Origin of the sequence: Nonlabens arenilitoris (assembly GCF_002954765.1) — a bacterium.
GTDB classification, from domain to species: Bacteria; Bacteroidota; Bacteroidia; order Flavobacteriales; family Flavobacteriaceae; genus Nonlabens; species Nonlabens arenilitoris.
The window spans coordinates 988,187-1,449,559 of the sequence record NZ_MTPW01000001.1; the positions used below are offsets into that span (position 1 = coordinate 988,187).

The window sequence follows — 461,373 nt, forward strand, 5'->3', positions numbered from 1 at the left end:
TTCTCTATCAAAGTACCACTTCATCCATGGGATACGTAGTTCTTTAATGAGCATTTTTTGAGCATGCTCAGTGATTTCTTGAAGTCGAGCAATCTTCTCATCTAGGTTTTCAATATCAGCAAAATCAAAGAGACTTCTCGCCACTACTTTAAAAGCTAGGTCATTAAAAATAGTGTAGACGTCTGTGACTTCGTTGAGATGTATGCGATCCAGCTCTTCATTAACCACCGCGTCCATAGTTTCCATAAAATTGTTAATGGATTTTTTATAGAACGCTGGTTGAATCAGTTTACGGTTAGCTCTCCATTTCTCACCGTTTTCAGTCAGTAATCCATGTCCTATGTATTTTCCTAAATCCTCGGTTTGTAAAGTAGATTTGTGATAGTTCTTTTGGTTTTTTTGAAGGATGTGCTGCGTGATTTTCTCATCACAAGTAAAGTGAATCATCAGTCCAGGTTTAGGACTTATCTTAAAAGTATTGCCATACTTCTGGAAATTCTCTCTGTGAAACGGTAAAGGATTCTTATAAATCTGTCTAGATTTAGCAAGAAAGGTTAAAGCAGGAACCTGGGCTATTTTTCTCATTACTGATCAAATAAGCCTCCTAATGCGTTTCCTTTGGTTTTACCCAAGTGTTTATAAGCGAGCTCTGTTACTTCACGACCACGTGGTGTTCGCATAATAAAGCCTTGTTGAATAAGAAAAGGTTCATATACTTCTTCAATCGTTTCAGCACTTTCAGACACTGCAGTTGCAATGGTAGTTAACCCTACTGGTCCTCCTTTAAATTTGTCAATAATAGTGATCAAAATCTTATTATCCATCTCATCAAGCCCATTAACATCCACATTTAGGGCTTTTAAGGAGTATTTAGCAATTTTTAAATCTATGTTTCCATCACCTTTAATTTGTGCAAAATCACGAACTCTACGTAGCAATGCATTTGCAATACGAGGCGTTCCTCTACTACGACCAGCTATTTCGATCGCTGCGTCTTCATGAATAGGAACTTTTAAAATCTCTGCACTACGAGTAACGATAGTAGAAAGTAATTCTGTTGAATAGTATTGTAATCTCGATTGAATTCCAAAGCGAGCACGCATAGGAGCTGTAAGTAATCCAGACCTAGTCGTAGCTCCTATTAAGGTAAAAGGCGCAAGATTGATTTGAACGGTTCGAGCATTAGGACCAGTTTCAATCATGATATCTATTTTGTAATCCTCCATAGCACTATATAGATACTCTTCTACAATAGGACTAAGTCGATGAATTTCATCTATGAAAAGTACATCACGCTCATCAAGATTTGTTAACAAGCCTGCAAGATCTCCAGGCTTATCTAGAACTGGACCAGAAGTTACCTTAATACCTACACCTAATTCATTTGCCAGAATATGAGCAAGAGTAGTTTTACCTAATCCTGGCGGTCCATGAAATAAAGCATGATCCAATGCGTCATCACGTTGATTTGCTGCTTCAACAAAAATCTTGAGATTCTCCAGCACCTGATCTTGTCCAGCAAAATCATCAAAACTTAAAGGTCTCAATGCTCTTTCTAAATCATTTTCTTCATTAGAAAAATGATTACCAGTAGGATCTAAATGTTCATTCATTTACCAAAGATAATATTCAAGACGTTCCTATAATCATATAGAGGTGTTTTTATTACGCTTTCGCGAAAGCGTAATAACAAAAGCTTAACGCACTTTAATAGTTACTTAAGTGAAGAGTAAGTGCAACAATTGTATATTGAAATAAAAATTTATGAAACCAAAAGAAATAACACCCAATCTAGAAGTTACTCTTTCAAATCATGAAACATGGTCTCTGAAAGAACAAAAAATAGACACTTACCTAATGATTGTATTTTATAGAGGATATCATTGTCCGGTATGTAAAAAACAATTGGAAACTGTTACCGAAAAATTACCTGATTTTGAAGAGAGAGGAGTTGATGTAATAGCTATAAGCATGGATCACATCAATAGATTAGAAAAAACGACAAAAGAATGGGATGTCGATGGGCTTAAAATAGGATGTCGAATGACAAAAGAGACTGCTAAGGAATGGGATCTTTATCTATCCAAGGCTATAAGCGATAAAGAACCAGAACTATTTTCAGAACCAGCCATATTTTTAATCAAACCTGATGGTTCATTATTCTTTGCATCGATACAATCAATGCCATTTGCTAGACCTAAAATTGAAGATATTTTAAAATCAATAGATTTCGTAGAGAACAAAGATTATCCTGCCCGAGGTGAAGTTTAAAAAATAGTTATATAAAAAAAGCCGCTTTAAAGCGGCTTTTTTTATATAACGAATCTGAATTAGTGATTCATTTCTTCTTCTCCATCTTGTAATGGAATATGTTGTGGCGCATAATCCTGACCAGGTATAACGTACTCTCCATTTTCATTAACCTTTGAATAATCATAAGCCCATCTGTGAACATGAGGAATAGGACCATCCCAGTTACCGTGAATATGCTTATCGCCAGTAGTCCATTCTAGTGTATTAGATTTCCATGGATTAGCAGGTGCTTTCTTACCATAAAATATTGACTTAACAAAATTGTAAACAAATATCAATTGAGCTAGAGCTGTAGCGATTGCAAAGTAAGTTATCAACTGATTTGTATCTGCAAGATCATCAAAGTATGGAAAGTTAGTATTAGTATAATAACGACGTGGCAAACCGGCCATACCGATAAAATGCATTGGGAAAAACACTCCATAAGCGCCAATTGCAGTTAACCAGAAATGTGCATAACCTAAGTTTTTGTTCATCATCTTATTAAACATCTTAGGGAACCAGTGGTACACACCAGCAAACAATCCGTATAAAGCAGATATTCCCATTACTAGGTGGAAGTGTGCTACCACAAAATAGGTATCGTGAACGTTAATATCCAAAGTACTATCTCCTAAAATAATACCAGTTAAACCACCAGTAATAAATGTAGAAACAAGACCTATAGAGAATAACATTGCAGGATTAAGCTGCAAATTACCCTTCCATAATGTAGTAATATAGTTAAACGCTTTTACTGCAGATGGTATAGCAATTAATAGTGTTGTAAAAGTAAATACTGAACCTAAGAAAGGATTCATACCAGATACAAACATGTGGTGACCCCATACAATTGTTGACAAGAACGCTATCGCTAAAATAGACGCCACCATCGCTCTATAACCAAAGATAGGTTTACGTGAATTAGTTGCAATGATTTCAGATGTAATACCTAGCGCTGGTAATAATACGATATAAACTTCTGGGTGACCTAAGAACCAAAAAAGGTGCTCAAATAAAACAGGAGAACCACCTTGATGTGCAAGAACTTCACCTTTAATATAAATATCAGATAAGAAGAAAGATGTTCCAAAACTTCTATCCATGATTAGTAATAATGCTGCTGCAAATAAAACTGGGAAAGAAACAATACCGATAATAGCAGTTACAAAAAACGCCCATATTGTTAACGGTAATCTAGTCATTGACATACCTTTTGTACGCATGTTAATCACTGTTACCACATAGTTTAATGAACCTAATAAAGAAGATGCGATAAAAATAGCCATCGACACCAACCATAAAGTCATCCCCATTCCAGAACCTGGCATTGCCTTAGCAACTGCACTAAGTGGAGGATAAATAGTCCAACCAGCCGCTGCAGGTCCTAACTCTACAAATAATGAACTAATCATTATTGCAGATGATAAGAAAAATAACCAATATGATACCATGTTCAAAAACCCTGAAGCCATATCACGTGCTCCAATTTGCAATGGAATCAAGAAATTAGAAAATGTACCACTCAAACCAGCCGTTAGTACAAAGAATACCATTATGGTACCATGAATAGTAACTAAGGCTAAATAAATATTAGGATCCATAACACCACCTGGTGCCCATTTACCTAATAACGCCTCAAAAATAACATTAGGCTGCTCTGGATTTGCAATTTGCATTCTCATTAAAACAGACATCAAGATACCAATAGCACCCATGATTAGTCCAGTAATAAGATATTGCTTAGCAATCATCTTATGATCAGTTGAGAAAATGTATTTTGTTACAAATGTTTCTTTGTGATGGTGGTGACCATCATCATGTCCATGCTCTGTTGCTGCTGCAATCACTTGTCCCATATATCTTAGTTTTCAGCGTTAGCTAAAGTTGTTTCAAAAGTTGTTTGTGTTTCTAACCATTTGTTGTAATCTTCTTCAGATTCAACTACTATTTTCATTTGCATGTTATAGTGTGATGCACCACAAATTTTGTTACAAAGTAAATAGTATTCAAATTCATAAGGATCTAAGGCTACATCACCTGCTGCCTCTAATTCTTTACTTTTTTGTCGTCTAATTTCATTAATCTTACGAACTTTTTCAGTCATAAATTCTGTAGACTTATAATCTTCAGAAGTTACTGTAGGAGTAAAACTAAATTTAGTAACCATACCAGGCACTACATTCATTTGCGCTCTGAAATGAGGCATATAAGCAGAGTGTAAAACATCCTGACTACGGAAATTAAAGACTACAGGTCTGTTAACTGGTAAATGTAATTCAGTAGCAACCATATCATCTTTACCGTCTGCATCTGTAGGGTCAATACCTAATATATTAGCACCTTCGATGAAACGTACATTAGCATCTCCTAAAGTATTATCAGCTCCACTATATCTAACTTTCCATCCAAATTGGTAAGCATACACTTCAACTACTAGTGGATCTTCATGTTTATCAACATCCATGATGTCATTCCATGAGAATAATCCCCATAAAATGAGACCTGCTAATACTACCACTGGAATAGCAGTCCATATAAATTCTAAACGATCATTATCTGCATAGAATAAAGCTTTTTGACCTTTTCTACCACGATATTTATAACTGAACCAATGTAGTAATGCTTGAGTTAAAAACTGCACTATCATAATTACAACAGTTGTTAATAATAATAGTGAATCATACTCAGAACCATGAGCAGATGCTGCATCTGGTAAGAAATAATCTTGATACCCGATGAAACAAGCAATCATCATTACGTACATAGCAATTACAAAGTAAAGCATGAATTTACCTTGACGATCGTTATCGGCATCGTTTGCAATTTCACCATCAGCACCATTGGCTTCAGGAGATTTTCCTAGCTGTACAATTTTTGAAATTTGCCATAAAGCAATCACAAACAAAGCAGCAATTAATATGATAAGAAATGCAGTCATTTCAGTGTTTTTCTATAATTAATTAATAGTGAAAATGTTTACTTTCTCCAATAAATGGATCTCCTTTTGCAAGTAACGGAGCTTTTGAAATGGTATTGAATATTACAAGTAAGAATATACCAGCAAATAACATAAAGGATCCTATTTCAGGCATACCTATGAACCATGATTCACCAACAGTAGCTGGCATAACCATTACATAAATATCTAAATAGTGACCAAGTAATATAAATATACCTGCAGTTACAACAAACCAATTCACGCGTTTAAAGTCGGAATTCATTAGAATTAATAACGGGAATAAGAAATTAATTGCTACCATACCAAAGAACAAAATATTATAGTCCTCGATTCTAGTAATGAAATATGTTACTTCCTCTGGAATATTAGAATACCAGATTAACATGAATTGAGAAAACCATAGATAAGTCCAAAATATACTGATACCAAACATGAACTTTGCTAGATCGTGAATGTGTGAATCATTGATGAATTCTAAATGCCCTCTAGACTTCAAATAAATAGTTACTAATGCTATTACCGTAATACCACTAACAAACATACTAGCAAATACGTACCAACCGAATAAGGTAGAGAACCAGTGAGGATCAAAACTCATGATCCAATCCCAAGACATGATAGATTCAGTTACTATAAAGAATACTAGAAACATGGCAGAATGCTTAAATCCTTTTTTATACCATACATTTCCTTCTGGCTCTTCATCTTGTTTTAGAGAGAACTTTCGGATATTCCATCTGTATAGGTTCCATCCTACTAAGAACGCACCAGCTCTTATTAACCAGAATGGCACATTTAAAAAACCTGTCTTACCAGCAACTAAAGCATCATAGTTTTCATGACCTACTTCAGCTACACCAGGATTCATCCACGTAAAAATATGATTAGCCCCTAAACCAGTTGCAAGTAACAAAACGAACATTAATACACCGCCGATTAATAAGTAACTACTAATACCTTCCATTACTCTAAATAACCCAGGAGACCATCCAGCCTGAGCTACCTTTTGGATAGCATAAAACGCTGTACAACCTAAGGCTATCATAAAAAAGAAAAAGCATGCAACATATAATGCTGACCAAGGCTTATTTGCTAATTGATGATATAAATGCTCTACATGATCAGATTCATGACTTGAAGCATGATCATCATGATCACTCGATGAATCTACCTGACCATGAGTATCTTGTGACGCCACTTGATGAGTATCTACAGCGGCACCATGATTATCACCATGTGCAGCTTCCTGTGCTAACATTTCTCTTACTGCATCCTCAGAAGCAGGTGCGCTTAAAAACCCACCTATGGTAAGTAAAGCCCCTAATCCAATTAGGACAAATGCGAAAATTTTTAATTTACTTGAAACTTTGTACATATAATAAAATTTCGTGGTCGATTACTCGCCTTCAGTTGATGAATGATTTTCCTCTTGACTATCGTGGTCACCATCATGAGCATTTTCACCGTGCATGTCTACACCATGATCTTCAGCCGCATGACTATCTGTACCAGAGATGTCTTCCTGTGCATTTTGCACAGTAACAAATTCCTTAACATCTTGACCTTTTAATTCTCTAGTTAGCGCATCAACATGATGAGCTATTTGCCATCTCTCTTCAATAGAAGTTTGAGAAGCATAAGAACCCATATAGTTAATTCCCCAATACATAACATGATAAATAGAACCTTGAGATATATCACGATCTGCATAAGAAGGTACACCCAATATTTTTTCAGTTTTAACTAAATGTCCTTGACCGTCACCTTTTGTACCATGACAGATTGCACAATAAATATTGTAAAGTTCCTGACCGGTAGCAAGGTTTTCTTCAGTATAAGGTAAAGGATTGGTTAATTCTGCTTTCGCGGAAGCGTAACCTTCATTAGTATTTGCATACTCATAAGGTAACCAACCTCTATTAACTGTTCCTTCTACAGGAAGTTGAGCTTCAACATTACCTTCAAATATGTCTCCTTCTTGATAGGTTTCATAACCTACCGATTCATACATATTAGGGAAGTATTGTACACTTCTATCTGACTTAGCATCTACTGCATTACTATCTCCACCACATGAAATAATCATCAGTGAAGCAAAGGCGTAAATGAATGTTTGAAAATATCTATTCATTAGTGTGCGTCTTTGTCAATTATTTTTATTTCTACAGCACCAGTGTCATGTAAAAATTTACTCATTTCTTCAATATCTTTTCCAGTAGCATCGATCTCCATCAAGAAGTGATCATCTGTAGTGCGAACATCTGGATTTTCAGCAGACTTAAACGGCCATAATCTACTTCTAAGATAGAAAGTGATAACCATTAAGTGAGCCGCAAAAAATACAGTAAGCTCAAACATGATAGGCACAAATGCTGGCATGTTTTCTAAATAAGAAAAACTAGGCTTTCCTCCAATATTTTGTGGCCAGTCCTGAATCATGATATAATTCATCATTACAGTAGCCACCGTAAGACCAACGAGACCATAAAGGAATGCATTGATAGCTAAACGAGTATCTGCAATACCCATTGCTTTTTCTAGTCCGTGCACAGGAAAAGGAGTAAAAACCTCTTCAATGTGATAATGCTTTTCTCTGACTTGTTTTACTGCACCGAGTAAAACATCATCATCAGTATAAAGAGCGTGTATAGTTTTATCTGACATAATTACTACTTTGAAGGATGAGCAATAGGGTCACCAGATGCGGTGTCCGATTCAACATTAGTTCCTTTTTGTTCTCTTAATTTCTTATACTTACTTCCACTCGATTTTAAGATAGACTTAACCTCTGCCTGAGCAATCACTGGGAATGTTCTTGAATATAAAAGGAACAATACAAAGAAGAAACCAATTGTACCAATGAAAATTCCTATATCGACAAAAGTAGGTGAGAACATTGTCCATGATGATGGAACATAATCTCTGTGAAGAGATGTAACAATAATTACAAAACGTTCAAACCACATCCCTATGTTTACTACTATAGAAATTACAAAAGAGAACATGATACTAGTTCTTAACTTTTTGAACCACATAAATTGTGGAGAGAACACATTACAGGTCATCATTGCCCAATATGCCCATGCATAAGGACCTGTTGCTCTGTTTAAGAATGCATACTGTTCATACTCCACACCAGAGTACCATGCCACAAAAAGTTCAGTGATGTATGCAACACCAACTATAGAACCTGTGATCATAATTACAATATTCATTAATTCGATGTGCTGTATGGTGATATAATTTTCAAGACTTACCACTTTTCTCATCACAATAAGAAGAGTATTTACCATCGCAAAACCAGAAAAAACAGCTCCTGCAACAAAGTATGGCGGAAATATAGTCGTGTGCCAACCTGGTATTACTGACGTAGCAAAGTCAAAAGATACAATAGTATGTACAGAAAGTACAAGCGGAGTAGCGAGTCCTGCAAGGACTAAAGAAACCTCTTCAAAACGCTGCCAGTCTTTGGCTCTACCAGACCAACCGAACGATAGAATACCGTAAATCTTTTTATTAAATGGAGTAATTGCCCTATCTCTTATCATTGCAAAGTCAGGAAGTAATCCTGTCCACCAGAACACTAATGACACTGACAGGTATGTAGATATTGCAAATACATCCCAAAGTAGTGGAGAGTTGAAGTTAACCCATAGTGAGCCAAATTGGTTAGGAATAGGAAGTACCCAATAAGCTAACCATGGACGTCCCATGTGAATAATTGGAAATAAACCTGCCTGGATTACCGAGAAAATCGTCATCGCTTCAGCAGAACGGTTAATTGCCATTCTCCATTTCTGACGGAAAAGCAAAAGTACCGCAGAAATCAGCGTTCCAGCGTGACCAATACCAACCCACCAAACGAAGTTAGTGATGTCCCATGCCCATCCAATTGTCTTGTTAAGACCCCAAACACCTATACCAGTGGAGATCGTATAAATAATGCATCCTATTCCATAAAGAAAAGCTACAAGAGCGATTGTAAATACAATCCACCATTGCTTGTTAGCAGCACCTTCTACTGGTGCAGCAATATCTCTTGTTACGTCTGAGTAAGACTTATCTCCTGTAACTAGAGCTCTTCTTATGGGCGCTTCGTAATGAGCCATAATGTATCGATTAGTTTTCTTTAATTATTATGCGTTTCTAACTTTAACCTGATATATCACATTAGGCTCAGTTCCTACTTCCTCTAATAAGTGATACATACGATCGCTATTCTTAAGTTTAGTGATTTCAGATTCTTTATCGTTAATATCACCAAATTTGATAGCACCTTCAGAACAGGCATTTGAACATGCAGTTGCAAACTCGCCATCCTTAATCATACGACCATCTTTCTTAGCTTCAAGAATTGTCATTTGTGTCATTTGCATACACATAGAACATTTTTCCATTACACCACGAGATCTTACGGTAACGTCTGGATTGATTACCATACGTCCTAAGTCGTTGTTCATGTGGTAGTCAAACTCATCATTTCCGTTATACAAGAACCAGTTAAAACGACGTACTTTATATGGACAGTTGTTTGCACAGTAACGGGTACCAACACAACGGTTATAAGCCATATGGTTTTGACCTTGACGACCGTGTGAAGATGCAGCTACCGGACAAACCGTTTCACATGGAGCATGATTACAGTGTTGACACATTACTGGTTGGAAAGCTACTTGAGGATTGTCTGCTGGATTTTCTAATTCACCAAAACCACCTAAAGAACCATTATCACCGAATAAACCTTCAAAACCATCCTTCTTCTCTTCATCAGCCTCAAAACTATCTGTAGAAGAATAGTATCTATCAATACGCAACCAGTGCATATCACGTGACTTTCTAACCTCTTGCTTACCAACAACCGGCACATTATTCTCTGCATGACAAGCGATAACACAAGCCGCACAACCAGTACAAGCATTAAGATCAATAGACATGTTAAAATGATGACCGGTTGAACGATCAAAACTAGTCCATAAATCCACATCAGGAGATGTAACAGGAGTCTCTATATGATTAAGAGAAACTTCCGGCATAGGATTAAAGTCGTCTTTATTTCCTTTAATATAAGTAGCTAAATCGGTCTCGCGTATAATATCGCGACCCATCATAGTGTTTTGTAATTGAGTACAAGCAAACTCATGTTCTCCACCAGCGTTCTCCACAGTAACAGCCTGTATTAAAGAACCACCTTTAAAAAATGGATAAGCATTAACACCTGTTTGCATTTCTGCTTGTATCGAAGCAGTTTTACCATACCCTAATGCTATACCAATAGTTCCTTGAGCCTGACCTGGCTGAATAAGAGCTGGCAATTTGCGCTCAACACCGTTCATTTTAACTATTACATAGCTACCATTAAGACCACCATTTGCCACATTTTCATTTTCAACACCTAACTTTTCAGCATCTTTTTGAGAGAAAGTAACATAATTATCCCATGTAGTACGAGTAATAGGATCTGGAAGCTCTTGTAACCATGGGTTATTAGCTTGAGAACCATCACCTAAACCAGTTTTAGTATATAAAGTTAACTCAAAACCTGAAGGCTTTTTAGAACTCGCTAATTGACTAAGGGCACTATTATCAGATACAGAAGCTACAAATTCTGATGCATTTGCATCTGCTTGTAGATTTGCATTAGATGTAAAGAAACCATCTTGTAAGGCTTGAGACCAGCTCGCGCCATTACTAGTTGACGTTTCTTTTAAAAAGTCTTTATAAGATTGATCACTACCAGCCCACAAGAGTAGTGTATCCTGTAATTGACGTGTATCAAATATTGGACGGATTGTAGGTTGAGCTAAAGAAACAATTCCTTTTTTTATTTCAGCATCTCCCCAAGACTCTAGGTAATGAGGCGTAGTAGCTACATAATCACATTTCTGTGCTGTAGCATCTTCACGAGAAGCAAACGAAACCTTCAGCGCCACTTTTTCCATAGCTTTCGCGAAAGCGTCACTATCATCATAACTGTATATAGGATCTACACCAGCTATAAATAAAGCACCTACTAAACCTGATTGCATCTCTTTAACTAATTGATCCACTGCTAAACGATTCCCTTGACGAGTCATTATAGGTGCAGATGTATCTACTATAGTGCTATTTAATCTTTCATTAATAGCAAGAACTAATTGCTGTGCCGCTTGATCTGGAAGACCACATAAGACAACCGCCTTACTACCAGCTTTAGAAAGCTTTTGAGCAGTTTGCTCAACTACTTTAGCAACTCTATCACTTAACGATACGTTAGCTGCGCCACCTACTAATTTACTATATAAAGCGGCAAGTATATGCTTTTGCTCTGTAGGCGTAACTGGGTAACGTAAATCTGCATTTGCACCAGAAAGAGTCATATTAGACTCAAACTGTATGTGATGAGACATACTTTTATTAGAAGGAACTCTTGACGCAGAATAACCTTTATCAAAACCACCACCTTGCCAGTTACCGACAAAGTCAGCTCCTATAGAAACTATCGTTTCTGCATCTGTAAAATCATAATCTGCGAGACCACGAACTCCGTACTTAGCCTCAAAAGCATTTAACGCTCCGTCCTCACCTACAGTATCGTAAGTAACGTGACGCACGTTAGAATACTTAGACTTAAGCATGTCTATGATAGCCATTGTCGACGGACTAGCAAAAGTTTGAGTCAAAATAGCAAGAGTCTTACCATTTAACTCATTAAGCTTTTGAGAGACTTCTTTATCCAATGTTTCCCAAGTAGACTCAGCACCATTAACAAGAGGCGTCTTTAATCGATTGTTATCATATAAAGATAAAACAGATGCATGAACACGCGCATTTGCATGACCACGATATTTTGCATCTTTATTACTTTCGATCTTGATAGGACGACCTTCACGTGTTTTAACTAAAATACTTGCAAAATCATAACCATCAGCGATAGTTGTTGCATAGTAATTAGCCATCCCAGGAATAATTTGTTCTGGTTGATTTACGTAAGGTACAGAATAGATTACTGGTCCTTCACATGCAGCTAATGAAGCTGCCGCGGTACTAAACCCAACATACTTTAAGAAATCACGACGTGTAGTTGAAGACTCCTCCATTACCTCGTTATTCCCTAAAAATTCTTCAGTAGGAATAGGTGCAGCAAATTCGTTTTGCTCAAGATTTTTTACAATCTCATTGCTTTCATCGAGTTGCGCTGTACTTTTCCAATATTTCTTAGTAGTAGCCATATATCTCTCTAAAACTATTAATTAATAGTGGCATTTACCACATTCAAGACCACCTAAATCTGCAATAGTAAGCTGTTTACCACCACGTTGCTTAGATAATTCTTCATGAATTTTTTCATAGTACCCATTGTTTGCTAGGTCTACGTTAGTTTCTCTGTGACAGTTAATACACCATCCCATAGTTAATGGTGAGTATTGATACATAACCTCCATCTCCTCTACAGGACCATGACATTGTTGACACGCGATATTACCCGCTGTAACGTGTTGCGCATGGTTAAAATAAGCAAGATCTGGTAAATTATGAATACGCACCCATCTTACTGGTTGTGTCTCGCCGGTAAAGGCTTGCTCATCTGAATCCCATCCAGTTGCTGCATATAGTTTTTGAATCTCTTTATTGTAGTCAATACCATACTCATTAATACCTTCTTGATATGTTGCATCTGCCACCTCACCGATAGACTTGTGACAATTCATACATACATTTAAAGATGGTATTCCAGAGTGTTTAGACTCACGAGCACTAGAGTGACAATACTTACACTCAATCTGACTAGTACCTGCATGTATTCTATGAGAATAATGGATAGGCTGCACAGGCGCGTATCCTTGATCAACACCTACTGACATTAAAGCACCGTAAGCAAAATAAGCACTAGCCAACAACAAGAAGACCGCACTCACTAGAACTAAAAATTGATTCTCAGCAAATGCTTTCCATATAGGACGACGAACCTCTTTTTCTTCTTCAAAATCAGTTTGGATACCGTTAGCATCTGCAAATCGCTTTAACGTACTATTTACTACAAATAGCAAGGCAACTAAAAGCACTAATATTAAAGCTAGTGCTGCAAGCACTATGCTGTTTAATGAATTATCTGCGGTACCGGTCGATTGCTCAGCTCCAGTGGCTCCAGCAACAGCTGCTGTTGGAGCAGGCTTAGGAGTATCTGTATAAGCTAAAATATTATCAATATCTGTATTTGACAATTGCGGGAACGCATTCATCGCAGTTTGATTATACTCATTGTAAATAGCTAATGCTTGTGCATCACCACTAGCAATTAACGCCGCTGAGTTTTTAATCCAACTATACAACCACTCACGGTCATATTTTTGAGATACTTCATGTAACGCTGGCCCAACCGCTTTTTTGTAAAGTTTGTGACAAGACGCACAGTTTGCTTTAAACAAAGCCTCTCCTGCCGCTGCATTTCCAGAACCGGCTGCTTCAACAGGTGCCGCTGGCTCGCCATCATTCGTGGCTGCATCCTGACCGTAAACGCTTAATGTAGAAAACGTTACAAAAACAGATGCAAGTATAAATTGCCAAGCGGAAAAATGTAATTTCCTTTTTATCATGTCTTTTACTGAATATTGCAATAAATTTGGCACAATAATTACGGTATTTTACCGTATCGTAAATGCTGCCGCAAAAATAAGGTATAAAGTCTATAATTTTGCAGCAGTTATTTTGAACAAAATAATTTATATCAATTCTAAATAAACACGCTTTCGCGAAAGCGAAATAACAAAAACCACAGATATGCCTAAGCTCCTGAATTCAAGAATAGTAGTAACCATTGCTTTAATGTTAATAAGCTCTTTGGGTATCGCTCAACAATCTAATCAAGTTGAAGAAACCAAAATAGAAAGTCTTATTTCAAAGAAAATCGTGATGGACAAGGAAGGAAAATTTAAGGATAGATACACGATTCAGTTATTCTATGGAGAAATAGAGGGCGCTAGAAAAGTAGAAGCGCAATATAAAGCTAGCGCTATGAACTGGGAATCTAGTCTTGAGTATGAAGCACCTAATTTTAAATTATGGGTAGGTAGCTACCGAAATAAACTGGACGCTGAAAGAGCGTTAATAGAAATTAAAAAAGACTTTCCCAATGCATTTATACTAAAACCTTAAATTTGAAACTTTATAATTAAAAAAGGCGATTTCTTAAGAAATCGCCTTTTTTTTTATGGATGTTATTGAAATTTTATTTCAATTTTTTCTTCACCTCTACTTCACGGAAACATTCTATAATATCTCCTTCTTGAAGATCATTATAATTTTTGATTTGCATACCGCATTCATATCCTTTTGCCACCTCTTTAACATCGTCTTTAAACCTCTTTAAAGCAGAAAGTTCACCTGTATAAACTACAACACTATCGCGTATCAGTCTCACTCCACTATTGCGATATATCTTACCATCAGTAACCATACAACCAGCGATAGTTCCAACTTTAGATATTTTAAATGTCGCTCTAATTTCTGCATTACCCGTGATCTCTTCTTTAAGTTCTGGAGAAAGCATTCCTTCCATCGCGTCTTTAAGATCATTAATAGCATCATATATGATTGAATACATACGGATATCCACCTCTTCCTGTTCTGCAACAGATCTTGCATTACCTTGAGGACGTACATTAAACCCTATAATAATGGCATCAGAAGCAGAAGCTAGAAGCACATCGCTCTCTGTAATTGCCCCAACCGCTTTATGGATAATATTAACTTGTATTTCTTCAGTAGACAACTTCTGGAAAGAATCTGTTAACGCCTCAACAGAACCATCAACGTCACCTTTAAGGATTAAGTTTAATTCTTTAAAGTCTCCTAATGCGATACGACGTCCTATCTCATCAAGAGAAAGTGTCTTCTGTGTTCTAACAGACTGTTCACGTTGTAATTGAGTACGTTTTGAAGCAATATCTTTTGCTTCTTTCTCATCTTCAAAAACATGGAACTTATCACCTGCTGTAGGCGCACCATCTAAACCTAAAATAGAAACTGGTGTAGATGGACCTGCTACATCAACGTTTTTACCACGTTCATCTTGCATAGCCTTAACCTTACCATGATTACGACCTGCAAGTACATAATCACCTATTCTCAATGTTCCGGCCTGTACTAGTACAGTAGAAACATAACCACGACCTTTATCTAAGAATGCTTCTACAACAGTTCCGACCGCTGGTTTATCTGGATTAGCTTTAAGATCTAGCAATTCTGCTTCTAGCAATACTTTTTCAAGTAATTCTTCCACACCTTGACCTGTTTTAGCTGAGATATCATGAGATTGGATTTTTCCACCCCAATCTTCTACTAAAAGATTCATTTGAGCAAGTGCCTCCTTGATTCGTTCAGGATTAGCTGCTTCTCGATCTACTTTATTTATCGCAAATATAATAGGCACTCCTGCCGCCTGTGCATGACTTATAGCTTCTTTAGTTTGGGGCATCACGTCATCATCTGCTGCGATTACGATAATAGCAAGGTCAGTCACTTGTGCACCACGAGCTCTCATCGCTGTAAAAGCCTCGTGACCTGGTGTATCTAAGAATGCAATCTTCTGACCATTCTTTAACTGTACACCATAAGCTCCAATATGCTGGGTAATTCCACCGCTCTCACCAGCGATAACGTTTTCTTCTCGAATATAATCCAATAAAGATGTTTTACCGTGATCTACGTGACCCATTACTGTAACAATAGGTGCACGAGTAGTTAAATCCTCCTCATTATCTTCAATTTCAGTAATACTTTCTTCAATATCTGCGTTAACAAACTCTACATCATACCCAAACTCTTCTGCTACGATTGAAATCGTTTCTGCATCTAGTCTCTGGTTCATAGTAACCATCATACCTAATGACATACAGGCTCCAATTACTTGGTTTACCGCAACATCCATCATGGTAGATATATCACTAACCGTTACAAACTCAGTAACTTGTAAGATCTTCTCTTCTGAATCAGCTTGCTCTTGAGCTTCAACTTTTTCTCGGTGAGAATCTCTCTTATCACGACGATATCTTGCCGCTTTTGATTTAGAAGATTTCCCTTGAAGCTTTTCAAGAGTTTCCCTTACTTGCTTTTGAATTTCTTCTTCTGTAGGCTCAGCCTTTACTATAGGAGTACGTTTTTGAGCAGGACCGCGTCTGTTTCCACCAGAACGATTACCACCAGGACCAGATGCACCTGGCGACTTGGTAATCCTCTTACGTTTACGCTTATTAGGATCTTCCTTTTTCTTAGGTTTTTTAAACTGCGATAAATCAATCGTTTTTCCTGTAACTTTAAGACCACCTAGTTTTTGATACTCGGTTTTGATTTTTTCAGGCTCTTGATTAACTTCTGGAGCTTTAGCTTCAGCTGGCTTCTTTTCAACAGGTTTAGTCGCTGGAGCTTTTTCAGAAAAGTCCTTCTTTACTTCAGGCTTCTTATCTACTTTGGGCTTATCTAATTTAGACTCAACCTTAGGAGACTTATCGACTTTAGATTTTTGAGAGACATTGTCTTTCTTTTTGAAAGCTGGCTTCTTCTTAGGCTCGAGATCTATCTTACCCTTCACCTTAGTTTCTTGCACCTTAGGTCGGTTAGAAATCACTTTAGGGGAAGAATCCTCATTTTTTTCAGCTGGAGTAGACTCAACTTTCTTCTCGACTGGTTTTTGAGGCTCGGCTTTCTTCTCATCTGGTTTTGCATTTGCACCACCAGATAAGTCAACCTTACCTACCTGTTTAGGACCGTCAAGAGTAGCTTTGGCCTTAATTACTTCTTGCCTTTTTTGCTTCTCTTCCTGCTCTTTCTCACGTTGCTCACGCAACTCTTCCTGCTCTTTGCGACGCTCTTTACCAACTTCCTTAGAAGCTACTTTTTTACTCTTGTCAGTTTGAAACTCATCTGCAAGGGCTTTGTATACATCTGCATCGATTTTTGTAGTAGGTCTAGCTTCTATCTCAATTCCTTGAGCAGCTAGATGTTCTACAGCACGATCCAGAGATATATTAAATTCTCTAAGCACCTTATTGAGTCTCATGTTCTTTACTTCGGCCATAAATGGTTATGGGTTGACTTTTATTTTATCTAATCTTCAAATTCTGATTTAAGGATATTCACAACCGCAATGACTGTTTCTTCCTCTAAATCGGTACGCTTTACTAAATCAGCTACATCCTGTTCTAAAATACTTTTTGCTGTATCTAGCCCAATTTTACTGAATTCTTGAATGATCCAAGGTTCGATTTCGTCGCTAAACTCTGCTAGCTCAACATCTTCCTCAGCACCATCTCTAATGACATCTATTTCATAGCCAGTTAACTTACCAGCTAATCTTATGTTATGACCTCTTCTACCAATCGCTTTTGAAACCTCTTCAGGATTCAATCTTACTTCGGCCTTCTTAGTCTCTTCATTAATTTCCATAGAAATAATTTTAGCAGGACTTAAAGCTCTAGCAATATACAACTGAGTATTTGAAGTATAATTGATTACATCAATATTTTCATTTCCTAATTCTCTGACAATACCGTGTATACGCGACCCTTTAACACCTACACAGGCCCCAACAGGATCAATACGGTCGTCATAACTATCTACAGCAACCTTAGCCTTTTCACCTGGCTCACGAACAACCGCTTTAACAGTAATTAAGCCATCAAAAACCTCTGGGATTTCTTGTTCAAAAAGCTTTTCTAAGAACTTAGGAGAAGTACGAGAAAGTATAATATTAGGCTTATTACCTCTTAATTCCACACTTTCAATTATACCTCTTACATTCTCACCTTTTCTAAAGAAATCAGATCCAATCTGACGATCTTTAGGCATGATAATTTCATTTCCTTCATCATCTAGCAATATAATCGCTCTATGACGTATGTGATGAACTTCTGCACTATACAACTCTCCTTCAAGCTCTTTAAATTGCTTGTAGATATTTGTATTGTCATGCTCATGAATCTTAGCAATAAGATTTTGTCTTAACGCTAGAATTGCCCTTCTACCTAGCTGGATCAACTTCACCTCTTCAGCTACATCTTCACCAACTTCATAATCTGGCTCTATTTTGCGGGCAGCCGTTAATTCGATTTCTGAATTATCGTCTTCTACTTCACCATCAGCGACCACAACACGGTTACGCCAGATCTCTAAATCTCCTTTATCTGGATTAATAATAATATCAAAGTTATCATCATCGCCGTACTTTCTTTTGAGAGCACTTCTAAAAACATCTTCTAAGATCGCCATCAACGTGACGCGATCTATCATTTTATCATCTTTAAACTCAGAAAAAGACTCGATCAATGCGAGATTTTCCATATTCACTTATTAATTAAATGTTATAACCACTTTAGCTTGTTTAATGTCGTCATACTTGATCGACCACTCTTTTTCAACAGTAACCTTTCCTTTACCTACAGGCTTAGGTTCTCTTGCTTTCCATTGAATCACCACACCTTCATCATCTGCAGATACTAGCTCACCAATCTCTTTTCTCTTTTCTCTATCGATTACTTCTAGCTGCCTTCCCACATTCCTTTTAAATTGCCTAGGAAACGTAAGCGGTGCACTAGCACCAGCGCTAGCAACTTCTAGAGAAAAATCTATTTCATCTCTATCTAAATTATGCTCAACAGCACGAGATATAAAAATACAATCAGCAACTGTTACTCCTTCATCCCCATCAATAATAACTTTTATATCATTATCTCCGTCAATTGTCATCTCCATTAGGAACAAATCTGGTCGCTCCTCAAAGGCATCATCTAGTAAATCTTGTACAGTGTCTTTCAGCATATTTTATAAAAAGAGGGGACATCTGTCCCCTCATATTGTTTAAATACTTTGCAAATATACGACTTTTTTAGGCTTTTGCAAGCGATATTTAACACTGTCAGCTTGAAACAGAATTACTTATCTTTATACTTCTAAATCCAACTCTATGAAAAAAATAATCGTACCTACTGATTTTTCAGAACAAGCAGACAATGCATTGCGTGTTGCGGCAGACATAGCTCGTGAAAACAATGGTGAAATCTTCTTGTTACATCAACTCGATCTACCACTGCATCTAGCAAATAATGCCAGCTCAAATTTACCAGAAGCCGTTTTTTTCATGAAGCTAGCTAAGGAAAAATTTGACAATTTATTAAAAGCAGATTATTTAGAAGGCGTCACTATTCATGGAGATGTAGAAACAGGAGCAGCTTTTAGCGGGATTATGGACACCGTAAAACGACATAATGCAGACTTAATAGTCATGGGAAGTCACGGCGCAAGCGGCATGAAAAATATTTTCATAGGATCAAATGCAGAAAAAGTGGTGCGCAACTCAGAAATTCCTGTACTCGTCATTAAGGACCGCAAAAAAAGATTAGATGTCAATGAATTTGTTTTTGCCACAGATTTAGATCCAGAATCAAGCAATGCCCTTAAGGAGGCTGCATCGTTTGCAAAAGGCACTGGATGTAAGCTACACTTACTCTACGTAAACACTCCTTCTAACTTTTTAAATACTCAAAAAGCAGAACAGAAAGTGAAGGAGTACTTAAAAGATATCAATGTAGAACCTGCAGATTATACAATTTATAATGACTTTTCAATAGAAGAAGGTGTTTTTAACTTCACAAAAGACATTAAAGGAGACTTAATAGGAATGGCTACACATGGACGACGTGGAATATCTCATTTCTTTAACGGTAGTGTGAGTGAAGACATTGTCAACCACTCTTCCCTACCTGTTGTGACCTTCAGGATCAAATAATTATTGATTGTATCGCTTTCGCGAAAGCCAAATACAAAAAAGCACCTCAAAATATCGAGGTGCTTTTTCATATCTACAGGTTGTTTGTAAAACAAAAAAAATCCTGACTCAATTAAGAATCAGGATTTACGAGTTGTCCCACAAGGACTCGAACCTTGAATGACGGTACCAAAAACCGGAGTGTTACCATTACACCATGGGACAAATTCGGATGCAAATTTAAAACAAATTAGTTTTTGAGCAAACAGAAATCGATTTTTTTCTCAATTAATATCATTTTTTTCAAATTGAGGCGTTGAATGATTATTTCACATCTGTCTAACTTAATTAAAACTGAGTAAGTTGAGTTACATCATGCAGTTTAGATATATTAATATTATTTTCGCCATAGCTAAAAAACACTATGAAATTGAACTATAATCAACTTAATAAGATAGCAGGCTGGGTCGTGTTTGCGATAGCCTTAATCACCTACTGGCTCACCGTTGAACCTACAGTAAGTTTCTGGGATGCAGGTGAGTATATAGCCACATCATCTGGACTACAAGTAGGACATCCACCAGGAGCACCTCTTTATCAAATGCTAGGTGCGTTTTTCTCTATGTTTGCTTTAGACAAAAGCCAGATTGCTTATATGGTGAATATGATGTCTGTTTTCTCTAGTGCGTTCACAATTTTATTTATGTTTTGGTCCTTAACACTGCTGTTAAAAAGACATATTATAAAAGAGACGAGTAATGATGTAATGATTCTAGGGGCAGCCGCTATAGGTAGTCTTGCTTACACTTTTTCTGACAGCTTCTGGTTTAACGCAGTTGAAGCAGAGGTTTATGCTCCTGCAGCATTATTGATGAGCGCCCTATTTTACATGGGGTTACTATGGGAACGTGATATGTTTTTACCTCGAGGAAACAAATGGCTCGTACTTATATCATTTACTGTAGGCTTATCTTTTGGGGTTCACTTTATGGGAATACTGACTATACCTGCAATTGGTATGTTATGGTATTTTAAGCACTACAAAAAGATAACTCCGTTAAATTTCATTATTGCAAACATCTCTGTGGTGGCTGTACTCTTATTTGTATTTAAATTATTACTACCATATACTTTGTCCATTTTTGGATATATGGAAGTGTTTTTTGTTAATGACATAGGATTACCTTTCAATTCTGGATCTATTATTATGCTAATCTTAGTGATAGCAATGTTTGTTTTCTTGATTCGCTTTTCGCGTAAGCGTAATAAACCATTATTAAATACCATTACACTATGTGTCATGTTTGTACTAATAGGGTTTTCTTCATGGACTATGTTACCTATAAGGGCTAATGCCGGCACTCCTATTAATGAAAACAATCCTAACGATGCTCGTGCGTTACTTGCGTATTATAATCGCGAACAATATCCTGCACCAGCTTTATTTTATGGAGAATCGTTTACTGACATCTATGCTGGATTAGATCCAGAGACACCATATTTAGATGAAAAACCGAAGTACGAAAAAGATTATAAATTAGGGAAATATGTGATTGTAAATAATTATAAAAATTCTTTACAAAACACCCATGATGATCACAAGGGCTTATTCCCTAGAATGACTGATCCATCTAGAGCTACTAATTATATAGATTTTATGGGTGGCCTAAATTATTATGTTAAGCCAGAGTATGCGTCTAGCATGGAGCTGCAAACTGTCCTTGCAGATTATAAGCGTAATTATGAAAATGGTCGTATAGGCGCGCAAGAATATGTTGACTTTCTAGTGGAGTTAAGAGAGGCTGTGGTTATAGAAAAACCAGATGGACTAGATAACGCATCTTACTTTTTAAATTACCAGGTACAGTACATGTATATGAGATATTTTATGTGGAATTTTACTGGGCGACAAAACGATATTCAAGGAGAAGGTGACCCTTTTAATGGTAACTGGATCAGCGGTATTCCTTTTATTGATGAATGGCACCTAGGAACTCAAGATAATCTATCTGATGACATGCTTAATAATAAGGGACGCAATACTTACTTCTTTTTACCGCTTATATTAGGGCTTATAGGTATGATTTTTCATGCTAAAAAAGATTTGAAATCGTTTTATGTGACTCTTGTCCTTTTCTTATTCACAGGACTAGCAATAATCGTATACCTTAATCAAAGTATGTATCAGGTTCGTGAACGTGATTATGCTTATGTGGGCTCATTCTTAGTATTTGCTATGTGGATAGGCATGGGAGTTTATGCGATCTATGAAGGTATTAAAAATACTATAACGGCAAAAACAGCCAAAATTCTTTCTCTATCTATTTGTTTTATAGCAGTACCGCTTCTAATGGCTTTTCAAAACTGGGATGATCATGATCGATCTGGAAAATACTCAGCTTTAACTAGTGCTAAAAAATATCTCGACAGCTGCTTACCTAACGCACTTATTTTTACCATAGGTGATAACGACACTTTCCCTTTATGGTACTTACAAGAAGTAGAAGGTTATCGTACAGATGTACGAGTGGTTTGTACTTCATTGCTTGCTACAGACTGGTATATGGATGACATGAAGAAGAAAGCCTGGGATAGTGATCCAGTGCCTTCAACACTAACACATGATAAATATACTTATGGAACTAGAGATGCTCTATGGTTTGCTGACAAAGAACGTGTATTACAACGTACAGGTGGTAAAAGCTCTTTACCGGACACTCTAGATCTTAAGGACTGGATGGAATGGGTAGCTAGTGATAAAAAAATTACTCAAGAACAAATGCGCAACGATCACTGGGAACATACTTTCCCTACAAAGTTTATACGTATACCAGTGAATAAAGAAGCGGTCCTTAAAAATGGGGTTGTACCTCAACGTGATGCTGATCAAATAGTTGATGAAATCGTAATCGAGATTAACAGTAGTCTGGTATATAAAAACCGAATGTTTATGCTAGATATTATCAATGCAAATAACTGGGAACGCCCTATTTATTTTTCTGGAGGTGCTTTTGGTGATGATGATTATATTTGGATGAAAGACTATCTGCAGCTAGACGGTTGTGCTTTTAGGTTACTACCTATAAAGACAGAACCTGAAAATAGACGTGACCCATTTGACATGGGACGTGTAGATCCTGATCATGGTTATGAAATTCTTAAAAAATGGGACTGGGGAAATAGTGGTGATCCAGATATGTATTATGATGTAGAAACTAGACGTAATAGTGTAGGATATCGTAGTAATGTAACTAGAGTAGCAGAAGCTCTTACCAAAGCTGGCGATTTCAAAAGAGCTGAGGAAATTTTAGATTTAGGAATGGAAAAAATGCCATTAGATTTGTATGGGCATTACTCCATGATTGAGCCCTTTGTTAATGGCTACTATGAGGTAGGAAAAGTAGATAAAGCAAGAGATCTTTTGGACCGAGTAATTTTAAAATATCAAGATGAGATTGATTTCTATAAGGCGCTCAATATTAATGAACGTAGAGCAAACTACTCTGACATCATAGCAGCTGTTGAACGTTATAGAAGTCTTGTAGAGTCTGCCATCTTTTATGAAGATGATTTGATGGTTCAAAAACACAAAGATGTCTTTAACCAATATGTATTAGAATTTACGCAATTCTACAGTCCAGAAGAAACCATAGGAGGTAACAGTAGAGAAGAAATACCTATGGGCGAATTAGATAATATCTTTCAAGAAGCAACTGATAATACGGTTACTGAAGACATTATAGAATCTAACCCACAAGACACACCATAAATGCATTGGTATCCTGATCGAATAAGTGACTGGTTTTCTGGTCTGTTTTCAGGATACCTCTGGCATGGTTCTCGTAATCATAAAGTGGTTTATATCACTTTTGATGATGGACCACACCCTATAGTAACTCCTTTTGTTTTAAAGGAACTAGACCAGTATAACTTTAAGGCAACTTTCTTTTGTATAGGTGATTGTGTGAAACGGCACAATGATATTTTTGATCTTTTATCATTAAAAGGTCATTCAGTAGGCAATCATACCTTTCATCATCTAAATAGCTGGAAGCACCCAACTAATTCTTATCTGGATGATATTGATCTAGCAAGCTCTCTTATTGACTCTAGATTGTTCCGTCCACCATATGGTAGAATCACCTCTACAGTTTCAAAAAACTTGAGAAAGAAAGGATACAAAATAGTATTATGGGATGTGTTATCGGGTGATTTTGACTCTAGGCGCACAGCAGTATCATGTTTAAACAACCTTAAAAGAAACACGAGAAATGGAAGCATTATTGTATTTCACGATAGTGAAAAAGCTTTTGAAAAATTAAAAATAATATTACCGGCCTATTTTGAGTTTTTACATACTCAAGGTTACAAAACCTCTGTGATTACACATACTGCTTCAATATAGTAATTAAAGAATTAGGGTCTAGCACACCACTTTGCCTCCATTTCATTTCGCCATTTCTATAAATTATAAGTGTAGGCAATCCTTTAATACGCAAGGCCTCGCTTAATTCTTGATTCTTATCTACATTTATTTTAATAACCTTTGCGTTATCACCCAATGCGGCCGCAACATCTCTTAAAATTTCATGCATGCCCACAGAATCCTCATTCCATTCTGTAAAGAAGTTGAGTAAAACTGGCACATCGGCACTTATAAGTTCCCCAAATTTTGACATAATCAACTAATTAGCTTATCAAATGTACGTAAAAAGCATTATAGAATCGCTAATGTATTCTTAACAAGCACTCAACGAGTATTAGTTTATCCTATTCTTGGCCTTTTTTAAAGTAATTACTGTAATCTCTGGCCATATTCCAGCTCTTCCAGAATACCCTAAAAAGCCAAAACCACGATTAACATTTATAAAACGACCGAATTCTTTATAAATACCTGCCCATTTTTTATAAACAAACCATGCCGGACTTAATTTTATAAAACCTGGAATCTCTATACCGAACTGCATCCCATGAGTATGTCCACTTAAAGTTAAGTGATAGTTCAAGTCATTATGTTTTACATCATCTTCCCAGTGTGATGGATCATGACTTAAAAGGATTTTAAAATCACTTTTTCTCAAACCTACTGAAGCCTTTTTTAAATCACCATATTTAGGAAAACGCCCATTCCCAATATTTTCAACACCGACGACATTCAGTAAATCATTACCTCGCTTTATTGCAATATTTTCATCTCGCAATAATCGCCAGCCCATCTGCTTTTGTATACTATATAACTTTTCCATGTTTGCTTTCTTTAAAGCAATCACCTCTTCTCTAGTTCCTTCCCAACCATAATAATCACCATAGTCATGATTACCTAATACAGAATATACTCCATCCTTAGCACTCAATTTACCGAAGATACTTTCCCATCCATGCATCTCTGTACTAATATTATTAACTAAGTCACCTGTAAAAAATATAGCATCACTACCTTGCTTATTTACTAGATCGATAGCATACTTAACCTCTTCTTTATCATCAAAACTACCTACATGTATATCACTAATTTGTGTCACCTTATAACCATCAAAGGCGTCTGGTAAATCATCAAAACTTAATTCATACTCTCGCACTTGATAATTATATTTCCCTTTCCACGCCCCATAAAGAATGGCGCCAAATGGTAGTGCCGCAAGACCCAATCCTACCTTTGAGATAAAAGCTCTTCTACTGGGTAAAAAACTTGTATTATCTTGCTTTTGTGTAAGCGCATTATAACCACCTTTAATAACCCTATAAATATCCTCACCCAGCATCACTATCATCATTACAAATTGTGCTGCTAACAAACCTAGAAATATTGTAACTGCAATATCTCTTGCAGTACTTACCTGACCTCGATCTGGATGCCATACAAATTGCATGATTAGATTAATTAATATTAAGATAGTCGCAGCTAGATAAATCCATTTCCACCAGTGACCGCGAGAAAGTGTCCTTATTAACTGAAAAGAATAAACTTGAAAGACAACAAATAAAATTATGGGAATTATAAAACGCATACCGCGAATCTATACCATAATTGTAATTCAAACTGTTGGTAGATTGTTAAACTAATCTGCATATAAAGGCAAACGACTATCTTGCCAGTCACACTAATAGCTTTCTTTTAGAATCAATAACTCGAGAGTTACATGACAAAAAACGATCCCTACGCAGCCTTACGTTTTAAAGAATTTAATATCTTTTTATTAATGCGCTTTTTACTTGTATTTGGTTGGTCCATGCAGTTTATCGTTATTGAGTGGCAGGTCTATTCACTTACTAAAGACCCATGGTCACTAGCCATCATAGGATTAATGGAATTTGTACCAGCATTCTCTATGGCACTATTTGCTGGTCACATTGTAGATCAAAGAGAGAAACGCAATTTACTTGCTCTTTGTATAGGTGCCTTTTCCCTGATAAGTTTAGGGTTGTTTTTATTAACATCTCCAGGTATAGTGTCTGGCTGGTCCACTAATACCATTTTATATTGCATTTATGCATTGGTATTTTTTGGCGGTTTCTTAAGATCATTCTTTGGACCTATTTTGTTTTCACTAATTGCTTTATTAGTACCTAAAAAAGCCTATCCTAATGCTGCTACATGGAGTAGCTCTGCATGGCAAATAGCATCTGTTGTAGGTCTTGCTTTTTCAGGATTTGCGATTAGTTGGTTTAGTGTTCATTGGTCTTTGTGTATTGTATTTAGTCTTGTTTCTTTAGCATTTATAACTGTATTTTTTATTTCTAAAAAGCCTATTCTCAATTCAAAAATTAACGAACCCATTATACAAAGCCTTAAAGAAGGATTGGGATTTGTTTTTAAAACCAAAGCCATTTTAGGAGCACTGACACTAGATATGGTATCTGTACTTTTTGGCGGTGCAGTGATTTTACTACCTATTTTTGCTCAAGACATTTTGTGTGTAGGAAGTGAAGGCTTTGGTATTTTACGGGCTGCACCGTCCATAGGTGCTATACTAACCATGATAGCAACAGCATATTTACCTATAAGTAAAAATGCTGGTATGAAATTGCTCATGGCTATTTTTGGTTTTGGAGTTTGCATCATAGTATTTGGTCTATCAACTTCTTTTTGGGTCTCTGTGGTCGCTCTATTTTTTAGTGGTGTAACAGATGGCGTTTCTATGGTTATACGTCAGACTATTTTACAACTTAAAACTCCAGATCACATGCGTGGCCGTGTAGCCTCAGTAAACTCTATGTTTGTAGGGTCTTCTAATGAATTAGGCGCATTTGAGAGTGGAGTAACAGCAAAATTAATGGGAACGGTTGCCGCAGTAGTCTTTGGCGGCACGATGACTTTAATTACTGTAGTTACGACTGCTGTGGTATCTCCTACATTTAGAAAACTCGACTTAAGGCAAGATTTTGAAAGTAATAGTCAAGATTAAACACCTCTAACTTTAGTCCATTACTTATTAAATGATCTCGTAAGTTTTCTATGAGATAAGATAGTAATTAACAGCAAGAGTTCATATTAATTCCGCTTTCGCGAAAGCGGAATACTCCACTTACATTTCACTATAAAAACGAATCCTAGATTAAAATTCTTGTGTATAAAAAGTCATAATTGACGCTGATATCTCTTATTTTCCTATGTTCATTTTTTATCTTTAGCATCCATAAATTTTTACGATGACTAACGACGGAACGGACGATAAAAGATTATTTCTACTCGATGCTTATGCCCTTATTTTTAGAGGCTATTATGCACTGATAAAAAACCCAAGAATCAATAGTGCTGGTATGGATACTAGTGCAATTATGGGGTTTACAAATAGTTTATTTGACGTCATTAGAAGAGAAAAGCCCGAGTATCTAGCGGTGGCATTTGACAAAGGTGGTAGTCATGAACGCGTGGAATTATATGAAGATTATAAAGCTAATCGCGATGAAACGCCTGAGGCCATAAAAATAGCGGTACCGTATATCATGCGCATTTTAAAGGCGATGCACATTCCTATTGTCGTTGAAGAAGGAATTGAAGCAGACGATTTAATAGGAACCCTAGCAAAACAGGCCGAGAAAGAAGGCTTTACAACCTATATGGTAACACCTGATAAGGATTATGCTCAACTAGTGTCAGACAATATATTTATGTACAAACCTGCACGCATGGGTAATGGTATAGAAATATGGGGTATTCCAGAAGTACAAAAGAAATTTGAGGTAGAGCGACCTGAGCAAGTTATCGATTACCTAGGAATGATGGGTGATGCTAGTGATAACATCCCTGGATTGCCTGGTGTAGGAGATAAAACGGCTAAGAAATTTATAGCAGCATATGGCTCTATGGAAGGCTTGTTTGAAAACATCCACGAGCTTAAAGGTAAAATGAAAGAAAAAGTAGAGGCTAATAAAGAATTAGGACTACTATCAAAACAACTTGCAACCATAAGACTGGATTGCCCAGTTGTTTTTAATGCAAACAATTACACCTTAGACGATCCTAATGTAGAAGCTGTTCATGAGATTTTTGATGAACTAGAATTCCGTCGTGCAAAAGAAACCTTGGCAAAGATTTTTTCTAAAGAAGTAGCGCCTACTAGTTCTTCAAGCAGCAATTCAAATATAAGTTCAAATGCTGCTGCAGGAGCAGGACAATTTTCTTTATTTGACACACCAGGCTCTGGTACAGCAGCAGAATCAGAGTCTACCGGTCGTAAAACACTAGCCACTAGCGATCATTTGTACCAACTTGTACAAGAAGGAATGGGAACAAAGTTGTTTTTACAATCATTGATGCAACAATCAAGCGTTTGTTTTGATACAGAAACGACAGGACTGGACGCACTAACTGCAGAGCTAGTAGGAATTGCATTTTCTTGGGAAAAAGGAAAAGGATTTTACCTACCCATACCTGAAGATCGTGATGCGGCACAATCTATAATGGATCAATTAAAACCATTTTTTGAAAGTAATAACATAGAAAAAGTAGGTCAAAATTTAAAATACGATATCAAAGTATTAGATAAATATGGAGTTGACGTTAAAGGACCTATGTTTGACACTATGCTTGCTCATTACCTGATCAATCCAGACATGCGTCATAACATGGACGTGCTGGCAGAAACATATTTGAATTACACACCACAATCTATAGTGGAGTTAATAGGTAAAAAAGGAAAGAATCAACTTTCTATGCGTGAAGTAGAACTCGAAAAGCAAAAGGAATATGCGGTTGAAGATGCAGATGTTACATTGCAACTTAAAGAGCATTTTACACCAGAACTTGCCAGTGCAGGTACAGATAAATTGTTTAAGGATATTGAAATGCCTTTACTAGATGTGCTAGCCGCAATGGAAATAGAAGGAATTAATTTAGATGAAGAATTTTTAAGTTCATTGTCTGGTGATTTAGAGAAAGATATTGCGCAACTAGAGAAAGATATCTATGAAGTAGCAGGTGAAGAATTTAATATAGGTTCTCCTAAACAATTAGGAATCATTCTTTTTGAAAAGCTAAAATTAGTTGACAAACCTAAAAAGACTAAAACTGGGCAATATTCAACCGCTGAAGATGTATTGAGCTACCTCGCAAAAGATCATGCTATCATTCAAAATGTACTGGATTATAGAGGTCTTAGTAAATTAAAATCTACTTATGTAGACGCATTACCTACTCAGGTAAATGCACTTACACAACGTATTCATACTAACTATATGCAAACGGTTGCTGCTACCGGTCGATTAAGCTCTACAGATCCTAATTTGCAAAACATTCCTATACGCACAGAGCGTGGCCGTCAGGTACGTAAAGCATTTATACCAAGAGATGAAAATTATACCCTTGTAGCTGCCGATTACTCTCAAATTGAACTACGTATTATTGCTGCGTTAAGTGAAGAGGAAAATATGATTGCAGCATTCCAAAGCGGTGAAGATATTCACGCGTCGACCGCTGCAAAAGTTTTTAATGTTGCTCTAGAAGATGTAACCAGAGAACAACGTAGTAATGCCAAAACAGTAAACTTTGGTATTATCTATGGAGTAAGTGCCTTTGGGTTAAGTAATCAAACCGACTTATCTCGTGGCGAAGCTAAAGAGTTAATTGATACCTACTATGAAACTTACCCTAAACTAAAAGCATATATGCAAGATCAAGTAGATTTTGCTCGGGAAAATGGTTATGTAGAAACAGTCCTAGGTAGACGTCGTTATTTAAAAGATATCAATAGTTCTAATGCTGTAGTGCGTGGCGCGGCAGAGCGTAATGCTGTAAATGCACCTATACAAGGTAGCGCTGCAGACATTATCAAAATCGCTATGATCAATATTCATAAAAAGTTTGAAGAACTGAATTGCAAGTCTAAAATGTTGCTTCAAGTCCATGATGAACTTGTTTTTGATATTCATAACGACGAGTTAGAAGACATGAAAAAACTGATACAAGACGAGATGCAAAATGCTTATCAAATGACCGTTCCACTTGATGTGGAAGTTGGAATTGGGCAGAATTGGTTAGAGGCGCATTAATTAATCATTAATGCGAGACCACTAATCGTTCAGTTTGAACCTGATTGCCTGAATGAATTTTTAAAACATACATACCATTGTCATAATTAGAAACGTCTATTATATGGCATTCGCTAGTCTTTTCAATAACTCGCTGTCCCAGCATGGTGTATAGCTCGATACGATCTATGGTGGTCGTGCTCGCAATAGAAATTAACTCACTAGATGGATTAGGATAAACCGTTGCGTTAATAGTATCTGTATCTGTAAGACTTAAGGTGTTTTGATAAACACGCACATAATCTATGACCATACTACTTTGTGAAAAGCTAGGATCTATAGTGCCTGCAATGCCGCCCATCGCAATGTTTAATAACAAATATTGATCTTCATAAAACGGATAGTTGTTTACATCTTTTACTACAGGATTATACGTGTAAAAAGGTACATCATCAATCAAGAAAGTGATTTGCTGTGGCGACCAGTTCATCGAATATACATGAAAATCATTAGCAACATCCGGTAACGTTGTTGACTGAAAATTCATGGTATTTCCAGAACATCCTCCGCAATTAGTATGTAAAGCACTAGATACATGATTAACAGCACCTAATCCATGCTCCATAATATCTATCTCACCGCATAAAGGCCAGTTAGTGGTACCATAAGTACTATCCCAGTAACCGCCATTTTCATTAATATTTTTACCTAAAGTCCATATCGCAGGCCATGTCCCATCGCCAAAGGGTAATTTTGCTCTCACATCTACTCTTCCATATGTGAATGCAAACTTTGAATTAAGTCGAGCACTGGTATATTGTTTGGTCTGTCCTTGATCTGTAAAATTCTCTCGTTTTGCAACGATGTTCAAAAATCCATTTTCTACAAAAGAATTATCAACCCTATTAGTATAATGCTGTTGCTCACCATTAAACCAACTATTGCCATTAGGCAATAAGGTTTGATGAAACCATTTTGTAGCGTCTATGGGATTATTGGTTCCAGCATTATCAAATTCATCAAACCACACTAAATCTGTATACACTACATCTATCGGGTTAGGAGTGACAACAACAGCACCATTATTAATTTGGTCTATGAGATAAGTACCTGGTATATTAGATCCATAGTCTATAAAAATCGTTACCCGACTGTATTGTCCTACAGCAGAGATCACACTACCGGAAGCGCTTTCAATAGCGTTAGAGAAGTCAAAATTAATATCTAGCCAGTTGTTTGCAACACCACTGGACTGACCTAACACCTCTACATCTGGTTGATTTCCATTTTCTAACTTTAATAAGACACTATGGGCATTGGGATCAAACGCATAAAATCTCAAAGTCACATTCTGGTCTACATTCAAATCTACTGCAGTAGAAAGATCTCTAAAAAAGCCCTGATAAGACTGATTACCATCATTGAAAAATTGACCTACATTATTTGAGGACTGTAATGGATCTGTTCTAAAAGAAAAAGAAGAACCAGAAAAACCTGTAAACGGAAATTGATTTCCCTCAAAATCTAAAGGGAACTGTTGTGCTTGTGCAAACTGTAAACCGAATAGTAATGCAATAAGGCAAAAGCGATAAATCAAAATCATGACTTTTTTTTTGCGAAGCTAGTCTTCACAACCTTAAGTATTAGACAATCCACCACAACAAAAACTATACGAGGTGTCTAAACCGCGCAAATATGAGCGCGATTATTATAATAAATTAATTTTATACTTAATTATCTGTATGCTTTAAAAATTACTACGATTTGATTAGTTCTATCACTAGTGGTTGATCCAGCTAGAAAATTATCTACATTTAATGTAAATCCATCATCAGTAAAGTTTACTAATGAAGCAGATATTAATCCACCTTGATCATCAGTACCACCGGTAGGCGATCCATTATCATGAATAGGCTCACCATTATTATTTACAAAATAAGCAGCGATACAATGACTATCTGAAGAATAAGTACCTATGTTGTTAATACTAGAACCATTTGCTCCATTAGAGATTACCTGTTGGTCTATACCTGTACCATAATTTTGTGCATATCCCATAGTTTGACCACCAGCCATTCTGATGTCATTTGAATTATTTGAAGCTGATCTATAACCACCATCATCAAAACCTTGAATTCTATTAACAGCAGTAAATTCTATAGCTCTAGGTTGAAAAGGCAGATCCTCTATAACAATAGTTCCTGTAGCTGTAATTAATAACTTACCAAAATAAACTTGTGGTTGATTGTCACTAACTACTAGATTCCATTTACTATTACTCCAGAAATAAAAGCCAGTTAATGGCACGCCACCAGTACCAGTATTCCATATCATAGTTCCTTCTACTAGACCAGCTCCATTAGGATTAATCACAGGCGAAGCTGTATTTAAATCAGTTAGAGCAATGCGAGGCACTAATAAACCAGAGTCTGTAGAAGATATATCTAAAGCAGCCATCGGTACTTCTGTACCAATTCCAACTTGTGCATGACTACAAACACTCGCCAGCGTCATAATCGTAAGTGTGAAAATAAATTTGAGCATTATTTTAGGTGTTTTCATAATTCAATTCTGTAATAGTACATATCAAACTTCACTAATAAATTGATTACTAGGCAATTTGAAAAATCAGACGTAAAAATAATCGATTAAAAGCAAAATACAACGTTATAGCGTGATTTTAATAAACTATTGGACGACATTTCATCTAACTGAAATATCACATCAGTTAAAATATCGATCATTAGTGTCTGCTATCTATTATTAACAATTTATATACCATATTCCATTAAAGCTTCATAATAAATACAATTAAAATGTAAATAATAAAGTCTTAGAAATGATTTCTAGATAACTCATATAAGCCGTAATTAGTATAGGAGCGGGAATGTTTTTTATAATTCGCTTCCGCGAAAGCGTAATAGAATTATCTCTTTAATGCAAAATATCCTTTTACAAGTGGTTTACCGTCGATTTTAATTGTGAACCAATATGTGCTAGATGGCATAGGAGCATTGATAAAAGTGCCGTCCCAACCGATGCCATCTGGAGCCATTTGATGTAACAACTTCCCATACCTATCGTATATAAAAACGATAGCATTGGGATAATCTGTTAGCCCATCCAGTGTCCAGAAATCATGAAAACCGTCTCCATTAGGTGTGAAAAAACGTTGATAATCTAATACAGCAAACTCTTCAGTAATCGTTCCACATCCATTCTTATCTCTTATTCTTACCGTGTGAAAGCCTTTATATAGACCGTTGAAGAAATTTGAATCTTGAAAAGGACCATTGTCAACTGAAAATTCATAATCGCCAGGTCCAGAAACAATGAATTGAGCGGTATTATCGCCACTTCTGAAGTCTTGAGTGATGATTTCATCTATAGTTGCAACGTCAGATGGTAATGCTGTAATGGTTAAAGAACTCTCACACCCAAAGTTATTAGTCACTGTAACCGTATAATCACCAGGTTGATTGATATTAATACTATTAGTCGTTGCGCCCATTTCACCAGTATTCCATTCATAAAAATCAAATCCGGCAGCGACACTAATGGTGGTAGGCACCACAGCATCTACACACACTATAATGTCGTCCTGACTTTGTAAAACAGGTCTAGGCCTTACCGTAATTTGATAATCTACATCATTAAAACAAGAGGTACTCGTTTCTGTTACTCTCACATATATGCGTTGCGGATTTTGTGTCGTAGTAAAACTATTACTCAATACATTCTGTCCAGCGGTTCTATCTGCTGCACTCTCATAAAATGTCACTTGATGCAATAATGGATCTAATCCATTTAAGATCTCATTATTTTGATCTGTTAAGGCAACATTTAAGAAACCATCAAAGTCGTCGTCACACAGAAATAAATCTACAGGTGTCGCAATTGCAGGTGGATTAGCTACAAATACTGATGTATTCAACACATAATCACACGATATTCCAGTAGGATCGACAACTCTAATAAAGTAAAATTCTTCGGTCGTAGTTGCGGTTACCATAGAGCTTTGAGGATTTAAACCATCTTGCGCATCTATTTGCGTTAGGTGATAAGTCACATTAAAGCTACTAGCATTGGGTAATATAGAATCAATGACCGTATTGTAATCAAATGGTTCTGTAGTATTATCTGAACAAATAATAAATGGATCTATATCTGTATCAATATTGGGATCATCGACTAATATGGTAAAATCTGTAAAATCCGTACAATCAGAATCGTTTCTAATCACTCTTACATATATATCCTGCGGATTTGAAATATTAGTATATGGAAAAGTGATTGCATTGATTCCTATGTTTGCATCGTTTAGTGATTCGTGATAAGTCAATGTGGTATTGGTCTGACCCAATAACACATCAGAGTTTAATGAACTAAAATCAAATTCTCTAAAGCCATCTTGTGCACCAGCATTATCGCAAACTTCCAAATCCATTAGAGGATTTGCTACTGGTGCAGGTGGCAAGTCTGCAGTACCGCCAGTACTGATACTGAAACCACCAGTACCTACTGCAAGTGCAACAATCACATAATATACCTCGCCAGCATTAACGGTAAGTTCTTGTAAAAAACCATTACCATTTGCACCTGGACCTTCGGTAAAATCTGTTTCTATACTGTTTAAACCAGTTTCACCGGTTACACCTGCATCACGCGGATTTGTACTAGAGCAACGTATCGCAGCGCCTAAATTATCACAATCCACTACTGGCCCGAAAACCGCAAAATCATAATCTGCTTGCGCCGTATCTGGTGTTAATGCAAAACTAAAAGTACCCGTAGTTTGTATCTCTACTCTAAACCAAGCTTGATTAGTCTGAAATGAGAAACAAGTAGGCACAGGATTACCAGTTTGCGCAAATTCATTAACTCCTATCCCAGAAGGACTGATACCAAAACTAGTATCACCACATAATAATATAGCGTCTGTACAATCATTAGGGTTTTGAGAATATCCTATAACAGAATAAAAAAAGAGAAATATTATAAATGCGTTTTTCATATACCGAATACGTTTCACTACAAATCTAAGACTTCTAGAAGTCTAGCGAGATCTTTGTCGTCATTAAAATAAGAAAAACTAACTCTTATCCCATTACCTCTTAACGAGGTGACAACCCCATGATCTAAGAGCTTATTATATAAATCATGACTTCCTTTAATATTAAAAATGGTGGAATGTTGTTTTCTCTTTACTACTGCCTCATCTAATAAATCTCGACTTTCAAATTCGGCCTTAGCAATTTCAGACCAGTGTTGCAGTTCGGTTTGTATTTTATCTAGACCTATTTTCAAAGCGACTTCCAGCGCTAGTTTCAAACTACCAAAAGCGATCATATCTTGATGCCCAGGCTCAAATCTGCCTATAAACTCAGGTATTGCATTTATTACATTTTTAGTACTACGATAACCTATCCTATTAGGTTTAATAAACTCTTTAACATGTTCTTTAACACAAATAAACGCATTTCCATCACCTGCATTTAACCACTTATAACAACTTGCTAGGATGATATCTAGTCCGCTTTCGCGAAAGAGGAATCGCTCAGTCCCTACATATTGAGTTAAATCGCCTATAATTATAAGATTTGGGAACTGATTTTTGAGCTGTTTTACAAAATCTAAGTCAATTTTAATTCCAGAAATATATTGCACAACCGAAAAGCAGAAAAAATCAGGTTGATGCAGTTTGCAAGCTTCAAGAATATTAGATTCTAGGTTTTCATTAATACTAGCATAAACACAATTAAAACCGCGAGTCTCCACTGGCCAGTTTACAGATGGGTAATCACCATCTAGTAATAAAAATGTAGACAGCTTATCAATTCCTTCTATCAACGTATTAAATCCTGTAGAGAAATTAGGAATCACTGCTGTGTTTTCTATCGTTGCATCTACAAATTGCGCAATAGCTGTCCTCACTTCATCTATAAAATCGTTTCTATTGTTAGTGTAAAGACTGGCCTGATCTCGCATTTTTTCCATTTCATTAATTCTGTAATCAATCAATTCTTGAGAAATTAAGCCATGGTTTGCCGTATTGAGATAGGTGTATTTTTCAAGAATGGAATACTGAGATCTTATTTTATGCATTTGTAAAGATTGAAAAGAGCTAGAACTGCTTAAATTTGAATATAAAAGTACGTCATATGTTCGGTAGAAAGAAAAAAGAAACGCCTGCGATTGATCCTGTTCAAAAGGAAATGATTGAAAATGCACAGCGTCGCATTAAAGAAAAACGCGGTTTATTTACACATTTTGTTGTTTTTCTAGTTGGTGCAGTAGGTTTGATTATCATCAGTCAGGTATTAATGCAACAAGAGCCCATGCGTATTCTTAATGTAGAATGGTGGATTTGGGTCTTATTTGCGTGGTTGCTTTTTTTAATCTACCATGCCTTTAAGGTGTTTATTACTAACAGACTACTAGGTCCAGGATGGGAAAAACGTCAGTATGAAAGGTTGGTTCAAAAACAAAAAGATCGCATTGCTCAAATAGAAGAAAAAGTAACTAAATCAAATCCTTTACCAGAAACTAAAATTATAAATACACCTGTTTCTAAAAAACGTGTTATTACCATGATAGCTGCTGCTGGAGCAAACAACGAGTTAGGTAAAGACGGCGATCTCGTATGGCACTTACCAGATGATTTTAAACGTTTTAAATCCCTCACAACTGGACATCACATTATAATGGGTCGTAAAACCTTTGAAAGTTTTCCTAAACCGCTTCCTAATCGTACACATATCATACTCACTAGAGATACTAATTATAAAACTGATGGCGGAATCATAGTACATGATTTATCTACAGCACTGGCAGCGGCATCTAGTGATGAAGAACCTTTTATTATAGGTGGTGGAGAGATTTATAAACTAGGACTTGATATAGCTGACCGTATTGAACTTACTAGAGTTCATGGTAGTTTTGATGTCGATACTTATTTTCCAGAGTTTGATGAAAAACAGTGGAAGCTTATACGCACAGAACATCATCCTGTAGATGAAAAACATAAGTTTGCATTTGACTTTGAAACATGGGAGCGCATATAAATTTAAATACTAATCAAAAATAATCAAGACTTAGACTTTGAAGTGAACGGCAATACTGAAATCAAAATACCTAGTAACTACTTTTCATTAAATTTGCCAGTCCAAAAACAACTACAATATGAAAGCATATGTTTTTCCAGGTCAAGGAGCCCAATTCACAGGAATGGGTAAAGACTTATATGATCAATTTCCAGAAGCAAAAGCACTTTTTAATAAAGCCGATGAAATCTTAGGATTTGAGATTTCCAAAATCATGTTTGAAGGAACTGCTGAGGAACTGAAGGAAACCAAAGTAACCCAACCAGCTATCTTTTTACATTCTGTAATTCTTGCAAAAATGATGGGTGACTCTTTCCAACCAGAAATGGTTGCAGGTCATTCACTAGGTGAATTAAGTGCACTTACTGCAGTAGGAACCCTAAGTTTTGAAGATGGATTAAAGATTGTTTCTAAACGTGCTCTTGCAATGCAAGCCGCGTGCGAACATCAATCGAGTACCATGGCAGCAATTTTAGGATTAGACGATGCAGTAGTAGAAGATGTATGTAAAAGCATAGATGGTGTTGTCGTTGCAGCTAACTATAACTGCCCAGGACAACTTGTAATATCTGGTGCTACTAAAGCGGTAGAAGAAGCTTGCGAAGCTTTAAAAGAAAAAGGTGCAAAACGCGCCCTAATGTTACCAGTAGGTGGAGCGTTCCATTCACCATTAATGGAACCGGCACGTGAAGAACTTGCGGCAGCTATAGAAGCTACAGAGTTTGAAGCTCCTTCATGCCCGGTATATCAAAACGTAACTACGCTAGGTACAACAGCAGTAGATGAAATTAAGACAAATCTTATTTATCAACTTACTGGTCCTGTAAAATGGACACAATCTGTTCAAAATATGATTGCCGATGGTGCTACTGAATTTATAGAAGTTGGGCCAGGAAGAGCATTGCAGGGAATGATTAAAAAGATTGATCGTGAGGCAAATGTGAGTGCTGGTGTAGTAGCTTAGTTTTAACCTTTCCCGATAATAAAAATGACCTTAAAAATTAGAACTTTTTAAGGTCATTTTTGTTTTAACACAATCAATACCGCCGCTGATCGAATACCTCTTCAATTAATTCAATAGAATTATTCTCAACTTTATATACATAAACTTTAGGTGAACCAACTACACCGTCATTTCTTTTTCCTGAAGTATATATGGCAAATTTATTAGGCGCTATTTCTAACGGTTTACTATAGATTATTAATTGATAGTTTTCCTGAAAAGCGGCACGTTTAGTTGATTCATAAAAAGCTTTTTGAGCTGTTGATACAGAACTAGAATACAACAATTCAACATTATCTTTTTTGAGAATCACTAATTCAGATTCATTCCATTTTTCTAAACTATCAAAATTTTCTTTTGAACTTAAAGCTTGTTCTAATTCAACTGAGTAATACTTTGATGCAGCATTAATGTCTACTGTACCATCTATGGATTCAGAATAATAACCTTTTAGAATGGTCAATACTTCTGATATCGAAGCCACGTTATCAGAAATATAATATGTGGTAATCTTTTTATCTTGTTTGAAAGATTTTTTAAATCATTTTTAAAATGATATGATATAACATCAGACTTATTCTCTTGATTTAGAGAAGCACAACTAGTGACTAAAGAAAATAAAAGAATTAAAGGTATTAATCTCATCATTAAATTTAGTCAAAAATCCTCTATAAAAACTGTGTTTTTATAGAGGATTTTTTCTTCCGTTTACAACAAAGCCCAATGGTTTTAAGAACCATTGGGCTTTGTCAATTATAATTAAAAGATTTTTACATTTCTAGTGCTTTCTTCACATCGCCATCCATTAATAAATTGATAGGATCTTCTAGTGCTTCTTTAATTGCTACTAAGAAACCTACAGATTCTTTACCATCAATGATTCTGTGGTCATAAGAAACGGCTAGATACATCATAGGTCTTGCAACAATATTTCCATCTACGACTACTGGACGCTCGATAATGTTGTGCATTCCTAGAATCGCACTCTGTGGTGGATTGATAATAGGTGTACTCATCATACTACCGAAGACTCCACCATTTGTAATGGTAAAGGTACCGCCAGTCATTTCGTCTACTGTGATGTCTCCATCACGTGCTCTTAGTGCTAATCTTTTTACCTCAGCTTCTACACCTCTAAAAGATAAGTTCTCTGCATTTCTTATTACCGGTACCATTAATCCTTTAGGACCTGATACAGCAATAGAAATATCTTTATAATCAAAAGAAACCATTTCCTTACCGTCAATCATAGAGTTTACCGCTGGGTATAGTTCTAGTGCTCTAGTAACCGCTTTAGTAAAGAAGGACATAAATCCTAATCCTACACCATGCTTTGCTTTAAAGTCTTCCTTGTATTCTTTTCGTAAGTCAAAGATAGGCTTCATGTCTACCTCATTAAAAGTAGTCAACATCGCTGTGTCGTTCTTAACGCTTACTAGACGTTCTGCAACTTTTCTACGCAACATAGAAAGTTTAGTACGGGATTCACCACGTGATCCAGCTCCTGGCGTTCCCATAGATGGTTTTGCATTTACAGCATCGTCTTTAGTTATACGACCATCGCGACCAGTTCCAGAAACAGACTTTGCATCGACACCTTTTTCATCTAGAATCTTTTTTGCAGCAGGACTTGCCGTACCGCTAGCATAAGTTTCTTTAGCTTGTGCAGGTTGTGGAGCTTTTTCAGAGTTTGCAGACTTATCAGCCGGTGCATCCTTTTTCATTTCTACAGCTACGTCGCTATTGTTTCCTCCTTCATCGCCACCGCCCATACTAGATGGTGCGTTCTCAACTTCTTGAGAGCCACCATTAGGATTTGCAGCCTCGGTATCAATTAGACAGACTACGGCTCCTACAGCAACGGCATCACCTTCTTCGGCCATAAGGGTAATAATACCGCTAGCCTCTGCAGGTAATTCAAGTGTTGCTTTATCGCTATCTACCTCGGCAATTGCTTGGTCTTTTTCAACCCAATCGCCAGTGGCAACTAGCCATTCTGCTATTTCTACTTCTGTAATCGACTCGCCTGGTGAAGGCACTTTCATTTCTAGAGCCATAATCTTATTTGTTGGTATTAAATACGTCTTCTATTATTCTTGCTTGTCTTGCCTTAGATCGTGTTGAACTACCTGAGGCTGGTGCTGCATACATGTTTCTTGAGCACACGCGCCAGTTTCTAGTCTCTGGCATGTGTAACATAAGATGTGCATAAGCACCCATATTTCTAGGTTCTTCTTGTGCCCATACGACATCTTTAGAACCATATTTTTTGATCACTTCTTGTATTTGCTCAATTGGTAAAGGGAACAATTGTTCTAATCTTACCAGAGCAACGTCTGTGCGATTATTTTCTTCTCTATATTCTAGTAAATCATAATAGAACTTACCAGATACGAATACTAGTGTTTCTGCTTTCGCGAAAGCGTCTCCATCAACATCTATTACTTCTTGAAAATGCCCGTTTACTAACTCATCTACTGCACTTACCGCTTTTGGATAACGCAACAAAGACTTAGGTGTAAACACGACTAATGGTTTGCGATAATTCACCAACATCTGACGACGTAGTAAATGGAACATATTTGCTGGCGTTGTACAGTTTGCCATAAACATATTATCCTTAGCACATAACTGTAGGTATCGCTCTATTCTAGCACTTGAGTGCTCAGCTCCTTGACCTTCATAACCGTGTGGTAATAATTTAACCAGACCGTTTTGATTCTTCCATTTATCCTCACCAGCACTGATGTACTGATCCATCATTATTTGTGCTCCATTTGAAAAATCACCAAATTGTGCTTCCCAGATAGTAAGTGTTTGAGGTTGTGCTAGTGCATAGCCATATTCAAACCCTACCACACCATATTCTGAAAGGTGCGAATTATAGATTTCCATCTTCCCTTTTACTCCATCGATGTGGTTGTGAAGGATAAATTCCTTTTCACTATTCTCTGATTTCACTACGGCATGACGGTGCGAGAACGTTCCACGCTCTACATCTTGTCCACTCATACGCACATTATAACCTTCCATCATTAAACTACCATAGGCCAGGTGTTCTCCCATTGCCCAATCTAGTTTATCTGCATCAAACATTTTGCGACGGTCTTGAATCAACTTTTTAATTTTTCTAAAGAAATTTTCATCTTCAGGAAGTTTAGAAATCGTTGCCGTAATTTTTTCTAAGGTTTTGCGGTCTACACCTGTCTCCACCTTTTTCATCATCTCCACCTCAGTGGCTTGTTCAAAACCTTGCCATTCATCTTGCATAAATGGTGTGATGATGGTGTTTTCTTTTTCACGAGAACTGGCAAGTTGTTCTTCAAGTTCGTTTTTATAAGTAGTCTCAAACTTCTCTACAGTGTTCTTATCAATAACACCTTCTTTAAGAAGTCTATCAGCATAAATATCACGCGGATTTTCATGCTTCTTAATCGCTTTATATAATTGAGGCTGTGTGAACATAGGTTCATCACCTTCATTATGTCCGTATTTTCTATATCCTAAAAGGTCTATAAATACATCACGACCAAATTCCATGCGGTAATCTAGAGCAAAGTTCATCGCATGTACGACAGCCTCAGCATCATCTGCATTAACATGAAGTACTGGTGATAAGGTCACTTTTGCGATGTCTGTACAATAGGTTGAAGAACGAGCGTCTAGATAATTAGTTGTAAAACCTACCTGGTTATTAACCACCATATGAATGGTACCAGCAGTTTTATAAGCATCAAGTTGTGCCATTTGCACTACTTCATATACAATACCTTGACCAGCGATTGCCGCATCACCGTGTAATACGATAGGTAATACTTTTGAAAAATCTTCTGGAGAATGCATGTCCTGCTTTGCACGTGTTATTCCTTCTACAACAGCTCCTACAGTCTCAAGGTGAGATGGGTTAGGCACAATATTTATATTGATATCCTTACCACTATCGGTCTTACGTTTACTAGTATAACCTAGGTGATATTTTACATCACCATCAAAAATATCTTGTTCATAATCTTTTCCATCAAATTCAGAAAAGATATCAGTTACGGGCTTACCAAAGATATTAGTTAGCACATTTAATCTACCACGGTGTGCCATTCCTAGCACAAAGTGATTAACACCTTTATTTGCAGCATTTTCCACTAAAGAATCAAGTGCAGGAATTAAAGACTCATTTCCTTCAAGAGAAAAACGTTTCTGACCAACATATTTTGTGTGTAAGAAAGATTCAAATGAAACAGCTTCATTTAATTTCTTAAGAATTTGCAATTTATCATCCTTAGAAAAACTAGGGTGATTATTATTCTTATGTAACCAGTTTTGTATCCACTTTACCTCTGCAGGCTTACGTATATACATATACTCTACACCTATACTCTCGCAGTATACTTGTTTTAAGTGAGCGACAATATTTTTGAGACTAGTTTTACCTAAGCCTACTAACTCACCACTATCAAATTCAATATTCAAATCTGCATCTGACAGACCAAAGTTGACTAAATCGAGTGTAGGCTCATAAGTACGGCGATCTCTTACAGGATTAGTCTTGGTAAATAAATGACCACGACTGCGGTAAGCATCTATTAATTTAACAACCTGAAATTCTTTTTGAACGTGAGCAGGAATCGCAACTGGTGCTGCGGCCTGATCCATCTCAAAATCACCTTCATGGGCACTTTCCATCCCAAAGTCGAAACCTTGAAAGAAAGCTCGCCAAGACGGCTCTACTCTATCTGGATTGATTAAATATTCGTCGTAAAGTTGTGCGAAGTACGCGGTATGTGCGGCGTTCAGAAATGAAAACTTATCCATATATCGAAGGAATTCTCCTTTTTATCAAATGTAAGAGCAAAAATAAAGAAAAGTGCTCGGATGACATCGACTTTTGTATATTTATAACTATTGAATTTGCTAAAAAACAGCATTATGAAAAACACATCTACCCTATCAATTACGATATTCTTAGTTTGCAGCCTATTTTTTTACCAATCTAATGGCCAACAAAATATAGAAGGCTCTAATTTTTGGAATAATGTAAGATTTGGAGGAAACGTAGGTGCCAACTTTGGTAATAATTTTACATCAATTTTAATTGCTCCACAGGCTATTTATCAAGTAAACAATACGGTAGGACTAGGTGTAGGTCTCAATTATAGTTACTCTGAAAGAGATTTAAACAGATTTGATGATTTTAAATCAACGGTGGCTGGTGGTAGCTTGATTGCTATCGCATCTCCTATAGACTATCTACAAGTTAGTGCTGATTTTGAATATCTAAATGTAAATAGAAACTTTGCAGATGCTAGTTTTGATGATAATTACTGGATTCCGGCATTGTTTTTAGGCGCAGGTTATCGACAAGGCAACTTTGTGATAGGTGCTCGATATGATGTCCTATATGATAATGAGCGCAGTATTTATAATAATGGGATTCAACCTTTTGTGAGAGTATTGTTTTAAAGACACGCTTTCGCGAAAGCGTCTAAATTTACTGCCTCAGTCTAAACTGAATCTTAATCCATTCTCGATTGATAAATCCTAGAATGATGCCGTGTTGCAAATGGCGTTCTTGAACATCTGCTAGATAGTAGAGTTGTTGTAACTTAGGATTTGAGTCTTCTATAGCTTCATTAAGTAACGAAGCTAGCTCCATGAGAAACTCTTTAGGATTATTTTCTTCTATGGCCTCAAATCCAGATCGCTCTAAATCCTTATTTACTTGATTTTTATAAATCGTAAACACATGATGTCTAGACTCTAACTTTTCTTGTATTTGTGGTAGTAAATCACTCATTAACTAACACGACTCATTAAATCAAGTGAAAAAGCAGTAAGCTGTTTTTTAGAATCATTACTTATAGCCAGTTGTTCAATAATGTTAAGTGCCTTATTTGTGTATTCTTTAATAGCATCTAGGGTTGCGACAGCACCACCGCTTTCTTCAAAAAATACTTTTACCGTTTCTTTCTTTGTTTCTATTTGCTCTTCATTCATCTTTTGATAATCCATAGCAAACCATTCTTTAAGCTCAGTAGCGCAACCTTCATCTTCAAGACTCTTAAGATACAAATAGGTCTTTTTGTTCTCTCTTATATCACCACCTACTTCCTTACCAAAGGTTTCTGGATCTCCAAACGCGTCTAGATAATCATCCATTAATTGAAAGGAAAGCCCCAAATTAATTCCATAATCATAAATAAGTTGTTGCTCCTTTTGATCGACTCCAGCGATAATCGCTCCCATTTGTAATGCGCAACCTACCAGGACAGAAGTTTTTAATTTAATCATGTTGATGTATTCTGGTATTGTTACATCGTCTCGAGTTTCAAAGTCTACATCATATTGCTGTCCTTCACAGACTTCAAGAGCCGTTTTAGAAAACACTTGATTCAACTCATAAAAAGTTTCAGGATCATAAGAATTAAATAACTGATAAGCCATGATTAGCATTGCGTCACCAGATAAAATACCTGTATTTACATCCCATTTGACATGTACCGTTTCCTTACCACGACGCAAGTCTGCAGCATCCATAATATCATCATGCAATAAAGTAAAGTTGTGAAATACCTCTATCGCAATAGCAGCATCCATAGCTTTTTCTACCGGTGCACCATACATCTGTGAACTCATAAGAGTCAATAGTGGTCGCAGCCGCTTACCACCTAATTGTAATATATAGTGTACTGGATCATATAATGATGCAGGTTCTTTTGCGGTAACTCTAGATGTTAACGCCTCTAGAAAAACAGTTCTTAATTGGGACATTTCATTCATATGGTAAAAGTAATCATACCTAAAGGATCAGAAAAGAATCTTTTACCTACAGGTAATGTTAAACAATTGTAAAACTTTGGAAACTCTAATCGTTTTTAAAGTTTCCGCAGTTTATATTTGCAGCTGCTTAAATTAAAATATGACCGAAATTAAAACTGAGATATTAGAAAAATCTATGGAAATGTTCTTAGACCTAGGGTTTAAGAGTGTGACCATGGACGACATATCTTCAGAAATGGGAATGAGTAAAAAAACGCTTTATAGTTATTTTAAAAATAAAGAAGAGCTTATTACAGAGGTAACTCTTAAAATTTCAGACACGGTATGTGAAGGAATAGATCACATATGCAGCACCTCATCTAATCCCATAGAAGAATTGTACGACATTAAGAAGATGATTCTACAATATATTAAAGGAGATAAAACCTCACCGATACATCAATTACATCGTTATTATCCACGTGTATATCAAAAAGTAAATGCGATACAATTTGAATATATGAAAGAGTGTATTAATAAGAATCTAGAGTTAGGTATGGAACAAGGTTTATATCGTGATAATCTCGATAAAGAATTTGTATCTAGAATCTACCATGTAGGTTTACAAGGAATTAAAGATTTACATCTGTTCCCTAATACTCAATTTCCAGTACAAAAATTACATGATCAATATTTAGAGTATCACCTGCGTGGTATCGTAACTCCAGCAGGACGTAAAATTCTCAACCTAATCACTAACACAAATCACGATTAAATGCCCTTTAAAATTAAAATAGCAATACTGCTTTTTGGTCTCGCTTTCGCGAAAGCGTATAGCCAAGAACCAACTCCATCCAGTTATAGCTTATCATTAGAACAAGCCATAGAACACGGATTAGAAAACAATTATCAATCCATAAATGCAAAACGAGATGTCGCTAAAGCTTTAAAACAAAAGTGGGAAACCACAGCGACGGGTCTACCCCAAATTAACGGTTCTGTAGATTATCAAAATCAATTAAAGCAGCCTGTCACTCCTTTACCTGGAGAACTGGCTGGTGGCGCTCCTGGAACATTTGTTCCTGTCGTTTTTGGACCTAGACAAAATATGAGTTTAACCGCTACATTAACTCAGTTAATTTTTGACGGATCTTATATTGTTGCCTTAGAGGCCTCAAAGACTTTTCTAGACTTTTCAGAAAATGCTAATAATAAGACAAAACTAGAAGTAAGGAAAGGAATCATTAATGCTTACGGTGGTGTCTTACTGACTGAAGAAAACATAGAAATCATTACTAAAAACCGTAATACACTTGAAAAAAATCTAGATGAGACAACAAAAATCTTTGAAAACGGCCTGGCCGAAGAAGAAGATGTTGAACAATTACAAATCACACTATCTCAACTAGATAATCAATTGAATAGTGCCAAAAGACAACGAGAGATAGCACTTGATATGTTGAAACTGGCGCTAGGTATTGAGCTATCTACTCCTGTAACCTTAACAGATGATCTAGAGGCCTTAACGATGCGCAATATAGATCCTTCTGTAACAGAAGAGTCGCTAGAAATGGATAAAACTGTAGACTACCAGATAGCTTATAACTACACACAACAGCGACGTCTAGAGCATAAACTAGAACTAGCAAAAGGACTACCTACTGTGAGCGGTTTTATAAATTATGGTACTCAATCGTTTGACAATGATTTTGCATTCTTTAACAGCGATCAACCATGGTTCCAGCAATCTGTTGCCGGTATTAGTATTAACGTTCCTATATTCAGTTCTTTTGGTAGAAAAGCAGCACAGGACCGTACTAAAATAGCCTGGGATCAAGCCGAGACTGATTTACAACGCACCATGGAAGAAATACGTCTTAACTATGCTACTGCAGTAAATAATTATCAAACAGCCATTGACAATTATACGACGAGTAAAGATAATCTTGCACTAGCAGAGCGTATTGAAAATAAAAATACTATCAAATTTAGAGAAGGAATTGCTACCAGTTTTGATTTAAGACAGGCACAAACTCAATTATACAGTACACAAGCAGAGTATCTAAACAGCATGTATCAAGTTATTACAGAAAAAGCAAATCTGGAAACTATACTTAACCTACCCAATTACACAACCAAAAACTAAATTTCACCACTGAACATTCTTATCATGAAAAAAATATTAATCATACTTACAACAGCACTTATTGTTTCTTGTGGTGGTAAAGCTCCATCCATCGACGAGCTACTAGCGCAAGGTGATGAAAAAGCAATTGCCGCAAAAAAGACTGAATTAAATAATCAAAAAGCGTCCATTGAAGAGACTCTTAAAAAAATACAAGATTATCAAAATGAGCATGGAGACAAGCCTATTAATACACAGGTAAGTACCATGACTATTAAGGACACACTATTTGATCATTTTATAGAACTTCAAGGTAGTGTGGATACTAAACAAAACATTACCATAATGCCAGAAATGTCTGGGCTATTGACACAGGTATATGTAAAAGAAGGACAAAAAGTCGCGGCTGGACAAATTCTTGCAAAAATTGATGACGGCGGATTATCACAGCAAATTCAACAAATGCAAGTTCAAGAACAGCTTGCAAAGACCACTTTTGAACGTCAAAAAAGATTATGGGATCAGAACATAGGATCTGAAATTCAATATTTACAAGCTAAAGCCAACTATGAAGGACAAAGCAAGGCAATAAGCTCTATGCAACGTACGCTATCTAAAACTACCGTTAGAGCTCCATTTGCTGGTACCATAGATGACGTTATTACAGAACAAGGTAATGTGGTTAGTCCAGGAATGACGGCTTTATTTAGATTAGTATCCTTAAAGGATATGTACATTAATGTAGATGTACCAGAAACATACATTACTTCTATCAAAAAAGGAACTGAAGTCACTGTTGAGTTCCCTGTACTTTCAGAAAAAATGGAGAGCAAAATCAGACAGACTAGCAGTTACATCAACCCTGCAAACCGTTCTTTCTCTATTGAAATACCTGTAGATAATAAATCAGGCAACATAAAACCTAACCTTACAGCACGATTAAAAATTAATGATTACACATCAGAAAATGCAATTCTAGTACCATTAAGCGTCATTAGTGAGAATCAAAACGGTGAGCAGTATGTGATGATAGTTAACGAGTCTGAAGATGGCTTACAAGCTGCCAGACGTCAAGTAACAACTGGAAAAGCAAGTGGTGACTTAATTGAAATTACTAAAGGTCTTAAAACAGGTGATCAAGTGATCACTGAAGGTGCACGTACAGTAAGAGAAGGACAATTAATTGATATCAAAAACTCTTAATCATGGCTACCAAAAAGAAAAGTGATAAGGAGTTTAAAATGTCTTCATGGGCCATAGACAATTCTACAGTTGTTTATGTAATGATGGCGATTATCTTCTTCCTAGGATTGAGCGCATATAATAATATGCCTCGAGAAGACTTTCCTGAAATTAAGGAAACTAAAATTTATATCTCGAGTGTATGGCCTGGTAACACCGCTGAAGATGTAGAACGACTTATAACAGATCCACTAGAGGATAAATTAAAAAACATCTCTGGTGTTACAGAGACTGAGTCCACATCACAAGAAGATTATTCTATTATAATCGTTGAGTTTGACGAAGATATTGAAGTAGAAACAGCAAAACAATTAGTAAAAGACGAAGTAGATTCTGAAAGCGCAGGAGAAGACTGGCCTACCTTCAATAATAAACCGGTTACTCCTAATGTTTTTAATCTGACCTTGAGTGAAGAAATGCCTATAATGAACATTAATATTAAAGGTGATTATACGGTCAGAAAATTAAAAACCTATGCAGAATATCTAGAAGATGAAATAGAAGATATTGAGCAAATTAAGCAAGTTGATATCCGTGGCGCACAAGATCTAGAGGTTGAAATAGCAGTAGACATCTATAAAATGACTGCGGCACAAATCAGTTTTGATGACATCTTGAATACGGTACGTGGTGGAAATGCAACTGTTAGTGCTGGTAATTTAAAATCTAGCGGTCAACGTCGCACCATAAGAATTGTAGGAGAGATTAGCGACCCTAAAGAACTGGAAAAATTTGTTATCAAGAATGAGAATGGGCCTATTTACATAAGAGATGTTGCAACGATTACGTTTAAAGAAGAAGATAAAAACACTTTTGCGCGTGAGTATGGTGATCAAGTAGTGATGCTAGATGTAAAAAAACGTTCTGGTAAAAACATGATTGTTGCGGCAGATGCTATTAGAGAAATAGTTAAAGAATCTCAAGAATCTGGTGCTTTACCAGCCGATCTTGATATAACAATAGCAAATGATCTTTCTTCAAAGACATTGAATCAGGTTGATGATTTAGTTAATAATATCATTTTCGGTATTTTACTAGTAGTAGGTGTTTTAATGTTCTTTTTAGGATTTAGAAACGCACTATTTGTAGGGTTTGCGATACCTATGTCCATGTTTATGTCCTTTGCTATTATTAGCTTTTTTGGATATACACTTAATACGATGATACTTTTTGCTATGATTATGGGGTTAGGAATGCTAGTCGACAATGGTATTGTAGTTGTGGAAAACGTTTACCGTTTAATGGATGAAGAAGGTATGTCGCGTATTGAAGCGGCTAAAAAAGGTGTAGGAGAGATCGCAATACCTATTATCATCTCAACTTTAACTACTGTTGCTGCATTTGTACCGCTAGGACTATGGCCTGGTTTAATGGGGCAGTTTATGATCTATTTCCCTATCACATTGTCGATTGTTTTAGGTAGTTCTTTATTTGTTGCCATCTTCTTTAACTCTATGTTGGTATCTAAATTTATGGAGATTGAAGACCGCAACCTAAGTGTAAAACAACTGCTATACCTGACGGCTATTATGGGAACCTTAGGGATATTTATTCTTATAGTCGGTGGACCTGTTAGAGGTTTAGGTAGTGTAATGGTATTAACGGTTATTCTTTTCTGGTTATATAAATACCTAATAAAGCCATTAACGCGTGGTTTTCAAAAGACCTTTCTAGCTTGGCTAGATAAAGTATATGAAAACTTCTTAAGGTTTGCTCTTAGAGGAATTAAACCCTACTTATTCATAGGCGGAATGTTCATAATGTTTGTGGCTGTGTTGATGGCTTTCGGTAGTTCCATTAGTTCTGGCAGGACAAAAATTGAGTTCTTCCCTGATAACAAACCTAATCAGATTATTGTCTATGTAGAGTATCCACAAGGAACAGCAATAGAAAAAACAAATCAGATTACAAAAGAAATTGAATCTCGTGTATTTGAAATCATTAATGCAGAGGAATATATGGAAGGTGATCGTAACTTTTTAGTAGAAAGTGCCGTGTCACAGGTAGGAATGGGAGCTGGTAATCCTCAAACAGATGGTGGTAGTGCTGCAGAGATGCCTCATAAAGGTAAAATTACAGCGAGCATGCGTGAGTACAAATTCCGTAATGGAAAAGACAGTGAGGTACTGCGCAAGAAAGTCCAAGAAGCACTAGCTGGCGTTTATCCTGGTGTATCTATTTCTGTAGAAAAAGATGCTGCTGGACCGCCGCAAGGTTATCCAGTCAACATTGAACTTGAAGGGAATGATTATGGTGAGCTTATAGTGACTGCAGAGCAAATGGTGAAATTCCTTAATTCACGAAATGTAGCTGGTGTCGATCAATTAAAAGTTGATGTTAATAGAAGTAAACCTTCTATGCTAGTTCAAGTTGATCGTGAAAAGGCAGGTGAACTAGGTGTAAGCAATAGTCAGGTAGGTATGCAGCTACGTCGTGCCGTTTTTGGAGAAAAGGCTGGTATATATAAAAAAGACGGAGAAGATTATGATATCAACATCCGTTTTAATGATGAACAGCGTTATGACCGCAGCGCTATTTTTAATCAACGTATTACCTTTAGGGATATGGCGACAGGCCAGATCAAGGAAATACCTGTTAGTGCCATTGCACAGCAAAAAAACACTTCTAGCTTTAGCGCAATAAAACATAAAGATGCAAAACGTGTAGTAACTGTATACTCTGCTTTAAAACCAGGATTTACAGATGCTGGTGCTGTAGTCGCAGACATTCAGAACGAGATGCTGGATTTTGCAACTCCTAAGGATATCAAAATAGATTATACCGGTCAAATTGAGGAACAGAATAAAGAAATGGCCTTTTTAATGAGCGCTTTATTTGGTGGGTTATTTTTAATCTTCCTTATTCTTATTTTTCAGTTTGGTTCTATTTCTAAGCCTACTATCATTATGGTTGCCATTTTCTTAAGTTTTATAGGTGTATTCTTAGGCCTCATAGTTACAGGAGACTCCTTTGTGATATTAATGACTATGATGGGTATTATATCACTAGCAGGTATTGTGGTAAATAATGGTGTAGTACTCATAGACTACATAGACATTCTTAAATTAAGACGTAAAGAACAGTTAGATCTTGAAGATGATGATATTATTGGTAAAGAAGACATGTTTAATGCTATTGTTAAAGGTGGTAAAGCACGTTTAAGACCGGTTATATTAACAGCGATAACTACTGTACTAGGACTTATACCACTAGCGATAGGTTTAAACATCAATTTCTTTACCTTATTTAGCGAGTTTGATCCTAAAATATTTGTCGGTGGAGATAACGTAATTTTCTGGGGACCACTCGCTTGGACAGTTATCTATGGACTGATTTTTGCAACTTTTTTAACCTTAGTAATTGTGCCGGTACTTCTATATATGGTGCACCGTTCAAAGCTTAGATGGAGAAGATTTAGATCTCCTAAAACAGTTGAAATTGAAGAACAAACTGAGGCAGCCTAGTTCATCCCTATAAAACTGGTTGTTGATGTAGCCCTTTCCTTTACTGGAAAGGGCTTTTTTATGACCATTACCTATCCATACTATTGAATTTAAAGAGGTCCCTTTTTTTAAAGACAAATCGCTAATGTCATAATGAGTAGACCATCATCTCCTATTACCTTTCCATTAAACAACTATAGAGTAAGTTGGTATTTACGCTTTCGCGAAAGCGTAACTCTTCTAACCTTTTTAAAAACAAAAACAGGTTTACTAATCAAGTTAACAAGTAAAAAATTGACTGTAAAAAAAATCCTGCCTTAACAAAGACAGGATTTTGGTTTTAAAATTAATACGTTTTAATCTTCAAAACGTTTTGCGTCATACTCTGTATAATAGCGCTCTACAACATTCATAGCTGCATTCATTAGATCGCGAGTCTCTAATAATAAACCAAAGTATAGCGTCGTGTTTTTAGGTGAATTTTCAGTATCCTTTGTACGCTTTACTTGTTTATCAATTTTTTGATCAATTAGTCCTAAAAGCTCTTGTTTCAACGTGATAATCTCGGCCAGTTTACCAAAATCCTTTTTAGTAAATATGGTTTGAGAAACCGCAAACACTTCATGACTTCTCAAGATAATCTCTTTAAGATCCTTAATTTGAGTGAATTTTAAACTCTTATGATTATTATCTATATGGGTCGTGGCAGATTTTGAGATATAATCTAGTGATTGTGATATATCCTGTAAATTACCTAATACCTCTATATAAAATTTTGATGCTCCTAGATGTTGTTCATCTAGGTTACGTATTAGGTAGAAGATGTTATTACGCAAGCCATCAATCTCACTGCTTAACTTATTTGCTTCTTTCTTAGAAGACTTTAAGATACTTAAGTCCTGTGATATCAATCCGTCTAATGTGTTTTTATAAATGCGCTTAGAACGTTTAAATACCGCAGCTACATTCTCAGAACTTTCGTCAATAATTCCTTGTATCGTATTACTTTCTGCTTTTTTAAGCTCTTCAGTTTCCTTCTCTACCTGTTGACTATTCTTATGATTGACAAAACTGCGCACTAATAAAATGATTGCTACTACAACCAGACCTAGTATAGCATAGAACCCACCATAATAAATGATTAACGCAAATACCGCAGCTGCGGTAAAGGCACTAAATGCAGTGAAAAACCATCCACCTATTACATTAAGTACACCTGCAATACGATACACGGCACTTTCTGTTCCCCATGCTCTATCTGCAAGTGACGTTCCCATAGCAACCATAAATGTTACATAAGTAGTTGATAATGGAAGTTTAAATGAAGTTGCAATAGATATTAATATACTAGCAACCATTAAATTCACACTTGCTCTTACATAATCAAAGGCAGGCTTATCTGCGTGTTTAGGCAGTACTGCTGGCTCTGGTAATTTTTCAAATCTAGAAGCGATATAGTTAGTAGTTTTTTCAGGTAGAATATGCTGGATAGCCTCAGCAGCATTTAACGAGTAACGTACTAAGATTCTAGAAAACGCATTAGATTGAAAGCGCTCTGTACCGCTGTCCTGTCTAGCAAGATCGACAGATGTTTTTACTACAGCTTGCGCCTTTGAAGAAAACCATAAGGTAACAACCATTACAACTCCTGCGATAACCAGTAACCATTTATTAGATGGTAATTTCTCACCTAATGCTGCCATACCATAAACCGTGGCGTCTACACCACTACCACTCCAGGCTTCCCATGCTTGATAAGCACCTATAGGCACACCTATGAAATTTACTAGATCATTACCTGCAAACGCCATAGCTAGTCCAAAAGTTCCTAAAATGATAATTAGTTTATATATATCCCATTTCATGATGTATACATAAAAGTAACTGAATAGCATCCAGAAAACTGTAGCCCAACCGACTAGCGTGAATACATCTAGTCCATTTAGAAAACTCGTTAAACCACCTAAATCTGCTCCTTTTAAACCTTTAACGATGATAAAGTAAAACAAACTAGTCATAGACAATCCTCCAAAAAATCCTGCTAGATATGCCGGCCTTTTTGAATAGTTGAAAGTAAGCATCAATCTGGATAAGAATTGAACAATTGCACCTATCGTAAATGCCACCACTACTGATAATAGAATCCCTAATATGATTTCTATAGCTTTATCACTTGCTATGTATTTACCTAGATCAAGAATTGTTTCACCGGTATCACCTTCGCCATAAATTTTAATCAATGACATACAGACAGCGGCACCTAAGAGTTCAAACACAATAGAAACTGTTGTAGAGGTAGGTAATCCCATGGAATTGAAAAAATCCAACAACAATATATCTGTGATCATCACGGCCATAAAAATGATCATCACCTCATCAAAATAAAACTCGCTAGGCACAAAAATCCCTTTACGCGCGACTTCCATCATACCACTAGAGGACAATGCTCCTACTGCGATACCTATACTGGCTATAATCATTATGGTTTTAAAGCTTATCGCTTTAGAACCTATAGCACTGTTTAAAAAGTTTACTGCATCATTACTTACTCCTACGACTAAGTCAGTGATGGCAAGGCCGGCAAGTATAACCAGCATATAAACATAAATATCTCCCATTTGAGGCTAATTTAAGAGTGCAAAAATCATACTTTATTAGTTACTGTACGTTACCTAAGTGTTATAAATTCATCTCACTTGTAAGATTCCGCTTTCGCGAAAGCGTATATCATCAAAACTTAAAGAACATAACCTAGTTTCATAAAAAAAGCCACTCTTATTGAGTGGCTTTTTTCGTTATTTAGTTTGCATTAAAATTTAATACCATAATTTAAGGAAAGTGTAGTTTGCGGACTACGGAATGAGAATGTTCTATTTTCAGTACCGAAAAATTCATATTCACTTTCTCTATCATCACCTAAAATATTGTCTATTTTAAATCCAATGCTGTGTTTGACAGTTTCACCAAAAGTTTTATTTGCGGTAAAATTTAATGAATTAAATGGTAGCGTATAAACGTCTGGAATATCTCCAGAACCTACGATTTCCAATGTTCTTCCTTGAACGTTGAAAAAGGCTCCTATTCTTAAATCGGATTCTGTTTCATAAACTAAACCAGCATTTACTAGATAAGGAGACTGTCCTTGTAATGGTCTAGTATCGTCTAGAGTTTGCCCATCTCTTAATGTATCTCGCCTATTATTTTCTTCATCTTCACTATAATTTTGATTAGAATCAATTATAGATACGTTTAAAGTTGCATTAAAGTTTTTAAGTGCAGGGACAAAACCTAAGTTTTTACGCAATTCTATTTCTGCACCTAGCACTGTTGCGTTTCCTAAGTTAAGGGGCGTGAACTGACCTTCGGCCTCACGTATAAAACTTAATTCTATAGGATCTTTAAAATCTTTATAAAAAGTACTGATTGCATAAAAATCACTTCCTTCACCATATTTCTCTAATCTTACATCAAAATTGTTAATATAAGTTGGCTGTATGTCTCTGTTACCAATAAAGAAGAAGTTAGAAATAGGATCAAAGATTTCAGCCTCTGAAGCCTCTTTAAATGAAGGTCTTGCTGTTGTAATAGAGAAAGAACCTCTTAATTTAAAGTTTGAATCCTCATTTAAATCATAGATTAAGTTTAAACTTGGAAATACATCAGCCTTATCAATAAATTTTTCATTATCAAAAACTTGACCTTGTTGATTTTGACCATTATATGTTAAATCAAATTTTTCAAATCTTACACCTAAAATTGTTTTTAAACGATTTGTAAGTTGAAATTCATCAGATATGTAAGCACTACCAATCGTAATTTGAGAATCAAAGTTATTAGTAATATTAAAATCAGATCTTACCGCCACACCAGAACCAGTATTAGGATCATAAATATTATCAGGAGCTAGAATTTCATTTGGGTCACCATTAAAGTTTGAGCTTTGAAAGTTCTGTAAAATAAACGAGTATTGATCTACCGAAAAATCACGATTTTTATATGTGAAGCCTGCACCAAACTTAAGCTTAGCACTTTCATTAAACAACTGATGTTTTCTAGTAAAATCTATTCTACTTGCTAAGTTCAATTCCTGTAGTTCTCTGTAAAGTCTTGTTGGGTCACCTGCCTCAGATGGCTCAATGGTAGCGGTACTTCCATCAATTCTAAAAGGTGTTGTTCTAAAATCTTTATCATCTACGCGAGATAAAGTTGGAGATATTTTCCATTCAGTATTCCATGATCCGTCTTTATTATTATGCTCTCCTGAAAGTAATACATTAGTTAACGCACGCTCAGTGTAAGTAAGCACATCCTTTTTGATTTGATTAGAACTACGCTCTGCATTTTGTTGTGTAATTAACGCAGCATTTGATTCACCATTTTGAATGTGAAGTACATTAATTCTATATTTTGAAAATTCAGTTTTATATGTAAGTCCCAATAGACCATTAAGAAGTATATTATTTACACCTACGGCACCTTGCTGGCTTCTATCCACAGTTGGTGTCAATACAGAAGTATCTGCATTTTTCCTAAAAATTTGTCCATCAACAAAATTTTCATAAAAATCAGTATCATTTTTATAGGCAAGAGAGGCCGTAAAACCTAAAGAGTTCCCACTATCAAATTTGTACTTATTCCCACCAGAGAAACTAAAACCAAAATTCATAAAACTTTTTTCTCGCATTGCTGCAAGTTCGGGATTAAATCGCTGTGTCAACTCTCTCACTAACGATCCATCCTGCTGTAATAGCGGAATGTTAGTTCCTGCAGCAATAGGTGAATCTCTAGTTCCATCATCAAAACCTAAAAAATCAGTATCACCACCATTATAACTTAAATAATCATCATTAAAGTGCATGTCTGGATTGTATCCTAAACTAAAACTTAAAGAATACTCTTCACTAGAAGGAATGTCTTTAGTTAATATGTCTACTATACCACCTGTAAAATCTGCAGTTAAATCTGCAGTAGAAGATTTTTTTACCTGAAGATTTTCTAAAACACCTGTCGGAAAAATATCTAATTGTAGTGCATTTTTATCAGGATCTAATCCTGGAACTTCCATACCATTAAGCAGAGTTTTTGTATATCGATCCCCAAGACCTCTTACATAGACAAATTTTCCATCTTGAACTGATACTCCTGGAACAGCCTTTACAGCACTTGCCACAGAAGATGAACCAGCTTTTTTTATAGTTTCAGAAGAAAGCCCATCTAGAACTACAGTTGAGTTTTTTTGAACCTCTAGTACTGCCTTTTCAGAGTTTTGTCTTCTGGTCACTGTTATAACAATGTCATCCAGTGCAGCAGCAGATGCATTTAAAGTTACATCAACAATAGTAACCTCTCCAGCTTTAATAACCACATCGGTAATTTCTTTACTTGAATAACCTACAAAGGAATAAACAACAGTGTAAGTTCCTGGCTCCATATTGATAGAATATTTCCCATCAAAATCTGTTGAAGCACCATAATTCGTATTCTTTACGGTAACATTTGCAAATGATAATACATCATCAAAATCACCATCGAGTATTTTACCTGTCAAAGTTCCGGTTTGTCCAAATGATAAGCAACAGCTTAAAATTATAAAAAAACAAAAAACGCTTTTATTAAAATGTAACATTAAAGTGGATTTATTGTTGAATTGCAAAATGCCCATCATTAAATAATGATAGGCATTTTTAAAAATTTATTTATTGATTAGAATCCTAATCCTGCAGTATTATTTGAGTATGTCCAAGAGAATGCACTTAAAGTAGCACCACCTGAAGTACCAGCACTTGCCCATGCAGCAGCATCTGCCGTGAAGGTTGTGATAGTTAATTCATCAATATCATTTGATTCATCAGTATCATCACAGTTTTGTGCACATCCTACTTTTTCAACAAATACGTCGTTTGCAGCAGCAACACCAGCTGGTAAATTAATAGTCCAGTTAGAGAATGATAAATCACCGTTAAGGTAGTTTTGAGAAACAGCATTGTTATCTAATTCTACATCGCTACTCGCTTTAAATCCAGTTGCATAAACGTTGTTAGTAGTCCCTTGAGCATTACTTCTGTAATCAGCGTACTCACCGTTTGGAGTATTTGTGTTTCCAAATATAGTTGCATCATTAATTGTAAAAGAACCTTGTAATGAACCTTCTGGACCATCAATTTCAAACGCATGGTCAGAAATATCTCCTAAAACAACACCTACGTTTGTGATAGTTCCTGAATAAGCTTGATCAATATCAATTGAATCATCTCCTACAGCCCATACAAAAAGATTAGAAGCATTTACAGTACCACCGAAAAATTCGATACCATCATCTACATTTGCTACTACTTCGATATTAGAAATTGTAGTTCCAGTACCTACACCACCTAAAGTTAAACCATTGATTTCATTTCCTTCACCAATATTAGTACCACCGTGACGTATAGAAACATAATTTAATGTTCCACTATTATCCGCAGCGTCAGATCCACCATAAAGCCCGTTTGTATCACTTGCTGGAATACCTTCTATCTGTAGTGCGCTTACATCACCTCTGAAAGAACTTGGCGCATTTCCTAAAACTATTAATCCACCCCATAAACCTCTATCATTTTGACCTAGGTTAGTTCCTGTAGTCTGTCCTAAATCAATATTATCTGCAGTACTTGTAAAAACGATAGGCTGAGTTGCCGTACCATTTGCCTCGATTTTAGCACCTCTTGCTATAATAAGAACAGAAGCGTTTGCACCTTGCCCAGCAAAACCTTTAATAATTGTTCCTGGCTCAATAGTTAAAGTTGTTCCACTTGTAACAGTTGTACGACCGTTCAAGTTCCATATACGATCATTGGTCAAAGTCATATCTGTGGAGATCACACCTGAGATCTCATTCTCCATAGTATCTGGACCACTTGTGATATCATCGTCGCCACCACAACTTGTGATTGCAAGAGCAGCAACGGCTAGAATAGAATAAAAAAACTTTTTCATTTTGCTTGATTTTATAATTTGAGTTTATCAGTGCAAATATTCACTCTTTATACAAAATCGAGGTTAATATAAAATTAACAAAGCTGCTAGTTGTATGAAATTAAGGTTAAGCACCTACTCCTTATGTTAATTAGGTGTTACTTTAAGAAACCTATTATATTGCAGCCTTAAAGCATCATCATGAATTGGGAAAACCTACTATCCTTAAAAAGACACGGCGACACAGCACCTAGACCTAGAAAATTACAAGATGAATTACGACTGGGTTTTGAAGTAGACTATGATCGAGTGATATTCTCACAACATTTCCGTAGTCTACAAGATAAAACACAGGTGATCCCATTAAGCCAGACAGGCTTTGTGCACACGAGATTAACACATAGTCTAGAAGTATCAGTAGTAGGTCGTTCCCTAGGTCGTATGGCCGGACAGCGCATATTAGAAAAGCATCCTTCATTAGTAGAAGCAGGATATAAAATGCAGGATTTTGGTGCCATCGTTGCGGCTGCGTCATTGGCTCACGATATCGGTAATCCACCATTCGGTCATAGTGGAGAGAAAGCCATAGGCAGCTATTTCTCTAGTGGAAAAGGAAAGGTTTTTATGGATTCGCTTTCGCGAAAGCAACAACAGGACCTCATCGATTATGAAGGAAATGCAAATGGATACCGACTACTCAATCTAGATTCTCCAGGAACTCCAGGCGGCCTAAGGTTGTCGTATGCTACTTTAGGAGCATTTACTAAGTATCCTAAAGAATCTTTACCGCTAAAACCGACTAATCACATATCCCAAAAAAAGTTTGGTGTTTTTCAAGCAGATCTAGAACACTTTAAAGATGTCGCTCAAGAGTTAGGAATAAAAAATAATGACGGTAGCATGGAACCATACATGCGCCATCCACTCACCTATCTGGTTGAAGCTGCAGATGATATTTGTTATACCATTATAGACTTTGAAGACGGAATTAATCTGGGCTGGATTGCTGAAGATTTTGCTCTAGAGTACTTGATAAATTTAGTACGCAAGAATATTAAGTCTGAAGTCTACTCACAATTAACTTCTACTGCAGAAAGATTAACCTACTTAAGATCACTTGCTATTAATAACTTGATTACTGATTGTGTAGATGTATTTATGGATAATGAAGAAGCAATCCTAAATGGCACTTACAAACATGCCCTAACTGACAAGTCCCAGTTTAAACCACAAATTGATGATATTCTCGCGATTACTATAGAAAAGGTATATCGTAACGAAGAGGTGATCCAAAAAGAAATCGCTGGTTATAAAATTTTAACTGATATACTGCATGCCGTTATTACAGCAACTGTTAATGATCTAGAAGATAATAAATCGATTTATGATAAGCTTATATTAAATACCTGTACAGGATTGCAAGTAAACACCTCATCGTTATATGAGCGTATTTTAAATGCTTGTGGTTATGTGGCCTCATTAACTGATAGTAGAGCATTACAACTCTTCAGTGTTATCAATGGATCTATTAAATAAAGAGCTTTTTGTATCTTTAGAAATATAATGTTTTATGAAAAAGTTTATTCTCCTATCTGTAATTGCCGTGACTGCTATAATTGCATTTCTATTTGTATTCAACTCTACAAAAGATGAGTTGAGCGACATAGCTATTAAAAGACAACAGCACAAAGAATTTCTTGACAATAGTCCATTTAAAGACACAAGAAACCTTTCTAAAGAGAAACGTAAGAAATTAAGCCTACCACCTAATGCGTATAATGAGAGAGAATGGGAACTAACCATGAATCCTACTTTAGGAATTCCTACTCCTTTTTTAGTAGAATCAACAACGCCGAGTTTATATACAACACTTGGTGCGCCAGGTAATAATACCACACCATGGCAAGAAAGAGGCCCATTAAATACTGGTGGTAGAACACGTGTTGTGTTTTTTGACCCTACTGATGTAGGAGCAAATAATGGTGATGGCGTTGATTATAACCGTGTTTTTGCCGGTGGTGTTGGTGGCGGACTATGGATCAATAATGACATTACCAGCGCTACTTCTTCTTGGACAATTATACCAGGTATTGCTGGTGACTTGAGTGTTAATGCATATGCATTAGACCCAAATGACTCATCCACCTTTTATATAGGTACAGGAGAACAATATGCACAAGGCGCTGCAATAGGTAATGGTGTTTATAAGACTACAGATGGCGGTAATACTTGGTCTCAAGTTAACATACAACCAGCAGGATCAGGTACAGTAAGTGGCGGCGGCTCTTTATTTAAGTCAGGATTATTTACCGTTAATGATATCGCCATAAGAGATGTTAACGGAACTAGCGAAATCTATGTAGGTGTAGGCTCTACTTTTTATGCCGCACCTAATGGCAACATCGCTAATCCTTCAAATATTTTAGGTGCTCAAAACGCTGGATTATATCGCAGTGTAGATGATGGCGCAACATGGACACGTATTGAAAATCCTGCTTTATCATTTAGTTTTTCTGGACTCACTTTTTATGTGTCGCCTAACGATTTTGAAATTGGAGCAGACAATACCTTATTTATGGGATCAATCGCTTCACCAGGTATAGGTCAAGGTGGCGGAAGAATCTATTCTAGTACTGATGGTATTAACTGGACTCTCGATCAATTTATTGCCTCTACAGATCGTGTTGAACTTGCTACCTCTACTACAAACGCTAACCTTATATATGCAGCAGTTGATGCAGCAGCTGGAGCAGATTTGTATATCTCAACAGACAAGTTAACTACAATTAATGCCTTAAATGAACCCAATGATGCAGACAACAGCATCTCTGCAACAGATTTTACTAGAGGTCAAGCATTCTATGACCTTGTGATTGAAGTTGACCCTACAAATGATCAAATCATCTATGCTGGTGGAATCGATTTACACCGATCTGCAAATGGTGGAAATAATTGGAATCAAATTTCAAAATGGTCAGAAAACCCTAACCTTAATGGATTAAATGTTCCTTTTATTCATGCAGATGTACATGCATTAACTTTTAGACCTGGACTTAGTAATGAAGCAATTATAGGGTCAGATGGTGGTGTGTCTTATGCAAGTTCCTTAAGCGGTGCCTTATCATCACCTAATGCAATAGCCAATAGAAACAATGGTTATAACGTTACTCAATTCTATTACGGTGATATAGCAGACACTGACGTTGCAGATGGAGATGACTTTGCCGGCGGCACACAAGATAATGGCTCACAACTAACTAACGATGCACCAGCAAATGGATTGACACCATTTTTTGATCCTATAGGTGGAGATGGTGCATATACTAACATTGATAAAGATGGAAACTATGTAGTCTTATCAGTTACAGGGCAAACGCATCTCTATGCAGATTACCCAATTTCTCCCGGCAGTACAATCAACTCACTTTTTGGAACTGGTAGACTTTACGTCATTTCACAAGGTAGTGGTGGTGACTTTATTAACGTAGCAGAACTAGATGAAAATCTAGATGTGTTTTTTGCAAATGGCGAAACGTTCAATGGCACTAATGGTATTCTCGTTTGTTCTTTAGGACCCAACGCGGCTAATTGTAATACTATTACTAATGGACTAATAAGCACTTCAAGACCTACTGCTATGAAGGTCTCACCATTTACCACTACATCTACAAAACTATTTTTAGGAACGATAGATTCTAGACTAATAATGGTTGATAATGCAAACACGACCTCACCTGTCTGGACAGAAATTACAGGATCACAATTTTTAGGCTCAGTGTCTGACATAGAATTTGGGTCCACTGAACAAGAAATCTTAGTGACCATGCACAATTATGGTGTCGACAGCGTATGGTATAGTACAGATGGTGGTACCACATGGGCCAGTAAAGAAGGTAACCTACCAGATATACCCGTAAAAACCATTCTTAAAAACCCATTACTGGCAGAAGAAGTTATCATAGGAACGGAAGAAGGAATTTATGTAACTGGTGATTTTAACAGTACTATCCCAACATGGACCCAAACTAATAATGGTATGACTAGTGTCAAGGTGGTTGACCTAGATTTAAGAGTTAGTGACAACACTATACTAGCCTCTACACATGGCCGTGGAATGTTTACAGGACAATTCAATACACTAGGATTTGAAGAGTCACAAATCTCTCAAAATAACATAAAACTCTTTCCGACTATAAATAACGGAACGATTAACTTAGTTTCAGGTACGGCGTTAGATAACGCACAGGTAACTATTTACAATTTAAGTGGTCAAGAAGTTTACCGTGAAAAAATGAACCTTTCTAGTGAGCAACAAAGCCTTTCATTAAATCAACCTGCAAGCGGTATTTATATTGTGAATATTAAATCAGGTACTTATCACCAAAGCTTAAAAATGATTATCGAGTAGATAAATCACTGATTAAATTAAATACGGTCTCACTATCAATTCCAGCTATTTTATGCAGGTCTTTTGTGGGACCATGTTGTATGAATGCATCTGGGATTCCTAGTTTATAGATGTTGTTTTTATACGTTTTCGCGGAAGCGTAATCTACTACCATACTGCCTAATCCACCTATAACGGTTCCATCTTCTATGGTGATAATGTGCTCGTGCTGCTCAAAAATATCATCTAACATATCGTGATCAAACGGTTTTAAGAAACGCATATCTACATGAGTGACATCAAGTTCCTCATCACTAATTAAATCATCGATCATTGCTCCTATAGAACCTATAGAAAGAAGAGCAATCTTAGTACCTGAATGAATCACACGAGATTGACCAATTGATAGTTTTTGAAAAGGTTGTTGCCAGTTCAATATACGACCACGACCACGAGGATACCTGATTGCTATAGGTAATTCAAGACCTAGTTGCGCGGTATACATCATATTCCTCAACTCGATGGTGTCCATAGGTGCAGCGATAATTAAATCTGGAATACAATTTAAATAAGCTAGGTCAAAATTCCCATGGTGAGTCGCTCCATCTTGACCTACTAAACCTGCACGATCCAGACAAAAAACAACAGGTAGTTTTTGTAATGCTACATCATGAATAACTTGATCATAGGCACGTTGTAAAAAAGTAGAATAAATGTTACAAAAAGGAACTAATCCTTGTGTAGCCATTCCTGCCGCAAGTGTTACGGCATGCTGCTCTGCGATACCGACATCAAATGCACGATCCGGCATCGCATTCATCATAATCTTCATGGAGCTTCCAGTAGGCATCGCTGGCGTGATTCCTATGATATTCTTATTTTGATGCGCAAGTTCTACAATCGTATGACCAAAGACATCTTGAAATTTAGGTGGTAATAAGCTGGTGTCTGCTGGTGTGATATCACCTGTAATTTTATCAAATTTACCGGGCGCGTGATAGCGTACTTGATCAATCTCTGCCTGTTTGAGTCCTTTACCTTTTGTTGTTCTTACGTGTAAAAGTCTAGGACCTATTAAAGACTTTTGCCTTTCTAGTTCTTCCAGTAATTGAGATAAATCGTGACCATCAATTGGACCTGTATAATCAAAATTTAATGATTCAAATATATTATCACGTCCTGTTTCCTTACCTGATTTGGTTTTAGTAAGGTAATCTTTCAATGCACCTACTGCAGGATCTATTCCGATAGCATTATCGTTGAGAATGACTAATAAATCTGCACCACTTACTCCTGCATGATTGAGAGCTTCAAATGCCATACCGCTGGCAATACTAGCATCACCTACTACAGCAATGTGTTTTCTGTCGATTCCTTTCAACTGGCTAGCCATCGCCATTCCTAGTGCGGCGCTAATTGCGGTTGAACTATGTCCTACTCCAAAAGTGTCATAAACACTTTCATCTCTTTTAGGAAATCCAGAAATGCCGTTCAAATCTCTGTTCGTATGAAAAACATCACGTCTACCGGTTAATATCTTATGCCCATAAGCCTGATGACCTACATCCCAAACCAGTAAATCTTCTGGCGTATCAAACTTATAATGCAAGGCGATGGTAAGTTCTACAACACCTAAACTAGCACCTAAATGCCCTTCTTTAGTAGCAACTACCTCAATAATAAAATCACGCAATTCTTGAGCAACCTGTGGCAATTGATCAACAGTACAGCCTTTTAAATCGGTTGATGAGTTGATTTGAGAAAGTAGTGATTGAGACATGGCTCAAAGGTAAGATGAAATATTAATTTGTTGATTTAATGATTTGGTAATTTGTTGGTGAATAATAATGATAATTAATAGCTGTCTCAACATTAATTACATGTAAATTGATTTTGATTTTGATTTTAGTTTTATTTTTAAATCATGATAGAGCCTTACGACCACGAGTATTTTATGAAAAAAGCGTTACAAGAAGCGCAAACTGCCTTAGATCGTGGTGAAATTCCCGTAGGTGCTGTAATCGTTACTCAAAATCGCATTATTGCCAAAGGTCACAACCTTACAGAAACGTTGACCGACGTTACCGCACATGCAGAGATGCAAGCCATTACCGCTGGAGCAAGTTTTTTAGGAGGTAAATACTTAAAAGATTGCACACTTTACGTCACACTAGAACCTTGCCAGATGTGCGCTGGTGCTCTTTACTGGTCTCAAATATCGAATATAGTGTACGGAGCGAGCGATGAACATAGAGGTTATCTTAAAATGGGAACACAGTTACATCCTAAAACCAAAGTCGTTTCAGGAATTCTAGAAGAAGAATGTAGTGCAATAATAAATGAGTTTTTTGCTAGAAAAAGAAGCTTGAATTAAACCTATTCTTCCTCATCATTTCTCAAAGCATCTGGATTCCAGATGAATGATTTCAATTTCTTGTCTTTATAGCGCACGATTAAAAAACCAGGCATTACTATAAAAAACAAAGTCATCACAGCGGCACCTATCGTCTTTTGTGCTAGCGCATAATCACCGCCATTATACAGATTATAAAAACCTATAATTAAGGTAATGATGACTCCTATTAATAGTATGCTTATAATTTTCATTAAAACTTTTCACTAAAATTGAACTATAAAATGAACTATAAAATGAAATATTGAGCTTGTCAAAAAATCAACCTATTGTCATAAATCACGTCTCCGACAAGCTCAATGTGAGCTATCTCATCTTGATACTTAACGATTATAACGTAACCTTCAAGTTTAACTCTGTTAACTGCTCTTGATCAATTGCACTAGGTGCATCGATCATTACATCGCGACCACTATTGTTTTTAGGAAAAGCGATAAAGTCACGTATCGTTTCTTGTCCACCTAGGATAGAAACTAATCTATCAAATCCAAATGCTAATCCTGCATGTGGTGGCGCACCATATTCAAAGGCGTCCATCAAGAAACCAAACTGGGCTCTTGCCTCATCTGGTGTGAATCCTAAATGGTCAAACATTAATGCCTGTAATTTCTTATCAAATATTCTTACTGATCCACCACCTATCTCATTACCATTCATGACTAGGTCATAAGCATTTGCTCGTACATTACCTGGATCTGTTTCTAACTTATCAATGTCTTCTGGTTTAGGAGAGGTAAATGGATGGTGCATCGCGTGGTAGCGTTCTGTATCTTCATCCCATTCTAATAGCGGGAAATCTACAACCCATAACGGTGCAAAAACTTCTGGATCACGCAATCCTAGACGTTCTGCCATTTCCATTCTCAAAGCACTTAACTGTGTTCTAGTCTTATTTGCTGGACCAGACAATACGCAAATTAAATCACCAGCTTTTGCACCAGTAGCTTTTGCCCAGTTTGCAAGATCTTCTTGATCATAAAATTTATCAACGCTAGACTTATAAGTTCCGTCTTCATTGCAACGTACATAAACCATTCCTAGCGCACCAACTTGTGGACGTCTTACCCAATCAATTAATTTGTCAATTTCTTTTCTCGTGTAGCTGTTAGCACCAGGAACTGCAATTCCCACAACTAATTCTGCCTCGTTAAAGATTTTGAAGTCCTTCGCTTTCGCGAAAGCGTCTAACTCACCAAACTCCATCCCAAAACGGATATCTGGTTTATCATTACCATATTTCTTCATCGCATCTTCATAAGTCATACGAGGGAAATCTGCGATATCGATATTCTTTACTTTTTTCAATAAGTGACGTGTCATGTCCTCAAATATATTCAACACATCTTCTTGCTCTACAAATGACATCTCGCAGTCTATTTGTGTAAACTCTGGTTGACGATCTGCACGCAGGTCTTCATCACGGAAACATTTTACAATCTGGAAATACTTATCCATTCCACCTACCATAAGCAACTGCTTAAAGGTCTGTGGCGACTGTGGTAAGGCATAAAACTGTCCTTCATTCATGCGCGATGGCACCACAAAGTCACGAGCACCTTCTGGCGTGGATTTAATAAGTACTGGCGTTTCTACCTCGATAAAATCTTTACCGGCTAGAAAATTACGTACTTCCATAGCAACCTTAGAACGGAAAATCAAGTTCTCGCGCACTGGATTACGACGTATGTCTAGATAGCGGTACTTCATGCGCAACTCTTCTCCACCGTCCGTATTATCTTCTATGGTAAAAGGTGGCGTTTTAGACTCACTTAAAATATTCAATTCTTTTACTAGAATCTCTACATCACCTGTAGACATTTTAGCATTTTTAGATTCACGTTCAATCACGGTACCTTTAACCTGTATCACAAACTCGCGACCTAGTTTTTGCGCTCTTTCTAACAAAGCTTTATCTGTACGCTCTTCATCAAAGATTAATTGAGTAACACCATAACGGTCTCTTAAATCTACCCAAACCATAAAACCTTTATCACGGCTTTTTTGAACCCAACCGGCCAGTGTTACTTCTTTATTTACATCGCTAGCGCGCAGGCTACCACAATCGTGTGATCTATACATAACTATTCATATAATAAGCTGCAAAAATAAGCCGATTTTAAACATCTAAAGCAGCATTAAAGTAAAGATTATCGTGAATTACTTATCTAATGTATGCACAACAACTCATTTTAACTAAATATAACAACCTAATAAACAGTGTTTTGAACCTCTGGTGTAAACTTAATGTTACGTAAATGTTGCGTATAAGTATTTTTAAAGTTAAATTTGGTTATCTAAAATGACGGAACGATGAAGAAATTTCTTTTTATGTGTGCACTTTTTGTAGGAGTATTTGCAATGGCACAAGAGACAAAACCACAATTTGAAAAGCAAAACGACGGAACTATAAAAGCTACTTACTTTTATTCTAACGGAGCCGTTTCACAAGTAGGAACATTTAATCAAGATAATGAAAGACATGGTGAGTGGATTTCATATAACCTTGAAGGACAAAAAAGCGCTCAAGCCGAATATCAAAATGGTGAAAAAGCTGGAAAATGGTTTTTCTGGAATGATGAAAAACTTACAGAAGTAGATTATAGTAACAATGCTATCGTGTCAGTTAACACATGGGTAAACAAAAACCCAGTGGCTACCAACAGACCATAGAGCAATACACTATCAATCTAGAAAATCCCTCTTGAAACTTTCAAGAGGGATTTTTTTTATGCGCTAACTTTAAGTTTTAACTAAAACTGACGACTAAACCTTAACATAGTTTTGTTTAAACTTATATGATGATAAGTTAAACAATTCATATCTTTACACTAAAGTAATTTATTATGGCAACGGCAAAGAAAACCACAGCAAAAAAGACCGCTACAAAGAAGGAAATCACTCGTCACGATGTGATTACTGCTTACATGGATTATGTTCTTGAGCATGAAAAAACACCTAAGAGCGTTTACAAATTTGCTAAAGACAACAACATCTCAGAAGCAGAATTTTATAACTTCTTCGGTAATTTTGATGGTTTGCGTAAAGATATCTGGAATACTTTCTTCACCATGACTATGGACGTAGCTCATAAAAATGAAGAATATGCACATTTTTCAAATCGTGAAAAAATGCTCACGTTTTTCTATACTTTCTTTGAATTACTCACCTTAAATAGGAGTTATGTGCTTTTTACTCTTAAAGAGAATCAGCACATGATGAATAAGATGGAGCAATTAAAAGGATTGCGCAAGCATGTAAAAGGTTTTGCTAAAGAACTGATACAAGAGCGTAATGAAAACAAAACCAATATTTTACTAGAACGCAGTGAGACTATTTATAGCGAAGGTGCTTGGGTACAAATGTTATTTTTAATAAAATTTTGGATGGATGATGATAGTGCCGGATTTGAAAAGACAGATATGGCGATTGAGAAATCTGTAAACACCATATTTGATGTTTTCGATAATACTCCATTAGATGCTGTTTTAGACTTCGGTAAGTTTTTGTGGAAAGAGCGCATGGCATAATTAAACTTAAATCTAAAATCCAGATTGAAGAAATTAGTTTATGTTTTTTACGCTTTCGCGAAAGCTTTATTGTTACCAACCATTTTACAAATTTAAATCTTGAGATATCTCAAGAGTGTCACACTGAGCTTGTCGAAGTGGATTTCACAAAGTAAATTAATATGAAAACACTAGATAAAATACCTACCAGTAAAATAGGCCGTACCACAGAGCTAGTGAAAACTGGCGCTAAAATCGGTGCTAATTATATCAAGTATTATTCTAAAAAAGCAGTGAATCCATCCATGGATCGTTCATCGCTAGATGAGGATAATGCTACCGATATTTATGATGGGTTGAAAAGCTTAAAAGGTAGTGCGCTTAAAGTAGCGCAAATGCTTTCTATGGATAAGAGTTTGTTGCCTGGTGCTTATGTTGAGAAATTCAGTCTTGCCCAGTTTAGTGTGCCTCCACTAAGTGCACCACTTGTGCGCAAGACTTTCAAGAAATATCAAGGTGCTTTTCCTGAAGAAATATATGATACCTTCTCAAAAGATTCTGTAAATGCAGCAAGCATAGGTCAGGTTCACAAAGCAACTAAGGATGGTAAAGAACTAGCCGTAAAAATTCAATATCCTGGCGTGGCAGAGTCTATAGGTAGTGACCTTGCCATGGTAAAACCTATTGCGATAAAAATGTTTAACCTTAAAGGTGAAGATTCAAAACGTTACTTTGCTGAGGTAGAAGATAAATTAACTGAAGAGACTGATTACGAACTTGAGGTAAAACAAAGTGTAGCAATCACTGAGGCTTGCTCTCATATCCCAAATTTAAAATTCCCCACCTACTATCCAGAGCTTTCCAGCAAGCGTATTATCACAATGGACTGGATGACTGGACAGCATTTAAGTGAGTTTGCAAAAACAGAATTCTCTGCAGATACTGGTAATAAGCTAGGACAAACGCTTTGGGACTTTTATATGTTTCAAATGCACGGTTTAAAAGCTGTTCATGCAGATCCACATCCTGGGAATTTTTTGATTTCTAAAAATGAAGAACTAATCGCGATCGATTTTGGCTGTATTAAAGAAATTGTTGACGAATTCTACCAGCCTTACTTTGAACTGGCTGTTCCAGCTAGTATTAACAATCCAGAGATTTTTAAGGCAAAGTTGTTTGAATTAGAAATTCTGAGAACTGATGATAGTGAGAAAGAAATCACGTATTTCAGTGCCTTATTTCACGAGATGTTGAGTCTGTTTACAAAGCCATTCCAAGAAAAGACCTTTGACTTCTCAGATAGCGCTTTCTGGGATGAGATTTCTTCTCTAAGTGAAAAATATAGTAACGATAAGGAATTACGTAAAATGAACGGTAACCGCGGTAGCAAGCATTTCTTGTACATTAACCGTACGTTCTTCGGACTTTATAATCTCTTACACGATTTAAAAGCAACAGTGAATACTCATGAATACGTGAAGTATCTTGAAGAGAAAGGATTTAAGAATCATAGTGCGTTATAGAATTGCTACAGATAATGATATAAAAGGCTATTCTTCTGGAGAATAGCCTTTTTTAAATATTAAAACTTATCGAATCATTTCTTATAAACCACTCCATCCTTCATAACAAAACTCATCACTTCTAGAGTTGCTACATTTTCTTCAGGGTTTTCTGAGACAGCAATGATGTCTGCATAGAAACCTTGTTGGACTTGACCTATGTTGTTTTCTTCTTTTAATATAATAGCTGGAGTGATGGTAGCACTTTGAATAGCTTCCATGATAGGCATTCCAGCCTCATGCATATAACCAAATTCCTTTGCGTTTTTACCGTGTGCAAAAACTCCTGCGTCAGTCCCAAAAACAATAGGAACACCACGTTTATAAGCACGACCAAATGTGCCTTGAATTTGTGGACCTACAGTTCTGGCTTTAGGGACTACTATAGCTGGATAGAATCCATCTACTTCAGCTTTTTCAGCAACTTCTTTTCCTGCAGTGATAGTAGGAACTAGGTAACAGTCCATTTTCTTCATTAAATCCATGGTTTCTTCGCTCATATACGTTCCGTGCTCAATAGTTTTCACACCACCTAAAACAGCGCGACGCATTCCTTCATCTCCATGAGCATGTGCCGCCACGTGAAAACCATAATCTGCAGCAGTTTCAGTAATCGCTTTTATTTCCTCTACAGTAAATTGTGGATTGCTGCCGTTTTTTGCCACACTTAACACTCCACCAGTAGCAGTGATTTTAATACAGTCTGCTCCATTTTTATAGCGATGTCTTACTGCTTCACGACCTTCGGCCGGTGAGTTTGCGACTCCTTCACGTGGTCCTGGATCGCCCATCAACTTCTGATTGCTACCATTAGTAGGATCTGCGTGTCCACCAGTTGTGGCAATAGATTTTCCAGCAGTAAATATTCTAGGTCCTGGAACCTTACCAGAGTTAATAGCATCTCTTAAAGATATATTGATACCGCTACCTCCTAGATCTCTAACAGTTGTAAATCCAGATAGTAAAGTAATCTCTGCATATTGAACGGAGCTGTAAGCAACATCTGCTGGGTCATCTACATATTTTGCCACATAAGCATGCGGATTATATTCTGTCTCCATGTGCACATGCATGTCTGTAAAACCAGGCATGACCCATTTATCTTTTAGGTCTATATAGGTACCATCTTCTGGGACATCTTTGAATCCCTTTTCAACTTTTAAGACACGATCATTCTTAACCGTAATGGTCATTTGGTCTTGCCAATTCCCTTTTTTAGTATCGAGCAAGTGACCTGCATGGATATAGGTCATACTGTCTTGTGCCATGGAGAACAATACTGCAAAAAATAGAATAAGAGATAGTTTGAATTTCATAACAATTATAATTGGAAGGTGAAGTTATGAAATTGCGATTTTAAAATCACTACAGAATAGTCAATTTTAAATAATGCCATTGTGGCTCCATAGGCTCATCCATTTCAACCTCTTGAATAGTATTATCAATAGGATGTACCATTAAAATAATTTCATTATCTGATATCCAGAAAGAATCATCAAGACTTGAACTCACGATCCATGATTGAAAGTTTATATAAAGGCTTTTAGTTGCTTTTAAATTTGCATCTAGCCAACTGATTCCTATTTGAGCACCATCTTCGTAGTAAACTATCTCGTGGCTTACTCCATATCTATTATTAGGAGAAACTTTAGGAAAAGCTCCATTGATACGTTCACCTGTTAATTGATTAATCCAAGCATATTCTAAACCTTCAAAATCTGCAACAACGAGATATTTGTTCTGTTTTTTAAGTTCGCCTATATATTCCACACAATGCGGATATTCTCCAGTGTGTGCTTTTATCTCCAAAGAATCGCCATTTTTAAGTGGTAAATAATAGCGCTTTAGAAAATTATGTTCGCTTTCATTTTTGTTTATGGGCAACAACTCTGGTTGAAAGCTGTAATCCAAATCAAAATCTGTTTTCTTCTTTTGTTTTATGACTTTATTATAGTCCACCAATTCAAGTTTAATGAAACTTTTCAGCGTATCTGCTGGTTGCGAGATGTACATTTCTTTACTGTTATTACTTGCAGAATGATAGCCAAAATGCTCATCATACCATGGATAGCAATCTATATAAGCAGAATAGTTGTAGGTATCTTTATCTATATGATAAGAAGATTCAAAATAGGTTTGAGATTGTTCTTCTTGAATCGAGAAACGGTTGTATAAATACAATGAGCGTTCAGGGATTTCTTTAAGATGATAGTCTAAATATGCACTAAAAACATAACCTTCGGGATTGCCCTTAAGTTCTTGATAAGGTACACTGCGCCATACTTTCACCCAGTAACCTTCTATTTTCTCTCCATCGTCTATGACATAAACCTTCTTGTCAGTTGAACTAGGCGGTGACCAGTCTAGCTTAGTACCATATGGGAGTTTTTCAATAATATTACCTTGCGGTCCAGCAGCATCGCGCATGTTCAGGCCATTTCTAGCAATGACGTATATACATTCTTTATCGTAGGATGTTAAGGTATACGCTTTCGCGAAAGCGTGTAATAAAAGAACCACTATAAAAAGTAAATAATATTTTGCTCTCATAGTGGTTCTTTAATCAATTATCAGGCCTAAAGTTTACCTATTAACAAACTCTAATACCTTATCTGTTATAAACTTAATTTGCTCATCATCCAGCTCAGTGTGCATAGGCAAAGAGATACATTCCTTGACGAGTTGGTTAGTTACTTTAAAATCATCTTCATTATAGCGCTCATCAGCATATGCTTTTTGCAGGTGTAATGGAATAGGGTAATAGACGCCACATGGGATATCATTTGCTTGTAAATGCTTTACTAATTCGTCCCGGTTTGCATCTTTAATCACTAAAGTGTATTGATGAAAAACGTGACAGTCGCAACTATCACAAACTAATGGTGTGATAATTTTCTCGTTACTCGCAAAGGCTGCTGTGTATTTTCTAGCAGCATCTCTACGGGCATTATTATAAGAGTCTAAATGCGGTAATTTTGCTCTTAAAACAGTTGCCTGCATGGAGTCTAACCTAGAATTTACACCTACCACGTCATGGTGGTAACGCTCATACATACCGTGATTTACAACACCTCTTATGGTATGAGCTAGATCATCATCATTTGTAAAAATCGCACCACCATCACCATAACATCCTAAGTTTTTAGAAGGAAAAAAAGAAGTTGTTCCTACATGTCCTATAGTACCCGTTTTAGACTTAGAACCATCACTATGCATATAATTAGCACCTATACCTTGTGCATTATCTTCTATCACATATAGGCCGTGCTCATTTGCGATAGCCATAATTTCATCCATATTAGCCGCAAGTCCAAATAAGTGTACTGGAACAATGGCTTTAGTTTTAGAAGTAATGGCCTTTTTAATTGCTTCAGTATCGATATTAAAATCAAATGGATTCACATCAACCAGCACTGGAGTTAAATTAAGTAAAGCGATTACTTCTACCGTTGCCGCAAAGGTAAAATCTGTGGTAATAACTTCATCACCAGATTGCAACCCTAATCCCATCATAGCAATCTGTAAAGCATCAGTTCCATTTGCACATGGTATTACATGTTTTACACCTAAATAATCTTCGAGTTCTTTTTGAAAAGAGTGAACCTCAGGTCCATTAATGAAAGCTGTGGATTCTATGACGTTCATCACGCCATTATTAACTTGATCTTTTATTTTTTCGTACTGACCTTTCAGGTCAACCATCTGAATTTTACGCATTTAAGAAAGATATTAGTATCATCACGGCTGTTGTGATGAGTCTTGTAAAAATACGTAATAATCATGGGTCTTCCCAAGCGTAATTTTTATGTTATTTTTGATTAAAACCTATTAGATTGAAATTATTATACGACAGTCTTATCACCGTTACTAATGCTCTATTACCAGTCGCTGGAGTTTTTAACAAAAAACTTCATCAAGGCTGCAAAGGTCGAGCGCGCACCTGGGATATCCTGAATCAAAGTATTAAAAAAACAATTCCTAAAATATGGGTACATGCGGCTAGTCTAGGTGAATATGAGCAAATTGTTCCTGTTTTAGAAAAATTAAATAGAGAAAACTATCAAATAGTCCTAACATTCTTTTCTCCAAGTGGTTATGAAAACAAGAAAAACACACAACTAGCAGATACCGTTTGTTATCTTCCTATGGACACTATTGCAAATGTTTCTAAATTTATGGACATTGTAGCGCCTTCACTTGTGATTATGGTAAAGTATGAATTCTGGCCTAATTACTTAAGAGCACTACACAAACGCGATATAAAAACTGTTTTAGTTAGTGGTGTTTTTAGAGAAAATATGACTTTCAATAAATGGTACGGTAGCTGGATGACAAAGTACCTTAAAGCAATTGATCATTTCTTTTTACAAAACGAGGACTCATTTAAAAAACTATCGCACCTAGGTTTTAACAATGCCAGCGTTAGTGGCGACACTCGTTTTGATCGAGCAAGTCAATTAATTGAGCGTGACAACCGTTTAGACTTTTTAGATCAATTTGTAGATCATAAAAAATGCCTAGTAATAGGTAGTAGCTGGCCAGAAGATATTTTAGTTCTACAAAAATGGTTGAGAGAGAATTATGAATCTGGTGATTGCAAAGTAATTATCGCGCCACACGAGATAGAGCCTATTAAAATTGAAGCGCTCATACAACAATTAGATGACGAACCCATTTTGTGGTCTTCTCTAAAACGTAATCAAAAGACATTGACTCTTAAAAGTGTTGCTCATCTACAGCAAAGTAATATTTTAATCATAGACACCATTGGATTATTAACTAAGGCTTATAGCTATGCCACTATAGCATATGTAGGCGGTGCAATGGGCACTAGCGGCTTGCATAACATACTAGAAGCCGCGACATATGGCGTACCAGTAATTATAGGCAAGAATTATGAGAAGTTTCCTGAGGCAGGAAAGTTAGAAGATTTAGGCGGTTTATTTTCGGTTTCCAGTCCTAACGAATTTATGGAAATTATGGATCAACTACTCACAGACGATTATTTGTGTGATAAAACTGGAATGATTTGTGGACACTGGATCAACAGTAATACAGGTGCTACTCGAGAAGTGCTTAACTATTTAAAACAAATTGATGAAAAACTGGTTATTTCTTAGTATAATAATATGTTCTTTAGTAGCTACTAGTCAAGACATTACCATTAAAGATTCTACTACTAAAAAAGGTGTTCCATTTGCTACCATTAGTTTTGGTAATGGTAAGGGAACATTTGCAGATGATGATGGAGTCTTCAGGTTCACAAGGAAACTCTATAAAGATGTTGATTCGCTTTATATTTCATCTATTGGGTATCAAGACTTAACTATTGCTGCTGATTTGGTGAGTAAAGAAATATTAATTGCACAAGAAGCAGATCAATTAGAAGCCGTGATGCTGAGCGCAAAACTCAACGGTAAGTTCAAAAAGAAGAAACAGAAACCTATAGCGCATGATAATTATTTCAACTGTTGGTTACCAACTGTAGAGTCAGAAATAGCCGTACGCTTTGATAGAATAGATCATCAACCTACACGCATCTCACAACTACAATTTCCTATTGTAAAAGAAGAAAGTCAAGTTAGTAAAAAGGGAAAATTAAGAGCCTTTTCTACTATGATTAGAATCATGTTTTATGATGTAGAAAATGGTCAACCATCATATCGTTCCTTCTATCCTAGTATGACCTATGTCATCACTGAAAAATCAGATGATATTATTGAGATTGATATTGATCATTTAAATATCAATATTCCCCAAGCAGGAATCTTTGCCGCTATCCAGATCTTAGGTTATACTACACCAGATGGTAAATTAATTAAGGCAAAGAAATACAGAGAAATACAAACTGTACGTGGACTACAAAAATTTCAACTACCTATCGACCTTTATTACCATTTACCAATGAATTAGAGGGAAAACAAACATGGGTAAGGCGTATTTTTTACAATAATAAAGAATGGGTTCTATTTGATCTTAATTATAATCCCAATTCCTCATTAGTACGCAGTGGACATGACAATTACGGTATGGGCGCAGAGTTTAAAGTATTTTATAAAGAAGATTAAACCGTAATCGCTTTATTAAGATAGGCTCTAAAGGGTTTCATTTCTTTGTACACCTTGATGCATTTTGCTTTAAAATCGTTTGCTAGGACTTCTTTTTGTGTTAAATCATGTTGAACTGCAAACGTTTTTAAACGCAATAAATCGATATGCTCGTGATCTTGAGAATATCCTTTAGGTGCAGTTTTTAATGAATCTCCATCATTAATGACATAAAACGTTTCTTTAAAGGACTTTTTATTAAGTATCCTTTTATAATCAGCACCATTATAATCTATAGCATCTCTTAACGAGTCTAAAATTTTCTTTTTAGGTTTATAAAATCCACCAGCGATAAAAGACTCTTGAGTTCCTAAATGTATATAGAAATCACCTTGTTTCCCATGTGAAGAAAGATCCATTCCTGCCCCAAGATGATCCTTGTAAACAGGCTTATTGGGGTGAAACATTAAATTATTATTGATACGATTAATTGCTTTACGACCAGGCGTGTCATTATAATCATCATCAATTCTCGCTAGTTCAACATTTAATTCATCTAACCATTGAATATACCAGTCGCGTATCTCGTGATAACGCTTTCTGTTCTCATCCATCCAGTCTTTTGAATTATTTTTCTGTAAGTCCCGCAGGAAGTCATATAGTTTATAAAAGCTCATCAAGGATTTTCAATAAATTATTATGCATTTGTTAGTTCGCTTTCGCGAAAGCGAATTACAAAAACCGCTAAGTATCATTTTATTTTTTGAGTTGTGCGATCTCATCACGCAAACTATCCAAGCCTTGTTTTAAGGAAATCATAGCCTCTTCTCCTTCATGAACATCTAGATCAAAGCTCAACTTTGAATTGACTTCCCAAAGCTCTTTGATTTCAGAAATAGGTTGCTCAATAACAGGATAATCACGATTTAAAGAAATAAGATTTACTAAATCACTAATTTCTGATTTACGTAATTTTTTAACAACTACAGTGTCTGCGGTAACGACAACATGTATGCGGTTATCATTTGCTTGCCTTACACTTTCAACAGATTTACCCATTACCCATTCAGCTGGTTGTAAGACTGGTAACATACTATCACCACGTACTTGAAAAGCTCTAAAGCTACCTTCCTTATATTGAGGTAAAGGAATATTGAAGGCAGGTAAATCTTGATACCAGTCAGTATCTAACACATTACTTGCATATCCAGCACTAGCCTTTATAGGAACCATGATCATGTTTTCACGATCATTAGTATCCAAACTTATAATTTTAGGAGTTGTGCTTGCTGTAGTTTCAAGGTGTTTATTATAACTACTACCATATAACCACAATGGGTTAATATGAAACTGACGCAAAAGTTCTGTCACGATTTTACCGGTTATTTTCTTTTTACCTCTTTCTATATCTGCAGTAGTGCTTCCTGCACCTAGCAGTTCTGCAAACTCTGATTGGGTTTTCCCTAACTCTTCTCTTACTTTTTTAAAGCGTTGTGCTTCTATAGATATCTCTTGTGCCATAGAACAAATATAGCCTTTTTAGGAATATTTCCAATTTTAACATAGGATTATTTCCTATTTATTGGAATTATTCCATACATTTGACCTGTACAACGGAATGATTCTTGGAATATTTCCATAAAACAAACTATTATGTGTGGAAGAGCAACTATAATAACACCGCAAGAGCAATTAGAAAAGCGCTTTAATGCTGTCTTTAAAAAAAATGTTCAGTTATCAGAGAATGTAAACATATCTGCTGGTGAGCAACTTCCTGTAATTACAAGTGATGCGCCTGGCGAGATTCAATTATTTACATATGGTTTTACACCACACTGGGCACATAAGCAAACTTATATGTTAAATGCGCGTAGTGAAGGTAGTCACAATGTAGAAAATGAGATGAACTACAAGGGTACATTAGGTATATTTAATAAGCCCATGTTTAGACACGCAATTAAGTCTCAACGTTGTTTAATATTAGTTGATGCTTTTATTGAAGGACCAAAGCAAGAGAAATTAAATAAACCTTATCTGGTATACCCTAATCGAGATCGCGGTCCATTTGCTATTGCTGGTATACATGATTCGTGGCAGCATCCACTTACTGGTGAAATTTATCATACCGTTGCGATGGTTACAACAACTGCAAATAGATTAATAAGTCGCATAGGTCATCACAGATCTCCTGTAGTTTTAAGTAAAGAAGATGAGCAGCGCTGGATACAGCCTGACTTAAAGACTGCAGAGATTTCAAAACTCATGAGACCTTTTGATTCTAAAGGATTCAACGCTTATCCTATCTCTCAAAAAATTAAAAAACCAGATGCTAATGGTCTTGAATTATTAAAACCTACCGGTGAAAAATTATTTAAAGATTATGATCGCTGCCTATATGAGCGTCTCAAATATGCAGAAGACCACACCTTTACTATTAGAAAAGAGCGTCTAGTTGAAGGAGACCAATTCATACTTTTTTAAAATGTATCAAGAAATGAATATAGAACTCATAAAAACAGAACTAGCTCAAAAAGTTGAACAACTTATAATGTCTAGAAAAACAAGACAGCAGGAAAGTATGACAGTAGTTTATGAAGTAAAAACCTGGTCTGATAAAGTAGCCGAAACAGAAGACCTTATTCACAAGGTATATCATACTTTAAATGAAGTCTTATCACAAAATGGAATTCATTTTAAAAACGAAATTGAAAAAGAAGGTTTTGTGAGCTTTATGGAGCCTACAGTAAATGATCTAGTGATTAAAAACATGGCAGATTAATTAAACTGTAGCACATAAAATAACAAACGTGTTAGTCTATAAACCTCACAAGAAAAATCTTGTGAGGTTTTTTGACCGCTAGTTTTAAAAGAAAAGCGATAAACACCATAACCCATTATATAACTCGCGATAAGAAACACTATAAGTCATGAGCGATAAACAAATCATACATCTAGATCTAGATACGTTCTACGTATCTGTAGAAAGAAAGATGGATGCACGCCTTACTAATCGTCCTATATTAGTAGGTGGCACTAGTGACCGCGGTGTGGTGGCTGCCTGCAGTTATGAAACTAGAGGTTATGGAGTACATAGTGGAATGTCTATGAAACTAGCAAAACAGCTTTGCCCAGAAGCTGTGGTAATAAGAGGAAATGCTGGTATCTATTCAAAACACTCTGATGAAGTTACTGAGATTATCAAACAAGAAACACCTCTTTTTGAGAAATCGAGTATTGATGAATTCTATGCAGACCTGTCTGGAACAGATCGTTTCTATGGCTGTTATAAACTAGCCACAGAGATACGCAAGAAAATCATTAAAGAAACTGGATTACCTATATCATTTGGCTTGTCCGCTAATAAGGTAGTATCAAAAATCGCCACTGGCGAGGCAAAACCTAATAACCAGCTTATGATCTCTCAAGGGACAGAAAAGCTTTTTATAGCACCTCTTTCCATAAAAAAGATACCACAGGTAGGCGATAAAACGTATCAAACACTAAGACATCTAGGCATTAAACGCATTGGTACTATTCAAGAAATGCCTGAAGAAATGATGGTTAATGTACTAGGTAAAAATGGCGGTATAATATGGCGACGTGCACAAGGAATAGATAACAGACCGGTAGTTGCCTTTAATGAACGTAAATCTATAAGCACAGAGCGCACTTTTGACCGTGACACTATAGATATTAAAAAATTAAAATCAATTCTTATTGCCATGACAGAAAATCTAGCTTTTCAATTAAGACGTGGTGATAAGTTAACTGGCTGTATTAATGTTAAGATAAAATACTCTGACTTTAACACCTATACAAAACAAATGCGTATCCCGTATTGTAGCGCAGACCATATTTTAATTCCACACATCTTAGAAATCTTTGAAAAACTTTACAATCGTAGACTTTTGATAAGATTGATAGGGATAAAATTCTCGCACATAGTAAATGGACACTATCAGATTAATCTTTTTGACGATAATGAAACCTCTATGAACTTATATAAGGCATTAGATAAAATAAGGGAAAAATATGGCGATAGAACTGTTATGAGAGCCGCTGGAATGGAGTCAAAAACCATAGGTAGAATGTTAAACCCATTTAATGGATTACCACCTGTAGTCCTAGCACATCGCAAACAGTAAAAAGGCTCAATTTGTATTTAAATAATCACACATATTATTCATTGCGTTACGGGACTTTTAATGAGCAGGACCTCATTGAACTTGCCCTAAAAAATGATGTGCAAACCATTGTTCTTACAGATATTAACAATACCAGTGCCTGTCTTAATTTTATAAGACTATGCGCACAACATCAACTACACGGTGTACTGGGTATAGATTTTAGAAATAAGCACCAGCAACAATATATAGGTATTGCAAGAAATAATGAAGGTTTTCAAGAGCTCAACACTTTTCTATCTAATCATCTAGAAAATAAAATTCCATTCCCTTCACAGGCACCAGCCTTTAATAATGCATACATTATATATCCATTTAATAGAGTAATAGAGATTGGTAAAGTTCGCTTTCGCGAAAGCGAATACATAGGTATCTCTACAGCCACATTACGTAAAATGCCATTTACTAGTTATGTAAACATGCTGGATAAAATGGTTGTAATGCAAACAGTAAGTTTTAGGTCTAAAAAAGATTTTAATGCACACCGACTATTGCGCTGTATAGATCTTAATATTCTTTTGAGTCAACTGCCAGAGTCGCAACAAGGTAATATTGAAGACCAGATGATTCCTGTTTATCAATTAAAAAAAGTTTTTGAAGAATATCCTATAATCCTTCAAAATACGACACAATTATTATCACAATGTCATGTCACTTTCAATTTTGAAAACGCACAACTTAATGCAAATCAACAAGTCTACAGCACTAGTAAAGAAGCAGATTATGTTAAGTTGAGAAAGTTAGCTTATGATGGCATTAAAGATAGGTATCGAAATAAGGAAGATAAAACTGCGGTTATTGAGCGCATAGAGAAAGAAATAGGAATAGTCCATAAAAAAGGTTTTGTCGCATATTTTTTAATTAACTGGCGCATCTGTGAATATGCTCGCAGTAAAGGATTCTTTTATGTAGGTCGTGGTAGTGGCGCAAATAGCATTTTAGCTTATTTACTTAAAATTACAGAGGTTGACCCTATAGAACTAGATCTATACTTTGAACGTTTTATTAATGACTATAGAACAAGTCCACCAGATTTTGATATCGATTTTGCATGGGACGACAGGGAAGATATTACACGCTTTATCTTCAATGAATTTAATAATGTAGCGTTGCTAGCAACTTATAATACTTTTCAATATCGAGCAGTGATAAGAGAATTAGGTAAAGTCTTTGGTTTACCTAGAACAGATATAGATATGCTTACCACTGGTCATTTCCAAATAGAGCAACTGGATCAAATGCATCAATTAGTATTAAAATACAGCCATTTAATAAAAGATATGCCCAATTATACAAGCATACATGCTGGCGGAATTTTAATCACTGAAAAACCTATTCATTACTATAGTGCTACCAGTTTACCACCTAAGGGTTATCGCACCGTACAATTTGACATGCATATTGCAGAAGATGCTGGAATCCACAAATTTGATATTCTAGCACAGCGTGGCCTAGGGAAAATACGAGATACCATAGAGATTATTAAATACAATCAACCCAATGCCTCTATAGCAAACCTACATACAGATGTAAAAATATTTATGCAAGACCCAGAGATTAATAACATGATCTCACAGGCAAAATGTATAGGTTGTTTTTATATTGAGTCGCCAGCAATGAGAATGTTACTAAGTAAACTCGCTACTAATGATTATATAGGATTAGTTGCTGCAAGTTCTGTCATACGACCTGGAGTTGCACAAAGCGGTATGATGCGCGAGTTTATATTACGTACACGATATCCTGAAAAACGTAAAGAAGCGCATCCTATCATGCAAGAAATAATGCCGGAAACCTATGGTATTATGGTATATCAAGAAGATGTTATTAAAGTTGCACACTATTATGCAAAACTAGACCTTGCTGAAGCTGACGTGTTAAGACGTGGGATGAGTGGAAAGTATCGATCGCGTGAGGAGTTTCAAAAAGTAGAACGAAAGTACTTTCAAAATTGTATCGATATAGGACATGATCCTATACAAACAGAAGAGATATGGAACCAGATTAAAAGTTTTGCTGGTTATGCTTTTGCTAAAGGTCACTCAGCATCATATGCGGTAGAAAGCTACCAAAGTCTTTACCTTAAAAAGTACTTCCCATTAGAATACATGGTTGCTACACTTAATAATGGTGGTGGCTTTTACAGACCCGAACTTTATGTGCATGAAGCAAAGAAATGCGGTGCAATTATAGAGCCTCCATGTATTAACCATAGTGATATTGCAAATGTGATAAAGGGAACCAGCATCTATCTGGGCTACAGCTACCTTAAAGAACTAGAGAAAAAAACGATGATACGTATTATCGAGGCACGTCATCTAGATGGATCTTTTAAATCATTAGAAAACTTTATAGACCGAGTACTGATAAGTATAGAGCAGTTAGCTCTTTTAATACGTATAGATGCTTTTAGATTTACAGGAATAGATCGATATGAATTATTGTGGCATGCTCATTTTAAATTGGATAAATCACCTCAGAAATATATACAGAATAAATTATTTATACCTGAACATAAAGAAACCACCATACCTAAATTACATACAACAGCTTTAGAGATGGCTTATGAACAAATAGAGCTCTTGGGATTTCCTTTATGTTCTCATTTTGATTTATTACTAGAGCGACCTCAAAATAATTATGCTCGTGCAGACATGAAAGCACATCACAATAAAATGATATTAATGTATGGCTATGTAGTGAATATTAAAACGACACACACTGCTAATGGCAAACGCATGCAATTCGGCACTTTTCTAGATGTTAACGGTGATTTTTTTGACACTGTCATGTTTCCGCCGGTAGCTGCTAAAATTACCTTCCGCGGAAGCGGAATCTATAAAATATATGGTAAGGTGGTAGAAGAATTTGATTTCTATTCTATTGAGGTACATAATATGCATAAGGCAGATTATATTCAAGATCCAAGATTTGCAGAAGAGAATCCACAAACCATGCAACGATTAGAAAAACAATCTAATCTACGGGATCGTAGAATGGGCAATAGTAATGGATATCGTAAGCTAGAATTACCCCATGAAAAAATAAAAATACATCAACCTGGAGCGTCGAGAAAATCAAGTAAAACTGGCTGATTGTAATAAGATGTCATAACTTTTAATAGAGCTTATAAAAAGCTGAATAGTCAACACAAATGAATTACGAGAGAATAAAAGAAAAATTAGAAATTCTAGCAGATGCTGCAAAATATGATGTAAGCTGCAGTAGTAGTGGTAGTAAAAGACAAAACAAAAACAAAGGACTAGGCGATTCTAGCGGCATGGGTATATGTCATACTTATACTGAAGATGGTCGCTGTGTATCCCTGCTTAAAATTTTACTAACTAACGTATGCATATTTGACTGTGCTTATTGCGTGACTAGAAAGTCTAACGATATTAAACGTGCTGCTTTTACTGTACAAGAAGTAGTTGACCTCACTATAAATTTTTACCGTCGCAATTATATTGAAGGATTGTTTTTAAGTTCTGGAATTTTTAAAAGTCCTGATGCAACAATGGAAAGATTGATAAGGGTAGCAAAAAAGTTAAGAGAAGAAGAAAATTTCAATGGTTATATTCACCTTAAGTCGATTCCAGGTGCTAGTGACGAGTTAATGCAAGAAGCAGGATTATATGCTGACCGATTATCTGTAAATATTGAAATCCCTACTAAAGAAGGATTAAAATTACTAGCGCCTGATAAGGATCATAAAGATTTTATTAAACCGATGAAAGCGGTTCAGAATTCTATTCAGATATATAAATCAGAAAAAAAACTCATAAAAAACACGCCTATTTATGCACCGGCAGGTCAAAGCACACAAATGATAGTAGGTGCAACTGGTGAAAGTGATCGCGATATAATGTACAGCGCAAATTTCTTTTACAATAAATTTCAAATGAAGCGTGTATACTACTCTGGATATATACCTGTGGCAAACGACTCTAGATTACCAGCTATTGGTACAGAAGTACCTATGATGAGAGAAAACAGACTTTACCAGACCGACTGGTTGCTAAGATTTTATGGATTTAATATTCAGGAAATACTTAACGAGTCACATCTAAATCTAGATATGGATATAGACCCTAAACTTTCATGGGCATTGCGTAATCTGGATCAATTTCCTGTAGATATTAATAAAGCTGATAAACGAATGATTGCTCGTGTACCAGGTATAGGTATGAAATCAGTAGGCAAGATTTTAAGTGCTAGACGTTATAGAAAACTAAATTGGGAGCATCTTAAAGCAATAGGCATCTCGATGAATCGATCTAAGTATTTTTTAACTTGTAATTCTAGAGAATTTGAGACAAGAGATCTGACAAGCGCTAAAATAAAAAGTTTGATAATGCTCAATTCTAAAAGTAAGTATCGAAAGAATTTTAACTATCAACTCAATTTGTTCTCATGACTACTACATTATTATATGATGGTAGTTTAAATGGTTTATTAACAGCTATTTTCACCATATATGATCATAAGATAAAACTACCTATTATCTCTAAAGCCTCAAACACGCAAAAAAATCTTTTTGATGGTACAGAAATAGTTATTACTGACACAGTAAAAGCACAAAGGGTATGGAAACGCTTTGAATCCATTTGTAATCACAGAGATTCCTATCAAGTATATTGTGCGTTTCTAAGTGAAATAACTGGCATGGAAAACACTATTTACGAATATATAAAAATGACTTTTCAGGCAAAAAAAGCTCCAGGTGGTGATTTCACAAATCCAGTAGTTTTAAAGATTGCACAAGCGGCAAAAATGGTAGGTAGAGAAAAACACAGAATGGAGGCCTTTGTTAGATTTCATTTAATAGATGAAGAAACGTACTATGCTAATATTGAACCAGATTTTAATGTATTGCCATTAATCGTAAAACATTTTAAAAATAGATATGCAGATCAAAACTGGATCATATATGACTTAAGTCGTGACTATGGCATAAGTTATAATCAAATTAATGTTCAAGAAGTACATATCGAATTTAAAACACCTAAAGGCCAACGCGGTATCTTAAACAACAATAACAATTCTTATAGCCATAAGCTATCGGCAAAAACAAAATTTGAAGAAGTAGAAAATAATTACAGAGATTTATGGAATCAATATTTTAAAAGTACAAATATTCAATCTAGAAAGAATATTAAATTACATCTTCAACATGTGCCTAAAAGGTATTGGAAATATTTAAGTGAGAAAGTTTAAAATTTACAAGAATTGACAAAATAACCTGTTTACCTTCAAATCATAGTTAAAATCATGCTTTTAGTCGATAAATAGCTAAATGTAAAATAGAAATTAAGTTATTTAATCAAAAAGTATACATTTGTTTAATAAATCAATAAATCTACCTCAAAATGAAAAAATTATTTATTGGAGCGATGGCTCTTTCTCTTATGTTCGCTGTAGGATGTAGAGAAGTAGAAAAAGGAATGGAAGATGCTGCAAATGGCGTTGAAAATGCTGCAGATGCTGCAGGAGACGCTGCTGGCGATGCAATGGATGCTGCTGGTGATGCTGCTGATGACGCAATGGATGCCGCTGGTGACGCTGCTGAAAGCGCAAAAGATGCTGCAGGAAATGCTATAGATGGAGCAAAAGACGCTGCAAATAATGCAGTTGACGGTGTTAAAGATGCTGCTAACAATGCAGCTGAAGGAGCAAAAGATGCTGCAAATAATGCTGTAGATGGCGCTAAAGATGCTGCAAACAATGCAGTTGATAAAGCTGGAGACGCTGCTAAAGGAGCTGCTGATAAAGCAACAGAAGCCGGAAAAAAATGATTGGTAAATAATCTATTTTTCTTTGAAATAATAAAACCGCCTGTGAGGCGGTTTTTTTATGCTTTGGATTTAACGTCAGCACAAAAAATAATTTAAAAATGATATATGTATTATCATACCTTTATATACAAAATTATGCTATTTATCCCTTAAGTCTACCCGTTACTCAAGGCACTACAATCTAGAAGGCTTGAGTAGCTCATGCTATAGATTAGTAATTTATTTAAGATTATTACAAATAAAAAAGAGGTTATTCATTTCTGAACAACCTCTTAGTACTCGAGACGGGACTTGAACCCGTACGGGCATTACTACCCATTGGATTTTAAGTCCAACGTGTCTACCAATTCCACCACTCGAGCGATTGTGTCCGCGACACATCATTGGTATTATTATAATCTTTTTAAGAACAAACTTTAGAGCGAAAGACGGGATTTGAACCCGCGACCTCCACCTTGGCAAGGTGATGCTCTACCCCTGAGCTACTTTCGCAAAATTGAAAAACTCAAAAGCTTTTCAAAGCGAGTGCAAATTTAACAACTTTCCTTTATCTGCAAAGAGTTTCAATTAAAAATATTTGATAAAAATTATTTTCCTTGAAGCATACGTTTAATCTCGTTCAGTTTCATGAGTGCTTCCACTGGAGTAAGCGTATCAATATCAACCATAAGTATCTCTTCTTTAATATTTTGTAATAAAGGATCATCTAAATTGAAAAAACTCAATTGCATTTCTTCTTCCTGAGTATTTTGCAAAACTTTTTTAGAATCCTCTTGTTGATGACTTTTTTCAAGCCTTTTTAATATTTTATTTGCTTTCTTAATGACTTGTTGCGGCATTCCTGCCATTTTTGCCACATGGATACCAAAGCTATGATGACTACCTCCAGGGATGAGCTTGCGCATAAACAAAACCTTATCCTTCAGTTCTTTTACCTCAACATTAAAATTCTTAATACGATCAAACATCTCAGTCATCTCATTTAATTCATGATAATGAGTAGCAAAAAGTGTTTTAGGCATATAAGGATGCTCATGTAAATACTCTGTTATTGCCCATGCAATTGAAATACCGTCATAAGTACTTGTTCCTCTACCTATTTCATCTAACAATACTAAACTTCCTTTGCTAATGTTATTAAGTATACTGGCACTTTCATTCATTTCCGTCATGAATGTAGATTCACCTTGAGAGATATTGTCACTCGCACCTACCCTAGTAAATATTTTATCTACAATACCCATTTTAACATCAGTGGCTGGCACAAAACTCCCCATTTGTGCTAATAACACTATTAGAGCTGTTTGTCTTAAGATTGCAGATTTACCACTCATATTGGGACCGGTTATCATAATGACCTGCTGTTGATCTCTATCTAACAAAACATCATTAGGTATATATGGCTTATCTGCAGGAAGCATTTTTTCTATCACAGGATGTCTGCCTCCAATAATCTCTAAAGCATCACCTTCTAATAGTCGCGGTCTAACATAATTACTTTGTACCGCATGTGCTGCAAATGATATTAAACAATCTAATTGCCCAATCAATTGAGCATTATTTTGTATCACTTTAATAAAAGGCACAATTTCTTGAACAATTTTATAAAACAACTCTTGCTGTAGAGCATTAATACGTTCTTCGGCACCTAATATTTTTGATTCATATTCTTTTAATTCTTCAGTAATATATCGCTCTGCGTTAACCAGCGTTTGTTTTCTAATCCACTCTTCTGGTACCTTATCCTTGTGAGTGTTTCTAACCTCAATGTAATAACCAAACACATTATTACTTGCAATCTTCAAACTAGTTATCCCAGTTTCCTCGGTATGTCTAGCAAGCATATTATCAAGGTACTCTTTACCACTGTTAGCTAAACCTCTCAACTCATCTAGCTCACTGTTATAACCAGCAGCTATAGTTCTACCTTTTAATATATTAACTGGAGCCTCTTCATCTATTGACTCCTTGATTAAACTAGTCAAGTGAGTACAAGCATTAAGATTATCACCTAAGGATTGCAGGGCTTTATTACCAGAATCTTCTGCTATTATTTTTACAGGATCTATAGCCTCGAGACTATTTTTAAGTTGTACAACCTCTCGAGGACATATTTTACCAACAGCAACTTTAGAGACCAATCTTTCTAAATCACTCATGCGCTTAAACTCAAGCTTTATTGCATTTAAAGTTTCTGAAGATTTTGTAAAGAACTCAACTATATCATGTCTTCTCTCTATTTGTTGCTTGTTTTTTAATGGAAACGCTAGCCATCTTTTTAACATACGACCGCCCATGGCCGTTGTAGTTTGATCTATGACATCAATGAGCGTAACTGCACCAGAGCTTAAGGCCTGGTATAATTCTAAATTGCGCACAGTAAATCGATCCATCCAGACATGATCCTCATCTACTATCCTAGAAATTCCTGCAATATGATCTACTTTGTGATGTTGTGTTTCTTCTAGATAATGTAGGATAGCTCCAGCGGCTGTTATAGACTCCTCTAATTTTTCAATACCAAATCCTTTTAATGAATTGATTTTAAAATGTTTTAATAAAGATTCTCGTGCAAAGTCTATTTGAAACACCCAATCTTCTAGAAAGAAATATGGCAAATCATATGGAAAATCTTCTCTTAACAAGGTTTTATCCTTGCGATTGATCAATACCTCACTAGGATTGAAGTTTTGTAATAGTTTATCAATCTCTTCTCTCGACCCTTGACTCACTAAAAATTCACCTGTAGAAATATCCAAAAATGCTACTCCATAAATATTTTTATTTACCGTTACCGCAGCTAAAAAGTTGTTGCTTTTGGACTGTAATACTTCATCGTTAAGAGCTACTCCAGGAGTGATTAACTCAGTAACACCTCTTTTTACTATTGTTTTAGTTTGTTTAGGATCTTCTAGTTGATCACATATGGCAACTCGCTCACCGGCCTTTACTAATTTAGGTAAGTAAGTATTCATTGAATGATGAGGAAAACCTGCTAGTTCAATAGGTTCTCCACCATTATTTCTACTGGTTAAGACAATATTTAAAATGCGCGCAGTCTTAATGGCATCCTCTCCAAAGGTTTCATAAAAATCTCCAACACGGAAAAGCAACAATGCATCTGGATATTTAGTCTTTATCCTGTTGTATTGTTGCATTAATGGAGTGACCTTCTTAACCTTCTTTGACAAACCGTATACTTATAAGTGAGCATCAAAAATACGATTCTGTTGCCGCTCGTTACGGCAATTCAAACAGCATTTTTCAACAGCTTGTCAGTCTTAGAGGTTAGATATTGTTTTAAAAGTTAAAAGGTTGTTTTTATTACGCTTTCGCGAAAGCGTAATAAAAAAATCTCTAATCTATTTCCCAAGTATAATTTTTTAAGGCGGCTTTCTTTCTAACTGCATTAATCATAGCGCTCTCCAAACCATTGTCACGAGAATTTTGTGATTGTATGAATTGCTCGCGTTTCTTACTTAAATCCAGAATCCTCTTCTGTACGCTTACTCTTTCTTTCTTTTTTGCAAGAGTTATAGCCTTTATTTCCTCCACAGATTTATCTTTCAAATTTGCATCAAGAGTTTTTTTATTTGCTGTAATTAGATCTTCAAGCATTTCTTCATCCTCAGCAGCATCTATTAAATCCCAACCTGCATTATTATATACGCTCTTTGATTTCACAACACTACGATTCACATTTGCTGTTACAGACACACCAGCTGTTTGATTATCTATATAATTTTGCTGTGCAATTCTAGATTGACCTTGACTTCCATAAGAAATATAAGTACTGTTTAATTGTGAATTAAGTTGTAATATCTTGTCATCATAAGGTGTTTTTACATAATGAGTTTGTTGATTGTGATCAATTACCATGTATTCTCCTTTTCCTAAAAAAGCAGCGTTTTTCCATTTTAAAGAGATTCCTGTTTGTGCATCACCACAGAATATAGTGTTAATAGTAATATCTTTTTGAGAGGCATCTTTCATAGCGTCATTTATTGAAGTATTGCCTTGAAGAAAGGATTCATTACCAGCTATAAATAACATCTTTAAATCTTGAGTACCATTGCGCCATTCTAAATTTTTTGTTGCGTGATTAATTACCGCACCACAATACTCATCACCACCATTAGTATCGAGGGCAAACAATTCTTTACTTATTAAATCTAGATCTGTAGAAAAAGGAACTATCTGTCTTAAAAAATCTTCCTGTTGTGGAATTGTAGTATTACCATACTCATACAACGCGATTTCAATATTAACCTGTACTTCATTACACTGCGCATAAGTCATTTTATTTACAAGATTCCATAATTGAGTTTTAGCTTGATCTATTAGTCCATTCATACTACCACTCGTATCTAGTAATAATGCTATTTGAATAGTTGCTGGTTGAATGGGTTGAGAAGGCTTTCTCTCCAATAAAGCAACCTCTGTCATACTATCATTTACAGGTTTTTCCATAGTTGCACCTTTACATGCAATAAATGCGAGTAATACAGTCGTAATTAAGATATTCTGAAGAGTTTTCATGACTTTTATTTTAAGAGTTAGGTAATTGTTTGATATCTACTGGACCTGTAGGCGATATGACATATACTTTAGGCTTAGGCTCTTTTACTGGCGCAACAGGTGCAATTGGCTTGGCTGGCTTAGGTACGTATCGCAATGTTAAATCCATACCTAATTGTATGACAGGTTTAGTGATTGCGGCATTAACGACGATATCATAACCAGAATGAGCAATAGGGTCATAGTAATATGAGATTGGTTTTTTAATACGCGTCACACCTTTCTTTTGTTTAAGTGCATCCATACTTATATTATTGGCTGCAACATAACTTTTGTAATGATCTTTAGGCATATGGTAATACTTAGCATCGGCCATGTGGACATCATACTCACTCATATCAAAACCTAACGCTGTATAGTATTCTTTCTTCTTTTTTACTTCGGTAAGTAGTTTGGTTTGTAGATCAGCATATATTGCTTCTAGATTTTTTACATAATAATCTACTTTAACGAGGTTATAAACCTCGGCACTGGCACATGCAGATAATATTTTTTCAAAGTCGGCATCATCACGATAAGAAATCAATAAATTTTGCTGTAATTCAAAACCGACAGGAACCTCAGTATAAGTTTTACTGAAAAGCTTTTTAGTGACTTCTATCTCGTATTGAGGTATAAATGAAATCATATCTACAGCAAATTTCCCATTAAAGCCTTTGCCTCTCAATTCAGCTTTAATGGCATTAATTTTATCACTCATTAATTGCGTGGTCTCGTCTGCTGTTTCTCCTACCTGATTAATATTAAACACAGCGGTGTAATCTGTGGCTTCAACGTTATAAAGGCTACGCAAGTTTAAGTTTAATACATTGCTAGGTTGCAAGGCAACACTTGCGACAGGTCTGGCATTATAACCTATCACTCGCGCATTACCCATATCTGCTGTTGCTATATTAGCTCTGGATATTTCCATTTGCGAGGCTTGGTTATTAAAATTACCTAAATGCTGTGCACTCAAACTAAGTGTACAAAGGATTAAAAATGTAGATGAGATGATTTTCATTTTATTAGATTTTATTTATCAAAACTACTGGGATAGCACATTGTAAAATATCTCAAATGAGTGAAACTAGTATATGGATGAGTGTATGGACATACCCATCGAGTAGACCTATACATTACTACCTAAATCTATCTCTAAACAGCTCATAAACGGCACAGTGCTTGAATCTATATAACATTTAATGCCTAAGTTTACAACCGTAATGAGAGCAATAATCCTATTTATAATTTTATCATTGGGTGTAACCATTACGGTTATGGCACAAAGTAATGAGTCACGCAAGACTACTAGTGAACGTACCACTATGGTTCTAGAAGGTCGTGTTGTTAGTGATAAAAGAAAACCGGTATCTGGTGTTAATATTGAAGGCCCCATGGGACGATATGCTACTACAGATTTACAAGGTTATTTTAAAATTCCAGCAAACCTAGGTGATGAAATAATCATAAGGCGATCTGATTTTGAAACCGTGTACTATACAATAAGAAGTAATGATAAGGTAGAGATTCAAGTTATAGATGATCTATCACAAAAAGACCGCCTTAAATCATTGAGCTATGAAGTTTTAATGGATAGCGCCCAGGTTTATCTTAAAAAAGACGCACAAAAAACTGCAGACTTTATAATCGCTGCTTTATCTAATAATCCTAATGGGATAGGCGCTGTTAAAGAGGCTAAAGCTTATGAAAAATTAGGTGATTTATACCTATTTAATAAACAAGCAGATCTAGCAATTACTAACTATAGAGCGGCCATTAAGTCTCAAAACACAGCACAAAGGCAACTCAAACTAGCTCAGTCACTACAGAGCAATGGTAATTATCAAGAAGCAATCAAAACACTAGAAGCTCTTACTGCAAATCAAAAATCAAAAAAATCATCTTCTAATCGCAGTACAGGACTTACTAACCAGCAATTAGTAACTGCTTATACAGCTCTAGGAAATGCTTATGAAAAAACTAATAATACCCAAGCAGCGCTTAAAAATCATCAAGTAGCTTTACAAACTGCACAAACAAACAATTTAACCACATTACTACCACAACTTAATACAAACATTGCAAATATCTATAACTCAACGGGACAAGTCAGTACTGCAGAGTCTTATTACAGCGACGCCATTCAAGATTCAAAAAATGAAGGAATTATAAGCAATGTAGTTACACAGTCTGCCACCGCAGATTTTTATAATAGCAATCAACAATATGATAAAGAAATTGCTTTACGTAAAAAAAACATTGAACTTATTGATAAAGCAAGTACTGCAAAAAGAAAGGCAACGGTAACAAACCTTGAGGCACCTAGCTCTAGTAACATTATAGAGATGGAAGATACCATTATGGAAGATCTAGAAGTGGGCGCGCTTATAGATATACCTGTGGATAACGTCACAACAACATACTCAAAACAAAAAGAACAACTTAAAATTGCTGAAGCCTATAAAGCCACAAATAATTTTGTAGAAGCAATCGCTTCTTTTGAAAGCAGTTTTAAAGAAGCTAGTTTAAATAATGACCTAGAGACTAAAAAAGAGGCCGCGCGCAATCTTTATAAACTTTATCGTACCAATGGTAACACGGCAAAATCATTAAAATATAATGAGATTTACATTGAAACCGTTGACCGACTTTATGAGCAAAAAGAGCAAGAAATAGCTTTAAACACTCGTAAAGCACAAGAGTTAGTGAATAGACAAACCCGAATTCTAACACTTGAAAAAGATCGGGAACTTACAGAAAATAGAATCACGCTAATTAATACAGAGCGTGAATTAACCCAACAAGTTAACAATCGACAACGCTGGATCATCTACTCACTTATTGCATTAAGTCTATTATTAATCACACTAGCTTACTTTATGTGGCGCAATAATAAACAACAGCGCATCAACAATCATTTACTAGCACTCAAATCACTGCGCAGCCAGATGAATCCACATTTTATTTTTAATGCACTTAACTCTGTAAATAGTTACATAGCAATGAATAATGAACGTGCTGCAAATAAATATCTAGCAGACTTTTCTAAACTCATGCGCAGTGTTCTCGAGAATTCAGAACTGGACTTCATACCACTGCCTAAAGAAATTGAATTACTAGGCCTGTATTTAAAACTCGAACACGAGCGTTTTAAGAACAAATTTGATTATGATTTGATCATCGATCCTAGGCTAGAAAACACTTCGTTACAAGTGCCTCCTATGTTACTGCAACCCATTATTGAAAATGCAGTATGGCATGGATTAAGATATAAGGATGAGAAAGGTTTTTTAAAGGTCGCTTTCGCGAAAGCTGAAAACGAAATTATCGTCACCATAACAGATAACGGAATAGGAAGAGCTAAGTCCAAAAAGCTCAAAACGGAACACCAAAAGAAACGAGAAAGCAAAGGCCTGGGCAACGTAATGAATAGAGTAGCATTACTAAATGAATTACACGATTGCCAGATTGATTTGATAGTAAACGATGCTGGCTTATCTCCAGATATAGGGACTGAGGTTACCGTTAAAATGACTTATTCTAATTAAAAAATGCTCTATGAACTTAAAAGCGATTATCGTAGAAGATGAGCAAATCTCTAGAGAGATTCTCAAAAAATACTTATCTAAGTACTGTCCTAACGTTACCATTCTTGCTGAAGCATCTAATGTAGATGAGGCCTTACAACTACTGCGCAAAACAGAAATAGACCTATTATTTTTAGATGTTGAAATGCCCTTTGGGACCGCATTTGATTTGCTAGACCGGCTAGGTAATAGAGATTTTGAAACTGTTTTTGTAACCGCTTATGATCAGTATGCAAAGGAAGCTTTAAATCAACAAGCTGCATATTATTTATTAAAACCTATTGAAATAGATGAGCTTATTAAAGCTGTTGATATAGTAAAAAGCATTAAGGAACGTGAAGAAGAAGTAAACATAGGACTATCTATAAAAGAGCAAAGCAATTCTCAATTAAATGATAAAATCACCATACCTACTCAAGAAGGTTTTGAGGTCATTCCTGTAAAGGATATTATTTACTGTACCGCAGATGATAATTATACTAACGTTTATCTATCTCACAAACACAAACTAGTTTCTAAAACCTTAAAACACTTTGAGGACATGCTTACTGATAAAGGTTTTTGCAGAATCCATAAGTCACATTTAATAAATGCCTCACATGTAACAGCCTATAAAAAAGGTAAAGGCGGCAGCGTGATATTAGGTGATATAGAATTACCGGTAAGTCCTAGTCGAAAATTAGAACTATTTAAATTCTTTAGTTAAAAGTCTAGATAGTCCACCCTTCTATTATTGACTTCAACAGTTAGCAAGTCGAGCACTTGAGTATTGAGATTAGAATACAACTCATGATGACCTAGTGCGGTCTGGTTATTTAAAATATTAAACTCTTTTAATATATGTAGAGTTTGCCTGGCCACAGCAGCTCCACTATCTATGATTTTTACACGGCTGGGCAATAGCTCTTGCAATATGTCTTTAATGTATGGATAATGACTACAACCTAACACGAGATAATCAATACCAGATATCATGAATGGCTCTGTAATACTCACCAATAAATCTCGCATTTCTTCAGAATCTTTTTTACCAGATTCAATAAGTTCTACGATACCTGTACCTACTATTTCTATGGTGTTTACATCCTTTGTAAAGGCTTTTTGAGTTCTATTAAACAATTCACTTGATAATGTCCCTTGCGTGGCCAGAATACCTATCTTACCAGTAGCGCTATTAAGAGCAGCAGGTTTAATTGCTGGCTCAATACCTATAAAAGGCACATCATAATGTTCTCGTAAATAAGAGATACTGTTAGTAGTTGCAGTATTACAAGGTACAGCGATTAATTTACAACCACGACTAAGCAAGTAATCTGTGTTTTTAATACATAATTTAGTGATTTCATCTTTAGACTTACGACCATAAGGTGCATGCTTACTGTCTGCTAGATAAATGGTGTTTTCATGCGGTAACAATTGTACCACTTCTTTCCATACTGAAGTTCCACCTACTCCACTGTCGAAAAACCCAATAGGCTGTAAATTACTCATGATATAAAGATAATGTGTATACTAGAATTTAACGCATAAAAAAAACCGCTTATAATAGTTAAGCGGTTTTTTAAAATATGGTATTAAATAATTACTGAGTAATACCTAATTCTTTTTTTACGTCTGGCGTGATATCATAGCCATCTGCCATGATTACTCCTGTACCTGTTGTTGAGTCTAGTACATAGTCAAAACCTTTTGCACGAGCTACTTTTTGAATAGCATCACGTACTTTTTTATACAATGGCTTTAAAAGATCTGTTCTTTTTTGAGCCATAGCTTGTTGAGAACTTTGGTAGTACTCTTCTAGTTTCTTTTGACCAGCCATAAGCTCTTGGTAAGCACGTTGATTTTCTTCATCGCTACGTGATTCAGCAAGACTTTTTAATTGTTCTGCTTTGTTTTGCAATTCCTTATCCATTTCACCTAGAGTTGCTTCATAAGTCTTAGCAAGATCTCTTAGTTGTTTATCAGCAGCTTTAGCTTGAGGTAGTTGTTCAACTAACTCTTGAGATGCTACGTGACATACTTTACTAGGAGTAGCCTGAGCTTGAACTGTGTTGATTCCTGCCATAAGAAACATCACTACTACTGCTGTTATAAGGGTTTTTACTTGTTTCATTTTCTAATTATTAATTGTTGTTTTGCTTTAATTTCTATTAACGCGGCTGCAAATATAATGGTCTCGCGTTATTATTCACCGCCTGGAGGCGTTTTTTGATTTGCCTTTTTCTTTGCTTCACGTGCTTTTAGTATACTATCCTTGCGTCTCTCTCTTGCCTCGATTATACTATCTCTACGCTTTTGAAACTTTGCAGCTCTGGCTGCTTTGATAGAGTCACGTACTCTTAATTTCTCAAGTCTTGCTTTTTCTCTATCATTTATTAGTTGTTCTTTTGCTTCTTCTTTTTGCTCTACAGTTTCTGCTTCTTCTACAGATAAGTAGCGTTCTTCTTTCTCTTGTTCTCTCAATTCTTCTTTAGTAGGCTCTTTATCATTACCTCTATTTCTAGAATCGATTTTTGCAGTTCTACCTATTGCTTTCAAAACCTGATCACTTAAATCATGACGCTCTGCATTATAAAGCATTGCTGCCTCAGAACTATCAAGTATGTAATCATATTTTTTAAGGCTTCCTATCTTACGAATTTCATTAAAAACTTGATCTTGTACTGGTTGTATTAGCTGTTCTTTTTGTAAAACAAAATCACCTTGAGGACCGAATCTTTTTTGCTGATAGTTTAAAAGCTCTTCTTCTTTTATCTTAATATCTTCTTCTTTCTCTTCAATAAGCTCATTAGTTAGTAAGACTCTTTCATTTTGCAAAGCATCTTTCATTTGTTGCACTTCTAGACTCATGGCATCAATTTCTTGTTTCCACTTACCCATTTTTTGCTCTAGTTGTTGAGACGCTTTTTGATACTCTGGTACATTCTCGAGAATATATTCCATATCAATAAAACCTACTCTAATACCTCTAGTTCCTCCTTGCGCTTTCGCGAAAGCGAAACTCATAAAGGCCATTATGCTGATAACAAAAATCTTATTTTTCATAAGCTCAAAGTGTTTATAGAAAATATCGTGCCATTCTTAGAATTGTTGCCCGATGATGAAGTGAACATTCCATCCACTAGGATCGTTGCTGATTGTATTATTAGGAGAATCAAATCCATAACCAAAGTCAATACCTAACAATCCAAAAGCTGGCATAAATATACGCAATCCAGCACCTGCAGAACGTTTAACTTCAAATGGGTTGTATTCTCTAAAGTTCTCGTACGACGCGCCTGCCTCTGCAAAAGATAATACATAAATAGATGCTGCTTGCTCTAAAGATATAGGGTATCTCAACTCAAAAGAGAATTTATTGTAAACCGTATCACCATCTACCGAATTAATTGTTACTGCTTGTGGACTATCATAACCTCTTAATCTTACTATATCACGTCCATCTAAAGAAAATGCTCCTAAACCATCACCACCTACAAAGAAACGTTCAAATGGTACAAGACCACGATCTTGATTATAAGCTCCTAAGAATCCAAATTCTGTATTTGTTTCTAAAACTAATTTATCATAAAGCCTAGTATACCATTTACCTTGAAATTTTATTTTATAGAACTCTAAAAACTTTAATCGTTCTCTATCTATTTTTTCTTGATCTGCTACACCGTTAGTTTGATATTGTTCTTGCTCACCTAGATTGGCATAATCTATCCCATTAAAAAGAGAATATGGTGGTGTAAATTTAGCGGTGATTGAAAAAGAAGAACCATATGTAGGGAATATAGGATTTACACCTACATTATTTCTGCTTAAACCTACCGTGTACGCTAAGTTATTTGCATATCCTGTGTTAAAATCAAAAAGTTGGGAACTATAATTTCTAACAGTATATCTCTGATAAGATAATGCTTGTGAAAATTGGAAATAATTATCAGGCCATTCTAATCTTTTTGCAAGACCTATGGTTCCTCCAGTAATTAAGAATCGCTGACTACGATCAACATCTCTAAAATTAGCTGTAGTTCGATATTGTTCACTATGTGAAAAAGACACATTAAATGAAACTGGTTTCTTACCACCTAACCATGGTTCAGTGAAATTTAAACTATATGTTCTAAATATGGTACTTGCTTGAGCTCGTATCGCTAGTGTCTGGCCATCACCCATAGGCACTGGCTCATAAGCCTCACCATTAAAAATGTTACGTAAAGAAAAGTTGTTGAAACGTAAACCTAGTGTACCCACAAAACCACCACCACCATAACCACCTTGTAGTTCGATCTGGCTAGCTCCTGCTTCTTCTAATTCAAATTCAACGTCGACAGTACCGTCTTGCTGACTTACATTTTTAAGTTGTGGATTAATCGTTTCTGGATTAAAGAATCCTAGCTGACCTAATTCACGAATTGAGTTAATAATTTTTTGTCTAGAATATCTTTCACCTGGCGTGGTTTGTAAATTTCTATAAATGACGTGGTCGTTAGTTCTAGTGTTACCAGTAACGGTGATGTTATTAAAGAAGGCTTCTTCACCTTCTACTATACGTACTTCAAAATCTATGGTGTCATTATACACTCGTGTTTCAACAGCATTTACAGATGAGAATAGGTAACCCGTATTTTGATATTGATTTGAGATATCATCAGAGTCTGGATCCTGTGGATTGCTAATACGTTCATAAAATGCCACTCCATTATACACATCTCCTTTATCTACTTGCAGTATTCTTCTTAATTGATCGTCAGTGTAAACAGTGTTTCCTACAAATTCTATATTACCGAAATAATACTTTTTACCTTCTTCTACCTCTATATCTAAAGAAATCCTTTTATCACTGTTTTTTATAAGAGTATCTCCTATAATACGTGCATCTCTAAAACCTCTTTCTTTATACATATCAAGAACAGAACTTAAATCTTCTTGATAATCTGCCTCAATGTACTTAGACCTTTTTAATAATCTAAATGGATTGCGACGTTTTGTATTTTTCATTGCTTTACGCAACTTTTTATCTTCAATCAATTGGTTTCCAGTAAAAGTAATTTCTTCTACTTTTACTTTCTCACCTTTGTTAATATCGATTTTCATATCAACACGATTGGTGCTTTGATCTGTTGTATCGATTACTTCACGTACACGTACTAACGCGTCTGCATATAAATAACCGTCATCTCTATATTTATTCTCAATAAAGTTACGTGTATTAGTAACTAGGTTCTCAGTTGCTTTACGACCACTGGTAAGCTTAAGTTCATCTCTTAAGTCTTTAGCTTTGCGCTCTTTAATACCAGTTATTTCTACATTACTAAGATTAGGTACCTCAACAATGTTTAATTCAAGGTTAATGATTTCTAACTCACCACCATCTGGATCAGGAATCACGCTGGTTTTATAGAATCTAATATCACTGAATAGCTTTAAATCCCATAATTTTTTAACCACATCACTTAATCGCTGCCCTGGAACATAGATTTCATCTCCTTTACGTAGACCTGTAAAAGCGATTACGGTGTTTTCGTTATAAGTCTGGCTACCTGTTACAGTAATGTCACCTAGTTTATATTTTGTGGCGTTTCCAATAGGTGTATCTGCCTGTTGTGCCTTTATAGTAGTTCCTAATAAAAATACTACTGCTATAAGTAGCGAGTGTGCTAGCTGTCTTGTCATTATTCTATAATTGTTCACTCGTTTTACCGAATCTACGTTCTCGGTCTTGATAATTTTTTAATGCTTCTATAAGATGTTCTTTCCTGAAATCAGGCCATAGCACATCTGTAAAATAAAGCTCTGCATAAGCGATTTGCCATAGCAAAAAGTTGCTTATACGTTGCTCTCCACTAGTTCTAATCAATAGGTCAACGTCTGGCATGTAATTAGTATACAACAAACTATTTATGGTGTCCTGATTGATATTTTCAATTTCTATTTCACCTTCTTTCACCTTACTTGCTACATTTTTAATCACAGTAATTAACTCTTCACGTGACCCGTAACTAAGGGCTAGCGTTAAATTCATGTGATCATTACTTGCAGTAGCGGTAATTACTTCTTGAAGTTCTTTTTGAGCAGTTTTAGGCAATAATTCTAGACTACCTACTGCTTTTAATGAAATATTGTTTTTTTGTAATGTAGGAAGTTCTTTTTTAAGACTAGAAACCAGCAATCTCATAAGAGTATCCACTTCTAGCTTAGGTCTTTTCCAATTTTCTGTACTAAAAGCGTAAAGCGTTAAATTTTTAATACCTAGCTCAGCGCAAGTTTCCACCGTTTCTCTTACAGCTTTTGCTCCTTTCTCATGTCCTCGCACTCGCATGAGACCTTGCTTTTTTGCCCAGCGACCATTACCATCCATAATTACAGCAACATGCTGTGGAATATTATGGGTATGTAGTACGTTTTTATCCATTCTTAAAAATTACAATAACAAGGTTTTCTACCAAATGCATAAGTTAACGTCACTCCAGAGAATACATACCAATCATTATTGTTAATATTCCCAAAACTCACGTTTTCAAAATCCTCGTTATTACTACCATCTAGATTGTCTGTAAATGTATATCGCACACCTGCTTCTAATCCTAGTACTAGTTTAGGCGCAATATTATACTTAACTCCTAAAATAAATGGAATTGCTAATCCTCTATCTGTATCTTCTTCTACTAATTGATTACTTACTTGGTCTAATCTAAATGCCTCATATTGAAAACCAGTAATCCCTGTGTAAATATAGGGCACGATTTGAGGTTTACCAGTGTAAAGTTCCCATTCCCAAAAATTATACTCTATTCCTACACTCGCTTCTATAAGATTATAATTATACTTATATCCTCTTAAATCTCTAGAAACATCATCACTATCGTTATCATCACCTACCATATTAGAAAATATTACCGATGCTCTAAAGCTGTGACGATCACTACGGTTCCATTTAAAAAGACCTCCTACTGTTAGATCTACAGGATCAATAAACTGAGTACTACCTACATCACCTATGATATTACTACCACCGGCAAATAGACCTACTTCATAGGTTTGCGCTTTCGCGAAAGCGAAACAAAAAAGAAAACTAACTAATAATAATAAACGCATGGAAATTTTAAAACGTGCAAATATAACAATTCTCATTACCTGACATGAGTAAACATGCATGATTGTGAGTAATGTAAAACTAGGTTTCTTTAAAATTATTGTCTAATTGCGTTTATCTTCTCCCCAAAGTAATTTATGACGGATGGTTTTTATGAAACTCACGTGCTCTAATTCAATTAAATCTATTGTAAAATCTGCCTTTTTTAAAGTGATTTCAGTCTCATCTGGATATGAGGCTATACGATTATCTAGAGAAGCTAAGAATTCATTTTCTCTACCCATAACTTTTACGGTAATAACTGTATCATCAGGGATCACTAAAGGTCGTGCATTTAAGTTATGAGGTGCTATAGGTGTAATAACTAATGCCTCAGTATCTGGTGTAATCACTGGTCCACCACAACTTAAACTATAACCAGTAGAACCTGTTGGAGTAGAAACGATTAACCCATCTGCCCAATAAGATGTCAACAACTCACCATTAAGGTGCGTCTCTATCTGGATCATACTAGTTGTATTTTGCCTACTTACGGTTACTTCATTAAGTGCAAAGTTGTCTGGTGCTAGATGATTTTCTGAATGTTGAGATGTAGCCGTGATCAAACTACGCTTACTTAAACGATATTTTTTATTGAATAATAAAGTAAATGCCAGTTCCAGCTCTTCAGACTGTAGTGTCGCAAGAAAACCTAGCCTACCTGTATTTATTCCCATAACCGGAATATTGAGCTTACCTATATAGGACACAGCTCTTAATATAGTACCATCACCACCTATACTAATCATTAAATCATAACTGGTATCTAATGACTTAAATGTCCCTGCGATGTTCAGTTCTACCTTATTACCTATAAGGGCAACATAATCTTGTTCTATATATACTTTACAATCTCTTAACTGCAATTGCTCCAGTACACTAGTGATGGTTGAAAGACTATCGTCTTGAAGATACTGACCGTAAATAGCGATTTTCTTCATTACATGTTAAGGTATTTATTAAGGTAATCAGATCGCTCCTTAAGATTATCAAGATAGGTATCTTCTTCTGCTGCGCTGATTACCTCATAACTATATCTTCTAAATGTTTGTAGAACCTGATTTACATTTTCTGCACTTACCTTAACAGTTATCTGAGTTAAATGATCATTATAACCACTAATAAAACAGCCATACAACTTAGAATCATTAGATTCAATAATTTGTGTAATCTCGCTAAAACTATAATCTGTTGTCCCCTTTTCTATAACAATCACAGCACCAGATTCATATAAAAACGGAGAATCATTGAATAACTGTAAAATATCTTTAAGCTCATAGTAACCCAGGTATCGATTATTATCATCCAGTACTGGCATCACATTACAATCATGCTGTGCAAATGCCTCTAATACATCTAACCAGTGAGTATCTGTTTTAACATAAAAAGTATCTAGCGCATATTTTACATCTTTTAAAGTACATCCAGTCTCAAAACAATGCGCATCGTTCTCAGAAACGCACCCTATATATATATTATCCTCCATTACTGGAAGGTGTGAATAGGTCAATTGCGAGAATATATTTTGAGATACCGTAACCTCATCTGTAACCTGAAGCGGTTTCACATCATTAATAATGTATTCTTGAATGTTCATTTAACAAGCTTTTTTTGCAAATTAATCATTTCTGTGATTACTCGTTGCGGTCAATCCTTTGTATTTTTGAATCTCAATTAATTATTATGACCGCACTTAGTGTAAATGTTAATAAAATAGCCACGCTGCGCAACGCTCGTGGAGGAAATGTACCTGACTTGATAAAATGCTCTCTTGATATAGAACGTTTTGGAGCGCAAGGTATCACCATACATCCTCGACCAGATGAAAGACATATCAGATATCAAGATGCCCGTGATCTTAAAAAGGTAATTCAAACAGAATTAAACATTGAAGGAAATCCCAATGAGAAGTTTATAGCGCTAGTTGACGAGGTACAACCAGCGCAAGTAACATTAGTACCAGATGCTGTAGACGCCATAACATCAGACGCAGGATGGGACACAATTAAAAACGAGGCTTATCTAACTAAGATTGTCAAGCACTTTAAAGATCAAGGTATAAGAACCAGCATATTTGTAGATCCATCAATAGAAATGGTTGAAGGCGCAGCAAAAACCGGTGTTGATCGCATAGAACTTTATACTGAAGCATATGCACATCAATATCCTAGCGATAAGCAAGCAGCAGTAGCCCCATATATTAAAGCTGCTCAAAAAGCGCTTGATTTAGGCTTAGGAATAAACGCAGGTCATGACCTATCACTAGAAAACATGAGATATTTTAAAGACAATGTACCTGGACTACTGGAGGTATCTATAGGCCACGCTCTTATATCCGAAAGCCTTTACATGGGTCTTGAAAATGTTGTGAATATGTATAAATCCAGATTAACCGACTAGATGCTGCATTCAATCATTTTAGGAGAAGGAAAACCACTTGTTATTTTACACGGGTTTTTAGGCATGGCAGACAACTGGAAAACTCTAGGTAAGGAATGGAGTGAAAACGGTTATGAAGTTCATTTAATAGACCAGCGCAATCATGGACGTAGTTTACACAGTGTAGACTTTAACTACACACTACTTGCAAAAGACGTTCACGATTATTGTATAGATCACCAACTGGAGAATATCAATTTAATAGGTCATTCTATGGGCGGAAAAGTTGCTATGAAAGTGGCTGCAGACTTTCCACAGCTTATTAGTAAACTAGTTATCGCAGACATCGCCCCTAAAACCTATGCACCGCATCACAGTGATATTATTAACGGTTTAAAATCCATCAACTTTGATGAGATAAAAAATCGTAAAGATGCAGATGAGCAACTATCTAAACGTATTCCAGATTTTGGAACAAGACAATTCTTATTAAAAAGTTTATATAGAATAGATAAAAATAGATATGGATGGCGCTTTAATCTAGAAGTATTAGGTGATAGTCAAGAGATGATTGGTTTTCAAGAACCCATCCAGACTCAAATAAATATCCCTACACTGTTTGTTAGAGGTGCAAATTCAGGATACATTAACGATAACGATTTCGTAATTATAGAACACGCTTTCGCGAAAGCGGACTTAAAAACAATCCCTAATGCAGGACACTGGTTGCACGCAGAACAACCTGAAATTTTCTATAATACGGTCACAAGTTTTCTTACAGATTAAATACTATGCAAGCATAATAATAACGAAAACGCTTGCGTAAGAAGTTTAAAATATTAAATTTGACTTAACAAAACCCCAATTTTTTTAATAACAAACTGATTATGAATAAATTAAAAGCTTTAGCAGTGCTTCTTTTGATTTCTACAATGGCTTATGCTGGTGGATATCGAGTAAGTACACAGAGTAATAGACAGTTAGCCATGGGACACACTGGTGTGGCTGTAGTTAACAGTGCTGACATTCTCTTTTTCAATCCAGCAGGATTGGTACACTTAGAAAACAAAATTAATTTTAGTGCTGGTGGATTCGGCGTTTTTTCCAGCGTTTCTTATCAAAACTCAGAATTTGGAACTTCTTCAGAAACTGACAGCCCTACAGGTACTCCTGTTTATGCTTATGGAACTTATAAAATCAATGAAAAGCTTGCTGTAGGTTTAGGTATTTACACTCCTTTTGGTAGTAATGTAACATGGCCTACAGATTGGTCAGGTTCTCATTTAGTAAATGAAATTGAATTAAGCGCTATATTTATACAACCTACTATTTCTTATCAACTATTTGATAGCGTTAGTATAGGTGGTGGACCGATTCTAGCGATAGGCGGAGTTACCTTTAACAGAAACGCTGGCCAATCACTTACTGATGAGCAAGGTAATCGTTCAAATGTAGGCATTGATGATTCAGGTGTTACGGCATGGGGTTGGACCGCAGGTTTAATGTTTACACCTAATGATCGTTTCTCTTTTGGTTTTAACTATCGTTCTTTAATTAATATTGAAAGTACAGAAGGAACAGCTACATTCTCAAATTTCCCTAACTCTGCATTAACACCAGCAAACGGTGAAACTGGATTTACAGCGACACTTCCTTTACCAGCAGAAATCACTGTAGGACTTAGTCATAAGTTTTTTGACGATAAACTTTTACTTGCATTTGATTACAATCGTGCATTATGGAGTGAGTACGAAAGTCTAGATCTAGTTTTTGAAAATGGATCTACTTCTATCAATCCTAGAAACTACAAAGACTCTTCTTCATGGAGATTAGGTGCTCAATATTTAGCAACTGATAATCTTACCTTAAGAGCCGGATGGTACTATGATGAATCTCCTGTACAATCTGGTTATTTTGCGCCAGAGACACCACGTAACGACTCTTTAGGATACACCTTCGGACTTTCTTATCAAGTTAATTCTAAACTTGCTATCGATGCTTCATTCCTTTACTTAAGATTTAAGGAAGTAAATGAATCGTATGACTTCTTTACAGATCCGGGCGCTTCGGCACCTTCTTCTTTTGGTGGAACTTATAAATCACAAGCGCTTATTCCTGGTATAGGAGTAACATATAGCATGTAAAAAAACAATGATGATGAAAAATTTAATTTAAAATATATAGGCCTTTTTATCGCAGCAGCTGCGGTAGTAAGTTGTGAGGTAGAGTTTGATAATCCTATTGATGAAGCTGGAGTATACACCTCTGGTGAAGCAGATTTTTCAAATTATGTATCTGTAGGTAACTCTTTAACATCTGGTTATGCAGATGGCGCACTTTATCTAGACGCTCAATTAAAATCTTTTCCAGCAATAATGGCTGGTCAAATGGAACTTGCTGGTGGTGGTGAATTTATCCAACCGTTAGTAAATGACAACGCTGGTGGATTGCTTGCAGGTGGAGTTCAAATATTGCCTAATCGTTTTGTATTAGCAGTAGATGCAAATGGTAGTCCTGCACCAGCCGTTTATACTGGCGAGGCACCTACTACTGATATTACTAACACATTTACTGGTAAATTGAATAACTATGGTGTGCCAGGAGCAAAAAGTTTTCATTTAGGCGCACCAGGATATGGAAATATCGCAGGTGTGGCAACAGGCCAGGCTAATCCATATTATGTGCGTTTTGCATCTGGTGGAATGTCTACTGTAATAGGTGATGCCGCTGCAGCAAACCCAAGCTTCTTTACACTATGGATAGGTAATAATGATATTCTTTCTTTTGCTACCTCTGGTGGTGTAGGAGTTGATCAAACTGGAAACTTTGACCCAACTACTTATGGCAGTAATGACATAACGGATCCTAACGTATTTGCAGGTGCTGTATCTCAATATGTGACAGCATTAACGGCAAATGGAGCTAAAGGAGCAGTGGTTAACATCCCAGATGTAACTTCAATACCTTTCTTTACAACTGTTCCTTTTGCGCCATTAAGCCCTGCAAATCCAGATTTTGCCGCTCAAATCCCAGCTTTAAATGCTCAATTTGGTGCGTTAAATCAAGCGTTTGCATTTTTAGGTGTACCTGAAAGATCTATTACTTTTTCTACTACAGCTGCAAGTGCAGTAGTAATTAAAGACGAATCATTGACAGATATATCAGCACAACTTACACAGGTTTTAATTGGAGGCGGATTTCCTGCTCAACAAGCTGCACTTTTCGGTCAGCAATATGGACAAGCAAGACAAGCAACTGAGGACGACCTATTAGTATTCACTAGTCAGACTGTAATTGCACAGCTTAACAGTACACGTTTCCAAGAGTTAGTAGGTCTAGGTCTTGATCAAGCAACCGCTGGTCAGTTATCAGTAAACGGTATTACATTCCCGTTAGAAGATCAGTGGGTTTTAACTCCTGAAGAACAAACTGCTATAAGCACAGCTCAAACAGCATACAACTCTACTCTAGAAGCTCTTGCAGCTGCAAACGATCTTGCTTTTGTAGATGCTAGAACAGCACTTTCACAAGTAGCTAACGGTGGCGTATCTTTTAATGGTGGTGTTTTAACATCTACTTATGCGACAGGTGGTGCCTTCTCTTTAGACGGTGTTCACCCTACACCAAGAGGATATGCTCTTACAGCAAACTTTATTATAGATGCTATAAACGCTCAATATGGTGCTAATGTTCCTAAGGTAAATATAGGTGCATACCGCTCTATTCAAACTAGTGACTCTGTTAACTAGTTATAAACTATAACAACATTAAAATCCGTCTCGGTCTAACTGAGACGGATTTTTTTATTTTTACCACCTAAATTATACCTTATGAAATTTATACTCAAACTATTAATAACCGCACTACTAGTTGTTTTGTTATCAAAGCTATTACCAGGAGTAAATACCGATGGATATCTAAGTGCGATTTTAGTTGCCATTTCATTATCACTTCTTAACTTTATAGTAAGACCTATTCTAGTGATTCTCACATTACCAGTGACCATAATTACACTAGGAATATTTCTTTTAGTCATCAATGCAATTATCATTTTATTAGCAGACTGGTTAGTGAGTGGTTTTGATGTAGATGGACTTTTATGGGCCTTTATTTTCTCTTTATTATTAGCAATTGGCCGTTCAATTTTATTCCAACTTCTAGAAAAGGACAAGGATTAACTAACACAAGATTCCATATTACGGTAGCATTTTGTACCCTAAAAACGTAAAATCAAGTTAAAACCACAGCTTTAAAACTGTTCATTATTATAAAGTATTTGTTTACACGCAAATAAAGAGTAATTTTGCACCCCAATTTTAACAGCACTTAAAAGTCTTTAAATGAATATCAAGCGCACTGACATAGACGCACTTAATGCGTTGCTTACACTAACTGTTGAGAAAGCAGACTATCAAGAACAAGTAGATAAGTTACTTGCAGATTATCGCAAGACAGCAAACATTCCTGGTTTCAGAAAAGGACATGTACCTGCTAGCTTAATCAGAAAAAAATACAGAACTCCTATTCTAGTTGAAGAGATCAATAAAATGATCCAGCAACAATTGAACGAGTATATTACTAAAGAAGAACTTGAGTTATTAGGTAATCCACTTCCTAAAGCACAAGAAGACATCAACTGGGAAGCAGATGATTTTACCTTTGAATTTGAACTAGGTATTGCTCCACAATTTGATGTAGATGTAAAAGGTAAAAAGACCATCACTCATTACGAGATCAAAACTGATGACGATACTTTAAACCGTCAGATAGATCGTATCCGTGAGCAATACGGTAAACTAATTGCCAAAGATACCGTTGCTGAAGGTGATCAAATCACTGGAGTATTCCGTAACGATGATGAAGGAATCAACAGCGATGCTACTTTTAAAACCGATAAAATCAAAGGTAAAACTAACCTTAAGAAATTTGTAGGTAGTAAAGTAGGTGATACTATAGAATTAAAAACTAAAGGCCTTTTTGAAGATGATCACGATTTGATGAACTTCTTAAAAGTAGAGCACGATAAAGCACATGGCCTAGACATTAAAGTAACTTTTGAAATCACTGAAGTTAACGAGCGTGAACTTGCTGAGATGAATCAAGAGTTCTTTGATAAGTTATTCGGTCCTGGAGTTATTTCAAGTAAAGAAGAATTAATGGAACGTTTAAGAGAAGATGCTGGTCGCCAGTTCTCTCAACAAACAGATCAAAAATTATTAACTGACGTAACTGAAGGCTTAATAGAAAATACAAAATTTGATCTCCCAGCAGACTTTTTAAAGAGATGGATAGCAAATTCTGGTGAGAACCCTATGACTGAAGAAGAAGCCGCTGCAGAGTATGAGCGTTCTGAAAAAGGTCTACGTTACCAGCTAATTGAATCTAAAATATTAAAGACTAATCCAGATCTTCAATTAAAATTTGAAGAACTAAAAGATTATTCTCGTACTCAAATCAAAGCTCAAATGGCACAATATGGTCATACAGATGCTACTGATGAAGAGATAGATGGAGTTGTTGCACGCATCATGCAAAACCAAGAAGAGGTAAAAAGAATGAGCGAGCAACTACAAAACGAAAAAATGTTACAATTCTTTAAAGACAACGCAAAGCTCAAGAAAAAAGAGCTTACCTATGAAGAGTTCATTAAGGAAGCCTACGAGTCATAAACTCGATGGAATAATTCTTATCTTTAGGGCGTTAACTTTATCAATAGGTTAACGCCTTTTTTACCTTATTAAAAGTAATATTACCACATGGATATATCTAAAGAATTTGAAAAGTTTGCCGTAAAAGATCAAGGTGTCAACCCGATGTATTACGATAAAATCATGGGTAGCATGTACCCTACTAATCTTACTCCTAATATTATTGAAGAGCGCCAGATGAACATCGCCATCTTTGATGTGTTTTCACGTTTAATGATGGATCGCATCATCTTTATGGGAACTGGAGTAAATGATCAAGTAGCAAACATTATACAAGCACAGTTGCTTTTCTTAGAAAGCACAGATGCAAACAAGGACATACAAATCTACATTAACTCACCAGGTGGTAGCGTTTATGCAGGATTAGGTATTTATGACACGATGCAATTTATCAAACCAGATGTTGCTACAATTTGTACCGGTATGGCAGCTAGTATGGGAGCTGTTTTATTATGTGCAGGAGCAGATGGTAAGCGCAGTGCATTACCACACAGTCGTGTAATGATCCACCAGGTTTCTAGTGGTGCACAAGGACAAGCTAGCGATATAGAAATCACCGCACGTGAGGTTGTAAAATTAAGAGAAGAATTATATACTATCATTGCCAAGCATTCTAAGCAAACTTATGAAAAGGTCTATGCAGACTCTGATCGTGATTACTGGATGAAAGCTGCCGAGGCTAAAGAGTACGGTATGATTGATGAAGTACTAACTCGTGACTAGTACATCTGTTATAATGTTTACGCTTTCGCGAAAGCGTATTATAAAACATAGTACTACAAACTACAAATTATGAGTAAAGAACAACTGGAATGCAGTTTTTGTGGCCGTAACAAGGCTGATACCAATTTGCTAATTGCAGGATTAGACGCGCACATCTGTGATCGTTGTATTGAGCAAGCACATGGTATTGTATTAGAAGATGTCAAGAAAGAAGATGAAACTGGCATCACTAATGCCGAGCTGAAACTGCGCAAGCCACAAGATATTAAAGCTTTTCTTGATGAGTATATCATAGGTCAAGAGTTCACTAAAAAAGTGATGTCTGTCGCCGTTTATAATCACTACAAGAGATTATTACAAGTAGATAACGATGATGATGTTGAGATTCAAAAATCCAATATCCTTATGGTTGGACAGACCGGTACTGGTAAAACGCTTATTGCCAAAACCATTGCTCGCATGCTTAATGTACCACTTGCCATAGTAGATGCCACGGTACTTACTGAGGCTGGTTATGTAGGTGAAGATGTAGAAAGTATCTTAACACGCCTATTACAAGCTGCCGATTATAATCTTGAAAAAGCACAAACCGGAATCGTATTCATCGATGAGATAGATAAAATTGCTCGCAAGAGTGATAATCCATCTATTACTAGAGATGTATCTGGTGAAGGTGTGCAACAAGGACTTCTTAAATTACTAGAAGGAACCGTTGTTAACGTACCGCCTAAAGGTGGTCGTAAGCATCCAGACCAGAAATTTATCGAAGTGAATACAGAGAATATCTTATTTATCGCTGGTGGAGCCTTTGATGGTATAGAAAAAGTGATCCGTAAGCGATTGAATATGCAAGCGGTAGGTTTTAGCGCTAGTATGTCAAATGATGACGTAAAAGATCAAGATAATATCTTGAAATATATCATCCCTAAAGATGTAAAAGATTTTGGGATGATTCCAGAAATCATAGGTCGTTTGCCAGTGCTTACACACATGAATCCATTAGATGCAGGAACTTTAAGAGCTATTCTTACCGAACCTAAAAATGCGATTATCAAGCAGTATACGAAGCTTTTTGGCATGGATGACATCACGTTCACCATTACTGATGGTGCGCTAGAATACATAGTGGAAAAAGCGATTGAATATAAGTTAGGTGCTCGTGGATTGCGTTCCCTTTGTGAAGCCATCTTTACAGACGCTATGTTTGAATTACCGAGCAGTGATGATAAAGAATTTAAAGTCACAAAAACCTATGCCGAGTCTAAACTCAACAAAAGCGGTATTAGAAAACAATTAAAGGCTGTGATTTAAAACCCCATTATAAGAAGGGATATCTGTGAACTCCATAGCATAGTCCAAGAGAATACCTGAATCAATTCTGTTTTTTTCAAGGTTATTAAAAATTGGATTGATAGAATTTCTCCATTGATTATCGACATTAAGCTGTGCAAATAATATAGAAGGTAAAAGTGTAAGTAGTAGTAATAATTTTTTCATGGTGAGCTTTTTTATACTGTTTTTAGTTTGTGTAAAAAGAATCAAACCTTCCTTCTGTAATTTGATAAACTTGATTGTTCTCTAAGTTTAGAATTTCGAATTCAAAAGTACCTGAGATTATTTGGTTTGTTTCGTCTAACTTAGTAATAGTGGTAGTCCCCAGATGTAGGTTGCTAGTTGTATTCTCATTAAATTCTAAACTTTGTTCATTATAAGAGAATACTATATTACCGAATAAAATTTCATTTGTGGGGTCTCCTAAAATATACTGACCGTTTTCATTGATTTGACCGTTTCCAATTATACTTATAGACTCTGGAAATCCGACATCTCGATCAAATCCAATTAATAAATTGTAAGATCCATTCACTAATTGATATTGAGCATTTACACCTCCAAATGCAAAGTAAGGTTCTCCATTAACAAGACACCCAAAAGTACCAGCACCAGTTTGTGTAATGGGTGGTAGGCAGTCTATTCCTTGACATTCTGGAGAGTCGTCGTTTTCACAAGAAATTGTGCACAATAAAAGCATTGCGCACAAGCACATATTTAATAGTTTCATAAAATTACATTTTATACAACCAGTTAGGGGAGAATTGCTGGTCATTTGATATTCTAAAATTATAGGACTTTACTGAGTCAAATGTTAAAGAGTTGTTAATATGAAACAGATTCTCTAGAAACAACCTTAAAACACTAATTTTCAATTAGTTGATATTTTACAGATTTGTTTTGTTTAACTTCAATATAACATTGATAACAATTATTAAACATAGTTAAAGCAAGAATAAAATATAACTAATCCTCAATTCTAGTTTGCAATTGCAACAACTCTTCCATATAATCTCTAGAATTACTCAATCTAGGAATTTTATGTTGTCCACCTAGTTTGTCTTTTTCTTTGAGCCAGTTGTAGAACAAATCGGGTTGTGCGTCGTGAATTTTAAGCTCTGTAAGTGTGATGTTATTAGCTCGTTTTGCCTCATAGTCTGAGTTCACTTGCTGGAGTTCTTTATCCAGCGTGCGAGCAAATTTTTGCAAGTCAGTAGGTTTGTGATCAAACTCGATCATCCACTCGTGAGCACCTTTTTCTTTTCCTTGCATAAAAATGGGTGCTACCGTATAATCTTTAATACTGCATGGCACTTCTTTCATTGCTTTTTTAAGCGCAGCCTCAGCATTTTCTATGATGAGCTCTTCTCCAAAAACATTAATATGGTGTTTCGTTCTACCAGTAACTTTGATGTGATATGGTGCTTTACTCGTAAAACGTACCGTATCGCCTATTTTATAACGCCACAAACCGCCATTTGTAGTAATAACTATGGCATAGTTCTCTCCTACTTCTACTTGGTCTAAGGTGATGATTTTTTCATCTGGTGTCCCATAAGTTTTCATGGGTATGAACTCATAGAAAATTCCGTAATCCAGCATTAACAGCAACTCCTTGTTATCATTACTATCTTGTATGGCAAAGAATCCTTCACTGGCATTATAGGTCTCGTAATACTTGATTTTATCGTCAGGCAACAACTTTTTATATTGATCTACATAAGGATCAAAACTCACGCCTCCATGAAAGAACACTTCCATATCAGGCCATACTTCTAAGATATTGTTTTTCCCAGTAGTTTCTAGCACGTTATTCAACAACACCATCATCCATGACGGTACACCAGCAAGACTGGTTACTTTCTCATTAATAGTTTCTCGTACTATGGCTGGCATCTTAGTTTCCCAGTCGGGCATCAATGCTATTTCATTACCTGGTGTGGAACTATAATCTGCCCAAAAAGGCATATTATCTATTAATATAGAACTTAAATCACCAGCACTAGTACCAGCTATTTTATCTAGTTTTTTACTACCACCTAGACGCAAGCCTTTACCTCTAAACAGTTTTGAATTAGGATTATTATTAAGATACATACATAACAAATCTTTTGCCGCTGCATAATGACAATCTTCAAGAGATTCTTGACTTACCGGTATGAATTTACTACGGCTACTAGTAGTACCACTACTCATGGCAAACCATTTAATAGGTGTAGGCCATAAAATGTTGTTTTCACCATTTTTACAACGCTCAATATCATCTTGAACATCATTATAATTTCCTAATGGCACACGGTCTGCAAAATCCCGATATGACTTCATATCTGCAAAGCCATATTTTTTTCCTACTTCAGTATGACGTGCAAAACGTATCATGTCCATCAACAGATTGTTTTGCAACTCTTGTGGATGCTTCATAAAAAGCTCCATATCATGTATACGTTTCTTAAGAAACCACGATACTACAGAATTGATTAACGGTATAGCCATAAAGCCGAAAAAACTTGGGTATTTTTACCGTACTAAAATACTACTAAAAACATAAAGCGACTATGCTGGTTACAGGAACCTTACGTAAAATGCAGACTGAACTACAAGAAACCGTTCAATACTATTGGGTTTTTAAAGATAACTTTATACATGTTAACCAGCTGCTCGATAAAAATATCCATATCAAGCATGTCGCAAATGAATGTCTTAATTGCGGCCTGGATAAGAAAATATGGCGTCAGGGATTTTGCTACGATTGTTTTACTAGCGCACCACAAGCTGGCGACTGGATCATGAAACCAGAACTGAGTCGTGCCCATCTAGACGAGGAAGATCGTGATCTAGAATATGAGAAAAAAGTACAGCTTAAACCGCACATCGTTTACCTAGCAAATTCCAGCAATGTAAAAGTAGGTGTCACACGCAAAACGCAAGTACCGACTCGATGGATTGATCAAGGTGCACATGAGGCAATTGCTATTTTAGAAACGCCTAATCGCTACCTAGCTGGAATTGCTGAAGTTGCCCTAAAAGATCACGTAGCAGACAAGACCAATTGGAGAAAAATGTTGACTAATGATATTGAAGATGTTGATTTATTACGCTTTCGCGAAAGCGTCATCGAACACATCCCTGAGGAAGCAAAAGAGTATATTCTAGCACCAGAAAACGAGATGCATATCAATTTTCCTGTATTACAATATCCAGCAAAGGTAAAAACGGTAAACCTTTCTAAAACACCAGAGCACAGTGGAATCGTGAAGGGAATTAAAGGTCAATATCTAATTTTTGAAGATGGCCACGTCATGAATGTACGCAGCCATGAAGGTTATGTGGTGGACCTAATGATTGATTAAGACTTTTTCTTTTTAAATAAATTATTTAAAATATTTCCGGCAGCTTCTTTTACTTTATCCTCTGCCTCTTCTTTTACTTTACCTATAGCTGTGGTGTCTTTAGGTTTTGTAACCGCAGTAGAGTCCTTTACCTGAGCCTGCGTGGTATCACTAGGCTTTTTATTACCTGTAATAGCATCTTTAATACCATCTAATGGATTTTTACCACCTAATATATCTGTAACAGCATCGTCTAGTGTTTCTTTACCTTTATCTTTAATACGCGCCTTTTGTATCTCGACAATTTGATTTGTGAGATTTTTAACGGCTAGATCTAGATTTAAATCAACATTAGGTTTCATAAACGATCCAGATAATTGAACAGGTATTGGTACTGATATTTTATCAATATCCTCATCACTTAGCTTTGCAAGCAATGCAGCGCCATCAGTACCTAAATATCTGGCTGGCACATTTAAATCTAGCTTATAACTCATATCATTAGTCAAACTATGCGCTCCACTAGCTGTGATTTTAATGTCTTTAATATTAAAATCAAATGGGGTGATTTGAACAGCTCCATCTTTAAAAGTGAGCTTAGTAACTAGGTCTGAAATTTTCAAATCATCTAGATTAATAAAATTAAGGCGATCATCTAGTTTTGCAATTAATGGTGCCTTGTTTTTATCAATTTCTCTAGTTAATAATTGTGCAATAGCATCACCAGTAAGACTACTGATTATAGGTGTAAGATCATTATTTAGTTGACCAGTTAAATTAATCTCAGTATTTATCTTTCCTTTTAATGCCTGTATGATAGGTACTAACTTTTGGAACATTTCAAATCCTTCAAAAGATTGAGCAATATCTAGATCATTCATGTCTAGCGCCATGTTAAATAATGGCGTGTCACCTTTAGTCGTTACAGATCCATTAAAACCTATGTTACCATTAAAAATATCAGTAGTGGTATTATTTAGTGTTAGTGTTTCATCCCTAACCAAAGCAAGACCTTTTACATTAGTCAAAGTGAGATTATCATACAACACTTTATTTGCACTAAACGACATGTCTGCATTAAGGAAGGAAGGTATTTTTATGGCCTCTGTAGTAACCGCTGCAGAATTAGCACTACTAGTTTCAGTAGTCTCAACTTCTGTTTCTGTCATAAAATCAGAAGTGTCAAACTGATTAGAATCTACTTTAAAACTTCCTTTAAGATCTTGATCTTTAAATAAGAACCCCATTAAATTACTAATCGTACCGTTTGCCGCAAAATCTGTATTACCAGTTTTAGCCTTAAAATTATCGAGCTTAATCCTGGTATTATTCATATCAAGATCTGCACGCTCTATGTAAAGTGGTTTTTTTAAATCTGCACTAGCATAGTTGAAGTCTGTTAAACTTGCGGTTCCTTTAGTATTGATATTTTCATAACGCTCTTGTTCTACACTGTTCATGTCAAACTTTGTAGATACGTCTGCTACTAATGTACCGTCTAGATTCATGTCATCTCCCATAGGGAAAGCTTTAGATAGATTCCCTAAATTCAATGTACCATCTAGGTTTAAATCTACTAGCATATTAGTAGTCAAGTTGCGTACGAGCGCGTTTCCTTTCAATCGATCTTGACCTATATTAAAAGCAACATTCCCTATTTTAACATAGGTATCTTCTGCAAGACCTGTTGTATTTTTTATCTGTGTATCAATATCAATTTTAGTAACACTTTGCGGTAAGTCAGGATATTTAAAAGAGGCATTATTAGAGCTAATATTGATATCTAGCTTTGGTATATGCACATCGTCTACCATACCATTAATAACACCATTAACCGTAAAATCACCAGTGGTGGTAATACCGTCCAAATTTTTACGATAAACCTCAGGAATGACTGCAAAGAAATTTTTAAAATCAGAACTAGGTGTTTTAAACGCTAGGTCTACCATCGTACCATCTTCTACCATTTGCACATAACCGTCGAGGTTTAACTTGAGATCATTAATTAAAGCCTCATTTTCTTGAAGAGTATATTTCTGATTTGCGAGATCCATTAAAATATCTGCATCTAGTTCTACTTGCTGACCAGACAAATACTCCACATCATCAAGCCCATAAAAAACCTGCGCGCTAGTCTTAGTGTCTAATGTACTACTGTCTAGTGAGAAATCACCGTTACCAGTATGCGTTAGATTCACTAACCTTAATTTATTCTTTGTAGCTACGTCTTCATAACTAAAATCAGAATTGTTAATCTCATAATGATTTAAATCAAAACTAAAACCAGACGTGGTGTCTAGTGGCTCTTCTACAACAACCGCCGTAGAATCTACCTTTGCAATGTCCCAGCTGGCTTTTCCGTCTGCATTTACTTTAAGTCTTGAAATTGCGTCATTAATGACTAATTCATTAATATGTATAGGGTCAGATGCATCATTAAATAAATCACCAACTGGTAAGTCCAGTTTGACCTCTTTACCATAAAAAAGAGTATCGCCTTCAAATGGCGCTTTATTTATTACAGATAATCCATCAATCTGTAATCTAGCATCTGGAAAGGCTCTAAACAAACTCAAATCCACATCTGCAAATTCAACCTGAGCATCTAGTGCACCATTCAATTTATTTTTAATGATAGTTGCGATTTGGTCTTTAAACAAAAACGGCGCGGCAACCAAAAGCACGACTACAGCCAATAAAAAAACACCTAATATTTTAAAAAACTTTTTCATCAATCTATTTTAATTTCTTCTCCTATATCTAATTTGAATAACCTTCTAAAAACATATACACCTAGATATAATAACGGTGTATCGATTAACGCTACTAACAATTTAAACAAAAATCCAGCGCCCAGTAATGGCCAGAATCGCTCCCATGGAATCACGTCATAGTAACATAACAATAATAACACACTCATAGTGTCAACAAACTGTGAAAATATGGTACTCGCATTATTGCGCAGCCATAACATTTTCCCTTTTGTCAACCGTTTCCAGAAATGATAAATCTGTATATCCACAAATTGTGCAAATAAATAAGCCAGCATGCTAGCAATAACAGCGATTGTTGTCGCACCAAAAACCCTATTAAATACATCATCCTTAATCGCAGAAAAATCAGTTGCTGGAGCAGCATCTGCTACATAGATAATCCCTAGACTAAATACCGATGCAAAAATTCCTGCAAGTACTAGATCATTTGCTTTACGTCTTCCATAAATCTCACTCACTAAATCTGTTATAAGAAATGTAATCGGATAGGGTAATAAACCTACTGATATCTCAAAATTGAATAGCCCTAAAGGATTCCAATAAAAAAACTTCTGAAAAATTAGATTAGATACCACTAGCGAACATATAAACAATGCCGCGAGAACTAAATAAATACGATGTGCCGTGCGCAAATCTGCGCCCAAAAGAGTTTTCATATTAATGTAAAAGTAGCTTTTAGGCTGCGTATAATTCCTTAATTTGCTGCAAAATTTTTAGACATCACTTCAAATCATAACCATAAGATATTCATAGCTTTAGGCAGTAATCTAGGAGATCGTGAAACGCATCTTCTTGATGCCGCTCGACTAATTGAGAGTACATTGGGCTTGATAATTAAGACAGCACCGGTTTATGAAGTGCCTGCAGCAGGTTTTACTGGCGGTAATTTTTTAAACACTTGTATATTAGTTCACAGTCATAAAAATCCACTAGAGACCATCACCATATTACAACAAATTGAACGTGATCTAGGTCGTGTTCCTAGAAGCGGTGATACTTATGAGGATCGTGTTATAGATTTAGACATATTACTATTTGATGATCAAATTATAGACCTACCGCAATTGCAAGTTCCACATCCTAGAATGGATAAACGTTCATTTGTTATGCAGCCACTTACGGCAATTGCTAGTAAGCTACATCATCCCATCTTAAAAAAGAGTATACAAGAAATTGCAGATTCCTTAGAGTCATTGAACAACAAGGTTAGTTTTGATATTCCGCTTTCGCGAAAGCGATATCCCATAACTAATATCAATTTTATAGCTATTGAAGGAAACATAGGCTCAGGTAAAACAAGTCTTTCTCATAAAATTGCTGAAGATTTTAATGGCAAACAAGTCCTAGAACGCTTTGCAGACAATCCTTTTCTTCCTCTTTTTTATGAAGATACCGAAAGGTATGCATTCCCGCTTGAGATGTCATTTCTCGCAGATCGCTATCAACAATTAAGTGATGATGTAGCGCAACAAGATCTATTTTCAGATTTTACAGTTGCAGATTATTATGTGATTAAATCACTTATATTCAGCAAGATAACCCTTGAAAAAGAAGAATACTCATTATACAAAAGGTTATTTAACATGATGTACAAAGAACTGGTAAAGCCTGATTTATACATCTATCTATACCAGACAGAAGATCGTTTATTGCAAAATATTAAAAAGCGTGGCCGTGATTATGAGCAAAACATCGAGGCCAGTTACTTATCTCAAATCCAGCAAGGTTATGCAGATTTTATAAGATCTCAACAGGATTTAAAAATTAAGGTTATTGACGTGACAGACCTTGATTTTGTAAATAATCAAGAAGATTATTTAAAAGTACTAGAACAAATCACCTCAGCTATTTAAGAATTGAGTTTATAGAACAAATCATAGATCACAATTCCTGTACATACTGAGATATTTAAGGAATGTTTTGTGCCATATTGCTCTAGCTCAATAACAGTTTTACACGCATTTACAACCTCTTGTTGCACACCTTTCACCTCATTACCCATCACTACAGCTACTTTTTTAGTAGATGGCTTAAAACCTCGTAGAGTGACTGAATCTTCTGCTTGCTCAATAGCACAAGTAGTGACTCCTTGCTCATTAAGCTCTTTAATAACATCAATAGTGTGCTCACGATATTCCCAGGCTACCGTTTCTGTCGCGCCCAATGCTGTTTTTCTAATATCCTTATGTGGTGGTTGTGCTGTGATACCGCATAGATATATTTTTTCTACTCGATATGCATCTGCACTACGGAAAACAGATCCTATATTATTAAGACTACGCACATTATCTAATACAATGATGAGCGGTGTTTTATTGCTTTCGCGGAAGCGATCTACTGACAATCGATCTAATTCTTCATTAAGTAATTTTCTCATATCAAGATGAAGAGGTTTTTGAAACTAAAAAAGGACTGCTTTCACAGTCCTTTTAGTTTGAATATAAATAGTATTATAAGTTCACTGCAGGACAGTTACAACTCCATCTATCCTTAGTACATAAGAAGTCGATTCCTAGCGTAATCTGGTGGAATCCACCGCTGGCAAATTTAATTTCACCAAACTGGTAACTATACGTATAAGCAAATGTAAAATTCTTGTGCTTAATCCCTAATAGTGGAGAAAGCAAAGAAAGATTTTGTTCTTGAATGCTTGTTCCATTTACGAACTCTGCACCATCAAAACTCTGACGATAAGAAGCTCCTAGGTATAAGACACTGTTGTCATTAAGATCATAATATGCCTTAGCATTAAAATCCATGAACTGTTCTTCAGTACGGTCTGTACGTTGATATAAGAAAGATGGTTCCCATTGCCATTTTGAATTACGTGGCGCAAAAAGATATCCTAATGTTGCGATGTATCGACGTTGGTTTGTGCTTTCAAAACCTTCAGAATAAATTTCGCGATTTTGGAAGATAGCATTCTTTACAGTCATGTGTGCATAAAACTCTTTATAGAAGTAAGAAGCACCTATATCTACATTAAAGTAAGAATCAGATCTTAAAACTCCAGTAATGATAGGATCAAAGTCTGTCAGGTCAAAATCAGATTCATCTAACCTACTTTGAACAAGACCTACATTTACACCAAAAGAAAGTCTATTAAGATCTTCAAATCCACCACCTACTTGAAGGTGATAAGCATAAGAAATGTATCCACCTGTCTGTGAGTGATAACCATTTTTATCGTTGAAAAGAATAGCACCTATACCACTATTTTCTCCTATTGCTGTATTAAAACTGAGTGTCTGTAAGTTAGGAGCATCTTCTTGATCAAACCATTGCTGTCTGATAGTAGACCTAACTTTACCACAACTAGCAGCACCTGCCATCGAAGGATGTAATAAGTAATAGTTGTCTGTTAAGTAATCCAGATATACTGGTACACCTTCTTGAGCTAACGCAAACTGACTGCTAAATGCTAGTGCCAGTACAATTAAAATTTTTCTCATGTTCTATTAAGTCTATTCTATCTCTTTAACGCAAAATGCCCACCAAATGTTTTATTGCTTCCGTTTTCTATGTATTCCACTTGGAACCAATAATCTGATGATGGTAACGGTTGACCATTATAAAAACCATCCCATCCTATACCGGAAGGATTCATTTGTTTAAGCAGTTTTCCGTATCGGTCAAATATATAAATTTTTGTAGTAGGTTCATTGTTAATTCCAATGATGTTCCAAGTATCATGGTAACCATCGTTGTTAGGCGTGAAATAGCGTGGATAACCGATGACATCAATAGGGATTTCTACTGTATTACAACCGTCTAAATCCTGTATATATACCACATGCAGACCTGGTGTAACGTCTTCAAAAAAGCCATTATATTGCCATGGACCATCATCTACACTAAAAATATATTGCGTTGCAGGTCCTTGAGCAAAGGCTTCTATTCTATGGACTTCATCAAAATATCGAGATGTTACCTCAGCACCAAAACTATCTGGCGGACCTAATTGTCTTACCTCTGTAGTTTGAGAACTATTACAACCTGTAGTCGTATCTGTAGCTGTTACCGTATACATTCCTACCATAGTAGCTGTAAGTGTCGCTCCTGTTTCAGCAGGCAATACATTACCGTCTAACGACCAGCTAAAACTTAATCCTGTAGCCGATAATGTTGTGTCTAATGTCGGTGGTGAATTATCTGTGTTTAAAACATTACCGTTACCATCAAGACATAAATAGTACAAATCAAACATTTGTGGGACTGGCACTTCATTTACAACAATATCAAAACTTGTTGTATTAAAACATCCAGTAGTGTTTTCTACTCTTACATAAACAGTCTGCAGCGATGATGAATTATCAAAACTTGTAGGATTTCCTATAGCATTTGAACCAGCATCTGCATCAGCTTGTGAGTTATGATAGGTTAATGTAATTCCCGTTTGCCCATTTAAAACTGCAGTCTCATTATCTGTCAGGTTAAAGTTTTCGGTAAGATCACCTGTGTTATTATCATCACATAATATTAAATCTGGTGCTGTTGCAGCCTGTGGCGCATCAATAACCTCAAGATTTAACGTTGTATAATTTTCACAACCTGTTACATTATCTTCTACAACAACAAATACCGTTTGTGGATTTACAGTATTAGTGTAAGAACCAGTTAATTCATTCATCCTATTATCGGCATCTAGCTGTGTGGCATAATAGTAAACAGTATAAGAAGTATTACCACCAGTTATTTCACTATCTCTAGTCGCCAAATCAAAAGCAGTAAATCCATCAATTGTATTATCATCACAAAGATCATATAAGGCTGGCGCAGTAACTACCGGTAAGTCATTAACGACCAGTTCAAAAGTTGTATCTGTATTAACACAATTAGTCAGCGCATCTATGAGTCTCACATAAATAGTCTGTGGATTAGATGTGTTTGTATAACCATTAGTAGGCAACTCATTGACACCTATATCAGCATCTGCTTGAGAGCTGTAATAACTGACAAGGATATTTGCTTGTCCATTCATAATTTCTGTATCCTTATCGCTTAAAGCGAAAACCGTAGTATTAGGATCTATAGTGCTACATGATTCAAAATCTGTTATTATAGGAGCGACTGGTGAAGGATTCAGAATTAAATTAAAGCTAGCAGTATCTGCACAATTACTATCTGTATTTAATTCTACACGACCATAAATAGTCTCTGGCGTTGTCGTATTAGTATATATTGGTCCTATAGGATTCATACCAGCATCAGCATCAGTTTGAGAAAGATGGTAAGTAACCGTTACAGATCCAGCAGCATTAGTTCCTGCCAAGTCTGCGTCCTGTGTACTTAGGTCAAAATCAAAGAAACCATCATTATCGACATCACAAGCAATCATATCCATAGGCGTTCCTGCTGATATGGTTGCTATAATGAGATCAAACTCTTCAACAGACGCACAGTTAAATGCATTATCTTCTACACGTACATATACAGTTTGTGGATTTGCGGTGTTTGAATAAGTTGATGGGTTAGGGATCGGGTTGATACCAGCTTCAGCATCAGACTGAGACTCATAATAACTTACCGTATGGTCTGCTGCAGCTAGCGCACCTAAAGCTTCAGATGTTTTAGACGTCAAATCAAAGACAGCAGTTCCACCTGTTCCACAAGCTTGCATATCTGTAGGTGTTGAAGAATTAGGACTGATAAATTCTAAAAACACACTCGCTATTGTACTACAAGATGCCGTATAATTAATATCTACAGAATAATTCCCTGTGGTGGTTGCTGTATATGTAGCATTAGTAGCACCAGGAATTGGTGCCGCATTACGATTCCATTGATAACTCATGGCAGCACCAGCTACAGATGCGTCTAATGTATATTGATCTCCTTCACAAAGCGGATTTGAACCCACTAAAGTTCTATCCAGACCTAGATCAGCTCCCACATCAAAACTTCCTCCTGCGATGAAAACAGCGGAATCGTAATTTTGATCTATAGCGTCCGCAATAACTAACTTGATGTTATAATTACGATTAGCAATAACAGCACTTTCTGCTCTAAAAATATTAGTTTGACCATTAAATTGAGTCGGACTAGTAGCGGCTGGCGATCCTATGCTTGGCGTAAAACCTCCAAAAGTGTTGTTCAATAAATTATATTGTCCGAAAAAAGTAGGGTTTACAGGATTACAAGTAGCTGAAGCTGGCGGATTACGCACAGTTGTAACTTGAATTGGACTTGTCGTTCCCGGCACAATGGCAAGATTAGTAACCGTACTAGTTACAGTGTCTGTCAATATAAAAGCAAAAGCATCTGAAAATTGACATTCAAAATCACCATTATATTCTTCACTAGCAAACAAAAATTCAAAAGACATAAATCCTGCCTGTGGAACAAAATCAAATGACATCCATGTTGCATCAGAATAAGTTGCTGCTGGAGATCCAGCTGCGGTCATAGCAGCTACAAGATCGGGATCAGAAGGTGTCCCAATAGTATCTCCTGAACCTTCCAAATTATTTGGTCCAACAGCATTTAAAGCATTCCCTGTTGAAAGAATAATTCCTTCACGTATAGGAAAACCAGAAGAGTTATGTTGAAAATAAGCTATCCCATTTTGGTTAGGTCCAGCTCCGGTACTCCAGGCGATATTTCTAACACCTGCACAAGTGCTGTTCACAAGAATATCTTCAACGAGCTCAATATTGGTATAAGTTGTATTGTCTACTATTATTTGAGCATTTGAAAAAACACAAAGACCTAGTAGAAGTAATAAAAGGGCTGTTTTTTTCATTTCTTCTTAACTAATAAAAAGTAAATATATGGTTTTAAGAATAACTTAACGGCTTAAAGATGACACTATCAATAGAATCAATGACTTCTTTAAGTTACTATCTACATGACGCATCGTATCTTTGTCACTTATAAGAGAACGATCATGGATTCACATACAATTACTATTACACCTACTACTAATGAGGCGATCATTAAATTTGAAAGCAATCATTTTCTAGTTAAAAATGAAAGCTATGAATTTAAGAACATCGATGACGCAAAACCATCACCGCTAGCGCAGCAATTATTCTATTTACCGTTTGTAAAAACCGTTTATATCACTCAAAATTTTATAGCCATAGAGCGCTATGACATTATTGAATGGAGCGACGTACAAGATGAAGTAAAAGAGCAAGTAGAAAATTACTTGAATAGTGATGCACCGCTTTTAAATATAGAAAGTACACAAAAGAAAATTCCGGTAACCGTGTATGCTGAGGCTACTCCTAATCCTTCAGTAATGAAGTTTGTGGCTAATAAGAAGCTAGTAGTGAATAGCACAGAATTTAAATCCATTGCTGACACGGCAGATAACACACTGGCGCGTCAATTATATAATTTCCCTTTTGTAAAAGAAATCTATGCCGATGAGAATTATGTATCCATTCAGAAACATGATATTGCGTCTTGGGATGAAGTGACCTTTGAAATACGTTCTTTCATTAAAGAAGCTATAGAAAATGGTGCTGAGATAGGACCGTCTAAACATGAAGCCGGAACAGTTAAAAAAGAAGGTGAAAACATAGAGCTTCCTAAATTTGAAAACCTAGATGATGTTTCTAAAAAAGTGGTAGAAATCCTAGATGAGTACATCAAACCTGCTGTAGCGAGTGATGGTGGTAACATCGTCTTTGACAGTTATGATGAAAACACTAAAGAGGTAAAGGTTATTTTACAAGGTGCCTGTAGCGGTTGCCCATCATCTACCATGACTTTGAAAAGCGGTATAGAAACAATGTTACGTGATATGTTACCTGGTAAGGTAGACCGCGTGATGGCTATAAATGGCTAATAAACATGTCAATCATCTTTAAAAATTGCTATTGATCCACTTATGTTTTTAGCTAGCTAATTTTAATATCGATTTTAAAATTTTACTTATCTTTTGAATCTAATTTATTTAATAAGATATAGTTATGGCAATTTTAAAAGTAATTGAAGTATTAGCAAATAGTGATAAAAGCTGGGAAGACGCAACAAATAAAGCGGTAGAACAAGCCTCAAAGAGCGTTAAAAATATAAGATCTGTCTATGTAAATGAGCAAAGTGCACAAGTTAAAGACGGAAAAGTATCTGAATATAGAGTGAATGTAAAAATCACTTTTGAGGTAAAGTAATCTATCCTGCCTTAAACTCTTTAAGGTAAAAAGGTTCAAAATAAGCGACATCAACAGTGTCGCTTATTTTATGTTTTAAAACAGCAGTATCACACATGGTAATTGCTGTAGGATTAGAAGTCACGTATTGATGGGCAGGTTCTTTAATCAGATCCTCAAATTTCTCCACACCAGTACCTATGAAAGTAATGGTTCCGCTTTCGCGAAAGCGAGAAAAAGAATCCTCATCCAATATAACCGCTTTAGTAGTTTCTAAAAGCTCTTTACCTTGATACACTGAAGCGTAAACCTCCATACGTCTTGCATCTAACATAGCGATAGTATAATCACTTGGTAAAGTATTTTGCAAGCTTAAAGACTCTAAGGTGTTGATTGCAATCATAGGAATATCTAAAGCATAACACATGCCTTTTACACTAGCAACACCGATGCGTAAACCGGTATAGGATCCTGGTCCTTCACTAACGGCTATGGCATCTAAATCTTGAACGGTTAATTGATTGCGTTTTAATAAGTCATCTATAAAGACATGCAGTCGTTCTCCATGAGAATAACTAGAGCTATTGTCTTCTATAAAATCGATACAATGCGCTATTTGAAATGAATTAACAGTTGCGTTGCTAGTGTCATCACTAGCCAGTGCTACTGAACAATTTGTAGAAGAAGTTTCTACACAAAGAATGAGCGCCATATTATTCTTTCTCTACAGTTTCTTCTTTACTCTTCTCAGTATTAATGAGATCACCAGTTTTAAGCTCTTTAGTAACGGTGCGATATGGTCCCGTAATGATTTCTTCACCTTCTTTAAGACCAGTAAGAATTACAATATTTTTATCATCCTGTATACCTGTAGTAACCACGCGCAGCTTTGCTTTATCACCTGATTTTACATAAACACACTCATACTTTTCAGCATCCAACTCAATATCTGAGCGTCTTTTATTTTCTGTAGTATCGTTTTTTACGACTATCGAGCTTATAGGTACTGCTATAGCATCTTTCTTTTCTCGTGTAATGATGTCTACAGTAGCTGTCATTCCAGGTTTAAACGGACTGTAATTTTCTGGTTTCCCTTCTGTAAGATCTGTATAGGAATCTGGAAGAATACGTACTTTAACTTTAAAATTAGTAACCTGATCTGCAGATAGTTGACCGGTAGCTGTGTTTGCGATTTCTGTAACTGCTCCTTCAAACTTTTTCTTTAAGTACGCATCTACTTCTACAATCGCTTTATCACCTACAGCTATTTTTACGATGTCATTTTCATTTACATCTACTTCAACTTCCATTTGTGATAAGTCTGCAACACGTAGTAATTCTGTACCAGCCATTTGTTGAGTTCCTACTACTCGCTCACCTAATTCAACAGCAAGTAATGATATGGTACCTGTCATAGGAGCAAATATGCTAGTACGACCTAGATTGTCTGATGCCTCATTAACAGTTGCACCAGCACTTTGTACCGTAAAATAAGCAGATCTTTCAGATGCTTTTGCCCTATCATATGCTGCAATAGCTGCGTCAAAATCTGATTGTGAAATCACACCTTTTTCAAATAAGGTTGCACTACGACCATAGTTAGCTTTTGCTTCAACTAATGATGCCTTAGCTTGTTCAAAACCAGCTTTAGCATTTGCGAGTCCAGCTCGAGAACGACTTACACTAGATTGCAATAAATCTGGATTAATGCGTGCTAGAAGATCTCCTTTTTTAACAGCTTGACCTTCCCTGATAGGTAATTCAATAATCTCACCAGGAACTTCTGGAGAGATACTTACTTCAATCTCTGGCTTGATTTTACCAGTAGCGCTTACCGTTTCAATAACATCCATTTTTTCAATGGTCATTACTTCTACTGTTTTCCCCTTATCCTTACCACCTATTACACCAACAGCTTTGAGTCCAAAGTACCCGATAACAGCTATTCCAATAAGGATTAATATAATAAGTAATGGTTTTTTCATGATTTTAGAGTTTTAAATCTTCTGGTGCTATTCCCGTAAATAATTCGAGAACTTTAAGTTTAAAGATGTAGTCGTATTTACTGCGCAATAGACTGCTTTGCGCGTTAGTTAGTTGTGTTTGTGATTGATTAAAATCAAAAGCATTCATTAAGCCTACATTGTAACGCTCTTGTGCATACTCATATGCGAGTTCTCTTGCTTCTAATGCTTTTTGAGCACTTTGATAAGTTAGTCTGGAACCTTGAGCATCGTTATATGCTTGATATATATTTTGTTTAAGGTCTAGTTTTGCCTGAGTTTCTTGCAAACGGTTATTCTCTACATTGAGTTTACTGCGTTTCACATTATTAGAAACTGACCAGCCATTGAAAATAGGTAGATTTAAGCTTAGACCATATGATATACCATCATTTAATGACAACTGATCAAAGAAGGCTAGATTTAATCGATCGCTCTCACGTGTATTATAGTTAAAAAATGCACTAACCGTAGGTAATCTAGCTCCTCTAGCTATTTTTAAATCTTGTTCTGCAAGTGCTGTATTTTGTTCAGCGATTTTAATTTCGTATCTATTTTCAGTAGCAGCAGCATATATACCGTCTGCGCCTTGATCTAATATTAAAGCCACAGGATCATTTAAATCTGGATCTGAGACATCAAATCCTTTAAAGTCTTCTAAGTTTAAAATTTGAGCTAGTGTGATACGAGAAATAACAACATTGTTTTGCGCAGCAAGGATTTGCTGTTCTTCATTTGCATATGTAGCCTGTACTTCTAGGACATCACCACGTGGTAATGAACCTGCGTCAACTAATTGCTGAGTTTGCTCTAGTTGTTTTGCGGTTAACTCGTGTTGAGCCTCTAATTGCTTTAAATTTTCTTTATTAAATAAAACATTTAAATAGCTATTTGCTACGTTTAATAAGATATTATCTTCTAACTGCTCTGCATTATATTGAGTGGCTAGAATATTCATTTTTGCACGTTGATGACGATATGCATTGCGCATACCATTGAATAACGTTACACCAGAATTAATTCCGTAGGATGAGTTACGTGTCGTTTGTGTTTGTAAAACACCGGTAACTACGTTTTGAGTAAGTCCAGTATTCCATGAATTACTTGCGCTGGCATTAAGACTAGGTAAAAAAGCGCCTAAAGCATCTTTTTTATTTAGTTGAGCTTGCTCGATATTTAAATCTGCCTGCTTGATACTGATGTTATTTTCTATTGCATAATCCACACACTCTTGAAGAGTCCATGATTTTGTTTGTTGCGCTTTCGCGAAAGCGAAACTTAAAACGGCAATACTACAGATGATAATTTTTTCATTCTCATAACTTCCTATATGATATGTATGTGTTTCTATTAAAATGTTACAAAAAAGTTTATCCGCCGTATCCGCCTCGACCTGTAGGCGCCTTAAGCGCGTTCCAAACTTTAATTTTATCACCTTCATTGACTCCAGAAAGAACCTCCACGTTAATCCCGTTGCTTAAGCCTAGTTCTACCTCACGTCTTTCAAACTCTTGATCACCGATTGCCACTTCTACAAAAGGTTTTTTAGTCTTTGGATCGTATTGTACAAGAGCTTCTTTAATACTTAAAACTTGTTCTTTTTTATCAAGTATAATACTTGCATTTGCACTTAATCCAGCTCTAATAAAAGTAGAATCTTGTGCAGCTTTTAAAGTTCCTTTAATTGCAAATTGAATAGCTCCATTCTCTGCAATACCCTTAGGAGCTACATAATCCAATACTGCGTCAAACTTTTTATTGTCAAAAGCTCCTACGGTAATCTCTAACGGTAAACCTTCTTTTATTTTACCTACTTCACTTTCATCTACTTTACCTTCAAAAATCATTTTGTTAACATCTGCGATAACGGCTATTGAGGTTCCTTCATTAAAATTGTTTGCCTCGATGACTTGATTTCCTTCTTTTACTGGTACATCTAGCACCATTCCAGATACGGTAGCGCGTATAGCGGTTTGGGCATAATTACCTAGTCCAGCAGTGGTTCCTGTTCTTATAATATCATAGTTTTGTTGTGAACTAGTAAGGTTTACTTGTTCTTGCTTTAAACGTTGAAGAGCGTTATTATATGCGTTTTGAGCCAAGTCAAATTCATTTGCGGCGATAACTCCTTTATCAAAAAGTGTTTTTTGTCTGTTATAGATAGCTTTTTGATTATCTAAGGCAAGTTTTGCAGTTTCTACAGCAGTTCTAGCTCCAGAGATGTTGTTTTTTGCATTGGTTAATGAAGAAACATTAGGCACGACTTTAATGTCTGCTATTAAATCTCCTGCCTTTACAAAGTCACCTGCCTCTACATGGATTTTATCAATTACTCCAGATATGTTAGGTTTAATATTCACCTCTTCTTTAGGTACAATACTTCCTGTAGCGACTGTCTCTTTGATTATCGTCTCCTTAGTAGGCTGCTCAGTAGTGTAAGTGATAGGGTCTTCTAAATCTTTTTGATAGATGTAAAAAATCCCTGCTGTTGCAAGTAGCAGTATGATGATCAATGTAATTACGGTTCCTGTACGTTTCATTATGGTTACTTAGTTATTAGTCTGTTCTTAAAGCGTCTACTGGTTTCATTTGAGTAGCACGTGATGCTGGTATAAATCCAGCGAGTAATCCTGCGATAATTAAAATGATAAGTGCGATAATAATAACGGTAATATTCACACTAGGATTTGCAAAGTTTTCAACTGGTCCACTTTGGTCTAATATATAATTCATCACCCATATTAATCCTGCTGCTGCCGCTATACCTGCTAATCCTGATACTATGGTAAGCACCAATGATTCTTGTAAAATCTGTGCTTTTATGTCCCATGGAGATGCTCCTAAAGCGCGACGTACACCTATTTCATTGGTGCGCTCCTTTACAACGATTAACATAATATTACTTATACCTATTCCTCCTGAAAGTAAAACTAATGCTCCTACAAAGTATCCTACAAAACCTAGTATATCAAAAAGACCTGTAAAGCGTGCAAAGATTTCTGCCTTATCAAAATTACCTATCGCTCTTTGATCATCTGGATGCACACCTCTTTGCTCTCTCATTATAGAAAGTATTTGAGGTTTTAAAGTGGTTATACTTGTATGATCGTATGCGGTGATTGCCATCCAACCTACATTATTACCTGTATTAAAGGCATTTGCAAAACTGGTGAATGGTATAAATATATTATTTGCTTCTTCTTCACTGTCACCTTGTGTATTGGGATTTTGAAAAACACCTACAACTTTAAAATTGACACCATTTATTTTTATATAAGTACCTATAGGCTCTTCACCGATGTCGTATAAGGATTTAACAACATCAGTACCTATTACTGCGGTTTTCATTTTTGCATTGATATCTGAATAGTTGAGCCATCTACCTTTTATAATATCCATGTACTCCTGGTGTATATATTCTGGGTAATCTCCATAGATTCCAAAGGCTCCAGTTTTCTCATTTCTGGTTACATTGTTAGCACCACGGAAACCACCTAATTGTAATCTAGGCGACACATATTGCAATGCAGGAATATTTTGTTTGAGCGCTTCAACATCTTCTAATTTAAATTGTACAGGACGACCTTTATTAAGGCCTTTATAAGCCATTGAGGTACTTTGTCCCCACATAAACATAGAGTTTGTCGCTCCGTTTGCAAAACCGGTAGTTACACCTGTTCTTAGTCCATTGGTAAGCGCCAGTAGCGCTACTAGAATAAAAATTCCCCAGAATACTCCAAACGCAGTTAAAAATGTACGTAGTTTATTAGCATTAAGTGCTTCTAATATTTCATTCCATCGATCTCTACTAAACATATTACTCGTCTCTTAAGGCTTCTATAGGTTTAATGTTTGCGGCTCTTCTAGCTGGAATAAAACCTGCTAATGCACCAGCAACTATTAATATAATGACCGTGGTTATAGATGTTACAAAATCTACTTTAGGGTATTTAATAAAGTCTGCTTCAATTTGAGGACCTACTAACTCCAGTAAACCAACACCAAAAAACAATCCTATCAATCCCGCAAGACTCGTTATAAAAATGGCTTCTTGTAATACCATCCATATGATCTCTGATGGTAAAGCTCCCAAAGCTTTTCTAATTCCTATTTCTTTGGTACGCTCTTTTACAATAATGAGCATTATGTTACCTACTCCTACCACACCTGCAATAATGGTTCCTATACCAATAAACCAGAACACGGCTCTAATGGTATCTATTAAACCATAAATTTTCTTAGCTTCTTCAAGTGTATCGTTAACTCTCACAGCGATACGATCATCTGGTGCAACACTAAATCTAGTGCGCAAATCTTGATCAATGCTTTGAGACATTGCAGCGCTCAACGCCACTGCCTCATCAAAACTATCACTCATTTTAACGGTATAAGCAATGCGATTGATATTTTCGCCAGCATTAAACACTTTTTGGGCAGTGGTCATAGGAATGAATAACCGTGTCTCTTCACGTGTACCACCAGGATCTGTGTAAACACCTACAACTGTAAAATTAATATTATCATTAAGTATTACTGTTTCACCTACCGCATCTTTATCTCCAAAAAGGTCTTGCTTCATTTGATATCCTAAAACACCTACCTTTCTTGACCCATCAATATCTGAATTGTTAATAAAGCGACCATTCACTAGAGTAGCATTTTCAATAAATTGCTGATCTGGAAATGCACCTTCAATACGATAATTACCTTGTTTTTCTTTATAATTGATTTGTCCACCCCATGTATTATATAGACTGGTTTTATACTCTATGTGCTCCTCGTATTTTTGATTTAAATTCTCATAGTCTTTATTAGTCATTTGAAGACGACGACCTGGATTAAGACCTTTATAACCTTTAGTAGTTACCCTAGTACTAACCTGAATACGATTAGTTGCGTCACTTTCAAATTGTGATTTCACACCGTTTTGAATACCAGATGAGAAACCCAACAGTATAACCAATATAAAAATTCCAGATGCAACAGAAAGACTAGTTAAAAAAGTACGCAATTTATTCTTGCGTATCGTTTCAAAAATCTCTTGCCAGCGTTCAATATTAAACATGAGATAAAGCTTTTACCTGATCAACCATAGTATCATCTATAATTAATCCATCTTTAAGATTAACAATACGCTTAGTCATTTGTGCGATGTCAGGCTCGTGCGTTACAATAAGTATGGTACGACCTTCTTCATTAATACCTTGGATAAGATCCATCACCTCATAAGAGGTTTTAGTGTCTAAGGCTCCTGTAGGCTCATCTGCTAGTAATACTTTAGGATCACTAGCTAATGCTCTTGCAATTGCTACACGTTGTTTCTGACCACCAGATAATTGATTAGGCAAATGATCTGCCCAGTCTGCAAGCCCTACTTTTTCTAGATAATGCATGGCACGCTCATCACGTTCTTTACGACTTACTTTTTGGTAGTATAGTGGTAATGCTACATTATCGATGGCATTTTTATAATTGATTAGATTAAAAGATTGAAAAATAAAACCTAAAAACTTATTTCGATATTGTGCCGCTAGTTTCTCATTCAGGTTTTTAATAGGGACACCATCTAGTGTATAACTTCCATGATCAGCCTCATCAAGCATTCCTAGTATATTGAGTAATGTAGATTTACCTGAACCAGACGATCCCATTATGGATACTAACTCGCCTTCTTTAACAGAAAAGTTAATTCCCTTAAGTACGTGTAATGAGTTATTTCCTGTGCTATAGGATTTATTCAGGTCCTTTATTTCAATCATGGCTAGTGTTTCTAAACGAGCTATTAAGCAAGCTTAATTACTAAGACCCTAAATTTCAGTAGATGTTACAGAAAAATTGATAATAAAATGTTAATTCAACTCTTTTTAGTCGTCGATCGATAGACTAAATAGATAATTCCACCTACTAGGATGTATGGAAATATCATTAAATACGTGATTCCATTATTTAAACCTTCAGCAGCTTTAGTATCTCCACCGCTTTCTATAACTGCACGACACATGGCACATTGCGCTTTCGCGAAAGCGGAATAAAAAAAGACGGCAAGAAGTATTAAAAACTTTTTCATATCTAATAGTATGGGTACATGAATAGATAAACTAAGACGCCTGTAATTGCTACATACATCCATATGGGAAAGGTCCATCGAGCAATTTTTCTATGCTTTTCAAATTTTTTTGTCCAGGCAAAGTACATGGTATATAATACTAATGGTAAAATAATCCCTGACAGTACAATATGGGTAAAAAGTATAAAGAGGTAAACAAATCTTAGCGATGCTTCCTCTGGATATGGCACAGGCTCATTACTGATTTTAGAAATTACATAGCTCACTAAAAAAATAGCAGATAGTACAAATGCAGTAGTCATCACCTTTCTATGAGCTGACTTATTTCCACCTTTAATCAATCGATATCCAGTAAATAGTAATAGAGCTGTCATACCATTGATAACAGCATGAAATAATGGAAATAATCCAGACTCAACTCCTAAAAAGTTATAACGCTCTGGCATCAACATCAATAGCACCACTACTAGAGGCACTAAAATGGATATGGTTATGATAATTGCTGGTCCTTTTTTTTCTAGCGTACTCATACTTATTTATTTAAAAGAGTTTGTGCGTCTTCTATAATTTCTTTTAGTTGAGGCTCGATACCGTTTTCCTCTACACCACTATACACCATCATCCAGTTACCGTATGGATCTTTACGTGATCTAATAATACCTTCTCTATCCACAAGTGCAAAATTACCACTATGTTCAAATTTTATCAAACTGTCTTTACTTTCTCCCACATAAGCACTGAAACCTTCTCGTGCTAGTTGAAAGGTTGCCGCTTTATCACCACGGGCAAAGTGCCATAATCCATCTATCGCATCATGTCGATCAGCATAATTTTTAAGAATGGATTGTGTATCATAATCTGGATCAATACTCACAGATAATATTTTGAAATCTGGATGGTCCTTCAGTTTATTTTGAACTGTTTTTAGATTATGACTCATAGGAGTACAAATAGTAGGACAAGAGGTAAAGAAAAAGTCTACTATATAAACCTTTCCTTTCATGGTATCATTAGTAATGGTATCACCATTTTGATCTACTAATTCAAAGTCAGGTACTGCATTGAATTTTTTAAGAAACTTATCTGCAACAGGTGCACGGTCTTCAGACCTATTGCTATCTACTACTTTATCTTTATTAATATAGTGCACGACATTTGTAACTGCAAAGTAACCGAATATGATCACGATTATACCTAACCCTATATAATATGGAGTATCCTTAGACTTACTCATCTTCCTGAATTTTTTGATCTCTATTTTTCTTAAAGGCAAAACGATATTCTGCAAGCAATACTCTCATATCGTCTATCATTCTTTTATTAAGTTGTGCTGCCGTCCTTGTATTATAACCATAAACGACTCCATCTGTTTCAATCTCATCATCATCACGACCTCTTAAATTCCTATCCACATCTATAACAAACGCATAGTCTGAGGAAAGATCATTATTTAAGCGATCATCTGTTTTAAAGCTATCATAAAGGCCTTGTACTTGATCATTGTCACCCGACAAGAAATGCCAATCTTGTAAATCTGTGTTTTCACCCATTTGCTCAACAATTTGTTGAATATCATCCACGCCAGATTCTGGAATAATACTGATCATTTGAAACGTATTAAATCCGTGAAATTTTTTATAAATTTTTTCATTAAGATTAGAGACATACCCTAATCGCCCATATGGATTATTGCCAAGGAATGTTACAATGGTAACACTATCTTTAAGTTGTGTTGCTGTACCTTGAATGATGTTAAATTGGTCGATTTCCTGCACATTTTCAGTCACTACAGGTAAGGTTTCAAAGTGGTGTTCTCCATTGAGAAAAAATAGATAAGCAACTAACGGTAATGCAAATAAAACCACTATGACGAATTTTTTAGAAAACTCGCTGGTTTGTTTAATTCCTTCGGCCTTTGGGAAATCTGACATATTATGGTATAAAAAAGGACGGAAAAACCGTCCTTAATAATTTAATCAGTTAGTATGCATTAAAAGTCAAAACTTACAGCTGCATTTTTATAAACTTGGTAAATATATTCTCCTTCTACCAGCAATATTGCTATTAAGTAGATAATCAAGAATACTCCTGTCCACACTACAGCACGGCGCAATCCACTTACCTCATCTCTCATGTGCATGAAATCCCAAGTAATGTAATATGCCTTAACTAAAGTAAGGATGATGAATATCCAGTTTAATATTTTCAATCCTAGTACATGACCGTTTAAAGAATCTGGTTTGATGTAACCTAGAGCAACTTCAACAATCGTTATCAATGAAAGAAATATAAGTACACCCCAAATTTTCTGAGTGTTAGATTTGAACTTAACCAGACCTCTAAAGATCTCTAATTTGTGTTCTGCGTGTCCGTCAGTATGTGCTGCGTGATCTGCCATTTTAATATCTTAAAAAATTATACTAGGTAGAAGAATGTAAATACAAATACCCAAACTAAATCTACAAAGTGCCAGTAAAGACCAACTTTCTCTACCATCTCATAACTACCTCTTCTTTCATAAGTACCTAATAGTACATTGAAAAATATGATTAAGTTAAAAACAACTCCAGAAAATACGTGGAAACCGTGGAATCCTGTAATAAAGAAAAAGAAGTCTGCAAATAATGGTGCTCCATATTCATTTTCAGAAAGGTTTGCTCCTTCTACAACACCTACGGCTTGATTATTTAATTTAAATAAAGACTCTTCACGTGAAAGAACTAACTTCTCTGATGCACCAGTTTCTTCATTAACAATAAGTTGTTGTGTTCTAATTCTCAGATCAGGATTTGTTTCAAAACCTTTTCTTACTTCATCAATAGTATAAGTAGAACCTATAGGATCATCTGATTGATACCAGATACCTTCATTATTGCCTAATGCTTCTACCGGACGATCACCTACAGTTACAAATTCATTTAAGGCTACACGAGCACCTTCAGCATCTGTAAATTGAAGAATTTTTCCTCCTTTAGTTTTTACAGCACCATACTCACCATTGATAAAGTTCTTCCATTCCCAGGCTTGAGAACCTACGAAGATTAGACCACCGATAACAGTTAGTAATAAATAGAAAGAAACTTTTTTCTTATCCATATGGTGACCAGCATCTACAGCTAGAACCATCGTCACAGATGAACCAATAAGAATAAATGTCATCAACGCAACATAAAACATAGGTGCATCAGTCCCATGCATAAATGGGAAGTGATTGAACACCTCATCTGCGATAGGCCATTCTTCAATAAATTTAAATCTTGAGAAACCGTAAGCGGCAAGAAATCCTGAAAAGGTCAATGCATCCGATAGGATGAAGAACCACATCATCATTTTACCATAACTAGCCTTGAGAGGATTTGATCCACCACCCCAAGTTTGCCCTTCGGTACCAGTAGGAGCTACTGTTGTATCCATAATCTTTAATTAAAAATAATGTGCTGCAAAAGTACTCTAAAAAATGTCTTTAGCAAACACTAAAAATAATAGTAGATATATCCATAACACATCTACAAAGTGCCAAAATACGGCACCCAATTCAAAACCTAAAATATTTGTTGGAGAATATTTTCCTTGCAACATACGTATTGTCATGACTAACAACGCAATAAGCCCTGCAGCTATGTGTGCTAAATGCGCTACGACAATAACATAAATGAAAGATGCATTAACACTACTTCCTTCTCCAGTTAAAAATATTTTTTCACTAACCAGACTATCAAAGCCTGCAAATTGCATAAAAACAAAGATACTTCCCAGTAAAAAAGTAATAACTGTAAGTATAGTTGCTCCTTTTTTGTTGTTGTTAAGAATAGCTTTTTTTGCAAGAAATAAAGTCAAACTACTTAATAAAATGACACCTGTACTCCAGAAAAACTCTTCAGGCAATTCTATCTCAACCCAATCCTTGCGACCACGACTTACCACATAAGCACTAGTTAAACCAGCAAACATCATAATTAGACTTACAATAGCAAACCACATCATCTGTTTTTTAGATCGTGCTACTTTCTCACCGTGCGTTAATTCAATCTCTTCCATCGTTTATCTTAAAAATTTATCTACCACATATATGATTTGAATCAATGTGATATAACTAACACTTACTAGCATTAATTTTCTAGCAACCTGATTTGTGCGCTCCTTAAACAATTTAATTGCATAATATAAAAACCATAAGCCTAGCAATGCTACTAGCACAGCACTGATCCATGTCATATATAAACTACCTGTAACTCCAAAAGCCGGAATCAGCGATATAGATATTGTCCAAACCGTATACCAGATTATCTGCACAGCGGTACCTTTATTTGCTCCACCAGTAGGCAACATTTTAAAGCCACCAGCTTTATAGTCGTCTTCTAGCATCCATCCTATCGCCCAAAAGTGAGGAAATTGCCAAAAAAACTGCAACATAAATAAAGTACCTGGCTCTATACCAAAGTTACCGCTCGCTGCAACCCAACCCAACATATAAGGTATGGCACCGGGAAAAGCGCCTACAAAAACACACAGCGGCGTCCTAGTCTTAAGCGGCGTGTAAACTGCAGCATAAAGAATAATGCTTAACGCACCAAAAAAAGCCGTCGCAAAATTGATAAGATAAAGAATATAAATCCCGCTTAAGGCCATGATTAAACCATAAACCCATGCAGCAGTAACGCTTATACGACCAGTAGGTAGCGGTCTATTGCGCGTTCTTTTCATAAGCGCGTCTAGATCCTTCTCTATAATTTGATTAAAAACATTTGAAGAACCTACTAGAAAATAGCCGCCTACAACTAGCATTAATATCACTTTCCAGTCATACACATCAGCACCCAAAAAGTAACCTGCAATAGATGAAAACACGACCACTACAGACAATCGTGGCTTTGTAATTTCTATCAGGTTTCTCACCATGCTCGGTGATTTTTCTATGGCATTTACTTCTGTCAAAAAACTGTTTTAAATAGTTGATTTTAAAGGTTTGCAAAGATACCTTACAACAGCTTTGTGGCAAAGGAATTTAAATGCTTTCAAAGATATTTATGATTTATGAAGAATTGCGTCTCTACGCTTTCGCGAAAGCGTACTTCTTAAACGCAAAAAAGGAACCCAAAACAGGTTCCTTTTTTTTATATGATAAGACGACAAGTTTACTTTTTGCGCTTCAACTTTACAAAGCCTATACCTACAGCAGCCGCTATAGCAAGTGCAATACCTGGTATAGGTGCCTGAGCATCCTCTACATCAGTTCCTCCTGTAGAGTCAAATCCTGGTTGAGCTACAGCTGTCATAGACAACGTTAAAAAGGCGATTAAAGCTATTGATTTTATGTTTTTCATTACGTCTGTATTAATAATATTAAAGGGAACTATAGTTAAGAACAATTGCTAATTTAACATATATTAACAAATGGACTTGAAACAAATATACACTTTTCAATAAAACAGCTCAATGCTTATCAAAGATTTATCACATGAAACCTCATAATCATAACGTTAAGGTAATCTTTACATCGATTTTGTTCTGTTTTTCTTTAATTATCCTACCACAAAATTCACAATCTTACCTGGCACAATAATCGTTTTGCGGATTTGTTTTCCTTCTAGTTGTTGCTGGACTTTCTCGTTTTTTAATACCGTTTTCTCTAACTCGTCTTTTGAAACGTCTACCGGTAAATCTAAAGTAAATTTCATTTTACCGTTAAAAGAAATAGGATAGGTCTTGCTGCTTTCTACCAGATGTTTTTCATCAAAAACTGGGAAAGGTGCTTCACTTATCGACTCGTTATGACCTAGTAATGACCATAGTTCCTCTGCAATGTGAGGTGCATATGGTGATACAAGAACAACAAGTGGCTCTAACACCTCGCGACTGTTACATTTTTGAGCAGTTAACTCATTTACGGCGATCATAAAACTACTTACACTGGTATTAAAAGAGAAGTTCTCGATATCATCTTGCACCTTTTTAATGGTCTTGTGCAAGGTTTTCATGCTGTCAGGTGACGCTTTTTCTTCACTTACTGAGAAACCAGCATCGTTATGATACAGTTTCCATAGTTTTTTCATAAAACCATAAACTCCAGTAATTCCTGCAGTGTTCCATGGTTTTGCCTGCTCTAGTGGTCCTAAAAACATCTCATACAATCGCAAGGTATCTGCTCCATACTGGTCGCAAATATCATCTGGATTCACTACGTTGTATTTAGACTTAGACATTTTTTCAGGCTCAAAGAAAAGTGGAATTGATTTCAACTCATCAATTTTATTTAAACCAGAAGAATCATAGAAATACTCAAAATTTTTAGTCGTATGATACTCTTTTAGAAACTCAGTTTTAATCTCTGCATTAACCACATTTGCTATCGGAATATTACCAGATTTTAATATCTCAAAGCACAAGTCGTATTTATCATAGTGTTTATTAAACTCTAATGACATTTTATATTGCTCTTCAAAATAGTTGATTACATCCTGATGTAAGTCACTTAACTTATTAGAGTCTAATAATCCTTTAGCTACTTTTTCATCAATCACTATAATAGGTGGATTCAAATCGATTTTCACTCTATCCTTTAAACTGATAAGCTTTGGTTTTATCATATGAACAAAAGCACTCTCACCCAAAATCATCCCTTGATTGATCATCTTTTGGAAAGGTTCTTCTACGGTTACTTTACCTAGATCGTGTAATAACTTTACCCAAAATCTACTGTACAATAAGTGACCAGTCGCGTGCTCGCTACCACCTATATATAAATCTACATTGCCCCAGTATTCTTGTGCTGCTGCAGAAAACATTTCGTCTTCATTATTAGCATCCATATACCTAAACATATACCAAGAGCTTCCTGCCCATCCTGGCATGGTGTTTAATTCTAGCGGATATACACAATCGCGATCATCATCGTTAGAAACAACCTTGTTTTCTTGCGTACACCAACTCCAAGTTGTTGCGCGTCCTAGTGGTGGCGCTCCATCTTCTGTAGGTAGGTATTCGTCTACTTCTGGCAATTCGATAGGCAAGTACTTGCGGTCTATCATTTGCGGCAAGCCGTCTTTATAATATACAGGAAACGGTTCGCCCCAATAACGCTGTCTAGAAAATACCGCGTCACGTAATCTATAATTGGTTTTTCCTTTTCCTGCGCCTACTTCTTCTAGCTTAGCAATTGCAGCTGCCATCGCTTGCTTATAGCTCATTCCGTTTAAGAAATCACTGTTGCAAAGCGGTGTTTTATCTTTTGCAGCATAAGCTTCTTCACTAATATCAACACCTTCAAAAATGTTTTTGATAGCAGGCATTCCTTCCTGACCTGCAAAATAGTTTGCAAATGCATAATCACGCTCATCACCACATGGTACGGCCATTACAGCGCCAGTTCCATAACCAGCAAGCACATAATCACCTATCCATACTGGCACAGGCTCACCACTTAATGGATGCGTAGCATATGCTCCTGTAAATACACCAGAAATGGTCTTCACATCGGCCATGCGTTCTCTTTCTGATCGTGCTGCTGTTGCTTTTTTATAAGCCTCTACCGCGTCTTTTTGAGCCGCAGTAGTAATTTGATCTACCAGTTCATGCTCTGGTGCTAGTGTCATGAATGTTACTCCATAAATGGTATCTGGACGCGTTGTAAATACATCTATTTTGTGCTCATCTAGTTGAAACGAAACCATCGCACCTACAGATTTCCCGATCCAATTGCGTTGGATTTCTTTGATCGATTCTGCCCAATCTAAATCATCTAAACCTGTTAATAAACGCTCTGCAAATGCACTGATGCGCATCATCCACTGGCGCATTTTCTTACGCACCACAGGATGTCCACCACGTTCTGAAACTCCATTGACTATTTCGTCATTTGCAAGTACTGTTCCTAGTGCTGGACACCAGTTCACCTCTGTATCTGCAAGGAATGTTAATCTATAATCAAGCAATATTTCTTGTTGCTCTTTTTCTGTAAACGCGTTCCACTCTGCCGCGGTGAATTGTCTCAAATCTTCGTCTGTGGCAGCGTTGATGTTGCTGTTTCCGCTTTCGCGAAAGCGAGATTCTAACAAACTTATAGGTTGCGCTTTATCTGCATCATTATCATACCAGCTATCAAATAGCATGATAAAAATCTCTTGTGTGTACTTATAATAATCTGGCGAAGAAGTTCTTACCTCACGATCCCAATCAAAGCTAAAACCGATACGGTCCATCTGGTTGCGGTAACCTGCGATTTTATTTCCAGACTTATCAGTTCCACCTTCAATATTTGTTTTAGTAGTCTCTGCAGGATGTTGTCCTGTTTGAATGGCATACTGTTCTGCTGGTAGTCCAAAACTATCATAACCCATAGGGTGCAAGACGTTGAAACCTTTATGACGTTTGTATCTAGAGACTATATCACTAGCGATATAACCTAATGGATGCCCTACATGCAGCCCAGCACCACTAGGGTATGGAAACATATCGAGTGCATAGAATTTAGGTTTATCAGAGTTATTTGTAGCTTTAAAAGTCTTATTAGTAGCCCAATGTTTTTGCCATTTTGCTTCTATAGATTTGTGATCGTAATGCGTCATTTTATAATCTTATGAAAGAGCAAAAATAGGGTGTTTACAACAATGCCGAAACTTATAGCGTTGTAATCGTCAGTAGCTCATTTACTTTATTATTTTTGTGACACGATAAATTCTGTTATTAACTGCATGGCATCACACGAGAGATATCAAAAAAGACGATTATTCAGCTCCTACTTTTGGGTGGTGATAAGTGTATTTCTAGTATTGTTTTTACTAGGAATCATGGGCTTTTTCCTTTTAAATAGCCAGCAGATTGCAGACCACTTCCGTGAGCAGGTACCTATGTCTATTTACTTCAAGGATACTGCAAAAGAGGTAGAAATGCGACAGTTAGAGAAAACGTTGCAAATGGCAGATTACACTAAAAGTGCCATTTATGTGCCTGCCGAAGAAGGAGCTAAAAAACTAGTTGAAGATCTGGGAGAAGATTTTATAGCAAACCTTGATGGGTTTAATCCATTACCTAATTCTATAGACGTAAGACTTAATGCTAACTTTGTTACCGATGGAGAGATTGAACAAATCGCACAAGATCTAGCAGCCAAAGATTATGTGCAAGAAGTACAGTATGACAAACCTCTAGTTTCTTTATTGAATGAAAATGTAAAAAGAATCACCTTCTGGATGCTGGTTATCGCAGGTATATTTGTTTTAATATCTTTCTTATTAATTAATAGCTCCATTAGACTATCAGTGTATGCAAAAAGGTTTACCATAAAAACCATGCAAATGGTGGGCGCGACCAAAGGTTTTATACGCAAGCCTTTTATATGGACTAGTGTAAAACTGGGATTAATAGGTGCCGTTCTAGCCTTAATTGCACTAGCTGGTGTAGTATACTGGATGAATGGTTTGATTCCAGAGTTAGAAATATTAAAGAATTATAAGATGCTCACCATCCTGTTTATAGGAGTTCTCGTTTTTGGAGTATTAATTAGTTTATTGAGCACGTTTTTTGCGACAACGCGTTACTTAAATTTAAGGACTGACGAACTTTATTATTAGTAAAGCTATAGCTTTTAAAATCAGTTATCAGTTTTACCACAATAAGTCTAGCGAGATATATAGATTATAGAAAAAATTAAAAATGAAACAAGGAAGAATCAAAGAATCGCAACAAAGCGCTCCTATAAAAGAGACAGCACCTGTTGTTGAAGAAAATATAAAACCACGTTTTGAATTTATCTTTAAAAAGAAAAATTATTTGTGGATGATTATAGGTCTAATAGTTATTGTTACTGGATTTGCCTTAATGGCTGGTGGTGGTAGTGATAATCCAGAGGTATTTAATGAAGCTATTTTTTCCTGGCGCAGGATAAGACTCGCTCCTACATTGGTACTTATAGGATTCGGTATAGAGATGTATGCTATACTATTAAATCCAGATAAATAATGGAGTGGTTAGACGCATTAATTCTAGGTGTTATACAAGGGCTTACAGAATTTTTACCCGTTTCATCTAGCGGTCATTTAGAATTAGGTAAAGCAATACTAGGAGATAATTCTGTTCCTGAAGAAAGCTTATTGTTTACTGTGGTATTACATTTTGCAACCGCATTGAGTACTATTATCGTTTTCAGAAAAGATATTTTTAATCTACTAGCCGGAATATTTACTGGTAAAAGCGAAGATCTGATTTTTGCTGGTAAAATCATTTTATCTATGATTCCAGCGGTAATCGTAGGGCTGTTTTTTGAAGAACAACTAGAGGCCTTATTTAATGGTAATATAGTATTAGTAGGCTGTATGCTTATTGTAACAGGTTTATTACTATTTCTAGCCGGTAGAGCCAAAAATACTGGTAAAAATATAGGCTGGAAAGACGCATTACTTATTGGTGTTTCTCAGGCAATCGCTATGTTGCCTGGTATATCACGTAGTGGTGCTACTATTTCAACTAGTGTGCTATTAGGTAACGATCGTACTAAGGCAGCACGCTTCTCTTTTCTAATGGTTGTGCCATTGATCTTTGGTAAAATTGCTAAAGACATTATGAGTGGTGACATATCGATGGAAAGCAGCACTAGTATGCCTTTACTTATAGGATTTATAGCGGCATTTGTAACTGGATTAATAGCTTGTACATGGATGATTTCTTTGGTGCGTAAAGCAAAGCTTCACTATTTTTCTTATTACTGTTTTGCCGTAGGTCTAGTAGCCATCGCAGCTGGATTTTTTAACGGTTAAATTATTATGGATCCTAATCAAAAACCCGTTACTAATCCTTATCAACTAGGTCAGGTGCTTTTAATAGATAAACCACTAGGCTGGTCATCCTTTCAAGTAGTTAATAAAATACGATGGCTTATAAAGCAAGAGTACGGACTTAAAAAGATAAAAGTAGGTCATGCCGGTACTCTAGATCCTCTAGCCAGCGGTTTGCTAATTATATGTACAGGTAAAGAGACTAAGAATATCCATGTATATCAAGCACAAGAAAAAGAATACACAGGCACCATTACCCTAGGAGCTACAACTCCTAGCTATGATCTAGAAACTGAAATAGACAATCGTTTCCCGTTAAATGATATTACAGAAGAGTTACTCCTAAAAACTACCGTACAATTTACTGGCGATATCATGCAAAAACCACCTATTTATTCAGCGATTAAAAAGGATGGTAAAAGACTATATGAACTAGCACGTGCAGGTGAAACTACTGAAATAAAGGAGCGTCAGGTGAATGTTCAAGCCTTTGAATTAACTCAAATAAAACTTCCTAAAGTTGATTTTAGAATTGCATGTAGTAAAGGAACTTACATAAGATCCATGGCGCATGATTATGGTAAAGCCTTAAATAACGGCGGTCATTTAAGCGCATTAAGACGCACGGCGATAGGAAATTATCGCGTCGAGAACGCTATAAACCTTGAAGAGTTTGAGGCAGATTTTAAAAATATAGGATCTTAAAATACTTTTACTGGTACCTCTAGACTATCTATAATAGGCACTTCAAAATTAATCATACCTTTTCCTGCATGTATACTACCATTGTATTTAATATCGACTTTTTGCTTGACTAAAATTTGTAAAGTAGCATCCAATAATCCGCGACCTTTTTCGCCATAGAAATCCTTAGGCGACATGGTAGCCTTTAATGGTAGTATAAACTCGTCACTTGCAGGCATCTCAACATCTAAATCCTGATTAATCTCTGCCGTTTTACGACCATTTACATAGACATCAAATTTTGCTTTGGTCAAGTCTAGCCCTACAGAATTAGGGTTAAAAAGCACACAATCACCACTCAGCTGCACATCATCTGATGTAGCATTGTTGATTTTTACATTTTTTATTTCCATAAAAACGACCTCTTCATAAGCATCTTGACACGACGTCATTGCAATAAGCATAGAACATAAGAGTAGTAAAGCACGCATAGTATTGAATTTGAGGTAAAGATAGTAGTAGTTATGCTTTCGCGAAAGCGTATTGAAACAACATATTTTTTGCTAACTTTCTAACTTGTAAAAACTTAACCCAACCATTATGAAAAAACTATTACTCTTAACCATTTTATTAATAGGGTCAACAACCCTATTTGCTCAAAATCAAAACGGTCTCAACTTTGATAGTAATGATGATTATGTCCAAACATCATTCACAGGCGTTACTGGTACCACAAATAGAACTTTTGAAGCCTGGATATACCTAAGCCCAAGTGCACCTAACACTAATCTGGCAATTCTTGATTACGGCCTCAATGCTGTAGGTTCTAGAAATACTTTTATGGTCAATGCAAATAGAGGATTGTCATTTATCTCTGGCGGAACTAATGCTAACATATCTTCCACAGCTGGTATTATACCTGCAGGACAATGGACACAAGTGGCTTTTGTGCTAAGTAATGGCACAGGATTCTTTTTTGTTAATGGTAATCAAGTAGGTACAGGAAATTTAAGCACGGTAAACACACCTACTACAGGTACTGACTTAAGAATAGGCAGAAGAGTTGCTGGTGGTGCAAATTTAACTTTTGCAGGTGTTATCGATGAAGTAAGAATATGGAACGTAGCACTTTCTCAAAACGATATCATCACCGGCGGCGGCAGTGAGATTTGTCCATCAAGCAATGGCTTAATAGCTTATTATCAATTTAATGAAGGAATGGCTAGCGCAGCAAATAATGGTGTCAATGTATTGCCAGATTTAGTATCTGGAAATAATGGAACTTTAAATAATTTTAGTCTTAGCGGTGGCAGTTCTAATTGGACTCCTGGTGCGCCTGTAACTAGACTTATTGATACTGATATCTCACAAAATGCCGGTGTACTAACGGCAGCACAAGCTGGCGCTAGCTATCAATGGATTGATTGCGGTACAAATATGGCTATAAATGGAGCAACTGCTATGACTTATACGCCTACATCAATAGGTGATTATGCTGTAGATATTACAAACCTAGGTTGTACGCAACGGTCAGATTGTATAAATGTAAGCACTCTAGGACTATCAAAAGCTAGTTTAAATGATGTATCAATATTTAAAAACCCATCTAGCTATTTACAATTTGAAGCTAATGCTATCCAAAACGCACAGCTTGTTATCTATAACCTTTCAGGAAAAGAAATCATTAAAACAACCTTAAACAACACTGAAGTTATAAAACCAGATATAGCACCAGGCTTATACATGGTAACACTTTCTCAAAATGGCACAAGTAAATCTTTTAAATGGATCAAGGAATAAACCACGGAATTATTACTCAATTAAAAAAGCCAAGTTTATAACTTGGCTTTTTTAATTGAACCCTAAATTGAATTTCTCAACTCCTTCATTTGTGCTTCTAGGAATGCAAGTTTATCTTCCATACTATCTGAAAAATCTGGAATACGACGAAAAAACACATAACGTACACGCCATAATTCTTTAAGATCGTTTACAGTAATGGTCTGATCGTCTATATTTTTATGGTCAGCTCTTAGTACAAGGCCATCTGCAGTGACGTATAACCTTCTTAAAATAAGCTCCTTCTCTGTAACCGCTAGAACTATAGTGCCATTATTAAGTTTTTTCACCACTTTATGAGGTACCTTTTCACCTACTACAACATCTTTGGGATATAAACCTTTATCGTGGCTAGTCATTTCTAAATTAGTAACCGTATAAGCTCTAAAGTCTTTCTCAGTATTGATTGGTAAGGTCAGACGAGGCATATCATCTATAAAAGATTGATTATCGTAATATTCAAGATAATCATCAGCTAACTTTTCAGTGATACATGGCACTTGAGCAAATTGCTCTCGCTCTAATTCTTCTGGCGTTAAGGTTAAGCGATCATTAAATTTTAACAACTGATTTACGGTCAATTCAGCTGTGAGGATATCATCTATCGATATGCTAAAATAATTAGCAATTTTAATTATAGTTTCTATTTTAGGTTCGCTACGACCTTCTTCATAGGCACCTAAAGTACCTCTCTTTAAGTCAAATAGGTCCGCAAATGCCTGCTGACTTAAACTTTTAATTCCACGTATCTTTTTGATGTTTTTACCGAAAAATGACATTATTTTGCTAATTTTATTTGCAATTTAAAATATTTGTGTATCTTTACACTAACAATATTAGCAAAATAAGATTTATTAAGCTAATATTTTGAGTAATACTTTAGTAATCTAACCAGTTACCATATAGTTTACTCAAATTTTGAGCATTATAAAACAATAGGCCGTTGTCTTATAACGCATCAAGATCATTTAAACCTAATAACTTTAAAAACTTCAATTATGATACTCTTAATGATTTACATCGCAGAAATTGCTCTGCGATATTTAGTGGGATAAGAAGTTCCTTTTTCGTAATATTAAACCTACCAATAAAAACCTATGAATAATTACTTCAGCACTATTAAAGAATACCTATTACAGCTAGATTTTGACATCATTAGAGAAAATCCGCAAGACGGAATCCTAGTGATTGAAAAAGAAAGCGCTGGTGTTAAAAATATGATTTTAGGAATAGCACCACCCATTTTAATCATGGAGCAATACATTTTTAAAATCAATAACAAGAATGAAGAAGTTTTCAAAAGTCTTTTACAAAAAAACCGCGATATCATTCACGGCGCATTTGTGCTAGACGAAAGTGGATCTAAAGTCATCTTTAGAGATACCCTACAAATAGAAAACCTAGACCTTAACGAGTTAGAAGGTACTCTTAACTCATTAAGTTTATTAATGAGTGAGTACTCTGACCAAATTATCAAATTTTCAAAATACTAGATGCATACAATGCATCTAAAAGTAACGGCGGATTGCATCTGCCATAAAAAACTAATATCATGAACATATTTAAAAGAATTTTCAAAATAGGAGAAGCACAAGCTAACAAAGCAGTTGACAACCTAGAAGATCCTATCACCATGACCGAGCAAGGTATACGTGACATGAAAGCAGACCTTAATAAAAGCGTAGAAGCTATGGCGCAAGTAAAAGCACTAGCCATACGTTCTAAAAATGAGCGAGATGAACACGAATCCAAAGCTAAAGACTATGAATCCAAAGCTATGCTGATTCTCAAAAAAGCACATTCTGGCGACATGGCAGTAGAAGAAGCAGATCGTCTAGCAAAAGAAGCACTAGCTAAAAAAGAAGAAGCACAACAACACGCAAATCGCGCCGCTGCAGACACAGAAAAGTTTGAAAAAAATGTTTCTCAATTAAAAGATACCATTGAGACCATCAAAGGAAATATCACTAACTGGGAAAATGAACTTAAAACATTGAAAGCTCGCGTAAAAGTGAGTGATGCGACTAAAAACGTCAACAAACAAATGGCAGAATTAGACAGCGCAGGAACAGTAAGCATGCTGGAGCGTATGAAAGAAAAAGTCGCTCAAGAAGAAGCTCTTGCCGAAGCTTATGGAGACCTAGCAAACACCAGTAAATCGGTAGACGATGAAATTGATGCCGCAGCAGATATGTCTGAGTCTAAACTTGACGATGACCTAGCAAAGCTTAAAGAGCAGCTAGGTATAAAAAAAGATGAGGCATAAATTCTTTAATCATTAACAGTGTCAGTCTGAGCCTGTCGAAGACGTTTTAAAAACCAATAACTTATTCAAAAAATGAGCACCATCAACTTTAAATGTGTCAAATGCGGTCATCACGATTACGAGACTGGAGAAATGCGTGCTACAGGCGGCACGCTTTCAAAAATCTTTGACGTACAGAACAAGAAATTCTCTTATGTAGCCTGCACTCGATGTAAATACACTGAGTTTTACAAAGCACGTACTGGCGCACTGAGTAATATCTTTGACTTTTTTACGAGCTAGAAGGAGCAATGGTAAAATCATTTTACCTTTATTTCCTAAGGGCAGAATTAATTCTGCCCTCAGGAAAAACATCAACAACGGCGGATTCAGTCCTCTATTTGTAAACCATTAAACACTAACCATCTTGGAAAACTATTTCAACATATTATTCTCTGAAGTAAACATCACACTTACCGTATTGTTGATCATTCTCATACTCTACTGGCTTGCCACGATGGTTTCGGGAATAGATTTTGACCTAGACGTGGATGTAGACATAGACGTTGACATCGATGCAGACGTTGATCTGGACACTGGTCTAGAAGGTGGTAACATGGATTTCCAGGACGTTGCAAATGCTGAGGTGGACCGCGAGCATGTGGTTAATAAACGCACTCGCAAACTTAAATGGTGGCAAATTCTGTTGATTTATTTCAACTTTGTTGGACTACCATTCATGTTTACATTTACCTTTTGGATTTTCCTGTGGTGGTTCATTACCGTATTAACAACTTCTATTACGGGCAGCTATGATAATTCATTCGGTTTTGTGATCGTTCTCGCAGGAATCATTCCAGCATTGATTTTGACCAAAATTGTAACCACACCATTCAAATCTTTCTTTAAGAATTTGAATAAAGATGGTGATAAAGCAACTGAATTTATAGGTCGTCAGGCATTGTTGATGTCCACAATTTCCGGAGAAAAACTAGGTAATGCAGAGGTGCTCGCAGATGGTAATCCTATGAGTATTTATGTTAAATCTATTGATGGGTCAGAGTTACGCTTTCGCGAAAGCGTACTCATCATCAAGCAATCAGATGATAAAAACTATTTTTTAGTGAGTAAAGCGTAAGTATGAAAAAGTTATTTAAAAAGAATAAAACAGCAATACTTATCTCGACAATAGGAATCCTTGTTTTACTTAATATTATTAGTTACACTAAACTATGGACTAATTTAGAAACATATTTTGATTCTAAGGTATTCAATGAAATAGCAACTCCGATAGCCACTATAATTGCGGTTATCATTTATTATGGTGCATTAAAATCAACTCAAAATCAAAATGCAATAACGAAAAGTAATAATGATAAAAATTATTTTGAAGAGATAATAAAAGAATATCAAGATAAAGCAAAGTCAACATCAGTAAAATATCATAATGATTATTCAAATAAATCGATAAATTTTACTGAACTAGTGGAAGAAGTTATTATAAACATTGATACAATGATTTATAATGAAGACTATCAATCAGACTTAAAGCTATTATCTAATGGTGAGACACTCACTCATTATAATATGAAACTAAGAAGTTATAAAAAAGAGTATTCATTTTTAAGTAAAATATTTACTGGTAAAAGTAGAATGTCTTTTTTTATACAAGATATCATTGAATTACTTAAAGACATTGATAGCTCTAATCTTACTAAGGATGACAAAAAAATACTTTCAAAAAAAATTATCAGGATATTTATTGGTGATTATACCAAGTTTTTTGACGAAAAATATTCGATATATCCTAATAATACTTTAATCCCGATTCAAACTGTTGGTAAAAATTTGAGAATCGATTTTGTCCCAATTTATGAAACTCCCTTTTTAAAGAATATCAAAGAAATAAAAGAATATCAGAAATAATGATAAGTCTGAGCTTGTCGAAGACGATATAATAGTCAAGAAAGATTTTACAGTCGCACTTTGATAAGCCTGTGCTAAATTGACCAAAATGCTCACTGTAACAAAAACATTAAAATAAAAACAACTAAACAAACAAAAACCAAACAAAAACTATGGACGGAACATTAGGATTATTTGTAATGGGAATAGGAGTTTTTCTATTTCTAGTAATTGTTTACTTCGCTATCATTGCGATGTTTTACAAAAAAGTACATCAAGGTCAGGCGCTGGTGCGTACTGGTTTTGGAGGTACCAAAGTCGCCACAGATAAAGGACTTTACGTAGTACCGGTTTTCCACCGTGTGGAGACGATGGATATTTCGGTTAAGAAAATCCAGATTGAGCGTATGGGTGTAGAAGGATTGATCTGTAAGGACAACATGAGAGCCGATATTAAAGTAGCCTTTTTTGTACGTGTCAACAATGAGGTAGAATACATCAAAAAAGTGGCGCAAACCATAGGTGTCCAGCGTGCTTCTCGTATCGAGACATTAGAAGATCTTTTTGAAGCAAAGTTCTCTGAGGCATTGAAAACCGTAGGTAAAAAATTCCAGTTTATCGACTTGTATGAAGCACGTCGTGAGTTCCGTGATGAGATTGTGGATATTATCGGTACTGATTTGAATGGTTACACACTAGAGGATTGTGCGATTGACTTCTTGGAGCAAACTAGTGTTTCTCACTTAAAAGCAGATAATATTCTAGATGCAGAAGGTATCAAAAAGATTACTGATCTAACTGCTGCACAGAATATTAAAGCCAACTTGATCAAGCGTGATGAGGAGAAAACCATACGCAAGCAAGATGTTGAGGCTCGTGAAGCAATTCTAGAACTAGACAAGCAACTCGCCGAAAAAGAAGAACAACAAAAACGTGAGATTGCAAACATCAAATCTCGTGAAGAAGCAGAAACTCTTAAAGTAGCCGAAGAAGAACGCCTGAAATCAGAAACAGCTCGTATCGCTACTGAAGAAAAAGTAAAAGTTGCCGAAGAAAATATGCAACGTCAGATCATCGTTGCAGAGAAAAACAAGCAACGTACCAATGCTGTTGAAACAGAACGTGTGGAAAAAGACCGCATGTTAGAACTTACTGAAAGAGAAAGAGTAGTAACTCTAGCTCAAATCGAGAAAGAAAAAGTAGTAGAAGTAGAGAAAAAGAATATTCAGGACGTGATTAGAGATCGCGTGGTGCTGGAAAAAGGTGTGGTAGAAGAGCAGGAAAACATGAAAGATATTGAAGCTTTCAAAACTGCAGACCGTGCTAAGCAAGTAGCCATCACAAATGCTGAGGCAAAAGCACAAGACGAATTGATACGCATCACTAAAGCTGCTGAAGCTTCTAAACAAGCATCTATTCAAAAAGCTGAAGAGATTAACATCGAGGCTCTTGCTCATAAAGAAGCAAGTGAGAAGGAAGCAGAAGCACGTAAGATTCTTGCTGAAGCACAAGCTAAAGAAGAAGCAACTGTAGGACTTTCTGAGGCACAAGTAATGCATGCAAAAGCTGAGGCTAGCGAGCGTCAAGGAATTGTAGATGCACTCATCATCCAGAAAAAGGCAGAGGCTGAAGCAAGCGGTATCGCTGCAAAAGCAGAGGCAAAACGCAAAGACGGACTTGCTGAGGCTGAAGTGATCAAAGAAAAAGCCCTTGCAGATGCTGCAGGAATTGAAGAGAAAGCTGAGGCGATGAAGAAACTTGATGGTGTAGGTAAAGAACATGAAGAGTTCAAACTACGTCTTGATAAGGAACTTCAGGTAGATCTAGCACAAATCAACATCCAGAAAGATATTGCAGATGCGCAAGCACAAGTGATAGGAGATGCATTGAAAGCGGCTAAGATTGACATCGTTGGTGGTGAGACCATGTTCTTTGAACAAATCATCGGTCAGATCACAAAGGCTAAAGGTTATGACAGACTGGTGAATCACTCTGAAACGGTAACTGAAGTAAAGGATGCCATTCTAGGAAGTGATGATGTAAAAGGAAATCTGCTGGATAAAGTAAAAGACTTTGCAGACAAGTACAACATCAGCTCTGAGGACATCAAGAACTTGACTATCGCAAATCTGTTGAGCAATCTACAGAACAAGTCTAACGATGGTGACGAGCAAAACATGTTGAGCAACCTGATGAATTTGGCTAAAGGAATGGGATTATCTAACAAGAAGTTAGGGAATATTTAAGAATGCTTATAAGGGCGCTACCTGATTCTTTCTCTAGAAAGAATCAGGTCGGGCTATCCGCTATATCTTTTTAGGCTACCGCCGTAAAAAGGATGCCGCTACTATCCCTAGCGCAGGACACAACGGCGGAACGCATTCCGCCCACGCTAGCACCAAACACCAACTCACTAATGAATCTTCACAACCGGAAATCTCTTAGACTCAAAGGCTACGACTACACATCAGTCGGTAGATACTTTGTGACTATAGTAACTAGAAATAGGTTGCATTTGTTCGGTAAGGTCGTAGATGGAGAAATGGTTTTAAATGAGTTTGGCAAAATAGCAGAGCGTGAATGGATCAATACGTTGAGGCTAAGGAATAATGTTTCATTAGGAGCATTTATGATTATGCCAGATCATATTCATTTGGTCATAAACATTGAAGTGGCGACTCCTCAAACAGAGTATTCTAGTGAAGAGTTAGAACGTCGTGCTGGAGCGGTCGGAGGTAAAGATATATGTAAAGAAGGATCATTAGGAAGTTTAGTCAGAGGTTACAAAGCTGCGATAACAAATCAGGTCAAACAACTGATTTACGCATATCAGGAAGGGAAATCTACTATAACAGAAACAGCTTTGAATGAAATAAGACCTTTGATAAGAAGAGTCGATCTAAAGAAAACCATCTGGGTACGCAACTACCACGAAATAATCATCAGAGATCAACGAGCCTACCTGAACATAAGCAGGTACATCAATAACAATCCCAAAAAATGGGATGAGGATCTCAAGAAAAAACTAGGACTACATGAGTGACACAAACCAAGGGCGCGACGCATCGCGCCCAGACAGCCAATCGTCGCGCCCCATCGTCGAGAACGCTAAGCGTCTCGACTCAGGAACTTACGAGATCATCCAGAGCCGTTTGCTCAAGCAAAAAAATGACTTGCAGCAACGCCTGAATACTCTTAATGAAGAACGTAAAAAGGTCTTCGGTTCGCTGGAAACACGACTGATTGCAAACGACCGTGTGAATACAGAAAACAACTGTATCGCCCGTGATATCGTGACCATAGGCAAGTACAGCATTTTTGGTTATAACGTACACTTTGGACTGCGCACAGAGATCAAACTGAGTGATGTTTTTAGTGTCTATGAATTTGATCGTGATGGTGTGGATGGTGATGCGTTACGCTTTCGCGAAAGCGGAACAAAACTTCAAATCATTGAGGATCCTATCTTTCAAACAGATTTTGAAAATCTTTATAAGTACTACCGCAACACGATATTTTCCAAGTTTGCCATCATGGGCAATTACTTGCATATGGTGTTTCAGCTGAGTGATTCTGTGACTGATATCAAGACCTTTAAATGGCTGATTACTGATAATGGACTGCAATATGTAGATAACCGTAGTGAGCACGAATTTCGTTTTCCGGCTCAGTATGGTTTTCAGTGGAAGGAAGCTGGACGTGATGACCAGCGCAATGGTGTACATGCTCACGTGTCTATTTTGGACAAAGTTTTTGTAGAAACCATAGGTGGCGATTTAACCATTAAGGTTGAGGATAATACCGACGATGGTCAAGGAATTTATAGTGAAGACGTAGAATACCGCGATCAGACGCTGGACGATGGTCAGTACCGCTATGCCGATTTAGGCAATCTGATTGTTCTGGAAATCAAACCTTTTCAAGAAGAACCTCGCTATTTTGTCTACAACCATAAGATCAAAGAGGTAGAAAAAATAGACAGTATTGCACAGGCTGCAGTGCTATTACCAGATGAGCAAGGAATTATTTTCCCGAGTGGTTATTACCTGCAAACAGGTGAGTACAATGTGTTCCCGAGCAGTGCTGGAAAATTGAAATTCCAGCAAAAGATTGCCTCGCCTAATGGTGAAGATCACTTGTACGTATTTTATAATCCAGCAGAAGGATTGTATGTACTTATGTCCTATAACGTGATTGATCAAGAGGTAAAAACACCTATCGTGTGTAATGGATTTACGATTCTGGAACAAGGAGAATTGTGTTATTTCCGTACCGAAGATGAGCAGACCAAACATCACATGATGCAAATATGGCAAACACCGTATTTAAAAGGCAATATCATACCGTCTGAGCATCAAGATACAATGCTCTATAAAATCGGTAACAAAGACATTGTAAAGGCGATGGCCGAAGCAAATGAACTGTTGACGCTTCTTAATAAAGAAGATAGTTATGGCGGTTTATATGACGATATCGCACGCGCATCTAAAGATATTCTCGATGCTTATTACTGGTTGCCTGAAAAGGAAACCCAACAAATCAATTTGCCATTATTAGAAATTAATAAAGCATCTAACGCTGCGATTGATGAGTTTGAGAAGGTCAAACAAATGCGCAAACAAGCAGCAACAGAGACTAAAGAGATCTCTAAAAAAGCCGATGCACTTTTCAGCAAAATAAAAAGTACGTCTTTCAAGTCCATTAATGATTTTGTAGAGCTTTTGACCCAACTGCGCAGTTTGCGTGGTGAGGCGATAGGCCTTTATGAAATACGTTATGTTGATACAGATTTCATTAAAGGAATTGAGGAACAAATCGTTGAGCAAAACGAGGTGATCTCACGTCGTGCGGTTACCTTTTTACTAGATGATAAAGCACTAGCTCCATACCACGATGCTGTTGCTGAAAAGCAAAAAGCATTAGACGACACTAAGAAAGTCATCGAGATTAAAAATCTAGAAAAAGAGGTGAATCAAATCGCTGAAGATCTGGAGTTATTAATCGACATTGTTTCTAATCTAGAGATTGAAGACACTTCGCATTCTACTAAGATAATTGAGAATATCTCTTTGATTTTTGCGACTATCAACCAGGTAAAAGCAGCGATTAAGAACAAAGTAAAAACCGTAGGTAAAAAAGAAGCGCAAGCTGATTTTGCTGCACAGTTAAAGTTGATCGATCAGAGTATCATCAATTACCTAGACATTGCCAACACTCCAGAAAAGTGTGATGAATTCCTTACTAAAGTTTCTATTCAGCTAGAAGAGCTGGAAGGGAAATTTGCCGATTATGAGGAATACATCACTGAGATTATTGAAAAGCGTGAAGAGGTGTATGCCGCTTTTGATAATCGTAAGAGCAGTCTGGTAGAAGCACGCAATAAAAAAGCTATTGCCTTTCAAAACGCTGCAAATCGCATCATAAAAGGTGTGCAAAAACGTTCACAATCGCTGGATAGCATCACAGAAATCAATGGCTATTTTGCTAGTGATTTAATGATCAATAAAGTGCGCGATATCGTAGCACAATTAAAAGAACTGGACGACGCTGGTAAGGCAGAAGCTATTGAAACTGCCTTAAAAGTAGCTCGTGAAGATGCATTGAGAAAGCTCAAGGATAAGAACGAGCTTTATGAAGATGGCGATAATATCATTAAGCTGGGGAAACACAAATTTGGCGTTAATAAACAACAGCTGGATTTGACCATTGTTTATAAGGAAAACGCTTTATTCTATCACCTAACAGGAACCGATTTCTATCAGGAATTAAAGAACGAGGTGCTCACCCAATCCATGGATATCTGGAATCAGGATTTGGTTTCAGAAAATGCGCAGGTATATCGATCTGCTTATCTCGCCTACTCCATTTTTAAGAACGGAGATCAGGACTCGTTGAGAACCATGAGTGAGGCAGATTTGCTGGCTCATGTGCAGGAAATCGCTAGTGGTAACTATTCTGGTGGTTACGTAAAAGGTGTTCATGATCACGATGCGGCTCAAATTCTAAGCGTTTTATTACATAAAGATCACGATTTAGGACTGCTGACTTACGCTCCAAATATCCGAGCGCAAGCGCAATTTTTTTGGAATGGTCTAGACAAGAAGAAACGCGATAACCTCAATCGTACCTTAAAAAGTGCTGGCGAGGTGCTGTCTGTTTTTCCAGATAGTAAAGAGTATGATTTCATTATTGAGGAACTGGCTGATGCCATATATCAGCAGAATGTCACGCTGAGCACCTCGTCACGCTCGGCACAAGCTCTGTCGAAGCGCGATATTAATAGCTCTGAGGCTGTTTCAAGCACCGACTTCGACAAGCTCAGTCTGACAGACGGAAACGAGCATCTCGTAGCTAGTTATTTATTTAATGAACTAAAAGATAACGATCACTTTACGGTAAGCCATAGCGCCATTCAATTAAAGGAAGCTTTTGAAAAGAAAATCAAAGCTCAAAATGCCGATTTGAAATTCAAGAAAAGTCTGGAAGCCTGTGATAACGAAAAAGATAAAATTGAGCTGGTGAGGCATTGGGTTTCCGCTTTCGCGAAAGCGCACTCAAAACAAGCTTTATTGCGCTACATAGACGAATGCGTAGCAAATATCCTTTATGGAGAACTGACTGCTGATAAAACCGTTGCTGTATCGCCAGAAGAAATCATTGAAAACTTAAAAGGAGCACATGCCACGATAGAAGAAGGAACATTCCAGTTTAATTATCATGATTTTACAGCAACACTGGAGCATTTTATGACCATAAAAGTGCCTGCCTATGAAGCTTTTAGAAAAGCAAAACATGAAGTAACAGAAGATCTAAAAGAAGCCTTGCGACTGGAAGAATTCAAACCACGCGTGTTGAGCTCATTTGTGCGTAATAAATTGATTGACCAAGTATATTTCCCATTAATTGGAGACAATCTTGCGAAACAGTTAGGAACCGTAGGTGATACTAAACGTACCGACCGCATGGGATTATTGCTGTTGATCTCGCCACCAGGTTACGGTAAAACGACCTTAATGGAGTACATGGCAAATCGACTGGGATTGATTTTTATGAAAATTAATGGGCCAGCAATAGGTCATGATATCACATCAGTAGATCCAGAAGCAGCAACCAATACAGCTACAAGAGAAGAATTGAAAAAGCTGAATCTTGCCTTTGAAATGGGTGACAACGTGATGTTGTATCTAGATGACATACAACACTGTAATCCAGAGTTTTTACAAAAATTCATTAGTCTGTCTGATGGAACACGTAAGATTGAAGGTGTTTTTAATGGCAAGCCCAAAACTTATGACCTGCGCAGTAAGAAATTTTGCGTGATCATGGCTGGTAATCCATATACTGAAAGCGGAGATAAATTCCAGATTCCAGATATGCTTGCAAACCGTGCCGATATTTATAACCTAGGTGACATCATAGGTGATACAGCGCATTTATTTGAATTAAGTCTCGTTGAAAATGCACTGACTAGTAATCCTGTATTGCAACAGTTAAGTAACAAGCATTTTGATGATGTTTATGCACTGATTGACCGAGTTCAAAATGGAGCGAGCGATAACGAGCTGAAAGGAAATCATAGCAATCAAGAAATAGCAGATTATGTAGCCGTACTTGAAAAAGTGTTGAAAATAAGAGATACGGTTCTCAAAGTCAATGAAACTTATATCGCCAGCGCAGGAATGGAAGATACGTATCGCACAGAGCCTAGTTTTAAACTACAAGGCTCTTACCGAGATATGAATAAACTAGTCGCAAAGGTTGTCCCTATAATGGATAATAAGGAATTACAAACCTTACTATTATCACATTATGAAAGTGAATCACAAACCTTAACCAGTGCCGCTGAAGCCAATCTTTTGAAATATAAAGAACTGGTCAACACCATCACGCCTGAAGAGCAACAACGCTGGGAAGATATCAAAGGGATTTTTGCCAAAAACAATAAACTCAACGGCCTAGGCGGACAGAATCAAATGTCTCAAGTTTTGAGCCAGATGATGGATTTTACAGAGAATCTTGAGGGAATTAAAGAGGTTTTGAGGAAGGGATTAAGTAATAATAATACAAACTAATCTGTAAGAAAAACATAGGCTTAATAAGTTGGCTTTAGGTTGCAATTAGTAATATTATTGGCTAAAATCTTTTTGTAATATTAACATTTAGCACAAAACTGTTAAAGTACTGGTTTTAAATTGTTAAAGGCAATAAAAGATGTAGTTTCGGCGTTGTATTTGTTCATATTCTATTGAACTTAAAAAATTAAAAAATATATGTTATTAAAAGTGTCTGCTTTATTAATTGTGATGTTAACTAGTCTAGTTCACGCCACTGACAAACCTTTATTGCTGCTGGAAAATGCAAATCAAGAGGTAAGTGCTTACCAAGACGCTACATTACAATTAAGCTTACAAGAACAAATATACTCAAACAAGCGATGGCGAAGTTTAATCAAAAACAAACGATTGTCTGTAAGTCTAGTTGATTTATCAAACGATGGTGTTCGATATGCTAGTATTAATGGTGATAATATGATGTATGCTGCTAGCATGCCTAAAATTGCTGTTTTATATACTGCTATGGATGCTATTGAGAAAGGTGATTTAGAATATACTGATGAAGTAAAGACGGATATGTGGTTAATGATTTCTAAGTCCAATAATGCTGCTTCTACTAGAATGATTGATAGAGTAGGTTTTCAACGTATCGAAGACGTGATGTGCGATCCAGCAAATCCATTTTATGATCAATACAGTAATGGTGGTCTTTGGGTAGGTAAAAGATATGCCGCACAGGGAAGACGCCATCCAGAACCTATCAAAGGTTTAAGTCATGCTGCTACAACTGAAGCTGTTGCTAAATTATACTACCAATTAGCCACTGGCCAATTAATTAACAATGAACGCAGTAGCGAAATGCTACAATATCTAAAAGACCCGAGTTTACATCATAAGTTTGTAAATACCTTAGATCAAATTGCACCTGAAGCAGATGTTTATAGAAAAAGTGGATCTTGGAAAAACTGGCATTGCGATAGTGTTATTGTATGGGATGATGAACGCAAGAAGCATTATATTCTTGTCGCTATGGTAGAGTCGCCTGATGGAGAAAAAATTATTAGAAATTTAGTACGACCTGCTGAAGCCGCATTAAACAAAACACCTATCTTGCTTCAAGACATCCAATCAGGTGAAACCATTAAACCAGCTCATATCTAATTTATTTGATATAAAGAAAAAGGAACTCTCCATAGCCTTATGGATGCAGTTGTATCTTTTTCTAATCATAGGTGCATTACTAGTAGTTAAACCTACTATCAATGCACTTTTTTTATCGACAGCTGGAGCCGACTCCTTATCTATAGCTTTTATTTTAACGGCTATCATTGCCGTCATCATCTCATTTTCTTATCACAAGTTGCTCGAGCGATTCAACCTTAGATACATTATAAGATCTACGTTGTGGTTTTTCTCTGCATCATTTTTTGTCATAGGACTTCTGGTTATGTTTGAAGTTTCTAATCTATTCTTAGCTTATGCATTCTACTTATTTGTAGGTATATATGCATTACTAGTCACTTCTCAATTTTGGGTTTTAGCAAACGTGATTTTTAATATTAGAGAAGCTAAAAGATTATTTGGTTTTATTGGAGCTGGTGGAATTGCTGGTGGAATTGCCGGAGGCTATATAACCTCTATTCTAGTACCTTTTACAGGTAATGCCGCTTTAATTATTATAGCAAGTTTAATGATTGCTTGTTGCCCTTATATCTATCAAAAGATTAAGTCTCATAGTTATAAAGGTAAAATGAAATTGGAGTTCAAAAAAAGAGAAACAGTTTCTAAGGAGCCTTCTATTCAATTAATTTTCAACTCGAGGCATTTATCACATCTCGCAGGTGTCATAGGAATAGGTGTGCTAGTAGCAAAGCTTGTAGATTATGAGTTCAGTTATCTGGCCAGTCAGCAAATAGAAGATCCTATGGAGCTTGCATCCTTTTTTGGATTTTGGTTCAGTACATTTAATATCGTTTCATTGATATTGCAATTATTAATCACAAAGCGTTTATTAGAAAACTTTAATATTGAAACCAACCTATTTTTCTTGCCAGCAGCGGTAATTGCCTGCGCACTATTACTTTTTGTAATGCCAGAATTATGGATTGTAATTCTTTTAAAAGGCTTTGATGGTAGTCTAAAGCAATCTTTACATAAAAGTGCTCTGGAGTTACTAGCTATACCTATACCTAGTGATATAAAGAATAAAACTAAAACCTTTATAGATGTAGTGGTGGACAGCATTGCTACTGGACTAGCAGGATTAGTTATCATTTTTGTTGTAAAAGGACTCCATTTATCTAATTATATTATAACAGCATCTATTATTGTTCTTTCCATTATATGGATCTATTTAATCTTTAAAGTAAAGGATAGCTACTTAAGCATCTTTAAACAAAGTATCGTTAAAAGAGAAAAATTAAGAAAAGAGAAAAATAATGTAGGTACTCTTATCAGTAATATGAAAATCATATTTGAAACTGGTGGTACTGAGGATATTCTAGTGATGTTGAATAAACTACAGGAAATTAGTCATACCAGCTTAAAAGAGCCTGTATTACAACTGCTTAATCACAAAAACAAGAAAGTCGTTACAGCGGTAATTAATAACTTAGATTATGTTATCCATGAACCTGTAGCACAGGTACAAGATTTTATATATACAGATGATAGCGAATTGATTAATGCAGCCATGAATTATCTATTAAGCCATGAACATATTGCCTATCAGTTTTATGAAAATTATCTAGATGATGAAGATGATAGAATCGCAACAGCCGCACTACTTGCCCTAGCTGCCATTTCTCAAGAAAATCCTTTACTAGCTGAAAAGTATAACCTAAAGTTACGTATAGAACTATTTTCTAGTGATATAGGTGACAATAATATGCAAATATCAGAACTTGCCCGTCTTATTGAAACACTGGGATATGCCTCTACAACAAACTACTATTCTATAATTGATAATTACTTAGGTCATAACAATAAGGCCTTAAAAATTGCAGCCATTAAAGCTACTGGTCACACCAAAGATGTTTATTTCTTAAACACTCTTCTTTATGCCTTAATGGATGATGATTTAAGAAAATCAATTGAATCATCCATTTATAAAATGGGTAACAAATCTTTAAAAGTTATAAGCCAGATTTATACTAAAAAGAAAACCGAGAATGATTTAAGAAAAAAGTTACTCTATGTGCTATATCACATCAGAACTAAAAAATCACATCGTTTACTTATTCAACTAGCACATCATAGTGATATATCTGTTAAAAAAACATCTTTTGAACTATTATTTAAATCTAGAAAAAACGGTAAAAAATCTATTCTGAAAAAGAAAGAGTTAATAAAGTTAATAGACAAAGAATCTGCTAAGTATAAAGAACTAGTAAGAATTTATTGGTCATTGAAAATAAGTCAACGATCTGATAAAAGAACTAATGGTGTCATCTCTTTAGTTGAAAAAAATATAATAGAACAATTGGTTTTGAAAGTTGATCAATGCATCTCTGATCAATTGGAAATCATATTTAATTTATTATCTCAACGATACAATCCAGAAGATGTCTATGTTGCTTATAAAGGAATGACAAGCAAAGAGACCGTTTCTAGACTACATTCTATGGAGTACCTCAATGGTATATTGAGTAGAGACTTAAAAAACATGCTATTTCCCCTATTTGAGCTAGAGTCTCACACTTTATCTAGTGAAACTTTTGAATTTCAGGAAAGAATAAAACTATATGATCGCAGTAAGATGTTAGAAAAGCTTCTTCTTATTCAAGAACAAAAGGTACATTCTATAAGTATTAAGTTCCTTCATTTACAAGGTGAGCATCTAATAAACGGTATATTATCACAACTGCCAACACCTCAAGCTCTAGAGATTAAAAAGACATTACTCTCATTAGAGAATAGTCAATCCAAAATTGCATAGTTAATTATTATCTGCATTTTCAGTGGTGACCTCTTGAGAGTCATTAGTACCAATATTAATAGATCTAATCGTTTTATCGATTGCACTCGCTAAATACATATGATCGCCAGCAGAGTTTTTACTAAGTATATTACTCATTAAACAAACTACATAATTAGTACCATCTTCATGTTCAACAGTAATGATACTGTTCATATAATTGTACCGGTTCCCCATGTACTTACCGCATGGTGTTGACTTAGATTTATCACAGCTATATAAACTACCCGATTTAAAATATACGGCAGCATTATCTAATTGTGGACTATAAGCATATCGTATTCTTCTATCGGTCATATAGAGTAGTTTTTTAATCTCTAGGCTACTCATTTCATCAATGACGCAACCTTGTTCTAATTGCACCATAAACTTCATGAGACCTTTAGGCGTACCTATACTACCACCTTTACTACCTACATATTGATCAGGACCATTAGTAAAAAAACTACCTAATCGCCACTCATCATGCGTTATACCTAAATTTCTTAAAGGTTGATTCACTAAATTAATCGCTATATCTGTAAGTTCAGATTTATCTGCCTTATCAAAATAGGCATCTGCCTCTTCTTGAGTTAAAGTAAAATATGCATCTCCAAAAACGTGCATTAATAAAGCCTCACGCCAGACGATACTAGCGGCACCATTATTACTAACACTTAACATATGATCTAACCACTCATAAAGACTAAACTGATCATTAAATACCACAGTACGCTTAATCAGTTTATCTTTTTCAAGATCTACCACTGGTATGGTATGGTGATCATACAGACCCCAATTACCCGATTGTACTATTTTATTTTTCATTAACCGTTGCCTCACAGACCAGTCCTCTGGACACAGATTACGCAATTCATTAAAAAAAGCCGTTGCTACAGCAATTTTACCTACACTACCAGGTTGAAAACCAGAATTCTCATTGAGTTGCGCATATTTGGGGTTATTGATATTAGTAATATCCATAACGGCAATACCGTAACCTGAACTATTTGGGAAAAGTCTGCGCATTTTTGCTTGAAACTCCTTATCCACCACCATTAAAGAATCTACTGGTTTTGTGTCCTCGCAAAGCCATAAATTCACCTCATCACTTTTTTTAAAAGAGCCAGGTTTTAAATACCGTTCTACTAGAGTACTATCTATGGTCTTCTCTAATCGTTTAAGACGTTTAATACCAGTGGATTGATAACCATCTATAGGATATAACATCACCAAGATTAATACTACAGACACTGATATACTATATCTAAAAATATTCATTACAATGCTATTTGTTTATTAATAAGTAACTCAGTATTATAATCTGTTTTCCCATCCATTTTCAATAAATAAGAGTTAGTAATAGCGTTACTGTTTTCTACAAAAGGACGTATTTGAAATAGGTATAATTTATTATCCTTAAAGCCTAACTCAATATCCCATGCACCGTCATAAGAACCATCTTTAGAACTAGGCATGGTTTGATGTGCGCTTTTAGCAAACTCCTGTATTTCTTTAAGATTATCCTTACTAATAATAGGATGATTAAAATTGACAAATTCCATTCTCGAACCACCTTCAGCCGGTAATTTGCGTTGCATACGTTCTCTAGCCGGTGCTACTAGTTGACTATTGCCTTGACTATCGACTATAAAAGTTTCTGCACTTTGCCCATCTACTGCTCCACCAGCACCACGGCTCATTGCGATTGTGATACCGTCGTTATTTTGATGAACAAAATCTTTTGTAATTAATACACCACTATAATCTACATCTACCGTTGGGATGATTAAAATAGATGGATATACATTTTCTGGGTTTTCAAGATATGCCTGGCGCCATTTAAAACTACGGTCTGTATAAGGACTAGCCCATACATCTCTTATCCCTTTCATTATCTTTTCTTCGCTCACGACATTAAAAACGGTCAGGTTTAAACCAGCACCGGTAAACTCTTCAAGATCTTCCATATTAGTATCACTCCTTAAAAAAACTGGAACTTTACCCATATCGTTCCCTAGAATTCCTTTAAAATCCTTTTTTAACTCTTTTACAAATTCTGATCTAATAGGCATCCTAGATATGGCTTCTCTTAAAATAGCGAGTTGTTCTAATTGATATTTTTCTACATCTGCTGTAGAGGATCCACTATCTTTTAATTGTCTCGCTTTCGCGAAAGCGGACTCTAAAAAGTCCCAGTAACTACCATCTGTTTCGGGCATATTTTGAGACATGTGATTTCTAAAAACTCCAAAAGGAATTATAATCCCATTTACAACATGGTCAGGAAACAATTGTTTTAATTGACCAAGGTTTGCAGCTTTAGGACCACATAAAACACCACTGTCTTCACTATTAACACTGGCCATATCTATAGGTGCAACGATATCTAATTTCAGTTTTTCTTCAGAGATGCGTATGGTTTTCTTCTCTTTTTGTTGATTTTTATTGAATAATAATTGCTCTTCTTCATTCATCTCATTAGCTGGTTTTATAACCACAGCACCGCGATCACTTACGGCATAGAATACTTGTTTACCATTATAATCCTTAAGGTCTGAAAGATTATTTGCACTGATGGCACTATTAGGAATTCCTAAGTTGCGAGCTAGTAATTGTACATGAGAAACTAGATTACCTTCTGACACTGTAGCAATACCTGCAACTGGTTTTAAATCGCTAGGTGGATGATCAAATACATATATTTTTTTAGGGTCTACCGCCATCCCTTCGGCATTACCTGTAACAACTACTAACTCTCCTTGAGTATATCCAGGATTAAGACCTCTTACAGTACTAGTATTACTTAATACTGGAATATATGTTGAGCTACCTAACTGTCTTGAAAGTAAACCAGAAAACTCACCTATTGAAGAACCTAGTGGTAATAATAATGAACTGCGTATACGGTCATCATAAAACCCATATGATAAAGGTTCAAAACCGGTATACTCTTCTACAACGTCTCCATAAATGCTGTTTACCATACCGGTTCCCCAAGCTACCTGATTGCGAGCTACATTTATAAAATCCATTAATTGGTTTGCTTTCACTGTTGCATCAGTACTCATTAATAACTGATTCTCAACGGCATCCCATTCCCATTTTTCTACATAGCCCGAGCTAGCTAATGCCTCACTGAGCGCATGTACTTTATCCATATGTTCTCTTATCGTAGCAGGAATCCACTGTGATGACTTCTGAAATATCAACTCTTCTAGTCGTAAGCTAAGTTCTAACGCACTAGTACGTCTAGTACCTCTTCTATCTTCTTGAATATTGTAGCGTATATCACACATCAGTCCTGATGCTGCTGGTATTATTATGGAAGGATCTGTTTCTTGAGCATAGGTCTTAGAGAACCAATCTGTTTGCGTTTTTATGTAACTGTCATTATCCCAATCAGAAACCATTTGAGCTAGATCACTAATACTTACCGGTTCAAAAAACTCTTTCATATCTGTTATGAGTTTTTGAAAGTCAGCCAGCGTTTGATCGTTTAAATTAGACTTGTTAGCATCATACCACTCTTGAACTTGATGAATATCTTTTGACTCTGGATTGCCATGAATTTTAATCCTAATATCCATAAACTTAGGATACCTATCTGCTATCACTTTACTAGTGCTTCTTATTTCTTGAGCAAGATTAGTATCTCCGTCATGTGGGATATCTCTAAGGCTTTCTCTAATTAAAAAAAAGTCTTGATCTAAAATCTGGTTACTAGAAAGTATGGTGTAATAAAACTTACGTCCCCATTCTTCCTCGTCCTCTATTTGCTTTGCGCCGCGATAATATTTTGATTTTTCTTGAATCCATCCATTATCCACACTTTCTAGATATCGTTGTAATTGATATTGCTTTACTCTACTATGGTTAAATGGAGCATCCCAAAAATCCCAAACATCATTAGAGGCTAATATTTCCCCTAGATAAATGTGTCTGCTTTTTGATAGATTTACAACATCTGATTTATAGCTAGCGTGTTGAATTCCTCCACCTATTGCGTCTGGACATGGATCTTTTGCGTCTCTTATAGATCCATCTTCACAAAACCAATTGATTTCTTTATAAGGGCCACGATCTAGGTTTTTATAATTCTCAATAAGGTTATTAATCTTCACGTCGTCATATTGTTGACTCCATGAAAATACAGGCAATAATAGGATTAAGTAAAAGTGTTTAAATAACATATAGCTGGTTTTACTCAAAGGTAAACAGCTCAGTTGTTAAAATAATGAGAATTTAGATAGGTTTATAATAAAAATACCGCGTTACACAACCACTCTTAACATGTTTATTAAGTCGTTTTCAGTGTCTTTCCCTTTATCTTTATTGTACCAAGTTTGTAATTCTTGCTTAAACTCTGGTGACAGTACTCCTTTTGCAGCTTTTTCATTTGCCACTAATTGAGTTGCTTGAGTAGGTCTAGGACCCCATGTTGTTACTGGCAACCCAGTATTGTTATCGACAAGAATTAGTTTTGCAATCGCACGACCACCATTAGTTAAAAACTGATCCATTAAAAGAGGATTCTCATCACGTAAGACAACTTTAAAGTCTATTCCAGCAGCCTGAGCAACTTTATTCATCATAGGCATGGTTTGTGCAGCATCTCCACACCAGCTTTCTGTGATTATCAAAAAGATAACGTCTTTATTAAAAGAGTCTAGGAACTCTTTATTTTCTGGTAAGATTTTCAAGGTCTTATCCAGACGTTTCATTCTTTGATTATTTAATTTAGTATACTCTGCAAGAGCTTCTGTGACTTCATCTCCGCTATTAGTTCCATTGACTGAATGTGCATCTACAAATGCTCTATATTGCTGGTAAGATATAGCTTTAGCTACTGCTTCTTTTATTATATGTTGTAATTCCATAATACAAAAGTAAGCTAGCTTAGACCGTCTATAAAATGACAAATGTCACAGGTTATATGATATTATTCCCTAATACTTATACCGCCTATTTTCTTTTTTCTCGCTATGCTTTTTCTTATCATTCAAGCGTTTGCGCTTTACGGATTTAGGCGTGGTTCTTTTCTTTCTAGGTTTTTGGACAACTAACATCTCATAAAGTAATCCTAGAAAACGTTTAAAAACTAACTCTTTATTACTCGATTGACTTCTAGAATTCTGACAGCTCAATTGTAGGATACCATCCTTTGTCAATCGATTTTGTAACTGGTGTAAAATACGTTGAAGCTCTACATCAGTAAAAGCAAGACTATGGCTAGCATCCCATTCTAATAAAACTTTAGAAGCAACCTTATTAGCATGCTGTCCACCAGGACCACTACTAGTGACAGCTTTATACTTTACTTCTCTATGTAACTGATCTACATTCATCTAGTTTTGATGTGCAGGTTTTAATAAATCATTTACCGTTTTAACTGGATTAAATGTAATCAATGGAACTTCAACAAAAACACTGTTCCAGTAAGCCATTCCACCATTCCATAATCCTGGTAGTTCTTGAGCTTTAATATTCATGCCTAGTCTAGATTTATGTGTTATAAAACCAGTCTGCTCATCACAAAAATCTAACAAATTGAATTTCACTCCATTAAAATCTCGTACGGCACAAACTAAGTCTACAGGATTGAAATGCGTACTTTTATTTGCTATGGCTACTTGCTGTATATTACTTTTATCTATTTGGGCACCTTCTATAATCTCGATAGAAAGTTCTCCTTTCTGATTATAAACCCAAAAAGGTCCACCACCAGGCTCACCTTCATTTCTAACCATTCCGCAAACTCTCAATGGTCGATTAAGTCTATTAAATAAATACTCTAATTGAAATTCTCTAGCAAATTTTTATAATCTGCTGGTAATACAGTACTCAATCGATCGATTAAAAACTCTTCTATTTCAATTTTAAGAACTTCATCTACTTTATTCTCTTGAATAAGTCTTAAATACTTAAAACATTGATCTTGTAGAGTTAATAAAAGACCTGCAAGTGATTTTTTATAATCACCTACCTCTTGTTCTAGTGAAGATACGGTTACATTATCTATATTTTTTATAAAAACAACATCTGCATCAAGTTCATTGAGATTCATCAGCAATGCTCCATGACCAGATGGTCTGAAAAATAGTTCACCAGTCTCAGTTACGATAGGTTGATTATTGTAATCAACAGCAATGGTATCTGTAGAGGACATTTGATGTGAAAATTCAATTTCAAATTCTGTACCTGTTTTGTACTCTACAATCTTTTCAATACGCTCAAATTCTGCATTAAAATGATCCTTAAAATCTTGTGCGATTGTAAAATGTAATTTAGCTTGGTTATTAGTTGCAGCATATATACTGGCTTCAAAAAGATGCTCCTCAAATGCAGTAGCACTATGATCCTTATATCTATGAAACGGTACTAGACCTTTAGGCATGTACCCATAATTAAGACCGTCGATCTCAAGCATTTGTCTAACAAAAAGGAGTTTTTTCTCTCGGTCTGCTTTTGCATGCCATTCATCATAAGTCGTTTTTAACGAGGTCATTACCTCATCATAAAAAGGAAACTTTTCTAATGCAATAAAAAAAGTAAACAGTTCCTGCGCTTTATTTTTATTGATAAAAGAATTTATAGAATCCTCGCATGGGTCAAAATCCTTTAAAAATTCATGTAAAAATTTAAACATTCTAGTGGCCGCACCACTGGCAGGAACAAATTTGAGAATTTGTAAATCGCTAATTTTTTCTTCATATAATTTACGATAACGAGTATGTTCAGAATTTTCAATTCTTACTATACCGTCAGAAACTATTGCTGGACGATCCAGTTTTACCGCAGGGAAACCTATTTTAAAACGTTCAATTTGTTTTAAAATAGTATCTGTAGTAATGCTTTTACTTTCTAATTGTACTAGTTGCTGTGCAGTAAATTTGATCATATCAACTCTTCTTCTATCGCCTTTATTGCATTAAAAAATCGCTGGTCATGTAAACCATTTACAATTCTATAAGGCTTATTAAATTTATGCAGTGCCGCTAGAAAAAGCTCATACATTTCTTCACGACGCTCTGGTCGGTCTCGCAAATCATCTGGAGTCCACGGTATATCAACCTCTAACAGTAAATATAGTTCATAACTTGATTCTTGCACCGCATTTATAAGTTCTTGTGGCGCCTCGTTAAAATATGCCACGCAATAGACATAAGTTTCTAACACATCAGTATCACAAAAAAGATATTCTCCTGCAGTAATCACGGCATTGTTTTCAAGAATGCGCTGGCCTATTGCTATGGGTAAAATATCATTATAACTGCAGATCTCTTTGGTACGGTTAAATTTATCTTGCAGGTATTCTCTAGCATATTCTTCTATTAGGGCAGTATTGTAATGTTGAGCTAGCTTTCGCGAAAGCGTGCTCTTGCCAGTACTTTCTGGTCCATATAAAACTATTCTCTTTCCAGAATAGGCTGCTTGTTGAGGTATTTTTTCCATTCTAAATAACCGAAGTAAGCAATAATAGCGAGAAATATATAAAGTAGCGCACTGAAACTGTATCCTTTATAAAAATATAACGGTATAGAAATAATGTTACCTACCATCAAAACAAGCCAATGTTCTAGCTTACGTCGTGCCATTAACCACATACCAGCAAAAAATATACCTGTAGTAAGCATATCGATATAAGACACAATATTTTCTAAGCGGCCGGTCGTATAATACAAAATATAGATCCCTAGTGCTGTAGATAATAATAGTAAAAAGCCATAGATCCATTCTTTACTTTTTGTAGTAGTTATAGGTGTTTGATGGGTTGCATCTACCTTGCGCGTCCAGATATACCAGCCATAAACACTCATGATAAAATAGTAAGCATTGATTACCATATCGCCCAATAAATTCCACTGAAACAATAAGTAGACAAAAATTAGAGTGCTTAAAATTCCAAAGGGGAATACCCATATCTTATTTTTAAAAGAGTAAATAACACTAATTACAGATGCCATAATAGCAACTACCTCTAGTATGATATGTGAAATTTCATAATCCCTATACTGACCAAAAAGAAACTCTACAGCATCACTCATCTAGAAAAACGGTTCATAATCATGACGATCTGTTTTTACTACTTTCATATAGAATAAAACAGCTTTAGTTTGTTCCATACTTATAGCCATTTCTCGAGTTAAAAATTCCATCATGGGAATGAACTCTCCATAAACCTGTGTTGCTAGTGGATTCTCCAATACAGTGAATGGAGACTCGCGTAGCCTTTTAATAAAATCTATAATGTGCTGTTCATAGTCATCCTGTAATGGTGACATGGTAAGTTCAATGGATGCTTTCATGGTTAGTTTTTAATTCCAGGTAGTTTTTTGTTCAATAGCTGTACCGATAACTAGCATATCAGCACCTGCTAGATAACTCGATTCTAATTGTTGTAAAGATCGCAAGCCGCCACCAACTATTAAAGGAATATCTAATTGATTTTTCACAGATTTTATAATTGCAGGATGTACCGGTGTGATAGCACCACTACCAGCTTCTAGATAGATCATTTGATTACCCATTAATTGTCCAGCAAATGCTGTATGAACTATAAATTCTGGATTATACTGAGGTAGTGGTAAGGTTTGAGAAACACGTTGAACAGCGCTTTCATGACCACCATCTATTAATAGATAGCCTGTTGGTATAATTTCCAGTTCACTTTCTAACAATTGAGCAGCAGCCTGTCGTTGATGACCTATTAGATAATCGGGATTATTGCCAGAAATTAAATTGAGGAATAAAACACCATCAGCGTTTTCAGTCAGTTGATGGTAAGAACCAGGGAAGATAATGATCGGTATCTTTATTATTTCTTTTGCAGCAGTAATCCATTTATCAAGATTTACATCAGTCATCGTACTGCCACCTATAAAAACAACAAAATGATCCACATTCACCTCTTTTTGTACTAAAACTCTAAGGTTATTAATGTGATCAAACGTATCTATTAAGTTATTAATGCTAGTTTTTTCTGGGTCAATTAAAAAAGCCATCGACCGCGATGCTTTATGAATACTTCTTAAAATTTTATGCATTGTAAGCTGGTAGTATATAAGCCATCATAAAGTTTTCTAAGGACTGGAAATATACATCAAACTTTAAGTTATCACCTTCATAAACAATTCTAGACATCGTATGTTGTATATCTATTTCAAAAGGCTCTACAAAGCAATGTGCCTTAAACCCAAGACCTTTAGTCCCGTAAAGCTTATACATAGATTCTTTGGCACCCCAAATTACCGTCAGGGCTTCTATGGGATTATCAAGCTCTTTTACAAATTGTTCTTCGTAACCTACAAACTTAGAAGCGATACGTTGAATTTTATCCCTCAGTTTTTCTATATCAATACCTACTGCAGCATCGCTAACGATAATTGCAGTAAATTCATAACTATGCGTTATTGATATGTTTTTACCATCATCTAAGTGTGGCTTACCATCTATCGTATAATATAAATTTTGATCAGTATAACCAGCTACTCTCAAGAGGTGTCTTATACTCAAAAAGCCTCTTCTATGAAGCTCTGAGCTCATGGTAAACAATCTATTTATAGAGTTTTCAGATAAGTCTAGACCAGTACGCAACCACGCCTCGGACTCTGTTATTTTCCAGATATATACGTTGGTATTTTCTCTATTTGTTAGGGTTTTGTAAAGAGGCACGAGAATCGATTAGTTTTTTGTAAATTTGCAGCCGCAATTTAAGCAAATAACAGCTTTTAATTTGTTGATTTTTAAACATATCAACGACATAAAGCTAACACATTAAAATTCATTATGAGTACAAACACAATTCCATACGTTCCTTACAAAGTAAAAGATATTACTCTTGCTGAGTACGGAAGATTAGAAATAGAGCTTGCAGAAGCTGAAATGCCAGGTCTTATGGCATTACGTGAAGAATATAAAGAATCACAACCACTTAAAGGAGCCCGTATTGCTGGATGTCTACACATGACTATTCAGACAGCTGTACTTATTGAGACTTTAGTAGCACTAGGTGCAGATGTAACATGGTCATCATGTAACATCTTCTCAACCCAAGATCATGCTGCTGCTGCAATTGCTGCTGCTGGAATACCGGTATATGCCTGGAAAGGAATGAGTGAAGAAGAATTCAACTGGTGTATTGAACAAACACTATTCTTTGGTGAGGACAGAAAACCATTGAACATGATACTAGATGATGGTGGTGATTTAACTAATATGGTATTTGATGAGTTCCCAGAACTTGCTGCAGGAATCAATGGATTATCTGAAGAAACTACCACTGGTGTTCATAGATTATATGAGCGTATGAAAAACGGTACTTTAGTAATGCCTGCAATCAATGTAAATGACTCTGTAACAAAATCTAAATTTGATAATAAATACGGTTGTCGCGAGAGCGCTGTAGATGCTGTGCGTCGTGCAACTGACACTATGCTTGCTGGAAAACGTGTAGTTGTTTGTGGATATGGTGACGTAGGTAAAGGTACTGCGGCATCTTTCCGTGGTGCTGGATCTATCGTAACAGTAACAGAGATTGACCCTATCTGTGCATTACAAGCGGTTATGGATGGCTTTGAAGTAAAGCAACTTGAGAACGTAGTAGGTAATGCAGACATCGTGATTACAACTACAGGGAATAAAGATATTATACGTGGTGAGCACTTTAAAAGTATGCGTGATAAAGTAATCGTATGTAATATCGGTCACTTTGATAATGAAATAGACGTTGCTTTCTTGAATAAGAATTACGGTGATACTAAGGTTGAAATTAAACCACAAGTTGATAAGTACACAATCGATGGTAAAGATATCATCTTACTGGCTGAAGGTCGTCTAGTAAACCTAGGTTGTGCAACTGGTCACCCTAGTTTTGTAATGAGCAATTCCTTTACAAATCAAACACTTGCCCAAATCGAGTTATGGACAAATGCTGACGCTTACAAGAATGAGGTTTACATGTTACCTAAACATTTAGATGAAAAGGTAGCTGCACTACACCTTTCAAGAATGGGTGCAGAGCTTACTGTTCTTAAGAAAGATCAAGCTGACTATATAGGTGTAGAGGTTGAAGGACCTTTCAAGCCAGAATATTATAGATATTAATATTTCACCTTTTGCTTGGGTATTAAGTTTTATTTTTTAACTTAACACTTTTTGCAAATGGCGCGGATATTGTAACTACGCTTTTGCGAAAGCGTATTAATAACAATTTATGAAGATTATCGAAGAAGCATTAGCTTTTGAAACTGAAACAATGAGTAACATGTCAACCAGTGATAGAGTCCACGCATCAAGAAGAGCAAAGGACCTTATCCTAGGTTTAAATGATATTTACAAAGAGAACAAAGACGAAGAGATCATGGATCTTATGAAACGTCTCACTGCTAAGAAGCAGAAAATTGAGAAAAGATTGAAAGGTAGACCGTAAGGCCTATTAAACAATAGCTATAGCAGCCAGTAAAATATCCTCATCAATGAGAATGTTTTTACTGGCTGTTTTTATTATATACTATACCATTAAACATATCGTTTACTTTTAAACATTACTACTTATGAAAAACTTAAGTATTTATTTTTCACTACTACTCACTAGTATAGCTGTAAGTTCTTGCTCAACAGACTTCCCTAGACAAGAAGTTAATACTGAAAACTTATCAGGCTTTATTGAAGGTGGTAATGCTGGCGGCATATATGGCGATGCTGGCCTTAAAATTACCAATGATTCTATTCAAATGACTGACTGGCCAGTGTCAAGACTTACAACTAGTTTAGATATACTATTAGACACCACATTAATAGACAAAACTAGTTTTACAGATTTTTACACCATACAAATTGAAAATAAGGGTTCCCTGAAACAGCGTGAATTTATAGACTCATTAGTGATTGTCTTAAGCGACAAAGGTTTGATTAAATAAACCAGAGCTTATAAGCTATAACATATTGTTATAAAACATAAAAATCCCAAGTCATATCAAGCGACTTGGGATTTTTTAATGAAAAAATTAGCTTTTAAGCTTCTGCCTGTACGATAGAAACGTAAGATCTATTATTTCTTTTTTTAGTAAACTTCACTAGTCCATCTACTTTTGCATGTAATGTAAAGTCCTTACCAGCATATACGTTTTCACCTGGATGGTGCTCCATACCGCGCTGACGGATAAGAATATTACCAGCTACTGCTGCTTGTCCTCCAAAAATCTTAACACCTAAGCGTTTTGAATGAGATTCTCTTCCGTTTTTCGAACTACCTACTCCTTTTTTGTGAGCCATGGTTATAAATTTTAAGGATATCTGTAAATGATATCGTGTTCTACTTTAATTAACTAGGCATTACTCCGCCGTTAGCTTCGTCTTGCCATTTTTTTAATTCGTCCCATTTACCATCTGCAGCCATTTGAGCTTGCATAGGCCATGAATCTGTAATGTGATTACCACGTACATCAGCGATGATTTCAGAAATCTTTGCCGCGTCAGTTTTTGCAAGTTCTGCAAACGTCGTGATACCAGCCTCATTAAGAGTACTTGCAATCTTAGGTCCGATTCCTTCTACCTTCTTTAAATCGTCAGCTTTAGAAGTTTCCTTCTTTGCTGCTTTAGGAGCTGCTGGAGCTGCTTCTTTTGCAGGAGCTGCCTTCTTTGCTGGTGCTTTCTTCTCTGCTTTAGCAGTAGATTTCTTACCACCCGTAGCAGAGATGCTAGAGATTTGAATCTGTGTTAATGATTGACGGTGACCGTTTTTCTTACGGTATCCCTTTCTACGTTTTTTCTTAAAAACGATTACTTTGTCACCTTTAAGGTGTCCCAGAACTTTTGCTTCAGCAAATGCTCCTTCTATAGCTGGGGCGCCGAGAGTGATGTCGTTGTCATTGCCTAAAAGAAGAACTTTGTCGATAGAAACTGTCGCTCCTTCGTCTTCTTGTAAACGATGTACAAACAACTTCTGATCTTTCTCGATCTTGAATTGTTGCCCTGCTATCTCTACGATTGCGTACATAATTGTAATTTAACTTTGTTAAAAAATGGACGCAAATATACTGCTATTCTGGTAATTAGCAAACTTTTTTAAAATTCGCTTTCGCGAAAGCGTAAAATTTACACTTTTAACCTTAAGAATTCTGATTAAGAGGCTTTTGTGAATTTCTGACACCTCTAGTATTCCAAGACTGTTTAAAGATAGGAATAATTAATAATGAACTCACTATCGCAGTAGAAACACCTGATAAGAAAATGAATAAAAGCAATCCTACTTCATCAGTCCCAGAAGCTAATGGAATGGAGGCGCTCATTTCTTTTACTAAATTAGGGTTTACCTCAAATAAATAAATGGCCATAAAAACAGTGAAAACCACTGAAATTAAGAATCCACAGGCGAGTCCAGATAGAAATCCATCCATGTATTTGAAATCTTGGGGTTGTGCTTTATAAACACTTCGTATTATAAGATATAACCCTATAGCCATAATAGGCGCATTAAGAAAGCTTAAATAAACTTTATCTGCCACTCCAATGGAAGCTATAATTAAAAAATAAGCTATTAATAGAGCTATTATGCTCATGGATATTTTAAGTGTGTTTTTTGAAAATAACATATTGTTGATTTTTGATTGATTTTAAATTACATCAATATGAGCGATATCCTAGTCTATTTGACCTTTCTTTAACTCCTAAATAGGTAGTTAACAGCTATTTTTGAGAATTCTATAAGAAAGCTGTAACGTTTCATATAGAAAAAACACTAACTAAAAGTAACAATCGTAAAAATCACAAAATGAAAAAAATTGTTTTAAGTCTTGCAGCAGCTTTTATTGCTGTGTCGGGATTTGCACAAGAAGTGGAGTACGTTGAGTATGATCTACCTAACGGATTGCATGTAATCTTGCATCAAGAAAATAGTGCGCCAGTTGTAACAACTGGAGTTATGTATCAAGTAGGTGCAAAAGATGAAGATCCAGGTAGAACAGGATTTGCTCACTTTTTTGAACACCTTTTATTTGAAGGAACAGAGAACATTGAGCGCGGTAAGTGGTTTGACATTGTAAGCGCAAACGGTGGAAGCAATAATGCTAACACGACACAAGATCGTACCTATTATTATGAGACGTTTCCATCTAACAATCTAGAAATGGGATTATGGATGGAAAGTGAGCGTATGCTACATCCCAAAATTGAACAAATAGGTGTAGACACTCAAAACGAGGTCGTAAAAGAAGAAAAGCGCCAGCGTATTGATAACGCACCTTATGGAGCAATTCTTTATAGAACTGGTATTGATAAGCACCTTTTCAAATCACATCCTTATGGACAAAGTGTAATAGGTTCTATGGAAGACCTAAATGCTGCAAAGCTTTCAGAATTTCAAGAATTTAACGATAAATACTATAATCCTAATAATGCAACTTTAGTAGTTGCTGGTGACATTAATATAGAGAAGACTAAGAAGATGATTGAAGATTACTTCGGTCCTATTCCTAACAAAGCTCCTCGTAATGTGCGTAAGACAATCGTTGAAGCACCGATAACTGAAACTCGTTATGCAACCGAGTATGATGCAAATATCCAGATTCCTGTAAAAATCTTCTCCTATATTACTCCTAAATCTGTAGACCGTGATGCATACGTACTTGACTACATTTCTTCTGTTTTAACTGGTGGAGCAAGTTCTAGAATGCAAAAGAGAATGGTAGAAGAAGAGCAAATAGCTTTACAAGTATTAGCATTTGCACAGTCTAACCAAGATTATGGTACTTATACAATGGGTGCTCTTTCTAAAGGCGATGTGTCTTTAGAAAAACTAGCCGAAGTAATGGATGAAGAAATTGTAAAACTTCAGACAGAATTAATTTCTGAAAGGGAATATCAAAAACTTCAAAATCAATTTGAAACTAGATTTGTAAGCTCAAATTCTAGAGTAGAAGGAATCGCGGCATCTCTTGCTACATATAATATGCTTAAAGGTGATACTGGTTTAATCAACAAAGAATTAGATATTTATAGAAGCATTACTCGTGAAGACATTAAGCGAGTTGCAAATAAGTATTTAAAACCTAATCAACGGTTAGAGTTAGACTACCTAGCAGGTAGCGCACCAACTGAAGAAGAAATGGCTGCCGCTGCAAATGAGGTTAAGATTGTAGATAACAAACTACAAATCAACAAAATATATTTTGATAATGACAAAGCTACAATCACAGATAGCGCTTCTAAAGAGTTAGATCGTATCGTTAATATGATGATGAAAAATTCATCAATGGAAATCCTAGCAGAAACATATACGGACACCAAAGGTAGCGATAGTTACAATAAAACATTATCTCAAAAAAGAGCAGATGCCGTTAAAGGTTATTTAATATCTAAAGGTATTGCTGCCAGTAGAGTAAAAGCTGTAGGGCGTGGAGAAGATAATCCAGTGGTAGATTGTGAAAGCAAGACATGTACTGATGAAGAATATGAGCAATCTAGAAGAACTGAATTTACCATTACTAAAAAATAATATAACAATGAAAAAGCAATTTATATTTTTAATGGTATTACTCCTTACAGGAGCAGGTGCCATTGCACAAATAGACCGATCTCAAATGCCTACTTCTGGTCCAACTCCAGAAATAAATCTAGGTAAGCCGTATACCTTTGAACTTAAAAATGGTTTAAAAGTACTTGTAGTTACTGATAATAAGCTACCTACATTTAACATGAGTCTAGACCTTAACAATCCACCTGTTTTTGAAGGAGATAAAGCTGGTGTACAGTCATTAACAGGCTCTATAATGGGTAAAGGTTCAACTGAAACTTCTAAAGAAAAATTTAATGAACAAGTAGACTTTCTCGGTGCTTTTGTAAGTGTTAGTACTAGTGGTGGTTTTGCTTCTAGTTTATCAAAATATAAGAATGATGTATTTAGTTTATTTGCAGAGGCTGCTTTTAAACCTAACTTCACTCAAGAAGAACTAGATTTTGAAAAATCTCAGTTATTAGAAGGATTAAAATCAGGAGAAAATAGCGCTGCTGCAATTGCAGGTAAAGTGCGCAGTGCATTAGTCTATGGAAAAGATCATCCAGCTGGTGAATTTGCTACTGAAGAAACTGTAAACAATGTTACTCTAGAAGATGTTAAAAAATTCTATGCAGATTATTTCAAGCCTTCAAACGGATATCTTATCATCACGGGTGATATTGAAAACAAAGAAGCTAAAAATTAGTGAAAAAGTATTTTGGTAAATGGGAAAAAGGTACTGCTCCAGAACCTACTTTACCTACTTTATCAGATGTTGATGAAACACAAATCAACTTGATCGACGTACCTAATGCGGTTCAAACAGAACTTGCTGTAATGAGTCTTTCAGACTTAAAAATGAATGATCCAGATTATTATGCAGTTTTAGTGACTAATTATGTGTTTGGTGGATCATTTGGATCATATTTGAATATCAATCTACGTGAAAAACATGGTTACACTTACGGTGCTCGCTCTAGCATAGGTGCTGGTAGAAATTACAAAAGTACTTTTAGAGCAACTGCCAAAGTGCGTAATGAAGTTACTGACAGCGCCGTTGTTGAAACTTTCAAAGAATTAAATAGAATACGTGATGAATATGTAGAAGATGAGATGCTTGCAAATGCAAAGGCAAAATTCTTAGGTAATTTTATCATGCAGTCTGAAGACAAATCAGTAGTTGCAGATCGTGCTATCAATATTCAAAAAAATGGATTAGATAAAGACTTCTATAAGAACTTTATAGCTAATATCAATAAAGTAACTAAAGAAGATGTGAAGCGTGTGGCAAACAAGTATCTAAGCCCAGATAAAATACGTATCGTTTTAGTAGGTAAAGCAGGAGACATTCTTGAACCACTTGAAAAAATGACTCTTAATGGACAGCCAGTACCTATCAAATTTTATGATAAAAACGCAAACGAGACTGAGCGCCCATCTACTATTGAAATTCCAGCAGGTTTAACAGCTCAAACTGTTTTAGACAACTACATTAAAGCTATAGGTGGTAAAGATGCTGTAATGAAAATTAATGACATCTCTCAATTCTCTGCTTTTACATCTCCTATGGGAGAAGTAATCATGGATACTAAAAGCCAAAAAGGTGATAACTGGGTAATGGTTATGAAAATGGGTGGACGTGAGTTAAACAAGCAAGTTTATAAAGATGGAAAAGGTACCATAAGTGGTATGGGACAAACTCAAGAACTTTCTGGAGATATGCTAGAGGTCGTGAAGACAGAAGCAATGTTTTTCCCAGAATTGTACCATGCAGATATGGCCACATTAGATGGTGCAGAAAGACTAGGTGATCACAACGTTTTTGTTATCAAATGGAATGATCTTAAAAAATCTTTTTATGACACAGAATCTGGACTTCTAGTAGGAACTGAAACGACTAGTATGACACCGCAAGGCGAGGCAAAAGTTGTAACTCAATTCTCTGACTTTAAAGAGTATGCAGGTGTAAAATTCCCTACATCAATGGTTATTCCTATGATGGGACGTGAACTTACATTTGAATTAAAAGACCTTAAAGTAAATCCAGGATTAAAAGATTCTGATTTCTAGAAAGATTATTGTTACTACGCTTTCGCGAAAGCGTGTAAAACATAAATTTTATTATAAAAACCAGTAACTATTTAGTTGCTGGTTTTTTTTTGTCTCTTGTAACCAGTACCACAGCAAATATGATGACCATAGTTGCAAGAACTTGCCAGATACTAAAGGTCTCTCCATCCAGCATTCCCCATGTTAAACCTACCACAGGCATAAGATAAGTGACAGAACTCGCAAATACGGGAGAAGTAATCTGAACAAGCTTGTTGAACATGATTTTTGCCGCGACAGTTCCAAAAATACACAGCACTATGATGTAGCCTAGACTTTTAAGTACTGGCTCACTAGTAAACTCTAGTGAAGCACCATCAGCACTAAAGAAAACAATAATTGCCAGAGGTAGGATGAATATAAAATTACCTGTTGCAATAGCGAGCGGTTTAATGTTTTGTAAATACCTTTTAATAATATTTACATTACTCGCATAGCATGTACAGGCAATAAATACTAATCCCGCAAAAAGGTAGTTCTGTTCTGGATTGTTTTTCATACCAGAGAATACTAGAGCAATCGCTCCAGCTAGCCCAATGATAACGCCTAATAATTGTGTGCGAGAAAAAGCAATACCAAATATGACTGCACCCATTATAAGTGTAATTAATGGTACTGTAGAGTTAAGAATGGCACTTATGGCGCTATCTATTTCTGTCTGTGCATATGCAAATAAAAATGCAGGGAAAAATGTACCTAATAATCCCGAAACAAATAACCATTTCCAGTCTTTGCGATCTGTGGCTGCAAATGATTTCCAACCTATAACTATTAAAATACATCCAGAGATAATCGTCCTACCAGCACCTAGTTGTAGTGGTTGCAATACAAGATTACCTGAACCGTCATCTCCTAATGCTTTTTTTATAAGTATAAATGATGTTCCCCAAATTAAACTAAGAATAATGAGGTAAATGTATTTGAGCTTTGAATTATCCATGAGATTGCAGAAAGCTCAAAGGTCATTCTTTTTAATAAACTAAATGATAGTTATTTCTTAAATGGAATACAATTATATGTTTATACTATTTCCAATCCATGGACTCCATCATCTTGCGCATATCGAGTTTGATATAATTTACAGCTGGATATATAGAATCGTAATTAGGTGCACGGTCAAAATAAAGCGATGCCGTTATAAAGTTTTGAACACTGTCTGTTAAATAGAATTGAACGTTTGATGCTGCATTACCTTCAATAGCATACATCATCCCATACACAGATTTATCAGGATTGATATATACTTTATCATCAATAACATCTGCCATACGATTATGAGAAAAGGATAGTTTCTGACCATCTATTAATAGTTCTCTTATATTGTCTTTTACTGGGGCATAATCCATATATATGGTAGCATCCATAAACGGGTATTCTATCTTCATGGAGCAGTCATTCTTTGATAGTACTCTCGCAAAAGAATTTACCTTAAAAGTAAAAGGGCAATCAGCCTTATTAAGTTGTTGATATTCTGGTGACGGATATTGAAGAGCTAGTTTTGCCTCTGGTTTAGGCTGTAGTTCATCTTTACCACAACTGGCTAATAAGACAACAGTAATTAGAATTAAAAGTAATTTTAAGGCTTGGTACATTTTACTTGTTTAATGCGTTTTTTATCCATGGACTCTACCACAAACGTAAATCCTTCAAAAGTTATTTTATCTAATTTACGAGGAAAGTAACCTGTTTGCTCGAGTAAAAATCCAGCAACAGTTTCTGATTCTCCTTTTGCATTATCAAATAGCTCTTGTTGAGACTCTTCTAATTCTATAATACGATAAAAATCTTTTAAAGGTGTTTTACCTTCAAAAACAAAATTTTTATCATCAAGTTTTGAGTAGACTAGATTTTCATCATCAAACTCATCACTTATATCTCCTACAATCTCCTCAATTATGTCCTCGAGTGATATTAAACCACTAGTGCCACCATATTCATCTACTACAATAGCAAGATGCTTCTTTTGCTCTTGAAATTCCTGAAGTAAGTCATCTAGTTTTTTATTCTCTGGCACAAAGTAAACCTCGCGCAATAGTTTAGTCCATTCAAAGTTTTTACGGTCTATATAAGGTAATAAATCTTTTACATAAAGTACACCTGTAATTTGATCAATACTTTCTTTAAAAACGGGTATTCTAGAATAACCATTAGATATAACCTCTGTAATAATATCTTTAAACGGCATGCTCTCATCCAGTGCAAAAACATCTGTTCTATTGCGCATTACTGTTTTAGTATCGGTGTTACCAAAGCTTACAATACCTTGCAGTAATTGTTGTTCTTCATCTGTAGTGTCGTGATGATCTGTTAACTCTAATGCTTGAGAGAGTTGAGAAACCGTTATACTAGATTTCTTATTCCCTAACCGTTCATGAATTTGAATAGTTACATATCGCATAGGTAAACTCAAAAAGCTGAATAACTTATCTAATATGTTGAGTGGTATTGCCATAAAGTTTGCAAACTTCATTGCATTGCGATTTGCATATACCTTAGGTAAAATCTCACCAAAGAGCAATATTAAAAAGGTGGCTATAACAACCTCTAGTACAAACCTTAACCACTCTGTTCCTATTGAGGCAAACCAACTATCTGAAAGAATACTAAAAATAAGAACTGTAGTAATATTGATGGCATTATTTGCTATTAATATGGTCGCCAGCAGTTTTTTAGGTCTAGCAAGCAGCTTTGCGACTAGTTCACGTCTTGGAAAATCAGGACGTTCCTCTTCAAGGTCTGTCGTCTCTAGAGAGAAAAGAGCAACCTCGGCACCACTTACCATGGCGCTCAAAATTAATAGTATAATAAAAACTAAAAAATACACTAGTTCACTAGAACCAGAAATTATAGCAACTAATAAATGTGCTGAATCGGGATCCACTAGCTAAAATTAAAATGGTAAATCATCATCTTCTTCATCACTAACCGCAGGAGCAGGAGCTGCTTGATAATTTGGGTTAGGTTGTTGCTGTGGTTGCACTGGCCTACTGGCTTGTTGCGGCTGTGCCGCTCTATGCTGTTGTGATTGACCTGGTGCTCCATTTTCACCTTTAGGTGTTAGAAATGTAAATTCTTGCACTTGGATTTCAGTCGTATAACGCTGCTGTCCATCTTCACCAGTCCACTGTCGATTTTTAATACGACCTTCAATATAAACTTTATCGCCTTTCTTCAGGTACTTCTCACAAACTTCGGCAGCTTTGTTACGTACCACGCAATTGTGCCATTCTGTGTTAGAAACACGCTCACCGGTAGTTCTATTAACGTACTCTTCATTAGTAGCTAGCGGGAAACGACCTATACAATTCCCACCTTCAAAATACTTCATTTTCACTTCATCACCGGTGTGTCCTATAAGAATCACTTTGTTTACTGTTCCTGCCATTTTATACTTTTTTGATTAATATCAAGCGTGTAAAGATAATTAATCTTAAAGATAAGAATTCCAGAACGAACTCATAAAACGATGCATTAAAATATGTAGTGGTTTTTGAAATGCTTGTTGAATAGTAATACCTTCTTCTATTTCTTGATCTATTTCAACAATCCAGAAATAAGCATGTATCTTACGATGCGATAGCTTGTGGATAATGGGATCTTGATTATATACGCTTTCGCGAAAGCGGAATCCCGACCACCATTCCTGTTCTTGTAGTTTATCTCTAAATTCTACTGACAATAGAGCTCCATCGCTTTCTATAAAGGGAAACTCAAACAGGCCTGCCCAGATACCAGATTGTGGTCGTTCTTGTAGCAAGGTTTTATCTTGAGGTGTTTGCAACACAATGTAATGGTGATGTAAATTTTTAGCTTTAGTTTTTTTGATTTTTACGGGCAACTCCTCTATACGCTGGTCCTTATAAGCCATACAATCATCTTTAAAGGGACATACCGTGCAATCAGGATTTCTAGGCACACACTGCATTGCTCCAAACTCCATAATCGCCTGATTATAAACATGCGGCTGGTTATGATCCATTAACCGGATTGCCAAATTTTTAAACTCTTTAACACCTGCAGTCACATTAATAGCCGTACTAATACCATATATTCTAGACAATACTCTATAAACATTACCATCCACTACAGGTACTGCCTCATGGAATGCAAAACTGGCGATAGCAGCAGCGGTATAATCGCCTACACCTTTTAATTTCAATAAATCTTTATAAGAATCAGGAAAAATACCACCCATTTCTACGACTTGTTGAGCGGCCGCGTGCAAATTTCTGGCTCTAGAATAATAGCCTAAACCTTGCCATAACTTAAGCACATCCTCTTGTGGCGCTGCGGCCAGATCTCTTACAGTCGGGTAAGTTTCTACAAACCTATTATAATATGGTAGGCCTTGATTTACACGAGTTTGCTGTAAAATTACCTCGCTGAGCCATATACGATAAGGGTCTTGAGTGGAACGCCACGGCAAGTCTCTTTTATGTATATCATACCATTTTATAAGTTGTTGTTGAAAACTCATTGCTTATCTATTTAAGAGAGCGCAAGATATATCTTCTTAAATTTTAATCAATTAGAGAATTGTATTTGTATTATTACCGTATATTTGCGCCCTGTTTAACAAACCCTATTAATTAATTATTCAATTTAAACATGACTAAAGCAGATATCGTATCTAAAATTTCAGATAAGTTGGGAATGGAAAAGACTGATGTACAGGCAGCTGTAGAATCTTTCATGAATGAAGTAAAAGGTTCCTTAGAATCTGGAGAGAATGTATATCTACGTGGTTTCGGAAGCTTTATCGTTAAGACAAGAGCTGAGAAAACTGGACGTAATATTTCCAAGAATACAACGATTAAAATACCAGCTCACAATATACCAGCATTTAAACCTGCTAAAGTATTTGTAGAAGGTGTGAAAACAAGAGTAAAAGTTAAGTAAAAATATAAGAGATATGCCAAGCGGTAAAAAAAGAAAGAGACATAAGGTAGCAACCCACAAACGTAAAAAGCGTCGTCGCGCTAACCGTCACAAGAAGAAAAAGTAGTATTTCACTACTTTTTCTTTTTATATCAAAGTCTGGTACAGTTGTCACCTTTTAAGTTGCACGCTTTTTAAAAAAGTCGTGGTGGTACCTTGTATCTATTAAGGAGCTACTTACCATTTGATATAATTACAACCTCAAGTTCATTGACATAGAGTTATAGGGATATGACTCGTAGAGTTATAGATATGATATCTATAACAATATTTAAAGTATAACTGTTTTATAATCACTAATTGATTATGAAACTAACAATTGGAATCATGGATAAAGAAATTATTATCCGTTCCGGTTCTACTAAGGTCGACTATGCCCTAACTAAAAATGGGAGACTAGTCGAGTTACACCAAGATGAAGATGAAAATAAATTTGCGGTAAGCGATATATTTATTGCAAAATCACGCAAGGTCTTATCTGGTCTTAACGCCTCATTTGTAAATGTAGGCTATGAAAAAGATGGTTTTTTACACTATCATGATCTAGGACCACAATACCTTACCCAATTTAAATTCACTAAGCAAATTCTGAGCGGTAGACGCAAGAATTATGCACTTAAAGATATTAAACTAGAAAAGGAATTAGAAAAATCTGGTAGCATTACAGATGTAGTCGCTCCTAACCAACCTATTCTAGTACAAGTAGTTAAAGAACCTATCTCCACAAAAGGACCTAGATTAAGCGCAGAGCTTTCTATACCTGGAAGATATGTGGTTCTTGTTCCTTTCTCAGATCGTATTTCTATTTCACAGAAAATAGAAGATCGTGAAGAAAAGAGCCGACTTAAAAGACTTGTTAAAAGTATTAAGCCTGCTGGCTTCGGCGTTATTGTACGTACCGTTGCAAAAGGCAAACTAGTAGCAGAACTGGATCAGGACTTACAGAACCTTATCACAAAATGGGAAAACATGTGTGCAAAATTGCACAAAGCAAATTTTCCTTCTAAAGTAATGACTGAGGTCAGTCGTACTAATTCAATTATGAGAGATGTTTTTAATGACACCTACACGTCTATTGTTGTAGACGATGAAGAAGTATGTTCTGAAATCAAAGATTACCTTAAAACTATTGCTCCTCACAAGGAGTCCATTGTTAAATATCACAATCCTCGTACACCTGTTTTTGAAAAATATGGTATTGAGAGACAAATTAAAACGTCCTTTGGCCGTACGGTTTCAATGAGTAAAGGTGCTTACCTTGTCATAGAACATACTGAAGCCATGCACGTTATTGATGTTAACTCTGGAAATAGATCTAACAAAGCAAATAGTCAAGAAGACACCGCACTAGAAACTAATCTTATCGCCGCTAGTGAAATAGCGCGACAATTAAGATTAAGAGACATGGGTGGTATAATAGTCGTTGACTTTATAGACATGCGCCAGGCAGAACATAGAAAAAAACTCTATGAACACATGCGAGATGAAATGTCTGAAGATCGTGCTAAACACAAAATACTTCCTCCTAGTAAATTTGGATTAATTCAAATTACTAGACAGCGTGTAAGGCAAGAAATGAATATCAAGACTCGAGAAGAGAATCCTGATGGCAATGGAAATGAAATTCAAGCTCCTATTCTTATTATCGATAAGATTAAGGAAGAGTTAGAAAAACATTTAAAAAATGGGCATAAAAAGATAACGCTTAATGCGCATCCTTTTGTAGCAGCATTTATCACTAAAGGCTATCCTTCCATACGTTCTAAGTGGTTTATGAATCACAAAAAATGGATCAAAGTATCGCCTAGAGATGCTTACACTTATCTAGAATACAATTTTACAGATAAGGATGGAAAAGTGCTCTAAACCTTTTAAAACGCCTATAGACGCAAGTTTATAGGCGTTTTTTTGTGGTTAATTTTAAAATTGGGACTATCTACTTAACTACTATATTTGCTCTATGCAACAAGAATCCTTCACCGTTGAACAAGCTACTCGAGCGATAGAGCGTTATTGTGTTTATCAAGAACGCTGTCATAAAGAAGTTGAAGATAAGCTGCGTAAAATGGGAATGATTCAACTAGCCATCGATGAAATCATCCCACATCTGATTGAGCACAAATTCTTAAATGAAACTCGCTTTTCACAAAGCTTTGCTAGAGGGAAATTTCGTAACAAACATTGGGGACGTAACAGAATTGTGCGCGAACTTAAATTACGTAAAATAGCAGAACGTAATATTAAAATAGCATTACAAGAAATTGATCCTGAAGAATATGAAGTTTCTTTTGATACGCTTTCGCGAAAGCGTTATGAACAACTCCACAATGAAAAGGACAAATATCGCAAACGTAAGAAACTAGCCGATTATTTACTTTACAGAGGTTGGGAAGGAGATTTAGTCTACGACAAGGTAAAACAGCTTATCCCTTAATGCCTAGCTTTTTATGTGTACGTATGACAGCTTGCTGATTTTTATAATCAATCCAGTCTTGACCTTTTTTACGACGCATGTAGTTATCATAATACCTCATAAATCCTAAATTATATAATGCTTTACCTAGGTTTTTTAACTTACGTGGATAACTGCGCAAACTTATAGAAAAACCTGGCGTGAGATAATGCATAAAATGCCAGTAACCTTCTGGCATATAAAGCATTTCACCATGGTTTAATTCACATACATAACCTTGCGCTTGTTTCAAGGCAGGCCACTTTTCAAAATCTGGACTAGTAAAATCAATATCTTCTCGTGCTATTAATGAATGTGGCACCCGATAAAGAAACTTACTTTGATCTGGCGGAAAAATGATACAGCGCTTTTTACCATGAAAGTGAAAATGCAATATGTTAGTAAAATCAATATCATAATGCATAAAGACTCTAGAATCTGTACCGCCAAAAAACATCATGGGCAATCCTTTAATCAGTCGCATTCCTAGTTTAGGGAACTTAAAATCACCTTGAAGGACAGGAACTTCGCTTAAAATATTGTACAAAAAAATCCTGAAATTAGTAGGCTTGCTTTTCAGCAGGTCCACATAATCTGCCATTTTCATTTCTGCATGAGCCTGATTAAAACCTTCATCATGCTTTACCGGTCTGTCATCATACAGCGGCACTGTTTTATCTCCTGCAACTTCCTTTATATATTCTAGATTCCATTTATGATAAGCCTTCCAGTCTTCAGTTAATTTTTCTATGACAACAGGACGCTGTGGCTTGAGATGATTTCTTACAAAATCTTCTTTACTCATAGTCCTTACTCGAGGTATGTCTTTTAAATTCAATTGCTGCATAGAAGATATAACGTAAAATTAATCTATCCAGTTTATAGAAATAGCTTTTAAAGTAACGATAAGTTTAACCTTTTGCAGTCTTTGCCGCCAGCTTTGCCTCTTCATTACGATCGATTTTATGACCTGGACGCGTCCATTTAGGCTTTTCGCCCAGTGCTTTATATTCTGAATACTGTGCTTCAACAGTTTCTGGTTGAGCCTTTTTAACAAAAGGCTTCATAGGTTCAAGACCTAGAAGTTTAAACATCTCCATATCCTCATTCACATCAGGATTAGGCGTTGTTAATAATTTGTCACCGGCAAATATGGAGTTAGCTCCTGCAAAGAAACACATTGCCTGTCCTTCTCTAGTCATTTGAGTACGACCAGCGCTTAAACGCACTTGGGTTTGTGGCATTACAATACGGGTTGTTGCTACCATACGCACCATATCCCATATAGAAACTGGTTTTTGTTCTTCAAGCGGCGTTCCTTCAACTGCTACTAATGCGTTGATAGGAGTACTCTCTGGTTGTGGACTCAAACTAGCTAGCGCTACTAACATACCTGCGCGATCTTCAGCACTTTCTCCCATTCCTATAATTCCACCACTACAAACTGTCACGTTAGTTTTACGTACGTTATCGATAGTATCTAGACGATCTTGATAACCGCGTGTAGAGATCACTTCTTTATAATACTCTTCACTACTATCTAAGTTGTGATTATATGCATACAATCCAGCCTCAGCAAGTCTGTGAGCTTGATTTTCTGTAATCATTCCTAGTGTACAGCAAACCTCCATGTCTAGTTTGTTAATTGTACGTACCATTTCTAACACCTGGTCAAATTCTGGTCCATCCTTTACATTTCTCCATGCTGCTCCCATACATACACGAGAGCTACCACTAGATTTTGCACGCAAAGCTTGTGCTTTTACCTGCTGTACAGACATTAAATCATTTCCTTCTATATCAGTATGATAACGTGCCGCTTGAGGACAGTATCCACAGTCCTCTGGACATCCACCTGTTTTTATAGACAGTAAAGTAGAAACTTGTACTTGATTAGGGTTGTGTGATTCTCTATGTATTGTTGCAGCCTCATATAAAAGGTGCATTAATGGCTTATTGTATATTTCTAAAACTTCTTCTTTAGTCCAGTCGTGTCTCATAATCGTTCTATATGCAGCGTAAAAATAGAAAAGTCAATCTTACTTACCTACCCGTTGCCTTTTATTTATATATGTTTTTCTAACAATAGACTCACGGCATTACCGCCAAAACCTGTTGCGTTAATCAAAATCTTTTGTGGATTCACCTTTTTGCCTCTGGGATTAGTAAAGGTAGATTCTAGGTACGGAATAGCAAATAAAGTAGATTTTTCAAACATTTCTAACGCCATAGCTATACTTAACGCACTACTAGCACCTAATGAATGCCCTACTTGCCATTTATTATTACATAATGTTGGGTAATTATCCCCAAAAACATGACGTATCGCAGCAAATTCTGCCATATCGCCCTTTATTGTGCCAGGAGAATGAGTTATAATCGCATCTACTTCTTCTAATGATCTATCGCCCAGTGCTCTTTTCATAGATTCTTGTAAACACCTACCATCCATAGATACCGATGTTGCACTACTTAACACTTCTATCGCTGCACCATGACCTATTATTTTTGCTCTCGTATTCTCAGTAGCTTTTTTAGAAAGTAAATAGCAAGCCGCTGCCTCACCTAACACCATCGTATTGCTTGTTTTATTTAAATTTAAAGCCTTGCAAGAATACATTTCATAATCTGTTGCATAAATACGTAAGGCTTTCATTTGAGCAATTGTAAAAGGTGTTAAAGGCGCCTCTGCTCCACCTACTATAAATTGATCCACCATTTCACTTTCTAACCATGCAATAGCGTTTAAAACAGCGTGTGAAGCTGTGGCGCATGTGATGGAGTGAGAAAATGCAGTAGCGTCTACTCCTAAGTCCTGCGCTATCCAAGTAGATATGTTACCTAATGTGGTTAATGGAGAAGATTGTGTGGTAGTGAGTCCGCTTTCGCGAAAGCGTGCATAACTCTCTTCCCAGACACCAGTCGCGCCTCTAGAAGAACCTATATTAATTCCTGTCTTGCCTAAAGGAACACTAATTTCTCTAGCGGCTAAAATGGCCAATAAAACAGATCGATCTAATTGACCATACCATTTAGACTCTGCCTGAAGTTTTTTTATTCTGACATCATGTAAATCGCTAATGGGCGCAACAAGATCATTATCAGAAAGTAAAATAGCAGAAGAATCACTATTAAAACCAGCGTGTGATAATGGTGATACTACACCAGACTCATTAATATAAATTGGGTTTTTCAATCTCATTTTATTCTATTACAAAAATGCCCATACTTAAGCTTAAAACCGAGTAAAACGCTAGAAAACTTAGGCTTTTTTTGAAGTAATTTCATCTAGAAAAAACAGAATTGCTTTGTAAAGCAATTCTAGTTCCTGCGGTGTGGTTGTAAATGGTGGCACAATGTAGACCGTTTTACCTAACGGTCTTAAGAAGATACCTCGATCCATAAACCATTGAAATATTTCATTACGCTTATTCCCATAACGTTCCATTTCTATAGCAAGATCTATGGCTAGAATCACACCACATGAACGTACTGAATCAACTGCGTTATGTGATTGATAAACTTTAATATGTTTTTTATGTGATTGTGTGATGAACTGAATGTTCTCTTGAATAGCGTCAGATGTTAATAGGTCTATACTCGCAGCAGCAACCGCACAACCTAATGGGTTTCCTGAATAGGTATGCCCATGAAAAAAGCCATGTGCTAGTTTATCGTCATAAAAAGCATCATAGACCGCTAGAGTACAAGTGGTTATCGCCATAGGCATAATGCCACCAGTAAGCGCTTTTGAAAGACACATAATATCTGGCTTATTAATCATCGCTTCACTTGCAAAATTGTATCCTGTTTTGCCAAAACCGGTCATCACTTCATCTGCTATCGTAAGGACACCTTTTTCCTTAAAGCTATTTAATACTGGACATAAGTGAACTGGCTGGTGCATTTTCATAGCGGCAGCACCTTGCACCAAAGGCTCATATATAAAAGAAGCTACCTGATATTGAGCTGTCAAATCTTCAATAAGATCAAGAACTGCATTTTGATTATTTTCATTAGGAACGGGAATACGTTTAACGTCTATAAAGAAATCTTCAAAAGGTCCATTATAAACAGATAATCCACTAGCGCTCATAGCCCCAAAAGTGTCACCGTGAAAACCATTTTCTAATGCAATGACTACATTACGTTTTTCTCCACGGTTGAAATGATATTGAAAAGCCATTTTTAAAGCAATTTCTACACTAGTAGATCCATTCTCTGAAAAGAATAGTTTTTGCTGGTTATCAGGCAAGATACCAATCAGTTTCTTTGATAATCGCGCAGCAGGCTCGTGAGTCATACCTGCAAAAACAACATGATGTAATTCATCAACTTGATTTTTGAGAGCGTGTGTCAATACAGGATTAGTATGACCATAGCTGCAGGTATACCAACTAGATATAGCATCAAAATATGGCTTATCTGCCATATCATATAGATAATTTCCTTGCGCCTTTTTTATAGCTAATGGACTATTTGCCGTTTTATGCTGCGTTAAAGGATGCCATATGTATTGGGCATCTAGATTTTGAAGCTCTTTTAATGTCATAGTGCTAATAGCTTTTCTCTCATCATACCAGCAATAACCACTACACTATCGACATTTAATGAATCTATATAAGATAAATGAGCGATAGTAGGAACGCCAGTCATTTTTTCAATCACCTCAATAGTTCCTGATAACTCTACCTGATTATAAATTATACCAGCACATGATAGACCTCTAGATTTTAAAACCTCTATACTTAACAACGTGTGGTTAATACTACCTAAATAGCCGGAACTAACTAGAATTACCTTATCCGTTGGCTGAATTAAATCTATAATCGTGTGTTTATCATTTAAAGGAACTAACAGTCCGCCAGCGCCTTCTATAACCAGATTGTTTTCAGTTTGCGGTCTTTTAATCTCTTCTAATTCTATCGTAATCCCATCAATGGCTGCAGCTTCATGTGGACTCATAGGTGTTTCTAAAAAATAACGCTCTTTATGAAACACAGTATCATTATTTGAGATCAATCGCTGCACTTCCATACGGTCAGAATGCTCTATTCCACCACTTTGTATAGGTTTCCAGTAGTCTGCTTTTAACGCTTGAGTAACTGCGGCTGCCACCAGCGTTTTACCTACATCAGTACTTATTCCTGTTATAAAATAACTATTCATTGAGATCAAATTTATGAGAGCAATTCATACACTTATAATGCTTTTCGCTTGAGAAAGGAAAAATGCTTAAGAATGCTGCTTTCAATCGTTCTGCAAAGGTAGTTGCTGTCATCACATCACCTTGTTCCCTTACGGTTCTTTTTTTACATTTAGGACATATTACTAGATGTGTAATGCGTTGTGTAATTTCAGGATTTGATTTCTCAATAAGCCCTATGGCTTTAATATAATCTTCTTTATAAACATCCATTTTTACACCACCTATCGCATTAGTCGCAAACGGATCTGTAGCAATGGTAAACTCATCTCTTAAAAAAACAGAGACGTTCTCGCTTTCTAGTTTAGATTTAATGACTGCAGCCTCAGCAGGATAAGCAAATACAGCTATTGTTCTAAATTTGCTCATTTCTTTTTCAGAGATTTTGCTATGGTTTGAAGAACAAATTCACAGTCATCAATAGTGTTATAACTATGTAGACATAACCTTAATCGCTCTTGACCTTCTGGTACAGTAGGTGATAAAATGGCTCTTACATCATATCCTTTGTGTTGCAATTGACCAGCCATTTTTCTTACATTCTTGTTCCCTGGTATAATACATACTTGTATGGCGGTCTCGCTTTCGCGAAAGCGTAATCGCAATCCATTTTGCACCACTAGTTTATTGAATACTTGTATTAAAATTTGTAATTTATTAATATGATCATGCTGGTTCTCTAAATGTTCATAACCAGCATTAATAGCCCTGAGAGCATGTGGTGCCAATGCTGTTGTATAAATGAATGGGCGACAAAAGTTGATTAAGTATTGTACTAAATCATTACTACCTAAAATGGAAGCACCATGACAACCTAGCGCCTTACCATATGTCACAACCCTAGCAAACACTTGATTTTCTAATCCTAAATACTGTACGAGACCTTCACCATTATGACCTACAACACCTAAAGCATGTGCCTCATCAACAATAAGATAAGCATTATTCATTCTAGCGGTAAGCTGAGTTAATTCTACTAGTGGTGCTTGATCACCATCCATTGAAAAAACAGATTCAGTAATTACATAAACCTCTTGTTGTTCACCTTTGCCGAATTTATCTAGTAATATTTTTAAATGATCAATATCATTATGTCGAAATTTAAGGGAACGTGCCATCGAGAGCTGGATACCATCCCTAATACTAGCATGCACTAACTCATCATATAAAATTAAATCGCCACGCTGCGCAACACTACTTATCAAACCTAGATTTGCATCATAACCAGAATTAAAAATGAGCGCATTTTCTGATTTATGAAAACGTGCAACACGCTTTTCTAATGTATCAAATGCTTTACTATGTCCAGATAACAATCTAGAACCTGTGGCACCATGTGGCAAGGTAGATTCTTGAACTATAGGAATTTTTGAAAAACCCAAGTAATCATTAGATGCAAAATCTATAAGATTGTTGTGCGATTTAAGTCTGCGCATATTTCCTGAGAAGTGGCGCATACCTAGTTTGCGTATGAGTTTATCTGGTAGCATATGGCAAAAGTAAGGAGTAATCTGTTATCGAATCATAGTTATTGTGGAATATGAACCATAGACAGTCCATCTTTTTTCTAGGCATTACTTAGCTGCACTAGTCTAGCTATTCAATGCTATACACTACAACCTATTGATAATCTTGAGTACAGAGCTAATTGATTTTGTGTCCTTTAAAAAAATCTTATATTAGCATCACATTAATAACAACACGATGAAAAAAGCAATATTTATAGTGGCATTATGTTTAGGAACTCTAGCAAGTGCACAAACATTGAGCATGGATCTTACAAAAGCTCTTAAGAACGACGATACAGCCGCGATTAGTAATTTAGTTACAGACAGTAATAAAGACACTTGTTTTGAAGTAGGTAAGTCGACTTCTTCTCTTGCTCAATTAGCTGTTCAAATGGACAGTGCAGATATTCTAGAGTTTTTAATTAATGAAAAGAACATCAACGTTAATAGCACTTGTAGCAATATGACACTATTAATGACAGCTGCTCAAATGGGACGTCCTCATTTAGTATCCATATTATTACAAGCCGGTGCAGATAAATCAATCAAATTAGAAGGAAAGACAGCACTGGATTATGCTACAGGAAACAATGCGGCAGCTATTCAAAAGCTTTTGAAATAAGATTTCAAACAAAATTGGCATATTAAAAAAGCCTCGATTCTTAAGAATCGAGGCTTTTTTAATATCTTATAAAGTAAAGTATTAGTCAGCTAATACGATTGCTTTATTATCTTTCATTTCTATAACTCCACCAGTGATGTGAAAATTAGTAGTTCCATCTTCTTTGGTAAATAAAGATGCAACTGTCTCATCTAATTCTACTTTGCCAAAAATCTTTACAGCTCCTTTTACTAACAATGAAACAACAGGTGCGTGATTATCCAGCATTTGGAATTGTCCACTTATACCAGGAACCGATACAGATTCTACAGTACCGCTAAAAAGAGTTTGCTCTGGTGTTACTATTTCTAAAATCATCTTTGTTTACTTTTCAATTACAATAAAACAGTCGTGATGATTAAAAATTATCACGACTGTCATTGTTTGATTTATGATACCTCAGCAAGCATTTTTTCACCTGCCTCGATTGCCTCTTCAATAGTACCTTTAAGGTTAAATGCACTTTCTGGTAAGTGATCTAACTCACCGTTCATGATCATATTAAATCCTTTGATGGTATCCTTAATATCAACTAACACACCTTTAAGACCAGTAAACTGCTCTGCTACGTGGAATGGTTGAGATAAGAAACGTTGTACACGACGTGCACGGCTTACCGCAAGTTTATCTTCTTCAGATAGCTCTTCCATACCTAAGATGGCGATAATATCTTGAAGTTCTTTATAACGTTGTAATAACTCTTTTACGTTTTGTGCGCACTCATAGTGCTCTTTACCTAGAATCTCAGCAGTAAGAATACGTGATGTAGAATCTAACGGATCTACCGCAGGGTAGATACCTAATTCTGCAATCTTACGTGATAATACTGTAGTCGCATCAAGGTGAGCAAATGTTGTTGCTGGCGCTGGATCTGTAAGGTCATCTGCAGGTACGTATACCGCTTGTACAGATGTAATAGATCCTTTCTTTGTAGAAGTAATACGTTCTTGCATCGCTCCCATCTCAGTTGCAAGTGTAGGTTGATATCCTACCGCTGATGGCATACGACCAAGAAGTGCAGATACCTCAGAACCTGCTTGAGTAAAACGGAAAATGTTATCAACAAAGAAAAGTACGTCTTTTCCTTGTCCGTCTCCAGCTCCATCACGGAAATACTCAGCAATAGTAAGACCAGATAGTGCTACACGAGCACGTGCTCCAGGTGGTTCATTCATTTGACCAAAAACGAATGTCGCTTTTGAATCTTTCATGATTTCCTTATCTACCTTTTGTAGATCCCATCCACCTTCTTCCATAGAGTGCATGAATGCATCTCCATATTTTATAATTCCAGATTCTAACATCTCACGTAGAAGGTCATTTCCTTCACGAGTACGCTCACCAACTCCAGCAAATACTGAAAGTCCACCGTGACCTTTTGCAATGTTATTAATCAATTCTTGAATCAATACTGTTTTACCTACTCCAGCACCACCGAATAGTCCAATCTTACCACCTTTTGCATAAGGCTCAATAAGGTCGATTACTTTAATACCAGTAAAAAGTACTTCTGTAGATGTAGAAAGGTCCTCAAATGCTGGTGCTGATCTGTGGATAGACAAACCATTATCTCCTGTTTTAGGAAGGTTACCTAGACCATCAATCGCATCACCGATAACATTAAAAAGACGACCGTAAACGTCATCTCCGATAGGCATTTTAATAGGGTTCCCTGTAGATTTAACAGCGGTTCCACGAGAAAGACCATCTGTTGAATCCATAGAAATGGTTCTTACAGTATTCTCACCGATGTGAGACTGCACTTCTAAAACTAGAAGATTACCATTAAGTTCTACTTCAAGAGAATCATAAATTTTAGGAAGTGCCCCTTGTGCACTGTCAAATGTTACGTCAACCACCGGACCGATGATTTGTGAAACGCTACCTGTAATTTGAGACATTATATAATGTTTTTAAACTTAAAAAGATACGGCTACAAAAGCCTTTTTTCAGTGGCGCAAAGATACTGCTTTCCTAATTATATAGACATCAGATTTTTTAATTTTTTTATAAGCTTAGAATCCCATCAAATAATAATAGAAATTGTTGAGTCTCGCTTTCGCGGAAGCGTAATAAAAAACCACCTAATTTCTTAGGTGGCTGCACTAATAATTATATCTAATCAATTGCTACTCAACGGTAACAGATTTTGCTAAATTACGTGGTTGATCAACGTTTTTACCTAGCATTACTGCTATATGATATGACAATAGTTGTAATGGGATGGTTGTTAATAAAGGTGTCATGAACTCAATAGTGTCTGGAACTTCTATAACATGATCTGCAAGATCACGTACATCCACATCACCTTCTGTAACGATACCTATTATCTTACCACTACGCGATTTAATTTCTTGAATATTGCTCACTACTTTTTCATAATGACCTTTACGAGTCGCTATTACAACAACAGGCATTTGCTCATCAATTAATGCAATGGGACCATGCTTCATCTCTGCAGCAGGATAACCTTCTGCATGAATATAGCTGATTTCTTTAAGCTTAAGAGCTCCTTCTAAAGCTACTGGGAAGTTAAATCCACGCCCTAAATATAAACAGTTAGGTGCATCTTTATAGATAGCCGCGATTTTCTCAATATGGTCGTTAGAATTGAGAGCTTTCTCTACTTTATCAGGTATAGTATCTAATTCCTGTAAATATCTATGGAAGTCACTAGTTGAGATTTTCCCTTTTCTTTTTGCTAATTGCAATGCAATTAGAGTCAATACAGTAATTTGTGTTGTAAAAGCTTTAGTAGATGCAACACCAATCTCTGGTCCTGCATGAGTATAAGCTCCCGCATGCGCTTCTCGAGAAATAGAACTACCTACAACATTACATACTCCAAAAACAAAAGCTCCTTTATCTTTGGCCATTTTTATAGCAGCCATAGTATCTGCTGTTTCCCCACTTTGAGAAATAGCTATCAATATATCATCTTTATCGATAACAGGATTTCTATATCTAAACTCTGAAGCATATTCTACCTCTACCGGTATTCTTGCTAAGTCTTCAAAGATATACTCTGCCACAAGACCTGCGTGCCAAGACGTACCACATGCTACAATTAAAATACGTCTAGCATTTAAAAATTTATCTATGTGATCATCAATACCAGCCATTTTAATCAGACCTTGATCGACTAACATTCTACCTCTAAAAGTATCTCTAATAGCTTGAGGTTGCTCATAAATCTCTTTAAGCATAAAGTGATCGTAACCACCTTTCTCAATTTGTTCAAGATTCATTTGTAATTCTTGAATGTACGGATCTACTAATGAGTCATCATGTATTTTACGAATCTTCATATCCTTATGCGTACGTACAACGGCCATTTCACCATCTTCTAAATAGATTGCCTCTTTTGTAAATTCTATAAATGGAGACGCATCACTAGCAATAAAAAATTCATTTTCTCCAACTCCTATTGCAAGAGGAGAACCCAAACGAGCTACTACAATTTCATTAGGTTTATTACGGTCAAAAACTGCAATCGCATAAGCTCCTATAGTTTGATTTAAAGCTATTTGCACAGCTTTACCCAATTTAACCTTTTCTTTATTTTTTACGTCTTCTATTAAATTCACTAATACCTCAGTATCTGTATCAGATTTAAAGGTGAAACCTCTATTCATCAACTCTGTTTTGAGAGGTTGATAATTTTCTATAATCCCGTTATGAATAATAACAAGGTCTCCACTATTAGAAAAATGAGGATGGGAATTCACATCGTTAGGCACTCCGTGAGTTGCCCAACGCGTGTGCCCTATAGCAATTGTCCCTTCAGTTGAGATTTCAGATTCTAATTTTGCCTCAAGGTCAGCAACTTTACCTTTAGTTTTCGAAAACTTAAGGTCAGTACCATCATATATAGCAATACCAGCACTATCATAACCTCTATATTCCAGTCTTTTTAGACCATTTAAAACGATAGGATAAGCGTCACGATGTCCTATGTAACCTACAATTCCACACATAATTTTTTAATTAATTGGTTGTTTCTGAATAGTATATCTCAAGCTTTAAACGCTTATCTGCATCACTAGAAAGATTACCATGCAGAATTGTTCCTTCATGAGATATAGCAGATCCAGTAAGAATTTCATCTACTATATTAGGGTTTTTAACCTTGCTTGTTGATATAGAATTAACATTACGAGTAACTGCAACAGCTAATCTAACATTTTCTATATCACCATTTAGAACAGAAGTGATATGATCTGTCAACCTTACACGATACTTAACACCTTGGGAAGACCCGTCATCAATATCTAGTCGCTCCAAAACACCTAGATGACCGCTTTTATCAGCAGCTTGATCAAAGATATAATCTACAAGCACTGCATTATCATCATAATTATAAATAATAATTCTTTCAGGCTCAGTCGATCCGGCATTAACAGCCGATTGATCTACGTAAAAAGTAAGTGAAGCATCGTTAATAATCCATTGATTTGCTATGATTTCAGTTAATGCATCAGCTTCACCATTCATATCCAAATCAGGTCCGAAAAGATCAATTAGTACTAAAGACCCAGATCCTCCTTTTAAATATAATCTTTCTTCACCCAAAGAGCTATCATCTGCTCCTTGAATTATAGTAGTCAATGCGGTATCCCTCAAACTGTTATCAAATAAACTAACATTATTACCTCCAAAACTCAATGTGAATTCGGTATCTATAATATTAACCTCATCTGTATCCCCATCATTATCTAAGTCACTTACATCCTGCACATTTATTTTCAAATAAAAATCAACAGTCGCATTCTCTATATCAATTAAACTTAAATGACCTTGTCCAGTTATACTAGAAACTTTAAAATAAAGGCCTCGAAAATAATTCCTAAAGTTATTATTACTTGACAAACCAGTTGTGCCAGCCGCATCAATGATTACATTTTGCCAGTAAGTTCTATCTAATTGAACTCTTAGTCTAGGTGATAAACGCTCAATCTCACTTTCCTCTCCATCTTCATCAACTGACTGAATAATAACCTCTCTAGAATCTGGATAAAATGAATGATCAAGGATTAACGCACCCTTTTGGGCATCTATAACTTGTCCTAAGTCGGAGTAGTAAACAGCCTGACTCGTTACATCATTGATATCAAAATCATTAAGTAGAAAATTATTTCTATAAATCTGCAAAGTAATTGCTTCAGTCCCATATAATGAATCAACCTCATAGGTAGTAGCCTCGCCGTCAAAATCAGTCGCGGTTGAAAAATAAGGGAGATTAATAACCACACTATCTAAAACTGGATCAATACCAAAGCTTGGATTAGAAGTTGGTAAATCCAACTGACTTACGAAACTATAATCAGTTCTACCATAAACAGGATCAGTATAAGAACCTAAAGGCATTGAACCAAAATTATTAGTTTGTACAGGACCTAATACTTCATTAAAGGCCACTACATCAAAATCTTGCTTTTTTATTCGATCATTTAATTGATCTGCTCCTAGGATATCACTCCCAATGGTATTCAACTCATTATCACAAGCAGCTAAACCCAAAATTACACCTGCAATAACTGAAGCATTTAAAGCGAACCGCTTCATCTTACTCATCATTTTCTTTTTCATTTAAAATATCGTTAAGATAGAATCCTTCATAAGCATCTGCAAATTCTTCATGAGAGTGATATTCGAGTACTGGCTTCTCTACAGAATCTATGTATGCATTCAATTCCTCATCTAAATCTTCACTAGCTTTAATAACACCATCACTAAACCTAACAGCATTCTTCATTAAATTAACATATGAAGGCTCTTCAAATTCAGTTACAGCATCATCATCTAACGCATCAAACCTGAGTTTATCTATCATTTCAGTATCTAACGTTCCATCAAAGGATTGATTATATACTGAGGTAACTATTTTACTATCTTCAAATAATGGGTCATTACCATAATAGTTTTTGATATATAATGGTAGTAGCCCAGCAAGCCATCCATGAACATGAATAATATCTGGAGCCCAATTTAACTTCTTAACGGTTTCAATAACACCTTTAGCAAAAAATATAGCTCGCTCATCATTATCATCAAAAAGGTTACCTTCTTCATCTGTCAGTGTCGCCTTACGTTTAAAGTAATCTTCATTATCTATGAAGTATACTTGCATTCTTTCTTTTGGAATAGAAGCTACCTTAATAATCAATGGCATATCTAAATCATTAATAATTAGATTCATACCACTTAACCGGATCACTTCATGTAATTGATGTCTACGCTCATTAATATTTCCAAAACGTGGCGTAAATATTCTGATCTGACCTCCACGATCATTCACCATTTTAGGACTAAAATAGGACATCGAGGATGCTTCAGTTTCTGGTAAATAAGGGATAACTTCTGAGGATACGTACAGGACTCTTTTTTCCTTCATAAATTGTTTTATTGATGCCTAACTTTTAGCAAGTTGCAAAAATACACAATTTCTTGCACTTTCATGGTTTAACCTTATGTTTGTAGCATTGTCCAAACCTTTACACCTATGGTATTTCAAACCCATATAAAATTAACAGCACAGATTGAGAGTCTTAAAAATAAGAATCTTAAAATAGGTTTTGTCCCTACTATGGGAGCTCTTCATGCTGGGCATATTTCATTGATGCAAGAAGCGATGAAATCTAACGATATTTTGGTCGTGTCTATTTTTGTAAACCCTACCCAATTTGATAACGCCAGTGATTTAAGCAAATACCCTAGAACACTTAAAAATGACACAAATCTCATTTATAATCATTTTGGGGAATCTAATGTACTTATCTACACACCTAATGTTGAAGATATATACGGAGACCGTGCGGTCGCAAAATCTTATCAATATGACGGATTAGAACTGGTTATGGAAGGAGCAAATAGACCAGGTCACTTTGATGGAGTGGGAACTATTTTAGAATTCTTATTTCAAAAAGTACAACCAGATTATGCATATTTTGGTGAGAAAGACTTTCAGCAACTACAAATTGTTAAAAAATTAGTAGAGAAACTACACCTACCCGTTAAAATCATAGGGTGCCCAATAAAGAGAGAAGCACATGGACTAGCCATGAGTTCTCGCAATGAAAGGTTAAGTCCACAAGCCAGAGAAGAAGCTGTTTTCATTATTCAATCTCTAGAAAAAGCCAAAGCTTATTTTAAAAACCACAGTATTAATGACACTGTTGCTATGGTACAAAAGTTGTATGCTAAAAATAAAAATCTAGAATTAGAATATTTCACTATCGCAAGTGAAGAAACCTTAATTCCTGTAAAACGCAAATACAATAAACACACCTATAGAGCTTTTATAGTTGCGCATTTAGAAGGTGTAAGACTAATTGATAATATGCGTTTATCATAATAATGATTTTTTAAATAATTACAAATCGTATCTTTGCAACATGTTAATTACAGTAGTAAAATCTAAAATTCACCGAGTTAAAGTAACCGGTGCGGACCTAAATTATATAGGCAGTATCACCATTGATGAAGATCTTATGGATGGTGCAAATATTGTTGAAGGTGAAAAAGTTCAAATCGTTAATAATAATAACGGTAACCGTTTAGAGACCTATGCCATTCCTGGACCGAGAGGTAGCGGAGAAATCACTCTTAATGGAGCAGCAGCAAGAAAAGTTTCTCCTGGTGATGTTCTTATCCTTATCTGTTATGCTCAAATGACGATGGAAGAAGCTCGTGCTTTTAAACCAACACTACTTTTCCCTAATGAAGAGGATAACACCTTATCATAAATCAGCTTGAAAAAAGCATCCCTCAAAACATTAAAAATATTACTACCGCTCGCGTTAGGAATATTTTTAATTTACATCTCTTACACACAATTTACTGAAAATCAAATCAATGAGATAAAATCTTATTTGATTGATGCAAACTACAGCTGGATTGTTCTAGGAGTTATACTAGCATTTTTAAGTCATCTTTCTAGAGCATGGCGATGGAACTATATGCTTAAAGCAATAGGACATCAACCAGCTTTTCTTACTAATGTCATGGCTATTGGCACAGGCTATGCTATGAATTTAATAATACCTCGCAGTGGTGAAGTCGCTCGTGCTGTTGTTGTAAATCGAGTAAATAACGTACCAGTAGATAAAGCTATAGGTACCATAATAGCAGAGCGTGTTCTCGATTTTATTATTCTTTTAATCATCACAGCTACCGCATTGTTAGTGTCAGGCACTGTTATTATTGACTTCTTTAAAGAACGTTTAAACACCGCTTTCGCGAAAGCGGGTTCTTCAACAATTCTTATCTATGGAATAATTGCTTTAATCTTTACCATCATTGTAGTTGTATTATTTAGATACATAAAACCATTTCAAAAACTAAAAAACTTTATCAGCGGTCTTAAAGATGGATTTAATACAATATGGACCATGCAGCAAAAATGGCTTTACCTGGCTCACACATTATTTATATGGACCATGTATTTATTAATGTTTTACGTTAGCATCTTTGCGCTTCCAGACACGGCTTCTATTCCAGTAAGTGGTATTTTAAGTGCATTTGTAGCAGGCAGTTTTGCTGTTGCCTTTACAAACGGTGGTTTTGGCGCTTATCCCTACTTTATAGCACAAGTCCTTCTGCTCTTTGGAGTAGCAGAAACCTTAGGAACGTCACTAGGCTGGATCCTGTGGACCTCACAAACAGCACTAGTTCTTATTTATGGCCTCGTTTCATTTGTAATGCTTTCTATAAAAAATAGTGTTTCGGCTAAATAATTGTAAATTCCGTTCCAAAATTTTCTTACAATGAAACATTTTATAGCTTTCATCATATTGCTATTTACCTGCAATACTCTATTCTCACAAGCTTTTTATAGAGCATATCCTAGCGAAGTGTTAGGTACAGAACGTAATATAAAAGTGCTCAAACCGCGCAATTATGCTGAGAATCCCGAAAAAACATATCCATTAATAGTTGTTCTTGATGGCGATTATCTTTTTGAACCAGTAGCAGGTAATGTTGATTACCTTTCTTATTGGGATCAAATGCCTGAAAGTTTTGTCTTAGGAATTAACCAGCGTAAAAGTCGATATGATGAAACCGCAATCAATCGTGAAAGCGGCTTGCCAGAATCACAAAGTACAGACTTTATGGACTTTATCATGGAGGTCGTGGCAACTATGAAAGAAGAATATCGTATCGCACCATTTACAGTAATTATAGGTAAAGATGTTACCGCAAATCTAGCTACCTATTTTTTAATGCGCAAAAAAGTTGCTTTTGACGCTTACCTCAATATAGACCCAGATTACTCAACATTAATAACAGATAATTTGGTGAGTAAAATTTCACAATTAGAAAGCTATAATTACTACTATGTTGCCACACCAGAAAAGCTAAGCACAACTGATAATATGTTTACCACACAAGTGGACTCATTGCTAGAAAACCGTAAAAACGTGCATTTGCTATATGAGAAAATAGAAGGCGTTGATAAATATGGACTAGGCGCACATGCCATACCACGAGGACTAAATTATATTTTTGAAGAGTATAAACTTATCGATGAAGACGCCTTAGTAAATACAGCGGTAGCAGATAACATGGCTAAAGAAGGTAAAGAAACAAATGACGTCGCAAACGCAATAGAAACACTAATTAAAAAATACAAATACATAAAAGAAGTTTATGGTATCGACATGAGAGTCAGACTAATAGATATCGTAACTGTAGCAGAGCATCTTATAGACAACAAGAAGTACGATGAACTAATTGATGTTGCTGATCTTGCTATGAAAGAATACCCAGAAAAACTTTACGGCCGTTTTATTGAAGGAATAGGTTATGAAGGCATAGGTAGACCAGAGCGCGCTATAAAATCATATAATGCAGCATATGCATTAGAACCTGCCGTAGGAATTACAAAAGATGATGTGTTAGACAAAGTAGAAATGCTTCAGGAAAAAAAATAAATGGCCAAAGTAAAAACAACATGGTTTTGTCAGAATTGTGGCGCTCAACACGCTCGCTGGCAAGGACAATGTACCACGTGTAAAGAATGGAACACACTGGTTGAAGAAGTAGTTCAAAAAGAAAAGAAACCTACTTGGGATGCTGCTAGTGGAGATACGCTTTCGCGAAAGCGTGCTCCACAACCACAACTTATTTCTCAAATAGATGTCACTGAAACGCCACGTTTAGACACAACAAATGCTGAATTTAATAGAGTATTAGGTGGTGGACTAGTGCCTGGATCTGTAACCTTATTAGGCGGTGAACCAGGAATAGGTAAATCAACTTTACTACTTCAAGTTTGCCTTAATTTACCTTATAAGACGCTGTATGTAAGTGGTGAAGAAAGTGCACAACAAATCAAGATGAGAGCAGATCGTATTAAACAAAATGCGACCAATTGTTATATTCTTACAGAGACAAAGACTCAGAATATATTCCGTCAGATTACAGAGATGGAACCTGAGGTACTTATTATAGATTCTATACAGACTTTACAAACTGAAATTATAGAAAGCACCGCAGGTAGCGTTTCTCAAATAAGAGAATGTACGAGCGAGCTTATAAAATTTGCCAAAGAGACCAATACTCCAGTGCTACTCATAGGTCATATTACTAAAGATGGTAACATTGCTGGCCCTAAAATACTGGAACATATGGTAGATAGTGTTCTACAATTTGAAGGCGATCGCAATCATACGTATAGAATATTGAGAGCTTTAAAAAACCGTTTTGGTAGTACACATGAAATAGGTATTTATGAAATGTTAGGCCATGGATTACGTGAAGTAATCAATCCTAGTGAAATATTAATCTCTCAACGCGGTACAAGTTTAAGTGGTACAGCAATCGCTGCTACCATGGAAGGTATGCGTCCTTTAATGATAGAAGTTCAAGCATTAGTTAGTACCGCAGTATATGGAACACCTCAACGCAGTGCTACAGGATATAACTTAAAGCGTCTCAACATGATTCTAGCCGTATTAGAAAAAAGAGCTGGTTTTAAACTAGGTCAAAAAGACGTTTTCTTAAATATCACTGGTGGAATCACTGTTGATGATCCAGCAATTGATCTAGCTGTAGTAGCCGCAATTCTTTCATCTAATTTTGATATTGAACTTTCTTCACAACATTGCTTCAGTGCAGAGGTAGGTCTAGGTGGCGAGATAAGACCGGTTTCACGAATGGAACAGCGTGTTAATGAAGCCTCAAAACTAGGCTTTGAAAAAGTTTTTATCGCTCCAGCAAAGCAAAAATTTAAAGATGTAGGCACTGATGTTCAAGCCTTTTCAAAAATTGAAGATTTAGTTAAATATTTATTTTCATAGTTAATTATAAGTATATGTTTTTAAGAATATTATGTTTAATCGCACTAGTCAGTTTTGCATCTTGTAAATCTGCCGATAAGGATGTTGAAACAGTAAAAACAACCGAGGTTGACAAAACTGATAACGATATTTTACATCTTGAGTCACCTGATGGTACTTACACTAACCTTGCAGCATTACTAAAAGAACATAAGGGAAAAGTAGTTTATGTAGACTATTGGGCTAGCTGGTGTAAACCATGTCGCGTCATGATGCCGGCATCTGCAAAATTAAAAGAGCGCTATAAAGGTAAAGATGTCGTATTTCTTTACATATCTATTGATACAAAAAGAAATGCCTGGGAAAAGGCAAATCTAGAAGAAGGATTTACTGAGCATAGTTACATTGCAACTAATTATCCTAAAGCAAAGATTTTTCAGCTTAGAAACGTAAGTAGTATTCCTAGATACATGTTATATGATAAGAACGGCCGCATGATTGATGATAATGCGATGCGACCAGTACAACCTGACCTTATAACCGCAATAGACGGTTTACTATCTTTATAGATTGCAGTTCATTAAAAAATACTGGCTTTCTACAAGTATCCTTATTACTATAATTGGTTTATTGATTACTTATGCAGTAAAACCATCATTATTTGATTTTATACTTAAACCTTCACAACGTACTATTTACGAGCGCAATTTTAAAGACAGCCCAGAGAAACTATTGCGCTGGAATAATCTGTTATCTAATGCCGTAAAAGATCAAGTCGTTGTAAATAATTCCATAGCAGAGCAAGTTGTAACTTCTAATGAGAAACCATTTACTGCAGGCTACCTAATTAATCTAAAACTAGGTGAAGTATTAATGAGTACAGTCGACTTACAAGATTCATGGATACTTGAAGCTAGAAACCTAAGTGGCGATTTACTTCAAGATGCTCAGTTAAAAAACAATGCTCTAGTTTTAAATTATACTCCAAATAAGGATATCAAAATAAGAGTCATTCTTCAGGCTAAACTTGAAACAGAATCCCAGACTGAATTTAAAATTTATACTGCACCACAATATGATTTTCCAGTAGCAGGAAAAGGTAATAGTGCTATACAAAGTTTTTGGGGCGCTTCAAGAGGTGGAGGAAGTCGCAAACATGAAGGAAATGATGTGTTTGCACCTAAAGGTCATCCAGTAGTTGCTATAACTTATGGAACCGTTTCCAGTATAAGAAATCGCGGATTAGGTGGTAAACAGGTTTGGGTGAAAGATTATGATAATGGTTATTTACACTATTATGCTCACCTAGACGATTGGATAGTAAAAGAAGGCGACATGGTCTGGTCTGGCGACACACTAGGATATGTAGGTAATACAGGAAATGCAAAAAACACACCACCACACCTACATTTTGGAATTTATAAAAATGGTAGTGCTGTAGATCCAAAACCTTTCATTTGGAGAACTCAAGTTCCAGAAAACACGATTACCTTACCTCAACTCATCAATCCACGTGCAAACGGTTTTGCAGCAAATCTACGTACTGAACCTTCAAGCTCTAGTGACATTCTTCAAGATGTAAAAACAGCACCTGTAACCATAATAGGTAATACTGGAAACTGGTATCATGTTAGAACCTCAGCCGGTTTGAGTGGCTATATGCATAAAAGTGTTTTAGTAGAAAAGTAACTACAGATTAGTCAACTCTAGTGTTACCTCATATAATGGTCTGGACTGCATCTTTGCCTTAAGCCATGCATAGAAACTCATAACAAAAATATCTTCTCTGTCTGCTCCTATCCAGTCAAATGATTTTTCAACCTTGTTATAGAAAGCTTCAGTGGTAACTTGATGAGGTGCGTCGTAGTATAAACGCAATAATTTGAGATAAGAAAGCACTCGCACTTCATCTTTATCTTTTAAACGTTTGCGATAACGCTTATTAAAACTATGAATCCTAGACTCAACTAGATCTGGTTGATTACGCTCTATTAATATTAGAATTTCAATAATATTGCGTTTAACAACCCAATTAAAACCTATACGTTTTTCATAGTAATCATCACTATGTGATAAATCACGCATGATTTTACTGCACTGCTTATAATTCTTATTTTGAAAATGAGCCATTACCGATGTTAGTTCGCTTTCTACAGTCGGGTAATTGATATGACTCAACGTTTTAATACCGTTCAATAGTTCACCTGTATAAATTTCTATTAATGCCTTTAAATGATGGTAGTCATCACCCATTATTTTCATGTATTTCCCGTTCTCTAGATTTAACTGCGACCACATTAAACGTAAAAATTCTCGTGCTTTATCAAAGTTTTTGTTTCTAAAATAGGTCATACTCATCAACTTTAAAATAGCTATGTGATAATACAAATGACGAGTGGCAAGCTCTTTTTTAGTATTTACAATATGGTAGGCCTCTTCCATAAAGTGTGCTGCGCTGTAATAGTCATTTTTTATAGTAGCTGCCTCTACCGCAATAGTCATTAAAGTATATAAAGACTTAAACCCAAAAGCAGCATTTAGCTTAATTCCATAGGTTTTTAAATGACGATCTATCACTTCTTCTACATCTTTATCACCAGTCTGTAAATCTTCTTTTATAAATGCATAGGCAGTCATTAAATCCGCCTCTGCGAGCTGGTTTTTCAAGTTGCTCTGGTACTCTTTTACCACTAGATCTAACTGGACTGATGGGTTCTTATGAGCATGTTGTAATAAGGTGTGATACATTTCATTAAGTAACGCATACAACTCAAGTTTACGGGCCTTTTGAATTGCCTTTTTTAGAATTTTAAACCCTAATTTATGGAGACCTTTTTCAAAAAATATTCTTGAAGCTAGTAGATTTTTTAAAAGTTGCATCTCTTCATCGCTTTCTGTTTCTAAACCGTGCGACGCAGTAAAGTCAATCAGATTGTCACGCAATCTTTTAGTTAATGCATAGAGTGCGTTGTGATTCTCCTCACCATATAATCGGTTTGCCAGATCAGTAGTCACGCCATTTTCTATAAGCTGAAAAAGCTTGATGTTTTTAACGTCAGACCTTTTGTTTCTCGCTTTCGCGAAAGCGTAGAAAGCCAACCTTTCTTCACCAGTCATATTATTAATTAGTAAAATAAGCTCTTTCATATCATAAGATTCTACCTGTTCAATATAGGTTTATTAAAGTAATCAATCAAAATTTATACATTCTTAATCATAAGAAATTTTAATATAAAGTCTCTTGTCATTTGAATATGTGCCGCACATTTGTACCATCAAAACAAACAAAACAATTAATATGGAACATCAAACATTTAATCCAGTAAACGTAAAGACTGAAAAGAAAAAAAAGAAGCTTTTAATGGTAAACCTACACCAGCATTTATTGCTGCATCGTGGAGCGCACTGCTCATAGGAATGGTATCTTACTGTATAGGATTATGGAATGCTGATATGCTACTTAATGAGAAAGGCTATTATTTTGTCATCTTACTCTTCGGTCTATTCTCTGTCATATCAGTGCAAAAGGCTGTTAGAGATAAGCAAGAAGGCGTGGCTGTAACAGATATGTATTATGGAATTGCATGGTTTGTAACCATAGCCTCGTTAGTATTGCTAGTCATAGGATTATGGAACGCTGACCTGCTTTTAAGCGAGAAAGGTTTTTACGGGATGTCATTTGCGCTTAGTTTATTTGCTGCCATTGCGGTACAAAAAAACACGAGAGATGTAAAGTTTATTGATGATCAGGAAAAATAGAAACTATGAAATGGTTCGTTCACAGAAAAGGTTATTTAGTAGTGTTAGGATTACTAGCTATAAGTCCTATTATATTCTTAATCTTAAGTTCTTTAGTATGTAATTCTTGGAAGATATTAAATGTGGTAGATGACACTATAGCAATATCCATACTAATTGGTCAAATCATTATAGGAATTATATGCTTTGCTCTTTCCCTATTTGAGTTGAGGAAAAACAAGACAGAATACCTGACCAATAAAATAGTGGGAACTGTTTTAGGTGCATCAATATTGCTTCCGTATCTAACGATATTTATATTAATAGCCACAATAATTAACTAGCAAAACAGGCTGTTACAATTGTAACAGCCTGTTTTGATGTTTGGGAAACGGCCTTTTGAAAAAGAGGTTGTTTTTTAATACATGTAATTTATGGTCGTTAATGAGGTACTAGAATTATTAAAATTCAACTGGACTTCGTTTCCTGAAACTTGTAAACTGGAAATATCAAAAGTAAAACTCTTCTCAAATACTGCGGCACACAGCTCTGTATTTGTAAATTCGAGAACTAGATTTCTTTCTGGTGGACTAGAAAAAGAGACCACATCAGAATCTACAAGATCTAGTGTCCATGACGATCCATCACATCCACTACCACTAATTATTATGGTTAAACAATCACCTGAAAGTGATAATCCTGTAATAGACACATTTTCATTAAGGTTACCGTATCTACTGGCATCTATAATCACGTCTGGTGCATTAATACAAACCTGCTGATTAGTATTAATATCTTCATCACCTACATCGCATGACAACAAAGTCACACATAAAATTAAAAGTATTGTATTTATTGATTTCATAATATTGCTTTTAAAGTAGATGCTCATTACTTTAAAAGGTTGCGTTTATTACTTACAATCTATTTTAATCAATTTCCACCACAACAGGACAGTGATCACTATGCACCGCACTTTGTAGAATAACGGCTCTTTTTATGCGGTCCTTCATTTGCTCAGTAGCCATATGGTAATCTAATCGCCAGCCTTTATTGCGTGCTCTAGAACCACCACGATAACTCCACCAACTGTATTGATCAGGTTGATCGTTAAACATTCTAAAAGTATCTATAAAACCACTAGCGACAAATCGGTCCATCCACTCACGTTCTTCTGGTAAGAAACCTGAGGTGTTTTTAAGTCCTTTGGGGTTATGAATATCGATAGCTTTGTGACAGATATTATAATCGCCACAAACAATAAGGTTCGGTCGTTCTTTACGTAGTTCTTTAGAATATTCTAGAAACTCTTCCATGTACTTGAACTTAAAACTTAGTCGATCATCATTTGTACCACTAGGTAAGTACATACTCATGATAGACACATCACCAAAATCTACTCGTAAATTTCTTCCTTCAAAGTCCATAGACTCTATACCAGTTCCATATTCTACATGATCTGGTTTTGTCTTAGAAATAATAGCTACACCACTATACCCTTTTTTTTGAGCACTATAATAATATTGATATTCATATCCAGCTTCTTTAAAAGCCTCCGTATCTACTTGATCTTCTGTGGCCTTAATTTCTTGCAAGCATAACACGTCTGGATTTGCTGCTTTGAGCCAAGTGATAAAATCTTTTTTCATCGCCGCACGGATTCCGTTGACGTTATAGGATATGATTTTCATAGGTGAGTTTTAATTTTTACGAAGGTAATAATTGAATGGCATTTTGGTTGGGTTAATAGATTCCGCATCAAGTACGGAATCTCACTTATTCCTTATACATTCCTACAATTAACTCATCCTTATCATTCATAGTTGCTCGATACATTCCTGCGGTATTGAATTCCATGGATACGTTCCCTAGATGATCTAAGGCTACGATTCCGCCAGTGCCGCCTAAATCGATAAGCTTTTTCTGGATCACAGCATCAGTTGCTTCTTTCAATGTCATGCCTTTATATTCCATCATGGCGCTGATGTCATAAGCGACTTGCGCACGTATAAAAAACTCACCATGTCCAGTGCTTGAGACTCCACAGGTAGCATTATTTGCATAAGTTCCACTACCAATAATGGGTGAATCACCTATGCGGCCATATTTCTTGTTGGTCATTCCGCCAGTACTAGTTCCGGCAGCAATATTGCCATTTTTATCTAGCGCTACACAACCTACGGTTCCGTATTTAGAATCTTTGATAAATGGATCTTCTAGTTCTAACTGAGCTACTTCTTTATCATTTTGCGCATCCTTTTCGGCCTCTCTTTTTAGAACACGTTGCAAGGACTGGTAACGGTTCTCGGTATAGAAATAACTGTTAGGTACTATCTCTATATTGGGATCTTGTAACGCTTTCGCGAAAGCGTCTCCACCACTACCACTTAGTAACACATGCTCAGAATCTGTCATCACTTTACGGGCTAGCGAAATAGGGTTTTTAACCGTAGTAATACCTGCGACCGCACCAGCATTAAGTGTTTTCCCATCCATAAAACTAGCGTCAAGTGAGTTGATACCATCGTGTGTAAATACCGCTCCTTTTCCAGAGTTGAATAACGGCGAGTCCTCCATGATGCGTATGCTCGCCTCAACAGCATCCATAGCATCGCCTCCATTTTTAAGAATATCATGTCCTGCTTTTACAGCTTCTGTGAGTTTATCGTTATACTGTTTTTCCAGCTCTGGCGTCATGTTCTCTTTTTTAATCGTTCCTGCACCACCATGAATCACTATGGCAAATTCACTAGTTTGTTTTTGGGTTTCAGAAATTGCTAATTCTTTAGATTTTGTTGCTGTTTCTTGACAGGCAATTAGTACTATAGCTACTATTAAAAAAAGATTTTTTTCATGATTTGTTATTTGAGCTACAAGTTACTGAAAAAGCCGTGATAGAAGTAGTTAAGAATTTGTTGAATGTAGTCTAGTACTGATTGTAAAGCCGACCTTAAAACTGTAACTTTATACTTTAAAATAAACTGACATGGCAATTGCAAAACCTTTTAACCTTAACCAGTGGATTGAAGAAAATAGAGACTCTTTAAAACCACCTGTAGGAAATAAGAATTTATATAAAGATGCTGGTGATTATATCGTGATGATTGTTGCTGGACCTAACGCACGTAAAGATTATCATTACAACGAGACTGAAGAACTTTTCTACCAGCTCGAAGGAAACATAGAAGTTCATATACAAGAAGATGGCGAGAAAAAAACTATGAAGTTAGGTCCAGGTGACATGTATCTTCATCCTGGGAAAGTACCGCATTCTCCTGTACGTCACGAGAATTCTATAGGACTAGTTATTGAACGCAAACGCACTAGTAAAGATGATGTTGATGGATTACTATGGTTTTGTGATAACTGCAATAACAAGCTACATGAAACATACTTTAAACTAGATAACATAGAGAAGGACTTCTTGCCACGCTTTAAAGAGTTTTACACTAGTAAAGAGCTGCGCACTTGCGATAATTGTGGCACTACTATGGAAATGGATGAACGGTTTGTGGGGTAATCTATAGAAACAATATTTAAAACAACAAAAACCCCAAGCTCGCACTTGGGGTTTTTTATTCTTAAAATGTAGTTAGGGATTACATTTTAGGAAGTAGTACTGCGTCCACTACGTGGATTACTCCATTAGATTGGTTTACGTCTGCTATCGTTACGGTAGCCATTCCACCGTTTGCGTCTGTGATGACTACTTTACCATCTTTAATGGTTAAAGTTAGATCAGCTCCAGCTACAGTTGTTACAACTGCTTTACCGTTATTCTTTTTGATTAAAGAGATTACATCTGCGGCGCTAAATTTTCCAGCGATTACATGGTAAGTAAGCACGCCTGTTAATGCTTTTTTGTTTTCTGGCTTCAGTAACGTATCTACTGTTCCTGCTGGTAAAGCATCAAATGCTGCGTTAGTAGGTGCAAAAACCGTGAAAGGTCCTTCACTAGATAATGTTTCTACAAGGTCTGCTGCTTTAACAGCTGCAACTAGAGTGGTGTGATCTTTTGAGTTTACTGCGTTCTCTACGATGTTTTTAGAAGGATACATCTCAGCTCCACCTACCATTACCGTTTTTTCCTTTTTCATCATTCCGTCTTGGGCAACAGAGTTATGACCGATAAATAGGGCTACAGCTACGAGCGCAAGGCTCAAAAATTTTGACTTTTTCATAGTTTTTTTGTTTTAGTTAATGTGTTATACTGCTTGATATACTGCGTTAGTGTCGATTTGGTTTTTCAACTAACGCGTTTTAACGCAGTATTAACCTAAAACAACTCTTTTTAAGAGAGTTTGGGAAAATGTACACTCATTAAAATGAGTATCAATCAATAACAGCTCATCAATTAATGAGAGCCAAAATATAAATACTAGAAAAAGATTACATTATATATGTTATCAGCTTATAGTCATATTGTTTACATCTAAAAATTAAGATATATAGATGTTTTTTATTTTAAGAGTATACCTGCCTGACCCATTACTGGGACATCTGTAAAATTATCCTCTTTAATACTATATGGAGATGCTGTAAAGGTTTTATCATAGAGCTTATTCTCCTTAAAGTAGGTCAGTATAAATTCATTAGTAAAAGAAAAGACTTCTTCCATAATAAGTTCTACTTTAATGGCGCTTTTTGCCGCAACAACTGGAAACGCCTGTCTAAAAGTAGTCGTCTTGCGCCCATCACTATGTTTACCGCGACTCATGACCATTACAGATTCTATAGCTTCTCTTCCATTATTAATGAGATAAATATTCCAATCGTTTGAAGAGAAATCTTCATTCCATTCTTTCATTATCGCTATGTGAACGTCTTTTACTTCTGGTATAATGATATCTTTTTTCATGACTATTTTAATCGTATTTCTATCGCTGTTATAAGTTGATCAATGGTTTCTTGGTCATTCAAAACTGCTGTACTTAGAAATATATCCAATCCAGAGTTTGTGCCAAATCCATCATTGTAATCTTGCACAACATCACTCATGCTTAAAACAATAGGGAATTTATACTTAGGCAACCATTTAGACCAATACTGCTTAGTAAACTCGTCTTTATGTAGAAATTCTAATTGTAAATTGGGGTTCGTGTCAAGCAAGTTTTTGCGGAAGCGTGACCATTTTTCATTTTCTTTAAAAACGCCATAAGTGAGATCGCACAGTTTGCAATCATAGGTGTCTGGACTCACTATCTTATGTGCACTATCTAACAACGAGTTGATTTTACCCGAGTTTGCGTTGTACACAAAAATAAGTTTTGTAATCACCTCTTAAATGGCGCTAGAAAATTGTTTTAAGAAACGCACATCGTTTTCAAAAAACATGCGGATATCACCTATACCGTATAACAACATCGCAATACGTTCCACACCCATTCCAAAGGCAAAACCACTGTATTCCTCTGGATCAATTCCACAGTTAGTAAGCACCGCAGGATCTACCATACCACATCCACCTATCTCTAGCCATCCAGTACCTTTAGTAATTCTATAATCCGTCTCGTTTTCAAGACCCCAATAAATGTCAATCTCTGCACTAGGCTCTGTAAACGGGAAATATGATGGTCGCAATCTGATTTTAGACTTACCAAACATCTCTTGAGTAAAATGTAAAAGCGTTTGTTTCATGTCTGCAAAACTCACATCCTTATCAATATAAAGACCTTCTACTTGATGAAAAATACAGTGTGCGCGAGCACTTATCGCCTCATTACGGAAAACGCGACCTGGTGATATCGTTCTAATCGGCGGTTTATTATTTTCCATATAACGCACTTGCACACTAGACGTATGCGTTCTCAATAACACATCTGGATTAGTCTGTATAAAGAACGTGTCTTGCATGTCGCGTGCTGGATGATGCTCTGGCAGGTTTAATGCGGTGAAATTGTGCCAGTCATCTTCAATTTCTGGACCTTCACTCACATTAAAGCCTATACGAGAAAACACCTCTATAATTTGATTCTTAACCAGTGATATAGGATGGCGAGCACCTATTTCCATAGGGTAACCGGTGCGTGTTAAATCTCCATAGATGCCAGCTTCTTCTTGCTTGGACTCTATAGACTCCTTTAGGGCATTTACCTTATCCGTCGCTTTTTGCTTGAGCTCATTAATCGCCTGGCCAAAATCTTTCTTTTGCTCATTAGGCACTTCTCTAAATGCAGCAAAAAAGTCATTCAACAAACCTTTTTTACCTAGATATTCAATTCTAAAAGCCTCAATGGCTTCTTTAGAATCTGCCTTAAAACTTTTTACTTTCTCAATATGTTCCTTAACTCGGTCCAGCATGGTGTATATTATATGATTGCAAATTTAGTTATTTTAGTACGGAAACTAACCAGTAGAAACAGCAATATAGCTGTTAACAGATTTGTAATGATTTTAAATAACACGCTTTCGCGAAAGCGTAATTCCTCAAAATTATACACTTAGCCATCAGCGATTCATTTTCTTAATAACTAGTTGCTGGTAGCGCTTGATGGTTTTGATTATTTTTTTAGGTTTGTCATATGCAAATCGCTACTTACATATCAGACTTATTATATCGCCACGAGTGTGTGGTGCTACCAGGTTATGGTGCGTTTATATCGCGCCGTGTACCGGCCCAACATTTTGCGAGCAGTCATACCATCTATCCTCCTAAAAAAGGACTGAGCTTTAATGCTCAAATCCAGCAAAACGATGGATTATTAGTAAATTATGTAGCGACTGTAGAATCTATTCCATATCAACAAGCGGTACAAGAAGTGCGCAATTATGTGCGATTTTTAGATCACGAACTAGATACTAATGGAGTAGTAACGATCCATAAAATAGGCCGTTTTACACGTAATGAAGAACAATCATTACAGTTTACACCTATGTATTTAGTGAATTATCTTCCAGAGGCTTTTGGGCTTACTGCGCATGAAACCTATGCAGTGGATAGAACACCTGTAGAAACTAAGATTCCAGTTCCTGCAGCTGCAACTATAGAATTACCACCAGTTCAAAAAGAAGAAATTGAAGAAACTCCAGTAGTTCCTTTACACGTTCCTGCAGCAAGTAAAACACCATGGTTGCGTTATGCAGCGATAGGAGCAGTATTAATAGGATTGAGCTATGTAGGTTTTAATACCTATACCACTCAAGAAGCTCAAAACGACATTGCAGTTCAAGAAATGGCAGATGAAGAATTTACTCGCGAAATTCAAGAAGCTACTTTTATGATAAGCAATCCGTTGCCTAGTATAGAGTTAGAAGTAGCACCTGTTGTTAAAAATTACCATATTGTTGCTGGCGCTTTTAGAGATCCTGCAAATGCTGATAAAAAAGTAGCACAGCTTAAACGCAATGGCTATGATTCACAACGTATAGGTGTGAACAAGTATGGGTTACATAATGTGGCTTTCTCTAGCCATGCAGATCGCAATGACGCGATTAACGAATTGTACCGTTTAAGAAAGCAAGGCTTTACAGGTGCCTGGTTACTTACTGGTTCTCTTTCTAAATAAGATTTCATTTTATAAGGTTTGACTTTAAAATCTTAGATGGTTTTAAATAGTACACAGATTGATATCTAATCACTTTATCTAGCATTAAAGGCTTATCCTTTGAACTAAGATGAAAACAGATTTTTAAGGCTATTTTCATTAACTTCATCTCATGAAGTACATTCCTGTAAATCTAGAAACAGACCGATTGAGATTTCGCTTGATCGCAAAAAGCGATTTTGAGGCATGGTTACCCTTTTTCAGTCCTGATTTGAACCGGCATTTTCTTTTTCTAGATGCAGATAAAACAGCACTTGAATTATGTGAGTTTTGGTTTGAAAAATGCTTGTTGCGCTATAAAGAAAATCGTGGCGGACTTAATGCGCTTATTGATAAAACAACAGGTAAAATGATAGGTCAGTGCGGCATTCTTGTACAACACATAGATGGTGAACCACGTCTAGAAGTAGGTTATTCGATACTGCCAGGTCACCGCAACAAAGGATATGCTACTGAGGCTGCTGTTGCTGCAAAAAATTATGCCTTTGAACATAAAATGGACCTAGACTTTAACCATACTGTTGTTTCCATGCTTCATATAGATAATCACGGATCGGAAAAAGTAGCTACAGCAAACGGAATGACATTAGAAAAAACTTTTACTGATTTTGGCGATAACCGTTTTCATATATATAGCCAGTCTCGGGATGAATGGTTAAAAAAGAATGGCAACTGATGAAATACCACTTACCCAACTTACAAACCGAGCGGTTAACCTTTAGATTACTGCAAGAAAATGACTTTGAGGAATGGTTGCCACTTTTTGCTTTTCCAGAAGTAGGCACTTATTTCTCTATGGATGAGAATTTCAACCAGCAGCAACGCTGTGAAAAATGGTTTGATAAAGCACTCACTCGTTATGAAGAGCAATCCGGTGGCATGAATGTGTTGATTCATAAAGAAACGGGCAAAATGATAGGTCAGGCTGGACTGCTTGTTCAAGATGTTGACAATACAAACAACTCGAAGTAGGCTACTCCATTTTACCCGAATACTGGCAGCAAGGATATACCAGTGAAGCAGCTCAATTTATTAAGAATATAGGATTTGAAAAGGGTTATGATAAGGATTTTGGTAATGCGCTTATCTCAGTTATTCATAAAGATAATATAGGTTCTCAAAAAGTAGCTTTGAATAATCAAATGACCGTTTATGGTTCTTATCCTGCAGAGAAGGATTTTATCATTTATAAGCAGACTCGTGAGGAATGGGAACAAAAAAAGCAGCTATTAATTTTCAAAAACTAAACCTATTAGAGTAATTTAGCGAGGCCTAAGGCAATCTAAGACCGGTTTCAAAAATATTATAAACACAAAATCCTCATCTTAAAGATGAGGATTTTTTAATATCAACTTATTGATTTTACTTAGAATTTCATCTTTACAAACTGCTTGGAATCCCATTCTCCAGTAGCTACGATTACCTCTCCTTTTTCATTTAAATAGGCTTTTTCAAAAGCCAAAGGATTATCATAGGTCTTTTCAATTGCTTCATATTCCAAACCTTTAGCACCTAATTTAAAAATATATGCTTGAGATTTAATATTTTTTAATACAGCACCTATACCTTTTTTATCTCTTATCTTTTGACTTGCGCTATCTAAGTAATTAGCTGTGAAATTATTCTTATCAATCTCATTGAAATCTCCACTATTGAATAACACATATAATTCATTATTTTTCTCAAATGAAAACACACCAGTGCTAAATCTCGATCCAGCACCTTTAATTTTTTGGATCACCTCATTTTTCATTTTTCTATCTAGGTAGTAAAAGTTAGATTTATTATTAGTTATTTCACCTATTAGAACATCGCCATGGCCTGCATAACTCAAATTATCATAAATCGCGTCATTCATAAAGTTACCTAGATTAACATTTTCACCAACAAACCTAATTGCACCCGAATCATCAATAGTTACAGTTTTAATCAAATTGATATAAAACTCATCAGTACTTTTAGCTAATTCGTATTCATTTGTCTCAACGACCTTTTTTGAAGAAAAAGAAATCTTATCTACTTGAATAAAAGATTTATCAGAAACTCCTTCTTCAAAAGAAAACTCTTCAGTAACAGAAACAACATATAAATGATCTTTATCAGACACATAATTTGAACTAACAATGGCTCTTGAATCGCTTCCTAAATAAAGAGTTTCTGATGCCTTATCACTATTAGGTGGAAAAAAATAGAATTTTATTTCCCTAGGAAGGTTTTTTTGGACACTTCTATTTTTACGGGATGCCTTACCTTCTTTTTTCTTTACCCAATGTGGAAGAGTTTGCATTATTACAGTTCCATCATCTAAGATTCCAGGAGAAGATATATGAAAATAAAAATCTTCATATAGCATTTGAGGAAGTTCTCCAGTATGAGTTTTTGTTTCTAGAACATTTCCATCTTTATCACCAATAATAAAAGTTCTTTTGTCCTTTCCTGTCTTATTATATTTTCCCTGTCTATTTGTTTTTAGTAAAATGCTTTTATTTGGAGAGTAATCGGTCTTATACGGATTTACTTTTATTTTATAAGTTTTGAATTTAGGCATATCAAACTCATTTTTTGCAGTATTAAAAGAAGCCGTTTCAAAACTTTCACCAGTATCCACAATTGCCACAAGATTACCATCATCAACTTTAATTGAACTAATTGCATTCTCTTTTCTGCTTGCTTTAATAGCGTCAGCTTTAATGACATTCATGTTCTCATCAAGCCTTGCCATAAATTGAACTCCACCTTCAAAGTTATTCATCAATACTATGGTATTCCCTTGATCATCTTCTGTGCCGTAAGCAATTTGATTGGTGGACTTTTTGACTTCCACAGGTTTACTCACAATAAGCTCTGGAGCAATTTGTGAAAAGGCCATTAATGAACATAAAGACATGGTTAAAATTGTAATTGTTTTTTTCATTTTAGAAAAATTTAAATGAGATGCCAGCTTCTATACTATCTAGGTTAGCGTCGTTAAAGAAAAGTTTGCGATAGCCTACAAACACGTTTGTACTATTAAATGAATATCCTATCGTAGGATTTGCAAATCCTGCTACTGTAAAGAAACCTTCGGGACCATTATAACTTATTCCTCCATTTACTTGAGCGTAAACAAATTCTAAAAAATAATATTTATAAGATGCTCCAAAATCTGCAAGCGGCAACTCTGCTCCACCTGCATCTTCTGATTGAAGAACGATATAATTTAATCCTAGATAACCACCTAAGTAACTATCTTCTGAGAGTTCCCACATAGGATTTATAAAGATTCCAAAATTGTATTGAGATACCTCATTATCTAATGGGTAGCCTATATGCAGTCCTATTGACGATTCATTTTCCTGCCCGACACAAAAACTACCTAAAAGCAATAAAAATATAATTGTCAGTTTTTTCACTTTAAAAATTTTGCAAAATTTAAGCCTAAAGTTTTAAAGTTTTAAAGAAAAAATTATTGAAATTTATTTAAAAAATATGTAAAAAGCTTTTAATCAAATAGTTGTGACGAGTCTTATTTTTTATAATTTTAAAACGCTCTTGACAATCACTCAAACTGACTTACAAAAATTAGGTTTTTGATTATACTAAAAATAAATATGAAATTTTTAAATTATTTAGAATATGTACAACCTTACCTTTGCAAAAAATTATTAAAATGGAAGCCAAAACGCCTTCACAATCTTTTACCACTGTTACAGATATGGTCTTGCCTAGTGAGACCAACCCATTGAATAATCTATTTGGTGGTGAGTTACTAGCACGTATGGACCGTGCAGCCAGTATTGCCGCTAGAAGACACTCTAGACGTATCGTTGTAACAGCATCTGTAAATCACGTCGCGTTTAATAGAATGGTACCATTAGGAAGTGTTGTAACAATAGAGGCTAAGGTTTCAAGAGCTTTTACATCATCTATGGAAGTTCATATGAACGTATGGATAGAAGATCGTGAGAGTGGTGAAAAAACCCAAGCAAACGAGGCTATATACACCTTTGTTGCTGTGGATGAAACAGGTCGTCCAGTACAAGTACCTGCTATTTTACCAGAAACCGAAGATGAGAGATCAAAATACGATGCAGCATTGCGTCGCAAGCAATTGAGTCTAGTTCTAGCAGGTAAAATGAAAGCAAAAGACGCTACAGAATTGAAAGCATTGTTTGAGTAGTAAATCAGATTATTAAAACCTCAATAACCATCCTGCAGGATCAACTGTGTGGCTATCTTCCATAAGTACGAAACGCAGCTCTGTTACACCAGAATTGTCTGTAAAAACAGTTCCTATAATGTCTTGCGTTTTAATTTGATCACCTTTTTGTACGACAACACTTTTTAAGTTACCATAGACAGATGTGTAATTACCATGTCTTACATAAACTGATAAGATACCGTTTGCTGCCTTTTGCACTCTTACCACTTCACCAGTAAAAATTGCTTTTGCTGGTGAGTTAGATGGCGCTTGAAACCTTAATCCATTGGAAGCAATCTTAATTCCGGCTAGTACAGGATGTGGTTGATCACCATACTTTCTTGAGATGATAAATTCATCTACTGGATAGGGTAATTTTCCTTTATTGGACTTAAAGTTATTAGCGAGTACTTTTGCCTCAGGTGATAAGTAAAACTTCCCTTTAACAGCACCTGTTTTACCCTTATTAGATGCAGCAATATCTGCCTCTATAAGCTTTTGAATTTGTCTATCTATTATAGCTCGTTCCTTACTAGCTTCTCTTATTTCCTTAGAATATTTCTTCTCGTCTTGTTTTACAACAGCTAGTAAATTTTCTTGCTCTTGCTTATCTTTTTGTAATGCAATACGTTGTTGCTTATTTACCTTTAAGATCTCTTGTTTCTGCTTTTTCTCTTCTTGGAGATCTTTATTGATTTGTTCTAATCGCATCGATTTAGCAGTGATTTCATCTGCCTGCTTTTTACGATAATCTGCATATGACTTTAAGTACTGTACTCTTTTGTAAGCCTGTAAAAAATCTTCAGATGATAGTAAGAACATTAATCTACTTTGCTCATTTTTTGACTTATATGCTTTGACAATCATGCGAGCATATTCATCTTTTTGAGTTTTTATTTCTTGTTTGAGCTTATTGTTCTCGTCTGTATTTTTCTTGATACTGCGCGTGATTAAATTAGCCTGTTTATTTGTGATGTTAATCAACTCTTGTGTACTTGCTATTTTTTTATCGATGGTCTCCACGAGCAATACCATTGTTTTACTTTCTTTTTTAACATTAGAAAGTAACCTTGAGAACTGATTGATTTCGGCCTGTATCCTTGCCTTTTTTGCCTCTAACTGTGCTTTTTCTGACTGCGCTTTCGCGAAAGCGAAACTCAAAAATAAAATCGTAAATAACAGACCTTTTTTTCCCATTACAGATTCATGGGTTTGCTGTTAGACGGAATTGAAAATGGAAATGATAGGTTCTGATTGAACTCTATATTTTTAAATTCTAATATGACCTGAGAAAGACGTTTACCACGTTTTGCATCGACTTTTACCTCTAGCGGAATAATGCGCTTGTCCACTACCTGATAGTCTGGATAAGTGATGACAAGAAAACTGTCATCTGCAGGTTTTCTTATAGATTGCTGGCTTAATTTAAAGTCTGATGGACGTAATTTAAACAGCTTTTCAATAAGCTGCCCTTGTTTAAACTGATACTGATTATCAACGATAGAGAAATCATGAGGCTGTAATGATTCAACTGCCTGGCCTAATAATAAATCTTCTAATTGTTGATATTCTAGTGGCTCACCTAAGAAGTCACTTATTAGCGAAAAGTCACCATCAAAAGAACGCTTATTTAATTTTTCATAAAACTGTACGCGATCTGGTGTGATATAAATTTTGGCTGCTGTAAAGCCTAGAAATTTTGCACTCATCCAGATTTGTTTTCCTTTTTCAATACGTAAATCTACAGTCACATTACGCGATTGCTTCTCATCTTTATAACTTACAGAAAGTCTAGACTGCATGGTCTTAAAGTCTGTACGAGCTGCGGTATGAGCTTTTACAACACTTCCCTTTTTTGCGGTGGCGCTAGCATTATTTGCAGCTTTTTGAACACTACCACAGCTAGCCACAACTAGGGCAAGAAAGATGTATATAATTCGGTATACTTTCATTTATAATTTTTTAGAAAGTTCTTGAGCCTTGGTTCTCATTATAGAGGCACGAGTTGTGTCTCCTTTTTTATCATATGAAATTGCAAGTTGCTGGTACATATCTTGCTCTAATTTTACTTCATCGAGTAAATAGCTTTGTCCCAATTCTATAATTTCGATGGCCTTATCTGGAGCATTTAAACTATTATGAGCGACACCATTTAATAAATAAAACAATGGTTGAGCAGGAAATTTATCAATAGCTGAATTTGTTATAAGTATTGTTTTATTATAATCTTTTATATCAATGCTTAATAGGGCTATACTTTTAATAATATCGATGTTATTATTATCTAATTCTAGTCCTTTTTCATAGAACGCAACGGCTTGTGTAGGGTCTTTTTTCTTAAGGTAAAAATCACCCATAGCACGATAAGCGTTAGGATCTTCAACATCATCAGACAGCCAGTCTATTGCTTCTGCAACGGCGTTCTCTAGTTCTATGCGCCCATCTGACATACTTATGAAGTCTTGTAAGACCTTCATTTTAGTTTCTCGATCAATTTTATCTGAGGTTAGTATTTTTTCTAGACTTGCAACACCGTCTTCGATACGGTCGTTTTCAATAAAGATTTTGTACAACGCAAGATGTGCGGCATCACTATTAGGAACATTACGTTCAAAATCTTGTGCGACCTCAAAAACGGCTTCTTTATCACCATTGCGACCATGCATGTAAATCAAATTGATATATGCCTGTTCGTTATTAGGATTTCTTGCAATTTCTGCCTCTAATGACTCTATATTGTTTTCATTGCGTACCTCTTGTTGCTGTCTATTAACTAGACTGCGACGCAGGGCATTCCTGCGAGGATCTCCATTACCTTGCCTAGCATCTATGTCGTCAAGAGATTTTAAAGCCTTATCATACTGACCAGTGCGGTAATACAGTGTCGGTAAAAACTCTTCATAATTATTATTAATTTTTACAAGTTGTTCCATGACCAGAACGGCCTTATGGTAATCTTTTTGTTCATCATAGATATCAAAAAGCATATCTAGCATCCACTCATTATTACCAGATAGTTCTATCGCTTTTTTAATGGACTGTTCTGCCTTATTAAAATCCTTATTTGCAAAATGATTTTTTGCTAGTTCAAATTGTACCGCTCCAGAAGTAGGTTCATTTTTTGCACAGTTTTGTAGCAATACTATGGCTCGATCATGATTCCCTTTGGCTTTCTCAGCAAGAGCATTGAAAAAAGTGTCCTTAAAACTATTAGAAACGTCACCTAAATCGTCTTGATTCACTTCTACTGCTTCTACTTCTTCTTGTGCATATGTAGTTGTGCTCCATGAAAGAGCAGTAGCCATCAAAATAATTATTAAGTGTTTTTTCATTATGTTTTTAAGTTCAATAATTATTCCATTACTGTATAATCACCGATGCTCACTTTTTCATAGTTTGCATCATATTTCACATGATTTCCTATCATAGCTTCATCTAAAGTAGCATTCTTAATTACAGAATGACATTGTATTAATGAATTTTTAATAGTTGAATTTTCTATAACAGTTCCTGCTCCTATAGAAACGTGTGGTCCTACTGTAGAGTTTTTAATAACTACTGATGGGTCTATAACGCAAGGTTCTATAATTTTAGCATTTTCTAGGGTAGGATTTGTGTTGATTTCATCACTTTCATCCTTTTTCATAAACTCGATGATGCGTGTGTTAGTTTCTACTGTAACCACTTTATTACCACAGTCCATCCACTCATCTACGGTTCCTGTTTTAAAAACTTTCCCATTTTGCATCATGCGTTTGATACCATCATTAATTTGGTATTCTCCACCATTGATGATATTATTTTCTAATACAAATTGTAACTCATTTTTAAGGTCTGCAACTTCTTTGAAGTAATAGATTCCTATTACAGCTTGATCAGACACAAAAGTTTCTGGCTTTTCGACGAGCTCAACAATTTCTTCTTTATCGTTAAGTTTTACCACACCATAAGCTTCTGGTTGATCAACTTGCTTTGTCCATATAACAGCGTCTGCTGCAGGATCTAGTTTAAAGTCTGCTCTTATCAACGTGTCTGCATAAGCAACTACTGCAGGTCCTGAAAGTGAGTCTGCTGCACTCATAATAGCGTGTCCTGTCCCTAATGGTTCACCTTGGCGGTATATACTAGCTTTTGCTCCTAGACTGGTAGCTAACTCTTCTAAACTGCTTACTACATCATCGCCAAAAAATGCCGGATCGCCCAATATAAAAGCCACCTCAGTAACTGGCTCTTCTAATATGCGAGCAATATCTGTCACTAGTCTGTGAACGATAGGTTTATTTGCAATAGGAATTAACGGCTTAGGAACTGTTAATGTATGTGGTCTTAATCTAGAACCACGTCCAGCCATAGGTACGATTATTTTCATAGTATGTGATACGTTATTAGACTGCTTATGCAGTTAATGATATGTTTGATTTATTTTACTCCAGTACTTCCAAAACCGCCTGCGCCGCGATCTGTACTGCTTAATTCTTCTACTTTTTGCCATTGTGCACGCTCATGCTTTGCAATGACAAGTTGTGCAATACGCTCACCATTTTCAATAGTAAACGTTTCATTTGATAAATTTACAAGAATCACGCCTATTTCACCACGATAATCTGCATCGACTGTTCCTGGTGCGTTTAAAACTGTAATTCCTTTTTTTGCAGCGAGACCACTTCTAGGTCTTACTTGCGCTTCATAACCTATAGGTAGTTCTATAAATAGACCTGTTTTAATAATGGCACGTTCCATAGGTTCCAGAATCACTGGTGTTTCTAGATTTGCTCTTAAATCCATTCCTGCACTAGCCTCAGTCTCATAATGAGGTAATGCATGTGCCGATTTATTGATGATTTTTATGGTCATTATTTTTTAATCAAATTTTTAATAAATGTTTTCTCTCGTATCCAGATTAATCCGGCTAGAACAGCCGTCATAAGTATTCCCACAAGATAAAGACTCCAACTGCCTATACCCAACTCTTCTCTGAAAAAATAAAAGAATATCACGGAAAAACTAATCGAAACGATTAAATACAATAAGATATTTTTAAGGTCATATGGTATTGCAAAATGCTTTCTACTGAGTACATAAGAAGTTACCATCATTAACCCATAAGCTGCACATGTGGTTATAGCGCTGGCTATATATCCTATTTGAGGAATTAATAAAACGTTCAATCCTATAGTTAACGCAGCTCCGAGAACTGAAATGTAAGCTCCATATTTAGTCTTATCAGTCACTTTATACCAAACAGATATGGATTGATATATCCCAAAAAATAAATAAGCAATCAATACCAGCGGGACGATGTCCATAGCATCATAATATTTTTCATTGATTAATAATGCTTTAATCAGATCTACTAATACTATATAAGCAAGCAATGCTATCGAGCCTAAGATTACAAACATCTTTGTAATTTGAGCATAGAGCTGTGGTGCTTTTTCATTTTTTGCCTCACTAAAAAAGAAAGGTTCGACTCCTAATTTAAAGGCTGTTGAAAATAAAGTCATCCCTACAGCAAGTCTATAACATGCCGTATAGATTCCTACTTGATCAGTAGCATTATCAATCAACAACCATTCTAATAATATTTTATCAAAGGTTTCATTAATAGCAAATGCTAATCCAGCTATTAAAATAGGAAAGCCATAGCGCAGCATTCTTTTCCATAACAAGACATCAAATTTCCACTTACTGAAGTACGGTTTACAAATCACCAAAAACGTGAGTGCACTTGCCCCAAAAAATGCAATGAAATACAATTCAATCTTATCACTAGGTAACCAATCTCGTAAACCTGGAATATCTTGCAGCCATATCAAGAAAAGCGCACTGCAACCTACCGAAATGATTACGTTAATCATTTTAATTACTGCATACTTTACCGCTTTGCCTTGTGCTCTCATATATGCAAATGGCACTACTGCTAGAGTATCAAAAGCCAGTACACCTATCACCCATCTCCAGTAATTTGCAGATTTATCAGTCCATGAAGCGATATGGTCTAAACTTAAGTAAGAAACGATCACAAATAATAACGTAGTACCTAACAAAGTTCCTATAGCCGTTCCTAGAACCTTAGATTTATCATCAGTCTCTGTAAAATATCTAAAAAACGCCGTCTCTGTACCATAAGTTAACAAGACATTAAAGATGATGATCCAAGAAAATATGATGGATACTTCCCCAAAATCTTCTGGATTAGGTAAATAATTAGTTAATAATGGCGTCAGTAATACGGTTAATAATCGAGGTAGTACGGTCGCTAGACCATAGACAAATGTGTGCTTAAAAAGACGATTAATTGCGCTCAAAAAAACCTTGTAATTATTACCGCTCAAAGGTAGTTATAATCACAAGGTTCTACAATGCAACGCTTTCGCGAAAGCGTATTTAAATTAATTACTTATTCCTATAATTTATTCATGAACATGACACGCCATATCGTGACTATGGTGATGATTGCAAACGGTTACATGATGTGTAGTGCATTGCACCTGACTGTAGTCTGTATAACCACCTGGCCATGTAATACTGCCGCCAGTGGTACGGGCAAGCGTGATGTAATCTGGTGATACATGATCACAAAGAATTACATGAACAGGTCGCTTAATTTGATATACTAGAGAAATATCTCTGATACGTGTAGCATCTGCTATAAGGACAAAGTCATTACCAGACTGATCATGTGCTTGTGCTGCTATAATGGCCTCAACATCATTTTCTGGTCCATCGCCGCCGCCGCCATTATCTACTGCTGTTGCTACTGTCTGTAAAAAATTGTCAATTTCTAAATGGTCAGGGAAATAAATACCACCTGTACTACCTATGTTTTTAGGTCCAGATTGTCTTATTCTATCATCTCCATCATTAAAAAGCACCATGCTATTCATCAATTGCTTGTCTTTATTGACATGATGCCATCGCACTACCTGACCTACATAACTGTACATGCTACCTGTCCAGTCTACGACTACATTCATGTTTTGCCATTCTGGATGAGCATTAAAGGCGTCAAATACGACTGTATTTGTAGAAGTATTCTGTCCGCCTATATGATGTGCCGTGGTCGTTGCAGCGCTGCGCACATAGTGTGTTTTACCTGCTTTATCTTTTACTTCTATCATCTCGTCACTGGTCTCTGCGTTCATGTAGTTTCTGATTTCTCTAGCAATTTCTGCTCCTTGAGCATTTGCAAGGCCAGAAAATGTCAAAGCGATAATTGTTATTCTCAATAGATTTTTCATAGTTGTAAATTTTATGAGTCAAACTTAAGCGCATAAAAAAGGCGCTCATAGCTATAATGAGCGCCTACTATATTTGAATGAGTGAAATGACCTATTGAGGCATAGAAGGCATATCTAATTGCGAGCGTTCTTGAATATCAAGCAGCTTTACATAGCTTATGGAATCACTATTTATTTCTTTTAAAGCAATAACGGCTTCATTATCTTTCAACTCAAACGGGAATTTCTCAATATTGGGCGCTTCATTTTGCGCCTCTTTTTTAGAATCCAGATCCATGATCAGATCCTGACGATTATTAAAATCTGTGCGGAATCGTGACACCATCATCATGCGGTCATCTGCCGTGTAGTTTACTGTTTTATTAACGCTATTGCGAAAGTAGATCGCAACAACCTCTTTACCACTAGTAAGCTTTGTAGGAAAATATAAAGTGATACCACTACCAGATCCAGGTGCTCCACCATTCCATGCTTGTGCATATGCTTGTTGAGAGACCGGAAAGTCTGCAGTTGTATAGGTTTCTGACATTTTTTGGGCTCCACAAGAGCTAATCGTCAAGGCTAGTAAAATATAGATTGCTTTCATAGGTGTAATTTACGGATTGTTGTTCAAATGTGGTGCCAATAGAAAATTACGCATATAAATTTATTGTTGTAATAGCTTTAAAAAACGTGTTTCTTTGATAATCTGATTTATAATTATAGCGCCTACAACGATTAGAGAAATCACTGCTGAGGCGATTAGATAGAGGTAAAATCCATTAGAAAACTCATTCTTAAAATAGGGAAATAATAAATACAATCCATAGCAGTAAACAGCAAAACATACTGGTGTGAGAATGTAATTGATTTTCATACGCCACTTATAATATCTTTTTAGGTATAGCTTATAAGTTTTGGCATCCATTGAAGCAAGTTTTGAAGCCTTTTTAAGTTTTGAATACATCTCGATGATGATTCTCACTAGCATAGAAGCAACCATTAAAGTAAGTCCCAGGCTAAAGCTATTAAATGAATTAGGCAAGTAGAGTGTAGCATAAGCAATCAAAATTAAAACGGTAATTCCCATTACAATTAAGCCTATATTCTGTTTACGTCGCTGTTGATTTGCCTTAGCTATAATAGAACTAGGTTCAGGAATCGTATGAGATGATTTATTTTCATTCCATACTTTATTTAAAATATCGTTATCCATTTTTTATACATTTTAAAAGTGATTTTCTAATACGACTTAATCTGGTTCTAAGAGTTCCATGCTCTAAACCTGCCGTATTTGCAATGGTAGATTGAGGGATTTCCTCTAACTCCATTAAAATAAGTGTTTTATTTTGTGATGTTAATTGATTGATGCAGTGATACATCTTTTGAATCATGCCTGTGCGATCTTCAGTTATCTCATTAGAATCTGTTTGATCACTGACTAGTCTTTCTGTTGTAACTTTTCTTTTAGGAGTTCTTAAATCACTGAGACAGGTGTTTACCGCTATTCTATAAATCCATGTACTGATGGAAGAATCACCCTTAAATGATTTTCTGTGATTCCAGACTTTAATAAACGTCTCTTGATGCCAGTCTTTTGCTAGGTCTACATCACCAGCAGCATAACCTATACAAAGTCGATACACTTTATCTGAGTGCTTATTGTAAATTTCTTTAAAATCTGTTTCTATGTGAATCATTACTCAGCCAGTACTTGTAAAATTTGACTCGTAAACCAATCAGGTTGATCTAACATAATAAAGTGAGCGGAATCTTTAGATATTATTAAATGATATTCTTTAAGATTTTTATATTGAGTTTCATAGGTATTTCTGGACATGTCTTCCCCATAAGGTAGTGCAGCTGCAAGTATTGTAACAGGCACATTAATTTTATTAAGATCTTCTCTCATGTCTAATTTAAGATAATCGGTATATCCATAGACATAGGTTTTACGGTCTGCGGCAAGTATCCAGTTTTTGATTTGCGTTTGTGCTTCAGAATTAGTGCTCATTCCCATAGACATTCCTATTGCCATTTGCTCAAAGTTTTCTTGACTCATCTCTAGTTGTTGTTTATTAAAAGCACTGTCATAAGATAAATTATCTGGATTAAAATCTGGAAACATGAGAGCACCAGCTGCAGGCAACGCATCTACTAGTATTAATTGACTTATTTTAGAATTTTCTCTGCTAGCAAGCCAGGTAGCGATAGTACCACCTAAACTATGACCTATAATAATGACATCTTCTAACTTATTATCAATAATATAGTTTTCTAGAGATTCATTTACTTTAGGTAACCACGGGAACTCTATAGGCTCCATAGAACCAAATCCGGCCAAAGTCACTACATGACATTGATACTTATTTTTTAATTGATCTACCGTTGGATTCCAAATCTCACCAGGCACAGTAAAACCAGGAAGAAATAATATAGGCTGGCCAGATCCAGATACTTCTACCTGAATTGCCTTTTGATCATCACAAGCAAATACCAACACAGAAAGACAAAGTGCAACAAATAGGGAAATAATTTTTTTCATGATTTCGAATTTAAAGTTTCCCTTTAGATGCAGAAGTCAAAAAATGTTACATGTATATTCAAAAAAAGTTTGAGTATCAAAAAAGCCTTTCATTTCTGAAAGGCTTCTTGATATTATAAAATGAGATGCTGAAATAAATTCAGCATGACCGCTTTGAATAGTATTTTAATTATTCAACGCTTCTGCTCCACCTACGATTTCAAGGATCTCGTTAGTAATCGCAGCCTGACGCGCTTTATTATAAGTTAACTTCAACTGATCTCTAAGTTCTGTTGCATTATCTGTTGCTTTATGCATTGCAGTCATACGTGCACCGTGCTCACTAGCCCAAGAATCACGTACTCCTTTGTACAATTGCATTTTTAAAGACTTAGGTATTAACTCTTCAATGATTTCTTCCTTAGAAGGCTCAAAAATGTAATCTAGCTCTTTTTGAGTTTCGATAGCTGCTTCATCCTTTGCCACAGGTTTAAGTGGCAAGAAATCTTCAGTCATTATAATTTGAGTAGCAGCATTTTTAAAACTGTTATATACTAAAACAATTTTATCAAATTCACCTGTTACAAACAGCTCCATCAACTCTTCAGCAATTAGAGCAACGTTATCAAAAGATATGTCATCAAAAAGATCACTCTTGTTTGAGATAATATTATCGGTCTTCTTTGCAAAATCGTTTGCCTTCTTACCTATGGTCATGTAAGAAACAGCGACACCATTTAAGTCTTCTTGATTCAAACGAATCAATTCTTTAATAATATTAGAGTTAAAAGCACCTGCCAGCCCACGATTAGAAGTAATAGCGACAACTAAGGCTTTTTTTACTTCACGTTGCTCTGCAAATTTGCTTCCAGCTTCACCTTCCATGGTAGAGCTTAGACTCTGTAAAATCTCAGTAAGCTTATCAGAATAAGGACGCATTGCTGTAATAGCATCTTGTGCTTTTTTAAGCTTTGCTGCACTCACCATCTTCATAGCAGATGTAATCTGCATGGTAGAAGATACTGATGAAATTCTGTTTCTTATTTCTTTAAGATTCGCCATAATTTGTTAGAAGTTAGAGGTTAGAAGTCAGAGATGAGAAACACGATTTCTCATCTCTAATCTCTAAGTTCTTAGTATCTACTAGAAAGATCTTTTGCTACTGCTGTAAGTGTATCAATCACTTCATCAGTAAGTTTTCCAGCTTTAAGAGTATCTAGAGTTCCTCTATGCTTTGCATTAAGTAATTCTATAAAGTCTCTTTCAAATTCTTTTACTTTTTCAACAGGAACGTTTTTCAATAAGTTCTTAGAACCTGCATAGATAATTGCAATCTGATCTTCAACAGTGTAAGGATCATTTTCTGCTTGCTTTAATATCTCAACGTTTCTCTTTCCTTTTTCAATAACACCTAAAGTAGTTGCATCAAGGTCAGAACCGAACTTTGCAAACGCTTCAAGTTCACGGAAAGCTGCCTGGTCTAATTTTAAAGTACCAGATACTTTTTTCATAGACTTGATCTGTGCAGATCCACCAACACGCGATACAGAGATACCTACATTAATCGCAGGACGTACACCAGAGTTGAATAAATCACCATCTAGGAAAATCTGTCCATCTGTAATCGAGATTACGTTAGTAGGGATATAAGCAGATACGTCACCAGCTTGTGTTTCAATAATAGGAAGTGCAGTAAGAGATCCACCACCTTTAACGATAGGTTTTAAACTATCTGGTAGGTCGTTCATGTTTTTTGCGATTTCATCATCTGCAATAACCTTTGCTGCACGCTCCAATAATCTTGAGTGAAGGAAGAATACATCTCCAGGATATGCCTCACGTCCTGGTGGACGACGTAAAAGTAGAGAGATCTCACGATAAGCAACTGCTTGCTTAGATAAATCATCATAAATGATAAGTGCTGGACGACCAGTATCACGGAAGTACTCACCTATCGATGCTCCAGCAAATGGTGCATAAACCTGCATTGCTGCTGGGTCAGATGCATTTGCAGCAACAATTGTAGTATAAGCAAGAGCACCTTTTTCTTCAAGCACTTTTGCAATGTTTGCAACTGTAGAGGCTTTTTGTCCTATAGCTACATATATACAGTATACTGGCTCACCAGCATCGTAAAATTCTTTTTGGTTAAGAATCGTGTCAATACAAACTGTAGTTTTACCAGTCTGACGGTCACCAATTACAAGCTCACGTTGTCCACGACCTACAGGAATCATTGCATCAATAGACTTAATACCTGTTTGTAATGGTTCCGTTACCGGTTGACGGAAAACAACTCCAGGAGCTTTGCGCTCTAGAGGCATTTCATATAAGTCACCTTCAATAGCACCTTTACCATCGATAGGCTCACCTAATGTGTTGACAACACGACCTACAATACCTTCACCTACTTTAAGAGATGCGATACGTTGTGTGCGTTTCACAGTGTCACCTTCAGCGATACCAGTTGACGGGCCTAAAAGTACCACACCTACATTATCTTCTTCTAGGTTAAGAACGATACCTTCAATCCCAGATGTAAACGCAACTAGTTCACCATATTGGGCGTTAGAAAGACCGTAAACACGTGCGATACCATCACCTACTGTAAGTACGGTTCCCACTTCATCAAGTGATGCAGTTGCATCAAAACCTGATAATTGTTGCTTAAGTATTGCAGATACTTCTGCTGGATTTACTTCTGCCATGTTCTTGTTTTTATTCTTATCAAATAGGTCGTAATGACCATTTATTCTTAATTAAATACGCTTTCGCGAAAGCGGAAATTTAAAATACATTTACTATCTCGCAGCAAATGTTCTTTTTAATTGTCCTAATTTGTTTGCTACACTAGCATTGATTTCTTGATCACCTACTCTAAGTATAAATCCACCTAAGATAGACTCATCAATCTTCTTCTCTAATGTAATGTCTTTACCAGCAAGCTCTTTTGCTTTTGCTAGCACTTTTTGTTCTAAATCAGCAGAAATTTCAACGGCAGTTGTTACCGTAGCAATCTCGCGCTTATTCATTTCTTCAAAAAGTAAAATATACTTTGTAGCGACATCCATTAATATATCTGCACGCTTATTATCTACTAATAGGTCAAAAGATCCCATTGTGATCGCACCTGCATCTTTAAAAACCTGACGCAATGCGCCACGTTTCTGTTCTGATTTGATTAACGGACTGCTCATGAAGTCACGTAATTCTTTATTACCATTAAGGGTAACTAGAATGGTCTTCATTTCCTCATTAACAGCGACAGCTTCACTCTTATCTATTGCTAGACTAAGAATAGCATTTGCGTATCGGGATGCAGCTCTAGATAATTTCATGTTCTTAGATATTTGCTTCGGCTAGTAATTGCTCGATAAGTGCATGTTGTGCATCTTTATGAGAAAGCTCTTTACGTGTCACTTTTTCTGCAATGTCTACAGAAAGATTTGCTACTTGAGATTTAATGTCTGCAAGTGCTGCTTTCTTCTCTGCTTCAATTGCTTCTTGAGCTTGAGCTATAATTTTATCTGCTTTTTCTTGAGCTTGACCTGCAGCATCTGCAATCATCTTCTCTTTAATCTCACGTGCATCTTTAAGCATCTCGTCTCTTTGAGCACGAGCCTCTTGTGCGGCAGCTTGATTAGAAGCTTCAAGATTAGCCATTTCTATTTTTGCATTTTCTGCAGCAGCTAGTGCTTCAGCAATTCCTTCTTCTCTTTCAGAAAGAGCATTAAGAATAGGTTTCCATGCAAATTTTCTCATCAATACAATTAAGATGATAAGAATAAGTGCTTGCATGAAAAACAAGCCTGGCGAAAAATCATTAATTAAATCTAACATAATAAAATGTTGTTGTGTTTAAAATTTAATAGTTAAACAGTTCTTACAACCAACCGTTGCAAGAACTGTTTGTTTTTTGAACTCTTATTAGTTTTTACCTAATAAAAGAGCTCCAAATGCAAGTCCTTCAAGAAGTGCACCGATAATAATCATCGCAGTTTGGATCTTTCCAGCTGCTTCTGGTTGACGAGCAATAGCTTCCATTGCTTTTCCACCAATTTGACCAAGACCGATACCACCACCGATAACGATAAGACCTGCACCAATTAAATTATAAGCTGTTTCCATGATAATGGGTATTAAAAATTAAACAAAAAAAATTAAATAAAACGTTCTCTTACCTCATCAATGTCATCTTCTTCAGCGCCAGCATGCTCGTGGTGATCATGCTCTGCAACTGCCATCCCTATAAATAGAGCAGATAACATAGTAAAGATAAATGCCTGTAAAAAGGCTACTAATAATTCTATAACTGATAAGAACAAGGTAAGGAAAATAGAAAGTCCTGTCGAACCTACTACACCGAACTGTGCTTTAAGTGTAATCATTAAGGCAATAAGACCCATAACTACCACGTGACCAGCTGTAATGTTTGCAAATAAACGTACAAGAAGTGAGAATGGCTTTGTAAGAAGACCTATTAACTCAATAGGTATTAAAGCTATTTTCATTAATACTGGAACGCCTGGCATCCAGAAGATGTGCATCCAGTAATCTTTATTACCACTAAATTGTACTATAATAAATGTAAATAAAGCAAGACATACTGTTACCGCAATCTGCCCTGTAATGTTAAATCCAAATGGAGTTAATCCTAAAAGGTTACTGATCCAGATTAAGAAAAACACGGTTAATAAATACCCCATGAATTTTCTATACTTAGTCTCACCTATATTAGGACGCGCAATCTCATCTCTTACATATAATACTAACGGCTCTAATACACGACCAAATCCAGTTGGGATTTTTTTAGTTTTATATTGTTTTGCTAATGCACCGAAAACTAATAACATCAACAATCCTATTAATAGAAGTCCAAAAACAGACTTTGTAATAGACATATCAAACACTCTATGAGCGTTAGTAGGGTGATGATCTGCGTCAAAGTTAATAGCAGTAGCACCTTTATCTAACTCATATATTTTACTATGTAACTTTGTAAAAGTTGCATCGCCAGCATTTACAAGCACTTTCCCATCATCATCGTGGTGGAACTTTGAAGACATAAAGAATTTTAAACCTTCACTAGACCACACAATAACAGGCAGTGAAAAACCAACATGCTTTCTTACACCAGCATCATTAGAATATGAAAATAAATGAAAGTCGTGTGAATCTTTTAAGTGATGATCGATATAGGAATCGATTTCTTCTTTTGTATTCACTTTACCGCCATCTGATTCTATTTCATCATCAAAGGCATAATCACCATTGTGTTCTTGAGCTTGTGCTGTCGCAAAAGCTGTAAAGATCAAAGCAAAAAAAGCTATTTTAAAGTACGCTCTATACATGTAAATCACCTTAAAAAGTTAGGTCTCTTAATTCGGGTGCAAATGTATGACAAAAAAACGTGTAAAAAGCGAGCTTTTCAAAGTTAATTTTTTACTGCTTTTCAAAGTTTTTTTTAGCAGCCAATTAATTCTTATTAAGCCACTTAATAACTATCGCCGCTTCTAAAAACAAAAAGATAAAATAAGGAATTAGAAAGCCCAATACCTCAACTTTTGATAAGCTAGGTCCAGTTATCAATTCTGGAAACATAATTAAGACAATTCCAAACTTTATAAAAACCAGTGCTAAAAAAGCAAATCCTAGCTTATCTGGTACTAATCCGAAGACGTATTTTAATGCGCTAACTGTAATAAAAGCTGCAACACCAAGAAAACTATAAGTTTTCCATAACGGAATAGTAGGATGATCTACTATTAAATAATGTATTCCAAAAATAGAAAGTGACAATAATAACAGCAACAAAAAGGTCTTGAGATAAAAATTCATGTAGAATAAGATGTGTGACTATAATGTAAGTCTAGGCCGTTTTACCTTTTTTATTGCTATCGCTCAAGTTTTTCACTCCAGTATTCATAGAACAGGTTGCATTAAATGTAGCACCAGGCTCCACAGCTAATTTTGAAATAACTACTTCGCCATCGATAACTGCGCTTGATTTTAAAGTTAACAAACCAGTAACAGATAGTTTTCCTTTAAAATTTCCTTCAATATCTGCATTACCACATTCTAAAGAACCATTAATAGATCCATCTTTACCTATAACAACCTTTGCAGGTGTTTGCAACGTTCCATTAATTGTTCCATCTATTCTAAAACCACCTTGACTGGTTATGTCTCCTTCTATCACTGTGCCGTGACTGATTCTATTTTGCGATTTCCCTGCTTCCATTTGTCCTTTTTTTGAACCTTTCTTATCGTTAAACATATTAAATGTGTTTAAAGCATTTCTTTTTCATAATCATCTAAGCTTTTATAAACTTGAATGATTTTATAATTCTCTGTTGCAATAGGTATTGCTTTAGTAGTTACGTTGAATCCATTGCTAGGATTTGCCATAAAGTCTCCTAATCCACGACTTCCTAGTTTTGAAGTTAATCCATGAACTACAATTAAATTCTCTTGTGGATTATAAACATCTACAGACACTGTAAATCCATATTTCTCTTGCTCAATAGCTTTTACTAATTGATTTTTAAGTTGTTCTAATTTTTGATAATTAGTTTTTCTATGCGATATATTAATTTAAAATCAGAGAGACCTTGCTCTGGCATAAAAGCTTCAGCTATTTTTAGTTTCTCAGCTTCAAGAACTAATTTTTGAGCACTTTTACCTACTTCAGTATTAGGGAAATTGAGAGCGACAAAATCGATTCCTCTTTTATACTCTTTGAAACCATATAATCTTCCTGCCGCAAATGCTTTCAATAACTCTAATCTAGGTACAATAGGATCTCCATTAAAAAGGGTTACGTATCGCTCCACATTTGTGACTACAATTTCATAATTTCCTTTTTCATATTCTTTATAGAGTCTTTTATAAACTGCACTAGGACTAGCGTTATCTTCTATTTTTGCATCTGGATTCAACAAAATTTGTGCATATCTAGTATCTGGGAATTCATTAATGATACGGCTTTTGTATATATCCGCTTTCGCGAAAGCGCCACTCTCATTATATATAAGGTATAAATTATACAGACCTGGCAGTAACAGCTTCTCGGCTGGATTAAAAGTGATTAAGTTTTCTAGACGACTTATTGCTAAATCATTTCGTTTGAATTTCTCTTTATAGATTACACCTAACTGGTAATATGCAAAGTTGCGCGCTTTGGCTATGCTATCTAACACACTCATGCCTTGCGGTAATTGATCGATATAAAACTCTGGTGTAAACTCAGGTCTTATTTCTTCTTCTACAAGTACTTCATCTTCTTCAATAACAATCTCGCCACCGCCATCATCTTTTTTATTCTTACGTCTCCAGTTATTTTCTAATTTACGTTTTCCCCATTTTCTACGGAAATCTTGCTTACCACGTGCAACCGTTTGTGGATTGTAAAAGTAAAATGTAGGAGTACCTGAAAGTGTAGGTGTCGAAGGTGCACCGCCTATAGGGCCGAATGCTGGTCCTGCGTTACCTCGCTTAGTCGTCTTATTATTTTGTATGGTTTGAAAAGCATTTTGATTTTGAGCTTCTTTTAATGCTTCAACTTCAGCTAGTTTTGCTAGTCGTTCTTCCTCTGCTTTTAATTTTGCAATGTACTCGTTATAATAAGCAATTTGCTGATCAGCAGACATGTCTAACACGTTAAAAATACTGTCTGCACTACGACGTCTTTCTTCATACAGGATAACGTCTTCAAGATTCTCTCTTTTCTTTTTTACTAATCGATGTTCTGGACTACGCTCTACATAATTAATCATAGCGCTGTCATAGTACTTACCTGCTGCGGCGTACTGGTTTTGATCAAAACTTATTTTACCTAGTGCATTGTAATTATTACCACGCAAGTACCTATCTGTCCCACCTTTTGCTCTTAAAGAAAGATTGTAATAGGTAATTGCATCCTTAAGAGAGTCTCTATCTTCAAAGTATATCGCTTTACGAGAGTAAATATGATCTAGCCATGGGCGGTTTTCACGGTTTTCTTCTAAATCGTTGAGTGTTTCTAAAAGTTCTGTTTCATCATCTGTATTAAGATCAAACTGCTTTATCTTTTCAATAAATGAGTGAATGTAATAACGGCGTGGCACCTTGCGATGCATTTCAATTATTTGATCAAATTTCACAAAAGCACTGTCTCGCTGTCCTGCTTTTGCAAAAAGCTGTCCTGCTATAAATTTATAGCGAGCGATGGTTTCTTTATTTTTAGTAAGATTTGCTGCACGATTCATATAAATCAATGCGCTATCTATTTGCTCTAAGTTTAAAAAGGCTTGAGAAAGTGTCGCATTTGCATTTGCTAGATCTTCATTTTCTATAATCTCACTTTCTTCTTTAAGAAGTTTAGTAAGATTTATTATTGCGGTCTCGTTATTATCTAAGCGCATATTAGTGCGCTCTCGCCATATTTTTGCCTGATTAAGTTGATCACTATCTGGCATGAATTGTAAGATGTAATTAAACGCCTCGAGCGCTGGCACAAATCGCTGATCATAGTATCGCGCTTTACCTAACAACAAATAAGCATCATCAACCTGTGGATTGAATTCTTCTTCATTAACAAAAATGGAATGTTTTTGTACCGCTTTTACAGCCTTTTCTTCGGCTCTTTCAAAGTTAGGATTTGTCGGTTTCTGCCCTGGTAAGAACACCTCTTGTTTAACCTGCATGCGTTCTACAGGTAGAACGTCCCAGTAATTCTCGTTATAGGTCGCTTCTAGTTCATCTAGTCCAGCTTGCAAGGCGAGATCACCATTGTAAAGCACATTATACTCAGTTCCCACTGCATGTAAGTTGCGGCTTATAAATGAGTTTTTTTTACGACTACAACTAGTAACTGCTACTAATAGAAGTAAAAACGTTAAAATGTTAATAAGTGTGGTTCTCAAAAGCTCCTTTTTTATCTAGCTATCATAACTGCTTAAACAGCATAGATATTGTGAAAGGTCGTAAAAATAAGGATTTTTTATCCCTAAACTAAGAAAATGATTAAATGGCAGTTATCAACCAATGTATAAGAGTATAATTAATCTTTAAACCAGTAGATTTTTTTTGAGAATAGACTCTTTAATCCATACTGTCTTCCTGACTGTGTTTCTACAACATGTGGTTTAGGAGATAGAATAATTGAAGCTACTATAGGTGTTAATTTGCGCATGGTGCTATCTGGCTCAAACATATACCCAGATAAAACCCATAACCCTAGAAATAATGCTAAAAACACAACACCATAGACTAGATACATTTTCATTTTGGCACTCATGACTTCAATTTTAATGCAAAGATAACTACAACTTGATAATCTTATTTGAAAACACGATTCTTAAACCATATTGCTTACCAGATTGATGTTCTTCTACATGAGGCTTTGGTGCAAGTAACCAACCACATGCTACAGGTATTACTGTAGTCCAGAAAGTTGGATCCACTACATACTGTGATATGATGTATCGTGCTATAAAGAAAATAGCTATAAAAATTACTACATGAATCACGTACATTTTTATCATTGCATTCATAATTATTCTTCTTCAGTTAACACAGTAGCAACTGGCGCATGAATTTCTGATATACCAATAAAATAGTCTTCCAGTTCTTTAAAAGTAGCACTGCTTTTCTCAATATCTTTTACGACTCTTCCTTTCTCTAGTAACACCACTCTTTGTGCGACCTCTGTGACATGTATTAAATCATGACTAGACACTAAAACCGTTACTTCTGGATCATTTGCAAGATCTTTAATAATCTTCTTTAACCTGATTTGTGTAGATGGATCTAGATTTGCAAATGGCTCATCTAATATTACGACCTGTGGTTTTCCTATTAAAGCTGCGACGATACCTACTTTTTTCTGGTTACCTTTTGATAGGTCACGCAAATATTTTTTTTGACCTACCGCTTCACCGTTAAAGAAATCACTGTAGCTAGCGATGAGCGCATCGATATCTGCTTTGTTCTGTCCACGCAACTCACCGATGAAATAAAAATACTCTTCTGGAGTAAGGTAACCTATCAAAAAGCTCTCATCTATAAAAGCACTAGTAAATGGTTTCCAGTCCTCACTTTGATCAATTCTCACATCATTAGAAACAATATGACCACTAGATGGTTGAATTAAATCCAGTAATAATGAAAACAAGGTGGTTTTACCAGCACCGTTATTTCCAACTAGACCTATAGCCTGTCCCTTAGGAATTTCAAGGCTTTCAATGTCTAGAACTTTAGTACCGTTATATTGTTTTGAAAGGTTATTTATAGTAATCATAATAGTTGTGTTCTTAATGGTTGTAATCATAACGCTTTCGCGAAAGCGTATTGTATATAATTAATACTCTACTCTTAGTTTTTCTGAGAATAAGCGGCTATCGTGTCGTACTTCTCGTTTTTATAAATATCTTCAATCATATCAAAAATCTTATTTCTGAAAAGCAACCCTAAAACTCCAGTCGCAGCAATCGCTATAAATCCAGCAGACTCATTTATGGTTAACGCAAATGCGTAGTAAATCACCACTGGTAGTACTAGCTTGGGAATTATTAATAAGATTGTCTTTGCGTTAAACGCCTTAGAATCACCAAAAGCTTTTTTAGTTGTCATTAGATCTATAGGAGTTTTCACAAATGCGCCACCCCATAAAACTACTGAACTATTAAAGCCAATGTTATAAACAGCACCTGCGAGCATCCCAAACCACCAGTCTAGACCAAAGTATAAGTAGAACGTACACAACAACGTGCTTACCGCAGTCGCTGCGACCATAAGCCACCATTTACTAAGCAAAAACTCTCTGTAGGGAATATTTTGCGACATCATTAATTTATAATAACTACTATCCCAGCTAGGCACTAATCCACCAAAGCTGAATAAAAATCCACCGGTACAAAAAAGTCCTGCAAAAACCTTCATACCATTAATACTAGAATATAAATCATTCATAAAAAACAATCCATAAAGGACAAAGAAGAAGCCCATGATAAAGGTCATTTTTGCACGCTTGTTTCTTTTTATAAGTTTAATGTCGTTCTTTAGATAAGTAGATAGTTTACCGAAGCGGTCTAAGAAACTTAAATCCTCTGTGGTAGCTTCTTTTGCTACGGCCTTTAACCCTTCATCTAGGTATAATTGTTTGATAAAGTAGTGATATGCATAATATGCAGTCGCAATACACAACAATAATGGAATGATAAATGCCCAAGCGTTTTCATAAAAGAACATAAACATAGGACCTGTGTATGCCGTGATATCAAAAAGACCGTAATACTGGGACAATCCTAAACCTGCTATCACCGCTAGTGCTGGATAAAATACTCTATCCATATTATTCATAAACACATTAAGAAAATTAACGGCTAGCGTAATAAATAACATCGCTAGATGCCAGCCTATAACACCTGTAACACTATAACCTTGTGCAATTAAAACAATACTAAAAGGAATAAAAAAGAACGCTGGTAGAAGATTGAAAAAAGAAACAATCGTTTTACCTAGTGCATAATTAACAATCTTACCTTTTTTAAAAGGCAAGTATAGCATAGGCTTAATATTTGCCACTGGCATTTTCTGAAGTACATATCGATAACCTATGTCTGCAAAAAACCAGTAAATTAAAAAGCCATTCACGACTTGAAAAGGATTATCTGCAATAATTTTACCTTTTTCAATAGATTTTTGGATGAGAAAATAGCTGCCTACTCCTAGTCCTACAAAAGCAGAAATCATATATAAAGCACCAAAAGCCATTAAAATCTTGATGGCAAGATTCTGTTTAAATGCGGCACTTCTAAAGAAGCTTTTCCATTCTAGGTTGATAAAATGTTTGGTCATGGTCAGTGAATTTGAAGTATTAGTTACAAAAGTTGTAAAAATGTTACAGGTCAATTTTCCTTTCTTATTTTTGCAGCCGCTAAAAGTACCCTAATGGATTTTCATAAACTCACTATACAACAAGTAACTAAGGTCACACCACAGGCTGTAGAAATTAGATTTGATATACCACAAGAACTGGTTTCAGATTTTAATTATCAATCTGGTCAGTATTTAACCTTAAAAGCAACTATAGATGGTAATGAAGTACGACGTGCTTATTCACTTTCTAGTGCACCACATGAGAATCACTGGAGTGTCGTTGTTAAAGCAGTAGAAAATGGTGTGTTCTCTAACTATGCCATGACGTTGCGTGCAGGAGATCAACTAGATGTTGCCGCTCCAGAAGGGCTTTTTGTTCATGAAAAGTCTACTATTGCTCAAACTTATTTAGGTGTCGCTGCTGGTAGTGGTATCACACCTATTATCTCTATTATAAAAACGGTACTGGAAACAGAACCGGATAGTAAGTTTGCTCTTATTTATGGGAATCAAAGTATTTCTCAAACTATTTATTTTGAACAAATTAATGATCTTCAAGATCAATATGGTGACCGTTTTATAGTACGTTATAGTTTCTCTAGAGAAGAACGTGATGGCGAACTTTTTGGTCGCGTCACAAAAGGAAATTTGAACTTTTTCTTGAAGCAGGATTGTACAGATTATGCTTTTGCAAAAGCTTATTTATGTGGCCCAGAAGACATGATCACCATGACGACTGAAAATCTTGTAGAAAAAGAGATTATAGTTAAAGAAAACATACACTTTGAGCTTTTTTCTACTAAAGAGAATAAAATAGAAATCACAGAAGATTCACATCTAACTGAGGTTATCGTAATCCTAGATGATGAAGAGCACACGTTCACAATGAAGCGTAGTGATAACATGCTAGATATCATGCTTAAAAATGATATCGATGCTCCATACAGCTGTCAGGGCGGAATTTGTAGTTCTTGTATTTGTCAAATAGAAGAAGGCAGCGCTCAAATGGCCAAAAATGCCATCCTTACAGACAGTGAGATTGCAGAAGGACTTTCTCTAGCATGTCAAGCTTATCCGACCAGTGCTAAGGTGAAAGTTAATTTTGATGAGGTGTAGATTTAAAATAGCATATAAAAAAGGGCAAACTCACGTTTGCCCTTTTTTTTATTGTATGAAATAATCAATTATATCACCATCTCAGGAATATCGCCATTAACGATTAAGTTTCCTTCAGTAGCAGTTTTTATATCTTCAACACTTACACCAGGTGCTCGTTCTAGGAGCACAAATCCTTTATCTGTGACATCAAGTACAGCCATGTTAGTGACTACTTTAGTAATACAATTAACTCCTGTAAGTGGTAGCGAACATCTTTTCAACAATTTTGAAGCTCCAGCACGATTGGTATGCATCATCGCAACGATGATATTCTCGGCACTTGCAACGAGATCCATAGCGCCGCCCATACCTTTTACCATTTTACCTGGTATTTTCCAGTTGGCTATATCACCATTTTCAGCAACTTCCATGGCACCTAATATAGTTAGATCTACATGCTGACCACGGATCATCCCAAAACTCATAGAACTATCAAAAAAGCTCGCTCCTGGTAATGTGGTGATGGTTTGTTTACCTGCATTAATAACATCGGCATCTTCTTCTCCATCAAAAGGGAAAGGTCCCATTCCTAATACTCCATTCTCTGATTGAAATTCTACGTCTATTCCCTGCGGCACATAGTTTGCGACTAGAGTAGGGATTCCTATTCCTAGGTTTACGTAATATCCGTCTTTTACTTCTTTTGCGATTCTTTGTGCAATTTGTTCTTTAGTCAACATGTCTTAAGCTTTTTGTCTAACAGTTCTCTGTTCAATTCTCTTCTCATACTTTTCGCCTTGGAAAATACGTTTAACAAAGATTCCTGGAATGTGGATTTGGTTAGGATCTAGAGTTCCTGCAGGAACTAGTTCTTCAACCTCAGCAACTGTGATTGTTGCCGCGCCTGCCATTACCGGATTAAAATTGCGAGCGGTTCCTTTAAAAATAAGGTTACCAGCCTCATCACCTTTCCATGCTTTTACAAAAGCGAAATCTGCTTGAAATGCATGTTCTAGAATATGCGGTTTACCGTTAAAATCTCTTACTTCTTTTCCTTCGGCTACTTCAGTACCGTAACCAGCTGGTGTAAAGAACGCAGGGATTCCAGCTTGTGCTGCTCTACAGCGCTCTGCCAGTGTTCCTTGTGGTATCAGATCTACTTCAAGTTCACCGCTCAACATTTGTCTTTCAAACTCGTCGTTCTCTCCTACATAAGAGGATATCATTTTTTTGATTTGTTTCCCTTGTAATAGTAAACCTAATCCAAAATCATCTACTCCAGCATTATTAGAAATACACGTTAAATCAGTAATACCTGTTTTTACCAGTTGGGCAATACTGTTTTCTGGGATTCCTGATAGGCCAAAACCGCCTACCATAAAGGTCATACCACTCTTAACGCCTTCCAGTGCTTCTTCTACACTACTTACCGTTCTATTAATCATGTAACTTTTATTTGCCTTAAAAATACAGTAATAATTCATTGTTATCAATAGTAATTCCTACTCAAAATAAGCTGTCGTGTTTTCTGATCATTTCCATAAATTGCAGTAAAATTCTGTGCAGTATGAGCATTAAAAGACATCTTATTGATCCATCGGTAGGTAGCAAAGGCTATTTCCCTATTAATTTATCTGTTGTGAATTCATTTTGGGATAAAAATGATGTAAGTGATATCTCAGTGTTTGAAAAATATCTAGCAGAAAAACGAGATGAACATCAATCTTATGTTGCTCATGGTGGTTATCTAGAACAACGCGCCTTATATCGCAAAAACGCACGTTTTCAAACAGGCATCACTCGAGATGTACATATGGGAATAGATTTATGGGCTCCAGCTGGCACTAGTGTTCATGCCGTAATGGATGGTGTTATTCACTCTTTTGCACATAATGATGATGCTGGCAATTACGGTCCTACCATAATTTTAGAACATGACTGGAATGGCCAGAAAATCTACAGTCTATATGGACACTTATCCCTTAGTGATATGGCAGGTTGGGAAGTTGGATTCCGCTTTCGCGAAAGCGAGAAAATAGCAACTCTGGGAACTCCACATGAAAATGGTGGTTACTCGCCACATCTACACTTTCAGGTAATGACAGATATGAGAGATTATCGTGGCGATTTCCCTGGTGTTGCTGCACAAGAAGAGTTAGCGAGTTATGAAAATATGATTCTAGATCCTAATCCGTTTATTTTTAACTAACGGTTTTATATATTTATAGAATGGATCACCAAGAATTACGTTCTATTCTCGCGCTTAAAAAAGCACCTCTTATAGGTGATATCATGGCCAAAAAGTTGATCAGAACCTTTGGTAGTGCGACGGCGGTTTTTGAACAATCGATACGAGAAATAGCCGCAATTGAAGGAATAGGCGATAAGAAAGCACAGTTTATAAAGGCTACAGATTTATTTACCAAGGCCGATAAAGAACTGGAATACGTCCATAAAGAAGGAATCACCACCAGAATATACTATGAAGACAATTATCCTGAACGCCTACAATACTGCGTGGATGGGCCGATTGTTTATTTTGAAAAAGGAAATATAGACTGGAACAATCCCTATACCTTAAGTATAGTAGGAACACGTCAGATCACCTCAACTGGTGCGGCTTTTCTTGAGAAATTCATAGAAGAAATTGCTCCGTTAAAACCTCTTATTATTAGTGGTTATGCTTATGGTGTTGATATTCTTGCACATCAACTGGCTATTAAATATGGTTTACAAACTGTGGCAGTAGTCGCCCATGGACTGAATCAAACTTACCCGAGAAACCACGAAGCTTATAATGAGCAAATGATAGCAAACGGTGGTTTTGTAACGGACTTTTGGCACACAGCTACCTTTGACAGAAAAAATTTTCTGGGTCGTAATCGCATTATCGCTGGATTGAGTGAGGCAACGGTTGTTATAGAAAGTGCTGCAAAAGGTGGCTCACTGGTTACCGCAGATCTCGCTGCTGGTTATAATCGTGAAGTTTTTGCTGTACCAGGTCGTGTAAATGATAAGTATTCTATAGGTTGTAATGAGCTCATCAAACAGTCCAAAGCTCATTTACTCACCAAAGCGGCTGATATCCCATACATTCTAGGCTGGAAAGAGCGTAATACCGGTGTGCAAAAACAGCTTTTTGTAGAACTCAATGAGGACGAAAAATTGATTTACCGCTACTTAAAAAAGAACGAAAAAGAACTCTTAGATATCATTGCCATAAACATTAATAAGCCAGTTCATCAAGTAGCTTCTTTATTAATGAGTATGGAACTTAAAGGTGTGATAAAACCACTGCCTGGGAAGATGTTTATGTTGGTGTGATATTTAAACTTTATTGAGAATAAGCATTGCTCCGTTGGGCAAATAATCAGCTGTAGAAGTACATTGAGAATTATTAGGCAATGGGTCGCTTGTAATTCCCTGTGGTGAACCTTGAGTTATTATAACCTGCAATTCTGTTTTAGATGCGCCAACAACACTCCAATTTTGTTGAGGCACCTCAGGTTTTACATAAATCTTTCGAGTATTACCGCATGCATCGTGTAGGTTCAAGCCGAAATATCCATCTAAATGGTATAAAATACCATGAAACTCAGACAAACCAGATTGAGCTGAGCTCACCACTATATTACCATTAGAATCTTTAATGTCATATTTGATGTTTATAAAATCTTCTTCGATATTACTGTAAGAATTATAAACTCTCGCTTTATAAATTCGAAAAACTATTGTGTTTCCATTATAGATACCAGTCCAATTTCCGACAAAAGAATCTAACGTATTATTCAAATCATGTATTTTAGTAACCTCTTGAGGTAAGTCTAACTTATTGTCCGAATAATAAGCGGCTTGTTCCAAAGAGAGAATGTCTTGAGCATTTGACAATATTGAGACAAAAAGGAATGCTATTGTTATTTTAAACTTCATCATGGCATTTATTAAAAGAGAATGAAAAAGTACTAATTAGATATAGTTCACATTAACAAACCAGTCCATTTAGTTGCTTCTTTATTAATGAGTATGGAATTTAAAGGTGTGATTAAATCATTGCCTGGGAAATTGTTTATGCTGGCATGATTTAGTTATAATATTCGTACTCAATTAATGAAACTTCGTTATTAATTTCACTAAAACTAATTCTAATAACTTCTGAACCCAACTTGTATACTATTCTTTTAGTGCCATCACTATAAGTTAATATACTTGGATTTCCTAGCAAGGATATATTATCACCGACTTTTATATAAATACCATTAATGAAAAGACTTTTGGAATTATCAAATAATTTAATATTTGTTAATTGATAATCTTGAATGTTATTAGGAGTAAGAAATTGTTCTCCATCTTGAAATAATAAATAAATTGAATTAGATTCATACTCTTTCCAATGCCCTGGATCTTCTCCTGAATTAATGTTAAATGAAACAGGAATTAGCGATTGAATGGTCGTAGTGTTCCCTTTTGAATTTATTATGTCAGTTAGCAAAACATTATCAAACCTTATAGTGTTATAAACTGATTCAGGTAAATCATTGGTTTGACAACTTACTGAAGTTGTGTAAATAGAAATTAATATTAGAACTAAATTTTTCATGTTTAAGTATTAATCACAACCAGAAGTAGTTACCTCTCCTGTCGTGTTGTTAAAAATTGTTTTGAAATAATTTAATGGGTCGACAGCACTATAACTTGATGTGCCATTTTGTTTTAATTTGACTTTAATATGAACATGAGACTCCGTAGTTCCTTCATCTATTCCATTTTGTAAATTACCTGAATTACTTTGATATCCAATAATATCTCCAGCTTTCACATCTCCAGTAACCCTTGTGTTTTCAGCTAAGTGGAAGTACATTGTTTTGATCTTGTCGTCACCATAGTCTGAAGTTATAATAACATAATAACCAGCGCCCGAAGTTTGTGTTGCTAAACTTGCAGTACCATCGAACATCGCGTACACGGCATTTCCTTGTGCATTTGCAATATCCATTCCTCCATGTTTTTGTGTATTACAAGAAGGGACTCCTCTAGTTTTACCATACATGCCACCTTTTTTACCGCAAACTGTTAATTGTTCCTGTATTTCTGGGTTTAACACAGGATCTCCATGGTCACAATCACTACAAGGTTTAGTTGAATCGTAGTCTTTATTGGTTGGACTATTTCCTTTAGGACAATCCAAATATTCAATTGGGTAATAAAAAGCCAATGCTGTTGTACCATCATTTTTAACATAACTACGTTCCTCTTTTTCACCGCTAACATTAACTTCACTATCACTATCTATCTTACCGGTATCACAATTGGTCTCATCAATAATTTCTCCATTTTCATTTCTAAAGTTATCTTGACTTGAGGTTGTGTTGTCACCAATTGTCGCAGTACTATTTGTAAAAGCACTCTCGTGAAGATATCCAGTTTTATACTCACAGTCTTCAGGAATGCACTCACATTTTTCTGGATCTAACTTCTCATTATTCTGACACACCAAATAGCAATCGTCATCATCAACAGGATCCAGCGCATCACCATCATTAGGAGTGGTTCCTATTTCATCGGGTTCTCCTGAATCATTTCGGTCTGTAGGACCACTACCGCCAGGATTATCATCGGTACCAAATGGGTCATGACTCGTTCTACCACCACTTTGACATCTGGTAACCCAGCCACCGGTGCAGGTTCTCGTTGCTCCATTTGAAGTTCCCCACCATCTAGTACATGTGGCTCCTTGAGAAACAGTATGCTTATCCCTACCTTTACAAGTAGTCTCTACACATGTTTCCTGCCAGCTGGTAACTGCAATCTCATTCCAACCACATCCATTTACATCATTTTTATAGAGTCTATTACCTGCATAATTTCTAGCCATGGCGTTATTAATATCATAAATACCGTCTTGTAGGACTGGATAATCAATCGTAAACTGATATAATGTACTATCGTTATAGACGGTCAACACATAATTTTTCAGCACTTGTTGTCTTTCTAAACTGTCCTGAACTACTTGAAAAGTATAAGATTTATAAAAATCACTTTCTAGCAGTTGTATTCTACTCGTATCAATTTGAATGCCATAGCCCGTTGAATCCGCACTCTTATTTTGGTACCCTAATATATCTTGAGTGTTTTGAGCAATAAGAGAAGATTGTTTCAAAGTCTCATAAGAAACAATATTCATTTTTAAATTATGACCAACTGTCTTCTGAAGAATAGGTAAATCTTCATCCTTCTCACAAGAAGTAACAGCAATCAATGAAAACAAAAGCAAACCAATAATGGTAAAAATTGAAGAATTCTTCCTGAACATACATAATAAATTTAATCATTAAATAGTCATCAAGGATTTGATACCATTTAACTGTTCTACTATGTATTCATCATGGGGAACTCAAATCTAGTTCAAATTATGTAAGAAAAAAAAGCTAGTTAACATTGTTTTGACTTTTATACCATATAACAAATGTTCCTTACCTGTTTAAAATTAGTCGAATTACAAAAACAATATCGCCAAATGTTATCGCTTTATAAAGAGAAATTCCTGAAAAGTAAATTGCCTCACTTTGCCAATAATGACAGTATTTAATCAGTTGGTTTGTTTATTAAAATCCCAACTTCTCCCTAACACGTTTCAATGTAGCATTTGCGATTAAGGTAGCTTTTACAGCACCTGCTTCTAGAGCAGCATCAATCTCGTACTTGTTTTCCATAACGTGGTTGTAGCGTTCTCTAATATTAATTATAAGTGCATATACGGAACCATCATCATTAACAATCATTTAAAAAACACCTTCTTGAAAATCTTCATTGGTCTCCTGATAATAATTTCTTAATATTCTTAAAACATTCCAAGAGAACATAGGGTAAATTCGTACTGGATGTGTGTTACAATATATTAAAGTGTAAACAATAAGCTGAATATTACTCCAATTAAATTCTAGTAAGAACAAAATGTTCATTTGTGGGGAAAATATGTGGGCTTGCTCCATTAGGACATTCATCGTTAGTTAACAATTCTCTAGCTGGATCCAGATAAACGGTAAGTTGGTTAGGTGTTATAGTAGGTAGATTAGTAGTATCAGAAAGCACCATAGAAAAAGTACCTGCTTGTGCACATCCATCGAAGCCAACATAGGTTGCTGTATAAAAACCTTCAGATGTGAATCGTTGTCCAGTGATATCATAAGACTTATCTGGTATATTCAATGTTTGAGCTAAACTGACCCCATTGGAGTCTTCTATTTTATATTTAATATTTAATACATCTATTGCGACTCCATCAGAAGGGTCTTTATATTTTGAAATAACAAAAGTATAAATTTTGCCAGCATAGATTCCTGTAAAAGTACCGACGAAAGGGTCTAATCTGTTATTAACGTCTTTAATGTAAGTGATATCATCTGGAATGCTAGATCCATCATCATCAGCATAAATAGTGAACGTATCTAAGCTCATAATTACATCTTGAGCCTTCAATGGATTTGTATAAATAGTCAAAATTAATATGAGTATTGAAATAATTTTAATTTTCATAAAATAAAACTTAGCACAACTGATTTACTGTTTAAACATAACATACTCACCTTGCCATGGTAAATCAGGATCACTAATTACGCGGTCCGCAGGACCACTAGGGTTAGTAAGGCCGAACCCGATATATGCTTTAAGTGCATCTTGTCCGTTAATGACTCGATGTTTTAATATCATTTCCCCATAATGTTCGTTAGAATTAGGATCCATAAAACTAACTCTTAATCTTAACTCACCTGTATTACAATCATTTAAAGGAATATAAAAACAATCCCTTAAAATGGAATTTCCATAAATCTCATGTCTTGAAAACGATGGTTGTAGTATAGTGTCATTTAGCCTTATCAAAGTATTAACTATTTCTACACCGTTTTTAATATATTGATATTCACCTCTTATACGATCTTCATAATAACTACCATTATAATACATAACCTCTTTTTCTAATACTATTTTTAAGGAATTGTTACCATCTGTAAAAAGCCAAGTGCCTTCGAAACTATCTAACTCATTATTATTATCTTTATAATAAGCATTATCTATATTTCTAAAACCTTGATCTTGTAGTGTTAAAACGGGTTGTTGTGCGTAATTATAAAAGTGTACGAGCGTTATTAAAAGAGTTATTATGTATTTCATAATGATTAATTTACTTACAAGTAGTAGACACTACTTGATCTTTATTATTATTTAATTCTAACAGATTCCAATTCGATAAATTTTGATCGGCAGCCTCATAAAGTGTTGCCCCATAAGATTCAAAGAATTTTAAAAAGGTTAATTCTAGATTACTATTTTGAGCATAATCTTTTCTTAAATTTTCATTTAAAAAATCTATTTTTTCTTGAGTTGTAGATCCTTTTGCGTTGCTAAGATCATATTCAATAGCAACATTTAAAGTTTGTGAATCATTAATCTTAAGCGCATATACTGTACCATCATTATTAACAATCATTAAAAAGACATCTTCTTGAAAATCTTCGTTAGCATCTTCAAAATAATTTCTTAAAACTCTCATATCATTCCAAGAGAACATAGGGTAAGTTCCAGCTGGATGTGTGTGTGCTTGTCCAAACCACCTATTACCTGTGGTAGCATAAGAACTAGTAAGCTTGGTACCTTCTCTAATTCCTAATGGATCTAATTTATTATAAATATTGCCAAATATCTTTTCTTTAACAAAACTGGCAGAGTATTCTTTATCTAAGCCTGTTTTTAATCTTAAACTATCTATTATTGGTTTTATGTTTAAACTTAGAGTATCTGTTTTAGTTAGCTTGTTTAGAGTTCGACAATTTTTCTTGTCAATATCTTCTTTAACTTGTTCCAGCGCACCACCATCATTAGGAGTGGTTCCTATTTCATCGGGTTCTCCTGAATCATTTGGGTCTGTAGGACCACTACCGCCAGGATTATCATCGGTACCAAATGGGTCGCTAGATGTTCTGCCTCCACCGCTGCTGAACTTAGTTACCTAACGACCTGTACAAGTTCCATTAGCGTCATTCATAATTATTGAACAACAATTACATCTATTGCCTGTAGAGATTCAATAGTTGAATTAATTGATCTTATCCAGTACTAAATCTGTAGGGAATAAAGTGCCTTGCTTATCTACAAACGATTTTAAACTCGTAATCTTAAAATGCATTTTATAGCCACAACTAAGGCAGTCTTTGTAAATACGTAATTCTAAACTTCTAGGATCCCATAAACGTCTATTATCCACATCACCTCGAGTTACACCAAAATCTCTGAACCTTCCATAAGAAGTCCTACCTTCAATCATATCTTGCGGCTCAGACATTCCTATAACTATTGCTGGAGAAAAAGGCCCATTAGGAATACTATAAAGACTGGAGTCATAAATCAGCTGATCTATATTTCCTGCAGCATCTTTAGTATATTTTTTAAAACCACCTCTTCCGTATCCTAATTCTAGACTGTCTATAGTGATGGAAATATATTCATTTGTGCCTACCTGTGTTTCCCAAGTGCCTAATAAATTAGTGTCTAAGACTCTTTTTGATTCAAAAGATTGTGCCTGCACAATCGTGGTGTTTAAAAAGATTAAGCAGAAAATGTAATGTATTAATCGCATGATGTTTCAGTTATTTTCTCATATTCTAAACACCATTAATTGATCTTATCCAGTACTAAATCTGTAGGGAATAATGTACCTAAATCATCTACAAATAGTTTTAACGATGTAATCTTAAAATGCATTTTATAGCCACAACTAAAGCAGTCTTTGTAAATACGTAGTTCGCTAAATCTAGAATCCCATAAACGTCTATTATCCACATCACCTCGAGTTACACCATAATCTCTGATCTCACCATAAGAAGTCCTACCTTCAATCATATCTTGCGGCTCAGACATCGCTATAGCTATAGCTGTAGGGAAAGGCCCGTTAGGAATACTGTAAAGACTGGAGTCATAAATCACCTGATCTATATTTCCTACAGCATCTTTAGTGTATTTTTTAAAACTACCTGTCCCATGACCTACTACGAGACTGTCTATAGTGATGGAAATATATTCATTTGTGCCTACTTGTGTTTCCCAAGTGCCTAATAAATTAGTATCTAAGACTCTTTTTGATTCAAAAGATTGTGCCTGCACAATCGTGGTGTTTAAAAAGATTAAGCAGAAAATGTAATGTATTAATCGCATGATGTTTCAGTTATATTGTTAGAGGTTGCGTTGTAAGTTAATTTTTTAAAGTTATTGAAATTTTTATCGGTCTTGAAAAGCGTAATTCCCATATCAGTTTCATTTAAAAATTTCATAAATTGTTTTAACTGCACTTTTGGGTCAGTTTCTGTATGGGTAATTAACGCATCAGTTCCTGCCCAATATTTGTAAGTTGTGAATAAATAAGTGGTACTATAACTATTTATAAGTGTATTATGTGCCGTTGTTTGAGCAGTAGTAGATCCAGTAGGTAAATTATAAGGGAATTTAGTATTAAAATAAGCTCTAAATTTATTTAGATCATCAATGGTGAGAGCAAAATGCTGTCCATCATCTCCATGGTGTGTCGATAAAAAAGCCGTAAAACTTCCTGAATCTATTTTATCGTTTGATAGTTGTTTGGCAAATGCACTTAAATCGTCAAAAGAAAATACCGCTAGTGTCCCTATAGAATCGTTATTATGCACATGAGCATAAGAGGTATAATTACTTGACGGGTTTGCATTCATGCTGTTACTGGCTGTTCCTGCTGCGCCACCACGTCGTTCTAAATTCATATCATCTTTAAACATCCCATAAGATATCTCGCCTGTATATATTTTAACAGAATCTGCCATTTGTCTTAATTTATTTTTGAACTTTGCAGTGGTAGAAGTAGAATCTGTTGCTTTTAAGTTGTTTGCGATTTTTTTACATTCCGGATCTGTTTCCACAACATCCAGCGCACCACCATCATTAGGTGTAGTACCTATTTCATCGGGTTCTCCTGAATCATTTCGGTCTGTAGGACCACTACCGCCAGGATTATCATCGGTACCAAATGGGTCATGACTCGTTCCACCACCGCTTTGACATCTAGTAACCCAGCCACCAGTGCAGGTTCTCGTTGCTCCATTTGAAGTTCCCCACCATCTAGTACATGTGGCTCCTTGAGAAACAGTATGCTTCCCCATACCTTTACAAGTAGTCTCTACACATGTTTCTCGCCAGCTGGTAACTGCAATCTCATTCCAACCACATCCATTTACATCATTTTTATAGAGTCTATTACCTGCATAATTTCTAGCCATGGCGTTATTAATATCATAAATACCATCTTGTAGGACTGGATAATCAATCGTAAACTGATATAATGTACTATCGTTATAGACGGTCAACACATAATTTTTCAGCACTTGTTGTCTTTCTAAACTGTCCTGAACTACTTGAAAAGTATAAGATTTATAAAAATCACTTTCTAGCACTTGAATTCTACTCGTATCAATTTGAATGCCATAGCCCGTTGAATCCGCACTCTTATTTCTGTACCCGAATAGGCCTTGAGTGTTTTGAGTAATAAGAGAAGATTGTTTCAAAGTCTCATAAGAAACAATATTCATTTTTAAATTATGACCAACTGTCTTCTGAAGAATACGTAAATCATCATCCTTCTCACAAGAAGTAACAGCAATCAATGAAAACAAAAGCAAACCAATAATGGTAAAAATTGAAGAATTCTTCCTGAACATACATAATAAATTTAATCATTAAATAGTAATCAAGAATTTGATACCATTTAACTGTTCTACTATGTATTAATCATGGGGAACTTAAATCTAGTTCAAATTATGTAAGAAAAAAACTAGTTACCATTATTTTAACTTTTATACCATAATAAATGCTCTTTACCTGTTTAAAATTAGTCGAATTACAAGAACAATATCGCCAAATGTTATCGCTATGTAAAGAGAAATTCCTGAAAAGTAAATTGCCTCACTTAGCTAATAATGACAGTATTTAATCAGTTGATTTGTTTATTAATATCCCAACTTCTCCCTAACACGTTTCAATGTAGCATTTGCGATTAAGGTAGCTTTTGCAGCACCAGCTTCTAAAGCAGCATCAATCTCGTGCTTATTCTCCATAAAGTGATTGTAGCGTTCTCTAATAGGTCCAAATTTTTCTAAAATAGCCTCAAATAGAGCTTGCTTTGCATGACCATAACCATAATTGCCTGCCGCATAGTTTGCTCTCATTGCTGCAACTTTATCTTCTGTAGCGATTATTTTATACAGTGCAAATACATTACAAGTCTCAGTATCCTTAGGTTCTTCTAGTGGCGTACTGTCTGTTTCTATAGACATGACTTGTTTGCGCAACTTCTTATCTGCTAGGAAAATATTGATATAATTCCCTTTGGACTTACTCATTTTATCACCATCTGTACCAGGTACGAGCATCGTGCTTTCTTGAATTTTACCTTCAGGTTCTATGAGAGTTTCTCCCATTGCATTATTGAATTTACCAGCTACTTCTCTAGTAATCTCTATATGTTGCAATTGGTCTTTCCCTACAGGTACTACCTGTGCATCATATAATAAAATGTCTGCCGCCATAAGCATAGGATAGGTAAATAATCCAGCGTTTACATCCTGTAAGCGGTCTGCTTTATCCTTAAAACTATGCGCTAGAGTTAATCGCTGATAAGGAAAGAAACAGTTTAAATACCAGTTCAACTCAGTTACCTGCGGTACATCACTTTGTCTATAAAAAGTAGTCTCATTTATGTCTAGACCACAAGCTAACCATGCTGCAGCTGTAGAATAAGTGTTTTCTCTTAAAGTCTCGCCGTCTTTAATTTGAGTAAGTGAATGCAAGTCTGCTATAAAAAGAAAAGCATCATTTTCTTTTTGTGCAGACATTTCTACAGCTGGTAATATGGCTCCTAATAAGTTTCCTAAATGTGGAGTTCCTGTAGATTGTACACCGGTAAGTATTCTAGTCATGGTAAATGTATTGAAATGCAAAGGTAAATTACTATCACTATTATGCACAAAGTATTAAGTACAATCTATTGTTTAAATAGAGCTTTTTCAAGTATTAATAATAGGAATGATTTAAAGTTCAAGACCACATCTGGATAAGCCTAATAGACTGTTTATGTTTTAGACGCCATAAATGGAACTTGTTAAGAGGTATTATATCTAATTCGATAAGCTCTTTATAACACTCTAGATTAAACGCTAGGAATCGATTGTTACCTCATAATTTCTTCTATTTTTGGTGGCTTGAAATGGTTGCGCTACATATTGATGCCTTTATACCGTATATGGTTCTATATACTGATGGGAGTTCCTATCATTATACTATTCCCTATACTGGTTGTGTTTACTATTTCAGAAAAAACTTATCATATCTTTTTTGCTATCGCTCGATTTTGGGCAGCTATAATTATTTACGGTATGGGTTTCTGGCCCAATATTAAACGTGAAGAGCCTATGCAAAAAGGGCAAAGTTATATGCTGGTAGCAAATCACACCAGCATGACAGATATTATGATCATGTTACTGGTTTCTAAAAACCCGTTTGTTTTTGTAGGTAAAGCTGAACTGGCCAAGATTCCTATTTTCGGTTTCTTTTATAAGCGCACCTGTATCCTAGTAGATCGCAATAATCCCAGAAGTCGTAAAGCTGTTTTTGATAGAGCACGCGCTAGACTTTCTACTGGTGTCGGTATTTGTATTTTTCCAGAAGGTGGCGTACCTGATGATATGAGTATTACATTAGACTCATTTAAAGATGGCGCTTTCAGACTTGCTATCGAGCATGAGATTCCTGTATTACCAGTTACTTTATTTGATAATAAGCAGCGCTTTCCTTTCCATTTCTTCTATGGCGGACCGGGAAAAATGCGTGCTCTTACTCATAAAGCTATTGATACTGCTGGTATGAACTTAAAGGAAGATAAAATACGCTTTCGCGAAAGCGTGAGAACGATTATCTTATCATCTCTAGAAAATGATCTTAAATAGAAAACCGCTCCATGGCACTGGAACGGTTCTCATCATCATTGCAAAATAATTGAGTTTAACTTAACCAACCTCAATATTCTTCTTTTTCAACTTAACTATTTGCGACCTGCAATGACCGGTCTATGGTTTAAAATCTGTAAGTGATACCACTATAGATACCTACATTAAATGGTTTAAAATCTGCTGTGTTTTCTTTTAATGCATTGAGCTGATATTTAAACATAGGCTCAACAGTGATACCTAGTTGATCTGTAAATAGGTAATCTATCCCTAACCCAAAGTTTGCACTGTGATTAAAGGAGTTAAAATTATCATCTTCACCTAATTCTAATTTTGAAGTATTATTAGTAACGGCGATACTATTATCTGTAAGGAATAAAGCACTTAATCCACCCATGACGTTAACGCTCAACTTGCGGTCTAACAACTTATACTTTAATTCTAGTGGTACTTCTAGATAGCCTAATCGTTGAGATATTTCTCCTTGAAAACCTGTAAAGGTATTGTCTGATAAAAATTCTTGAGAAAAAGAACTACCTAAATCTGCTGTTGAGACAGCACCTGGATTAGACACTGCATTTCTATCATAAGAGTTTACAGATAGTAATTGCACATCACCTGGTTGTACGGTAACACCATAGACAATATCGTTAGTCGTATAGCTTAAATTAACTTTATGCACACCTGTGCGCACAGATAAACGTGGTGATAGATTGTAGCCTACACTCACACCATAACTAAGGTTTAATCCTGCTGCTTTATTATTATCTGCAAATTCTTGATCAATGGATGATCCACCCATCGTACTAGAGTAAATAGGTGCAATAACACTAGAAGCATTCCACTTCTTAAATGGAATTGCGTCTGCATCTTCCTCATTTTCATCTTCTTCTTGCTGGGCGACAGCATCTTCTAAAGATTTACTTGTTAAGGTAGAGTCTTGAGGTATGGTAGTCGCTGCAATGTCTGTATTTGATGGCAACGCTATCTTAACCTGACCATCTTTATTCTCAGATTGTGCAGTGTTACTCGCGGGATTCTGACTAGGTGTGTTTGAATTAGTAGCATTGATTGCTATATAAGGTCGTTTAGTAGATTGATTGATTGCAAATCTAGTTTCATCAGCATTTTTAATTGCTTTATTCTTAACACGGTTTATGTTATCACTGGATGGTTGATTACCAGATGTGGTTGTGTATGATGTCTTTTGATTAACTGAACTGCTATTATTAATAGTAGCTTTTTGAGATGCATCTTTACCTATGATTGCTTTATCACTATTTAAAGCAGTTGTGCCCGAATGGGCAACATTAGTTTTATCAGCTTCATCAAGTAATTTATCATCACTAGTTACTAAATCAGTATTTGATACTGTGTTTGAACTTGGATTATCTAAAACAAGATTATCATCAGCATTGTTTTTATGAAATAAATTGTCCTTGTTAACCGCACCATCTAGCGTCTCTTCATCTGAAGAGTTGCTATTTACGTCATTAATTTCTGTAACAATTTGCTGGTCTACCTCTGTATTGTTTTTTAAGCTGGAATAACCAGTATATGCTAGTGTAGTTAATAGAGCTATTCCGGCAGCAATCCCTATCCATTTAATCCATAGAGGAAATACCGCGACTGGTTTTTTACCATCGAGTTGTTTCTCAATATTATCCCAAGCAGCCATAGGCGGCGCTGCTTCAAAATCTTTGAAGCGTTCTTGAAATAAACGATCTATGTTCTTTTTATCACTCATTCTATTCAGCTAGCGTTGCAATTATTATTAAAACGCCACGTATTAATCATTTCTTTTAAATGCTGCCTAGCTCTTGCGAGGTTAGACTTTGATGTTCCTTCTGTTATTTCCATCATGCTGGCTATTTCTTTATGAGAATAACCATCAAGCACGTACATTGAAAAAACCATTCTATATCTATCTGGTAATTGTTGTACCATATTCAATAGACTATTAAGGTCTATATCTTCTATTTCTTCAATATCATCCTGAACATCTTTAATCTGGTCTTCATTCACCAGATTAAATACCTTTTTTTTACGGTATCGTTGTAATGCGGTATTTACAGCGATTCTTCTACACCAGCCTTCAAAAGATCCGTCGTCTTTAAATTGATCCATCTTATTGAAAATAGTTATGAAAGAATCTTGTAATATATCTTGTGCTTCTTCATAACTAGGTGCATATTTCAAACAGCTCGCAAAAAGATTTCCAGAAAATCTATCATAGATTTCTCTTTGTGCTTTGCGATTGTTCTTCCTACACTCATTTATAAGTTCTTTTAGAACCACATGATACTATTAAATTATTCTAATACAAATACTGTATATTCTAAATAGGTTTCTTCATTATTAGGTCCTAAACCATTAAAAAACCTAAAAACATAACTACCATTACTAGCTGCTGTAAATCTTAAAGTTTGTTCTTCAACAATTGTTGCATTACCAGTTGCACAATTACCAGAATCTAGTTGAGCCAGTACTGTTGAGATATTGCGCACGTTAAGATCTGCAGTTACACTAAATCCATCAAATACATGACAGTCACTAGGTTTTGTATAAAAAACAGGTATATCATAAGTCTCACCAAAATCAAATGTTGAAGGCATTTGCACACTATCAACTGCCACAATACTATATGAGACCTTAAGACCATCATCTGATATCTCACAGCTACTTAAGGAAAGTAATCCCAAAATGGTAAGTATTATAAAAAAATATTTCATATTCATCTTCTTTGTTCTACTGCATAGATGCATTCTTTATAGAAAGGTTGCGTTCATCACATAAAAAAATCGCTTACTATACCCTTGATAGGTTAAAAGTAAGCGATAGATTATAATTGATGTGAGTTTTTAACTGTTAACCAGCCTTATAGCCTCCATTATTTTTGCTTGCAGCTCATCTGCTAGATCTGGATTATCTTTAAGTATGTTTTTTACAGCATCTCTTCCTTGACCTAGTTTAGTATCTTCATAAGAGAACCACGATCCTGCTTTATTGATGATCTCATATTCTACACCTAGGTCAATGATTTCACCTAATATAGAAACACCTTCTCCATACATGATATCAAACTCTGCAGTACGGAATGGTGGTGCTACTTTATTCTTTACCACCTTTACACGGGTTTTATTACCTAATACACTACCTGAAGTGTCTTTAATTTGTGTAGATCTTCTAATGTCTAATCGCACCGAAGCATAAAATTTCAATGCATTACCACCGGTAGTAGTCTCTGGATTACCGAACATTACACCAATTTTCTCTCTTAATTGGTTAATAAATATAACCGTACAATTCGTTTTAGAAATAGTACCGGTCATTTTACGTAGAGCTTGAGACATAAGACGTGCATGAAGTCCCATTTTACTATCACCCATTTCACCTTCAATCTCACTTTTAGGAGTAAGAGCTGCAACAGAGTCAATTACTATAATGTCTATAGCACCAGATCTTATTAGATTTTCAGCAATTTCTAATGCTTGCTCACCATGATCTGGTTGCGAGATAATCAAATTATCAATATCAACTCCTAACTTCTCTGCATAGAAACGATCAAATGCGTGTTCAGCGTCTATGAAAGCTGCTATTCCACCAGCTTTTTGTGCCTCAGCAATGGCATGTAAAGTAAGTGTTGTTTTACCAGAGGATTCTGGTCCATAAATTTCTACTACTCTACCTCTAGGATAACCACCTACTCCTAGGGCCGAATTCAATGCAAGTGATCCAGTAGGTATACTTTCTACCTCAACAACTTGCTTATCACCCATTTTCATAACGGCACCTTTACCGTATGCTTTATCTAATTTATCTAGTGTTAGTTTTAGCGCTTTTAATTTTGCTTCCTTCTCTTTATCTTCTTTCTTATCTGCCATTTTAATTCTATTTGCTGTAAAAATACAACCCATTATTTATTAGAACAATGAAAGTTGATTTGGGTTATTAACTTTATGAAAATTCTGCTTTCGCGAAAGCGAATAAAACAAAAAAAGGAACTCAAATTGAGCTCCTTTTTTATAATATTCTTATGTGAAATTTACTCTTTGATGAAACGGCGAGTAGTCTTCGCGTCTTCACTAGAGATATTCATAATATACACTCCATTATTTAATTTAGATAAATTACCTATCTCAATAACTCCATTTGATATGTTATCATAAGTATGAGACATTATTTGTTGTCCTAGTGTATTATATATTTCAATTTGCGCTTTTTCAATGTTTATATCACTCATATTAATGGTGAGAACGTCACCTTTAACGGGATTAGGATATATGGATAAATTAGACCCAAAACTCAAATCTTCATTACTTAAAGTTACTACTTGGAAAACTAATTCAAAACGCAGTGCATCCAGGCTTTGAGCATTATTCATATCTAAAGTAAAATCTACAGCGGTAGACGTTCCCTGAACTAACTCTGTCATGGTACCCGTAAAATTATCTTTAAGATATGCTGTAAGGCCTGGTAATACATCAACCGTAGCATTAATAGTATATGCATTAGTTAGATAGTTAGTGATATTTAATCCCAAAGACTCATTTGTAGTAGGAAGTGTTCTTCTTTCTACAGTAAGTAATTCCCCTGAAGGTTTTGTAATTGCCATATTAACATTAAGACCATTAAGTTTTACGGCGTCATTAGCATCAACATTAATATTATGAGCAGCGTTAAAATCTAAATAAAGACCATCACTTTCAGTTTGACCATTATTAAAACGGCTTGTTTGATAAATTTTAAGCCTTAACGCTTGTTGTAGTGGCGCAACATTAAACACGCCACCATTTGTAGTACCGTCTACTTTGTTGGACTCTGCAATCGTAACAGAGGCAGAACCACTATTGTCAACAAAAAACACCGCTTGTCCAGCGTCTAAAACATTAGTCGCTACTCCTGCAGATCCAGTAGTACCAGAAGCACTAGCATATGGAATCGCAGAGTAACCGCCGAATTCTCCTAGTGCTGGATCCCAATAATACATATCTGCACCTACTCCAGAAGCTACAATATTTTCTGTAGACAATTTAGATTGATACGGATTTGCAAAAGCAAAGAATTCACCTGATGCAATACCTGGTGTCACAGTCATAGAACCTGTCTTTAATGAACCTGAAGCTCTTAATGTAGTTTCTGTATGTGCTGGAGCAGTTGCTGCAGCAAGATCAGTCATTCTATCACCTCTTACAAATAAGCGGTAATAATCACCTGCATTTAATATTTCAGTTTTTGTATTTGTAACGGTAGTCCATGATTGATTTGATGCATCCCATTTAAACATACTGGCATTTCCGGTAGTAGTTTCATCATGTCCAGTTGTTGCGTTAACAGTCCCTGCTGTTCCTGCTGTACCAGTTATCTGTACCCCAAAACCTGTTGCATTAACACCTGCCTCTTGCCAGCTATCATAAACACTAGGTCCTGAAACTGTAGATCCTATAAATCTAAAGGCTCTATTACCAGCAGGAATATATCGTTCTACATTTACATTACCTGTAATAGCTCCAGCATCTACCACATCAACTCTAGCCGTACCCATTGCATTTGATACTAAAGTAATATTTCCATTTGCATCTAGTTGTCCTCCAGAAACAACGTCTAACTGTTCAGAAATAGATTGCATACCGTTCATGGTTACATCTCCTGTTGCATCTACAGTTAGATTAGTCATACTTCCTGCTCCTGTAACACTTGCTGCAGCACCACTTAAAATTACTTGGTTAACTCCTGTAATAGAACCGTTGTTTTCTAGGTTGCCAGTAACTGTAATATCTCCATTATCTACTTCAAGAGAAGCTCCTGCTTCTAGAGTCAGATTACCGACACTTATTGCACTTGTTAAAGACGGCATTGTTCCCGCTTGAACAATCATGTTATCGTTTTCTGTAATATTTCCTTCTGGAGTATTGTTCCAAGATGCTCCATTCCAAATGTAGTCTTGTGATCCAGTATTAACTTCAAAATTATCAATAAATAAATCCCAATCTGATGCACTTGAAGAACTAGCTTTTGCAATAAAACCAACTTTAACCAGTCCTGAATAAGCAGATAAATCTATTGAAATGGCATCACCTGCTACACTAGGAGTTGTACCTTGTGTCCATGTTTGCAATACATTTGTAGTACTCCATGTAGCTCCGTTATCAGTTGATATAACAACATTTACAATATCATCTATCCCAAAAGAAGCAGCAACCGTAGAACTTGCAAAATCTGTTGCAGAAATATCAAATTTTAATTGATTACTATTACCAATACCTAAATCAACCGTAGGACTAATCAACCATTGACCAGTGGTCGTAGTGTACATATTATACCTTGCAGCTCCAGTAGTTCCGTTATTTGCAAAACCATCAGAGGCCCAACTTGAAGAACCAATATTAAGTGAAGCATCTAGTTCACCAGTTGCTTCCTCCCAACAATCAGGGACGTATGAATTAAAGTTCTCTACATAACCTGGAACCTTTGATTCACAAGAAGTTTCAAAACTATAAGGACCTGCCCATTCACTAAAATCACCACCACCACAATTTGCTCGTACGTAATAATCGTAGGCTGTGACCGCGGTTAAGCTATTTAAAGAGTAAGGATTAGTAGCTGGAGTAATTACAGTTCCTGATCCTTGAGTAAAGCCATCTACACCATATTCTATTTCCCAAGACGCCTCACCACTACCTCCAGATGTCCAACTTAAGTCGGCAGAAGATGAAGTAATATTTGAAGAGCTTAACATCGAAGGAACTAGACAAGATGCTGGTGTTGTAAAGCTAAAAGGTCCTACCCATTCACTAAATTCTCCACCACTACAATTTGCTCTTACGTAGTAATCATAGTCTGCAGATTCTAAAAGGCTTGAAAGGCTATAAGGATTTGAAGTAGCCGAAACTATAGTTCCATCTGTGGTTCCCTGAGTAAATCCATCAATCCCGAATTCAATTTCCCAAGAGGACTCTCCACTACCTCCAGAGATCCAAGTTAAATCTGCTGAAGTTGCTGTAATTCCAGTTACGTTTAATGATGTCGGTTTTACACAATTAGGTAACTCAACAAAACTAAAATCATCTAAATAATAAGAATCAAAAGTACTAGTCTGACCATGTCTAACTGCAAAATAAGAATCAGTACTAGTTGGGATATTTATTTCTATGTCTTCAAAGGATGAAGACGTCAAAGTAGTCGTTGCTAAAACTGTAAAGGTTGAAGCATCATTTGGATCTGTAATTGTACCTAGTTCTAGTTCTTGTCCATTAGCTCCTTTAGCACTGAACTGTACTTGTACGCCGTCAGTCGTTAACTCAGCTATTTCAGGAGAAATAAGCATATAGTCTCCAGAAGAATCAAATCCATTGTAGAAACGATAAGATTTAGCTCCAGATTGAACATTTGTAACAGAATTATCATAAACATAAGCGTAACCAGATCCTGAGTCGATAAAACTCCAGCAGTTAGGAGCATTTGAATTAGAAGAACTTCCCGTAGTTGAACTATCAAAATTTTCAGTAAAGGGAATATTAAAAGCAACACAAGGAGTGGTGAAACTATAAGGACCAACCCATTCACTAAAATCTCCTCCACCACAATTTGCTCTTACATAATAGTCATAAGCTGTATTTGCTGTCAATGCATTTAGATTATAAGGATTTGTAGCTGGAGTAATAATATTACCAGCTCCTTGAGTAAAGCCATCAACTCCGTATTCAACTTCCCATGATGCTTCACCACTACCACCGCTAATCCAAGAAAGATCTGCAGATGTTGCCGTAATATTTGTTACTGCTAAATTGGTAGGTTCTTGACAAGAAGGTATTGTTCGTACTTGAAAATTATCAATATGAAAATCCTTATCTCCGGTAGCAGAAGCTCCTTCATCAGAATAAATTGCAAACTGCACATTGGAGCCTGTGATCGCAGATAGGTCAGCATTAAAAGTTTCACCAGCCGCCGCCGGTGTGTTTCCATTTGCTGCATTCCATTGTACAATAGTATTCCAAGTAACTCCATCTAATGTATAAAGAAGTCTCACATCATCATCAGAATCAAAAACACCTTGTGTAGTGGCATCATAGTTAGTAAATGCAACATCAAGATTAATTTCGTATCCTCCTGCGCTTAAATCAAACTGTGGTGAAAGAAGCCATTCAACATCTCCTGTTAGATAAATATTTACGTTCACTCCACCAAGACCTGATCCTAGATGTGCAAACTCTTCTTCAGCCCAATTACTAGAGCCTAAAGAACTAGGACCATTTACAGGATCACCGTCAACAGCTTCTATCCAACAACTTGGAATGTAAGAAGAAAAATCTTCTAAATAATCTGGGGTTTCAGGAGCACAAAGAGTTGTAAAACTAAATGGGCCTGCCCATTCACTAAAATCACCAGCTCCACAATTTGCTCTTACATAGTAATCATAATCAGTATTAGACATTAATCCTGTTGTATTTACTGGGTTAGTTGCCGGAGTGATAATAGTTCCTGCGCCTTGGGTAAAGCCATCTATACCGTATTCTACTTCCCAAGAGGATTCTCCACTACCACCACTCGTCCAAGAAAGGTCAGCAGATGAAGATGTAATATTGGCAGCATCCAATGATGTAGGTACTAAACAAGAAGCAGGCGTTGAAAAACTAAAAGGACCAGCCCATGCACTTACATCACCACCACAATTTGCTCTTACATAATAATCATAATCAGTAGATTCAGTAAGTGTATTTAATGTATAAGGATTAGAATTTGCTGCAACAATTGTTCCTGTTCCTTGTGTAAAGCCGTCTGCTCCAAATTCGATATCCCATAAAACCTCACTTCCAGTAACTGTCCAACCTAAGTTTGCACTTGTTGCTGTAATCCCAGTCGCTGTTAATGAAAAAACATCAGGACAGGCTTGTTGAATTCCTCCTAAAATTATATTAGGTATATAAGATAACATTGTTCCCGTAGGTGGAGATGCTGGATCAGGATTTGTCGAATCGCTTCTATAATAAATAGAACGATTAGTGGTTACACTAGAGGTATGGAAATCATCACTAATACTATCATAGCTTGCTCTATTTTCATCAACTGCAACAATCAAGTTATTGGTGTTTGAATAGTTAAAAGGAGTATCTAAAGTTATTGTTATCCACTCATCAGTACCTGGAGCAGTTACAGTAATTCCTCCTGAATACACTTGAGTAAGTGCTGTACTAGGAAGCCAGTCTGTAGTAGAGGCATAAGAAGCTTTTACATCTTCAGCCATATATATAACCAATTCTTGACTATTAGGTAACTCAGTCGTCCCGCTATAAAACCATTGAATTGAGGTAATATTCCCAGAAGCATTAATTTCACTTTGTAAATAAACACTTTGTGAATAAGAAAAACCATAATATGGTTCAAATGGTACTGCTTGAGATTCACTAGTGCCGGTACCAATTTGAATTTGACCACTAGAGAAACCAGTCGCAAAAATTAAAAGAAGTATTAGTAATTTTATTTTCATTTTGATTCTTTTAGAATTAATCAAGCTATTAAGTTATACCATTTTTGTAGCTCCGCACCTACAAGACTTAATTTTTTGTTAAAGCGCTCAATTCATCGCTTATCTACTTGATTTTTAAAAGATCAGCATGAATAATGTGCATAATATTTCATTTTTATTTAAAATATTACCTTTGTCGCTCAACACATAAAAATGTTTATAGCATGCAACTGTATAACAAATTAAGTGCTGAAGAAAGAAGAGAACTTATACGTGCCGCTGGAAAAGAGCGGTTAACGATATCTTTCTATCAGTACCACCAGATCGGTAATCCACAACTTTTTAGAGACCACTTATTTTTACACTGGCATCCTATGGATGTTCTGGGAAGAATTTATGTCGCTCACGAAGGTATTAATGCTCAACTCTCCGTACCTGGCGATCGTTTTGACGAGTTTAAACTATTTTTAGATAACATATCTTTTTTAGAAGGAGTACGTCTCAACATCGCTAGAGAACAAGATAATGAAAGCTTCTTAAAACTTAAAGTTAAGGTTAGAAATAAAATAGTTGCAGACGGACTTAATGACCAAACCTTTGATGTAACTAATAAAGGGATTCATGTAGACGCAACTAAGTTTAACGAACTGATTGAAGACCCCAATACTGTTCTGGTAGATATGCGTAATCATTATGAATCTGAAATAGGACATTTTAAAAATGCATGGACACCAGATGTTGATACCTTTAGAGATAGTCTAGATTATATAGAAGAAAAATTAAAAGATCATAAAGAAGATAAGAAATTAGTGATGTATTGTACCGGTGGTATCCGATGTGAAAAAGCTAGTGCATATTATAAACACAAAGGTTTTAAGGATGTATATCAACTAGAAGGTGGTATTATAGAATACCATAGACAAGTGACAGAACAAGGTCTAGACAACAAGTTTAAAGGAAAGAATTTTGTTTTTGACCACAGGCTTGCTGAGAAAATCAGTGATGAAGTTATTGCAAACTGCCATCAATGTGGTACTCCATTTGACTTGCATACCAACTGTGCAAATGAAGCCTGTCACCTATTATTTATTCAATGTGATTCTTGCAAAGACAAAATGGAAAATTGCTGTAGCGATGAATGCAAAGAAATCATTCAACTACCGATCGAAGAACAAAAGAAATTACGTGCCGGGAAATATAATAGTAATAAGATTTTTAAAAAAGGTAGATCAGAAAAACTAGTATTTAAAAAGTAATAATTATTTTAAAATCTCGCTTTCGCGAAAGCGTATTAAACAAAAAAGGAGCTCAAATTGAGCTCCTTTTTATTTATAAATATAACTACTTATCTTTTGATAAATCGTTTCACAACGGTTGCTGATCCATCAGATATCTGCACTAGATAAACTCCTGAAGTAAGTGAACTCATGTTGTTCATTTCAATAGTATTATTAGATACATTATCAAATTCTCTAGTCATTACCTGTTGACCTAACGTATTGAAGATTGCAATAGAAACTTGACTAGTTTGTACATTTCCTAGGTTGATAGTTATTGTATCTCCCGATACAGGATTAGGATATAAGGATACCGCATTTTCTAGCGCAACATCATCATTACCGGCAGTAGCATCTACAACAAAAGTACTTACGTGGAAATCATAATCCTCTGGATCATTAACAGCACCATCACTAGCTAAAAATGCAAATTGAACAATACCAGAATAGGCCGCTAGATCTATAAACAATCTATCACCTGTAACTGCTGGCTGATTTGCAGCGTTCCAAGTTTGAATAGAAGTCCAAGTTAATCCATTATCAACAGTAATTAATAAATCTACTGAATCATCAGATCCCATCACACCGGTATCTGCAGCTGTAGAAGTTCCACTGAAAGCATAATCGGTAACAGCAACTTCAACAGTTAAAATCTTAGTAGTTAAACTCGTTAAATCATAAGTTTCAGAAATCAACCACTCACGATCTCCTAGTGTATAAAGGTTCATTACGTTACTAGGAACTACAGTACCAACACCATTAGTATATGCACGACCATCTTTCCAGTTAGAAGCTCCAATACCAGTAGGCCCAGTTGCTATTTCACCGTCACCAGCTTCATTCCAACATGCATTAGGCACATTATTAGTAAAGTCTGTTACTGCTGGGAACATAGTTACCGCACTACAATCGGTTGTAAAATTAATAGGTGTTGTACTCCATGCACTTTCATCACCTGCTGCACAAACTTCTCTAACATGAACAAAGTATTCTGTTTGAGCTGTAAGACCATTTATAGTATAAGTAACATTAGGCATCGCTCCTGCTACGTCTGTCCAGGCTCCTGAAACTGCTGGTGCCGCACCTGCCACTGTTGTTAACGAGTACTCATAATTACCTGCACTTGTTGCGTTACCACTATCAAAGTTTATTGTCGCGGCAACATCTGTATTATTTACTAAAGTAAGGTTAGAAGTATCTGGACAAGTAGGTGGAGTTCTTACTTGGAAATTATCGATATGGAAATCATAGTCGATTCCTGCATCATCAACAGCTCCATCTGTAGCATAAATTGCAAACCTTACAGTTGCACTAGTTATACCAGTTAAAGCGTTATTGTAAGTCTCTCCAGCCGTTGCTGGTTGATTATTAACATCCCAAGTCTGTAATGCAATCCATGTTATATCATCAGTAGTATAAGCAAGAACTACTTGATCATCAGATCCCATTACTCCAGCCGCAGAACTGTTATAATCAGTAACCGCAACATCTAAATTCAATTCATATCCTCCTGCAGATAAGTCATAAAGAGGTGATATAACCCAATCCGAAGCTACATTACGATATAAGTTGATATTTACAGCACCGCCACCACTTGTAGCGTTATGAGCAAATTCTTCAGAACCCCAATCTCCTGAACCAAATCCTGTAGGTCCTGTAGTTAAATCACCATCACTAGCTTCTTCCCAACAGTTAGGAACAAAAGTATCAAAGGTTTCTAAGGCGTCTGGTACAATTACGGCACAATCTGTAGTTGCTGTAATAGGTCCTACAAATGTCATACTACAGTCAGATCTTACATAAATGTCATAAGCTGTCTCTGGAGAAAGCATCGTTATCGTATAAGGATTAGTTGTAACATTAGAAGTTCCTACTGAAGGTGCAGGATCTCCAGTTGGTACCGCTATAACTTCCCAAGCAGTCGCTGGTGGAATACTATTTTCTGTCCAGCTTACTGTTACAGAATCTGCAGTAACAGAATCAACTGTTACACTTGATACATCGTTACACGTTGGTAATTCATCAAAACTTACATCATCAATAGAGATATCTGCTTCATAAGTATTACCAGTCATTGTAGACTTAGATGTTGTGAAAGCAACTATCACTGTTTGTCCAGCATAACTAGACAAATCAATAATAGCTTGTTCCCATGGATCTGCAGATGCTGTTTGTTGTTGACCAGTAATTGTCAATTCTGTTGTAAAAGTTGCTCCATTATCTGTAGAAACTGCTACTGTTAAATCAGTAATAAATGCTCCATACATATGGTAATAGAAACTAACTGATGGTACAGTAAGAGCAGATAAATCTACAGCTCTTGAAAGCACAGTAGCAACATCTCCATTAGACCCATTACTTGCTTCAACAAACATAAATGTAGTACCACTAAACGCTCCTGTAGGACCAGTGTTAGAAGAACCTGTTCCTCCTGCAGCATCTATAGCCCAATCATATGCACCAGAGCTTATTTCATTCCAACATTGATCATTTACAAAACCAGATGTTGCAGCTGTAAAGTTTTCAAAGTCTACAAAATAAGGTGCAGCTATCGCAGCACAAGGAGTTTGTATACTAAGAGGACCTGATTGAGTTGATAAACCATCACCTGTAGCACTACAATCCTGCGTTACATAAAAATCATAGTTAGTCTCACCTGTTAAACCAGTTATGGTTGCCGTATCTGCTCCACCAGCAACTGTTGTTCCAGTCATAGTAGGATCAAAACCAACAGGACCATAAGTGATGCTAGAAACGGTAGATCCGTTGTTATTAGTCCAGCCAATAGTTGCCATAGTATCTGTAGCAGATAATAATGTGATATCTAAAGGTGCTTGACATGCTGGGATCATTTCCCAAACTATATTGTCTAAATACAAATTATCAAAAGTAGAAGCAAACACATGTTTAAAGGCGATATAGGTATCAGTACCTGCATATGTATCAAAATTCTGAATATACTCAGTATGCGTGGTTGTAGGTGAAAATGTACCTAACGCAGTAAATGTCATAGGATCATTAGGATCAGTCATTGTACCAACTTCAACAGTAGAAGTAGCCACTGTGATATCTGCAAAGAATCTTACTCTGTGCGTACCTGCACTAAGATTACTTAACACTGGTGAAATTAATAAAACGTCTGCAGGAATTGTAGTACCGTTTGCACTACCACTATATAACTGGACACCGTTAGGTGCAGAGTTGTCTGCCGAAGTTGAAGTTCTTACATAAGGATCTGTTCCTGTAGCTATGTCAGTCGCAAAGAACGACCAACAAGAAGGTAAATCAGGAGTAGACACACTATCAAAATCTTCATTAAAATCAGTTATTGGTGCGCAAGCAGTAGTAAAAGCAAATGCTGCAGACCATGGACTAGTATCAGTTCCTGTACAAACTTCTCTTATGTATACATCATAATCTGTACTAGGCATTAATCCTGTAATTTGTCCAGCCTGTGCGATAGGTAACATAGCACCAGATACACCAGTTAACGTACCTGTAGGTGCAACCATTGCGTCTGGTCCAGTAGGATAAGAATTTGCTGTGTCTAATAGGTATTCAAAGTTACCAGCTGTACCAGCATTATTACTATCCCATGTAATATCTGCGGTAGTTTGGGTTACAGATACTAATTGTAAATTATTAGAGTCTAAACAGCTAGGTATTGTTCTCACTTGAAAATTATCGATATGGAAATCATAATCCTCTGCATCATCAACTGTTCCTTCACTAGCATAAATACCAAATTGAACGGTACTACCTGTAATGGTAGAAATATCTGCATTAAATGTTTCACCAGCAGTTGCAGGTTGATTTGCAGCGGTCCAAGTTTGAATTGCTGTCCATGTAGTACCATCTAAGGTATAAGCTAATACAACCTCATCATCAGATCCCATTACGTCAGCAGCAGTGCTGTTGTAACTAGTAAGTGCGACATCAAGATTTACTTCATAGCCACCAGCCGATAAGTCAAATAATGGACTTAAAACCCAGTCAGAAGTACCTACATTAAAAAGATTAACATTTACAGCACCACCACCAGAAGTTGATGCATGAGCAAATTCTTCAGATCCCCAATCTCCAGAACCAAAAGATGTAGGTCCAGTTGTTAAGTCTCCATCAGATGCTTCTTCCCAACAATTAGGAACAAAACTGTCAAAAGTTTCTAAATAATCTGGAACAAATGCAGCACATAATGTTTCAACACTTAAAGGACCTGCAGCAACAGACAATCCATTTGTAGCTGCTGTACAATCTTGTGTTACATAAAAATCATAATCTGTATTAGGCATCAATCCAGTTATACTTGCGCTGTTAGCACCAGCAGCAACTATTGTACCTGATCCTATTGTAAATCCATCAACTCCATATTCTATGGAAGAAACTGTAGAAGAACTAGTATTTACCCAACTTAAATCTAATGTTGTAGCTGTAATATTAGAAGCAGCAAAAGATGTAGGTAATGGACATAATGCAGTAGTAGTAAATGAACCCGTAGCAGCAACTGAGCTTCCATTTCCAGCAGCAGAACAGTCTTGAGTTAAAATATATTCATAATCTGTTTCTGGAGATAAACCTGGTATATTAATCGTCGTTGCTCCACCAGGAATATTTATGATTGTACCTGAACCAGCGGTTAATGGATCTGGTCCATATTCTAATACCGTATCTGTTGATGTAGAATTATTAGTCCATGAAACATCAGCAGTTGTTGCTGTAACTGTCTCGCTTAAACCACTAGGTGAAGGACACGGAATTGTGAACAAATCAAAGGCAACATCAGCATTAGAACCATTAAAGTCATATATCTGAATTATCAAGTCATCGCCTATAGCCCATCCAGACTGTAACGCGTTAGTTACAAAAGTGCCTGAACAAGAAATTTGATTTCCTGCTAGATCATAAATTGCAACACCAGGATTTCCTGGAGACAATGAAGTAAATGTTAAGGTCAGTTCTGTTGCTGTCCATGTAAAGAATTGGTCATTACCAGAGGCTGAACAACCAGTATTATCCTGTCCACTATCTGTAGTACCATCTGTTGTAAACGGCAACGTGAACTGCGGAGAAGTTGCTCCTTGAACAGGAATTGTTATCGGTATGGCACCAGCAAAGGTGTCATTGGGCGGTTGTGCTTGCGTCATTATACATGTTAAAGACATTAACATGGATAATAAGAGTAATTTCAATTTCATATAAGGTTATTTAAATTAATTAGAGAGTGCTTTATTAGCGCGTAAAATAGAGTTTTAATTAAATGTAAATAAAATGTTAAAGAAATTTTAGATAAATAACAAATTACACCGATTAAAGACGCGTCGATTTAACATTAATCAATCATTAAGGCCACAACAAATTCACCTTTAGGCTTTTTAACTTCAAAATGTAATATAGCATCATCTACTGTACCTCTATAATGTTCTTCAAACATTTTAGTGATTTCTCTTGATACAGATACCTTAGAATCCCCACCATAATGTGCTTTAAAATCTGATAGAGTTTTTAAAAGCTTGTGTGGTGACTCGTAAAAAATTATAGTGCGACGCTCTTCTTTAAGAAATTCTAATCGTTTCTGTCGTCCTTTTTTAACTGGTAAAAACCCCTCAAAAACAAACTTATCACATGGCAAACCACTCACTACTAAGGCAGGCACAAAGGCTGTTGCACCTGGTAATGCCTCAACATTTAGATTATTTTCTAACATTTTACGTGTAATTAAAAAACCAGGATCACTAATGCCAGGTGAGCCTGCATCAGTTATTAATGCCATCTTTTCTCCATTTTTTATACGGCTTACAACATGATCTACAATTTTATGCTCGTTATGCATATGGTAAGAAAGCATAGGTGTTCTAATTTCATAATGCTGTAATAATTTACCACTGGTCCTAGTATCCTCGGCAAGGATAAGATCTACTTCTTTCAGTATTTCAACAGCACGATAAGTCATGTCTGCTAGGTTTCCTATAGGTGTAGGTACTAGATAAAGTTTCATAGAGTTTATTTATACTTTGGGTAACTAATGATTTTGAGAATTACGCTTTCGCGAAAGCGTATTTTAAAACACCTCTCAAAACCCTTATTTATATAGAAGTAAAATTAAGTATAATGATTTATTAATCCACCACGCAACCATTGGTAAGAAAAGTCATCTTATATTTATAACCAGACCAATCTTTATGAAATATCTACTAACCATAGTCATATTTGTTTTTTCGTGGACCTCATTATATAGTCAGACTACTGATCTTGCCATAACTGTTGAAGCTCAAGACCTTACAGGAAGTTCAATATCGCAAGCTCATTTTTATGAACGTTATACCTATTTAATCACTATAAGTAATACAGGTGCACCTGTGGCAAATGCTGATTTCAATCTGTCGCTTAGTTCAGTAAATAATATAGAAAGTGCTGTTGCTCAAAATAACCTGGGTGGCGCTATATCACCAGCATCAATTAATATTACGGGAAATTCTATTGATGGAATTTTACCTAATATGCCTAATTCTTCTAGTCTTAAAATATTAGTTACTGTAAGAGCCTCGCCTATATTTTTAGGCGGTGCAACGGCAACGGTTATGGTCAATCCACCATCTGGCACAACAGACACTAATCCATTAACTAACACCTCTGTGATAAGCATTATTATGACAGAAAGACCTATTGATTTTCAAATTACTCAAACTCAAATTATACCGGTTAGTAATGGTGCTTTAGCAAGTTGGGGAGATTCTGTCACCTATGAGATGACCATTCTCAACAATTCTGGTATTGAATATCCACTACAAAATTTCTTAATAGCCATACAAAATATAAACGGTGCTGGTAGTGCTATAGTGACCTTAGAGAATCTAACTTGTGTAGGTAGTAATGGAATGAACTGCCCGACGTTATCTGGTATTAATCCTACAACTAGTGTAAATCTTACTAATCAATTTGAATTTTACAATCATAATCAAGAGGTTGTATTTGCTGCTGGTGCATCATTCACTTTAAGGGTCACCTATAAAGTAGAAGAAGGTGATTGTAGTCGCTTAACACCTAATCAACCTTTAAAAATAGGTAATAGAGTTAGTATTCAATCTTATGTAAATAATACTGGTTTTAGTACTAACAACCTTATTCAGACAGATGCTTTATTAAATACTGCTTGTCCTTGTACTGATTTAACTTCTCAAGTAACAAAAGTTAGTCCAACAGCTGGAACACTTAGTGCCTGGACTGATATTGTCACCTTCGATTTTACATTTACTAATAATGGACCACTTGATATTATAGGTGGCGCTTATCTCATCAATACGAGTACCTTAAATACTGGTATTGAAATTTTAAGTACTAATTGTATTAGCACCACAGGCTCCATTAATTGTACTGATATTAATATAGTCACAACACCAGATTTTAGATGGCTTACAGACAATTTTACTTTTCCAGCTAACTCAAGTGTAACCGTTAGAACGACAGTTAGGTTTATACCACCAGAATGTACTGCTGGCGGTGTTGCACCTATTTGTAGCATGCGCGGGATAGTTTTTGAAAATGACAATGCATTAATTGATTGTGATTTATCAAATGATTTTGACGGCGATAGCATTCTTGGTCTACCTATAACTCCATGTGTAGATATCCCTAATAATCCAATTATTGAGATTGTTGAAACCCAGACTAATCCAGCACCTGGCGCTGGTCCATACCCTTATGGTAATGTTACTTATGAAATAATAATGAGCAATGTAGATACTGTTGCGCATCATATTAAATTTAAAGACACTCAATTTTCTCAAGGGACCGGTATTTTACAATCTATTATATGTACTAATACAACTGGTGGAGCCGTATGTCCATCAAGTTTAAATGAAAATATAGGTGTTGCAAACTCTCAAGGAGATACCTTCTGGGAAATATTAGATACAGATGGTTATATCATGCCTGCAAATAGTAGCGTTACCTATGAAAAAACAATAGACTGGACTCCAATTTGCTCTGTACTATCTACAAATGTCCAAGATAACCTAGAGATGTCTGCATTAGACTCTAGTCTTTCTGTTATTGCGACTGCTAGTGCTGGAGTTGCAACTCCTATGGTTCCATGTGTAGACCTAGTGGTACAGACCTATCCTTCTATAACATCTGCACCTATCAACACGCCATTAGATTGGATTATAGATATTACTAATTCTAACATCAGTACTGATGCTAATAATATAGACTTTACAGATTTACTACATCCCAATTTTATTATTACCGGCACACCTACGTGTACACTTATTACAGGTACAGCAACTTGTATCCCTACATTTAATGTTAGTGGAAATCTTATAGAAGGCATCATTCCATATATGGAGTCTGGTTCTACAATACAGGTACGCATACCTGTTACATCACCATCCTATGGTGGTAGTTTTGAAAATCGTGCCGAAGCGCAACCTGATTTTACACAACAAGGAGAGAATACACCAGATTCTAACATATCAACATCTAGCCTTTTTGTTCTAACATCTCAAACTTCTAAAAGTTTTGATCCAGCAGTTATTACTACTGGAGAAACATCCATTTTAACTTTTACACTCACCAACTCTGTAGGTCTACCTGCACAAGAGAATATAAGCTTTATAGATAATTTATCGCCTGAGATTACACTCTCTGGCAATGCATACTGGGTAGAGCAAAATAATGCAACAGCTAATTTTATAGATACTATAGGTACATCATTAATAGGAATTCAAAATCTTAGTTTTCCCGCAGGGACACAGCAAGTAAGTTTTGCGGTTGAAGTAACAAGTGAAGAAATCGGTTTCTATACAAACAGTTTTTTAAATTTCACTGCTCTTAATAATATTGATGTTTCTACGGCATTTGCAACTCTCGAGGTATTACCTGTACTAGATTTAAGTGTTACTAAAACGGTAGATAATAATAATCCAGATGTGAATAGTATTGTCACCTTTACAATTCTAGTAGAAAATATAGGAAGTGCAATCGCTACGGACGTTACTGTAGAAGAGTTTTTACCTAGTGGTTATAATTATATATCACATGTTACCTCAACAGGTAGTTTTGATAATTCAACTGGCTTATGGTCAGTAGGCGATATGGTGGCAGGTAGCACTGCTACTTTACAAATAACTGTAGACTTTAATATCCCAGGAGATTTTATTAACGTTGTGAATGTATATAGCAGTAATTTATTACCCGATATTAATTTAGATAATAATACAGCGATTGCCATTACTAGACCGGACTGTCTTAAAATACCAGAAGGATTCTCACCTAATAATGATGGTATTAATGACACTTTAGTCATAGAATGTATTGAACTATATCCCGACAGCAAACTCAAAATCTTCAATCGTTATGGAAGTATCGTTTATGAAAATACAGGATATCAAAACGACTGGAACGGTATTCCTAATAGTGGACTTTTACATAATAGCGGTAACCTATTACCAGTAGGCACTTATTTTTGGCAATTAGATCTCAATGATGGTAGTGAAGCTAGAGTAGGTTGGATTTATATCAATCATTAATATTACGCTTTCGCGAAAGCGTGATATTATCTCACCCATTTCCTAACTAGATAACCCGTAAAGTAAGAAATAAATAGTAGAAGCACGCCTATTATGGGAAGAGTATAGCCGCCATCTTTTGCTGCTATATGAGCTCCCATGGCTAGTAACATATCAAAGAAGAAGCCTGCATAAGCCCATTCTGTTAACCAGCGATTGCCTCTCCATAAAATCATTGCTACACCTGCTATTTTAAACACGGCTAATGGATAAATAACCCAGGTGGGAAATCCTAAAGATTTGAAGAAACCTGTTACCATATCATACTGCAGTAAATACATACTTGCAGACCATAGCATTAAGGCACATAATAAACCTGTGACAATCCAGTAAATGTATTTCATAGCAATTAATTAATCATACTTTGCCTCTACGATTTGCATAAAACGCTCAACATAAGCATCTTTTCCTTCCCAATTATTATAATCAGGTTTTACCATTGAGGTAATAAAGTTTTGAGCTTCTATTTTGCTTTCCATTGTATTTAATTGAGATAGCACGCGATTATAATCTTGATCACTACCATTAAATAAATGCTTTATAAAACCTATACGATCGTTCATTCCTATTTTTAATCCAGATTTTAAACGGTCATTAATGGATTGCCCTTTTCCGGCTTGATTGTTAATTTTGCGCTCAAACTCTGGCATTTTTTCATAACCAGCAGTTAGATCTTCCATATCATTTTTTTCATATGTAGGCTTAGGAAAATCAATTTCAATCTCCTCTTCAGGAAACTCATCTACCATCTTATGAATAGTGGATATACCAGGTAATTCTATTTCCTCTCTCATGTCTTCATCTGCAGGGACAAATAAATCACTTAAGTCTGGATTTGAGAAAGCGTCCTCAGCATTTGACTTTGCAATTTCCATGGCTTGCTCTACTTCTTGTGTTACACTTTCAACATCCTCTTGTGCAGCGGTAAATGCTTCTTCTATCTTTTCTTGCACTTCAACAGTTCCTGCGGTAGGTTGCACATCACCAAAGTGTTTTTCTGTAAAAGAAAGGATCGTTAATTTCTCATATAATTCTTTGGCTACAGATTGTAGCTCGTGAATATCTTCCTTATTCTTCATTTGTAGAATGCGGTGTGCAAGACTAGTAAGATCTGCTGCTATTTTCTTTTTCATAATGGTTTAATATGCCGCTGGTTTTATTGTATTTTTGAAACTGATTTGCGAGAATCGCAGTCTCAATTTTTAACGCCTGTAAATTACAAAATGTTTCTAGAAAACACGGTAAATCATAAAGAGCAATTCGGCTGGATCGAGGTGATTTGCGGTTCCATGTTCTCGGGAAAGACTGAGGAGTTGATACGCAGACTCAAAAGAGCACAATTTGCACAACAAAAAATAGAAATTTTTAAGCCTGCAATAGATGTGCGATATGATGAGGAAAACGTTGTTTCTCACGATTCTAATGAGATACAAAGCACACCAGTGCCAGCAGCAGCAAATATCCCATTACTAGCAGCAGACTGCGATGTAGTAGGTATTGATGAAGCTCAATTTTTTGATGATGAAATTGTTACTGTATGTAATGATCTAGCAAATCGCGGTATACGAGTTATCGTTGCTGGACTAGATATGGATTTTAAAGGAAACCCTTTTGGACCTATGCCAGCACTTATGGCCACTGCAGAGTATGTTACAAAGGTGCACGCTGTTTGTACTAGAACAGGCAACCTAGCGCAATTCAGTTACCGTAAAACTAATGATGAAAATGTAGTCATGTTGGGCGAGCAACAAGAATATGAACCATTAAGTCGTGGTGCTTACTATAAAGCAATGCTTGCTCATAAAGTAAAAGAACTAGATGTTCAAGATCCCGAAGAACTAGCACAAAAAAATAAATCTTAATGCCATTACAAGGTACCCGATTAGAAGTTAACCTTGCTGCACTAGAACATAATTTTCATTTTTTGAAAAATAAACTTCAGGCTGGAGTTAAGTTTATGGCCGTAGTTAAGGCAAATGCCTATGGACATGGAGCAGTTACAATTGCGCAACGTTTACAAGAATTAGATGTAGATTATTTTGCTGTGGCTTATGTGTCAGAAGCTGTAGAGCTGAGAGATAACGGTATTCAAAAACCTATTCTCGTACTGCATGCACAAACTTTTATGTTAGATACATGTATAGATCGATGCATTGAGCCGGTTATTTATAGTCTAGAAATGCTAAATGCGTTTATCACAACTGCACAGAGAAAACAGCAACAATCCTACCCTATACATCTAGAATTCAATACCGGTTTAAATAGGATAGGTATAGATTTTAAAGATATTGAAGAGGTTATTTCTAAAATAACATCTAATTCGTCAATAAAAGTTCGTGGACTACAGTCACACCTAGCAGCGAGTGAAGATTTAAATGAGCGTGATTTTACCAACTCACAAATCAAACTATTTAAAAAAATTAATGCTCGATTAGAGGCTGTCCTACCATATCCTTTTTTAAAACATGAGTCTAATACTAGTGGTATTTTAAATTTTAAAAATGCTCATTTCTCTATGGTGCGATCTGGCATAGGTCTTTATGGATATGGAAACGATCAAAAATTTGATGCAGAGTTAATTCCTATAGCTTCTTTAAAATCTGTTATATCACAAACGAGATGGATTGAAGCTGGAGAAAGTGTGAGTTACAACCGTAAATTTATCGCTGTTGAAAGAACAAGATATGCGGTAATTGCATTAGGGCATGGTGATGGTATTAACCGCATTTATGGATATGGTAAAGCACATGTTTCTATTAATGGAAAACTTGCACCTACCCTAGGAATTATATGTATGGACATGTTTATGGTTGATATTACTAACATTGATTGTCATGTGGGAGATGAAGTTGTCATATTTGGTGAACAACTTACCGCAAGAGATATGGCAGAAAAGGCAGGAACGATATCTTATGAAATCCTCACGGGAATTCAAAAGAGAGTACCACGCACATATACTAAATAGTTATTTCATCGGTTTTTATTACATTTTCATCGTCGGTTTATCGATTTTTAAAAAAAACGTTTAGAATATTTTAACAAATCACAGTTTCTATATCTAAATTGCACCTCATTAACCATAACAAATAAATAACATGTTAAAAGAATTTAAGAATTTTATTATGACGGGTAACGTCCTAGATCTTGCCGTTGCCGTATTACTAGCTGGAGCAGTAGGTCTTGTAGTAAATGGATTTGTGAAGATGATTATGATGCCTATCATAGGACATTTTGCCGGAGGAATGAGTTTTGAAGACTTAAAAATTATTTTAAGTGAAGCTCAACTAGCTGCAGATGGATCTGTTGCTGTGGCAGAAAATGCTATCCAGTACGGAGCATGGATTAATACAATTATCAACTTAATTATTGTAGGTTTTGTTCTTTTCATGATTGTTAAAGCATACAACAAGACTAAAAAACCAGTAGAAGAGGCACCAGCAGAACCTGCAGGTCCTTCACAAGAAGAGCTTTTAGCTGAAATACGCGATGTATTAAAAGCTAAAAACTAAAAGTTAGTTCCATAAGTATTTTAAAAGCCGTTCTGTTAATAGCAGAACGGCTTTTTTATTTATCAATTTTTGAAAATATTAGGACTCATATCAATTCTAGGATTTACTTTTGAGCAACTAAAATTTATTTTCATGAAAATAGCAGTAGTAGGCGTTACCGGAATGGTAGGCCAAGTCATGTTGCAGGTTCTAGAAGAACGCAACCTTAATGTTTTAACTCTTATTCCAGTGGCCTCAGAGAAATCTGTAGGAACTGAAATTACTTTTAAGGGTAAACAGGTAAAGGTAGTAAGCATGAAACAGGCTATTGAAATGCGACCAGACATTGCCTTATTCTCTGCTGGTGGTTCTGTGAGTTTAGAATTTGCTCCACAATTTGCTTCTGTAGGTACGACAGTAATTGATAATTCAAGTGCATTCCGCATGGATGCAGACAAGAAACTAGTCGTTCCAGAAATTAATGCCAGTGCTTTAACAAAGAACGATAAAATCATTGCAAACCCTAATTGCTCAACCATTCAAATGGTTCTTGCATTAGCACCATTACATAAAAAATACCGTATTAAAAGACTAATTGTTTCTACTTATCAATCCATTACAGGAACTGGAGTAAAAGCCGTACAGCAATTAGAAAACGAGTACAACGGTGAAAAAGGTGAAATGGCTTATCCATACCAAATCCATAAAAATGCTATTCCACATTGTGATGTTTTTGAAGAAAATGGATATACTAAAGAAGAGCTCAAACTCATAAGAGAAACTCAAAAGATTCTAGACGATCGTACAATTGCTGTAACGGCGACTGCGGTGCGTATTCCCGTAGTAGGTGGTCACTCAGAGTCAGTAAATCTAGAGTTTGAAAAAGAGTATAATGAAAACGACATACGTGAAATCCTTGCAGATACTGATGGCGTTACTGTGCAAGATAACGTAGATGTGAACCTTTATCCTATGCCATTAATGGCTCACGGAAAAGACGATGTTTTTGTGGGTCGCATAAGACGTGATCACTCTCGAGAAAACGCCTTGAACATGTGGATCGTGTCTGATAATCTAAGAAAAGGTGCTGCTACCAATGCCGTACAAATAGCAGATTATTTGATACAAAATAATTTAGTAGGATAATTATTCTACTTGATTAATCATCATATGATTATTGTCAATAATATTGTAAACGTTTAAGTACTCACTTGTTAATTTTTTGTTAAACTGTTTTTTTTTCGTACATGAATGGGCTTAGATTTGTTCATCCCCTGAATAAATAAATATTAGAATAATTAAACATTTTTCTCACTCGAGAATGGTTTAATGATTAAATTTATAAAGTATGTTTAGGAGGAATTCTTCTGTTGTTACCATTCTTGGTTTGCTTTTATTTTCTATAGTCATGGTCACTTCTTGTGAGAAGGATGATGATTTACGTATTCTTCAGGAGACAGTTGGTCATAATTTAAAAATGAATATTGTTTCTTATGAGACCTTGAAACAATCCTATCTTATTACTCAAAACACTCAAGATATATTAGGGTACAGAAATAAGAGTATAGATTCAACGGGATATGGCATTCAAATTGATACCAGTAGAATACAAGTGCTTGAAAGTGATTTTTATAAATCATATACTTTTCAAGTAGTTCAAGATTCTATAGAAAAACAACAAGTGCTTAAAAATTATGTGTTGACTGTCTATAACGATAGTACATTATATCAGTTTACGATTGATTATCCAGTCTTACAAAACGGTATTTATGATATTAATAACGCCACGGCTAGAAACTATGATGGTAATAGGCTCTACAAAAATGATGTAAATGGTTGCGGTTGGAATGAAATTGCAGTTACCAGCTGGCGGGAAACATGTGTAGAGACTACTTGTAAAGGTAGGGGAAAGCATACTTTTTCTCAAGGAGCCACATGTACGACATGGTGGGGAACTTCTGGTGGAGCAACGAGAACCTGCACCGGTGGCTAGGTTACTAGATGTCAAACTGGTGGTGGAACGAGTCATGACCCATTTGGCACCGATGATAATCCTGGCGGTAGTGGTCCTACAGACCCAAATGATTCAGGAGATCCCGATGAGATAGGAACCACTCCTAATGATGGTGGTGCGCTGGATCCTGTTGATGTGGATGTTTTATGTAATGAAGTTGTAAATCGCTTTAGCCAACAACTTTTCTCGGATAAAATTGAAAATATAAAAGAAAAATTGTCATTAAAAAAAGAATACGGACACGTAGAAAATGGATTTGGAAATTTTGTTCCTGTTGAATCTGATACAGATTATTCGGCAATTAATGATGTGCCTGTTGATACAACAACTATTGGAATGATGCACTCCCATTTCAATAATTTTGCTACAGGTAATATCCATCCAGAAACCGGTGATCCAGAAATAATAAAACCTATTAAAATACAATCCCCTAAAGATGTGCAACTGTTTCTAGTCCTTTTGAGAAACGCAGCAAACAACAATATACCTCTTAAAAAAGTATACTTGACAATGGTCTCCTCTTCTGGAGTTTACACTCTTAAATATGATGGAAATGCTAACAATATTCCTGCGGGAGGATCTACTAATGGATTAACCGCAGAAAAGTTTGAAAAAAAGTTTATTGAATATATCAAGAAATATAAAAATGAAAGAGGTTTATTGAAATTCATGAAAGATGAAATGGGCATTTCTAATGTATCATTGTACAGAACCATGAATAATGGAAATACTAAAAAATATTATCTTGAGGGAGATAAAGACAAACTTAAAAAAGATGTATGTCATGAAGATTAAAATTATAGCATTACTAATATTAACATTAACTATGTATTCAAATGAGTTAAAGGCTCAAGACGTAATTATGAGCCTAGACACATTTACAACTTATGCTGATGATCCAGACTCCAGCATTCCAGATGAGATCACTTACATTAAAGACGTTAATAATAAGTTAGATCCATTTGTCGGTACTTTTATTGGTAATCATGAAGGAAAGTCATTTACATTTGTCATTTCCAAAATTACAGGTCCTTTTGCAGATATTATTGCAGACCAACTCAACATAAAATATAAGATAGAAGATTCAAATGGAGTTGTTTTGGCTCAAACCTTAAATCTATCAAACAATTCTTTTGATATAGGCGGTATTTGTTTCACACCCGAAGGTTTTTATACAGCGAGCTATGTTGGCTTCGATGGTTGTGCACAAGCAGGTACTTTTTCTATGGTGCTTTCTGATACTACTAATCTACCAACTGTGTCACCTAACCAACTTACTGTTTATCTGGATCCAGCTAGAGAATTGTTAACTAACGATGAATGCCCTAATGGGGCAAGCCCACATATTTTCCCCACAAATGAACATTTTGTTCTTACTAGAATTTAATAAAAACTGTCTTACTACTATATAAACCGCTTTTAACTAACTTTACATCAGTTAAAAGGGATTTTTTATGACACTACGTTTACTTTATTTATTCTTATGCTTTTCTGTTTGCTCTCATGCACAATTTTGGGTAGAGAATGCCTCTGGTTTTCCGTTATCAAATACGGGCCTTTCCAAAATTCATATTGTAGATGATAACATAGCCTGGGCAACTGGTTATGATGGTATCAACCCAAATGTAAATGTGCAACGCTTCACGACTACTAGCGATGCTGGTGCTACCTGGACAGCTGGAACTATAGATGTAGGAAATGCTAATCTAGGAATCTCAAACATCTCTGGTGTAAGTGCAACAACAGCATATATAGCCGTTCATCCACGTGCTTCAGGTCAGATAGGTGGTGTGTGGCAAACAGTTGATACAGGAATTACTTGGACTCGTCAATCTGGCGCTCTTTTCAATAGCGCGACTAGTTTTACAAATGTGGTTCATTTTTATAATACAAATGATGGTGTCGTGATAGGCGATCCCGCAGGCGGCTATTGGGAAATATACACGACAACAAATGGTGGTACTAGTTATACTAGAGTTCCTAGTTCAAACATACCTGCGCCTTTAACCAACGAGGTAGGTTATCTAGCACAGTATACTCATTTAGGTAATAACATTTGGTTTACTACTAGCGCAGGAAGAGTCTATCATTCTGCAAACATGGGAAACAATTGGAGCGTTTTTAATACACCACTTAGTGATTTCGGTGGAACAAATTTAAGTGGAGATATTACTTTTAGTACCGCAAATAAAGGAATGATTCAAGATAATTCTGGTAACTTATTTATAACACAAGATGCTGGAACCACATGGAATCCAGTAAACATCTCTGGCACAGGCTTCCCATACGGTGGTGCTATTGCTTATATCCCAAACTCTTCTAGAGTGGTGAGTACCGGCGGTGATACTGCACTAGCAGGTACCGCTTACTCTACAGATGACGGCATTACATGGACTAATGTAAGTACAGATCAACATGTTGACGTCGCTTTTTTAGATGAGGATACTGGTTATAGTGGCGGATTTAGCACTATTAGTACACAAGATGGTGTTTATGTCTATACAGACAGTGTACTGTCTACTTATGATCAATTAGCAACAGATGGTTTTTCTATTTACCCTAATCCTAGTTCAGAATTTATCAATATTTTAAGTACTCAACCCATAGAAAAAGTTGAAATTTATGATATCAATAGTAGATTATTAATGGAATATAGTAACATATCATTGATTGATGTGACTGATTTACAAAGTGGTATTTATTTTATTAAAGTTAATGCTAATACTACTTCAACCACACAGCAACTAATAAAAAACTAACTATGAAAAAAACACTTCTCGCAGCCACTGTTCTTATGGCATTGGTATCTTGTGAAGACAAAAAACAGGATTCAAAAAAAATGGAAATTACTTATCCTACCACACAAACAGTAGATCATGTTGATAATTATCATGGTACAGATGTACCAGATCCATACCGCTGGCTAGAAGATGATCGTAGTGCAGAGACCGGTGAATGGGTTAAAGCACAAAATCAAGTTACTAATAGTTACTTAGATCAGATACGCTTTCGCGAAAGCGTAAAAAACCGTCTCACAGAATTATGGAACTATGAAAAAGTAGGAGCGCCATTTATAGAAGGTGACTATACTTATTTCTATAAAAATGACGGGTTGCAAAATCAATATGTTATCTACAGATTCCCAAATGATGGAAATATGGAAGATGCTGAGGTTTTCTTAGATCCTAACTCCTTTTCTAAAGATGGAACAACTTCACTAGGTGGAACTTCTTTTACTAAAGATGGTTCTCTGTTTGCTTACGCGATTTCTGAAGGAGGAAGCGACTGGAGAAAAATTATCGTGCTCAATACAGAGGACTTAAGTCAAGTAGGAGACACCATTAAAGATGTAAAGTTTTCTGGAATGTCTTGGAGAGGAAATGATGGATTCTATTATTCCAGCTATGATAAACCAGATGGTAGTGAGCTCAGTGCTATGACCGACCAGCATAAGTTGTATTACCACAAATTAGGAACACCACAGAGTGCTGATCAAGTAATCTTTGGCGGTACACCAGATCAAAAATATCGTTACGTAGGTGGTGGTGTTACCGACGATCAGAACTATCTAGTCATTTCTGCCAGTACTTCTACAAATGGTGGTAAAATGTTCATGAAAGAATTAAATAAACCTAATGCTCCATTAGTTACTATTTTAGACAATTTTGATACCAATACTTATTTATTACATAATGAAGGTTCTAAGTTATGGCTGGTGACAGACTATAATGCACCTAACAAACGTATCGTTACAACCGACTTTTCTAACCCAACTCAAGAAAATTGGGTAGATGTGATTCCTGAAACAGAAAATGTGTTGTCACCTTCTACTGGTGGTGGATATATATTTACAGAGTATATGGTAGATGCTGTATCTAAAGTGCAACAATACAATTATGATGGTACATTGGTAAGGAATGTAGAATTACCAGGAATAGGAAATGTAGGCGGTTTTGGTGCTAAAGAAAAAGATGAAACGTTATACTATAGCTTTACTAATTACACCACTCCTGGAAGCACTTATTTATATGATATAGAAAAAGGAACTTCAGAACTGTATCGCAAACCAGAAATTAAGTTCAATAGTGATGAATATGAGTCTAAGCAGGTATTCTATACCTCTAAAGACGGCACTAAAATCCCTATGATTATTTCACACAAAAAAGGATTAGTATTAGATGGTAAAAACCCAACTATTCTTTATGGTTATGGCGGTTTCAATATTTCATTAAATCCAAGTTTCTCAGTTTCTAGAGCTGCATGGATGGAAATGGGCGGTATTTATGCCGTGGCAAATTTACGCGGTGGTGGTGAATATGGTAAAAAATGGCATGACGCTGGTACTAAAATGCAAAAGCAAAACGTATTTGATGATTTTATAGCTGCTGGTGAATGGTTAAAAGACAACGATTATACCTCTACAAAATATCTTGCCATCCAAGGTGGTTCTAACGGTGGATTGTTAGTAGGGGCAACGATGACACAGCGACCAGATTTAGCTGGTGTAGCATTCCCAGCGGTAGGTGTATTAGATATGTTAAGATATAATAAGTTTACCGCAGGTGCAGGATGGGCTTATGACTATGGAACCGCTGAGGATAATCCAGAAATGTTCAATTATCTTAAAGGATATTCCCCATTACACAATATTAAACAAGGTGTTTCTTATCCAGCGACTATGGTAACTACAGGTGATCACGATGATCGAGTAGTTCCAGCACACTCGTTTAAATTTGCTGCTGAACTGCAGTCTAAACAAGCTGGAGATGCTCCTACCTTAATAAGAATAGAGACTGATGCTGGTCACGGTGCAGGTAAATCAACCGCACAAGTAATTCAAGAACAAACAGATATTTATAGTTTTGCCTTATTTAATATGGGCTTTGAAGAACTACCAGAACTAAGTACAAGAGTAAAAATGTAAATTTTACATTTCATTAATAGACAATTACTAAAACCCATGCAATTTGCGTGGGTTTTTTATTTCATAACTATTAAATAATAATTTATAAACCATCATATAAGACCTAGCTAACACTATTCAGCTATTGAAGACTTTGTTTTGTACATGCCAAAAAATCAATAAAATGAATAAAATTATTTATGCCTTAATTGCAATTATACTATGTAGTTGTAATAATAATGATGATAGAAGTGATCATATCTCACTATCTACTGAAGTAAATTTTCAAAGAGCTGCAACTATTCAAGTCGGTGGTGCCGGCAGTGCAGAAATAAGTGCTTATGATATAGTCAGTAAAAAACTATTTGTTATAAATGCAGAGTCCAATCAAGTTAATGTTTATGACTTATCAAACCCTAGTATTCCAATTGAACAACCAGCTATTACATTAACAAGCGGAGCTCCTAATAGTGTTGCAGTTGGTGATGGTATTATTGCCGTAGCGGTAGAGAATGACAATAAACAGCTTAATGGTACCGTCGTTACCTATGATATTGAGAGTCAAACTTTACTAGATAGCTATACCGTAGGCGCATTACCAGATATGGTTACTTTTACACCAGATGGTGAAAAAATTCTCGTTGCCTGTGAAGGTGAGCCTAATGATGATTATACCATCGATCCTGAAGGAACTGTAGGCATTATTACACTATCAAATGGAGCGATACAATTAATCAATTTTGCGAGTTTAAATAATCAAAAAGCGGCTTTAAAGAATGATGGTGTACGTATTTATGGTCCAGGTGCCACTGTAGCTCAAGACTTAGAGCCAGAATATATAGTGGTGTCTGAAAATGGAAATACTGCATATGTCACTTGTCAAGAAAACAATGCACTGATAAGTATAGATGTAAATGCTGCAACTATAAACTATGTAAAAGCTTATGGTGTTAAGGATTATAATAATCCTTTAAATAGCATAGACGCCAGTGATAGAGATGATGTAACACAATTAAAAAATTGGCCTGTACTTTCATATTATCATCCAGATGGTATGGATATCGTTACTATAAATGGTCAAGAATTGATTGTTACAGCAAATGAAGGAGATGCTCGCGATTACGATGGGTATTCTGAAGAAGAAAGAGTTAAGGACCTTATTTTAGACCCAACAGCTTTTCCAGATGCAGCTACTTTACAAATGGATGAAAATATTGGTAGATTAAAGATTACAACTGCAAATGGTGATATCGATGGTGATGGTGATTATGATGTAATTTACGGATATGGTGGTCGTAGCTTCAGCTTTTGGGATACCAATGGAAACCTTGTTTATGATAGTGGTAATAGTATAGCAGTAAACACTCTAAATATCAACCCTACACGATTCAATGATGAAGATGGACGTAGTGATGATAAAGGTGCTGAGCCAGAAGCAGTAGCTGTTTTAGAAATAAAAAGTAATACATCAAACACTAATTCTATAAACAACAGATATATACTCGCCGTAGCTATGGAACGTACAGATGGTGTTTTATTATATGATGTTACAAACCCTAATAATCCAGTATTTCTTACATGGTTAGAAGCAATAGGTGATGAAGCACCAGAAAGTTTATTAATGATTCCACGAGAAGAAAGTGGTAATGATAAAGCATTGCTAATCATAAGTAATGAAGATAGCGGTACCGTTAACATCTATCAAAACAATGTTTTAGATTAAATCATCCACTTAATAATATTAAACCCATGCAAATTGCATGGGTTTTTTAGTTTCTAGCAAATACCTTTGTAATATGTTACATTTAAAAGACCTTCAGTTTTCATATCCACAAGGTAAAGCCTTACATAAAATCAATTTAAAAATTGATCAAGGAACACACGCGGCACTTATAGGTGAAAGCGGTTGTGGAAAAAGTACTTTACTGAATTTAATCTATGGCTTGCTACAAGAAGAAAGTGGTGAAATAACTTTTGAAGGTAAAATATTAGATGGGGCAGATTTTCATCTCGTACCAGGTCATCCCATGATGAAGTATGTACCGCAAGAGTTTGATTTAATGCCTTTTACTACCGTATTTGAAAATGTAGGGGAGCATCTTTCCATACAGATTGATGACAGAGTATCTCGCATTGCAGATTTACTTCATATAGTCGATATGAGCGACTTTAAAGATCGCAAGGTAAAAACATTAAGCGGCGGGCAAAAACAGCGCGTAGCAATTGCTAAAGCGCTCGCTCAACAACCTAAGGTCTTACTACTAGATGAACCTTTTTCAAACATTGATAATTTTAGGAAAAACGACTTAAGACGTAGCCTGTTTTCTTATCTTAAAAAAGAGAATATTACCTGCCTAATTGCGACACATGATAAAGATGATGTGCTACCATTTACACATCAAACTATAATCATGCGCAATGGCCATATCATTGATCATAGAAAAACTATCGATTGCTATCAAAAGCCGTTCAATAAATACGGAGCCTCTCTATTCAATGAGGTAAATGTAATTCCAGTAGGATGGTTTAATAATGCTGAAGAAATCATATGCTATCCTGAACAGCTTGCTGTTAATGAAAAAGGCATTGAAGTAATTGTAGAAAACTCTTATTTTAAAGGAGCAGATTATCTAATTCAAGCTACATATCAAGATGAAACCTTATTATTCAATTCGCTTGAGAAACTCGAGACTGGTCAAAAAGTAAAATTAGCTTTAAAGAGCAATTAAAACTTAGATGACAACTCAGTTTAAAAATTCAACAACTCAGTAAAAGAGAATAGTTACCAGCCTTATTTCATAGGATGTTTGTATCATCAAACCATGACCTATGAAAACTCTATTTTTATTACTAAGTATTACCTTATCAATATCTAGTCTAGCACAGACCACTATAAGCGGCCAGGTTCTAGATGAGAAAAATGTGCCTGTATTAGGAGCAAATGTTTATTTACAAGGTACATATGATGGCGCTACAACAGATATTGATGGTAAGTTTTCTTTTACTACTTCAGAGACTTCTTACGTTACCTTAGTAGTAAGCTTTATAGGCTATGAAGACTTTAATCAACAAGCTCTAGTAAATGAACTAGAAGGATTAGAGATACGCTTTCGCGAAAGCGTAAACAGTCTTAACTCTGTAATACTTAATGCTGGAACATTAAGCGCTGGAGACAGTTCTAAGGCGAGTGCGCTTAAACCGCTCGATATCGTTACTACGGCTGGCGCAGTCGGTGATTTTGTAGGTGCACTGCAAACACTTCCAGGAACAAGTGCAAATCCAGATGATGGTCGCCTTTTTGTACGTGGTGGTAGCGGTGAAGAAACTCAAGTGTTTATAGATGATAGTAGAGTTTTCCGCCCTTTTGTTCCAGTAACAGGGAACATACCTACACGAGGTAGATTTTCCCCATTTTTATTTGACGGAATCTCTTTTTCTACCGGTGGATACAGTGCAGAGTATGGTGATGCTCTATCGAGCGTATTATTATTAAATACTACTGACGTACCTGTAGAGGAAAAAACAGATTTACAAATTATGAGTGTAGGTGGTGGCGTAGGAAACACACAAATTTGGGGAAAGAATAGCATCAGCGTTAATGCCAGTTATATTAATCTAGGTCCATACAATCAGTTAATACCACAAAACAACCAGTTTGAAGATCCATATGAATCTATAAGTGGTGAGGCTGTTTATAGACATCAACTAGACAAAGGAATGTTTAAGGCCTATAGTGCTTATTCCTATAGCAATTTTAGTATCATTCAAGAAGACATTGATATAGAAGATGGTATCTACTTTGGACTTAAAAATGGAAATTACTATGGAAATTTAAATTATGAAGAACGTCTTAAAAATGATTGGAGAATTGAAGCTGGTATTAGTCTTGCACATGATCGCAATGACATTAATGTCGCTGGTACTGACGTAGATACTAGAGAAAATGCCTTACATGCAAAATTAAAATTGCGCAAGCGCTACAACAACTACTTTAAAATACATTATGGAATTGAACAATTCTTAATTAACTATGAAGAAAATGTCATCATAAATAATGATATATATAAGTCATCTTTAAATTCATCAAACACTGGCGCATTTACAGAGGCTGAAGTCTTTTTATCAAAAGATCTTGCCTTTAAGGCTGGTGTAAGGGCAGATTATTATGGATTGAGTGAAGAGTTACTTATTTCTCCTAGACTAAGTGCGGCTATAACTGTATCTCAAAACTGGCAGGCATCTTTTGCTTATGGACAGTTCTATCAACAAGCTCAAAATAATATTCTTCAGTATGATCAAGAACTAGCACCAGAAAGTGCAGAGCATTATATCCTTAACTTTTTATATCAAAAAGATGGACGCATGCTGCGCGCAGAAACCTATTATAAAAATTATTCTAGTCTATTAACCTATAATACTGACAGGCCACAATTAGAAAGTAATTTTAAAGTAAATGGAAATGGCTATGCGACTGGATTAGATGTGTTTTGGCGAGATGAGAAAACTGTTAAAAACCTAGATTACTGGATCAGCTATTCATATTTAGATACTGAAAGACAGTATCTTAATTTTCAAGAAAGCGCAACGCCCAATTTTGCAAGTGCTCATAATTTCAGCGCAGTTGGGAAGTATTGGGTTGAGGATTTAAAATCACAAATAGGTCTTACCTATAATTATACCAGTGGTAGAGCTTTTACTAATCCTAACCGCACAGGTTTTCTTAATGATAAAACGGCTTCATTTCAAAGTTTAAATTTAAACTGGGCTTATCTCATCGATCAACAAAAAATCGTATTCCTATCAGTGACAAACCTATTAGGAAGAGAAAATACCTTTAATTATCAATACAGTAATACACCTGATCAGATGGGCAATTTTGATCGTAGATCTATAGGTCAGGCAGCAGATAGATTCTTTTTTGTAGGCTTCTTCTGGACGTTAGGTAGTAATGACAATCAATTAGATAATTTATAAAATCATCCTATACAACAACTCAGTATCAAGATATGACAGTTGGGTTTATTAAGATTTTGCATATGCTTATTACACAGCATATTTACCATATCAATAACTATTAAAACTTTAATTATGAAATCCATTACCACTCTTATCATTCTGTTTATATCACTTTCTATAAACGCCCAATCCAGCTATGAAAAAGCGATGATTAAAGGATTAGAACTTATGAGAACAGATTTACTTGCTGCATCACAACAATTTGAAAGAGTTGCCGCTGCAGAGTCTAACAAATGGGAACCAGCTTACTATGTGGCACTTTGCAATATCAATAGTTCATGGGGACAAAATCCAAAAGATGAAACTGTGCTCTACATGAAAAAAGCTCAGGATTATATTAATGATGCCATGGCTATTTCTATAGACAATCCAGAATTAATAGTTTTACAAGGACTTTTAAATACTTGCTGGATTACCTATGATGCACGTACTTATGGTATGAAACTATCTCCAGCAACAACTGCATTATATGAGAAAGCTCATAAAATAGCGCCACATAATCCTAGAGTTGTTCTTTCTAAAGCTGAATGGTTGATGGGTAGTGCAAAATATTTTGGCAAAGATGTTACACCATATTGTAAACTCATAGATGAAGCCATTGACTTATTTGAAAAAGAAGAAATCACTGGTTTTACACCGTCTTGGGGAAAGGAAAGAGCATTAGAGATACAGGCCTCTTGCAATAAAAATTAATTGAATTAGCCTTCTATAAAAAAACCCTTATTACATGTAGTAATAAGGGTTTTTAATATATTTTAAAAATCTATTATTTCTCTGGATCCATTACAAAATCATTCATAAATGCCGTGGTATAGTTACCAGCAACATAATCTGGATGATCCATTAACTGTCTATGAAAAGGAATTGTAGTTTTAATACCTTCAATAACAAATTCATCTAATGCTCTTTTCATTTTATCTATCGCTTCCTGACGTGTACGTGCAGTTGTAATTAACTTTGCTATCATAGAATCATAGTTAGGTGGGATAGAATATCCTGCATAAACGTGAGTATCTAGACGTACACCATGACCACCAGGTGCATGTAGGGTAGTAATTTTACCTGGAGAAGGACGGAAATCGTGATAAGGATCTTCTGCATTAATACGACACTCTATTGAGTGTAAAGTAGGCTCATAATTCTTACCAGATATCTTTACACCAGCAGCTACTAGAATTTGTTCTCTAATAAGATCAAAATCTATAACTTGCTCTGTAATAGGGTGCTCTACTTGAATACGAGTATTCATTTCCATAAAGTAGAAATTACGGTGCTTATCCACTAGGAATTCTACCGTACCAGCTCCTTCATACTTAATAAATTCTGCAGCTTTAACTGCAGCTTCTCCCATATCCTTACGCAACTTTTTAGTCATGAAAGGAGAAGGAACTTCTTCAGTTAATTTTTGGTGACGACGCTGTACAGAACAGTCACGTTCACTTAAGTGACATGCTTTACCATAAGAGTCACCTACTACCTGAATTTCAATATGACGTGGCTCTTCAATGAGTTTTTCCATGTACATATCATCATTACCGAATGCAGCTTTACTTTCTTGACGTGCACTTTCCCATGCTGCTAGTAAGTCTTCTTCTTTCCATACAGCACGCATACCTTTACCACCACCACCGGCAGTCGCTTTAAGCATGACAGGATATCCAGTTTCTAACGCAATTTTTTTACAATCGTCAAAATCTGCGATAATTCCATCAGATCCTGGTACACAAGGTACACCAGCAGCCTTCATCGTTTCTTTGGCCGTTGCCTTATCTCCCATTTTTGCAATCATATCTGGACTCGCACCGATAAATTTGATATCGTGCTCTCCACATATACGAGAGAAGTCAGCATTTTCAGAAAGAAATCCATATCCTGGATGAATAGCATCTGCATTTGTAATTTCAGCAGCGCTTATGATATTAGAAACTTTAAGATAAGATAAGTTACTAGGTGGTGGACCTATACACACGGCCTCATCTGCAAATTTAACATGGAGACTATCAGCATCAGCAGTTGAATAAACAGCTACTGTTTTGATACCCATCTCTTTACAGGTTCTAATAACTCTTAGAGCTATTTCACCACGATTTGCTATCAATATTTTTTTAAACATGATACTTTTTTTATGTTAGTGTAACTGTGGTATTTATGCTTTCGCGAAAGCGTATCCACAAAAAATCCCTCTTATATATTAAGAAGGATCTACTAAAAATAATGGTTGGTCAAATTCTACCGGAGAAGAATCATCTACTAATACTTTAACGATAGTACCAGAAACTTCACTCTCTATTTCATTGAAAAGTTTCATTGCCTCAATGATACAAAGTGTATCACCTTCTTTAATGCTATCTCCTACTTCACAGAAAAGTGGTTTATCTGGAGAAGGTTTTCTATAAAAGGTACCTATGATAGGTGATTTTACAGTAACATATTTACTGTTATCATCTGCCGCTGGTGCCGCTGGTGCTGCCTCAGTTGCTGGTGCTGCCGCTAGTGCCGCTGGTGCCGCTGCAGGTGCTGCTTGTGGCATAGGTGCTGCTTGCATAGGCAATGCTTGTTGTACATAAGTCACTTCATTAGAGTCTGATCCAGTTCTAATTGTGATTTTAACGTCATCCATCTCTAGCTTTACCTCGCTAGCTCCAGATTTTGCTACAAACTTGATTAAGTTTTGAATTTCTTTTATATCCATAATTTAAGTGGTTATGATTAGCTATTATAAGCCCATGTTAGTAAAATAGAGCCCCAAGTGAATCCACCGCCGAACGCGGCAAAGACTAACTTGTCACCTTTTTTTAATTGAGATTCGTATTCATTTAATAATAGTGGTAATGTAGCGCTAGTGGTATTACCATAGCGATCTATATTCATCATTACCTTTTCATCAGGCAGGTCTACCCGTTTAGCAGTAGCATCTATGATCCGTTTATTTGCTTGATGAGGTACTAACCAGTCTACATCTTCATTAGTAAGATGATTGCGTTTCACAATTTTCTCTGCAACGTCTGCCATATTAGAAACAGCATACTTGAAAACGTTTTTACCGTCTTGATAAACGACGTGTTGGTTATTATCTACGGTGTCATGGCTAGCTGGCATTAAAGAACCACCAGCTTCAATTTTTAAGAAGTTTCTTCCTATTCCATCACTTCTTAAAATTTCGTCTTCATATCCTACAGTATGATCCTCAGTGGCTTCAAATAGAGCTGCTCCTGCTCCATCACCAAAAATGATACATGTGGTACGATCTTTATAATCAATAATGCTGGACATCTTATCTGCACCTATAAGAAGAACTTTTTTATAACGGCCAGATTCTATATAACTGCTCGCGGTACTCATTCCATAAAGGAAACTGGAGCAAGCTGCTTGTAAGTCATAAGAAAAAGCGTTAACGGCACCTATCTCACTAGCTACATAAGCGGCTGTGGATGCTACGGGCATATCTGGTGTCACAGTTCCTACTATGACTAAGTCTATAGATACAGGATCTAAATCTTTTTTCTTGATAAGGTCTAGTGCTGCTTGAATAGCAAGGTACGACGTGCCCTTATCCTTGTCTTTTAAAATCCTGCGCTCTTTGATACCTGTACGTGTGGTAATCCACTCGTCATTTGTATCAACCATTGTCGCAAGGATAGCGTTAGTAAGCTTGTAGTCTGGCACGTAGCCGCCTACTGCAGTAATCGCCGCTTTGATGTTACTCATACAGGTGATTCTAGTAATTATTAGAGCCGTGAAAGCTACTGAAAAACTTGCAGAAATAAATAAAAATGACACGTTTTTAATTAAAACGTGTCATTTTTTATGAATTTGTAAAGAAAAGCCTTGTTTTCTACTGATTTATTAAATCAGAGAATTATGCTTCTACTTCTTCAGTTTTGTCTATTAATACATTACCGCGGTAATATAATTTACCTTCATGCCAGTGTGCTCTGTGGTAAAGGTGTGCTTCACCAGTTGTGCTATCTGTAGCAATTTGTGGAACACTAGCTTTGTAGTGAGTTCTTCTTTTATCTCTTCTTGTTTTGGAGATTTTTCTCTTAGGATGCGCCATGGCTATTTATTATTATCCGTTTTTATTTTCTTTAATGCGTCCCATCTGGGATCGGTACTTTCTTTATTGTCTTCTATTATGTCCAGGTTTTTAGGCTGTAGTTCTTCTAACTTATCGAGCAGTTCTGAATCTAGTGATCCGTCTTCAACTCCAGGATGAACTCTTTTTAATGGAATTCCTAGAACTAACATCTCATATACGTATTGACTTATGTTCAATTCATAAGCACCATGTGGTAAAATCAGAAGTTCTTCATTATCATCATTATATTCTGGACCGAATTTAATAATGACATCCATTTGTGTTTCAATTTCTAAGTCAAATGGCTCATTTGTTACATCACAATTGACATTAATTGAGCCTGAAGCTTCTAGATGTAATTCCATTATCGTGGACTTTTTATCTAAAGTTGCTTCAACATTTAACTGAGAACTATTAAAATCCTCAAAACCATAATTTTCAAAAAACGTATTATCAACCTCATATAGAAACTGATGTTTCCCCTGCTTTAAACCTACAAAGGAAATATTAAAATCTTTGAGTTCCATAATCTTCCTCGTTAAACGAGCGGGCAAAGATAATAAAAGTTATTAAAAATACATTGTTAATATTATCTACGTTTCTTAGAAAGATTTTTTAATGGGTTTGAAGACAGTTTTTCATACATAGTTCTGTGTCTAAAAATAGTAACCGCGGTATGAATTGCTGCCATAAATGAAGATGGGTTTGCATCGCCTTTTCCTGCAATGTCAAATCCAGTTCCATGATCTGGACTAGTTCTTACATGACTTAAACCTGCTGTATAGTTAACTCCAGTACCAAATGTTATCGTTTTAAATGGCACTAATCCTTGATCATGATATGATGCTAAAACAGCGTCAAATTGTACATGTTTCTTGTTTCCAAAAAAACTATCTGCTGGATATGGCCCGAATATTAACGTACCATCTTTTCTCAATTCTTCTAAGACCGGAATTAAAGTATCCTGATCATCTGTTCCTATTACACCATTATCTCCTACGTGAGGATTAATACCTAAAACAGCAATTTTAGGCTTCACAATTCCAAAATCCTTCTTTAAAGACTCCTTAATAGTTCCTATTTTAGTTTTAATCACTTTTTCTGTAATCTGATTAGGCACGTCTTTTAAAGGAACGTGATCTGTAAGTAATCCGACTCTTAAATCTTCAGAAACCATAAACATTAAACTTTCCCCATCTAGCTCTTGATTAAGATAGTCTGTATGACCAGGGAATTTAAAATCATCTGATTGTATTGATTCTTTATGAATAGGTGCTGTCACTAAAACATCTATCTGATTTGATTTTAAAGCAGCTGTAGCGGCCTTTAAGCTTCTTATAGCTAGTTCACCTGCAATAGGGTCTACTGTTCCCCAATTAACTTTAAAAGGTTCTTTAATCAATCTTACCACGTTAACCTTTCCATCAACAATATCGTCTAGTGAGGTTATACCATGAATTTTAGTATTAATCTTTAAAGATTTAATATAATAGGATAAAAGCTTAGTACTTGCAAAAATCACTGGAGTATATAGCTCCAACATCTGACTATTTTCAAATGCTTTTAAAATAATCTCTCCACCTATTCCGTTAGGATCGCCTAATGAAATTCCTACTCTAATGTTTTGCTTTTTGTTCATGCGGTGCTTTGTTTTTCGCCGTATTTTTGAGAAGATAAAAGTAACGGTTTTTCATCACTTATGTTTACAGGAATAATAGAGTCTGCTGCAAGAGTCATTCAACTCAAAAAAGAAAATACAAATTTACACTTAACTCTAGAGAGCAATATCACTAGTGAGTTAAAAATAGATCAAAGTGTCGCACACAACGGTGTCTGTTTAACCGTGGTCGCTATAGACGGTAATCAGTATGTTGTTACTGCAATTGAAGAAACTTTAAATAAAACTAACATAAGTAAGTTAAATGTAGGCGATATTGTCAATATTGAACGAGCTATGAAAATGAATGCCAGGCTGGACGGACATATCGTTCAAGGTCATGTAGATCAAGTAGCAATTTGTAGGGAAGTAGTTAATAAAGACGGCTCATGGATCTTCACTTTTGAGTACGATAAGAATTTACATAATGTGACTATTGAAAAAGGTAGTATTTGCATTAATGGTGTTAGTCTTACTGTTGTCAATTCAAAGATCAATGAATTTTCTGTAGCGATAATTCCTTATACCTATGAACACACTGGTTTTAAAACGCTAAAAAAAGGCGATACCGTCAATTTAGAATTTGACGTTATAGGTAAATATGTGAAAAGATTAATGGGATTATAATGCTCTACGGCGGCTTCTATAAACGGCAACAGCTCCTATCAATATAGCGCTAGCTATAAGAAACCAGATGTTTCCATCCAAAGGAACATCTCCTACAGGCGGCGGGATACCCATCTTAGGAACAGGTGGTGTTGCTTGCTGTACTAACACTGTTAGGGAAAGTGAAAGAATATTGCTCATAGTTATTTTAACGACTGCGAAAGTAAAACTTTAATTGAATTAGGGCAAAAAAGTAATGTGAACATGATGTAAAGTTTAAAAAATACGCACTTCATCGATAAAACACATCTTTTAAACCTTAAAAAACAGTATTTGATTGCTTTATTTATTATTTACTTCTCAAATATATCTCAATAACGATTCGGCACTAATGTTTATTACAAAACACACATATTTGTAAAAACAAAAAAAACCTCAGCTTTTGAAACTGAGGTTTTTAAACTTGTGGGCCCACCTGGGCTCGAACCAGGGACTTTCTGATTATGAGTCAGATACTCTAACCAACTGAGTTATAGGCCCGACAACTATTTTTAAGCAATAGTATGTCCTAAAAAGTGTGCAAATTTAAACTATAATTCTTGTTGTACAAACTATTCTTCAATTTCCTGACATAACTCTACTAATACGCCGTTTGTAGATTTAGGATGAATAAACGCAACCCACTTATTATCAGCACCTTTCTTAGGTTTACTATTTAAAATTTTAAATCCTTCTTTTTCTAATCTTTTTAATTCAGCCTTGATATCTTTAACCTTAAATGCCACATGATGGATACCTTCACCTCTTTTTTCTATGTATTTTGCAATAGCACTATCCTCATGCGTCGCAGCTAATAACTCAATTTTATTTTTACCAGATTTAAAAAATGATGTTATCACGTGCTCGCTTTCAACTTCCTCACTTTTATATGGTTTTCTACCTAAAAGCTTTTCATAAGTCTCATTTGCTTTTTCTAAATCTTTAACGGCAATACCTAAATGCTCAATTTTTCCTAACATGATTCTTTAATTTATTTTTCAAAAATATCACAAAACCATTTGCTTACCTTTGTCGCATGGAAGAAAGTAATAGACAGAAAAAAATTAGTGGTATCCTTCAAGAGGACATATCTTCTGTAATACAGGATTTTTTAAGAAAGAACACCGTTAAGAACCTACTGGTATCTGTAACTAAAGTTACGGTAACACCAGATCTAGGATATGCAAAAGCATACCTATCTGTTTTTCCTGCAGATAAAGCCGAAGCTGTCGTTCAAGAAATTGTAGAAATAGGACCTGAATTAAGACATCAAGTAGCTGCAAAAGTACGACACCAATTACGTCGCATGCCCGAATTACAATTCTTTAATGATGATTCACTAGAGTATATGGATCAAATAGATAGAGAGCTTAAAGGCCTTAATAACCCTATTGAGAATCCAGATATATTGCCGCGCAGAAAAAAATCTTAGTGAACTTTTCTTATTACATCGCAAAGCGATATCTGGTATCTAAGAATGGTAAAAATGCCATTAACATTATCAACATACTTAGTTTTATTATAACTATTGTAGGGACAGCAGCGTTATTTATAGTGCTTTCTGGATTTTCTGGATTAAAAAGTTTCAGTACAGAATTCAGCAGTTATTTTGATCCAGATCTTAAGGTCACTCCTTTAAACGGTAAGACTATTGAAATTCCGCTTTCGCGAAAGCGAGAACTAGAAAGCCTGCCAGGCATTACTCTATTAAGTGCTACCATAGAGGAAAAAGCATTTTTACATTATGATGGTAAAAACGATATTGCTTATATAAAAGGCGTAGATAGTAACTATGATCAAATCATTAAAACTGACACTATATTACTGCAAGGAAGCTGGCTAGGAAATAGTGATTTACAAATAGTGGCAGGAGCCTCTATATCTGATGAGCTCTCTTTACAAATAGATAATTACGGTAGGTTTCTCCAAATCATGGTTCCTAAACCTGGTAAAAATGCGATAAATGCATTAAATTATAGAGATTCATTCAGCCAGATTGATGTCGTCGCTACGGGAATATTCAGCATCAATGAAAATCTAGACAGTAAATATATTTTTACAACCATAGCAGCAGCTAGAAAATTATTAAACTATAGCAATGATCAAGCTAGTAGTCTAGAAATTAAACTGGCACCAGGCGCTGACGAAGACCTAATCAGAGAAAAACTTCAGGCACTGTTTGATGTTCCAATCGTGATTAAAAACAGGCTTCAAATGAATGATGGTTTATATAAAATGCTTAATTCAGAAAATCTGGCCGTATACCTCATCTTTACCCTAGTACTTATCATAGCACTGTTTAATGTTGTAGGTTCTATTATTATGATGATATTAGATAAAAAACAAAATTTAAAAACCTTATTAGATTTAGGGGCTAGTGTTGCTTCACTGCGCAAAATATTTTTTATTCAAGGCAGTTTAATGACTATCAGTGGTGGATTAATAGGTCTATTGATAGGTGTAATATCTGTGTTCTTACAGATTGAATATAGCTTGTTATATATAGCACCAGGACTTCCTTATCCTTTTGAAATGGTTTTAACTAATATTATTGTGGCTTTAGGTACCATTTCAATATTGGGAATTATAGCTAGTTATATTGCTTCTAGACGTATTAATGAAGGGTTGCTATCACAAGCAAAACTTTAACCATATCTAAGATTATATAACAACATATGATGATTTAAAATATTGTATCAGAAAATACTTATATTTAACAATAACTATTAAATCAATCAATGAAAAATTTAAATTTAATCTTATTCTCTTCTCTCTTTATGTTTAGTCTTGCCATTGCTGCAACAGGCGCTGATAATAAAGTAGAATTAAAGCCAAATTCTAAAAGTATAGATAAAAAGAAAGTGCTACATCGCATGAATTGCCATGATTCAAATTGTTCTAATTCTGCACATATTAGAAGACCTGACCATATTCAATAATTATATTTATTAGAAAATATTAAATAGAAAAAGGTTATTTATAATCTAACGGAAGCTATGATCACCAAATTTATCTAAGACTTCATTAAAGGTATCAAAAACGCCTTGTGAATCATCACTTGTGACCATTTTCATGCGGTATTCCTTAAAGTTAGGAATTCCTTTAAAGTAGTTAGTATAATGTCGTCTTGTTTCAAAAACTCCTAGAGTTTCTCCTTTCCAAGCTATAGACATTTCTAAATGACGTCTAGCCACCTCAACACGTTCTTGCATGGTAGGTTTTGCCATATGTTCACCTGTTTCAAAAAAGTGTTTTACTTCTCTGAAAAACCATGGGTAACCTATGCTAGCACGACCTATCATGGCACCATCTAGTCCATATTCATCACGCATTTTCATGGCTAGCTCTGGTGTATTTACATCTCCATTGCCAAAAACCGGGATATGCATACGTGGATTGTTTTTCACATCTGCGATGGGTTTCCAGTTTGCGTTTCCTTTATACATTTGTGCTCTTGTGCGCCCATGTATAGAAATCGCTTTTATACCTACGTCTTGTAAACGCTCTGCAACTTCAACGATTTTTATAGAGTCATCATCCCAACCTAGTCTAGTCTTGACGGTTATAGGTAAGTCTGTGTGTTTTACCATTGCTGCAGTAAGAGATACCATAAGATCAATATCTTTTAAAATACCAGCTCCAGCTCCTTTTGAAACTACTTTTTTTACAGGACAACCAAAGTTAATATCTATAATATCGGGTTTAGTGCGTTCTACGATTTCTACAGACTGTAGCATCGAGTCTAGATTTGCACCAAAGATTTGGATACCTACAGGACGCTCTGCCTCATAGATGTCTAGTTTCATGGTGCTTTTTGCAGCATCACGTATCAATCCTTCACTGGATATGAATTCTGTGTAAACCACGTCTGCTCCATTTTCTTTACAAAGCGCACGGAAAGGTGGATCACTCACATCCTCCATAGGTGCAAGTAGTAGTGGAAAATCGGGTAGTTGTATGTCTCCTATTTTAGCCATGCTGCAAAAATAAGGTATAATCTAAACTCAGTAGTGTAGAAATAGAGCGTTTTAAAAACCTTTAGTTTTTTTACCGGTACGACCTTGGTCTTCTAGCTCTTCAGCATCACGGTTTTCTAACCTAAAGTTTCCAAATTTATAGGTAAACCCTATACTTAATAACTGCGTCTCAGGTAAGGTTAATTCTCTATTATCTTGATTTTGATAACGTGTTACAAAAGGTTGATTTTGAGACAGGAAGATATCGCTAAAGCTAGCCGTTAATATGGCTCTATTATTCCACAGACTTTTAGAAACACCTATACTACTCATTAACATATTCTCATACTTATAAGTACCAAATAATATACTAGAGACATATGTTGCATTCACATTCATTTTAAATGTTCCGTCTTTAGATAGGTCAAAAATGTTTGTAGTATCAATGAAAAATCCAGTGGTATTAGACTTTTGTACATTTAAAGGAGACTGCGACGCATTAATTTCATTTTCCATATAAAAAGCGCTAATGCTTGTATAAGTAAGCCAGTTCTCATTTAGCATCTTATAAATAGTTGCATCTACACTATATTGAAATTCATAATTCAGGTTGATTGACTGTTGAACGAGTACATTAGTATCATTGTTTTGGAAAGCCACGCTATTAATCATATCACTAGTATGAAGATAATAAGCATCAACAAAAAGCTCGTTTTTATAATTCCAGCCCAAGTTAATCTTATTATTAAAAGCAGGAACTAAATCTGGTGTTCCAGTACTCACATTATTATCATTAATAAAGTTATTGAAAGGATTCAAATCTCCTGAACCAGGACGATCTATAGATCGCTTATAACTCAAGCTTAATTCATTACTATCATTTAAAGTGTGACTCAACGCTACATTAGGAAAAAACCCTATATAATCTTGTTTATTTACAAGACCGAGTGACTCACTATTACCTTCTACTTGAGTTTGTTCTAGTCGCAATCCACCAGTCAGAGACCATTTTTCCCAATCTCTAGATACTTGGGTATATGCGGCATAAATACGCTCGTCATAGTCATAAACATCTGACAGCGATGGATCAAGTACAGCTCCCATATCAGTATCAAAAAAATCTTGATTACTTTTATTAGATATGTTTGTGTACTTCAATCCTGAAGAAAAAGTATAAGAGCCTAAAAGGTCTTCATAATCAACTTTCCCAGTAAATATATTGGCTTTTTGGAATCCTGTAGTTCTAAAGCTATTAGTTCCTGTAGTGGTTTGTGTGTTGTCAAAAAAGCGGCTTGAAAAGTCTTGAGTATTGTCGTTATCTGTAAAAATATAAGTTGCTTCTACATTTAAATTCCCACCGTTCTCATTAAGAACACTGTTCCATGCTAGGTTTACGTTGCCACTGGCATAATCTTGATCAACATCAGAGTTAGTATCAAAACCGCTGAATGAAGTGCCATTTTGAGGTAAGATCGAGGTATTTACCTCGCTATCTAGTTCCCTACCATTATTTAATCCCAGATATCCCATAAAGGATAAACTGTTCTTTTTATCTAATCTAATATCTATAATACTATTAAGGGCATGTGCATCACTTCTATTTACTGCCTCAACATCAGTAAACCAGCGAGAATCTCTAGTACCATCACTGTTAAAGAAACCTACTTGAGACTCTTGTCGTGTCAAATCCTTACGTGGATTATAATTATAGTTTCCATATACATTTAACCAATTGTTCTTATAAAAATGGCTAGTTCCTATTTGATATTTTGCAAACGTATCAATCTCATAATTTCCTGTCACAGATCCTTTATAACCTAGTGATACGTTTTTACTGGTTATAATATTGATAACTGCGCCACCATCAGCATCATATCGCGCCGGTGGATTATAAATAACCTCAATACTCTTTACATTATCACCATTATAACCTCTAAGCAATTGTTGTAATTCTTCGTCACTTAGAAACACGCGTTTGTTATTAATGTAAACTTGAGCGGTGCTACCTTTTACAGTATAAGTCCCATTCATTTCAAAAACTCCTGGAGTAGATTGTAAAATTTGAGAAGCATTTCCTGTACTTAATGAAGTGTTCTCAACATTAAAAATGATACGGTCGGCTTTGCGATCTATAGTTGGTTTCTTTGCGATTAGGGTCACAGCATCTAGTTGAGCAGCATCTGTTTCTAACACTAGATTGTTAAGAGCAGCGTCTTTGTCTAGTGTTAGCTTTCGCGAAAGCGTTGCATAACCCACAAAAGAGGCGTTAAAATTATAGTCGCCCGCAGCTACTTTAGGGAAAGAAAAGTTTCCTGTCTCATCAGTTGAAGTACCGTATTTAAAAGTTCCCTCTTCTACATCAAGAAGTACCACATTTGCAAAAGCAATGGGTGCACCGTCAGAATCGATAAGATTACCTGTAAGATTAATTTGAGCAAACGTACTTAAAGAAGTGAATAGTAATAAAATGGGTATCAGTTTCATGCAATAAATAAAAGAGCCTCTAAAATAGGAAAGCTCCTTAAAAAATTGGGCAAGGAATTAGATTATATTTGCAGCAGTATTTAACGGACTATGAAGAACATACGCAATTTTTGTATCATCGCACACATTGACCACGGTAAAAGCACACTGGCAGACAGACTGTTAGATGCAACCCATACGGTTACAAAACGTGAATCCCAAGCACAATTACTAGACAACATGGATCTAGAACGTGAGCGCGGTATAACGATAAAATCGCATGCGATTCAAATGGATTATACTGCACCTGATGGTGAGCAATACATTCTTAATCTGATAGATACACCAGGTCACGTAGATTTCTCTTATGAGGTTTCTCGTTCTATAGCAGCTTGTGAAGGTGCTCTTTTAATTGTTGATGCAGCACAAAGTATTCAAGCACAAACGATCTCTAATCTTTATCTAGCACTAGAAAATGATTTAGAAATTATACCTGTACTTAATAAAGTAGATTTACCTAGTGCAAATGTTGAAGAGGTTACAGATGATATTGTAGATCTATTGGGTTGTGATCCTAGTGAAGTAATACCTGCAAGTGCAAAGACTGGTCTAGGGATTCAAGATATTCTAGATGCTATTATAGAACGAGTTCCTGCACCTACTGGTAACGTTGATGAGCCGTTACAGGCATTAGTTTTTGATTCACAATACAACCAGTTCCGTGGTGTAGAGACTATTTTTAGAGTTATTAATGGTTCTATTAAAAAAGGACAGCATATCAAATTTGTCGCGACTGGCGAGAGCTATTATGCAGATGAAATAGGTACTTTGAAATTGAATCAAGTTCCTAAAAAAGAAATAAAAGCAGGTGATGTAGGTTATCTTATTACTGGAATTAAAGAAGCTAAAGAGGTTAAAGTAGGTGATACAATAACAGATCATTCAAACCCTACTACAAATCCGATTGAAGGTTTTGAAGACGTTAAGCCTATGGTTTTTGCTGGTATTTATCCAGTAGATACTGAAGACTATGAAGACTTACGTTCCAGTATGGAAAAATTACAGCTTAACGACGCTTCATTAGTTTTTCAAGCAGAAAGTAGTGCTGCACTAGGTTTTGGTTTCCGTTGTGGGTTTTTAGGTATGTTACACTTAGAAATTATTCAAGAACGTCTAGAACGAGAGTTCAACATGACGGTTATCACAACTGTGCCTAACGTTTCTTATTATGCTTACACTAATAAGGATCCTGAGGCACGTATTATTGTTAATAATCCTAGTGATTTACCAGAGCCTTCTACATTAAATAGAGTTGAAGAACCATATATTAAAGCAACTATTATTACAAAATCAGATTTTGTAGGTAATGTGATGTCTTTATGTATTGAAAAACGTGGTATAGTAACTAATCAAACATACTTAACTACAGAGCGTGTTGAGCTTACCTTTGACATGCCGCTGGCCGAGATTGTTTTTGATTTCTATGATCGTTTAAAAACCGTTTCTAAAGGTTATGCATCATTTGACTATGCACCTATAGGAATGCGTGTTTCTAAACTCGTTAGATTAGATGTTCTTTTAAATGCACAACCTGTAGATGCTTTAAGTGCCTTAATACATGCTGACAACGCTTATACCATAGGTAAAAAGATGGTAGAAAAGTTGCGTGAACTCATCCCTAGACAACAATTTGATATACCTGTTCAAGCTGCTGTAGGAGCAAAAATTATTGCTCGTGAAACTATTAAAGCCCTACGTAAAGACGTAACGGCTAAATGTTATGGTGGTGATATCTCTCGTAAACGTAAGCTATTAGAGAAACAAAAGAAAGGTAAGAAACGTATGCGTCAGGTAGGTAATGTAGAGATACCTCAACAGGCATTTATGGCGGTGTTGAAATTGAATGATTAATTGAAAGTGGTATAAAAAACCACTATTTTATAAAATCTAAAAAAGGGACAGAATTAATTTTCTGTCCCTTTTTGCTGTTTGAAGAATTCTTAGAACTTACTTATAAATAATTTCCTACATATTAGGTGTTATTATGTATATTCGTGCTCAAATTAAAAAAATCTATGAAAAAATTATTATCCCTATTCATCGTCTTAAGCGTTTTATTTTCATGTAGCAGTGAAGAAGATTCGCCTACAGATAGTGGACTAACGAACCTACAGATTTCAGTGCAAAGTAAATCGACTAACAGTGTCACCTTGAGCACCACATCTGAAGGTGGTCCTAATTTTACTACCGTAATTAATTATGCTTTATCAGGTACTGGGAACTTTCAACAAACGTCATCTAACACCATTAATGGATTAGAAAAAGGAACTAAATATGATATGTTCTTTACACGTACGAGAAATGGACAAGACTACACTAGCCCTACCCTATCCGTAACAACACTAGGTTTTACACATACACCAGGGAACCCTTTATTTTCTCGAGATACTGAAGTAAATCATCTTTATCAAGTGATTTATGAGGGCAATACAGAGTTTGGTGATTTTGCTCAACCTTTAAGTGGTTATATCATTATAGAAAATGATAGTGTACCATTATTAAATGTCACTGCTACATCAACTCAAATCGACTTTGAGGTTGGGAAAAACGTAAGAACTATACTTCCTACCACTGCAGATAATTATCAATACAATTACCCATTTGAAATAGGTCTGTTTACTAATGAGGCATATACTAGAATCACAACAGACACACAGACTAATACACTTACACAACCTAGAAGTGTCTTTAGTATTGATAATCACGTACCGTATATTGAATCTGGTGTTCTTACTGGATCTATATGCTCAAATTCTGGTAAAAGAGGAATCATACAACCTGGAGGTCGTTTCTGGTTACGTGATCAAGGAACCTCAACAAATAGCGACTACAATAATCAAGATAACTACAATGTAAAAATAACTAACATAGTAGATCCTACTATTTCAAGAACATATCTAGCTAGCGATATCTTCCCAATAAATACTCTAACCGGTGATTGTACGATTGAAGGAATGGCTTTAGTAGGTTCCGCAGTTAATGGTAGAAGAGGATTCCATGATGCTAATGTATTATCCTTAAACTTAAACCGTAATTTCTTTATAGATGGAGATTATACCATCCAGTTTATTGTTGAAGATGATAATACATCATATTTTTCAAATGAATATATAGTAACTCTAGACTAATTTTTAAGTCAAAATTGTATTAGTAAAAAGGGACAGAATTAATTTTCTGTCCCTTTTTTTAATAAATATGTTCTTTCTTACTCCATCACTATATCACCACTAGCCTGTACTACAATTTTTTTACCTAGGTAAACCAGTTGGCTATCTTCTTCTACTTCCATATCTAATGATGTAGATGGAATGATATCTATTTCATTTTTCTTTCTAATAAATAAAGGTATGATGTTTTCATCTGTTTTTGTTATCTCAATAAGACCTTCATAATGTTCCTGAGATTTAATTTTAATCTCATGTATCTCTCCATAATAACGTGCCACTTCCATCATGTTGACATAATCATCGGTGGATGAGAACAGTCCTCTAGTAGGGTTTTCATCAGGATTACTCACCTCAGTAGAATGCACTAAACGATAAGCTCCATTTTCTCCAAAACGTGCCGTAAAACGCTCTAATGCATAATCGTTAATTTGCGAGTTACCTGTTAGCGCCATTAAAAAACCTATATTATTAAATTCAATATCATCGGTGATGGCATCACTATAAATATCTGCAGCGACAGCGTCTAGACCTTTTTCTTTTGCAATACGCACATTGTTTGTGTTTGTATCAACAAGTACAACACTGCGTCCATGTTCTTTTAAATAACTAGCTATTAATCTCGAGAATTTTGAAGCACCTACAATCATAATTCCATCTGATTGTTTTAAGAACACACCTACTATTTTAGCAAATAATCGAGCCGTGGTAGCATTTAATAATACCGTACCTAACACAATCATAAATACTAGTGGTGTAATATACTCAGCACCATCAACACCTTGCGTTACTAGTTTAGAACCAAATAATGAGGCAATACCAGCAGCAACAATACCACGAGGTCCTACCCAAGAGATGAACAATTTCTCATTCAACTTTAAACCGCTATTAATAGAACTAGCAAAAACGCCTAGTGGTCGTATGATAAAGGCCACTACTGCAAACAGTGCTGCCGTTTCCCATCTATATATAAGATATAGATCCTCCATATTAATATTTGCCGCAAGTAGTATAAATAAAATCGATATCAACAAAACACTCAACGACTCTTTAAAATAAAGAAGTTCTTTAAGGTTAGGTAGATTAATATTACCCATTACCATACCCATAACAACTACAGCTAGTAAACCAGACTCGTGTGCAAAAGAATCACTCAACACAAAAACGCCTAAAACCGCCGCAAGTGTAAATACATTTAATAGATAATGGGGTATCAACTTCTTCTTAATAGAAAATGCCAGTGCATGAGCAAATGAGAATCCAAAAGAGAATCCAAACAACACAATCTTACCAAATTCTTCCAGCGCTACTAATGTAAACTCTCCACCAGCATTTGCGCTTATAAATTCAAACACTAATACCGCAAAAAGTGCTCCTATAGGATCTATTAAAATCCCTTCCCATTTTAAAATAGAACTCACATCTTTTTTAAGCGGTATATTTCTTAAAATAGGTGTGATTACAGTAGGTCCAGTAACAATTATTAAAGCAGAAAATAATAAAGCAATTTCCCAACTTAACCCAAAGATATAGTGTGCCGCAACACCAGCACCAGCAAATGTGATAATCACTGCAACAGATATTAATTTACCTATTACAGGTCCAGTATTAAGTATTTCCTCCTTTTTCAAAGTTAGACCACCTTCAAAAAGTATGATACTAATCGCCAAAGAGACAAAGTAAAAAAGGCTTTCACCAGGAAATAAACCTTGCTGGCCATTCCATATAGGTTCAATTAATTTAGAGGCATCTTCAGTATATAAAGAAGCAATAGGACCTACCAATAGACCTATGATAATCAAAGGTAAAATGGCTGGTATTTTAAACCTCCACGCCATCCATTGTGCAAGTATTCCCAATATTATAATTCCGGCTAACTCTAGCATTATTTTATATTTTGGTTGAAAATTACAACCTTTTCTATTAATGAGTGTTTGTTACGCTTTCGCGAAAGCGTATTTACAATTACTTTAATAATTACACATGTATTTTCATTAATGCATTAGCTCTTTAACGCAATTTCAAGACTTTTCACGTAACAAAATTTTAAATTGCGCTACCTATAATAGAAATTCATTTTATGAAAATACATTCTATAGAAGCCGGAAATTTTAAATTAGATGGTGGTGCTATGTTTGGTGTCGTACCTAAGTCATTGTGGCAACGCACTAATCCAGCAGATTCTAATAACATGATTGACATGGCAGCAAGATGTTTGCTGGTAGAAAACGGCGATCGATTAACATTGATCGACACCGGAATGGGAAATAAACAATCAGAGAAATTCTTTGGTTATTACTTTATGGACCACATCTATGATCTAGACAGCTCTCTTAAGAAAGCAGGTTTTTCTCGAGATGATATTACAGATGTCTTTTTAACCCACTTACACTTTGATCATTGTGGCGGCGTAATTGAGAAAAAGAAGAACGATTTTTATGAACCTGCGTTTGCAAATTCAACTTTCTGGACTAATAAAGAGCACTGGAAATGGGCCATAGAGCCTAATGCGAGAGAAAAGGCATCTTTCCTTACGGAAAACATAAAGCCTATCGAGGAAAGCGGCCAGTTAAATTTTATCAAGCAAAACAGCTCTTTTGCAACACAAAACGAGATGGATTTTGACATTCTTTTTGTAGATGGACATACAGAAAAGATGATGATCCCACATATCACCATAGGAGATAAGACTTTTGTATATATGGCAGACCTGTTGCCCACAGCAGGACACATACCTATACCTTATGTAATGGGCTATGATACCAGACCGTTACTTACTCTAGATGAAAAATCAAAATTTCTTAATGAGGCAGCAACAAAAGGCTATTACCTCATCCTAGAACACGACCCAAATAATGAAATAATTACCGTGAAACACACAGAAAAAGGTGTGCGTCTCGATAAATCCCTTACTTTTAACGACTTATTTAATTAAAAATCATGAATTACTCCTTTATTAAGAAAACAATGTTAACCGTAGCGGCAGCAGGTATGCTAGCCGGTTGTGGTAGTGGTTTTACTATCGTATCTCCACCTATTGAAAATATAGACTCAACACCTATTAAAACAACAGCAATGTCTGAGGTTGAGTCAAAAAACTGGAAAGATCTAGACCTACAGACAGACACCATTCCTGGAATGAGTGTTAATAAAGCATATGCTGAAATTCTTAAAGGTCGTATGGGAACTACAACTGTGGTTGCCGTGATAGATTCAGGTATTGATATCGAACATGAAGATCTAGATGACGTGATCTGGACTAACGAAGATGAAATCCCAGGAAATGGTATCGATGATGATAAAAATGGATTCATAGATGATGTACATGGATGGAATTTCCTAGGTGATATCGTAGCAGAGAATCTAGAGTATGAGCGTATCGTAAGAGATAAGGCTATGTTACCAGCAGATATCGTTGCAAAAGCTCAAAAAGAGTATGATGCAAAACTTGCTCAAGCGACACAAAGTAAAGAGCGCTTTGAAGGTATCCTACAACAAATCGTTGAGGCTGATAAAGTAGTAAGTGCACACTTAGGTAAGTCAGACTATACACCAGCTGAGGTTGCAGCAATCAGTTCTGAAGATGAAACGGTAACCAACGCAAAAGGAACATTAAGCTTCTTCTTTGGTCAAGGTCTTGAGTCTGTTGCACAAGCAAAAGAAGTCCTAGGTGAGTACATTACAGACGCAACAAATCTATTAAATGGCGAAAAGTTAAAAACTAACTATCGTGAAGATGCCATGCCAGGCAACAGTCCATACAGCTACACAGTCGGTGAAGTATGGGGAAATAATGAATATAGTGGTCCAGACCCAGAAAAGAAAGATGCGCTACATGGTACGCACGTAGCTGGTATTATCGCTGCTGAGCGTGATAACGGTCTAGGATCAAATGGTGTTGCAAATAATGTAAAGATTATGGTACTACGTGCTGTATCTGAAGGTGATGAGTATGATAAAGATATTGCAGCAGCAATTAGATATGCAGCAGACAATGGAGCTAAGGTAATCAATGGTAGTTTTGGTAAATACCACTCTTCAAACCCAGAATGGGTATGGGATGCGATAAAATATGCTGAGAGCAAAGATGTTCTTTTTGTAAATGCTGCTGGTAATGAAGGCACAGATACAGATTTTACTCAAGTATATCCACAAGATCAAGAGCTTGCAGGACCAGAGATCTCTGATAACTTTTTAACTGTTGGTGCTCTTGCTCCTTCTTACGGTGCAGACATGGTTGCAGGCTTTTCTAATTATGGAAAATCGACTGTAGACGTTTTTGGACCTGGTGTACAAATCTATTCTACATTCCCGCTAAATGAATATTCTAGTATTAGTGGAACATCAATGGCATCTCCTGCTGTAGCTGGTGTTGCAGCGGTTATACGTTCACAGTTCCCTAAACTATCTGCTAGTCAAGTAAAACACATCATCATGGACAGTGGTTTAACTACTATGGCACGTGTAAATGTAGGCGGTGGAGCAGACACTAAACCATTCCAAGAAATTACTACTTCAGGTAAAATGGCAAATCTTTACAACGCCTTGATTATGGCGTCTAAAATGTAAGCCGTATTTAAATAATATTGTTAAGCCTGTCCTAATATGGACGGGCTTTTCTTTTTACGCTTTCGCGAAAGCGGTATATTTATAACCTAATTACTCAACAACAATCAAATGAAAAAAATCATTTTACTACTCACCACCGCAGTTATACTTGCAAGTTGTGGATCTTCAAAAGATGTTGTAGCTAACCAAAGCACCAATGCAAACGGTTACTGGCAACAAGCTGTAGACTATAAGATGGATGTAGATATGGATGTGGACCGTTATCAATATACGGGAAAACAGACCTTAGTTTACACAAATAATTCTCCAGAGACTTTAGACAGAGTTTATTATCATTTATTCTTCAATGCTTTTCAACCAGGTAGTGAAATGGATGTAAGATCTCGCACCATTGCAGATCCTGATAGACGTGTAGGATCTAGAATTGCTGCATTAGAACCTAATGAAATAGGTTATCTACATGTTTCAAACATGACACAAGATGGTACAACTCTTCAACCACAAGAAGAAGGAACTATTCTGGTAGTAAAACTAGCCAAAGCTCTAGCGCCAGGACAGTCTACTACTTTAAAACTAGATTTTAACGGTCAGGTTCCTGTTCAAGTACGTAGAAGTGGTCGTAATAATAAAGAAGGCGTTGCACTATCCATGACACAATGGTTTCCTAAAATGGCAGAATTTGACGCTACCGGATGGAACACAAGTCCATACATAGGACGTGAGTTTCATGGTGTATGGGGAAATTTTGATGTGAAATTGACACTTGATAAAGATTATACTGTAGGTGGAACTGGATATTTACAAAACCCTAAAGACATAGGTCACGGTTATGATAAAGCAAACTCTGGACCTGCAAAAGGTAAAGACGGAAAATTAACTTGGCATTTTAACGCACCTATGGTACATGATTTTGCATGGGGCGCAGATCCAGATTTTATCCATGATGTATATAATGGTGCAAATGGTGTGAAACTTCACTTTTTATACAAGGATAATGATGCGATTAAAGAAAACTGGAAAAAACTACAGCCTAAGACTAATGAAATGTTGAAATATTTCAACGAGCACATCGGTGAGTATCCTTATAAGCAATATAGTGTGATACAAGGTGGTGATGGTGGTATGGAATATGCCATGTGTACTTTAATCACAGGAGAACGCAGCTATGGTAGTTTAATGGGCGTTACTGCTCATGAGTTTGCACACTCGTGGTTCAATCACATTCTTGCTACTAATGAGGCAAAACATGAATGGATGGATGAAGGTTTTACCACCTTTATTTCTAATAAAGCAATGGCTTACATTAATGGAGAAGATGAAAGTACTGCAAATAGCGGTTCTTATAGAGGTTATCTAGGTCTAGCAAATTCTGGTAAAGAACAACCTCAAACAACACATGCAGATCGTTATGAGTATAATGGTGCATATGGTGCTAGTGCTTATAATAAAGGTGCTACGTTTTTAGCACAATTAGGCTACATTATTGGTGATGAAAAACGTGATGAAGTAATTAAAGAATATTATAACACATGGAAATTCAAACATCCAGAACCTAATGATTTTAAACGTGTTGCTGAGCGCGTAAGTGGTTTTGACCTAGAATGGTACCTACGTGACTGGACAATGACTACAAACGTTATCGATTATTCTATTGAGAACTTAAGCAGTCTAGACGGCATGAGCGTGGTATCATTAAAGCGCAATGGTTTAATGCCTATGCCATTAGATATTAAAGTAACCATGAATGATGGAAGCGAGAAATGGTTTTACATACCGTTAGAAGAAATGCGTGGTGAGAAAGCCGTACCCAATAACTGGACTGTTTTAAATGACTGGGCTTGGGCTTACCCAACCTATGAACTAGAATTAGACGGCGTGGATATGCGTTCTATAAAATCTGTTGAAATTGATCCTATGAATAACATGGCAGATGTGGATAAAGAAAATAATAACTGGTCTTTACAAGAGTAAGTTATCAGCCATTAGATTTTGAAAAAGCAGCTGTAATTAAACAGCTGCTTTTTTGTTGTCCTAAATTCAATGATAGCATTCTCTTAAAAACATATCTTTGCATCATGCGTTTCACCCTAGGAAAAGAGACTAAGCTTAAAAGTAAAAAATCTATAGAGTTACTTTTTACAGAAGGTTCTTCTATACGTAAAGGACCTATACGTTGTGTTTATAATCTCATAGACATGGAACTACCTCATAAAATAGGTGTCAGCGTTTCAAAACGATTTTTTAAAAAAGCACCAGATCGCAATCGTATTAAAAGGTTGTTGAGAGAAGCTTATCGTTTAAATCAACATGACTTAATAACTCCTGAAGGAAAAAGTATTGAAATGATGTTTCTTTTTCAATCTCCTAAAATGCCTGAATTTGAAACCGTTCAACAATTGATTAAAAAGCTAATCATCGAGTTAAACAAGCAACATCAACAATTGGAAGATTAATTGGCATTTTAATTGTATTCTACTTAAAATAGCCACTAAACGGCAAGAAAATGAGTCATCTACCGTTTTTATCCTATATTTATTGCAACGCGTATAGAACCGTTAACAACTATGAAAGGTACCATTAATATTAAAAGACAGATTTTACTTCCTATTCTAGGAGCGTCTATTTTCTTTACGACAGCTAGTTTTCAAAACGACTTTTTTGAAATCGCCAAGCAGATTGAGATTTTTACAGAAATGTATAAACAGCTCAATATGAACTATGTAGATGAGACTAATCCAGCAGACTTAATGGATAATGCCATAGAAGGAATGCTGTCAGAATTGGATCCATATACTAAATACTGGACAGAACAAGAAGTTGAGAAGTCTATCATTAATAGACGTGGCGCTTACACAGGAATAGGTGCTGTAGTGAGTACTAGAGATGATAAAGTGATTATAGTAGAACCATGGAAAGACCATCCTGCTGATGTTGCAGGACTTAAAGCTGGTGACGAAATTATAGAAATAGATGGCATCAAGCTAGCGGACTATAAAGAAAATGCTGGTGATTTATTGAAAGGTAGTGCTGATACAGAAATATCCATCGTTTATAAACGACAGGGAAAAGAGAAATCAGCAAAAGTTAAAAGACAAGCCGTTGAGGTTAATGCCGTTCCTTTTTATGAAATGGCAACACCAGAAATAGGATATGTGGTATTATCTAAATTTAATGAGAAAGCTTCTCGAGAAACTAAGGCTGCAATTGTAGCATTAAAAGAAAAAGGAGCTACTAAAATTATACTTGATTTAAGAGGCAATCCTGGTGGTTTATTAAGTGAAGCCGTTGCTGTTTCTAATCTTTTTATAGAGAAAGACAAACTGATAACCAGCACTCAATCTGTTGTTGAACAGTATAATAAAACGTACCTAACAAAACGTCCTGCGTATGATCCAGACATACCTGTGGCTGTACTTATTAATGGACGCAGTGCCAGTGCCAGTGAGATTGTAAGTGGTAGTATACAAGATTATGACCGTGGTGTTGTAATAGGTGCTCGTAGTTTTGGTAAAGGACTAGTACAACGTCCTAAACCACTTTCTTATGGTACACAAGTAAAAATAACCATCTCAAGATATTATACACCTAGTGGTCGTTGTATACAAGCATTAGACTACTGGAATCGTGATGAAGATGGAAATGCCGTACGCACTAAAAAAGAAGATTATAACGCCTTTAAAACTGTAAATAGCGGTCGTACCGTTTATGATGGCGGTGGTGTACAACCAGATATTGAATTAGCAAGCGCAGCTTACTCACCTATAACGACTGCTCTTCTTAAGGATAACGCCATCTTTGACTATGCTACAGAGTATTATTATAATCATCAGGTAACAGATATGGATAGTTTTAGATTCACGGATACCGATTTCAATGACTTTGTTAATTGGGTTGAGAAAAAAGGATTTGATTTTAATACTGAAACAGAGTCTGCATTTGCAAAAGCATTTAAAACTGCCGAGAAAGAAGAACTAGATGATGATATTAACTCTAGCTATAAGGCCATGCAAGAAGCGATTAATAATGCTAAGAAGAAGGACATGAAGGATAAAAAGGCTGAAATCATGAGCCTTCTTACTGATGAAATCGTTAAAAGATATTTCTATCGTGACGGTTTATATAACTATCAATTAAAATTCAATCCAGAAATTTTAGAAGCTGTAAATGTTCTAGAAGATCAAAATAAATACAACAGAATTTTAAAATAAGAATGAAGCGATTACTATACATATGTGCTTTCTTTACTGCCTTTTGTGCTAGTTCACAAATCACAGTCACACATTCTGTATATTTTGATGTAGATAAAGATCAATTTTCTTTTAGTGAAGGTAAACAACTCACGTCATTCTTTGATGATCTTATTTACAAACCCATTCTTACCGTAAAAATATTAGGGTATTGTGATGATAGAGGTAGCCATGAGTATAACCTAGACTTATCAAATAGAAGAGTAGAAACTGTCTCTAAGTGGTTAGAAAACCATGATATTGAACTAGAAAATATCTCTAAAAAAGTAGAAGGATTAGGAGAAGTAGCTCTTGAAGAAGAATTAGATCAAGAAGAAACTGAAGAAATAAGAGCTCAAAACCGTCGTGTAGATGTAGAATTCTCTTTAAGCGCAGATAAAACCAAACGAGTTGCCATTAAAAAATTGCGAAAACAGGAACTTACCACAGAAGAGGCAAAAGAGATACCTATCTATGAAAAGAAAGTCGTCACTGCTATCTTAGAAAACCCGAGTAGTACAGAAGTAATTAAAACCAGCAATAGAACTGAGCCAGAAGTATCTGTAGAAGTCGTCGAAGAAGATGAATTCTTAGATATACCTACTAAACTTGATCCACCTATAGATAATACTAAAGAACCATTTAAGTCTCTTTTAAGTAAAAAGCTTAAAAAAGGTCAGGTCATTAGATTAGAGAATATTCTATTCTACAAAGGTCGTTCTACAATTTTAGAAGAATCCCAGCCACTACTCGATCGTGTTGCAGAAATTTTAATCGCTAGAGAAGATATTCATTTTGAAATACACGGACATGTATGCTGTATCAATCCTGCCTATCCAGATGCTTATAATAGAGACACTAAAAAATCAAATCTATCCCATGCTAGAGCACTAGCTATCTATAAAATATTGCGCAGTCGTGGTGTAAAACACACACGTATGAGGTTTAAAGGATATGGAAGGACTAGACCGTTAGGTGGTATTGATAAACTAGATCGTAGAGTCGAACTTTACATTACTAAAATAGATCCTCCTAAAAATTAAAAGCAATTATTCTTTTTTATTTAATCACTTCATCGTAATATTGCGATGAATATGGGGACTACTAAAACTGAAATATTTACAGCACAACAAAATCAAATGGCTCAAATGGCCAAAGCACTAGGTCATCCAGCCCGTATAGCTATTGTGCAATACCTATTAAAACAAGACACTTGTATATGTGGTGATCTAGTTCTAGAAATAGGACTAGCTCAACCTACAATATCACAACACTTAAAAGCACTTAAAAATGCAGGATTAATTAAAGGAAATATAGAAGGTACCAGTACATGCTACTGTCTAGACTATGAAAAATGGGATGTAATGAAAAGTTTACTTTCTCCTTTATTAAATCTAGAGACCGATAACAAAACTGATTGTTGCTAAAAAAATTTGACTTTATTAATCGTAATATTACAATAAAAGAAACGCTATGAAATTATCCACATTTAAAGATCAGCTTTCAAAATTAGATCAGATCGCTTTTCAACTGCCAGACGGTAGTCTGGTTCCATCTCACTTTCACGTGACTGAAGTAGGTAAAGTTGTTAAACACTTTATAGACTGCGGTGGTACAGAACGATTAGAAACTGTCGTAAATTTTCAATTATGGGAAGCAAATGATTATGACCACAGGTTACATCCAGAAAAACTACAACATATCATCGAGTTGTCAGAATCACGATTAGGTCTACCTGATGTGGATATAGAGGTTGAATATCAATCTGATACTATAGGTAAATACGGTATCGACTTTAATGGATCCAACTTTATTCTTACGTCAAAATTAACTGATTGTCTAGCCAAAGATAAATGTGGAATACCTCAAGAGAAATTAAAGACCATTCCTGTAGAAAATCAGAACACTTGCGCTCCTGGATCAGGTTGTTGTTAACTTTAAATTTAAAATTATGTATCCTACCTTAGAACAAACCATTAAAAACCTAGAGATTAATGAAATTACGCTTTCGCGAAAGCGTGTCCTAGACCAGCTTAAAGACTATATTCAAAGTCAGGTGGACCATAATAAAACTGTGAATCTCAACTTTATTTGTACACATAATTCAAGACGTAGTCACCTATCACAATCATGGGCACAGGCTATAGGAAGTTTTTATGGCATTAATAATTTACAATGTTATTCTGGTGGTACAGAAGCTACAGCGTTATTTCCAGAAGTTACTGAAGCTTTAAAAGATGCAGGTTTTCAAATTGAAAAACTATCACAAGATGAAAATCCTATTTATAGCATCAGATATAATGAGACCGATCATCCTATTATAGGATTTTCAAAGAAATTCAATGCAACATTTAATGTACAGCAGCAATTTGCAGCCATTATGACCTGCTCGAGTGCAGATCAAGGTTGTCCATTAATATTAGGCGCTTCAGCTAGAATACCTATAACTTATGAAGATCCTAAAATCGCTGATGGTACTGACCGACAAGCAGCTGCTTATATAGAACGCAGTCTACAAATCGCTAGTGAATTAAAATACGTCTTTTCAGAAATTAAGTTATGAGCACTAAAAAACTAAGCTTTCTCAATCAATACTTAACCCTATGGATATTTCTAGCCATGGCAATAGGTGTAGGATTAGGATATTTTATACCTAGCATAGCTACTTCTATTAATAACATGAGTAGTGGAACGACTAATATTCCCATTGCAATAGGTCTTATTTTAATGATGTATCCACCGTTAGCAAAAGCAGACTATAAACTCTTACCTGTCGTATTTAAAAACACTAAGATTTTAAGTATCTCACTATTATTGAATTGGATAATAGGTCCCGTATTGATGTTTGCACTTGCATTAATATTTCTTCAGAATCATCCAGAATATATGGTGGGACTTATTTTAATAGGTCTAGCACGCTGTATAGCCATGGTACTAGTGTGGAATGATCTAGCAGATGGTTCTCCTGAATATGGAGCCGGATTAGTGGCTCTAAACAGCGTTTTTCAAGTTTTTGCATACTCATTCTATGCGTGGTTGTTTATTACGGTGTTGCCGCCTTATTTTGGCTTTGACGGTGCAATTGTAGATATATCAATTGCGACCATTGCAGAAAGTGTTGCTATCTATCTGGGAATTCCATTTTTAATGGGAATTTTAAGTCGTTATTTTCTTGTAAAAGCTCGTGGTAAAGAATGGTATGAAAACGTATTTATTCCGGCTATTTCACCTATTACTTTAGTGGCTTTATTGCTTACTATTATTTTAATGTTCTCTTTAAAAGGTGAGTTAATTGTTGAAATACCGTTTGATGTGTTATTGATTGCGGTTCCTTTAATGATTTATTTCATAGTCATGTTCTTGATAGGATTTTTTATCAGTAAATATCGTGGTGCGTCCTACAGTGAAAACGCAGCTATTGCTTTTACTGCAGCTGGAAATAATTTTGAACTTGCGATTGCAGTTGCCATTGCGGTTTTTGGACTTAATTCTGGTCAGGCATTTACAGGTGTGATCGGACCACTGGTAGAAGTTCCCGCTTTGATTTTATTGGTGCGTGTGGCATTTTGGTTGAAGAAGAAGTATTATTAGATGGATCACCATCATAATAATTGTTTTAATTTCTCGAGTGTAGGGTTAACTCTACACTTGAGAAATAATAAATTATAAACCATAACAACGATATTTGCAGCACCTAAAACATTTAGGAAAAGTATCATGACACTAGTTTCAAAAGACATCTTAAAAGCTGCCGAAATTCTTAAAAGAGAAGATCTCGTCGCAATCCCTACAGAGACTGTTTATGGTCTTGCTGGTAATATTTATAGTGATACGGCGATTAAAAAAATCTTTGAGTTAAAAAAACGCCCGTTTTTTAATCCGCTGATTGTGCATATTCATAGCATGGAGCAAGTAATGGAACTGGCAGTAGATTTTCCTGAGAAGGCACAGCAGTTAGCACAAGCTTTTTGGCCAGGATCTTTAACACTTATTTTACTTAAAAAGAATGATGTTCCAGACCTCATCACTGCCGGAAAAGATACTGTTGGGATTAGAATGCCGCAGCATGAATTAACCCTAGAATTGTTAAGAAACTTAGATTTCCCAGTGGCGGCACCTAGTGCAAATCCGTTTACACACATAAGCCCTACTAGAGCACAACACGTTAAAAATTATTTTGATGGTTCTCTAGAAATGGTATTAGATGGTGGTGATTGCGAGAATGGAATCGAGTCCACCATCATAGGTTTTGAAAATGATAAAGCCATTGTTTACAGACTAGGCTCCATATCATTAGAAGATATCACTTCCATCATAGGACCTGTCACTGTAAAAAATAATAAAGAGCAAGCACCTAATGCACCAGGAATGCTCGAGAAGCATTATGCACCACGTACGGCAACTTATCTAGTAGATGACATAAGTGATTTTATCGACCAACATGCTGGTAAAAAAATAGGACTCCTACTCCACTCTACAGATCATCCAGATTATGCCGTAGCGCAAGTAAATTATTTATCTAAAACCGGTCATTTAAAAGAGGCTGCATCTAGATTATATAAAGCAATGCACGAGCTAGATCAACTAGATCTAGACATGATTGTAGCACAACGATTACCAGATCACGATCTAGGAAAATCCATTAATGATCGCTTAAAAAGAGCTACTAAATAGTTCTGATTGCTTTAGTATCTTTGTCTTGTGAAAGTTATATTATTCATCTTCTCGATATATTTTCTAGGACTCAACATCATGCCTTGTAATGATGGTAATATTGAGCAGCATGATGAGGTAGAACAAACTGTAGATATCGACGACCATGATAATCACGATCATGAAGATGAATGCTCACCATTTTGCCAGTGCAATTGCTGCTCTATTCATGTGATCTCTTTTGAATTTGAGCCACTAGAGTTTACTATACTACCGGCAATTAATTCACAAATTTCTTTTTATATCAGTCCTGTTTATGACGGGTTTGATGGCTCTATCTTGCAGCCACCACAATTAAATAGCTAGAAACTTCAAGAGCATTGTGCTCATTTTATTTTAGTCTATTTAAACATTTTACATGAAAAAAATCATTTTATGCAGCATGTTGTTGCTGTGTTACGCTTTCGCGAAAGCGCAATCCAAAACAACCTATGATATCAACATCACTGTGGTATCTGAAGAAAATAACGAACCATTACTAGGTGCAAACGCTTCCATCCAAAATCTCCAAAAGGGTACGATGATGGATGTCAACGGGAAAGGAACCATTAACAACCTAGAAGCTGGAATTTATGAACTGACCATTTCTTTTATAGGATATGAAAAACAAACCGTTACTGCTGTTATACCAGATCAACTGGATTATACATTTCAACTACACGAGGCAAAAGGTGAACTGGAAGAAATCGTCATACAGTCTACACGATCTTCTCGTAGTTTTAAACGCACGCCTACTCGAGTAGAATTTATAGGTGGAGAAGAGCTTATTGAAAAAACAGCGATGAACAGTACTAATATAGCTATGGTACTGAGAGAAAGCACCGGTATACAGATGCAACAAACTTCTCAAAGTAGTGCAAATCAATCCATACGTATACAAGGACTAGATGGTAGATACACACAGTTGTTAAAAGATGGATTTCCACTTTATGGTGGTTTTGCTGGTGGATTAAGTATCATGCAAGTACCACCACTAGATATTTCGCAATTTGAGATCATTAAAGGAAGTTCTTCAACTTTATACGGTGGTGGTGCCATTGCAGGACTAGTAAATATGCAGTCTAAAACGCCAGATGATGAGGCAGAGTTAGATTTAATGTTGGTAGGTACACAAGCCCTAGGAGTTACTGGAAACGTATTTTACAGCGCACGTAATGATAAATGGGGAATGACGCTTTATGGAAGCGCAAATTCTCAAAAAGAATATGATCCAGATGGAGATGAATATTCTAATTTACCTCGAGCGCGTACCATTTCACTAAATCCTAAAGTATTTTATTATCCTAGTGATAAAACAACCTTATGGCTAGGACTTAATGGTACATTTGATGATCGTAAAGGTGGAAATCTAGATGCTATAGATGGTAATAATAATGGATATCTAGAACAAAACATATCGCGCAGGTTAAGTACTCAAGCCGTGTGGGATACTCAACTTACAGATCATTCTAGCTTCCAGTTTAAAAATAGTATTGCCTATTTTAATAGAGAATTACTGATTCCTAATATGGATTTTAAAGGTAATCAGGTCAACACATTTACTGAGGTAAATTATAAAACTAATTCTACAAAGACTGACTGGGTTTTTGGAGCTAATTTATATACATCTAGCTTTGACGAGGACGTGCAGATTAATGAACGTGATCAAAAAGATACTACGATAGGTGCTTTTGTAAATAACATTACAGATCTTAATAATAACTGGATATTAGAAACTGGTCTGCGCACAGATTTTACAACTGATTGGGGTGCTTTTGTGTTACCTAGAGCTTCCTTATTATATAAAAGTGATGGAAGATTTACGAGTCGTTTAGGTGGTGGTCTAGGTTATAAAATACCAGATCTATTTACAGAAGATGCTGAAAGATTGAATTTTCAAAATGTAATGGCTATTGATAAAAATAATCTTGTGGCAGAGACCTCTTATGGTATGAACCTAGATTTTGATTACGGATTTGCTATAACTGATCAAATTAATTTCTCGATTAATCAATTATTTTATTTAACAGCCATAGATAATGGATTGTTACTCAATAGCAGTGCCACTAGTCCAGGAATGTTTGAATACTCAAATGCAACAGATTTTACCTTCAGTCGTGGTGCAGAGACTAATATTAAATTCTCTTATAAAGATTTTAAGTGGTTCTTAAACTATGCACTTATAGACACTCAACTTAATTATCTAGATGGTAATCCTCAAAAACCACTGACTGCAAAACATAATGCTGGTAGTGTTATTATGTATGAAAATGAGAAATGGCGCATAGGTTATGAAACCTATTATACTGGTAGACAACTATTATTTGATGGCTCAGATTCTCAAGATTTTTATTGATGGGTTTACTAGTAATGAAAAACTTTGACTGGGGAAATCTCTATATGAATTTTGAAAATCTCACAGATAGAAGACAGAGTCGCTTCTCTCCTACTGTCACTACAGATATTACTGGAGTACCAACATTTAATGAAATTTATGCGCCTACAGATGGTTTTATCTTAAGTGCAGGAATCATATGGAAACCATTTGGTAATAAAAGTCATCACGGTCATGGACATCATGATGATTAAGTGAATTTTACTTTTATTAAAAGCTCCACATTATGAAGGTACCTCTCATAATATGGAGCTTTTTTATGTCTATTATTTACTTTTTTACTGGACAACTATTAATCCCTAAAACTGCATATAATGGACAAAAATTCATAAAACTAGTGGCTAATAATACACCACCTACAATTAATAAAATAATTCCTAGTGTACCAGTTATTACATTAGTAAAAAATAAAATAGATACTATTACCGCAAATAATACTCTTACAATTCTATCGATGTTTCCTATATTCTTCTTCATGACTTATACTTTTTAAATGAGATACAATAGTAGTCTAGTGTATGTTCTTAAAAAGTGACTTAAGTCACAACTAAAGAATTTTAATAGTTTGATGTGATAAAATAAGTTTATTATCGTTCTCTAATTTTTTTAAAACACGACTAATCACCTCTCGAGATGTAGCCAGATCGTCTGCAAGCGCTTGATGAGAGATTTTAATTATTTGAGAATTAGTTAATGCTGCTTTATCGTGCAGTAAATTTAAAATGCGCTCGTCCATTTTATGAAAAACCATATTCTCTATAGTGTTTAATAAATCTGCATAGCGCATCTCATATTGTGAGTTAAAAAGTAGATTTAACTCTGGATATTGCTGCAGCCATTTTTTAAGTTTGTCTGCTGGTAATAAAAGAATTTCTGTCTCTTCTAATGTCTGTGCATTGATTTCACTGGTTCCATTTTTAATACCTGCTGCAAAGGACATCACACAGCTCTCACTTGCTTTTATATGATATAGTAATAATTCTTTATCATCATAGGTAGTAAAAACACGTAACAATCCTTTCAACACCAATGGTATCACTTTTACATACTGTCCTTTACGTAAGATCTCTTGATGATCAGGCACAGTAATAATGTCACATTCTCGATTGATTGTTTCCACCAGTGTTTTATTAAAAAATGGAAACTGTTTATGAAGATCAGTAAAGGACATATTTAAAATTCTAAAGTCATCGCTTGATGAGGAATTCCGTCTTCTAGATATTTTTCACCTGTAGCTATAAAACCTAAATCTTTATAAAATCTATCTAGATAACATTGAGCAGATATTTTAATGAATGGAAATCCTTGATTTTTACAATAATCAATACTCGCATTCATTATTTTCTGGCCGTAGGCCGCGCCACGATTTTTGGGACTTACTACTACTCTACCTATACTAGCTTGTTTAAAATAATCACCTGGTTGAAACACACGAGTATAAGCTACAAGTTTATCATTTACATATCCTACAATATGAATAGCTTTTTGATCCTTACCATCCATATCTTGATAAACACAGTCTTGTTCTACCACAAAAACTTCAGAGCGTAGTTGTAGTACTTCGTATAATTGTTGAGTATTAAAATCAGAAAAATATTTAACGATTACATCCATTTTTAAAATTGTTTTGGGACAACTTTAGGTTGCGGTGGCTTCACTCCTATTCTTATATCGGTAATAATTTTCTCCAGCATATTACCAAATTCTTCATCGCCGGCAGCCATCAATTCTTGACGTCTAGCATCTAGATCATCTAGCGTTTCTTCTCGATCTTTTTCATCAAAATCTTCAAGATCACGCCATATCTCCATCAATTTCTTTTGAGGATGAACCGCTGTTCTTAATTGATGTATTATAATAGAAGCTTCTTTTCTCATATTCACTACACACAGTTAAAAATCACAAATCGTGACTCAACTATTTAAATTAATTATTATTTGTACAGTCTAATTATCGTACTATTTCTTACCGCGATAAATTAAAGATATACGATTGTGTTCTAATAAAAGTTGCTCGTCTTTTTGATAGCTTTTTAATAAATGGATTGCATAATCTAGTTGATCTTCAGATATATTTCTATAAGCTGGAGCTGGTACTACTTCACTCCATTTTGCAAATAAAGTATTGTCTAAAGCAATACGCCAATAGCAATGATTATCAAATTTTAAGTGATAATATTGATTAGGTAGTGCATTCCCTAGATCCAGATACTCTTGCCTTTTATTAAGATTCATACTAGTAATTATAAAAATAAATACACAAGACCACTACAGTTAATGATAATATATAAAACAACAAGCCAGTAAAAATTCTATACCGTCTACTTTCCATTGTTAAAAATATATGCCTAAATACTAAATACCTAGTAATCAAAAATAATATACCGCTAGGTAGTATTATAAATATAAAAAGTAATAGAAAATAATCTGCTAGTGATCCACTAGATAACAATATCATTTAGTAGGTTGTGGTACATCTCGCTTTCGCGAAAGCGTACTTATGAACATGCTATCTTATTCACACGATTTGCATGGCGTCCACCTGCAAATTCTGTATCTAAAAAAGTCTCTACCATAGCAATAGCCTGTGGTATAGAAGTGAAACGTGCTGGTATACAGATGATATTTGCATTATTATGCTCACGAGCAAGTCCTGCAATTTCTTTAGACCAGCATACTGCGCCACGTACATTTTGATACTTATTAACGGTCATAGAGACACCTTGTGCACTACCACAAATAACTACACCTAGATCTGCAGTGTGGTTATCAACATCCTGTCCTACCTTGTGAGCAAAGTCAGGATAATCAACACTATCTAAAGTATCTGTTCCATGATTAGTTACTTGATGGCCTCTTTCTTTAAGCATATTAACAATAGCTCGTTTATAATCTGGTCCTGCGTGGTCGTTTCCTATAGAGATGTTCATGATAGCGGTGTTTTATGATACAAATTTAAGTCTAGTTATTGATAATCTAGGGTTATTAACATCCATGGTTTTACACTATTCATAAACAATAGATAACATGTTAATATCAATTGAAAGAAAACATTAGGAAGTGAAGGTTTAAAAACTCATATCTATTTAAAATTGAGATAACCAAAATATAACTCACCTTTTTAAGACTAACTTTTCAGACTTAAAAAGACGTTCATCAACATAAAATATGTAGTTAGTTTATATACATTTTGATGTGAATAAGGGTTGTGAACAACTGTGTATAAACCTATCTTAATTACATTAGAAACTTACTTTACAATTAGTTAACATTAGTATAACATGTGAATAAGTAGCGATAAGTTATAAAAAATTCAAGTTCCTAATATTTTAGTAAAAAGATATACCGCTATTCACACTACATCATCATCATCAATTTTATTTAAATTTTTAAAAAAGAAAAAATGATATTGTTTATAATGTGGATAACGTTTAAAACTATCTAAAATCAATAAAACGATTTATGAAGGAATTAATAAATCATATATGATCAACTAAGTCGATTAAAATTAAATTTGGAATAATAAATGCAAGCATTGAAATGATTGCGTGTAATCAATAAAGTAAGTGCGTCACTATTACACTAACTATTGAATAAGGAGTATTGAAAAAGTAATTTTATTTGTAAGCTAGACGCTTGTAGAGGAAGTGTTTTCTATAAGTGGAGAAGTCTCTTCAAAGCTATCAACAGTGTGATCTGTATCTAAAGCTTTATTGATAAAAAGAACTACTAGAATAATACCCACAAGAAATATCCCTATGAATAGTAAGGTTGATTTAAGTGGCTTTCTAGTTTCCATTTGTTTAAAATTGTCAACCATTAGACGATCAACAATACACAAAGTTACAGTTATTTCTTAAATAATTGTTAATAACGGTATATTAAATGATTAATAATCAAAGTATAAAGTACTTATAATCTCTCAGAGTTTTAAAAGATTAACTTTGTAGAAGTATAAATAGAATATGAAGAAGAAGAAAAAACGAAACTCAAAAACAAAGTTTCAAAACCTCAGTCAATCTGTACTGAATGTATTAAAGCAAGAACCTAATAAGGATTTTAATTATAAACAAATATGTGCAAAGCTCTCAATATCAGATGCTAGTACACGTAATCAAGTTATTAAAAGACTTCACCAGTTAAAATCTAAAGCACAAATAGAAGAGACAGATCGCGGTAAATTTAAAATTATTAAAGCCATTGATTATTACACAGGTACTATTGATATCAGTACTCGTGGTACAGGATATGTGATAACAGAAGAACTACAGGAAGATATCATGATACCACGTCGTTCACTAGGTCAGGCATTAAACGGTGATCAAGTTGAAGTGTATGTTTATCATAGAAGAAGAGGTCAACAGCCTGAAGGTGAAATCACTAAAGTAATCGAGCGTAAGAAAACTGAATTTGTAGGTACTATTCAAGTACATGAAAAATTTGCTTTTGTAAACGTTACTGATCCTAAAATTCAAACAGATTTCTTTATTCCAGGTCGAGAGATCAATGGAGCAAAAGATGGACAGGTAGTTCTAGTAGAATTTGTAGAATGGAATGATAAACAAGATTCACCTAACGGTAAAGTAAAGGCTGTTCTAGGAGAACCAGGTGAGCACAATACTGAAATACACGCCATACTAGCTCAATATGGTTTACCATATGAGTTTCCTACCGTTGTAGAAGAATATGCAGACCAGTTAGATAAAACCATAACAGAACAAGAAATAAGTAAACGTCGCGATATGCGAGAATCGCTTACTTATACCATTGATCCAGCAGATGCTAAAGATTTTGATGATGCACTTTCATTCGAAAAATTAGAAAATGGTCATTATGAAATAGGAATCCACATTGCAGATGTAAGTCACTACGTAAAAGAAGGAACACCACTAGATGATGAAGCATATGAACGTGCAACTTCTGTATATCTAGTGGATAGAGTAGTACCTATGTTACCAGAGGTATTATCAAATGGTGTTTGTTCATTAAATCCTCATGAGGATAAATTATGTTTCTCGGCTGTTTTTGAAATGGACGATAATGGAAAGGTTTATAAACAGTGGTTTGGTCGTACTATCATTCATTCAGATCAACGTTTTGCTTATGAAGAAGCACAGCACATTATTGAGACTGGTAAAGGAGAAATTCCTGCAGATATATCACTTACTAAAAAAGATACAACTGCAGATCCAGCCATTGTAGAAGCAACTCTTACCTTAGATAGTATCGCAAAAAAGATGCGTAATGAACGTATGGTACAAGGTGCTTTAAGCTTTGATAAGACTGAGGTTAAATTTAATCTTAATGATAACAGTGAGCCAATAGGTGTTTATTTTAAAACCTCTAAAGATGCTAATAAACTGATAGAAGAATTTATGCTACTGGCTAATAGAAAAGTAGCAGCTTTTATAGGAAAACGAGATCCTAAACACACTTTTGTTTACCGTATTCACGACGAGCCTAATGATGAAAAACTAGGCGCACTTGCAAAAATTGTGACTCGTTTTGGTCATAAACTAGACTTAAGAGATCGCAAACATGTTACTCAATCTTTAAACAAATTATTGAGTGATGTAAAAGGGAATAAAGAGCAAAACATGGTCGATACACTTGCTATTAGAACCATGTCTAAGGCCGAGTACTCTACACAAAACATAGGTCACTATGGTCTAGCGTTTGATTACTACTCGCATTTCACATCACCTATACGTCGTTATCCAGACGTGATGGTCCATAGACTATTACAACATTATCTAGATAAAGGAAAAAGTGTAAGTGAAGAGCTCTATGAAGAAAAGTGTCACCATTCCACTAACATGGAAATTCTAGCTACTAAGGCAGAACGTGACTCTATCAAGTACATGCAGGTTAAATTCATGAAAGATCATGAAGACGAGCAGTTCTTAGGTGTTATTTCTGGAGTTACCGATTGGGGAATTTATGTAGAAATTATTTCTAATAAGTGTGAAGGAATGATACGCTTAGGTGATCTAGATGATGATAGTTATGAATTTGTAGAAGAAGAGTTTGCAGTGATAGGTCGCAAGACTAAAAACGCCTACAGACTAGGTGATGAGGTTTATGTAAAAGTAAAAAATGCAGATCTTGTTAAGAAGCATCTAGATTTCTGGATGATAGGTAGTAAAGAAGCTGTTGAAAACTAAGCATTGTTATACCTGTAAAAAAGAAGATACAGTCATGTATCGCATACAGATTACTAAAGGTAAAGATTGGATTTTTTGTTGCAAGACCTGTACAGAAAATCACCAGTCTTTACCTTTTTATAAATATGGTGGTACCTGGAAAGGTAAAAGACACTAGTTATGAAAAGATTATTATTTCTATTAATGATATGCTCACTCGTTTCTTGTAAAAGAGATTTTTCTAAAGGACCTCAATTAAGCTGGTTACAAGGTAAATGGCAAAGAATAGATGATAGAGATGGTAGAACTACTTTTGAAAATTGGAGGATACAAATCGATGGAAGCTTTTTAGGTCATGGTTTTACTCTAGAAGAAAATGACACTGTTTTTGAAGAAAAATTAGCTATCAAGCCACTTAATATACTAGTTAAAAATGATAATAGATGGGTTCTTCAAGTTACAGGTGTCAATGTATCTCCTACTATTTTTGAAATTAAAGAATTTACTAATAATAGTTTTACTGCCGTAAATTTAGAAAACGAGTTTCCTACTCACATTCATTATTCTATTATAAACGATAGCCTTAAAGCACAAGTTTATAGTGACCAGATGTCTATTGATTTTACTTTTAAAAAGTTATAAAAGTCATTTTAAGACATTTATCAATTCTATAAATTGAAGATTTAATGTATTTCATCTATGATTTATTACTTTAATCTATATACTAATTTTACTTATTCACATTTTAAGTAACCTAGGTAAATCACTAGATATTTGTATCGGTTATCCTGGTTAGTTAACTAAGAAAGTGTATTTACATTTTTCCCCTGAAAGAAGTAGTACATAAAGATGCTTTGATATTCCCTAAATATCAAAGTATCGTTTCAAAAAAGTAGAGTTTTTTTGGTTAGTATGAAAGGTAGTTTATCGCAAGATAGACTGCCTTTCTTCTTTTACTGTAACAAATGAATTTAAATAGCATCTTTATAAAAACGATACACATGAAAATTTCAACTCTATTTTTATTCTTATTTGTTATGTCATTCAGTTTTGCTCAAAATCCTAGGGAAGTTGAGTTAGGTAACTTTGATACTATTAAAGTCTATGATTTAATCACTGTTAATCTTGTAAAATCTGATGTTAATAAGATTGTTATCTCTGGTCATGATGCTGGTGATGTAGAGTACGTTCATAAAAACGGAACTTTAAAAGTGCGTATGGCTTTTAATAAACAATTTGACGGTACAGAAACTTTTGTCCATGTTCACTACACAGATTTAAAAGTAATTGATGGAAATGAAGGTGCTTTTATAACCTCTAATGAACTTATAGAACAACCACAACTAGAAATTAGAGTACAAGAAGGCGCTCGAGTTAAAGCTGGTGTAATGGTAGAATTTCTTGAGATTAAAGCCGTATCTGGTGGAATTACTGAAGTAAGTGGTACTGTAGATCAACAAATAATTAATGTAAACACTGGTGGTATTGTAGAGAATCAAGAATTAAAATCTAAACGTACCAAAGTAAAAGTAAGAGCAGGTGGAGAAGTAGACGTATACACCACTAACTCTGTAGATATTAACATACAAGCAGGTGGCGATGTACGAGTCTATGGTAATCCTCAAGAAATTTCTAAGAAGACCTTTGCAGGTGGACGTATTAAGATAATGGATTAAAGAAACTTTAAAGTTTAAAGGTATTCTGTTAATTACGCTTTCGCGAAAGCGTGTCAATTATCAACACATAGGTATCAGAAAACCCAACATTAATTTTTACCTTTGAGCTATAACCATATAATTATATGCTCGAAGACGTTCTTAGTGCGATTCCGCTGGGATTTTTAATGGCCTTTCTCATAGGACCAGTGTTCTTTGCATTACTAGAAACCAGTGCAATTAAAGGATTTAGAGCCGCAGTAGCACTAGATATAGGAGTTATTCTTGCAGACATTATTTTTTTACTTGCGGCATATTTTATGACTTCCTCTATTTTAGAGAAGTTAAAAGATGATCCTGGGCTTTATATTTTTGGCGGTTCTATTCTTGCGATATATGGTATAGTTTCTTTTGTGAAAACTAGAAAATCTTATCTTAAAGAAGTTGATCCTAAAGTACTTACAGTAAAGAAGAACAACTACTTTTCTTTATTTATAAAAGGTTTTTTCCTCAATTTTATCAATATAGGTGTCTTAGGATTTTGGTTAGGTTTAATAGTCGTTTTTAGTCCTCAATTAGAGAATGATTCTAATAGAATTCTCACCTTTTTTGGTGCAGTGTTAGTCACTTATTTTATTGTAGATCTATGTAAAATAGTACTTGCAAAAAGTTTAAATCGTTATCTCACACCTCATCGTATCTTTCTTTTAAAAAGACTTATCGCTATTATTATGGGTATATGTGGTGCCGTTTTAATCTTTAAAGGTGTTTTTCCTGATGTAACAGATCAAGTAGGTGAGCAGTTACATATTATTCCAGAATTACCAGAACCAGTCGCTCCAGAACTAGAAGGTATAAAGGAGACTCCTATTGTTAATGATAGCATATAAATTTAATAGCTGATTATTAGGTTATTGTCATTTTTTTTTTTTCATGTTTGTAATCTAATTCAACCAATAAATGAAAACAACTATTAGATTATTGTGCTTTTTAATAATAACAGCAATAGTTTTAGTTTCTTGTGAAAAGGATGAATACTTGAAAGATAACTTTTCAAGTAATTCATTTCCCTTTCAGGTTACTAAAATGAGCAAAGAAGAAATTATCAATTCTACAGGTAATAGAGATCTTTTTACAAGCTTGAATGAAACTACAACGGTTTTATCACAGAAAACAACAAGCAACACACCTCCATACACTATACTAGATCATAGTGCTACTGTTTTTACAGATGATAATAATACTTTTACTTCTTATACGTTCAAAACTATTAATACAATAGATGATGGCGTTTTAAGAAATATAGTGGTAACTGATATTTCAAATGTTTACACTACATATCTAGTTGAGTATGTAAAACAGCCCAACGGTATGTTAGGTGCTAGCTATATGTTATTAAGTAATGATGATGGTGGTTTGGTAAAATCATCTTATATTACTGTTACTTCTTGTGAAGATATTGGGTATTGGAAAGTAATAGATACTAATAATCCAGATTGTTTAGTTTGTGTAAGATGGACTGTAGAAGAATTTTGTAACACAGTAACTTATGAAATACCTAATACCACAATAGATGCTGGAAATTCTGGCGGTGGTGGTGGAGCAAATACTCAACCTGGAACAGGTTCATGGGGAACAGGTTTCCCTATTTCTGGTGGAATAGGAGGAGGATCTCCAGGTGGTTTTGTAACGCAACCTAGTTACGCTGATCATAAGGAATCATTACTAAATTTTTCGGATGATCCACAAATTAAGCAGCAAATTAAAGATTGGCTATTATTAGCTCAATCAGAAGGTCCTGAGCAAGGGAATGAATGGAGATTAGGTCCGGACAATTCATATTCTCCTAATTCTGTTAATCTTGAATATTCTAACGAATTTGGAGTTTTTTTGGTAATGTCACTAGTAATAGAGTTGTAATGCGAAGTCACGTACACAGATCGAACAATGATTCGTTTTTTAGTGGTGGAGATATTGTGGCAACCTTAAAATTTTATAAAGATAAGAATGATCATCAATTTCCAGTTCAAAATGCAAATACAACGAGTTTGCTTGTTTCTAAGTCCGGTGTGTATGCAATAAGAATAAAAGATAAAACAAAGGCTAATAATTTACACAGATATTTTGGTCAGAATGTAGTTGATAACGCTATTATCGATCACTCAAAGGCATATCCAGGAATATCAATTGATCCAAATTCTACAACTTATTTCAATTTTCTTGAAAGTAACTTTACGTTCTTCTTTGAATATTATAAATTAAATGAAAGTTTAATTGTTTTTAAAGCCAACTTAGATAGCAATGGCAATGTACTTAGCTGGTCTAACTTAACATTTTAATCATGAAAAAAATACCACACATATTAGTAATACTATTTCTATGTTCTTTCATCGTTTTGAACAATATAATTGATATGAGAAGCATGCAAAGGATTGATGCACCAAACGACGGTTATCAAGATGGAGATTACTATAAAGACATTCATAACGATTTAGATAAATTTGAAGGAGTTTGGCTCTATGATAATGGAATTGATAAAGTAGAAGTAACTATAACAAAATATGAATATCAACAATTTAATTTTGCAAGACCTATATATATTGATAAACTAGGAATCGAATTTAAATATTGGGAAAACGGTGTTTTGATTAAGGAAACTGATCCAAGTTTTCCTTCATCAGAGCAAATAGAAATTATGAATGTTGAAGGAGTTTTAAATCTACCAGGAGCCGTTAATGTAATTGATAATGGTTACTCTTTAGTTTCAGGTTCTTATGATGAACCCTTTGGGACACAAGATTGTAAACGCCCAAATCATACTAATTTAAAATTAGGATATCAGACTAGTTCTAATAATGTAAATGGTGTTACTACAATAGGAAAACTACATTGGAATCTAATAGACCTATATGGTTTAAACCCAAGCGGTGGCTATAACTTTACGTGTGAATATAATTATGTTTTACCAGAAGTAATGATTCTTATAAAACAACCATAATTTAAAAGCAACTGATTTAATCGGAAACCTCAACTTTATCAAAGTTGAGGTTTTTGCTTTTTAAAATAAGGAATAAAAAAATCCCCAATCAGTAAAGATTGAGGATTTCAGAGGCGTCTAGCGGATTCGAACCGCTGTACTAGATTTTGCAGACCCATGCCTAGCCGCTCGGCCAAGACGCCTTTTACGCCCGCAAAAATAACAAAAAAGTTGTCTTTATCACTATTATTAATCAAAAACGCTCTTTAGTGTTGACTTCTAGCGACTTTGCTGCATAGAAATGACCACACTTGCTACATCACCACCTATAGGAGGATTGATTTTTGCCACTTTTACATGTGCTTTTTGTACTAATTGCTCTTCACTTAGAACTCGATCCAGTATTCTTTGTGCGACTTGTTCTAGTAATTTTGAACGTATCTCCATTTCTTCCACTATAATTCTATTAAGTGAAACATAATCCACGGTATCGCTCAGTTCATCAGTCTTAGCGCTTTTTGATAGATCAGCAGTTACTTCTAGATCTACACGATATTCACTACCTATCATAGCCTCTTCATCGAGACATCCATGGTTAGTATAAACCTTTACGTTTTCAAGTATAATTGTATGCATGTGGTAAAGATACTATGAGTATGGTTAGGACTGAAATAAGCTGTAAATTTGTTTTATCTAAATATATTGAAAAGAGCCATGAGTGATACTACTAAACCTAATAACTTCATAGAAGACATTATAGAAGACGATTTAAACAATGGTCTTTCTCAAGATAAATTACGTTTCCGTTTTCCACCAGAACCTAATGGGTTTTTACACATAGGTCACGCTAGCGCAATATGTTTAAACTTTGGGCTAGGAGAGAAGTACAACAGGCCAGTAAATCTGCGTTTTGATGATACTAATCCTGCAAAAGAAGAAGCAAAATATGTAGCTGCGATTCAAAAAGATGTAGAATGGTTAGGCTATAAATGGGATAATCTGTGTTATGCGTCAGACTATTTTCAAGAGCTTTATGACTGGGCTGTTCAAATGATTAAAGACGGAAAAGCTTATGTAGATTCTCAATCTAGTGAAGAAATGGCCGCTCAAAAAGGGACACCTACTCAACCTGGAGTAGATGGACCTTACCGTAATAGAAGTGTGGAAGAAAATCTAGCACTTTTTGAAGGTATGAAGAATGGAGAATATGGTGAAGGAGAACACATCCTGCGTGCTAAAATTGATATGCAGTCTAATAACATGCTCATGCGCGATCCTATCATGTATCGTGTGGTTGATAAAGCACACCATAGAACCGGTACTGACTGGAAAATTTATCCTATGTATGATTGGACACATGGAGAAAGTGATTATCTGGAGCAAATCTCACACTCTTTCTGTACCCTTGAATTTAAGCCTCATAGAGAGCTTTATGACTGGTTCCTTGATCAAGTTATCGATAAAGATAAAATACGTCCTAAACAACGTGAATTTGCCCGTAGAAACGTATCACATACCGTTACCAGTAAACGTAAACTTCAAAAACTAGTAGAAGCTGGTGTTGTTAACGGATGGGATGATCCACGTATGACGACCATATCTGGTTTAAGACGTCGAGGTTACACTCCAGCATCATTAAAAAACTTTGCAGAGTCTATAGGAATCGCAAAACGTGATAACCTAGTAGATATGAACCATCTCGAGTTTCATTTAAGAGATGATTTAAATAAAACTGCAGATCGTGTGATGTGTGTATTAGATCCAGTAAAGCTGGTTATTACTAATTATCCAGACGATCAGGTTGAAATCCTTCAAGCAGAAAATAGTCAAGAAGACGAATCTCGTGGTTTTAGAGAAGTTCCTTTCTCAAAAGAACTTTATATAGAACGTGAAGATTATAGAGAAGAGGCAAACAAGAAATTCTTCCGTTTGAAGAATGGAAAAGAAGTACGTCTTAAGAACGGATATATCATTAAAGGTGAAGGTTGCCTTAAAGATGCAGACGGTAATATTACAGAGATTCACGCCACCTATGATCCAGATTCTAAAAGTGGTAGCGGTACAGAAGCTAGTATGCGCAAGGTAAAAGGTACACTTCACTGGGTAAGTGCTGCTCATGCAGTACCTGTAGAAGTACGTCTTTATGATCGTTTATTTACAGTACCATCACCAGATACAGATAAGGAAAAAGACTTCATGGAGTTTGTTAATCCTAATTCTCTAGAAGTTATTACTGCCATGGCAGAACCTGCAATGAAAAACTTAAAAGTAGGTGACATTGTACAATTCCAACGTATGGGATATTTCTGTGTGGATCCAGATACTACAGAGGATCACATGGTATTCAATCGTACAGTAACCTTGCGAGATACTTGGGCAAAGCTAGAGGACTAGTATTTTCTAAAAATTTTGAATAATTACGCTTTCGCGAAAGCGTATCTTATAAAATCCTTCTTATTTTAACTGTAATTAGTAATAATTTTGTTGATTTAAGAAGGATTTAATATATATACCATAATTGTTAACCGGTTATTAACGTATTTCCATGTACAGTGTGTTTATCTTTGAATTAATTAATAATCAATAAATTAAACGAAGATGGCAAAGACAGGAAACGCATTAGTAGCACTAGTAGCAGGAGCAGCAATAGGAGTAGCAGCTGGCTTACTTTATGCACCAGAAAGTGGTGAGAAAACAAGAAAAAAATTAAAGAAAAAAGCAGATAAAGCACAGCGTGATATCAAAAACCAAGCACAAACTGCTTATGATACTTTAACAACTAAAGCATCAGAATATAAAGGAACTTTAGATGAGCGTTTAGAAACTGCATTATCCACAGCAAGCTTTAAAGCAGATGATGCTATCGTTTCTCTAGAAAGAAAACTAGAACAATTGAGAGCGCAAAACGCAAAATTACAGAAGCCTAAGGTCAACGGAAAAACAACGGTATAAATCTTATTCATGGGAAAAGGTATAAGTGAGAATATTCAAGAATTTACCACCGCTACTCAAAGTTTTATAGAATCATCTATTAACTATCATAAACTCGATCTCTATAAAAAAGTGATGAGTGGCGTGATATCTAGTAGCCATAAATTGCTATTAGGATTTTTTTTACTGATATCAATTCTATTTTTAAGTTTAGCCGCTAGTGTTTATATAGGAGATTTATTAGATAATGCTGCTTTGGGATATTTAATAGTTGGTCTCTTTTATTTCCTTCTAGTTATTCTAGTAGCTTTATTTATGAAACCAGTCATTGAAAAAAGTTTACTGCGCAAGACCAGCCAGCAATTCTTCAATTCTAACGAGGATATAAAAATTGATAAGTATGAGAGTTTACAATAGTTTTGATGAGATAGATAGGGATTTAAGATACTTGCAATTGCAAAAACAAGTGGACCAAGAAACAATGAAACTTAATCTTAATGAGGTAAAGGAAAGTTTATCTGCTGTAGCGGTTTTAACTAGCATAGTGAGTTCTATAGCAAAGAAGGCAGTAATTCTTAAAACAGTTAATAAACTAATAGGAAGATAAAATTGAATTGAAAAAGAAAGTATAAATAAAAAGCACCGCCATAGCGGTGCTTTTTTTATTTTAATAATGATCGATTAACCTTAATCTTTCCAGCCGTCAGCATCATTATTTTTATTGGCTTCAGCCTCTTCTTTATTTTTATTAGTCTTCTTCATTTGCTCACCTATTTGTGCACTTGCTGTAAAACTAGCTATCATGTTGTTTAACATATCACTACCAGCTTGTGGAGAATTAGGTAATAGTATTAAGTTAGACTGTGTTGCCTCACCTATGGATTGTAAAGTATCATAGTGTTGTGTTACTACGATTAAGGCACTTGCTTCTTGAGAATTAATACCTACGTTATTTAAAACATCTACACTTTCTTCTAGTCCACGTGCTATTTCACGACGTTGGTCTGCGATACCTTGACCTTGTAAACGTTTAGATTCAGCCTCGGCACGTGCTTTTGCAACAATTTTGATACGATCAGCTTCAGCTTCATACTCAGCAGCTGTTTTCTCGCGCTCTGCTGCGTTAATACGATTCATTGCAGCCTTTACCTGTACATCTGGATCAATGTCTGTTACAAGTGTTTTAATGATGTCATAACCATAGTCCATCATTGCCTCATTTAATTCACGTTTTACAGCTATTGCAATATCATCTTTCTTTTCAAAGACGTAGTCTAGTTTCATTTTAGGAACCTCTGCACGTACTACATCAAATACATATGATGTGATCTGATCATGTGGGTTTTGTAATCTGTAAAAGGCATCATATACTTTTTCCCTTCTTACTTGAAACTGTACAGATATTTTAAGACGAACAAATACATCATCTTTTGTCTTAGTTTCAACAATTACATCTAGTTGTTGAATTTTAAGATTAATACGTCCTGCAATTTTATCAATTAATGGCACTTTAAACTGAAGTCCAGAATGGCGCATACTGGTAAATTTCCCAAAACGCTCAATTAGTGCAGCTGTCTGTTGTTTTACGGTAAAAATCGAACTGAAAATAAGTAGAAGTATAATCACTCCTAAAATCGGAAATATTAATTGTCCCATAATTGGTGTTTTAAGTTTGTTTAAAGATACAGTACAATTAGTCTTATTTTAGCAGAATAAGTTACACCTATGAAACATATTTTAGCTTTTACAGCTGTTATTTTGTTAGCTTTTTATTCAAATGCTCAAAGAAGACAAGCTTCAAATAATAGACTAGGTATAGCCCTAGACGCTACCTTTTTTAGTTTAAACACTGATGATGTAGCGGTAGATGGTAAAGTAGGGTGGAGTGCTGGATTAGAAACCAGAGGTTCTTCTACACCTTATTGGGATATGATTTTTGGAATACACCTTTTTAATAATAAATTTTCTGTTCAAGAAGCGTTAACGCTAGATGAAATAGACATGAGTGTTATAGGTGCAGAGGTAAAGTTACTATGGGCTTATAAAATTGATAATAGGGAATATCTTTCTTTAGAAATAGGACCTGCCGTATCTTTTAATGGTGAATTTAAAGTAGCAGATAAAAGGTATGAAGACAGTGTTATAACAGGTAGTAGTGCTGTGACTGTATCTTCATTTCAAGAAACATCACCTGTAAATATTAATGGAATAGTCGGTTTAAGTGGTGGATTAGATAAGATTAGATTTTCTGCTCACTACCACTATGCATTTTTAGATGTTTTAAATGGTAAAAACGCTTTAAGCGAAGAACTCAACGGTAATATGAGTTATATCACCGCTGGAGTTCGCTTTTATTTTTAGGATAATTTTTCTATGGCATGTTGAATGCGAGCGATAGTTTCATTTTTACCTATCATACTTGCTATCTCAAAGACATCTGGTCCCATCAAACTACCTACTAATGATAGTCTTAATGGCATCATTACCTTACCAAATCCCATTTCTTGACTAGTTATCCAGCCTTTAATTGCGTTACTTAAACCAGTTGCGCTATCATCAGTGCAATCCTCGATGATTTTAATCACATCTGTCATTATACTAGTAGTATCATCTTTCCAAGCTTTTTTAGCCGCTTTTTCATCATAAGAATCAGGTGCGGTAAAGAAAAAACCAGCTAGTTCAAAAAGATCTTCTGTAAATACAGCACGTTCTTTTACTAGACCACAAACTATGTTTACATATTCTTGTGATCCATAATCGATACCTTTTTCTTCTAACGCTTTCGCAAAAGCGGCACCTATAACAGCATCATCTTGTGCAACATACCATTGTTGTTGAAACCATTTTGCTTTTTCTGGGTCATATTTTGCACCAGAACTATTTACCTTTTCTAGACTGAAAGCTTGAACTAATTCTTCAAGGCTGAAAATCTCTTGTTCTGTACCTGGATTCCATCCTAAGAAAGCCAATATATTGATCATCGTTTCTGGAAGAAAACCATCTTGTTTAAATCCTGTAGAAAGCTCTCCACTTTTAGGGTCTTTCCATTCTAATGGGAATACAGAAAAGCCCATTTTATCACCATCGCGCTTACTTAATTTTCCTTTTCCGGTAGGTTTAAGTATTAATGGTAGGTGAGCAAACTTAGGTCGTTCCCATCCAAAGCTTTCATAAAGCAATACATGTAAAGCCATGCTAGGCAGCCATTCTTCACCACGTATCACGTGAGAAATTTTCATATCATGGTCATCTACCACATTAGCAAGGTGGTAAGTAGGCATCCCATCACTTTTAAATAGTACTTTGTCATCGATAAGTGAGGTGTCTATTTCAATCCCTTTACGAATTTCATCAAACATGTGTAATGTTTTCAACTCTGGCTTAAAACGGATTACATAATCATCTCCTCTTGCGATACGTTCTTCAACCTCACTACTTGTTAAGGTTAGAGAATTGGTAAAATCGTTACGATTGTTATGATTGTATATAAAAGTTTCCTTTTTTGCTTCTGCATTTTCACGAGCCGTTTGCAATTCTTGTGCAGTATCAAATGCATAATAGGCGGCACCTTTTTCTATAAGGTCTAGCGCATATTGTTTATACATTGATTTACGTTCACTTTGTCTATAAGGTCCGCAGTCTCCTTCTTTTCCTGGTCCTTCATCATATGGAATATGACACCAGTTTAAGGCATCAATAATATAATCTTCGGCACCTTCTACATACCTATTTTGATCAGTATCTTCAATACGTAATACAAAAATACCATTGTGTTTTTTTGCAAATAAATAATTGAACAATGCTGTTCTAACACCACCTATATGTAATGGTCCGGTTGGACTAGGTGCAAATCTTACTCTAACTGGAGTGCTCATTATAGCCGTTTTTAAAGCTGCAAAGATAATATTTGTAAGTTATGAGTTCAGTGTTAACAGTTAAGACTTTCTCAAGAAAGTGGTTCTCTATGGCTATGGAAGGACAATTACTAATTTTTATTTTTAGATAATTCTATCATTTCTTGTGGTACATGTTTATTAACAATTAAAAACCATAATGGTGGTATCGTTGCTATAACCATCATAGTAGGATATCCATAGGGTAGTTGTGGACTGTTTTCATGATAATCTAAAAGTTGATACTTTTTATTTGCTCGATAATGATGATCACTATGTCTAGTAAGTTCATAAAGTAATATTCTGCCCAGTGCATGGTTAGAGTTCCAGCTATGTATTTCTTTTACTACTTCATATCTTCCAGACTTTTTTTTAGCTCTTCTCAATCCATAATGCTCTAGGTAGTTAATAATCTCTAGTAAGGTAAAACCTATAAATGCAATACCTATAGCTATCATTGTGGTCATCCACGAGAATAAAATTCCTATCGTTAGTAAATAACTCAATTGTATAATTGTAAACCACAACATATCATTTTTAATAGAATAGAATGATTGATCTTTTACTTTCAATAATCTCTTTTGAATACTCCATGAGTTCTTATATTGATTGATAACAGAACGCCACCAAAATGCATAAAAATTCTCGTTATATCTTGCACTTGCTGGATCTTCAGGTGTAGCAGCATTTAAATGGTGGCCATAATTATGTTCAATGTAAAAATGCATGTAGAGACTAGGTAATAACAGTATTTTGCCTAAAAATCGTTCCCAAGATTCTTGTCTATGTCCTAATTCATGTGCAACGTTAATGCCGTTGCTACCAGCCACTATTCCTAATGTAAAGATCAAACCTATTACTTCATAAGTTTCAAAATTGCCGATGGAATACGTGTATAAACCATAAATGAGAACACTAAATATGATAGGTACGTTTAACCACAGTAAAATGTCAAATAATTTATTTTTCAACTTACTCTCTTTACTTTCCGCATCTAAATTGCTAGTTAAAGATGGCATGATTAGTTCAATTAATGGTACAATTGTAAAAACCATCAATGGGGTAAGATATAAAGCAGATCCTCTATAATAAATACCAATCACACACAAAATAGGAACGATATATGCGGTTAGGTATTTGAGATCTTTCATGAGTAGGATGATTAAACTATTGAAATTTTAAGCTCGTAATTTTCTTAAAGAACAAGTTCTAATATACACCATATCATAAACATCGTGCTCATTGCGTTATATTTACCCTACATAGACGACATATTAAGTGATGAATAACTTTCAAATAATAGAGCACAAGCTCAAACTTTTTATTAAAAAATATTACACAAATGAGATCATTCGTGGTATTATTTTATTTCTAGCGATAGGATTATTGTACTTTCTATTTACTGCCGTTATCGAGCATTTTTTATGGTTGAGTTCGACAGGTAGAACAATTTTATTTGGCCTTTTTGTTTTAGTACAGGCAACATTATTGTTTAAATTTATTGGTATCCCATTAGCGAGGCTGTTCAAATTATTTTCAGGAATTGATTTTAGAGATGCCAGTAATATGATTGGAACTCATTTTCCTGAAGTATCAGATAAATTAATCAATGTATTACAATTACATAAAAACGGTGGAGATGATGAGCTTACTTGGGCCAGTATTAATCAAAAAAGTGAAGAGCTTAAACCTATTCCTTTTTCTCTTGCTATTGATTTTAAAAAAAATACTGCATATTTAAAGTATTTAGCCATACCTGTACTCATCATTGCAGTCTTATTTTTTACGGGTAATAATGATGTAATCACTGAAAGCACAAAACGTGTTGCTAATTTTAATAATGAGTATATCCCGCCAGCACCATTTACTTTTACACTGCTTAATGATGATTTAAATACATTACAAAAAAGAGACTTTAAACTTAATGTTGATGTTTCTGGGAGGACTATTCCAGAGAACGCAAGTATCCATTTTAATGATCAAACTTATTATCTAACTCAAGAAGCTCCTGGTAGATTTAGTTTTATATTCAATAACCCTTCTGTAAACACACCGTTTTATCTCAAGGCTAACGAGGTAAGGAGTGAAGAATTTGAGTTAAAGGTAGATGCAGTTCCTTCCATAAATAAGTTTGAACTATTTATAGATTATCCATCTTACACTGGTAAAAAAGATGAAATTATTAAAAGTACCGGTAATGCTTTGGTTCCACAGGGAACTAAAATAACTTGGAGATTACAGACCGTTGCTACAGATCGCGTTGAATTTAAATCGAGTAATGCTGTAGAATCTTTCCAAAAGGATGATAATGAATTCGCTTTCGCGAAAGCGATATTAAAACCACTTAAATATGCAATTTCAACTTCAAATATAAATGCTAGGGATTATGAAGAATTAAACTTTAAAATAGATGTTACTAAGGATGACTACCCAGAGTTAACCATGGAAATGAAGAAAGATAGTATTCAGGAAGATATTCTTCACTTCAGAGGACAAGTCGCAGATGATTATGGGATTAAAAAAATACAACTTGTCTATTATGAGAGTGATAGTAATACTAATCGACAGATCTATGAGATAGGTAAAAACCGTGGAACATTTGATCAGTTCTTATTTACTTTTCCTGATAACCTACCTTTAACAGGTGGTAAAAACTATCAATTTTATTTTGAAGTAATTGATAATGACGCTGTTAATAATTTTAAAAGTTCAAAAAGTCAAGTTTACGGGTTTAAAAAATCTACTAAGAAGGAAGAAGAACAACTACAACTACAAGATCAAAAGAAATCATTAGAAGAATTAGAAAAGTCATTAAAGGAACAGGATAAACAGCAAGAAGAACTAAAAGAAATTAGTCAAGAACAAATTGAAAAAAAGCAACGAGGTTTTAATGATAAGAAAAAATTAGAACAAGCACTTAAAAATCAACAAGAACAAGAACGTGAAATGCGTCAGCAAATGGAAAAAATGAGGGATAACTTAGAAAAGTCTAATCCTCAAAAAGATCCTATGAAAGAGGCTTTAAAAGAACGTTTACAGCAAAGTGAAGAAGAGATTAAGAAAAATGAAGAGCTTCTTAAAGAACTGCAAGAATATCAAGATAAGTTGAGTAAAGAGGATTTAAAAGAAAAACTAGAAAAAGCTCAGAAGAATTCAAAACAACAAAAGCGTAATCTCAAACAACTGTTAGAGCTCACAAAGATGTATTATGTGACCCAAAAGTATGAGCAAATGATTAATAAGCTTAAGGATTTATCTACTAAACAAGAAGAGCAATCTAAAAAGAAAGGTGACGATAATAAGAAGGTTGATCAAGATTCTTTAAATCAAGAATATAAAGATTGGGAAAAGGAATTACAGGAACTGGAGAAAGAAAATAACGGTCTTAAAAAACCTATGAAGTTGGATTTTGATCCACTTAATTCTCCTGAGATTAAGGAAGAACAACAACAGTCTAGTGAATATCTTGAGAATTCTAAAACTCCGGAAGCTAGTAAAAAGCAAAAAAGTGCAGCAGATAAAATGAGACAGCAAGCTCAAGCTATGCAAGCTCAAATGAGTTCTGGTAAATCAGAAAAAATGAAAGAAGATGCTGACATGTTGCGTCAGATATTAGATAATCTGATTGTGTTTTCAAAAGAACAAGAAAACGTTCTTAATGGTGTTAAGAGTCTAAATAGAAATAGTCCAAATTTTGGTAAAAAACTTAAAATCCAGAAGGATTTAGAAAGAGCTTTTAAACATGTTGATGATAGTTTATTTGCCCTTGCATCACGTAATCCCGAGGTTGGTATTGATATTAATAGAGAAGTTACTGATATTTACTATTATATAGATAAATCTTTGACTCAACTTAGTGATTTTGAGATGGATAAAGGTCAGATTTCACAACAATTTACTCTTAATGGTGCTAATAAGCTCGCTAACATGCTTAGTAGTGTAATGGATGCGATGAATAATGCTATGGCATTACCTGGTAAAGGTGAAGGAGAACCTGGTGAAGGACAAAGTTCTGGTTTTCAATTACCAGATATTATAAAAAAACAAGAATCCTTAATGAAGGAAGGTGATCAAGGTGAAGAAGGCGCTAATGGTGAAAAGCCTGGTAAAGGTGATGGCAAAAAACCTGGTGATGGTCAGCCTGGTGATTCTGGTCCACCTGGACAAGGTGGGAAGAATGGTCAGGAAGGTCAATCTGGTGAAGGTGGTGAATCCGGACAAGGTGGCCAAAGTGGGCAAGGCGGAAAGGATGGAACGGGTAGTACAGGTGAATCTGGACAAGGTGGTTCTAATGATCAAGGTGGTCAAGGTTCAAATGGGGAAGGTTCTGGTAGTGATGGTGTCAATGGAATTGAAGGTTCAGGTAATGCTTCTGGAGCGGAAGAAGAAAAATCTGGATACCGAGAATCTGAGGAAGAAAGTGCTAGAATTTATGAAATTTATAAAAGGCAACAAGAGTTAAGAAATCAACTAGAGAACATGATCCGTCAGGAAGGTTTAGAAGGCATTGTTGATGATATTACAGATAAGATGAAATCTGTCGAACGCAAGCTTTTAGATCAAGGATTTAATCGTGATGTTCAAAATCAGATGATGGAAATTCAACATGATTTATTAAAACTTAAGGATGCAGGATTAGAACAAGGAAAAGAAGATCAACGTGAGGCTAATACTAATCGTAAGGTCTATAATAACCCTACTAATTCAACATTACCAGACGCATCTATGTATTTCAATAGTAAGGAGATTTTAAATAGACAAGTACTACCTTTGCAACAACAATATAAAAAGAAGGTAAAGGAGTATTTCAAAGAAGATGGTAGACTTTAATTATCAATTTAATTTTGAATTATCTAAGGAGTTGGATTATTCAAAATGGTTGGAAGCTGTAGCTGTTTCTGAGCAAAAATCTATAGGTGATCTATCTTATGTATTCTGTACTGATGATTTTCTTTTAGAATTAAATAAGAAGTATCTAGATCATGATACATTAACAGATATCATCACATTCGACTATTGTGATGATTACTTAATTCATGGAGAAATTTATATTTCAGTGGATAGGGTAAAGGATAATGCTAAGGATTTTAATGTAACTTTTAATGATGAGTTATTAAGAGTTATGGTGCATGGACTTCTTCATTTATGTGGCTATGGAGATAAGTCAGATTTTGAAAAGAGTTATATGCGTTCTAAGGAGAATGAAAAAATTAAAATGTTTCACGTGAAACAATAGGTATGTTTGATAAAGAATATGATGTAATAGTTGTTGGTGCTGGTCATGCAGGAAGTGAGGCTGCTGCCGTTGCTGCAAATATGGGTTCTAGTACCTTACTAGTAACTATGAATTTGGAAACTATAGGCCAAATGTCTTGTAATCCTGCTATGGGCGGTATTGCAAAAGGGCAAATTGTAAGAGAGATTGATGCTTTGGGTGGTTTAAGTGGTATCGTTTCTGATAAAAGCGCCATACAATTTAAGATGCTCAATCAATCTAAAGGTCCGGCTATGTGGTCTCCTAGAACCCAAAACGATCGAATGCGTTTTTCTGAAGAATGGAGAATGCAGTTGGAAGCCATTCCTTTATTAGATTTCTATCAAGAAATGGTTTCTGGACTGTTGATTGAAGGTGAAAAAGTGGTAGGTGTCCGTACATCGTTAGGTATTGAAATAAGATCTAAGTCTGTAGTTCTTACCAATGGTACTTTTTTGAATGGTTTGATTCATATAGGTGATAAACAGTTCGGTGGTGGTAGGGCAGGAGAACGTGCCTCTACAGGAATTACAGGTCAACTTGTTGAGCTAGGATTTGAATCGGGTAGAATGAAAACTGGAACTCCTCCAAGAGTTGATGGTCGCTCGTTAGACTATTCTAAAATGGAACCACAGCCTGGTGATGCTGTCACTTCTAAGTTTAGTTATAGTAATCTAACAACATGTTTGAAACATCAAAGAGATTGTCACATGACCTACACTAGTCCTGAAGTGCATAATTTATTGCGTGAAGGTTTTGATAGATCTCCCATGTTTAATGGTAGGATTAAATCGTTGGGTCCACGATATTGTCCGAGTATTGAAGATAAAATAGACCGTTTTGCAGATAAGGATAGACATCAACTTTTTGTGGAACCTGAAGGTTGGAATACCTGTGAGGTTTATGTGAATGGTTTTAGTACATCTTTACCTGAGGATGTACAATTTAGAGCTTTACGTAGTGTAGTTGGTTTTGAAAACGTCAAATTTTTCAGACCTGGTTATGCTATAGAATATGATTATTTTCCACCTACCCAATTAAAACATACTTTAGAGACTAAGCTTATTGACGGATTATATTTTGCTGGTCAGATTAATGGTACGACTGGATATGAAGAAGCTGCTTCCCAAGGTTTAATGGCCGGTATTAATGCTGTACGCAAGATAAGGGAAGAAGAGGCTTTTATACTTAAGAGAGATGAAGCTTATATAGGCGTTCTTGTCGATGATTTAATAACTAAAGGTACAGAAGAACCTTATAGAATGTTCACATCACGAGCCGAATATAGAACTTTGTTAAGACAAGATAATGCTGATTTAAGATTGACACCTAGAGCAGTTGAATTAGGTATTGTTACTGATGAAGCTCTAAAAAGAGTTGATCGTAAGGCTACAGAATCAGAAAAAATGGTTCAATTTTTACGAGATACTAGTTACGATTTTAAAGAAATGAATAACTTATTAGTGACTAAAGGAAGTAAGCAGGTTACTCAAAATGATAAATTATTTAAAGTTTTTTCAAGGCCGCAAATCAATCTAGAAGATATAAAAACAATTTCACAGGTAAAAGAATATCTAGAAGCTAATGATCTAGATGATGATATTCTAGAGCAAGTTGAAGTTCATGTTAAATATGCGGGCTACATTGCCAAAGAAAAAGACAACGCCGATAAGTTACATAGATTAGAAAATGTAAAGATTCCATCTGACTATGATTTCAAATCTATCAAGTCACTTTCTTATGAAGCACGTGAAAAATTAACTGCAATTCAACCGGCAACAGTTTCTCAAGCATCTCGTATTTCAGGGGTTTCACCTAGTGACATTTCTGTTTTATTGGTACATATGGGTAGATAGTTTCACGTGGAACAATGAAAAAAGAAACCTCTTACTCACAACTATTTTTAAAGTTAAAAGACTATTTTTTAACTCAAGAATCATTTGAACTTTATAAGGATCCATCAACAGGAGTTCTTAAAACTATTCCACATCCTAAAAATGTTGATGCATATTATGAGAGTGAAGATTATCTATCCCACGATGATTCTCAGACCTCTTTTTTTGCAAAGTGTTATCAGTTTGCTAAAAGGTGGAACTTAAAAAGTAAAAAACAGTTGATTGCAAAGTATGCAATGAACGGAAAAATTCTGGATATAGGTGCTGGAGTAGGAGATGTTGTAGCCATTTTAAAAAATGCAGGTTACGATGCTATAGGTTATGAGCCTAGTGAAAAGGCAAGATCATTTGCTGCAAGAAAAGGAATCATGCTTTTAAATCAAACAGATTCTATAGAGTCTAAAAGTATTAAGGTAATCAGTATGTATCATGTTCTTGAACATGTGCCTGATTTTGAAAAGCAAATTCATCAAATTCAAAACTGGTTATCAAAAGATGGAATTCTTATTTTAGCATTGCCTAATTATAATTCATTTGACGCAAAATTTTTTAAAAAAGAATGGGCTGGATATGACGTTCCTCGTCACTTATATCATTTCAATAAAGAAGCTATAGGAAATATCTTTCAAGATCGTTTTGAATTACTAACTACAAAACCGATGTGGTTTGACAGTTTATATGTTTCCATACTATCTGCACGTTATCAGAAAAGAAAATTTTCCTTTCTTTATGGTTTATGTATTGGATTATTATCTAATTGTGCTGCGGTGTTCACTAATGAGCCTTCTTCATTAGTTTACGTGCTTAGAAAACGATTTTAAAGCTTTTTAAGAAGCTTTTACAAAATTTATTACAATAGTGTTTAATATTATTTAAAAGCCTGTATAAACTCTTTTAATTAAGAGGTTTTTAATAGGTTTAAATTATTTTAGATATACAAACAATAGTTTATATTGATTGTATCCAAAATAGACCGAAAACCACGAGAAGAAAATAAATTGCTGTTCTTCCTGCACCACGATAATCCTGTAAAATTCTTAACCCGATAAGTAGAATTAAGAAAAGGACTCCAGTAATAATTAATCCTATTTCGCTTAAGGAGATATCTTGATCAACAATTATATCATAAATTCCCAAAGCTAGAATTGAGGTTACAATTATCTCAAGACCTAAAATGATAATTAATGATAATTTCACCAAAAAAGGTGGTAGATGGTTTTTATACATTAATACATAATCCTTGAGAGTTTTATTCCAAACAAATAATTTTTCATAAGCAGAAATAATTATTGTTAACAGCAAAAAAACTAAAATTAAAATGGGACCTGAATAAGTAATCAATAGAAAGAATTTTTAACGAAAGGTAAAATTACTACCTTTTTATAATTAATTCCTAATTTTCAACATGTTAACTACTTTTAAGCAGATTTATGAATAAGACGAGTAAGTCCTATTGCTAGGTCTGTTAAAATGACTTTACCATTACCATTTCTTTCAATATGGTAAATAGCCTTCTCTATTTCATCACTGATAGGTTGAATACGATGACCTTCTATAAATGGAGCAAACTTTTCTAATTTAAAATCGGGCATTTGCGGTGTTAAATAAACTGCACTTTTTGCCTTATAATTAAGCAGCATTGCTTGTCTAAAGTATTCTAGACAGTACAATAGAAATCGTTTTTGGGTTTCTCGATTAGTTGCGGCTACCATATCTGCCCAAGCAATTAAATCATTAATAGCTGACTTGCGTCCACGTGCTGCAAATGCAGTACGCACCCAAGTCACAAACCATTTTTCAAAATCAATATCTTCAGATATATTATTTATGGATTGAACAGCTTTATTATAATCACCATTAGACTGTCTTGCAATCTGTTGGGCACGAGTTATTTCTAATCCATTTCTTTCAATTAGTCCGTTAGCGATAGATTCACTATTTAATTTAGGAACATGTAAAAGCTGGCATCTCGATTTTATCGTATTAATAATTTGATCCTCATCTTCAGCAATAAGTAAGAATACCGTTTTTGCTGGCGGCTCTTCAATTAATTTCAATAATTTGTTAGAAGCTTCAGTATTTAACTTATCAGCACCCCAAATAATTAAAACCTTATATCCACCTTCATAAGATTTAAGACTTAATTTAGATACAATCCTTTTAGCCTCATCTACACCTATCTTACTTTGCTTTTTTTCAATTTCTATGGCTTGATACCAGTCTGCTAGACTTCCATAGGGTTGTGTTGTTAAGAATTCTCGCCATTCGGCTATATAGTCATCAGATACTGCTTTATCTTTAATACGTGCATTATTTGCGACTGGATAAGCAAAATGTAAATCTGGATGTGCGATTTGATCCATTTGTGTATCACATCTATCATTATCTTCACTACATAATATACTTCTCGCATACACTAGTGCTAGCGGTAATACACCGCTACCTGTAGGACCTATCATTAATTGTGCGTGTGCAATCCTACCGTTAATAACAGTCGTTTGTAAATGTCTCTTTAAATGTTCTAGACCTATGATATCTTGATATCGCATATTGCAAATATAAAAGTATAGGCGCGAGGTTGTATCATAACCGCTATATTTGTCACCATTCACAACATATAACTATGAAGACGATTAACGATATCAATTTTAAGGATAAAAAAGCCCTAGTAAGAGTAGACTTTAATGTACCTCTCAATGATAATTTTGAAGTGACAGATACCACTCGTATCCACGCAGCAAAAGATACCATCATTAAAATATTAGAAGATGAAGGATCTGTCATATTAATGTCACATCTAGGTCGTCCTAAAGGAAATCAAGAGGAATTTTCATTAAAGCATATTGTAGCAGCAGCTACAGATATCTTAGGTGTACAAGTTAAATTTGTCGAAGATTGTATAGGTGATGCTGCTCAACAAGCAGCTGCAAATTTGCAACCTTGTGAGGTTTTATTGTTAGAAAACCTAAGGTTTTATAGTGAAGAAACTGCTGGTGATGCCTCTTTCGCGAAAGCGTTATCTCAATTAGGTAACGTTTATGTAAACGACGCATTTGGTACCGCACATAGAGCACATGCTTCTACAGCAATAATTGCTCAATATTTTGATGAAAAATGCTTTGGTCACTTAATGACAAGAGAGATTGAGAGCTTGAATAAAGTGCTGGAAACTCCAGATAAACCAGTTGTGGCTATTTTAGGAGGCGCAAAAGTTTCATCAAAAATTACCGTTATTGAGAATATACTGGATAAGGTAGATGATCTTATTATCGCAGGTGGTATGGCATACACTTTTATTAAAGCACAAGGTGGAAAGATAGGAGACTCTCTTTGCGAAGATGATAAAATGGAACTAGCACTTGAAATACTTGAAAAAGCCAAATCAAAAAATACAAATATACATTTACCAGTAGACGCTATCACTGCCGATGCCTTTTCTGAACATGCAACTATAGATAATGCGGCTATAGATGCTATACCTAACGGTTGGATGGGATTAGATATAGGAGAAAAATCTAGATCACAATTTCATACAGTATTAATGCAGGCCAAAACCATCTTGTGGAATGGTCCAGCAGGTGTTTTTGAATTAGAGCCTTTTTCACATGGAACAATTTCTCTAGGAAAATCTGTCGCTGCGTCTACTGCAGCAGGAGCATTTTCTTTAGTAGGTGGTGGTGACTCAGTTGCAGCAGTAAAGCAATTTGGTTTTGATAATCAAGTAAGTTATGTCTCAACCGGTGGTGGTGCCATGCTAGAAATGCTAGAAGGTAAAACTCTACCTGGTATAGCCGCTATATTAGATTAATTCTTAAATCCATACATGTATAAATTCTTTTTAACATTTTTTGCGTTATCTATGGTGACTATGGCGCAAGTCTCACCGGATAGTACTAGTACTACCGGACGCATAATTACCTATGAAGAATTCAAAAAAAATCAGCTAAAAGAACAACAAAATGTAGCAATAGGAGACACGATTAAACCTTCTATAGAGGTAGTAACTGATACTATTTCTGTGGCGAATATACCGGTAATAACAGTTGAAACCGCTGGAATTAATGAATATCCAGAGGTTGATGAATTTGACGAGAAGTTACTTAAAGAACTGTATAACAATGATATGTATGACTATATGTATGATGAAGTTATACAAATGGATTATAGTGAGGCTGTAATGAAATCCTTACCTACAGACACGCTTAAAGCGCGTCTTAAACGTATTAATGAAACCACGCCTTTTCAAATAGACTATAATCCAGTATTAGAACAATTAATTAATAGGAAACTCAGTCATCAACGCATCTATATGGAGCGTTTGATGACCTTAAGCGATTACTATTTTCCATTATTTGAGGAAATGCTAGATAAATATGATATCCCTTTAGAGATGAAGTATCTGGCCGTTGTAGAAAGTGCATTAGATCCTAGAGCAAAAAGTAGAGTAGGTGCTACTGGATTATGGCAATTCATGTTTGCTACTGGTCGTGATTTTGATCTTGAAGTTAACTCTTATGTAGATGAACGCATGGACCCTATAAAATCTACAGAGGCTGCTTGTAAATTTTTAAAGAGTTTATATAATATTTATGGAGATTGGGATCTAGCACTTGCCGCTTATAATTCTGGTCCAGGTAACGTGAATAAAGCCATTAGACGCAGTGGTGGATATAAAAACTACTGGAATCTAAGACCTTATTTACCACGAGAAACGGCTGGCTATGTGCCTGCTTTTCAAGCAATGGTATATTTATACACCTATGCAAGCGAGCATGGTTTTCAACCAGCACAAACAGCTTATAAAACTATAGCGACTGATACGATACGTGTAAAAAAAATGATTTCGTTAGAGCACGTGGCACAATTTACTGATGAGGATATGGAGACCATTCAATTTCATAATCCTAGTTATAAATTAGACATCATCCCAGCAGTGTCCGGTAGAAATTATTATTTGAGATTACCAGTTAGAGCTGCAGGTAAATTTGTGAGCAGTGAGGATGCGGTATACGCTTTTGCGAAAGCAGAATTTGACAAAAAAGAAAAACCTTTACCAGAACTCGTTAAAGCAGAGTCTCGCGTCGTTTATCGAGTTAAAAATGGAGACTATCTAGGTAAAATTGCTAATAAATATGGGGTGAAAGTTAGTCAATTGAAAAGGTGGAACAGCTTGCGCAGTTATAATCTAAAAATAGGTCAGCGGTTATATATTCACCCACGTAAGCCCATAACAAGTAGCGCTACCAGTACAAAAAAAACACCTGGTAGTTATAGAGTAAAAAGTGGTGATAGTTTATGGAAAATTGCAAACACCTATGGCATAACTATTGCTCAAATTAGAAAATTGAATCCAGGTAAAACAGAAGATTTGCAACCAGGTACCACTTTAAAACTTAAATAATACGTTTATGAAATCCATACTTTACATATTTATCTTATTGATTACTCTTACGAGTTGTAACGATGCGCCCGTAATTGTAACAGATAGTGCCGGTAGAATGAATGATATTTTATTAGTAATTGATAACGATTTATGGGAGAATGAAGTAGGTGATAGTATTAGACAGATTTTAGCAGCACCTGTAGATGGACTAGTTCGTGAAGAACCACAGTTCTCTCTTAATCAAATAGAACCAGATTCTTTTGCAGGATTATTAATGAAAAATCGTAATTATTTAAAGGTTGAAGTTTCTAATAAAGAACCTGGTGTAAGTGTTACTACTGGTTTATATGCAAATCCACAGACCGGTGTTATTATAAGAGGTAAGGACGCTGCTGGCATTATAGAGCAAATCGTTAATAATGCACAACAAATTAAAACCATATTTAATGATGGTGAGATTAAGGAAAAGCAACGCTTAATGAAAAAAGTAGGGCTTAATGTAGATCAAATTAAAGAACGATTCAATATTGAATTAATAGCCCCTAGATCTTACCGTTATGCAGCACCAGATGATAAGGATTTTTTCTGGCTGCGACGTAACATTAAAGAAGGTACAATGGATATTATGATTTATGAAGTGGGTCGTCATAAGATCCCTCAAGATTCTAATGTAGTAGCTAGCATTACTAAGGTAAGAGATTCTGTAGGTTCTTTAAAAGTACCAGTAGATAATGGAAAATTTATCACAGAACGCGCATTCTCGCCTTATGTAAATGAAAGTCAGGTGGATGGTAAATTTGCTTATGAAACTAAGGGATTATGGGAAGTAAGCGGACAGTTTATGTCTGGACCTTTTCTTAATTATGCTATTTATAATGAAGAAAAGAACAACTGGTTAGTTATAGAAGGTTACATTTTTGCGCCTAGTGCAAAACAACGCAATTACCTTTTTGAACTAGAATCAATATTGAAAAGTGTGAAATTTATATCACAAGAAGATTAAATAATTCTTTGTGATTGCACATAAAAAAAGCCCTTTTAACCATGTTAAAAGGGCTTTTTTATAAAATATGATTTAGACTAGTTGTTAGAGTCTATTTGATCATTATTTGCTTTGTCTTCTTTAGTAGCGTCTTTAAATTCTTTAATTCCACCACCTAGACCGCGCATTAATTCAGGTATTTTTTTACCTCCAAAAATTAATAACACTACTAGCGCTATTAATATAATACTACCATAACCAGGCATTCCTAAAATAAAGTTTGCTAACATAATATGTGTTTTAAAAACAGTACAAAGATACGATGAACTCAATCAAACTTTGATAAATGACGTTAAAATTACTTATTTTATAAAAAGTATAAGCTTAGCCCGTGTAAAACTGGCTTGAATCATATAAAATAGACAATTTTTAATTCTACTTATAGTTGATGAATAGTTAGAATAGCATTGCATAGAAATAACGTGCGAGCTATTATATTATTTTATCTTTGAATTTCGTTATAAACGCTCATGGCTATTAAAAAAGAAAAAGGAAAACTGAAGAGAAAATGGTTGCATCGTTATCGTATGGTGGTGCTCAACGATGATACCTTTGAAGAACGTTTTTCATTAAACTTAACCAGGTTAAATGTCTTTATAGTTACTGTACTATCTGCTATAATTCTTATAGGAGTAACCACGGTTTTAATAGCATTTACACCTTTAAGGGAGTTTATACCTGGATATGCCAGTACTAAGCTTACTAAAGATGTTATAACACTAGAAAATAAAACAGATTCTTTACTGACCTCAATTCAATTACAGCAACAAAAATATGATCGCATTCAAATGGTGTTAAGTGGTAACATCACTGCAGCAGAATATGCCAGAATAGACAGTATTGCAAAAGTAGAAACTGCAAATCAAGAGAATTTACCTATTCCTATTGAAGAAGATAGCTTATTGCGAGAGGAAGTGGACCGTGAAGATAAATACAATGTCATAGAAGGAGCGACTAGTCGTACTAATTTTGTGTTTTTTACACCAGTGACAGGTACAATATCAGATGGGTTCAACGCTCAAAAAAAACATTATGCTGTTGATATCACCTCTGCAGCAAATGCACCTGTAAAAGCAGCAGCAGATGGGACAGTTATATTTGCGGGATGGAGTACGGATACAGGAAATACAATTCTTATGGAACATTCATATGGTGTTATCACAGTTTATAAGCACATGGCTACTTTAAATAAAAAGCAAAACGATCAAGTGCAAGCTGGTGAGGTGATAGGAATTGTAGGTAATACAGGTGAATTAACTAATGGACCCCATTTACATTTTGAATTGTGGATGGATGGCTATCCACAAGACCCAACTAATTTTATTAACTTTCAATAATGTCAATAAAATCAATCGCAGCAAAGGTTTTTGCAGCTATCATTGATAGGCAAACCCATAAATGGTCTAGTCAACCTGTGGCTACTCAAGAAAAGGTCTTTAAACACCTTATTAAAACTGCCCGAGATACGGCTTTTGGTAAAGCTCATTCTTTTGACAATATTGATACACATTCCAGATTTGTTAAAAATGTTCCCGTACGAGATTATGAAGAGTTAAGACCATTTGTAGATAGAGTCGTGGCCGGAGAATCAGATATTTTATGGCCAGGTAAACCATTATATTATGCAAAGACATCTGGAACTACTAGCGGCGCAAAATATATCCCTATTACTAAGGAGTCTATGCCGGAGCATGTAAAGGCTGCTCGTAATGCAATTTTAAGTTACATCCACGAGACAGGTAAAGCAGCTTTTGTAGATCACAAAATGATTTTCTTGCAAGGTAGTCCAGAGATGGAAGATAAGAATGGTGTCCAGTTAGGTAGATTAAGTGGAATTGTCGCACATTATGTTCCTGGATATTTACAAAAAAATCGTTTGCCTTCATGGGAAACCAACTGTATTGAAGATTGGGAAACTAAGGTTGAGGCCATCATTGATGAAACCTTACCTCAAAACATGGGTATTATTTCTGGAATCCCTAGTTGGGTACAAATGTATTTTGAACGCATTGTACAACGCACTGGTAAAAAAGTAGGTGATGTATTTCCAGATTTTAATCTCTTTATTTATGGTGGTGTTAACTTTGAACCATATAGGCCAAAATTTGAGCAACTTATAGGAAGAAAAGTAGATAGCATTGAGCTTTTTCCGGCAAGCGAAGGATTTTTTGCATATCAAGATAAACAAGATGTAAAAGGCATGCTTTTACTCTTAGATGCTGGAATTTTTTATGAATTTATTCCTGCAGATCAATTCTTTGAAGATAATGCACCACGATTAACTATAGGTGAGGTGGAGATCGGTGTGAATTATGTGCTTATTATTTCTACAACAGCTGGTTTATGGGCTTACAATATAGGAGATACGATTGCTTTCACTTCTACTAATCCATACCGTGTTATTGTCACCGGTCGTATTAAACATTATATAAGTGCAAGTGGAGAACATGTTATAGGTAAAGAAGTAGAACATGCTATGGAAGAAGCCGCTGCCATACACAATGTTGTGATTAATGAATTTACTGTCGCACCACAACTTGCCCCAGGTAATGATGAATTACCTTATCACGAGTGGTTTATCGAATTTGATGAAAAACCTAAAGATTTAGAAGCCTTTAAAGCAACATTAGATCTTAAAATGCGGGAACAAAATAGTTACTATGATGATTTAATCGTTGGTAAAGTGTTGCAACCACTTATCATAAAGCAAGTTGATAAAAATGGATTTAAACAATATATGAAAACGATAGGTAAACTAGGAGGACAAAATAAATTGCCACGACTATCTAATGACCGTAAAATTGCTCAAGTATTAGAACAATTACTTCATAATTAATTTTCTGATTATAAATTTACAATCTTATAACAGCGGCATTTAACGCATAGCGCTGTATAGACTAGTTAAATAACTATCTTTGCTAGGAAATTTATTATATGCCTATACTTAACGTAGAACCACGCACAAGAGCCCAAGAAAGTACTAATGCCATTGAACGCATGTATATCACTATGCGACATTTATTTAATCGTGGCTTTTATAAACCTATGGGTGTGAGTGGAGAATCATTAAGAGAATCACTACTTACCTTAAGACCAGAAATCTATGGATCTATTGCTGAAGAGAAAATAGAACTAAGCGGTTTACTTTATGTGATGGATCGTTTACCAGAAGGTATAGAAGAGTGTTCTTATATCAATTTAACCAGTGATGAAGGTTATCAAGGTTCACATTTTAAAGCTATCATCCCTAAAAAAAGACGTCGCAACTGTTATCGTATCGATAAGCACCAGATGAATATTGAGGTCACTCGAGGACGCTCAGAAATATATGATATACTGACGCACCTTACTTTTCTTATGATAGAATCTCATAAGATCATGAAACAGGTTTTAGTAGGTGATAATGGCAGTACTACACGCGACTGGAAATGTCTTGAAGCTGTAATAGGAAAAACTAAACTCACACAACAAGAGAAAGAAGTTGCCGTGACACATGTGGCCACTATTTTGGGACGCACTTTTGAAGAAGTAATGAGTGTTTACAACGATTTTGCAACGTCTAAAAATCCACATCAGTTTTTAAGTACCATCTATCATTTAGGAAATCTTGCAAAAAAAGAAATTTTAGAAGGAGAAAAGAGATTAGTCACATTCTCTCCTGTTTTAAGAGAACGTCTAGGTCACCATATTCATGGAGATAAATGGGCGTTACGTATCAAGCAACATTTAGTAGATAACAACTTATTCCATAGGCCATTGCACATTATTAGTGCAAACTTGCACAGTGTCATGAATTCACTTTATGGACCTAAAGCGCTCGAGGCAAAACTTAAAAACAACGACCGCATGGAGTTGTTTGCAACACTTAGTAATGACGCTGCAAAAAAAGATCGTGACGCTATTAAAAAGCACGCGCTCGCAAATGGAATGTCCTACCTTAAGGATGAAAGTGGTACTAATATAGACGTACAGATTTTTGATATGTCTCAGTGTCAGTACATGGATGTAGACTTTTGTTCAGTTAGCTTCCGCGAAAGCGAGGACAACACAAAACCAGTGCTCATTGTAATGGATTATGCTTTTGGAGAACAAGCATATGAAACTATGGATGAATTATTAAAACCGTATAAAGATGAGAACGGTAAGCTACATTTAATGAATATGAAGTCTATCAATATTATGGGTAAGGCTGGTATTCTAGAAGGTGATAAAGGCGATATAATGGTTCCAGATGCACACGTTTTTGAAGGTACTGCAGATAACTACCCGTTTAAAAATAAACTAACTAAAAAAGATTTAAAAACTGATGGTATCAATGTAGTAGCTGGCTCTATGGTTACTGTACTAGGTACATCATTACAAAATAAAGATTTATTACAGTTTTTCTATAGTTCGAGCTGGCGTGTGATAGGTCTAGAGATGGAAGGTGCCCACTATCAAAAAGCCATACAGGCCGCCTCTAGAGTGCGTCGCAGTATCAATAAAAAAATTAATGTGCGATATGCTTATTATGCTAGTGATAACCCATTAAAAACGGGTCATACACTCGCTAGTGGTGGACTAGGTCTTACAGGAGTTAAACCAGTATATGTTATTACTGAAAAAATCCTAGAGCAGATTATGGAAAACAGCATCACACCAGAAATAAGTACAGAAGTATAATTTAAGCTTACTCTTATCGTTTCTAGAAAGAAGTAAACTTCAATTATATTTGAATAAATAAAACCTTCGTTTTTCATGGAAAACCAACCACAGAATAATCAAGAGCAAGAAGTAGATTTAGTTCCTGTTTTTGTCTGGATTAGTAATGGATTTAAAAACCTTTTTACCGGTATAGGTAAAGTGTTTAAAGGTATTAGCCATTTCCTTATCTTATTTCTGATTTTTATTCAGAAAAATTTAATCATCATAGCAATTACCTCTATTGCCGGTATTGCTTTAGGTTGGTATTTAAACTTAAAATCTAGTGATCAATTTACCGCGCAGGTAGTTGTACAGCCCAATTTTAAAAGTGCTGGACAATTAATTTCTAATATTAATTATTATCAATCATTAGTTGAACAAGAAGATTTTGAAAAACTAGCCCAAGAACTTAATACTTCTAAGGATAAAACTTCAAAAATCACTTCACTAAGTATACGTCCAGAGTTTAATGATACAGAGTTGTTAGAAGAGTATGATCAGTTAGCAAGAAAATCTGACACTATGGCTTTAGAAAACTTCAGTTTTGAGGGTTTTAAAGCAGCAAAACGTGATCAAGATTATAAATTTCAATTAATTGAAGTAGCGTCTATGGATAGAACTGTTCTTGAAAATGTAATTGATAATGTTATAAAAGTAAAAGAAAACTCCATTATTAAGGCAGAGCAACAAGCGCTTAAAGAAACAGTAGATTTTGACCTCAAATCTATGAATTATCAGTTGATAGAGCTAGATTCTCTAATCGCAGCTTATCAAACTGCAATTAAATCTAGTGATGTTCAAGGTGGAAATGGTACTAACTTATACTTAGGAGATCAAAAACCATCGGAAGCATTAAAAAACCTCTTTGATCAAAAAAGAAATCTACTTTATCAAATGTCTAGTGTAAGACAAGATAAGTATAGCTATAACAATACTATTAATGTGATATCTCAATATATCAAAAAAGGTATGATTGAAAAGAAGCATTATAGACTTAAAGGCGCATTAATAGGTTTAGGATTTGGACTATTAATTGCTCTTTTCCCATTGATTTGGAGGTTTTTGAAAAACTACGAAAAAGAAAATGCATAAAATATTAGTCACTGGTGGAGCAGGATTTATAGGAAGTAATCTTATAGAATACTTGCTCAACAATACGACTGGCCATATTTATAATTTAGATAAGCTTACCTATGCGGCAGACTTAGATTTTGCTCATAATTATCATCACGATCGACTTACCTTTATTAAAGGCGATATATGTAATGCTGCTTTTATAAACGATTTATTTCAACAGCATCAATTTAATAAAGTATATCATCTCGCGGCAGAGTCTCATGTAGACAATAGTATAGAAAATCCACAGGTTTTTATTGAAACTAATGTAAATGGAACTTTTAACCTGTTACATGCGGCATATCATCTATGGATGGAGCAACCACATATTTTTAAGCCATCTTTTCAAAACATGCAACCTAGATTTCTTCACATCTCTACAGATGAGGTTTATGGAAGTCTCAAGGATGAAGGTTTTTTCACAGAAACGACTCCTTATGCACCTAGCAGCCCATATAGCGCTAGTAAAGCATCGAGTGACCATCTAGTCATGAGTTATGTGCATACTTATGGTTTACCTGCTATAATTACTAATTGTAGTAATAATTATGGACCTAGACAGCATGACGAGAAATTAATTCCAGTTGTCATAAGAAAAGCATTAAGCGGTGAACCTATTCCCATTTATGGAGATGGGAAAAATGTACGCGATTGGTTATATGTCACAGATCATTGTCAAGCATTACATACCGTTTTAGAAAATGCAAGTGCTGGAGAAAATTATAATGTAGGTGGGAAAAACGAAATAAGAAATATAGATATTGCAAATCATATATGCAGTATATTAGATGAGGTACAGCCTCGTAAGGATGGACAACCTTATGCAGCACAAATTACTTATGTAAAAGATCGACCTGGTCATGACTATCGTTATGCTATTGACCCATCTAAAATTGAAAAAGATCTTCAATGGCAACCAGCAGAAACCTTTAAGTCTGGAATCAAAAAAACAGTAGAATGGTATTTCAAAAAATATAATTTATGAAAGGAATAGTTCTAGCCGGTGGTAGTGGTACTAGACTGCATCCACTTACTTTAAGTGTGAGTAAGCAGTTAATGCCTATCTATGATAAGCCTATGATATATTATCCTATCTCAACTTTAATGAGTGCTGGAATACAAGAAATATTAATCATTTCTACGCCACAAGATCAACCACTTTTCAAAAATTTATTAGGCGATGGATCTCAATTGGGCTGTAGGTTTGAATATGCCGTTCAAGAAAACCCTAATGGTCTGGCAGAAGCGTTTATAATAGGTGCTGATTTCATAGGAAAAGATAGTGTAGCTTTAATTTTAGGAGATAATATTTTCTATGGAACAGGTCTTGAAAAAGCACTTCAAGACAGTATAGATCCTGACGGTGGAGTCATCTTTGCCTATCACGTAAATGATCCACAACGCTATGGTGTGGTAGACTTTGATGAAAATATGCGAGTAACCAGCATAGAAGAAAAACCTCAAGATCCTAGATCTAACTATGCTGTCCCTGGGATATATTTCTATGATAATGAGGTAGTAGAAATTGCAAAATATATACAACCATCACATCGTGGTGAATTAGAAATTACAGACGTCAATAACGTATACCTTAATCGAGGCAGACTTAAAGTAAATGTGCTCGATCAAGGAACTGCCTGGCTCGATACAGGTACTTTCGAATCCTTAATGCAAGCCAGTCAGTTTGTACAAGTAATCGAACAGCGTCAAGGCTTAAAAATAGGCTCCATAGAAGAAGTAGCTTATCGTAAACGATATATTGAGAAGCAACAACTCAAAAACCTCGCAGAACCACTTGTAAAAAGCGGTTATGGAGATTATTTGATGAGACTTACAGAGAAATGATTGTAAAAGAAACTCCGTTAAAAGACTGCTATATCATCGAGCCACCTGTTTTCGGTGATGATCGCGGTTATTTCAGTATTAGACACGATAAATACGCTTTCGCAAAAGCGTTTCCTAACCATCCACCATTTGTATTACATAACGAGTCCTTTTCAAGCTATGGAGTGCTACGTGGTTTACATCTACAAAAAGGAGATGCTGCTCAAGCAAAGCTAGTGCGTTGCGTACAAGGTAAAATTCTTGATGTAGCAGTAGATTACAGACCAGATTCTCCATCCTTTTTAAAACATTTCACCATTGAATTAAGTGGTGATAATCATAAACAACTTTTAGTTCCTAGAGGATTCCTGCATGGCTTTTCTGTCCTTTCAGATATAGCAATCGTTAATTATCAAGTAGATAACACTTACCAACCAGAGACTGAATTTGGGATACGATATGACGACCCAACGTTAAATATAGATTGGCAATTACCAGATAGTGCTGTTTTACTATCTGAAAAAGATGAAAAATTAGATTTTTTAAAATTATAATCAGAATGTCAGTCTGAGCTTGTAGAAGACGATGTTTGACAAATACAAACCCTTGAAAAAAATTCTCATTACAGGAGCAAACGGTATGTTAGCTACAGCGATCAAAAACGCTTTATCTGGTTGTGAAGTTTATGCATTTTCAAGTCAAGAATTAGACATCACCTGTTCACAAAGCTTACATAAAAATATAGCAACCATTCTGCCTGATTACATTATTAATTGCGCCGCTTACACAGCCGTAGATCTTGCAGAAACCGAAGAGGAAAAAGCCTTTAAAATAAATGCACTTGCAGTTGAGAAAATGGCTCAAATTGCTGAGCAATATCGCGCGACTTTGATACATTTTTCTACAGATTACGTTTTTGATGGAAATGTTTCTAAGCCATATGCGGTAGATCATCCTACTCGTCCAGTAAATATTTATGGTGCGAGTAAGTTAGCTGGAGAAAAAGCCATTACTCAAGTAAATGCTAAACATTACATTTTTAGAATCTCATGGCTCTATGCACCATATGGTAAGAACTTTTTTAATTGGATTGCAGAAACTGATTTGGAAGAGTTAAGCATAGTAAACACACAAACCGGTTCTCCTACCAGCGCACTAGATGTAGCAGATTTTATGAACCACTTGATTCATAATGACCCTAAAAACTATGGAACCTATCACTTCACCAATCAAGGAGAAATGACGTGGTACGCTTTCGCGAAAGCGATAAATCAAAAATTAGATTTAAATAAAACGATCAATCCAGTTGCCACTTTTAAAACCGCTGCAAAACGACCTACTTACAGTGCGATGGATTGTAAAAAAACAGAACAGGTTTTCAATTATTTAACTCCATCTATTAGCGATGGATTAGATAGGGTAGTGGCTAGGTATAAGTCTTAAGGAAACCTTATTTTTACAGCTTTACAACAAGCATATGTCTGAAAAGAATCATAAAGTAGCATTAATCACTGGTGTAACCGGTCAAGATGGTGCTTATTTAAGTGAGTTTTTATTAAAAAAAGGATATGAAGTACACGGTATCAAGCGCCGTGCTTCATTGTTTAATACAGATCGTATTGATCATTTATATCAAGATCCACATGAGACTGATGTAAAGTTCAAATTACATTATGGCGATCTTACAGATACCACTAACCTCACTAGAATCATCAAGGAAACTCAGCCAGACGAGATTTATAACCTCGCAGCGATGTCACACGTTCAAGTTTCTTTTGAAATGCCAGAATACACCGCAAATGCAGATGGTATAGGTGCGCTACGTATTCTAGAATCTGTACGCTTGCTAGGAATGGAAAAGAAGACTAAAGTCTATCAAGCTTCTACATCAGAATTGTATGGTAAGGTGCAAGAGATTCCACAATCAGAAACCACACCATTCTATCCACGCAGTCCTTATGCTGTCGCAAAAATGTACGCTTACTGGGCAACAGTAAATTACCGTGAAGCTTATGGCATGTTTGCTTGTAATGGGATTCTTTTCAACCATGAATCTCCAGTACGTGGTGAAACATTTGTGACTCGTAAAATAACACGTGCGACGTCCAAAATCGTAAAAGGTCTCCAGGATAAAGTGTATTTAGGTAACCTAGATGCTAAAAGAGATTGGGGACATGCTAAAGATTATGTGCGCATGATGTGGATGATCCTACAACACGATGAGCCAGAAGATTGGGTTATCGCTACAGGAACGACGACTAGCGTGCGTGACTTTGTACGTATGGCTTTTCAGTACGTAGGTATAGAACTAGAATTTAATGGTGAAGGCGTGGATGAGAAAGGAACCGTAAAGTCGTGCTCAAATCCAGATTATCAACTAGAAATAGGTAAAGAAGTAGTAGCGGTAGATCCTCGATATTTCCGTCCTACAGAGGTGGATTTATTAATTGGTGACCCTACTAAAGCCAAAGAAAAACTAGGTTGGGTTCCAGAGATCGCACTTCAAGAACTCGTTAATGACATGATGAAAAGTGATTTACATCTCATGTCAAGAGAAGAATATTTAAAAAGTGGTGGTTATAGAATTAACAACTACTTTGAATAATTAAAAACCACTATTTCTGTGATAAAAATGGCCTAATAACATAACACGTTAAAAATGAAGTGTGGCGTAGGGATAAGCAAAAATCGTTTTAGTTCAGATATTATGTATTATAGGAAATATTAGTTTTATTCTTGAAGAATTTAAATATCTAGAAACTTTCTTTTTGCGCCGTAGCAAACAAAATTTTTAGTGTTAGGTTCTTAAGCCTTGATTTTTTTGTTTCGTTTTTTTATCAAGAAAAAAATGAAAGGACAAGTTTTAAAACGAATGATTTTAAACTTTGAGTTACTTAATAAGTGCAAGAAAAAATGAATAAAGATTCAAAAATATACGTCGCAGGACATCGTGGTCTTGTAGGAAGCGCCATCGTTAGTGAGTTAAAAAAATTAGGTTACACAAATTTTGTTCTTAAAACTCACAAAGAGCTAGACCTTACAAATCAACAAGCCACAGCAGACTTTTTTGTAACTGAAAAACCAGAATTCGTCTTTCTTGCAGCGGCGAGTGTAGGTGGTATCGTAGCAAACAACACTTACAGGGCAGATTTTATCTATAAAAATCTCATGATTCAAAATAACGTGATCCATCACAGTTATTTGAATGGTGTGAAAAAGTTATTGTTTCTAGGAAGTACCTGTATCTATCCCAAAATGGCACCACAACCTATGCCAGAGGACAGTTTACTCACCGGTCCACTAGAATATACTAATGAACCTTATGCGGTAGCAAAAATCGCTGGGATCAAAATGTGTGAGAGCTATAACTTGCAATATGGCACCAATTTTATCTCTGTAATGCCTACTAATTTATATGGTCCTAACGATAATTTTGATTTAGAGAAATCACATGTACTGCCAGCGCTAATTCGTAAAATGCACCTAGGTAAATTATTAATGGATGGTAATGAGCAGGCATTAATGGATGATTTAGGTGTTGATGATATCGCTTTCGCGAAAGCAGAATTACAAAAACACGGTATCACAGAAAATGGCATCGCTTTATGGGGAACTGGCTCACCAAAGCGAGAGTTTCTATGGTCACATGACATGGCAAAAGCCTGTGTGTACTTGATGGAAAACAAAGACTTTGCTGATGTAAAAGGAAGCGAAAAAGACATAAGAAATACACACCTCAATATAGGAACCGGAGAAGATATCGCTATAAAAGACCTCGCAGAACTGATTAAAAAAACGGTAGGTTATGAAGGAAAGCTAGATTGGGATGCTACAAAACCTGACGGCACACCACGTAAGCTTACAGATGTGTCAAAACTGCATGAATTAGGTTGGAAACACGAGGTAAATCTAGAAAAAGGTGTGGAGATGATGTATGAAGCTTATATGAAATAATCGATACATATGTCCTTTATTTCCATATCCTATTTATTGTTTTTTCCAGTTATAGCACTGTTATACTATGTGTTACCTCATAAGTTGAGGTGGATTTTATTATTAGTAGGAAGCTATTTTTTTTACATGTCTTGGAATGTAAAATATGCGCTTTTGATGCTGCTTTCCACAGTAATTACTTATTTGAGCGGTATTTTAATCAGTAAAGTAAATCAAAGCGAGTTAAGTGAAAAGCTTAAAATAAAAAGGAAGAAGCTATGGCTTACCTTGAGTTTAGTCTCTAATTTAGGAATCCTTATTTTCTTTAAGTATTTTAATTTTTTGAATTCGGCAGTTGCTGATTTCTTTTCATTAATTCATGTAGAATGGGGCTTTGAAAATATTGATGTTTTATTACCTGTAGGTATTTCTTTCTACACTTTTCAGGCTTTAAGTTACTCGTTAGATGTTTATTTTGATAGAATAAAAGCCACGCATCATTTTGGGAAGTATGCATTATTTGTTTCATTTTTCCCTCAATTAGTCGCAGGTCCTATTGAGCGGTCTTCTCATTTGTTACCTCAACTTGATAAGGTAATTAGCTTTGATTATAGTAGAATTAGAAGTGGTTTAGGACTTGTGGTATGGGGAATCTTTAAGAAGGTTGTTATTGCAAATAGGCTTGCTGTAGTTGTAAATCAGGTATATAGCGATCCAGGTTCTTATAGTGGTTTTGAGACCATTATTGCAACTATATTTTTCTCATTCCAGATTTACACAGACTTCTCTGCATACACAGATATTGCACGTGGTAGTGCTAGAATGCTCGGTTATGATTTAATGAAAAACTTTAATCAGCCTTATTTTGCGACATCAATTCCCGATTTTTGGCGTAGATGGCATATTTCTTTAACTACTTGGTTTAGAGATTATTTATATATACCATTAGGTGGAAATCGAGTTAGTAAATGGCGATGGTATGTAAATATTATGATCGTTTTCTTGGTGAGTGGCTTCTGGCATGGAGCAGCTTGGAGTTTTATAATTTGGGGATTACTACACGGGATTTTTCAAATGATAGACTTGTGGACTCAGAAATCAAGACGAAAAATGAATTCGTTTATGAAAATTAAAGAGAATTCATTTGATGTTTTATTTTTTAAAAGAGTTTGGACCTTTGTTTTAGTAAGCTTTGCTTGGATCTTTTTTAGAGCAGAAACATTTGAAAAAGCGATGCTAGTAATAAGCAACAGTATGAACCTATCTTTTTATCAATTACTTGATGGCTCAATGTATGAGCTAGGCCTGGATTCCAAAGATTTTACACTTGCAATCTTACTTATCATAGGATTACTGACTTTCTGGACTATTGATAAAAGGTACCCTATTAGAACGTGGTTATATGGAAAGCACATGGCTACACGATATATCGTTTACTTATCTACTATTTTCTTTATTTTAATTTTTGGATATTACGGTTCAGAGTATAATGTAGATGAATTTATATACTTTCAATTTTAATGAGAAAGACTTTGATTTATAGAGTTTTGAGGTTGTTGTTTCTGGTTATTCTGGCTGCATGGATTTTTGTTGAATTAAGCATCATATTTACGCCTAAGAGAGATAAACTACCGTGGAATACTACCTCTAAGGTTAAAGGTTTTTATGAGTTAGAAGACAATTCTATAGACGTCGTGTTTTTAGGATCATCACACGCATTTTGTACCTTTAATCCAGCTGTATTTTATAAGGAAAATGGTATCAAGGGATATGTTTTTGCATCTAATGAACAACCATTATGGTTAAGTTATCACTATCTAATTGAAGTTTTAAAAACACAAAAGCCAGAAGTCATTGTTTTAGAAACATTTTATATTTCTGAAAATAATGAATATAAAAAAGATGGAGTTAATAAGTTAAGTCTTGATGATTTACCGTTGACTTTAAATAAAATAAAAGCGCAAAATGTTGCTTTTGAAGATAATCTAGAAGGTGTTAACCCTTTTTATAATTACCATAATAGGTGGAAAGAATTTAATATCACAGATTTTGATTGTAAAGAAAATGGATTATTGAAAGGCTTTACTCCATTGTATAAGGCAACACCTAAAGTCATAGAGAATTTTAATGTTACTAAGGCTGATTTACCCGTTAAGAGTATGTTATACCTTGATAAAATTATTGATTTAGCTAATGATAATAATATACCTCTTGTTTTAACTTATGCTCCATATAATATTAATGCTTCTCGTAACCAACATATTAAGACAGTAGAAGAAATAGCGTTGTCTCAAGGCATACCATTTATAAATTATTCTGATACTAGTTTATTAAAAACAATCCAATTTGATGCTCAAGTTGATATGGAAGGTGGACATACTAATGTTTATGGAGCCCAAAAAGTATCTGAACATTTATCTAATTATCTAGACAACGAATTTAATTTTAACCCAATTAAGAAGAGTAAAGACTATGAAGTTTTAACCTCAAGATTTTATGCAGCAGACTCACTTAAAAAAATAGATGATTTTGACGATTACCTAAACTATTTAAGTAATATGGACGTTTACGTTGCCGTAACTGCTATGGATGCGATTAATAAAAGTACTTCTATAGCTTTTGAAAAGCTAGGTTCTCAAATCAGTTTTAAAGATAAATTTAGAGTTTCTTATACTGGTCTATTTAATAATTATAGAGGATATGTTGAGGAAAAAATAGATACAATGGCTATCATCAATAAGATGCAGCCCAATGATAAGAGAAATTTTTACATAAGAATGGAGAGTGCTAGTTTTAATACTGGTAATTATTCTAAGATCTATATTAATAATGTGGATCAATTAATTAATAAAAGTAAGAGAGGTTTTAATATAGTAGTCTATGATGCCGTTACAAATCAAATTTTAGATACAGCCTCTTTTGATACTTTTGAAACAGGCAATTGGAGTCGATATTAGTTATCAAACTATTATTACTTTGAGCTAAACATAATAAATGCTACTAAGGAAAGGTAAATTTTCAGGAGAACAGAAAACCGTGGCCAAAAACTACGGAGCACTAGTGATTCTTCAAGGATTAAATTATTTACTACCACTACTAATTATTCCTTTTTTAGAACGCCAATTAGGTCTTGAGAAGTTTGGTCTGGTAATGCTAGCACAGTATTTAATGGTTTTTTGCGTGGTGTCTACAGATTTTGGTTTTAACCTAACGGCTACTCGAGAAATATCATTAATCAAATCTCAAAATGGAGATTACTCTAAAATTTATTTTAAGGTATTCTGGGCACGTATGATTTTATTAATATTTGTGTTTTTAATTCTTATGACTGTGGTTTTTAGTTTTGAAAGATTTTCTCAAAACTGGGCTGTTTATTTGTTGAGTTATGGTGTTGTAATAGGACAAGCGATTTTCCCAGTTTGGTTTTTTCAGGGAATTGAAAAAATGAGATTGATCACAATAATTAATGTAATTGCAAAGACAATTTTCACTATACTATTGTTTTTATTCATTACTGGTCCTGATGATTTTATTAAAGTTCCTGTTTTTAATTCTATAGGTTTTATAATAGCAGGAATTATAAGCTTTATGATAAGTCTTAAATACGTGTCATGGCAATGGCCACATTTTAAAGGCACTAAAGAATTCTATAAAGAAAGTTTTCAAGTTTTTAGTTCCAATGTAGCCTCTCAAATAGGTGTTGCTGCAAATGGGTTGATTCTTGGTTTTTTTGCCGGTGATGCTGTAGTAGGAGTTTATAGTGCATTTGAAAAATTAATTCTAGCAGCAAAGAATATGTACGTGCCTATTTATCAAGCTATCTATCCCTACATGTCTCGTAAAAGCTGGCCCCAAAAGAAAAAAATGATGATTCTTTTAATACCAGCAATTACTTTAATAGGACTTACAGGTTATGGGATAATTTATTTCTTTGGTGATCATATCATCTCCTTACTATATGAAGATACACGCATAATAGAGAACGTTAATTTATTTAAAGTTCTAGGGTTAATTGTTGTTTTCTCTGGGTTAAATATGCTGTATTTATCTTTATTTGCGCCAGCTTCAAAACTATATAAAAACCGACTTAGAATTCTTGTTTTAGGAGCCATAGCGACGCTTATTCTCAACTTTTATTTTGTGCCTTCTTATGGCATAAAGGCTACTATATATAGTTTTACATTTGTAGAAGGCTTTATGCTACTTTTATGTATTTACTTTTATCTAAAAAAGACTCCTAACGAAATCATGCTAAATGAATAAAATTCTTGCTCTTTACGCTCATATATTCTCTAAAAAGATTTTTTTTAAATTAAACTATTTCCTATTTCATGTAGGTTTAAGAGGAATGGGAATTCTTAATTATACTAGCTTTAGTGTAAGTGGCGAGAAATTTTTAATTGACTTTCTTAAGAAAAATCACAGTTTAGATTTAGTACTTGATGTAGGTGCAAATGATGGAAACTATACAGCATTCTATATGGATTACTCAAAGCAAGTTTATTGTTTTGAACCACACCCTAATACTTCTAGCAAACTCATAGAACGCTTTAAAAACAATAAAAAGATTAAAGTGATTCCTAAAGGACTGTCTGACACACAACTTAAAACTGTCATTTACGATTATGCACAAGATAATGGATCTTCCCACGCTTCTTTATATGCTGAGGTGATTACAGATATCCATAACTCGCAGATGGTAGAAGTCCCAATAGAACTCGATACTTTGAATAGAGTTGCCCGAGAATTGCATATCAAACATATCAATTTACTCAAAATTGATACAGAAGGAAATGAATACAAATGTCTCAAAGGAGCTAGCGAATTATTAAAAAATAATCTGGTGGATGTAATTCATTTTGAATTTAATGAGATGAATGTTTACAGTGGTGTATTTATGAAAGACTTTGTAGAATTGTTACCTAACTTTAATTTATACAGACTTTTACCATCAGGTTTTTTACCTATTGCTTATAAATCTGATAGGCCACTGCGATATGAGATTTTTGCATTTCAAAATATAGTCGCTTTTAGAAAAGATATTGATACTCTTATAAAATAATGGGTAAACTAGTTGTCATACAAACAGTAATTCCAGCTTATAGAATCAAGGTATTTGATAAAATAAGTACAGAGTTGGGTGATGATTTTACTCTTTATGGAGGACAGTTTTTTTTGACAAAACGATTGCTACCACCACACAATCTAAACTTCATCAACATATAAATAACCATTACTTACTGGGTCGTAGGTTGTTGTGGCAAACTGGATTTTGGAAAGAAGTTTTTAAGGATAACGTGCTCGTACTTAGTTTAAATCCACGAGTTCTTTCACATTGGGTGATATTGTTATTGAGATCGCTTTCGCGAAAGCGAACTATACTATGGGGACACGCATGGCCACGATCTGGACAGAAATCAAAATCAGATAATTTACGTCATCTCATGAGATCACTTGCTAGTGAGATCATAGTTTATACAGAACAACAAAAGGAAGAACTTAAACTTAAAATGCCACAGAAAAAGATTACAGCAGCACCTAATGCGGTTCTTTTTAAAAATGAAATGTCGTGTGACACTGCTACTGAGGTCAATGACATTATTTATGTTGGTCGTTTAATTGCAGATAAGAAACCGCTCTTACTTTATCACGGTTTCAAGAAAGTTCTTAAAGAACTTCCAGAAGCTACCAAACTGGTAATTATAGGCAATGGACCAGAACGTGCAAAATTGCTTGAATTAAGTAAAAAAGATGGTATTGAACATAGAGTGTTCATTCCTGGAGAGGTTACTAAGGCGAGTTTACTCAAGGAGTATTATAAAAAGTCTCTTGTAAGCGCATCTCCTGGTTATGTAGGTTTAAGTATAACGCAAAGTCTAGGTTATGGAGTGCCTATGATTATAGCACGTGATGAAAATCATAGTCCAGAGTTAGAAGCGGTAAAAGATGGTTTTAATGCAAAATTTTTTAATTCAAATGATGAAGATAGTCTTGCTCAAGGTCTTATTTCATTTTTTGAAAATAAAGAAAAGTGGTTGAAGCTTAGAAAAGAAATAGTTGAGGATTGTAGTATTAGATACTCTATAGAGGCTATGACAGCAACATTTATTAATTTACTTAAATAAAATCAATAGGTGTTACTAAGGAATTTTTTCATATTTATTTACCTATCCATAACAGTGTTTCTATTTACTACATTAGAAACCTCATTATCTCTATGGTTGAGTTTTATGGGTAATGCTCTTATTCTTACCTTCATTACCTATTATCATATTTTTATTGAGCGCAGGTATAGTCCTTTTTTAAGCACCTACATTGTGTTTAATTTTTTGTTTTTTCTAGTAGCGCCGCTGGCACAGATTAGCGAATTTAATATGATGGAAACACCTGTTTTCACACACTACTTTCCTTTTTCAGAGCTTACTTTTATTAAGACTAATGGACTTATTGCTACTTTTAATATTGTCTTTTTTCTGTTTTATGTAGGTTGTAAAGATTATATAAAAGTAAAAAAGCAATATCATTTAAAAAAACACCTTCTTTAACTAATATATTGATTGTTTGTGTTTTAAGCGTTTTAGTTCTTGTATATAATTATGACTTTTTTCTTGATGAATTATCTAGACCTAGCTGGTTGAAATCAACCTATAGTGTTAGCCAACTTCTTATAGTGAAAAAAGTACTTTTTTTACTACCGCTTGCTGGGGTAATTCTTTGCGTTGATTATTATAAAAACGCCAACATAACTACTCAAAAATTGATTATAGTAACTACTATGTTACTTTTTCTTCTCGGTTTACTATTCCTTTTCAAAAATCCTTTAACCGAGAAAAGAAATGCACTAGGGCCTATTTATCTTTTATTATTATTCTTATTTGTACCTAAACTACTCAACAGTAATGTGAAATCTACTTTGCTACTATTTGTGGTGATGATCATAGGCTTCCCGCTTTCTCAATTTTTAACTCATATAGATTATGGATTTGATGAGATATTGAGTAACCCTAGTTTACTATTTGCAAAAAATCAATTGAGTGAAGGATACATGTCACTAAACTATGACGCATTTATAAATATAGGAGTAGTGATGGAGCACGTAGAATTTGATGGACTATCTTATGGGTATCAATTGTTGAGTGCTTTATTGTTTTTTGTCCCTAGAAGTTTATGGATCACAAAACCAGATGCATCGGGATTAATAGTAGGGAATCATGTGATAGATCACTATAATTTTTATTTTGCAAACCTATCTAATCCTTATATTGCTGAAGGCTATATGAATTTTGGCATCATAGGCATCATCGTTATGGCTATTATACTTGCATTGAGTATAGTCTATTTTCTAACATGGCTTAATAGCTCTAATCTATTTAAAAAATCAATTGCTTTTTATTTTGCGATGCATTTACTGTTTTTATTAAGAGGCGATTTTACAAATGGATTCTCTTATTTTATAGGTACTTTAATTGGCTTATACATTTTACCTAATTTTATTTTTAAGTTTTATCACTTTATTTTCAAACAAAAGTTATGAGTTTTAAAGAAAAACTTATGTTTTACTTACCGCAGCTCATATTAGTCTGCTGTATACTATTGTTTCTTACACCTATCATCCCACGTGGTATTAGACCTGTGATAGTAGTTATTTTGTTGATTGGTTCTATTTTGAGCTATTACAATGCAAAGCAACCATTTAGATGGTCCAATTTTCTATTGAACTCTTCATTAATATTTATATATGCAATCAGTTTAATCTATACTGAGGATGTAGAATACGGAATTAGAAAAATAAGTACTGCATCAACTTTATTGATATTTCCGTTAATTTTTTCATTTATGAGTAAACGATGTATTCGATATATACTTGATAAACGATATATGTTGATGTGGTTGTTTATAGTGGCCACTGTACTTTTATGTATAGGTGCCTTTTTAAAATTCATGACTCATTACAGTTTTAATGATAGTATTTTACATTACCCTAATATTATAAGATCTGATTTAGGAGGATGGAAAATTCACCCTATCTATTTGAGTATGCATATAGGTGTTTCGGTTATTTTCTCTCTTGTAATTTTTAATAAAGGTGTGAACTGGAAACGTTTATTATGTCTCATCCTTTTAGATATCATTCTGATTATATTTTTAATGATTATGATTAAAAAAGGACCTATTATCGCCCTCATTTTAGGAATCGCTTTTTTAACGTTAGTTTTTAAGAATAAAAAATTATTCATAATATCAGGTCTAGTAGCAGCTGTTATAATTTGTACAATTGCTGTAAATCCTAAAGTACAATCTAGATTTGCAGAATTATTACAGGTTCAAAATGCCAAAGATGATATTACTAGCTCTACTAACATTAGGTATTCAATTTATCAATGTGCTTTTGATATGCTACCAGACGCTGGATTAATTGGCTATGGTATAGGTGATGGTAAAAATGTATTAATTGAATGTTTTCAAGAACAAGCTGCCTTTCTAGCGTCTCACAAGTATAATTCTCATAATCAGTATCTGGGCTTAGTCCTTAATGTAGGCTACCTAGGTCTTATCCTTTTTGTAGTTTTTTTACTTTATCATATGATTAGAGCATTTTCAAGAAAAAATTATCTGTTAATAGCAGTAGTATTATTCTATTGTATGGTTATGTTTTCTGAGAATATATTAGAAAGAGAAAATGGAGTTTGGTTTTTTGCGTTATTTGTTAACCTATTTATTATGCTGGATTGGAATCTTACTAAAATTGATAAGGAACCTACTTCAATTGACAAATTAATAAAATAAAAATGCAGCTATACCATATTGCAGAGGATGTTTCAAAAGCTAGTGGTGGAGTACGTACGGTTGTTAAGGATATTCATTCGCAGTTTCCAGCGTCAAAAGTATGGACTACCAGAAAGGAAAAAGGAGATCTTAATATTCTAGAATTTGCTGGTTCTGGACCATGGCTATATTCAAAGAAATTGAAAGAGCATTTAGAAAAAATAGAAGAAACCAGTATGTTACACATACACGGCGTCTGGATGCATGCTCAATACACCGCTGCTAGAATTGCCGCTAGAAGAAACTTACCCTTTATAATTTCACCACACGGTATGTTTGAACCTTGGCTTTGGAAACAAGGGACTATTAAAAAAAAGATATACTTTAAAGCACTGGCTTATCCTGTTTTTTCAAAAGCTGAATTCATTCATGCAATAACACCTAACGAGCAAAAAAACTTACAAGCATTATTTCCAAAAGCAAAAGTCATTTGTATTCCTAACGCAATTGAAATTGAAAATGTATTCAAAAAAAATAATCCAAAAAGGCCATATTTTTTATTCTTAGGGCGCATCCATCCTGTTAAAGGGATCAAAATCCTTATTGAGGTTTTTAAATCTCTTAAATCTCTTGATTTTGATCTTAAAATTGCTGGCCCAGAAAACGATTATAGCTACGAATTAAAAGCGCTTTCTCAATCTGATAGTCGTATCCAGTTTCTAGGATCTGTAAGAGGAGAAGAGAAAAAAAAGCTCTATAGAAACGCCCATACATTTATTGCACCCAGTTATTCAGAAGTAGTTGGAATGGTAAATCTAGAAGCCGCGATGATGAGCACACCTGTCATTACAACACATCAAACAGGATTATTAAAGGAGTGGAATGAGAATGGTGGTTTCTTAATAAATCCTACTTTTAATGAATTAAAAGAGGCTATTTTGAAATCCTCTAACTGGAATGAAGAAGAACGAGAATTGAAAGGAAGTCAATTGCGTGATTTTGTAATTCAAGAATATTCTTGGAAAGTAAATAAGCCTAAATGGGAAGCTTTGTATAAAATGTTGAAATAATATAAAACAATAGATTTACAGAAGCCTACTTTGTAGAAAGAATATCTAATCTACTGGTAACCGCAGGTTAGATTAGTTAAAATAATTACCTTGCAATCTCAACACTACAGCTTTTTGAAAAACTACCAGCAACTAGACCAGTTTGAATTACCGCCCAACTTTCGTGGTCGTGGTGCAGTAACGGTGCAATTATGGTGGTTAGTACAAAGTACACTTTTTGCTTTGTCACCGCAATTTATGTATGGTTGGCGCAGATTTTTATTACGTTCTTTTGGAGCGCAAATCGGTAAAAAAGTGATCATTAGACCTACGGTTAAAACCCAATTCCCATGGAAAGTTTCTATAGGTGATTACAGCTGGATAGGTGATGATGTGGTGCTTTATAGTCTAGGTGAAATAGAAATAGGTACAAACGTAGTCATTTCTCAAAAATCATACATCTGCACAGGAACTCACAATCCACAAGCCATAAAGTTTGATATCTACGGCCATAAAATTACTATAGAAGATCAATGCTGGATTGCAACAGACGTTTATATCGCACCAGGAATAACTATAGGCCGCGGCACGTTAGTAGGCGCACGCAGCAGCGTTTTTAAAAACCTTCCAGCAGGTAAAGTATGTTTAGGAAGTCCTGCACAAGTGATAAAAGATAGATAAGCTTGAAAGGAAAACACATTACATTCATAGGGCTCAACTATGCGCCAGAAGACACAGCCATAGGTCTGTATTCTACTCAAATGGTAGAAGCACTCACAAGTGCTGGCGCAACCGTAAATGTCGTTACAGCCTTTCCTTATTATCCGCAGTGGAAAATAGCGCAAGCCTATAAAGACCAGCCCAATTATCTTCAAGAAGAATATAAAGGCGCAAAACTCTACCGTTATAAGCAGTATGTGCCAGAAACGCCTACTTTTTTAAAACGCATCATTCATATTTTGAGTTTTACTAAAGGAAGTTTTTTCAATCTTAGAAAGATTAAAGAAGCAGATCTAGTCATTTCTATTATTCCGTTTACGTCCAGTGCATGGCTTGCAGGATATCATGCAAGAACTCACAAAGCAAAAAGTTGGATTCACATACAGGATTTTGAATTTGATGCCGCATTACAATCGGGTTTGTCTAGTGGTGGAAAAAAGTTGATTTTCAAGTATCTTTTTGGTCTTGAAAAACGCATTTTAAATAAGGCAAACACGATTAGTACCATAAGTCATAATATGATTGCAAAACTGGAATCCAAAACCAGCCAGCCACATTATTACTTGCCTAACTGGATTGATGAAAATCAAGTAAACCCAGCGACTGCAAAGCAGCATTCTTACTTACGCAGTGATAAATTTAAATTGCTTTATAGTGGTAATGTAGGAGATAAGCAAGATTGGGATTTTTTCTCCGCTTTCGCGAAAGCGTTACCAACACAACATTATGACATTATCATCGTAGGTGCTGGAGCAAAATACCAGAAGTTAAAGGATACTACAAACCAAGAAAATATTCACTTTTACGATCCAGTTCCTTTTGAAGAACTCTCAGATTTACTGTGTAGTGCTGATGCGCATTTTTTGTTTCAAAAAACCGAAGTGCTCGATACTGTAATGCCGTCTAAACTGTTAGGCATGATGGCTAGCGAGAAGCCTTCTCTAGTTTTAGGAAATGCAAAGTCTGAAGTAAAACAGGTGATGGAACTTGCAAATGCAGGTTGCTATCTCACTACTGCAAATGTTGAAACTGCCGTCAATCAATTAGAAAACTGGCGATTAAATCAAGAAGCAAGATTGCAAATAGGAAAAGAAGCAAGGTGTTATGTAACGCAACATTTTGCACGCAAACCTATATTAGACAATTGGGTAGATCAACTCACAGCATTACTGGACAGCTAGTATACGATGCTACCAGCCATTTTCCCTATATTTACAGCTCTAACCACAATTATATTCGATGAAGAAAAGAGTTCTTATTACTGGCGCAGCTGGATTTTTAGGTTCGCATTTATGTGATCGATTTATAAAAGAAGGATATCGTGTGGTAGCAATGGATAACCTAATTACAGGAGATCTCAAAAATATAGAACATCTTTTTCCTTTAGAACAATTTGAATTTTATCATAATGATGTTAGTAATTATGTGCACGTCGCAGGTGAGTTAGATTACATTTTACATTTTGCGAGTCCAGCTAGCCCAATAGATTATTTAAAAATTCCTATCCAGACATTAAAAGTAGGATCCTTGGGAACGCATAATTTATTAGGCCTTGCTAAGGCTAAAAATGCACGTATACTTATCGCCTCTACCAGTGAGATTTATGGAGATCCATTAGTACATCCTCAAAGTGAAGATTACTATGGAAACGTAAACACCATAGGACCTCGTGGTGTGTATGATGAGGCAAAACGATTTCAGGAGTCCATTACTATGGCATACCATCGTTTCCATGGTCTAGAAACACGCATCGTGCGTATTTTTAACACCTATGGACCTAGAATGCGATTGAATGATGGACGTGTAATCCCTGCGTTCATGGGACAAGCACTGCGTGGAGAAGACATTACCGTTTTTGGAGATGGAAAACAGACTCGTTCTTTTTGTTATGTGGATGATCAAGTAGAAGGAATTTATAGATTACTCTTGAGTGATTACAGTGATCCAGTAAATATTGGGAATCCGCACGAGATTACAATTGGTGATTTTGCAAAAGAGATTATAGAACTTACTGGTACAGATCAAAGAGTGGTTTATAAAGAACTACCTCAAGATGATCCATTAAAGCGCAAACCAGACATCACACTAGCTAAGGAAATCTTAGACTGGGAACCTAAGGTAACTCGTGAAGAAGGAATGCGTATTACTTTTGAATATTTTAAAACACTTTCTAAAGAAGAATTAGATAAACGTGAGCACAAAGACTTTACAAAACATATCAGACGATAGTATATCCTATCGAGATGGCCGTTATTCGGGACTGATAAGACCTTTTCTGTATTTAACAGATTTGTGCCTGATCATTGCTGGTGCGGGATATTTTTTTGATAGTAGTTTTGACTTACTCACTTTTGGAATTTTCATAGGTATATGCTGGGTGATAGTATCTATGCAATTTGATTTTTATCAAATACATCGCAATACTAAATTTATAACGCTGTTATTGCGTATTGCAAAACAGTCTGTCTTTTTTGCCTTCATAGTGTTTGCTTTTTTTGGCTATTATTATCAGCTTGATAGAGACTCTGTTTTTATATTTAAATACATAGGTGCTGCCATGGCTGCCATAGCGACCATTAAGGTGAGTATCTTTTTCTTGTTTAGAAACTATCGTAAGGTATTAGGCGGTAACCTTAGACATATTGCGATTTTAGGTGCAAATAAGGACACAGAACAGCTCAAGAACTTCTTTGCAAAGCGTCCTGATTATGGATACCGACTCAAAAATCTGTTTGATACAAACGACTCTTTTAATATTCAAGAGTTTACAGATTGGGTAATTGAAAATAATGTAGATGAGATCTTTTGCTCTGTACCAGCATTAACTAATGAGCAATTAGTTGAACTTACAGATTTTGCAGACAATAACCTGCGTACTCTTAAATTTCTACCAGATACATCTGCAGTACTCTCTAAACAGTTACACTATGAATATTATGGTAAAACACCCATATTATCTTTAAGACAAATACCATTAGACGATCCAGTAAATAAACTAGCAAAACGATCCTTTGATATAGCCTTTTCATTACTGGTAATAGTTGGAGTTCTATCCTGGTTAATACCTATAGTGGCCATCATTATTAAGTTAGAATCTAAAGGAGCTGTGTTTTTTAAACAAAAACGTAATGGACTAGACTATAAAGAGTTTACCTGTTATAAATTCCGCAGTATGGTACCCAATAAGACCGCAGATTTACACCAAGTCACACGTGGAGATCATCGCATTACCAAAATAGGGAAGTTTTTACGTAAAACTAGTATTGATGAACTGCCACAGTTCTTTAATGTGTTTTTAGGAGATATGAGTGTAGTAGGACCTCGACCACATATGGTGAGCCACACACACATGTATGCAGAACGTATCGATAAGTTTATGGTGCGTCATTTTGTAAAACCAGGTATTACAGGACTCGCACAAGTAAGCGGTTATCGTGGCGAGGTAGAGACTGAAGAGGATATCATAGGTCGTGTGCGCAATGATATTTTCTATATAGAAAACTGGAGCACCGTTATGGATTTGAAGATCATCTTTAAAACTGTGGCAAACGTATTTATGGGTGAAGAAAAAGCCTATTAGATGGAACTTGTATCTGTCATTATGCCTACTTATAACAGTGCTTTAACTCTTAAAGAAGCGCTAGACAGCATCATTCATCAATCATACAGACCTATAGAAATTATCACAATTGATGACGCAAGTAATGATGATAGTCTCGCTGTTGCGAAAAAATATGCACAACAACACAGCACTCAAGATTTACAGTTCGTTGCTCTAAGCAATGACGAGAACGCTGGAGCAGGAATAAGCAGAAACAAAGGAGTCGAAAAAGCCTCAGGTACCTATATCGCTTTTCTAGATGCAGATGATATATGGAAACCAGAAAAGCTTACGACTCAAATCGACGCTATGAAAACTCAAAACGCTAGCGTATGTTATGGAGCTTATGAGATCTTTAAAACCAATCCAGATCAGCCTATCTCAGTTTATAAAGTATTTGAAAAACTTACTTATGATAAATTGCATAAAACCAATTATCTGGGCAATCTTACAGGTATTTATAACGCTGCTGTATTAGGTAAAATAGCCATTCCATCATTGCGTAAAAGGCAAGATTGGGCCATGTGGTTAGACGTTCTTAAAAAAGCAGATTTTGCGATAGGAATTCAAGAACCTATTGCTAGTTACCGACTAAGCGATGGACTGTCTGCAAATAAAATAGAATTGGTAAAGCATAACTATGCAGTTTATAGAAAACACTTAGGTTACTCAGCGATGAAGAGCTATTGGAATATGATGTTGTTTTTTTATGAGCAGTTTCTTGTAAAGAAGAAAATGATAGTTTCGATTGAAAAAAAGCAAAAGGAGTCTTCAAAAAATGATGATTGGTTTCCTGATAAAATTTTAATTCAAAGAGAAGAAGATTATCACACACATTATTTAGGTGAACTTAATGATGGCCGATTATTCTTCGGTTATAACACCTTTATTTTTCCAAATGGCTTTCAGGCTGAAAATTGGCAAGAGTCTCGTTTAGAGTATGTGGTAGTTTATCTATTCGATAATAATGGTAAGTTTTTGGAGGCTTTATACAAGTTTATAGGTAAAACTAAAGATGTCCAGATTGGGGAATCAGAGCGTTTATTGTTACAATTATTACAGCCATTAGGTAAATTAAAATTTAGAAGTATTGAAGTCAAACCATTTTCAACAATAATTGATGGGTTTGAATTTGGACTTATTACAGATGATGAAATCCAAACCATTGAATTACAGCCAAGTTCTACTATTGCTTTTTCTGCTCCTTGGAATGGTGAATACGATACCTAATCCACTTCGCTCATAAATTGTTTCAATTTCCCACGATTACTGCGGTCTAAAGAATCTAATCTGGTAAAAATTACTTCAAGTCCTGGTTCTAGATATTGATCCATTGCGGCTTGAACTTGGGTTTTTTGTGATGCATCCATATCTGTTTTACTCACATATTGAATTTCAAAAGATGTTTCTGCTTTTTGAATGATTATAAATTCTAGTATGTTGACATCTTCATTGATAATCGATTTTGTAACATAATAAAAGGTCAATCCAGGAACGACTTTACCACTAGGTAATCTTGCGATATCACTGGTACGACCTTGTAGATTTTCTAGAATTCTGGTACCATTTTCTAGTGTTTTTAAACTTCCTAAATCGCCTATTTCATAGCGTATCATAGGATGTGCTAGGTTATATAAATCGGTAACGAGTATACGACCTATTATTCCATCTGTAACTGGTTGATTAGCATCATCGACTATTTCTATAAATAGATTTTGCTGGTTCAGAACAAATTCTCCTTGTTGATTTTCCATAGCGATTAATCCTACCTCGCTAGCTCCATATTCATTCACAATGGGAACACCTATCCATTTTTCAAGCAATTTGCGATCATCTGCAAAAAGCATTTCACTGGTTACGATACATATTTTTAGACTTGGGCAGTAGGTTTTGAGAGTTGTACCTTTCTCACGACAGTATTTTGCTAGTAGTACGATACTGCTGGTATAACCGTTGAGGTATTCGTATTCGCTTTCGCGAAAGCGTGATACATACTTCTTTAATATCGCGTCATTTAAATTGAAAATAGGAAACCTTTTGCGATTGCTCACATAGTCTTTAAGGAGTTCTACATATTTACCTTTTCCACTCAATGGTATCCCATAAAAACGAGCCTGTAAAGACGTGTTGAGGTCAATGTCATGTTCATTATAGGCATGATGAAATGCAGCCCAGGTAATCGCGTGTGCAAACTTATCTTTTGCATAAGTAAAAGGATGACCGCTAGAACCACTGGTTTTTCCTTTAAAAACGTTTTTTGAGCTGTAGTCGTTACTTAATCTTTCATGAAGTGGTTGCTGTAAATCTCTTTTAGTAAGTACTGGAAGCTTTGCCCAGTCAGTAGATTTGTTTTCTAATAGATTTATATAGAAGTTGTTATGCTTTAAATGATGTTGTACAATTGCCTTCTTTTGTTGTTCTATAGATTCATCAGTGTTACTTAATAATTGCTTAAAACGAGATTTGGCTTCCTGAATAGGGAAACCTTGCCATCTTAATATGTTGTCAAAAAGTTGTAGTGGCATTTTAAATTTTAAAGCAATATTGAGCAAGGTAAAACTTATTTTTGCATTCTTAAACACAACCTATGAACGTCCTTATTCTAGGAAGCGGTGGCCGCGAGCACGCTTTTGCATATTCAATTTCAAAAAGCTCTTTACTTTCTCAACTTTTTGTTGCTCCAGGAAATGCTGGTACGGCTCAAATAGCGACTAATGTAGCGCTAGGCGTGACTGATTTTCCAGCGATTAAAGAATTTGTTCTTGAGAATAATGTGCAAATGGTAGTAGTAGGACCAGAAGCACCACTGGTAGAAGGAATCTATGATTACTTTCAAGAAGACGCTGCTCTTAAAAATGTCAACGTTATAGGGCCATCTAAACAAGCAGCCATGCTTGAAGGTTCTAAAGAGTTTGCAAAAGAATTTATGGAACGCAATGAAGTTCCTACGGCAGCTTATCAAAGTTTTACTAGCGATACACTTAAGGAAGGAATGGCGTTTATTAATTCATTAAAGCCTCCATTTGTTCTAAAAGCAGATGGACTCGCTGGTGGTAAAGGTGTGCTTATAATTTCTGATGCTCAAGAAGCTAAAGAATCTCTTGAAGAAATGCTGGTAGGTGGAAAATTTGGCGCAGCATCTAATAAAGTTGTGATTGAAGAATTTCTAGACGGTATAGAAATGAGCGTTTTTGTTTTAACCGATGGCGACTCTTATAAAATTTTGCCTACTGCAAAGGATTATAAACGTATAGGTGAAGGCGACACAGGTTTAAACACCGGTGGAATGGGTGCGGTCTCTCCAGTACCATTTGCAGGAGATGTACTGATGCAAAAAATTGAGCAAAAAGTTGTCATTCCAACTATAGAAGGATTTAAAAAGGAAAACTTAGTCTACAAGGGATTTGTCTTTATAGGTCTAATGATTGTAGATCAAGAACCGCTTGTTATAGAATATAACGTACGTATGGGTGATCCAGAAACTGAAGCTGTTCTTCCACGTATATCTAGTGATTTATTAAGTCACTTAAATGCTTTTGCAACATCTAGCTTAGATCAAGAAAATCTAGTGATCGATGAGCGCAGTGCAACAACAGTAATGTGTGTTGCAGGTGGCTATCCTGAAGCTTATGATAAAGGGATGGAGATTACAGGACTAGACAAGGTAGTAGACAGCATCGTTTTTCATGCAGGTACGACTGTAAAAGATGATAAAGTAGTTACTAATGGTGGACGTGTTATGACAGTAACTTCTTATGGTACAGATTTCAATGAGGCACTAAAAAAATCCTACCAGAATGTAGATAAACTACACTTTGATAGGATGTATTATAGAACCGATATAGGATTTGACCTATAGTGGTTAATATTTATTTCTGATTTTTTCCTAAGAAAGAATGAGCAGTTTGTGTGTGGTCTTCCTCACCATTTGCTTCAAAAATACGTAGTTGCTTAATCCAGTAACCTAAAGCTACTATTAAAATTGCAATACAAATCCATGAAACGGTATTTGCTAACCACCAGTTTTCTAACTCTAATTCAGCTAGGGCTGAAAATGGAGCTAATAATATCTCTTCAAAAAAGTATGCGATTCCTTCAAAAAATTCTTTCATTACTGTAAATTGCTTTATACTGATGCAAAAATAGTCAAAAAACCATATGCTTTCTACTTTTTTTAGTACTTCTAGACCTGTTCACTATTTGATGGTGTTCATTATAGTAGTCTTGACGGTATTAATTACAATATTATGGGATCCACAAAGACAATGGTGGGAACTTATTGCTATACTAATTTTGTCGGGAAGCCTTGCTCTAGTTGAATTTATTGTGTCTAAAAACGATTTAACACCTTCATCCAGTTATGTGTTGTGGTGTGCTACAATTTTATCACTTACTTATCTTGCATTTAAAGTACCGCTGCATATTATGGTTGCATTGTTCTTTGTTCTGCTAGCAATTCGTCGTTTATTGAGTCTTAAAACAGGACATTCAATTATAAAAAAGATTTTTGACGCTACCTTTTGGATAGCTATAGCGACCGTCTTTTATCATTGGAGCGCCTTATTATATCTCTTGGTTTTTGTTTCTATATTTCTTTATGTGCGCAATGACTTCAGGCACTGGGCGACACCATTTATTGCATTGGGTTGTGTATGGGTTTTATTATTTACCTATGATTATGTGTGGGATAACCACGTCATTTCTTCGTTATGGGACTTATATAAATCTTCATATTTATGGGAGTATACAGTATTTCAAAGTCAAGAAATTATCTTGTTTTTTCTGATTATTTTTTCTGTGTTTGGACTATTTATTTACTTGACAAAGCTCATTGATATACAGCAAAGTGTGCGACCACGATTTACTATTATGACATTTATGGGTTTATGTGGTATTGCTTTATTTTTAATCGATTTTGAATCATTCTGTAATGGTGGATATTTATTTCTCATATTACCACTAAGTGTATTTATCGCAAGAGCAGTGCACGCAATAAATCATAAAATATTTAAAGAAATTCTTCTTTGGATTCCTGTTTTACTGCTGTTGGGCAGTTTTTTACTGTATTAAATCAAACCCTAAAATTGACTAAAGAGACTTATATTTGTATCTTAAAATAACAAATTATGTTCTCAGATAAAGCCAATGCTATTTTTCAAAAAGTCATCGATGTTTACCACGTTGTAAATACAGTTGATCAACCTTTTGAAAATGCATATGATCGTAATACAGATCTTATAGAGCACTTATTATATCGCAAGTGTTGGATTGATACGGTACAATGGCATTATGAAGATATCATCCGTGATCCTAACATTGATCCAGTTGCAGCACTAACTTTAAAACGTCAGATAGATGCTAGTAATCAAGATCGTACAGATATGGTCGAGTATGTAGATAGTTATTTTTTAGATAAATATGCAGATGTTACCGTTAAGGATAACGCCACTATTAATACAGAAAGTCCTGCATGGGCAATTGATAGATTATCTATCCTAGCCTTAAAGATTTATCACATGAATGAAGAGGCAACACGTACAGATGCTTCTCAATCACATATTGATGCCTGTCAGAAAAAATTAGACATTTTATTAGAACAACGTATTGATCTTTCTACTGCTCTAGATCAATTGTTAGAAGACATCGCGCATGGTCGTAAATACATGAAAGTGTATAAGCAAATGAAGATGTATAATGATGATGAGCTTAATCCAGTATTGAGAGCACGTAAATAATATGGCCTTACCGCAACGCATTATCGTTATCAGGCTCAGTGCCATGGGTGACGTGGCTATGTGTGTGCCTGTTTTACTTGCTTTGCAAAGAGATTATCCCAGTGTTGAGGTGATCACGCTTTCGCGAAAGCGATTTAAACCCATCTTATCACAAATACCTAACGTTACGTTTATAGAAGCTCAAGTAGACGATATACACAAAGGAATTCCCGGTTTGTGGAAACTAGCGAAAGAATTGAAAGAACTTCAACCACAAGCTATTGCAGATTTTCATAATGTGTTACGCACTAAAATGTTGCGTATATTTATGATGGGAATACCTAACGCTGTTATTAATAAAGGTCGCGCAGAAAAAAAGCAATTAATTGATAACTCATCATTTTTTAAACCTCTTAAACATAGTACAGAGCGATATGCAGATGTATTGCGAGATCTAGGTTTTGAAATTCATTTAAAACAAGACGAGTTTCTTCTAAAAAGATCCATTTCTGCTCAAATACTTGAAAAAGTAGGCAAAAATTCTTCTAATTGGATAGGTTTTGCACCATTTGCTGCACATCGTACTAAGGCTGTAGGTCTAGAAAAAGCTACTGAAATTGCTCAAAAGGTTGCTGCAATGTCTAACGTCAATTTATTATTATTTGGTGGTGGCAAAAAAGAAACCAGTGATCTAGCTCAAATGGCAAGCAGTGCAGATAATATTATCTCAATAGCAGGTAATTTAGATTTTGAAGAAGAGCTCAGTCTTATTTCAAATCTCGATGCTATGATTGCTATGGATAGTGGTAATGGTCACCTAGCAGCGATGTATGGTGTTCCTGTTATTACCCTATGGGGAAACACACATCCATATGCTGGTTTTGCACCTTATGCGCAGCCTATACAACGTCAACTTACTGTTAATAGAATAACTTATCCATTAGTTCCTACTTCTATTTTTGGTAATCAATTAGTGGACGGCTATGAAGATATTACTGATTCTATAGAGACTTCTCGCATTCTAGAAGAGTTGAAGAAGTTGTTGTAGGTAACTGCATTTTTATTCCTGCCCAAAACTATACTCACGTTCCACTTTACAAATGCGCACGTGATACCATTTATACCAATCAGATTTACCTAAGCGTTGCGCCATTTGATGATCCACTTGCTGTTTCCATTGGTCTATTGCTTCTAGGGAATCCCAGTAAGAAACAGTAATGCCTATTTGTTCACGAGCAGATTCATGATGTTTATATCCAGATTGTTGTTGTGCAAGTTTTTCCATTAGCCGCGCCATAGAATCATACTCAGAAATATTTTCTTTTTTAACTGAGGTAAATATAACGGCGTAGTATGAAGGCATTTTTAAACTCTTTAAAACAAATAAATTTTACTTACCTATTAATTTCAATCCATTGTCCTTTATTGCGCACAATATACTCGTTATCATACATCGCTTCACACTGTATACCTGGCAGGTAATAATTACCTAGATAACTTGCGTTGATAACCGTTTCAAAGGTGATGGACTTATTAGCTTGTAAGCTGAAGTAATAATTTACTCGATCATCTCTTATATCGGTATATTCAGCTTTGTTGCTTGTGTTGTCACCATACTCTGTAAAACGAGTATTGACTATTTCCCAACCACTAGGTAAAATCTGGCTTAAAGCGATATCATTTACATATAGACCTGTCGTATTTGTGATGATCACTTTTGCTGTGATTTCTGTTCCCTGTATGATATTATTCATATCAATCGCTTTACCGTTACTATCCGTATAGCTTACGATTGCAGATAGCTTACTTTTCACTGCCTTTTCTTCACCTACTGGTAATTTTCCTGTGGTTGCCGTAGTGATGAAAATACTGTTTTCACCATTGTTAGTTACAGATATAGAAGTCTCTTGTGTATCTATTTCTAAATCACGACTGGCTAAACTTTTACCACTTGAAACAGATGTAGAATTCCCTTTAAAACTATAACTAACGTCAATGCCTTTTCCTCCTATAAAATCTGCATATTTTGAAATAGCGAGTAGGGAATAGGCCGTCTCTTGTGTACTATAATACTTTTGAGAATCAAGTCCTTTTGCGAGGTCTTCTACAAGATTTCTTGCCTTGCTATTTTCTTTTAATAGAATCATGGTTTCTAGAGCCATAGCACGATTGCGCTGTGGTGATCCATAGGTTCTATAATCATATCTAGAAGGTTTAAAATCTATGTTTGAATTAGAGACCAACTCATTTGCCGCTTTTTGTTGACCTACCAGTGCATAAGCCGCGGCTAGTCTTAATTTACTTTCATTAGACAGATTTCTTGTTTCTCTTAATCTATTCATAGAAGATAAATCTGGCGCTCCGGCTAGTGCTAGTGTATAGAGTCGATATGCTTGATGCATGTCATTCCACTCCGTATAACGCCATTCTTTTGAAGCTCTTTTTTGATAGGCTATCCAGTTTGACTTGAAGGATATAGGTATGGTATATCCCATTTTCTCTGCTTCAATTAAAAAGTGGCCAGCATAACTTGTTCCCCAATCGTTTGCACTACCATATCCAGGCCAGTAAGAGAAACCACCACCAGAACGTTGGTAACGACCTAATTTTCTAATTGCGGCTTTAATATTCTTACTCGTTGCTGCTTGTTTAGTACTGGTCAAATCCACAACTTTACTCAAGTGTAATTGCGGGAAGGCAGCACTGGTAGTTTGCTCCACACATCCATGTGGATAACGGATTAAGTAACTCAATCTACGACCTAAATCCATAGATGGTAAACTAGAAAAACTGACTTGGGCACTGTTAGTTCCACCAGTTCCAAATGGTGTTATAGGAACGCTAACCGTTGCGCCAGCGGCAACCTCTGCCTTTTCTGATATGGTTGTATATGGATTAGGATTTACAATATCAATTTCAGTACTGTAAGCTGCTTTTTCTCCGTTACCGCTGGCTCTAAGTTCAAGTTTTGCAATACCAGCTTGTGATTTTACTTTGACATCAAAATATGCGATTTGGTCACCTGTTTCTGTAAAGCTTAGCTTTTGAGAATTCCCATTTAAAAATTCAAAGTATGGTGAGTTCTCCATGGTTACACTTACATTCTTCACTTTTTTATCCATTGCAAAGATGGTTACAGGCAACTTTACTGTTTCCCCAGGAGATAGTTTTCGCGGAAGCGAAGCCAACATCATTAATGGTTTTTTAACCGCAGTAGTTTTCTCTGCATTTCCATAAGATTCTGTAAGATCATTACCGGCTACAACCATGGTGCGCACAGAACCTACATAACGTGGAATATCGATAGTATGCGATTTACTGCTGCCAGCTTCTAACTGGAATGGCCCTAAGTGAATGACCATAGGTGTGAAGCGATTTGCTTTTTTCCCTTTGGCATCTTGTGCAGTTCCATCACCACCTATTTCAAAGGCAGCATCGATACGGCCGCCATAAGCGCCGACTACATCATCAAAAATATCCCATGTTTTTACTCCTAAAGCCTCGCGAGCAAAAAAGGTGTCCCAAGCATTAGGCGTTTTGAAATTTGTTAAATCTAATAGTCCTTCATCAACTACGGCAATGGTATAGGTCATGGCTTTACCGTTTTTCTCACTCACTTTTATGGTCGTCTGACTTTCTGGAGCGAGCTCATCTGGCATATGGATCACTGGATATAAATGTGAAGCTTTATTTTCTACTAGAAGCGGTATCACACCATACATTCTTAAAGGAAGATCGTTTGCGGTTTGTGCATGTGGCTGTAAATAAGTGATGTGCACAAATACATTAGGAACGTAAAGGTTGTTGAGAGGTATATTTACTACAGTTTCATCTTTTGTGGTGTTTACCCATTGTGCATCGAGCACTTCTGTTCCATTTTCTATGGTGACTAGTGCACGACCATCGCTAGTACTAGGGAAAGTGATTTTTGCATTTTCACCTACTACGTATTTTTCTTTATCTGCATTAAAAATAAGCATGGAAGCGGTTTCTGGGTCTGTCTTACGACTTTTTCCAGCCCAACCTGGCCAGTCTACATAAACTAATTTACCTGTCGCATGTCCACTGGTCGGATCGTATACACGCACTAAATATCGTCCCCATTCTGGATATTCTAGATTGAATTTAAAGTCGCCTTTACCATTACTACCAGTAGATACAGTGGTTTGCATAATAAGTTCTTTATATTCTCTAGATTCATAACGTGATAAACTGTTTGAAGAGCTTTGCCACCACCAGCGCCAGTTTACCTTATAAACTTTTACTTCTAGGTTTTTAGTTGCTTTAGGTTTTCCGTTTTCATCAACAGTTACTACATCAAATTTATGATCGCGATCTGTTACTAGCATTCCACGACGTTTATCTCCTGGTGGCACATCTAGACCAACATAAGTGTCATAAGGTGAATATATTTTGGTAGTTACGTTTGTACTGAAATCTCCACCGTTTTCATAAACCTTAGTCAAGAAGCTTGCTTTCAACATTCCAGGAGCTTCTGTAGACATGCCTGGTTTGAAAGTAAAACTAGCCTGTCCTTGCTGGTTAACGCTGCTATTTAATACTTCAACTTCTTCGGTATCATAATAGCGTGACGGATCGTCAAAGATGTAGCTGTTATAATCCTCAAATTTTGTAGTAGTAGGATATAACTTTGCAGTAATATCTGCTTTAAGTCCTTTTGCAGTTGCGCCATGTAACCACATGGTTTCTAGAGTTCCAGTACTTGCTTTTCCAGATTTTAAAATCTCATCTTCAAAATCTAGTTTTACCTTAAGTCGATTCGGTTTAATGGTTTCTATTTTAAGTGTTTTATTAAAAGTAGAACCACCTACTTCTATGCGTGCATTCCAGTTTCCTGTAGGTGCTTCATCATCTGTTTTTAGATCAAATTGGTAAAAATTATTCAATCCATTTTTTAAAACCTCTCGATGGGTGATTTTACCATTAGGATTGCGCAATTCTAGTTTGATAGGATGACCGTTGGGTAATTTATTATCGGCATCATTTAATACAAATGTTAGATAAATGTGATCGCCAGGTCGCCATACGCCACGTTCACCATAGATGTATCCTTTAAGACCATTGCTTAAGTTTTTTCCAGCAGTGTCAAATTTACTTACTGGTAATGCGTTACCATCATCTAACCTGACGTATCCAAATTGATTATTATAACTCACTTGTGCAAAAAATGCTTTCTCATCTCTTAAATCGATATGGAGTAGTCCTTGCGCATTAGTACGTCCTTCATAAATTTCTTGTTGTTGAAAATTAAATAACTCAACACGAGCGCCGCCCAATGGTTTAGTCGTCAAGATATTATTGATAGCAACCAGATAGGTGTTATTCTCACCACGTTTAACCGTTATTCCTAGATCGCTAGCAAGCACATTAGTACTAACACTTTTATTGCGATAAAAAGAATTTGAACAAGGATTATCACGCTCGCTCCAGTCATAATCATAATAATAGTCATCATAGTAATAGTTTTGATAACTATCCCAGTTAGAAAACTCAAAAGAAACGTCAAAATCGATCTCTTCTTCATCTTCCGTTTCTTCTAGTGTACTGTCATCACAATTGTAGGCACTATAGGCTTTTTTATATTTAAACTCTACACGATATAGTGCACCAGGATCTGGAGCAATGATCTTGCTTAAATCTATTGAAAAGACATTCCATTTAGTAACATCTTTACCACTACCGGCTAGATCGATCACGTCGCGTGCAACCGGTCTACCTACATTGCGCAAATTACCTTTATTGCTTAAGTTATTGCTTTGTAAATATTGCAGGACATTGTTAGTATAAACTTTATAAACCCAAACATCTACCGCTTTAAGATTCACGGCTTTAAAATTGATTTTTAAGTTTTGAGAAGAAGGTAAAATAGTACCGTTGCGCACTAATTCCACGGCAGGTTCTACCTGTTCAAAAGCAATGTAACTAGAGAAAGGAAATTTAAGGTTATACCCGTCAACACTTTTAATGCCTGTAAAGACCTCAACTTTTTTACTTCCGGTAACGGTTTTATTAGGATATAATTTAACCTCATTGCCGTCAACTTCAAACTTATATTTATCAACACCTTCAATTTGTATCAGTCCATCTAGATTTTGTCCAGTCTGTAAAGGATCAGAAAAATTGACCAGTATATATTGCGAATCGTTGTTAAACAGTTCTATATCTGTAACAGAAAAAGAATTCTTACCAGGTATGCGCACCACATTATCACCTTTGCTATCGACACCTATCGATTTACCATTCCAGCTTACTTCTATCTCTTCATCTTCAACAGGTCGTTTTATACTATCTATTTTAAATTCAAAATACTTTCCTAATTCATTATTATCAAGAATTTTAATAGGCAACTCTTTGCCGTTTAATGTCGCTTTTAATAAAAGATCAGCATTAGTTAAAGTCATCACGTCACTACTGATGATACTACCAGAGATGAATTGGTAATTACTATCATAAGAACTTACCGGTTCTGTACGTACTATAAAATCTTGTTTAATGGTTTTAAGCTCAAAATCAAATGTTTTAAAATCTGCTGGTACGTCTTTTACTTTTCCCAGTTTAAAACTCACTTTATATTTAGTGTCTTGTTCCAGTGGTTCATCGGGTACAAAAGCGATGGTCTGATGATCTAAGGACTTTACTATTCCATTAGCTCTAGGCGAAAGCGTCATGATATCATTCTCTAGCTCCATATCAACCTTCCAGCTTTCTACAGGCTCATTAAGTCGTATGATGATAGGTTCTCGAGCAGATATCACGTTATCAGAAACCTGTGCCACATATTCTCTAAACTTGAAGAAGGTGTTGACGTTTTCTTCTGTATTGATTTGCTGGTCGTCTTTACAGGCAAAAAGAAGCATGACAGTACAAAGAGCGAGGATTAACTTTTTCATAGAAATAGGTAGTAGGTGTGGTTAGTACTAGAATTCCTATAAAATTATAGAAACTAGTTGAGCAATAAGAGAATAACGAGAAAAATTTAAAAGTATTTTTATAGAAGTAGTTGAGCGATACATCTTAAGACTAGCGGTTGTTTTATTACTCAGTCATCATTTCCCACCATAAAACCGCTTTACCACTTACAATTAAAATATTTTTGAAGAGCAACTGTATAATTTTTAAAAGAGGTATTAATACCTATTGATAGAAAAATCTTACCTTAGTAATTTTAAAGATAATTTATAACCTTAAAATATGTTTAAACGCTCAAACGCTCAAACGCTCAAACGCTTAAATGGACAAATTCTCTATTGGCGATAGCACTTATGGCGATGTTTTCTACTACTAGTTGTGAAAGGGATGATACTCCACTAGAAACTATACAAGAGCAACCACAATTTAAAATTGAAAAACTAACAGGTTCTCAATTAACTAACAATCATTCTTTAAACAAGGCTTTAAATAGCGCAAAAGAATCATTGGGCATCAATACTTTTCAAAAATCAGTTTATGATTCTATCAATGGTTTTTACATTGAAGACACTGATGTTAATTATTTAACTAGTGGAACTTATGAGAGTTATACTTTTAAAATCACTGACCCAAGCGATACAACCCATTTAAAAAACATGGTGTTTTCAAAACAAATGGACTCTACCTATCAAGCATTTATAGTTGCATATGATTTGAACTCTATTTCCTTAGAAGACCTTAAGCAAGGTAATGTTCCATCAGACTTAACAGGTTATGTAATTTATACTCCTATAAATAGTGATTTTCAATTTAAAACAGACATAACCTATCTGGGAGAAGGTGACTGCGTAGGTTCTACACAAATTAGTCCGCGATCACGTTGTAATGGTGGTGGCAACCATAGCGATCCAAATGACCCTAAATGCAAAGCTGATAAAAAAGCAGGCTATCAAGAGGTTATAGTAACTATGATCCCATGTCCAAGGACTGGCGGAGGATTAGGAAATAATCCACCCAATGATACAGGTGCAGATTTAACAGGTGGTGATAATCCAGGTGGCACAGGTGATGATAATGCAATAGGGAATAATAATTCTAACACCTTAGTTGATGATCCTTGCAACAATCAACTTACCTTAAGTAACGGTGATTGCGCAGGAGTAGCTACAACACCTGTGTTTGAGATTGAACCAGTGCCTACACCTGTTGATGGTCAAACCCAACAGTTTTTTGATAGTCTTCCAGAGGACTTAAGAGATTTTATTAATAATGATCCATATGATCAAACTCGTGCGGAAGAAAATAAAAGGATTAGGGAAGAAATACGAGATTTTTTAAATGATGAAAATCATAGTGATGAGGCTAAGGACTTTGCAGAAGAGGTTATAAAGGCAAAAGAAGAAGATGAAGATAGTGAGGTGGATTTTGAGGATAGATTAATAAATCAACTAAAAGGAAAAGTTAAGTGTGTATATGAAATATTAAGAGGTTCTAGTCCTACATTCTCATCAAGCTTTATACATGACTTATTTGGATCAGAAAAGCAAATATCAGTGAAATTAACAATGGAGGATTTAACTGGACTTACCGCAACCAATGGAGGTATTGTTGCTGCTCGATCAGATGTGGTCTATTTTGCTTCAACAAATAATGCAAGACGTCATAAAATATTATTTGATCAAAATGTCATGAATAATATGACAAACCTAGAAATTGCATTGATTATATTACATGAGATTGGACATTCGGAACTAATTGAACGATGTATACAATTAGGAATGTTTAATAGTATTGTCTCAAGAAGTAATCAATATAATTTTGCTAACGTAACTCCGCCGCTAAATAATTTAAATGATGCTTATTTTGCTTTTATGGCGACTTCCTATAATTCATCAAACTCCACAGCAGGTATGGGACAATGGAATCATGAATTGTTCACAATAGGTAATTATAGACAAATCATGGGTCAAGCGTTATTGGACAGTAATTCATATCTTACAGATCCAACGACCACCTTTCCAAGCCTATCTTCAGCGATTCATGGTATGAGTATGAACGAAATTATAAATGATTTTACATGGACTGGGCTTGAGGAAACAACGGAATACCAAAATCATAATCCATCAGTATTAAATCGTATAAACACTGTACAAAACGCAATTAACCAAGAATATTCCAGATCATGTATAGATTAATATTTTTTTTATTAGCTGGTTATTCTCTATATGGACAAACAAATCAAGAAATTATATATCTTTTTGATAAAGTGGGATCTAATGTGCTCATGAAAGAATATCCTAAACAAGAATTATTGGAGTATAGTTTTTTACGGGCAAATGCAATTAAAAATCATTTATCAACCCATGAGGTCTTCATGTTTGATTTGATTCCTATAAAGGAAATTTCTGAAGAAGAATTTTGTAAGATACGAGCGACATCAGTTTACGATTTAAAGTCGAATGAACCGTTTGAACTTCACATGTGGCTAACGGAAAAATCACCATATATAAAGTTAATAGTTCCTTTTTATTATCATATTCCATCAAAACCATCTGGAAGGAAAAACAGATATTATATCTATTATGCCTCTTATAGAGGGACGCGATTTCAATAGATCAATTCAAAACCTCAAGAACTCTACTTGAGGTTTTTGTTTCTTCTTAGATGTTGAGATTACAAGATTTCCCACCACAAAACACCATTACTACTTACAATTAAAATATTTTTGAAGAGAATCTGTTTTAATCTTGCATGAAACACGCACTGGTATTTCTCTTTACTCTCATCATGGCAGCAGCCAGTGCACAAGAGTATGTAAATGTGAAAAAAGTGCGTCGTGCGGTAACAGACAGTATACAGTTGGATAGCATCAGTATCAATCCATCCTATTTCAAGATAGTAGATAGTCGCGGCATGCCAATAGATTCAACCGCTTATCGAGTAGATTTTGTAAAAGCGATGCTACTTGGAGAAATATGCAACAAGAAATTGAGAATTGGGTGGTGGAAAATGGTGGTCAAGCACAAATAGCACACTCAAAATCAGTACAAGTTCAAAAAGAGATTTTATTGGAGTTACTTACTGATGAGCAGCAAATTAATTCAATACCTTGTAATTAAATATGGATTCAAGTTTTTCAAAAATAGTTTACATGTTAATCAAAATCGTATCGCCAGCATCAATAGCGTTATTGCTTTTGCTAATTGATGATTATTTATGGGGATTACAATTTGTGGTAATTTATGCAGTAGTTATTATTCCTTTTAATATTAAGAAATTAAAACATGGTATTTTATTGACTGTTTTACTTTCTATGGTTATGTGTTTTTTAGTTTTATTATTTTCAATGGGCATTACCTCTGGTTTATGGTATCTAATAAGTGAAATTTTACCATTAGGGATTAAATCTAACTCACAGTTTTTAAATATTTCAGCAAATGACTTTTCTGCTTTAATTGCCATTGGTATTATATCACCTATACTTATGTTTTATGGTTATAGATTTATATTCAAATGGGAAAGAACGAGAAACAGTAAATATTTCTTAATTATTCCAATTGTAATATTGATGTGTTTTGGTTTTTCTGGTGTATTTATGGATAATGATAAGGTTATACCATTTTATTGGCAGTTAATAATGCTTGTTATAACTCAACTTACATTTTACCAAAAAGAACTTATATTTCTAATTAAGAAAGCCGATTAATAGAATCGAAAAAATATAAAACCCAAAAACCTCAAGAACTCCACTTGAGGTTTTTTGTGACTTCTAAGATATTTAGATTACAACATTTTTAACCACAAAACCGCTTTACTATAAGGATTTAAAATATTGTTGAAGAGCAACTGTATAATTTTTAAAACAGGTATTTATGCCTATTGATAGAAAAATCTTACCTTAGTATTTTTAAAGATAATTTACAATTTTAAAATATGTTTAAACGCTCAAACGCTTAAATGGACGAATTCTCTATTGGCGATAGCACTTATGGCAATGTTTTCTACTACTAGTTGTGAAAGGGATGATACTCCACTAGAAACTATACAAGAGCAACCACAATTTAAAATTGAAAAACTAACAGGTTCTCAATTAACTAACAATCATTCTTTAAATAAGGCTTTAAGTAGCGCAAAAGAATCATTGGGCATGAATACTTTTCAAAAATCAGTTTATGATTCTATCAATGGTTTTTACATTGAAGACACTGATGTTAATTATTTAACTAGTGGAACTTATGAGAGTTATACTTTTAAAATCACTGACCCAAGCGATACAACCCATTTAAAAAACATGGTGTTTTCAAAACAAATGGACTCTACCTATCAAGCATTTATAGTTGCATATGATTTGAATTACATAACCCTAGACGATATAAGGCAAGGAAGCATTCCTGTAGATGCTACTCCGTATGTCAGATATACACCTGTAACATCCAGTTTTCAGCATAAAAATGGTGTAGTAATGATAGGTGAAGGAGATTGTGTAAGTTTTGCAGAGGTTTCACCTGCTAGAAACTGTACAGTTGGTGATCATGCCCCAGGTGAAGATTGTAATTTAGATGAAGGAGATTGGAGAAGAGCACAAGAAGCAACCTTAGTATTCTATATGGAACCTTGTGGTGGTGGAGATTTATTACCATCTAACGGAGATGTAAATCCTGGAGGTGATTTTCCAAATGATCCTGGTCCACCTACTGGCGGACAAACAAATCCCGGTGGTTCTGGACAATTACCACTTATTAACAACAATACTAACGAGCCAGATGAACCTTGTAACGATCAACTTACCTTAAGTAATGGTGATTGTGCTGGTGTGATTACTTCTCCTGTTATAGATTTAAAACCGGCGCCAACATCGGTAGCTGACGAGACACAAGAGTTTTTTGATCGTTTAGAACAAACAGATGAAGAACTCTGGAGATTTATTAATGACTCAGATCAAGATGATTTGAGAAATGACACTGATAATTTTTTAGTAGATGAAAACCATAGTGATGAGGCTAAGAACTTTGCAGAAGAGGCTATAAAGGCTAAAGAAGAAGATGAAGATAATGAGGTGGATTTTGAAAATAAATCTATTTATGACGTCTCAGTTCCAGATTGTTTAAAAGATATAATAGATAAGTTCAAGCCAACAAATAATTTCTATATGGATATGAATGGAGTTGCACCATCGTTACAACAACAATTAAATATTGCAACTCAAACCCTTTCATTATTTGATAATACTGGAAATTACGGCATCACATTTGCTGTTTCTAACATCCCAGTGAATGCTCAAACAAACCCAACAATTATAAACAGTAATGGTACGGATGTATTGAAGATTAAAATTGAATTTAGTGCTGAATATATTAGTCGAGCTACGGATTTGGCTTTGGCGAGATCTGTAGTACATGAATTAGTTCATGCCTACCTATATTACATAAATCAAACAAAACCTAACTCAGTTTTAGGTCAAAAGTTAGATGAAATCATTGATGATTTAACATCGATATCAACACAACATCAAATAATGTCAGATCAATTTGCTGGAGCAATTGCAACAGCGATAGAAGCTTGGGACAACTCAAATCATCAGCATGAGGAATACGATTATTTAAGTTGGTCTGGTGACATGACGGCATCTACAGATTTTTTACTCCTTAATCAAAATTTTATCGAAAACGTATTTGAAAGGGCTTACGCAGAAGAAGGTGTTTTATCGTTAAATCCGACTATTCAAAATATATTACCAATCGGAGACAGAAATTGTAATTAATATGAATTTTTTTTTAAATGTGTTTTAATATTTATTTCAACATTTGGATACTCTCAAAATGAATACTATGAGAAGTCCCATGAGCTTGTTGAGAAAATTCATGAATATGGAAGGGCTTTTACCTACATACCTGATAAATTTGATTTAGCAGAAATGTCAATCGCCTTCAAGAATGATTCGTTTTTTGATGAGCTCATTTTAAAATTGATGCTATCGCCTAAAAGAAGAGTTGATTCCATAAGCGATAATTCGATTTATGAAAAGCGTGATTCAATTACTTTAAATCATTTATCTCTTAAATCAAATTGGACGGTATTGGATTATGATGAAGAACTGACACCAAAGTTTTGGAATCCTGATTTAATGCAATACGTAAAAACTGTAAAAGAAGTAGATTTTAAATGGCGTACAAGTAATTATTCAATAGTTGGAGCTGTGCTTTTTAATGATAACTTTTCTATAGTTTGTATGGGTACAAAAAGATTCTATTGGTGTAGAGTCTTTGAATTAGTTGACGATAAATGGGTTTTGCAAATGGGTCACACAAGTCCTACGGGATTAGGGAAAGAATAAATATAACATCTAGATGGTAAGAATTACAATCTGCATATTAGTGTTAATTCCGTTTTTGGGTTACAGTCAGTTAGAACTTAAAAATTGTGAAAACAACAAAGAACTTTGCCTAGAGTCATATCTCTTAAAATGGAGAGGAACTTATTCGCGAGAGTTTAATGTTGTGAAACACACTTTTCCAGATGAGTTTGATAAGAGATTCGATAATGAATTATTAGACTCTATTTATTCTTATTATGACTTAAAAGGAGATAGTTTAAGGCGTGATAATTTTAAGAGAATTTATTCAAGGTATGATTATTATGATTTAGAAAAACATTTTAATAAAAATCAAAAAATCACATTTTTAGACACTTTAGAAATTAAAAAGTCAAAAAAAGTGTTTAGATTCATAGAGAGCTTTTATTATCAAGATAACTATATGATAGTTCAATACTCACTAGTTAATCAAAGGATATTGGAAGTTTTAAAGTTCGATAAAAGTCTAAATGGATATGAAATTATTGCATCCGTAATTAAAGAAAAAATTTATAATTATGATGGAAGCTTTTATTATAAATATCATTACAGAAAGACGGACTACAAAAATTAATATTTCAAAACCTCAAGAACTCCACTTGAGGTTTTTTGTTTCTTCTTAGATGTTGAGATTACAAGATTTCCCACCACAAAACACCATTACTACTTACAATTAAAATATTTTTGAAGAGAATCTGTTTTAATCTTGCATGAAACACGCACTGGCATTTCTCTTTACTCTCATCATGGCAGCAGCCAGTGCACAAGAGTATGTAAATGTGAAAAAAGTGCGTCGTGCGGTGACAGACAGTATACAGTTGGATAGCATCAGTATTAATCCATCCTATTTCAAGATAGTAGATAGTCGCGGCATGCCAATAGATTCAACCGCTTATCAGGTAGATTTTGTAAAAGCGATGCTAAGTATTAAAGATGCTACTGCGATAAAAACAGATTCTATAGATATACAGTTCTTACCATTTCCAGAATTTTTAACCAGAACTTACCAGCTATACGATCCTAAAATTATTCTAGAAAATGAAACGGCTCAAGAACGTGTAGTTGCCATGCGACAACCTACAGTGCAGCGCAATTATGTGCCATTTAATGGATTGAACACCACAGGCTCTATTACACGAGGATTGCGAGTAGGTAATAATCAAAACTCAGTCGTAGACTCAGAACTGGATTTAAGAATCTCTGGAGCGCTGTCTGATAAAGTCTCTTTGCGTGCTTCCATTCAAGACGCAAACGTACCACAAACTCAGAATGGATATTCACAACGCCTCGATGAATTTGACCAGATTTTTATAGAACTCTATAGCGATGACTGGAATATCAGAGCTGGAGACGTAGACCTCATTCAAACCGATTCTTATTTCAATAACTTCACCAAACGTGTTCAAGGAATCTCTGGTCAGATCAAATTTGAAGGCGATGATTCTCAAGGCTATGTTCAAGCGGCTGGTGCTTTAGTACGTGGTATTTTTAATATCTCAAGATTCACAGGTCAAGAAGGTAATCAAGGACCTTATAAACTTACCGGTCGTAATGGTGAGTTGTTTATTCTGGTCGTTTCTGGTAGTGAGCGTGTTTTTGTAAATGGTGTGCCGCTTACCAGAGGTGAAAATGCAGACTATGTCATCGACTATAACGCAGGAGAAGTACGATTTAATGCTACATTTCCCATCACGAGTGAGATGCGTATTTCTATAGAATATCAATACAGTGAGCGTAATTTTACTCGTTTCGTAGGCTTTGCAAAAGGTGGCTATGAGACCGATAAACTGAGTGTAGAATCATACATCTATACCGAGAGCGATGCCAAAAATCAGCCGTTACAGCAAAACCTCAATGAAGATCAAGTGGCGATACTTGCAACTGCTGGAGATGATGAAGATCTTGCAATTGCACCTAGTGCGGTTCCCGATACGTTTTCTGAAAATAAGATTTTATATAGACGCGAAATCATCGCTGGTGTAGAACGATTTGTTTTTTCGCAGGATCCTAATGATGAGCTGTTCAACGTTCGATTCTCCTTAGTAGGCGAGAACCAAGGAAACTACGTTCTTGTAAACGATCAGGCGATTGCCAATATTTATGAATATGTACCACCTATCGCTGGCGTTCCTCAAGGGAATTTTGAACCTGTAATTAGACTTTTTGCGCCCGAGATTATCACTATTGCTGGTGCTAAAGCTCGATATGCACCTTCTAAAACTACGATAGTAGATACTGAAATTGCAGCCAGCAGTAATGACTTGAATCGTTTTTCAAGCATAGATGATGATGATAATCGTGGTGTTGCGGTAAAGCTTGCCGTGCAACAGCAGCTATGGAAAAAGGACTCACTTACGACCTTAAAAGCACGTGTAAAGTCTGATTATATTGACCAAAACTTCCGCAATGTAGAGCGCGTTTATAACATAGAATTTAATCGAGATTGGAACATAGACATCATTTCAGGTAATCAACTCTTTTCCACAATTGGATTGGATTATGTGCAAGATTCCACATTACGAGCTACTTATGAATTAGAACATCTCGAGTTTTCTGATAGCTATAGTGGTAATAGACACAACTTAAATGGTGTATATCGTGATGGTGGATGGACAGCACGCTTTCGCGGAAGCGTACTCAACACCAACGCTACTGCTCTAGAATCACAGTTTTACAGAGCAAATGCTGACGTGGTAAAACGGTTCAATAATAAATGGATAGGTGCTCGATATGAGACAGAAGATAATCAGCAAACCGTCATTGCTGATGGTAGTTTAACGCCACTGTCACAGCGATTTGCAGGTTATGAAGTGTATACTGGTGTAGGTGATAGTACGGCCGTTTTTGTAGAAGTAGGATACAGGAATCGTGTGAATGATAGTTTGCGATTGGGCAATCTAGAGCGTGTTAACAGGTCTAATAATTATTACATAAGATCACAACCTATTAAAGATGAGTTGAGTAGCTTAAAAATTTATGCTAATTATCGTGTGTTGAAAAGCGAAATAGAAACCGTAGAAGATGAGGTGTCTTTTAATAGCAGGCTGCAATACCAGCGCAAGTTTTATGATAAAAAAGTGTTGTTGAACACGACTTATGAGACCAATAGTTCTACCATACCGCGACAGGATTTTACTTATGTAGCGGTTAATCCAGGACAGGGAACATTTACTTGGATAGATTATAACGGCGATGGTATACAAGATTTAAATGAGTTTGAAGTGGCACAATTTCAAGATCAAGGGCGTTTTGTGCGCATTTTACTGCCCAATCAGGTATTTGTACCTACACATCAAAATAAGTTTTCTCAAACGCTTACCTTAAATCCCAGTTCGTGGTCGCAAAGCGATGGTTATAAAAAGGTGTTATCTCAATTCTACAATCAGACCAGTTACTTGATTGATCGTATGGTAGAGAGAGAAGGAGCTACATTTGATTTAAACCCATTCGGTACAGGAGATAATCAGTTAGGACTTAACCTAAATTTTAGAAACAGCTTATTTTTTAATCGTGGTAAACAGCAATACACGACTAATTACACCTACATAAGCAGTGCTAATGAAAACTTGCAAAGCATAGGTAGTTTGAGTAGTGATATAGAAAGTCATCAACTGGGCTTTATTCATAAAATTAAAGAAAACTGGTTGATTACGGTAGATGCTCAAACTGGATTTAATGCTAGTGAAAGTGAGAACTTCAGCAACCGAAATTTCAAGATTAATGAGAGTTTATTTAAACCTCAAGTGTCGTATTTATTTGGTAATAGTAGCCGTGTAGACGTGTTTTATGAATTGCAGTCTAAAGAAAATGTGGTTAATGAAGAAGCAATGCTCGATCAACAAAATATAGGTATAAGTTGGTCCTTTAATAAAGAGCAAAGCTATGCCGTTAATGGCGAGATACGCTATGTAAAAAACGATTTTATAGGACAAGCATTTTCTCCTGTTGGTTTCCAAATGCTAGAAGGATTACAACCAGGTACAAACTTTACTTGGAACTTGTTGTTTCAAAAGAATATCTCTTCATTTTTAGACCTGAATATCTCTTATAGTGGGCGTGACAGTGAAACCGCAAGAACCATTCACACGGGTAGCGTGCAGTTGAAGGCTTATTTTTAAACTTTCACTTGTCATTCTGAATTTATTTCAGAATCTGCCCATTATGCCAACCCTAGACAATAGCAACAATTAACAATTACCACTGCTAAATTTTTTAAAACCATCAAGCCATCATTTCATGGAGTGAAACTTAGCATTCATAAAGTGGTAGTAGATAAAGCTAGTTGTTTGAGATACTTTCGGGACATAATTATTAAAATAATATTATGAAATCTTTACTTAAAGTATCTCTATTACTTTTTATATCACTAACTATGCTCAGCTGTGATAATGATGATGGTATGGCAGATAATCAATCGCAATGTAACTATCAAGGACTAACCTTTGACGATGGTAGTACACAAACATTAATACCTGAGGCTCAATTACAAACAGAGCTTTTTCCTAATAATGGTGGACCTGGAGTAGCGGCTGTTGAAGTGTATGAAACTTCTAATCCTAGTAATATATGGTTATTAACAGAAGCAGTAACATTGAACGCGGTAGGTCCTGGTACTTTAGGCATTAATGGAACTAATTATACGGTTACTGTTACATGTCAACGAGCTGGAACCGCTGTCGGAGATGAATTTCGTTTTGATGTGGTGACAACAGGTGGATTAGAAGGCGAGTTATGCGTCGTTATTGATGCAGTAATACCTTAATCGTAAATAATATTTTTGAAAAGAGTTGTATTAGAAAAAACACCGTAGCTCAATAGCTACGGTGTTTTTATATTATATAGTTTTAGACTTTTCTAAGTCAATTCAATAAAATCTATTAAATCTTCTTCAACCACTCACTCATGCTAACACGAGATTCTAGATAGTTTTTAAGGTCTTTAATAGCAATACGTTCTTGAGTCATGGTATCGCGATCTCTTACGGTAACTGCACGATCTTCTTTAGTATCGTGATCTATGGTAACACAATAAGGTGTACCGTTCAAATCGTGACGTGCATAACGCTTACCTATAGAGTCCTTTTCTTCATAAGCGACTTTCATAGACCATTTTAATTCGTCTATAATCTCGTTTGCGATTTCTGGTAATCCATCTTTTTTCAGTAATGGTAAAATAGCTGCTTTAACCGGTGCAAGAACTGCTGGTAATTTAAGAACTGTGCGCTCGCCACCACCATCTAGTTTTTCTTCTTTTAAAGAATTAGAGAAGACGGCTAGAAACATTCTATCTAGACCTATCGATGTTTCCAGTACATAAGGCACATAACTTTTATTTTCTTCATGATCAAAGAATTGTAGTTTTTTACCACTATGCTCTTCATGTGCTTTAAGATCAAAGTCTGTACGAGAATGAATACCTTCTAATTCTTTAAAACCAAATGGGAAGTCAAATTCAATATCTGTGGCAGCATTTGCATAGTGAGCAAGTTTTTCGTGATCGTGGAAACGGTAATTTTCATCTCCCATTCCTAGCGATCTGTGCCATGCCATGCGGCGTTCTTTCCAGATTTCAAACCACTCAAGCTCTGTTCCTGGCTTTACAAAATATTGCATCTCCATTTGTTCAAATTCACGCTGGCGGAATATGAATTGACGTGCAACGATTTCATTTCTAAATGCTTTACCAGTTTGTGCTATTCCAAAAGGAATCTTCATACGACCAGTTTTTTGAACATTTAGAAAGTTTACAAAAATACCTTGTGCTGTTTCTGGTCTTAAATATAAATCTGTAGCAGTATCTGCACTGGCACCTATTTTAGTGCCGAACATAAGGTTGAACTGGCGCACATCTGTCCAGTTTTTAGAACCTGTATCAGGATCTGTGATTTCAAGTTCTTCTATCAATGCCTTTACACCAGCTAAATCTTCTTTTTCAAGCAACTCAGCAAGTCTTGCAGTAGGTTCTGTAGCTTTTTTCATGTAACCCATCACACGTGGATTGGTCTGGCGATACATGTCAGCATCAAAATCTTCACCAAAACGTTTTGCAGCTTTGGCTATTTCTTTATCGGCTTTTTGAAGATTTTTTTCACAATAATCTTCAATTAACACATCTGCGCGATAGCGTTTTTTAGAGTCTTTATTATCAATCAACGGGTCGTTAAAAGCATCTACGTGACCAGAGGCTTTCCATGTCGTAGGATGCATAAAAATAGCAGCATCTATACCTACGATGTCTTGGTTTAATTGCGTCATCGCTTGCCACCAGTATTCTCTGATGTTTTTCTTTAATTCTACTCCATTTTGACCATAGTCATAAACCGCGCTTAATCCATCATAGATTTCACTAGATTGAAAAACATAACCGTACTCTTTTGCATGTGAGAGTACTTTTTTAAACTGATCTTGATCGTTGTTCTTTGCCATAGCTGCAAATGTAAAAAAAAGGCTCTTTGCAACGATATGATTTTGTTTATTTCGCTTTCGCGAAAGCGTAAAATAAAAAACACGCCCTAAAGCGTGTTTAAATAGTGATTTTAAAATAAACCTTATCTAAGGTCAAGTTCAGAGCTGCTCACTCTTATCCCGTTATTATATAAATTAACGCGATATGTGCCTTTAATAATGTCGTCCTCATTTGCTTGTACTAGTTCACAAATATCGAGTTCTTGTCCTTTGTAATTGAAAGTAACCATTTTTGAATAGGTCAATTCTTGATCTTCAAATTGCTGTTTTTTCTTAAGTCCTAGTACATTATTATCTGGGTTGATAACCTGTAGGTAAAAAGATTGCACACCAGTAGGTGCTAGTGCGTTTTGTGGCAAGGTGAAACATACTTTTAAGTCATCTACACGGCGGGCGCGATCATTTTCTATTTCTTTACCACTACTTCTTATGATGACTCCTTTGGCTTTAAAGTTAGTAGGTAATAGGGTTGCAGCCTTAGCCATACTTTCATTTAGATTATCGATTTGTGTGGTCTTATTAGTACTAGCGATAATTTCTTCATTAAGTACTTGAAGTGTGCTGTCTTTAACACGTACTAATGTTTCGTTCTCTTTTTCTAATACATAGACACGTGCTGCTAGTACCTCACGTTCATCTTTAATTTTTACCAGTTCTTTACGTAAACGGGCTAGAATCGCCACATTCGGTTCTAGACGACTTACAGAATCTTTAAGTCTAGTGATGCGTTCTTTTGCAGCTTCTAGGTCACTGGTGATGGCGGTACCTTTCTCAATCTCTATTAAATATTCTTTTTCAATGTTTTCAAGTGCTTTTTCAATTTCTGTTTTTTCAATACTTAATTGATTAGTGATAGCCTCATTTTTATGATGTGCTCTATAGGTATAAGTTCCTAAGATTATTAACAATAGAACTGCAAGTCCTAGTAATATCTTTATTAAACGGTTGTCTTTTTGAGTTCCCATAATGTTATCTTTAGTCATTTAACGCCATAAACGTACTAAATAATATACATGAAGCGCTGGATATATGATTTCTTTAACTTACTCTATCCAGAGTTGTGTGTAGGTTGTGAGACTGTTCTTACCACAGGCGAGAGCTTGTGTTGTACCTCATGTCGTGCTCATTTACCTCTTACTCATTTTCATAGGACTAGTGATGAGAAAATACGTGAACTTTTTTATGCTCGTATCGATGTCCAGCATGTGACAAGCTTATTTTATTATGAAAAAATAGGGGCAGTGCAACAAATGATACATCAGTTAAAGTATCGTAAAAGGGAAGAGATAAGTAATTTCTTAGGCAGCTGGCTGGGACATGAACTTAGAGAGGATGGACTGTTTAATGATGTTGATATCGTGATACCTGTACCGGTCCATCCCAAAAGGCTTAAAAAACGTGGATATAATCAGGTTAGCGGTTTTGGAAAAGAACTCGCACATTTTTTAAACGCAAGCTATCGAGAGGATGTTTTAGTGAAAACTAAAAATACAATTAATCAAGCACGTTTAAATCAAATTCAACGTAGCGATGAAACAAATAGCCCTTATCAAATTAAGGGATCTATACCTAGAGGTACACATGTTTTAATTGTAGACGATGTTATAACTACTGGTACAACTATAGTTTTATGCGCCAGAGAATTATTGAAAATACCAGATGTCAAAATTTCAATTGCTACTATGGCAATATCTGTGTAAATGTAGATGAAGCGTAATTAATAAAAGTTTTCCATCTTTTACATAATCATAGTACCTTGCAATCGTTATTATATACTGTGAAAAAAACTTTTTTTAATATAGCGATTGTTTTATGCATAACCATTTTAGTGGTTCGATGTGCAAAACGTGGTAATCCAACTGGAGGACCTATAGATGAGGAGCCACCGGTTATCTTAAGAGCTTATCCTGATAATTATAGTGTTAATTTCAAAGCACAAGAGATTGAGATTACTTTTGATGAGTATGTTAAACTACAAGATTTACAAAAACAACTGGTTGTTTCTCCACCTCTTAAGAATAGACCTATTGTAACACCACAAGGAAGTGCGTCTAAAAAAATGACCATTACCATTACAGATACACTAGCGCCTAATACAACTTATACGCTCAATTTTGGGCAGAGTATAGTCGATAATAATGAGTCAAATCCATATCCATTTTTCAAATATGTGTTCAGTACAGGGACTTATATAGATTCTCTAAAATTGAAAGGTAAAATTACTGACGCGCTTAATTATAAAGCAGATGATTATGTAAATGTATTGCTTTACAAAATGGATGAAGAATATACAGACTCTTTAGTTTTTAAAGGACCTCCATTATACGTTTTGAATACTTTAGATAGTTTGAAGACATTTACAATGGAAAATCTTGCTGCTGGAGAATATCGACTAGTAGGAATTAAAGAAGAAAATAGCGATCTCAAGTTCAATCCACGTACAGATAAAATAGGTTATGTCACAAAGTCTGTTACAATACCTAGTGATGAGGTTTATGAATTAAAAATGTTTCAACCGGAACTAGATCCTGCAGTTAAAAAAATCACTCATGAAGCAAAGACTAAGTTATATGTAGCTTATACAGGTAAGTTAGATTCTTTAAATGTTGTATCACAAGAAAAAGACCTATTTACTAAAACCAGAATTACTAAACTAGAAGATAACGATACTTTACAGTTTTGGTTCCAGCCAGTGATTGAAATGGATAGTATCTTTTTAGATTTTAACTACAAAGATTTTGAGGGATCTAAAAAAGTAACTATTAAGGAGCGATTCACAGACAGTCTTATTGTTAAAAAGCAACGTGATTTATCACTATCTGGGCCATTAGTACTTACTGCAAGTACGCCTATCGATGCATTTGATTTGTCCAAATTTAAGGTGATAGATAAAGATTCTATAGCTTTAGAATTTGACGCGCGATTAGATGAGTTAAAAAATGAGTTAACGATAGATTTTGAGAAAGATGAGATGCAACGCTATAAAGTAGAAGTTTTACCAGGCGCAATTATTGACTTTTATGGAAAGACAACAGATACTTTAGCTTTTAACGGCACTACTAGATCAACATCTGATTATGGGAATATGGAAATCACTCTTTCTACTGGTACAAAATGGCCAGCGATTATTCAAATCGTCAAGGAAGATTTAAATGTAGTTAGACAGCAAATCGCTAGAGAAAACGGTGTTTATGCTTTTGAAAATTTAGATCCAGGTAATTATTTAATACGGGTGATATATGATGCAAATGCTAATGGAAGATATGATACAGGTAAGTTTCTAAAAGGATTACAACCAGAGGAAGTGGTTTATTTACCTCAACTAATAACCTTACAAGCAAACTGGGACGTGCGAGAGACAGTTATATTAAAGTAAATGGATCTCTATCTTCTAGAAACCTTAATTTAGATCTTAATTTCAATATATGGTCTTTTTGAAGTAGAACTGTTTTTATATTTTGATTTTCCCATGGATGTTCAATAAATTCTTGTCCTAGTACATTATAAACTTGAGAATGACCATTATATTCCATACCACTACCATCAACTCCAGTACGGTTAACGCCTATCACATAACACATGTTTTCAATTGCTCTAGCTTTTAAAAGAGCGTCCCAGGCGTTAACTCTAGGGACAGGCCAGTTAGCAACATAGATAAGTGCATCATAGTCTTGCGTGTTTCTCGCAAAAACAGGAAACCGTAAATCATAACAAATCTGTAGATTAAATTTCCATCCCAAGTAGTCTGCAATAACGGGATTTGTGCCGCTGTCATAAACTTTTTGTTCACCAGCGAGTGTAAACCGGTGTTTTTTATCATATAAAGTGTATGAGCCATCAGGGCGCATGAAAACCCCACGATTTAGAAATTTATTGTTTTCTTGAAACATGACACTACCATAGATGGCAAACTCACCTTTTTTTGCATGATCTTTAAGGTATTTATAGACTTTTTCATCACTAGCTAGCCCATGGGGTTGCATAGAAAAACCTGTGGTAAACATTTCTGGTAGAATGACAATATCTGTGATTCCATATAGTTGTTCTAGCTTGCGCGAAAACTGCTTAAGATTAACCTTTGGATTCTCCCAGACTAGATGTGTTTGTATTAAACTAACTTTTATATTCTGTTTAGGCTTCATTACTTACATTATCTTTATTAAATGTAATTATTACGTTTGAGAGTTATATTATAAGCTATTTAAAATTTGAGCTGCTGTAATTATTTCATGATCTTCTTTAGCAAAACAAAATCGTAGCATTTTAGGGTCTTTTCCATTCATGAAAACGGATATAGGTATCGCAGCTATTTTATGTTCTTTGGTTAATCTTTTCGCAAAATCGACATCATTTTCATCAGTAATGTTAGTATAATCTAATAATTGAAAATAAGTTCCTTGAGTAGGCTGAAACGAAAATTTGCTGCCATGGATTGAATTTAAAAATAAATCTCGTTTACGTTGATAAAATGCACCTAGATCTAAATATCTATTCTCTTCTTTTAAATAGTTTGCTATAGCTATTTGTGCAGGATGATTAATGCTGAAAACTAAGAATTGATGTACTTTATAGAATTCTTTCATCAAATGTTCAGGAGCTAGACAATAACCGGTTTTCCAGCCAGTAATATGAAACGTTTTACCATAGCTAGCTGTTATAAAGCTACGCTTCTTAAGTTCAGGATATCTTGCAGCACTCAAATGTTTATTTTGATCAAAAGTGATATGTTCATAAACTTCATCACTTAAGACAATTAAATCATACCTTATGGATAGACGTTCTAATTGCAGCATGTCTTGATGACTTAACATGGTTCCACTGGGATTATGTGGTGAATTAATCATAATCATTGCTGTCTTATTATTAATATGATCATTAACCACTTCCCAATCAATCTTAAAATCTGGCAACGTCATAGGTATTTCTATCGCGATTCCACCTGCCATTTGGATAGCTGGCACATAAGAATCATATGCTGGTGTAAAAACGATGACTTCGTCTCCTGGATGAATTACAGCTTGTATCGCGGTATAAATGGCTTGAGTGGCACCTGCTGTTATACAAATCTCAGTTGCTGGATTATATATAGCGCTATGTAGTTTGTTAGTTATAATTGATATCGATTCTCTTAACACAGATATGCCTGGCATAGGTGCATATTGATTATAACCATTGTTGACCGCATTAGTGTGTAATTCTTTTAAAATAGGGTCAACGGGAAAACTGGGAAATCCTTGTGATAGGTTTAAAGCATTACTATGACGTGCTAGTGCGCTCATAGTAGAAAATATAGATTCTTTAGTATTAGGGAGTTTTGAGTTCATCATAATCTAATATAAGAAAAAGATTTACTCAATAAAACTTAACAATGGTTAATGTTTTTGAATGACTTGTAACTGTTTGGGTTTTAAGCCGTGCAAAGGTAATTTTAATTTGATAAAATTCTTTATAACGGTATAATTATTCGTTAAAAATACATAAAATCGATGAAATACAATATTAATCGATATAAAACGAAATTTATCTATTTACTATTAAGGTATTGAAAAACAGGTATATAGAGTGGATTTGTTTCAATATTAAGAAAATTTTGGCTATGACGTTAAACGAATAGAAATCGCTTAAGTGCTGATATTTTAGTTGAATAGTTAATTTTGGATAATACCAATAATTAAAAATCATGAAAAACTTTACTTCACTTTTAAAATTATCTTTTGTAGCCGTATTATTCATATCCTGTAGTGGTGATGAATTAACTAATGCAGATCTTTATCAAGAAGATGTGCCTCAAAAAATATCTGACTATGTTAGCAATGATGCAGATTATACCATTTTCAAAGAAGCTATTGATGGTAGTGATATTCAAGGCTGGTTAGAGAACCAACAAAACATAACATTATTTGCTCCTACAAATGTTGCTTTTGAAAATTATCTTTCTCAAAATGGAATGACTAGTATTACTCAAATTCCTGAAGATGAATTAAGACAATTACTTAAAAATCATGTCATAGAATCTGAAGTTTTAATTAGTGATTTAAATACAGTTGAAGAGTTAATCGTAGAAACTATGGCTCAAACAACTTTTGAATCTTCTTCTCATATTATGTCTATTATATCTAATCACGATGGACTTAAAATTAATGGAGTACCAGTAACGACTCCAGATATGTTATTTGAAAATGGAGTTGTACACTCAGTAGATCAGATTGTAGAGCCTTCTACAGCCAGAACATTTATTAATGAGTGCCTTGAGTTTGCTAGTTTTAGAGCTCTAATAGAGGAATCTGCAGATGCATCTATCGCTTTGACAACATTAGAGACTAAGTTTCAATCTGGTATCTCTCAAGAATTGACTGTATTTGTACCAGATAATGCTGCTATAGCAGCTTTTAAAACAGCTATCAATGCTGCCGATTCTAATAATAATGTTTCTCAGTCCATTAATTATGCGGTTAATACTCAATTATCTTTTCAAGAAAACTATGAGGTAAGTGAGCTATCTGATGGATTAGTGATCTCTACATTAGGTTCTGATGTTTCAACCTCTATGAATTCACAAAACGGTATTACGTTTAATACTGGTCCATTCAGTGAAGTGGTAAAATTCCGTTCTCAAGATTTTACATCTATTCAAACTTCTAACGGTATTCTACTATTAACAGATAAAGTACTTTTCTAAATTATAAATACTTCATGATTTTTATAAATAAAGCTCCTAGGGTACTAGGAGCTTTATTTATGCAGTAAGGTTAAGGTTAATAAAAAACTCCATCTAGAATAGATGGAGTTTTTTTAAATCTGTTAGTAAACTAATGAGTAACTAGATATTTGCCTTTAAATATTCACTGTTCATACGTGCAATATTTTCTAGTTTAATTCCTTTAGGACATTCAATCATACAAGCTCCTGTATTTGTACAGTTACCAAATCCTTCTATATCCATTTGACGTACCATATTTTGCACACGATCAGTAGCCTCAATTTCACCTTGTGGTAATAAAGCATATTGAGAAACTTTAGCACTTGTAAATAACATCGCACTAGCATTTTTACATGCTGCAACACAAGCTCCACAACCTATACAAGTAGCTGAGTGAAATGCTTCATCTGCTTTTGCTTTTTCAATAGGAATAGAGTTAGCATCTTGAGTATTACCAGAGGTATTTACAGATACATAAGCACCAGCCTGCTGTATTCTATCAAAAGATGAACGGTCCACAATTAAATCTTTAATCACAGGAAAAGCAGCTGCTCTCCATGGCTCAATGGTAATTGTATCTCCATCATTGAACTTTCTCATGTGCAATTGACATGTGGTGGTCAACTTTTGAGGTCCATGAGGTTGTCCATTGATCATCATATTACAAGATCCACAGATACCTTCACGACAGTCATGGTCAAATTCTACTGGCTCCTCACCTTTATTAACTAATTCTTCATTTAAGATATCCATCATTTCAAGAAAAGACATGTCGCCATCTACACCATCTAGTGGATAAGTAACCATTTTTCCTTTGGCTTCAGGACCAGCCTGTCTCCATATTTTTAAAGTAAGTTTCATACTTTTTATATTTAGTTTGTCACGCTTTCGCGAAAGCGGAACATTTAAAATTCAATTATTTATAAGAACGAGTTTTCAGTTCTACGTTCTCAAACACTAGGTCTTCCTTGTGTAATTTTGCATCACGTGGATTCTCGTTATATTCCCAAGCAGATACATATGCGTAGTTCACATCATCTCTCAGTGCTTCACCTTCTTCTGTCTGGTACTCTTCACGGAAGTGACCACCACAGCTTTCATTTCTATCTAAAGCATCTTTTGCAAACAGTTCTCCTAGTTCAAGGAAGTCTGCCACGCGACCAGCTTTTTCTAATTCTTGATTTTTAGTGTCTGTACTACCAGGAACTCTTACGTTTTTCCAGAAATCAGCTCTCAATTCTGCGATTTCATCCATTGCGGTTTTTAGATCTGCAGCATTACGAGACATACCACATTTATTCCACATGATTAAACCTAGCTTTTTGTGATAATAATCTACAGAGTGTAAACCAGCTCCATTCATTAATTTTGCAATTCGATCACGAGTTTCTTTTTCTGCTTGATCAAATTCTGCAGTATCTGTAGGAATTGGTCCAGTTCTAATCTCATCTGCAAGATAATCACCTATAGTATATGGCAATACAAAATAACCATCTGCAAGACCTTGCATTAAAGCACTAGCTCCTAGACGGTTTGCACCATGATCTGAGAAGTTTGCCTCACCAGCCGCAAAACATCCTGGTACAGTAGTTTGTAAGTTGTAATCTACCCATAATCCACCCATTGTATAGTGAACAGCTGGGAAAATTTTCATAGGTACTTCATAAGGATTCTCATCTGTAATGTTCATATACATATCAAACAAGTTACCATATTTTTTCTCGATTACTTTTTACCTAGAGCAATCATCTCTGCTTCACTTGCGTCTTTATGACCACTAGTAAGTGCTTCTATTTTTCCATATCTTAAGAATGAAGCGGCAAAGTCAAGATAAACGGCATTACCTGTTTTATTAACTCCATAACCAGCATCACAACGTTCTTTTGCAGCACGTGATGCAACATCACGTGGTACTAAGTTACCAAAGGCTGGATACCTTCTTTCTAGATAATAATCTCTATCTTCTTCTTTAAGATCTACACCTCTTAATTTACCTTCACGTATTGCTTTTGCGTCTTCTAAGTTTTTAGGAACCCAGATACGTCCATCATTACGTAGTGACTCTGACATTAATGTCAGTTTAGATTGATGTTCACCACTTACAGGTATACATGTAGGGTGAATTTGTGTGTAACATGGGTTTGCAAAATAAGCACCACGGCGGTGTGTTCTCCATGCGGCCATCACGTTACTTCCCATAGCATTAGTAGAAAGGAAAAATACGTTTCCATAACCACCTGATGCTATAACCACAGCATGTGCGCCATGTCTTTCTATCTCACCAGTAACTAGGTTACGAGCAATAATACCGCGTGCTTTACCATCTACCTTTACGAGGTCTAACATCTCATGGCGGTTAAATGGCGTTACTTTACCACGGTTAATTTGTCTATTCAATGCAGAATATGCACCTAATAATAACTGTTGTCCAGTCTGTCCAGCTGCATAAAAAGTTCTAGAAACAAGTACACCACCAAAAGAGCGGTTGTCTAACAATCCACCATATTCACGTGCAAAAGGAACTCCTTGTGCTACACACTGGTCGATAATATTTGAAGATACTTCTGCAAGTCTGTGTACGTTTGCTTCACGAGATCTATAGTCACCACCTTTAATAGTATCATAGAATAAACGGAAATTCGAATCCCCATCACCTTGATAGTTTTTGGCAGCATTAATTCCACCTTGTGCTGCTATTGAGTGCGCACGACGTGGAGAATCGTTATAACAAAATGTCTTAACATTATATCCTAGCTCAGCTAGAGTTGCAGCGGCACTACCACCGGCAAGTCCTGTTCCTACAACGATAACATCAATATTACGCTTGTTTGCAGGATTAACTAGATTAATGTGATTTTTATGATTTACCCACTTTTCAGCAAGTGGTCCTTTAGGTACTTTAGAATCTAATACTGACATAATTTATTATTATTAGTGAGTAAAGTGATGATACAATGCGATGAAAATGAAACCTGCAGGTATTATTACAGACCAGGCATAGGTTGCTTTTCTTAATCCTTCACCTTTATTAACTGCTTTTGCTCCCATGGACTGGAAAGAACTATTAAATCCATGCCATAAGTGCATTGCTAGTAAAATAAAAGAAATTACATAAAGACCTACTCTTACTGGGCTTACAAATTTCTCTTTTAACTCTGGTAAATATCTTGTAGGATTTTCTGGTGCAAAGTCTATGTATTTTACTGTCATTTCATGAACCCAGAAGTCGTACATGTGCAATCCTAAAAATGCAAGAACAACCAGACCTGTAATAATCATATTACGAGACACCCAAGTTGAGTTTGCATTACCAGAATATTTTGAATATTTAATGGGACGTGCTTTGTTATTTTTAATTTCAAGAGCTATACCCATAACAAAGTGAACGATTAATCCACCTATAAGAATAGGTTGTGCAATGAATTGAACTAATGGGTTGTAGCCCATAAAGTGTGACCACTCATTAAAAGTGTCTGGTGCTATAACAGATGTAATGTTTATAACAAAATGCTGTGTTAGGAATACAACCAGAAACAGACCCGAAAGTGCCATTATCCACTTTCTAGCAATAGAAGATTTTACTAATGCGCTCATGTATAATTTTTTAGTTTGACGCAAAGATAACTTTCAGCCACTGGATTTTCAATCGTTAGAGATAAAAGCATGACTACTCTGTCTTATTTGGATTGAATCTTAATAGCTTTAAGGCTGCTTTACTTTTTCAATAGTAGTAATAAGGTGTTTTTCCTTACGTAAGATATGTTAAGGTAGTGTTGGAATTTTTGCGAGTGTGCAATTTTTGATTATTGTCATTATTTTTCTTTATACAGCAAATTTGATATGAAAAATGTAGCATAAGTTCTCAAGACGACCTTGTCCTTGAACTCTACTATCAAAATATAAATTAAAAATTCTAGACTCCTAGCTCAATATACTACCTACTCAACCATTTCAAGTACTTGCTCAGCACTTCCCGTATTACCAGTGATTTTCACTGTGTATTTCCCGACTGGTAAATAGGTTTTTCCGTTATCTGCGGTTTTAGGCTTGTCTTTGAATCGCTTAATACCAGATTTTGAAATAGAGCCATCATAAGTATAGAAATTCAAGCCTTTGTCTGCCGTTGTAGCTAGTTCTTGAATGGTTTTACCATTTTCATTGAGGATTTCTATTTTTACTTTACTGGCTGTTGGACTGTAAAAAGCAAGTTCTATAGAAGGTTCCGGTCCTTCACTCCACATAAATCCTTTACTACCGTAACGAGAAGAAGCTCTTGTTTTATCAACTTTTGCAAAAGCGAAATCATTTCCTATAATTTCTAGAGCATCTAAATCTGCTAGGTAAATAGAACGGCCGTGAGTTCCTACCAGTAAATGATTCTCTTCAGGCTGAATTTTTAAATCATGAACGGCTACTGGTGGCATTCCAACTGTGAGTAAGTTCCATGTGTTACCAGTATCAGTACTTATATAAGTAGCATTATCTGTTCCTACAAAAAGAATATGCTCTTTTTTAGGGTGCTCTATAATTACATTTACTGCTGATGTAGGTATTGATAATCCGATGTTCTTCCACGTTTTTCCATAATCTTCACTCATATATATATAAGGTGTAAAATCATCAAAACGGTAACCATTAAGAGTGACGTAAACACGCCCTTTTTTATGTTGAGATGCCACTACGCGACTCACCCAAAGATTTGCTGGCCAGCCACCATTGAGTTGTTCCCATTCTACACCACCATCTTTAGTGACTTGCACCAGTCCATCATCAGTACCTGTGTAAATCAACCCAAATTGAAACGGCGATTCACTGATGGTAGTTAGTGTTCCATAAGCTACATTTCCTTCTTTGCCACCTTGGGTTAAGTCTGGAGAAATAGCGGTCCAGTCATCACCTTGATTCATAGAACGGTGCAATTTATTACCACCTAAGTATAAAATGTCTTGGTTATGAGAGCTCAGCAAAATAGGCGTTTGCCAGTTGAAACGGTATGGAGATTCTCCTAGTTCATGTTTAGGCTGGATGTACTTGCGGTCGCCAGTTCCACGATTGATTCTAAAATAATTACCAAATTGATAACCCGTATAAACAATGTCGCTATTGCGTGAGTCAATCTGAATTTGCATACCGTCGCCACCCATTATGGTTTCCCATGGGTAATTACCACGCTGGTGCCATTCTCTATCTTCAGTAGCATTATGAGGACCTACCCAAACGCCATTATCCTGTAAACCACCATAAATACGATATGGCTTTTGTAAGTCATAATTGATGGCATAAAACTGCCCTACACTAGGTGAATTGTTTTTAATCCAAGTCTCACCATCATCATAAGAGATGTTAAGTCCACCATCATTACCGTTGATAAGATGACCGCGTTTATTAGGATTAATCCATAGTGCGTGATGATCTGCATGTACGTTTTCTCTTGAAATACTTTCCCAGTTCTTACCACCATCTTTAGATTTTATAATAGGGACACCCATCACGTAAACATGGTTCACATCGCTAGGATCTACGCGCACTTGAGCAAAGTAATATCCATAGCTGTAAAACACATCATCTATTTGACCTTCGTGTGTTTTGTTCCACGTTTTTCCACCATCATTACTGCGGTATAGTTCGGCACCTTTTACAGGTGTATCAAATAGTTGTGTGTTTGCATTTTCAAGATATTTGGCCACATCTAGCGGTGTGGCATCACCACTGCGCACCATGTTTTTTACGTTGTCTGCTCGGTATTTTTCTTGGAAACCATTTCTTTTTAGAAACTTGTTAAGTTTATCGTTATCGAGTTTTAAGAAAGCCTCTTTAGACATGGATTTAAAGTCGTCTTTAGATAAGCTGTTTGCAGAGTCCGCTTTCGCGAAAGCGTTATTACCACTATCATCCTTATCTCTACGAAACTGTGAATCATGTATAGCATATACCGTGTTATCATCATATACAGCAAGCCCTATACGGCCTACACCAGAACCTACTGGGAAACCGCTTTTTTCTATCGTGATCTTATTCCATGTTTGTCCAGCGTCTATACTTTTATAAATAGCACTTGCATCGCCATCTCCATCAAAGTTCCATGCTTTACGGTCTTTTTCCCAGCTCGCAGCATACATAATATTAAAATTTTGAGGGCTGTGTGCTAGATCTATAAAACCAGCCATGTCTGTTGCAAAAAGTGTTTTTTTCCACGACTTTCCACCATCTTGAGTGGTGTAAATACCACGAGAATCACTTTTGGAATACAATGGTCCTGTCACAGCAACGATTACATGATCACCATTTGAAGGATTGATTAAGATACGACCTATGTGATGTGAGTCTGTAAGCATAGGTTGACTCCATGTTTTTCCCCAATCTGTTGATTTTAAAACACCTATACCGGTATAGCTGCTACGGCTAGAGTTATTTTCTCCAGTTCCTGCCCATATTGTTTTGGCAGTCCAATCTACCGCAATATCACCTAGGTTTATCGTTCCTGCACCATCCATAATAGGTGTGAAACTCGTTCCATTATTATTAGAATACCATAATCCACCACTAGCATAGGCTACTAACATTTCTGTAGGGTCTGCAGGGTTTACATCTACATCTACAACACGACCAGACATGATGGTAGGACCTACATTTTTAAATTTTAGGTTTTTAAATAGCGAGTTTTGCGCCATTTGTCGGTGTTGTTCTAGACCTTGTTGGACTTGAATTGCAGCAGTCGCTTTCGGGCTCTGACAAAAGCCTATGAAACTAGAAAATATTATGGCAAAGGATAGAACTTTGTTCATGGATGTTTTTTTTGGTGCTTAAAGATAAGCAAGGCGGTTTTTAAAATTCTTATTCTAACATTTTTTTACCACGATGCTAACATAATCGTGATACACTTTTTATACTTTTCCAACATGAAAAAATATTATTAACCTTATTTGCAGGTGCTTTATTAATATCTTGTAAGAGTGAAAACAAAAAAGAGGCATTACCTCTTCAAACAGAAATTGCACCAGTTGAGCAAATAGATTTATCTATATATCCTCCAGCATATCAAGATGTCCTAGCCGCACACGGTGGGCTTGCGCAATGGAACGCTATGCAAAGCCTCACTTTTACTATGCCTAAAGAAACAGGTAATGAGGTGCATACTACAGACTTAAAGTCACGCGATATTTTAATAGAAACTGATAAGTATCAAATAGGTTCTGAAAGTGGTAAGGTATGGCTGGCTCAAGACAGTACTTATTACCCTAAAGAACGTGCACGTTTTTATCACAACCTTATGTTTTATTTCTACACTATGCCATTTATCCTAGCAGACAATGGAATAATGTACAGCGAGGTTGTTGCTTTAGAAAAAGATGGGATTTCATATCCAGGTCTTAAAATTGCATATAAGGCAAACGTAGGCGACTCACCAGATGATGAGTATATTTTATACTATCATCCAGAAACTAAAAAGATGGAATGGCTAGCATATACCGTTACTAGAGGTCAAGGTTCTAAGTCAACAGATTTTCATTTTATAAAATACAATAAGTGGCAAGATGTAAATGGATTGTTATTACCTGAAGAATTAATCTGGTATAAAAGTGAAGATAATCTACCTACAGAAGCTAGAGGTGAACCAAGAGTTTTTACAAATGTTGATATTGATGCTAGTCATATGGGTGCAGATTATTATATGATACCAGATAATGGTATTTATGTAGATGAATAATATCTCACTTATTTATAGTAATTTAAGACCATCAACCACAATCTTTAAATTATTATGGAAGTTGCAAGGTATATCATCATTGGAATTGTATTAGCTGCTATTTTATTGCTTGTTATTACTTTTTTAAAAAATCAAAAAAAGCGTAAAAGAAGACCTTAATTTTAAATGTTATAGATTTCTGTAAACCTTTGCTATCTGTTGTAGCATTGGTATCTTGCTGGCCGTTTTAATGCAATTACTTTAAAGTGTATTAAAATGAGCTTAATACTATTATTTACTACAAATTAAATTATGAAATATCACCCTATAGATCCTAAACTCTTTATTAAAAATCGTAAAAATTTTATGGTCAAAATGAAGCCATCGAGTCTAGCCGTTTTTAATTCAAACGATATTTTTACTACTGGAGCAGATAGTACCATGCCGTTTAAGCAACATAGAGATATATTTTATTTAAGTGGTGCAGATCAAGAAAATACCATTCTCGTATTATTTCCAGATAGTCCAGACCCAGCACATCGCGAGGTGTTATTTGTGACAGAAACAAATGAGCATATCGCTATATGGGAAGGAGAAAAACTTACTAAAGAACGTGCTACAGAAGTGTCTGGGATTAAGACCGTTTATTGGTTAAGTGATTTTGATAAGAAGTTTTTTGAAATGATGACACAGTGCGACACAATTTATTTCAATACTAATGAGCATTACCGCCAGGCTGTTGAAATGGAAACTCGTGAAGATCGTTTTATTAAAAAGACTAAAGCGCAATATCCAGCACATAACTATGCAAAATCAGCTCCTATTTTACAGCGCTTGCGTGCGGTAAAAGATCAGATCGAAATTGATTTGCTGCAAAAGGCTTGTGATATCACAAATGCAGGTTTCCGTCGTGTTCTAGAGTTTACAAAACCTGGTGTGATGGAGTTTGATCTAGAGGCAGAGTTTTTACACGAGTTTATAAGAAGACGTAGTGACGGTTTTGCCTACACACCTATTATTGCGAGTGGTAATAATGCAAACGTATTGCACTATATAGAGAATAATCAAGAATGTAAAGACGGTGATTTAATTCTTATCGATGCAGGTGCGCAGTATGCAAACTATGCCAGCGATATGTCTAGAACTATTCCTGTAAACGGTCGTTATACAGACCGTCAAAAAGCAGTTTATAATGCAGTATTAAGAGTGAAAAATGAAGCCACTAAGATGCTAGTACCTGGGACACTGTGGAAAGAATACCATGTTGAGGTAGGTAAAATCATGACTAGTGAGTTAATAGGTCTAGGTCTTCTCGATAAAACCGATGTACAAAATGAAAATCCGAACTGGCCAGCTTATAAGAAATATTTCATGCATGGAACATCTCACCATATGGGGCTGGATACACATGATTATGGGATTTTATGGGAACCTATGCAGGCGGGAAATGTGTTTACCGTTGAACCAGGTATCTATTTGCCAGAAGAAGGTTTTGGAATTAGACTAGAAGATGACGTAGTTATCAATAGTAGTGGTGAACCATTTAATTTAATGCGTGACATACCTATTGAAATTGAAGAAATTGAAGACTTGATGAATAAATAGCAAGTGTCTTATTAATCACAATGCCGTTTTACTTATGTAGAGCGGCATTTTTTATTGAATATTTATCGGTATTATGTTTGAAAAGCTTTTAAATAATACGCTTTCGCGAAAGCATAATCCTAACACACATCGTACTTTTACAGCATGAGTAGAGATGAACAATTAAAGGAACGATGGGCGCAGACAGTTGCCTTTTTTCAAGAGCGATTCAGTGATGGAGAACAAATGGATATAGATGCTATATTGTTCATGATAGGAGTTCAAGAATTGGGACAGCTGCATCGTAAGTTTCAGAAAGATGAGAAATATCAACTCATGCACATTGCGATATGTCGTGTTCTAGAACCTTATGGCTATTATGAATTCTCGCATTTTGATGATGATAAATGGCCACATTATATCGTAAAAGAGAATTTGCCTCCGCTTAAAGCTGGAGAACAGTCTTTATTAATGAAAGAAGCAATAGTACAGTATATGATTGATGCTGAGGTTATCAATTAATTACCAGCCGCTATATCTAGGCAAGTCTATGTTACACATGTTGAGATATACAACAAGTTGACCACGATGATGGGTAACGTGATCCTGCAACAGATTAAGAATTTGTAATCTAGACTTCGGTCCAGCATAAAACTCGACAACTTCTTCAAACTTTTTACTATCCATAGCTTTTACGGCATTAAAGATGTCGTCAAATCTAGATTGCAGGGCAATAATTAGATCTTCTTTAGATAAATCAGATAGGTCTTCTGGTTCTCCTACAGTTTCTAGATTAAAGTAAGTTGTGCCCAGCCATTTCATATTACCTTCTATATGTATCAATTGAGTTTTAAAACTCATTTGACGTTTTGTAGGCTTGAAGTCGTATTTATCTTCAGGCATGGCCTGTGCCATTTCAATAAGATATTCTTTTGAATTATTCCACTTTTCTAAAAAAGCACTTTTAACATCAGATTGCTGTGACGTGCTTATGCTGCTCGTAAGTATAGCTAGAAGTAAAAGAATTCTTTTCATTAGTTTTATAAATTAGTACCTTGATCTGGATTTTCAAGTCCTAGAGATTTTGATCTCTTCTCCCAGTTTTTACGTGCTAATTGCTGCATGTCCTCAACGTTATCACTTTCATCCATAATTTCTAATCCTAGCATGGTTTCAATGACATCTTCCATAGTAACGACACCTTGCACGCTACCATAATCATCTACCACAAGTGCCATATGCTCCTTAGTAGCAATCATTTTTTCAAACAATTGTGGGATAGGCATATTTGCTGGCACCATAGAAATTTCGCGACGTAAATCTTCAAGAGTTTCTGCTGGTTTATCGTGTATAATATCTTCTAGAATATGATCTTTAAGTACATAACCTTTAATATCATCTCTATTAGTACCAAAGACGGGAATACGAGAAAAACGCAATTCTTGATTTTCAGTAAAGAAATCTTTAATCTTCATAGATTGTGGCGCCATAAACATGACAGAGCGTGGTGTCATGACATCTTTAACTTCGATCTGGTTGAAGTTCATTAAACTCTTGATGTATTGACCTTCGCTAGGATCAAAAACGCCTTCTTTCTCTGCTGTATCTGTTATTGCAATAAAGTCTTCACGAGTCATGGTGTTCATATGAGCACTTTTACCAATGGCTTTAGTGGTTAATTGTAATACCCATAAAATTCCTAACCATTTTAATGGAAAAATCATGATATTTAATGCTGTAGTCGTAAAACCAGCAAGGCTTTGCCAGTAAGTCGCCCCAATCGTCTTAGGAATGATTTCAGACACTACAAGAATTAAAACGGTCATGATACCCGATACAATCCCAACAAATGGTATCCCAAAATAACTGCTGTCATATCCACTACCACTTACCATATTTTCGGCTTGAACACCTACTAAAATAGCACCTACCGTATGAGCAAGAGTATTTAAAGTGAGTATGGCAATAAGTGGCTTATCGACATCTTTTTTAAGTTCTTTTAATGCTGGAATATAGGAAGCACCTTCTTGACCTTTTACTTTCATAAAAGTACCAGTAATACTAAGTAATACAGCCTCTAGAATAGAGCATAAAAAGGAAAAGAAAATCGATACCGTTGCGTAAATAAGGAGTAATCCCATGAATAGTTTTTTGTAAAGTTAATTGGAATAGTTCTAAAATGAAATTTAGCAAAGTTTTTTTGGAATATCTAAGAATTTAAAAGAACTTTACATTGTAAAATTTGATAAAACAAACAAATATTATAGTTGTAATCTGGTTAAAATCATAAGTAGTTTGTTAATTCTATTACTTTTGATGAGTTGTGAAGGTAATATGGCTTTAGAAACATCAAAGAGTGAGGCTAAATATTCCCTAGAAATCCTTAATCAATTACCGAGAAATACTAAATTGATTAATTCTCTTCGATCGGTTAAAAATAAATTGGCTAATTCAGATTTGCAGAAATCTTATTACGATAGTGTTAATAATATCTATATTGATGAAAACCATATCAACTATCTAAGCAGTGGACAGTACGAAAGCTATACATTTTCGGTATATGACCCAATAGATACAACAAGAGTTAGCAACTTATTGTTTCACAAAAGATATGATGGTAGTTTTACACCTATACTTTTTAAATACGATAAATCTGACGCAATAAATCCAGATAATCTTAGCATTGAATATGAAGTGATTTCAACTAACTTTCAAAAATCAGCCAGTATTGCGGGACTTCTTGAGCCTTGTGGAATGACTAGTGATTGTGCTTGTTGGAGAATAGGTGAAACCTACGATGATGGAACATTTCAGATAATAATAGAAACGACAACAGATGATTGTACGATATCTTTTATTGATGACGGTTCCGATGGCGGATCAGGTGGTGGAGGCGGCTCTGGATCGGGAAGTGGTTCTGGAACTGGTGGTTCTGGATCGGGAAGTGGTTCTGGAACTGGAGGTTCTGGATCAGGATCTGGTAGCGGTTCATCAGGAAGTGGCTCTGGAAATGGAGCTGGTAGTTCAGGATCAGGTAATGGTTCATCAAGTGGTGGTTCAACTGGCAACAATAATCCTGATGATCCTAATGAAAAAACACCGTGTTTATCTTTGTCAAATGGTGATTGTGCTGGAGCTGTAAGTGTAACGATACCAAGTCCTACGCAAGATTCTAAAGCTGAGGAATTGAAAGCAATAACAGACGATGCAGTTGTAAACTCAGAATTAATAAGGGTTCAATCTTTAATTGACAGTGATAGTTCTGGTAATTATTCTGAAGATGGTGCAAAAATTGTTAAAAGAGATGGACAACCTACAACCTCAAGACAACCTTCTGAGAAATTGGGGAATGAAGTTTACTATGATGATCCAGCACCAGAAAACGAAAATATAAGTATTCATATTCATCAAACAAAAGCTAAAGTAGTAGATAGATATGGTGATGAAATTATAGTAGAAACTATTCCAGCACCGTCAAATTTTGATGTTTTAAAATTTCTACAAAATTGTGATGAAGCTCAAGACAACGCAAATGATGATTTAGAATTTGAAGACATAATTCATATAGTTCCAACTATTATAGGCACCTATGCAATCGTTGTTAATGATAGTTTAATGGATAATTCAACTACTCCGCCACAAACTGAGGCTGAGAGTGCTTTAGATGAGTTGATAGCTCCAAATAATCCGGATGCTTTTTATGACTTTATAGATGAATACAAAATTAAAATTGTCAAAAATTCTGATCAGAAAACTGACCAAAGATTAAGGGATGATTTTATAAACTTCATTAATAATTATAAACTTCCTTCTGGTAGAAGTTTAGGCCTAACTATTTATTTAGCAGATAGAAATACCGATGGTTCCATTAATGAATGGATAAAACAATAATATAGATAATTACAAGAAATGAAATATTTAATTACATTAACAGCAATCTTATTTATCAATGTTCTAATGGCACAAGAGTTTCCTCTTGAACAGCGTCATTTTATTAATGAGAATAATTTAGAAAGCGCTTATTTTAAGGATATAAATGGCCATTTAGATAAGTTTTTAGGTGTGTGGAAATACGATGATGGTATCACCTCTTTTGAAATACAAATCTTAAAAAACACTAAGGAATATTTACAATACTATCAAACTGACCAGATTTATGTGAAGTTTAAATTGATGCAAAATGGTACGGTAATCTATGACTATTTGAATTCAACTGATGAAAATTTGAAAATTTGGATATCAGGATCATTAGATGGTAATAGTCTTAATAAGTGCGAAATGCTTTATCTAGAACCTACGGATATTCCATATAATAGATCAAATGAACCTAGATTACTATTAACTCATTCAATGAATTTAAATTTTCCTGGTGGGACTACAACTGCCCAAGAAACCATTCAATGGAATTTAGAATATGGTAAGCAACGTGACAGTGATCCATGGCCTTTTAAGATTCCTAGCCAAATGACTTTAGTTAAACAGTAAAATAAAAGATATTTACAATGTTAAGAACGATGCAATAATTTCACCACATCTTTAGCAAAATAACTAGCTATTAAATCGGCGCCAGCTCTTTTAATGGCAGTAACTTGTTCCATCATAACAGCATCGTGGTTGAGCCAGCCTTTCTCGGCAGCAGCTTTAAGCATGGCATATTCACCACTTACTTGATAAACACTAATGGGAACTTCTACTTCATTTTTTAAATCACGTACGATATCTAAGTAGCATAATCCTGGTTTTATCATCACAATATCAGCTCCTTCATCGATGTCCATTAAAGTTTCTCTTATGGCTTCACTTCGATTTGCAGGATCCATTTGATAGGTTTTTTTATCTCCAAAACCTGGTGCACTATCCAGTGCATCTCTAAAAGGTCCATAAAAAGCACTTGCATACTTTGCGCTGTAACTCATGATTCCGGTATTCTTAAAACCTTCTTCTTCCAGCGCTTCACGTATATATAGAATACGGCCATCCATCATATCACTTGGAGCGACCATGTCTGCTCCAGCTTGCGCATGCGAAATACTCATTTGAGCCAGTACTTCGGCGGTTTCATCGTTGAGGATTTGTCCATTTTCGACTATTCCATCATGACCGTAACTGGAATAAGGATCTAGAGCAACATCAGTCATGACGTACATGTCAGGTGCCACATCTTTTACTGCTTTGATAGAACGTTGCATGAGACCATCTGCATTAATTGCTTCAGTTCCTTTATTGTCTTTAAGGTGATCTGGAACTTTTACAAAAAGCAATACACTTTTCAATCCCATTGACCAGAGCGTTTTTACTTCTTCTTTCAATAAGTCGAGACTGAATCTATAGTAGTCAGGCATAGAAGGAATTTCTTCTTTTACACCAGTTCCTTCTACTATAAATAGTGGAACAATAAAATCATTAGGTGAGATAATGGTCTCTTGAACCATTGATCTTATAGAGTTGTTTGTTCTTAATCTTCTATTACGTCTTAATGGGTACATATAAAAAGTGTAAATCGTTTATTTTAAAATTTAAGTTTTAAAGCTGAATTATATTAAAACTATTATTTGTAAAGTTTAAAGAATTAATTAAAGACCAATCTTGTCTATAACTCCTTCTTCAACACAGTACTGCTCGCTTGCGCAGTACACATCACTGTTAAGTCTGCAATATTTACATGCGCAGGTCTGGTTACGGCAAATAAAATAACATCTGCTACATCTTGTGCTTGTAATGCGAGGTAACCTTGGTATACTTTTTCAGCTCTTTCAGTATCACCTTTAAATCGCACTTCACTGAAATTAGTTTCCACCAGTCCAGGATTTACAGCACCTACACGTATTCCATAAGGATTTAAATCTAATCGCATTCCAGTGGTTATGGCATCTACAGCATGTTTTGATCCACAATAAACATTCCCGTTAGGGTATACTTCTTTTCCTGCTGTAGAACCTATATTAATGATTTGGCCACGTTTTCTATCTCGCATTTGAGGTATAATCGCGTTACTCACATAAAGTAATCCTTTAACATTAATGTCCAGCATTGCATCCCAATCTTCTATACTGCCTTTATCAATTGGGTCTAGGCCATGTGCATTACCAGCGTTATTTATCAAAATGTCAATTTCATTAAACGGTGCTTGTAAACTTGCAATTTGAGTAGCAACTATATCTTTATCTCGCACATCAAATGCTAATGTTTCTACCGGCACTACTGTGCTGAGTTCATCTTTAAGCTCTGCTAGTTTTTTAGTATTTCTACCACATAATACGATGGCAAATCCATTTTCAGCTAGTGTAATTGCTGTTGCGAGTCCTATGCCACTTGTGGCACCTGTAATTAATGCTGTTTTCATTGCGAGTACTTTATACAAAAATAAGCAATAGTTGGGTTCGGGTACGCTTCCGCGAAAGCGTAATTAACACACTCTTATTACTCTTTCAATACATCTTTCCCCATATTTACCTTGTAATTTGTGTTGAAACTGTTTGAATTTGATATTATTCTTAAATTTTTACGATTTTTTATGCATTTTTAACGCACGATTAACAGCATACATGATAAGAAAACTACATTTTGCGAGTTAGATTGAATGTAATAGTACATCACTTATGGATCAACAAAATACCGCTATCGATATAGCAAGTATCAACGAAAAAATAGCCCAAGAAAGTCAATTTGTAGACTTATTGGTTAATGAGATGAATAAGGTGATTGTAGGCCAGCAATACATGGTGGAGCGATTACTTATAGGTTTATTAGGTCGTGGACATATTTTACTGGAAGGAGTACCTGGACTGGCAAAAACACTTGCCATCACCACACTGTCTAAGGCCGTTAGTGGTTCTTTTTCGAGAATTCAATTTACGCCAGATTTGCTTCCTGCAGACGTGGTAGGAACATTAATTTACAATATGAAAGATGGCGAGTTCAATATCAAGAAAGGACCTGTTTTTGCAAATTTTGTTCTTGCAGATGAGATTAACCGTGCACCAGCAAAAGTGCAAAGTGCGCTACTAGAGGCAATGCAAGAGAAACAAGTTACTATAGGTGACACTACTTTCCCTTTACAGCGTCCGTTTCTAGTAATGGCAACACAAAACCCAGTAGATCAAGAAGGTACTTATCCATTGCCAGAGGCACAAATGGATCGTTTTATGTTAAAAACGGTCATTGACTATCCTACAATTGCTGATGAGCAGTTCATCATGCGAGCAAACCTTAAAAAAGAATTCCCACAGCCCAATGCGGTAGTGAGCATAGATCAGATTCTAAAAGCTCAAGAATCTGTAGAAATGGTTTACATGGATGAGAAGATCGAGAAATATATTTTAGATATCATATTTGCCACTCGTTATCCAGAAAATTATGGGCTGCACGATTTAAAACCGCTTATCAGTTTTGGAGCGTCACCTCGTGGATCGATTAACCTTGCTAAAGCTGCAAAATGTTATGCCTTTATCAAGCGTCGTGGTTATGTAGTGCCAGAAGATGTGCGTGCTGTAGTCTTAGATGTATTACGTCACCGTATAGGGATTACTTATGAGGCCGAGGCAGAAAACTTTACCACTGAAGATATTGTTAATAAGATTGTAAATACTATTGAAGTACCTTAAAAGTTTACAGTAGTTGGTCATTAAATATGGTATATCAATAAAGTAATGTCAATTACTTTATCAAATACAGATCGCAATTAGACTGTTAACGATGAGTAAAGCGAGCAAATGGATACTAAAGAACTTCTTAAAAAAGTACGTAAAATCGAGATCAAAACACGTCGTTTAAGTGACGCTGTTTTTGGTGGCGAATACCATAGTGCTTTTAAAGGTCGAGGAATGACCTTTAGTGAGGTGCGTAAATATCAATATGGTGATGATGTTAGAAATATAGACTGGAATGTAACGGCAAAATATAGTGAGCCATTCATTAAAGTTTTTGAAGAAGAACGTGAATTAACCTTAATGCTAGTTGCAGACGTTAGTGGATCGACACTTTTTGGAACGCAAGAGCAAACAAAGAAAGAAATTATCACTGAACTTTGTGCAACATTAGCGTTTAGTGCCTTACAAAATAATGATAAAGTCGGGTTGCTATTGTTTTCTGACCAAGTTGAGTTGTTCTTACCGCCCAAAAAAGGAAAGTCATATATCTTAAGAATCATCAGAGAGTTGCTAGAATTTGAACCACAACATACAACTACTAACATAGGTGGTGCACTAGAGTTTATGGCAGGTGTCTTAAAGAAAAAAGCTATCGTTTTTGTACTGTCAGATTTTATGGCGACCGATTATGATAGAACTTTAAAAATTATAGGACGTAAACACGATGTCACTGGTGTACGCATTTATGATCAAAGAGAGGCAGAAATGCCTAATATAGGTCTAGTGCAATTTAAAGATCAAGAGTCAGGAAAAAGCCAGATGGTAAATACCAGTTCAAAATCTATACGTAATAAATATGCGGCGCATCATCTAGAATGTGCAGACTATTTTAAAAATGCGTTTACTAAATCAGATAGTGGTGCAATAGATCTAGAAACTAAAGAAAGTTACACAAAGAAATTATTAGGATATTTTAAAGCACGATGAAGCAATTGATTCATATATTCTTTTTCGGGTTTTTAAGTATGGCCCAACTAGTAGCTCAACAGCCAGTACAAACTACTGTTGATCGTAGTGAAATCCTAATGGGAGAAGAAGTAAAGTTGGGTATAACGGTAGATGCAACAAGTACAGATTTAATTGTTTTTCCAGAACAGGCAAAGTTTGGTCGGTTAGAAGTTATAGAGTCTTATCCAGTAGACACAATACGTGAAAATGATCGATTGAGATTGTTTAAACAATATGGGATTACTCAATGGGATTCTGGTGATTATTATGTTCCACAATTAAGTATTCTTAAAAACGAGGCTAAAATATTTTCGGATTCCATACTTGTAAAAGTTCGCGAGGTACAAGTAGATACGGCAAAACAAAAAATGTTTGACATAAAACCAGCTATCGATATACCAGACACTAGACCTACAGATTGGAGCTGGCTATGGTGGCTGCTATTGCTTTTACCACTAGGTGGACTTATATATCTGCTTACGCGAAAGCGTGAAAAGAAAACCTATGAAGAAACATTACAACCGTATGAGTGGACTAGATATCGTTTATCAAAACTAGATGAACAAAAGTTATTAGAACAAAAACGATCTAAAGAGTTCTATACAGAGTTGACTTATATTATTAGAAAATATATTGACTCCAAAGTATATGGGCATGCTCTAGAAAGTACAACAGGACAATTATTAGGAGAACTTAAAACAGTGATGGTTGATCGTGGTATGAACATCACATCAACTACAGAGACTCGACTTAAAGAAATATTAGAAAGAGCAGATCTTGTAAAATTTGCAGGTGTAGCACCAGATGCGATTACCGCAAAAGAAGATCGATTGCACACAACCGATATTATCTATAACATCCATCAGTTATTACCACCACCTACTGAAGAGGAATTGATGATGGATGCAAAATATAGAAGAAAACAAGAATTAAAAGCACAAACAAAAAAAATCGCTTTAGGTGCTGGACTAGGATTAATCACTGTAATGATTGCATTAGGAACTTGGATCTATATAGATGGAGCAGATAATGTAAAAGATAAAGTACTAGGTAATGAACTGCGCGACTATTATGAGCAAGACTGGTTGCGATCTGGTTATGGTGTTCCAGAAATTGCGATTACCGCACCAGATATATTAGTGCGTACAGATGAGGATAAACTTCCCGAAGAGCTTTCTCAATATGTAGGTGCATTTGATAACTTCCAATTAGGTGAAGATGGCGATGATTTGACCATTACAGTATCTACATTTTTATTTAAAGAAGGTGCACAGCTTAATGAACTTAATGCGCAAAACTTAATCGGTCCAGTTACTAGTGGTCTGGAACAAGATGGAGCGACTAATATTGTCATGCTAGATAACGAGTTAGAGCATAAAGGAATGAAAGGGCTGGAGTTTTCAGGAACCTTTGATTTTGATGACTCAGAATATGAATATGATTTGTGGATCTTTAATGAGAATAGTGGTATGCAACAAGTGTTTGTGACTTATTTAAAAGATAATGAAGAAGACAAATCAAGAGAATATGGGCGTTTGATTAAAGAACGCATTTTGAGTTCAATAGAAATTGCAACCATTAAAAACTCTCAAAAACAATCAGGTAAATGATGAACTGGTTTAATAGTATCGAGTTTCTAGATCCTCAAATGTTCTGGTTATTGCTAGCTATGCCAGTCGCAATTGCTTGGTACATCTGGACGCATCGTAGACAACAAGCTCAAGTTCAGATTTCTAGTTTAAAAGGTTTTAAGGTAGAAACCTCGTGGCTAGCAAACCTGCGTCCATTGTTATTTATATTAAGATTGATAGTACTTGCGCTAATTATTACGGCACTGGCTAGACCACAAACTACTGATGTTACTACAAAAACTAAAAAAACAGAAGGAATAGATATTGTACTGGCAGTAGATGTAAGTGCAAGTATGCTAGCCGAAGATCTAAAACCTAATCGATTAGAAGCTACTAAAAAGGTTGCAGCAGACTTTATAAAAGGTAGACCTAATGATCGAATAGGAGTAGTAGTATATGCAGGAGAAAGTTATACTAAAACACCTATTACTACAGATGAGATGATCTCATTAAGAGCCATAAATGAAATAGCATTTGACGGTGTGTTAGAAAATGGAACGGCTATAGGAATGGGACTGGCAACAGCAGTCAATAGATTAAAAGACAGTGAAGCATTAAGTAAAGTCATTATATTAATGACTGATGGAGTTAATAATAGTGGATTTATAGATCCTAAAATAGCAAGTGAACTGGCACTCGAATATGATATAAAGGTTTATACGATAGGTATCGGTACTAATGGTAATGCACCATCACCAGTTGCTCAGATAGGTAGAAACAAATTCCGTATGGCAATGATGCCTGTAGAGATCGATGAGGATTTAATGAAGCAAATTGCTACAGATACTGGTGGTAAATACTTTAGAGCCACTAATAATAAAAAGCTAGAAGAAATCTATGGAGAAATTGATAAGCTAGAGAAAACAGAAATAGAAGAATTTAAATTTATAAATACTGAAGAAAAATATAGAATCCTTGTACTTATCGCATTAGGGTTTTTAGGGCTAGAAATGCTATTGCGCTACACTATTTTTAGAACGGTTGCTTAAACTTCAGAAAACAATATTATGTATCTATTAGAAGAGAAAATATACTTTTGGCTGCTATGCATCATTCCGGTGCTAGTATTGCTATTTATATTTTTATCATACTGGCGTTATAGAGCACAGCGCAAGTATGCCGAAAAACATATGCTTTCTCATTTAATTCCAGATCGCTCTTGGTTTAAGCCTATTTTAAAATTAGTCACCGTTAGTGTCGGGATTTTATTTCTAGTAATCGCATTGGTGAATCTCAAAGCTGGAACTAAAATAGAAACCATTAAAAGAGAAGGCGTTGACATCGTGTTTGCAGTAGATATTTCAAAATCCATGCTTGCGGAGGATATTGCACCTAGTCGTCTAGAAAAATCACAACAACTAGTAACTCAAATCATTAATAATCTAGCTAGTGATCGTATAGGATTAATCGCTTATGCAGGATCTGCCGTACCGCAATTACCTATTACCACAGATTATAGCAGTGCAAAAATGTTTTTGCAATCTATGAACACAGATCTAGTTTCTAGTCAAGGTACAGCCATTGCAGAGGCGATACAACTAGCAGAAAGTTATTACAGTGAAGATACTGAAGCTTCAAAAGTGCTCGTCATCATATCTGATGGTGAAGACCATGAAGGAGAAGCCCTAGATTATGCAGAGGCTGCTGCCGAAAATGGAATACGTATCATTACCATAGGAGTAGGTACACAAAAAGGTGGAACCATACCTATAAAACGCAATGGAATTGTACGCGAGTTTAAAAAAGATAAAGATGGTAATACTGTCATAACTAGACTCAACTCTGAAACATTAGAAGAAATAGCCAGTGTAGGTAATGGTGTTTATATAGATGGTACAATTACTGCTAGTGTTATTGAGAAACTAAAAGAAGAACTATCAGGTATTGATAAAGTTGAATTTGAATCACAGCAATATGCAGATTTTGAATCACAGTTTCAATGGTTTCTAGGCTTTGGATTGTTCTTTCTATTTTTAGACATATTTTATTTAGAGAAAAAAACAGCTTGGCTCAAAAAATTAAACCTTTTCAATGAGTAATAGTCATAAACATATGATCTGTGTGATCGCCTTGAGCTTGTTAGGTCTCGCTTTCGCGAAAGCGCAACAAAACAAAGAATTAGATAAAGCATATGATAACGCTGTGGCACAAGCTCAAGAATATACAGCTGAAGGCGATTTTAATCAGGCAGAAGCATCTTATCGCAAGGCAACTGCACTTAAACCAGGCGCTGCAGAGGCTAGTTATAATTTAGGAACGCTATATTATAACAACGATAAAAAATTCAACTCTGTAGAGAATTATAAAAAGGCTGCAGAGGCATCTACAAGTAAAGAAGAAAAACATAAAATTTATCATAATCTAGGGAACTCTTTTTTAGAAAATAAGCAATATGATGAAGCTGTAGAGGCTTATAAAAATGCCCTGCGCAATGATCCTACAGACGATGAAACTCGCTATAACCTTGCCCTTGCAAAACAAGAGAAAGAGAAAAATGGCGGCGGTGGCGGTGGCGGCAATGATGATCAAGATCAAGATAAGGATCAAGATAATAAAGAAGGTGATAAGGATGAGAATAGTGATGGTGATAATGAAGGTGACCAAAATGAGAAGGATGGCAAGGATCAAGAAGGCGATAAAGGTGATCAAAAAGAAAGTGATAAAGGAGAGAATAGTGAAGGAGAGAATGGTGATGGTAAACCTAAGGAACAAAATCAAGGACAGCAACCACAGCGTGTTGAAGGTAAATTAACACCGCAGCAAGCAAGACAGTTATTAGAGGCGATGTCTAATGAAGAACAAAAGATTCAAGAAAAAGTAAACGCAAAAAAGGCTCAAGGCAAAAGCGTTAAAACAGAGAAAGACTGGTAATATGAGACATTTAATCATTTTCTGTTTAGTTTTAATTACTGGTTGGACCAGTATGGCTCAAGTAGAATTTACAGCAACACCTACACGTGATAAAATTGCTATAAATGAGCGCGTGCGTGTAGAGTTTAAAATGAATGTAGCAGGAGATAATTTTACTCCGCCTAATTTTGAAGGTTTTCAAGTAGTTAGTGGTCCTATTCAATCATTTTCTCAACAATGGGTAAATGGTAAAAGTAGCATGAGTAAATCTTATAGTTACATTTTAAAGCCTAATAAGACGGGAAAGGTTACTATTAAACAGGCTGTTATGGAGTTTGAAGGGGCTGAGTATAAAACAGTCCCTTTTCAAATCACTATCAACGGTGCTGTTGATGATCCTAAAGATGCAAATAGTCAAGAGATTACTGCAGATACTGATATTCACCTAGTAGCAGAGGTTTCAAAATCAAATCCTTATCTCAACGAGCCTATTAAGGTTGTTTATAAACTTTATGTAGCAAATAATACAGGAGTAAGTGGCTGGAATGAGATTGATAGCCCTAAGTATCCAGATTTTTGGTCTTTGAATATTGATAATCGTAATGCTCAAGTTAAAAATGGTAATTATCTAGGCCAACCATATCGTTATCTAGAACTAAGAGAAGTAGTCCTTTATCCGCAGAAAACTGGCGAATTAGTTATTGAGCCTTTAACCTTAGATATTAATGTAGAAGTACCAACTAATAGGCGAGACTTTTTTGGTAGAACAGTTTTTAAAACGGTTTCAAAAACAGTAAGTGCAGGAAGCAGAAAAATAAACGTTAAGTCCATTCCGACAGCTGGACGTCCAGCAAGTTATACGGGAGCTGTAGGTGATTTTAAATTTAAAGTAGAACTAGATAAGGCAAGATTAGATGCTGGAGAAAGTTTAAATGCCGTTGTAAAAGTGGGAGGAACTGGAAATTTGAAATTAATGGAATTACCTAAACTTAAAGTTCCTCAAAGTCTTGAAGCTTATGAGCCAGAGCGTGGCAATGATGTTAAAACTAGTATTTCTGGAATGAAAGGAACTATAAGCGATACCTATGTAATAGTGCCTCAATATGGTGGGAAATATGTATTGCCGCCTGTTGAGTTCTCTTATTTTGACCCTAAAAAAGAAACTTTTATTACTCTTAATAGTGGCGAGACTTTAATAGAGGTTAATGGTCCTGCACCTGCATCAGGTTCAAATTCTACTGTTAATAAACCTAGTGGAGTTAATAAAAATTTTATAGGTAATGATGCTCAATTTGCGTTCATAAAGACAACAACTGATTTTGTCAATAAAGAGCATAAGTATTTCTTCAATTCAACAGGTTATTGGGCGGTTATAGGTGGTACTTTACTACTTATACCTTTGACACTTTTAGTGAGACGTAAACAAGAAGCTATTGCTAGTGATGTTGTTGGTAACAGACTTAAAACTGCAAACAAGTTGAGTAAAAAGTATCTAAGTGCAGCAAAAAAGAATTTAGGTAATCATGACCAGTTTTATATATCACTTGAAAAATCTTTACACAATTACTTAAAATCAAAACTCAATATTCAAACCGCCGAAATGTCGAAAGATAGAGTCAGCGAGTTGTTGTTGCATCGTGGAGCGACAATAGAAACGAGTAAGGAGTTTATAGAACTATTAGCAAGTTGTGAATTTGCTCGATATACACCATCATCAGATAGTGGAATGCAACAAGACTTTGATAAAGCCAGTAGAGTGATTAATGAAATCGATAAACAATTAAAACGCTAATTATGAACTGGATTACGAGCATTTTATTTTTATTGATGACTCTTATCGTTAGTGGACAAGACGATGGTATAAATGACCGTTTTGCAAAAGCAAACCAAGCTTATACTGCCGAGAATTATCAAATGGCTATTTCTAATTATGAGGAGATTTTAAAAACTGATATTCATAGTGTCGACCTTTATTATAATCTGGGTAATTCTTATTACAAATTGAATCAGGTAGGACCTGCTATTTATAATTATGAAAAAGCGTTGATGCTTGACCCGAGTAATGAAGACGTTTTAAATAATTTACAGTTTGCAAAACAAATGCGTATTGACGCAATAGAAGGTCTGCCAGAAAATGAATTAGAGTCTAAGGCAAGCTCTATTGCAAGTTCTATGTCTATTGATGAATGGGCTTATTTAAGTATAGTATTATTAATTATATCTGTTTTATTATTTGTGCTATATCATTACTCACAAACAGCAGGCAAAAAGAGATTGTTTTTTCTGCTTATGATATTATTTGTAATAGGAACGATAATATTGGTGTTTATAGGTTTTTATGCTCAAAATAATTTGAATAAACATCAATATGCCATCGTTTATGCTGCCGAATTTACCGCTAGGGAAGAGCCTAAACAATCTAGCGCTGCCAGTTATGTTATACATGAAGGAACTAAAGTTGAGGTATTAGAAGAATTCAATAATTGGGCACGTATTTCTCTAGAAAACGGTAGTAAAGCATGGGTAACTCTAGAGACTATTAAAAAGCTTTAATCCACTTTTTAAAGCTTATTACCATTAACCGCTTCTTTTGTTTACAGGTTAACTCGTTTTGTCGTTTTTTCTTTATACATTAGTTGATAGTGTTACTATTAATTAATTATTAGAGAATAATGTTTAAATATCTGTCTAAGGACCTTCCAGCAAGTGTCGTTGTATTTTTTGTGGCTTTACCTTTATGTCTAGGTATTGCATTAGCTAGTGGTGCTCCACCGTTTGCGGGAATGATTGCTGGTATTATAGGAGGTATTGTAGTAGGATCTCTTAGTGGCTCTCAAATAGGTGTTAGTGGTCCAGCCGCTGGACTTGCAGCTATAGTAATGACCGCGATAACAACTATGGGTTATGGTGATTTTTTAGTAGCTGTAGTTATAGGTGGTGTTATTCAAATACTTTTTGGAATTGGTCGATTGGGTATTATAGGATACTTTTTCCCATCTTCTGTTATTAAAGGTATGTTGACTGGTATCGGTATTATTATCATTTTAAAACAGATACCTCATTTTTTTGGAATGGATGAAGATCCAGAAGGCGATTTTGCTTTTTTACAACTTGATGGTGAAAATACATTAACGGAACTTCTTAAGGCTTTTAACGCCTTAATTAGTGGTAACATTAGTATGGGAGCAACCTTGGCAGCTATTATTGCCATGGCTATATTACTGCTGTGGTCTAATGTATTATCTAATAAAGGAAAGATTTTCACCTTAATTCAAGGTCCATTAGTTGCTGTTGCGGTAGGAATTATATTCTATTTATTTACTAAAGATTCATCTTTAGCGATTACTCAAGATCACTTAGTTAAAGTGCCAGTTCCACAAGATTTTGATAGTTTTTTAGGGCAGTTCAGCTTTCCTAATTTTGCTTCTATAGGTAAGACAGAAGTTTGGATAACAGGTTTTACTATTGCATTAGTAGCTTCATTAGAGACACTTCTGTGTGTAGAAGCTACTGATAAATTAGATCCTGAAAAGAATGTAACGCCTACAAACAGAGAGCTCTTTGCACAAGGTACGGGTAACATTATGTCTGGTATGATAGGTGGATTACCTATTACTCAGGTGATTGTCCGTAGTTCTGCTAATATTCAATCCGGTGGTAAAACAAAACTATCTGCTATAATTCACGGTTTTTTCTTGTTGATAGCAGTTATTTTAATTCCTACCTTACTTAATAAGATTCCGCTATCTGTTCTTGCAGCTATTCTTTTTATTGTTGGTTTTAAACTTGCAAAACCATCCACGTTTAAACAAATGTTTAGCCTAGGCTGGAAGCAATGGGTACCTTTTATAGTAACTATTTTAGGAATTATATTTAAAGACTTGTTATGGGGAATAGGGATCGGACTTGTAGTAGGGATTTTTATTACCTTAATAAAAAGTTTTCAAAATTCACATTTCTTGCACAAAGAAGGAGAAGATGTAAATGATGGAAAAATAAAAATGACGCTAGCTGAAGAGGTTACCTTTTTCAATAAAGCAACCATCCTTAAAGAATTAGATAAGATTCCTGAAAACTCTGTACTTGAACTAGACGTGACTAAGACAGTTTATTTAGATAATGATATCATAGAGATTCTAGAGGATTTCTCTCATAAAGCTAAGGACAGAAATATCACCATTAATTTAATTTCTCAACGTGGTAATGTTACCAATCCTGAAAGTTTTGTAGAATTCTTTAAACTGGATTATAAGGCAAAAAAACTTCCTTTATCAGATTTTTAAGTGTTCTGTTTTAGAAGTTGCCAGATGTGTTAGTTGAGTCTGTTGGTGTCTCATTCTTATCCCTATCACCTCTTATGCGTCGATCAACGCGATCAGCTTCTGCAAGGATTTTAGGAAGCAAAAAAGGTGCTAGTGGCTCTATGTGTTCATAAACTAAGCTGTCTTCAGTAGTTTGATCTCCTAAAAGATTAAATTCACCAGAGGCAGTTTTTATAAACATTAATATAACGCTTGCAAGAAAAGCCATTTTTATAAGTCCAAAAGCACCACCAGCTAGTTTATTCAAAAAGCCCAATTTTGCAGTTTTCATTAGTTTAGTAATAAGCTTTCCTACATAACTTATGACAAATATGATCACTACAAAGGTGATGATAAAACTGGCTATAGTAATATAAGTTTCTTCCCATTCAAACTGATTGCGCAACCAGTCACCAGCATAATTTGAGAAATATATAGAACCGTAAATAGCTGCAATTAATGCAAGCAAGGAAGTGAGTTCAACAAAAAAACCATTGAGATAACCTTTCCAAAGGCCTATCAATAAGACAATACAAATAACAATATCTAACCAATTCATAGCTGTAAATATAATGAGTTGGTAAAGAACTCAACAATCTGGTCTAAAAAAGGAGTATATTCTTAAGGATTGAGTGAGGATTTAATGGATTGCATTAAAGTTTTACCACCATTAGCAAATACTTTTTCTGATTGCGCTTTTGCAAAAGCGTAACCTTCATCCTTCTCGACATCTTTCAATGCAATTTGATCTTGCACATCAATACGATCTGTGCCATCGATGCTCAAAAGACAACCTGTAAAATTGAGAAAGCCATTGTTTACTTGTGCAATAGCGCCTATGGGTGCCGTACAGCCACCTTCTAACTCTCTTAAAAATCGTCGCTCTATATCAACGCATAATTGTGTTTGAGCATGATTAAGTTGTGACACGGCTTCTAGCACAGCGGTATTGTTACCCATTGCAGCAATCATCATCGCTCCTTGTGCTGGTGCCGGTATAAAGCTATCCAGATCTGAGTATTCAAAGCCATAATTACCTCTTAATTGAGATAGTAGTCCTATACGGTCCAGACCTGCTTTAGCAAATATTGCTGCATTCCAGTCTTTATTACTATGGAGTTTTGATAAACGTGTATTTACATTACCTCTTAAGTCTACTACATTGTGCTGTGTGTACATATTAAGCCATTGGGACTTGCGACGTAAACTACCAGTTGCGATAGTCATGGCTTCATCTGGATTAAAGTTAGACTTATATACTAGGATATCTTTTTGAGAAGCACGTTCTAATACAGCTGCTTGTACCATACCTTTGGGTAATTGTGTAGGAACATCCTTAAGGCTGTGAACAGCGATATCAATATCACCTTTGACTAATGCTACGTCTAAGGTTTTTGTAAAAATACCCGTAATACCCATTTCATACAATGGCTCATCTAGATTAAGATCGCCTTGTGATTTTACGGGAGATAATTCAGTTTGAAAACCTAAAGCTTGTAGTTGAGATTGAACAGTTGTGGCCTGCCAAATGGCAAGTTGTGAATCTCTAGTACCTATTCTTATTTTAAGACTCATAACTGCTTAATTCTTCTAGTTTAAAGACTTTATTAAGTAAACTTATCGCTTCTTCAGTACTTTCATCTTCATTGCGCAGGTGGTTTGCAAAATGTCCTGCTATTTTTTGAATAATACGATCTGCTAGCATATCTGCTTGCTCGTGATTAAAATCGCTGAATTTTGTACGGCTGTTTTTAATCTCAGCATCTTTAAGAGTAGAAAGTTTAGTTTTAAGAGCTTGCATAGTAGGTGCAAATTGTCTAGAAACCATCCATTGCTTAAAATCAGCATTAACTTCTTTAATGATGGATTGAGCCTGTGGTATAAAGTTCTCGCGGTTCTCGAGTGTTTTATGGGTTACTTTAGAAAGTTCATCCAGGTGAATAAGCTGTACATTATCTAATTCTGTCACGTTATCATCCACATTTTTAGGGATGGATAGATCCATGATTAATAGAGGCTTATTAGTGTGTATGATCTGTTTTGAAACTGTAGGCTTTTGTGCGCCTGTTGCTACAATAATAATGTCTGATTGTGCTATTTCTTCTTCTAGTTGCGCATAATCTTTAACGATTAAGTCAAATCTTCCCGCGATACGTTCTGCCTTATCTTTAGTACGATTGATTAGTGTGATCTGCTTATTTTCTGTATGTTTTACTAGATTTTCACAGGTGTTGCGACCTATTTTACCAGTTCCGAAAAGCAAAATATTTTTTGCAGGGCCACCGGCAGGAAAGTTTTCTAAAATGTACTGTGCACTAGCAAAACTGACTGATGTTGCTCCACTACTTAATTCTGTTTCTGTTTTAATACGTTTACTGGCTTGTATAACGCAATTCATTAAACGTTCCATATAGGCGTTAATTAACCCCAATTTTTTAGAACGTTTGAACGCCATTTTAAGCTGTCCTATAATTTCAAAATCCCCTAAGATCTGACTATCTAAACCAGTACCCACTGTATAGAGATGATTGCAAGCGTCCTCATTCTTTTGAATGTAGGCAATTTTTTGAAACTCTTCTACAGTTCCATGAGAATGCTCACATAATAGACGTATTAATTGAAAAGGATGCTGTGCAAATCCATAAAGTTCTGTACGATTACAGGTAGAAATAACGGCTAGTGAAGGGATACCTTCTTCCTTTGCTTCTATTAATAAGTTGTGAATACCTTCTTCTGAAAGAGAAAAAAGTCCACGTGTCTCAGCATCGGCTTTGCGATAACTAAGACCTATACTGTAAAATGAAAAATGTTTGGGCTGAGCTGCCGCCATATACACTTTGCTATTGAGAAACAAAATTATAAGACTAATTGTTATTAAAGTAACGCTATGAGTTCCAATTTAAACGCAATGAGTTATTTTTGTACTCAAATTAGATAGAATTCAATGTTAAATGGTGTTTTACACGCTTTCGCGAAAGCGAAATACAGCTATTTAGAGTAATTATAAATAAGAATAAAAATGGAAAATATCGCTAAAGGTGCTGCTGAGGTGACCTTAATTGAAGAGGGATTTCAAGTCGTAAGATTAAAGAATGAAACAGAAGATGTGGCGCATTTTCACCACGATGTGGATAATAGTTATATTCAATTTCATTTTTGTTTAAAAGGCCAGGTGGAGCTAGCTTTTAATGAAGGTAGTTATAAGTTAAGCCTTTCAGAGCAAAATAGTTACCTATTGTATAACCCATCTAGAGATTTGCCTATTCATTTAGATTTAAAGGGCCATTCTTGGTTCATATGTGTATTAGTTTCTATAAAGAAATTCCATTCATTATTCTCTCCTGATGCCCAACACGTGAGTTTTTTAAGTGCCGAGAATAAGGATAAGAAATATTATGTAGATGGTAGTATATCGCCATCTATGGCAGTAGCATTGCATCAATTGATGAACTATAATTTAAACGATGCTATTAAGAGGTTATACTTTAAAGGAAAATCGTATGAGTTAATGTCCTTATACTTTAATAGTCCAGAAGATGCAGATGTTGAGGCATGTCCTTTTCTAGTAGATGAGGATAATATGCGTAAGATTAAAAAGGCAAAGGAGATCATCATTGACCGTATGACTAATCCACCATCGCTTAGTGAGCTAGCGATGGAGATAGGTTTATCACTCAAAAAGTTAAAAGAAGGTTTTAAAGAGGTGTATGGAGATACGGTTTATGGTTTTTTATTAGATCATAAAATGGATTATGCCCGACAGTTATTAGATAGTGGCCAGCACAATGTGAATGAGGTAGGATTAAAAGTGGGCTATAGCACTGCGAGCCACTTTATAAGTGCGTTTAAAAAGAAATATGGTACCACGCCTAAGAAATATTTAACGGGTAATTAATTAATAGAGATATTAGGATTGCTTTTTAAGTAATCCTAATATCTCTTTATATGTTTTTTTATTATCGGGATGCGATTTTAAATAGTCGTACACTTTAATAATAACATCTTTTGAGGCACCTAGGTTCTCAAAAATAACTAGATCTTGTGACCAATTTTCAATATTCCCTACGGTCTCGCCCAGTTTTTCACTGGCAATGGTGACTTCTCTAATTTCTTTATAAACATCGGCTTTTTTAAATTTAACGATCTCGTTATAGAGATCGTTAAAAGTCATTTGCTCAACTTTTTTTTCTTTAGAAATACGTGCTAACATGGTATTGAAGACATCCATATTCCCAAAAAAGTTGACATCAAATTCATCTAAACCACAAGGTCTCAATTTTGCAACTTCTTTAAAGAGGACATTTTCATTTGCAAATGATCCATCAAGCATAAAATCAAGCTTTTTTAAAAGTTGTGATTCACAAGATGATTCTGTAGATATTTCAAGAGGACTATTTTGTGCTTGTGTGGCCATAGTTAAGCACATTACACTAGCAAAAAGGATTTTCTTCAATGTAATTTTCATATGATTTTATAACGTGTTGTCGTATTTCTTATTACACAAGGCAAAGAAAATGCCAAAAGAACCCGAATCCAACTAAACCATCATATTTTCTGAAATCTTCACTTTTTCTAGTGCTTGTTGCACGTCTGCAATAAGATCATCGCTATTTTCTACTCCTATTGATAAGCGCACTAGTGAATGTGTGACTCCTATAGCTTCTGCGTGATTTTCATCTACACCTGCATGTGTCATAGAGCGTGGATGCTCTGCAAGACTTTCTGTACCACCTAGACTTACTGCTAGTCTGATTAGTCTAAGCGAATTCAAAAATTTAAAAGCTTCTTTTTCTCCACCTTTAATCTCAAAACTAATCATGGCACCAGGTCCATCATATTGTTTTTTATAAATCGCATAATCTGGTGAGTCTTGCGGTATGAGACCTAGGTAATTTAGCTTGGCTATTTTTTCATGACCTTTTAAAAAATGAGCAACCTCAATCGCATTGCGTTGTTGTTGTTCCATACGTATTTTGAGCGTTTCTAGGCTGCGCATTAACATCCAGCCGGTATGTGGTGAAGCCATGTTTCCTAAAAATGTACGTAGTACTTTTACACGTTGCATAATCTCTGCATTACCTAATACAGCACCGGCAATTAAGTCGCTATGGCCGCCTATGTATTTAGTAGCACTATACATGACTATATCTGCCCCTAATTGTAATGGATGCTGCCATAATGGTCCCATATAAGTATTATCTACACCTATAAGTACTTTTTTATCATGGGTAGAGAAATGATCTGCAATTTCACGACACATTTCAATGTCTATTAAGGCATTAGTAGGGTTTGCTGGAGTTTCGATATGCATTAATGCTACCTTGTCACTATATCCAGCATCCTCAACTAGTTTTATTATTTCTTCCTTATTCATCCCTGATTTAAATCCTAAAGAATGAATGCCGTATTTAGGTAAAAAATGGTTGATAAAGTGATCAGTACCACCATAGGTAGGTGAGCTGTATAATAACACCTGTCCAGGTTCTAAAAATTCCATGAGTACAGTTGAAATGGCGCTCATACCGCTTTCAAATACCGCACAGTCATCTGCCTTATCCCATAATCGTAGTCTGTTTTCTAGGATCTCTAAGTCTGGATTATTGATACGACTGTAAATTAATCCCATTTCTTCTCCTGGTAATTTATCACGCTTACCATAGGCAAGTTCAAAAAATGCTTTTCCTTCTTCGGCATTTTTAAAGACAAATGTTGAGGTTAAAAATATAGGACATTTAATGGCGCCTTCAGATAGTTCTGGTTTATAACCATAGGACATCATCAGGCTTTCGGGCTTCATGGAATCTTTCATAATATGGGCTATTTAAAACTGGGCCTAATGTACCTTTTTTTGAGTATTCAATCGATTTCGTAAGCATTTTTTTTATGAAATGTATTTGATAGCTTTTAAAATGAGAATTCTGTAATGCAAGATTTACGTTTATGTTATTTAAGATTTTCTTAACTTTAAGGTTTCAACCTATAAAACCAATTAATTATGCCTTACAGTTCAAAACCCCAGATGTGGTTCTGGGTACTCGCCATTATCTTTTTGTTATGGAATCTTATGGGAATAGGAGCATGGTCTACAGAGATGGCAGCACCCGATTTAATGATGGAGCAAATGAATGAGCAGCAACAAGAGTTATATCAATCTAGACCTGGATGGTATATGTATGTCTATGGAGTAGCTGTATTTGCTGGATTACTAGCCTGTATTATGTTGTTATTTAAGAGAAAACTTGCGGTATTGCTTTCATTGATCTCTTTGTTTGCTGTGATAATAACAACTAGTTATAATTTTTTCAACGGTTCATGGGATATAATAAATACAGGTGATAAATTTTTCTTTTTGAGTGTACCTATTCTTTCAATTTGCCTTTGGCTATTTGCTCGCAGTGCAGCGTCTAAGGCCTGGTTGCGATAATTAATTAAAAATATCTCGCGCTACCCTAAAAGTATTAGCATGCGCTTCAATTATTAATTTAATCTCAGGAGAATAGCCGCCGCCCATACTACACTGTACTGGGATGCGGTTGTTTTTTTGTGTTCTTGCTTTCGCGAAAGCGGACAAAGCATACTCATCACGTTCTTTACATCCTTTTAAACTTAAACCTAGCCTACCTAGCTTGTCTGTCGCAAGTACATCAACACCGCATAGGTAAAAGATGAAGTCTGGTTTTTCTTGAGCTATTAAATCAGGCAAAATATGATGAAGTTCTTTGAGATAGCTGTTGTCATCAGTGTGATCTGGTAAGGCGATATCTAGGTCAGAAACTTCTTTTTTAAACGGATAATTACTGGCGCCATGCATCGAGAAAGTAAATACTGTATCGTCATTTTGAAAAATTTGTGCAGTTCCGTTTCCTTGATGGACGTCTAGGTCCACTATAAGAATTTTTTCTGCTAACTGGTGATGTTGTAAGTATCTGGCGGCGATTGCCTGGTCGTTCAATAGGCAAAACGCCTCTCCATGATTACTGTATGCATGGTGTGTGCCACCAGCAATATTCATTGCGATTCCATGTTTAAAAGCTTTAATAGATCCATCAATGGTTCCTTGTGCAATGCGCAATTCTCTTTTTACTAACTGTGTACTTAAAGGAAAACCTAATTTACGTGCTGCTTTACGGTCTAAGTTTAAAGCTTTAAGGTTTTCTAAATATTCTAATGTGTGTACACGTAATACATCTATATCACTGCATAATTTGCTGGGTTCAAAAAAATCTGTTTGTAAAGCTGTTCCTTCTAGTAACAACTGTTGTGGTAACAGCTCATACTTGATCATGGGGAATCGATGACCATCTGGTAGAGGATGTTTATAAATAGGATGAAAGGCGATAGGAAAATTCAAGAAACCGACATTATTTAGAATACCTCAAATTTAAGCACAAGATGATTACCATATTCTTTATAATTTTTAAACTATTGTATACGTATTAGAGCTTAAATTTGCGCAAAAATTAATCATATCAAGTCAGCATTAAGTATCATATTATTAACGCTATTCAGCTTGCGACCTGTTTATCAAGTAGGCTGCTATGCATACTATGAGATGAATATTGATATGATTATTGAGCAATATTGTGAAAACACGGATAGGCCAGAGCTTAATTGCGATGGTAAGTGTTATCTGGCCAAAACTCTTAAGATGCAACAGGATCAGTCGAGATCAGATTCTAAAGATCAAGCGATGTCATTACTTATAGAGGCCTTTTTTCCTTTATATTATCAAGACACGGTGAACTATACTTTTCACAACTATAAATGGATTTCTAAGGAGCAGAATAAACCTTACTCCTATATCCTCAAAATAGGTTTTCAAGATATTATCAAACCACCACCACGAGTTTACCATACATAAGCACTTATTTTTTATCGCTTTAATGCGATAAAATTACTTATTTAATAGGGCCATGATATGGCCATAAAACTCAATACCTTGAAAAAAATACAATTAATTATAGCACTATGTGCAAGTACTTTAATGCTTGCTCAAACAAATAATAATACATATACAACTAGTAGACCTGATGGACATGCTCCTATTTCAGTCATGGGAGATCATACTCATAACAAAGGAGAATGGATGGTGTCTTATCGTTTTTCTACCACTACCATGCAAGATTTACGTCGTGCAAATGATGATGTTACAAATGAGTCTGTTTTATTACCTAATGGTGGAGACTACATGGTAACTCCAACAGAGATGCCTATGGATATGCATATGATAGGAGCTATGTATGCACCTACTGATCGATTAACATTTATGGCTATGGGAATGTATATGGATATGACTATGGACCATTTAACAGCTATGGGAGGAATGTTTACGACAAGTTCCTCTGGTTTTGGAGATGTGTCAGTTTCTGCAATGTATAGATTTATAGATACAGACTCACATAAGTGGCATGCGCAGTTAGGCCTTTCTATTCCTACTGGAACTATTGATAATAAAGATGTGACGCCTGCTAGCATGGGTAATGAGGTGATATTGCCTTATCCTATGCAAATAGGTAGCGGAACTTATGACGCTATAACAGCGATAACTTACTTAGGTCAGTCAGATACTTTTTCATGGGGTTCACAATTAAGAGGTGTTTTCCGTACGGGAGAAAATGATAACGGTTATAGACTAGGGAATCAATTAGGTTGGAACAATTGGATTGCTTATAAAGCCACGGACTGGTTAAGTGTATCTGGTAGATTGCAAGGTTTGATTCAAGGTGGTATTAGAGGAGCTAATCCTGATTTGAATCCTGCAATGGTTATAACGGCAGATACATCAAACTCTGGCTATGATGCTTTAAATGCCGGTTTTGGATTTAATATTTATGCACCACAATTATTAAAAGGTGCACGTTTAGGATTTGAATATGCCTTACCTTTACAACAAAATCTAAATGATGTGCAGCTTAAGAATCAAGATGTTATCACTATAGGATTACAATATTCTTTTTAAAATTGTATAAGATGAAATCACTTTGGACATTAGTATTATTAGTTCTTTTAGCATCATGTAGTGATGAACTTAAAGAGCAAAAAATTGCTTTTGATAATTTAAAGCAACAATCTATGGAGGCGCATGATGTAATTATGCCTAAAATGGGTGACTTAATGGATTTAAGCAATCAATTAAGTCAGAAAATGGACTCTACTAACACTGATTTGATCATGTCTAAAAATAGCGAACTTCAAAAGGCGCATGATGATATGATGACCTGGATGAGAGATTATTCTGAAAAATTCCCTTATGATTATAAACTTCCTAATGATATAAATGCTGTAAATGAGCAATTAGATGTTTTAAAAGAAGAGCATGAAGAGATTGAGGAACTTAAAGTAAGAACACTTAAAGTAATTGATGAGGCGCAAGCCATGCTCAAGTAGTAGATTTCTAAACGATGCAATAACCCCAATAACTAGAGTTTATAATTCTAGTTATTGGGTTTTTATGGTATTATTAATTCACTATTCACAGTTTTTAAATAGGAGATACTTTTCACTAAAGCATCATTTTTGCGTTCTAATTTACTCATCATAATAGCGCCCTCTAAGGTTGCTATATAGACAGCAGTTAATTGATCAGAATCTACTGTAGATTTTATCTGGTTTTTTTTAATTGCACTATCAAAAATTCTTTTAATAGTTGTTTTAAAAGTGACAAGCATACCAAAAGATTGCTGTCTTAAGCCTGCATCTAGATCATCACTTTCGCAGGCACTGTTCATTAAAGGACATCCTCCAGAGTAGGGTGGATGATCTAAGTAATTCTCAAAAAAATTAAATATTACATTCATTTTTGAAGTAAAATCTGATGCATTCTTGAGATCTTTATTGAGAATGTCAAACATTCTTTTACTTAAACTGCGTAGTGCCTGCTGTTCTAAGTCTTCTTTATTTTTAAAATGCTTATAGATTGCCCCTTTTGTAAAGCCTGTAGCGTTTGTGATATCGCTTAGTGAAGTTGCTTTATAGCCTTTAGTATTAAAAAGGTCAGCACTTTCTTTTATGATAATGTCTTTAGTAAGTTGTGGATTTCTCATGCAGTAAAGATACCGCTTGGTATTTAACTTGCATTGTGTTTGAAATATCAGATTTGCACATAGTTATTAACTACTCGCAGCCTAAATCTATTTTAGATTGAACGTCTGCGTTAGGGAAGCAATTTCCAGATAAAACAGTCTCTGGTACATATCTCGTAAGATAAGAGTCGTATAGACTATTCTCGATAAAAAATATTAAATCTTGTATCTCTTCCTCAGTTAAACTTGTTGCACCTTTTTCACTGGCAATTTGAGATAAAGGAACATTATTGTCTTGTAATTGATTCGATAATTTGTATCGTATGACTTCTTCTATACTATTAAAGGTACCACCATGACCGTAGAAATTTGCATCTCTTAAGTTATACAATGTTGGAGTTTTAAATTTATAGTCATCTGCGGGATTGTTTGTGAAACCACCACGACCCTTTTTTACATTATCAAAACCAGCGTCATCTAAAACAACAGCTTCATTACTGTCATCAAAATGGCCAAAACCAAAAGCATGAAACTCTTGATCTTTTAATGCAGGTCCGGTATGGCAGTTCATACATTGAGCCTTACCAGCAAATAGAATTGCGCCTCGCTTTTCTCTTTCGCTTAAGGCTGCATAATCTCCTTTAAGATAATTTTGCCATGGAGCACGATTAGATAATAACGTTCTATTAAACGCTGCAAGTGCTAGAGCAGCTGTTTTTCTAGAGTATCTCTCAAAAGATTGCGTGTTGCTAAATGCTCTATCAAACATTTCACGATAGCCATAGGTGTCCACAAAATTTTCGTCAATTTGTAATCGATGAGTATCCTGACCTACCATACCTTGAATCTCTAGACCTTGAAATCCTAGGTGATTTTCAGGTATATCACTCCATTGTGATTGTGTTCCTGCATTAGTTCCAGTTCCACCTAGCATACCATTCCATAAAGCAACATCTTGATAAGCCACGTTAAGAAGTGTAGGGACTCTTATAGGTTGCAAATCTATAGAGTCTAATGGCATGGTTAAATCAAACTCACGGCTTTCTCCTGCAGCGCCAAAACCACTACCACTTTCACCTATTCCTTGTCGTCTACCAGAGTAAAAGCTAGATGCTACTGGGTGACAGGATGCACAGGCATAGGTACCAGCCATAACGGCCATCTTTGGATTGCCACCACTTGCAGTTTCATGTAGTAACAACCTGCCTAATTCTACTTTCTCTCTGGTAATAGGGTTTAATGGGTCTTGTGGAATCGAGTTGTAATCATTACTATCTGGTAAAATAAAATAATTAATTCCTTGACCTTCAGAATTTTCTAGCAATAATTCTTCTAATCTTATATCAAGTTCAGATTTTGCAGTCTGATAATCATCAATATCATTCTGACAGGAAATGAATGTAAAACTTAATAAAAGAAGAAAGTAAATTTGTTTCATCAAAGAAAATGTGTTGCTTTAAAACTAGTGTAAAATTAACAAAATATTACAACTAGAACAGTTACCTATATTATCTTGTGCACATGAATAAGATGTCCTATTCCTTCAGTAGTTCTAATAAACCAGTATTACTACTCTTACACGGTTTTCTAGGTAGTAAAAATCAATGGACTGCGATGTCAAAATTATGGGTAGAACAATTTGATATTTTATATATTGAGTTACCTGGTCATGGCCAGTCTCCATCTTTAAGTCATTATTCCATAAGTGATTTAGCTTCTGAGATTTCAGAATTCTTGATCAATAATGCTATAGATAAAGTTCACTTTATAGGTCATAGTATGGGTGGTTATGTTGGAGCCGCTTTCGCGAAAGCGTATCCTCAACAACTTTTTTCTCTAACCTTGTTGAATAGTATTATGGGACCAGACAGTACTGCACGTAAAGTGATGCGAGATCGTGCCATACAGTTGATTGATCGTTTTCAAAATGCTTATATATCCATGGCTATCAATAATCTATTTACACCGCTAGAGCATGAGGTGTATAAAGATATTATAGAAAATATGAGAATGGTATCGAGTGAGATGACTTTAGAAACTGTAATGGCAGCATTGCGAGCGATGAGAGACCGTCCTTCTCAATTAGGACATGTTAGTGTGCCGGTTCATTATATTTATGGGAATCGTGATACTGTTATTGATAGGTCTGTCATCGATGCCGAATTAAATAAGCTGGGATTTAAAGGCTCTAGTATAGATGGTGGGCATATGCTTTTACTTACTCATCCCGATGAAGTTATTTCTAAAATACACTTAATCGATTAATAAGTGCTTTTTATCGCATATTTGCAAAAGATTATTTACATTGGTCGTAGTAAAATGAAATTCAACCAAGTTTCATTTAAATAACTAGCCAAATGTCAAAAAATTATTCCCCTATCAAGGCTGCAGCTATTTGTTCTTTTACAGGACATAAACTGCAGGTGACTCATCAAGTAAATGATCGCATTCAAGAATTGTGTTGCGTCAAATGTGGAAAACAAATGACCACAAATATTTATGGTAATATAGTTCCATTAAGTGATCAGTATTCACGTATTAATCGTGCTCTTAATGATCTAGCAGTTAAGAAAAATAGACGTGAACTAGGAATTTATTCTTGAAAACTATTCCAGCCCATTGCTTTGATAGGAATTTGCTCACCAGATCTGGTAATCAAGTGAATACCTTCATTTTTAGGTACTGCGTGCCCTATAATACTGAGGCTAGGATTTGCTTTAATTTTAGGGAAATCTTCTTGTTTAACGGTAAAAAGTAGTTCGTAATCCTCGCCACCACTAAGTGCAATCGTTGTGCTGTCTAGGTTAAACTCTTCACATGCTGCTATTACAGTAGGGTCTAATGGAAGTTTTTCTTCATATAGTTTCATGCCTATGTTAGAGTTTTTACATAAATGAATAACTTCAGAACTTAAGCCATCAGATAAGTCAATCATGCTGGTAGGTTTTACTTCTAATTCTTGAAGTAATTTAGGGATATCTTTACGAGCCTCAGGTTTCAGTTGTCGTTCTAATAAATAGCTGTAAGCTTCTACATCTGGTTGGTTATTAGGGTTTGCTTTATAAACAGCTTTTTCGCGCTCTAGAATTTGTAAACCCAGGTAAGCGGCGCCCAGATCACCACTTACTACTAATAAATCGTTATCAGCAGCACCTGATCTGTACACGATATCTTCTGCTTTTTGCTCTCCTATTGCTGTAATAGAGATGATTAAGCCACTTTGAGATGCAGTGGTGTCTCCACCTATTAAATCTACATTATAAATTTTACATGCTAGTTTAATCCCATTATACAGCTCTTCAACCGCTTCGACCGGAAATCGATTAGACATCGCTATAGATACGGTAATTTGAGTAGGTACCGCATTCATCGCATAAACATCAGATAAATTAACCATAACAGCCTTATAACCTAAATGTTTTAGAGGTACGTAACTTAAATCAAAATGAATGCCTTCTACAAGCATGTCTGTAGTAATCACAGTAGATGTAGTGTGATCAATAACAGCAGCATCATCACCTATACCTTTAGAGGTAGATTGTTGACTAAGTTCGACATCTTGAGTGATGTAATCTATTAAACCGAATTCACCTAAATTTTCAATCGACGTGCGTTGTGGATTTTTATCTTCTATCATGCTGCAAAATTACAATGAATTAAACATCTTAAAATAAAAAATTGATAAAAATGAATGTATAATTTTAAATGTTACAACCCGTATTTTATACTTTAAATCGCTGGGAAATAGATATGTTAACTCTTGATTGCCTAAAGAACTGTTAAACTATAGATAATGAGCATACAATCATGCATTTTATAAATTGAATAGGGCATGGTTCAAAAATGGCTGTTGTATATTTGTAGTCATTTTAAATAAGGATTTTAAGCATATGATAAAGGTCTCAGATACGGCAAAAACAAAGCTTGCTCAATTAATGGGTGAAGATGGATTTGCCATAGATAATGATTATGTGCGTGTAGGTGTTAAAAGTGGTGGTTGTAGTGGTTTATCTTACGACCTGACTTTTGATAAAACAACTACAGACACAGATAAGGTTTTTGAAGCAAATGATGTGCGCATAGTAGTGGATAAGAAAAGCTTTTTATATCTAGTAGGTACAACACTTGAGTTTAGTGGTGGACTTAATGGGAAAGGTTTTGTTTTCAATAATCCTAACGCGCAAAGAACTTGTGGATGTGGAGAAAGCTTTTCTCTATAGTCTTAAGAAGTAAGAATGACACCATTAAACTAGTGTCATTCAATAATTAATAAACTAGAAGTTTAATTGTACAGTATAGAGATTACTGTCTTAAGAACTTTAAACATAGCATTATGTCTAAGTACACAGAAGAAGAATTAGAAAAAGAACTCAAGAATAAAGAGTATGAGTACGGCTTCTATACAGATATTAAATCAGACACTATTCCTGTAGGACTTAGTGAAGAAGTGATACGTATAATATCTGCTAAAAAGAATGAGCCGCAATGGATGTTAGACTGGAGATTAGAGGCATATCGCATTTTTATTGAAATGGAAGAGCCAGATTGGGCAAATGTCACTTATCCAAAGCCAGATCTACAATCCATTTCTTATTATAGTGCACCTAACTCAAAGCCTAAATATGATAGCCTTGATGAGGTTGATCCTGAATTATTAGAGACTTTTAAAAAATTAGGTATCTCGCTAGATGAGCAAAAGAAACTTGCTGGTGTAGCTATGGATATTGTTGTGGATTCAGTATCTGTTGCAACTACTTTTAAAAAGACCCTAGCAGAAAAAGGAATTATTTTCTGCCCGATTTCTGAAGCAATTCAAGAACATCCAGAGCTTGTAAAGAAATATCTTGGAACTATTATTCCGCAAAGTGATAATTACTATGCCGCTTTAAATAGCGCAGTGTTCTCTGACGGGTCTTTTTGTTATATACCTAAAGGTGTAAAATGCCCTATGGAGCTTTCTACTTACTTCCGTATTAATGAAGGAGGAACAGGCCAGTTTGAAAGAACACTAGTCATTGCAGATGAAGGAAGCTATGTATCATATCTTGAGGGATGTACAGCACCTAGTCGTGATGAGAATCAATTGCACGCCGCTTGTGTAGAATTAATTGCACTAGATGATGCAGAGATTAAATACTCAACCGTACAAAACTGGTATCCTGGTAATGCCGAAGGTAAAGGTGGTGTTTTCAATTTTGTAACTAAGCGTGGATTGTGCGAGAACAATGCAAAAATCTCTTGGACTCAAGTAGAGACCGGTAGTGCTGTAACATGGAAATATCCTAGTTGTGTGCTTAAAGGAGATAACTCAGTTGGTGAGTTTTACTCTATTGCTGTAACTAACAATTTCCAGCAGGCAGATACAGGAACAAAGATGATTCACTTAGGTAAAAATACTAAGTCAACTATTATCTCTAAAGGAATAAGTGCTGGTAAATCACAAAACTCTTATCGAGGTCTCGTAAAAATAAACTCGCGCGCTACTAATGCTCGTAATTTTTCACAATGTGACAGTTTACTAATGGGTAATGAATGTGGAGCACACACATTTCCATACATAGAAAACAGTAATAGCACATCAAAAGTTGAGCATGAGGCGACAACCAGTAAGATCGGTGAAGACCAAATATTTTATTGTAATCAGCGTGGAATCGATACAGAAAAAGCAATTGCTCTTATTGTAAATGGATTCTCTAAAGAGGTATTGAACAAACTACCTATGGAATTTGCCGTAGAAGCTCAAAAACTATTGGAAATAAGTCTAGAAGGATCAGTAGGATAAATCAATTCAAAACTCAATAACTATGAAACGATTAATCGTTTTGTGTTTTATAGCAATTGCTACAATTGCTTGTAAAAAGCAAGAAAACCCAGTAGAGGATGTTGTAGCGCCTAGGACATCAAGTGCAACATTTGTAGAAGATGAAAATACCTTTAAAGGTGAGTTCATCTTATTAGACGACGCCGCTGTTCTTACCAGTAAAAACGATATTTATGCCGTGCGCATAGATGACAAGTTAAAAGAGCTTCATGAACTAGCGTTACCTTTACAAAAGACAAAATTTGATATGGTAAATGTAATTGTGAAAGGAGAATTAACACCCAATCCATTGCTGCTAGAAACAGGTGAAGGCTGGGAACAAATGCTTATCATAAAAGAAATAATAGAAGTAACACCAGCAACTAGTGCTGCAGTAGTTGCACCCATCAATTAATACAGATACAAGAAGTTAAATAACAGCTATGTTAAAGATCAAAGACTTGCATGCCTCAATCGAGGATAAAGAAATATTAAAAGGAATCAATCTAGAAGTAAAAGCTGGTGAGGTTCATGCCATTATGGGACCTAACGGTTCTGGTAAATCTACTCTAGCAAATGTAATTGCAGGACGTGAAGAGTATGAAATGACTGGCGGTTCTATTGAATTAGAAAACGAGGAGATATCAGAGCTAGACCCAGAAGAAAGAGCACATAAAGGTGTGTTTTTATCATTTCAGTATCCTATTGAAATTCCAGGAGTATCAGTTACTAACTTCATGAAAACCGCTATCAACGAGACACGTAAGGCTCAAGGTAAAGAAGAAATGAAGGCTGGTGATATGTTGAAACTCATCCGTGAAAAATCTGAAATGTTAGAAATAGATCGCAAATTTTTATCACGTTCATTAAATGAAGGTTTTTCTGGTGGAGAAAAGAAACGTAACGAGATTTTCCAAATGGCAATGCTAGATCCTAAACTGTCAATACTTGACGAGACAGACTCTGGTCTTGATATAGACGCATTACGTATCGTTGCAAATGGTGTAAATAAATTGCGCAGTAAGGATAATGCAACTATTGTCATCACGCACTACCAGCGCCTATTAGATTATATCGTTCCAGATTTTGTACATGTTTTATATAAAGGTCGTATTGTTAAGTCTGGTGGTAAAGAGCTAGCCTTAGAATTAGAGGAGCGCGGTTATGACTGGATTAAAGAAGAAGTAGAGGCATAGTACTCAACTTTATAGTCTAGTAATTAATAGTGGAGCTTTTATTATTTCGCTTTCGCGAAAGCTGACCTCAAAACAATTATATGATCAGTAAAAATAAAAGCGTGAAAACAACAAATCATGAGTTTTAAAGACAAAATATTATCTTCTTTCATCGCTTTAGAAAATGAAGTCGATACGGAAACATATGCCCATCAATTGCGTAATGAGGCACTAGCATCCTTTGAAGAGCTAGGTATTCCACAACGTAAGGAAGAAGCCTATAAATACACATCGCTGAAATCTCTGTTTGATAAAGACTATAGCCTGTTTCCTAAAAAAGAAACTGCTATTGAATATGGTGATATCAAGCCATATTTGATCCATCAAATAGATGCATATCGTGTTATTTTTATTGATGGGATATATAGCTCTCATTTATCTGAGACTACACACGATAAATTTGATGTATGTTTAATGTCTAGTGCATTAAATAATCCTAAATATAGTCCAGTAATTGAGGCCTTTTATAATAAACTTGCTCCTAAAGATGGATTAACATCTTTAAACACAGCATTTGCTAGAGAAGGTGCTTACATAAGCATAGGTAAAAATATTGCGGTAGAAAAACCTATAGAGGTAGTGTACTTTTCTACTGGTAACGAGAGTACTCTAATGACACAACCACGTAATTTAGTGGTAGTAGGAGAAAATTCTCAAGTACAAATTATAGAGCGTCATCAAAGTTTGAGTGATAATCACGTACTCACTAATAGTGTTACTGAGATTTTTGCAGATAAACGTGCTATGGTGGATTACTATAAAATCCAAAACGATCACCTTAATGCATCACTTATAGATCATACAAGTGTAGAGCAAAAATCAGATAGTGAAGTCAGATTGCACACGTTCTCATTCGGTGGAGCTTTAACTAGAAACAATTTGAATTTTTATCAACGTGGTGAGCACTGTAATTCAATTCTTAATGGTGTAACTATTATAGAAGGAAAACAACACGTGGATCATTCTACACTAGTACATCACACAGCACCGAATTGTGAGAGTTACCAGCAGTACAAGCAAATCTTTGATGATAAAGCTGTAGGAGTTTTTAATGGTAAAGTTCT

413 protein-coding genes, 5 tRNA genes and 4 pseudogenes (2 of these 422 only partly in view) are annotated in these 461,373 nt (G+C 35.4%); 207 read left to right on the forward strand and 215 right to left on the reverse strand.

Annotated features, from left to right (window positions below; genetic code table 11):
• Together BST92_RS04355 and ruvB are read right to left on the reverse strand one after the other, a co-directional pair.
• Nucleotides 1–585: the 5' end (the start) of a cytochrome P450 gene (locus BST92_RS04355; RefSeq protein ID WP_105070347.1), read on the reverse strand. It extends 765 nt beyond the left edge of the window; the window shows 585 of its 1,350 coding nt (coding positions 1–585); the start codon lies at nt 583–585; the stop codon falls past the left edge of the window.
• Nucleotides 585–1,613: a Holliday junction branch migration DNA helicase RuvB gene (gene ruvB, locus BST92_RS04360; protein WP_105070348.1), complete on the reverse strand. Its 1,029-nt coding sequence runs from the start codon at nt 1,611–1,613 to the stop codon at nt 585–587. The genes BST92_RS04355 and ruvB overlap by 1 nt, the downstream gene beginning before the upstream one ends.
• Nucleotides 1,614–1,764: 151 nt before the next feature.
• Here ruvB and BST92_RS04365 point away from each other — a divergent pair, with 151 nt between their 5' ends.
• A complete protein-coding gene (locus BST92_RS04365; protein WP_105070349.1) occupies nt 1,765–2,271 on the forward strand; it encodes a redoxin domain-containing protein in 507 nt (168 codons plus the stop codon).
• A gap of 59 nt (nt 2,272–2,330) precedes the next feature.
• Here BST92_RS04365 and BST92_RS04370 read toward each other — a convergent pair whose 3' ends face one another.
• Genes BST92_RS04370 through BST92_RS04405 form a run of 8 tightly spaced genes read right to left on the reverse strand, consistent with a single transcriptional unit; the run spans nt 2,331 to nt 13,827 of the window.
• On the reverse strand, nt 2,331–4,151 hold the full coding sequence (locus tag BST92_RS04370; RefSeq protein ID WP_105070350.1) for a cytochrome c oxidase subunit I: 1,821 nt from the start codon (nt 4,149–4,151) through the stop codon (nt 2,331–2,333).
• 5 nt (nt 4,152–4,156) lie between these two features.
• Entirely contained in the window at nt 4,157–5,233 is a 1,077-nt protein-coding gene (locus tag BST92_RS04375; RefSeq protein ID WP_105070351.1) for a cytochrome c oxidase subunit II, read from the reverse strand.
• 22 nt (nt 5,234–5,255) lie between these two features.
• A complete protein-coding gene (locus tag BST92_RS04380) occupies nt 5,256–6,629 on the reverse strand; it encodes a quinol:cytochrome C oxidoreductase (protein ID WP_105070352.1) in 1,374 nt (457 codons plus the stop codon).
• Between the two features lie 21 nt (nt 6,630–6,650).
• On the reverse strand, nt 6,651–7,385 hold the full coding sequence (locus tag BST92_RS04385) for a c-type cytochrome (RefSeq protein WP_105070353.1): 735 nt from the start codon (nt 7,383–7,385) through the stop codon (nt 6,651–6,653).
• Nucleotides 7,385–7,918: a DUF3341 domain-containing protein gene (locus BST92_RS04390; RefSeq protein WP_036583899.1), complete on the reverse strand. Its 534-nt coding sequence runs from the start codon at nt 7,916–7,918 to the stop codon at nt 7,385–7,387. The genes BST92_RS04385 and BST92_RS04390 overlap by 1 nt, the downstream gene beginning before the upstream one ends.
• Before the next feature lie 5 nt (nt 7,919–7,923).
• Complete coding sequence (gene nrfD, locus BST92_RS04395) at nt 7,924–9,363, reverse strand: NrfD/PsrC family molybdoenzyme membrane anchor subunit (RefSeq protein ID WP_006796172.1); 1,440 nt, start codon at nt 9,361–9,363, stop codon at nt 7,924–7,926.
• Nucleotides 9,364–9,390: 27 nt separating this feature from the next.
• Entirely contained in the window at nt 9,391–12,462 is a 3,072-nt protein-coding gene (locus BST92_RS04400; protein WP_105070354.1) for a TAT-variant-translocated molybdopterin oxidoreductase, read from the reverse strand.
• Nucleotides 12,463–12,483: 21 nt separating this feature from the next.
• Entirely contained in the window at nt 12,484–13,827 is a 1,344-nt protein-coding gene (locus BST92_RS04405; RefSeq protein WP_105070355.1) for a c-type cytochrome, read from the reverse strand.
• A gap of 184 nt (nt 13,828–14,011) precedes the next feature.
• On the opposite strand from BST92_RS04405, the gene BST92_RS04410 reads away from it, so the two are divergent.
• Nucleotides 14,012–14,386, forward strand: coding sequence for an SPOR domain-containing protein (locus tag BST92_RS04410; protein ID WP_105070356.1), 375 nt, complete (start codon nt 14,012–14,014; stop codon nt 14,384–14,386).
• A 73-nt stretch (nt 14,387–14,459) separates the two neighbouring features.
• Here the strand turns inward: BST92_RS04410 and infB are convergent, their stop codons facing one another.
• From infB to rimP, 3 genes are read right to left on the reverse strand one after another with little or no spacing between them, the layout of a single operon-like run.
• Nucleotides 14,460–17,306 (reverse strand): translation initiation factor IF-2, encoded by a 2,847-nt coding sequence (gene infB / locus BST92_RS04415; RefSeq protein ID WP_105070357.1) that lies wholly within the window; start codon nt 17,304–17,306, stop codon nt 14,460–14,462.
• Nucleotides 17,307–17,335: 29 nt separating this feature from the next.
• Entirely contained in the window at nt 17,336–18,568 is a 1,233-nt protein-coding gene (gene nusA / locus BST92_RS04420) for a transcription termination factor NusA (RefSeq protein WP_105070358.1), read from the reverse strand.
• A 9-nt stretch (nt 18,569–18,577) separates the two neighbouring features.
• Nucleotides 18,578–19,045, reverse strand: coding sequence for a ribosome assembly cofactor RimP (gene rimP / locus BST92_RS04425; RefSeq protein WP_105070359.1), 468 nt, complete (start codon nt 19,043–19,045; stop codon nt 18,578–18,580).
• Nucleotides 19,046–19,190: 145 nt separating this feature from the next.
• Here rimP and BST92_RS04430 point away from each other — a divergent pair, with 145 nt between their 5' ends.
• Complete coding sequence (locus BST92_RS04430; RefSeq protein WP_105070360.1) at nt 19,191–20,012, forward strand: universal stress protein; 822 nt, start codon at nt 19,191–19,193, stop codon at nt 20,010–20,012.
• A 133-nt stretch (nt 20,013–20,145) separates the two neighbouring features.
• On the opposite strand, the gene BST92_RS04435 is transcribed toward BST92_RS04430, so the two are convergent.
• Nucleotides 20,146–20,216: transfer RNA gene (locus tag BST92_RS04435), tRNA-Gln, on the reverse strand.
• Nucleotides 20,217–20,415: 199 nt separating this feature from the next.
• Here BST92_RS04435 and BST92_RS04440 point away from each other — a divergent pair.
• Complete coding sequence (locus tag BST92_RS04440) at nt 20,416–23,760, forward strand: DUF2723 domain-containing protein (RefSeq protein ID WP_105070361.1); 3,345 nt, start codon at nt 20,416–20,418, stop codon at nt 23,758–23,760.
• Nucleotides 23,761–24,396, forward strand: a complete 636-nt coding sequence (locus tag BST92_RS04445; protein ID WP_105070362.1) for a polysaccharide deacetylase family protein — start codon at nt 23,761–23,763, stop codon at nt 24,394–24,396.
• Here BST92_RS04445 and BST92_RS04450 read toward each other — a convergent pair.
• Together BST92_RS04450 and BST92_RS04455 are read right to left on the reverse strand one after the other, a co-directional pair.
• Nucleotides 24,374–24,670: a thioredoxin family protein gene (locus BST92_RS04450; protein ID WP_105070363.1), complete on the reverse strand. Its 297-nt coding sequence runs from the start codon at nt 24,668–24,670 to the stop codon at nt 24,374–24,376. The genes BST92_RS04445 and BST92_RS04450 overlap by 23 nt on opposite strands.
• Before the next feature lie 81 nt (nt 24,671–24,751).
• Nucleotides 24,752–25,999: a metallophosphoesterase gene (locus BST92_RS04455; protein WP_105070364.1), complete on the reverse strand. Its 1,248-nt coding sequence runs from the start codon at nt 25,997–25,999 to the stop codon at nt 24,752–24,754.
• Nucleotides 26,000–26,131: 132 nt separating this feature from the next.
• Between BST92_RS04455 and BST92_RS04460 the strand changes: the two genes are divergently transcribed.
• Both BST92_RS04460 and polA read left to right on the forward strand, forming a co-directional pair.
• Nucleotides 26,132–27,397 (forward strand): MFS transporter, encoded by a 1,266-nt coding sequence (locus BST92_RS04460; RefSeq protein WP_105070365.1) that lies wholly within the window; start codon nt 26,132–26,134, stop codon nt 27,395–27,397.
• Between the two features lie 244 nt (nt 27,398–27,641).
• Entirely contained in the window at nt 27,642–30,482 is a 2,841-nt protein-coding gene (polA, locus tag BST92_RS04465) for a DNA polymerase I (protein WP_105070366.1), read from the forward strand.
• A gap of 7 nt (nt 30,483–30,489) precedes the next feature.
• On the opposite strand, the gene BST92_RS04470 is transcribed toward polA, so the two are convergent.
• The 4 genes from BST92_RS04470 to BST92_RS04485 form a co-directional block, all read right to left on the reverse strand.
• A complete protein-coding gene (locus BST92_RS04470) occupies nt 30,490–32,064 on the reverse strand; it encodes a family 16 glycosylhydrolase (protein WP_105070367.1) in 1,575 nt (524 codons plus the stop codon).
• A gap of 131 nt (nt 32,065–32,195) precedes the next feature.
• Complete coding sequence (locus BST92_RS04475; RefSeq protein ID WP_105070368.1) at nt 32,196–33,023, reverse strand: hypothetical protein; 828 nt, start codon at nt 33,021–33,023, stop codon at nt 32,196–32,198.
• Nucleotides 33,024–33,387: 364 nt separating this feature from the next.
• On the reverse strand, nt 33,388–35,475 hold the full coding sequence (locus BST92_RS04480; RefSeq protein WP_105070369.1) for a T9SS type B sorting domain-containing protein: 2,088 nt from the start codon (nt 35,473–35,475) through the stop codon (nt 33,388–33,390).
• Nucleotides 35,476–35,492: 17 nt separating this feature from the next.
• Nucleotides 35,493–36,566 carry an aminotransferase class V-fold PLP-dependent enzyme gene (locus BST92_RS04485; RefSeq protein ID WP_245910860.1) on the reverse strand — a complete coding sequence of 358 codons (1,074 nt, stop codon included), beginning with the start codon at nt 36,564–36,566 and terminating at the stop codon, nt 35,493–35,495.
• 35 nt (nt 36,567–36,601) lie between these two features.
• Here BST92_RS04485 and BST92_RS04490 point away from each other — a divergent pair, with 35 nt between their 5' ends.
• Both BST92_RS04490 and fabD read left to right on the forward strand, forming a co-directional pair.
• The gene (locus BST92_RS04490; RefSeq protein WP_342747830.1) at nt 36,602–37,525 is read left to right on the forward strand and encodes a dihydrofolate reductase; all 924 of its coding nucleotides are present in this window, start codon (nt 36,602–36,604) and stop codon (nt 37,523–37,525) included.
• Between the two features lie 118 nt (nt 37,526–37,643).
• Complete coding sequence (gene fabD / locus BST92_RS04495) at nt 37,644–38,528, forward strand: ACP S-malonyltransferase (protein WP_105070372.1); 885 nt, start codon at nt 37,644–37,646, stop codon at nt 38,526–38,528.
• A gap of 73 nt (nt 38,529–38,601) precedes the next feature.
• Here fabD and BST92_RS04500 read toward each other — a convergent pair whose 3' ends face one another.
• The 3 genes from BST92_RS04500 to BST92_RS04510 form a co-directional block, all read right to left on the reverse strand.
• Nucleotides 38,602–39,051, reverse strand: coding sequence for a hypothetical protein (locus BST92_RS04500; protein ID WP_146105095.1), 450 nt, complete (start codon nt 39,049–39,051; stop codon nt 38,602–38,604).
• A 286-nt stretch (nt 39,052–39,337) separates the two neighbouring features.
• Nucleotides 39,338–40,624 (reverse strand): 2-oxoglutarate dehydrogenase complex dihydrolipoyllysine-residue succinyltransferase, encoded by a 1,287-nt coding sequence (gene odhB / locus BST92_RS04505; RefSeq protein WP_105070374.1) that lies wholly within the window; start codon nt 40,622–40,624, stop codon nt 39,338–39,340.
• Between the two features lie 4 nt (nt 40,625–40,628).
• Nucleotides 40,629–43,376: a 2-oxoglutarate dehydrogenase E1 component gene (locus BST92_RS04510; protein WP_105070375.1), complete on the reverse strand. Its 2,748-nt coding sequence runs from the start codon at nt 43,374–43,376 to the stop codon at nt 40,629–40,631.
• Nucleotides 43,377–43,490: 114 nt separating this feature from the next.
• Here BST92_RS04510 and BST92_RS04515 point away from each other — a divergent pair, with 114 nt between their 5' ends.
• Complete coding sequence (locus BST92_RS04515) at nt 43,491–44,024, forward strand: alpha-ketoglutarate decarboxylase (RefSeq protein WP_211292438.1); 534 nt, start codon at nt 43,491–43,493, stop codon at nt 44,022–44,024.
• Nucleotides 44,025–44,052: 28 nt separating this feature from the next.
• Here BST92_RS04515 and BST92_RS04520 read toward each other — a convergent pair whose 3' ends face one another.
• Nucleotides 44,053–44,358: a hypothetical protein gene (locus BST92_RS04520; RefSeq protein WP_105070377.1), complete on the reverse strand. Its 306-nt coding sequence runs from the start codon at nt 44,356–44,358 to the stop codon at nt 44,053–44,055.
• Nucleotides 44,358–45,341: a polyprenyl synthetase family protein gene (locus BST92_RS04525; RefSeq protein ID WP_105070378.1), complete on the reverse strand. Its 984-nt coding sequence runs from the start codon at nt 45,339–45,341 to the stop codon at nt 44,358–44,360. Before BST92_RS04525 ends, BST92_RS04520 begins: the two co-directional genes overlap by 1 nt.
• Nucleotides 45,342–45,480: 139 nt before the next feature.
• Here BST92_RS04525 and BST92_RS04530 point away from each other — a divergent pair, with 139 nt between their 5' ends.
• The 4 genes from BST92_RS04530 to BST92_RS04545 are packed head-to-tail and all read left to right on the forward strand — an operon-like array spanning nt 45,481 to nt 52,151.
• On the forward strand, nt 45,481–46,095 hold the full coding sequence (locus BST92_RS04530; protein ID WP_342747831.1) for a TetR/AcrR family transcriptional regulator: 615 nt from the start codon (nt 45,481–45,483) through the stop codon (nt 46,093–46,095).
• Entirely contained in the window at nt 46,096–47,466 is a 1,371-nt protein-coding gene (locus BST92_RS04535) for a TolC family protein (protein ID WP_105070379.1), read from the forward strand. It abuts the gene before it with no gap.
• Between the two features lie 24 nt (nt 47,467–47,490).
• Nucleotides 47,491–48,648 carry an efflux RND transporter periplasmic adaptor subunit gene (locus BST92_RS04540; RefSeq protein WP_105070380.1) on the forward strand — a complete coding sequence of 386 codons (1,158 nt, stop codon included), beginning with the start codon at nt 47,491–47,493 and terminating at the stop codon, nt 48,646–48,648.
• Between the two features lie 2 nt (nt 48,649–48,650).
• Entirely contained in the window at nt 48,651–52,151 is a 3,501-nt protein-coding gene (locus BST92_RS04545) for an efflux RND transporter permease subunit (protein ID WP_105070381.1), read from the forward strand.
• A gap of 335 nt (nt 52,152–52,486) precedes the next feature.
• Here the strand turns inward: BST92_RS04545 and BST92_RS04550 are convergent, their stop codons facing one another.
• The 3 genes from BST92_RS04550 to BST92_RS04560 form a co-directional block, all read right to left on the reverse strand.
• The gene (locus BST92_RS04550) at nt 52,487–54,748 is read right to left on the reverse strand and encodes an inorganic phosphate transporter (protein ID WP_105070382.1); all 2,262 of its coding nucleotides are present in this window, start codon (nt 54,746–54,748) and stop codon (nt 52,487–52,489) included.
• Nucleotides 54,749–54,939: 191 nt separating this feature from the next.
• Nucleotides 54,940–57,678, reverse strand: coding sequence for a TonB-dependent receptor (locus tag BST92_RS04555; protein ID WP_245910862.1), 2,739 nt, complete (start codon nt 57,676–57,678; stop codon nt 54,940–54,942).
• 155 nt (nt 57,679–57,833) lie between these two features.
• Nucleotides 57,834–59,105, reverse strand: coding sequence for a hypothetical protein (locus tag BST92_RS04560; protein WP_042249763.1), 1,272 nt, complete (start codon nt 59,103–59,105; stop codon nt 57,834–57,836).
• A 180-nt stretch (nt 59,106–59,285) separates the two neighbouring features.
• Here BST92_RS04560 and dgt point away from each other — a divergent pair, with 180 nt between their 5' ends.
• Nucleotides 59,286–60,620, forward strand: a complete 1,335-nt coding sequence (gene dgt, locus BST92_RS04565) for a dGTP triphosphohydrolase (RefSeq protein WP_105070384.1) — start codon at nt 59,286–59,288, stop codon at nt 60,618–60,620.
• 34 nt (nt 60,621–60,654) lie between these two features.
• Nucleotides 60,655–63,492 carry a T9SS type A sorting domain-containing protein gene (locus BST92_RS04570; protein ID WP_105070385.1) on the forward strand — a complete coding sequence of 946 codons (2,838 nt, stop codon included), beginning with the start codon at nt 60,655–60,657 and terminating at the stop codon, nt 63,490–63,492.
• Here BST92_RS04570 and BST92_RS04575 read toward each other — a convergent pair.
• Nucleotides 63,482–65,251 (reverse strand): 1-deoxy-D-xylulose-5-phosphate synthase, encoded by a 1,770-nt coding sequence (locus BST92_RS04575; protein ID WP_105070386.1) that lies wholly within the window; start codon nt 65,249–65,251, stop codon nt 63,482–63,484. The genes BST92_RS04570 and BST92_RS04575 overlap by 11 nt on opposite strands.
• A gap of 144 nt (nt 65,252–65,395) precedes the next feature.
• Here BST92_RS04575 and BST92_RS04580 point away from each other — a divergent pair, with 144 nt between their 5' ends.
• Nucleotides 65,396–65,845, forward strand: coding sequence for a nucleoside deaminase (locus tag BST92_RS04580; RefSeq protein WP_036583816.1), 450 nt, complete (start codon nt 65,396–65,398; stop codon nt 65,843–65,845).
• 2 nt (nt 65,846–65,847) lie between these two features.
• On the opposite strand, the gene BST92_RS04585 is transcribed toward BST92_RS04580, so the two are convergent.
• Complete coding sequence (locus tag BST92_RS04585) at nt 65,848–66,078, reverse strand: hypothetical protein (RefSeq protein WP_042249754.1); 231 nt, start codon at nt 66,076–66,078, stop codon at nt 65,848–65,850.
• Nucleotides 66,079–66,214: 136 nt separating this feature from the next.
• Complete coding sequence (gene aspS / locus BST92_RS04590) at nt 66,215–67,963, reverse strand: aspartate--tRNA ligase (RefSeq protein WP_105070387.1); 1,749 nt, start codon at nt 67,961–67,963, stop codon at nt 66,215–66,217.
• Nucleotides 67,964–68,194: 231 nt separating this feature from the next.
• Here aspS and BST92_RS04595 point away from each other — a divergent pair, with 231 nt between their 5' ends.
• The 3 genes from BST92_RS04595 to BST92_RS04605 all read left to right on the forward strand — a co-directional run bounded on the left by BST92_RS04595 (nt 68,195) and on the right by BST92_RS04605 (nt 70,913).
• Complete coding sequence (locus BST92_RS04595) at nt 68,195–68,554, forward strand: toxin-antitoxin system YwqK family antitoxin (protein WP_105070388.1); 360 nt, start codon at nt 68,195–68,197, stop codon at nt 68,552–68,554.
• Between the two features lie 173 nt (nt 68,555–68,727).
• Nucleotides 68,728–69,411, forward strand: coding sequence for a TetR/AcrR family transcriptional regulator (locus BST92_RS04600; protein WP_105070389.1), 684 nt, complete (start codon nt 68,728–68,730; stop codon nt 69,409–69,411).
• A gap of 161 nt (nt 69,412–69,572) precedes the next feature.
• Entirely contained in the window at nt 69,573–70,913 is a 1,341-nt protein-coding gene (locus BST92_RS04605; protein WP_105070390.1) for an ABC1 kinase family protein, read from the forward strand.
• Nucleotides 70,914–70,987: 74 nt separating this feature from the next.
• On the opposite strand, the gene BST92_RS04610 is transcribed toward BST92_RS04605, so the two are convergent.
• From BST92_RS04610 to BST92_RS04620, 3 genes are read right to left on the reverse strand one after another with little or no spacing between them, the layout of a single operon-like run.
• Entirely contained in the window at nt 70,988–72,268 is a 1,281-nt protein-coding gene (locus tag BST92_RS04610) for a metal-dependent hydrolase family protein (RefSeq protein WP_105070391.1), read from the reverse strand.
• 49 nt (nt 72,269–72,317) lie between these two features.
• Nucleotides 72,318–73,502 carry an SH3 domain-containing protein gene (locus BST92_RS04615; protein WP_105070392.1) on the reverse strand — a complete coding sequence of 395 codons (1,185 nt, stop codon included), beginning with the start codon at nt 73,500–73,502 and terminating at the stop codon, nt 72,318–72,320.
• 33 nt (nt 73,503–73,535) lie between these two features.
• The gene (locus BST92_RS04620) at nt 73,536–74,669 is read right to left on the reverse strand and encodes a DegT/DnrJ/EryC1/StrS family aminotransferase (protein ID WP_105070393.1); all 1,134 of its coding nucleotides are present in this window, start codon (nt 74,667–74,669) and stop codon (nt 73,536–73,538) included.
• 116 nt (nt 74,670–74,785) lie between these two features.
• Between BST92_RS04620 and BST92_RS04625 the strand changes: the two genes are divergently transcribed.
• Nucleotides 74,786–76,072, forward strand: a complete 1,287-nt coding sequence (locus BST92_RS04625; RefSeq protein ID WP_105070394.1) for a 3-deoxy-D-manno-octulosonic acid transferase — start codon at nt 74,786–74,788, stop codon at nt 76,070–76,072.
• On the forward strand, nt 76,050–76,865 hold the full coding sequence (locus tag BST92_RS04630; protein ID WP_211292439.1) for a carboxypeptidase-like regulatory domain-containing protein: 816 nt from the start codon (nt 76,050–76,052) through the stop codon (nt 76,863–76,865). Before BST92_RS04625 ends, BST92_RS04630 begins: the two co-directional genes overlap by 23 nt.
• A gap of 151 nt (nt 76,866–77,016) precedes the next feature.
• Here BST92_RS04630 and BST92_RS04635 read toward each other — a convergent pair whose 3' ends face one another.
• Together BST92_RS04635 and BST92_RS04640 are read right to left on the reverse strand one after the other, a co-directional pair.
• Nucleotides 77,017–77,676: a DUF2461 domain-containing protein gene (locus tag BST92_RS04635; protein WP_105070395.1), complete on the reverse strand. Its 660-nt coding sequence runs from the start codon at nt 77,674–77,676 to the stop codon at nt 77,017–77,019.
• Between the two features lie 79 nt (nt 77,677–77,755).
• Nucleotides 77,756–78,520 (reverse strand): LexA family transcriptional regulator, encoded by a 765-nt coding sequence (locus tag BST92_RS04640; RefSeq protein ID WP_105070396.1) that lies wholly within the window; start codon nt 78,518–78,520, stop codon nt 77,756–77,758.
• 132 nt (nt 78,521–78,652) lie between these two features.
• Between BST92_RS04640 and BST92_RS04645 the strand changes: the two genes are divergently transcribed.
• The 7 genes from BST92_RS04645 (at nt 78,653) to BST92_RS04675 (ending at nt 86,978) form a co-directional block, all read left to right on the forward strand.
• Nucleotides 78,653–79,480, forward strand: coding sequence for an SOS response-associated peptidase (locus tag BST92_RS04645; protein ID WP_105070397.1), 828 nt, complete (start codon nt 78,653–78,655; stop codon nt 79,478–79,480).
• A gap of 13 nt (nt 79,481–79,493) precedes the next feature.
• A complete protein-coding gene (locus tag BST92_RS04650) occupies nt 79,494–79,778 on the forward strand; it encodes a hypothetical protein (RefSeq protein ID WP_105072200.1) in 285 nt (94 codons plus the stop codon).
• Between the two features lie 148 nt (nt 79,779–79,926).
• Entirely contained in the window at nt 79,927–81,144 is a 1,218-nt protein-coding gene (dinB, locus tag BST92_RS04655; protein ID WP_105070398.1) for a DNA polymerase IV, read from the forward strand.
• 11 nt (nt 81,145–81,155) lie between these two features.
• Nucleotides 81,156–84,278 (forward strand): DNA polymerase III subunit alpha, encoded by a 3,123-nt coding sequence (locus tag BST92_RS04660; protein ID WP_105070399.1) that lies wholly within the window; start codon nt 81,156–81,158, stop codon nt 84,276–84,278.
• A 59-nt stretch (nt 84,279–84,337) separates the two neighbouring features.
• Complete coding sequence (locus BST92_RS04665; protein ID WP_105070400.1) at nt 84,338–85,600, forward strand: putative DNA modification/repair radical SAM protein; 1,263 nt, start codon at nt 84,338–84,340, stop codon at nt 85,598–85,600.
• On the forward strand, nt 85,597–86,400 hold the full coding sequence (locus tag BST92_RS04670; protein ID WP_105070401.1) for a TIGR03915 family putative DNA repair protein: 804 nt from the start codon (nt 85,597–85,599) through the stop codon (nt 86,398–86,400). Before BST92_RS04665 ends, BST92_RS04670 begins: the two co-directional genes overlap by 4 nt.
• Before the next feature lie 152 nt (nt 86,401–86,552).
• Entirely contained in the window at nt 86,553–86,978 is a 426-nt protein-coding gene (locus tag BST92_RS04675) for a hypothetical protein (RefSeq protein ID WP_105070402.1), read from the forward strand.
• A gap of 276 nt (nt 86,979–87,254) precedes the next feature.
• On the opposite strand, the gene BST92_RS04680 is transcribed toward BST92_RS04675, so the two are convergent.
• From BST92_RS04680 to BST92_RS04700, 5 genes are all read right to left on the reverse strand, one after another.
• Nucleotides 87,255–87,340: transfer RNA gene (locus BST92_RS04680), tRNA-Leu, on the reverse strand.
• Between the two features lie 58 nt (nt 87,341–87,398).
• Nucleotides 87,399–87,470: transfer RNA gene (locus tag BST92_RS04685), tRNA-Gly, on the reverse strand.
• A gap of 95 nt (nt 87,471–87,565) precedes the next feature.
• Complete coding sequence (gene mutS / locus BST92_RS04690; RefSeq protein WP_105070403.1) at nt 87,566–90,169, reverse strand: DNA mismatch repair protein MutS; 2,604 nt, start codon at nt 90,167–90,169, stop codon at nt 87,566–87,568.
• 166 nt (nt 90,170–90,335) lie between these two features.
• Complete coding sequence (locus BST92_RS04695; protein WP_105070404.1) at nt 90,336–91,517, reverse strand: vWA domain-containing protein; 1,182 nt, start codon at nt 91,515–91,517, stop codon at nt 90,336–90,338.
• A 10-nt stretch (nt 91,518–91,527) separates the two neighbouring features.
• Nucleotides 91,528–92,559: an SIMPL domain-containing protein gene (locus tag BST92_RS04700; RefSeq protein ID WP_105070405.1), complete on the reverse strand. Its 1,032-nt coding sequence runs from the start codon at nt 92,557–92,559 to the stop codon at nt 91,528–91,530.
• Nucleotides 92,560–92,740: 181 nt separating this feature from the next.
• On the opposite strand from BST92_RS04700, the gene BST92_RS04705 reads away from it, so the two are divergent.
• Nucleotides 92,741–95,086: a tetratricopeptide repeat-containing sensor histidine kinase gene (locus tag BST92_RS04705; RefSeq protein WP_105070406.1), complete on the forward strand. Its 2,346-nt coding sequence runs from the start codon at nt 92,741–92,743 to the stop codon at nt 95,084–95,086.
• Nucleotides 95,087–95,096: 10 nt separating this feature from the next.
• Complete coding sequence (locus BST92_RS04710; RefSeq protein ID WP_105070407.1) at nt 95,097–95,831, forward strand: LytR/AlgR family response regulator transcription factor; 735 nt, start codon at nt 95,097–95,099, stop codon at nt 95,829–95,831.
• Here the strand turns inward: BST92_RS04710 and murI are convergent.
• The 8 genes from murI to BST92_RS04750 all read right to left on the reverse strand — a co-directional run bounded on the left by murI (nt 95,828) and on the right by BST92_RS04750 (nt 103,845).
• The gene (murI, locus tag BST92_RS04715; protein ID WP_105070408.1) at nt 95,828–96,616 is read right to left on the reverse strand and encodes a glutamate racemase; all 789 of its coding nucleotides are present in this window, start codon (nt 96,614–96,616) and stop codon (nt 95,828–95,830) included. The two genes, BST92_RS04710 and murI, sit on opposite strands and share 4 nt — an antisense overlap.
• Before the next feature lie 91 nt (nt 96,617–96,707).
• Complete coding sequence (locus tag BST92_RS04720) at nt 96,708–97,238, reverse strand: OmpH/Skp family outer membrane protein (protein ID WP_036583761.1); 531 nt, start codon at nt 97,236–97,238, stop codon at nt 96,708–96,710.
• A gap of 71 nt (nt 97,239–97,309) precedes the next feature.
• The gene (locus BST92_RS04725) at nt 97,310–98,170 is read right to left on the reverse strand and encodes an OmpH/Skp family outer membrane protein (protein WP_105070409.1); all 861 of its coding nucleotides are present in this window, start codon (nt 98,168–98,170) and stop codon (nt 97,310–97,312) included.
• A gap of 36 nt (nt 98,171–98,206) precedes the next feature.
• On the reverse strand, nt 98,207–100,789 hold the full coding sequence (locus BST92_RS04730) for a BamA/OMP85 family outer membrane protein (protein ID WP_170061712.1): 2,583 nt from the start codon (nt 100,787–100,789) through the stop codon (nt 98,207–98,209).
• A gap of 4 nt (nt 100,790–100,793) precedes the next feature.
• Entirely contained in the window at nt 100,794–101,528 is a 735-nt protein-coding gene (locus BST92_RS04735; RefSeq protein WP_105070411.1) for an undecaprenyl pyrophosphate synthase, read from the reverse strand.
• 2 nt (nt 101,529–101,530) lie between these two features.
• Nucleotides 101,531–102,211, reverse strand: a complete 681-nt coding sequence (porG, locus tag BST92_RS04740) for a type IX secretion system protein PorG (protein ID WP_042269035.1) — start codon at nt 102,209–102,211, stop codon at nt 101,531–101,533.
• A gap of 102 nt (nt 102,212–102,313) precedes the next feature.
• Nucleotides 102,314–103,189, reverse strand: a complete 876-nt coding sequence (locus tag BST92_RS04745) for an NAD kinase (protein WP_105070412.1) — start codon at nt 103,187–103,189, stop codon at nt 102,314–102,316.
• On the reverse strand, nt 103,189–103,845 hold the full coding sequence (locus BST92_RS04750; protein ID WP_105070413.1) for a CBS domain-containing protein: 657 nt from the start codon (nt 103,843–103,845) through the stop codon (nt 103,189–103,191). Before BST92_RS04750 ends, BST92_RS04745 begins: the two co-directional genes overlap by 1 nt.
• 86 nt (nt 103,846–103,931) lie before the next feature.
• Between BST92_RS04750 and BST92_RS04755 the strand changes: the two genes are divergently transcribed.
• From BST92_RS04755 to clpX, 8 genes are all read left to right on the forward strand, one after another.
• Entirely contained in the window at nt 103,932–104,648 is a 717-nt protein-coding gene (locus BST92_RS04755; protein WP_105070414.1) for a pyridoxine 5'-phosphate synthase, read from the forward strand.
• Nucleotides 104,649–105,413 carry an alpha/beta fold hydrolase gene (locus tag BST92_RS04760; RefSeq protein WP_105070415.1) on the forward strand — a complete coding sequence of 255 codons (765 nt, stop codon included), beginning with the start codon at nt 104,649–104,651 and terminating at the stop codon, nt 105,411–105,413.
• Nucleotides 105,414–105,514: 101 nt separating this feature from the next.
• Nucleotides 105,515–106,771, forward strand: coding sequence for an OmpP1/FadL family transporter (locus BST92_RS04765; protein WP_105070416.1), 1,257 nt, complete (start codon nt 105,515–105,517; stop codon nt 106,769–106,771).
• 231 nt (nt 106,772–107,002) lie between these two features.
• Nucleotides 107,003–108,376 (forward strand): SGNH/GDSL hydrolase family protein, encoded by a 1,374-nt coding sequence (locus BST92_RS04770; protein ID WP_245910864.1) that lies wholly within the window; start codon nt 107,003–107,005, stop codon nt 108,374–108,376.
• An 81-nt stretch (nt 108,377–108,457) separates the two neighbouring features.
• Nucleotides 108,458–108,805 (forward strand): phage holin family protein, encoded by a 348-nt coding sequence (locus BST92_RS04775; RefSeq protein WP_105070418.1) that lies wholly within the window; start codon nt 108,458–108,460, stop codon nt 108,803–108,805.
• A 162-nt stretch (nt 108,806–108,967) separates the two neighbouring features.
• Nucleotides 108,968–110,296, forward strand: coding sequence for a trigger factor (gene tig, locus BST92_RS04780; protein WP_105070419.1), 1,329 nt, complete (start codon nt 108,968–108,970; stop codon nt 110,294–110,296).
• A gap of 87 nt (nt 110,297–110,383) precedes the next feature.
• On the forward strand, nt 110,384–111,058 hold the full coding sequence (gene clpP / locus BST92_RS04785; RefSeq protein ID WP_006796247.1) for an ATP-dependent Clp endopeptidase proteolytic subunit ClpP: 675 nt from the start codon (nt 110,384–110,386) through the stop codon (nt 111,056–111,058).
• A gap of 69 nt (nt 111,059–111,127) precedes the next feature.
• The gene (gene clpX / locus BST92_RS04790; protein WP_105070420.1) at nt 111,128–112,369 is read left to right on the forward strand and encodes an ATP-dependent Clp protease ATP-binding subunit ClpX; all 1,242 of its coding nucleotides are present in this window, start codon (nt 111,128–111,130) and stop codon (nt 112,367–112,369) included.
• Here clpX and BST92_RS04795 read toward each other — a convergent pair.
• From BST92_RS04795 to BST92_RS04805, 3 genes are all read right to left on the reverse strand, one after another.
• Nucleotides 112,352–112,555: a hypothetical protein gene (locus tag BST92_RS04795; RefSeq protein ID WP_105070421.1), complete on the reverse strand. Its 204-nt coding sequence runs from the start codon at nt 112,553–112,555 to the stop codon at nt 112,352–112,354. The two genes, clpX and BST92_RS04795, sit on opposite strands and share 18 nt — an antisense overlap.
• A 22-nt stretch (nt 112,556–112,577) precedes the next feature.
• Nucleotides 112,578–113,120, reverse strand: a complete 543-nt coding sequence (locus tag BST92_RS04800; RefSeq protein ID WP_146105096.1) for a Riean_0653 family protein — start codon at nt 113,118–113,120, stop codon at nt 112,578–112,580.
• Nucleotides 113,121–113,356: 236 nt separating this feature from the next.
• Nucleotides 113,357–114,883, reverse strand: coding sequence for a GH3 auxin-responsive promoter family protein (locus BST92_RS04805; RefSeq protein ID WP_105070422.1), 1,527 nt, complete (start codon nt 114,881–114,883; stop codon nt 113,357–113,359).
• Between the two features lie 62 nt (nt 114,884–114,945).
• Between BST92_RS04805 and BST92_RS04810 the strand changes: the two genes are divergently transcribed.
• Complete coding sequence (locus BST92_RS04810; protein ID WP_105070423.1) at nt 114,946–115,740, forward strand: DUF2797 domain-containing protein; 795 nt, start codon at nt 114,946–114,948, stop codon at nt 115,738–115,740.
• Here the strand turns inward: BST92_RS04810 and BST92_RS04815 are convergent.
• Both BST92_RS04815 and BST92_RS04820 read right to left on the reverse strand, forming a co-directional pair.
• Nucleotides 115,737–118,451 carry an AsmA-like C-terminal region-containing protein gene (locus tag BST92_RS04815; protein WP_105070424.1) on the reverse strand — a complete coding sequence of 905 codons (2,715 nt, stop codon included), beginning with the start codon at nt 118,449–118,451 and terminating at the stop codon, nt 115,737–115,739. The genes BST92_RS04810 and BST92_RS04815 overlap by 4 nt on opposite strands.
• Nucleotides 118,451–119,149 carry a queuosine precursor transporter gene (locus tag BST92_RS04820; RefSeq protein WP_105070425.1) on the reverse strand — a complete coding sequence of 233 codons (699 nt, stop codon included), beginning with the start codon at nt 119,147–119,149 and terminating at the stop codon, nt 118,451–118,453. The genes BST92_RS04815 and BST92_RS04820 overlap by 1 nt, the downstream gene beginning before the upstream one ends.
• Nucleotides 119,150–119,242: 93 nt before the next feature.
• Here BST92_RS04820 and folK point away from each other — a divergent pair, with 93 nt between their 5' ends.
• A complete protein-coding gene (gene folK, locus BST92_RS04825; RefSeq protein WP_105070426.1) occupies nt 119,243–120,346 on the forward strand; it encodes a 2-amino-4-hydroxy-6-hydroxymethyldihydropteridine diphosphokinase in 1,104 nt (367 codons plus the stop codon).
• Here folK and BST92_RS04830 read toward each other — a convergent pair.
• From BST92_RS04830 to BST92_RS04840, 3 genes are all read right to left on the reverse strand, one after another.
• Complete coding sequence (locus BST92_RS04830; protein ID WP_105070427.1) at nt 120,343–120,870, reverse strand: RNA methyltransferase; 528 nt, start codon at nt 120,868–120,870, stop codon at nt 120,343–120,345. The genes folK and BST92_RS04830 overlap by 4 nt on opposite strands.
• A 73-nt stretch (nt 120,871–120,943) precedes the next feature.
• Complete coding sequence (locus tag BST92_RS04835; RefSeq protein WP_006796258.1) at nt 120,944–121,945, reverse strand: PorP/SprF family type IX secretion system membrane protein; 1,002 nt, start codon at nt 121,943–121,945, stop codon at nt 120,944–120,946.
• Between the two features lie 17 nt (nt 121,946–121,962).
• The gene (locus BST92_RS04840; RefSeq protein WP_105070428.1) at nt 121,963–125,235 is read right to left on the reverse strand and encodes a T9SS type B sorting domain-containing protein; all 3,273 of its coding nucleotides are present in this window, start codon (nt 125,233–125,235) and stop codon (nt 121,963–121,965) included.
• A gap of 144 nt (nt 125,236–125,379) precedes the next feature.
• Between BST92_RS04840 and BST92_RS04845 the strand changes: the two genes are divergently transcribed.
• Together BST92_RS04845 and BST92_RS04850 are read left to right on the forward strand one after the other, a co-directional pair.
• On the forward strand, nt 125,380–126,288 hold the full coding sequence (locus tag BST92_RS04845; RefSeq protein WP_105070429.1) for a NifU family protein: 909 nt from the start codon (nt 125,380–125,382) through the stop codon (nt 126,286–126,288).
• 124 nt (nt 126,289–126,412) lie between these two features.
• A complete protein-coding gene (locus tag BST92_RS04850) occupies nt 126,413–126,613 on the forward strand; it encodes a dodecin family protein (RefSeq protein ID WP_105070430.1) in 201 nt (66 codons plus the stop codon).
• Between the two features lies 1 nt (nt 126,614).
• Here the strand turns inward: BST92_RS04850 and tsaB are convergent, their stop codons facing one another.
• The 17 genes from tsaB to BST92_RS04935 form a co-directional block, all read right to left on the reverse strand.
• Nucleotides 126,615–127,304, reverse strand: coding sequence for a tRNA (adenosine(37)-N6)-threonylcarbamoyltransferase complex dimerization subunit type 1 TsaB (tsaB, locus tag BST92_RS04855; RefSeq protein WP_105070431.1), 690 nt, complete (start codon nt 127,302–127,304; stop codon nt 126,615–126,617).
• Between the two features lies 1 nt (nt 127,305).
• Nucleotides 127,306–128,577 (reverse strand): efflux RND transporter periplasmic adaptor subunit, encoded by a 1,272-nt coding sequence (locus tag BST92_RS04860; RefSeq protein ID WP_105070432.1) that lies wholly within the window; start codon nt 128,575–128,577, stop codon nt 127,306–127,308.
• A gap of 4 nt (nt 128,578–128,581) precedes the next feature.
• Entirely contained in the window at nt 128,582–130,036 is a 1,455-nt protein-coding gene (locus BST92_RS04865) for a TolC family protein (protein ID WP_211292440.1), read from the reverse strand.
• Nucleotides 129,966–131,135: an efflux RND transporter periplasmic adaptor subunit gene (locus tag BST92_RS04870; protein WP_105070433.1), complete on the reverse strand. Its 1,170-nt coding sequence runs from the start codon at nt 131,133–131,135 to the stop codon at nt 129,966–129,968. The genes BST92_RS04865 and BST92_RS04870 overlap by 71 nt, the downstream gene beginning before the upstream one ends.
• Before the next feature lie 16 nt (nt 131,136–131,151).
• Nucleotides 131,152–132,411: an ABC transporter permease gene (locus BST92_RS04875; protein WP_105070434.1), complete on the reverse strand. Its 1,260-nt coding sequence runs from the start codon at nt 132,409–132,411 to the stop codon at nt 131,152–131,154.
• 1 nt (nt 132,412) lies between these two features.
• On the reverse strand, nt 132,413–133,660 hold the full coding sequence (locus BST92_RS04880) for an ABC transporter permease (protein WP_105070435.1): 1,248 nt from the start codon (nt 133,658–133,660) through the stop codon (nt 132,413–132,415).
• Nucleotides 133,653–134,354 (reverse strand): ABC transporter ATP-binding protein, encoded by a 702-nt coding sequence (locus BST92_RS04885; protein ID WP_105070436.1) that lies wholly within the window; start codon nt 134,352–134,354, stop codon nt 133,653–133,655. The genes BST92_RS04880 and BST92_RS04885 overlap by 8 nt, the downstream gene beginning before the upstream one ends.
• Nucleotides 134,355–134,449: 95 nt before the next feature.
• Nucleotides 134,450–134,662 carry a hypothetical protein gene (locus tag BST92_RS04890; protein ID WP_105070437.1) on the reverse strand — a complete coding sequence of 71 codons (213 nt, stop codon included), beginning with the start codon at nt 134,660–134,662 and terminating at the stop codon, nt 134,450–134,452.
• Nucleotides 134,663–134,664: 2 nt separating this feature from the next.
• Nucleotides 134,665–135,192: a DUF420 domain-containing protein gene (locus tag BST92_RS04895; protein ID WP_105070438.1), complete on the reverse strand. Its 528-nt coding sequence runs from the start codon at nt 135,190–135,192 to the stop codon at nt 134,665–134,667.
• A gap of 2 nt (nt 135,193–135,194) precedes the next feature.
• Nucleotides 135,195–135,896, reverse strand: a complete 702-nt coding sequence (locus BST92_RS04900; RefSeq protein ID WP_105070439.1) for an SCO family protein — start codon at nt 135,894–135,896, stop codon at nt 135,195–135,197.
• Entirely contained in the window at nt 135,889–136,593 is a 705-nt protein-coding gene (locus tag BST92_RS04905; RefSeq protein ID WP_105070440.1) for a membrane or secreted protein, read from the reverse strand. The genes BST92_RS04900 and BST92_RS04905 overlap by 8 nt, the downstream gene beginning before the upstream one ends.
• A gap of 59 nt (nt 136,594–136,652) precedes the next feature.
• Nucleotides 136,653–137,060: a cytochrome C oxidase subunit IV family protein gene (locus BST92_RS04910; protein ID WP_105070441.1), complete on the reverse strand. Its 408-nt coding sequence runs from the start codon at nt 137,058–137,060 to the stop codon at nt 136,653–136,655.
• A 17-nt stretch (nt 137,061–137,077) separates the two neighbouring features.
• On the reverse strand, nt 137,078–138,076 hold the full coding sequence (locus tag BST92_RS04915; RefSeq protein ID WP_105070442.1) for a cytochrome c oxidase subunit 3: 999 nt from the start codon (nt 138,074–138,076) through the stop codon (nt 137,078–137,080).
• 36 nt (nt 138,077–138,112) lie between these two features.
• Nucleotides 138,113–138,700 (reverse strand): cytochrome c oxidase subunit 3, encoded by a 588-nt coding sequence (locus tag BST92_RS04920; RefSeq protein WP_105070443.1) that lies wholly within the window; start codon nt 138,698–138,700, stop codon nt 138,113–138,115.
• A gap of 3 nt (nt 138,701–138,703) precedes the next feature.
• Nucleotides 138,704–139,597 carry a heme o synthase gene (cyoE, locus tag BST92_RS04925; protein WP_105070444.1) on the reverse strand — a complete coding sequence of 298 codons (894 nt, stop codon included), beginning with the start codon at nt 139,595–139,597 and terminating at the stop codon, nt 138,704–138,706.
• 200 nt (nt 139,598–139,797) lie between these two features.
• Nucleotides 139,798–139,986, reverse strand: coding sequence for a hypothetical protein (locus BST92_RS04930; protein ID WP_105070445.1), 189 nt, complete (start codon nt 139,984–139,986; stop codon nt 139,798–139,800).
• Nucleotides 139,987–140,184: 198 nt separating this feature from the next.
• Complete coding sequence (locus BST92_RS04935; protein ID WP_105070446.1) at nt 140,185–143,226, reverse strand: leucine--tRNA ligase; 3,042 nt, start codon at nt 143,224–143,226, stop codon at nt 140,185–140,187.
• Nucleotides 143,227–143,352: 126 nt separating this feature from the next.
• Here BST92_RS04935 and BST92_RS04940 point away from each other — a divergent pair, with 126 nt between their 5' ends.
• From BST92_RS04940 to truB, 4 genes are all read left to right on the forward strand, one after another.
• Nucleotides 143,353–144,231: a cell division protein FtsX gene (locus tag BST92_RS04940; protein ID WP_105070447.1), complete on the forward strand. Its 879-nt coding sequence runs from the start codon at nt 143,353–143,355 to the stop codon at nt 144,229–144,231.
• Between the two features lie 82 nt (nt 144,232–144,313).
• A complete protein-coding gene (locus BST92_RS04945) occupies nt 144,314–144,619 on the forward strand; it encodes a DUF3098 domain-containing protein (RefSeq protein WP_105070448.1) in 306 nt (101 codons plus the stop codon).
• Nucleotides 144,619–145,413, forward strand: coding sequence for an undecaprenyl-diphosphate phosphatase (locus BST92_RS04950; RefSeq protein WP_105070449.1), 795 nt, complete (start codon nt 144,619–144,621; stop codon nt 145,411–145,413). Before BST92_RS04945 ends, BST92_RS04950 begins: the two co-directional genes overlap by 1 nt.
• Before the next feature lie 6 nt (nt 145,414–145,419).
• On the forward strand, nt 145,420–146,136 hold the full coding sequence (truB, locus tag BST92_RS04955; protein WP_105070450.1) for a tRNA pseudouridine(55) synthase TruB: 717 nt from the start codon (nt 145,420–145,422) through the stop codon (nt 146,134–146,136).
• Here the strand turns inward: truB and BST92_RS04960 are convergent.
• Nucleotides 146,133–146,606 (reverse strand): LEA/WHy family protein, encoded by a 474-nt coding sequence (locus BST92_RS04960; RefSeq protein WP_105070451.1) that lies wholly within the window; start codon nt 146,604–146,606, stop codon nt 146,133–146,135. The two genes, truB and BST92_RS04960, sit on opposite strands and share 4 nt — an antisense overlap.
• Before the next feature lie 109 nt (nt 146,607–146,715).
• On the opposite strand from BST92_RS04960, the gene BST92_RS04965 reads away from it, so the two are divergent.
• Nucleotides 146,716–147,915 carry a LamG-like jellyroll fold domain-containing protein gene (locus BST92_RS04965; RefSeq protein WP_105070452.1) on the forward strand — a complete coding sequence of 400 codons (1,200 nt, stop codon included), beginning with the start codon at nt 146,716–146,718 and terminating at the stop codon, nt 147,913–147,915.
• Nucleotides 147,916–147,977: 62 nt separating this feature from the next.
• Here BST92_RS04965 and BST92_RS04970 read toward each other — a convergent pair whose 3' ends face one another.
• A complete protein-coding gene (locus BST92_RS04970) occupies nt 147,978–148,733 on the reverse strand; it encodes a helix-turn-helix domain-containing protein (RefSeq protein WP_105070453.1) in 756 nt (251 codons plus the stop codon).
• Nucleotides 148,734–149,051: 318 nt separating this feature from the next.
• Between BST92_RS04970 and BST92_RS04975 the strand changes: the two genes are divergently transcribed.
• The 10 genes from BST92_RS04975 (at nt 149,052) to BST92_RS05020 (ending at nt 164,095) form a co-directional block, all read left to right on the forward strand.
• Complete coding sequence (locus BST92_RS04975) at nt 149,052–149,447, forward strand: type III secretion system chaperone family protein (protein ID WP_036583655.1); 396 nt, start codon at nt 149,052–149,054, stop codon at nt 149,445–149,447.
• A 59-nt stretch (nt 149,448–149,506) separates the two neighbouring features.
• Nucleotides 149,507–150,220 carry a PspA/IM30 family protein gene (locus tag BST92_RS04980; RefSeq protein WP_105070454.1) on the forward strand — a complete coding sequence of 238 codons (714 nt, stop codon included), beginning with the start codon at nt 149,507–149,509 and terminating at the stop codon, nt 150,218–150,220.
• Between the two features lie 72 nt (nt 150,221–150,292).
• Nucleotides 150,293–150,502 (forward strand): zinc ribbon domain-containing protein, encoded by a 210-nt coding sequence (locus BST92_RS04985; RefSeq protein ID WP_105070455.1) that lies wholly within the window; start codon nt 150,293–150,295, stop codon nt 150,500–150,502.
• 124 nt (nt 150,503–150,626) lie between these two features.
• Nucleotides 150,627–151,337: an OB-fold-containig protein gene (locus BST92_RS04990; RefSeq protein WP_105070456.1), complete on the forward strand. Its 711-nt coding sequence runs from the start codon at nt 150,627–150,629 to the stop codon at nt 151,335–151,337.
• A 2-nt stretch (nt 151,338–151,339) separates the two neighbouring features.
• Nucleotides 151,340–152,125 (forward strand): hypothetical protein, encoded by a 786-nt coding sequence (locus tag BST92_RS04995; protein WP_105070457.1) that lies wholly within the window; start codon nt 151,340–151,342, stop codon nt 152,123–152,125.
• A 152-nt stretch (nt 152,126–152,277) separates the two neighbouring features.
• Complete coding sequence (locus BST92_RS05000; protein WP_105070458.1) at nt 152,278–154,350, forward strand: flotillin family protein; 2,073 nt, start codon at nt 152,278–152,280, stop codon at nt 154,348–154,350.
• 92 nt (nt 154,351–154,442) lie between these two features.
• Entirely contained in the window at nt 154,443–155,147 is a 705-nt protein-coding gene (locus BST92_RS05005) for a transposase (protein WP_105070459.1), read from the forward strand.
• A complete protein-coding gene (locus BST92_RS05010) occupies nt 155,140–160,176 on the forward strand; it encodes a DNA repair ATPase (RefSeq protein ID WP_425437380.1) in 5,037 nt (1,678 codons plus the stop codon). The genes BST92_RS05005 and BST92_RS05010 overlap by 8 nt, the downstream gene beginning before the upstream one ends.
• A 198-nt stretch (nt 160,177–160,374) precedes the next feature.
• Nucleotides 160,375–161,319, forward strand: coding sequence for a serine hydrolase (locus BST92_RS05015; RefSeq protein WP_105070460.1), 945 nt, complete (start codon nt 160,375–160,377; stop codon nt 161,317–161,319).
• Nucleotides 161,291–164,095 (forward strand): NTP/NDP exchange transporter, encoded by a 2,805-nt coding sequence (locus tag BST92_RS05020; protein WP_146105097.1) that lies wholly within the window; start codon nt 161,291–161,293, stop codon nt 164,093–164,095. The genes BST92_RS05015 and BST92_RS05020 overlap by 29 nt, the downstream gene beginning before the upstream one ends.
• Here BST92_RS05020 and BST92_RS05025 read toward each other — a convergent pair whose 3' ends face one another.
• The 11 genes from BST92_RS05025 to BST92_RS05070 form a co-directional block, all read right to left on the reverse strand.
• Nucleotides 164,096–165,394, reverse strand: a complete 1,299-nt coding sequence (locus BST92_RS05025; protein ID WP_105070462.1) for a serine hydrolase — start codon at nt 165,392–165,394, stop codon at nt 164,096–164,098. It lies immediately after the preceding gene.
• Nucleotides 165,394–168,306: a PEP/pyruvate-binding domain-containing protein gene (locus BST92_RS05030; protein WP_211292441.1), complete on the reverse strand. Its 2,913-nt coding sequence runs from the start codon at nt 168,304–168,306 to the stop codon at nt 165,394–165,396. The genes BST92_RS05025 and BST92_RS05030 overlap by 1 nt, the downstream gene beginning before the upstream one ends.
• An 81-nt stretch (nt 168,307–168,387) precedes the next feature.
• The gene (locus BST92_RS05035; protein WP_105070464.1) at nt 168,388–168,993 is read right to left on the reverse strand and encodes a thioredoxin family protein; all 606 of its coding nucleotides are present in this window, start codon (nt 168,991–168,993) and stop codon (nt 168,388–168,390) included.
• Nucleotides 168,994–169,062: 69 nt separating this feature from the next.
• Nucleotides 169,063–169,461, reverse strand: a complete 399-nt coding sequence (gene arfB / locus BST92_RS05040; RefSeq protein WP_105070465.1) for an alternative ribosome rescue aminoacyl-tRNA hydrolase ArfB — start codon at nt 169,459–169,461, stop codon at nt 169,063–169,065.
• Nucleotides 169,462–169,863 carry a DUF4301 family protein gene (locus BST92_RS15425; protein ID WP_342747835.1) on the reverse strand — a complete coding sequence of 134 codons (402 nt, stop codon included), beginning with the start codon at nt 169,861–169,863 and terminating at the stop codon, nt 169,462–169,464. It lies immediately after the preceding gene.
• Nucleotides 169,864–169,907: 44 nt separating this feature from the next.
• Nucleotides 169,908–171,014, reverse strand: a complete 1,107-nt coding sequence (locus BST92_RS05045) for a DUF4301 family protein (protein WP_342747836.1) — start codon at nt 171,012–171,014, stop codon at nt 169,908–169,910.
• Nucleotides 171,011–171,568, reverse strand: a complete 558-nt coding sequence (locus tag BST92_RS05050) for an AAA family ATPase (RefSeq protein ID WP_105070466.1) — start codon at nt 171,566–171,568, stop codon at nt 171,011–171,013. Before BST92_RS05050 ends, BST92_RS05045 begins: the two co-directional genes overlap by 4 nt.
• Nucleotides 171,523–172,161: a nicotinamide riboside transporter PnuC gene (gene pnuC / locus BST92_RS05055; RefSeq protein WP_105070467.1), complete on the reverse strand. Its 639-nt coding sequence runs from the start codon at nt 172,159–172,161 to the stop codon at nt 171,523–171,525. The genes BST92_RS05050 and pnuC overlap by 46 nt, the downstream gene beginning before the upstream one ends.
• Nucleotides 172,162–172,422 carry a hypothetical protein gene (locus tag BST92_RS05060; RefSeq protein WP_105070468.1) on the reverse strand — a complete coding sequence of 87 codons (261 nt, stop codon included), beginning with the start codon at nt 172,420–172,422 and terminating at the stop codon, nt 172,162–172,164.
• Between the two features lie 9 nt (nt 172,423–172,431).
• The gene (locus BST92_RS05065) at nt 172,432–173,118 is read right to left on the reverse strand and encodes a phosphoglycerol geranylgeranyltransferase (RefSeq protein ID WP_245910869.1); all 687 of its coding nucleotides are present in this window, start codon (nt 173,116–173,118) and stop codon (nt 172,432–172,434) included.
• A 34-nt stretch (nt 173,119–173,152) separates the two neighbouring features.
• Nucleotides 173,153–173,788 (reverse strand): 4'-phosphopantetheinyl transferase family protein, encoded by a 636-nt coding sequence (locus tag BST92_RS05070; protein ID WP_105070470.1) that lies wholly within the window; start codon nt 173,786–173,788, stop codon nt 173,153–173,155.
• Between the two features lie 114 nt (nt 173,789–173,902).
• On the opposite strand from BST92_RS05070, the gene ahcY reads away from it, so the two are divergent.
• The 3 genes from ahcY to BST92_RS05085 all read left to right on the forward strand — a co-directional run bounded on the left by ahcY (nt 173,903) and on the right by BST92_RS05085 (nt 176,034).
• Nucleotides 173,903–175,219, forward strand: a complete 1,317-nt coding sequence (ahcY, locus tag BST92_RS05075) for an adenosylhomocysteinase (protein WP_105070471.1) — start codon at nt 173,903–173,905, stop codon at nt 175,217–175,219.
• Nucleotides 175,220–175,328: 109 nt separating this feature from the next.
• Complete coding sequence (locus tag BST92_RS05080) at nt 175,329–175,544, forward strand: hypothetical protein (protein ID WP_036583607.1); 216 nt, start codon at nt 175,329–175,331, stop codon at nt 175,542–175,544.
• 124 nt (nt 175,545–175,668) lie between these two features.
• Nucleotides 175,669–176,034, forward strand: a complete 366-nt coding sequence (locus BST92_RS05085) for a hypothetical protein (protein WP_105070472.1) — start codon at nt 175,669–175,671, stop codon at nt 176,032–176,034.
• 94 nt (nt 176,035–176,128) lie between these two features.
• Here the strand turns inward: BST92_RS05085 and rpmA are convergent, their stop codons facing one another.
• From rpmA to BST92_RS05100, 3 genes are all read right to left on the reverse strand, one after another.
• A complete protein-coding gene (gene rpmA / locus BST92_RS05090) occupies nt 176,129–176,389 on the reverse strand; it encodes a 50S ribosomal protein L27 (RefSeq protein WP_105070473.1) in 261 nt (86 codons plus the stop codon).
• 49 nt (nt 176,390–176,438) lie between these two features.
• A complete protein-coding gene (gene rplU / locus BST92_RS05095; RefSeq protein WP_105070474.1) occupies nt 176,439–177,113 on the reverse strand; it encodes a 50S ribosomal protein L21 in 675 nt (224 codons plus the stop codon).
• 112 nt (nt 177,114–177,225) lie between these two features.
• Nucleotides 177,226–177,708: a hypothetical protein gene (locus BST92_RS05100; RefSeq protein ID WP_105070475.1), complete on the reverse strand. Its 483-nt coding sequence runs from the start codon at nt 177,706–177,708 to the stop codon at nt 177,226–177,228.
• 179 nt (nt 177,709–177,887) lie between these two features.
• Here BST92_RS05100 and BST92_RS05105 point away from each other — a divergent pair, with 179 nt between their 5' ends.
• A complete protein-coding gene (locus BST92_RS05105; protein WP_105070476.1) occupies nt 177,888–179,609 on the forward strand; it encodes an insulinase family protein in 1,722 nt (573 codons plus the stop codon).
• Between the two features lie 274 nt (nt 179,610–179,883).
• Nucleotides 179,884–181,679, forward strand: a pseudogene (locus BST92_RS05110) (insulinase family protein).
• A gap of 67 nt (nt 181,680–181,746) precedes the next feature.
• Here BST92_RS05110 and BST92_RS05115 read toward each other — a convergent pair.
• The 5 genes from BST92_RS05115 to mutY all read right to left on the reverse strand — a co-directional run bounded on the left by BST92_RS05115 (nt 181,747) and on the right by mutY (nt 186,195).
• A complete protein-coding gene (locus BST92_RS05115) occupies nt 181,747–182,658 on the reverse strand; it encodes a DMT family transporter (RefSeq protein WP_105070477.1) in 912 nt (303 codons plus the stop codon).
• 85 nt (nt 182,659–182,743) lie between these two features.
• Nucleotides 182,744–183,310, reverse strand: coding sequence for a gliding motility lipoprotein GldD (gene gldD / locus BST92_RS05120; RefSeq protein WP_105070478.1), 567 nt, complete (start codon nt 183,308–183,310; stop codon nt 182,744–182,746).
• Nucleotides 183,295–184,599 carry a gliding motility-associated protein GldE gene (locus BST92_RS05125; RefSeq protein ID WP_105070479.1) on the reverse strand — a complete coding sequence of 435 codons (1,305 nt, stop codon included), beginning with the start codon at nt 184,597–184,599 and terminating at the stop codon, nt 183,295–183,297. Before BST92_RS05125 ends, gldD begins: the two co-directional genes overlap by 16 nt.
• Nucleotides 184,600–184,608: 9 nt before the next feature.
• Nucleotides 184,609–185,103 (reverse strand): single-stranded DNA-binding protein, encoded by a 495-nt coding sequence (locus tag BST92_RS05130; protein ID WP_105070480.1) that lies wholly within the window; start codon nt 185,101–185,103, stop codon nt 184,609–184,611.
• A gap of 45 nt (nt 185,104–185,148) precedes the next feature.
• The gene (gene mutY / locus BST92_RS05135) at nt 185,149–186,195 is read right to left on the reverse strand and encodes an A/G-specific adenine glycosylase (RefSeq protein ID WP_105070481.1); all 1,047 of its coding nucleotides are present in this window, start codon (nt 186,193–186,195) and stop codon (nt 185,149–185,151) included.
• 131 nt (nt 186,196–186,326) lie between these two features.
• On the opposite strand from mutY, the gene BST92_RS05140 reads away from it, so the two are divergent.
• The 3 genes from BST92_RS05140 (at nt 186,327) to BST92_RS05150 (ending at nt 189,090) form a co-directional block, all read left to right on the forward strand.
• Entirely contained in the window at nt 186,327–186,617 is a 291-nt protein-coding gene (locus BST92_RS05140; RefSeq protein WP_036583580.1) for an HU family DNA-binding protein, read from the forward strand.
• 366 nt (nt 186,618–186,983) lie between these two features.
• Nucleotides 186,984–188,522 carry an Rne/Rng family ribonuclease gene (locus BST92_RS05145; RefSeq protein ID WP_105072203.1) on the forward strand — a complete coding sequence of 513 codons (1,539 nt, stop codon included), beginning with the start codon at nt 186,984–186,986 and terminating at the stop codon, nt 188,520–188,522.
• 94 nt (nt 188,523–188,616) lie between these two features.
• The gene (locus BST92_RS05150) at nt 188,617–189,090 is read left to right on the forward strand and encodes a regulatory protein RecX (protein ID WP_105070482.1); all 474 of its coding nucleotides are present in this window, start codon (nt 188,617–188,619) and stop codon (nt 189,088–189,090) included.
• Here the strand turns inward: BST92_RS05150 and BST92_RS05155 are convergent.
• From BST92_RS05155 to BST92_RS05185, 7 genes are all read right to left on the reverse strand, one after another.
• Nucleotides 189,080–189,955, reverse strand: coding sequence for a cupin-like domain-containing protein (locus tag BST92_RS05155; RefSeq protein ID WP_105070483.1), 876 nt, complete (start codon nt 189,953–189,955; stop codon nt 189,080–189,082). The genes BST92_RS05150 and BST92_RS05155 overlap by 11 nt on opposite strands.
• Nucleotides 189,956–190,019: 64 nt before the next feature.
• Nucleotides 190,020–191,108: a biotin synthase BioB gene (gene bioB / locus BST92_RS05160; RefSeq protein ID WP_105070484.1), complete on the reverse strand. Its 1,089-nt coding sequence runs from the start codon at nt 191,106–191,108 to the stop codon at nt 190,020–190,022.
• A gap of 65 nt (nt 191,109–191,173) precedes the next feature.
• Nucleotides 191,174–192,304, reverse strand: a complete 1,131-nt coding sequence (locus tag BST92_RS05165; protein WP_105072204.1) for a beta-ketoacyl synthase N-terminal-like domain-containing protein — start codon at nt 192,302–192,304, stop codon at nt 191,174–191,176.
• A gap of 66 nt (nt 192,305–192,370) precedes the next feature.
• Entirely contained in the window at nt 192,371–193,660 is a 1,290-nt protein-coding gene (bioA, locus tag BST92_RS05170; RefSeq protein WP_105070485.1) for an adenosylmethionine--8-amino-7-oxononanoate transaminase, read from the reverse strand.
• Complete coding sequence (bioD, locus tag BST92_RS05175; RefSeq protein ID WP_105070486.1) at nt 193,657–194,277, reverse strand: dethiobiotin synthase; 621 nt, start codon at nt 194,275–194,277, stop codon at nt 193,657–193,659. Before bioD ends, bioA begins: the two co-directional genes overlap by 4 nt.
• Nucleotides 194,270–194,683: a hypothetical protein gene (locus tag BST92_RS05180; protein WP_105070487.1), complete on the reverse strand. Its 414-nt coding sequence runs from the start codon at nt 194,681–194,683 to the stop codon at nt 194,270–194,272. The genes bioD and BST92_RS05180 overlap by 8 nt, the downstream gene beginning before the upstream one ends.
• Entirely contained in the window at nt 194,680–195,804 is a 1,125-nt protein-coding gene (locus BST92_RS05185; protein WP_105070488.1) for an aminotransferase class I/II-fold pyridoxal phosphate-dependent enzyme, read from the reverse strand. Before BST92_RS05185 ends, BST92_RS05180 begins: the two co-directional genes overlap by 4 nt.
• 214 nt (nt 195,805–196,018) lie before the next feature.
• On the opposite strand from BST92_RS05185, the gene BST92_RS05190 reads away from it, so the two are divergent.
• Entirely contained in the window at nt 196,019–196,444 is a 426-nt protein-coding gene (locus BST92_RS05190) for an ankyrin repeat domain-containing protein (protein WP_105070489.1), read from the forward strand.
• 81 nt (nt 196,445–196,525) lie between these two features.
• Here the strand turns inward: BST92_RS05190 and BST92_RS05195 are convergent, their stop codons facing one another.
• From BST92_RS05195 to BST92_RS05215, 5 genes are all read right to left on the reverse strand, one after another.
• The gene (locus BST92_RS05195) at nt 196,526–196,801 is read right to left on the reverse strand and encodes a F0F1 ATP synthase subunit delta/epsilon (RefSeq protein WP_105070490.1); all 276 of its coding nucleotides are present in this window, start codon (nt 196,799–196,801) and stop codon (nt 196,526–196,528) included.
• 71 nt (nt 196,802–196,872) lie between these two features.
• The gene (gene atpD / locus BST92_RS05200) at nt 196,873–198,384 is read right to left on the reverse strand and encodes a F0F1 ATP synthase subunit beta (protein WP_105070491.1); all 1,512 of its coding nucleotides are present in this window, start codon (nt 198,382–198,384) and stop codon (nt 196,873–196,875) included.
• Nucleotides 198,385–198,612: 228 nt separating this feature from the next.
• Nucleotides 198,613–200,460: a glutamine--fructose-6-phosphate transaminase (isomerizing) gene (gene glmS, locus BST92_RS05205; protein ID WP_105070492.1), complete on the reverse strand. Its 1,848-nt coding sequence runs from the start codon at nt 200,458–200,460 to the stop codon at nt 198,613–198,615.
• A gap of 10 nt (nt 200,461–200,470) precedes the next feature.
• Nucleotides 200,471–202,072: a BamH family beta-barrel-assembly machinery protein gene (bamH, locus tag BST92_RS05210; RefSeq protein ID WP_105070493.1), complete on the reverse strand. Its 1,602-nt coding sequence runs from the start codon at nt 202,070–202,072 to the stop codon at nt 200,471–200,473.
• The gene (locus BST92_RS05215) at nt 202,050–202,877 is read right to left on the reverse strand and encodes a glycogen/starch synthase (protein ID WP_105070494.1); all 828 of its coding nucleotides are present in this window, start codon (nt 202,875–202,877) and stop codon (nt 202,050–202,052) included. The genes bamH and BST92_RS05215 overlap by 23 nt, the downstream gene beginning before the upstream one ends.
• A gap of 108 nt (nt 202,878–202,985) precedes the next feature.
• Between BST92_RS05215 and panC the strand changes: the two genes are divergently transcribed.
• Genes panC through BST92_RS05250 form a run of 7 tightly spaced genes read left to right on the forward strand, consistent with a single transcriptional unit; the run spans nt 202,986 to nt 209,451 of the window.
• Entirely contained in the window at nt 202,986–203,837 is an 852-nt protein-coding gene (gene panC / locus BST92_RS05220) for a pantoate--beta-alanine ligase (RefSeq protein WP_105070495.1), read from the forward strand.
• Between the two features lie 40 nt (nt 203,838–203,877).
• Nucleotides 203,878–204,228, forward strand: coding sequence for an aspartate 1-decarboxylase (gene panD, locus BST92_RS05225; RefSeq protein WP_006796326.1), 351 nt, complete (start codon nt 203,878–203,880; stop codon nt 204,226–204,228).
• Nucleotides 204,229–204,234: 6 nt separating this feature from the next.
• Nucleotides 204,235–205,218, forward strand: a complete 984-nt coding sequence (locus BST92_RS05230) for a lysylphosphatidylglycerol synthase transmembrane domain-containing protein (protein WP_105070496.1) — start codon at nt 204,235–204,237, stop codon at nt 205,216–205,218.
• 30 nt (nt 205,219–205,248) lie between these two features.
• A complete protein-coding gene (locus tag BST92_RS05235) occupies nt 205,249–206,415 on the forward strand; it encodes an alpha/beta hydrolase (protein ID WP_105070497.1) in 1,167 nt (388 codons plus the stop codon).
• Nucleotides 206,416–207,783: a DNA repair protein RadA gene (gene radA / locus BST92_RS05240; protein WP_105070498.1), complete on the forward strand. Its 1,368-nt coding sequence runs from the start codon at nt 206,416–206,418 to the stop codon at nt 207,781–207,783.
• 14 nt (nt 207,784–207,797) lie between these two features.
• Nucleotides 207,798–208,331, forward strand: coding sequence for a TlpA family protein disulfide reductase (locus BST92_RS05245; protein WP_105070499.1), 534 nt, complete (start codon nt 207,798–207,800; stop codon nt 208,329–208,331).
• Between the two features lies 1 nt (nt 208,332).
• On the forward strand, nt 208,333–209,451 hold the full coding sequence (locus BST92_RS05250; protein ID WP_105070500.1) for a M23 family metallopeptidase: 1,119 nt from the start codon (nt 208,333–208,335) through the stop codon (nt 209,449–209,451).
• On the opposite strand, the gene BST92_RS05255 is transcribed toward BST92_RS05250, so the two are convergent.
• Nucleotides 209,452–210,909, reverse strand: a complete 1,458-nt coding sequence (locus tag BST92_RS05255) for a hypothetical protein (RefSeq protein WP_105070501.1) — start codon at nt 210,907–210,909, stop codon at nt 209,452–209,454.
• A 195-nt stretch (nt 210,910–211,104) separates the two neighbouring features.
• On the opposite strand from BST92_RS05255, the pseudogene yiaA reads away from it, so the two are divergent.
• Both yiaA and BST92_RS05265 read left to right on the forward strand, forming a co-directional pair.
• A pseudogene (gene yiaA / locus BST92_RS05260) lies at nt 211,105–211,521 on the forward strand (inner membrane protein YiaA); the annotation flags it as partial.
• 5 nt (nt 211,522–211,526) lie between these two features.
• Nucleotides 211,527–211,844 carry a hypothetical protein gene (locus BST92_RS05265; RefSeq protein WP_105070503.1) on the forward strand — a complete coding sequence of 106 codons (318 nt, stop codon included), beginning with the start codon at nt 211,527–211,529 and terminating at the stop codon, nt 211,842–211,844.
• Between the two features lie 74 nt (nt 211,845–211,918).
• Here BST92_RS05265 and BST92_RS05270 read toward each other — a convergent pair whose 3' ends face one another.
• From BST92_RS05270 to BST92_RS05280, 3 genes are all read right to left on the reverse strand, one after another.
• Complete coding sequence (locus tag BST92_RS05270) at nt 211,919–212,365, reverse strand: hypothetical protein (protein ID WP_146105098.1); 447 nt, start codon at nt 212,363–212,365, stop codon at nt 211,919–211,921.
• 64 nt (nt 212,366–212,429) lie between these two features.
• Nucleotides 212,430–213,191 carry an exodeoxyribonuclease III gene (locus BST92_RS05275; RefSeq protein WP_105070505.1) on the reverse strand — a complete coding sequence of 254 codons (762 nt, stop codon included), beginning with the start codon at nt 213,189–213,191 and terminating at the stop codon, nt 212,430–212,432.
• An 85-nt stretch (nt 213,192–213,276) separates the two neighbouring features.
• Nucleotides 213,277–214,365 (reverse strand): isoaspartyl peptidase/L-asparaginase family protein, encoded by a 1,089-nt coding sequence (locus BST92_RS05280; RefSeq protein WP_105070506.1) that lies wholly within the window; start codon nt 214,363–214,365, stop codon nt 213,277–213,279.
• 121 nt (nt 214,366–214,486) lie between these two features.
• On the opposite strand from BST92_RS05280, the gene BST92_RS05285 reads away from it, so the two are divergent.
• On the forward strand, nt 214,487–215,020 hold the full coding sequence (locus tag BST92_RS05285) for a 3-hydroxyanthranilate 3,4-dioxygenase (protein WP_036583520.1): 534 nt from the start codon (nt 214,487–214,489) through the stop codon (nt 215,018–215,020).
• A gap of 79 nt (nt 215,021–215,099) precedes the next feature.
• Here the strand turns inward: BST92_RS05285 and BST92_RS05290 are convergent, their stop codons facing one another.
• From BST92_RS05290 to pheS, 4 genes are all read right to left on the reverse strand, one after another.
• Nucleotides 215,100–215,681, reverse strand: a complete 582-nt coding sequence (locus BST92_RS05290; RefSeq protein ID WP_105070507.1) for a fasciclin domain-containing protein — start codon at nt 215,679–215,681, stop codon at nt 215,100–215,102.
• A 278-nt stretch (nt 215,682–215,959) separates the two neighbouring features.
• Entirely contained in the window at nt 215,960–216,358 is a 399-nt protein-coding gene (locus tag BST92_RS05295) for a hypothetical protein (protein ID WP_105070508.1), read from the reverse strand.
• A 2-nt stretch (nt 216,359–216,360) separates the two neighbouring features.
• Nucleotides 216,361–216,756 carry a GTPase gene (locus BST92_RS05300; RefSeq protein ID WP_245910870.1) on the reverse strand — a complete coding sequence of 132 codons (396 nt, stop codon included), beginning with the start codon at nt 216,754–216,756 and terminating at the stop codon, nt 216,361–216,363.
• A gap of 24 nt (nt 216,757–216,780) precedes the next feature.
• Nucleotides 216,781–217,800 carry a phenylalanine--tRNA ligase subunit alpha gene (gene pheS, locus BST92_RS05305; RefSeq protein ID WP_105070510.1) on the reverse strand — a complete coding sequence of 340 codons (1,020 nt, stop codon included), beginning with the start codon at nt 217,798–217,800 and terminating at the stop codon, nt 216,781–216,783.
• Nucleotides 217,801–218,021: 221 nt separating this feature from the next.
• Here pheS and BST92_RS05310 point away from each other — a divergent pair, with 221 nt between their 5' ends.
• The 4 genes and pseudogenes from BST92_RS05310 to BST92_RS15495 form a co-directional block, all read left to right on the forward strand.
• Nucleotides 218,022–219,005 (forward strand): HU domain-containing protein, encoded by a 984-nt coding sequence (locus tag BST92_RS05310; protein ID WP_105070511.1) that lies wholly within the window; start codon nt 218,022–218,024, stop codon nt 219,003–219,005.
• 151 nt (nt 219,006–219,156) lie between these two features.
• Entirely contained in the window at nt 219,157–219,720 is a 564-nt protein-coding gene (locus BST92_RS05315; protein ID WP_105070512.1) for a GNAT family N-acetyltransferase, read from the forward strand.
• Nucleotides 219,720–220,016 (forward strand): GNAT family N-acetyltransferase, encoded by a 297-nt coding sequence (locus BST92_RS05320; protein WP_170061713.1) that lies wholly within the window; start codon nt 219,720–219,722, stop codon nt 220,014–220,016. The genes BST92_RS05315 and BST92_RS05320 overlap by 1 nt, the downstream gene beginning before the upstream one ends.
• Nucleotides 220,017–220,024: 8 nt before the next feature.
• Nucleotides 220,025–220,129, forward strand: a pseudogene (locus BST92_RS15495) (hypothetical protein); the annotation flags it as partial.
• Between the two features lie 281 nt (nt 220,130–220,410).
• Here BST92_RS15495 and BST92_RS05330 read toward each other — a convergent pair.
• Nucleotides 220,411–221,958 (reverse strand): hypothetical protein, encoded by a 1,548-nt coding sequence (locus BST92_RS05330; RefSeq protein WP_105070514.1) that lies wholly within the window; start codon nt 221,956–221,958, stop codon nt 220,411–220,413.
• Between the two features lies 1 nt (nt 221,959).
• Nucleotides 221,960–222,436 (reverse strand): hypothetical protein, encoded by a 477-nt coding sequence (locus BST92_RS05335; RefSeq protein WP_105070515.1) that lies wholly within the window; start codon nt 222,434–222,436, stop codon nt 221,960–221,962.
• 257 nt (nt 222,437–222,693) lie between these two features.
• On the opposite strand from BST92_RS05335, the gene BST92_RS05340 reads away from it, so the two are divergent.
• On the forward strand, nt 222,694–223,203 hold the full coding sequence (locus BST92_RS05340; RefSeq protein ID WP_105070516.1) for an acyl-CoA thioesterase: 510 nt from the start codon (nt 222,694–222,696) through the stop codon (nt 223,201–223,203).
• Between the two features lie 12 nt (nt 223,204–223,215).
• Here BST92_RS05340 and BST92_RS05345 read toward each other — a convergent pair whose 3' ends face one another.
• From BST92_RS05345 to BST92_RS05460, 25 genes are all read right to left on the reverse strand, one after another.
• Complete coding sequence (locus BST92_RS05345; RefSeq protein ID WP_105070517.1) at nt 223,216–224,421, reverse strand: murein hydrolase activator EnvC family protein; 1,206 nt, start codon at nt 224,419–224,421, stop codon at nt 223,216–223,218.
• Complete coding sequence (gene lolB1 / locus BST92_RS05350) at nt 224,421–225,176, reverse strand: lipoprotein insertase outer membrane protein LolB1 (RefSeq protein ID WP_105070518.1); 756 nt, start codon at nt 225,174–225,176, stop codon at nt 224,421–224,423. Before lolB1 ends, BST92_RS05345 begins: the two co-directional genes overlap by 1 nt.
• Nucleotides 225,177–226,556, reverse strand: coding sequence for a tetratricopeptide repeat protein (locus BST92_RS05355; protein WP_105070519.1), 1,380 nt, complete (start codon nt 226,554–226,556; stop codon nt 225,177–225,179).
• A 20-nt stretch (nt 226,557–226,576) separates the two neighbouring features.
• The gene (locus BST92_RS05360) at nt 226,577–227,593 is read right to left on the reverse strand and encodes a sugar phosphate nucleotidyltransferase (protein WP_105070520.1); all 1,017 of its coding nucleotides are present in this window, start codon (nt 227,591–227,593) and stop codon (nt 226,577–226,579) included.
• A 50-nt stretch (nt 227,594–227,643) separates the two neighbouring features.
• Nucleotides 227,644–228,078: a dUTP diphosphatase gene (gene dut / locus BST92_RS05365; RefSeq protein ID WP_105070521.1), complete on the reverse strand. Its 435-nt coding sequence runs from the start codon at nt 228,076–228,078 to the stop codon at nt 227,644–227,646.
• Nucleotides 228,078–229,532, reverse strand: coding sequence for a lipopolysaccharide biosynthesis protein (locus tag BST92_RS05370; RefSeq protein WP_211292444.1), 1,455 nt, complete (start codon nt 229,530–229,532; stop codon nt 228,078–228,080). Before BST92_RS05370 ends, dut begins: the two co-directional genes overlap by 1 nt.
• Before the next feature lie 105 nt (nt 229,533–229,637).
• Nucleotides 229,638–230,465 (reverse strand): hypothetical protein, encoded by an 828-nt coding sequence (locus BST92_RS05375; protein WP_105070523.1) that lies wholly within the window; start codon nt 230,463–230,465, stop codon nt 229,638–229,640.
• Between the two features lie 91 nt (nt 230,466–230,556).
• A complete protein-coding gene (locus BST92_RS05380; protein ID WP_105070524.1) occupies nt 230,557–231,051 on the reverse strand; it encodes a hypothetical protein in 495 nt (164 codons plus the stop codon).
• A gap of 60 nt (nt 231,052–231,111) precedes the next feature.
• Nucleotides 231,112–231,660 carry a hypothetical protein gene (locus BST92_RS05385; protein ID WP_105070525.1) on the reverse strand — a complete coding sequence of 183 codons (549 nt, stop codon included), beginning with the start codon at nt 231,658–231,660 and terminating at the stop codon, nt 231,112–231,114.
• A complete protein-coding gene (locus tag BST92_RS05390; protein ID WP_245910872.1) occupies nt 231,653–232,144 on the reverse strand; it encodes an RNA polymerase sigma factor in 492 nt (163 codons plus the stop codon). The genes BST92_RS05385 and BST92_RS05390 overlap by 8 nt, the downstream gene beginning before the upstream one ends.
• Entirely contained in the window at nt 232,144–232,989 is an 846-nt protein-coding gene (locus tag BST92_RS05395) for an alpha/beta fold hydrolase (protein ID WP_105070526.1), read from the reverse strand. Before BST92_RS05395 ends, BST92_RS05390 begins: the two co-directional genes overlap by 1 nt.
• A 165-nt stretch (nt 232,990–233,154) precedes the next feature.
• Nucleotides 233,155–234,030: an ATP synthase F1 subunit gamma gene (atpG, locus tag BST92_RS05400; RefSeq protein WP_105070527.1), complete on the reverse strand. Its 876-nt coding sequence runs from the start codon at nt 234,028–234,030 to the stop codon at nt 233,155–233,157.
• Between the two features lie 71 nt (nt 234,031–234,101).
• Nucleotides 234,102–235,676, reverse strand: a complete 1,575-nt coding sequence (gene atpA / locus BST92_RS05405; RefSeq protein WP_036583473.1) for a F0F1 ATP synthase subunit alpha — start codon at nt 235,674–235,676, stop codon at nt 234,102–234,104.
• Nucleotides 235,677–235,769: 93 nt separating this feature from the next.
• Complete coding sequence (gene atpH, locus BST92_RS05410) at nt 235,770–236,306, reverse strand: ATP synthase F1 subunit delta (protein WP_105070528.1); 537 nt, start codon at nt 236,304–236,306, stop codon at nt 235,770–235,772.
• Between the two features lie 4 nt (nt 236,307–236,310).
• Nucleotides 236,311–236,808 carry a F0F1 ATP synthase subunit B gene (locus tag BST92_RS05415; RefSeq protein WP_105070529.1) on the reverse strand — a complete coding sequence of 166 codons (498 nt, stop codon included), beginning with the start codon at nt 236,806–236,808 and terminating at the stop codon, nt 236,311–236,313.
• An 87-nt stretch (nt 236,809–236,895) separates the two neighbouring features.
• Nucleotides 236,896–237,096: an ATP synthase F0 subunit C gene (atpE, locus tag BST92_RS05420; RefSeq protein ID WP_036583467.1), complete on the reverse strand. Its 201-nt coding sequence runs from the start codon at nt 237,094–237,096 to the stop codon at nt 236,896–236,898.
• Nucleotides 237,097–237,128: 32 nt separating this feature from the next.
• Entirely contained in the window at nt 237,129–238,319 is a 1,191-nt protein-coding gene (gene atpB, locus BST92_RS05425) for a F0F1 ATP synthase subunit A (protein ID WP_211292445.1), read from the reverse strand.
• Between the two features lie 124 nt (nt 238,320–238,443).
• Nucleotides 238,444–238,806: a hypothetical protein gene (locus BST92_RS05430; RefSeq protein WP_105070530.1), complete on the reverse strand. Its 363-nt coding sequence runs from the start codon at nt 238,804–238,806 to the stop codon at nt 238,444–238,446.
• 31 nt (nt 238,807–238,837) lie between these two features.
• Nucleotides 238,838–239,245, reverse strand: a complete 408-nt coding sequence (locus tag BST92_RS05435; RefSeq protein WP_036583460.1) for a bactofilin family protein — start codon at nt 239,243–239,245, stop codon at nt 238,838–238,840.
• 11 nt (nt 239,246–239,256) lie between these two features.
• On the reverse strand, nt 239,257–239,466 hold the full coding sequence (locus BST92_RS15125; RefSeq protein WP_211292446.1) for a hypothetical protein: 210 nt from the start codon (nt 239,464–239,466) through the stop codon (nt 239,257–239,259).
• A 56-nt stretch (nt 239,467–239,522) separates the two neighbouring features.
• Nucleotides 239,523–241,871, reverse strand: coding sequence for a type IX secretion system periplasmic lipoprotein PorW/SprE (porW, locus tag BST92_RS05440; RefSeq protein ID WP_211292447.1), 2,349 nt, complete (start codon nt 241,869–241,871; stop codon nt 239,523–239,525).
• A gap of 137 nt (nt 241,872–242,008) precedes the next feature.
• Complete coding sequence (locus BST92_RS05445) at nt 242,009–242,245, reverse strand: hypothetical protein (protein WP_105070531.1); 237 nt, start codon at nt 242,243–242,245, stop codon at nt 242,009–242,011.
• 25 nt (nt 242,246–242,270) lie between these two features.
• Entirely contained in the window at nt 242,271–242,501 is a 231-nt protein-coding gene (locus tag BST92_RS05450) for a hypothetical protein (RefSeq protein ID WP_105070532.1), read from the reverse strand.
• Nucleotides 242,502–242,503: 2 nt separating this feature from the next.
• Nucleotides 242,504–243,247: an ABC transporter ATP-binding protein gene (locus BST92_RS05455; RefSeq protein WP_042244998.1), complete on the reverse strand. Its 744-nt coding sequence runs from the start codon at nt 243,245–243,247 to the stop codon at nt 242,504–242,506.
• Between the two features lie 74 nt (nt 243,248–243,321).
• A complete protein-coding gene (locus BST92_RS05460; protein ID WP_105070533.1) occupies nt 243,322–244,806 on the reverse strand; it encodes a DUF5687 family protein in 1,485 nt (494 codons plus the stop codon).
• A gap of 93 nt (nt 244,807–244,899) precedes the next feature.
• Here BST92_RS05460 and BST92_RS05465 point away from each other — a divergent pair, with 93 nt between their 5' ends.
• A complete protein-coding gene (locus BST92_RS05465) occupies nt 244,900–245,943 on the forward strand; it encodes a ferredoxin--NADP reductase (protein WP_105070534.1) in 1,044 nt (347 codons plus the stop codon).
• Between the two features lie 68 nt (nt 245,944–246,011).
• Here BST92_RS05465 and BST92_RS05470 read toward each other — a convergent pair whose 3' ends face one another.
• Entirely contained in the window at nt 246,012–246,665 is a 654-nt protein-coding gene (locus tag BST92_RS05470) for a CoA transferase subunit B (RefSeq protein ID WP_105070535.1), read from the reverse strand.
• Between the two features lie 3 nt (nt 246,666–246,668).
• A complete protein-coding gene (locus tag BST92_RS05475) occupies nt 246,669–247,370 on the reverse strand; it encodes a CoA transferase subunit A (protein WP_105072207.1) in 702 nt (233 codons plus the stop codon).
• A 122-nt stretch (nt 247,371–247,492) separates the two neighbouring features.
• Here BST92_RS05475 and BST92_RS05480 point away from each other — a divergent pair, with 122 nt between their 5' ends.
• Together BST92_RS05480 and dprA are read left to right on the forward strand one after the other, a co-directional pair.
• Entirely contained in the window at nt 247,493–248,134 is a 642-nt protein-coding gene (locus BST92_RS05480; RefSeq protein ID WP_105070536.1) for a peptidoglycan DD-metalloendopeptidase family protein, read from the forward strand.
• A 20-nt stretch (nt 248,135–248,154) separates the two neighbouring features.
• Nucleotides 248,155–249,249 (forward strand): DNA-processing protein DprA, encoded by a 1,095-nt coding sequence (dprA, locus tag BST92_RS05485; protein WP_105070537.1) that lies wholly within the window; start codon nt 248,155–248,157, stop codon nt 249,247–249,249.
• Nucleotides 249,250–249,252: 3 nt separating this feature from the next.
• On the opposite strand, the gene BST92_RS05490 is transcribed toward dprA, so the two are convergent.
• The 10 genes from BST92_RS05490 to trpS form a co-directional block, all read right to left on the reverse strand.
• Nucleotides 249,253–249,858: a hypothetical protein gene (locus BST92_RS05490; RefSeq protein WP_105070538.1), complete on the reverse strand. Its 606-nt coding sequence runs from the start codon at nt 249,856–249,858 to the stop codon at nt 249,253–249,255.
• Between the two features lie 148 nt (nt 249,859–250,006).
• Nucleotides 250,007–250,522: a hypothetical protein gene (locus BST92_RS05500; protein WP_105070539.1), complete on the reverse strand. Its 516-nt coding sequence runs from the start codon at nt 250,520–250,522 to the stop codon at nt 250,007–250,009.
• 9 nt (nt 250,523–250,531) lie between these two features.
• Complete coding sequence (locus BST92_RS05505) at nt 250,532–252,235, reverse strand: M23 family metallopeptidase (protein WP_105070540.1); 1,704 nt, start codon at nt 252,233–252,235, stop codon at nt 250,532–250,534.
• A gap of 620 nt (nt 252,236–252,855) precedes the next feature.
• Nucleotides 252,856–253,458: a DUF6705 family protein gene (locus BST92_RS05515; RefSeq protein ID WP_105070541.1), complete on the reverse strand. Its 603-nt coding sequence runs from the start codon at nt 253,456–253,458 to the stop codon at nt 252,856–252,858.
• Nucleotides 253,459–253,482: 24 nt separating this feature from the next.
• On the reverse strand, nt 253,483–254,094 hold the full coding sequence (locus tag BST92_RS05520) for a DUF6705 family protein (RefSeq protein ID WP_105070542.1): 612 nt from the start codon (nt 254,092–254,094) through the stop codon (nt 253,483–253,485).
• Nucleotides 254,095–254,104: 10 nt separating this feature from the next.
• A complete protein-coding gene (locus BST92_RS05525) occupies nt 254,105–254,473 on the reverse strand; it encodes a hypothetical protein (protein ID WP_146105099.1) in 369 nt (122 codons plus the stop codon).
• 543 nt (nt 254,474–255,016) lie between these two features.
• Nucleotides 255,017–255,556 carry a hypothetical protein gene (locus BST92_RS05530; protein WP_146105100.1) on the reverse strand — a complete coding sequence of 180 codons (540 nt, stop codon included), beginning with the start codon at nt 255,554–255,556 and terminating at the stop codon, nt 255,017–255,019.
• A gap of 35 nt (nt 255,557–255,591) precedes the next feature.
• On the reverse strand, nt 255,592–256,131 hold the full coding sequence (locus BST92_RS05535; RefSeq protein WP_105070545.1) for a hypothetical protein: 540 nt from the start codon (nt 256,129–256,131) through the stop codon (nt 255,592–255,594).
• The gene (locus BST92_RS05540; RefSeq protein WP_146105101.1) at nt 256,122–257,660 is read right to left on the reverse strand and encodes a hypothetical protein; all 1,539 of its coding nucleotides are present in this window, start codon (nt 257,658–257,660) and stop codon (nt 256,122–256,124) included. The genes BST92_RS05535 and BST92_RS05540 overlap by 10 nt, the downstream gene beginning before the upstream one ends.
• Nucleotides 257,661–257,948: 288 nt before the next feature.
• Nucleotides 257,949–258,917 (reverse strand): tryptophan--tRNA ligase, encoded by a 969-nt coding sequence (trpS, locus tag BST92_RS05545; RefSeq protein WP_042295080.1) that lies wholly within the window; start codon nt 258,915–258,917, stop codon nt 257,949–257,951.
• Between the two features lie 282 nt (nt 258,918–259,199).
• Between trpS and BST92_RS05550 the strand changes: the two genes are divergently transcribed.
• Nucleotides 259,200–259,943, forward strand: coding sequence for a lysophospholipid acyltransferase family protein (locus BST92_RS05550; protein WP_105070547.1), 744 nt, complete (start codon nt 259,200–259,202; stop codon nt 259,941–259,943).
• Nucleotides 259,944–260,070: 127 nt separating this feature from the next.
• Here the strand turns inward: BST92_RS05550 and BST92_RS05555 are convergent, their stop codons facing one another.
• From BST92_RS05555 to BST92_RS05575, 5 genes are all read right to left on the reverse strand, one after another.
• Nucleotides 260,071–261,690: an outer membrane beta-barrel protein gene (locus BST92_RS05555; RefSeq protein ID WP_105070548.1), complete on the reverse strand. Its 1,620-nt coding sequence runs from the start codon at nt 261,688–261,690 to the stop codon at nt 260,071–260,073.
• 5 nt (nt 261,691–261,695) lie between these two features.
• Nucleotides 261,696–262,241: an RNA polymerase sigma factor gene (locus BST92_RS05560; protein ID WP_105070549.1), complete on the reverse strand. Its 546-nt coding sequence runs from the start codon at nt 262,239–262,241 to the stop codon at nt 261,696–261,698.
• A gap of 14 nt (nt 262,242–262,255) precedes the next feature.
• A complete protein-coding gene (locus tag BST92_RS05565) occupies nt 262,256–262,675 on the reverse strand; it encodes a hypothetical protein (RefSeq protein WP_146105102.1) in 420 nt (139 codons plus the stop codon).
• A 129-nt stretch (nt 262,676–262,804) separates the two neighbouring features.
• Nucleotides 262,805–263,827 carry a recombinase RecA gene (gene recA / locus BST92_RS05570; RefSeq protein WP_105072208.1) on the reverse strand — a complete coding sequence of 341 codons (1,023 nt, stop codon included), beginning with the start codon at nt 263,825–263,827 and terminating at the stop codon, nt 262,805–262,807.
• Between the two features lie 161 nt (nt 263,828–263,988).
• Nucleotides 263,989–269,430, reverse strand: coding sequence for a fibronectin type III domain-containing protein (locus tag BST92_RS05575; RefSeq protein WP_105070551.1), 5,442 nt, complete (start codon nt 269,428–269,430; stop codon nt 263,989–263,991).
• Nucleotides 269,431–269,633: 203 nt separating this feature from the next.
• Here BST92_RS05575 and trhO point away from each other — a divergent pair, with 203 nt between their 5' ends.
• Nucleotides 269,634–270,665: an oxygen-dependent tRNA uridine(34) hydroxylase TrhO gene (gene trhO, locus BST92_RS05580; RefSeq protein ID WP_105070552.1), complete on the forward strand. Its 1,032-nt coding sequence runs from the start codon at nt 269,634–269,636 to the stop codon at nt 270,663–270,665.
• Nucleotides 270,666–270,754: 89 nt separating this feature from the next.
• On the opposite strand, the gene BST92_RS05585 is transcribed toward trhO, so the two are convergent.
• The gene (locus BST92_RS05585; protein ID WP_170061714.1) at nt 270,755–275,830 is read right to left on the reverse strand and encodes a fibronectin type III domain-containing protein; all 5,076 of its coding nucleotides are present in this window, start codon (nt 275,828–275,830) and stop codon (nt 270,755–270,757) included.
• Between the two features lie 185 nt (nt 275,831–276,015).
• A complete protein-coding gene (gene rsmI / locus BST92_RS05590; RefSeq protein WP_105070554.1) occupies nt 276,016–276,681 on the reverse strand; it encodes a 16S rRNA (cytidine(1402)-2'-O)-methyltransferase in 666 nt (221 codons plus the stop codon).
• A 184-nt stretch (nt 276,682–276,865) separates the two neighbouring features.
• Between rsmI and BST92_RS05595 the strand changes: the two genes are divergently transcribed.
• Nucleotides 276,866–280,213, forward strand: coding sequence for a T9SS type B sorting domain-containing protein (locus BST92_RS05595; RefSeq protein WP_105070555.1), 3,348 nt, complete (start codon nt 276,866–276,868; stop codon nt 280,211–280,213).
• A 26-nt stretch (nt 280,214–280,239) separates the two neighbouring features.
• Here the strand turns inward: BST92_RS05595 and BST92_RS05600 are convergent, their stop codons facing one another.
• Complete coding sequence (locus tag BST92_RS05600) at nt 280,240–280,596, reverse strand: DoxX family protein (protein ID WP_105070556.1); 357 nt, start codon at nt 280,594–280,596, stop codon at nt 280,240–280,242.
• 9 nt (nt 280,597–280,605) lie between these two features.
• A complete protein-coding gene (locus BST92_RS05605; RefSeq protein ID WP_105070557.1) occupies nt 280,606–281,385 on the reverse strand; it encodes a hypothetical protein in 780 nt (259 codons plus the stop codon).
• 90 nt (nt 281,386–281,475) lie between these two features.
• On the opposite strand from BST92_RS05605, the gene BST92_RS05610 reads away from it, so the two are divergent.
• The 13 genes from BST92_RS05610 (at nt 281,476) to BST92_RS05670 (ending at nt 296,366) form a co-directional block, all read left to right on the forward strand.
• Nucleotides 281,476–282,114 carry a thymidine kinase gene (locus BST92_RS05610; RefSeq protein WP_105070558.1) on the forward strand — a complete coding sequence of 213 codons (639 nt, stop codon included), beginning with the start codon at nt 281,476–281,478 and terminating at the stop codon, nt 282,112–282,114.
• Nucleotides 282,114–283,217 carry an alanine racemase gene (alr, locus tag BST92_RS05615; protein ID WP_105070559.1) on the forward strand — a complete coding sequence of 368 codons (1,104 nt, stop codon included), beginning with the start codon at nt 282,114–282,116 and terminating at the stop codon, nt 283,215–283,217. Before BST92_RS05610 ends, alr begins: the two co-directional genes overlap by 1 nt.
• Before the next feature lie 130 nt (nt 283,218–283,347).
• Nucleotides 283,348–283,761: a large conductance mechanosensitive channel protein MscL gene (mscL, locus tag BST92_RS05620; RefSeq protein ID WP_105070560.1), complete on the forward strand. Its 414-nt coding sequence runs from the start codon at nt 283,348–283,350 to the stop codon at nt 283,759–283,761.
• A gap of 132 nt (nt 283,762–283,893) precedes the next feature.
• On the forward strand, nt 283,894–284,886 hold the full coding sequence (locus tag BST92_RS05625; RefSeq protein WP_105070561.1) for an aspartate-semialdehyde dehydrogenase: 993 nt from the start codon (nt 283,894–283,896) through the stop codon (nt 284,884–284,886).
• A 202-nt stretch (nt 284,887–285,088) separates the two neighbouring features.
• The gene (locus BST92_RS05630) at nt 285,089–285,733 is read left to right on the forward strand and encodes a hypothetical protein (protein WP_146105103.1); all 645 of its coding nucleotides are present in this window, start codon (nt 285,089–285,091) and stop codon (nt 285,731–285,733) included.
• A 156-nt stretch (nt 285,734–285,889) separates the two neighbouring features.
• Nucleotides 285,890–286,549 carry a hypothetical protein gene (locus BST92_RS05635; RefSeq protein WP_146105104.1) on the forward strand — a complete coding sequence of 220 codons (660 nt, stop codon included), beginning with the start codon at nt 285,890–285,892 and terminating at the stop codon, nt 286,547–286,549.
• The gene (locus tag BST92_RS05640; protein ID WP_105070564.1) at nt 286,539–287,141 is read left to right on the forward strand and encodes a DUF6705 family protein; all 603 of its coding nucleotides are present in this window, start codon (nt 286,539–286,541) and stop codon (nt 287,139–287,141) included. Before BST92_RS05635 ends, BST92_RS05640 begins: the two co-directional genes overlap by 11 nt.
• 67 nt (nt 287,142–287,208) lie before the next feature.
• Nucleotides 287,209–288,513: a T9SS type A sorting domain-containing protein gene (locus tag BST92_RS05645; protein ID WP_105070565.1), complete on the forward strand. Its 1,305-nt coding sequence runs from the start codon at nt 287,209–287,211 to the stop codon at nt 288,511–288,513.
• Between the two features lie 2 nt (nt 288,514–288,515).
• Nucleotides 288,516–290,678, forward strand: a complete 2,163-nt coding sequence (locus tag BST92_RS05650; RefSeq protein WP_105070566.1) for a prolyl oligopeptidase family serine peptidase — start codon at nt 288,516–288,518, stop codon at nt 290,676–290,678.
• 163 nt (nt 290,679–290,841) lie between these two features.
• Nucleotides 290,842–292,380: a choice-of-anchor I family protein gene (locus BST92_RS05655; protein WP_105070567.1), complete on the forward strand. Its 1,539-nt coding sequence runs from the start codon at nt 290,842–290,844 to the stop codon at nt 292,378–292,380.
• Nucleotides 292,381–292,453: 73 nt separating this feature from the next.
• Nucleotides 292,454–293,386 (forward strand): ABC transporter ATP-binding protein, encoded by a 933-nt coding sequence (locus tag BST92_RS05660; RefSeq protein ID WP_105070568.1) that lies wholly within the window; start codon nt 292,454–292,456, stop codon nt 293,384–293,386.
• A gap of 100 nt (nt 293,387–293,486) precedes the next feature.
• On the forward strand, nt 293,487–295,631 hold the full coding sequence (locus tag BST92_RS05665) for a TonB-dependent receptor (protein WP_105070569.1): 2,145 nt from the start codon (nt 293,487–293,489) through the stop codon (nt 295,629–295,631).
• A 114-nt stretch (nt 295,632–295,745) separates the two neighbouring features.
• Nucleotides 295,746–296,366, forward strand: coding sequence for a hypothetical protein (locus BST92_RS05670; protein WP_105070570.1), 621 nt, complete (start codon nt 295,746–295,748; stop codon nt 296,364–296,366).
• A 73-nt stretch (nt 296,367–296,439) separates the two neighbouring features.
• On the opposite strand, the gene accC is transcribed toward BST92_RS05670, so the two are convergent.
• From accC to pdxA, 6 genes are all read right to left on the reverse strand, one after another.
• On the reverse strand, nt 296,440–297,786 hold the full coding sequence (gene accC / locus BST92_RS05675) for an acetyl-CoA carboxylase biotin carboxylase subunit (RefSeq protein ID WP_105070571.1): 1,347 nt from the start codon (nt 297,784–297,786) through the stop codon (nt 296,440–296,442).
• A 78-nt stretch (nt 297,787–297,864) separates the two neighbouring features.
• A complete protein-coding gene (gene accB / locus BST92_RS05680; protein WP_105070572.1) occupies nt 297,865–298,365 on the reverse strand; it encodes an acetyl-CoA carboxylase biotin carboxyl carrier protein in 501 nt (166 codons plus the stop codon).
• A gap of 17 nt (nt 298,366–298,382) precedes the next feature.
• Nucleotides 298,383–299,381 carry a beta-ketoacyl-ACP synthase III gene (locus tag BST92_RS05685; protein ID WP_105070573.1) on the reverse strand — a complete coding sequence of 333 codons (999 nt, stop codon included), beginning with the start codon at nt 299,379–299,381 and terminating at the stop codon, nt 298,383–298,385.
• 151 nt (nt 299,382–299,532) lie between these two features.
• Nucleotides 299,533–299,730 (reverse strand): 50S ribosomal protein L32, encoded by a 198-nt coding sequence (gene rpmF, locus BST92_RS05690; protein WP_036583364.1) that lies wholly within the window; start codon nt 299,728–299,730, stop codon nt 299,533–299,535.
• 2 nt (nt 299,731–299,732) lie between these two features.
• A complete protein-coding gene (locus BST92_RS05695) occupies nt 299,733–300,278 on the reverse strand; it encodes a YceD family protein (protein WP_170061715.1) in 546 nt (181 codons plus the stop codon).
• A 62-nt stretch (nt 300,279–300,340) separates the two neighbouring features.
• Nucleotides 300,341–301,390: a 4-hydroxythreonine-4-phosphate dehydrogenase PdxA gene (pdxA, locus tag BST92_RS05700; RefSeq protein ID WP_105070575.1), complete on the reverse strand. Its 1,050-nt coding sequence runs from the start codon at nt 301,388–301,390 to the stop codon at nt 300,341–300,343.
• A gap of 60 nt (nt 301,391–301,450) precedes the next feature.
• Here pdxA and BST92_RS05705 point away from each other — a divergent pair, with 60 nt between their 5' ends.
• Nucleotides 301,451–302,035 carry a riboflavin synthase gene (locus BST92_RS05705; protein WP_105070576.1) on the forward strand — a complete coding sequence of 195 codons (585 nt, stop codon included), beginning with the start codon at nt 301,451–301,453 and terminating at the stop codon, nt 302,033–302,035.
• On the opposite strand, the gene BST92_RS05710 is transcribed toward BST92_RS05705, so the two are convergent.
• From BST92_RS05710 to mce, 3 genes are all read right to left on the reverse strand, one after another.
• On the reverse strand, nt 302,030–302,215 hold the full coding sequence (locus tag BST92_RS05710; protein ID WP_105070577.1) for a hypothetical protein: 186 nt from the start codon (nt 302,213–302,215) through the stop codon (nt 302,030–302,032). The genes BST92_RS05705 and BST92_RS05710 overlap by 6 nt on opposite strands.
• A 265-nt stretch (nt 302,216–302,480) precedes the next feature.
• Nucleotides 302,481–302,554 (reverse strand) — tRNA-Ile (locus BST92_RS05715).
• 71 nt (nt 302,555–302,625) lie between these two features.
• A complete protein-coding gene (gene mce, locus BST92_RS05720; RefSeq protein ID WP_105070578.1) occupies nt 302,626–303,033 on the reverse strand; it encodes a methylmalonyl-CoA epimerase in 408 nt (135 codons plus the stop codon).
• A 56-nt stretch (nt 303,034–303,089) separates the two neighbouring features.
• Between mce and rbfA the strand changes: the two genes are divergently transcribed.
• The 3 genes from rbfA to BST92_RS14925 all read left to right on the forward strand — a co-directional run bounded on the left by rbfA (nt 303,090) and on the right by BST92_RS14925 (nt 304,992).
• On the forward strand, nt 303,090–303,485 hold the full coding sequence (rbfA, locus tag BST92_RS05725) for a 30S ribosome-binding factor RbfA (RefSeq protein WP_042286837.1): 396 nt from the start codon (nt 303,090–303,092) through the stop codon (nt 303,483–303,485).
• Nucleotides 303,485–304,702, forward strand: a complete 1,218-nt coding sequence (locus BST92_RS05730; protein WP_105070579.1) for an ABC transporter permease — start codon at nt 303,485–303,487, stop codon at nt 304,700–304,702. Before rbfA ends, BST92_RS05730 begins: the two co-directional genes overlap by 1 nt.
• 89 nt (nt 304,703–304,791) lie before the next feature.
• On the forward strand, nt 304,792–304,992 hold the full coding sequence (locus BST92_RS14925; protein WP_146105105.1) for a hypothetical protein: 201 nt from the start codon (nt 304,792–304,794) through the stop codon (nt 304,990–304,992).
• 45 nt (nt 304,993–305,037) lie between these two features.
• Here BST92_RS14925 and dusB read toward each other — a convergent pair whose 3' ends face one another.
• Nucleotides 305,038–306,030, reverse strand: coding sequence for a tRNA dihydrouridine synthase DusB (dusB, locus tag BST92_RS05735; protein WP_105070580.1), 993 nt, complete (start codon nt 306,028–306,030; stop codon nt 305,038–305,040).
• Nucleotides 306,031–306,081: 51 nt separating this feature from the next.
• Nucleotides 306,082–308,493, reverse strand: coding sequence for a TonB-dependent receptor domain-containing protein (locus BST92_RS05740; protein ID WP_105070581.1), 2,412 nt, complete (start codon nt 308,491–308,493; stop codon nt 306,082–306,084).
• Between the two features lie 90 nt (nt 308,494–308,583).
• On the opposite strand from BST92_RS05740, the gene lepA reads away from it, so the two are divergent.
• The gene (gene lepA, locus BST92_RS05745) at nt 308,584–310,383 is read left to right on the forward strand and encodes a translation elongation factor 4 (RefSeq protein ID WP_105070582.1); all 1,800 of its coding nucleotides are present in this window, start codon (nt 308,584–308,586) and stop codon (nt 310,381–310,383) included.
• A gap of 164 nt (nt 310,384–310,547) precedes the next feature.
• Nucleotides 310,548–311,660, forward strand: a complete 1,113-nt coding sequence (locus BST92_RS05750) for a hypothetical protein (protein WP_105070583.1) — start codon at nt 310,548–310,550, stop codon at nt 311,658–311,660.
• 77 nt (nt 311,661–311,737) lie between these two features.
• Here BST92_RS05750 and BST92_RS05755 read toward each other — a convergent pair whose 3' ends face one another.
• Nucleotides 311,738–313,582 (reverse strand): cation:proton antiporter, encoded by a 1,845-nt coding sequence (locus BST92_RS05755; protein ID WP_105070584.1) that lies wholly within the window; start codon nt 313,580–313,582, stop codon nt 311,738–311,740.
• 194 nt (nt 313,583–313,776) lie between these two features.
• On the opposite strand from BST92_RS05755, the gene BST92_RS05760 reads away from it, so the two are divergent.
• From BST92_RS05760 to BST92_RS15190, 14 genes are all read left to right on the forward strand, one after another.
• Entirely contained in the window at nt 313,777–314,631 is an 855-nt protein-coding gene (locus BST92_RS05760; RefSeq protein ID WP_105070585.1) for an MBL fold metallo-hydrolase, read from the forward strand.
• A gap of 5 nt (nt 314,632–314,636) precedes the next feature.
• The gene (locus BST92_RS05765) at nt 314,637–316,265 is read left to right on the forward strand and encodes a S8 family peptidase (protein WP_105070586.1); all 1,629 of its coding nucleotides are present in this window, start codon (nt 314,637–314,639) and stop codon (nt 316,263–316,265) included.
• A 108-nt stretch (nt 316,266–316,373) separates the two neighbouring features.
• A complete protein-coding gene (locus BST92_RS05770; protein ID WP_105070587.1) occupies nt 316,374–318,236 on the forward strand; it encodes a M1 family metallopeptidase in 1,863 nt (620 codons plus the stop codon).
• A gap of 104 nt (nt 318,237–318,340) precedes the next feature.
• Nucleotides 318,341–318,718 carry a ribonuclease P protein component gene (gene rnpA, locus BST92_RS05775; protein WP_105070588.1) on the forward strand — a complete coding sequence of 126 codons (378 nt, stop codon included), beginning with the start codon at nt 318,341–318,343 and terminating at the stop codon, nt 318,716–318,718.
• A gap of 111 nt (nt 318,719–318,829) precedes the next feature.
• Nucleotides 318,830–320,473: a S41 family peptidase gene (locus BST92_RS05780; protein ID WP_105070589.1), complete on the forward strand. Its 1,644-nt coding sequence runs from the start codon at nt 318,830–318,832 to the stop codon at nt 320,471–320,473.
• A 2-nt stretch (nt 320,474–320,475) separates the two neighbouring features.
• Entirely contained in the window at nt 320,476–321,534 is a 1,059-nt protein-coding gene (locus BST92_RS05785; RefSeq protein WP_105070590.1) for an OmpA family protein, read from the forward strand.
• A 51-nt stretch (nt 321,535–321,585) separates the two neighbouring features.
• A complete protein-coding gene (locus tag BST92_RS05790; protein WP_105070591.1) occupies nt 321,586–321,918 on the forward strand; it encodes an ArsR/SmtB family transcription factor in 333 nt (110 codons plus the stop codon).
• Nucleotides 321,919–321,964: 46 nt separating this feature from the next.
• Entirely contained in the window at nt 321,965–322,426 is a 462-nt protein-coding gene (locus BST92_RS05795) for a DUF6428 family protein (protein ID WP_105070592.1), read from the forward strand.
• Nucleotides 322,427–322,442: 16 nt separating this feature from the next.
• Nucleotides 322,443–323,054, forward strand: a complete 612-nt coding sequence (locus tag BST92_RS05800) for a low molecular weight phosphatase family protein (RefSeq protein WP_105070593.1) — start codon at nt 322,443–322,445, stop codon at nt 323,052–323,054.
• Nucleotides 323,051–324,082: an ACR3 family arsenite efflux transporter gene (gene arsB, locus BST92_RS05805; protein WP_105070594.1), complete on the forward strand. Its 1,032-nt coding sequence runs from the start codon at nt 323,051–323,053 to the stop codon at nt 324,080–324,082. The genes BST92_RS05800 and arsB overlap by 4 nt, the downstream gene beginning before the upstream one ends.
• A gap of 126 nt (nt 324,083–324,208) precedes the next feature.
• Complete coding sequence (locus BST92_RS05810) at nt 324,209–325,165, forward strand: L-threonylcarbamoyladenylate synthase (protein ID WP_105070595.1); 957 nt, start codon at nt 324,209–324,211, stop codon at nt 325,163–325,165.
• A gap of 27 nt (nt 325,166–325,192) precedes the next feature.
• A complete protein-coding gene (locus BST92_RS05815) occupies nt 325,193–325,510 on the forward strand; it encodes a DUF6660 family protein (protein ID WP_146105106.1) in 318 nt (105 codons plus the stop codon).
• A gap of 52 nt (nt 325,511–325,562) precedes the next feature.
• On the forward strand, nt 325,563–327,539 hold the full coding sequence (locus tag BST92_RS05820) for a TonB-dependent receptor (protein WP_245910874.1): 1,977 nt from the start codon (nt 325,563–325,565) through the stop codon (nt 327,537–327,539).
• A complete protein-coding gene (locus tag BST92_RS15190; RefSeq protein WP_245910875.1) occupies nt 327,539–327,772 on the forward strand; it encodes a hypothetical protein in 234 nt (77 codons plus the stop codon). The genes BST92_RS05820 and BST92_RS15190 overlap by 1 nt, the downstream gene beginning before the upstream one ends.
• Before the next feature lie 76 nt (nt 327,773–327,848).
• On the opposite strand, the gene BST92_RS05825 is transcribed toward BST92_RS15190, so the two are convergent.
• The 7 genes from BST92_RS05825 to BST92_RS14985 form a co-directional block, all read right to left on the reverse strand.
• Nucleotides 327,849–328,055, reverse strand: coding sequence for a YgaP family membrane protein (locus BST92_RS05825; protein ID WP_105070597.1), 207 nt, complete (start codon nt 328,053–328,055; stop codon nt 327,849–327,851).
• A 70-nt stretch (nt 328,056–328,125) separates the two neighbouring features.
• On the reverse strand, nt 328,126–328,749 hold the full coding sequence (locus BST92_RS05830; protein ID WP_105070598.1) for a Crp/Fnr family transcriptional regulator: 624 nt from the start codon (nt 328,747–328,749) through the stop codon (nt 328,126–328,128).
• A 2-nt stretch (nt 328,750–328,751) separates the two neighbouring features.
• A complete protein-coding gene (locus BST92_RS05835) occupies nt 328,752–329,192 on the reverse strand; it encodes a GNAT family N-acetyltransferase (protein ID WP_105070599.1) in 441 nt (146 codons plus the stop codon).
• A gap of 2 nt (nt 329,193–329,194) precedes the next feature.
• On the reverse strand, nt 329,195–329,455 hold the full coding sequence (locus BST92_RS05840) for a hypothetical protein (protein WP_105070600.1): 261 nt from the start codon (nt 329,453–329,455) through the stop codon (nt 329,195–329,197).
• A gap of 81 nt (nt 329,456–329,536) precedes the next feature.
• Complete coding sequence (locus tag BST92_RS05845; RefSeq protein ID WP_105070601.1) at nt 329,537–329,812, reverse strand: acetyltransferase; 276 nt, start codon at nt 329,810–329,812, stop codon at nt 329,537–329,539.
• A 263-nt stretch (nt 329,813–330,075) separates the two neighbouring features.
• Nucleotides 330,076–330,507, reverse strand: a complete 432-nt coding sequence (locus BST92_RS05850) for an RpiB/LacA/LacB family sugar-phosphate isomerase (protein ID WP_105070602.1) — start codon at nt 330,505–330,507, stop codon at nt 330,076–330,078.
• Between the two features lie 698 nt (nt 330,508–331,205).
• On the reverse strand, nt 331,206–331,376 hold the full coding sequence (locus tag BST92_RS14985) for a hypothetical protein (protein WP_170061716.1): 171 nt from the start codon (nt 331,374–331,376) through the stop codon (nt 331,206–331,208).
• Between the two features lie 166 nt (nt 331,377–331,542).
• On the opposite strand from BST92_RS14985, the gene rnr reads away from it, so the two are divergent.
• The 7 genes from rnr to BST92_RS05890 all read left to right on the forward strand — a co-directional run bounded on the left by rnr (nt 331,543) and on the right by BST92_RS05890 (nt 338,373).
• Entirely contained in the window at nt 331,543–333,741 is a 2,199-nt protein-coding gene (rnr, locus tag BST92_RS05860; protein ID WP_105070604.1) for a ribonuclease R, read from the forward strand.
• A 159-nt stretch (nt 333,742–333,900) separates the two neighbouring features.
• Nucleotides 333,901–334,362 (forward strand): DUF6265 family protein, encoded by a 462-nt coding sequence (locus BST92_RS05865; RefSeq protein ID WP_146105107.1) that lies wholly within the window; start codon nt 333,901–333,903, stop codon nt 334,360–334,362.
• Between the two features lie 359 nt (nt 334,363–334,721).
• Nucleotides 334,722–335,396, forward strand: a complete 675-nt coding sequence (locus BST92_RS05870) for a head GIN domain-containing protein (RefSeq protein WP_170061717.1) — start codon at nt 334,722–334,724, stop codon at nt 335,394–335,396.
• 125 nt (nt 335,397–335,521) lie between these two features.
• The gene (locus tag BST92_RS05875; protein ID WP_105070607.1) at nt 335,522–336,265 is read left to right on the forward strand and encodes a LysE family translocator; all 744 of its coding nucleotides are present in this window, start codon (nt 335,522–335,524) and stop codon (nt 336,263–336,265) included.
• A 70-nt stretch (nt 336,266–336,335) separates the two neighbouring features.
• Nucleotides 336,336–337,295 (forward strand): hypothetical protein, encoded by a 960-nt coding sequence (locus BST92_RS05880; protein ID WP_105070608.1) that lies wholly within the window; start codon nt 336,336–336,338, stop codon nt 337,293–337,295.
• Nucleotides 337,295–337,714: a hypothetical protein gene (locus BST92_RS05885; RefSeq protein WP_105070609.1), complete on the forward strand. Its 420-nt coding sequence runs from the start codon at nt 337,295–337,297 to the stop codon at nt 337,712–337,714. The genes BST92_RS05880 and BST92_RS05885 overlap by 1 nt, the downstream gene beginning before the upstream one ends.
• 2 nt (nt 337,715–337,716) lie before the next feature.
• Nucleotides 337,717–338,373 carry a DUF6705 family protein gene (locus tag BST92_RS05890; protein ID WP_146105108.1) on the forward strand — a complete coding sequence of 219 codons (657 nt, stop codon included), beginning with the start codon at nt 337,717–337,719 and terminating at the stop codon, nt 338,371–338,373.
• Nucleotides 338,374–338,484: 111 nt separating this feature from the next.
• Here BST92_RS05890 and BST92_RS05895 read toward each other — a convergent pair.
• Nucleotides 338,485–338,555: transfer RNA gene (locus tag BST92_RS05895), tRNA-Cys, on the reverse strand.
• Between the two features lie 76 nt (nt 338,556–338,631).
• Complete coding sequence (gene folB, locus BST92_RS05900) at nt 338,632–338,988, reverse strand: dihydroneopterin aldolase (RefSeq protein WP_105070611.1); 357 nt, start codon at nt 338,986–338,988, stop codon at nt 338,632–338,634.
• Between the two features lie 78 nt (nt 338,989–339,066).
• Here folB and BST92_RS05905 point away from each other — a divergent pair, with 78 nt between their 5' ends.
• From BST92_RS05905 to BST92_RS05920, 4 genes are all read left to right on the forward strand, one after another.
• A complete protein-coding gene (locus BST92_RS05905; protein ID WP_105070612.1) occupies nt 339,067–340,746 on the forward strand; it encodes a glutamine--tRNA ligase/YqeY domain fusion protein in 1,680 nt (559 codons plus the stop codon).
• A 204-nt stretch (nt 340,747–340,950) separates the two neighbouring features.
• Nucleotides 340,951–341,304 carry a YtxH domain-containing protein gene (locus BST92_RS05910; protein WP_105070613.1) on the forward strand — a complete coding sequence of 118 codons (354 nt, stop codon included), beginning with the start codon at nt 340,951–340,953 and terminating at the stop codon, nt 341,302–341,304.
• Between the two features lie 9 nt (nt 341,305–341,313).
• Nucleotides 341,314–341,700 carry a phage holin family protein gene (locus BST92_RS05915; RefSeq protein WP_105070614.1) on the forward strand — a complete coding sequence of 129 codons (387 nt, stop codon included), beginning with the start codon at nt 341,314–341,316 and terminating at the stop codon, nt 341,698–341,700.
• Nucleotides 341,684–341,890, forward strand: a complete 207-nt coding sequence (locus tag BST92_RS05920) for a DUF6327 family protein (protein WP_105070615.1) — start codon at nt 341,684–341,686, stop codon at nt 341,888–341,890. Before BST92_RS05915 ends, BST92_RS05920 begins: the two co-directional genes overlap by 17 nt.
• A gap of 80 nt (nt 341,891–341,970) precedes the next feature.
• Here the strand turns inward: BST92_RS05920 and BST92_RS05925 are convergent, their stop codons facing one another.
• Nucleotides 341,971–342,939, reverse strand: a complete 969-nt coding sequence (locus BST92_RS05925) for an SPFH domain-containing protein (RefSeq protein WP_105070616.1) — start codon at nt 342,937–342,939, stop codon at nt 341,971–341,973.
• Nucleotides 342,940–343,008: 69 nt separating this feature from the next.
• Here BST92_RS05925 and BST92_RS05930 point away from each other — a divergent pair, with 69 nt between their 5' ends.
• Entirely contained in the window at nt 343,009–343,644 is a 636-nt protein-coding gene (locus BST92_RS05930) for a hypothetical protein (RefSeq protein WP_105070617.1), read from the forward strand.
• On the opposite strand, the gene gltX is transcribed toward BST92_RS05930, so the two are convergent.
• Together gltX and BST92_RS05940 are read right to left on the reverse strand one after the other, a co-directional pair.
• Nucleotides 343,641–345,158 (reverse strand): glutamate--tRNA ligase, encoded by a 1,518-nt coding sequence (gene gltX, locus BST92_RS05935; protein ID WP_105070618.1) that lies wholly within the window; start codon nt 345,156–345,158, stop codon nt 343,641–343,643. The two genes, BST92_RS05930 and gltX, sit on opposite strands and share 4 nt — an antisense overlap.
• Nucleotides 345,159–345,268: 110 nt before the next feature.
• Nucleotides 345,269–346,327 carry an alkane 1-monooxygenase gene (locus BST92_RS05940; RefSeq protein ID WP_105070619.1) on the reverse strand — a complete coding sequence of 353 codons (1,059 nt, stop codon included), beginning with the start codon at nt 346,325–346,327 and terminating at the stop codon, nt 345,269–345,271.
• Nucleotides 346,328–346,457: 130 nt separating this feature from the next.
• Here BST92_RS05940 and BST92_RS05945 point away from each other — a divergent pair, with 130 nt between their 5' ends.
• The 4 genes from BST92_RS05945 to BST92_RS05960 are packed head-to-tail and all read left to right on the forward strand — an operon-like array spanning nt 346,458 to nt 353,146.
• Entirely contained in the window at nt 346,458–350,006 is a 3,549-nt protein-coding gene (locus tag BST92_RS05945; protein WP_105070620.1) for a collagen-like protein, read from the forward strand.
• A complete protein-coding gene (gene ybeY, locus BST92_RS05950) occupies nt 349,993–350,412 on the forward strand; it encodes an rRNA maturation RNase YbeY (RefSeq protein WP_105070621.1) in 420 nt (139 codons plus the stop codon). The genes BST92_RS05945 and ybeY overlap by 14 nt, the downstream gene beginning before the upstream one ends.
• A 2-nt stretch (nt 350,413–350,414) precedes the next feature.
• On the forward strand, nt 350,415–352,286 hold the full coding sequence (mnmG, locus tag BST92_RS05955; protein WP_105070622.1) for a tRNA uridine-5-carboxymethylaminomethyl(34) synthesis enzyme MnmG: 1,872 nt from the start codon (nt 350,415–350,417) through the stop codon (nt 352,284–352,286).
• Between the two features lie 14 nt (nt 352,287–352,300).
• Nucleotides 352,301–353,146: a class I SAM-dependent methyltransferase gene (locus BST92_RS05960; RefSeq protein ID WP_105070623.1), complete on the forward strand. Its 846-nt coding sequence runs from the start codon at nt 352,301–352,303 to the stop codon at nt 353,144–353,146.
• Between the two features lie 127 nt (nt 353,147–353,273).
• On the opposite strand, the gene BST92_RS14930 is transcribed toward BST92_RS05960, so the two are convergent.
• Both BST92_RS14930 and BST92_RS05970 read right to left on the reverse strand, forming a co-directional pair.
• Nucleotides 353,274–353,522 (reverse strand): hypothetical protein, encoded by a 249-nt coding sequence (locus BST92_RS14930; protein WP_146105109.1) that lies wholly within the window; start codon nt 353,520–353,522, stop codon nt 353,274–353,276.
• 221 nt (nt 353,523–353,743) lie between these two features.
• Nucleotides 353,744–354,874, reverse strand: a complete 1,131-nt coding sequence (locus BST92_RS05970; RefSeq protein ID WP_105070625.1) for a DNA polymerase III subunit — start codon at nt 354,872–354,874, stop codon at nt 353,744–353,746.
• A gap of 74 nt (nt 354,875–354,948) precedes the next feature.
• Here BST92_RS05970 and BST92_RS05975 point away from each other — a divergent pair, with 74 nt between their 5' ends.
• The 3 genes from BST92_RS05975 to BST92_RS05985 are packed head-to-tail and all read left to right on the forward strand — an operon-like array spanning nt 354,949 to nt 358,711.
• Nucleotides 354,949–356,133, forward strand: a complete 1,185-nt coding sequence (locus BST92_RS05975; protein WP_105070626.1) for a phosphoglycerate kinase — start codon at nt 354,949–354,951, stop codon at nt 356,131–356,133.
• Nucleotides 356,134–356,148: 15 nt separating this feature from the next.
• On the forward strand, nt 356,149–357,726 hold the full coding sequence (locus tag BST92_RS05980; protein ID WP_105070627.1) for a lytic transglycosylase domain-containing protein: 1,578 nt from the start codon (nt 356,149–356,151) through the stop codon (nt 357,724–357,726).
• 7 nt (nt 357,727–357,733) lie between these two features.
• Complete coding sequence (locus BST92_RS05985) at nt 357,734–358,711, forward strand: DUF4837 family protein (RefSeq protein ID WP_105070628.1); 978 nt, start codon at nt 357,734–357,736, stop codon at nt 358,709–358,711.
• A gap of 77 nt (nt 358,712–358,788) precedes the next feature.
• On the opposite strand, the gene BST92_RS05990 is transcribed toward BST92_RS05985, so the two are convergent.
• Nucleotides 358,789–358,983, reverse strand: coding sequence for a twin-arginine translocase TatA/TatE family subunit (locus tag BST92_RS05990; protein WP_105072209.1), 195 nt, complete (start codon nt 358,981–358,983; stop codon nt 358,789–358,791).
• A gap of 237 nt (nt 358,984–359,220) precedes the next feature.
• Between BST92_RS05990 and BST92_RS05995 the strand changes: the two genes are divergently transcribed.
• From BST92_RS05995 to BST92_RS15130, 25 genes are all read left to right on the forward strand, one after another.
• The gene (locus BST92_RS05995; protein WP_105070629.1) at nt 359,221–360,087 is read left to right on the forward strand and encodes a M23 family metallopeptidase; all 867 of its coding nucleotides are present in this window, start codon (nt 359,221–359,223) and stop codon (nt 360,085–360,087) included.
• Nucleotides 360,087–361,586 carry a GH3 auxin-responsive promoter family protein gene (locus BST92_RS06000; protein WP_105070630.1) on the forward strand — a complete coding sequence of 500 codons (1,500 nt, stop codon included), beginning with the start codon at nt 360,087–360,089 and terminating at the stop codon, nt 361,584–361,586. The genes BST92_RS05995 and BST92_RS06000 overlap by 1 nt, the downstream gene beginning before the upstream one ends.
• Before the next feature lie 98 nt (nt 361,587–361,684).
• On the forward strand, nt 361,685–363,412 hold the full coding sequence (locus BST92_RS06005) for a DUF6909 family protein (RefSeq protein ID WP_105070631.1): 1,728 nt from the start codon (nt 361,685–361,687) through the stop codon (nt 363,410–363,412).
• 75 nt (nt 363,413–363,487) lie between these two features.
• Nucleotides 363,488–364,525 carry a hypothetical protein gene (locus BST92_RS06010; protein ID WP_105070632.1) on the forward strand — a complete coding sequence of 346 codons (1,038 nt, stop codon included), beginning with the start codon at nt 363,488–363,490 and terminating at the stop codon, nt 364,523–364,525.
• Nucleotides 364,518–365,534, forward strand: a complete 1,017-nt coding sequence (rfbB, locus tag BST92_RS06015) for a dTDP-glucose 4,6-dehydratase (protein ID WP_105070633.1) — start codon at nt 364,518–364,520, stop codon at nt 365,532–365,534. Before BST92_RS06010 ends, rfbB begins: the two co-directional genes overlap by 8 nt.
• Nucleotides 365,531–366,394 carry a glucose-1-phosphate thymidylyltransferase RfbA gene (rfbA, locus tag BST92_RS06020; protein WP_105070634.1) on the forward strand — a complete coding sequence of 288 codons (864 nt, stop codon included), beginning with the start codon at nt 365,531–365,533 and terminating at the stop codon, nt 366,392–366,394. Before rfbB ends, rfbA begins: the two co-directional genes overlap by 4 nt.
• A complete protein-coding gene (gene rfbC / locus BST92_RS06025) occupies nt 366,391–366,927 on the forward strand; it encodes a dTDP-4-dehydrorhamnose 3,5-epimerase (RefSeq protein WP_105070635.1) in 537 nt (178 codons plus the stop codon). The genes rfbA and rfbC overlap by 4 nt, the downstream gene beginning before the upstream one ends.
• Before the next feature lie 52 nt (nt 366,928–366,979).
• Entirely contained in the window at nt 366,980–367,816 is an 837-nt protein-coding gene (gene rfbD, locus BST92_RS06030) for a dTDP-4-dehydrorhamnose reductase (protein WP_105072210.1), read from the forward strand.
• Between the two features lie 34 nt (nt 367,817–367,850).
• On the forward strand, nt 367,851–368,978 hold the full coding sequence (gmd, locus tag BST92_RS06035; protein WP_036583231.1) for a GDP-mannose 4,6-dehydratase: 1,128 nt from the start codon (nt 367,851–367,853) through the stop codon (nt 368,976–368,978).
• A 308-nt stretch (nt 368,979–369,286) separates the two neighbouring features.
• Nucleotides 369,287–370,327 (forward strand): GDP-L-fucose synthase family protein, encoded by a 1,041-nt coding sequence (locus tag BST92_RS06040; protein WP_105070636.1) that lies wholly within the window; start codon nt 369,287–369,289, stop codon nt 370,325–370,327.
• Nucleotides 370,328–370,453: 126 nt separating this feature from the next.
• A complete protein-coding gene (locus BST92_RS06045; RefSeq protein WP_211292449.1) occupies nt 370,454–371,827 on the forward strand; it encodes an MBOAT family O-acyltransferase in 1,374 nt (457 codons plus the stop codon).
• Nucleotides 371,827–373,263, forward strand: coding sequence for a hypothetical protein (locus tag BST92_RS06050; protein WP_146105110.1), 1,437 nt, complete (start codon nt 371,827–371,829; stop codon nt 373,261–373,263). The genes BST92_RS06045 and BST92_RS06050 overlap by 1 nt, the downstream gene beginning before the upstream one ends.
• 37 nt (nt 373,264–373,300) lie before the next feature.
• Nucleotides 373,301–374,569, forward strand: coding sequence for an oligosaccharide flippase family protein (locus tag BST92_RS06055; protein WP_105070639.1), 1,269 nt, complete (start codon nt 373,301–373,303; stop codon nt 374,567–374,569).
• Entirely contained in the window at nt 374,562–375,368 is an 807-nt protein-coding gene (locus BST92_RS06060; RefSeq protein WP_105070640.1) for an FkbM family methyltransferase, read from the forward strand. Before BST92_RS06055 ends, BST92_RS06060 begins: the two co-directional genes overlap by 8 nt.
• On the forward strand, nt 375,368–375,532 hold the full coding sequence (locus BST92_RS14990) for a hypothetical protein (protein WP_170061718.1): 165 nt from the start codon (nt 375,368–375,370) through the stop codon (nt 375,530–375,532). Before BST92_RS06060 ends, BST92_RS14990 begins: the two co-directional genes overlap by 1 nt.
• A 26-nt stretch (nt 375,533–375,558) precedes the next feature.
• Nucleotides 375,559–376,431 (forward strand): glycosyltransferase, encoded by an 873-nt coding sequence (locus tag BST92_RS06065; RefSeq protein ID WP_146105111.1) that lies wholly within the window; start codon nt 375,559–375,561, stop codon nt 376,429–376,431.
• 9 nt (nt 376,432–376,440) lie between these two features.
• On the forward strand, nt 376,441–376,851 hold the full coding sequence (locus tag BST92_RS06070) for a hypothetical protein (RefSeq protein WP_146105112.1): 411 nt from the start codon (nt 376,441–376,443) through the stop codon (nt 376,849–376,851).
• Between the two features lie 125 nt (nt 376,852–376,976).
• Nucleotides 376,977–377,840, forward strand: coding sequence for an O-antigen polysaccharide polymerase Wzy (gene wzy, locus BST92_RS06075; protein WP_146105113.1), 864 nt, complete (start codon nt 376,977–376,979; stop codon nt 377,838–377,840).
• Entirely contained in the window at nt 377,837–379,093 is a 1,257-nt protein-coding gene (locus BST92_RS06080; RefSeq protein WP_245910876.1) for an O-antigen ligase family protein, read from the forward strand. Before wzy ends, BST92_RS06080 begins: the two co-directional genes overlap by 4 nt.
• Nucleotides 379,094–379,095: 2 nt before the next feature.
• Entirely contained in the window at nt 379,096–380,142 is a 1,047-nt protein-coding gene (locus BST92_RS06085) for a glycosyltransferase (RefSeq protein ID WP_105070644.1), read from the forward strand.
• 90 nt (nt 380,143–380,232) lie between these two features.
• Nucleotides 380,233–380,802, forward strand: coding sequence for a putative colanic acid biosynthesis acetyltransferase (locus BST92_RS06090; RefSeq protein WP_281256979.1), 570 nt, complete (start codon nt 380,233–380,235; stop codon nt 380,800–380,802).
• Nucleotides 380,803–380,804: 2 nt separating this feature from the next.
• Nucleotides 380,805–382,022, forward strand: coding sequence for a WcaI family glycosyltransferase (locus tag BST92_RS06095; RefSeq protein WP_042269292.1), 1,218 nt, complete (start codon nt 380,805–380,807; stop codon nt 382,020–382,022).
• A gap of 58 nt (nt 382,023–382,080) precedes the next feature.
• Nucleotides 382,081–383,070, forward strand: coding sequence for a UDP-glucuronic acid decarboxylase family protein (locus BST92_RS06100; protein WP_042269293.1), 990 nt, complete (start codon nt 382,081–382,083; stop codon nt 383,068–383,070).
• The gene (locus BST92_RS06105) at nt 383,033–384,421 is read left to right on the forward strand and encodes an undecaprenyl-phosphate glucose phosphotransferase (protein WP_245910877.1); all 1,389 of its coding nucleotides are present in this window, start codon (nt 383,033–383,035) and stop codon (nt 384,419–384,421) included. The genes BST92_RS06100 and BST92_RS06105 overlap by 38 nt, the downstream gene beginning before the upstream one ends.
• Entirely contained in the window at nt 384,422–385,672 is a 1,251-nt protein-coding gene (locus BST92_RS15130; protein WP_211292450.1) for a glycosyltransferase family 2 protein, read from the forward strand.
• Here the strand turns inward: BST92_RS15130 and BST92_RS06115 are convergent.
• Nucleotides 385,669–386,967 carry a phenylacetate--CoA ligase family protein gene (locus BST92_RS06115; RefSeq protein ID WP_105070645.1) on the reverse strand — a complete coding sequence of 433 codons (1,299 nt, stop codon included), beginning with the start codon at nt 386,965–386,967 and terminating at the stop codon, nt 385,669–385,671. The two genes, BST92_RS15130 and BST92_RS06115, sit on opposite strands and share 4 nt — an antisense overlap.
• 62 nt (nt 386,968–387,029) lie before the next feature.
• On the opposite strand from BST92_RS06115, the gene purD reads away from it, so the two are divergent.
• On the forward strand, nt 387,030–388,301 hold the full coding sequence (gene purD / locus BST92_RS06120) for a phosphoribosylamine--glycine ligase (RefSeq protein ID WP_105070646.1): 1,272 nt from the start codon (nt 387,030–387,032) through the stop codon (nt 388,299–388,301).
• Between the two features lie 10 nt (nt 388,302–388,311).
• Here purD and BST92_RS06125 read toward each other — a convergent pair whose 3' ends face one another.
• The gene (locus BST92_RS06125; RefSeq protein WP_036583203.1) at nt 388,312–388,554 is read right to left on the reverse strand and encodes a DUF6341 family protein; all 243 of its coding nucleotides are present in this window, start codon (nt 388,552–388,554) and stop codon (nt 388,312–388,314) included.
• 46 nt (nt 388,555–388,600) lie between these two features.
• Here BST92_RS06125 and BST92_RS06130 point away from each other — a divergent pair, with 46 nt between their 5' ends.
• Genes BST92_RS06130 through BST92_RS06140 form a run of 3 tightly spaced genes read left to right on the forward strand, consistent with a single transcriptional unit; the run spans nt 388,601 to nt 391,204 of the window.
• A complete protein-coding gene (locus BST92_RS06130; protein WP_146105114.1) occupies nt 388,601–389,512 on the forward strand; it encodes a DUF6427 family protein in 912 nt (303 codons plus the stop codon).
• A 56-nt stretch (nt 389,513–389,568) separates the two neighbouring features.
• Nucleotides 389,569–390,177: a DUF4254 domain-containing protein gene (locus BST92_RS06135; RefSeq protein ID WP_036583198.1), complete on the forward strand. Its 609-nt coding sequence runs from the start codon at nt 389,569–389,571 to the stop codon at nt 390,175–390,177.
• Between the two features lies 1 nt (nt 390,178).
• Nucleotides 390,179–391,204 (forward strand): glycosyltransferase family 9 protein, encoded by a 1,026-nt coding sequence (locus BST92_RS06140; RefSeq protein ID WP_105070648.1) that lies wholly within the window; start codon nt 390,179–390,181, stop codon nt 391,202–391,204.
• Between the two features lie 12 nt (nt 391,205–391,216).
• Here the strand turns inward: BST92_RS06140 and BST92_RS06145 are convergent, their stop codons facing one another.
• Complete coding sequence (locus BST92_RS06145) at nt 391,217–391,519, reverse strand: antibiotic biosynthesis monooxygenase family protein (RefSeq protein ID WP_105070649.1); 303 nt, start codon at nt 391,517–391,519, stop codon at nt 391,217–391,219.
• A gap of 31 nt (nt 391,520–391,550) precedes the next feature.
• Nucleotides 391,551–397,067 carry an alpha-2-macroglobulin family protein gene (locus BST92_RS06150; RefSeq protein ID WP_105070650.1) on the reverse strand — a complete coding sequence of 1,839 codons (5,517 nt, stop codon included), beginning with the start codon at nt 397,065–397,067 and terminating at the stop codon, nt 391,551–391,553.
• A gap of 357 nt (nt 397,068–397,424) precedes the next feature.
• On the opposite strand from BST92_RS06150, the gene BST92_RS06155 reads away from it, so the two are divergent.
• The 9 genes from BST92_RS06155 to BST92_RS06195 all read left to right on the forward strand — a co-directional run bounded on the left by BST92_RS06155 (nt 397,425) and on the right by BST92_RS06195 (nt 408,200).
• Entirely contained in the window at nt 397,425–399,281 is a 1,857-nt protein-coding gene (locus tag BST92_RS06155; protein ID WP_146105115.1) for a hypothetical protein, read from the forward strand.
• Nucleotides 399,269–399,700, forward strand: coding sequence for a hypothetical protein (locus BST92_RS06160; RefSeq protein ID WP_105070652.1), 432 nt, complete (start codon nt 399,269–399,271; stop codon nt 399,698–399,700). Before BST92_RS06155 ends, BST92_RS06160 begins: the two co-directional genes overlap by 13 nt.
• Nucleotides 399,701–399,837: 137 nt before the next feature.
• Nucleotides 399,838–400,116 (forward strand): hypothetical protein, encoded by a 279-nt coding sequence (locus BST92_RS06165; protein ID WP_105070653.1) that lies wholly within the window; start codon nt 399,838–399,840, stop codon nt 400,114–400,116.
• 121 nt (nt 400,117–400,237) lie between these two features.
• Nucleotides 400,238–400,792, forward strand: a complete 555-nt coding sequence (locus BST92_RS06170; RefSeq protein ID WP_105070654.1) for a hypothetical protein — start codon at nt 400,238–400,240, stop codon at nt 400,790–400,792.
• 267 nt (nt 400,793–401,059) lie between these two features.
• A complete protein-coding gene (locus tag BST92_RS06175) occupies nt 401,060–402,847 on the forward strand; it encodes a hypothetical protein (RefSeq protein ID WP_146105116.1) in 1,788 nt (595 codons plus the stop codon).
• A 153-nt stretch (nt 402,848–403,000) separates the two neighbouring features.
• Nucleotides 403,001–403,420, forward strand: coding sequence for a hypothetical protein (locus tag BST92_RS06180; RefSeq protein WP_042286960.1), 420 nt, complete (start codon nt 403,001–403,003; stop codon nt 403,418–403,420).
• A 13-nt stretch (nt 403,421–403,433) separates the two neighbouring features.
• Nucleotides 403,434–404,012: a hypothetical protein gene (locus BST92_RS06185; protein ID WP_146105117.1), complete on the forward strand. Its 579-nt coding sequence runs from the start codon at nt 403,434–403,436 to the stop codon at nt 404,010–404,012.
• 136 nt (nt 404,013–404,148) lie between these two features.
• Complete coding sequence (locus BST92_RS06190; protein ID WP_105070657.1) at nt 404,149–407,556, forward strand: hypothetical protein; 3,408 nt, start codon at nt 404,149–404,151, stop codon at nt 407,554–407,556.
• A 206-nt stretch (nt 407,557–407,762) separates the two neighbouring features.
• The gene (locus BST92_RS06195) at nt 407,763–408,200 is read left to right on the forward strand and encodes a hypothetical protein (RefSeq protein WP_105070658.1); all 438 of its coding nucleotides are present in this window, start codon (nt 407,763–407,765) and stop codon (nt 408,198–408,200) included.
• 115 nt (nt 408,201–408,315) lie between these two features.
• Here the strand turns inward: BST92_RS06195 and BST92_RS06200 are convergent, their stop codons facing one another.
• Both BST92_RS06200 and BST92_RS06205 read right to left on the reverse strand, forming a co-directional pair.
• On the reverse strand, nt 408,316–409,863 hold the full coding sequence (locus BST92_RS06200; RefSeq protein ID WP_105070659.1) for a glycine--tRNA ligase: 1,548 nt from the start codon (nt 409,861–409,863) through the stop codon (nt 408,316–408,318).
• Between the two features lie 122 nt (nt 409,864–409,985).
• Nucleotides 409,986–410,867 (reverse strand): hypothetical protein, encoded by an 882-nt coding sequence (locus BST92_RS06205; RefSeq protein ID WP_105072213.1) that lies wholly within the window; start codon nt 410,865–410,867, stop codon nt 409,986–409,988.
• A gap of 48 nt (nt 410,868–410,915) precedes the next feature.
• Between BST92_RS06205 and BST92_RS06210 the strand changes: the two genes are divergently transcribed.
• Entirely contained in the window at nt 410,916–411,602 is a 687-nt protein-coding gene (locus BST92_RS06210; RefSeq protein ID WP_105070660.1) for a ComF family protein, read from the forward strand.
• A gap of 77 nt (nt 411,603–411,679) precedes the next feature.
• Nucleotides 411,680–413,278 carry an Ig-like domain-containing protein gene (locus BST92_RS06215; protein ID WP_211292451.1) on the forward strand — a complete coding sequence of 533 codons (1,599 nt, stop codon included), beginning with the start codon at nt 411,680–411,682 and terminating at the stop codon, nt 413,276–413,278.
• On the opposite strand, the gene BST92_RS06220 is transcribed toward BST92_RS06215, so the two are convergent.
• Together BST92_RS06220 and BST92_RS06225 are read right to left on the reverse strand one after the other, a co-directional pair.
• Nucleotides 413,265–414,044, reverse strand: a complete 780-nt coding sequence (locus BST92_RS06220) for a nitrilase family protein (RefSeq protein WP_105070662.1) — start codon at nt 414,042–414,044, stop codon at nt 413,265–413,267. The two genes, BST92_RS06215 and BST92_RS06220, sit on opposite strands and share 14 nt — an antisense overlap.
• Before the next feature lie 48 nt (nt 414,045–414,092).
• Nucleotides 414,093–415,226 (reverse strand): methionine aminotransferase, encoded by a 1,134-nt coding sequence (locus BST92_RS06225; protein WP_342747842.1) that lies wholly within the window; start codon nt 415,224–415,226, stop codon nt 414,093–414,095.
• Nucleotides 415,227–415,582: 356 nt separating this feature from the next.
• Here BST92_RS06225 and BST92_RS06230 point away from each other — a divergent pair, with 356 nt between their 5' ends.
• The gene (locus BST92_RS06230; RefSeq protein ID WP_105070664.1) at nt 415,583–416,581 is read left to right on the forward strand and encodes a fasciclin domain-containing protein; all 999 of its coding nucleotides are present in this window, start codon (nt 415,583–415,585) and stop codon (nt 416,579–416,581) included.
• Between the two features lie 141 nt (nt 416,582–416,722).
• On the opposite strand, the gene BST92_RS06235 is transcribed toward BST92_RS06230, so the two are convergent.
• The 4 genes and pseudogenes from BST92_RS06235 to BST92_RS06250 form a co-directional block, all read right to left on the reverse strand.
• The gene (locus tag BST92_RS06235) at nt 416,723–417,463 is read right to left on the reverse strand and encodes a succinate dehydrogenase/fumarate reductase iron-sulfur subunit (protein ID WP_036583169.1); all 741 of its coding nucleotides are present in this window, start codon (nt 417,461–417,463) and stop codon (nt 416,723–416,725) included.
• A gap of 55 nt (nt 417,464–417,518) precedes the next feature.
• Nucleotides 417,519–419,521: pseudogene (locus tag BST92_RS06240) on the reverse strand (fumarate reductase/succinate dehydrogenase flavoprotein subunit).
• A 12-nt stretch (nt 419,522–419,533) separates the two neighbouring features.
• On the reverse strand, nt 419,534–420,196 hold the full coding sequence (locus BST92_RS06245) for a succinate dehydrogenase cytochrome b subunit (RefSeq protein ID WP_105070665.1): 663 nt from the start codon (nt 420,194–420,196) through the stop codon (nt 419,534–419,536).
• Between the two features lie 344 nt (nt 420,197–420,540).
• Nucleotides 420,541–423,387 (reverse strand): VPS10 domain-containing protein, encoded by a 2,847-nt coding sequence (locus tag BST92_RS06250; RefSeq protein WP_105070666.1) that lies wholly within the window; start codon nt 423,385–423,387, stop codon nt 420,541–420,543.
• A 299-nt stretch (nt 423,388–423,686) separates the two neighbouring features.
• On the opposite strand from BST92_RS06250, the gene BST92_RS06255 reads away from it, so the two are divergent.
• From BST92_RS06255 to BST92_RS06265, 3 genes are all read left to right on the forward strand, one after another.
• Nucleotides 423,687–424,310, forward strand: a complete 624-nt coding sequence (locus tag BST92_RS06255; RefSeq protein WP_245910878.1) for a DUF6503 family protein — start codon at nt 423,687–423,689, stop codon at nt 424,308–424,310.
• A 291-nt stretch (nt 424,311–424,601) separates the two neighbouring features.
• Nucleotides 424,602–425,894: an aminopeptidase P family protein gene (locus tag BST92_RS06260; RefSeq protein WP_105070668.1), complete on the forward strand. Its 1,293-nt coding sequence runs from the start codon at nt 424,602–424,604 to the stop codon at nt 425,892–425,894.
• A gap of 144 nt (nt 425,895–426,038) precedes the next feature.
• Entirely contained in the window at nt 426,039–426,395 is a 357-nt protein-coding gene (locus BST92_RS06265) for a hypothetical protein (protein ID WP_036583154.1), read from the forward strand.
• On the opposite strand, the gene BST92_RS06270 is transcribed toward BST92_RS06265, so the two are convergent.
• Both BST92_RS06270 and BST92_RS06275 read right to left on the reverse strand, forming a co-directional pair.
• Entirely contained in the window at nt 426,396–426,908 is a 513-nt protein-coding gene (locus BST92_RS06270) for a DinB family protein (protein WP_105070669.1), read from the reverse strand.
• Nucleotides 426,909–426,913: 5 nt separating this feature from the next.
• A complete protein-coding gene (locus BST92_RS06275; protein WP_105070670.1) occupies nt 426,914–428,014 on the reverse strand; it encodes a CNNM domain-containing protein in 1,101 nt (366 codons plus the stop codon).
• Between the two features lie 316 nt (nt 428,015–428,330).
• On the opposite strand from BST92_RS06275, the gene BST92_RS14995 reads away from it, so the two are divergent.
• Both BST92_RS14995 and BST92_RS06290 read left to right on the forward strand, forming a co-directional pair.
• Nucleotides 428,331–429,764: a hypothetical protein gene (locus tag BST92_RS14995; RefSeq protein ID WP_170061679.1), complete on the forward strand. Its 1,434-nt coding sequence runs from the start codon at nt 428,331–428,333 to the stop codon at nt 429,762–429,764.
• 18 nt (nt 429,765–429,782) lie between these two features.
• The gene (locus tag BST92_RS06290) at nt 429,783–430,358 is read left to right on the forward strand and encodes a DUF6705 family protein (RefSeq protein ID WP_105070672.1); all 576 of its coding nucleotides are present in this window, start codon (nt 429,783–429,785) and stop codon (nt 430,356–430,358) included.
• A gap of 20 nt (nt 430,359–430,378) precedes the next feature.
• Here BST92_RS06290 and hemB read toward each other — a convergent pair whose 3' ends face one another.
• Both hemB and BST92_RS06300 read right to left on the reverse strand, forming a co-directional pair.
• Nucleotides 430,379–431,359: a porphobilinogen synthase gene (gene hemB / locus BST92_RS06295; RefSeq protein ID WP_105070673.1), complete on the reverse strand. Its 981-nt coding sequence runs from the start codon at nt 431,357–431,359 to the stop codon at nt 430,379–430,381.
• Between the two features lie 104 nt (nt 431,360–431,463).
• Nucleotides 431,464–432,216: an SDR family NAD(P)-dependent oxidoreductase gene (locus BST92_RS06300; RefSeq protein ID WP_105070674.1), complete on the reverse strand. Its 753-nt coding sequence runs from the start codon at nt 432,214–432,216 to the stop codon at nt 431,464–431,466.
• 256 nt (nt 432,217–432,472) lie between these two features.
• On the opposite strand from BST92_RS06300, the gene BST92_RS06305 reads away from it, so the two are divergent.
• The 9 genes from BST92_RS06305 (at nt 432,473) to BST92_RS06345 (ending at nt 443,234) form a co-directional block, all read left to right on the forward strand.
• On the forward strand, nt 432,473–433,477 hold the full coding sequence (locus BST92_RS06305) for an AAA family ATPase (RefSeq protein WP_105070675.1): 1,005 nt from the start codon (nt 432,473–432,475) through the stop codon (nt 433,475–433,477).
• Nucleotides 433,478–433,585: 108 nt separating this feature from the next.
• Nucleotides 433,586–434,449: a DUF58 domain-containing protein gene (locus BST92_RS06310; protein WP_105070676.1), complete on the forward strand. Its 864-nt coding sequence runs from the start codon at nt 433,586–433,588 to the stop codon at nt 434,447–434,449.
• A complete protein-coding gene (locus tag BST92_RS06315) occupies nt 434,446–436,080 on the forward strand; it encodes a hypothetical protein (protein ID WP_105070677.1) in 1,635 nt (544 codons plus the stop codon). The genes BST92_RS06310 and BST92_RS06315 overlap by 4 nt, the downstream gene beginning before the upstream one ends.
• Entirely contained in the window at nt 436,077–437,090 is a 1,014-nt protein-coding gene (locus tag BST92_RS06320) for a vWA domain-containing protein (RefSeq protein WP_105070678.1), read from the forward strand. Before BST92_RS06315 ends, BST92_RS06320 begins: the two co-directional genes overlap by 4 nt.
• 18 nt (nt 437,091–437,108) lie before the next feature.
• Complete coding sequence (locus tag BST92_RS06325; protein ID WP_105070679.1) at nt 437,109–438,140, forward strand: VWA domain-containing protein; 1,032 nt, start codon at nt 437,109–437,111, stop codon at nt 438,138–438,140.
• Complete coding sequence (locus BST92_RS06330) at nt 438,133–438,972, forward strand: tetratricopeptide repeat protein (RefSeq protein WP_105070680.1); 840 nt, start codon at nt 438,133–438,135, stop codon at nt 438,970–438,972. Before BST92_RS06325 ends, BST92_RS06330 begins: the two co-directional genes overlap by 8 nt.
• Before the next feature lies 1 nt (nt 438,973).
• On the forward strand, nt 438,974–440,743 hold the full coding sequence (locus tag BST92_RS06335; RefSeq protein ID WP_105070681.1) for a BatD family protein: 1,770 nt from the start codon (nt 438,974–438,976) through the stop codon (nt 440,741–440,743).
• Between the two features lie 2 nt (nt 440,744–440,745).
• Nucleotides 440,746–441,504, forward strand: a complete 759-nt coding sequence (locus BST92_RS06340; RefSeq protein WP_105070682.1) for a tetratricopeptide repeat protein — start codon at nt 440,746–440,748, stop codon at nt 441,502–441,504.
• 119 nt (nt 441,505–441,623) lie between these two features.
• Nucleotides 441,624–443,234, forward strand: coding sequence for a SulP family inorganic anion transporter (locus BST92_RS06345; RefSeq protein WP_105070683.1), 1,611 nt, complete (start codon nt 441,624–441,626; stop codon nt 443,232–443,234).
• Between the two features lie 10 nt (nt 443,235–443,244).
• Here the strand turns inward: BST92_RS06345 and BST92_RS06350 are convergent, their stop codons facing one another.
• The 3 genes from BST92_RS06350 to hemA all read right to left on the reverse strand — a co-directional run bounded on the left by BST92_RS06350 (nt 443,245) and on the right by hemA (nt 446,082).
• Complete coding sequence (locus tag BST92_RS06350; protein WP_105070684.1) at nt 443,245–443,811, reverse strand: CvpA family protein; 567 nt, start codon at nt 443,809–443,811, stop codon at nt 443,245–443,247.
• A 62-nt stretch (nt 443,812–443,873) separates the two neighbouring features.
• Nucleotides 443,874–444,827, reverse strand: a complete 954-nt coding sequence (gene hemC / locus BST92_RS06355) for a hydroxymethylbilane synthase (protein WP_105070685.1) — start codon at nt 444,825–444,827, stop codon at nt 443,874–443,876.
• Nucleotides 444,817–446,082, reverse strand: coding sequence for a glutamyl-tRNA reductase (gene hemA, locus BST92_RS06360; protein ID WP_105070686.1), 1,266 nt, complete (start codon nt 446,080–446,082; stop codon nt 444,817–444,819). Before hemA ends, hemC begins: the two co-directional genes overlap by 11 nt.
• A 189-nt stretch (nt 446,083–446,271) precedes the next feature.
• Here hemA and BST92_RS06365 point away from each other — a divergent pair, with 189 nt between their 5' ends.
• A complete protein-coding gene (locus tag BST92_RS06365; RefSeq protein ID WP_105070687.1) occupies nt 446,272–447,147 on the forward strand; it encodes a helix-turn-helix transcriptional regulator in 876 nt (291 codons plus the stop codon).
• Nucleotides 447,148–447,159: 12 nt separating this feature from the next.
• On the opposite strand, the gene BST92_RS06370 is transcribed toward BST92_RS06365, so the two are convergent.
• Together BST92_RS06370 and BST92_RS06375 are read right to left on the reverse strand one after the other, a co-directional pair.
• A complete protein-coding gene (locus BST92_RS06370) occupies nt 447,160–447,717 on the reverse strand; it encodes a hypothetical protein (protein WP_146105118.1) in 558 nt (185 codons plus the stop codon).
• A 72-nt stretch (nt 447,718–447,789) separates the two neighbouring features.
• Nucleotides 447,790–449,061 carry a cystathionine gamma-synthase family protein gene (locus BST92_RS06375; protein ID WP_105070689.1) on the reverse strand — a complete coding sequence of 424 codons (1,272 nt, stop codon included), beginning with the start codon at nt 449,059–449,061 and terminating at the stop codon, nt 447,790–447,792.
• A 186-nt stretch (nt 449,062–449,247) separates the two neighbouring features.
• On the opposite strand from BST92_RS06375, the gene BST92_RS06380 reads away from it, so the two are divergent.
• Nucleotides 449,248–449,676, forward strand: a complete 429-nt coding sequence (locus BST92_RS06380) for a hypothetical protein (RefSeq protein WP_105070690.1) — start codon at nt 449,248–449,250, stop codon at nt 449,674–449,676.
• Here BST92_RS06380 and BST92_RS06385 read toward each other — a convergent pair whose 3' ends face one another.
• Nucleotides 449,677–450,603, reverse strand: a complete 927-nt coding sequence (locus BST92_RS06385; protein ID WP_105070691.1) for a histone deacetylase family protein — start codon at nt 450,601–450,603, stop codon at nt 449,677–449,679.
• A gap of 159 nt (nt 450,604–450,762) precedes the next feature.
• Between BST92_RS06385 and BST92_RS06390 the strand changes: the two genes are divergently transcribed.
• The 3 genes from BST92_RS06390 (at nt 450,763) to BST92_RS06400 (ending at nt 452,639) form a co-directional block, all read left to right on the forward strand.
• Nucleotides 450,763–451,113, forward strand: a complete 351-nt coding sequence (locus BST92_RS06390) for a hypothetical protein (protein WP_146105119.1) — start codon at nt 450,763–450,765, stop codon at nt 451,111–451,113.
• A 78-nt stretch (nt 451,114–451,191) separates the two neighbouring features.
• On the forward strand, nt 451,192–452,211 hold the full coding sequence (locus BST92_RS06395) for a transporter (protein ID WP_211292452.1): 1,020 nt from the start codon (nt 451,192–451,194) through the stop codon (nt 452,209–452,211).
• An 11-nt stretch (nt 452,212–452,222) separates the two neighbouring features.
• Nucleotides 452,223–452,639, forward strand: coding sequence for a hypothetical protein (locus tag BST92_RS06400; protein WP_105070694.1), 417 nt, complete (start codon nt 452,223–452,225; stop codon nt 452,637–452,639).
• A 62-nt stretch (nt 452,640–452,701) separates the two neighbouring features.
• Here the strand turns inward: BST92_RS06400 and BST92_RS15340 are convergent, their stop codons facing one another.
• Together BST92_RS15340 and BST92_RS06410 are read right to left on the reverse strand one after the other, a co-directional pair.
• A complete protein-coding gene (locus BST92_RS15340; RefSeq protein ID WP_105070695.1) occupies nt 452,702–453,295 on the reverse strand; it encodes a TetR/AcrR family transcriptional regulator in 594 nt (197 codons plus the stop codon).
• Between the two features lie 70 nt (nt 453,296–453,365).
• Entirely contained in the window at nt 453,366–454,712 is a 1,347-nt protein-coding gene (locus BST92_RS06410) for a cytochrome-c peroxidase (RefSeq protein ID WP_105070696.1), read from the reverse strand.
• A gap of 83 nt (nt 454,713–454,795) precedes the next feature.
• Between BST92_RS06410 and BST92_RS06415 the strand changes: the two genes are divergently transcribed.
• Both BST92_RS06415 and BST92_RS06420 read left to right on the forward strand, forming a co-directional pair.
• A complete protein-coding gene (locus BST92_RS06415; protein WP_105070697.1) occupies nt 454,796–455,539 on the forward strand; it encodes an alpha/beta fold hydrolase in 744 nt (247 codons plus the stop codon).
• Between the two features lie 92 nt (nt 455,540–455,631).
• Entirely contained in the window at nt 455,632–455,877 is a 246-nt protein-coding gene (locus BST92_RS06420; protein WP_105070698.1) for a hypothetical protein, read from the forward strand.
• Here the strand turns inward: BST92_RS06420 and thiL are convergent.
• Nucleotides 455,868–456,911 (reverse strand): thiamine-phosphate kinase, encoded by a 1,044-nt coding sequence (gene thiL, locus BST92_RS06425; RefSeq protein WP_105070699.1) that lies wholly within the window; start codon nt 456,909–456,911, stop codon nt 455,868–455,870. The two genes, BST92_RS06420 and thiL, sit on opposite strands and share 10 nt — an antisense overlap.
• 253 nt (nt 456,912–457,164) lie before the next feature.
• On the opposite strand from thiL, the gene BST92_RS06430 reads away from it, so the two are divergent.
• The 5 genes from BST92_RS06430 to sufD form a co-directional block, all read left to right on the forward strand.
• Nucleotides 457,165–457,494 carry a HesB/IscA family protein gene (locus BST92_RS06430; protein ID WP_105070700.1) on the forward strand — a complete coding sequence of 110 codons (330 nt, stop codon included), beginning with the start codon at nt 457,165–457,167 and terminating at the stop codon, nt 457,492–457,494.
• A 113-nt stretch (nt 457,495–457,607) separates the two neighbouring features.
• Entirely contained in the window at nt 457,608–459,056 is a 1,449-nt protein-coding gene (gene sufB / locus BST92_RS06435; RefSeq protein WP_105070701.1) for a Fe-S cluster assembly protein SufB, read from the forward strand.
• Nucleotides 459,057–459,078: 22 nt separating this feature from the next.
• Nucleotides 459,079–459,489, forward strand: coding sequence for a component of SufBCD complex (locus tag BST92_RS06440; RefSeq protein WP_105070702.1), 411 nt, complete (start codon nt 459,079–459,081; stop codon nt 459,487–459,489).
• Between the two features lie 28 nt (nt 459,490–459,517).
• Complete coding sequence (gene sufC / locus BST92_RS06445; protein ID WP_105070703.1) at nt 459,518–460,270, forward strand: Fe-S cluster assembly ATPase SufC; 753 nt, start codon at nt 459,518–459,520, stop codon at nt 460,268–460,270.
• 117 nt (nt 460,271–460,387) lie between these two features.
• On the forward strand, nt 460,388–461,373 hold the 5' portion of the coding sequence (sufD, locus tag BST92_RS06450; RefSeq protein ID WP_105070704.1) for a Fe-S cluster assembly protein SufD. The gene runs 328 nt beyond the window's last position; only the first 986 of its 1,314 coding nucleotides appear in the window; its start codon is at nt 460,388–460,390; the stop codon falls past the right edge of the window.

What these genes read in the sequence shown, in the direction of transcription:
- BST92_RS05415 (WP_105070529.1), bottom strand. Translation starts at nt 236,808, where the DNA reads ATGTTAGATTTAATTAATGATTTTTCGCCAGGCTTGTTTTTCATGCAA.
- BST92_RS05820 (WP_245910874.1), top strand. Translation starts at nt 325,563, where the DNA reads ATGAAAAAAATCATTTTATGCAGCATGTTGTTGCTGTGTTACGCTTTC.
- BST92_RS04930 (WP_105070445.1), bottom strand. Translation starts at nt 139,986, where the DNA reads ATGAAAAACATAAAATCAATAGCTTTAATCGCCTTTTTAACGTTGTCT.
- BST92_RS06420 (WP_105070698.1), top strand. Translation starts at nt 455,632, where the DNA reads ATGTCAAAAAATTATTCCCCTATCAAGGCTGCAGCTATTTGTTCTTTT.
- BST92_RS06260 (WP_105070668.1), top strand. Translation starts at nt 424,602, where the DNA reads ATGAAATATCACCCTATAGATCCTAAACTCTTTATTAAAAATCGTAAA.
- BST92_RS05245 (WP_105070499.1), top strand. Translation starts at nt 207,798, where the DNA reads ATGTTTTTAAGAATATTATGTTTAATCGCACTAGTCAGTTTTGCATCT.
- BST92_RS05515 (WP_105070541.1), bottom strand. Translation starts at nt 253,458, where the DNA reads ATGAAAATTAAAATTATTTCAATACTCATATTAATTTTGACTATTTAT.
- BST92_RS04770 (WP_245910864.1), top strand. Translation starts at nt 107,003, where the DNA reads ATGGCTGGTCAAATGGAACTTGCTGGTGGTGGTGAATTTATCCAACCG.
- ruvB (WP_105070348.1), bottom strand. Translation starts at nt 1,613, where the DNA reads ATGAATGAACATTTAGATCCTACTGGTAATCATTTTTCTAATGAAGAA.
- BST92_RS04550 (WP_105070382.1), bottom strand. Translation starts at nt 54,748, where the DNA reads ATGGGAGATATTTATGTTTATATGCTGGTTATACTTGCCGGCCTTGCC.
- murI (WP_105070408.1), bottom strand. Translation starts at nt 96,616, where the DNA reads ATGAGTAATTTACAGCCTATTGGGTTTTTCGACAGTGGAGTAGGTGGA.
- BST92_RS05575 (WP_105070551.1), bottom strand. Translation starts at nt 269,430, where the DNA reads ATGAAAATAAAATTACTAATACTTCTTTTAATTTTTGCGACTGGTTTC.
- atpB (WP_211292445.1), bottom strand. Translation starts at nt 238,319, where the DNA reads ATGTATAGAGCGTACTTTAAAATAGCTTTTTTTGCTTTGATCTTTACA.
- BST92_RS06230 (WP_105070664.1), top strand. Translation starts at nt 415,583, where the DNA reads ATGAAAAACTTTACTTCACTTTTAAAATTATCTTTTGTAGCCGTATTA.
- BST92_RS05825 (WP_105070597.1), bottom strand. Translation starts at nt 328,055, where the DNA reads ATGAAGAAGAATATAGGAAACATCGATAGAATTGTAAGAGTATTATTT.
- BST92_RS05460 (WP_105070533.1), bottom strand. Translation starts at nt 244,806, where the DNA reads ATGACCAAACATTTTATCAACCTAGAATGGAAAAGCTTCTTTAGAAGT.
- BST92_RS05930 (WP_105070617.1), top strand. Translation starts at nt 343,009, where the DNA reads ATGAAACATATTTTAGCTTTTACAGCTGTTATTTTGTTAGCTTTTTAT.
- BST92_RS04385 (WP_105070353.1), bottom strand. Translation starts at nt 7,385, where the DNA reads ATGAATAGATATTTTCAAACATTCATTTACGCCTTTGCTTCACTGATG.
- BST92_RS05130 (WP_105070480.1), bottom strand. Translation starts at nt 185,103, where the DNA reads ATGGCAGGAACAGTAAACAAAGTGATTCTTATAGGACACACCGGTGAT.
- nrfD (WP_006796172.1), bottom strand. Translation starts at nt 9,363, where the DNA reads ATGGCTCATTACGAAGCGCCCATAAGAAGAGCTCTAGTTACAGGAGAT.
- aspS (WP_105070387.1), bottom strand. Translation starts at nt 67,963, where the DNA reads ATGTATAGATCACACGATTGTGGTAGCCTGCGCGCTAGCGATGTAAAT.
- BST92_RS06205 (WP_105072213.1), bottom strand. Translation starts at nt 410,867, where the DNA reads ATGGGAACTCAAAAAGACAACCGTTTAATAAAGATATTACTAGGACTT.
- BST92_RS06365 (WP_105070687.1), top strand. Translation starts at nt 446,272, where the DNA reads ATGGAAAATATCGCTAAAGGTGCTGCTGAGGTGACCTTAATTGAAGAG.
- BST92_RS04800 (WP_146105096.1), bottom strand. Translation starts at nt 113,120, where the DNA reads ATGAAACTATTAAATATGTGCTTGTGCGCAATGCTTTTATTGTGCACA.
- BST92_RS04610 (WP_105070391.1), bottom strand. Translation starts at nt 72,268, where the DNA reads ATGAAATTCAAACTATCTCTTATTCTATTTTTTGCAGTATTGTTCTCC.
- BST92_RS05010 (WP_425437380.1), top strand. Translation starts at nt 155,140, where the DNA reads ATGAGTGACACAAACCAAGGGCGCGACGCATCGCGCCCAGACAGCCAA.
- BST92_RS04810 (WP_105070423.1), top strand. Translation starts at nt 114,946, where the DNA reads ATGCTGGTTACAGGAACCTTACGTAAAATGCAGACTGAACTACAAGAA.
- BST92_RS14925 (WP_146105105.1), top strand. Translation starts at nt 304,792, where the DNA reads ATGAAAAATTTAAATTTAATCTTATTCTCTTCTCTCTTTATGTTTAGT.
- BST92_RS06410 (WP_105070696.1), bottom strand. Translation starts at nt 454,712, where the DNA reads ATGAAACAAATTTACTTTCTTCTTTTATTAAGTTTTACATTCATTTCC.
- BST92_RS04705 (WP_105070406.1), top strand. Translation starts at nt 92,741, where the DNA reads ATGCCTAAGTTTACAACCGTAATGAGAGCAATAATCCTATTTATAATT.
- BST92_RS04515 (WP_211292438.1), top strand. Translation starts at nt 43,491, where the DNA reads ATGAAAAACACATCTACCCTATCAATTACGATATTCTTAGTTTGCAGC.
- BST92_RS06350 (WP_105070684.1), bottom strand. Translation starts at nt 443,811, where the DNA reads ATGAATTGGTTAGATATTGTTATTTGTATTGTCTTATTGATAGGCCTT.
- rfbC (WP_105070635.1), top strand. Translation starts at nt 366,391, where the DNA reads ATGATTGTAAAAGAAACTCCGTTAAAAGACTGCTATATCATCGAGCCA.
- BST92_RS04640 (WP_105070396.1), bottom strand. Translation starts at nt 78,520, where the DNA reads ATGGCACAAGAGATATCTATAGAAGCACAACGCTTTAAAAAAGTAAGA.
- BST92_RS05985 (WP_105070628.1), top strand. Translation starts at nt 357,734, where the DNA reads ATGAAATCCATACTTTACATATTTATCTTATTGATTACTCTTACGAGT.
- BST92_RS05035 (WP_105070464.1), bottom strand. Translation starts at nt 168,993, where the DNA reads ATGGAATTACAACATATAATAAAAGAAGCAGTAGCTAAAGCTATATCT.
- BST92_RS06185 (WP_146105117.1), top strand. Translation starts at nt 403,434, where the DNA reads ATGGTAAGAATTACAATCTGCATATTAGTGTTAATTCCGTTTTTGGGT.
- BST92_RS05585 (WP_170061714.1), bottom strand. Translation starts at nt 275,830, where the DNA reads ATGACGCAAGCACAACCGCCCAATGACACCTTTGCTGGTGCCATACCG.
- BST92_RS06115 (WP_105070645.1), bottom strand. Translation starts at nt 386,967, where the DNA reads ATGCCACTACAACTTTTTGACAACATATTAAGATGGCAAGGTTTCCCT.
- odhB (WP_105070374.1), bottom strand. Translation starts at nt 40,624, where the DNA reads ATGGCTCTAGAAATGAAAGTGCCTTCACCAGGCGAGTCGATTACAGAA.
- BST92_RS05665 (WP_105070569.1), top strand. Translation starts at nt 293,487, where the DNA reads ATGAAAACTCTATTTTTATTACTAAGTATTACCTTATCAATATCTAGT.
- tig (WP_105070419.1), top strand. Translation starts at nt 108,968, where the DNA reads ATGAATATCAAGCGCACTGACATAGACGCACTTAATGCGTTGCTTACA.
- BST92_RS06080 (WP_245910876.1), top strand. Translation starts at nt 377,837, where the DNA reads ATGAGTTTTAAAGAAAAACTTATGTTTTACTTACCGCAGCTCATATTA.
- BST92_RS05975 (WP_105070626.1), top strand. Translation starts at nt 354,949, where the DNA reads ATGAAGACGATTAACGATATCAATTTTAAGGATAAAAAAGCCCTAGTA.
- BST92_RS06045 (WP_211292449.1), top strand. Translation starts at nt 370,454, where the DNA reads ATGTCTTGGAATGTAAAATATGCGCTTTTGATGCTGCTTTCCACAGTA.
- BST92_RS05940 (WP_105070619.1), bottom strand. Translation starts at nt 346,327, where the DNA reads ATGAAAGATCTCAAATACCTAACCGCATATATCGTTCCTATTTTGTGT.
- BST92_RS05710 (WP_105070577.1), bottom strand. Translation starts at nt 302,215, where the DNA reads ATGAGCAATATTCTTTCACTTTCCCTAACAGTGTTAGTACAGCAAGCA.
- hemB (WP_105070673.1), bottom strand. Translation starts at nt 431,359, where the DNA reads ATGTACCCATTAAGACGTAATAGAAGATTAAGAACAAACAACTCTATA.
- gldD (WP_105070478.1), bottom strand. Translation starts at nt 183,310, where the DNA reads ATGTACCAAGCCTTAAAATTACTTTTAATTCTAATTACTGTTGTCTTA.
- BST92_RS04375 (WP_105070351.1), bottom strand. Translation starts at nt 5,233, where the DNA reads ATGACTGCATTTCTTATCATATTAATTGCTGCTTTGTTTGTGATTGCT.
- BST92_RS06345 (WP_105070683.1), top strand. Translation starts at nt 441,624, where the DNA reads ATGTTTAAATATCTGTCTAAGGACCTTCCAGCAAGTGTCGTTGTATTT.
- BST92_RS05850 (WP_105070602.1), bottom strand. Translation starts at nt 330,507, where the DNA reads ATGAACATCTCTATAGGAAACGACCACGCAGGACCAGATTATAAACGA.
- BST92_RS05375 (WP_105070523.1), bottom strand. Translation starts at nt 230,465, where the DNA reads ATGAAAAATCTATTGAGAATAACAATTATCGCTTTGACATTTTCTGGC.
- BST92_RS06270 (WP_105070669.1), bottom strand. Translation starts at nt 426,908, where the DNA reads ATGAAAAGAATTCTTTTACTTCTAGCTATACTTACGAGCAGCATAAGC.
- BST92_RS04815 (WP_105070424.1), bottom strand. Translation starts at nt 118,451, where the DNA reads ATGAAAAAGTTTTTTAAAATATTAGGTGTTTTTTTATTGGCTGTAGTC.
- BST92_RS04605 (WP_105070390.1), top strand. Translation starts at nt 69,573, where the DNA reads ATGAAAACACTAGATAAAATACCTACCAGTAAAATAGGCCGTACCACA.
- BST92_RS06440 (WP_105070702.1), top strand. Translation starts at nt 459,079, where the DNA reads ATGAAACGATTAATCGTTTTGTGTTTTATAGCAATTGCTACAATTGCT.
- BST92_RS05015 (WP_105070460.1), top strand. Translation starts at nt 160,375, where the DNA reads ATGTTATTAAAAGTGTCTGCTTTATTAATTGTGATGTTAACTAGTCTA.
- BST92_RS04410 (WP_105070356.1), top strand. Translation starts at nt 14,012, where the DNA reads ATGCCTAAGCTCCTGAATTCAAGAATAGTAGTAACCATTGCTTTAATG.
- BST92_RS04700 (WP_105070405.1), bottom strand. Translation starts at nt 92,559, where the DNA reads ATGAAAATCATCTCATCTACATTTTTAATCCTTTGTACACTTAGTTTG.
- BST92_RS04645 (WP_105070397.1), top strand. Translation starts at nt 78,653, where the DNA reads ATGTGTGGAAGAGCAACTATAATAACACCGCAAGAGCAATTAGAAAAG.
- BST92_RS05360 (WP_105070520.1), bottom strand. Translation starts at nt 227,593, where the DNA reads ATGAAAATAATCGTACCTATGGCTGGACGTGGTTCTAGATTAAGACCA.
- rfbA (WP_105070634.1), top strand. Translation starts at nt 365,531, where the DNA reads ATGAAAGGAATAGTTCTAGCCGGTGGTAGTGGTACTAGACTGCATCCA.
- BST92_RS04520 (WP_105070377.1), bottom strand. Translation starts at nt 44,358, where the DNA reads ATGAGTGATTTACTACCACAAATACAAGAAAAGTTAGAGTCTAGACAT.
- dgt (WP_105070384.1), top strand. Translation starts at nt 59,286, where the DNA reads ATGAATTGGGAAAACCTACTATCCTTAAAAAGACACGGCGACACAGCA.
- BST92_RS04650 (WP_105072200.1), top strand. Translation starts at nt 79,494, where the DNA reads ATGAATATAGAACTCATAAAAACAGAACTAGCTCAAAAAGTTGAACAA.
- BST92_RS05970 (WP_105070625.1), bottom strand. Translation starts at nt 354,874, where the DNA reads ATGCGATATCAAGATATCATAGGTCTAGAACATTTAAAGAGACATTTA.
- BST92_RS04440 (WP_105070361.1), top strand. Translation starts at nt 20,416, where the DNA reads ATGAAATTGAACTATAATCAACTTAATAAGATAGCAGGCTGGGTCGTG.
- BST92_RS04670 (WP_105070401.1), top strand. Translation starts at nt 85,597, where the DNA reads ATGACTACTACATTATTATATGATGGTAGTTTAAATGGTTTATTAACA.
- BST92_RS05140 (WP_036583580.1), top strand. Translation starts at nt 186,327, where the DNA reads ATGACTAAAGCAGATATCGTATCTAAAATTTCAGATAAGTTGGGAATG.
- BST92_RS04945 (WP_105070448.1), top strand. Translation starts at nt 144,314, where the DNA reads ATGAAACAAGGAAGAATCAAAGAATCGCAACAAAGCGCTCCTATAAAA.
- BST92_RS14990 (WP_170061718.1), top strand. Translation starts at nt 375,368, where the DNA reads ATGGGTAAACTAGTTGTCATACAAACAGTAATTCCAGCTTATAGAATC.
- BST92_RS05640 (WP_105070564.1), top strand. Translation starts at nt 286,539, where the DNA reads ATGAAGATTAAAATTATAGCATTACTAATATTAACATTAACTATGTAT.
- BST92_RS05835 (WP_105070599.1), bottom strand. Translation starts at nt 329,192, where the DNA reads ATGGATGTAATCGTTAAATATTTTTCTGATTTTAATACTCAACAATTA.
- BST92_RS05430 (WP_105070530.1), bottom strand. Translation starts at nt 238,806, where the DNA reads ATGAATTTTTATCTCAAGACCTTTTTGTTGCTGTTATTATTGTCACTT.
- BST92_RS04865 (WP_211292440.1), bottom strand. Translation starts at nt 130,036, where the DNA reads ATGAAGGTGATAAAATTAAAGTTTGGAACGCGCTTAAGGCGCCTACAG.
- BST92_RS05005 (WP_105070459.1), top strand. Translation starts at nt 154,443, where the DNA reads ATGCCGCTACTATCCCTAGCGCAGGACACAACGGCGGAACGCATTCCG.
- BST92_RS05320 (WP_170061713.1), top strand. Translation starts at nt 219,720, where the DNA reads ATGAAATACCACTTACCCAACTTACAAACCGAGCGGTTAACCTTTAGA.
- BST92_RS05480 (WP_105070536.1), top strand. Translation starts at nt 247,493, where the DNA reads ATGAGCATTAAAAGACATCTTATTGATCCATCGGTAGGTAGCAAAGGC.
- atpH (WP_105070528.1), bottom strand. Translation starts at nt 236,306, where the DNA reads ATGAAATTATCTAGAGCTGCATCCCGATACGCAAATGCTATTCTTAGT.
- BST92_RS06195 (WP_105070658.1), top strand. Translation starts at nt 407,763, where the DNA reads ATGAAATCTTTACTTAAAGTATCTCTATTACTTTTTATATCACTAACT.
- BST92_RS06220 (WP_105070662.1), bottom strand. Translation starts at nt 414,044, where the DNA reads ATGAAGCCTAAACAGAATATAAAAGTTAGTTTAATACAAACACATCTA.
- BST92_RS04895 (WP_105070438.1), bottom strand. Translation starts at nt 135,192, where the DNA reads ATGAGTACGCTAGAAAAAAAAGGACCAGCAATTATCATAACCATATCC.
- BST92_RS06415 (WP_105070697.1), top strand. Translation starts at nt 454,796, where the DNA reads ATGAATAAGATGTCCTATTCCTTCAGTAGTTCTAATAAACCAGTATTA.
- BST92_RS05330 (WP_105070514.1), bottom strand. Translation starts at nt 221,958, where the DNA reads ATGAAAAAAACAATTACAATTTTAACCATGTCTTTATGTTCATTAATG.
- BST92_RS05845 (WP_105070601.1), bottom strand. Translation starts at nt 329,812, where the DNA reads ATGAATCTTAATAAAAGGCAAGAGTATCTGGATCTAGGGAATGCACTA.
- BST92_RS05790 (WP_105070591.1), top strand. Translation starts at nt 321,586, where the DNA reads ATGGGGACTACTAAAACTGAAATATTTACAGCACAACAAAATCAAATG.
- BST92_RS05050 (WP_105070466.1), bottom strand. Translation starts at nt 171,568, where the DNA reads ATGGAAAAAATACCTCAACAAGCAGCCTATTCTGGAAAGAGAATAGTT.
- BST92_RS05190 (WP_105070489.1), top strand. Translation starts at nt 196,019, where the DNA reads ATGAAAAAAGCAATATTTATAGTGGCATTATGTTTAGGAACTCTAGCA.
- BST92_RS04915 (WP_105070442.1), bottom strand. Translation starts at nt 138,076, where the DNA reads ATGGATACAACAGTAGCTCCTACTGGTACCGAAGGGCAAACTTGGGGT.
- BST92_RS06380 (WP_105070690.1), top strand. Translation starts at nt 449,248, where the DNA reads ATGCCTTACAGTTCAAAACCCCAGATGTGGTTCTGGGTACTCGCCATT.
- arfB (WP_105070465.1), bottom strand. Translation starts at nt 169,461, where the DNA reads ATGAATGTAGATCAGTTACATAGAGAAGTAAAGTATAAAGCTGTCACT.
- BST92_RS06055 (WP_105070639.1), top strand. Translation starts at nt 373,301, where the DNA reads ATGCTACTAAGGAAAGGTAAATTTTCAGGAGAACAGAAAACCGTGGCC.
- BST92_RS05435 (WP_036583460.1), bottom strand. Translation starts at nt 239,245, where the DNA reads ATGTTTAACGATAAGAAAGGTTCAAAAAAAGGACAAATGGAAGCAGGG.
- BST92_RS05285 (WP_036583520.1), top strand. Translation starts at nt 214,487, where the DNA reads ATGGCAATTGCAAAACCTTTTAACCTTAACCAGTGGATTGAAGAAAAT.
- BST92_RS04710 (WP_105070407.1), top strand. Translation starts at nt 95,097, where the DNA reads ATGAACTTAAAAGCGATTATCGTAGAAGATGAGCAAATCTCTAGAGAG.
- BST92_RS04530 (WP_342747831.1), top strand. Translation starts at nt 45,481, where the DNA reads ATGACCGAAATTAAAACTGAGATATTAGAAAAATCTATGGAAATGTTC.
- BST92_RS04795 (WP_105070421.1), bottom strand. Translation starts at nt 112,555, where the DNA reads ATGAAAAAATTATTACTACTACTTACACTTTTACCTTCTATATTATTT.
- BST92_RS04540 (WP_105070380.1), top strand. Translation starts at nt 47,491, where the DNA reads ATGAAAAAAATATTAATCATACTTACAACAGCACTTATTGTTTCTTGT.
- atpE (WP_036583467.1), bottom strand. Translation starts at nt 237,096, where the DNA reads ATGGAAACAGCTTATAATTTAATTGGTGCAGGTCTTATCGTTATCGGT.
- BST92_RS04470 (WP_105070367.1), bottom strand. Translation starts at nt 32,064, where the DNA reads ATGATTTTGATTTATCGCTTTTGCCTTATTGCATTACTATTCGGTTTA.
- BST92_RS05740 (WP_105070581.1), bottom strand. Translation starts at nt 308,493, where the DNA reads ATGAAACTGATACCCATTTTATTACTATTCACTTCTTTAAGTACGTTT.
- rpmA (WP_105070473.1), bottom strand. Translation starts at nt 176,389, where the DNA reads ATGGCTCACAAAAAAGGAGTAGGTAGTTCGAAAAACGGAAGAGAATCT.
- BST92_RS06140 (WP_105070648.1), top strand. Translation starts at nt 390,179, where the DNA reads ATGGCCTTACCGCAACGCATTATCGTTATCAGGCTCAGTGCCATGGGT.
- mscL (WP_105070560.1), top strand. Translation starts at nt 283,348, where the DNA reads ATGTTAAAAGAATTTAAGAATTTTATTATGACGGGTAACGTCCTAGAT.
- BST92_RS15190 (WP_245910875.1), top strand. Translation starts at nt 327,539, where the DNA reads ATGGGTTTACTAGTAATGAAAAACTTTGACTGGGGAAATCTCTATATG.
- BST92_RS04460 (WP_105070365.1), top strand. Translation starts at nt 26,132, where the DNA reads ATGACAAAAAACGATCCCTACGCAGCCTTACGTTTTAAAGAATTTAAT.
- lolB1 (WP_105070518.1), bottom strand. Translation starts at nt 225,176, where the DNA reads ATGAAAGTATACCGAATTATATACATCTTTCTTGCCCTAGTTGTGGCT.
- BST92_RS04920 (WP_105070443.1), bottom strand. Translation starts at nt 138,700, where the DNA reads ATGGAAGAGATTGAATTAACGCACGGTGAGAAAGTAGCACGATCTAAA.
- BST92_RS05645 (WP_105070565.1), top strand. Translation starts at nt 287,209, where the DNA reads ATGACACTACGTTTACTTTATTTATTCTTATGCTTTTCTGTTTGCTCT.
- BST92_RS06335 (WP_105070681.1), top strand. Translation starts at nt 438,974, where the DNA reads ATGAGACATTTAATCATTTTCTGTTTAGTTTTAATTACTGGTTGGACC.
- BST92_RS05655 (WP_105070567.1), top strand. Translation starts at nt 290,842, where the DNA reads ATGAATAAAATTATTTATGCCTTAATTGCAATTATACTATGTAGTTGT.
- BST92_RS05065 (WP_245910869.1), bottom strand. Translation starts at nt 173,118, where the DNA reads ATGGCTTTTTTAATTGACCCAGAAAAAACTAGCATTAATAACTTAATA.
- BST92_RS05755 (WP_105070584.1), bottom strand. Translation starts at nt 313,582, where the DNA reads ATGCTAGAGTTAGCCGGAATTATAATATTGGGAATACTTGCACAATGG.
- BST92_RS05980 (WP_105070627.1), top strand. Translation starts at nt 356,149, where the DNA reads ATGTATAAATTCTTTTTAACATTTTTTGCGTTATCTATGGTGACTATG.
- BST92_RS04430 (WP_105070360.1), top strand. Translation starts at nt 19,191, where the DNA reads ATGAAAAAAATAATCGTACCTACTGATTTTTCAGAACAAGCAGACAAT.
- BST92_RS04455 (WP_105070364.1), bottom strand. Translation starts at nt 25,999, where the DNA reads ATGCGTTTTATAATTCCCATAATTTTATTTGTTGTCTTTCAAGTTTAT.
- BST92_RS06325 (WP_105070679.1), top strand. Translation starts at nt 437,109, where the DNA reads ATGTATCTATTAGAAGAGAAAATATACTTTTGGCTGCTATGCATCATT.
- BST92_RS04765 (WP_105070416.1), top strand. Translation starts at nt 105,515, where the DNA reads ATGAATAAATTAAAAGCTTTAGCAGTGCTTCTTTTGATTTCTACAATG.
- BST92_RS05520 (WP_105070542.1), bottom strand. Translation starts at nt 254,094, where the DNA reads ATGAAATACATAATAACTCTTTTAATAACGCTCGTACACTTTTATAAT.
- pnuC (WP_105070467.1), bottom strand. Translation starts at nt 172,161, where the DNA reads ATGAGTGATGCTGTAGAGTTTCTTTTTGGTCAGTATAGGGATTATGAA.
- BST92_RS04730 (WP_170061712.1), bottom strand. Translation starts at nt 100,789, where the DNA reads ATGACAAGACAGCTAGCACACTCGCTACTTATAGCAGTAGTATTTTTA.
- BST92_RS06130 (WP_146105114.1), top strand. Translation starts at nt 388,601, where the DNA reads ATGCTTTCTACTTTTTTTAGTACTTCTAGACCTGTTCACTATTTGATG.
- BST92_RS05800 (WP_105070593.1), top strand. Translation starts at nt 322,443, where the DNA reads ATGTATCCTACCTTAGAACAAACCATTAAAAACCTAGAGATTAATGAA.
- glmS (WP_105070492.1), bottom strand. Translation starts at nt 200,460, where the DNA reads ATGTGTGGAATTGTAGGTTACATAGGACATCGTGACGCTTATCCTATC.
- BST92_RS06400 (WP_105070694.1), top strand. Translation starts at nt 452,223, where the DNA reads ATGAAATCACTTTGGACATTAGTATTATTAGTTCTTTTAGCATCATGT.
- BST92_RS05395 (WP_105070526.1), bottom strand. Translation starts at nt 232,989, where the DNA reads ATGAAAAAAATTATTTCCCTATTTGTTGCACTTTGTCTTTCTGTGTTG.
- BST92_RS04380 (WP_105070352.1), bottom strand. Translation starts at nt 6,629, where the DNA reads ATGTACAAAGTTTCAAGTAAATTAAAAATTTTCGCATTTGTCCTAATT.
- atpD (WP_105070491.1), bottom strand. Translation starts at nt 198,384, where the DNA reads ATGTCTCAAATTACAGGTAGCGTTTCACAAATCATCGGTCCGGTGGTT.
- BST92_RS04400 (WP_105070354.1), bottom strand. Translation starts at nt 12,462, where the DNA reads ATGGCTACTACTAAGAAATATTGGAAAAGTACAGCGCAACTCGATGAA.
- radA (WP_105070498.1), top strand. Translation starts at nt 206,416, where the DNA reads ATGGCCAAAGTAAAAACAACATGGTTTTGTCAGAATTGTGGCGCTCAA.
- sufB (WP_105070701.1), top strand. Translation starts at nt 457,608, where the DNA reads ATGTCTAAGTACACAGAAGAAGAATTAGAAAAAGAACTCAAGAATAAA.
- BST92_RS05875 (WP_105070607.1), top strand. Translation starts at nt 335,522, where the DNA reads ATGCTCGAAGACGTTCTTAGTGCGATTCCGCTGGGATTTTTAATGGCC.
- BST92_RS06300 (WP_105070674.1), bottom strand. Translation starts at nt 432,216, where the DNA reads ATGAAAACAGCATTAATTACAGGTGCCACAAGTGGCATAGGACTCGCA.
- BST92_RS04475 (WP_105070368.1), bottom strand. Translation starts at nt 33,023, where the DNA reads ATGAAAACACCTAAAATAATGCTCAAATTTATTTTCACACTTACGATT.
- atpG (WP_105070527.1), bottom strand. Translation starts at nt 234,030, where the DNA reads ATGGCGAATCTTAAAGAAATAAGAAACAGAATTTCATCAGTATCTTCT.
- BST92_RS04745 (WP_105070412.1), bottom strand. Translation starts at nt 103,189, where the DNA reads ATGAAGAAAATCGCTATTTACGGTCAGTATCTTCAAGACGATAGTCTT.
- panC (WP_105070495.1), top strand. Translation starts at nt 202,986, where the DNA reads ATGGTATTTCAAACCCATATAAAATTAACAGCACAGATTGAGAGTCTT.
- BST92_RS06165 (WP_105070653.1), top strand. Translation starts at nt 399,838, where the DNA reads ATGAAACACGCACTGGTATTTCTCTTTACTCTCATCATGGCAGCAGCC.
- BST92_RS04830 (WP_105070427.1), bottom strand. Translation starts at nt 120,870, where the DNA reads ATGAGAAAATTACTTAATGAAGAATTAGATCGATTGTCAGTAGATCGC.
- panD (WP_006796326.1), top strand. Translation starts at nt 203,878, where the DNA reads ATGTTAATTACAGTAGTAAAATCTAAAATTCACCGAGTTAAAGTAACC.
- BST92_RS05840 (WP_105070600.1), bottom strand. Translation starts at nt 329,455, where the DNA reads ATGAGAAAAGAAGCTTCTATTATAATACATCAATTAAGAACAGCGGTT.
- BST92_RS05270 (WP_146105098.1), bottom strand. Translation starts at nt 212,365, where the DNA reads ATGAAATCAATAAATACAATACTTTTAATTTTATGTGTGACTTTGTTG.
- folB (WP_105070611.1), bottom strand. Translation starts at nt 338,988, where the DNA reads ATGCATACAATTATACTTGAAAACGTAAAGGTTTATACTAACCATGGA.
- BST92_RS04445 (WP_105070362.1), top strand. Translation starts at nt 23,761, where the DNA reads ATGCATTGGTATCCTGATCGAATAAGTGACTGGTTTTCTGGTCTGTTT.
- rfbB (WP_105070633.1), top strand. Translation starts at nt 364,518, where the DNA reads ATGCATAAAATATTAGTCACTGGTGGAGCAGGATTTATAGGAAGTAAT.
- BST92_RS05340 (WP_105070516.1), top strand. Translation starts at nt 222,694, where the DNA reads ATGGAAGCCAAAACGCCTTCACAATCTTTTACCACTGTTACAGATATG.
- BST92_RS04750 (WP_105070413.1), bottom strand. Translation starts at nt 103,845, where the DNA reads ATGAACATTCAAGAATACATTATTAATGATGTGAAACCGCTTCAGGTT.
- BST92_RS06200 (WP_105070659.1), bottom strand. Translation starts at nt 409,863, where the DNA reads ATGGCAAAGAACAACGATCAAGATCAGTTTAAAAAAGTACTCTCACAT.
- BST92_RS05760 (WP_105070585.1), top strand. Translation starts at nt 313,777, where the DNA reads ATGAAAATACATTCTATAGAAGCCGGAAATTTTAAATTAGATGGTGGT.
- BST92_RS06310 (WP_105070676.1), top strand. Translation starts at nt 433,586, where the DNA reads ATGGATACTAAAGAACTTCTTAAAAAAGTACGTAAAATCGAGATCAAA.
- BST92_RS04630 (WP_211292439.1), top strand. Translation starts at nt 76,050, where the DNA reads ATGAAAAACTGGTTATTTCTTAGTATAATAATATGTTCTTTAGTAGCT.
- BST92_RS05705 (WP_105070576.1), top strand. Translation starts at nt 301,451, where the DNA reads ATGTTTACAGGAATAATAGAGTCTGCTGCAAGAGTCATTCAACTCAAA.
- BST92_RS05600 (WP_105070556.1), bottom strand. Translation starts at nt 280,596, where the DNA reads ATGAAATACATTTACTGGATTGTCACAGGTTTATTATGTGCCTTAATG.
- hemC (WP_105070685.1), bottom strand. Translation starts at nt 444,827, where the DNA reads ATGAGTCTTAAAATAAGAATAGGTACTAGAGATTCACAACTTGCCATT.
- BST92_RS05030 (WP_211292441.1), bottom strand. Translation starts at nt 168,306, where the DNA reads ATGTTATTTAAACACTTTTACTTAATCCTATTATTGCCTGTATTTTCA.
- BST92_RS04850 (WP_105070430.1), top strand. Translation starts at nt 126,413, where the DNA reads ATGGCAATTTTAAAAGTAATTGAAGTATTAGCAAATAGTGATAAAAGC.
- BST92_RS05960 (WP_105070623.1), top strand. Translation starts at nt 352,301, where the DNA reads ATGAAAAAAGAAACCTCTTACTCACAACTATTTTTAAAGTTAAAAGAC.
- BST92_RS04620 (WP_105070393.1), bottom strand. Translation starts at nt 74,669, where the DNA reads ATGCGTAAAATTCAGATGGTTGACCTGAAAGGTCAGTACGAAAAAATA.
- BST92_RS05995 (WP_105070629.1), top strand. Translation starts at nt 359,221, where the DNA reads ATGGCTATTAAAAAAGAAAAAGGAAAACTGAAGAGAAAATGGTTGCAT.
- dut (WP_105070521.1), bottom strand. Translation starts at nt 228,078, where the DNA reads ATGACCATAAAAATCATCAATAAATCGGCACATGCATTACCTCATTAT.
- recA (WP_105072208.1), bottom strand. Translation starts at nt 263,827, where the DNA reads ATGGCAGATAAGAAAGAAGATAAAGAGAAGGAAGCAAAATTAAAAGCG.
- BST92_RS06225 (WP_342747842.1), bottom strand. Translation starts at nt 415,226, where the DNA reads ATGAACTCAAAACTCCCTAATACTAAAGAATCTATATTTTCTACTATG.
- BST92_RS06190 (WP_105070657.1), top strand. Translation starts at nt 404,149, where the DNA reads ATGAAACACGCACTGGCATTTCTCTTTACTCTCATCATGGCAGCAGCC.
- BST92_RS05905 (WP_105070612.1), top strand. Translation starts at nt 339,067, where the DNA reads ATGAGTGATACTACTAAACCTAATAACTTCATAGAAGACATTATAGAA.
- BST92_RS04985 (WP_105070455.1), top strand. Translation starts at nt 150,293, where the DNA reads ATGAGCACCATCAACTTTAAATGTGTCAAATGCGGTCATCACGATTAC.
- BST92_RS06315 (WP_105070677.1), top strand. Translation starts at nt 434,446, where the DNA reads ATGAAGCAATTGATTCATATATTCTTTTTCGGGTTTTTAAGTATGGCC.
- lepA (WP_105070582.1), top strand. Translation starts at nt 308,584, where the DNA reads ATGAAGAACATACGCAATTTTTGTATCATCGCACACATTGACCACGGT.
- BST92_RS04480 (WP_105070369.1), bottom strand. Translation starts at nt 35,475, where the DNA reads ATGAAAAACGCATTTATAATATTTCTCTTTTTTTATTCTGTTATAGGA.
- BST92_RS04450 (WP_105070363.1), bottom strand. Translation starts at nt 24,670, where the DNA reads ATGTCAAAATTTGGGGAACTTATAAGTGCCGATGTGCCAGTTTTACTC.
- BST92_RS04535 (WP_105070379.1), top strand. Translation starts at nt 46,096, where the DNA reads ATGCCCTTTAAAATTAAAATAGCAATACTGCTTTTTGGTCTCGCTTTC.
- BST92_RS05830 (WP_105070598.1), bottom strand. Translation starts at nt 328,749, where the DNA reads ATGTCCTTTACTGATCTTCATAAACAGTTTCCATTTTTTAATAAAACA.
- BST92_RS04570 (WP_105070385.1), top strand. Translation starts at nt 60,655, where the DNA reads ATGAAAAAGTTTATTCTCCTATCTGTAATTGCCGTGACTGCTATAATT.
- pheS (WP_105070510.1), bottom strand. Translation starts at nt 217,800, where the DNA reads ATGCTGGACCGAGTTAAGGAACATATTGAGAAAGTAAAAAGTTTTAAG.
- BST92_RS04600 (WP_105070389.1), top strand. Translation starts at nt 68,728, where the DNA reads ATGGCAACGGCAAAGAAAACCACAGCAAAAAAGACCGCTACAAAGAAG.
- BST92_RS05295 (WP_105070508.1), bottom strand. Translation starts at nt 216,358, where the DNA reads ATGAAAAAAGATATCATTATACCAGAAGTAAAAGACGTTCACATAGCG.
- BST92_RS05865 (WP_146105107.1), top strand. Translation starts at nt 333,901, where the DNA reads ATGAAAAGATTATTATTTCTATTAATGATATGCTCACTCGTTTCTTGT.
- BST92_RS04840 (WP_105070428.1), bottom strand. Translation starts at nt 125,235, where the DNA reads ATGAAAAAAACAGCCCTTTTATTACTTCTACTAGGTCTTTGTGTTTTT.
- BST92_RS05660 (WP_105070568.1), top strand. Translation starts at nt 292,454, where the DNA reads ATGTTACATTTAAAAGACCTTCAGTTTTCATATCCACAAGGTAAAGCC.
- BST92_RS05025 (WP_105070462.1), bottom strand. Translation starts at nt 165,394, where the DNA reads ATGAATATTTTTAGATATAGTATATCAGTGTCTGTAGTATTAATCTTG.
- BST92_RS15425 (WP_342747835.1), bottom strand. Translation starts at nt 169,863, where the DNA reads ATGGTTAGAAATGAAGGTGAGCCTGGTGGTGGACCTTTTTGGGTTTAT.
- BST92_RS04760 (WP_105070415.1), top strand. Translation starts at nt 104,649, where the DNA reads ATGCTGCATTCAATCATTTTAGGAGAAGGAAAACCACTTGTTATTTTA.
- BST92_RS05540 (WP_146105101.1), bottom strand. Translation starts at nt 257,660, where the DNA reads ATGTTCAGGAAGAATTCTTCAATTTTTACCATTATTGGTTTGCTTTTG.
- BST92_RS05810 (WP_105070595.1), top strand. Translation starts at nt 324,209, where the DNA reads ATGACACTAGTTTCAAAAGACATCTTAAAAGCTGCCGAAATTCTTAAA.
- rnpA (WP_105070588.1), top strand. Translation starts at nt 318,341, where the DNA reads ATGCGTTTCACCCTAGGAAAAGAGACTAAGCTTAAAAGTAAAAAATCT.
- ybeY (WP_105070621.1), top strand. Translation starts at nt 349,993, where the DNA reads ATGGTAGACTTTAATTATCAATTTAATTTTGAATTATCTAAGGAGTTG.
- BST92_RS04615 (WP_105070392.1), bottom strand. Translation starts at nt 73,502, where the DNA reads ATGAGAGCAAAATATTATTTACTTTTTATAGTGGTTCTTTTATTACAC.
- BST92_RS06375 (WP_105070689.1), bottom strand. Translation starts at nt 449,061, where the DNA reads ATGAAAGATTCCATGAAGCCCGAAAGCCTGATGATGTCCTATGGTTAT.
- BST92_RS04390 (WP_036583899.1), bottom strand. Translation starts at nt 7,918, where the DNA reads ATGTCAGATAAAACTATACACGCTCTTTATACTGATGATGATGTTTTA.
- BST92_RS04580 (WP_036583816.1), top strand. Translation starts at nt 65,396, where the DNA reads ATGATAGAGCCTTACGACCACGAGTATTTTATGAAAAAAGCGTTACAA.
- BST92_RS05670 (WP_105070570.1), top strand. Translation starts at nt 295,746, where the DNA reads ATGAAATCCATTACCACTCTTATCATTCTGTTTATATCACTTTCTATA.
- BST92_RS04720 (WP_036583761.1), bottom strand. Translation starts at nt 97,238, where the DNA reads ATGAAACAAGTAAAAACCCTTATAACAGCAGTAGTAGTGATGTTTCTT.
- alr (WP_105070559.1), top strand. Translation starts at nt 282,114, where the DNA reads ATGCCATTACAAGGTACCCGATTAGAAGTTAACCTTGCTGCACTAGAA.
- BST92_RS05945 (WP_105070620.1), top strand. Translation starts at nt 346,458, where the DNA reads ATGAATAACTTTCAAATAATAGAGCACAAGCTCAAACTTTTTATTAAA.
- BST92_RS05780 (WP_105070589.1), top strand. Translation starts at nt 318,830, where the DNA reads ATGAAAGGTACCATTAATATTAAAAGACAGATTTTACTTCCTATTCTA.
- BST92_RS06430 (WP_105070700.1), top strand. Translation starts at nt 457,165, where the DNA reads ATGATAAAGGTCTCAGATACGGCAAAAACAAAGCTTGCTCAATTAATG.
- BST92_RS05310 (WP_105070511.1), top strand. Translation starts at nt 218,022, where the DNA reads ATGCAAATCGCTACTTACATATCAGACTTATTATATCGCCACGAGTGT.
- BST92_RS04755 (WP_105070414.1), top strand. Translation starts at nt 103,932, where the DNA reads ATGACCGCACTTAGTGTAAATGTTAATAAAATAGCCACGCTGCGCAAC.
- dinB (WP_105070398.1), top strand. Translation starts at nt 79,927, where the DNA reads ATGAGCGATAAACAAATCATACATCTAGATCTAGATACGTTCTACGTA.
- BST92_RS06170 (WP_105070654.1), top strand. Translation starts at nt 400,238, where the DNA reads ATGTTAATCAAAATCGTATCGCCAGCATCAATAGCGTTATTGCTTTTG.
- trpS (WP_042295080.1), bottom strand. Translation starts at nt 258,917, where the DNA reads ATGACTAGAATACTTACCGGTGTACAATCTACAGGAACTCCACATTTA.
- BST92_RS06320 (WP_105070678.1), top strand. Translation starts at nt 436,077, where the DNA reads ATGATGAACTGGTTTAATAGTATCGAGTTTCTAGATCCTCAAATGTTC.
- mutY (WP_105070481.1), bottom strand. Translation starts at nt 186,195, where the DNA reads ATGAGTTTTCAACAACAACTTATAAAATGGTATGATATACATAAAAGA.
- BST92_RS04485 (WP_245910860.1), bottom strand. Translation starts at nt 36,566, where the DNA reads ATGCATAAAATAAGATCTCAGTATTCCATTCTTGAAAAATACACCTAT.
- BST92_RS04665 (WP_105070400.1), top strand. Translation starts at nt 84,338, where the DNA reads ATGAATTACGAGAGAATAAAAGAAAAATTAGAAATTCTAGCAGATGCT.
- BST92_RS06305 (WP_105070675.1), top strand. Translation starts at nt 432,473, where the DNA reads ATGGATCAACAAAATACCGCTATCGATATAGCAAGTATCAACGAAAAA.
- porG (WP_042269035.1), bottom strand. Translation starts at nt 102,211, where the DNA reads ATGCGTTTATTATTATTAGTTAGTTTTCTTTTTTGTTTCGCTTTCGCG.
- tsaB (WP_105070431.1), bottom strand. Translation starts at nt 127,304, where the DNA reads ATGGCGCTCATTCTTTGTGTAGAAACTTCTTCTACAAATTGTTCAGTA.
- BST92_RS04635 (WP_105070395.1), bottom strand. Translation starts at nt 77,676, where the DNA reads ATGAGCTTTTATAAACTATATGACTTCCTGCGGGACTTACAGAAAAAT.
- BST92_RS04405 (WP_105070355.1), bottom strand. Translation starts at nt 13,827, where the DNA reads ATGATAAAAAGGAAATTACATTTTTCCGCTTGGCAATTTATACTTGCA.
- clpX (WP_105070420.1), top strand. Translation starts at nt 111,128, where the DNA reads ATGAGTAAAGAACAACTGGAATGCAGTTTTTGTGGCCGTAACAAGGCT.
- rpmF (WP_036583364.1), bottom strand. Translation starts at nt 299,730, where the DNA reads ATGGCGCATCCTAAGAGAAAAATCTCCAAAACAAGAAGAGATAAAAGA.
- BST92_RS06370 (WP_146105118.1), bottom strand. Translation starts at nt 447,717, where the DNA reads ATGAAAATTACATTGAAGAAAATCCTTTTTGCTAGTGTAATGTGCTTA.
- BST92_RS05765 (WP_105070586.1), top strand. Translation starts at nt 314,637, where the DNA reads ATGAATTACTCCTTTATTAAGAAAACAATGTTAACCGTAGCGGCAGCA.
- BST92_RS05785 (WP_105070590.1), top strand. Translation starts at nt 320,476, where the DNA reads ATGAAGCGATTACTATACATATGTGCTTTCTTTACTGCCTTTTGTGCT.
- BST92_RS05085 (WP_105070472.1), top strand. Translation starts at nt 175,669, where the DNA reads ATGAAAAACTTAAGTATTTATTTTTCACTACTACTCACTAGTATAGCT.
- BST92_RS04365 (WP_105070349.1), top strand. Translation starts at nt 1,765, where the DNA reads ATGAAACCAAAAGAAATAACACCCAATCTAGAAGTTACTCTTTCAAAT.
- clpP (WP_006796247.1), top strand. Translation starts at nt 110,384, where the DNA reads ATGGATATATCTAAAGAATTTGAAAAGTTTGCCGTAAAAGATCAAGGT.
- BST92_RS05215 (WP_105070494.1), bottom strand. Translation starts at nt 202,877, where the DNA reads ATGAAGGAAAAAAGAGTCCTGTACGTATCCTCAGAAGTTATCCCTTAT.
- nusA (WP_105070358.1), bottom strand. Translation starts at nt 18,568, where the DNA reads ATGGAAAATCTCGCATTGATCGAGTCTTTTTCTGAGTTTAAAGATGAT.
- BST92_RS04595 (WP_105070388.1), top strand. Translation starts at nt 68,195, where the DNA reads ATGAAGAAATTTCTTTTTATGTGTGCACTTTTTGTAGGAGTATTTGCA.
- BST92_RS05450 (WP_105070532.1), bottom strand. Translation starts at nt 242,501, where the DNA reads ATGAATGCAATGATAAAAATGTACGTGATTCATGTAGTAATTTTTATA.
- BST92_RS15340 (WP_105070695.1), bottom strand. Translation starts at nt 453,295, where the DNA reads ATGAGAAATCCACAACTTACTAAAGACATTATCATAAAAGAAAGTGCT.
- accB (WP_105070572.1), bottom strand. Translation starts at nt 298,365, where the DNA reads ATGGATATAAAAGAAATTCAAAACTTAATCAAGTTTGTAGCAAAATCT.
- BST92_RS05475 (WP_105072207.1), bottom strand. Translation starts at nt 247,370, where the DNA reads ATGATTAATAGAACGGTAAGTAGTGTAGAAGAAGCACTGGAAGGCGTT.
- sufC (WP_105070703.1), top strand. Translation starts at nt 459,518, where the DNA reads ATGTTAAAGATCAAAGACTTGCATGCCTCAATCGAGGATAAAGAAATA.
- BST92_RS06050 (WP_146105110.1), top strand. Translation starts at nt 371,827, where the DNA reads ATGAGAAAGACTTTGATTTATAGAGTTTTGAGGTTGTTGTTTCTGGTT.
- BST92_RS05630 (WP_146105103.1), top strand. Translation starts at nt 285,089, where the DNA reads ATGTTTAGGAGGAATTCTTCTGTTGTTACCATTCTTGGTTTGCTTTTA.
- BST92_RS05890 (WP_146105108.1), top strand. Translation starts at nt 337,717, where the DNA reads ATGAAAAAAATACCACACATATTAGTAATACTATTTCTATGTTCTTTC.
- BST92_RS05045 (WP_342747836.1), bottom strand. Translation starts at nt 171,014, where the DNA reads ATGATCAAATTTACTGCACAGCAACTAGTACAATTAGAAAGTAAAAGC.
- rplU (WP_105070474.1), bottom strand. Translation starts at nt 177,113, where the DNA reads ATGTACGCAATCGTAGAGATAGCAGGGCAACAATTCAAGATCGAGAAA.
- trhO (WP_105070552.1), top strand. Translation starts at nt 269,634, where the DNA reads ATGCAACTGTATAACAAATTAAGTGCTGAAGAAAGAAGAGAACTTATA.
- BST92_RS05235 (WP_105070497.1), top strand. Translation starts at nt 205,249, where the DNA reads ATGAAACATTTTATAGCTTTCATCATATTGCTATTTACCTGCAATACT.
- BST92_RS15130 (WP_211292450.1), top strand. Translation starts at nt 384,422, where the DNA reads ATGGAACTTGTATCTGTCATTATGCCTACTTATAACAGTGCTTTAACT.
- gmd (WP_036583231.1), top strand. Translation starts at nt 367,851, where the DNA reads ATGTCTGAAAAGAATCATAAAGTAGCATTAATCACTGGTGTAACCGGT.
- BST92_RS06290 (WP_105070672.1), top strand. Translation starts at nt 429,783, where the DNA reads ATGAAATATTTAATTACATTAACAGCAATCTTATTTATCAATGTTCTA.
- BST92_RS05345 (WP_105070517.1), bottom strand. Translation starts at nt 224,421, where the DNA reads ATGGGAAAAAAAGGTCTGTTATTTACGATTTTATTTTTGAGTTTCGCT.
- BST92_RS04560 (WP_042249763.1), bottom strand. Translation starts at nt 59,105, where the DNA reads ATGAAAAAGTTTTTTTATTCTATTCTAGCCGTTGCTGCTCTTGCAATC.
- BST92_RS05870 (WP_170061717.1), top strand. Translation starts at nt 334,722, where the DNA reads ATGAAAATTTCAACTCTATTTTTATTCTTATTTGTTATGTCATTCAGT.
- BST92_RS04735 (WP_105070411.1), bottom strand. Translation starts at nt 101,528, where the DNA reads ATGGATAAAAACGTACTACATACCCATAATATTCCACAGCATGTTGCT.
- truB (WP_105070450.1), top strand. Translation starts at nt 145,420, where the DNA reads ATGGATCCTAATCAAAAACCCGTTACTAATCCTTATCAACTAGGTCAG.
- infB (WP_105070357.1), bottom strand. Translation starts at nt 17,306, where the DNA reads ATGGCCGAAGTAAAGAACATGAGACTCAATAAGGTGCTTAGAGAATTT.
- BST92_RS06060 (WP_105070640.1), top strand. Translation starts at nt 374,562, where the DNA reads ATGAATAAAATTCTTGCTCTTTACGCTCATATATTCTCTAAAAAGATT.
- BST92_RS04545 (WP_105070381.1), top strand. Translation starts at nt 48,651, where the DNA reads ATGGCTACCAAAAAGAAAAGTGATAAGGAGTTTAAAATGTCTTCATGG.
- BST92_RS06210 (WP_105070660.1), top strand. Translation starts at nt 410,916, where the DNA reads ATGAAGCGCTGGATATATGATTTCTTTAACTTACTCTATCCAGAGTTG.
- dprA (WP_105070537.1), top strand. Translation starts at nt 248,155, where the DNA reads ATGGATCACCAAGAATTACGTTCTATTCTCGCGCTTAAAAAAGCACCT.
- polA (WP_105070366.1), top strand. Translation starts at nt 27,642, where the DNA reads ATGACTAACGACGGAACGGACGATAAAAGATTATTTCTACTCGATGCT.
- BST92_RS06135 (WP_036583198.1), top strand. Translation starts at nt 389,569, where the DNA reads ATGTTCTCAGATAAAGCCAATGCTATTTTTCAAAAAGTCATCGATGTT.
- BST92_RS04910 (WP_105070441.1), bottom strand. Translation starts at nt 137,060, where the DNA reads ATGGCAGATCACGCAGCACATACTGACGGACACGCAGAACACAAATTA.
- BST92_RS04775 (WP_105070418.1), top strand. Translation starts at nt 108,458, where the DNA reads ATGAAATTTATACTCAAACTATTAATAACCGCACTACTAGTTGTTTTG.
- BST92_RS05885 (WP_105070609.1), top strand. Translation starts at nt 337,295, where the DNA reads ATGCGAAGTCACGTACACAGATCGAACAATGATTCGTTTTTTAGTGGT.
- BST92_RS05795 (WP_105070592.1), top strand. Translation starts at nt 321,965, where the DNA reads ATGAAATTATCCACATTTAAAGATCAGCTTTCAAAATTAGATCAGATC.
- BST92_RS05880 (WP_105070608.1), top strand. Translation starts at nt 336,336, where the DNA reads ATGAAAACAACTATTAGATTATTGTGCTTTTTAATAATAACAGCAATA.
- BST92_RS04870 (WP_105070433.1), bottom strand. Translation starts at nt 131,135, where the DNA reads ATGAAACGTACAGGAACCGTAATTACATTGATCATCATACTGCTACTT.
- BST92_RS06100 (WP_042269293.1), top strand. Translation starts at nt 382,081, where the DNA reads ATGAAGAAAAGAGTTCTTATTACTGGCGCAGCTGGATTTTTAGGTTCG.
- BST92_RS05265 (WP_105070503.1), top strand. Translation starts at nt 211,527, where the DNA reads ATGAAATGGTTCGTTCACAGAAAAGGTTATTTAGTAGTGTTAGGATTA.
- BST92_RS05455 (WP_042244998.1), bottom strand. Translation starts at nt 243,247, where the DNA reads ATGATTACTATAAATAACCTTTCAAAACAATATAACGGTACTAAAGTT.
- BST92_RS05750 (WP_105070583.1), top strand. Translation starts at nt 310,548, where the DNA reads ATGAAAAAATTATTATCCCTATTCATCGTCTTAAGCGTTTTATTTTCA.
- BST92_RS05380 (WP_105070524.1), bottom strand. Translation starts at nt 231,051, where the DNA reads ATGAAAGCAATCTATATTTTACTAGCCTTGACGATTAGCTCTTGTGGA.
- hemA (WP_105070686.1), bottom strand. Translation starts at nt 446,082, where the DNA reads ATGGCGGCAGCTCAGCCCAAACATTTTTCATTTTACAGTATAGGTCTT.
- BST92_RS04845 (WP_105070429.1), top strand. Translation starts at nt 125,380, where the DNA reads ATGGATTCACATACAATTACTATTACACCTACTACTAATGAGGCGATC.
- BST92_RS04675 (WP_105070402.1), top strand. Translation starts at nt 86,553, where the DNA reads ATGAAAAAATTATTTATTGGAGCGATGGCTCTTTCTCTTATGTTCGCT.
- rsmI (WP_105070554.1), bottom strand. Translation starts at nt 276,681, where the DNA reads ATGAAACTTTATCTAGTACCTACACCTATAGGAAACCTAGCAGACATG.
- BST92_RS04695 (WP_105070404.1), bottom strand. Translation starts at nt 91,517, where the DNA reads ATGAAAACTCTTCAGAATATCTTAATTACGACTGTATTACTCGCATTT.
- purD (WP_105070646.1), top strand. Translation starts at nt 387,030, where the DNA reads ATGAACGTCCTTATTCTAGGAAGCGGTGGCCGCGAGCACGCTTTTGCA.
- BST92_RS04875 (WP_105070434.1), bottom strand. Translation starts at nt 132,411, where the DNA reads ATGTTTAGTAGAGATCGATGGAATGAAATATTAGAAGCACTTAATGCT.
- mce (WP_105070578.1), bottom strand. Translation starts at nt 303,033, where the DNA reads ATGTTAGGAAAAATTGAGCATTTAGGTATTGCCGTTAAAGATTTAGAA.
- BST92_RS05180 (WP_105070487.1), bottom strand. Translation starts at nt 194,683, where the DNA reads ATGAGCAAATTTAGAACAATAGCTGTATTTGCTTATCCTGCTGAGGCT.
- BST92_RS05275 (WP_105070505.1), bottom strand. Translation starts at nt 213,191, where the DNA reads ATGAAAATCATATCCTATAACGTCAACGGAATCCGTGCGGCGATGAAA.
- BST92_RS05145 (WP_105072203.1), top strand. Translation starts at nt 186,984, where the DNA reads ATGGATAAAGAAATTATTATCCGTTCCGGTTCTACTAAGGTCGACTAT.
- BST92_RS05385 (WP_105070525.1), bottom strand. Translation starts at nt 231,660, where the DNA reads ATGGATAACGATATTTTAAATAAAGTATGGAATGAAAATAAATCATCT.
- BST92_RS06085 (WP_105070644.1), top strand. Translation starts at nt 379,096, where the DNA reads ATGCAGCTATACCATATTGCAGAGGATGTTTCAAAAGCTAGTGGTGGA.
- BST92_RS04805 (WP_105070422.1), bottom strand. Translation starts at nt 114,883, where the DNA reads ATGGCTATACCGTTAATCAATTCTGTAGTATCGTGGTTTCTTAAGAAA.
- BST92_RS05105 (WP_105070476.1), top strand. Translation starts at nt 177,888, where the DNA reads ATGAAAAAAATTGTTTTAAGTCTTGCAGCAGCTTTTATTGCTGTGTCG.
- BST92_RS04880 (WP_105070435.1), bottom strand. Translation starts at nt 133,660, where the DNA reads ATGTTTAATATTGAACGCTGGCAAGAGATTTTTGAAACGATACGCAAG.
- BST92_RS04835 (WP_006796258.1), bottom strand. Translation starts at nt 121,945, where the DNA reads ATGAGAAAAATTTTAATTGTACTGGCACTAGCATTTAGCAGTCAGTTT.
- BST92_RS05000 (WP_105070458.1), top strand. Translation starts at nt 152,278, where the DNA reads ATGGACGGAACATTAGGATTATTTGTAATGGGAATAGGAGTTTTTCTA.
- BST92_RS04890 (WP_105070437.1), bottom strand. Translation starts at nt 134,662, where the DNA reads ATGAAAAAGTTTTTAATACTTCTTGCCGTCTTTTTTTATTCCGCTTTC.
- BST92_RS06145 (WP_105070649.1), bottom strand. Translation starts at nt 391,519, where the DNA reads ATGCCTTCATACTACGCCGTTATATTTACCTCAGTTAAAAAAGAAAAT.
- BST92_RS05685 (WP_105070573.1), bottom strand. Translation starts at nt 299,381, where the DNA reads ATGAGTAACATCAAAGCGGCGATTACTGCAGTAGGCGGCTACGTGCCA.
- BST92_RS06330 (WP_105070680.1), top strand. Translation starts at nt 438,133, where the DNA reads ATGAGTAATAGTCATAAACATATGATCTGTGTGATCGCCTTGAGCTTG.
- rimP (WP_105070359.1), bottom strand. Translation starts at nt 19,045, where the DNA reads ATGCTGAAAGACACTGTACAAGATTTACTAGATGATGCCTTTGAGGAG.
- BST92_RS05255 (WP_105070501.1), bottom strand. Translation starts at nt 210,909, where the DNA reads ATGAAAGAGCTTATTTTACTAATTAATAATATGACTGGTGAAGAAAGG.
- BST92_RS05080 (WP_036583607.1), top strand. Translation starts at nt 175,329, where the DNA reads ATGAAGATTATCGAAGAAGCATTAGCTTTTGAAACTGAAACAATGAGT.
- bioA (WP_105070485.1), bottom strand. Translation starts at nt 193,660, where the DNA reads ATGACATTAAAAGAGCTTCAAAATCTAGATGCCCAATACATATGGCAT.
- gltX (WP_105070618.1), bottom strand. Translation starts at nt 345,158, where the DNA reads ATGAGCACTCCAGTTAGAGTAAGATTTGCACCTAGTCCAACCGGACCA.
- BST92_RS05390 (WP_245910872.1), bottom strand. Translation starts at nt 232,144, where the DNA reads ATGATTCACATAGAAACAGATTTTAAAGAAATTTACAATAAGCACTCA.
- BST92_RS05535 (WP_105070545.1), bottom strand. Translation starts at nt 256,131, where the DNA reads ATGCGATTAATACATTACATTTTCTGCTTAATCTTTTTAAACACCACG.
- BST92_RS05555 (WP_105070548.1), bottom strand. Translation starts at nt 261,690, where the DNA reads ATGAGTGATAAAAAGAACATAGATCGTTTATTTCAAGAACGCTTCAAA.
- BST92_RS06005 (WP_105070631.1), top strand. Translation starts at nt 361,685, where the DNA reads ATGCCTATACTTAACGTAGAACCACGCACAAGAGCCCAAGAAAGTACT.
- BST92_RS04975 (WP_036583655.1), top strand. Translation starts at nt 149,052, where the DNA reads ATGAATAATTACTTCAGCACTATTAAAGAATACCTATTACAGCTAGAT.
- BST92_RS06010 (WP_105070632.1), top strand. Translation starts at nt 363,488, where the DNA reads ATGGAAAACCAACCACAGAATAATCAAGAGCAAGAAGTAGATTTAGTT.
- BST92_RS04820 (WP_105070425.1), bottom strand. Translation starts at nt 119,149, where the DNA reads ATGAAAACTCTTTTGGGCGCAGATTTGCGCACGGCACATCGTATTTAT.
- BST92_RS04965 (WP_105070452.1), top strand. Translation starts at nt 146,716, where the DNA reads ATGAAAAAACTATTACTCTTAACCATTTTATTAATAGGGTCAACAACC.
- BST92_RS05920 (WP_105070615.1), top strand. Translation starts at nt 341,684, where the DNA reads ATGAGAGTTTACAATAGTTTTGATGAGATAGATAGGGATTTAAGATAC.
- BST92_RS04585 (WP_042249754.1), bottom strand. Translation starts at nt 66,078, where the DNA reads ATGAAAATTATAAGCATACTATTAATAGGAGTCATCATTACCTTAATT.
- bamH (WP_105070493.1), bottom strand. Translation starts at nt 202,072, where the DNA reads ATGAAAAAGAAAATGATGAGTAAGATGAAGCGGTTCGCTTTAAATGCT.
- BST92_RS06160 (WP_105070652.1), top strand. Translation starts at nt 399,269, where the DNA reads ATGTATAGATTAATATTTTTTTTATTAGCTGGTTATTCTCTATATGGA.
- BST92_RS05470 (WP_105070535.1), bottom strand. Translation starts at nt 246,665, where the DNA reads ATGTTGACTAAAGAACAAATTGCACAAAGAATCGCAAAAGAAGTAAAA.
- BST92_RS04995 (WP_105070457.1), top strand. Translation starts at nt 151,340, where the DNA reads ATGAAAAAGTTATTTAAAAAGAATAAAACAGCAATACTTATCTCGACA.
- BST92_RS04980 (WP_105070454.1), top strand. Translation starts at nt 149,507, where the DNA reads ATGAACATATTTAAAAGAATTTTCAAAATAGGAGAAGCACAAGCTAAC.
- BST92_RS05915 (WP_105070614.1), top strand. Translation starts at nt 341,314, where the DNA reads ATGGGAAAAGGTATAAGTGAGAATATTCAAGAATTTACCACCGCTACT.
- BST92_RS04575 (WP_105070386.1), bottom strand. Translation starts at nt 65,251, where the DNA reads ATGTCTCAATCACTACTTTCTCAAATCAACTCATCAACCGATTTAAAA.
- bioB (WP_105070484.1), bottom strand. Translation starts at nt 191,108, where the DNA reads ATGAGACACGACTGGACTAAAGAAGAAGTTTTAGAAATATACAATAAG.
- BST92_RS05650 (WP_105070566.1), top strand. Translation starts at nt 288,516, where the DNA reads ATGAAAAAAACACTTCTCGCAGCCACTGTTCTTATGGCATTGGTATCT.
- ahcY (WP_105070471.1), top strand. Translation starts at nt 173,903, where the DNA reads ATGAGTACAAACACAATTCCATACGTTCCTTACAAAGTAAAAGATATT.
- BST92_RS05185 (WP_105070488.1), bottom strand. Translation starts at nt 195,804, where the DNA reads ATGCTACCAGATAAACTCATACGCAAACTAGGTATGCGCCACTTCTCA.
- BST92_RS06340 (WP_105070682.1), top strand. Translation starts at nt 440,746, where the DNA reads ATGAACTGGATTACGAGCATTTTATTTTTATTGATGACTCTTATCGTT.
- BST92_RS05505 (WP_105070540.1), bottom strand. Translation starts at nt 252,235, where the DNA reads ATGTTCAGGAAGAATTCTTCAATTTTTACCATTATTGGTTTGCTTTTG.
- BST92_RS04885 (WP_105070436.1), bottom strand. Translation starts at nt 134,354, where the DNA reads ATGATTGAAATAAAGGACCTGAATAAATCCTATAGCACAGGAAATAAC.
- BST92_RS05115 (WP_105070477.1), bottom strand. Translation starts at nt 182,658, where the DNA reads ATGGATAATTCAAAGCTCAAATACATTTACCTCATTATTCTTAGTTTA.
- BST92_RS04940 (WP_105070447.1), top strand. Translation starts at nt 143,353, where the DNA reads ATGGCATCACACGAGAGATATCAAAAAAGACGATTATTCAGCTCCTAC.
- fabD (WP_105070372.1), top strand. Translation starts at nt 37,644, where the DNA reads ATGAAAGCATATGTTTTTCCAGGTCAAGGAGCCCAATTCACAGGAATG.
- BST92_RS04725 (WP_105070409.1), bottom strand. Translation starts at nt 98,170, where the DNA reads ATGAAAAATAAGATTTTTGTTATCAGCATAATGGCCTTTATGAGTTTC.
- BST92_RS05695 (WP_170061715.1), bottom strand. Translation starts at nt 300,278, where the DNA reads ATGGAACTCAAAGATTTTAATATTTCCTTTGTAGGTTTAAAGCAGGGG.
- BST92_RS05500 (WP_105070539.1), bottom strand. Translation starts at nt 250,522, where the DNA reads ATGAAAAATTTAGTTCTAATATTAATTTCTATTTACACAACTTCAGTA.
- BST92_RS05530 (WP_146105100.1), bottom strand. Translation starts at nt 255,556, where the DNA reads ATGCGATTAATACATTACATTTTCTGCTTAATCTTTTTAAACACCACG.
- BST92_RS06180 (WP_042286960.1), top strand. Translation starts at nt 403,001, where the DNA reads ATGTCAATCGCCTTCAAGAATGATTCGTTTTTTGATGAGCTCATTTTA.
- BST92_RS05355 (WP_105070519.1), bottom strand. Translation starts at nt 226,556, where the DNA reads ATGAAAAAACACTTAATAATTATTTTGATGGCTACTGCTCTTTCATGG.
- dusB (WP_105070580.1), bottom strand. Translation starts at nt 306,030, where the DNA reads ATGGCTAAAATAGGAGACATACAACTACCCGATTTTCCACTACTACTT.
- BST92_RS05605 (WP_105070557.1), bottom strand. Translation starts at nt 281,385, where the DNA reads ATGAAAAAGAAAATAGCAGCAGATCTTACTAGTCTTGCACACCGCATT.
- BST92_RS04905 (WP_105070440.1), bottom strand. Translation starts at nt 136,593, where the DNA reads ATGTCAGATTTCCCAAAGGCCGAAGGAATTAAACAAACCAGCGAGTTT.
- thiL (WP_105070699.1), bottom strand. Translation starts at nt 456,911, where the DNA reads ATGATAGAAGATAAAAATCCACAACGCACGTCGATTGAAAATTTAGGT.
- BST92_RS06125 (WP_036583203.1), bottom strand. Translation starts at nt 388,554, where the DNA reads ATGAAAGAATTTTTTGAAGGAATCGCATACTTTTTTGAAGAGATATTA.
- BST92_RS05595 (WP_105070555.1), top strand. Translation starts at nt 276,866, where the DNA reads ATGAAATATCTACTAACCATAGTCATATTTGTTTTTTCGTGGACCTCA.
- BST92_RS04525 (WP_105070378.1), bottom strand. Translation starts at nt 45,341, where the DNA reads ATGAATGAAATGTCCCAATTAAGAACTGTTTTTCTAGAGGCGTTAACA.
- BST92_RS05610 (WP_105070558.1), top strand. Translation starts at nt 281,476, where the DNA reads ATGTTTCTAGAAAACACGGTAAATCATAAAGAGCAATTCGGCTGGATC.
- BST92_RS06150 (WP_105070650.1), bottom strand. Translation starts at nt 397,067, where the DNA reads ATGAAAAAGTTAATCCTCGCTCTTTGTACTGTCATGCTTCTTTTTGCC.
- atpA (WP_036583473.1), bottom strand. Translation starts at nt 235,676, where the DNA reads ATGGCAGAAGTAAATCCAGCAGAAGTATCTGCAATACTTAAGCAACAA.
- BST92_RS05525 (WP_146105099.1), bottom strand. Translation starts at nt 254,473, where the DNA reads ATGAGAGTTTTAAGAAATTATTTTGAAGATGCTAACGAAGATTTTCAA.
- BST92_RS06235 (WP_036583169.1), bottom strand. Translation starts at nt 417,463, where the DNA reads ATGAAACTTACTTTAAAAATATGGAGACAGGCTGGTCCTGAAGCCAAA.
- BST92_RS06275 (WP_105070670.1), bottom strand. Translation starts at nt 428,014, where the DNA reads ATGGGATTACTCCTTATTTACGCAACGGTATCGATTTTCTTTTCCTTT.
- rnr (WP_105070604.1), top strand. Translation starts at nt 331,543, where the DNA reads ATGAAGAAGAAGAAAAAACGAAACTCAAAAACAAAGTTTCAAAACCTC.
- mnmG (WP_105070622.1), top strand. Translation starts at nt 350,415, where the DNA reads ATGTTTGATAAAGAATATGATGTAATAGTTGTTGGTGCTGGTCATGCA.
- BST92_RS05565 (WP_146105102.1), bottom strand. Translation starts at nt 262,675, where the DNA reads ATGAAATATTTTTTTATAATACTTACCATTTTGGGATTACTTTCCTTA.
- BST92_RS06255 (WP_245910878.1), top strand. Translation starts at nt 423,687, where the DNA reads ATGCAAAGCCTCACTTTTACTATGCCTAAAGAAACAGGTAATGAGGTG.
- BST92_RS05770 (WP_105070587.1), top strand. Translation starts at nt 316,374, where the DNA reads ATGAAAAAAATCATTTTACTACTCACCACCGCAGTTATACTTGCAAGT.
- BST92_RS06250 (WP_105070666.1), bottom strand. Translation starts at nt 423,387, where the DNA reads ATGAACAAAGTTCTATCCTTTGCCATAATATTTTCTAGTTTCATAGGC.
- BST92_RS05290 (WP_105070507.1), bottom strand. Translation starts at nt 215,681, where the DNA reads ATGAAAAAGTCAAAATTTTTGAGCCTTGCGCTCGTAGCTGTAGCCCTA.
- BST92_RS06265 (WP_036583154.1), top strand. Translation starts at nt 426,039, where the DNA reads ATGAGTAGAGATGAACAATTAAAGGAACGATGGGCGCAGACAGTTGCC.
- BST92_RS06245 (WP_105070665.1), bottom strand. Translation starts at nt 420,196, where the DNA reads ATGAGCGCATTAGTAAAATCTTCTATTGCTAGAAAGTGGATAATGGCA.
- BST92_RS05445 (WP_105070531.1), bottom strand. Translation starts at nt 242,245, where the DNA reads ATGAGTGCCAAAATGAAAATGTATCTAGTCTATGGTGTTGTGTTTTTA.
- rbfA (WP_042286837.1), top strand. Translation starts at nt 303,090, where the DNA reads ATGGAAGAAAGTAATAGACAGAAAAAAATTAGTGGTATCCTTCAAGAG.
- BST92_RS04935 (WP_105070446.1), bottom strand. Translation starts at nt 143,226, where the DNA reads ATGACGCATTACGATCACAAATCTATAGAAGCAAAATGGCAAAAACAT.
- BST92_RS06040 (WP_105070636.1), top strand. Translation starts at nt 369,287, where the DNA reads ATGAATAAAGATTCAAAAATATACGTCGCAGGACATCGTGGTCTTGTA.
- BST92_RS05100 (WP_105070475.1), bottom strand. Translation starts at nt 177,708, where the DNA reads ATGTTATTTTCAAAAAACACACTTAAAATATCCATGAGCATAATAGCT.
- accC (WP_105070571.1), bottom strand. Translation starts at nt 297,786, where the DNA reads ATGTTTAAAAAAATATTGATAGCAAATCGTGGTGAAATAGCTCTAAGA.
- BST92_RS06000 (WP_105070630.1), top strand. Translation starts at nt 360,087, where the DNA reads ATGTCAATAAAATCAATCGCAGCAAAGGTTTTTGCAGCTATCATTGAT.
- BST92_RS05625 (WP_105070561.1), top strand. Translation starts at nt 283,894, where the DNA reads ATGAAAATAGCAGTAGTAGGCGTTACCGGAATGGTAGGCCAAGTCATG.
- BST92_RS05465 (WP_105070534.1), top strand. Translation starts at nt 244,900, where the DNA reads ATGGATTTTCATAAACTCACTATACAACAAGTAACTAAGGTCACACCA.
- BST92_RS05150 (WP_105070482.1), top strand. Translation starts at nt 188,617, where the DNA reads ATGCAACAAGAATCCTTCACCGTTGAACAAGCTACTCGAGCGATAGAG.
- BST92_RS04900 (WP_105070439.1), bottom strand. Translation starts at nt 135,896, where the DNA reads ATGAGTAAGTCTAAGGATACTCCATATTATATAGGGTTAGGTATAATC.
- pdxA (WP_105070575.1), bottom strand. Translation starts at nt 301,390, where the DNA reads ATGAACAAAAAGCAAAACATTAGAGTAGGAATTTCATTAGGCGATCCT.
- BST92_RS05315 (WP_105070512.1), top strand. Translation starts at nt 219,157, where the DNA reads ATGAAGTACATTCCTGTAAATCTAGAAACAGACCGATTGAGATTTCGC.
- BST92_RS04510 (WP_105070375.1), bottom strand. Translation starts at nt 43,376, where the DNA reads ATGGATAAGTTTTCATTTCTGAACGCCGCACATACCGCGTACTTCGCA.
- BST92_RS04970 (WP_105070453.1), bottom strand. Translation starts at nt 148,733, where the DNA reads ATGTCATTTTTCGGTAAAAACATCAAAAAGATACGTGGAATTAAAAGT.
- BST92_RS14985 (WP_170061716.1), bottom strand. Translation starts at nt 331,376, where the DNA reads ATGGAAACTAGAAAGCCACTTAAATCAACCTTACTATTCATAGGGATA.
- BST92_RS05195 (WP_105070490.1), bottom strand. Translation starts at nt 196,801, where the DNA reads ATGATTTTAGAAATAGTAACACCAGAGCAAACTCTTTTTAGCGGTACT.
- BST92_RS04960 (WP_105070451.1), bottom strand. Translation starts at nt 146,606, where the DNA reads ATGCGTGCTTTACTACTCTTATGTTCTATGCTTATTGCAATGACGTCG.
- BST92_RS04370 (WP_105070350.1), bottom strand. Translation starts at nt 4,151, where the DNA reads ATGGGACAAGTGATTGCAGCAGCAACAGAGCATGGACATGATGATGGT.
- BST92_RS05490 (WP_105070538.1), bottom strand. Translation starts at nt 249,858, where the DNA reads ATGATGAAGTTTAAAATAACAATAGCATTCCTTTTTGTCTCAATATTG.
- BST92_RS05155 (WP_105070483.1), bottom strand. Translation starts at nt 189,955, where the DNA reads ATGCAGCAATTGAATTTAAAAGACATACCTCGAGTAAGGACTATGAGT.
- BST92_RS04950 (WP_105070449.1), top strand. Translation starts at nt 144,619, where the DNA reads ATGGAGTGGTTAGACGCATTAATTCTAGGTGTTATACAAGGGCTTACA.
- bioD (WP_105070486.1), bottom strand. Translation starts at nt 194,277, where the DNA reads ATGAATAGTTATTTTATAACAGGAATAAGTACTGATGTAGGTAAAACG.
- arsB (WP_105070594.1), top strand. Translation starts at nt 323,051, where the DNA reads ATGAGCACTAAAAAACTAAGCTTTCTCAATCAATACTTAACCCTATGG.
- BST92_RS04860 (WP_105070432.1), bottom strand. Translation starts at nt 128,577, where the DNA reads ATGAAAAAACCATTACTTATTATATTAATCCTTATTGGAATAGCTGTT.
- BST92_RS05910 (WP_105070613.1), top strand. Translation starts at nt 340,951, where the DNA reads ATGGCAAAGACAGGAAACGCATTAGTAGCACTAGTAGCAGGAGCAGCA.
- BST92_RS05925 (WP_105070616.1), bottom strand. Translation starts at nt 342,939, where the DNA reads ATGGGACAATTAATATTTCCGATTTTAGGAGTGATTATACTTCTACTT.
- BST92_RS05060 (WP_105070468.1), bottom strand. Translation starts at nt 172,422, where the DNA reads ATGAAAGCATCCATTGAACTTACCATGTCACCATTACAGGATGACTAT.